The sequence below is a fragment of the Enterobacter sp. MGH 16 genome, assembly GCF_000493175.1.
GTDB classification, from domain to species: Bacteria; Pseudomonadota; Gammaproteobacteria; order Enterobacterales; family Enterobacteriaceae; genus Enterobacter; species Enterobacter roggenkampii.
The window spans coordinates 115209-576581 of sequence record NZ_KI535695.1; the positions used below are offsets into that span (position 1 = coordinate 115209).

Genomic DNA, 461373 nt, shown 5'->3' on the forward strand with positions numbered 1-461373 from the left:
TAGTCGGCAGAGTCATTATGGGGAGACAATATGGCGATTTGGGTTGATGCGGACGCGTGTCCGAACGTGATTAAAGAGATTTTATTTCGCGCCGCCGAGCGCGTTCAGATGCCGCTGACGCTGGTGGCGAACCAGAACATTCGCGTGCCGCCTTCGCGCTTCATTCGTTCTTTGCGCGTGCCTGCCGGGTTTGACGTGGCGGACAACGAAATTGTCCGCCTGTGCAGCGCGGAAGATCTGGTGATCACGGCGGATATTCCGCTGGCGGCCGACGTGCTGGAGAAAGGGGCGGCAGCGCTCAATCCGCGCGGTGAGCGATACTCGCCGTCGACCATCCGCGAGAAGCTTACGATGCGCGATTTTATGGATACCATGCGGGCCAGCGGCGTGCAGACCGGTGGGCCGGACAGCCTCTCACAGCGCGATCGCCAGCAGTTTGCTGCCGAGCTGGATAAATGGCTGCTGGAAGTGAAGCGCCGTACAGCGAAATGATAATTATTGTCAATGTGTGGTACAGTGTGGCCTCCACAGGGTTGTCATCCCGTACCGCTTTGCAGTAAAGTAATCGCAACATCTTCTGCAATTATTTCTTTACACTCTTCAGCCTTCCGGCATCAAGGGGAACACCTGGCTATGACCCAACCCATCTTTTTAGTTGGCCCCCGCGGCTGTGGGAAAACCACCGTTGGCCTGGAGCTGGCACGCGTGTGTCATCGCCAGTTTGTGGATACCGACCACTGGCTGCAAACCGAGGCCGGAAAAACTATCGCCGACATTGTTGAGCAGGAAGGCTGGGAGAGCTTTCGCGCACGCGAAACGGCCGCGCTGAAAGCGGTCACGACCCCGTCCGCGGTGATCGCCACCGGCGGTGGCATTGTTCTGGCGGAGTGTAATCGTCACTTTATGCGCGAAAAGGGGATTGTGATTTACCTCAGCGCGCCAGTGTCGGCCCTGGTTGGGCGTCTGGAAGCCTTTCCGGAAGAGGGGCAACGCCCTGCGCTGACCTCCAGGCCGCTGAACGAAGAGGTGAGTGAAGTGCTGGCCGAACGCGATGCGTTATACCGCGAAGCGGCTCACCACGTGGTGGATGCGTCCGCCTCTCCCGAAGACGTTGTGATTCAGATTATTACCGCCCTGCGTTTGGCGTGTGCCAGCTAAGCGGCGTCTATACTTATAGCTCAGACATAAAAAAAGGATGAGCTATGCCAACAAGACCTCCCTATCCGCGTGAAGCGCGCATTGTGACCGTTGAAAAAGGCCAGACAGGTCACACTGTGACCTGGTATCAACTGCGTGCCGATCACCCCAAACCCGACTCGCTGATCAGTGAACACGAGACGGAACAGGAAGCGCTGGATGCGAAGCGGCGCTATGAAGATCCCGACATAACCTGAGCGGTTTCCTAAACGCTCCAGGATCGTGCCTGAATCACACTTTTTACTCATCGTAAAAGTTAAGCAGGAGTTAATATTTAGTTAATACAAGTAACTCTGGTATCGGCAGGCGATCTTTACATTTCGGTGTCGGGATCACCTGCTACGCTTGGTGCTGTTTTGTTGAAAAAACGAACTGTGCAGCGTAGTGAGCCTGTACCTGTGTGCACGATGTTGGAGTAATGGAAGGCGATAAAGATGAAGGCAACGTTGGCGATCCTCACCATTGGTGTGGTCCCTGTAAGCGAAGTGTTACCGCTCTTAACCGAGCATGTATCTGAACAACAGATTACGCATCTCAGCCTGCTGGGCAAGATGAGTCGGGAAGAGGTCATGGAGGACTACGCTGTCGAGGCGGGGGAGGATCCCCTGGCGACGTTATTAAGTGACGGTAAACTGGCGCATGTTTCCCGCCAGAAGATCGAGCGCTCACTGCAGGGCGTAATAGAAGTGCTCGATAATCAGGGCTATGACGTTATATTGCTGATGAGCACCGCCCCCATAAAGGGACTTACGGCGCGCAATGCGATTTTGCTGGAACCGATGCGCATCATTCCGCCGCTGGTGGCCTCCATCGTGGATGGTCATCAGGTGGGGGTGATTGTTCCCATCGAGGAGCTCATGGATAACCAGGAGGCAAAATGGCACGTGCTGGAAAAAGTGCCCTTGTACGCGCTGGCCAATCCGTTCTGGGACAGCGAGGCCAAACTCATTGCGGCCGGGAAGGAACTGCTGGAAAGAGGGGCCGATGTCCTGATTCTGGACTGCCTGGGGTTCCACCAGCATCATCGTGATTTACTGCAAAAAGCGCTGGATGTGCCGGTGCTGTTATCCAACGTTCTGATGGCTCGCCTGGCCTCGGAACTGCTCATGTAATGATTTTGCGTGACAGGTGATGAGCATGGCCCCTATAGTGAATTTTTATCTAAAAATATAAGGGCCAGTTCATGCTTCAGAGTAACGAATACTTTTCCGGTAAAGTGAAATCCATTGGTTTTACCAGCAGCAGCACTGGCCGCGCCAGCGTTGGCGTCATGGCGGAAGGGGAATACACCTTTGGCACGGCGGAAGCGGAAGAGATGACGGTCGTCAGCGGCGCGCTGAACGTCCTGCTGCCGGGTGAAACGGAATGGAAAGTTTACGCAGCCGGACAGGTTTTCAACGTCCCTGGCCACAGTGAGTTCCATCTGCAGGTGGCTGAACCTACCTCTTATCTGTGCCGCTACCTGAAATAAAAAATTAGCCGGGTGGCGCTAACGCTTACCCGGCCTACGGTTTGCCCGTTATCTCTGCGCTTCGCCGCCGAGACCTTCCACCAGATTCTGAATCAACGCCGCCAGCTCGCCGGTCATCAGGATGAAGTCCGCGTCAAAACGCTGGGCGTAATCTTCCCTGTCGATATCTTCGTTCTGATCGCGCAGCTCGTCGCAGAACTTCAGACGCTTCACGGAGCCGTCGTCGCACATCACAAACTGAATACGCTGCTGCCAGTCGAGCGCCAGCTTGGTGACCACTTTACCCGCTTCGATGTGGACGGCGATTTCATCGCTCACCAGATCCTGCTTCTTCGCGCGGATCACGCCGCCATCTTCCAGCAGGGCTTTCAGCTCGGCTTCATCAAGGATCTGGAAACCCTGAGCCGCAGCACCGCTGCGTACCCATTCGGTCAGCGTCAGCTCGATCGGCGTTTCCAGCGCCAGCGGAACGACCGGTAACGAGCCGATGCTTTTACGCAGCAGGGCCAGCGTATCTTCTGCTTTCTTGGCGCTGGCGCAGTCCACCATGATCAGCCCGTTAACGGTGTCGATCCACATCATGGTCTGGCTGAAGCGGCTGAAGGCGCGCGGCAGCAGGGAGTGCAGTACTTCATCTTTCAGCGAATCTTTTTCGGTCTTTTTCAGCTTGCGGCCCTGTTCGGCTTCCAGCTTGAGAATTTTCGCTTCGAGTGCCTGCTTAACCACCGGCGTCGGCAGTATTTTCTCTTCTTTACGGGCGCAGACGATGATTTGACCCGTGCTGCTGGCGTGGGTCAGTGCATCGCTTTGTGAACCCATTGGCGGAACCCAACCGGTTTTCGCCATATCCTGGCTACCGCAAGGGGAAAAGGTATAAGCGGCTAACTGTTTTTCCATCTCTTCTGCACGCAGCGAAACGTCGCGGCTGAGACGGTAAACCATCAAATTTTTGAACCACAGCATGATAATTTCCACGGCCTTGTCGTTAAATCAGCGGGCATGATAACGAATTGTCGCATCGCTTGCATTGCTAATCGGGAAGCGTGCTTCTACTCTGTTGATAATCAAAATAATGAGGAGAGTCTTGTGCGTATTGGGATCGATTTGGGCGGCACCAAAACAGAAGTCATCGCACTGAGCGAGCAGGGGGAGCAGCTGTTTCGCCATCGTCTGCCAACGCCGCGCGATGATTATCACCAGACTATCGAGACGATTGCCAGGCTGGTCGAGATGGCCGAGCAGGCGACAGGGCAAACCGGCAGCGTCGGGATGGGGATACCGGGGTCGATCTCGCCGTATACCGGCGTGGTTAAAAATGCCAACTCCACCTGGCTCAACGGTCAGCCGTTTGATAAAGATTTAAGCGCGCGCCTGAAGCGGGAAGTGCGTCTGGCCAACGACGCCAACTGCCTGGCGGTCTCTGAGGCCATCGACGGCGCGGCGGCCGGTGCCCAGACCGTGTTTGCCGTGATCGTCGGCACCGGCTGCGGTGCGGGCGTAGCGTTCGGCGGGCGCGCCCATACCGGCGGTAACGGCACCGCGGGCGAGTGGGGGCACAACCCGCTGCCGTGGTTGGATGAAGACGAACTCAAATACCGCACCGAAGTGCCGTGCTACTGCGGAAAACAGGGCTGTATTGAGACCTTTATCTCCGGTACCGGTTTTGCGACCGATTACCACCGCCTGAGCGGTCAGCCGCTCAAGGGAAATGAGATCATGCGTCTGGTCGAAGCGCAGGATCCGGTGGCGGAGCTGGCCCTGAGCCGCTATGAAATGCGGCTGGCGAAATCGCTGGCGCACGTGGTGAATATTCTCGATCCGGACGTAATTGTGCTGGGCGGCGGCATGAGCAACGTCGACCGGCTGTACGCCACGGTGCCGAACCTGGTGAAGCAGTGGGTCTTCGGCGGCGAGTGTGAAACGCCGATCCGCAAAGCCGTCCACGGTGATTCCAGCGGCGTGCGCGGCGCGGCGTGGCTGTGGCCAGAATAAACGGCTCTGTAAGCCCGGTAAGCGAAGCGCCAGCGGGGGGATTCAGGCAGCCACAATAAAAAAGCCGGGTGGCGGCTATGCCTTACCCGGCCTACATGTGGAGTGGACCTTTACTGCACGGCAAATTCTTTATCCAGCTTGCTGTACCCCAGCCCGTTAATCTTCTTCACTTTGATCTGCACCGGAATACGCTCTTTCATCGCCTCAACGTGGCTGATCACGCCGATGGTTTTCCCGGTGGCGTTCAGCGCGTCGAGCGCATTCAGCGCGGTATCCAGCGTCTCACTGTCGAGCGTGCCGAACCCTTCATCCAGGAACAGGGAATCGATTCGCGTTTTATGACTCACCAGATCGGAAAGCGCCAGCGCCAGCGCCAGGCTGACCAGGAAGCTCTCGCCGCCGGAGAGGGTGCGGGTATCGCGGACCGCATCCGCCTGCCACGTATCCACCACTTCCAGCTCCAGCGCGTCGCTGGCCTTACGCTGCAATAAATAACGCCCGTGCAGGCGGTTAAGCTGCTGGTTAGCCAGCCAGACGAGATTGTCCAGCGTCAGCCCCTGGGCGAACTTACGGAACTTGTCGCCGGTGCTGGAGCCGATCAGCGCGTTCAGATAACCCCAGTCATCCGCCTGGCGCGCGGCCTCTTCAATTTGCTGCATCAACGCCAGCTGGTGCTGCCGGTTATCGCTGTCCTGCTTAAGCTGCTGGCGGATCTCGCCCTGATGCGTGGTGTTATCCCGAAGCTGTTGCGCCAGCTGCTGCAGCTGGCTTTGCAGCGTGGCGGCATCGGCGTCGAGCCCTTCCGGGCGCAGCGCCAGATGAGACTGTAGCTGCTGGTTAGCTTGCCCGCACAGCGCCGCGGCCTGCTGGATCTGGTTTTCCAGCGACTGTTTCAGCTGTTCAAGGTGGCGAATAGCATCGTCATCCAGCAGGGCGGCAAGAAACGCGTCCTGGTCGGCAAAGCAGCTCGCCGAGCGCGCTGCGGTGAACTGCGTCTGCGACTGCTGCAGGCGCTCTCGCTCCAGCCCTTCCTGCTGCTGTTGCGCGGTCAGCTGGCTTTGCAGCGACACGCACTCGTCGTGGATGGCGCGCCAGTTATCAGGAATAACCGGTTCGGCGTCTTCGCTGTTCGCTGCCGGAAGCGCGTCGAGCAGCGGCTTCAGGGCGTTTATGCGTTCCTGAAGCACGCCGTGCTGCGTTTGCTTCTCCTGCCACTGCGCGAATTCAGCTTCACGGGCCTGAAGCCAGGCGGCTTCCTGACCTTCTTCAGGTGCGTTAAGCGAGAGCGCGAGCAGGGCATGTTCCAGCGCCTGCCGCGTGGCCGCCAGCTGCTGCTGATACTGCCGCTCCTGCGCTTCCTGTTCGCTCAGCTGGTTCTGCAGGGTGAGACGCTGACTGAGCTGATAAAGCTGGCGCTCGTAATGTTCCTGTTCGTTCAACCATGGCGCGATATCGTCCTGAATATTCAAGGTAATGTTCAGGGACGTGCAGGCCGCCACCCACTCTTTAGTGAGCGCTTGCTCTTCCTGAGAAAGCGTCTGCGCGTCGTCTGTCTCGCGCTGGATCTGCTGAGTCAGGGCATTGACCTGTCCCAGCACCAGCAGGCCTTCCTCTTTAAGGGCGGCGACCTCTTTTTCCAGGGCATCACGGCGGCGCTGGTTATCCGTCAGCTCAAGTGACTGATATTGCTCAACGGCCGGATGTTCGCAGGAACCGCACAGCGGACAGGGTTTGCCCGCCTCAAGCCGGGAGCGGTAATGCTCCAGCTTCTTGATTGTTGCTTCGGTTTCGCACAGGGCTTTCAGGTCGAGATAGTGCTGGTTTTTCTCTTTGTACTGCTGGCGGCGCAGCGTCAGCGTTTCATTGAGTTTATTTTGTTCGGCCTGCGCCTTCTGCACGTTTTCACTGCTCTGGCGCAGGCGCTTTTGCAGCGGCTGATAGCGGGCATGCAGCGACGTCAGCTGCTGGCGCAGCGTGCGGGACCTGGACTGCTGCTCCATGGCCGCGCTGACCTCATCCGCCGTCAGCGTCAGCGCGTTTTCCGGCATCGCAGCCAGCCTGTTGCGTAATTCACCTATCCGCGCAGCAAGCGAGGCTAACTGCGTTTTATCGCGGTTAAGCTGCGAGAACTGGGCGCGCCAGCCTGCAATCTCCTGGCCTAACAGACGATAGCGCTCGTGCTCCGTCAGCCACTGCGCCAGCGCCGTCAGTTCGGCCTGTAGCTGCTCGTGGTTACGCAGGGCGGTATTGCGAATACGTGAACGCAGCGCGGTTCTGGCTTGTAAGCGAGTATTTACTTCGATAATTCGCTGCTGCGTTTGTGCCAGACGCGCGGTTTGCTCCTGCTGATGTTCCCAGAGCGGTCGCAGCTGGGCGGCGGGCAGAGCAAGCTGCAGTTTTGCCAGCTCAGGCGCAGCGTCCGTCAGCGCCCGTTGCGCCTGCTGCTGCATCGCGGCGACGCGCTGTTGCTCGCGCGCAAGCTCATCATGGCGCGTAAGCCACTGAAAATGTTTCTGTTGGTTTTGCTGCTGTTCCAGCAGGGTTTTCTCTGCGTCAGTAAGTGCCTGCAAACTTTGCTGTAACTGCTGCTGTTGTTCTTCGCTCAACAGCACGACGCCCGCCGCCTGCGCCTCGCACTTTTCAAGCACGCTGCGGGCCGCTTTGTGTTTCTCAAACACCATGGCGGAAATCTGACCGTAGATTTCGGTGCCGGTCAGTTCTTCCAGCAGCTCGGCGCGGTCGCTCGGCTTGGCATTAAGGAAGGCGGCAAACTGCCCCTGTGAAAGCAGCATGGAGCGGGTAAAGCGCCCGTAGTCCAGCCCGGTGAGCGCGGCGGTTTGCTCCAGCTTATCCGTCACTTTGTCGGCCAGGATTTTGCCATCTTCGCAGCGCGCCAGCTCCACGCGCGGCGCCTGCAGGTTACCGTCCGGCTGGTTGCGCGCCCGGTTCTGGCTCCAGAAGGCGCGATAGGCGATGCCTTTTACCTCGAACTCCACTTCCGCCAGACATTCGGCGGTGTCGCGGGTCATCAGGTCATTTTGCGCCTGGGAGACTTTATTCAGGCGCGGCGTTTCGTGATAAAGCGCCAGACAGATGGCGTCGAGCAGGGTGGTTTTACCTGCCCCGGTTGCGCCGGTGATGGCAAACAGCCCGTTGCTGGCAAACGGCTCAGCGGTAAAGTCAATTTTCCACTCGCCCTTGAGGGAGTTGAGATTTTTCAGGCGCAGGCTCAGAATTTTCATGCGTTTTCTTCCTCGTCATTGAGCGCATGCAGGGTATGGCTGAACAGTTCGCTAAGCCTTGCGCGCTTCGCATCGTCAATCTCCTCCTGTGAGAGCCTGCGTTCAAATACCTCTTCGACCCCCAGTTCACTGAGCGTTTCGCGTTGAGCGCTTAGCAGAATTTTCTCGCGCTGCTCGCGGCTGCGGCGCACCAGCAAGACCTCTACCGGCAGGTCTTCGGTCAGCGCCTGGATTTTCCGCTGCATATCGTGCAGGTAGTCGTCGGTGGTGATTTCGATGTCCAGCCAGATGGGGGGATCTTGCTCGACGCCGCGCCACTGCTCCAGCTGGGCGGTGATGGCATCGAGATCGCCTTTCAGCACCGCCAGCGGTTGAGTTACGGGCACCTCCAGCGTGTCGACGGCGCTGAGTTTGCCCTCGCAAAAGCTCACCAGATGCACGGATTTGGCTTTGCCCGTTTCGTCAAAGCTGAGCGAAAGAGGCGAGCCGCAGTAGCGGATGTGCTCGCAGCCGCTGACGATCTGCGCCCGATGAATGTGCCCGAGCGCAATGTAGTCGGCGGGCGGGAAGTGCTGCGCCGGAAAGGCGTCCAGCGTGCCGATATAGATGTCACGCACGGCGTCACTTTTACTGGCCCCGACGGTGGTGAGGTGCCCGGTCGCAATCACCGGAATCGGCTGATCACCGCGCAGGGCACAGGCTTCGGCGTGCTGCTGGCGGTAATAATCGGCGATCGCCTGTAACAAATGCTGCTGCTTTTCCGCGCCCGACAGCCCCGCCTGGCTTTGCACGATGTCGCGCGGACGCAAAAAGGGAATCGGACACAGTACCGCCCCGGGCGACCCGTCGCGCTTTTTCAGGATCTGCGGGGCGTGCCCGGCGCTGGCGACGACGGTGGTATTGAGAAACGCCATGATGTCGCGGGATTCGTTAAGCGTCGCGACGGAATCATGGTTGCCGGCGACAATCACCAGATGACAGCCGGTTTGCTGCAGATTCACCACGAAGCGGTTGTACAGCTCACGGGCATAGCTTGGCGGCGAGCCGGTATCAAAAATATCTCCCGCCACGATAATCGCGTCCACCTCATGCGTCCGGGCCGTTTCCAGCAGCCAGTTCAGGAACGCTTCATGTTCAGCCGCACGGCTTTTGCTGTAAAAATTTTGACCCAGATGCCAGTCCGAGGTGTGAAGTATGCGCATAGCTGATCCGTGGCAAAAAAGAGAAAGCAGGATTATAAACGTTCAGAGAAGGGAAAATAACCGCTGTAATAAAACAACAGTTTGCCATTTATAGTGGTACTGTTTTTCATAAATCTGTCATAAATCTGACGCATAATGGCGCCGAATTACAAACTTGTAACGTAAATAAGATAAGACAGGGCAAAGTATGGCGAGACGTATTCTGGTCGTAGAAGATGAAGCTCCAATTCGTGAAATGGTGTGCTTCGTGCTCGAGCAAAACGGCTTCCAGCCGGTTGAAGCGGAAGATTATGACAGCGCAGTGAACCAGCTGAATGAACCCTGGCCCGATCTGATTCTGCTGGACTGGATGCTGCCCGGTGGCTCCGGACTGCAGTTTATCAAACACCTGAAGCGTGAAGCGCTGACCCGCGACATCCCGGTTGTGATGCTTACGGCGCGCGGAGAAGAAGAGGATCGTGTGCGCGGTCTGGAGACCGGCGCGGACGATTACATTACCAAACCGTTCTCCCCCAAAGAGCTGGTGGCCCGCATTAAAGCTGTGATGCGCCGTATTTCGCCGATGGCGGTGGAAGAGGTGATTGAGATGCAGGGGCTGAGCCTTGATCCGACTTCTCACCGCGTGATGACCGGTGAAAATCCCCTCGACATGGGGCCTACCGAATTTAAACTTCTGCACTTCTTTATGACCCACCCGGAACGCGTGTACAGCCGCGAGCAGTTGCTGAATAACGTCTGGGGAACTAACGTGTATGTCGAAGACCGGACGGTTGACGTACATATCCGCCGCCTGCGAAAAGCGCTGGAACTGAGCGGCCACGATCGCATGGTGCAGACGGTCCGCGGCACGGGTTATCGTTTTTCTACCCGTTTCTGAACAATGACAGGAGTGTGACGCGTGCTGGAACGTCTGTCATGGAAAAGGCTCGTCTTTGAACTGATCTTATGCTGTATTCCGGCCTTCATTCTGGGGGCCTTTCTTGGACATCTGCCGTGGTTTCTGCTGGCGTCGGTCACCGGGCTGCTGATCTGGCATTTCTGGAACCTGCTGCGCCTCTCCTGGTGGCTGTGGGTTGACCGAAGCATGACGCCGCCGCCCGGAAGCGGCAGCTGGGAGCCGCTGCTGTACGGTCTGCACCAGATGCAGATGCGAAATAAAAAGCGCCGCCGCGAGCTGGGAAGCCTGATTAAGCGTTTTCGCAGCGGTGCGGAGTCGCTACCGGATGCGGTCATTCTGACCACCGAAGAAGGGACGATCTTCTGGTGTAACGGCCTGGCGCAGCAGCTGCTGGGCCTGCGCTGGCCGGACGATAATGGCCAGAATATCCTCAACCTTCTGCGTTATCCCGAGTTCACGCTGTATTTGAAAAAGCGTGATTTTACCCGTCCGCACAATCTCAAGCTCAATAACGGTCGCCATCTGGAGATCCGCGTGATGCCCTACAGCGATAAGCAGTGGCTGATGGTGGCGCGCGATGTCACCCAGATGCACCAGCTGGAAGGGGCGCGCCGCAACTTCTTCGCCAACGTCAGTCACGAATTGCGTACCCCGCTGACCGTGCTGCAGGGCTACCTGGAGATGATGCAGGAGCAAACGCTGGAAGGTGCGCCGCGTGAAAAAGCGCTGCACACCATGCGCGAGCAAACGCACCGGATGGAAGGCCTGGTGAAGCAGCTGCTGACGCTCTCGAAGATTGAAGCGGCACCCACGCTCGCGCTGAATGACACTATTGATGTGCCGATGATGCTGCGGGTCGTGGAGCGTGAAGCGCAGACGTTAAGCCACAAAAAGCATCACCTGACCTTTGAGGTCGACAACACGCTAAAGGTGCTGGGCAGTGAAGATGAGCTGCGCAGCGCTATCTCCAACCTGGTGTATAACGCGGTAAACCATACGCCGGAAGGGACGGAGATCGTGGTGCGCTGGCAGCATACCCCAACGGGGGCCGAGTTTAGCGTGGAGGACAACGGGCCGGGGATCGCGCCGGAGCATATTCCGCGTCTGACCGAACGCTTCTATCGCGTGGATAAAGCGCGATCGCGGCAGACGGGCGGAAGCGGCCTGGGGCTGGCGATTGTGAAACACGCGGTGAATCACCATGAAAGTCGTCTCGATATTCAGAGTACCCTGGGTAAAGGAACCCGCTTCAGCTTCGTGATCCCGGAACGATTAATTGCCAAAAAGATCGCCTGACGGCAGGTGTGTCATTTTACCTTTCCACGGGTCAGCCATCGCTGGCCCGTTTGCTTTGCAGTCAAGCGAAACGCGTGTGAATTTTATACGGCTGGCTGTTTTTTGTTCGCATGATTAGCCATGGGTTTTTCTTATAATTAGCGTATTGTGCTGGAGTGTATTTTCATGCTGGCATATTGTTCTGGTTTTACGATCCCACCTTGCCTTTAAACGTTATAAGCGTTTAAATTGCCCCCCAGATACTGTCAGACCGACTGTATTTGCGTGGTAAATCGAAAAACTATTCTTCTCCACGCCAGGACGGGAGCATATCCCGCTAAAATTGAGCAAATTTTCGGCTGTATCGTCCCGTCAGGGGCAGCGAAAATCTCAATGTTTTCAACACCACATCCACAGGCAGTAAGGTTTTATGACCCATCACTTAAAATCGCGTGACATCATCGCGCTGGGCTTTATGACATTTGCGCTGTTCGTTGGCGCAGGCAACATCATTTTCCCTCCAATGGTTGGCTTACAGGCGGGTGAACACGTCTGGACCGCCGCGTTTGGTTTCCTGATTACTGCCGTGGGTCTGCCGGTGCTGACCGTCATCGCGCTGGCGAAAGTCGGCGGCGGTGTGGATAGCCTCAGCACCCCGATTGGCAAAGTGGCGGGCGTTCTGCTGGCTACCGTCTGCTACCTGGCCGTGGGTCCGCTGTTTGCCACCCCGCGTACCGCGACCGTTTCCTTTGAAGTGGGTATTGCTCCGCTGACCGGTGACGGCGCGATGCCGCTGTTCATCTACAGCCTGATCTATTTCGCTATCGTGATTCTGGTTTCCCTCTATCCGGGCAAGCTGCTGGATACCGTGGGTAACTTCCTGGCTCCGCTGAAAATTGTGGCGCTGATTGTTCTGGCGGTGGCGGCTATCGTCTGGCCTGCAGGCCCGATTAGCGACGCGATGGACGCCTATAAAAACGCCGCGTTCTCTAACGGCTTTGTGAACGGCTACCTGACGATGGATACGCTTGGCGCGATGGTGTTTGGTATCGTTATCGTTAACGCCGCGCGTTCCCGCGGTGTGACCGAAGCGCGTCTGCTGACCCGCTACACCATCTGGGCTGGCCTGATGGCCGGTATAGGCCTGACGCTGCTGTATCTGGCGCTGTTCCGCCTGGGCTCCGATAGCGCGATGCTGGTCGATCAGAACGCGAATGGTGCGGCTATCCTGCACGCCTACGTCCAGCACACCTTCGGTGGTGCGGGCAGTATGCTGCTGGCGGCGCTCATCTTCCTGGCCTGCCTGGTCACCGCGGTTGGCCTGACCTGCGCCTGTGCTGAGTTCTTTGCGCAGTACCTGCCGCTCTCTTACCGCACCCTGGTGTTTATCCTCGGTATCTTCTCCATGGCGGTATCCAACCTCGGTCTGAGCCACCTGATTCAGGTCTCTATTCCGGTACTGACGGCGATCTATCCGCCGTGCATCGTGCTGGTGGTGCTGAGCTTCACCCGCCCGTGGTGGAACAACTCCTCACGAATTATTGCGCCAGCCATGTTTATCAGCCTGATTTTTGGTATCCTTGACGGGATTAAAGCATCAGCGTTCGCTGAAATTCTGCCAGCCTGGACACAGCGTCTGCCGCTGTCCGAGCAGGGTCTGGCCTGGCTGATGCCTACCGTTGTTGCACTGGTTCTGGCGGTTATCTGGGATCGTGCTGCAGGGCGTCAGGTCGCATCGAACGCCCATTAATCAACGGCAACAAACTGTTTAACCACGGGGCTTAAGGCCCCGTGGTTTTTTGTTTTTTTCGTGTTGAATGGCAAGATTTAAATGGAAAGCACTAACAAACTTAAACGTGGATTGAGCACGCGCCACATCCGCTTTATGGCGCTGGGCTCGGCTATCGGCACCGGTCTTTTTTATGGCTCGGCAGATGCCATCAAAATGGCCGGTCCAAGCGTGCTGCTGGCGTACATCATCGGCGGCGTGGCGGCGTATATCATCATGCGCGCCCTCGGCGAAATGTCGGTTCATAACCCCTCCGCCAGCTCCTTCTCCCGCTACGCGCAGGAAAACCTCGGCCCGCTGGCCGGGTTTATCACCGGCTGGACCTACTGCTTCGAAATCCTGATCGTGGCAATAGCCGACGTGACGGCGTTTGGCATCTATATGGGCGTCTGGTTCCCGGCGGTGCCGCACTGGATTTGGGTGCTGAGCGTGGTGCTGATCATTTGCGCCGTCAACCTGATGAGCGTGAAGGTGTTCGGTGAGCTGGAGTTCTGGTTCTCCTTCTTCAAGGTCGCCACCATTATCATCATGATTGTGGCCGGTTTCGGGATCATCATCTGGGGGATTGGCAACGGCGGGCAGCCGACCGGGATCCATAACCTCTGGAGCAACGGTGGCTTCTTCAGCAACGGCTGGCTCGGCATGGTGATGTCGCTGCAGATGGTGATGTTCGCCTACGGCGGTATCGAGATTATCGGTATCACTGCCGGTGAAGCGAAAGACCCGGAGAAATCCATTCCGCGTGCGATCAACTCGGTGCCGATGCGTATTCTGGTGTTTTATGTGGGTACGCTGTTTGTGATCATGTCCATCTACCCGTGGAATCAGGTGGGTACCAACGGTAGCCCGTTTGTCCTGACCTTCCAGCATATGGGCATTGCCTTTGCGGCTAGCATTCTCAACTTTGTGGTGCTGACCGCGTCGCTTTCGGCGATCAACAGTGACGTCTTTGGCGTGGGTCGTATGCTGCACGGCATGGCAGAGCAGGGCAGCGCGCCGAAGGTGTTCGCCAAAACCTCGCGCCGCGGCACGCCGTGGGTGACCGTTGTGGTGATGACCGTGGCGCTGCTGTTCTCGGTTTATCTGAACTACATCATGCCGGAGAACGTCTTCCTGGTGATTGCATCCCTGGCGACCTTCGCGACGGTGTGGGTGTGGATCATGATCCTGCTGTCGCAGATTGCCTTCCGCCGTCGCCTGTCGCCGGATGAGGCGAAAGCGCTGAAGTTCAAAGTACCGGGCGGGGTGGCGACCACCGTCGTGGGGCTGATCTTCCTGGCGTTTATCATTGGCCTGATTGGCTACCATCCGGACACCCGCATTTCGCTCTACGTGGGCTGCGCGTGGATCGTGCTGCTGCTGGTGGGCTGGGTGTTCAAATGCCGCCGCGACCGTCAGCTGGCGGAAGCGCAGTAAGGTAAAAATGCCGGGTGGCGCTGCGCTTACCCGGCCTACACTCCCTTTTACCCCCCAAAAAACTCCTCCCCCGTCCTCCTCCCCCAATAAATCCCATCATGGTGAGCTATCCTTAACCACCCTGTGGCAAGGTGACGTCAATTTCATCAGAGGGGATTCGTGATGTTAAACGCCTGGCACCTTCCGGTTGCCCCATTTGTTAAGCAAAACAAAGACAACCTTGTGATTACGCTCTGGCTGGCGGGGGAAAACCAGCCCGATCGCGTGACGCTCCGCGCCGAAATCGATAACGAAGAGACCGGGTTGAAAATGCACAAGCTGCGCAGCCAGCCGCAGCCGGGTATCACCGCCTGGCGGGCGAATATCGACCTGAACAGCGGACAGCCGCGCCGCCGCTACAGCTTTAAGCTTTTGTGGAACAACCGTCAGCTGTGGTTTACCCCGCAGGGGTTTAGCCGTTTCCCGCCTGCACGGCTGGAGCAGTTTGCGGTCGATTATCCGGATAACGGCCCGCAGTGGGTTAACGATCAGGTCTTTTACCAGATTTTCCCGGACCGTTTTGCGCGCAGCGAAAAGCGCACTGCCGACCAGGATAAGATCTATTACCACCATGCAGCGGGCCACGACATTATCCTGAATGCGTGGGATGAGCCGTTAACCGCGCAGGCGGGCGGCTCGACCTTCTACGGCGGCGATCTCGACGGTATCAGCGAAAAGCTGCCGTACCTGAAAAAACTGGGCGTGACGGCGCTGTACCTCAACCCGGTGTTTAAAGCCCCGAGCGTACACAAATACGATACCGAAGATTATCGCCACGTTGATGAGCAGTTTGGCGGCGACGAGGCGCTGCTGCGCTTGCGTAAGAATACGCAAAAAGAGGGGATGCGCCTGATCCTGGACGGCGTGTTCAACCACAGCGGCGATTCGCATGCGTGGTTTGATCGGCATAACCAGTCGATGGGCGGGGCATGTCATAACCCGGATTCGCCGCAGCGCGACTGGTACAGCTTTAACGAGGAGGGCCGCGCGCTGGACTGGCTGGGCTACCCGAGCCTGCCGAAGCTGGATTTCCAGTCGCCAACGCTCGTTAATGAAATCTACGGCGGCGAAGACAGCATCGTCCGACACTGGCTGAAGGCGCCGTGGAATATGGACGGCTGGCGCCTGGACGTGGTGCATATGCTCGGCGAAGCGGGCGGGGCGCGGAATAACCTTCAGCACGTCGCCGGCATAACGCGCTCGGCAAAAGCCGCACAGCCGGAAGCGTTCGTTTTTGGCGAGCACTTTGGAGACGCGCGCCAGTGGCTGCAGAACGATGCGGAAGATGCGGCGATGAACTATCGCGGCTTTACCTTTCCGCTGTGGGGATTCCTCGCCAACACCGATATCTCCTACGATCCAAATCATATCGACGCGGAAACCTGCATAGCGTGGATGGAGAACTACCGCGCCGGGCTGTCGCATCAGCAGCAGCTGCGGATGTTTAACCAGCTCGATAGCCACGATACCGCGCGTTTTAAATCCCTGCTGGGCAAGGACGTCGCGCGTCTGCCGCTGGCGGTGACCTGGCTCTTCACCTGGCCGGGCGTACCGTGCATCTACTACGGAGACGAGGTGGGGCTGGACGGCAACAACGATCCGTTCTGTCGCAAAACCTTCCCGTGGGCGCCGGAGAAACAGGACAAAGTGCTGTTCAGCCTGTATCAGCGGCTGGCGAAGCTGCGTAAGCAGAGTCTCGCCCTGCGCTACGGCGGCTGTCAGGTGGTGTACGCCCACGATAACGTGGTGGTGTTTGCTCGCGTCTATAACCAGCAGCGCGTGCTGGTGGCGATCAACCGGGGCGAGGCCTGCGAAGTAGTGCTGGATGATTCACCGCTGCTGAAGGTGGCTGCGTGGAAGAGCAAAGAGGGCAAGGCGACGATACAGGACGGCGTGCTGGCGCTGCCTGCAATATCCGCGACGATCTGGTTCGGCAGCTAATACGCTATTGTTTCCACCTTTTAAGATGGCGCAAATGCAACGATTTGTGTCAATCTTAACGGATCGTTTACGGTGAAGGTGGAAACATGGACGAGCTTTACATCCTTGGCTGTTTATTCCTGGTTTTTGCGCTGCTGGTTGCGCCCGTGCTTGCGGTTATCGGGTTTAATCGCAGTACGGCGGCGCAGCAGGAGATCGCCCGGCTACGCCAGCGCATAGAGGCGCTTGAGCAGCGCGGCGTGCCTGAGAACGCGTTGGAACCGGTGCAGACCGCCGCGCCGGAGGCAATTACCGCGCCAGTGGTGGAGGACGCTCCCGCGCCTGTCGACCCCTGGCGACCCGATATTCCCGCAGCGGTGGCAGAACCCGCTTCCTCCCAGGCCCCGACCCCTGCGGCAAAACAGCCTTCAGCCTTTGGCGGCATCCTGACGTCGCTGGCGCGCTGGTTCATGCAGGGCAATCCGCTGGCGAAGCTGGGCATTCTGCTGCTCTTCCTCGGCCTCTCTTTCCTGCTGCGCTATACCGTCGAACATTCCCTGTTCCCGCTTGAGCTGCGCCTCGTGGCAGCGGCGCTGTTTGCCATTGTTCTGCTGGCTGTCGGGTGGCGACTGCGGCACAGGCAGCGCGTCTATGCGTTGATCCTCCAGGGCGGGGCGACCGGCGTGCTCTACCTGACGGTGTTTGGCGCCTTCCGGCTCTGGCAAATGCTGCCGATGATGCTGGCTTTTGCGCTGCTGGTGGTGATCTGCGCGGCGAGCGTCGGGCTGGCGGTGCTGCAGAAGGCGCTGAGCCTGGCCATGCTGGCGAGCCTCGGCGGCTACCTTGCGCCGCTGCTGTTGTCTACCGGGGGCGGCAGCTTTGTCGCGCTGTTCTCTTTCTATCTCCTGCTGTCTATCGGCATTCTTGCTATCAGCATCTGGCAGCACTGGCGCGAGCTGAACCTGCTCGGGCTGCTGTTCACGTTCGGCGTGGGCGGCCTGTGGGGGCTGAATGACTACCAGCCTGAAGACTATTGGATCTGCCAGCTGTTCCTGATTGCCAATACGCTGATCTTCGGCGTGCTGAGCGTGGCGCTGTCGCTGCGGGCGCAGGAGAAAGGGAAGCAGATCGTTGACGGCGTGCTGCTGTTTGCCCCGCCGCTGATCGGCTTCGGGATGCAGTACGGCATGACTCGATACTGGGAATATGGCCCGGCGCTGAGCGCGCTGGGATACGGCGCATTTTATCTCACCCTCGCGTACCTCGCGCTGCGGCGCTATCCCTCCCTCGGACGGCCGCTGGTCATGGCAGCGCTGGCGATCGGCGGCGGGTTTGCCACGCTCGCCATTCCGCTGGCGCTGTCGGCGCGCTGGACGGCAATGGCCTGGGCGCTGGAGGGGCTGGGTATTCTCTGGCTGGGCGTGCAGCAGCACCAGCGGCGCATGAGCTATAGCGGGACGGCGCTGCTGGTGCTGGCCCTCGGCAGCGCGCTGTGGGCGCAAACGGACGGCGTTACGTCGCTGAGCCTGCTCCTTATCTTCGCCATCCTCAGCCTTTGCTGGCTGGCAGCGGCCTGGCTGTGGCGGACTCTTTTTCTGCCGGTCAGCTGGGCGCTGCTGGCAGGCGGGCTGCTGTTCTGGCTGGTAGCGCAGCTGGGTGCGTCGCAGCTTGTACTTACGAAAGAATTACCGATTCTGGCGGGCGTGCTGGCGCTGACGGCGGCGTCAGCCTGGGGCTGGCGGCAGGTGGCCGCTCGTCTGGCGTGGCGAGAGCTGGACGCCAGCAAATGGCTGCTGTGGCCGGTTATGCTGCTGGTGGTGGGGTATCAGATCTGGCATCAGCAGATCGTTGCCGCCGGCTGGTCAAACCTGGCCTGGTGCGTTGCACTTCCTGCCGCGCTGATGCTGCTGCGGCGCGATGGTGAAAGGGTTCTGCCGCGTATCGCGATGGGGCTACACCTGTCGCTGTGCTGGATGATTTTACTGGCGCTGGCCGCCGAGCTTTACTGGTTTGCCCGGTCTCTGCCGTGGGGCATGGCGGCCTGGGGCAGCGGATTAGCGATGGCCGCAGGCGGCGGGGTGATTATGGCGCTCTCTGCTGCGGTACGGCGTCGCGCGTGGCCGTTCCGGGAATGGCCTGCGCTCTATGCGTGTCTGGCACCGATCCCTGCCGTCGTGGCGCTGCTGGTATTGCTGGTGGTGACCAATTTCCAGGACGGCGTGGTCTATCGTCAAACCTGGCTCCCGCTGGTAAACCCGCTTGAGGAAGGCGCAGCGTTCGCGTTGCTGGGGCTGGTGGTCTTTTATCGGGCGGTGGACCGCTACTACCCGGCATTGCTTGCGCAAGCGCGTCCGTGGCCTGCCGTCGCGCTCATGGCGTTTGGCTTCTGGTGGCTGAACGGTGCGCTGATGCGCGCCCTGGCCTGGTACGGCGACGTGGCCTGGAATATGGCATCGCTGTGGGATTCGCGGCTTATCCAGACCAGCTTTGCCCTGTTCTGGATGCTGAGTGCGCTGGTGGTCATGATCCATGCCACCCGTCGGGCTTCCCGGCAGGAGTGGCTCTGCGGGGCCGCGCTGCTGGGTGTGGTGATGGTTAAACTGATGCTGGTGGACAGCGCGGGCGGAGGCGGTCTGTCGCGCGCGGTGGCGTTTATCGGCGTGGCGATACTGGTACTGATAGTGGGCTATTTCTCGCCGCTACCGCCAAAAACAGGAGATGAAAAATGAAATGGATGAAATTGGTAGCGTGTACCGCGCTGCTGGCGCTTTCCGGCCCGGCGTTCTGCGACGAGGTACCAACGGAATCGCCACGGGACTACGCCTTTGGTCGTTCACTCGACACGTCCGTTCCTTCCCGGTGGTATCGAGTGATGCTGCCGCTTGCCGTCTATGAGCAGAGCACATCCGCGGATCTGCATGATGTTCGCGTCTTTAACCAGTCGGGTGAGCCGGTTCCCTTTAGCCTGATCGCCGCGACGCGCCCGCAGGCCACAGTGCAGTCTACGGCGCTGCGCCTCTTTCCGCTGGACGCCTCGCCGCTCGCGGCTGCCTCAGACGGCGGTGACAGCGATAAGATCCGGCTCCGTTCCCGAAACGGCGTTGAGATTGTGCTGGAGGGGCAAAAAGCCGCCGCAGCCGGGCAACATTACCTGCTGAGCTTGCCGGAGCAGACGACGGGTGAGCTGGCCATATCCCAGCTGCAGCTGCTCTGGAATACCCCGCAGACGCCGTGGCAGGGAACGGCGTCGGTCTATTACAGCGAGGATCTTAAGCGCTGGTATACCCTTCGCGAAGATATGCCGCTGCTGGACGTCGCCAGCGGCCAGGATCGCCTTAAGCTCGATCGGATCGATACCGACACGGTTTTATCTCCCGAGGCGAATCGCTATCTCATGGTGGTGCTGAATACGCAGAGCCAGGGGGTAACGTTGACCGGCGTAAACGCAATCAGCGCACCTGCGCAGGCGGCCCCGGAAGAGATCAATCTTGAGGGGAAAGGGGAGCAGCTATCGACAACCGAAGCGCAGTGGCGCTGGACGCGTCCGCAGCCGCTGAGCGCTGTCAGCATCTCGCTGAACGGCGATGGCGTCCTTCCCGTGGAGATCGCGTGGCGGCGTACGGAAAAAGACACATGGCATCCCCTGAAAAAAGAGGTGATTTACCGCCTGGAGGGGAAAACATCCGGACCGGTTTCGCTTAACGGGGACCTGGTGCAGGCCGTGAAAATCACGACGCTGAATGCGCGTCTGCCAGAATACCTGCCGAGCGTCACGGGGCATCGCGACCGCTATGACCTGGTGTTCAACGCGCAGGGTAAAGCGCCGTACGTGCTCGCCTGGGGCAACGGCGCCGCAAAGCCTGCACAGGTGGAACCTGACATGCTGATCCCAGCCGATCTGCGCAAGACCTATGATATGGCGAACCTGCCGCAGGCCGATATTCTGGATGATGTCGCGTTGGGCGGTGAGGGGCGGCTAAACGCCACCTCTGCAGGCGAGCGGGCGAGCTGGATGAACGCCCTGCTGGTGTGGAGCGTGCTGATCGCGGGCGTGCTCCTGCTGGCGGGCATGGCCTGGCGCATCTGGCGGGAAACGCAGCGCAAGGCATAAAAAAAGGCCCGCATAAGCGGGCCTTTCTCGTAAACCGTGCCGATTACAGGCTGGATACGTTCTCAGACAGGTATTTAGCTACGCCGTCTGGGGAAGCTGCCATACCTTCTTTACCTTTTTCCCACTGAGCCGGGCACACTTCGCCGTGCTCTTCGTGGAACTGCAGCGCGTCAACCATGCGCAGCATTTCGTCGATGTTACGACCCAGCGGCAGATCGTTCACAACCTGGTGACGAACGATGCCGTTTGCGTCGATCAGGAAGGAACCACGCAGCGCAACGCCAGCGTCCGGATGTTCGATACCGTAAGCCTGCTGGATTTCGCGTTTGATGTCCGCAACCATTGCGTATTTCACCGCACCGATGCCGCCTTTGTCGACAGGGGTGTTACGCCATGCGTTGTGTACAAACTCAGAGTCGAAGGAGACGCCAACCACTTCCACGCCACGCTTCTGGAATTCTTCATAACGTTTGTCGAACGCGATCAGCTCAGACGGGCAAACGAAAGTGAAGTCCATTGGCCAGAAGAACAGAACGGTCGCTTTACCGTTGGTGTGCTGTTTGAAGTTGAAGTTTTCAACGATTTCACCGTTGCCCAGAACTGCTGCAGCTGTAAAATCCGGAGCCGGACGAGTTACCAGAACCATATGATTCTCCTGTAGATACTAAGGTTATTTGGAACGCAACGCGAGCCAGTATAGAGAGTGTTCATGGATAAGACAAAGAGGTGGTGACAATCGTTCCGCCAGCTTTTACCTATCAATACGAATTCTGTCAGAGCTGTTTGTTTTTCGCCTGCGCCATCATGCGCGGGTAAAACTGCCAGAAGCGGGTCTCCAGCGCATCGTAATGTTCATCCAGGTCATACCAGGAATCCCGCAGCGCATCCAGGCGCGGGCGACGGCTCGCCATCCCATTCAACACGTTCTGAATGAAATCCATCTCGCGATAGCGCTCCAGCCAGCGCTCTGACCACAGGTAGTTATTCAGATTTACAAAGCGCGGCGGCGAGTCGGGCAGAATGATCGACACCTGCTGATGGGCATAACGCACAAATTCCGGCAGGGGAAGCTCCGGCGAGAGCTGTGCCCAGTGGCGCGACAGGAAATGGTCCCACATCACATCAAGCGTGATCGGTGCGACGCGGCGCGTTTCCGGCCGAAACCACGCTTTGGCTTCCGTCACTTCCGGCAGCTTATCCGTCAGCACGTCGATGCGGCGGTGCATAAAAATCCCGTCGACAACCTCAGGGGCGTACGCTTCCGCGGGGTTGCCGCGTACGAAATCGGCCAGCAAATTGCCGGACAGGGAGCTGTCAGCGAGGTGAGCGAGATGCAGGTGAGCGAGAAAATTCATGCGTTTTATTTGTCCGGGGGCGGCTAGTTGTTGCAGCAAAAGGGTGTGAGCACTAGACTATGCCGCCTGTTTTTAAGTCACGAGTATACGTCATGCGCGTCGCCGATTTCTCCTTTGAACTACCTGAATCCCTGATTGCTCACTATCCCATGCCTGAGCGCAGCAGCTGTCGTTTGCTGTCACTGGATGGGCCAACGGGCGAGCTGACGCACGGTACTTTCACCGATTTGCTCGACAAGCTCAACCCTGGCGATCTGCTGGTCTTTAACAATACCCGCGTGATCCCGGCGCGCCTGTTCGGCCGTAAGGCCAGCGGCGGCAAGATTGAAGTGCTGGTCGAACGTATGCTCGATGATAAACGTATTCTGGCACATATTCGCGCATCCAAAGCGCCAAAGCCGGGCGCGGAGCTGCTGCTGGGCGATGACGAGAGCATCAAGGCGACCATGACCGCGCGCCACGACGCGCTGTTCGAGGTGGAGTTCAACGACGAGCGCACGGTGCTCGATATTCTGAACGCCATCGGCCACATGCCGCTGCCGCCGTACATTGAGCGTCCGGACGAAGAGGCTGACCGCGAGCTGTACCAGACCGTCTACAGCCAGAAGCCTGGCGCGGTCGCGGCCCCGACGGCAGGCCTGCACTTTGATGAACCGCTGCTGGAAAAACTGCGCGCGAAAGGCATTGAGATGGCGTTTGTAACGCTGCACGTCGGGGCGGGAACCTTCCAGCCGGTGCGCGTGGACAGTATTGAAGACCACATCATGCACTCTGAGTATGCTGAAGTGCCGCAGGATGTCGTAGACGCGGTGCTGGCGGCGAAAGCGCGCGGTAGCCGCGTCGTGGCGGTCGGTACGACGTCGGTGCGCTCGCTGGAGAGCGCCGCGCAGGCCGCGAAAAGCGAGTTGATTGAGCCGTTCTTTGGCGATACGCAGATCTTTATCTACCCGGGTTACCAGTACAAAGTGATTGACGCGCTGGTGACCAACTTCCATCTGCCTGAATCGACGCTGATTATGCTGGTCTCTGCGTTCGCGGGGTATCAGCATACGATGAATGCCTACAAGTCTGCGGTAGAACAAAAATATCGCTTTTTTAGCTACGGGGACGCGATGTTTATCACGTACAATCCGCAGGCTTTGAATGAGCGTGTCGGGGAATAAGTCCGCGGCACCGTTTTACAACGTTGGACTGTTTTTCTGACGTCGGAGAAAAAATGAAATTTGAACTCGATACCACCGACGGTCGCGCGCGCCGCGGTCGCCTGGTGTTTGATCGCGGCGTGGTGGAAACCCCCGCGTTTATGCCTGTGGGCACGTACGGCACCGTAAAAGGGATGACGCCGGAAGAAGTTGAAGCCACGGGCGCGCAGATTATCCTCGGCAATACCTTCCACCTGTGGCTGCGTCCGGGTCAGGAGATCATGAAGCTCCACGGCGACCTGCACGACTTCATGCAGTGGAAAGGCCCTATCCTGACCGACTCTGGCGGTTTCCAGGTCTTCAGCCTGGGGGATATCCGCAAGATCACCGAGCAGGGCGTTCACTTCCGTAACCCGATCAACGGCGATCCAATTTTCCTCGATCCCGAAAAATCAATGGAGATTCAGTACGATCTCGGCTCTGACATCGTGATGATCTTCGACGAATGCACGCCGTATCCGGCCGACTGGGACTACGCCAAGCGTTCCATGGAGATGTCTCTGCGCTGGGCGAAGCGTAGCCGTGACCGTTTTGACTCCCTGCAGAACAAAAATGCGCTGTTCGGCATTATCCAGGGCAGCGTTTACGAAGATTTACGCGATATCTCTGTTAAAGGTCTGGTAGAGATAGGTTTTGATGGCTACGCTGTCGGCGGTTTGGCTGTGGGTGAGCCGAAGGAAGACATGCACCGCATTCTGGAGCACGTCTGCCCGCAAATCCCGGCGGATAAACCACGATACCTGATGGGCGTGGGCAAACCGGAAGATCTGGTTGAAGGCGTACGCCGCGGCATTGATATGTTCGACTGCGTCATGCCAACCCGCAACGCGCGTAACGGCCATCTGTTCGTTACCGATGGCGTGGTGAAAATCCGTAACGCGAAGCATAAGAGTGACACCAGCCCGCTCGATTCCGAGTGCGATTGCTATACCTGTCGCAATTATTCTCGTGCGTACCTGCATCATCTCGATCGTTGCAACGAGATTTTGGGCGCACGTCTCAATACCATTCATAATCTTCGTTATTATCAGCGCTTAATGGCTGGTTTACGTAAGGCTATCGAAGAGGGTAAATTAGAGAGCTTCGTGACCGATTTCTACCAACGTCAGGGGCGGGATGTTCCACCGTTGAACGTTGATTAATTTTAATAATGAGGGAATTTGAATGAGCTTTTTTATTTCTGATGCGGTAGCAGCAACAGGCGCTCCAGCGCAGGGCAGCCCAATGTCTCTGATTCTGATGCTGGTTGTGTTCGGTCTGATCTTCTATTTCATGATCCTGCGCCCACAGCAGAAGCGCACCAAAGAGCACAAAAAGCTGATGGACTCCATCGCGAAAGGCGATGAAGTGCTGACCAACGGTGGTCTGGTCGGTCGCGTAACCAAAGTGGCTGAAAGTGGCTACATTGCAATCGCCCTGAACGACACCACTGAAGTGGTCATCAAACGTGACTTCGTAGCTGCCGTTCTGCCGAAAGGCACCATGAAGGCGCTGTAATCCCAACTTTTCCCAAAGGGAACTGCCGTGTTAAACCGTTATCCTTTGTGGAAGTACATCATGCTGGTCGTCGTGATTCTCGTCGGCCTGCTGTACGCGCTTCCCAACCTGTATGGTGAGGATCCGGCTGTTCAAATCACTGGCGCGCGCGGTGTCGCCGCCAGTGAGCAAACGCTGATCCAGGTCCAGAAAACGTTACAAGAAGAAAAAATTACCGCTAAGTCTGTGGCACTGGAAGAGGGCGCAATTCTTGCTCGCTTCGACACCACCGACACGCAGCTCCGCGCACGTGAAGCGCTGATGGGCGTGCTGGGTGATAAATACGTCGTGGCGCTTAACCTTGCCCCTGCAACCCCGCGTTGGCTGGCTGCGATGAATGCAGAGCCAATGAAACTCGGTCTTGACCTGCGTGGCGGCGTTCACTTCCTGATGGAAGTGGATATGGATACCGCGCTCGGCAAGCTGCAGGAACAGAATATCGACAGCCTGCGCAGCGATCTGCGTGATAAAGGCATCGCTTACACCACCGTGCGTAAAGAAGATAACTACGGCATGAGCATCACGTTCCGCGACAGCGCGGCGCGCGATCAGGCTGTAGATTACCTGACCCAACGTCATCGTGACCTGGTGATCTCCTCGCAGGGCAGCAACCAGCTGCGCGCGGTGATGACCGATGCGCGCCTGAAAGAAGCGCGTGAATATGCCGTTCAGCAGAACATCAACATTCTGCGTAACCGTGTAAACCAACTGGGCGTGGCCGAGCCGCTGGTACAGCGTCAGGGTGCTGACCGTATCGTGGTTGAACTGCCGGGTATCCAGGACACCGCGCGTGCGAAAGAGATTCTCGGTGCGACCGCAACGCTGGAATTCCGTCTGGTGAATACCAACGTTGACCAGTCTGCTGCCGCTTCTGGCCGTATTCCGGGTGACTCCGAAGTGAAACAGACCCGCGAAGGTCAGCCAGTTGTGCTGTACAAACGCGTGATTCTGACCGGTGACCACATCACCGACTCCACGTCGAGCCAGGATGAATACAACCAGCCGCAGGTTAACATCTCGCTGGATAGCGCGGGTGGTAACATCATGTCTAACTTCACCAAGGACAACATCGGTAAACCGATGGCGACCCTGTTCGTGGAGTACAAAGACAGCGGTAAGAAAGATGCAAACGGCCGTGCTGTGCTGGTGAAAGAGGAAGAGGTGATTAACATCGCCAATATCCAGTCCCGTCTGGGTAACAGCTTCCGCATTACCGGTATTAACAACCCGAACGAAGCGCGTCAGCTCTCCCTGCTGCTGCGTGCCGGTGCGCTGATAGCGCCAATTCAGATTGTTGAAGAACGTACCATTGGTCCAACTCTGGGTATGCAAAACATCCAGCAGGGCCTGGAAGCGTGTCTGGCCGGTCTGGTGGTCTCTATCCTGTTCATGATCTTCTTCTATAAGAAGTTTGGTCTGATTGCGACCTCCGCGCTGATCGCGAACCTGGTGCTGATTATCGGCATCATGTCCCTGCTGCCGGGAGCGACGCTGACCATGCCGGGGATTGCGGGTATCGTTCTGACCCTTGCGGTGGCGGTCGACGCCAACGTACTGATTAACGAACGTATCAAAGAAGAGTTGAGCAACGGTCGCTCTGTTCAGCAGGCGATTGATGAAGGTTATAAAGGCGCGTTCAGCTCTATCTTCGATGCGAACGTAACAACACTGATTAAGGTTCTTATCCTGTATGCAGTGGGTACTGGCGCGATCAAAGGCTTTGCGATTACAACCGGTATCGGTGTCGCAACGTCAATGTTTACCGCTATTGTCGGCACCCGTGCCATCGTGAACCTGCTGTACGGCGGCAAGCGCGTCAAAAAGCTGTCTATCTGAGGAGTGCGTTGTGGCACAGGAATATACTGTTGAACAATTGAACCACGGCCGTAAAGTCTGGGACTTTATGCGCTGGGACTACTGGGCCTTCGGCATTTCAGGTTTCCTGCTGATTCTGTCCATCGTCATTATGGGCGTGAAAGGCTTTAACTGGGGTCTCGATTTTACCGGTGGTACGGTAATTGAAATCTCCCTGGAAAAACCGGTTGATATGGACCAGATGCGCGAATCGCTGCAGAAAGCGGGCTTTGAAGAGCCGCTGCTGCAGAACTTCGGCAGCAGCCGCGACATCATGGTGCGTATGCCGCCGGTGCACGATGCCAACGGCAGCCAGGAGCTGGGCAGTAAGGTTGTTAGCGTGATTAACGAAACAACCAGCCAGAACGCGGCGGTTAAGCGTATTGAGTTCGTCGGCCCAAGCGTGGGTGCTGACCTGGCGCAGACCGGTGCGATGGCGCTGCTGGTGGCGCTGATCTCCATCCTGGTGTACGTCGGTTTCCGCTTTGAGTGGCGACTGGCGGCCGGTGTGGTTATCGCTCTGGCGCACGACGTGGTGATCACCATGGGCATACTGTCGCTGTTCCACATTGAGATTGACCTGACGATTGTGGCATCCCTGATGTCCGTCATCGGTTACTCACTGAACGACAGTATCGTGGTATCTGACCGTATCCGTGAAAACTTCCGTAAGATCCGTCGCGGTACGCCGTACGAAATCTTTAACGTGTCGTTGACCCAGACGCTACACCGTACCTTGATCACCTCCGGTACCACCCTGATGGTGATCCTGATGCTGTTCCTGTTCGGTGGTCCGGTTCTGGAAGGCTTCTCCTTGACCATGTTGATTGGTGTCACCATCGGTACGGCGTCGTCTATCTACGTTGCGTCCGCCCTGGCACTGAAACTCGGCATGAAGCGCGAGCACCTGCTCCAGCAGAAAGTCGAAAAAGAAGGGGCGGATCAGCCGTCCATTCTGCCGTAAGGCGACGTTTACTGCGTATCAAAATCCCGGTCTGTTGACCGGGATTTTTTTATCTGCTCCTGACAAACACTCCTGACAGTATGCTGTCAGGAGCCCTGTCGTAGACTCCTTCTGAACCCAAACAACAGGCAGGAGGATGTATGAAAAGCGTCATTAACTGGTTTGAAATTCCGGTCTCGGATATGGATCGCGCGATTAAATTTTATGAGCCGGTGATGCAGCTTGCGCTGCGTCGCGAGAAAATGGACTGTGCGGAGCTGGCCGTTTTCCCGCATGAGGATCCCGCCACCGGAGGCGCCCTGGCAAAATTTGACGGCGTTACACCGTCTTTGCAGGGCGCTATTATTTACCTGCATACTGACAATCTGGCGGCAACGCTCGATCGCATCGCCTCTGCGGGCGGCGAGTGCGTGTTTGGCCCGCTGGAACTGCCGCATGGCATTGGCACTATCGCCTTGTTTACCGACAGCGAGGGTAACCGCGTCGGCCTCCATCAACCTGCCTGAGAGCGAACTAAGAAATGACCCGACGCGCTGACCGTTTGTTTCAGATTGTGCAGATCCTGCGGGGCAGGCGTCTGACAACGGCAGCGCATCTGGCGGACCGGCTTGGCGTATCCGAGCGCACGGTCTACCGCGATATCCGCGACCTGTCGCTTTCCGGCGTGCCGGTGGAAGGTGAGGCGGGGAGCGGATATCGGCTGATGTCGGGCTTTGACCTGCCGCCGCTGATGCTGACAAATAAGGAGTCCGAGGCGCTGATCGTCGCGATTCGCCTGCTCAAAACCTGGGGAGGGGAATCGCTGTCGCGCGAGCTGGAGTCGGCTCAGGAAAAGGTGCTGGCGATTCTGCCCGAGGAGAGTCGTCGAAAGGCGGAGCAGACGCGGATCTACGCCCCGGATTTTTGCATGCAAAGCCACTCCCGCAGCGATTTTGACAGGATCCATCAGGCAATTTCCGCCCAGCAGGTGCTGGCGCTGCATTACCGTGATGAAGCAGGACAGTTGTCTAAACGTGAGGTTCAGCCGCTGGGGCTGTTCTTCTGGGGAGAGCGCTGGCTGCTGGCGGCGTGGTGTGAACGGCGCGATGACTATCGCTGTTTCCGGCTCGACAGATGCCTCAATATTGTGGCTACGGAAAGGCGGTTTAGCGAAAGTGCGGACAGGTCTTTGGCGGATTTTTTGCGCAAGGTGAGGCAGTAAAAAGCCGGGTGGCGGCTACGCCTTACCCGGCCTACATTTGGGTCGTAGGCCCGGTAAGCGTAGCGCCACCGGGCGAAACCCGCACTGATTAGAAGTTGTAACCTACAACCAGGTAACCACCCCAACCGGTAGAACGGACGTGTTCGTTCATCCATACCAGTTTAGCGTCGTCGTTCCACTGGCCGCCGTTGTGCCAGTAACGTGCCACAACAGAGTAATGCCAGTGATCGTAGTTCAGCGCCAGGATGTGGCTGGAGGCGATGGAGTCATTGGTACGCTGCTTAATACCGTTCTCTGCGTAACCGCTCTTATCGCCCAGATCTGAACCCCAGTCGAAGTTGGTGAAGCCGATATAGCTCAGATTACCGCCCCACAGCTGGGTGATTGGCACAAAGTATTTCACTTTGAAACGATAGCCATCCCATTCGTTCTGGTTTTCAGCGCCATAGTTCTGCCACTGATATTTGGCATAGACGTTCAGAGACAGGCTCATTGGCAGGCCGGTGTCGATGTCCGTACCCAGACCCATATACCAGGTGCTCTGACGACCGGACTCGTTGCGGCCCATGTCGTAAATGTAGTTGTTCGCGAAGTACCACTCTTTGAACGGGCCGAAGCTCAGATCGGTGCCGGTCAGCTTGTCGATGGAGAAGCGTGGTTCGATTTCCATGAACAGAGGGGAGCCGTGGTTCCAGATACCTTTAGCCTGAGAGTTACCACCGAAGAAGACCGGTGCATCCATGTAGCCGTAGAAATCAAACCAGTCTTTCTTGGCGAACGCTTCATATTCCAGGTAGGTATCGTTACGAATCTGAGGTCCGAAACGCGTGTGGTAGCTGCCTACCACGTTAACGCTCTGGTGCCACCAGTCGGAGAGGTATTGTGGTTTGTCGTTTTCCGCTGCGTTAACAGTGAAAGAAGAGGACAGTGCCAGCACGGCGCCAGCTGCGAGTAATGTTTTTTTCATAATCATGCCACTGATTGAAATTCCCTTCCGGGAGTGAAAAATGCGCGAATTGCGTTTCTAAATATTTCGTGTTTCTGCGGTGCCTATTATAGGAATCCCTGCTCACAAAAATATGTGTTGTTTCACATATCTCTCATACGCGTAATCGATTGCGTTCACGTTTGCGTACTTTAAACGGCCGGGATTGTAGCGGCAATCATTTATGTTGCCAATCCATACGAAATGTAAATGTTAGCGGAGTGACATTTCACTCCGCTAAAAAAGAGAGGATTACTGCGCGGCGGGTTGAATGTCGTGAATGCGGATAAAGCCTAACTGTTCCGGCGTAAGGCCGCTTAACTGAAGCGGAATATCCACATCACTGGGTGCTAAAACACTGGCCGGGGCGGTGAAGAGCTGATTCTTCACGTTCACCTCCTGGTAGTTCTCCGTGGTGCCCTGGATCTGGCCCCACTCGACGGTGCCGCTGAAGGCCGGAAGCGGATCGTTGGACTCTCCCTTGATGCGTAATGTTGCGCGAGTACCATCGGCATTCGCCGCCACATTCACCAGAGACATTTTTAGCGTGCCAATCTGGCTGTTCAACAGGGCAGGCGTATTCGCCCCCGGCAGCAGGTACACCCCGCTGGTAGATTTCGCGTTCAGCGCGTTTTGCTGGGTGATCTTCACCGTTTCTTTGTTTAGCTTGTCCATCGCCGTATTGAGCGTATTGACGCTCTGTTTCATCTGACGGACTTCGGTTTGCTGTGCACAGGCGCTAAGGGTGAAGAGGCTCCCCACCAGCAATATTTTCAGGTAACGTCTTGTCATTGCGTTTATTTCCTTGAAATAACGGATCGTCCTAATGGTAGCCAGCATCATTGTGTCAGACATAGATCCTTTTTCTCAAAAAGCTCTTCCTTTGTTGTCAGGCCAGTTCAGGGTAAAATGAAAATCAGTTAACCAGATAACAGGGATACCGTATGCATTGCCCATTCTGCTCCGCTGTGGATACCAAAGTCATCGACTCTCGCCTTGTGGGCGAAGGGTCTTCAGTGCGCCGTCGTCGGCAGTGTCTGGTGTGTAACGAGCGTTTCACGACCTTTGAGGTGGCAGAGCTGGTCATGCCGCGCGTGGTTAAAAGTAACGACGTGCGTGAGCCGTTTAACGAAGAGAAACTGCGCAGCGGAATGCTGAAAGCCCTTGAAAAACGTCCCGTCAGCGCGGACGACGTGGAGATGGCGCTAAACCACATAAAATCTTACCTTCGTGGTTTGGGTGAGCGTGAAGTGCCCAGCAAGATGATTGGCAACCTGGTGATGGAGCAGCTGAAAAAGCTCGATAAGGTCGCCTATATCCGCTTCGCCTCGGTCTACCGCAGCTTCGAAGATATCAAAGAGTTTGGCGAAGAGATCGCCCGCTTACAGGATTAAGCTCATGCACGATGAGATGTACATGGCGCGAGCCATGAAGCTGGCGCAGCGCGGTCGTTTTACGACCCATCCCAACCCGAACGTCGGGTGCGTTATCGTTAACGATGGCGAGATCGTGGGGGAGGGCTTTCACTATCGTGCAGGCGAGCCGCATGCTGAGGTTCATGCCCTGCGCATGGCAGGCGAGAAGGCGCGCGGTGCGACGGCCTACGTTACGCTGGAGCCCTGCAGCCATCACGGGCGTACGCCACCGTGCTGCGACGCGCTGATTGCCGCGGGGGTGTCGCGCGTGGTTGCATCGATGCAGGACCCGAATCCGCAGGTGGCCGGACGTGGTCTGTATCGTCTGCAGCAGGAAGGCATTGACGTCAGCCATGGCCTGATGATGCAGGACGCGGAAGCGCTCAACAAAGGTTTCCTGAAGCGCATGCGTACCGGGTTCCCGTATATCCAGCTTAAGCTGGGTGCCTCGCTGGACGGTCGTACGGCGATGGCAAACGGCGAGAGCCAGTGGATCACGTCGCAGCAGGCAAGGCGCGATGTGCAACGTCTGCGCGCGCAAAGCCATGCTATCCTCACCAGCAGTGAAACCGTTCTGGCTGACGATCCGGCCATGACCGTGCGCTGGGACGAGCTGAATGCCGATACCCAGGCTCTGTATCCGCAGGAGAATCTGCGTCAGCCGCTGCGTATTGTCATTGATAGCCAGAACCGCGTGACGCCGGAGCACCGCATCGTCCAGCAGCCAGGGGAAACCTGGATTGCCCGCACGAAGGAAGATACGCGTGAATGGCCAGAAGGCGTGCGCAGCATCATAGTGCCGGAGCATAACGGGCATCTGGATCTGGTGGTGCTGATGATGCTGCTCGGCAAGCAGCAGGTGAACAGCATCTGGGTCGAAGCGGGCCCGACGCTTGCCGGCGCGCTGCTTCAGGCGGGGCTGGTGGATGAACTGCTTGTTTACGTTGCGCCTAAACTGTTGGGCAGTGACGCGCGCGGCCTGTTTGTGCTGCCCGGCCTTGAAAAACTGGCCGATGCACCACAACTCAAATTTAGCGAGATTCGTCCGGTAGGTCCGGATGTCTGCCTCCACTTAACGACAGCGTAATTGCTCCCGAAATAGGGAAGCAGTGCGCAAAGTATTATGATAAAATCCGCCCCCCTGCGGGGCCAAATGAACCCGTAAAGGAAGAGTATGAACATTATTGAAGCTGCTGTAGCTACCCCGGACGCTCGCGTCGCCATCACCATTGCGCGTTTCAACAACTTCATCAACGATAGCCTGCTGGAAGGTGCGGTTGACGCCCTGAAACGTATCGGCCAGGTTAAAGATGACAACATTACCGTTGTTTGGGTTCCAGGCGCTTACGAACTGCCACTGGCGGCGGGCGCGCTGGCGAAAACCGGTAAATATGACGCGGTGATTGCGCTGGGTACCGTTATTCGTGGCGGCACTGCGCACTTCGAATACGTTGCGGGCGGTGCAAGCAACGGTCTGGCACACGTTGCGCAGGATGCTGAAATTCCTGTCGCGTTCGGCGTGCTGACCACCGAAAGTATTGAACAAGCCATCGAACGTGCTGGCACCAAAGCCGGTAACAAAGGTGCAGAAGCTGCACTGACCGCGCTTGAAATGATCAATGTATTGAAAGCCATCAAGGCCTGATTTTTTTGTAAGGGGAATTCCGTGAAACCTGCTGCTCGTCGCCGCGCCCGTGAATGTGCCGTCCAGGCACTTTACTCCTGGCAGTTGTCCCAGAACGACATCGCTGATGTTGAATACCAGTTCCTGTCAGAACAGGACGTGAAAGACGTTGACGTTCTGTACTTCCGTGAACTGCTGTCGGGAGTGGCGACTAATAGCGCGTATCTCGATGGTCTGATGAAACCTTATCTGTCCCGTCTGCTCGAAGAGCTGGGTCAGGTAGAAAAAGCAGTGTTGCGCATTGCGCTGTTTGAGCTGTCTAAACGTGATGATGTGCCGTACAAAGTGGCCATCAACGAAGCGATCGAACTGGCGAAAACCTTCGGCGCTGAAGACAGCCATAAGTTTGTAAACGGCGTACTTGATAAAGCAGCACCTGCGATCCGTCCCCACAAAAAGTGATCCGCAAACCGGAGTTCTGCATTGCCTGACGGGCAGTGCGGCTCCGGTTTTTTCTTTTATTTGCTGAGGCATAACGTATGGCATGCGGCGAATTTTCCCTGATTGCCCGTTATTTCGACCGTGTCAGAACCTCTCGTCTTGATGTTGAAACCGGCATCGGCGATGACTGTGCACTTCTCAATATTCCCGAAAAACAGACGCTGGCAATCAGCACCGACACCTTAGTGTGCGGACGTCATTTTTTACCGGATATCGATCCTGCCGATCTGGCGTATAAGGCGCTGGCGGTTAACGTCAGCGATCTGGCGGCAATGGGGGCCGATCCCGCGTGGTTAACCCTGGCGCTGACGCTGCCTGAGGTAGACGAAGCCTGGCTTGAAGCCTTTAGCGATGCGCTGTTTGAGCAGCTTAACTACTACGATATGCAGCTGATTGGCGGTGATACCACTGCCGGGCCGCTGTCGATGACGCTGGCGATCCACGGCTATGTGCCGCTCGGCCGCGCGCTGAAGCGCTCAGGCGCAAAACCCGGCGACTGGATCTATGTGACCGGTACGCCGGGCGACAGCGCGGCAGGGCTGGCGATCCTCCAGGATCGCTTAACCGTGAAGGATACAGACGATGCGGCGTATCTGGTGAAACGCCATCTGCGCCCGACGCCGCGTATACTGCACGGTCAGGCGCTGCGCGAGCGGGCAAGCTCGGCTATCGATCTCTCTGACGGGCTGATCTCGGACCTCGGCCATATTCTGAAGGCCAGCGGTGTCGGCGCGCGCGTTGACCTGGATCTGTTCCCGCTGTCAGAGGAACTGCTTCGTCATGTCGAACCTGAGCAGGCGCTGCGCTGGGCGCTGTCCGGTGGTGAAGATTATGAACTGTGCTTTACCGTTCCGGAGCTGAACCGTGGAACGCTCGACGTGGCGTTAGCGCATCTTGGCGCGAAATTCACCTGTATCGGGCAGATCATGCCGGAGAGTGAAGGGCTGAAGTTTGTGAAAGACGGTGCGCCGGTTACGCTGGACTGGAAAGGGTACGATCACTTCGCGTGAGTTTGTACGCTCTGTATTGCCGGGTGGCGGCTCCGCCTTACCCGGCCTACAAAAGAGAGGGCTTATTTAAACCCCACCACCGGATGCTGCTGATACGGCGTCTCCAGCTCGGCAACCTGTTCGGGCGTCAGCGTGATATCCACCGCGTTTAACAGTTCGTCCAACTGCTCTTCCCGGGACGTGCCGATAATGGGAGCCGCGACGCCGCGTTTACCCAGCAGCCATGCCAGCGCTACCTGGGCGCGGGTTGCGCCGGTATCGTCGGCAATGCCGGCCAGGCGTTCGGCAATCAGTGCATCGCTGGCCTCTGTTCCTTCATAGAGATTTTTTCCCACTTCATCCGAGACCAGACGGGCCGTAGTTTCGCCCCACGGACGGGTCAGGCGACCGCGCGCGAGCGGGCTCCACGGGATGACCGCCACGCCCTCCTGATGGCACAGCGGCAACATCTCACGCTCTTCTTCACGATAGATCAGATTGTAGTGATCCTGCATGGTGACAAAGCGCGCCCAGCCGTGCTGCGCCTGCAGATCCAGCGCCTGAGCGAACTGCGACGCGTGCATCGACGATGCGCCGATGTAGCGTGCTTTACCGGCTTTGACGACGTCGTTGAGCGCCTCAAGCGTCTCCTCGATCGGCGTGTTGTAATCCCAGCGGTGAATTTGCAGCAGGTCGACGTAATCCATGTTCAGGCGCCTGAGGCTGTCGTCAATGGAACGCAGGATCTGCGCGCGAGAAAGGCCCTGCGGCAGGTCGCCCACCGGGTAGTACACCTTGGTGGCAACGACGATGTCATCCCGACGGGCAAAATCGCGCAGGGCGCGGCCGACAATCTCCTCGCTGCTGCCGTCGGAGTAGCTGTTGGCGGTGTCAAAGAAGTTAATGCCGCCCTCGATGGCGCGTTTGATAATCGGACGGCTGCTCTCTTCCGGCAGCGTCCAGGCGTGGTTCCCCCGATCGGGCTCGCCAAAGGTCATGCATCCCAGACAAAGTCGGGAAACCTTAAGGTCCGTTTTTCCTAATGTTGTGTATTGCACGGTTCCGCTCCTGCTGTTTAAACAATACGTTTAAGCATAGCAGGAGCGGAAAAGGGGGGAGGGGGATCAGTCCAGCCAGGCGCGGATTTTAGCTTCGATACCGGCAGCGTCCAGGCCAATCGCCGCGCGGGCTTCGTCCTGGGTACCTTGCGGGATGAAGTAGTCCGGCAGGCCGAGGTTCAGCACCGGAACGGCTTTACGGTTTGCCATCAGCACCTCGTTCACGCCGCTGCCCGCACCGCCCATAATCGCGTTTTCTTCCAGCGTGACCAGCACGTCGTGCGCCTCAGCCATACTCAGGATCAGGGATTCGTCGAGCGGCTTCACAAAGCGCATATCCACGAGGGTGGCATTCAGCGTTTCAGCTACTTTCGCCGCCTCTGGCATCAGCGTGCCGAAGTTCAGGATCGCCACTTTCTCACCGCGACGTTTAACCAGACCTTTACCGATCGCCAGCTTCTCCAGCGGCTGCAGCTCAACGCCCACCGCATTGCCGCGCGGATAGCGAACGGCGCTTGGGCCATCCTGATAGTGGTAGCCGGTAAACAGCATCTGACGACATTCGTTTTCGTCGCTTGGCGTCATGATCACCATATCCGGAATGCAGCGCAGGAACGACAGGTCAAACGCGCCCTGGTGCGTCTGGCCGTCGGCACCGACGATGCCCGCACGGTCAATGGCAAACAGCACCGGCAGCTTCTGGATCGCCACGTCGTGGATCACCTGATCGTAGGCGCGCTGCAGGAAGGTGGAATAGATAGCGACAACCGGTTTGTAGCCGCCGATCGCCAGGCCCGCTGCAAATGTCACCGCGTGCTGCTCGGCAATGGCCACGTCGAAATACTGGTCAGGGTATTTTTTAGAGAACTCTACCATGCCGGAGCCTTCGCGCATGGCCGGGGTGATCGCCATCAGCTTGTTGTCTTTCGCGGCGGTTTCGCACAGCCAGTCGCCGAAGATTTTTGAATAGCTCGGCATGCCGCCGCTGCTTTTCGGCAGACAGCCGCTGGACGGGTCAAATTTCGGTACCGCGTGGAAGGTAATCGGATCTTTTTCCGCCGGCTCGTAGCCACGCCCTTTTTTAGTCATGATGTGCAGGAACTGCGGGCCTTTCAGGTCGCGCATGTTCTTGAGCGTGGTGACCAGCCCCAGTACGTCGTGACCGTCAACCGGGCCAATATAGTTAAAGCCCAGCTCCTCAAACAGGGTGCCCGGCACGACCATGCCTTTGATGTGCTCTTCGGTACGCTTAAGCAGCTCTTTGATCGGCGGTACGCCGGAGAAGACTTTTTTACCGCCTTCACGCAGCGAGGAGTAAAGCTTGCCGGAGAGCAGCTGTGCCAGATGGTTGTTCAGCGCGCCAACGTTCTCGGAGATCGACATTTCGTTATCGTTGAGGATAACCAGCATGTCCGGCTTGATGTCGCCCGCATGGTTCATGGCTTCGAAGGCCATACCCGCGGTGATGGCACCGTCGCCAATCACGCAGACGGTGCGGCGCTGCTTGTTCTCTTTCTCGGCGGCGACGGCAATACCGATGCCCGCAGAAATGGAGGTGGAGGAATGGCCGACGCTCAGCACGTCATACTCGCTCTCACCGCGCCACGGGAACGGATGCAGGCCACCTTTCTGACGAATAGTGCCAATTTTATCGCGACGTCCGGTCAGAATTTTGTGCGGATAGGCCTGGTGGCCCACGTCCCAGATGAGCTGATCGAACGGCGTGTTATAGACGTAGTGCAGCGCCACGGTCAGCTCTACCGTGCCAAGCCCGGAGGCGAAATGGCCGCTGGAGCGGCTTACGCTGTCGAGCAGGTAGCGACGCAGCTCGTCGCACAGCTTCGGCAGGCTCTCTTTCGGCAACAGACGTAACTCCTGGGTGGAGTCAACTAACGCCAGTGTCGGGTATTTGGCAATATCAAAACTCATCAAAGGCTCATCGAGATATATAGTTTATTTATCACGCTGGATTATATAGTCCGCTAGCGCTTCCAGTGCCGAGGTATCCAGCGATTGCGCAGCCAGTTCATTCAGTGACTGGCGGGCATCGTCAATCAGATCCCGGGCTTTACGTTGGGCTTGCTCAAGACCCAGCAGGGCGGGGTAGGTACTTTTGCCAAGCTGCTGGTCCGCACCCTGACGTTTACCCAATGTTGCAGTATCGCCCACCACATCCAGAATGTCATCCTGAACCTGGAATGCCAGACCGATACTTTCTGCGTATCTGTCCAGAATCGGCAGGGCTTTGCGCCCTTGCTCACCCGCGCTCAGCGCGCCCAGGCGAACGGCGGAACGAATCAATGCCCCGGTTTTATGGCGATGAATACGCTCCAGCTGTTCCAGATTAACCTGACGTCCTTCCGCTTCAAGATCCAGCGCCTGACCGCCGCACATGCCGGCCACGCCGCTGGCCATGGCCAGTTCGGAAATCATAGCCAGACGGTCACGGTCAGCCACTTCGGCCATTGGCGCGTCGCTCAGAATCGAGAACGCCAGCGTCTGCAGGGCATCACCCGCCAGAATGGCATTCGCCTCGCCAAACTTGATGTGGCAGGTGGGTTGACCCCGACGCAAATCGTCGTCGTCCATCGCCGGGAGATCGTCGTGGATCAGCGAGTAGGCATGGATGCACTCAACGGCGGCTGCCGGGGCGTCCAGCGTGTTATCGCTGATGCCAAACATGTTGCCGGTGGCGTACACCAGGAACGGGCGCAGGCGCTTTCCACCCAAGAGTGCGCCATAGTGCATGGCTTCAACCAGAGGAGTGTTCTGAAAAGGCTGTGGCGCAATAAATCGGCGCAGGGCGTCGTTGGCACGCACGACGCGCGCCTGAAGCTCGTTGGCAAAATCCATTTACTCGGCGTCCGGTGTGAAAGGCGTGGTTTTCGCGTCTTCGCTGTCGGAAAGCAGGATCTGCACGCGCTGCTCGGCCTGCTGCAGTTTGACCTGCCCCTGGCGCGCCAGCTGCACGCCGCGCTCGAATTCGTTGAGCGCCTCTTCCAGCGGGAGATCGCCGCTCTCAAGACGGGTAACGATTTGCTCCAGTTCACTCAGCGCAGTTTCGAAACTGGCCGGTGCGTCGTTCTTCTTCGGCATAGTGAATTGACTCTTATATTCTCAGCCCCGACATGGTAACGGACTCAGGGCAATTATCAAATAACGCGCAATGTGCACAGGAGCGGCGCGATGGTGGTATACTTGCGCGCCTGGATGCAGCCACGGGTGTGGGCTGCTGTACTCTTTTCCATTACAAGCCTTAATACGCTTGCCTAAGAAACATTGCCGCCATGAAGTTTATCATTAAATTGTTCCCTGAAATCACCATCAAAAGCCAATCTGTGCGTTTGCGCTTTATTAAAATTCTCACCGGGAACATTCGTAACGTTTTAAAGCACTACGACGAAACCCTCGCCGTAGTGCGCCACTGGGACCACGTTGAGGTTCGTGCGAAAGACGAAAACAAACGTCAGGATATTCGCGACGCGCTGACCCGTATTCCAGGGATCCACCATATTCTGGAAGTGGAAGATGTCCCGTTCAGCGATATGCACGACATCTTCGAAAAAGCGCTGGTTCAGTACCGCGATCGGATCGAAGGCAAAACCTTTTGCGTGCGCGTGAAGCGTCGCGGTAAGCACGAATTCAGCTCCATTGAAGTGGAACGTTACGTTGGCGGCGGTTTGAACCAGCACGTTGAGACGGCGCGCGTGCGTCTGACCAACCCGGACGTGACCGTTAATCTGGAGATCGAAAACGATCGCCTGCTGTTGGTGAAAGGCCGTTATGAAGGTATCGGCGGCTTCCCGATCGGGACTCAGGAAGATGTTCTGTCCCTGATCTCCGGCGGCTTCGACTCCGGCGTCTCCAGCTATATGCTGATGCGCCGCGGCTGCCGCGTACACTACTGCTTCTTCAACCTGGGCGGCGCGGCGCACGAAATCGGCGTTCGTCAGGTGGCGCATTACCTGTGGAACCGCTTCGGCAGCTCCCACCGCGTGCGTTTCGTGGCAATCAATTTCGAACCGGTGGTCGGCGAGATTCTGGAGAAAGTGGACGACGGCCAGATGGGCGTCATCCTGAAGCGCATGATGGTGCGTGCGGCATCCAAAGTGGCTGAACGCTACGGCGTGCAGGCGCTGGTCACCGGTGAAGCGCTGGGGCAGGTCTCCAGCCAGACGCTGACCAACCTGCGCCTGATCGACAACGTGTCTGATACCCTGATCCTGCGTCCGCTGATCTCCCATGATAAAGAGCACATCATCGATCTGGCGCGCGAAATCGGTACCGAAGATTTTGCCCGCACCATGCCGGAATACTGTGGCGTGATCTCAAAAAGCCCAACGGTGAAAGCGGTGAAGGCGAAGATCGAAGCGGAAGAAGAGAACTTCGATTTCAGCATTCTGGATAAAGTGGTGGAAGAAGCGTCCAACATTGATATCCGCGAGATCGCCCAGCAGACCGAGCAGGAAGTGGTAGAAGTGGAGACCGTGAGCGGTTTCGGCGCGAACGACGCGATTCTGGATATCCGCTCCATTGACGAGCAGGATGACAAGCCGCTGCAGGTGGATGGCGTCGAAGTGGTTTCTCTGCCGTTCTACAAGCTGAGCACGAAGTTTGGCGACCTCGACCAGAGCAAAACGTACCTGCTGTGGTGTGAGCGCGGGGTGATGAGCCGCCTGCAGGCGCTGTATCTGCGCGAGCAGGGCTTTGCCAATGTGAAGGTGTATCGTCCGTAGTTTCTCGCCCGGTGGCGCTTCGCTTACCGGGCCTACGGTACCGTGCATTTGTAGGCCGGGTAAGGCGTAGCCGCCACCCGGCTTTTTTTTATGCACTACTCTTCATAGTAATTATAAATCCCCGCTGGCATCACCAGTGACGATGCCACTTCGTACGCCTTCTCGCGCCCGACCAGCAGGTCGATAATCTTTAAGCCAAAATCAATCGCGGTGCCGGGGCCCTGGCTGGTCAGCAGGTTGACGCGGGGATCCCAGACGACGCGTTTGTCCACCCACTGATCTTCCGGAATGGTGTCTTTCAGCCCCGGGAAGCCGGTCATGTTGCCAATGGGGAAGATATCGTGTGGAACCAAAACCGTTCCGGCGGCGGCACAAATGGCGGCGACGATGCGGCCGGATAAATGGAACTGACGCACGGTCTCAACCAGCAGCGGGCTGTCACGAAAACATTCCGCGCCCTTCAGCCCACCGGGCAGCACGATGATGTCGTAATCTCCGTCAGCCACCTGTACCAACGGTGCATCTGCAAGGATTTTCACCCCGCGTGAACAGGTGATTGCCAGATTACCGTCGCTGGCGACGCTGGCGGTGGTGACCTTAATGCCGCCGCGCACCATCAGATCAATGGTGGTGGCCGCTTCCATCTCTTCGCTACCAGGGGCGAGGCAGATCAGTGCCGACGCGCTCATATTCACTCTCCTTACGTTTAACCAGGTCATACAGACGGGCGTTTTCCGGCACCGCGATGCCGTGTGCGCGGGCGCGTTTTAGCAGATAGCCGGTGATGTAGTCGATCTCCGTGTGGCGTAATGCCCGAACATCCTGCAGCATCGAGGAGATGTTCTCAGCTGTACTCTCAATAACCTGCTCGACATAACAGCGTAAATCGTCTGCCGAGGTATGCAGCCCTTCCCGCTCAACGACCGCCGCGACTTCTGCACAGAGGGACGCCACCTCCTGCGGATGGTTTTTCAGTTCACCGTTCGGGCAGTTCCACAGCGCCGTCAGCGGGTTGATCACACAGTTAACGGCCAGCTTGCGCCAGAGTTGAGGGCGAATGTGGTTATGCCAGGCCACGTCCGGGAGCACCTTCTGCAGCACATCGGCAAGATAGCTGTAGTCCCCATCCTGCGTTCTGGCAGGCCCGATGTGCGTCACGCCGCTGGCGACATGCACGATGATGTTGCCGTCGCGGCGCGCAGCGTGGGTGGTCGTTGCCATCAGCAGGGGCTGCGGAACGCTTTTCAGCTCATCCAGGGTCCCCATGCCGTTATGCAGCAGCAGTATGGGCGAAGTGGGGGGGAGCTGCGCGGCCAGCGTTTTTACCGCGTCTGAGACCTGCCAGGCTTTAAGCGTCACCAGTAAAAGGTCGCTTTGCGCCAGGAAATCAGGATCGTTCGCGGTGAGGGATTCGTTAAAGATGCTTCCGTCTTCACCAATCAGGTTTACACTGCAATAAGGCTGGGGCACGCGCAGCCAGCCCTGAACCTCATGTCCGTGCTTGCACAGTGCGGTCAGCCACAGCTGACCAAGCGCTCCGCATCCGAGCACCGTAATTTTCATTGTTCCTCCTCACCTGCAACTGCGCCAGGTGTTACAGCTTAATTATACAGCTAAGCTTCTGTTGAGTTATGCCTCGTAGCGGGTATTATGCAACGCAACAAAAGTGAAGGGAGAAGAAAAGATGCCATCTTTCGATATTGTTTCCGAAGTTGATATCCAGGAAGTTCGCAACGGCGTTGAGAACGCAACCCGCGAAGTTGAGTCACGTTTCGATTTTCGTGGCGTTGAGGCGTCGTTTGAGCTGAACGATGCAAATAAGACCATTAAGGTGCTGAGCGAGTCTGATTTCCAGGTGAATCAGTTGCTCGACATTCTGCGCGCCAAGCTGTTGAAGCGCGGCATCGAAGGGACGTCCCTGGATGTGCCGGACGAGTTTGTGCACAGCGGTAAGAACTGGTTTGTTGAAGCGAAGCTGAAGCAGGGCATCGAGAGCGCGGTGCAGAAGAAGATCGTGAAGCTCATCAAAGACAGCAAGCTGAAGGTGCAGGCGCAGATCCAGGGCGAGGAAATTCGCGTCACCGGTAAGTCCCGCGACGACCTGCAGTCCGTGATGGCGCTGGTGCGCGGCGGCGACCTGGGGCAACCGTTCCAGTTTAAAAACTTCCGCGACTAATATAAAAAGCCCGGTTTACCCGGGCTTTTTTTCACGCTTTCAGCGCCTGCTCGACCTCGAAGCGGTTGGTCACCTTGCTGTCAATTTTGACATAAGCGCTGCGCTCCTCGGGAACAATCAGCACCTCTGTGACCCCTTCTTTTCCTTCCAGACGCTGCTTCAGCGCGTCGCTAATCTCTACGTCATCCGGGATCTCAACCCGCAGGCTGCTCACGTAGCGCGGCTCTTTCATGGTGCTGGCGACCAGCAGCCAGACTGTCGCCAGCAGCGCGCCCGCGAGAAACACGGTTTGCGAATCAAACAGCCCGTCAACCCAGCCGCCAAGCGAGCCGCCGATTGCCACGCCGAGGAACTGGCTGGTGGAGTAAATACCCATCGCCGTGCCTTTGTAACCGGCGGGGGACTCTTTGCTGATCAGCGACGGCAGCAGGGCCTCCATCAGGTTAAACGCCAGGAAGAACAGCTGTACCCCGGCGATCAGTTCCCAGAAGTGCGGGCCGGCGCCCCAGAGCACGATTTCGGCAATCAGCAGGAGCGCCACGCAGCCCACGAAGACGCGCTTCATTTTGCGCTTCACTTCGGCGTAGATGATGAACGGCACGACGGAGACAAACGAAATCAACATCGTGACCAGATAGATTTTCCAGTGCTCAGCCGCCGGGAAACCCGCTGCGGCAAGCTGGCCGGGAAGGGCGACAAAGGTCGACATCAGCAGGATGTGCAGGCACATAATGCCAAAATTCAGCTTAAGCAGGCGCGGCTCGACAATCACTTTGCTGAAGCAGCCTTTAACCATCCCCGACTCACGGTTGAGGACGTGGTTTTTGCTGTCCGGCACCACCCACAGGGTTAAGGCAATGCCGAGGGTCGCCAGCACGGCAATCATCCAGAACAGGGCGTGCAGGCCGAGCGCATGGGTGATTATCGGGCCCAGCACCATCGCAATCGCAAACGTCACGCCAAAGCTGACGCCGATAAAGGCCATGGCTTTGGTGCGGTTCTGCTCGCGGGTTAAGTCTGACAGCAGCGCCATCACCGCGGCGGCAATCGCGCCGGAGCCCTGCAGGGCGCGGCCAAGAATAATCCCCCAGATGGAGTGGGAGAGGGCGGCAATGACGCTTCCGAGCACAAAGACCAGCAGCCCGCCGACAATCAGCGGCTTGCGGCCCACCCGGTCAGAGAGCAGGCCAAACGGGATCTGGAACACCGCCTGCGCCAGACCATAAATGCCAATGGCGAGGCCAATCAGCGCCTCGCTGGCCCCCTGCAGCGCCATACCGTACGTGGTCAGAACAGGCAGGACCATAAACATGCCAAGCATCCGTAGCGAGAAGACAGTCCCTAAGCCCCAGGTCGCGCGTAGCTCGCCTGGCGTCATTTTATAATCGTTCATTACCACCTCAGTTCAAAAGCAGGCCATAGTGTAGTGCGGGGAAGGGGCGGGGTAAATAAAGGGTTATTTAACAAATATTACATGCGTTATTAATAAATTCCGTGAATAAAAAAGGGTGCCGAAGCACCCCTTTATTCACCTGTTGTGGCTTACCAGACGTAAGTCAGCAGGTTGTGTGAATCTGGCACCATGAAATCGACAGACATCATCACGGACAGCGAGGTGATGGCCACAATCGAGAACACAAACAGCTTGCGCGCCCAGACTTTGTCATCTTCCACTTTGTAACCGCGCAGCGCCATGCCGAGCCACCAGACGCTCACCGCAGCCGCTACCGCCAGATATTTGTATCCGGCGTAACCACCCAGAGAGAGCATCAGCGTTGCCACGGCAAAGGCGATGATGTACAGCGTGATGTGGTTCTTGGCAACGGAGATGCCCTTCACGACCGGCAGAACCGGGATGTTCGCTGCCTGATAATCCTTAAAGCGGAAAATTGCGATGGCATAGGAGTGCGGCATCTGCCACAGGCTAAAGATAGCCAGCAGGATCAGCGCACCGCTGTCGAACTCGTTCGTGACCGCGCAGTAGCCAATCACCGGCGGCGCAGCGCCGGAGAGAGAACCAATCAGCGTGCCGTAGACGGAGTGACGTTTCATATACAGGCTGTAGATGCCCACATACACCACGAACCCCATCACCCCCAGCCAGCAGGCCAGCGGGTTAGCACCAAACCACAGCAGCATAAAGCCAGCAATACCCAGCAAGGTGGCGTACACCAGCGAGACGGAAGGGGCGATCAGGCCTTTCACCAGCACCCGATTTTTGGTCCTTTCCATCTTCTTGTCGATATCCATGTCGATGTAGTTGTTAAATACACAACCGGACGCAACAACCAGTGACACACCGACCAGCGTGTAGATAAAGAGGGCGTAATCAATGCTGCCCTTAGAGGCCAGCAGGAACCCTCCGATCACGGAGATCAGGTTGCCAAAGATGATGCCTGGTTTCGTTACTTGCAGGTATTGCTTAAACATACTCGCCGCTCTTAGTGAACCATCATGTTGTAGTTGAGGTTCCACATAATCCAGATGGAACCGACTACCAGGATAGCGATGATAATCACGGTAAAGATAAAGGCGGTCATGTTCCAGCCTTCATCGGACTTGGTGTTCATGTGCAGGAAGCAAACCAGATGCACCAGAATCTGAATCACCGCGGTCACCAGGATTGCTCCCAGGATAACCGGCTTAGACGCAGAGCCGCTCATCACCATCCAGAACGGGATCACCGTCAGGATGATCGACAGGATGAAACCTGTCATGTAGGTTTTTACGCTGCCGTGGGAAGCGCCATGATCGTTAGAATGACTCATTACATCGCCCCCATCAGATAGACAACAGAGAACACACAGATCCACACCACGTCCAGGAAGTGCCAGAACAGGCTCAGGCACAGGATACGGGTACGGTTAGTACTGGTCAGGCCGCGACGGGAGATCTGGAACATCAGTACTGCCATCCAGATCAGACCGGAGGTCACGTGCAGACCGTGGGTGCCAACCAGCGCGAAGAACGCGGACAGGAAGCCACTGCGATCCGGGCCGAAGCCTTCCATGATCAGGTGATGGAATTCATAGATTTCCATCCCGATAAATCCAGCACCAAACAACCAGGTCAACGCCAGCCAGGAGACAACCTGGCTCTTGTTGTTTTTGTACATGGCGATAGCCGCCATGCCGTAGGTGATGGAGCTGAATAACAGCAGTGCGGTTTCAACCAGAACGAACGGCAGTTCAAAGATGTCCTTGCCGGTCGGGCCGCCCGCTGTGCCGTTCACCAGAACGGCATAGGTCGCGAACAGACAGCAGAACAGAATGCAGTCGCTCATCAGGTAGATCCAGAAACCGAAGACTTTGGTCGGTCCTGTATCGTGGTGCGCATGTTCATGCGCGTGGGCAGTTGAGTGCGCCAGAGTATCAGTTGCCATTTTTCAGCCCCGCTTTAGAAATCTCGTCGAAATGCTGATTTTCCAGCTTTTCAACTTCACGGACTGGTACGTAGTAGTCCACGTCCTCGTCAAAGCTCTTCACAATCCAGCTGATTACGATGCCAGCAAAGCCAACAATCGCCATCCACCAGATGTGCCAGATCATTGCGAAACCAAATACCGTTGCGAAGGCGGCAATCACGATGCCCGCACCGCTGTTTTTCGGCATATGGATCTCTTCGTAATGAGCAGGTTGCTTGTACGCTTCACCTTTTTCTTTCATTTCCCAGAATGCGTCACGTTCATGAACCTGAGGCACGATGGCAAAGTTATAGAAAGGCGGTGGAGAAGAGGTCGCCCACTCCAGCGTACGGCCACCCCATGGGTCACCGGTCAGGTCACGGTTCTGGTCGCGGTCGCGAATAGACACGTAGAACTGAATCAGCTGAGACGCGATACCACAGGCAATCAGCACGGCACCGCCCGCTGCAACCATCAGCATTGGGTGGAACTGCGGATCGATCTGCTGGCTCAGACGACGGGTCATACCCATGAAGCCCAGCACGTACAGCGGCATAAAGGCGACGAAGAAGCCGATGATCCAGAACCAGAACGCGCGTTTACCCCATTTTTCGTTCAGCGTGAAGCCGAACGCTTTTGGCCACCAGTAGGTTACGCCAGCGAAGCAGCCGAAGACCACGCCACCGATGATAACGTTATGGAAGTGCGCAATCAGGAACAGACTGTTGTGCAGAACGAAGTCAGCACCCGGTACCGCCAGCAGTACGCCGGTCATCCCACCTACGGAGAAGGTCACGATGAAGCCGATGGTCCACAGCATTGCTGAGTGGAACACGATACGGCCCTGATACATGGTGAACAGCCAGTTGAAGATCTTCACCCCGGTCGGGATGGCGATAATCATGGTGGTAATACCGAAGAAGGCGTTTACGTTCGCGCCCGCACCCATGGTGAAGAAGTGGTGCAGCCAAACGATGAACGACAGAACGGTAATACACACGGTTGCCCACACCAGAGAGGTGTAACCAAACAGACGTTTACGCGAGAAGGTTGCCGCGATTTCGGAGAACACACCGAATACAGGCAGAACCAGGATGTAAACTTCCGGGTGACCCCATGCCCAAATCAGGTTGATGTACATCATCATGTTGCCACCCATATCGTTCGTGAAGAAATGGGTGCCCAGGTAGCGGTCCAGGGTCAGCAGCGCGATGGTAACAGTCAGAATTGGGAAGGACGCAATAATCAGGATGTTGGCGCACAGAGATGCCCAGGTAAATACCGGCATCTTGAACATGGTCATGCCAGGGGCACGCATCTTGATAATGGTCACGAAGAAGTTGATACCGGTCAGGGTCGTACCGACACCGGAGAGCTGAAGCGCCCAAATCCAGTAGTCGACGCCAACGCCCGGGCTGTACTCAATTCCTGACAGCGGTGGGTAAGCCAGCCAGCCGGTCTGCGCGAATTCGCCCACGCCCAGTGACAGGTTAACCAGAATAACGCCGACAACGGTGAACCAGAAGCTCAGGTTGTTCAGGAACGGGAACGCAACGTCGCGCGCGCCGATTTGCAGCGGAACGACCACGTTCATCAGACCGATAACCAGCGGCATCGCCACGAAGAAGATCATGATAACGCCGTGGGCGGTAAAGATCTGATCGTAGTGGTGCGGTGGCAGGAAGCCGGCTTCACCCGCAGACGCGAGCGCCTGCTGGCTACGCATCATGATCGCATCCGCAAAGCCACGAATTAACATGACGATACCGACGATGCAGTACATGATACCGAGTTTTTTGTGGTCAACCGAAGTCAGCCACTCATTCCACAGGTAGCTCCACTTACCGAAGTAAGTGATCAGGCCAACTAAGGCCGCGCCACCGATGATAATTGCAGCCACCGTAACCATGATAATCGGTTCATGGTAGGGCACTGCATCCAGTGTCAATTTTCCGAACATTTTCTTCCTCGGCCCCTTAGTGAGCGGTTTCCGCGTGGCTCATGTCCATGCCTTCCATACCTTCGTGCGCGCTGTGCTCGCCTTCTGGCTGGGTCATGTCCATGCTCTTGCCGTGATCCATAAATTTGCCAATAACGTCTTTGAACAAATCAGGCTTCACGTTAGAGAAGTACTCCACCTTGTTGTATTCGCTAGGTGCAGCCACTTTTTCGAACGCCGCCATGTCAGACATGGTGTTTGGAGACTGTTTCGCTTTTTCAACCCACTGGTCGAAAGCGGCACGGTCTGGCGTTGCAATAGCTTTGAACTTCATACCTGAGAAGCCCGGGCCGCTATAGCTGGCGGAGATACCATCGTAGGTGCCTGCTTCATTCGCGATCAGATGCAGGTTAGTCTGCATACCGGCCATCGCGTAAATCTGGCTACCCAGACGCGGGATGAAGAAGGAGTTCATTACGGAGTTGGAGGTCACTTTGAACTGAACCGGAGTGTTCGCCGGGAAGGCGATTTCATTCACGGTAGCAATGCCCTGCTCTGGATAGATGAAGAACCATTTCCAGTCCATGGAGACCACTTCAATGGTAATCGGTTTTTCATCGTGAACCAGCGGCTTGCTTGGCTCAAGTGCGTGAGTGGTTTTCCAGGTCAGTACGGCAAGGAACAGGATGATCAGGATAGGTACCGTCCAGACCACAGCTTCCACTTTGTTGGAGTGTGACCAGTTCGGGCTATACTTCGCATCTTTATTGCTCGCACGATACTTCCAGGCGAAACCAACAGCCATCAAAATGGCTGGAATAACCACAATCAACATCAGGCCAAAAGCCGTCAATATCAGTGAACGTTGTTCCAGTCCAATCTGTCCTTTGGGGTCTAGTAGTGCAGAATCACAGCCACTGAGTAATACAGTGCCTGCGAATAATGACAACCATCCCAAACTTTTATTGTATTTCCTGAGTCTCATTTAACGACCTCAATTCCACGGGAGTCTGGTGGCGTTTAAAGTGTGCGGGCATTTTACGGGAAGGTTACATTACTGTAAACATCATTAGGCCTGTGTCAGGAAGGTGTTACCGGGTTCTGCCGCACGTGTCACAAGTGTTACAAATTATGTCGGTTTTTATGACCGAAGCCGCATGAGATGGGCTTTATAACGAAAGGACCCCCAAGCATACCCTAAAAGGGACAATTGGTATAACCATTGTTAAAAATAAACAAAAAATTAACAATTAATTATCAATAAAAAGACATCTAAAAAACGAAAAATCAAACTATCGCATGCTGAATCGTTTAATGAAAAATAGCGTTTTGGAACCAGAGCCAATAATTTCCAAATCCTATCCCGCACAAAACAACAAATATTTTTTTTAGTCGATGGTGGCTATTTCACCGTTATAATTTCGGTTGGTGATTACAACGGGAAATAACCTTTCGCATTTTTCTTCAGGTCAGCTGCGTTTTCCGCAACGCCATGAAATCGAGCAGACCGCCCGTCAGGATCCCAACGATGGCCAGCAGGGCTCCGGCGTCCAGCAGAAGGGCCTCAAAGGGGAGCGCCAGTGGTGTGCTGGCATTAATAATGAGCACGATAAGCCAGAGTGCCAGCGCAACGCAGCCCATCATTAACAGACGTAACGCAAAACGGTAGGCGCGGTGATATTCCGTTCGTGGCATAAAGTGTTCGGTCCGCTGGGTATATTCCAGCGTCTGGCGACAGACCAGCAACAATAAAATCCCCGGCACGGCAGCCACGACGGAGAAAAGATAAAACGTTGGCCAACCGTGGGCTTCCACAAACCAGCCGGCAATCGGACCTACGTAAACGCGGCCAACGGCAGAGAGCGCCGAGAGCAGCGCGAACTGCGTGGCGGAAAATGACTTGTTGCACAGGGTCATCAGCAGGGCGACAAAGGCTGCTGTCCCCATACCGCCGCAGAGATTTTCGAAGAACACCGCAGCGGCCATGCTGATCATATGTTTGTCGGTAATCGACAGCAGCCAGTAGCCCGCGTTAGAGGCGCCCTGAAGAATGCCGAAGATCAGCAGTGCGCGGAACAGCGTCAGGCGCTGCATCAGCACGCCACCGTAAAGTGCCCCGACAATGGTTGCAAACAGCCCCAGCGTTTTATTCACTACCCCCACTTCACCGGCATCAAAACCGACACCGCGGATCAGGAAGGTGGTGGTCAGGCTCATGGCAAAGGCGTCGCCAAGCTTATAAAGGACGATCAGCAGCAGGATCAGCCAGGCGTTGTTGCGGCCAAAGAAGTCGCGCAGCGGTTCGGCCACGGCCTGCTCCAGCGAGCGGGGAACCGGAATAACGTCGCTCGGTTCGGGGGCAAAGAGCGTGGCGATAATGCAGGGGATAAGCAGGGCGGCCATTAGCCAGTACATGCCCTGCCAGCCGAGGTAACGGTCGGCCAGCCACAGCGCCAGCCCGCCGGAGACCAGCATCCCGAGGCGATAGCCCAGCACGCTGATGGCCGCACCGGCACCGCGTTCTTCCGCAGGTAACACGTCCGTCTTCCAGGCGTCGAACACGATATCCTGAGAAGCGGAACAGAAGGCAATTACCACCGCAAGCGCGGCCATCCAGCGCAGCTGCGTGGTGGGCTCAAGAAACCCCATCGCCGCGATGGCCAGCAGCAGCAGGACCTGCGTCATCACCAGCCAGCCGCGGCGACGCCCGAGGAACGGCGGCGTATAGCGATCCATCACCGGCGACCACAGGAACTTGAAGACATAGGCCTGACCGACAAGCGAGAAGAAACCAATGGTTTTGAGATCGATGTTCTCGACCGTCATCCACGCCTGAAGCGTGCCGGAGGTGAGCGCGAGGGGTAAACCCGAGGCAAAGCCGAGGATCAGCAGAATCGCTGATTTCGGTTGCTGGAAAATGCGTAAGTAATGGCTGGACATGTTCTTTTAAGACTGACCCGGTGTTACACCGGGTCAGTGAGCAGGATTAACGTGCGTTCTGCTTGATAAAGTCGTGGATGCTGGTGTCCTGCGCCATATCGGCGATGGTATCGGTCAGCACGCTGTTAACGGCGTTAGCAATGTTCTGGTTGGATGCCTGGAACGCACCTTCAACAGAGTAGCTCGCGCGGTAGTTTTTGGTCATCTTGTTGCCATTCTTCGCGGTGGCAATGATGGCGATATCCGCTTTGGTGGCGATGTTGTAGCGCACGTTGCCCTGTGACACGTCAGCGTACAGGTTGTTGACGATGATCTGCAGATCAACCGCACCGCTTGGGCCGATCATATAGCCGCGAGCGGTCATTTGTTTCTCCAGCACTTCCTGCAGCAGGAAGCGCAGGTCACGGGACGCGGTGAGCGTCACCTGCTGGTTATCGCGGGTCACTTTTGCCAGCGCCTGATCCTGACGCTGATCGGCACCGTTAATGCTCACGGTGACGCCCATCAGGCTTGGGTCCTGCTGAGGCAGGGTGATTTTTGGTGAGACATCAATGGTGGTAGGCGGGGTAGCACAGCCTGCCAGCATAAAAAGGGCTACCAATGGAAAGAAGAGTTTTTTTAACATTTTTAAGTTCTCACGAATCGTAAGCATAATAGAGAGAAAAATTGCCGCCATCATAACATCGCCAACGGTCAGGGGAAGTGGTCAACGCATGTAAATTCATCGTCTTGTCTGAAAACTGACCAGCTCACTCATTTTCTCCTTTCACGGATGATAAAAGGTATGAGCCTCACAGTTAACTTCATTCGTTTGAATGAGAAAATCGGACGAAAGCTAAATATTTGTTGTCAATGTGTAATGGAAACGGTAAAAGCGGCTAATATTTAAAGGGATGGGTGACATCCTGGCGTTGTCGGAGGAGTAATTTCATGATGATACGTGAGCATATAGAAGATAAATTAAGGGCAGCGTTCAACCCTGTGTTCCTCGAAGTCGTCGACGAAAGCTATCGTCATAACGTACCGGCAGGTTCTGAAAGCCACTTTAAAGTGGTTCTGGTTAGCGATCGCTTCACGGGAGAACGTTTCCTGAACCGACATCGCTTGATCTACAGCACCTTGACGGAAGAGCTCTCCACGACCGTGCATGCGCTGGCACTGCATACCTACACCATTAAGGAATGGGAAGGCTTGCAGGATACGGTTTTCGCATCGCCGCCCTGTCGCGGTGCAGGCACTATCGCCTGATAAATCGGATTTGCAACGGCTGGAGCTTTTCCAGTATGTTGCTTACAGATTTCCTCAAAACGGCCTTCGGGCCGTTTTGTTTTGTCTGAGTTTTGAGCGGATGGTGCGATTTTAAGGCTAAAAATAGCCTTAAAGTGTGAAAAAAGCCGCAGCAACATGCCCCAACCGTTCTCGACTCACCTAAGTGATGCCGCTATAATGCCGCGTCTTATTGAATGTCTTCGGGATGATTCTGGCGACAGGGAATGTGAATCTGCACTAAGAGAGCATCCCGGTATAACAGACAGATTCAGAGTTGACCGAGCACTGTGATTTTTTTGAGGTAACAAGATGCAAGTTTCAGTTGAAACCACTCAAGGCCTTGGCCGCCGTGTAACGATTACTATCGCTGCTGACAGCATCGAAACTGCTGTGAAAAGCGAGCTGGTCAACGTAGCAAAAAAAGTACGTATTGACGGCTTCCGTAAGGGCAAAGTACCAATGAATGTTGTTGCTCAGCGTTATGGCGCTTCCGTGCGTCAGGATGTGCTGGGTGAACTGATGAGCCGCAACTTTATCGATGCGATCATCAAAGAAAAAATCAATCCGGCCGGTGCGCCAAACTACGTTCCAGGCGAATACAAACTGGGCGAAGACTTCACCTACTCCGTAGAGTTTGAAGTGTATCCGGAAGTTGAGCTGAAAGGTCTGGAATCTATCGAAGTTGAAAAACCGATTGTCTCCGTGACTGACGAAGACGTTGACGGCATGCTGGACACCCTGCGTAAGCAGCAGGCGAACTGGAAAGAGAAAGAAGGCGCTGTTGACGCGGAAGACCGCGTAACCATCGACTTCACCGGTTCTGTAGACGGCGAAGAGTTCGAAGGCGGCAAAGCGTCTGACTTCGTACTGGCAATGGGCCAGGGTCGTATGATCCCAGGCTTCGAAGACGGTATCAAAGGCCACAAGGCTGGCGAAGAGTTCACCATCGACGTGACCTTCCCGGAAGAATACCACGCTGAAAACCTGAAAGGTAAAGCAGCGAAGTTCGTCATCAACCTGAAGAAAGTGGAAGAGCGCGAACTGCCAGAATTGACTGAAGAGTTCATCAAACGTTTCGGCGTGGAAGACGGTTCTGTTGCTGGCCTGCGTACCGAAGTGCGTAAAAACATGGAGCGCGAGCTGAACGGTGCTGTGCGTAACCGCGTGAAGTCTCAGGCGATCGAAGGTCTGGTGAAAGCCAACGAAATCGACGTTCCTGCTGCACTGATCGACAGCGAAATCGACGTTCTGCGCCGTCAGGCTGCACAGCGTTTCGGTGGCAACCAGCAGCAAGCGATGGAACTGCCGCGCGAGCTGTTCGAAGAGCAGGCAAAACGCCGCGTTGTGGTTGGCCTGCTGCTGGGCGAAGTGATTCGTACCCACGAGCTGAAAGCTGACGAAGAGCGTGTGAAAGGCCTGATCGAAGAGATGGCTTCTGCATACGAAGATCCATCAGAAGTGATCGAGTTCTACGGTAAGAACAAAGAGCTGATGGACAACATGCGCAACGTTGCCCTGGAAGAGCAGGCTGTTGAAGCGGTACTGGCGAAAGCGAAAGTGACCGAAAAAGCGACCTCTTTCAACGAACTGATGAACCAGCAGGCGTAATTTCGCCCCAACGGTTTAAAGTTTGAACAGAAAACCCGTTGCCTTGCGGCAGCGGGTTTTTTTTATCGCAGCCAGAGCCCAGGAAGAGTGCTAAAACGCCCTTTCGGTGTTAGCGTAACAACAAAAGGTTGTTATGCTTGAAATAGGGCACTGTGAACCCCATAAGTACGTAATCATGATGAATGAGACTGGCTGATAATCCGTCCGTAAGGTTACAATCAGTACAGCAGGTGTTTTCAATTTTGATCCAGGAGACGGAAATGTCATACAGTGGCGAACGAGATAACTTTGCACCCCATATGGCTCTGGTGCCAATGGTTATTGAACAGACCTCACGTGGTGAGCGTTCTTTTGATATCTATTCCCGTCTGCTCAAGGAACGCGTTATCTTTCTGACCGGCCAGGTGGAAGACCACATGGCTAACCTGATCGTGGCGCAGATGCTGTTTCTGGAAGCGGAAAACCCGGAAAAAGACATTTACCTGTACATTAATTCCCCGGGTGGCGTAATTACCGCAGGGATGTCCATTTATGACACCATGCAATTCATCAAACCGGATGTCAGCACGATCTGTATGGGTCAGGCCGCATCTATGGGCGCGTTCCTGTTAACCGCAGGGGCGAAGGGTAAGCGTTTCTGCTTGCCGAATTCCCGCGTGATGATTCACCAGCCGCTGGGCGGTTACCAGGGGCAGGCGACGGATATCGAAATCCACGCCCGCGAAATCCTGAAAGTAAAAGCGCGCATGAATGAACTTATGGCGCAGCATACGGGTCAACCTCTCGAGCAGATCGAGCGCGATACCGAGCGCGATCGCTTCCTCTCTGCTTCAGAGGCAGTTGAGTACGGCTTAGTCGACTCCGTGTTGACCCATCGTAATTGATGCCCGCGACGCGAGTGTGCCGCTATACTAAGGTAGGGCGGCACGCTGCTTGATGCAGCTTGCGTCTTAGAATGGCATTTGCGTCGTCATGTGCGGCACAAAGAACTTAAAAAGAGGTTTGGACTCATGACAGATAAACGCAAAGATGGTTCGGGCAAACTGCTGTACTGCTCTTTTTGCGGCAAAAGCCAGCATGAAGTGCGTAAACTGATTGCCGGGCCGTCCGTGTATATCTGCGACGAATGCGTCGATTTATGTAACGACATCATTCGCGAAGAGATTAAAGAAGTCGCACCGCACCGTGAGCGCAGCGCGCTGCCAACGCCGCATGAAATTCGTCATCACCTTGACGACTACGTCATCGGCCAGGAGCAGGCCAAGAAAGTGCTGGCGGTAGCGGTCTATAACCACTACAAACGCCTGCGTAACGGCGATACCAGCAATGGCGTGGAACTGGGTAAAAGTAACATTCTGCTCATCGGCCCAACCGGTTCCGGTAAAACGCTGCTGGCTGAAACCCTGGCGCGTCTGCTTGATGTTCCGTTCACCATGGCGGATGCCACCACCCTGACCGAAGCCGGTTACGTGGGTGAGGACGTCGAAAACATCATCCAGAAACTGCTGCAGAAGTGCGATTACGACGTACAGAAAGCCCAGCGCGGGATTGTTTACATCGATGAGATCGACAAGATCTCCCGTAAATCCGACAACCCGTCCATCACTCGTGACGTATCGGGTGAAGGCGTACAGCAGGCACTGCTGAAGCTGATCGAAGGTACGGTTGCCGCCGTTCCGCCACAGGGTGGTCGTAAACATCCGCAGCAGGAGTTCCTGCAGGTTGATACCTCCAAGATCCTGTTCATCTGTGGCGGTGCCTTTGCTGGTCTGGATAAAGTTATCTCTCACCGTGTCGAAACCGGCTCCGGCATTGGTTTTGGCGCAACGGTGAAATCCACATCCGAAAAACCGAACGAAGGCGAGCTCCTGGCACAGGTTGAACCAGAAGATCTGATCAAATTCGGTCTGATCCCTGAATTCATCGGTCGTCTGCCGGTTGTGGCTACGCTGAATGAGCTGAGTGAAGAGGCGCTGATCCAGATCCTGAAAGAGCCGAAAAATGCGCTGACCAAGCAGTATCAGGCGCTGTTCAATCTGGAAGGGGTTGATCTGGAATTCCGCGACGAAGCGCTGGATGCGATTGCCAAAAAAGCAATGAGCCGCAAAACCGGCGCGCGTGGCCTGCGTTCTATCGTTGAAGCGGCACTGCTCGACACCATGTACGATCTGCCGTCGATGGAAGACGTTGAGAAAGTGGTGATTGACGAGTCGGTCATCAGCGGTCAAACCAAGCCGCTGCTGATTTACGGTAAACCGGAAGCCCAGCAGGCATCTGGCGAATAATTCACCAAATCATACAAGCAGTTAATCAAAAAGGGGGGATTTTATCTCCCCTTTACTTTTTCCGTATTCATAGCGTTGAATGTGTGGGAAACATCCCCATATACTGGATACATGTTAATGGTTATGTGAAGCACAGTGACATGACCAGCTTACCTGGCGGACACTAACTAAGAGAGAGCTCTATGAATCCTGAGCGTTCTGAACGCATTGAAATCCCCGTATTGCCGTTGCGCGATGTGGTGGTTTATCCGCACATGGTCATACCCTTATTTGTAGGGCGGGAAAAATCTATCCGTTGCCTCGAAGCCGCTATGGATCATGATAAAAAAATCATGCTGGTGGCGCAGAAAGAAGCATCAACGGATGAGCCGGGTGTAAACGATCTTTTCACCGTCGGGACCGTGGCCTCTATTTTGCAGATGCTGAAGCTGCCTGACGGCACCGTGAAGGTGCTGGTAGAAGGCCTGCAGCGTGCGCGTATTACCACTCTGTCAGACGACGGCGAACACTTCTCTGCGAAGGCAGAGTACCTTGATTCGCCTGAACTTGATGAGCGCGAACAGGAAGTGCTGGTTCGCACCGCGATTAGCCAGTTTGAAGGCTACATCAAGCTGAACAAGAAAATCCCACCAGAAGTGCTGACGTCGCTGAACAGCATCGACGATCCTGCACGTCTGGCGGACACCATCGCTGCACACATGCCGCTGAAGCTGGCTGACAAACAGTCTGTGCTGGAAATGTCCGACGTTAACGAACGTCTGGAATACCTGATGGCGATGATGGAGTCCGAAATCGATCTGCTGCAGGTTGAGAAGCGTATTCGCAACCGCGTGAAAAAGCAGATGGAAAAATCTCAGCGTGAGTACTATCTGAATGAGCAAATGAAGGCTATTCAGAAAGAGCTGGGCGAGATGGACGACGCGCCGGACGAAAACGAAGCGCTGAAACGTAAGATCGACGCGGCGAAGATGCCGAAAGAGGCGAAAGAGAAAGCGGAAGCAGAACTGCAGAAGCTGAAAATGATGTCTCCGATGTCGGCTGAAGCGACCGTGGTTCGCGGCTACATTGAGTGGATGGTGCAGGTTCCTTGGAACGCCCGCAGCAAGGTCAAAAAAGACCTGCGTCAGGCGCAGGAAATCCTGGATACCGACCACTACGGCCTGGAACGTGTGAAAGACCGCATTCTTGAGTACCTTGCGGTACAGAGCCGTGTGAATAAAATTAAAGGCCCGATTCTGTGCCTGGTAGGACCGCCGGGGGTGGGTAAAACCTCTCTGGGCCAGTCCATCGCTAAAGCGACCGGACGTAAGTATATCCGTATGGCGCTGGGCGGCGTACGCGATGAAGCGGAAATCCGCGGTCACCGCCGTACCTACATCGGTTCTATGCCGGGTAAACTGATCCAGAAGATGGCGAAAGTGGGCGTTAAAAACCCGCTGTTCCTGCTCGATGAGATCGACAAAATGTCGTCGGACATGCGTGGTGACCCTGCGTCTGCGCTGCTGGAAGTACTTGATCCAGAACAGAACGTGGCGTTCAGCGATCACTACCTGGAAGTGGACTACGACCTGAGCGACGTGATGTTCGTGGCGACGTCGAACTCCATGAATATTCCAGCGCCGCTGCTGGACCGTATGGAAGTGATCCGTCTCTCCGGCTATACCGAAGACGAGAAGCTGAACATCGCGAAACAGCACCTGCTGCCGAAACAGATTGAGCGTAACGCGCTGAAAGCCAACGAGCTGACCGTCGAGGACAGCGCGATTATTGGCATCATCCGCTACTACACCCGTGAAGCGGGCGTGCGTAGCCTTGAGCGTGAAATCTCTAAACTGTGCCGTAAGGCGGTGAAACAGCTGCTGCTGGATAAGAGCCTGAAACACATCACGATTAATGGTGATAACCTGCATGCCTATCTCGGCGTTCAGCGCTTCGACTATGGTCGCGCGGATAACGAAAACCGCGTTGGCCAGGTCACCGGTCTGGCATGGACGGAAGTGGGCGGCGATCTGCTGACCATCGAAACCGCCTGTGTACCGGGTAAAGGCAAGCTGACCTATACCGGCTCGCTGGGTGAAGTGATGCAGGAGTCCATTCAGGCGGCGCTGACCGTGGTGCGCGCGCGCGCGGAGAAACTGGGTATCAACCCGGATTTCTACGAAAAACGCGACATCCACGTACACGTACCTGAAGGGGCGACGCCGAAAGATGGTCCAAGCGCGGGTATTGCCATGTGTACCGCTCTGGTTTCTTGCCTGACAGGTAACCCGGTGCGTGCTGATGTGGCAATGACCGGTGAAATTACCCTGCGCGGTCAGGTTCTGCCAATCGGTGGCTTAAAAGAAAAACTGCTGGCGGCGCATCGTGGTGGGATCAAAACCGTATTGATCCCTTACGAAAACAAACGCGATCTGGAAGAGATTCCGGACAACGTGATTGCCGACCTGCAGATCCATCCTGTTAAGCGAATTGAGGAAGTACTTAGTCTCGCATTGCAGAATGAACCGTCCGGAATGCAGGTTGTAACCGCAAAATAGTGACCTCGCGCAAAGAGCGTCAATAAAAACAAGGCTGGTAAGTCATTTCGCACTTGCCAGCCTTTTTTTGTATAGCTAATTTAGATTGCTGATTAGGTCAGCCATCAACAACGGGTGTTGTAAGGTCATGGCAGGCCTGATATAACTGCTGCGCGGTCGCGTTGTGAAGGATTCAGGCGCGATATAAATTATAAAGAGAGGAAGAGAACAGTGAATAAATCTCAACTGATTGACAAAATTGCTGCTGGTGCTGATATTTCTAAAGCTGCAGCTGGACGTGCGTTAGATGCATTAATTGCTTCTGTTACTGAATCTCTGCAGGCTGGGGACGACGTTGCACTGGTAGGCTTCGGTACTTTTGCTGTTAAAGAGCGTGCTGCCCGTACTGGCCGCAACCCTCAGACCGGTAAAGAGATCACCATTGCTGCCGCTAAAGTGCCGGGTTTCCGTGCAGGTAAAGCGCTGAAAGACGCAGTAAACTGATTGCTTTCCCGTTTCAGGGAAGCCGGATAGTACAAGGGCGCATCTTTTGATGTGCCTTTTTTGTTTGTCCAGACCTGATTTGTGCGAGTTTATGCGAGTTGTGGGCTGACAATCGCCCCGTTTTCTTGTCACAATACGACTTTACGCGCGACGGGCAGGATTTTCCGTCAGCGTCAGGTAACCAGTCACCTACAGCGGAGTGTTGTTACACCATGATGGACAGCTTACGCACGGCTGCTAACAGTCTCGTGCTCAAGATTATTTTCGGTATCATTATCGTGTCGTTCATATTGACCGGCGTGAGCAGTTACCTTATTGGCGGTGGCGCGAACTATGCCGCAAAAGTGAATGGCCAGGAGATCAGCCGCGGCCAGTTCGAGAATGCTTTTGCCGGTGAACGTAACCGTATGCAGCAACAGCTGGGCGACCAATTCTCTGAACTGGCAGCGAACGAAGGGTATATGAAGACCCTGCGTCAGCAGACGCTGAACCGTCTTATCGACGAAGCGCTGCTGGATCAGTATGCCAAAAAACTCGGCCTTGGCATTAGCGATGAGCAGGTGAAAAAAGCCATCTTCTCTACGCAAGCCTTCCAGTCTAACGGTAAATTCGACAACGCGCGTTACAACAGCATCGTCAACCAGATGGGGATGACGGCCGATCAGTACGCGCAGGCGCTGCGTAACCAACTGACCACCCAGCAGCTCATCAATGCCGTTGTTGGCACCGATTTCATGCTTAAAGGCGAAACGGATGAACTGGCTGCGCTGGTGGCGCAGCAGCGCGTTGTACGTGAAGCGACCATTGATGTTAACGCCCTGGCGGCGAAACAGCAGGTGAGCGACGCTGACATTAACGCCTGGTACGAGCAGAACAAGAATACCTTTGTTTCTCCAGAACAGTTCCGCGTGAGCTACATCAAGATGGATGCGGCTGCGCTGCAGGAAAGCGCGTCTGACGCGGAAATCCAGTCTTACTACGACCAGCATCAGGATCAGTTCACACAGCCGCAGCGTAACCGCTACAGCGTGATTCAGACCAAAACCGAGGCGGATGCCAAAGCGGCACTGGATGAGCTGAACAAAGGCGCTGATTTTGCGACCGTCGCGAAAGCGAAATCCACCGACATTATCTCTGCGAAAAACGGCGGCGATATGGGCTGGCTGGAAGACGCGACCACGCCGGACGAGCTGAAAAATGCGGGTCTGAAAGAGAAAGGCCAACTGTCTGGCGTCATTAAATCCTCCGTAGGTTTCCTGGTCGTGCGTCTGGACGACATCACCGCGGCGAAAACCAAGCCGCTGGCTGAGGTTCGTGACGATATCGCGGCAAAAGTGAAGCAGGAAAAAGCGCTGGATGCCTACTATGCGCTGCAGCAGAAAGTGAGTGATGCTGCCAGCAACGACAACGAATCTCTGGCGGGTGCCGAGCAGGCGGCTGGGGTGAAAGCGGTTGAGACGGGCTGGTTTGGTCGTGACAACCTGCCGGAAGAGCTGAACTTCAAACCGGTTTCTGATGCCATCTTCAACGGTGGTCTGGTTGGTGAGAACGGCACGCCGGGCAGTAACTCAGACATCATTACCGTCGATGGCGATCGTGCGTTTGTGCTGCGCGTCAGCGAGCACAAGCCAGAAGCGGTCAAACCGCTGGCGGAAGTGAAGGATCAGGTCGTCGCTCAGGTTAAGCACAACAAAGCGGAACAGCAGGCGAAACTGGATGCTGAGAAGATTCTGGCCGATCTGAAAGCGGGTAAACAGGACGCGCTGAAAGCGGCTGGCCTGAGCTTCGGTGAAGCGAAAACGCTGAGCCGTACTGGTCAGGACCCTATCAGCCAGGCCGCGTTTGGCCTGACTCTGCCGGCAAAAGACAAGCCAAGCTTCGGCACCACTACCGATATGCAGGGTAACGTCGTTCTGCTGGCGCTGGATGAAGTGAAAGCCGGCACTCTGCCAGACGCGCAGAAGAAGGCGATGGTCCAGGGGATTACCCAGAACAATGCCCAGATTGCCTTCGAAGCCATGATGAGCAACCTGCGTAAAGAGGCCAAAATTAAGCTGGGCGATATCATTACTCAGCAGCAATAATTACGTATCTGCTCGCAGATTTTCGCAACGCTCTGCAATAACTAAAGGCCGCTTTCGCGGCCTTTTCCATTTCTGCACTCTGCTGTTTGTGCCTCTTTTATCGGGCGGCTATCGTGACGTGGCTGTCTACAAACAAGGAGATAACAGCATGAAATGTGGAATCAAAGCACTGTTAATTACGCTGGCTATTGCCACCACCGGTATGAGCGCGGGCGCACTGGCGGCGGCACCTGCCGCTAAACCACAGGCGGTACAGAGTAAGACCGACGCCGCAGCGCCGGGGCAGGGGCAAACCAAAGCGACTGACGTTGGTAAAAATGTGGATGATGACGGTACGCGAGTCAGCATCAATTCGGCCTCTGCGGAAGAGCTGGCCCGCGTGATGAATGGCGTCGGGCTGAAAAAAGCGCAGGCCATCGTAAGCTATCGTGAAGAGTATGGTCCTTTCAAAACGGTCGACGATCTCAAGCAGGTTCCGGGCATGGGGAGCGCGCTGGTTGAGCGCAACCTCGCACACCTGACGTTGTAATCTCACAATTACTTGCACAGCGGCAAAATTTTGCCAGGATAAAGAGGTCATACCAGTTATGACCTCTCATCCTACAATAACAGTAAAGGCTATTGCGCTATGCAGACAAAAATAAAAGTACGCGGTTTTCACCTCGACGTTTACCAGCATGTGAACAATGCCCGCTACCTGGAGTTTCTTGAGGAAGCGCGCTGGGACGGGCTGGAAAACAGCGAAAGCTTTCAGTGGATGACCGCGCACAACATCGCGTTCGTGGTCGTCAATATCAATATCAACTACCGTCGCCCTGCCGTGTTGGGCGATGTGCTCACGGTGACCAGCCAGGTGCAGCAGATCAATGGCAAAAGCGGCGTGTTAAGCCAGGTGGTTACGCTCGATCCCGAAGGGCAGGTGGTGGCTGATGCGTTGATCACCTTTGTCTGTATCGATCTGAAAACGCAGAAAGCGCTGCCGCTGGAAGGGGAATTGCGCGAAAAGCTGGAACTGATGATCGTGTAACCCAGGTTCAGGCTTACCCGTGCTGTCGACACCTGCTATGTGACAGCACGGTCAGGTCGCCCTATTTAAGCCCGGTTTTTTTCTGCATTGCGGCCATCACGCCGGCTTTATCGGCAAGATAGTGGTTCAGCCCGTTAGCGCGCAGATTACAGGCGGCGCACTGGCCGCAACCGTCGCCTTTAATGCCGTTGTAGCAGGTGAGGGTTTCGCTGCGAACCAGGTCCAGCTTGCCCCAGTAGTCGGCCAGCGCCCAGGTTTCGGCTTTATCCAGCCACATCAGCGGGGTTTCAAAGCGCGTCTCTTTCGCCATCCCCAGATTGACGGCGTGATTTAACGCCTTCACGAACTCATCACGACAGTCCGGGTAGCCGGAGAAGTCTGTTTCACACACACCCGTGATCACCGCTTCGGCTTTTACCTGGTAGGCATAAATTGCCGTCAGGGTGAGGAACAGAATATTGCGGCCCGGCACGAAGGTATTCGGAATGCCGCTGGCATCGGGTTCGTAGTCCGGGACGGGAATACTGTCCCGGGTGAGGCTACTCACGGCCAGTTCATTTAACAGCGTAACGTCCAGCACCTTATGCGCGCGTGCCCCCAGTTTCAGAGCCAGTTCACGGGCAACGTCGATCTCAGCGCGATGTCGCTGACCATAATCGAAAGTGACACAGTGAACCTCATCGTACTGATGAAGAGCCTGGACCAGGCAGGTAGTAGAGTCTTGTCCTCCGCTGAACACGACGACGGCACGTTTCATAAATCATCTCGACTGTTACGGTAAAAACGTTATGTTACCGTCTGCCTGTGGCGGCGACCAGCTTCTTCACGATTTGGGGGCGGGCAGCCAGGCTTCGGTAAAATCAAACCAGCCGCGGGTGTTGAGGCGAATCCCATTCACGCCCGGTGGCGCGCTGATCTGATACTGATAATTAAAGAGCGGCGTCAGCACCGCATTTTCCATTAATCGGCTAAAAATGGCCTTCAGGCCCGCGTGCCGATCCCGAGCCTCGGCCTGAGTCTGTACCGCATCCAGCGTGGCTTGCAAATGGGCGTACGCCGGTGCGCTTAACACGTGTGGCCAAAGCGTATCGCAGCGCAGCCACTGCTCAAGCGTATACGCTGGCGCTTCGCCAATCAGCCTGTCGCCCATCATGATGTCTGCTTCGGCAAGCTGCTGGCATCCGTCCCACGTCTTGGCGTCATGAAAGATGACGGTCAGCTCACAACCCTGTAGCGCCAGGTACGTCTTCAACTGGCTGGCCATGGTGTGAAGCTCAACGGGAAGATGGTAAACCAGCGTCAGTGCTTCAGGCAGGGCAACATCGGTTAAATCAGTCCAGTCGGGGATTGTCCAGCCGGGAAGCAGTTCCCCGGTGGGGGTGATGAGCCCTTCGTTTAGCGGAAGCGTGTGGAGAAGCCTGGAGTGATGAATGATATTAATCAGCCGCTTTGCCTGGTTCTCACTCAGGCGTGCGCTCTGTTTTAGCGTGAGGTAACAGAACCCCAGGCTGGTGCTGCTGCTTACCAGCCGCAGACTTTCCAGCTCGTCGGCCTCACCAATCGCGATTTGCACCGGGTGACGGCAGCTGGTACCCAACCTGTGATCAAAAAGCTGGGGTGTGATCCAGTATTCGATGGCTTTGAGCAGCGGATGGCTCAGGTGGTACTGCTCATGGCTTTCCAGACGAACCAGGTCGGGTTCAAAGGCGACCAGCCGAAAGGGGCCGCTGCCAATCGTCGAATGGTCGGGATGCGCCAGACGGCTACAGTAGGTTGCCAGCCTGTGCGGCAGCCAGTAGTCCGGATGATGCAGCGTAAACGTCAGGCACTGCGGATGCGTTGTTTCGATACAGAGGACGCTCTGAAACAGAGTGCGCAGGGCGGGAAGCGTCAACAGCGCGGTCAGGCTTCGCTGGAGATGCGCCGTTTCAATTTTATCGCCGTTATGCCAGTGCAGCGTGGAGCGAATGTAGAAATGCCAGCGCAGCCCATCATCCGACACATCCCAGTGATGCGCCAGATCGCCCGTAGGCTCACTGCTGTTGCCGTGAAATCGCGTCAAACCTGAGAAGACTTGCCCTGCCAGATGCTGCTCTGCCCGACCCGGTAAAAAGCCCGGCTGAAGCGGCTCCAGTGAGCGGTAGTAGGGGATGCGCAGCGTCGGCGTGTCGTTTTGCCACTGCCCACCCAAAAACGGGTGCAGCAGCGCACGCAAATCTTCGGGAGCAAGCTGCGCCAGCTCGAGGGCGTTATGCTGCTGCCCGCTTTTTAGCGCTTCTTCCATCATCGTGTTGCGCAGTGATTCCGGAGTGACGTGAAACGTCAGCGCACCGCGCCTTCCACGCCCGGACTGCGCGCGCCAGGTCAGCCAGCCCGCCTCCTGGGCCTGACGCAGCAGAGTACGGACATGTCGCTCGCTACAAAAGCAGCGGCTGGCAAGTTCATTTACGGTTACCTGCTGCGGCGCGCCAGCGGAAGGTTGCCACAGGCGTTGATACTGGTTAAGACGGTTAAGCTGGCGCATAAGAAACCCGGAACAATAATTTTCATCTATTCACTATTACTTCCGTATATCTCACACGATACTGATGCACAAGTTAACCGCATCACATTTCGGGAGTAATCATGGCTCGGCTCGCTGCATTTGATATGGACGGTACGCTGTTAATGCCGGATCACCGTTTAGGGGAGAAAACCCTGAACACGCTGAAGCGCCTGCACGAGCGTAATGTCACCCTGACGTTTGCCACCGGGCGTCATGTTCTGGAAATGCGCCATTTGCTGGGTGCGTTTGCCCTCGATGCCTTTCTGATCACCGGCAACGGGACGCGAATTCACTCTGTAGAAGGCGATGTGCTGTACCGACAGGATCTCAACCCGGAAGTGGCGGATATCGTGCTGCACAGTACCTGGGATACGCAGGCCAGCATCCACGTCTTTAACGATCGGGGCTGGTTTACCGGAAGCGACATCCCGGAATTATTGCACGCGCATGTGTATAGCGGTTTTAAATACCAGCTTATCGATCTGCGCCGGATCCCCGCCCATGCGGTGACCAAGATCTGCTTCTGCGGCGATCACGACGATCTCTGTCGCTTACGGATCCAACTGAATGAGGCGCTGGGCGACCGGGCGCACCTGACCTTCTCGGCGGTGGATTGCCTGGAAGTACTGCCGGTGGGCTGTAACAAAGGTTCCGCTCTGGCGGTGCTGAGCGACCACCTGGGATTAACGCTGCAGGAGTGCATGGCGTTCGGTGACGCCATGAACGACCGCGAAATGCTGGGTAGCGTAGGTCGCGGCCTGATCATGGGGAATGCGATGGCGCAGCTGAAAGCAGAACTTCCCCATCTGCCGGTTATCGGTCACTGCCGTAATGAAGCAGTGTCCCATTTTTTGACGCATTGGCTGGACAACAACAACCTCCCATATTCCCCCGAATAGTGAGACCCTTCCAGCAAGCCAGGCTTCGGTCTGGCTTTTTTTATTTCAGCAGTTGAGCAATCTGCGCCTTCCAGGGGGCGATATCACCGATGTTGGCCTGCACCCACTCCGCATTGTAGTAGGTCTCGAGATAACGCTCGCCGCTGTCGCACAGCAGCGTGACGATGGAACCGGTTCGTCCCGCTTCGCGCATACGTGCGGCAAGCTGCAGCGCGCCCCACATATTGGTGCCCGTCGAGGCGCCCACTTTGCGGCCCAGCTGCGTTTCCAGCCAGTGCGCTGTTGCCACGCTGGCGGCATCCGGCACGCGCATCATCTCGTCCACCACGTCGGGGATGAAAGAAGGCTCAACGCGCGGACGGCCAATCCCTTCAATTTTACTCCCCACCGGGCTGCGCAGACCGGCATCGCGGTTTTGCCAATAGTCGAGGAACACGGAGTTCTGCGGGTCAACTACCATCAGCTGGGTATCGTAACCCTGACAGCGGATATAGCGTCCGATCGTGGCTGACGTGCCGCCGGTACCGGCGCTCATCACAATGTAGGACGGAACCGGATGCGGTTCGTGGGTCATCTGGCGGAAGATACTGTCGGCAATGTTGTTATTCCCGCGCCAGTCCGTCGCGCGCTCGGCGAAGGTGAACTGGTCCATATAGTGGCCGTTCAGCTCACGAGCCAGCATTTCAGAGGCGGCGTAGATTTCGCAGGCGCTTTCCACAAAGTGGCAGCGACCGCCGTAAAATTCGATCTGTTCGATTTTGCGTTTTGCGGTGCAGGAGGGCATCACCGCAATAAACGGCAGGCCCAGCAGGCGGGCGAAATAGGCTTCGGACACCGCCGTTGAACCGGAAGAGGATTCAATGATGGTGGTGCCTTCTTTAATCCAGCCGTTACATAAACCGTATAAAAACAGCGAGCGCGCCAGGCGATGCTTCAGGCTGCCGGTAGGATGGGTGCTTTCATCTTTCAGATAGAGCTGAATGCCGTCAAATCCCGGCAGGGAAAGGCGAATCAGGTGCGTATCCGCCGAGCGCTGATAGTCGGCATTGATTTCGCTGATCGCATGTTTAACCCAGGTGCTATTCATCGTCGTTATCCGTTTGTCATTTTGTGCCTAGCATAGCGAAAAGCACAGAAAAAATTGTTGCTATCTGGCCTTTAAAATAGAATTAAGGGAGAAAAATTTTCTCTGTGAGGTGGGTATGCTAGATAAAATTGACCGCAAGCTCCTTTCATTGCTGCAAAGTGACTGTACCCTCTCTTTGCAGGCGCTGGCAGATGCCGTTAATCTGACCACCACCCCGTGCTGGAAGCGGCTTAAGAAGCTGGAAGATGACGGTATTCTTCTGGGGCGCGTCGCGCTGTTAGATCCTGAAAAACTGGGGCTTGGGTTGACGGCATTTGTGCTGATAAAAACCCAGCATCACAGCAGCGAGTGGTATTGCCGCTTCGTTACCCAGGTGTCTGAGATGCCCGAAGTGCTCGGTTTCTGGCGTATGGCCGGCGAGTACGATTACCTGATGCGCGTCCAGGTGGCCGACATGAAGCGTTATGATGACTTCTACAAGCGACTGGTGAACAGCGTGCCGGGGTTATCGGACGTCACCTCAAGCTTCGCTATGGAACAGATTAAATACACCACAGCATTACCCATTGAATAACTTCGTAAAATACCTTCAGGAACAAACCGCGTGCGATTATTTGCCCAATTAAGCTGGTACTTTCGTCGGGAGTGGCAACGCTACCTCGGTGCAGTCGCCCTGCTTATTATCATTGCTATCCTGCAGCTGATCCCGCCGAAAGTGGTGGGCTACGTCGTGGATGGCGTCACCGAACAGCATTACACCACCGCACGGGTGTTGATGTGGGTTGGCACGCTGGTGCTGACGGCGGTCATTGTTTATCTGCTGCGCTACGTCTGGCGCGTGCTGCTGTTTGGTGCGTCCTATCAGCTGGCCGTTGAGCTGCGTGAAGATTTTTATCGCCAGCTGAGTCGACAGCATCCCGAATTTTATCTGCGCCATCGCACCGGGGATCTTATCGCGCGCGCGACTAACGACGTCGATCGCGTGGTCTTTGCCGCCGGGGAAGGGGTGCTGACGCTGGTGGACTCGCTGGTAATGGGCTGCGCGGTGCTGATCGTCATGTCAACGCAGATCAGCTGGCAGCTGACCCTGCTGGCGCTGCTGCCGATGCCGCTCATGGCGCTGGCGATCAATCGCTACGGCGAACAGCTGCACGAGCGCTTCAAGCTGGCGCAGGCGGCGTTTTCGTCGCTGAACGATCGCACCCAGGAGAGCATGACCAGCATCCGCATGATCAAAGCGTTTGGTCTGGAAGACCGGCAGTCCGCGCTGTTTGCCGCTGATGCGGCCGACACGGGGGCGAAAAACATGCGCGTCGCGCGTATTGACGCTCGATTTGATCCAACGATTTATATCGCAATTGGCATGGCAAATATGCTGGCGATTGGCGGCGGGAGCTGGATGGTGGTGCAGGGCACGCTCACCCTGGGCCAGTTGACCAGCTTTGCCATGTATCTGGGGCTGATGATCTGGCCGATGCTGGCGCTGGCCTGGATGTTTAACATCGTGGAGCGCGGCAGCGCCGCCTACAGCCGTATTCGCGCCATGCTGGCCGAAGCGCCGGTGGTCAATGACGGCAGCGAAGCGTTGCCGGAAGGACGCGGCGCCATGAAAGTCGACGTCCGCAAGTTTATCTATCCGCAAACGGAACATCCGATACTGGAGAACGTCAGTTTTACCCTTCAGCCGGGCCAGATGCTCGGCATCTGCGGCCCGACGGGCTCCGGTAAAAGTACCGTACTCTCGCTGCTCCAGCGCCACTTTGACGTCACCGAGGGCGATATTCGCTTCCATGATATTCCGCTCACCAGCCTGCTGCTGGATGAGTGGCGTGGTCGCCTGGCGGTTGTCAGCCAGACGCCGTTTCTTTTTTCTGACACCGTGGCGAACAACATCGCGCTTGGGTGCCCTGCGGCAACGCAGGAAGAGATCGAGCATGTGGCGCGTTTAGCCAGCGTGCATGATGACATTTTGCGCCTGCCGCAGGGCTACGAAACGGAAGTCGGGGAACGCGGCGTCATGCTGTCCGGCGGGCAAAAACAGCGTATCTCCATTGCCCGCGCCCTGCTGCTCAATGCGGAAATCCTGATTCTGGACGATGCGCTCTCCGCCGTGGATGGCCGTACCGAGCATCAGATCCTGCATAACCTGCGCCAGTGGGGCGACGGACGCACGATAATTATCAGTGCCCACCGTTTGTCAGCGCTCACCGAAGCCAGCGAAATTCTGGTTTTGCAGCACGGCCATATTGCCCAGCGCGGGCAGCATGAAACGCTTAGCGAGCAGCCGGGCTGGTATCGCGATATGTACCGCTATCAGCAGCTTGAGGCGGCGCTGGACGATGCGCCGGAGCAGGATGAGGAGGCCGCCAATGCGTAAGCTTGGAACGATGTGGCCGACGCTCAAACGTCTGCTGGCCTACGGCTCACCGTGGCGCAAACCGCTCTCCGTGGCCGTGCTTTTACTCTGGATAGCGGCGATTGCCGAAGTGAGCGGGCCGCTGCTCATCAGCTACTTCATCGACAATATGGTCGCCAAAAGCTACCTGCCGCTGGGGCTGGTGGCGGGCTTAGGCGTGGCCTACGTTGGGTTGCAGCTGGCGGCGGCAGGGCTGCACTATGCGCAGTCGCTGCTGTTTAACCGTGCAGCCGTAGGCGTTGTTCAGCAGTTGCGTACCGATGTGATGGACGCGGCGCTTCGCCAGCCGCTCAGCGAATTTGATACCCAGCCGGTCGGGCAGGTGATTTCGCGCGTGACCAACGATACCGAGGTGATCCGCGATCTGTACGTCACCGTGGTGGCAACCGTGCTGCGCAGCGCGGCGCTGATTGGCGCGATGCTGGTGGCGATGTTCAGCCTCGACTGGCGCATGGCGCTGGTGGCGATCACCATCTTCCCGGCGGTGCTGATCGTCATGGTGATTTACCAGCGTTACAGCACGCCGATTGTGCGCCGGGTGCGCGCCTATCTGGCCGATATCAACGATGGCTTCAACGAAGTGATCAACGGCATGAGCGTCATCCAGCAGTTCCGCCAGCAGGCGCGCTTTGGCGAGCGCATGGGCGAAGCCAGCCGTTCACACTATATGGCGCGTATGCAGACGCTGCGCCTGGACGGTTTCCTGCTGCGACCGCTGCTGAGCCTGTTCTCGGCGCTGGTGCTTTGCGGGCTGCTGATGCTCTTTGGCCTGAGCGCAAACGGTACGATTGAAGTGGGTGTGCTGTACGCTTTCATTAGCTATCTGGGACGCCTTAACGAGCCGCTGATCGAACTCACTACGCAGCAATCGATGCTGCAACAGGCGGTTGTCGCCGGTGAGCGCGTCTTTGAGCTGATGGACAGGCCGCGCCAGGCCTACGGCAATGACGAGCGACCTCTGCAAAGCGGGGCTATCACCTTTGATAACGTCTCATTTGCCTATCGCGAAGACCGTCTGGTGTTGCAGGAGATTACGCTCGATGTGCCGTCACGCGGTTTCGTCGCGCTGGTGGGCCACACCGGCAGCGGTAAAAGCACGCTCGCCAGCCTGCTGATGGGCTACTATCCAGTCACGCAAGGCGAAATCCGCCTCGACGGACGTCCGCTCGCGTCGCTCAGCCACACGGTGTTACGCAAAGGCGTTGCGATGGTGCAGCAGGATCCGGTCGTGCTGGCCGATACCTTCTACGCCAACGTAACCCTGGGACGGGACTATTCAGAAGCGCAGGTTTGGGCGGTACTGGAAACGGTGCAGCTGGCAGACCTGGCGCGCGGGTTTAGCGACGGGATCAACACGAAGCTGGGCGAGCAGGGCAACAACCTCTCCGTGGGGCAAAAACAGCTCCTGGCGCTGGCGCGCGTCCTGATTGAAACACCGCAGGTGCTGATTCTGGACGAAGCCACGGCCAGCATAGATTCTGGAACCGAGCAGGCGATTCAGCAGGCGCTGGCCGCCGTACGCGACCATACGACGCTGGTGGTGATTGCTCACCGGCTCTCCACCATCGTCGACGCGGACACGATTCTGGTGCTGCATCGCGGACAGGCCGTGGAGCGCGGTACGCACCGCGAGCTGCTGGAAGCACAAGGGCGCTACTGGCAGATGTACCAGCTGCAGCTGGCGGGCGAAGAGCTGGCCGCCAGCGTGCGTGATGAAGAGTCCCTTAGCGCCTGATGCACTAAAATGAGGCGCCGCGCTAACAGTCATTCCTGTTGGTGCAAAACTGAAACGCACCCTGCACCGGCATGGTGCGTTTTTTTTCACCGGTTCATTTATCAGAACCGCGTAACGCACATCGCGCCGCGATTCCCTCACGTTTTCATTTCTGGCACATCCCTTGCAATACCTTCCGCGTAAGCTGCGGCCATTACCGAATTCTGACTGGAGGGGATCTATGAAGCTGGTTACGGTTGTAATCAAACCATTCAAACTCGAAGACGTGCGCGAAGCATTGTCTTCAATGGGTATTCAGGGACTGACTGTCACCGAAGTGAAAGGCTTTGGTCGTCAGAAGGGTCATGCCGAGCTTTATCGCGGGGCGGAATACAGCGTTAACTTTCTGCCAAAAGTAAAAATTGATGTCGCGATTGCTGACGATCAGCTTGATGAAGTCATTGATGTCATTAGCAAAGCGGCCTACACCGGCAAAATTGGCGACGGCAAAATTTTCGTTGCCGAACTGCAGCGCGTCATTCGCATCCGTACCGGCGAATCTGACGAAGCGGCACTGTAATTAACGCCTGGCACACAGTGATAGGGATCGAGAAAATGAAGATAGCAACACTTAAAACGGGTCTGGGTTCGCTGGCGCTGCTGCCGGGCCTGGCGCTGGCTGCTGCCCCTGCGGTGGCCGACAAAGCCGATAACGCCTTTATGATGATCAGCACCGCGCTGGTGCTGTTCATGTCCATTCCGGGCATTGCGCTGTTCTACGGCGGTCTGATCCGTGGCAAAAACGTTCTCTCCATGCTGACGCAGGTTGCCGTGACGTTCGCACTGGTCTGCGTGCTTTGGGTGGTTTACGGTTACTCTCTGGCGTTCGGCACGGGTAACGCGTTCTTTGGTAACTTCGACTGGGTGATGCTGAAAAACATTGAACTGACCGCGCTGATGGGCAGCTTCTATCAGTATATTCACGTGGCGTTCCAGGGCTCGTTCGCCTGCATTACCGTCGGGCTGATTGTGGGCGCGCTCGCCGAGCGCATTCGTTTCTCTGCGGTCCTGATCTTCGTGGTGGTCTGGCTGACGCTCTCCTATGTGCCGATTGCGCACATGGTCTGGGGCGGTGGTCTGCTGGCCACGCACGGCGCGCTGGACTTCGCGGGCGGTACCGTTGTCCACATTAACGCCGCGGTCGCGGGTCTGGTGGGCGCTTATCTGATTGGCAAACGCGTGGGCTTCGGTAAAGAGGCGTTCAAACCGCACAACCTGCCGATGGTCTTTACCGGTACTGCGATCCTCTACTTTGGCTGGTTTGGCTTCAACGCCGGCTCAGCAAGTGCGGCCAACGAAATCGCCGCGCTGGCCTTCGTGAACACCGTTGTAGCCACGGCGGGTGCAATCCTCTCCTGGGTGTTTGGCGAGTGGGCGGTGCGCGGTAAACCTTCCCTGCTGGGGGCCTGTTCAGGTGCGATTGCTGGTCTGGTTGGTATCACCCCTGCGTGTGGTTATGTCGGTGTCGGCGGTGCGCTGCTGGTCGGCCTGGTGTCCGGTCTGGCGGGTCTGTGGGGCGTGACTGCACTGAAACGAGTTCTGCGCGTGGATGACCCTTGCGATGTGTTCGGCGTGCACGGCGTGTGCGGGATTGTCGGCTGTATCATGACCGGTATCTTCGCGGCGAAATCGCTCGGTGGCGTGGGCTACGCAGAAGGCGTCACTATGGTTCATCAGGTGCTGGTGCAGCTGGAAAGTATCGCTATCACCGTGGTGTGGTCTGCAGTCGTCGCTTTCATCGGCTACAAGCTGGCGGACATGACGGTGGGTCTGCGCGTACCGGAAGAGCAGGAGCGCGAAGGTCTGGATGTGAACAGCCACGGCGAGAATGCGTATAACGCATGATCTGAGTGTCTTGCCGGGTGGCGGCTTCGCCTTACCCGGCCTACAACAGCACAAAACGTAGGCCCGGTAAGCGTCGCGCCACCGGGCTTTTTACATCAACCTCTGTTACGCATCACCCCTTCCTGCACCGTTGAAGCGACCAGCACGCCGTCCTGAGTATAAAACTCCCCACGCACAAACCCGCGGGCGCTGGATGCCGACGTACTCTCCACGCTGTAGAGCAGCCACTCGTTCATGTTGAAGGGACGGTGGAACCACATCGAGTGATCGATCGTCGCGACCTGCATCCCTTTTTCGAGGAAGCCGACGCCGTGCGGCTGCAGCGCCACCGGCAGGAAGTTGAAGTCAGACGCATAGCCCAGCAGATACTGATGGACGCGGAAATCTTCCGGCACGGTGCCGTTGGCGCGGATCCACACCTGACGCTTTGGCTCGGCGGTGTGGCCCTTCATCGGGTTGTGGAACTCGACGGGGCGGATCTCAAGCGGCTTATCGCAGAGAAACTTCTCTTTAACCTGCGGCGGCAGCAGATGCGCCAATGCGCGAGCGATATCCGTTTCCGATTTAAGATCGTCCGGCGAGGGGGCAGGGGGCATGACCTTCTGATGCTCGTAGCCCGGCTCCGGTGCCTGGAAAGAGGCGGTCATGTAAAAGATCGGCTTACCGTTCTGGATGGCCGCGACGCGGCGCGCGCTGAAGCTGTTGCCGTCTCGCAGAACTTCAACGTCATACACGATGGGTTTGGCGCTATCGCCAGGGCGTAAAAAGTAGCTGTGGAATGAATGCACCAGACGGTCTGCCGGGACAGTCTCCTTTGCAGCGTACAGCGCTTGTCCAACGACTTGCCCACCGAAGACCTGGCGTAAGCCTAAATCTTCGCTCTGTCCGCGAAAGAGTCCTTCCTCAATTTTTTCCAGATTCAGTAATGTCAGCAGATTGTTCAGTGCCTGACTCATAGTTGTCCTCAATAAACGCCGTAGCGAAAGATAGGCAGAGTATAACGCAGAAATGAAAGTGGTCCGATGGGTAGAATAATCTGAATATCGGGATGATTTCAGGCATTAATCAGTGAGTTGTGCCACACTTAAAAACGTTATGTGATTGAAACGACATCGGATGGGATCGATCCCGCTGGTGCATTGATGATAAGGAGACTTCAATGAAACTCGTGCCTATGCTAAGTGGTGTAGCGATTGCGGTGGCGTTGTCCGCCTGTGCCGGTAAGAGCGCCCAGGTGCCAGTGCCAGCAGCTGACCCGAACGGGATTAATACCCTTTCGCAGCAGTCCATTCAGCAGCCTAACGTTTCCGGTACCATCTGGATTAAACAGAAAGTTGCGTTGCCGCCGGATGCGGTATTAACGGTGACGCTGTCTGATGCTTCCCTGGCCGACGCGCCGTCGAAAGTCGTGGCCCAGCGTGCCGTCCGTACTGAAGGCAAGCAGGCGCCGTTTAGCTTCGTGTTGCCGTATAACCCGTCGGACGTGCAGCCTAATGCCCGTATTCTGCTGAGCGCAGCGGTCACCATCAACGGTAAGCTGGTGTTTATCACCGATACGGTCCAGGAAGCGATTAACAACGGTGGAACCAAAATCGACCTGAACCTGGTGCCAGTACAGCAGACCGAAGTGCCGGTCGCACCGCAAACCAATCAGCCGTCTCTGCCAACCCCACCGACGCAGATGTAATAGGGTTATTCCCCTCTCCTTCGGGAGAGGGGTCAGTACACCCACCGGTACTTCTGCAAATCGATCTGACCCGACCCTGACACCTGCACCCCTTCTGAAAGTAACGCCTGACGCTGACGCTGGAGATCCGGCCCGGTGAGTGAGATGGCGCCATGACGGTTCACCACTCGATGCCAGGGCAGCGTACTGCCTTCCGGCAGCCGTTTCAGGACGCCTCCAACCTGTCGCGCCGCGCGCGGGGAACCGGCCAGGCGCGCAACATCACCATAGGTAGTGACATAGCCTTCCGGGATTGAGGCCACGATTTGCCATACGCGCTGTGGAAAGGAGTCGTGTTCGTCCATACCTTCACCTGTGGGGGGAGTTTCTGGAACGCTATGGTAAACGAAGATCTTCATGATTGCTGCGCCTGTTTGCGCAAGAAACCAGCATCCGGTTCCTGGTCACTTGCAATTGGGCTTTAGCACAGGGATAATGCGCCAGCGCGTTGGTTATCAACGCTCTCAATGGGGGCTCTGTTGGTTCTCCCGCAACGCTACTCTGTTCACCAGGTCAGGTCCGGAAGGAAGCAGCCAGGGCAGACGACGTGTGTGCCGGGATGTAGCTGGCAGGGCCCCCACCCATTTCTGAGCCTCTGCGTTCTTCCCTGATTTTTGCCTCTTCCCTGGACGTTATTCCCTAATAAGATTATGCCTATAGCATGTAATATATATTTCATCGCGCTGAAATATTAATGTCATAAACTTGTAATAATAGTCGGGCATTTTATCCTTGGCCGTCTATTTTCTGGCAAAACTCAAAAAAATATATATCTGGATAACATTGTTAACTTCGTGTATTAAATAAAGTACTTATTCCGAAGGGAAGTGATAAACATGGCTACAGCGGTATTAAACGTTAAGATTGATGACGCGCTAAAAGAAAGGCTTCGCCACTATGCGGAAGTGAATAACGAGAATTTAAGCGTGACGACAGAGAAATTGCTACTGCTGGCGTTCGAGGCAGTAGAAGAGGCGGGAGTATCGGAAGAGGATATTGATAATCAGCATACGGAAGAAGAGAATGTTTCTCCATTTACTCCTAAAGAAATCAAGGCTCTACGTAAACTTCTGAAGAAGAGAAAATGAAACAACAACTGTCAACTGCCAGTGACTACAAAGAGGCCTGCGATTTGTTGCGTTCAGGCTACGTGAAGCATGTACGTCTTGGCTGGAATGTCGGAAGTGATGAGTTCTTTCGTATTGCGTCTGACTGGTGTGATACTGGCGCAAAAATAAAGAAAGACGGTGAAAACTTCGTTATTTCACTGAAAGGGTTTCCTATTCCTGCTCAGCATTAATTCCGGACTGGTGAAAACTGCTGACTGTATCCATGACAGTCAGCAGTTTTTATTTTTTTTATGATCGGCTTCAAACTTTTTGCTATTAAATCACGCTGCGTTTTACAGGTGGCACGTTTTTATTCAGGGCGAGCCATAACGGTTTAATCCTCAGCAGCGCCTGTTCAAGCTCTGTCGGCTCGAGCGAGAAGGGCATCCGCAAATAGCGGTCAAACGCACCCGATAAACCAAACCGCGTACCGGTCCCCAGATTTATCCCCAGAATCTCAGCCCGAGCGGCAAGCTGCGTCGCCAGCATGCCGGGGAGCTCAATCCAGTATGAGAGCCCGCCCTCTGCTTCATGGAATGTCCACTCCGGGAAATGTTCACGCAGCAGTTCACCGCATCGATCGCGTCGTTCCGCCAGCATTTTGCGGCGTGCGGGTAGAAACGTCTCGCTGTTGTTGATGAGCCACAGCGCCGCTAGCTGTTCCAGCAGCGGCGAGCCTAAATCCAGCGTATCGCGCGTCTGGGCAAGCGTGGCGATCGTGCGCGAGGACGCGCGGATCCAGCCGAGACGCAGCCCGCCCCAGAAGCTTTTTCCGGCAGAACCTAAGGTGATGACGGTGGCCTGCGGGTTAAAGGAGGCCAGCGGGGGCGGAGGAGGGGCGTCAAACCAGAGATCCACCATCGTTTCATCCACCACCAGCGTCGTACGGGTTTGCGCAGCAATATCGGTAATGGCCTGACGGGTCGCGACATCCATGCAGCGCCCGGTGGGGTTATGAAAATCAGGCATCAGGTACGCCAGGCGCGGCGCGGTCTGGGCAAGCGTGGCGGCGAAGCCGTCCGTATCCCAGCCCGTTTCCGGCAGCGACACCCCCACGGGCCGACACTGCGCGCCCTGAATGGCGGCAATCGCCAGCGGATAGGTGGGGTGATCGACCACGACGCGATCTCCCGGCCCGGTCATCATCCGCAGGACCAGCGCGAAGCCGCTGACGGCGCCATTGACCACCATCACTTCGTCCGCGCGGGTGGGAAGACCCCGCGCGGTGTAGCGCGCAGCGATGGCCTCCCGCAGCGTCGGGAGCCCTAGCTGATCGTAACCCGTCAGCGCGAGGTGCTGCGTAATGGCCGTGATCGCGTGGGTATACGCCTGGTGGATTTCCGGCCCGGCATTGAGGGCGGCAGTAGAGAGATCCAGTGCGGCACTCGCCGCGGAAAGCGTGGGAACGGCGCGCGTATCCGGGAGGATCACGCGTGACCCGCTGCCGTGGCGGCTTTCAAGATATCCCTCCTCGCGCAGATGGGCGAGGGCGCTGCTGATGGTGGTCCGGCTCACGTCCAGCGCCGTGGCCAGCTCGCGCTCCCCCGGTAGCCGCGTATTCAGTGCCAGACGTCCGTCAAGGATTAACAGGCGCAGCGCATCGGCCAGCTGTCGCCAGAGCGGCGTGCGGGATGAGGTTTGCTGCCAGTGGCCTAAAAGGCGTACCAGAGACTGGCTTCCGAAGCGACGTGACGACATGTGCAGTCCACTATTTGAAAACTGGACATTAATCATAGTGCCATTTTAGGCCAGGATGAAAGCCTGGTTCACTGGAGAAAATAAAAATGGTACGTCGTCTGCTACAACTCTATGCCGGTTTAGGACTGTATGGCCTGTCCACCGCGATGTTTATTCGTTCCGATTTGGGTGTCGATCCCTGGGATGTTTTTCACCTTGGGGTGGGGATACAGCTGGGGATGACTATCGGGACGGTGATCATTTTAACCGGTGCTGCGGTGCTGCTGCTGTGGATCCCCCTGCGCCAGATGCCGGGCCTGGGCACCATCAGCAACGTGATTTGTATCGGTCTGGCGGCGGATGCCAGCATGGCGCTGATCCCGGAACTGGACTCGTTACCTGTGCGCATCGCTTTCCTGGCGTCGGGTATCGTGATGAACGCGATTGCGACCAGCATGTACATCGGCGCCGGTTTTGGGCCAGGCCCGCGCGACGGCCTGATGACCGGCATTCATGCCCGGCTGGGGTGGTCCATTCGCAGCGTGCGTACCTCTATTGAGGTGTCCGTCCTGCTGATTGGGTGCGTGCTTGGCGGCACGTTTGGGGTGGGAACGGTAGTATACGCCCTGACCATTGGCCCACTTATCCAGCTCTGTCTGCCCTGGTTCCGCCAGAAGCCGAGCGTTGCTGAAATTGCGCAGCCGGAGCGGGTTGTTTAATTTTGCGAAGCGCTCACATGTTTTAACGGCGTCGCTGTGCCACAATAATGGGCCACGACTCACGCGATGCCACAATGCATGAAAGCTATCACTCTCTATGATGTCGCCCTCCTTGCGGGGGTTTCTTATCAGACCGTCTCTCGCGTCATTAACGACGCGGAGCATGTGTCTGCCCGTACCCGGGAAAAGGTGCAGCAGGCGATGGCGGAGCTGCACTACGTGCCTAACCTGCGGGCACAGCAGCTGGCGGGTAAACGCACCCGCACGCTGGGACTCATCACCACCGATCTGGCCCTGCATGCGCCCTCGCAAATTGTGTCGGCGGTAAAATCCCGGGCGGCGGAACAGGGGGCGAGCGTCCTTATCTCCATGGTGGAGCAACCGCAGCAGTGTCAGGCCGCGCTTCAGGCGCTGCTGGCACAGCGGGTGGACGCGCTGCTGGTGAATGTTCCGCTTGATGATGAACACGCCGAACAGCTGAGGGCGCTGGCGTCGCCCGTTCCGGTGCTTTTTCTTGATGTCTCGCCTTCAGCACAGGTAAACAGTCTTGTGTTTAACGCCGTACAGGGGGCGCATCTGGGCGTTGAGCACCTGCTGTCGCTGGGGCATCAGCGCATTGCCCTGCTGAGCGGGCCGGAAAGCTCGGTCTCTGCTCGGGCGCGTCTTGCGGGATGGAAAGCCGCTCTGGCCCGCGCGGGGCATGACGCCGCTGCGGTGGCCTACGGAGACTGGAGCGCGGCCAGCGGTTATGAGAAAGGACATGTGCTGCTGTCGGGTACCGCATTGCCGGACGCCATTCTGGTGGCGAACGATCAAATGGCGCTGGGGGTGATGCGCGCCTGCGCGGAAAAGGGGATCGCGATCCCGGGCCAGATGTCGGTGGTCGGGTTCGACGATACGGCTGACAGCGCCTGGTTTTCCCCGCCGTTGACGACCATTCGCCAGGCGTTTCGCGAGGCGGGCGAGCGCAGCGTGGAGTGGCTGCTGGCCCCCACCGAAGGCGAGACGTGCTGGCAGGTTCAGCTGCCGGTGACGCTGGTTACCCGCCATTCCAGCGCGCGCCGCGCGCCGCAGCAGGCCGAACGCGAGGATCTGGCGCAGCAGCTCAGAAGCCTGGCTCTCCTGGCCGAGCAGCTTGTCCGCAAATAAGACTTTTGTGATCGGACTCGCTACCCTGCGATTGAATGCTTTACCGTCGCAGAATGCCAGGGCATGTTAACCAAAATTGTGAGCGCTTCGCAAAGAGGTTACTATGTCCAACACATCCTCGCTGACCCTCAGCGACATCCTGGCCCGTCGGGACTGGGAAAACCCCGGCGTTACCCAGTGGAACCGCCTGCCCGCACACGCGCCGTTGCACAGCTGGCGTAATGAATCTTCCGCCAGAGATGACGCTGGATCTATCAGCAGGCGCTCTCTTAACGGGATGTGGCGATTTAGCTACCTTTCTGCACCCGAGCAGGTTCCTGAGGCATGGGTCACTGAAGATTGCGCGGATGCCGTCGCGATGCCCGTGCCGTCGAACTGGCAGATGCAGGGGTTCGACACGCCCATCTATACCAATGTCACCTATCCCATTCCCGTTAACCCGCCTTTTGTGCCGCAGGAAAACCCGACAGGTTGTTACTCGCTCACATTTGACGTGGATGACGCCTGGCTTCAGCGCGGGCAAACCCGAATTATTTTTGACGGCGTGAACTCGGCATTCCATCTGTGGTGCAACGGGCAGTGGATAGGCTATTCCCAGGACAGTCGATTGCCCGCCGAGTTTGACCTCTCGGCGGCATTACGCCCCGGGCAGAACCGCCTGGCGGTCATGGTCTTGCGCTGGTGCGACGGCAGCTATCTGGAAGATCAGGACATGTGGCGCATGAGCGGCATTTTCCGCGATATCTCCCTGCTGCATAAGCCGGAGACGCACATTGCGGATTATCACGTGGTCACCGATCTGAATGCGGAGCTGGACCGCGCGGTGTTGAACGTTGAGGTCGCGCTGGCAGGCGCAGGCTACCCGGAATGCGAGGTGGCGATCACGCTGTGGCGCAACGGTGAGCGGTGTGGCAGTACTACCCAACGGCCCGGATCTGCCATTGTGGACGAGCGCGGCAACTGGGCCGAGCGGTTAACGGCGGCGATCCCGGTTACAGCCCCGGCGTTATGGAGTGCAGAAACCCCGGAACTCTATCGTCTGACGATCGCGCTTTTGGATGCGCAGGGCAACGTGCTGGAGACGGAAGCCTGCGATGTCGGCTTCCGCCGGATTGAAATCAGCAACGGCCTGCTGAAGCTCAACGGTAAACCGCTGCTGATCCGTGGGGTTAACCGGCACGAGCATCACCCGGAAAACGGCCAGGTGATGGACGAAGCGACGATGCGTCGCGATATCGAGATCATGAAGCAGCACAACTTCAACGCCGTGCGCTGCTCGCACTACCCGAACCATCCGCTGTGGTACCGGCTTTGCGATCGCTACGGGCTGTACGTCGTTGACGAGGCCAATATCGAAACCCATGGCATGGTGCCGATGAGCCGCCTTGCTGACGATCCGCGCTGGCTGCCCGCCATGAGCGAGCGCGTGACCCGCATGGTGCAGCGCGATCGTCATCATCCCTCAATTATCATCTGGTCGCTGGGCAATGAGTCCGGCCACGGTGCAAATCACGACGCGCTGTACCGCTGGGTGAAATCCACGGATCCGACGCGTCCGGTGCAGTATGAAGGCGGCGGCGCGAACACGGCGGCGACCGATATTGTCTGTCCGATGTATGCCCGGGTCGATCAGGATCAACCCTTCCCGGCGGTGCCTAAATGGTCAATCAAGAAATGGATCGGCATGCCGGATGAAACGCGTCCGCTGATCCTCTGCGAATACGCCCACGCGATGGGAAACAGCTTCGGCGGATTCGCGAAATACTGGCAGGCGTTTCGAAGCCATCCTCGCCTGCAGGGGGGATTTGTCTGGGACTGGGTCGATCAGGCATTAACGAAGAAAGACGAAAATGGCAACGCGTTCTGGGCGTACGGCGGGGACTTTGGCGATAAGCCAAACGATCGGCAGTTCTGCCTCAACGGCCTGGTCTTCCCCGATCGCACGCCGCACCCGGCGCTGTTCGAGGCGCAGCGCGCGCAGCAGTTCTTCACCTTTACGCGGGTCAGCACCTCTCCGCTGGTGATTGAGGTGCAAAGCGGGTACCTGTTCCGCCAGACCGATAACGAAGTGCTGAGCTGGACGGTTGCCCGGGATGATAAGGTACTGGCTTCGGGCGAGGTGACGCTGGCGATAGCCCCTGAAGGCGTTCAGCGTCTGGAGATCGCTCTGCCGGAATTGAAAGCCGAGCCGGGAGAAGTCTGGCTGAATGTTGAAGTGCGCCAGCCGCGGGCAACACCGTGGTCACCGGCTGACCATCGCTGCGCGTGGGAACAGTGGCTGCTTCCGTCTCCGCTGTTTGTCGCACCGCCAGCCTCTGCGGGCGAGCCGCCGGTTTTGACGCAAAACGACCGCATCCTGGCGATCGCGCATGGTCAACAGCGCTGGCAGTTCGATCGCGCAACCGGAAACCTGGCTCAATGGTGGCGAAATGGCGTGGAAACGCTGATATCGCCTCTGACGGATAACGTCAGCCGTGCGCCGCTGGACAATGATATTGGGGTGAGTGAAGCGACGAAGATCGATCCGAATGCCTGGGTTGAGCGCTGGAAAGCGGCGGGCATGTACGATCTCACCTCGCGCGTTCTGTACTGTGAGGCAGAGCAGCACGCAGGGGAGGTGGTGGTCACAACCCAGCACGTCCTTGCGTATCGCGGCAACGCGCTGTTTCTGAGTCGTAAAACCTGGCGGGTGGACGATCGGGGAGTACTCCACGGCGATATTCAGGTGGATATTGCGTCTGATATCCCGGAACCCGCGCGCGTTGGCCTGAGCGTTCATCTCGCTGAAACGCCGGAAAACGTGTCCTGGCTGGGGCTGGGGCCGCATGAAAACTATCCGGACAGAACGCTGGCGGCACAGCAGGGGCGCTGGACATTACCCCTGGCGGAGATGCATACGCCGTATATCTTCCCGACGGAAAATGGTTTGCGCTGTGATACGCGGGAGCTGGCGCTGGGAACGCATCAGCTGAACGGCCGGTTCCATTTCTCGGTGAGCCGCTACGGCCAGCAGCAGCTGCGGGAGACAACCCATCACCATCTGCTGCGCGAAGAGCCGGGATGCTGGCTCAATCTCGATGCGTTCCATATGGGCGTGGGCGGCGACGACTCCTGGAGCCCCAGCGTCTCGCCGGAATTCCTCCTGCAGACACGCCAGCTTCGCTATACCTTCAGCTGGCAGCAGAACCCTTAACTGACCCTGGAGATGCGGCCACAGAGTGTGGCCGCAGGCTTACGCCAGAATGCCGCTCAGGCCATGCAGGCTCATATAAATCCCTACCACGGTAATCAGCGCAGCGGAGATCCACGGTGCTTTACGGGAGAATTCGCTAAACCCGGGCCAGCGTTTGGTCGCGTGCTTGAGGCTCAAGGCGGCAATCGCGCCGGAAGCGACAAGCGTTAACGCCAGACCAATGCTAAAGCTGAACACCAGCGTCGCGCCGAGGGCGAAATGCTTCAGCTGCAGGCAGATCAGCAGAACGGTAATGGACGCCGGGCAGGGGATAAGCCCGCCGGTCAGGCCAAACATTACGATCTGTCCGGTGGTGACGTTTTGGCCACTGAAGCGCCGGTTAATATCCTGCGCGTGCGCGCGCTGGTGGGCGTCCTGCCACTCTTCTTCAACCAGCGGGTGTTCGTGGTGGTGATATTCATGATGATGGTCATGGTCATGGTCGTGGTCATGGTGGTGGTGATGATCATGGTCGTGATGATGATCGTGTGGCTGGCTCTCTTTCCAGGTTCGCCACGCCATCCACAGGGCGATCGCAACGATCAATACCCCTGAGATCAGCTGGAACCAGGGTTCAGACGTATGCGCATCCCATCCCCGACCAAACCATAAACCCGCCATGGCGATAATCCAGACTACTGCCGTATGTGAAAGCGTAGCGGCCAGGCCGAGCAGGACCGCCTGTTTCAGCGTGCCGCGGATAGCCACGATAAAGGCGGCCATCATGGTTTTTGAGTGACCCGGCTCCAGGCCATGTAGTGCACCGAGCAGGATAGCGCTGGGAACAAACAGCCAGGCATTACCCTGCTGCAGAAGTGAGGCGAAATCGTTCATTGAAATTTCCGGAATGGAAGCGTGCGCAAATAGTACTCCCCCCCAGTAGCTTAATACTACCCCCCAGTAGAAAAATACTCAGGGGGAGTAGAGCGTGATATGCTCTAAAAGCCAAAACTGAGGGAGACAGAGATGTCACATACCGTTCGCGACAAGAAGATGTTACTGACTCGCCTGAAGAAAATTCAGGGGCAGAGCACCGCGCTCGAAAAAATGCTCAACAGCGAACACGAATGCGCCGAGGTGTTACAGCAGCTGGCGGCGATCCGTGGAGCGGTCAACGGCATGATGATGCAGGTGATTGAAGGGCACCTTACCGATCACGTGGTGAAAGAGCCCGAAGAGGCGCAGCGTGAAGCCGATCTTGGCGTAGTGCTGCAGGTGATGAAATCCTACCTTAAGTAGCGTGCGTGCCGAGGTTATTCTCTGCCCAAAGAATAAATTCCGTCTTTGGTAGCGCTTTGCTGTAGTACCAGCCCTGTCCGTACTGCACGCCGTGCTGGTGCAGCCAGGCGAGCTGCCCGGCGGTCTCGACGCCCTCCGCCACCATCGCCAGCTTCAGCGACTTCGCCATTTCAATAATGTGCGGCGTCACGTTTTTATACTCCAGCGCATCCACGAACGATTTATCAATTTTTAGCGTGTCGACATCCAGATCCTGCAGATAGCTCAGGCTGGAATAGCCCGTACCAAAATCATCAATATAGACAGGGTGCCCCGAACGGCGGAATGCGGCGATAGCCGGCGCGCTGATTTTGGGATCGGCAAAGCCGCGCTCGGTGACCTCAAGGGCGATTTGGCCTGGGTGGACCTTCCATTTGTTCAGCAAGTGACTCAGCAGCGGCGGCAGCGTGCCGGAGGTCAAATCGGCGGGCGCGAGGTTGATGGAGATATGCTGATCGGGGTGAAGATGCAGCCAGCTGCCCATATCCTCGAACACCTTTTCGATAACGAGCTGCGTCAGCTGGGAGATAAGCCCGGTTTGTTCAGCAAGAGGGATAAAAATATCAGGTGAGAGGCTGCTTCCGTCCGGCTGCGGCCAGCGCGTCAGCGCCTCTGCGCCGACAATTTTTCCGCTACACAGCGCCACGATGGGCTGATAGTGAACCACAAAATCGCGGCTGTTAATGGCATCAAGCAGGCGGTTGCGCGGCGACTGGATGCGACGCAGTATCCGCAGGACAAAGAGCGCGGCAAGCAGGCTTATCAGGATGCCGAAGGGCAGCCACAAAAGCAGCTGCCGGTGCCAGGTTTCAGCCAGCGGTTTGAGCGTAGCCCATGCAACGACGGTAAACCCCAGTTCAGGGACGGGCTTCATAACGTACATTGAACCGTCGTACTGTATGCTGGTCATCTCCTGACCCATGATCATGTCACGGATATGCGGATCGAGCGTATTGCTGCTGGCAAAGATGCGGCGTGTGGTATTTCCTACCAGGGCAGCATCAATCGCTATCTCGCCGAAGGGGATCACATCCACAAGCGAGGCCGGATCGACCAGAACAAGATAGTGACCTTGCCCCAGTACGGCCATGTAGCGATGAAACCCCAGATCGTTTTGCGTGGTCAGCCATGCGCTGTAACCATCTTCGGTAACGCGCATCGGCGGGGGGAAAGGGGCGGCATGGCTGGTTTGTTCAAGAGAGGAGCAGAGTGGCCTGAGGTTGTCGATATAAATCACTTCCTGCACATATCGCCACGAGAAAGCGACCCGTCGCATCTCCCTTAACTGCAGGGGGCTGCACGGCACACCCTCAAAGGCCTGCAGATGATTGAGCGCTTCCTTCGCCTGCCCCACGACCTTGTCGGTACGTATCAGCACGCGTGAGGCATAGTTATCCAGCGCATCGACAAATTTATCTTCCGCCTGACGATGAGCCAGCCAGATGCTCAGGCAAATGGGGACCAGCACGGAAAAGATAAGTATGCCAGTCACCAGACTGACCAGATGTCGGGTTTTCATGCCGTCGTTTCCTTCCTCGTATACCCGTTCCTGAGCACTGAGTTCCCTGCCTGAAGAGAAAGATTTTACCGCGAAATGATATAGTTATAGCACGTGGGTGGCGTGGTTTTCATTTTATTTCAGGTAAACCAGAAAATATCGTCAGAAGGAAGGGGTTGTTTTTTTAACCTGGTCTGGATATTATTTTGTTATGTTATAACAAAACACAAAGGGTTTACGATGAAACCAAACATCCATCCAGCGTATCGCACCGTGGTATTCCACGACACCAGCGCGAATGAATACTTCAAAGTCGGCTCAACCATTAAGACCGACCGCGAAATTGAACTCGACGGTGAAACGTATCCATACATTACCATCGAGGTTTCTTCAAAATCGCACCCGTTTTATACCGGTAAGCAGAAAACGTTCTCCACGGACGGCAGCGCAGCGCGCTTCCGCAAGCGTTTTGGCGGTTTTCTCAATGCGAAGCGGGGCTAACCATGCAGGTACTTAACTCATTGCGCAGTGCAAAACAGCGTCACCCGGATTGCCAGATAGTCAAACGCAAGGGACGCTTGTACGTGATTTGCAAATCCAATCCGCGCTTTAAGGCGGTGCAGGGCCGTAAAAAAAGACGCTAAACGCGCGTTTCTCGCCAGCTTTCCAGGGATCTTTTCTGTTTGCCATCGGCAGTAAAATTGTCGGTGGCAAGCCAGCTTTCAAAGGCGTTTGCCAGCGCCGGCCACTCTTTGTCGAGAATCGAAAACCAGTCGGTATCCCGGTTATGACCTTTTATGACCAGCGCCTGACGAAAACGCCCCTCAAACTGAAAACCCAGACGCAGTGCCGCTTTGCGGGAAGGCTCGTTCAAACTATTGCACTTCCACTCATAACGCCGGTAGCCCAGGGTATCGAACACATACCGCATCAGCAGATATTGCGCCTCTGTTGACATGGGCGTGCGGCTTAAAAGAGGCGAGAAGTGAACGTGCCCCACCTCCACAACCCCGTTTTTAGGATCGATCCGCATCAGGGACAGCGTTCCAACGGGGGACTGAGTCCGGTTATCCATCACGGTAAAGTGGATGGGATCGGATAACTCGCTTACGCTCGCCACCCATTCGGCAAACTCCTCTGCGGTAGCGTCGGGTTCACGCAGCAGCCACGTCCAGCTGCGCGTATCGTCAGCCAGGGAATAGGCGGAAAACAGCGCGTTGGCATGCTCCACGCGCAGCGGTTCAAGCCGACAATAGCGTCCCTGAAGCACGACCCGGGACGGGTGCTGACGAGGCTGCCAGTCGCTAAGCGCTTCGCCTACTGGCTGTCCGAACTGATTGAATGTCTTCATCTTAATTTCCGTGACGTTGAAAAGAGTTCCAGACTAGTGAATTGCTGGTTCCTTAAAAAGAACCACTGCGCTATGTTTTGATGGTGCCACGAGGAGGTGAGATGAATATACCGGGTGATGAATTTTATACCTTGCTCAATGCTGCCCTGCAAAAACGTGGGGAAGAGACGCGCCAGCGCGCGCTTTATCTTGCGTTACGGGAGGCCATACTGTGCGGAAGGCTACTGTCCGGCAGCCAGCTTCCCGGTTCGCGAACGCTGGCTCAGCAGCTCTCCCTTTCCCGCAATACCGTCAATGCGGCGCTGGACCAGCTCACGCTGGAAGGGTATTTGCAGCGTAACCGCCAGGGAACGCGGGTGGCACAGCTCGCTCACCGCTCTGTCGCCCGGACATTGCCGGACCCTGCCATCAGGCTCGCCCGGCGGGTCGGCCTGCTGCCAGCGCCCGTGCCCCGGGACACGCCGGTGCTGGCGTTTACCCCGGGAACCCCGGCTATCAACTATTTTCCGCTACCGCTGTGGCGGCGATTGTACGATCGCGTGATGCGCGAGGAGGGAAGTGCCCTGCTAGGGTATGGCGACCCGGCCGGTGAACCGTCGCTGCGGGCAGCGATTGCCCGACACCTCGCCCTGTCCCGCGGTATCGACTGCGACGCCAGCCAGATAGTGATAACGGAAGGGGCGCTTGAGGGGGTTAACCTGTGCACCATGCTGTTGAGTGAGCCTGGCGATGTCGCGTGGGTGGAAAACCCCGGCTATAGCGGGGCAAAGAGCGCGTTTGTTAAAACAGGCCTGACCATGACGGGAATCCCTGTTGATGACGAGGGAATGTGCTGGGAAGGACGGGATGCGCCTGCTCCCTCGCTGATTTTTACCTCGCCTTCGCACCAGTTCCCCTACGGAAGCGTGCTCAGCGCCCGGCGACGTCTGGCGCTGCTGGAACTGGCCCGGCAGCAGAATGCGTGGATCATTGAAGACGATTACGACAGCGAATTCCGTTATGCCGGTGAGCCTGTGCCCGCGATGCTGGGGATGGTCAACAACGCGCCCGTGGTTTATCTGGGAACGTTCAGTAAAACGCTGTTTCCGTCGCTCAGAATGGGCTTCATGGTCTTGCCGCCAGCGCTGGCGAAAGCGGCTCGCCCGGCCATCGGCTCGCTGTTGCGGGGCGGGCATCGTGCCGAACAGCGTACGCTGGCGCTGTTCATTGAAGAAGGCCACTATGCCCGTCATCTTGCCGCCATGCGTCGGCTCTATCGTAAGCGATACCGCCAGCTGCGGGAGGTGCTGGGGGCAGAGCTTCACACGCCGCACCGTATACTGGCCGGTGAAGGCGGGATGCATCTGACGCTGGCGATAGACGATATTGACGACCAGACGCTGGTGGCGCAGGCGAGGGCGTTTCAGCTGGCACCCGCTGCACTGAGCGGGTATTACCTGGAGGCGAAGCAGGGGCAAACCGGTCTGGTTTTAGGTTACGGCAACACCTCTGCTTCGCAGTTTGCGCCGGGGATCCGGCGTCTGCAGGCGTTAATTACGCAGCAGCAGGGCGCGAAAGGGTAAAGACATCATAGAAAGAGAGCTGGCCTTTGGTGGAGACCATTTTCTGCAGCTTCTCTTTTTGCGCTGTTTCAACGGCCGGAGAGTGCATGATGCTGTCGATCAGCTCCGTGGGCACGAAACGTGTGTTATACCATTCACCGTTGTAGCAGACCCGGAAATCGAGAACGTCGATATCTTCGTAACGGTAGCGCGGATTCACGTCGAAAAAGAAAAAGGCGTTAAAGACCACAAACAGCACAACCAGCAGCCAGACGGAGTCCACCAGCGTTTCGGACTTCAGCATCACAATCAGCGTCGCAAGCCAGGCGGCATACATGGCGACAAACAGTCCAGGATGTTTGCGAATAAAGCTAATGCTAAAGCGCGGGCGATTGTCGCGCTTTTCGCGGAGGTTAAGATCGTCGATGGTGGCGGTAAGCAGGCGCTGTATCTCGGTCATTTTTTGCCTTCATAAGAGTTGACAATACAGGGTGTCTGCCAATTTTAGGGGAGCCATCGGGCTGAAAAAAGTAACAGTCAGGCGCTAAAAGACCATAACAGTTGGCTCCCCGCGCCCTTATAAAGTTTTGATGATTTTTGCCGGATTGCCGCCCACGACGACGTTAGCCGGGACGTCTTTTGTCACCACGGCGCCGGAGGCCACCACCACATTATCACCGATCGTGACGCCAGGGTTAATGACCGCCCGGCCACCAATCCAGACATTATTCCCAATGTTGACCGGTTTCCCAAACTCCACGCCGCTGTTCCGTTCCTCTGCATCCAGCGGGTGGGTGGCCGTATAAATGTGCACACCCGGCGCGAGCATGCAGTTATCGCCGATACGAACAGGGCAGACATCCAGCATCACGCAGTCGAAGTTCGCGTAAAAGTTTTTGCCCAGATAAATATTGTATCCGTAGTCGCAGCGGAAGCTTGGTTCTATATAAGCGCCTTCGCTTTGCCCCAGAAGTTCCGCCAGGATGTTCTGGCGTTCTGTTTTTTCATCGGGCGCGGTGTGGTTATAGCGGTAAACCAGATGGCGGGCCCGCAGTCGGTCGGCCCGTAACGTCTCATCGCCGGGGCGATAATGTTCACCGGCAATCATCTTCTGTTTTTCTACGCTCATAGGAAACCTCTCTGGAAATGATTACCGCAGAGTAATCGGAACAGGTCGAGAGGGGAACGTTCCCGAAAAGCCGATGTGACTGTCGTCACAACATTGTTGCTGATGAACACGTTTTACACGGAGACCTGGCCTGGGCACAGGGAACATAACGGGATAGGTAAAAAACTCAGAACGTGGCGTAGAACTCTACAGACACCCTTCAAAGATTAACGGACAAATTTCCATACAGAAGTAGGGATTTTGTCATACAACTTATTCATGGTCAGCTCAGCAAGACGATGGTCAGCGGCTGAATAAAATACGGCCAGTTCATTATCAGAAAGCTCGTATTTATTCTTTTCAATCACGCGTTCGAGGGTGTCAATTGACTGACAACGTCGTAAGCGCATCAAATAATCGATTTTAGTGAGTGGTTTATCAGACATAAATTCACCTTAGTAATTGTAATAATTTTAACAGGAAAGGCTAACCGGGTTAGCTCTGCTCACGTTGACGAAACAGCGGAATAGCCGGTTTCCCGATTTACGCCATTTTTGCAAATCCTGGGCGTTAATGCCGTAACTACTGAACAACATAAAGGTGTCGTCCAGGTATTCATCAATTTGCTCAATGAGCTTATTATCTTCATTGTACTTAATTTTATAATTAAGTGCGAAGGTTGCGATATGCTCTATCAGCTCATTCAACTGTAAATTGATGGCAGACGTTGGGTCGTTTACCCAGCCATGGTTGCTTTCATCAAGGTTGGCAAGGCAGTCATGGTACAAGGATTCGCAGAGAAATTTCAACTGCGCGATATCATGCCTTTTTGGCGAGTACTCGTCCATAGCGCATCCCCTTCTGAGTGATTTCTTACTCACCGAACATCATTGTCGGGATGGATACAACTGACTTAGCTACATGAGTGCTGTGTTCCTGATAACCTAACTATAAGCCACTCCTTCCTGGATTTCATCGCGCTATTACGAAAAATTACAAATAAAACCGTAGACTGCGAGCATGTACGCAATGTTCCACCCTGGACACCCCTTTTTTATCCAAATTAACGCGCTGTTTTATCGCTTCCTTACGTTTCATTGGCTTAGCAAAAATGGCGAGAAAAGTTCAGATTCGAACTTCACGTTGTCAGATCTTCTTATTAGGAATATTCCTAATAGCTTAAGCGGGGAAATGAAATTAAAAAAATCCTGAATTCACCGATTAAGTTATCAGTTAATTATGATATGTCTAAGTAAGATGGCAGAAAATAAATTGAATCACAATAAGCGTAATTTATGATTTTTTCTGAAAATGAAAAAGGCCGCTAATGCGGCCTTTTTATCATGTGAAACCGGTATCAGTGAGGTTCTACCGAATGCGCGTGTTCAACATCTTCATTCTTACGGCTGAAGCGGCGGCGAACCACCACGAAGAACACCGGTACGAAGAAGATAGCGAGTACGGTTGCGGTGATCATACCCCCCATAACGCCCGTACCGACCGCGTTCTGCGCACCGGAGCCCGCACCGGAGCTGATAACCAGCGGCAGTACGCCGAGGATAAACGCCAGTGACGTCATCAGGATTGGGCGCAGACGCATACGAACAGCCTCAAGCGTCGCCTCAATCAGACCTTTACCTTCTTTCTCCATCAGATCTTTGGCGAATTCAACGATAAGTATCGCGTTCTTCGCCGACAAGCCAATGGTTGTCAGCAGGCCTACCTGGAAGTACACGTCGTTGGTCAGTCCGCGGAACGTTGCCGCAAGCAGCGCACCGATAACCCCGAGCGGTACCACCAGCATAACGGAGAACGGAATTGACCAGCTCTCATACAGCGCTGCCAGACACAGGAAGACGACGATCAGTGAAATCGCGTACAGGGCAGGGGCCTGGTTACCGGACAGACGTTCCTGATAGGACATCCCGGTCCAGTCGTAGCCAACACCCGAAGGCAGTTTGCTCGCCAGCTCTTCCATCAGGTTCATGGCTTCACCGGTGCTTCGGCCCGGCGCAGCCTGACCCAGGATCTCCATTGATGGCAGACCGTTATAGCGTTCCAGACGCGGCGAACCGTATTCCCAGCGTGACGTTGAGAATGCCGAGAACGGTACCATCTGACCATTGCTGCCGCGCACGAACCAGCTGTTGATATCGTTTGGCAACATACGGTACTGCGCCTCGGACATCACGTACACTTTCTTCACGCGACCGCGGTCGATGAAGTCGTTAACGTAGCTACCGCCCCAGGCGGCGCCCAGCGTGGTATTGATGTCACTGATGGACACGCCCAGCGCCTGAGCTTTCTCCTGGTCGATGTCGATTTTGTACTGCGGCGTATCTTCCAGGCCGTTTGGACGCACGCCGACCAGCAGGTCAGGGTGCTTAGCCACTTCGCCAAACAGCTGGTTACGCGCCTGCGTCAGTTTTTCGTGACCCAGACCGCCCTGGTCAATCAGCTGGAAGTCGAAGCCGGTCGCGGTACCCAGTTCAACAATCGCCGGCAGGTTGAAGGCGAACACCATCGCATCTTTAATCTGCGAGAAGGTGCCCATCGCACGGCCGGTAATGGCTTCAACCTTGTTCTCTTTGCCCGGACGTTCAGACCAGTCTTTCAGAGAAACGAAGGCGATACCGGTGTTCTGACCACGACCCGCAAAGCCAAAGCCGTTAACCGCAAACACGGATTCAACGTTGTCTTTCTCTTTGGTGAGGTAGTAGTCCGTCACTTCGTCCAGCACTTTCTGGGTACGCTCTTGCGACGCACCCGCAGGAAGCTGTGCCATCGTCAGGAACACGCCCTGGTCTTCATCCGGCAGGAAGGAGCTTGGCAGACGAACGAACAGGATCGCCATCCCCGCCACGATGATGATATAGAGCAGCAGGTAACGACCGGTGCTGCGCAGGATGTTGCCCACGCTGTCGGTGTAGTGGTGAGTGCTCTTATCAAACATGCGGTTAAACCAGCCGAAGAACCCTTTATGCTCGCCATGACCGCCTTTCTGAATCGGCTTCAGCATGGTGGCACACAGCGCAGGCGTCAGGATCAATGCGACCAGTACCGACAGCGCCATCGCGGAAACGATGGTGATCGAGAACTGACGGTAAATCGCACCGGTAGAGCCGCCGAAGAAGGCCATCGGGATAAATACCGCAGACAGTACCATCGCGATACCAACCAGCGCGCCCTGGATCTGACCCATTGATTTACGGGTGGCTTCCTTCGGCGGCAGACCTTCTTCCGCCATCACGCGCTCGACGTTCTCTACCACGACGATGGCGTCATCCACCAGCAGGCCGATGGCAAGCACCATCCCGAACATCGTCAGGGTGTTTATCGAGAAGCCAAAGGCCGCGAGGATGGCAAAGGTCCCCAGCAGAACGACCGGAACGGCGATGGTTGGGATCAGCGTCGCGCGGAAGTTTTGCAGGAACAGATACATGACCAGGAACACCAGGATGATCGCTTCTGCCAGCGTTTTAACCACTTCGTGAATCGAAATTTTAACGAATGGCGTGGTGTCGTACGGATAAACGATCTTCAGGCCTGACGGGAAGTACGGTTCCATTTTCTTCAGTTCTGCACGAATCGCCGTGGCGGTATCCAGGGCGTTCGCGCCTGTCGCCAGTTTGATACCCAGACCGGAAGCCGGTTTACCGTTGAACTTCGCGATGATGTCGTAGTTCTCACCGCCCAGCTCGACTTTCGCCACGTCGCGCAGGCGAACCTGCGAGCCGTCCTGATTCACTTTCAGCAGAATTTTGCTGAACTCATCCGCGGAGGTCAGACGGGTTTGCGCGATGATCGAGGCGTTAAGCTGCTGGCCCTTCACCGGCGGCGTACCGCCTAACTGACCGGCTGCCACCTGGGCGTTCTGCGCTTTAATGGCGTTAATCACGTCAACCGGCGTCAGCTGGAAGTTGTTCAGCTTGTTCGGATCCATCCAGATACGCATTGCGTACTGAGAACCGAACAGCTGCACGTCACCCACACCGGACGTACGGCTGATGGCGTCCTTCATGTTGGCGCCCACGTAGTCGGAAATATCCTCCTGCGTCATGGTGCCGTTGGTGTTGATAACGCCGACAACCATCAGGAAGCTACTGGACGATTTCTCGACGCTCACGCCCTGCTGTTGTACTTCCTGCGGCAGCAGCGGCATCGCCAGCTGCAGTTTGTTCTGCACCTGAACCTGCGCAATGTCAGCATCCGTACCTGACTCGAAGGTCAGGGTGATCTGAACTGTACCGGTAGAGTCACTGTTTGAGGACATGTACATCAGGTTATCGATACCGTTCATGTTCTGTTCGATAACCTGAGTGACGGTGTCCTGCACCGTTTTTGCATCAGCCCCTGGGTAGGTTGCGGAAATCGTCACCGCCGGTGGCGCAATCGTTGGATATTGCGCGACAGGCAACTTCAGGATCGCAAGTCCCCCGGCCAGCATAATGATAATGGCGATCACCCACGCAAATATGGGGCGATCGATAAAGAAATTAGGCATGTCTTAACGGCTCCTGTTTAAGTTAAGACTTGGTTTGTTCTGACTGGCCAGCGGCCGAAGCTTGTTGTTTATCGTCAGATTTCACTTCCTGTGCTTTAGCCTGCGCGCCAGGACGAACTTTTTGCAAACCAGTAACAATCACGCGATCGCCATCTTTCAGACCTTCCGTCACCAGCCATTTATCCCCAATCGCCTGGGTGGCGGTGATATTGCGCATTTCGACTTTGTTATCAGCCCCAACAACCAGTGCGCTCGCATCGCCGCGTGGCGTACGGGTCACACCCTGCTGTGGAACCAGAAGGGCGGTTGGATTCGTTCCTTCTTCCAGACGTGCGCGAACGAACATACCTGGCAGCAGATTTTTGTCAGGGTTCGGGAAAATCGCACGTAAGGTGATGGAACCGGTGGTCTGGTCGACCGTCACGTCAGAGAATTCCAGCGTCCCTTCCTGCGGGAACTTGATACCGTCGTTGGTAATCAGCTCCACTTTGGCTTTGCCGTTTTCCTGTTTCAGGGTGCCGTTAGCCAGCTCCTGTTTCAGGCGCAGGAAATCATTGCTGGACTGCGTGACGTCAACATAGATCGGATCGAGCTGCTGCACGGTCGCCAGCGCAGTGGTCTGACCGTTCTGCACCAGAGCCCCTTCCGTGACGGACGATTTACCAATACGACCGCTGATAGGGGAGGTCACTTTGGTATAGGCCAGGTTAATGCGCGCGGTTTCGACGGCCGCTTTGGCTGCCACCACGGCGGCGTTAGCCTGCTGGGCATCCGCCAGGGCGGTATCGTAATCCTGCTGACTGATGTACTTGGTACCGAGCAGTTTTTGATAGCGGTTCAGCGTCAGCTGGGCAATTTTAGCCGCGGCCTGTGCTTTAGCCAGATCGCCTTTCGCGCTTTCATAAGACGCCTGATAGGTTGCGGGATCAATCTGATACAGAGACTCACCGGCCTGCACATCACCGCCTTCGGTGAAGTTGCGTTTCAGGATAATGCCGCTAACCTGAGGACGCACTTCCGCAATGCGGTAAGCATTTGTACGGCCGGGTAATTCGGTGGTGATTTGTAGAGGTTCAGATTTGAGCGTCACAACGCCTACTTCTGGCGCCTGCTGAGCTCCTTGTTGAGCCGGTTTGTCGTCACATCCTGTTAGCGCTAAGCTGCCTGAAAGCATCAGAACGACCGCCAGAGGCGTTAACCCTCTGTTTTTGTTCATATGTAAACCTCGAGTGTCCGATTTCAAATTGATCAAGGGTCCTGAGTCTAAAACCCATTGCTGCGTTTATATTATCGTCATGCTATGGTACATACATTCACAAATGTATGTAAATCTGACTCCTGTAAATTCACTCACCTATGGCACGAAAAACTAAACAACAAGCGCTGGAAACCCGACAACATATTCTGGATGTGGCGATACGTTTGTTCTCGCAGCAAGGTGTTTCAGCAACCTCGCTGGCGCAAATTGCTCAGGCCGCCGGTGTGACGCGAGGAGCGATTTACTGGCATTTTAAAAACAAGTCAGATCTGTTCAGTGAAATCTGGGAGCTTTCAGAGTCCAGCATTAGCGATCTCGAGAGTGAGTATCGGGCAAAATTCCCAGACGATCCACTCTCAGTATTGAGAGAAATATTAGTATATATCCTTGAAGCAACGGTAGTTGAAGAACGTCGCAGATTAATGATGGAGATTATTTTTCATAAATGCGAGTTCGTGGGCGAGATGGCGGTCGTGCAGCAGGCGCAACGAAGCCTCAGTCTGGAAAGCTATGACCGTATTGAGCACAACCTGAACCTCTGTATGGAGGCAAAACTGCTACCTGCCAATCTGTTGACCCGTCGGGCGGCGATTCTGATGCGCAGCTACATTTCTGGTCTGATGGAAAACTGGCTTTTTGCACCGCAATCGTTTGATCTTAAAGCGGAAGCCCGCAGCTACGTGGCGATTTTACTGGAAATGCTACAGCTCAGCCCGACGCTGCGCAGCGACGCGCCTTCGCTAACGGCCTGACCCCTTTCCAGGATTTATCTCAGAGGCTTACGTTCGCGCTATTCTGCATCTGACGAGCGTGATATTCTTCACGCCGGACTATTTTCGGTCATCTTCTGACATCATTCACAACTATGCTGCCCATCAATCGCTCGCAACATCCTGTTTTTGCATTGCTCTTTGCGATGCTGTTTTTCTTCGCCACGGCGCCGCTGACCTGGGCCCGCGCCGATAACAGCAACGATATTCCCACGCGTGCTGACGTTCAGTCGCAGCTCGACACGCTGAACAAACAAAAAGAACTCTCTCCTCAGGAAAAACTGACGCAGCAGGACCTGACGGAAACGCTGGAAACGCTGGATAAAATTGAACGCGTTAAGGCTGAAACCGCCCAGCTTCGTCAGAAGGTGGCGCAGGCCCCTGAAAACATGCGCAAAGCGACGGAGTCGCTGAATGCCCTGAGTGACGTTGATAACGACAACGAAACGCGCAAAACGCTCGCCACGCTCTCCTTACGCCAGCTGGAATCGCGCGTCGCCCAGTTGCTCGACGATCTGCAAACCGCGCAGTCCGATCTCGCGACCTACAACAGCCAGCTTGTCTCCCTGCAAACCCAGCCCGAGCGCGTGCAAAATGCGATGTATACCGCGTCTCAGCAGCTGCAGCAGATCCGCAACCGCCTGAACGGCACGACGGTGGGCGAAGGCACGCTGCGCCCGACGCAGCAAACCCTGCTGCTGGTTCAGCAGTCATTGCTCAATGCGCAGATCGAACAGCAGCGTAAAAGCCTGGAAGGGAATACGGTGCTGCAGGACACTCTGCAGAAACAGCGTGATTACGTCACCGCGAACATTAATCGTCTGGAGCATCAGCTTCAGCTTCTGCAGGAGGCGGTTAACAGCAAGCGCCTGACCCTGACGGAAAAAACCGCCCAGGAGGCCGTATCCCCTGACGAAACCGCCCGTATTCAGGCCAACCCGCTGGTAAAACAGGAGCTTGAGGCTAACCATCAGCTCAGTCAGCGCCTGATACTGGCGACGGAAAACGGCAACTCGCTGGTTCAGCAAAATATCAAGGTGAAGAACTGGCTGGATCGCGCCCTGCAGGCGGAACGCAACATCAAAGAGCAGATCGCGGTCCTGAAGGGCAGCCTCCTGCTGTCGCGTATTCTCTACCAGCAGCAGCAGACGCTTCCGTCCGCCGACGAGCTGGAGGACATGACCAACCGCATTGCGGATTTACGTCTGGAGCAGTTTGACGTCAACCAGCAGCGCGATGCCCTTTTTCAGAGCGATACCTTTGTCGCCAAAATTGAAGAGGGGCATTCCAGCGATGTGAACCCGGAAGTGCATGACGCGCTGCTCCAGGTCGTGGATATGCGTCGCGAGCTGCTGGACCAGCTCAATAAACAGCTGGGTAACCAGCTGATGATGGCCATTAACCTGCAAATCAACCAGCAGCAGCTGGTGAGCGTCTCGAAAAGTCTGCAGGAGATCCTGACCCAGCAGATTTTCTGGGTAAACAGCAACAAGCCGATGGACTGGGACTGGGTTAAATCCTTCCCTGAGACGCTGAAAACGCAGATTAAGAGCATGAAGATCACCGTAAACTGGGAGAAAGCCTGGCCTGCGGTAATGATTGCTTTCCTGGCCGGTTTGCCGCTGCTGCTGATTGCCGGTCTTATCCGCTGGCGTCTGGGCTGGCTGAAAAAATACCAGGCGAAGCTGGCCTCCGAAGTAGGGCAGCTGCGCAACGATAGCCAGCTCCATACGCCAAAAGCGATTCTGATTGACCTTATTCGCGCCCTGCCGGTGTGCCTGATTATTCTGGCCGTGGGTCTGATTCTGCTCACTATGCAGCTCAACGTCAGCGATCTGCTGTGGGCGTTCAGTAAAAAACTGGCGCTGTTCTGGCTGGTGTTTGGCCTGTGCTGGAAGGTACTGGAAAAAGACGGCGTGGCGGTGCGTCATTTCAACATGCCAGCGCAGCTGACCAGCCACTGGCGTCGTCAGATCGTGCGCATCAGCCTGGCGCTGCTGCCGCTGCACTTCTGGTCGGTTGTCTCTGAGCTTTCCCCGCTGCATCTGATGGATGACGTGCTGGGCCAGCTGGTCATCCTGCTGAACCTGCTGCTGATTGCGATCCTGATGTGGCCGATGTGTCGCGACAGCTGGCGTGATAAAGAGTCCCACAATATTCGTCTGGCCACCGTGACGGTGCTGGCGATCATTCCGCTGGCGCTGATGGTGCTGACGGCGACGGGCTACTTCTATACCACGCTGCGCCTGTCCGGGCGCTGGATTGAAACGGTCTATCTGGTGATCGTCTGGAACCTGCTCTATCAGACCGTACTGCGCGGCCTGAGCGTGGCGGCGCGCCGCATTGCCTATCGCCGCGCCATCGCGCGTCGTCAGCATCAGGTGAAAGAGGGGGCTGAAGGCGCTGAGCCGCAGGAAGAGCCGACCATCGCGCTGGAGCAGGTTAACCAGCAGACACTGCGCATCACCATGCTGGTGATGATCGCCCTGTTTGCGGTGATGTTCTGGGCGATCTGGTCCGATCTTATTACCGTTTTCGCCTATCTCGACAGTATTACCCTCTGGCAATACAACGGAACCGAAGCCGGCGCGGCGGTCATGAAAAGCGTGACCATGGGCAGCCTGCTGTTTGCGCTGGTGTCGTCGGTGGTGGCCTGGGCGCTGATCCGCAACCTGCCAGGCCTGCTCGAAGTGCTGCTCCTGTCACGTCTGAATCTTCGCCAGGGGGCGTCCTACGCCATTACCACGATCCTCAACTACGTCATCATCATTGTCGGAGCGATGACGGTCTTTGGCTCGCTTGGCGTCTCGTGGGATAAACTGCAGTGGCTGGCGGCCGCCCTCTCGGTCGGTCTTGGTTTTGGCCTGCAGGAGATCTTCGGTAACTTTGTGTCCGGCCTGATCATCCTGTTCGAACGTCCGGTACGTATCGGCGATACCGTCACCATCGGCACGTTCTCGGGAACGGTCAGCAAGATCCGCATTCGTGCCACCACCATCACCGACTTCGATCGCAAAGAGGTGATCATCCCAAACAAAGCGTTCGTGACCGAGCGTCTGATCAACTGGTCGCTTTCCGATACGGTGACGCGCGTGGTGATCCGCCTGGGCGTGGCCTATGGATCGGATCTGGATAAGGTGAAAGAGGTGCTGCTGAAGGCGGCGTCTGAGCATCCGAAAGTGATGCACGATCCGGCCCCGGCAGTCTTCTTCACCACCTTTGGGCCGAGTACGCTTGATCACGAGCTGCGTTTATACGTGCGTGAACTGCGTGACCGCAGCTACACGGTGGATGAGCTTAACCGCTCTATCGATCGTCTGTGCCGTGAAAACGATATTAATATCGCCTTCAACCAGCTTGAGGTTCACCTGCGTAACGAGAAAGGTGATGAGCATACGGAAGTGAAGCGCGACATTAAGGGTGATGACCCGACTCCGGCTTAATCTATTTTCCCTCTCCCTGTGGGAGAGGGTTAGGGTGAGGGGGAAGTTTCCCCTCAAAATCCCGCCGCACAATCTCCAGCGCCTTAAGCACCGTCTCGGCGGGGATCTCATGATTCTCCAGCAGCATAATCAAATCGACGGCCAGCTTGACCTCATCGGGTGCATTTTCCAGTGACATGGGTGTGGCTCCTGTTAACGGGTCAAACGTTCTATGACGCGTTCAATGTCATCCAGCGCCTGACGGCAGCGGACGATGCGTCCTTCCAGCGCGCTAATCTCGCGCATCAATAGCTGCTGCTCTTCCAGCGTTTCGCTGTTGTTCAGACGCACCTCGCGTTCACGCTTCATCTCAAACAGCCGGCGCTCAAACTCCTGGTTCTCGAGCCGCTTGCGCTGCCATTTGCCGAGCCCCGGCGAGGCGCTGTCCCAGGCGCGCAGCGGCCAGGCGGCGATTTCGCGATGCAGTGCGGTGATCTGCTCGGTGAGATGCTCTGCAAGCCACGCCACCTGTTCCTGTTGTTCATTCTCAACCGCATGGCGAAGCTCGTCGAGGTTCGTCTGCGCTTCAGCCAGGTAATCCTGAATGACGGTGCTGCGGGTACGAAAAAGCTGCCGGTCAAAGCGCGGCTTCAGCGTGGCGTGCCCCATCAGCGGCGTGGCCTGCGCCCGCAGAGCGATCAGCTGATTTTGCAGCCTCTCAAGAAGCAGTGCTGTTTTCAAGGCGCTCTCCAGTGGTAAAGTAGCCGTTCAGTTTGATAACGATTCGCATTATGCAGCGTACTATTTTAATCATCATTGGCTGGCTTGCGGTAGTGCTGGGCACGCTGGGTGTAGTATTACCCCTGCTGCCGACCACGCCGTTTATCCTGCTGGCGGCCTGGTGTTTCGCCCGCTCGTCGCCGCGTTTTCACCACTGGCTGCTCTACCGCTCATGGTTTGGCGGGTACTTACGCCACTGGCAAAAACACCGTGCCATGCCTCCAGGCGCCAAGCCGCGCGCGATCGCGGTGATCCTCATTACCTTCGCCATTTCATTATGGCTGGTGAAAATGATGTGGGTGCGGATCCTGCTGCTGATCATTCTCTCCTGCCTGCTTATCTTTATGTGGCGGATCCCCGTGGTTGATGAAAAGCAACAAAAGCACTGAAGCCTCATCATGGCTGTTGCAATTATCACGCGCAGCCAGTAAATTCGACCGTTTTCGAGCACAGGTGCGCCTGGTCAAAGGTTAAACAATTGTTGCCTTGGCCGACTCGTTGCGCGCTGTGAGTAACACTGTTTCATTTAGGCACAAACCGATGACCGCAACTGCACAGCAGCTTGAATATCTGAAAAACAGCATCAAAAGCATCCGGGACTACCCAAAGCCTGGCATTCTTTTCCGTGATGTCACCAGCTTGCTGGAAGACCCGAAAGCGTACGCACTCAGCATTGAACTGCTGGTCGAGCGTTACAAAAACGCCGGGATCACCAAAGTAGTAGGTACCGAAGCCCGTGGCTTCCTGTTTGGCGCACCGGTTGCGCTGGCAATGGGCGTGGGTTTTGTGCCGGTGCGTAAGCCGCGCAAACTGCCGCGTGAAACCATCGCAGAAAGCTACGAGCTGGAGTACGGCACCGATCAGCTGGAGATCCACGTTGACGCGATCAAGCCTGGCGACAAAGTGCTGGTGGTCGACGATCTGCTGGCAACCGGCGGAACCATTGAAGCGACCGTGAAGCTGATCCGCCGTCTGGGTGGGGAAGTGACCGACTCGGCCTTCATCATCAACCTGTTCGATCTCGGCGGTGAACAGCGCCTGGAAAAACAGGGCATTACCAGCTATAGCCTGGTGCCTTTCCCGGGTCACTAATCCCGGTTTTCACAACCTCGCTCAATGGGTGAGGTTGTGATAGCATTCCCCTCCATAAATTCACCTTCCAGCGTTGCAGAGCCTGCCCATGAGTTATCAGGTGTTAGCCCGTAAATGGCGACCACAAACCTTTGCTGACGTTGTCGGTCAGGAACATGTGCTGACGGCCCTGGCGAACGGCTTGTCGCTAGGTCGCATCCATCACGCCTATCTTTTTTCCGGCACCCGCGGCGTCGGTAAGACCTCTATTGCCCGTTTGCTGGCAAAAGGTCTCAACTGCGAAACCGGGATCACCGCCACGCCGTGCGGCGTGTGTGATAACTGCCGGGAGATCGAGCAGGGGCGTTTTGTCGATCTGATCGAGATCGACGCCGCTTCGCGCACCAAAGTGGAAGATACCCGCGACCTGCTGGACAACGTCCAGTACGCCCCGGCGCGCGGCCGCTTCAAGGTCTACCTGATCGATGAAGTGCACATGCTCTCGCGCCACAGCTTCAACGCCCTGCTGAAGACGCTGGAAGAGCCGCCCGCGCACGTGAAGTTCCTGCTGGCGACCACCGATCCGCAAAAGCTGCCGGTCACGATTTTATCGCGCTGCCTGCAGTTCCACCTGAAGGCGCTGGACGTTGAGCAGATCCGTACGCAGCTCGAGCACATTCTCGATGAAGAGAACATTGTCCACGAATCGCGCGCCCTGCAGCTGCTGGCCCGCGCGGCGGACGGCAGCCTGCGCGATGCGCTCAGTCTGACCGATCAGGCGATTGCCAGCGGTGACGGCAAACTCTCCACCGAGGCGGTCAGCACCATGCTCGGCACGCTGGATGACGATCAGGCGCTGTCGCTTATCGAAGCGATGATTGCCGCTAACGGCGAACGCGTGATGTCGCTGGTGAACGCGGCCGCAGCCCGCGGTATTGAGTGGGAAGGGCTGCTGGTTGAGATGCTCAGCCTGCTGCACCGGGTGGCAATGCTGCAGCTTTCTCCCTCCGCCATTGGTGCGGATATGGCCGCCATTGAACAGCGGATGCGTGAGCTTGCCCGCACCGTGCCGCCTGCCGACGTGCAGCTTTATTACCAGACGCTGCTGATTGGTCGCAAAGAGCTACCGTTTGCGCCGGATCCGCGGATGGGCGTTGAAATGACGCTGCTGCGCGCGCTGGCGTTCCACCCGCGCATGCCGCTGCCGGAGCCGGACGTGCCCCGACAGTCTTTCGCCCCGGTTGCGCCGACGGCGGTGATGTCACCGCAGCAGGTGCCGCCGCAGCCGACGCCGCCACCGCAGCAGAACGTACCGCTGTCGGATGCCACCAGTTCGGTGCTTGCCGCGCGCAGCCAGCTGCAGCGTGCGCAGGGAGTAACCAAACCAAAAAAGAGTGAACCGGCAGCGCCAGGAAGAGCGCGGCCGGTGAACAACGCCGCGCTTGAACGACTGGCCTCGGTAACGGAGCGCGTACAGTCGCGTCCGGCACCGTCCGCGCTCGAGCAAAAAGCCCCGGTGAAAGAAGAGGCTTACCGCTGGAAGGCAACCACCATCACCGAAACGGTGAAGGAAGAGGTTGCCACGCCGAAAGCGCTGAAAAAGGCGCTGGAGCATGAAAAAACGCCGGAGCTGGCTGCGAAGCTTGCCGAAGAGTCCATTGCGCGTGACGCCTGGGCCGCAGAGGTCAGCAAACTCCAGCTGCCGAAGCTGGTGGAGCAGGTCGCGCTGAACGCCTGGAAAGAGCAGGACGGCAATCAGGTGCGTCTGCACCTCCGTCCGGGCCAGCGGCACCTCAATTCCCCTGGCGCGCAAAAGGCGCTGGCCGAGGCGCTCGCCACATTACAGGGTGCACCGGTTGAATTGACTATCATTGAAGATGATAATCCGGCAGTGAAAACGCCGCTCGAGTGGCGCCAGGCCATTTATGAAGAGAAGCTCGCGCAGGCGCGCGAGGCGATAATTGCGGATAACAACATTCAGACCCTGCGCCGGTTCTTCGACGCCGATCTGGATGAAGAGAGTATTCGCCCCATTTGATCGTGAGTCTGACTTACGGTTGTAATCCTTAAACGTGAAAGAAGAGAGAAGCCTATGTTTGGTGGAAAAGGCGGTCTGGGTGGCCTGATGAAGCAGGCTCAGCAGATGCAGGAAAAAATGCAGAAGATGCAGGAAGAGATCGCTCAGCTGGAAGTCACGGGTGAGTCCGGTGCCGGTCTGGTCAAGGTGACCATCAACGGTGCGCACAACTGCCGTCGCGTGGAAATCGACCCGAGCCTGCTCGAAGACGACAAAGAGATGCTGGAAGATCTGGTTGCAGCCGCGTTTAACGATGCCGCTCGCCGTATCGACGAAACCCAGAAAGAGAAAATGGCCTCCGTTTCCAGCGGCATGCAGCTGCCGCCTGGCTTCAAGATGCCATTCTGATGCAAACCAGTCCGCTGCTCACGCAGTTAATGGAAGCACTGCGCTGCCTGCCGGGCGTTGGCCCGAAGTCGGCGCAGCGCATGGCGTTTACGCTATTGCAGCGCGACCGCAGCGGCGGGATGCGCCTGGCGCAGGCTCTGACCCGCGCCATGTCAGAAATTGGTCACTGTGCGGATTGCCGCACCTTTACCGAGCAGGACGTGTGTAACATCTGTACGAACCCGCGTCGTCAGGAAAACGGTCAGATTTGCGTGGTGGAGAGTCCGGCGGACATCTACGCCATCGAACAAACCGGGCAGTTTTCCGGGCGCTACTTCGTGCTGATGGGGCATCTCTCCCCGCTGGACGGCATCGGCCCGGACGATATCGGTCTTGACCGCCTTGAACAGCGTCTCGAGTCTGAAACCATCAAAGAGGTGATCCTCGCCACCAACCCCACGGTGGAAGGGGAGGCAACCGCCAACTACATCGCCGAACTGTGCTCGCAGTATGGCGTTGACGCCAGCCGCATCGCCCACGGCGTGCCGGTCGGCGGCGAGCTGGAGATGGTCGACGGCACCACGCTGTCGCACTCTCTGGCCGGACGTCACAAGATTATTTTCTGACCAAACGGAGGCTGCGCGCGCCGCCTCCGCTTGAAAATTTCCCCCCGTATCCCCATCTCTCCCTCAACGTTTTAAAACCCCATTAAATGGCATTGTTGAGGTCGACATAGATGAAAGGACAAGAAACCCGTGGTTTCCAGTCAGAAGTAAAACAGCTTCTGCACCTGATGATCCATTCCCTGTATTCCAACAAAGAAATTTTCCTGCGTGAGCTGATTTCCAACGCCTCGGATGCGGCGGACAAGCTGCGCTTCCGCGCGCTGTCTAACCCGGATCTGTACGAAGGCGACGGCGAGCTGCGCGTGCGCGTCTCGTTTAATAAAGAGAACCGCACCCTGACCATCGCCGATAACGGCATCGGGATGAACCGCGACGAGGTGATCGACCACCTCGGGACCATCGCGAAATCCGGCACCAAGGCGTTCCTGGAGTCCATGGGCTCTGACCAGGCGAAAGACAGCCAGCTGATCGGCCAGTTCGGCGTCGGTTTCTACTCGGCGTTCATCGTGGCGGACAAAGTCACCGTGCGCACCCGTGCGGCATGCGACAGCGCCGAGAACGGCGTGCTGTGGGAATCCAAAGGGGAAGGCGAATACACCGTTGATGACATCACCAAAGCGGACCGCGGCACCGAAATCACCCTGCACCTGCGTGAAGGGGAAGATGATTTCCTGAACGACTGGCGCGTGCGCTCCATCATCAGCAAGTACTCCGATCACATCGCGCTGCCGGTAGAGATTGAAAAACAGGAAGAGAAAGACGGTGAAACCGTGGTTTCCTGGGAGAAAATCAACAAGGCGCAGGCGCTGTGGACGCGCAACAAGTCTGAGATTAAAGACGACGAGTACAACGAATTCTACAAGCACATCGCCCACGACTTTACCGACCCGCTGACCTGGAGCCACAACCGTGTGGAAGGTAAGCAGGAGTACACCAGCCTGCTGTACATCCCGGCACAGGCGCCGTGGGACATGTGGAACCGCGATCACAAGCATGGCCTGAAGCTGTACGTGCAGCGCGTATTCATCATGGACGACGCCGAGCAGTTCATGCCGAACTATCTGCGCTTTGTGCGCGGCCTGATCGATTCCAACGATCTGCCGCTGAACGTCTCCCGCGAAATTCTGCAGGACAGCACCGTCACCCGTAACCTGCGCAACGCCCTGACCAAACGTGCGCTGCAGATGCTGGAAAAACTGGCGAAAGACGATGCGGAAAAATATCAGACCTTCTGGAAACAGTTCGGTCTGGTGCTGAAAGAAGGCCCGGCTGAAGACATGGCGAACGTTGAAACCATCGCCAAACTGCTGCGCTTTGCTTCTACGCACACCGACTCCTCCGCGCAGACCGTGTCGCTGGAAGAGTACATCTCCCGTATGAAGGAAGGGCAGGAGAAGATCTACTACATCACCGCCGACAGCTACGCCGCGGCGAAGAGCAGCCCGCACCTGGAGCTGCTGCGTAAGAAAGGCATCGAAGTGCTGCTGCTTTCCGACCGCATCGACGAGTGGATGATGAACTACCTGACCGAGTTCGACGGTAAGGCGTTCCAGTCCGTTGCCAAAGCCGATGAGTCCATCGACAAGCTGGCAGATGAAGTGGATGAAAATGCGAAAGAAGCCGAGAAGGCGCTGGAGCCGTTCATTGAGCGCGTGAAAACCCTGCTGGGCGACCGCGTGAAAGAGGTGCGTTTCACTCACCGTCTGACCGACACTCCGGCCATTGTCACCACCGATGCCGACGAAATGAGCACCCAGATGGCGAAGCTGTTCGCCGCGGCGGGCCAGGCGGTACCGGAAGTGAAATATATCTTTGAGCTTAATCCGGATCATCCGCTGGTGAAACGCGCGGCGGATACCCAGGACGACGCCCGCTTTGCCGAGTGGGTTGAACTCCTGCTGGATCAGTCCCTGCTGGCCGAACGCGGCACGCTGGAAGATCCTAACCTCTTCATTAAACGTGTGAATGCGCTGCTGCTGGCGTAATTGACCACGCCTCTCCTGGTCTTCTCCCTCTCCCCGAGGGAGAGGGCCAGGGTGAGGGCACCAGACCGCACTATCCCAAATTATCTCCCCCCATTAACCGTTTCAGCCTTCCTGCCTTCCTTGAGCGATGCCCGTTCTGGTGGTATTGTTTAGCGCTTTTGAAAAATTGAAACGACTTTTGAGGGGATTTTCGCAATGCGTATTATTCTGCTTGGCGCTCCGGGCGCGGGTAAAGGAACTCAGGCTCAGTTCATCATGGAGAAATACGGTATTCCGCAAATCTCCACCGGTGATATGCTGCGCGCCGCTGTTAAATCTGGCTCCGAGCTGGGTAAACAGGCGAAAGACATCATGGACGCAGGCAAGCTGGTGACCGACGAGCTGGTAATTGCTCTGGTCAAAGAGCGCATTGCTCAGGAAGACTGCCGTAACGGTTTCCTGCTGGACGGCTTCCCACGTACCATTCCTCAGGCTGACGCCATGAAGGAAGCGGGCATCAACGTGGACTACGTTCTGGAGTTCGACGTACCGGACGAGCTGATCGTTGACCGTATCGTTGGCCGCCGCGTACACGCTGCTTCTGGCCGCGTTTACCACATCAAATTCAACCCACCTAAGGTTGAAGGCAAAGACGACGTGACCGGCGAAGAGCTGACCACCCGTAAAGACGATCAGGAAGAGACCGTGCGCAAGCGCCTGGTGGAATACCATCAGATGACTGCGCCGCTGATCGGCTACTACACCAAAGAAGCGCAGGCGGGTAACACCAAATACGCCAAAGTTGACGGCACCAAAGCCGTGGCTGACGTGCGTGCTGAGCTGGAAAAAATCCTCGGCTAATCGCATCTCTCTCACCCGGGCCACCGGGTGAGAAAAATTCTCATCTTACCTATTACAGCAATGGGTTTCGTTTAAACGCATTTCCGCTACAATTGACAACCATTCAAATGGTTAAGAGGCGTGAATGAGTCAGGCGAAAACCGGCATCCTGCTTGCCAATCTGGGCACTCCAGAAGCACCTACATCAGACGCGGTAAAACGCTACCTGCGACAATTTTTAAGCGACACGCGCGTCGTGGATTTTCCGCGACTGCTGTGGTGGCCGCTGCTGCGTGGCGTCATTCTGCCGATCCGTTCTCCGCGCGTCGCCAAACTCTATCAGTCCGTCTGGATGGAAGAGGGCTCGCCGCTGATGGTCTACAGCCGTCGTCAGGAGAAGGCGCTGGCCGCCCGCCTGCCGGAGATGCCCGTCGCGCTCGGCATGAGCTACGGCAAACCGTCACTTGAAAGCGCGGTGGACTCGCTGCTGGCGCAGGGCGTGGACCATATCGTGGTGCTGGCGCTCTACCCGCAGTACTCCTGCTCGACGGTGGCCGCCGTCTGGGACGAGCTGGCGCGCATTCTGGCGACTCGCCGCCGCATTCCGGGCGTGACCTTTATTCGCGACTACGCGGATAACGAGCTGTACATCAAGGCGCTCGCCAACAGCGCGCGCGCGTCGTTTGAAAAACACGGCGAGCCGGATCTGCTGCTGCTCTCCTATCACGGCATCCCGCAGCGTTTCGCCAATGAAGGGGATGATTACCCGCAGCGCTGCCGCGATACCACCCGCGAGCTGGTTTCCGCCCTCGGCCTGCCGCCGGAGAAGGTGATGATGACCTTCCAGTCGCGCTTCGGCCGCGAGCCGTGGCTGACGCCATACACCGATGAAACCCTCAAAATGCTGGGTGAGAAGGGCGTGAAGCACATTCAGGTGATGTCGCCGGGCTTCTCGGCAGACTGTCTGGAGACGCTGGAGGAGATCGCGGTGCAAAACCGGGAGTTTTTCCTGGAGGCTGGCGGCGAAAAGTACGAGTACATTCCGGCGCTTAACGACTCCCCTGAGCATATCGACATGATGGTCTCGCTGGTAACGAACGGTCGCTGATCGCACTCCGGGCCGGGTTTGTGCTACCATTCCCGGCCCATATTCTTCGTACAGTTCAGACCATGAAATTTCCCGGTAAACGCAAATCCAAACACTACTTCCCCGTGGATGCCCGCGATCCGCTCCTGCAGCAAATCCAGCCAGAAAATGAAACCAGCGCGGCGTGGGTCGTCGGTATCGATCAGACGCTGGTGGACATTGAGGCGAAAGTGGATGATGCGTTTGTCGCCCGTTACGGTCTGAGCGCCGGTCACTCGCTGGTGATTGAAGATGACGTTGCCGAAGCGCTGTACCAGGAGCTGGTGCGCGAAAACCTGATTACCCATCAGTTCGCCGGCGGCACCATCGGCAACACCATGCACAACTACTCCGTGCTGGCGGACGACCGCTCTGTCCTGCTCGGCGTAATGTGCAGCAACATTGAAATCGGTGGCTACGCCTATCGCTACCTGTGCAACACCTCCAGCCGTACCGATCTGAACTATCTCCAGGGCGTCGACGGGCCGATTGGCCGCTGCTTTACGCTGATCGGTGAATCCGGCGAGCGGACCTTTGCCATCAGCCCGGGGCATATGAACAAGCTGCGCGCGGACAGCATTCCCGAAGAGGTGATCGCGGGCGCCTCGGCGCTGGTGCTGACCTCCTACCTGGTGCGCTGCAAGCCGGGCGAGCCGATGCCGGAAGCGACCATGAAGGCGATTGAGTACGCGAAGAAGTACGATGTGCCGGTGGTGTTAACGCTGGGCACCAAATTCGTGATTGCCGATAACCCGGAATGGTGGCAGGCGTTCCTGAAAGAGCACGTCTCGATTCTGGCGATGAACGAAGAGGAGGCCGAAGCGCTGACCGGTGAAAGCGATCCACTGCTGGCGTCTGACAAAGCGCTGGACTGGGTGGATTTGGTGCTCTGCACCGCGGGTCCGGTTGGGCTGTATATGGCTGGCTTCACCGAAGAAGAGAGCAAACGCAAAACCCAGCATCCGCTGCTGCCCGGCGCGATTGCCGAGTTCAACCAGTACGAGTTCAGCCGCGGCATGCGTTTTAAAGACTGTGTTAATCCGCTGCGTATCTACTCGCACATCGCCCCTTACATGGGCGGGCCGGAGAAGATCATGAACACCAACGGCGCGGGCGACGGCGCGCTGGCCGCGCTGCTGCACGACATCACCGCTAACGCCTACCACAAAACCAACGTGCCAAATTCCAGCAAGCACAAGTTCAGCTGGCTGACCTATTCGTCGCTGGCGCAGGTATGCAAGTACGCCAACCGCGTAAGCTATCAGGTGCTGAACCAGCACTCACCGCGCTTAACGCGTGGCCTGCCGGAACGGGAAGACAGCCTCGAAGAGGCGTACTGGGACAGGTAAAAGCAAAACGGCAACCTGTGGTTGCCGTTTTTAGTGTTTGTTCCCTCTCCCTGTGGGAGAGGGCCAGGGTGAGGGCATCAGGCCGCACAAAACTTAACCCGTCACCGCCTCTTCAACCGGCGGTTTTTCCAGCAGCGTCAGCATGGTGTTAGCAATCTCGCGCTCGCCCATCACCACCTTATCCGCACCGCGCTCGGTAATGTAATCTACCTCGTCGTCGTAGTGCGCCCGGGCGATAATCTCAATGTTTGGACACTTCGCGCGCGCGGAGGCGACAATCTCACCCGCCTCATAGCCGTTGGGAATGGTCAGCAGCAGCCAGCGGGCGCAGTCCAGATGCGCCAGCTCCATGATCTCTTCGTTCGCCGCATTGCCCAGCACCGCACGAATACCGCGCTCGCGCAGCTCGTCAACGCGGGTGCGTGACGTTTCAATTACCACCAGCGGAATGCCCTGCGCCATCAGCTTCTCGCCAAGCAGGCTGCCGACGCGGCCAAAGCCGACCAGCAGGGCGTGATTGCAAATATCGACCGGGATCTGCTTCTCTTCTTCGATGGCCTCCTCCAGCGTCTGCTCTTCCAGCGTTTCGGTTTTATCGAGGTATTTTTCCAGCAGGGCAAACAGCACCGGGTTCAGCATAATTGACAGGATCGCCCCCGCCAGCACCAGGTTTTGTCCGGCCTGCGGCAGCAGGTTCAGGGCCATGCCCAGACCGGCCAGAATAAAGGCGAACTCGCCAATCTGCGCCAGGCTGGCGGCAATGGTCAGCGCCGTCCGCGGAGAGTGGCCGAACATTCGCACCAGGAAGAAAGCGGCGAGCGACTTACCAAAGATAATGATCGCCAGCGTGCCCAGCACGGCCAGCGGCTGCTGGATCAGAATAAGCGGGTCAAACAGCATCCCGACGGAGACGAAGAACAGCACGGCAAAGGCGTCGCGCAGCGGCAGGGTGTCATGTGCGGCGCGGTGGCTCAGCTCGGATTCGTTCAGCACCATCCCGGCAAAGAACGCGCCCAGCGCGAAGGAGACATCAAACAGCTCAACGGCGCCAAAGGCGATACCGAGCGCCAGCGCCAGCACGGAGAGGGTAAACAGCTCGCGGGATCCGGTCGCCGCACTGCGGGACATGATCCACGGCACCAGACGGCGACCCACCAGCATCATGATGGCGATAAACGCCACCACCTTCCCGATGGTGATGCTCATATCCAGCGCCAGCGAGGCGAAGCCGATATTGTCTTTTTCCATCATGCCGGCGACGGCGGGCAGCAGCACCAGCGTCAGGACCATCACCAGATCTTCCACAATCAGCCAGCCTATCGCGATCTGTCCGCGCTGGCTGTCTATCAGCTGTCTCTCCTCAAGCGCGCGCAGCAGCACCACGGTACTGGCGGTTGAAAGACACAGCCCAAATACGATACCGGTCATCAGCGACCAGCCCAGCACGGCCGAAAGCGCCATCCCAAGCAGCGTCGCCACCCCTATCTGGGCGATCGCTCCCGGTATGGCAATCGACTTTACCGCCATCAAATCCTTCAGGGAGAAGTGCAGGCCGACGCCGAACATCAGCAGAATCACGCCCAATTCCGCCAGCTCAGGGGCCAGTTTGGTATCCGCAACAAAACCTGGCGTAAACGGTCCCGCCAGCACACCTGCCAGCAGATAGCCGACAAGAGGAGAAATACGCAGCTTATTGGCAATCATGCCGAGAATAAAAGCGAGCACAAGTCCACCAACAATGGTGGTGATAAGCGGTGTGGCGTGGTGCATTCCGTCTCCTTTCGTGGTGAGTGTTCCATTTTTGGCGTGAATACCAAAAAACCAGGTAATAGTTTATGACAATTTTTACCCTTATGTTTATGAATAATTGTTGAAGTTTGAATAAAACAGCAATATGCACGTAAAAAAGCGCATTTTGATAAATTCAGCGCGGGGATGAAGAGGAAACCCTTATGGTATAAGGGTATCAGGTAGCTAAAGCATAAGTTTAGCTACCCGTAATTCACGCTTTATGGCGGTTATCAGGCAGGAATATGGTCAACATGCCAAGAAGTGGCAGGAAAGCGCAGATTTTATAAACCAGGAAGATGCTGGTGTGATCCGCAACCATCCCTAACACCGCTGCACCCAGCCCGCCCATGCCGAAGGCGAAACCGAAAAACAGTCCGGAAACCATACCGATACGTCCGGGCAGCAGCTCCTGGGCATAGACCAGAATGGCGGAAAACGCGGAGGCGAGAATAAAACCAATAATCACGGTCAAAATCCCCGTCCATTCAAGGCTGGCGTACGGCAAAATGAGGGTAAAAGGCGCTACGCCGAGGATAGAGCCCCAAATGACATATTTACGGCCAATCTTATCGCCCACCGGCCCGCCAATTACCGTCCCTGCGGCCACCGCGAACAGGAAGGCAAACAGGTGGATCTGCGCGTTTTGTACCGATAATCCGAATTTTTGCATCAGATAAAAGGTGTAATAGCTGCTGATGCTCGCCATATAGAAGTATTTCGAGAAAATCAGCACCAGCAGGACGGCAACCGCGAGGATAACCTTATTGCGCGGCAGGGGATTGATCACCTTCGCTTTAGGTTTTCCTTTATTCACCCGATGCTGAGCGGCATACCAGCGGCTGATCTGCGCCAGCACGATAATCGCCAGCAGCGCGGCCAGCACAAACCAGGCCACGTTGCCTTTGCCGTACGGGGCGATAATCACTGCCGCCAGCAGCGGGCCGAGGGAGCTACCGAAGTTACCGCCTACCTGGAACAGGGACTGCGCCAGGCCATGACGACCGCCGGACGCCATACGCGCCACGCGGGAAGACTCCGGATGGAAAACGGACGAGCCGGTGCCTACCAGTGCGGCGGCAATCAGCACGGCTTCAAAACTTCCGGCCATGGCCAGCAGCACCAGCCCGCTTAGGGTAAAGCACATGCCGATGGGCAGCGACCACGGCATCGGGTATTTGTCCGTCCAGTAGCCCACCACCGGCTGCAGCAGCGAGGAAGCCAGCTGGAAGGTCAGGGTGATCATCCCAATCTGCACGAAGGTGAGTGAGAACTCGGACTGCAGCAGCGGATAAATAGCCAGAATCAACGACTGGATCATGTCGTTGAGCAGGTGCGAGAGACTGATTGCGCCTAAGACTTTAAAGGAGGTGCGCGACGTCGGCGCGCCCGGAACGGGCTGGGTTGAGTCACTGATTGCCATAGAGAGAATTACCACGTCTTGAGTTATTAGCGATGCAGGGTGTAATTATTATCCGACTAACATACCCGCCCGGGACATTTGAAGAAAGTCGCAATTCTGAAAACTTATTTGTCTATTCTTATTAGTCACTGTAATTTCTGCCTTTGTCTATTGGTCAGGGAGAGAGAAGATGAAGTTAATGAAGCGGGGCGTCGCGCTGGCGCTCATCGCGGCGTGGGGGCTGGTAAGCCTGCCCGTGCAGGCGTATGAAAAAGACAAAACCTATAAAATCACCATTCTGCATACCAACGATCACCACGGTCATTTCTGGCGCAGTGAATACGGCGAATATGGCCTGTCGGCGCAAAAAACGCTGGTGGACGGCATTCGTAAAGAGGTGGCGGCCCAGGGCGGCAGCGTGCTGCTGCTGTCGGGAGGCGATATCAATACCGGCGTGCCGGAATCCGATTTGCAGGACGCCGAGCCCGATTTCCGCGGCATGAACCTGATTGGCTACGACGCGATGGCCGTCGGTAACCATGAGTTTGATAATCCGCTGAGCGTCCTGCGTCAGCAGGAGAAGTGGGCCAAATTCCCGTTCCTCTCTGCCAACATTTACCAGAAAAGCACCGGCGAACGCCTGTTCAAGCCGTGGGCGCTGTTTAAGCGTCAGGATCTGAAGATCGCGGTCATCGGCTTAACCACCGACGACACGGCGAAAATTGGCAACCCTGAGTTCTTCACCGATATCGAATTCCGCAAACCGGCAGACGAAGCGAAGCTGGTGATTCAGGAGCTGCAGCAAAACGAAAAGCCGGACGTGATTATCGCCACCACCCACATGGGGCACTACGACAACGGTGAGCACGGCTCCAATGCGCCGGGCGACGTGGAGATGGCGCGCAGCCTGCCGGCGGGCTCGCTGGCGATGATTGTGGGTGGTCACTCACAAGATCCAGTGTGTATGGCATCCGAGAACAAAAAGCAGGTGGACTACGTGCCGGGCACGCCGTGTGCACCAGATCGTCAGAACGGTATCTGGATTGTGCAGGCGCACGAGTGGGGGAAATACGTAGGCCGGGCGGACTTCGAGTTCCGTAACGGCGAGATGAAGCTGGTGCACTATCAGCTCATTCCGGTCAACCTGAAGAAGAAGGTCACCTACCCGGACGGGAAAAGCGAGCGCGTACTTTACACCCCAGAGATTCCAGAAAACCAGCAGATGCTCTCCCTGCTGACGCCGTTCCAGAACAAAGGCAAGGCGCAGCTGGATGTGAAAATCGGTACGCTGAACGGTCGTCTGGAGGGGGATCGCAGTAAAGTTCGCTTCGTGCAGACCAACATGGGCCACCTGGTGCTGGCGGCGCAAATGGCGCGCACCGGGGCTGATTTTGGCGTGATGAGCGGCGGCGGCATTCGTGATTCCATCGAAGGCGGAAACATCACCTATAAAGACGTTCTGAAGGTGCAGCCGTTCGGTAACGTGGTGGTTTATGCCGACATGAGCGGGAAAGAGGTTGTTGAGTACCTGACCGCCGTGGCGCAGATGAAGCCGGATTCCGGGGCCTATCCGCAGTTTGCCAACGTGAGCTTCGTAGCGAAAGACGGCAAGCTTAACGACCTGAAGATCAAAGGCGAACCGGTTGACCCGGCGAAAACGTACCGTCTGGCGACGTTAAGCTTTAACGCTACCGGCGGCGACGGCTATCCGCATATTGATAATAAACCGGGATACGTGAACACCGGCTTTATCGATGCAGAAGTGCTGAAGCAATATATCGAGCAGAATTCGCCGATTGACGTGAATGCGTATGAGCCGAAAGGCGAGGTGAGCTGGCAGTAGTGCGGTTGTGTTGCCGGGTGGCGGCTTCGCCTTACCCGGCCTACATTCGAATCGTAGGCCCGGTAAGCGCAGCGCCACCGGGCAATTTTCTCAATCCCGTCGCGCAATATCCGCAAACTTCGCGTCCAGCATTTTCGCCAGATCGCCCGCCGCCAGCTCAATGTCCAGCCCGCGTTTGCCACCAGATATAAAGATGGTGTCAAATTCCTGTGAAGGGGCATCGATCAGCGTCGGCAGGCGTTTTTTCTGCCCGAGCGGGCTGATGCCGCCCACCAGGTAGCCCGTGGTGCGCTGCGCCACCATCGGATCCGCCATATCCACCTTCTTCGCCCCCAGCGCTTTAGCGACCTTCTTCAGATCCAGCTGTCCCGCCACGGGAGTCACCGCGACGGCGAGGTGCTTCATATCGCCATTCACCGCCACCAGCAGCGTTTTATAAACCTGGTCCGCGTTCAGCCCCAGCTTACGCACCACTTCATCACCAAAGTTGGTTTCATTCGGATCGTGATCGTAGGTGTGGATCCGGAAAGAAATGTTGTTTTTTTCGAGCAATTTAACGGCGGGAGTCATAGCTATCCTTCTTACGACAGACAATTCATGCAGCCAGCATACGCCTGACGTTTGTCTAAAAAATAGCACCATCTTGCGCAATAGTGTTGGCAGTGATGGTCACTTTGAGCGACAATCGGCTCAGCCGAAGGTCACTTCGGTATAATAAAAACGATGAAATTCCTCTTTGACGGGCCAATAGAGATATTGGCCATTTTTTTATTTCAGCAACGACGGCAAATTCCCTTCGCCGTATAAATGTAACGCCCCAACCGCCACCACGTATTCCCCCGCAGGCAGAGCATGCAGCGTCTCTCGCCAGGCTTTGTTACGCGCATTCATCAGCACATCATACAGCGATTCACTGAACGTTGACGGTAACGCCAGCCTGGCGTCCGCAGGCGGTGCATCCAGCCACCAGCCAATCATGGTCTGCAGCAGGCGTGCGTTGGTGTGCCAGTGGGTGAGGGTATCATCCAGCAGCATCAGACCGTCGTCGGGAAGCTCTCGCAGGAGCGCAATCTGGCTGTCCGTACCTTCCAGTTCGATGATCGGCATACGGCGCGCCCGCGCCACGTTCAGCAGCTGGTAATCAATGCCGTAATCACCCCGCAGCCCCAGACGCTGGGCCTGCGTGGCCTGTAATACCATTGCGATTTGCCACAGCGGCAGGGTGTCAATCATGGAGAGCGATACGCCGGTTTCCTCGGCGACGCGCGTCAGTTCCGCGAGCTGGGCCTCATTCAGACGTTCCGCCAGCGGGAGATCGCTTTCAAGCCCGGCAAACGGTGACTCATGGCCCGAGATGTCCGCCTCGACGACCAGCGCGTCGGCGCGCTTCAGGCGCTTTATCAGACCAGGCGGCAGAGGTGACATACCCTGCGTGCCCATATGGATACTGCCGACCAGGTGCAGGTGTTGCCCGCCGGGAAGCGAGATATCCAGACCGGGCCAGGCGTAACGGCGAGGGAAAAGGGCGCGAAACGATGTTTTTATACGATGAAACAGACCCATACGCGCTCCATAAACGGAAAGGTTCATGCTAGCGCGTACGGGTACAAGGTTCAATCCTTCGGTTTAAACCGCAACAGCCGGTTGGCGTTGCTGACCACGGTGATGGAGGAGAGCGCCATCGCCGCGCCCGCGACCACCGGGTTCAGCAGCGTACCGGTCAGCGGCCACAAAATACCGGCCGCGATTGGGATCCCGAGGGTGTTATAGACGAACGCCCCCAGCAGGTTCTGCTTCATGTTGCGCAGCGTGGCTTTCGAAATGGCCAGCGCATCGGCCACGCCCATCAGGCTGTGGCGCATCAGCGTAATGGCGGCGGTTTCGATGGCCACGTCGCTGCCGCCGCCCATCGCGATCCCCACATCCGCCTGGGCCAGCGCCGGGGCATCGTTGATGCCGTCGCCGACCATTGCCACCTGACGGCCCTGGCGTTGCAGGTTTTTAATGGCGTCCGCTTTGCCATCCGGCAGTACGCCCGCAATCACCTCATCAATACCGGCTTCTTTCGCGATGGCGTTGGCGGTGGTCGGGTTATCCCCGGTCAGCATCACCAGACGGTAGCCCGCACGGTGCAGGCGCTGTAAGGCGTCCACGCTGTCCTGGCGAAGCGGATCGCGCACGGCCAGCAGCGCGGCAGCTTTGCCGTCCACCGCCAGCAGAACCGGGGTAGCGCCCTGAGACGCCTGCGCCTTCAGCTCGTTTTCCAGCGCGGCGGTATCAATACCGTTTTCATTGAGCAACGCCTGGTTGCCCAGCAGCAGCGCATGGCCTTCTGCCTCACCGCTCACGCCGAGCCCGCGCAGGGTGCGGAAGTTGCGCACCTGCGGCAGGACAGACGCATTGGCTTTATCGAGAATAGCGCGCGCCAGCGGATGGCTTGAGCCTTGCTCCAGCGCGGCGGCGAGACGCAGCGCCTCCTCTTCGGCAATGCCTGCGGTCGTGACGGCGACCACCTGCGGTTTACCTTCCGTCAGCGTGCCGGTTTTATCAAACACCAGCGTGTCCAGGGTACTGGCCCGCTGCAGCGCGTCCGCGTCCCGCACCAGTACGCCAAATTCGGCCGCGCGCCCTACGCCGGAGATAATCGACATCGGCGTCGCCAGGCCAAGGGCGCAAGGACAGGCGATGATCAGCACCGTGGTGGCGATCACCAGGGTATACACAATCTGCGGCGCGGGGCCGAAGAAGTACCAGATCGCCGCGCTTAGCAGGGCAATGCCGACCACCACCGGCACAAAAATGGCCGAGATTTTGTCAGCAAGCTGGCCAATCTCCGGCTTGCTGCTCTGCGCCTGGCGTACCATGCGGATAATACGCGACAGCGTGGTGTGGCTGCCGACGGCGCTGGCGGTGAACAGCACGCTGCCGTCCTGCACGACCGTACCGGCATGCACGGCGTCGCCGTCGGATTTCTGCTGGGGAATAGGCTCCCCGGTCAGCATCGCTTCATCCAGCCAGGCTTCGCCCTGGGTTATCTTACCGTCAACGGGAACGCGGTCGCCGGTGGTCAGACGCAGCGTCATGCCGGGCTGAACCTCGGCCAATGGAACGCTCTTTTCCCCCTCGTCCGTGACCACGCGGGCCGTCGGCGGGGTTAAATCAAGCAATCTTTCCAGCGCTTTCGAGGAACGCTGACGGGCGCGGGCTTCCAGCATATGGCCTAAGTTGATCAGGCCGATAATCATCGCGCTCGCTTCATAATAGAGATGCCGCGCTTCCATCGGGAACCACTGGGGCCAGACGTTCACGCTCATGGAATAGAGCCACGCCGCGCCGGTCCCGAGGGCGACCAGCGTATCCATCGTCGCGGTGCGGTTTTTCAGGCTCTTCCAGGCGCTGGTATAGAAATGCCCGCCTGCAAACACCATCACCGCAAGGGTAATCAGACCAATCACCAGCCACAGCGTGCGGTTGTCGTCGGTGACCATCATGTTGTCACCCATCATGCCCCACACCATCACCGGAATACCCACCAGCAGGGCGACAATCGCCTGCCAGCGGAAGCGCTTCATGGTGGCGATAGCCGTTTCCTGCTGGCGCTCGCGGCGTTCGGCATCATCTTCGATGGCCTCCGCGCCGTAGCCCGCTTTCTCAACGGCCTGCACTAACTCTGCGGCGGAGGCGCTGCCCATTACCAGCGCAGTACGCTCCGCAAGATTCACCCGTGCCTGCGCGACGCCCGGGACCGCCTGCAGGGCGTTTTGTACCCGGGAGACGCAGCTGGCGCAGCTCATGCCGTTGATCAGCAGCTGTTGGCTGTCATCAATATCATCCGCTGCCGGAAGCTCAGGAGTGGCCGCTGTCAGTGCTTCCGACGGGGATGATGACTCTGCCAGCGGTTTAGCCTTTGGGTGGCTTAACTCCGCCCCGTAACCGGCCTGTTTAATGGTATCAATCAGCGCGTCCGCGCTGGCGCTGCCGGTCACGGCGGCATGGTCGATAGTCACTTCAGCGCTTTCAACGTCAGGACGCTGTTCCAGGCTTTCTTTAACGCGTTTGACGCAGTGGCCGCAGGAGAGGCCGTCCAGCGTCAGGTCGATAGTGTGAGACATAACAAAACTCCCGTATAATATATTGGTCAGTTGTTGACCGGAGTAACGCTTTTCGCTAACTGTTATGAAGGTTAAACCTTCCATCAAGGGGAAGGTCAAGGGGGAAATGTGAATATCAGTGACGTGGCAAAAAAAACCGGCTTAACCAGCAAAGCGATCCGCTTTTATGAAGAGAAGGGGCTGGTAACGCCGCCGCTGCGCAGTGAAAATGGCTACCGCAGCTACACGCAGCTGCATCTCGATGAGCTGACGCTGCTGCGCCAGGCAAGACAGGTCGGGTTTAATCTGGAAGAGTGCGGCGAGCTGGTTAACCTGTTCAACGATCCGAAGCGTCACAGCGCGGATGTGAAAAAACGCACCCTGGAAAAGGTGGCCGAAATTGAACGCCACATCGTCGAGCTACAGTCGATGCGCGAACAGCTGCTGCAGCTCGCGGACTCCTGTCCGGGGGATGACAGCGCCGACTGCCCGATTATTGATAATCTTGCCGGCTGCTGCCACCGCAAAACCCACGCTTAACAGGCTTTTACCCGCAGGGTAATACCTTCCACCGCAATGACTTCAACCCGCGTGCCGGCGCTGAGGTCATCGTCGGCCACCACCGGCCACGAGCTGTCGCCTACGCGCATATGTCCGCGTCCGTTCACCAGCGCGGTGTCGAGGGTAAAACGCTTGCCGACAATCTGCTGTCCGCGCTGGTTAAGGTGGGCGTCCACCGGTTTCTGCTCGTTAACCCGCCGGTTAAGCCAGCGCCACCACAGCCAGGCGGCCACCAGCGTCAGCGCGGCAAACAGCGCCCCCTGCCACGCCCAGTCCAGGGGAAGGATCCAGACCAGAAGACCGGTAATGACGGCGGCCACACCGCTCCAGAGCAGGTAGCCGTTGCCGCCCAGCATCTCCGCTGCCAGCAATAAGCCACCGAGACTTAGCCAGAAGGCATGAGGATGTGCAACGATGAGCTCAATCATTTTTTACGCTCGTTTCCGCTGTCCTTGATCAGTTCGGCGATCCCCGCGATAGAGCCCATCAGGCTGCTGGCATCCAGCGGCATCATCACCACTTTGCTGTTGTTCGCCGAGCCGATCTCTTTCAGCGCGTCGGTATATTTTTGCGCAACGAAGTAGTTCACGGCCTGAATATCACCGGCGGCAATTGCCTCGGACACCATCTGGGTCGCGCGGGCTTCCGCTTCGGCGGAACGTTCACGCGCTTCCGCCTGTAAGAACGCGGACTGACGGTCGCCTTCCGCTTTCAGGATCTGCGACTGTTTTTCCCCTTCCGCTTTGAGGATCTCCGCCTGGCGTACCCCTTCGGCTTCCAGAATGTAGGCACGCTTGGTTCGCTCAGCTTTCATCTGGGCGTTCATGGAGGCAATCAGCTCCGCCGGCGGGCGCACGTCGCGGATCTCGATGCGGGTAACTTTGATCCCCCACGGGTTGGTGGCCTCATCGACAATGTGCAGCAGGCGGGTGTTGATGCTGTCGCGCTGGGAAAGCATCTCGTCCAGCTCCATCGAGCCGAGTACGGTACGGATGTTGGTCATCGTCAGGTTGACGATCGCCAGCTCCAGGTTGCTGACCTCATAGGCCGCTTTTGGCGCATCAATCACCTGAATAAAGCACACGGCGTCGATGGTGACGTTGGCGTTATCCTTGGAGATCACTTCCTGGGACGGAATATCCAGAACCTGCTCCATCATGTTGATCTTGCGGCCGATTCTGTCCATGAACGGGACAATCAGGCTTAAGCCGGGCTGGAGCGTGTTGGTGTAACGGCCGAAACGCTCGACCGTCCACTGATAACCCTGAGGGACAATTTTGACGCCAGCGCCCACGATAACCAGCGCAACGAAAATAAGGACGGGAACAACGATAAGCATAAAAACCTCCTGTTTTGCATGCCGTGATGAGTGAAAGTGTGTATTTATTGCTCGTAAGTATAGGTAAAGTCAGAGATGAAGCCATCACCCGCTTCGGCAATGGCTTTGGATAATCCCTGGTAGTAATGCTCCAGCCCCAGCGCTTCGATACGCTGGATCTGTTCGCGAAGGGGGGCGCAGAACAGAACGGCATTCCCCGCCTCAACGCGTTTGTTATTCGGTGGAAGGTCGCCCGCGATGGCTTTAAACCAGGTTCTGATGCCCTGCTTTAAATTATGCGGCGCTTTTGCCAGGTTATCCATGCCCGTCAGGATCTGCAGAGTAGGGAACTCATCGGCCTGCACGGCGGCTTTCATGCGCGCAAAGAACTGGCTGAACAGCTCGAACGAGCCCAGATCGGTGACGCGGGGCTTGGTGGTTTTACCGTTTTTATTGCCGATTTTACCTGCCGCTGACGCCGTGGCCGGAACCGCGTTCACCTTTTCCAGCTCCAGTCCGAACAGCAAATTGCAGTGCGCGCGGCGCGCTTTCAGCGGGTAGGACATCAGGACGTCAATGAACCGGGTGGCTTTCACATCCGCAAGATTGTGGTTGATAAGCCACTGGGTGCGCGAAAATTCCGCCGGAGAGACGAACCAGTCCGGCACCTCATTGAAGCGTTTTGATTTGCCTTTACCGTCAAATTCAAGGAAGTGTGTCCCGTTGTCGAAGGCAAAATAGCAATTTTTGAAGCTGCCGATCGTGGTGTTCACGATGAGCGCCTTCTTAACAAAATCGACCACCTCTTCACCCATCACAAAACGCGTGCGTTCCGACGATTTGATGACGTCCATTAATGTTTCGACATCAGGAACACCAGGCTTCAGGGAGGGAAACTCATAAAAAATATGTGCCATGCTGCATACTTCCTGTAGTGATGGTGGTGACAATTTACAAACAAAAAGCTTAACACTTGCTTCAGCGTGAGGCTATTCGCGCTGCGCGGGCGAAAGGATTATGCTACAGACGGTTATGACAAAAAGCGGTCAACGGAAGCGCTATGAACGATAAAAAAAACGTATTACTGCTCAGGGATGTCGGATTTCGAGTCGGGGAAAACACGATCCTGCAGCATGTCGGGTTTCGCCTGTCGCCGGGCGAGTTTAAATTAATCACGGGTCCCTCAGGCTGTGGGAAAAGCACGCTGCTGAAGATTGTGGCGTCACTCCTCAGCCCGACGGAGGGAGCCATTCTGTTTGAAGGCGAGGATATCGCCTCGCTTTCTCCGGAAAGCTATCGCCAGCAGGTCTCGTACTGCGTGCAAACGCCCGTGCTTTTTGGCGATACGGTCTATGACAACCTGATTTTTCCGTGGCAAATCCGCAATAAAACGCCGGAGCCGGAAAAGTTTATCCAGGATCTGGCCCGCTTTGGCCTGGCGCAGGAGACGCTGAGCAAATCCATCAACGCGCTGTCGGGCGGCGAAAAGCAGCGGGTCTCGCTGATCCGCAACCTGCAGTTTTTACCGAAGGTGTTGTTGCTGGACGAAATCACCAGCGCGCTCGATGACGTCAACAAGCGCAACGTTAACGAGATTATTCATCGTTACGCCCGGGAGCAGAACATTGCCGTGCTGTGGGTGACGCACGACGCTAACGAAATAACCCATGCGGATGACGTAATCACGCTCCAGCCGCACGGCGGGAAAATGCAGGAGGCAAACCGTGGGTGAGCATAACATTACGAACGAATCGCTGGCCTTTTCGATGGTGCTGGTGCTGATTGCGATTGTGGTCAGCTACCGGGAAAAGCTGGGGCTGGAAAAAGATATCGTGTGGAGTATCTGCCGCGCGGTGATTCAGCTCATCATCGTCGGCTATGTGCTGAAGTATATCTTCAACGTTAACCACGCGGTGCTGACGCTGCTGATGGTGCTGTTTATCTGCTTTAACGCGGCGTGGAATGCGCAAAAGCGCAGTAAATACATTGATAAGGCGTTTGTCTCATCGTTTATTGCGATTACCACCGGAACGGCGCTCACGCTGGCGGTGCTGGTGCTCTCCGGCTCGATTGAGTTTACGCCGATGCAGGTCATCCCTATCTCGGGGATGATTGCGGGGAACGCGATGGTGGCCGTTGGGCTTTGTTATAACAACCTCGGCCAGCGTTTCAGCAGCGAACAGCAGCAGCTGCAGGAGAAACTAAGCCTGGGGGCAACGCCAAAAGTGGCCTCGGCGCGGCTGATTCGCGAGAGCATTCGCTCATCGCTGATCCCTACGGTAGATTCCGCCAAAACGGTGGGGCTGGTGAGCCTGCCGGGCATGATGTCGGGGCTGATTTTTGCCGGTATCGATCCGGTAAAAGCGATTAAGTATCAGATCATGGTGACGTTTATGCTGCTTTCCACGGCAAGCCTGTCGACCATCATTGCCTGCTACCTGACCTATCGGAAGTTCTACAACGCGCGCCACCAGCTGGTGGTGACGCAGTTGAAAAAGACGGGGTAACATCGTCTTTGTAGGCCCGGTAAGGCGAAGCCGTCACCGGGCTTTTTTATCAATACAACAGCGCGTAAAGCTGACGACGATACTTCGACGCCAGCGCGTCGCCGGTGCCCAGCGCGGCCAGGATCTCCTGGAACATCTTGCGCGCCTGACCGTCTGCGGCGGCTAAATCTTTTTGCAGATGGCTGAAGAGCAGCTCAAGCGCCTCTTCGTTACGCCCCACCTGATGCAGCTGCAGCGCAAGCTGGCTTGCCAGCGCGGCATCCGCCGGATTGTCGGCAACCTGCTGCTGCAGCTGTTGAATTTCCGGGGTATCCGCCGCCTGCTTCAGCAGCTCAATCTGTGCAACCAGCCCCTGATAGCGGGTGTCCTGATCCTGCAGCGGAACCGTCTTAAGTACGGCCTCCGCGTCCTCTGAGCGATGCAGGGCGATCTGCGTCTCCGCCAGCAGCAGGCCAATCTGGCTGTTCTGTTTTGACAGCTGCCACGCCTCTTTCAGCAGCGGCAGCGCCTCGTCGTATTTGCCTTCCTGCATCAGCGCCATGCCTTCCTGCGCTTTCAGCTCTTCTTCGCGCGGCAGCACCTTATCCAGCAGGGCGCGGATAGCCTCTTCCGGCTGCGGCCCCTGGAAGCCATCAACAGGCTGGCCGTTCTGGAACAGATAGACGGTAGGAATGGCGCGCAGACCAAACTGAGACGCGACCATCGGCTCGGCGTCACAGTCCAGCTTCGCGAGAATGAACTGGCCGTTGTACTGGGCGGCAAGGCTTTCCAGCACCGGCGTCAGCTGCAGACAGTGTTGGCTACGTTCAGACCAGAAGTAGAACAGGACCGGTTTGGTCATCGACTGTTCAAGAGTCTGTTGCAGGTTAGCTTCTGTGATATTGACGATATTCTGTACGGACATGCGGCTTTCTCTTTTGTCGGTTTGTTCTTTACATGGGGATGCGCGTCGTCGCTTCAACTCAACCGTGTAAAATTTTGTCCATTATCCGGCCCGGCAGCAGGCGTTTTAACCAGCCGACGGCGTGGGTGACCAGCGTCACCGGATAGCGCATTTTGGGATGTTCACTCTCAAAAGCATGGCGCACTTTGGCAACCACCGCCTCGGGCCCGAGGGTAAAACGTGCGGCGATGCCGGGGTTCTCGACCGGTTTATCCGCCTGCGTCTGGTTAACGTTTTCGGTAAAGCGGGTGCGGATCGGGCCGGGTTCAATCAGGCTGACCTTAATGCCGCTGTGGCGTAGCTCCATGCGCAGGGCGTCGGACCAGGCCTCCAGCGCATATTTACTGGCGGCGTAGGCGCCGCGGCCCGGGGTGGAAATCAGCCCCATCACCGACGACGTCATCACGATGCGCCCTTCACCGTGCGGCAGCATCGCGGGGAGCAGACGCATGGTGAGCTGATGTACGCCGAAAAAGTTGGTCGAAAACTGCTTCTCCAGCGTTTCGCGGGAGAGGGTATCCAGCGGGCCATATACGCCGTAACCGGCATTATTAAACAGGCCGTAAAGACGATTACCGGTCAGGGCGATCACCTCATCGGCGGCGTGGTCAACGCTCTCCGGCGAGTCCATATCCAGCAGCACGCCGGTAAAGCCCAGCCCGTTCATGCGTTCGACATCGTCGGGTTTGCGACAGGCCGCCAGAACCCGAAACCCCTGGCGCTTCAATTCGAGCGCGCTTTCCAGACCGATTCCACTGGAACATCCTGTAATTAAGACCGATTTTTGCATAACTTTACCTGTCAGGATCTCCGCTTAATCAGGAGTCATGTTTAACTAAAGGAGCCAGCCGCGTTGCCATCCAGTCGGCAATAAACGGCTGCGCATCGCGATTGGGGTGGATCCCGTCGTCTTGCATCCACTGGGGTTTGAGATAGACCTCTTCCATGAAAAATGGCAGCAGCGGAATATCAAACTCTTTGGCAAGCTTGGGGTAGATCGCGCTAAAGGCCTCATTATACCGACGACCGTAGTTGGCGGGCAGGCGAATTTGCATCAGCAGCGGCTGGGCGTTTGCCGCCTTGATCTCCTGCAAAATGGTGCGCAGCGTATCCTCCGTTTGCTGTGGCTGGAAACCGCGCAGGCCATCATTACCGCCGAGCTCAACCAGTACCCAGCGCGGCTGATGCTGTTTGAGCAGCGCAGGCAGGCGCGATAAACCTTGCTGTGAGGTGTCGCCGCTGATGCTGGCGTTGATTACAGGCGTTTTGCTCTGCCATTTGTCATTGAGCAGAGCGGGCCAGGCCGCGCCAGCCGCCATGCGATAGCCTGCGCTCAGGCTGTCGCCGAGAACCAGTAACGTGTCCGCTGCCGCCGCGCGGAAGGTCATCAGAATCAAAAACAGGAAGGGCAAATGCCAGCGGAAAACAGTGTTGAAGTTCATCATCTTAAGAAGTCCGTCGGTCAGGGGGAACACGAGCTTTCCATCCTTACTGGAGTTGAACTCGTTGTCAAACGCGCTGAAACCATCGCGCTGATTGGCGAATCCGGTTCCGGTAAGTCCACGCTGCTGGCGATTTTAGCCGGTCTGGACGACGGCAGCAGCGGCGAGGTCCACCTTGTCGGGCAGCCGCTGCATCAGCTTGATGAAGAGGCGCGGGCCGCGCTGCGCGCGCGTCACGTTGGTTTTGTCTTTCAGTCCTTTATGCTGATCCCAACCCTGAACGCCCTGGAAAACGTCGAGCTCCCGGCGCTGTTGCGCGGTGAAAACAGCCGTGAAAGCCGCGCTCATGCGAAGGCGCTGCTGGAACAGCTCGGTCTGGGCAAGCGCCTCGACCATCTTCCCGCCCAGCTTTCCGGCGGTGAGCAGCAGCGCGTGGCGCTGGCCCGCGCGTTTAACGGCCGCCCTGAGGTGCTGTTTGCCGATGAGCCTACCGGCAACCTTGACCGTAAAACCGGCGACAGGATTGCCGACCTGCTGTTTTCGCTCAACCGCGAGCACGGCACCACGCTGATCCTCGTCACCCACGATCCGCAGCTCGCGGCGCGCTGCGACCGTCGCCTGCGGCTGGTGAACGGTGTACTGCAGGAGGAAGCATGATTACCCGCTGGTTCTGGCGCGAGTGGCGCTCGCCCTCGCTGCTGATTGTCTGGCTGGCGCTCAGCCTGGCGGTGGCCTGCGTGCTGGCGCTCGGCAGCGTCAGCGACCGCATGGAAAAAGGGCTCAGCCAGCAGAGCCGGGAGTTTATGGCGGGGGACAGGGCGCTGGAAAGCTCCCGCCCCGTGCCGCCGGGCTGGATTGAAGCAGCGCGCAAAGAAGGGCTGAAGGTGGGAGAGCAGCTCACCTTCCAGACCATGACCTTCGCGGGCGACATGCCGCAGCTGGCGAGCGTCAAGGCCGTCGATGATATCTACCCGATGTACGGTGACTTACAGACCAGTCCGCCGGGGTTAAAGCCGACGCCCGGTACGGTGCTGCTGGCATCGCGTCTGATGGCGCTGCTGAACCTCAAACCCGGCGACAGTATCGACGTCGGCGACGCCACGCTGAAAATCGCCGGGGAAGTGGTGCAGGAGCCCGACGGCGGATTTAACCCGTTCCAGCTTGCGCCGCGTCTGCTGATGAACACCGCGGATGTCGCGGCCACCCATGCGGTACAGCCGGGCAGCCGCGTCACCTGGCGCTATAAGTTTGGCGGCACGCCCGCCCAGCTTGCCGCGTATGAAAAATGGCTTCTGCCGCAGCTCAAACCGGAACACCGATGGTACGGGCTGGAGCAGGACGAGGGGGCGCTCGGTAAATCTCTGGAGCGCTCTCAGCAGTTCCTGCTGCTGTCGGCCCTGTTGACCCTGCTGCTGGCGGTAGCGGCGGTGGCCGTGGCGATGGGGCACTACTGCCGCAGCCGCTACGACCTGGTGGCGATCCTCAAAACCCTCGGGGCGGGCCGGGCGCAGCTGCGCAAGCTGATCGTCGGCCAGTGGCTGATGCTGCTGGTCCTGTCGGCGCTGACCGGCGGAATAATGGGGCTGCTGTTTGAAAAACTGCTGATGGTAATGCTGAAACCGGTGCTCCCGGCCGCCTTGCCGCCGGCCAGCCTCTGGCCGTGGCTGTGGGCGATGGGCGCGATGACGGTGATCTCGGTGCTGGTGGGGCTCCGGCCCTACCGCCTGCTGCTCGCCACGCAGCCGCTGCGCGTGCTTCGCAACGATGTGGTGGCGAACGTCTGGCCGCTGAAGTTCTACCTTCCGGTGATTATTGCGGTGGCGGTGGGGCTGCTGGCGTGGCTGATGGGCGGCAGCACGCTGCTGTGGGCGGTGCTGGCCGGGGCGGTTGTGCTGGCGCTGCTGTGCGGCGTGCTGGGCTGGATACTGCTCAACCTCCTGAAAAGGGTGACGGTAAAATCCCTGCCCGTGCGCCTGGCAGTCAACCGTCTGCTGCACCAGCCCTGGTCTACGCTCAGCCAGCTGTCGGCGTTCTCGCTGTCGTTTATGCTGCTGGCGCTGCTGCTGGTGCTGCGCGGCGATCTGCTCGACCGCTGGCAGCAGCAGCTTCCGCCGGAAAGCCCGAACTATTTCCTGATCAATATCGCCCCTGAGCAGGTTACGCCGCTGAAGGGCTTCCTGGCGGAGCATCACATCATCCCCGAGTCGTTCTATCCCATCGTTCGCGCGCGTCTGACGCAGATCAACGGCCAGCCAACGGAGGGGAATAAGGACGAGTCGCTGAACCGCGAGCTGAACCTCACCTGGCAGGATAAACGCCCTGATCACAACCCGATAACCGCCGGCACCTGGCCGCCAAAAGCGGGAGAGGTGTCGATGGAGGAGGGGCTGGCGACGCGGCTGAACGTGAAGCTGGGGGACAGCGTGACCTTCACCGGCGATACCCAGGATTTCACCGCGAAAGTGACCAGCCTGCGTAATGTGGACTGGGAAAGCCTGCGGCCCAACTTCTTCTTTATCTTCCCGCCGGGGGCGCTGGACGGGCAGCCGCAGAGCTGGCTGACCAGCTTCCGCTGGGAAAACGGCAACGGCATGCTGACCCAGCTCAACCGGGAGTTTCCGACGGTCAGCCTGTTGGATATCGGCGCGATCCTCAAACAGGTGGGGCAGGTGCTGGAGCAGGTGAGCCGCGCGCTGGAGGTCATGGTGGTGCTGGTGACGATCTGCGGCGTGCTGTTGCTGCTGGCCCAGGTGCAGGTGGGCATGCGCCAGCGCCATCAGGAACTGGTGGTTTACCGCACGCTGGGTGCGGGTAAGCGGCTGCTGCGAATGACGCTCTGGAGCGAGTTTGCGCTGCTGGGGCTGGTGGCCGGTCTGGTGGCCGCCATTGGCGCAGAGACGGCGCTGGCGGTGCTGCAGACAAAGGTCTTCGACTTCCCGTGGGAGCCTGACTGGCGTCTTTGGTTGACTCTGCCTCTGTGCGGCGCTGTGCTGCTTTCCCTCTGCGGAGGCTGGCTCGGCACGCGGCTGCTAAAGGGCAAAGCCCTGTTCCGTCAGTTTGCGAGTTGATTTAGTAGAGTGATAATTACGCACCGGATTTTTATGCCGGTGCGTAGTATTTAAATAGCACAAAGTGATAATACCCACTCATTTAGTAGCACAAAACATTAAAAACCCGTCCACACAGCCCGATTATTTCCAGTTAATATTCACCCGCTAAATATTTAGCAGCGTGTCTATTAAGGAAAAATAATGACTATAAAAAAATCAGCGCTGGCGGCAACGATTGGCGCGGCAGTGGCATTAACGACCTTCGCTTCTCAGGCGGAAATCACCGTTCTTAAGCAGGATCCTCAGGCGGGTAACCCGCTGAGCCGCCTGAACTTCACCGTTGGCGGCAGCATTCGTCCTCAGTTCCAGAACATGACCGGCGACGACGGGAAAAACAGTTACAAGCGTAACGGCTTTGACGGCGGCACCCGCTTCCGTTTCGCGGCAGATTACTACCTGTTTGATGACATCAGCTGGATCAGCTACTACGAGCTGGGTGTGAATATTCCTGCGCAGTTTAACTGGGATCACCACTACGCCGAAGGCGCACACGACACCACGCGTCGTATGCTCTATACCGGTCTGAAGAGCGACACCTGGGGTACGCTGACCTTCGGTCAACAGAACAGCGTTTACTATGATGTGGTTGGCGCGAAAACCGATATCTGGGACTACGACATGATCGGTCAGGCACCGGGTAACGGGATCAACGGCGATTACGACGGCTCTTACCGTTCACGCCAGATGCTGAAATATAAGAAAACCGTGGGCGATGCGGACATTTATGCATCCTACCTGTTTGAAGACAGCGAATACCTGCCGGGCAACGGCCTGCGCTACAAGCGTAAAGGCGGCGGCTCGCTGGGCCTGGATTACCACCTGACTACCGACCTGACCTGGGGCGCCGCGTGGAACTACACCCGCGCCGACATGCGTAACCCGGACAACGGCGACAGCAAAACCTACGACCAGAACATTCTCGGTACCGCGCTGAGCTGGACCCCGGACAACTGGACCTTCTCCGCAGGCGGCGGCTGGTACCAGAACTTCCTGACCACCAAAAAAGTGTCTGTTAACGACTACTTTGCGGGCGACGCGTGGGGTATTGAGTACTTCGCAGGGTACAAGTTCCCAGTCGGTCAGTACGCGGTGAAATCCATCCAGCCTTACTTCATGGGTGATCGCATTGAGTACGTGAACGGCCGTAACTACCAGCGCATCGACAACGGCGTGGGGATCAGCTTCCAGCTGGATTACGGTTTCCGCGTGGATTACGAACACGTGTTCACCTCCAGCACCGACAACCTGGGCGACATGAACCTGGTGCGTCTGCGTTACGACTTCTAAGCCGTCTGTTCCCCGGTGGCGCTGCGCTTACCGGGGCCACAACAGTACGCGTAGGCCGGGTAAGGCGTAGCCGCCACCCGGCTTTATTTTTCAGCGATCAAGCCACTCAGCAATTTCTTCGTACGTCCCGCGATACACAATCTTTTCCGCCTTTTTCTCCAGCTGATAGCCGTACATCGGGTCGTAATAGTCGTTCAGGAGCGGTACAAGCCAGCTGAAGTGCGCGTCAGTGCGGCCAGAGCGTTGCTGTTCCAGCAGCGCGGAGTCTAACAGCGCGGTAAATTCCGCAAAGCGCTGCAGCCCAAGACGGCGGCGTATGGCGAACAGGCCGTGATGCAGGTACTCGCTGTATTCTTTCCAGCCCGCTTCCTCGCCGTAGGCGGCAGAAAAGTCCGCCCACATATGGTCGAAATACTCTTCGCGCAGGCGCTCAAGACGAATGTCAAACGGATCCTCGACCACGACGATAGGGGCTTCAACCATGCGGTCGCGCAGGCAGGCCGGCAGGTGGTTGGAGCCAATCATCCGGCCCTCATCTTCCAGTACCCAGCGCGCGGCGTCTTTTTTCAATAGCTCAACCGCAAGGTGATTTTCAAAGCTGGCCTGAGAAAGCTGCGGCGTGAGCGTGCGGCCAAATGACGAGCCGCGATGGTGCGCCAGCCCTTCCAGATCGATACCCTGCGCGTGCTGCTTCACCAGCAGGGTTTTACCGTTCCCAGTACAGCCGCCGATAAGCACCATCGGCTTTTGCGACTGCTCGATGGTCACCTGAATCGCCGTCTGGCGCAGGGCCTTATAGCCGCCGCGGATCAGCGGGTAGTCGATACCCGCCTCTTTCAGCCAGGCCTGCGAGATATGCGAGCGCTGGCCGCCGCGCGCGCAGCAGAGAAAGCCCTCAGGATGGGCAAGGCTGGCTTCGCGCCAGGCGTTGATGCGGGCGTCACGCGTGTCGCCGCTCACCAGGCGATGGCCGAGCGCCAGCGCGGCGTCCGGTCCCTGACGTTTATAACAGGTGCCGACGGCGGCGCGCTCGTCATCGTTCATTAAAGGCAGGTTGACTGCCGCTGGCATCGCGCCCTGGGCAAATTCGATCGGCGCGCGAACGTCGATTAAAGGGGTATCGGACGCGAGGATCGCGCGATAGTCCGTTCCATCGTTCATGGTTATTCCAGAAGAAAGCTAAGCAGCAATGGGCGGGAATTGTACGCCGGGGAAAGAGGAGGTCAACTCCCCGGCGGAGGGAGAACTATTTAAGCTTAGATTGTGCCCAGACAATACCGCTCGCGTATTCCGGCGGCAGGAGCGGGATCATGGCTTCCAGCGTGGCGCTCAGACGGCCCGTGTCGCTGTCGTTCAGGTTCAGGTGGCCGACTTTACGACCCTCGCGGACCTCTTTGTCATACCAGTGCAGATGCACCAGCGGCAGCTTCAGCCAGTCGTAGTTCAGATCGGTCCCGATCAGGTTGATCATCACCGACGGGCTGTTCACCACCGGCTGCGGCAGCGGCAGGTCGGTAATGGCGCGCAGGTGCAGCTCGAACTGGCTGATGGAGGCGCCGTTTTGCGTCCAGTGGCCGCTGTTGTGCACGCGCGGCGCAAGTTCATTGATCAGCAGACCGGACGGGGTGATAAAGCACTCCATCGCCATGACGCCGACATAACCGAGTTCGTGCATGATGGCAGAGAGCATCTCTTCCGCCTGCGCCTGCTGGTCGGCATTGGCGTGCGGGAAGGTGACGCTGGTGCGCAGAATGCCGTCCTGATGCAGGTTATGCGTCAGCGGATAAAACACCGTGCGGCCGTCATGCCCGCGCGCGCCAACCAGCGAGACTTCACCGCTGAAGTTAATGCCCTGCTCAACGATGCACTCGCCGTAGCAGTCATCCGGCAGCTCGGCGGTGTCGCCTGCGCGCAGGCGCCACTGGCCGCGGCCGTCGTAGCCACCCACGCGGCGCTTCACGATCGCCAGTTCGCCCAGCATGGCGAAGACGTCGTTCCACTCGCTTTTATCAGACAGGAGCTGCCACGGCGCGGTCGCGAGGCCGAGCTTGTCGAACAGCTGCTTTTGCGTCAGGCGGTCGGCAACGATCGGGAACACGTCGCGGTTAACGAAGGCGTTATGACGCGCCAGCTCGCGGGTCAGAGCGGTCTCCGGCCAGCGTTCAATCTCGGCGGTGATCACGCTCTGGTGGAATGGGACGGCTTCCGGCTCGGCGTCCAGCCCGACGGGCCAGACGGCAATACCCAGCGGCTCACCGGCCTGACGCAGCATGCGGCCTAACTGGCCGTTACCAAGGACGCAAACCTGCTTCATGCCGCACCCCGCGGGTCCGGGTTGTCCAGCACTTCGTCGGTCTGGGCTTTACGCCACGCTGCCAGACGCTCATGTAAGTCTTTATCGTGCGTCGCCAGGATCTGCGCGGCCAGCAGGGCGGCGTTTGCGGCACCCGCTTTGCCAATCGCCAGCGTGCCGACAGGAATACCGCGCGGCATCTGAACGATGGAGTAGAGGCTGTCCACACCGCTTAACGCGGCGCTCTGAACCGGTACGCCCAGAACCGGCACCAGGGTTTTGGCGGCAATCATGCCCGGCAGATGTGCTGCGCCGCCCGCACCGGCGATGATCACCTCATAACCGTTCTCTTCGGCGCTTTCGGCGAAGCTGAACAGTTTGTCCGGCGTACGGTGTGCAGAGACCACTTCAACGTGGTGCGGAACATTCAGGATGTCAAAGATTTCGGCGGCGAACTGCATGGTAGCCCAGTCGCTTTTGGACCCCATCACGATGGCGACACGCGCCGGATTATTGCGGGAAGACATGCGTCTTAAAACTCCTGTGGTGCGAAACACACTGCTTTCGAGGGCACAGAGAATAGCATGTTATACGGGCAAGGAAAACGGTTGCGCGGTTAAATCTTGAGCCGTTGTTGCCATCAGTTCATAACAAAACAGACCGCATTCTGGCGGTCTGTTTTCGTCGAGGGGCAATCATTATTTCGTCAGTTCTGCGGTCATATACACGCGATTGTCGACCTTCGCGCTGGTGATTTTATAAGACGCACCCTGTTCAGCAGCCTGTGCAGCGATTTTCGCTTCTGCGCGGTCAAGGGTAGAGGCGGTTGCGCTCACGCTCTGCGCGAAAGAACCGAAAGAAACCAGGGAGAGAGCCGCAACTGCAACGAAAGTTTTGATGGATTTCATGGTCGTATTCCTTAAGTGTTTTGTCTGGGATAGGGCGTGTTGCCCTGATGTGATAAATAATAGGCCGACCACGGGCGGATTAAAATCGAAACAATTTGCCGATATTGTTCAAAAAAATAGAATGATGTGGAGGAGGTTAAAACGGAAACGCGATCAGCTCCACGCCCTCAGGCGTGACTTTGACCATGGAACCTTCGGTGTGCCAGGCACCCAATACCACGCGGTGTGCGGGCTGGCCGTTGGCGATGAGGGAATGCACGTCAGGACGATGGGTATGACCGTGGATCAGCCACTGAACGTCATGCTTTTCCATCACCCGCACGACCGCCTGCGGATTGACGTCCATGATGGTCATGGATTTGCTGCTGTTGGCGGCTTTACTGCCTGCGCGCATTCTGGCGGCGATGCGGTTGCGGATAAAGAGCGGCAGGGCAAGGAACACCTTCTGGATCCACGGGGTGTGGACTTTGGCGCGAAACGCCAGGTAGCCGGTATCGTCGGTGCAGAGCGTGTCGCCGTGCATGATCAGGACCTTGCGGCCGTAGAGGTCGAGCACCTGTTCTTCCGGCAGCAGCGTCATGCCGCTTTCACGGGCGTAGCGCTTGCCGACCAGGAAATCACGGTTGCCGTGAATGAAGTAGCAGGGGACGCCGGAATCGACCAGCGCGTGAATGGCGGCGGCCATTTCACGGTGCAGCGGGTTAGGGTCGTCGTCGCCAATCCAGGCTTCAAAGAGGTCGCCCAGGATGTACAGCGCATCGGCGTTTTTCGCTTCACCGCGTAAAAAACGCAGAAAACCGGCGGTTATCGCCGGTTCTTCTGTTTGCAGATGAAGATCCGCAATAAAGAGTGTCGCCACCAATTACTCGCTGACGGTCACGCTGGTAATCACAACGTCTTCTTTTGGAACGTCCTGGTGCATACCGCTGCGGCCAGTAGAGACGGCTTTGATCTTGTCAACCACGTCCATACCTTCAACCACTTCTGCGAATACGCAGTAGCCCCAACCCTGCAGGCTTTCGCCGGAGAAGTTCAGGAAGTCGTTGTCCGCCACGTTAATGAAGAACTGCGCGGTCGCAGAGTGAGGCGCCTGAGTACGTGCCATCGCCAGCGTGCCGCGGGTGTTTTTCAGGCCGTTGTTCGCTTCGTTCTTGATCGGCTCTTTAGTGGCTTTCTGGTTCATGCCAGGTTCGAAACCGCCGCCCTGGATCATGAAACCGTTGATCACGCGGTGGAAAATGGTGTTGTTGTAGAAACCTTCGCGGCAGTAGTCCAGGAAGTTTTTAACTGTTTCAGGCGCTTTGTCATCAAAGGTTTTGATTACGATATCGCCATGATTAGTGTGGAAAGTAACCATTTTTGCATCCTGTTCCGTTATTGTGGTACGTCGACCCGCCTTCGGGTCATCTATAGGGGCTTGTTATAGCATAACCACAGGATGCGATCACCTTGCATTGTGTGCTGCTTCGGGTTTGAATTACGGGTAGAATAGCCGGTTTTCAACCACACACGTGTTTACATGGAATCTTCGATGTTAAAAATCTTTAATACAATGACGCGCCAAAAAGAGGAATTTAAACCTATCCATGCCGGGGAAGTCGGCATGTACGTGTGTGGTATTACGGTTTACGATCTCTGTCACATTGGCCATGGCCGTACCTTTGTCGCCTTCGACGTGGTGTCACGCTACCTGCGTTTTCTGGGGTACAAGCTGAAATATGTGCGCAACATCACCGACATCGACGATAAGATCATCAAGCGCGCGAATGAAAACGGCGAAAGCTTTGTCGCGCTGGTGGATCGCATGATCGCTGAGATGCACAAAGACTTCGACGCCCTGAATATTCTGCGTCCGGACAGCGAGCCGCGCGCGACCCACCATATTCACGAAATCATCGACATCACCGAGAAGCTGATCGCCCGCGGTCATGCGTATGTTGCCGACAACGGCGACGTGATGTTCTCCGTGCCGACGGACCCAACCTACGGTGCGCTTTCCCGTCAGGATCTGGACCAGCTCCAGGCCGGTGCCCGCGTTGATGTGGTTGACGTGAAGCGTAACCCGATGGACTTCGTGCTGTGGAAGATGTCCAAAGAGGGTGAACCAAGCTGGCCATCCCCGTGGGGCGACGGCCGTCCGGGCTGGCACATTGAATGTTCCGCGATGAACTGCAAACAGCTGGGCAAGCACTTCGACATTCACGGCGGCGGTTCAGACCTGATGTTCCCTCACCACGAAAACGAAATCGCGCAGTCCACCTGCGCCCACGGCGGCGAGTACGTGAACTACTGGATGCACTCCGGGATGGTAATGGTTGACCGCGAGAAGATGTCGAAATCGCTGGGTAACTTCTTTACCGTGCGCGACGTGCTGAAGTATTACGACGCGGAAACCGTGCGCTACTTCCTGATGTCTGGCCACTATCGCAGCCAGCTGAACTACAGCGAAGAGAACCTGAAGCAGGCGCGCTCGGCGCTGGAGCGTCTTTACACCGCGCTGCGCGGAACCGACAAGTCTGTTCCGGCGGCAGGCGGCGAAGCGTTCGAAGCACGCTTCGTTGAGGTGATGAACGACGACTTCAACACCCCGGAAGCCTACTCCGTGCTATTCGACATGGCGCGCGAAGTGAACCGCCTGAAGTCCGAGGATATGGCGGCCGCGAATGCGCTGGCGTCCCATCTGCGTAAGCTCTCTGCCGTGCTCGGCCTGCTGGAGCAGGAGCCGGACGCGTTCCTGCAGAGCGGTGCGCAGGCGGACGACGGTGAAGTGGCGGAGATTGAAGCGTTGATCAAGGCGCGTCTGGAAGCGCGTCAGGCGAAGGACTGGGCGGCGGCCGATGCGGCGCGTAACCGTCTGACCGAGATGGGCATCATTCTGGAAGACGGCCCGCAGGGAACGACCTGGCGCCGTAAGTAAGTCTGTAACGCCCGGTGACGCTTACGCTTACCGGGCCTACGGGCAAAAGTAGGCCGGGTAAGGCGCAGCCGCCACCCGGCTTTTTTTTACCTTCTTTTCCACCACAGCAACCCCATCAGCACCACACCCGGCAGCCACACCCACAGCAGTTCTGAAATAATCACCTGATGCCCGTACGGCGTGGTATAGCGTGAGAGCGCAAACGGCGCGACCTTGATCACCTGCCACGGCGCAAAGAAGCGTTCATCTGACCACGGCCACAGCCAGCCGACGCCTTTCCCGCCTGTGGTAATCGAATCCAGCAGGCTGTGCGACAGCAGTGACACGGTTAAAAACAGCCAGCATCGCGTCAGGCTGGTCCTGAACCATCGTCGTCCAGTCAGTACGCAAAGTATCGGCACCACGAAGGCAAACAGCAGGGAGTGGGTAAAGCCCCGATGGCCGAAAACGTTGCCGTACGCGACGCCGAACTTGAACGCCAGCACGTCGGCGTCCGGCAGCATGGCGAGGACAATACCGGCAAACAGCAGGCGGGGTGGGATAACTTTTGTCCCCAGGCCTAAGCCCAGGCAAAGCGGAACAGCAGCGTGTGTAATGACGGTAGGCATTGTGATTATCCATGGCAAATCATGGAAATATAGCAGTCATTCCGCGCTAAAAAACCTGTGCGAAATTCTGATTTTACGCCGACTCGCGTGCGATAAGCTGCCCGGAAAGCGTAATGCGCTGGGTTTGCAGCGTCGGCTCCTTCAGCGTGCGAATAATCAGCCCGGCCGCCTGACGCCCCGTCTCTTCGCTGGCGGACGAGACGTAGGTAAACGAGGGTGAGGTGAGGTTAACGTGGAGCATATCTTCGAAACCGACCAGGGCGACCTGCTGCGTCAGAAACACATCTTTACCCACCGTACGCCCGACCTGATGAATACCGGAGATGGAGCCGATCATGGCATCCGGCGAGTGGCAGAGCAGGGCGGTGATGGTATTGTTTTTTTCCAGCAGCTGGCGGGTGGCAAAACCCGCTGCCAGCGTGTCATCGCTGCAGGCCGGCGAGTATTCATCGCGCCAGACCAGCCCGTTTTGCGCCATCGCGCTGCGAAAGCCGAGCAGGCGCTGCTCGCGGATAAGGCAGCCTTCGCGTCCGCCAATGTAGGCGATATTACGATGACCGCGCTCGATAAGATAACGCACCGCCAGACTGGCCGCCTGTCGGTTATCGCGCATCACCAGATTGCATTTTTCATCCAGCAGCGACTGCGAGACCACCACCAGCGGCAGCGGGCAGTGGCGAATTTTTTCCGGGAGGGTGGCGGTGCGGGTATCCGAGGCCAGATAGATCACCCCGGCGACGCCCTGCTGCTTAAACGACAGCAGGCAGCGCTCAAGCTGGTCATGGTCGTTCTGGGGCTGACCGAGAAAAACCATATATCCCTGTTTTTCAAGATCCTGAACGATGCTCGCCATCACCTTGATGGAGAAGCTGTCGCTAAAGTCACGGAGGATCAGGCCAATCAGGTTGGAGGTATTGGCGCGAAGGTTGGCAGCGGCAACGTTATGAACATAGCCCAGGGTATTGATGGCAGCGTTGACCTTCTCGATCGTTGCCTCTGAGATTTTCCCTTTCTGGCGCAGCACCAGCGAGACGGTGGAAACCGACACGCCCGCATGCTTCGCGACATCAATAATGCTGACTTTCTTCAAAACCGCTCCCTGAAATTTACCGATTATCAGCCAGATAAAACACGTCTCCCAGCGTACAGGAGACGTGTCGTTCAGGCATCTTATTATTTGCCGATCATGGTGGACATGGTCTGGGCGATAAACTGTGCTCTGGCACCGAAAATCACCTGAATACCGTTGTCGCCGACAAACACTACGCCGCGCGCGCCGAGTCCGTTCAGGCCGTCTTTATCCACCGCGTCGCTTTTTGCCACTTCCAGACGCAGGCGAGTGATACAGGCGCCGACGGAGTCGATGTTATGCGCGCCACCCAGCAGGGTGATGATCTCGGTCGCGAGCTCGGAATCCGATTTCTCATCCGCGTTGGCGGTTACTTCGGTGCGGCCCGGCGTTTTCACGTCGAAACGACGGATCACAAAGCGGAACGTGAAGTAATAAATCAGGCCCATTGGAATGCCGATGATAATGGCGCTCAGGAAGTGGGTCTGGTAGCCGTTAAACGACGGCAGGATCCCGAATGACAGATAGTCGATAAAGCCTGCAGAGAACGACTTGGCGATATGCGCATGCAGCAGGTACATGGTCATGTAGGCCAGACCCGCCATGATGGCGTTAAAGACGTACAGAATCGGCGCCACGAAGATAAAGGTAAACTCAACCGGTTCGGTAATCCCCGTCAGGAAGCAGGTCAGCGCCGCGGAGAACAGAATACCGGCCGCGATTTTCTTATTCTTCGTATGGGCTTCGTGATACATCGCCAGGCACGCCGCAGGCAGCGCGAACAGCATCAGCGGGAATTCCCCCTGCATGAACTTACCGGCGTTCTGGTAGGTGTCGCTGCTGAAGGATTTCACCCCTTCTTCCAGCATCTTGAACCAGATGGTCTGGTCGCCGTGGATCACCTGGCCTGCCTGGGTGGTGTAATCCCCAAACGAATACCAGAACGACGGATACCAGATATGGTGCAGACCGAGCGGGATCAGCGCGCGCTCCACCAGACCGAAGATAAAGGTCGAGGCCGCCTGATTATCGCCGTTAACGATCACGGAGAGGGCGTCGATACCGGCCTGGATATGCTGCCACACGTACGGCAGCAGCAGCCCCATCAGGAACGAGAGGAACGCCGTTGCAATCGCCACGAAGCGCTTGCCGGAGAAGAAGCCCAGGAATTCCGGAAGCTGCATGGTGTGGAAGCGGTTATAGCACCAGGCCGCGAGAATACCGCAGATCAGGCCGCCGAAGACGCCCATCTGCAGCGTCGGAATGCCCACCACCATGGCGTATTTCCCGCCCTGGGAGGCCATTTCCGGCGTGATGCTCAGCACGGTGCTGATGGTGATATTGGTGACAAACACCGACACCGCCGCAGACAGCGCCGCAATGCCGGATTCTGACGCCAGGCCCACGGCAGAGCCAATGGCAAACAGCATCGGCAGGTTATCAAAGATAACCCCGCCCGCGTTCATCATCAGCGGCAGATGGAACTTATCGCCGAAGGCCAGCAGCAGGCCCGCAGCGGGAAGCAGTGAAATTGGCAGCATTAAGGCGCGACCAATCATCGATAACTTAGACAGCGATTTAACAAACCCTGATATCAGACTCATGCTGATTTCCCCCGAGTAGCGCTTTTTTTGGCGCTGTTATTGTAAGTAGAACGTTTTAGTAGAACGTTCTACTTATCGTGGGCAAAGCGTGAAAAACGCGCAACTGAATTTTCACTTTTCAACAGACGAAATACTGATTATTTGAAGTGGATCGATAAATAACCGTGATGGGTGTGAGGGGATAGAGATAGAAATTGCCGGGTGGCGGCTTCGCCTTACCCGGCCTACAAACGGAGACAGTACGTAGGCCCGGTAAGCGCAGCGCCACCGGGCATCAAACGGCTTACGCCGTCACGGTCACGCTCTGGCCTTCAAAGCTCACGGTCTGGCCCGCGACAATCTTGCAGCGCTTGCGGGTTTCCACCGCACCGTCCACTTTGACAAGCCCGTCGGCAATGGCAATTTTCGCCTGCGCGCCGCTTTCGCTCCAGCCTTCCAGCTTGAGCAGATCGCACAGCTCAACGTGCGGGTGTTTGCCTAATGAAAATGTGGCCATCTTACGCGTCCTCTACGTCGTGATATTCTTCGCACGCCTGCAGGGTATTCTGAATCAGCGTTGCGACGGTCATCGGGCCTACGCCGCCCGGTACGGGGGTAATGTAAGAGGCGCGCGCGGCGGCATCTTCATACACCACGTCGCCGACCACTTTGCCGTTTTCCAGACGGTTAATCCCGACGTCCACGACAATTGCGCCCTCTTTAATCCATTCACCTGGAATAAAGCCCGGCTTACCGACCGCGACGATCAGCAGATCGGCGTTCTCAACGTGGTGACGCAGGTTTTTGGTGAAGCGGTGGGTAACGGTGGTGGTGCAGCCTGCCAGCAGCAGCTCCATGCTCATCGGGCGGCCCACGATGTTGGACGCGCCGATGACCACGGCGTTCAGGCCGTAAGTATCGATGTTATAACGCTCCAGCAGCGTCACGATACCGCGCGGCGTGCACGGACGCAGGCGCGGCGCGCGCTGGCACAGGCGGCCAACGTTGTAAGGATGGAAGCCGTCCACGTCTTTATCCGGTGCGATACGCTCCAGCACCTTCACGTTGTCGATACCGGCGGGCAGCGGCAGCTGAACCAGAATACCGTCGATCTCTTTATCGGCGTTCAGAGTGTCAATAAGTTCCAGCAGTTCTGCTTCGCTGGTGGTTTCCGGCAAATCGTAAGAGCGGGAGACGAACCCCACCTCTTCACACGCTTTGCGCTTGCTGCCGACATAAATCTGCGATGCCGGGTTACTGCCAACCAGCACAACGGCCAGCCCGGGGGCGCGTTTTCCGGCCGCTTTACGCGCCTTCACTTTTTCCGCGACCTCAGAGCGCACCTGCTGCGCAATCGTTTTACCGTCAATAATCTTTGCTGCCATCAGAGAGAAGATTCCGTCTGTAACGTTCGAAAGGGGGGATGCGTGTATTTTGTCAGAAGCGAGCCCCGCTGTCAGTCACCCTTTGCGCGTTTTTATCCGCAAGACGCAAAAACCCTTCTTAAGGGATGGTCATTTTCTTAGGCGGGATTAGGATGTGACCTGGTAAAATGGCAGCGTTTTGACATATTTAAAAATCACCTCCTGAGCTACTTTGTCTCCTCCGAAATAAGCTTTCAATTACTCAATTGAACGTATTTCTTATTCCCGATTTTTCGCGGGAAGGGTTATTTACATTTTAAAGGAATAGACATGAAACTCAGCAACATTGCTTCTACTGTTATTGCAACTTTGGCCCTGGTTGCGGGTGCCGCAAATGCAGCGGATCCTGCTGCGCCGGTTTCCGTAAATGGCGGTACCGTACATTTTAAAGGTGAGCTGGTTAATGCGGCTTGTTCAGTAAATACTGATTCTTCCGAGCAGACCGTTAATCTGGGTCAGTATCGTACCGCGAAATTCACCAAAGTGGGCGACACCACCTCTAATATTCCGTTCAACATTGAACTGAACGATTGCGATCCGCTGGTGGCCAAAACTGCCGCTGTTGCGTTCACCGGTCAGATCGACCCAACCGACAAAACCCTGCTGGCCGTCACCTCCGGCAGCAACGACAACACCGCGAAAGGCGTGGGTATCGAGATCCTCGACAGCAAATCCAGCGTTCTGACGCCAGACGGTGCGACCTTCTCTGCTGCGCAGACGCTGATCGAAGGGACGAACACCCTGAAGTTCACCGCGCGTTATAAATCCACGGCTGCGACTACCGAGCCAGGCCAGGCGAACGCTGACGCCACCTTCGTTATGAAATACGAATAATTCCTCCGCACAGGGATGTTCAGGCCTCAGGGACGAGGCCCGTCATACGCTATTGCCAGGAACAAAGGATGACAAGGACAGGAACACTACTGCTGTTAACCCTTGCGATGGCTTGCCCGGCATCGGCGCATACCGTGGTGATCGAAGGTGGCAAGGTTCATCTCAGAGGTGAACTGGTGAACGGCGGCTGCGCCGTGGCGCCCGACAGCCAGAATATGCGCATCGATATGGGGCAGTACCGAACCAATTCATTTTCCGGCGTGGGCAGTTTTTCCACGGTGAATGTGCCTTTCACCGTACGGCTGCTGGACTGCAGCGTTGATGTTTCGCGCACCGTGGGGATCCAGTTTCAGGGGGCCACACCCGCAGAAGATCCTCAGGTCTTTCTGGCGACATCGCGACCAGGTGAAACGCCTGTCAGCAGCGGCGTTGGGCTGGCGCTCTTTGACGAGCAGCAGCGTCAGATTATCCCAAATGCCACGGCCGTCAGCTGGCTGCCGATCGATACCCGCGAGCTGGCGTTCCATTTTAGCGCCCGCTATCGGGCTATTTCCGAACACCTCGAGCCAGGCAAAATTCAGTCGGATGTCTGGTTTACGTTGATTTATCCATAACACCTGCGAACACATTATTAAAGGTACGGTTGTGATGAATACCCTAATTAAACCAGGACTTTTTTTATCGTTTATTTTAATGATGGTTTCTGCCTGCGCGAATGCATCCGGCGGTATTGCGCTGGGAGCCACCCGCGTTATTTACCCGGCGGACGCGAAGCAAACGTCGCTGGCGATCACCAACAGCAATAAACAGGAACGCTATTTAATTAACGCGTGGATCGAAAATGCGAACGGGCAAAAAGAAAAAACGTTTGCCGTCACGCCGCCCCTGTTTGTTAGCGAGCCGGACAGTGAAAACACGCTGCGCATTATTTACGCCGGGCCTGCGCTGCCTGCCGACCGTGAATCGCTGTTTTATATGAACGTGAAAGCGATCCCGTCAGTGAACAAAGCCAAAACGGAAAACAATAACGTGCTGCAGCTGGCTATCCTCTCGCGCATCAAGCTGTTTGTGCGCCCGAACAACCTGGCGATGCAGCCGGAAGAGGCGCTTTCCCAGCTGCGGTTTGAGCGCGCGGGTAACCATCTCAAAGTCAGCAACGCGTCTCCGTATTACATCACCCTCGTCAATCTGAAGCTGGGCGGGAAGACGCTGGATAACCTGATGGTGGCGCCGAAAAGCGCGGCACAGCAGGTGCTGCCAGCCGGTGCCGGCGGCACGCTCTCCTGGCAGAGCGTGAATGACTACGGTGCCATCACGCCGGCGCGTAGCGTCAACCTGTGAGCAGAGTCAGGGCGATGAAAAACCATCAGGGACGTTACTGCCCGGTTGCACTGGCGCTGATGGCTGCGCTCTGGCCGCAGGCTGGCTGGAGCGAAAGCTATTTCAACCCGGCCTTCCTGTCCGACGACACCGCCAGCGTGGCGGATTTGTCGCGTTTTGAACAAGGACACCAGCAGGCACCCGGCGTTTATCGCGTGGATATCTGGCGTAACGATGAATTTATCGGGACTCAGGACGTGCGTTTTGAGCAGGCGGAGAACACGCCGCCGGTGGCGGGCGGGCTATCGCCGTGTATTACGCGCGCGATGCTGGACCGCTTTGGCGTCAACGTTGCGGCGTTTCCCGAGCTGGCTCAGGTCCAGGGTGAGGCCTGCGTCCCGTTGACCACGGCCATTCCCGGCAGCGAAACGGTATTCAACTTTGCCTCACAGCGCCTGAACGTCAGCCTGCCGCAGGTGGCATTGCAGAACAGCGCCCGGGGCTACATTCCGCCGGAACAGTGGGATGAAGGCATTCCCGCCGCGCTGCTGAACTACAGCTTTACGGGCAACCGGGGCAGCGAAGACGACAGCTATTACCTCAACCTGCAGAGCGGGCTGAACTATGGCGCCTGGCGCCTGCGCAACAACGGCGCATGGCGATACACGCAGACCAACGGGCAGCGGCACAGCGAGTGGCAGAATATTGGCACCTGGGCGCAGCGCACCGTGATCCCGCTGAAAAGCGAACTGGTCCTGGGCGACAGCAATACCGGTAATGACGTCTTCGACAGCATGGGGTTCCGCGGCGGACGGCTCTTCTCGTCTGACAGCATGTATCCGGACAGCCTGCAGGGCTACGCGCCCACCGTACGCGGGATCGCCCGGACGCCCGCCAAAGTGGTGGTGCGTCAGAATGGCTACGTGATCTATCAAAGCTATGTGCAGCCGGGCGCATTTGCGATTACCGATCTCAACCCCACCTCCTCAAGCGGTGACCTGGAAGTGACGGTAGAAGAGAAAGACGGTACCCAGCAGCGCTATACCGTGCCGTACTCCACCGTGCCGCTTCTGCAGCGTGAAGGGCGCTGGAAGTATGACCTCGTCGCGGGGGATTACCGCAGCGGTAACAGCGATCAGGATACGCCGTTCTTCACCCAGGGCACCCTGATTACCGGGCTTGCCAACGGCTTTACGCTCTACGGCGGAACGCAGCTGGCGTCACGCTATACCGCGGTCGCCGTCGGGGCCGGAAAAAACCTGGGCGACTGGGGCGCGGTTTCGCTCGATATCACCCACGCCCGCAGCCAGCTCGCGGACGACAGCAAGCATGAAGGACAGTCCCTGCGCTTCCTCTATGCGAAATCCCTTAACGGCTTTGGCACCAACTTCCAGCTGCTGGGCTACCGTTACTCCACAAAAGGGTTTTACACCCTGGACGATGTGGCATGGCGCTCAATGGAAGGCTATCAGTATGCCGACAGCCAGGACGATAACGATGTGCCGGACGTGCAGAGCTATCACAACCTGACGTGGAATAAAAAAGGCCGCTTCCAGCTTAACGTTTCTCAGTCGCTGGGGGATTACGGCTCGGTCTATATCTCCGGCAGCGAGCAGACCTACTGGGGTACCGACGAGTCGAACCTCTGGTACCAGCTGGGGTATGCGGGGGGCATGAAGGGGATCAACTACTCCGTTTCGTGGTCGTGGAACAAATCCGTCGGGATCGACGGCACCGACCGGATCGCGTCGTTTAACGTCTCCGTGCCGTTCAGTATCTTTACCCGTCAGGGCTATCGCCGGGACAGCGCGATTGACCGTGCCTACGCCACGGCATCCGCCAGCCGGAACAGCGATGGCGACACAAGCTGGCAAACCGGCGTCAGCGGCACGCTGCTGGAGGACCGCAACCTGAACTACAGCGTGACGCAGGGACACACCAGCACCAACGGGTCAAGCGGAAGCGCCAGCGCCAACTGGCAGGCGACCTACGGCACGTTGGGCGTGGGCTACAACTACAGCGACGATCAACACGATCTCAACTGGCAGCTCTCCGGCGGGGTCGTCGGTCATGCCGACGGCGTGACCTTCAGCCAGCCGCTGGGCGACACCAACGTGCTGATCAAAGCGCCGGGGGCATCCGGCGTCAGCGTGGAAAACCAGACCGGCGTGAGAACCGACTGGCGAGGCTATGCGGTGATGCCGTATGCCACCGTCTACCGCTACAACCGCGTGGCGCTGGATACCAACACCATGAGCAACAACACCGACATCGAAAACAACGTGAGCAGCGTGGTGCCGACCAAAGGCGCGCTGGTGCGCGCCAGCTTTGATACTCGCATTGGCGTGCGCGCCCTGCTGACGGTAACGCGCGGCAACCAGCCCGTGCCGTTTGGCGCGGTGGTCCGCGAAACGCAAAGCGGGGTCACCAGCATGGTGGGGGATGACGGGCAAATTTACCTGAGCGGGCTGCCGCTGGAGGGCGAGCTGCTGATCCAGTGGGGCGACGGGGCGCAGTCTCAGTGTCGCGCGCCTTACAGCTTGCCTGAAAAGAGCCTGCAACAGGCAATCACAATGAAGGGGATTCGCTGTGAATAAAACCCACATCTTAGGCTTGTCGCTTCTGGCGCTACTGCCTGCGGCAAACGCATTCGCCACCGTGTGCGTCAATGAAAAAGGCGTGCCGACGGAGGTGCATTACGACCTGACGGACAAATTCAATAGCTCGAATAACCAGATTGGACAGGTCGTGACGCTCAGCGAGAAGTCGCAGTGGGTAGGGGTCAATGCCGTCTGCCCGAAGGGCACGGTCGGGAATACCACCAAGCGTAGCTATGTGACCGATTATCAGGTTACGGGAACGAGCGATGGCTATCAGTATCTGAAGCTGAACGACTATCTGGACGGAGCCATGAAAATCACGGACAGCTATGCTGGCGTGTTTTATCCGCCAAAAAACTATATCCAGATGGGGAGCCATCCTAACGTCTCCAAAAACAGACCGTTTGGCGTTCAGGACTCCAGCCTTGTCTTCCGCCTTAAGGTAACCCGACGTTTTATTAATATGGTCGTGATCCCGCGCGCCACCATGTTCCGCGTTTACGTCACCACCACCTCCTCGGATCCGCTCACCACGCCGGTCTATACCATCAGCTACAGCGGTACCATTCAGGTGCCGCAAAGCTGCGCTATCAACGCCGGGAACGTGGTGGAGTTTGATTTCGGCGACATTGGTGCCTCCTTGTTCAGCAAGGCTGGCGTAGGTAACAAACCGGAGGGCGTCTCATCGCAAAGCAAAACCATTGCGATCAAATGCACCAACGTCGAGGCGAACGCCATGCTGACGATGCGCGTAGAGGCGGAGAAAGTCTCTGATAATGTGCTGGTGTCGGATAACCCGGACGTCGGGTTCATCATTGCCAACGAGAGCGGTGCGCCGCTAACGCCTAACAACCTGACAAGCAAAATTCCGTTCCGCCTCGACGACAGCGCGCAGGCAAAGGTGGGGATCCGCGTCTGGCCGGTGAGCGTGACGGGCAACAAGCCAGCGGAAGGGCGTTTCACCTCGCGCGGGTATTTGCGCGTGGATTACGACTAAGGAGCCGATATGCGAAACGGGATCCGTTTTCTCACCGTGGCGCTCTTTGCGCTTTGCACACAGGCTCAGGCGGACACCGCGTTGGGTGAAATTAACATTCGGCTCTACGGCAATATTGTCGATTTTACCTGCGTTGTGGAAGGCAGCGACAGCGACAAGACCGTCACGCTGGGCACCTGGCCCACGAAACAGCTCAGCACCACCGGGAGCCGCACGCAGCCCATGCCGTTTACGCTGAAGCTGACTGGCTGTCCGCCAGGCGCCGCGTCGATTACGTTTTCGGGCAAAGCCGACGGGAGCAATAACGGTTTGCTGGCGCTGAACGACGCCAGTACAGCGAGCCGTGTCGCGGTAGAGATCAGGGATGCGGATAAAACGCGTCTGGCTCTCCAGCAGGCCAGCCAGCCGGTCTCGGTTGATGCGCAGGGGAATGCAACATTGTCGTTTTATGCCAATTATATTGCCACTGCAGATAACCCTCAGCCCGGACGAGCCGATGCGGATGCCACCTTTATGATTAACTATAATTAGCACTGACCGCACTCCCTGCAGCTCAGATAAGCTGCAGGGAGTGAATTCAGGTTAAAGCAGCTCGTGCGCTTTGGCGTAATCAATTAATTCCACGATGCTTTGCACGCCCAGCTTGGAATAAATATTGGATTTATGCGCGCTAATGGTTTTGTTGCTTAATAGTAGCTGTTCAGCAATTTCCTTATTGGATAATCCATTCGCCAGATAGCGTAATACCGTGACCTCGCGATTTGATAATGGCATATCGACTGCCATCCCTTTCCCTGAACCCAAATGGTTTATAAAGTTCAGCGTTTCCGATGGGAAAAAGGAATAGCCCATCAGGATCATTTCTACGGCGTTGTAGATCTCACCCAAATCTTTTCGTTTACTGACGAAGCCATTTGCCCCGGCGCGAATGGCGCGACCTGCGTAAAATAACTCTGATTTAGATGAGAGGAACAGAACCTTAATGTCTTTGTTTAAGTTTCTGATTCTCTTAAGTAAAGCGAAAGCATCCGTGCCCGTGAGTTCAATGTCAAGGATCACCAGATCGATAGGGTGATTACGGATACAGTCAAGGACTTCATGGCTATCGCCAGACTTGAGCTTGACTGTGATATTCTTATTTTTCTGTAGCAGGACTTCTATCGACATTCTGACGATAGGATGTTCGTCCATAATGATAACGGATGCCGGTTTCATTTTTAATGCCTCAGATTGTTAAAAGCGTTATGCAGAGTTTGGTAAAACTCTCGAAATGCCGGAAGGATATAATGTGCAGATCCCTATACCGTAGTATTTCCCTGGAAAGAGCGAAAGCATCCTTGTTTACGTAATGAAAAGAACTATGCCTCAGCGCGGTCATCTCATTTGGCTGGTGTTGGCAAAAAGGTTTTTCTTATTCAGATTTGGTACGCTTCTTATTATACAGGGTAAGTTTTTTCCGAAAACCCTGTAAATTAATCACAGGATATTGGTTTGTATTATCTTCTGGATCTGAATCGCTATTTTTTTAAATTTAGCGGAAATATCCTGTTATCCCATTTACCGCATATTTTCATCTTTATGTAATAACAAAAAATAACAGATATCTCTGTATGTTGATCAATTGTTAACAAAAATACGCATCATTTTGGGGGACTCGCCCGGTCTGATGAGGTGAACAATTGCCCTCGCAGGCCGTCAGACCTTCATCTGAAAGGGTGAAGGTTGACCTTCAGCTCCGCAACTCCTGCACAGGAGAACATGCTATCTGCTTCGCTTTTCACTCCAGGGCGCAGTCGCTAAGCTGCTTGTTTTTACATCATTATCATCTTGTTAACGCTGTCTGCATTCACTTAACGGATGGAGGAAAGTGCTGCCGTTCGTTCAATTTGTGGCATATCACAAGGTTCTCGCCCATAAATTAGGAATAGTTATAATTTCGACTTTATTGTTAAAAATTAACATTTTTGAAACGCGAATGGTAAGTAAATTCTTAAAGCGCTTTAGGAAATAAGGGGTTAGGACGTGAGTGAAAACGTGCAGTCTGAGAGGTTATTAAGAAGATGCAACAATTCCTGTCGATGACTCAGCCCCAGCTTCACCAGGATGCAGCTAAGACGATAGATAATGCGGCTATACGGACGATTCTGCATAAGGGCAATCTGACGTAACGTCTTGCCCCGGGAAAGTTCCTGCAGGATCGGCCATTCATTGCGGTTGAACCAGTCTTTGTCGGAGCCCTGTGGCGGGCGGGCATCCAGCAGGCTGTGCTGGAGTGCCGCGGCGTTCAGCTGGCGCTCGAGCACATGAAAGGGACCTGCCGCTTTGCAGAAAAGGCGGGTGTCGTAATTATCGGCCCGGACTAACAGCCAGGGCGTCAGGAACGGAGGAAACAGGCTATGCCTTCTCAACTGATCCAGTTTCTCCAGAAGCCCCGTTGACCGGCTTTCAATATCCACGACCAGACGGGCGGAGGGCCATTGCGTCTGTGCGACAAGGGCGTCGTCCAGCGTGGCGAAATCGCAGCAGCTGCTCAGGGGAAACTGCCCGTTGAGAAAACCGGTGCGCAGGAAATGATCCTCAGTCACCAGGAGAATAAACGGGGCGTCTGTTTTGCGGGGCTGGCTGATGGACTGGCTCAAAAATTCGAGCCGGTCGAAAAAGGGGGGAGCAAAAGGTGAGCGCGTAAATCCCAGTGCATCACTTCCTGTACGCCGCCGCCGGTAACGGCGCACTGTCATTCGCATGGCCTCCCTCCTGGAAATGGCGTTTTAATCCTCCGGCCATGTCCAGGACGGCCAGTAATATCCCTGGCCGAAGTCTGCGCCTGCCTGCAGTGCCCAGGTACGATCGCGTTCAGTCTCAATACCTTCGATAAGCACTTTCCCGGCAAGCTGAAAGCAAAGGGAAACCAGTTGCCTCAGCGCAGGGGTGTCGCGTAAACGCCAGAATGCTTCCTTATCTATTTTGATGCCGCTTAACGGAAGTCGACAGGATAAAAACGACTGCACTAAGACATCATCAATGTCATCCAGCCAGATAGCGTGCCCCTGTCTGCTCAGCTGCTGCAGATTCTGAACCACGCGCTGCTTCTGCGCGACGGACAGCGCCAAAAAAGCCGCAAGGTCGACAAACTCAATATTGAGCGGCACGTAGGGGAGTCTGATGAGCCGCTGGAAGGACGCAGGCTCTGTCAGGACGGTTATCGGCAGATTAATAAAAAGGTTATGACCGTGCGGCGTATTTTTTAACGCAGCAAGCTGCGCCTCAAGCAGCGTTAGCGACCAGCCAGCGGACCGATCGCAAAAAAAATCCTCACTGTGCCGCGTATCGGCCAGGACGCTAAGGACCTCGACGCCAACCTGACGCAAAGAGGCGAGGGCGACGATAGGCTCAAGCTTAATGCCGACGATGTCCTGAGAGAGGTACTGTAACCGGGGGGGCGTATCGATCAGGTTTTGCGCTGTCACTCCATTGTCCTGTTGTCTGTCAGCCTCCAGGCGGCCGGGATACTTGGCTCTAGTGTGACGAGCTGACGTTCAGGAAAACAGCAGGCGTTACTTAAATGCAACTAAGCCTTTTCGCAGCGCTAAATTTTACGGTAAAACAGGGAGGAATGTTGAGAAAATAGCCGTATTTACAATCGGCTAGCGGTAATTGGCCCTGAAAACGGAAAAGGCATTGACTCACCTGCCATTGACCGTATAATTCTTCGCGTTTCACCGCCGCGAAGTACACGCTTCTCAGTGCGCCCTTAGCTCAGTTGGATAGAGCAACGGCCTTCTAAGCCGTAGGTCGTAGGTTCGAATCCTACAGGGCGTGCCATTTCATTTCATAGAGTTACGCCTCACTCACATCCTCCTGATTTCCGTTGTGGGACATATTTGGGACATCGACCCTAAAATTTATCGGTCATGAAGGACATTTATGTGGTATCTACTCGCAATTTCGCTTGCCGCACTTTCCCTTAATAAAAGCCTGGCTTACCTGCTGCTGGGATTAACGGCATTTCTCGGCTGGAAACAGAGCATTCTTGACGCCCCGGCGCTGCTGGTTATTGCGTCAATCGTTATTGGCTGGTCTGTTGTTGAATGGCTACGTAATAAGGATGATAAATATACTTATCTGATTGAAGGCCTGTGTGTGATCATCGCCGTTGCCCTGGTTATGCATGTGCTCCCGGGCTTCCATAATCCCAAAGTGCTGGATGCTGTCGTCGTTGGTCCGCAAAGCATACCGTTCAGTATGTACTTTAATATGGACAAGGCGGTGGTGCCGTTCTTTTTAATTACGTGCATGCCAACGCTATTCGTAGCAAAACCCCTCTATAAAATGGGCAAGCTCGGCTGGGTAATATTGGTACTTGCGGTACCCGCGCTGTTACTTCTGGCTGTGGCGTTGGGCGGGCTGAGAATTGAGCCACATGCGCCAGAATGGTTCGCGCAATTTGCCCTTGCGAATATTTTCTTCGTCTCTTTGGCCGAGGAAGCCCTGTTCAGAGGCTACCTGCAGCAGCGCTTGTCCCGGATCGTTCATCCTGTTGTCGCGTTGTTGATGGCCTCAGTCCTCTTTGGGCTGATGCATTATAGCGGCGGTTTACTGCTGATTATTTTTGCCAGCCTCTCCGGCATTATTTACGGCCTGGCGTGGATGTGGAGCGGCAGGCTCTGGGTTGCAACGTTATTCCATTTTGGGCTGAACTGCGTGCATTTATTGTTCTTCACCTATCCTGTGTATGCCCCTCATGCGGCTATGTGATGCTTTTTAAATGAGTAGCCTAATAAATTTAGCTACCTCCGGATAAGCATAAAAAGCCCCCGCAATATCGGGGCTTTTTTATATCTGCCGGGCGCGAATAACAGTTTTACCTTCGCGCTATAATGAATAGAAGGCTAATGAATTTCGTTGTTGGCAGGCTTAAGGTTTTCTTAATCTAGAAATTATCTCGCATTAAAATTTGGATTTTTATTATTACAAAATCGGCTAAAAAGAAATTTTACACTTTTACGCGTAAACTGGATTGATACTAATTATCATTAGCGTTGTTGTATGCTTTAATCCTGTCCCACAAAGCTATGAGTGGTTACTCCCGTTGGTCTATTAAGGATATGTTCATGAATTCTCGCCTGCTGTCCTGCTTCTCGCTTGCCTTGTTGTCATCATCCCTTTTCCTTTCCACACAGTCGGTTGCCGCCGATAACAACGACGGTATCGTTATTTATAACGCGCAGCATGAAAACCTGGTGAAGTCGTGGGTTGACGGTTTTACCAAAGAAACCGGGATTAAAGTCACTTTGCGTAATGGTGATGACAGCGAGCTGGGTAACCAGCTGGTGCAGGAAGGCAGCGCATCGCCGGCAGACGTGTTCCTGACGGAAAACTCGCCGTCCATGGTGCTGGTGGATAACGCCAACCTGTTTGCCCCGCTGGATTCAGACACCCTGAAGCAGGTACCGGCAGAGTATCGTCCGGCGCATGGCCGCTGGATCGGCATTGCTTCCCGCAGCACGGTGTTCGTCTATAACCCGGCGAAACTGAGCGAACAGCAGCTGCCTAAATCGCTGATGGATCTGGCGAAACCCGAGTGGAAAGGCCGCTGGGCGGCATCACCGTCAGGCGCGGATTTCCAGGCCATCGTGAGCGCGATGCTGGCCCTGAAAGGCGAAAAAGCCACTCTGGAATGGCTCAAGGCGATGAAAGCCAACTTCGTTGCCTATAAAGGTAACAGCACCGTGATGAAAGCGGTCAATGCGGGTCAGATTGATGGCGGGGTGATTTATCACTACTACCGCTTTGTCGATCAGTCCAAAACCGGTGAAAACAGCAAAAACACCCAGCTCTACTACTTCAAACACCAGGACCCGGGCGCGTTCGTAAGCCTTTCTGGCGGTGGCGTGCTGGCGTCCAGCAAACACAAAGCGCAGGCGCAGGCCTTCATCAAATACATTACCGGCAAAGAAGGTCAGGAAAGTCTGCGTACCAACAACGCCTTTGAATACGCCGTGGGTGTGAACGCGGCCTCTAACCCGAAACTGGTTCCGCTGAAAGATCTTGATGCGCCGAAAGTTGAACCTTCAACGCTCAACAGTAAGAAAGTTATCGAGCTGATGACGCAAGCCGGTCTGCTGTGATCCTGAGAGTGAAGTGAACGTCTTATGTCTGGTCTGAGTCTCGACATCGGAAAAAACAGAGTGCAGGAGCCTGCCCGCAGGCGTCCTGCACTGCCGATGGTTGCGTTAGCTGTCTTGTTTTCATTACTGGCGCTTCTGCCTTTGGGTTTTATCATTGCCATTGGCATTGAGACGGGCTGGGAAACGATAAAGGCGCTGGTGTTTCGCCCGCGTGTGGCTGAGCTGCTCAGCAACACGCTGTGGCTGACGGCTTTAGCGGTTCCGCTGTGTATCGTGACGGGCGTGGCGATAGCCTGGCTCACAGAGCGCACGCAGCTTGCCGGTCGTGGAATTTGGTCCGCGCTGGCGGTCGCCCCGCTGGCGATCCCCGCGTTTGTGCAAAGTTATGCCTGGGTGAGCGTTGTTCCGTCCATGCACGGGCTCTCCGCGGGCGTGTTTCTCTCCGTTCTGGCCTACTATCCCTTTATCTACATGCCGGTTGCGGCGGTGCTGCGCCGCCTTGACCCGACGCTCGAAGATGTCGCCGCGTCGCTCGGCACCCCGCCGTGGAAGGTCTTTTTCCGCGTGGTGCTACCCCAGCTCAAGCTGGCTATCTGCGGCGGCGCGCTGCTGGTGGCGCTGCACCTGCTGGCGGAATATGGTCTGTACGTGATGATCCGCTTTGATACCTTCACCACGGCCATTTATGACCAGTTTCAGTCTACCTTCAGCGGCCCGGCAGCAAACATGCTGGCGGGCGTGCTGGCTTTGTGCTGCCTCGCTATCCTGGTGCTGGAAGGCGTGACGCGTGGAAAAGCACGCTACGCGCGCATTGGCGCCGGGGCTGCGCGCGAGCAGAAACGCTGGCCGCTGAAGCCTGCGGCTGCCGCGCTGGGGCAGCTGTTTTTCATGGTGCTGATCGTCCTGGCGCTGGGCGTGCCGTTAGCTGTTCTGTGTCGCTGGATTTGGCTCGGTGGGGTGGAAAACTGGATGAGCGCCGATCTCTGGCACTCGCTGCGCCAGACGCTGATGCTCGGCGTGGGCGGCGCGCTGCTGACGACGACGTGCGTGATCCCCATTGCGTGGCTCGGTATCCGCTACCCGCACCGTATCTTCCGGATGCTGGAAGGGTGCATCTATATCACCAGTTCGCTGCCGGGCATTGTCACGGCGCTGGCGCTGGTCACCGTCACCATTCATTACGCCCGTCCCATTTACCAGACGGAAATTACCCTGTTCCTTGCCTACCTGCTGATGTTTATGCCCCGTGCGCTCATCAACCTGCGGGCGGGGATTGCGCAGGCGCCGGTTGAGCTGGAAAACGTGGCGCGCAGCCTTGGCAGCACGCCCGCGAAGGCGCTCTGGAGCGTCACGATGCGGCTGGCCGCGCCGGGTGCGGCGGCGGGGGCCGCGCTGGTGTTCCTCGGCGTCAGCAACGAGTTGACTGCCACGCTGTTACTCTCTCCCCTGGGCACGCGCACGCTCTCTACCGGATTCTGGGCGCTGACCAGCGAAATTGACTATGTCGCCGCCGCGCCTTACGCGATGCTGATGATCCTGATTTCCCTCCCGCTGACCGCCATTCTCTATATGCAGTCGAAGAAAATTGCAGGGCTATGACATGCTTGAATTAACCGCCATTTCTAAATCATTTGCTGATGTGCAGGTGCTCGACAGCTTAAACCTGAGCGTTGCGCCGGGGAGCAGAACGGCCATTGTCGGGCCGTCGGGGTCAGGTAAAACCACGCTGCTGCGTATTCTTGCCGGGTTTGAGACGCCCGACACCGGTCGTATTGTTATGCAGGGGAGAACCCTGTTTGATGAAAACCGTTTTGTCCCTGCCCACCAGCGCGGGATCGGTTTTGTGCCGCAGGAGGGCGCGCTGTTCCCCCACCTCAACGTGGCAGACAACATTGCCTGGGGGCTGGACGGGACCCGCCACGAAAAACGCCAGCGCGTTGAGGCGCTGATGGAGATGGTTTCGCTGGACAGGCAGCTCGCCACGCACTGGCCTCACGAGATTTCCGGCGGACAGCAGCAGCGCGTGGCCCTTGCCCGTGCGCTGGCCCAGCGTCCTTCACTGATGCTGCTGGATGAACCGTTCTCGGCGCTGGATACTGGCCTGCGCGCCATGACGCGTAAGGCCACGGCCGATCTGCTGGCCGAAGCGGGCGTGGCCTCGATTCTGGTTACTCACGATCAGAACGAAGCGCTCTCCTTTGCCACTCAGGTTGCCGTCATGCGTTCCGGACGCTTCACGCAGGTCGGGACGCCTTATGAGGTTTACACCCGTCCCGTTGACGAAGAGACGGCGCTGTTTCTTGGTGATGCGCTGATCCTGCCTGCGCAGCTCACCGCGGGCTACGCCCTCTGCGCGCTGGGTAAGGTGCCCACAGACAACCCGCTGGCGACAGGGCAGGGCAGAGTGATGCTGCGCCCGGAGCAGCTGAGCGTGACGGCATGCGCCTCACATGAAAGCCCGATCTCCATTCTTGATGTGGATTTTACCGGTCACCTGTCGACGCTCACCCTTGGGCTTACCGGACAGCCGCAGCCCGTCACCCTCAAGACCGTCAGCCAGCCAGGATGGAACCCGGGCACGGCGGTTCGCATTGATATTGCTGGCACCGCGCGTGTATTCGACTATTCTTAATATTCATTAATAATTTCATGCAATGGACTGTTATAAAAGAATTTTCCAGAATATATGGCATTTCCTGAGATTCTCTACCATGCTCATAAAACCTCACCATCATGTGTGAGGTTTTTCGTAGTTGCTGATTAATCTCAAGGAAAAAGGTTATGAAAAAGACGACTGCTATTTTGTTGGGAACGGCGTTACTGTTTACGACCAATGCTTTTGCTGCCCAACTGCTGACTAAAAATGAGTTCAAGAAAGTCGAGTCTCAGTATCAAAAAATCGGTACGGTAAGCACCTCAAATGAAGTATCGGTTGATGATGCAAAAAAAGAACTGATTGAGAAAGCCGATAAGCAAGGCGCGGATGTTCTGGTGCTCACCTCAGGGAACACCAACAATAAAATTCACGGTACGGCTAATATCTACAAGAAAAAATAACGTCACTGCAGCCACCCCATTTTGGGGTGGTTGTTCCTCATCCTGTCTCCCCACCTCTTCCTGTTGTTCGCGGTTACGCTTGCTAACGCACGGATAATGCGTATAGTTCTCATTTGCATTGCTATCAATACATTCTAAGGCCTGACAACGGGCTATTTTTGCGCGCACTTTCAAATGAGTTAACGATGAACAACACCAGAATACACAAAACGCTGCTGGCGCTCGCCGTTGGCGCGGTAACGCATTCCGCCTTCGCGGCGGACGATCAAAAAGAAGATACCCTCGTTGTGCACTCTGCACCGGTCAGCGATTTCAAACCCGGTGGGGACCAGCTGGTACCGGCCTTCCTTGACGGACAGGTGGCGAACGGCGGGCGTATGGGGATGCTCGGTCAGCAGAACGCCATGGACGTGCCGTTCAACATCATCAGCTATACCTCGAAGCTGGTGGAAGATCAGCAGGCGAAAACCATTGCTGATGTGGTCGCCAACGACGCGGGCGTACAGTTCGTTCAGGGGTACGGCAACAGCGCGGAAACCTACCGCATCCGTGGCCTGAAGTTCGACGGCGACGACATGACCTTTGGCGGACTGTCCGGCGTGCTGCCGCGTCAGGTGGTGGATACGCAGATGGTTGAGCGCATTGAGATCTTCAAAGGGGCAAACGCCCTGATGAACGGCGCGGCGAGCTCGGGCGTGGGCGGGATGATCAACCTTGAGCCAATACACGCGGGCGAACTCCCGCAGGCGAAAGTGGGCCTGGACTACACCTCCGATTCTCAGATTGGCACCACGCTGGATGCGGGCCGTCGCTACGGCGACAGCGACCAGTTTGGCGCGCGGGTGAACCTGGTCCACCGCGAAGGGGAAACCGGCATACCGAACGACCGCCGCCGCACCACGCTGCTCTCCACCGGTCTGGATTACAAAGGCGACCGTTTCCGCACCTCGCTGGATCTGGGTTATCAGAAGAAAACCTTCCACGGCAGCCCGACCAGCGTCAATATTTCGGCGGTGGATTTCGTGCCCGAGCCGCCGAAAAACGATCGCAACTTCTCGCAGAAGTGGGCCTACAGCAACATCGAAAACGAATTTGGGATGTGGCGCAGCGAGTACGACATCACCGACGGCTGGACCGCCTATACCGGCCTGGGCGCGCAGCACGCGCACGAGGAGGGGATCTACAGCGCGCCGAAGCTGCTGGATAAAAGCGGTAACGCAACGGTCAGCCGCCTTGATACCAACCGCATCAGTGATTCCGTCAGCGGCATGGCGGGCATTCGCGGCAATTTCAATACCGGCTTCGTCTCGCACAAGGTCAACGTTGGCTATTCGGCGATGACCAAAAATGAAAAGATCGCGTGGAAAATGTCGGCGGCGAAGGATAACCCGACCACCAACATCTACCACAACACCGGCGTGGATATGCCGGACAGCACCAACCTCAACGGCTCAGGCGGGAAGTACAGCGATCCGCTGACCAGCGGGCGCACCCGCACCCAGGGCTGGCTGTTGAGCGATACCCTGGGCGTGCTGGATGACAAACTGCTGTTCACCGCTGGCGCGCGCCATCAGAAGGTGGTCATTCGCGGGTATAACAAAGTTACCGGTGCGGAAAACGCGGCAGACGGCTTCGACGGCAGCCGCTGGATGCCAACCTACGGCGTGGTTTACAAACCGTGGGAAGAAATTTCCCTTTACGCCAACCACACCGAAGCGCTGCAGCCGGGCAAAACCGCGCCTAACACCGCCACCAACTACGGCCAGAGCACCGGTATCGTTCACTCTAAGCAGAACGAAGTGGGCGTGAAGGCGGACTTTGGCCGCGTGGGCGGATCGCTTGCGCTGTTTGAGATCAAGATGCCGTCGGCGATCCTCGACAGCAACAATCACTACGGCCTGGACGCCGAGCAGCGTAACCGCGGCGTGGAGCTGAACGTCTTCGGCGAGCCGATGCTCGGGATGCGCCTCAACGCCAGCGCCACCTGGCTGCAGGCGGAGCTGACCAAAACCAAAAACGGCGTAAATCAGGGCAACGATGCCATTGGTGTCCCGAACTTCTACGCCGTGCTGGGGGCAGAGTATGACATCAAGCCGATTGATGGCCTGACGGCGACCGCCCGCGTCAACCACTCTGGCGCGCAGTACGCCGATCTTGCCAACACCAAAAAGATCGACAGCTACACCACGCTGGATCTGGGGATGCGCTATCGCTTCGCGGTGAACCACAATGCAAACCAGATGACGGTGCGCGCGGGCATCGACAACGTGACCAATGAAAACTACTGGGCCAGCGTGGACGATTCCGGCACCTACATCACGCAGGGCGAGCCGCGTACCTTTAAGGTCTCGGTTGGCTACGAGTTCTAAGCGTTCCACCTCGTTATCCGGGGCAGGGACGCCCCACACCTCCGCCGTTGTGTTATAAAATTGTAATAAAAGCTTCTTAGACTGGTCGCCGACTCCTTACCTCTTGGCCAATGACAGGAAGCCGCTATGGGCAGACCCCTCAAATCCGTTTTTAAAAAAGAACATCGCGACGACATCGCTAACCGCAGCGCGAACCCGGTATTCTCCGAGGTGGCAGAGGTGTTCCTCTCCCGCCGTCGTTTTCTCCAGATGGGCGCCGTGGCGGGCGCTGCCGTTTCATTCCCCTTTCTGATCAAACCCGAAAATGCGATTGCCGCGGTATCAAAGCCTTCTGCACTGGCAAAAGCGGTTTCCCTGGGCTTTACCAGCATCGACGTCTCCACGGAAGATACGGTGAGGGTGCCGGAAGGCTATATTGCCCGCCCGTTTTATCGCTGGGGGGATCCGACGGGGATCAAAAACAACATGCCGGCCTTTAAGCCGGACGCCAGCAACACCGCGGATGAACAGGCCGTGCAGGCGGGCATGCACCACGACGGCATGGCGTGGTTTAGCCTGCCGCAGGGAGAGCAAAACCCGGAGCATGGCCTGCTGGCAATGAACCATGAATACATCGACAACGGGATGCTGTTTATCGACGGTACGGCGAACTGGAGCCTCGACAAGGCCCGCAAGGGGCAGAACGCGATGGGCGTGTCGGTGGTGGAAGTGAAAAAATCGGGCAGCGACTGGCAGGTGGTTCGCCCGTCTTCGTATGCCCGCCGCATTACCGTCAATACGCCGATGCAGCTTACCGGCCCGGCGCGGCATCAGGACTTAATGAAAACCGCCGCCGACCCGCAGGGGGAGCGCGTGCTGGGCACCATGCAGAACTGCGCCAACGGCCATACGCCATGGGGCACCTATCTCACCTGCGAGGAGAACTGGTCGGATATTTTTGTCAAAAAAACCGATCTCAACCCGCTGGAAAAACGCTACGGGATCAGCGACAGCGATGAATCCTACCGCTGGAACGAGGTGGACGAGCGATTTAGCGTTGATAAAACCCCTAACGAACCTAACCGCTTCGGCTGGGTCGTGGAGATCGATCCCTACAACCCGACCTCCACGCCACGCAAGCACACCGCCCTGGGCCGCTTCAAGCATGAGGGGGCGGCCGTCACGCTTGCCGCCGATAGCCGCGTGGTGGTCTATATGGGGGACGACCAGAAGTTCGAGTACATCTATAAGTTTGTCTCGGACAAAAAATACGATCCCGCGAACCGTGAAGCCAATATGCAGCTGCTGACGTCCGGCACGCTGTACGTTGCCCGCTTCAACGAAGACGGGAGCGGCGACTGGCTGCCGCTGATCTTCGGGCAAAATGGCCTGGATAAGAGCAACGGATTTGAAAACCAGGGCGATCTGCTGATTAAAACCCGCCTGGCGGCAGACGCCGTGGGGGCAACGAAGATGGACCGCCCCGAGTGGATAGCGGTCGACCCGCACGCCAGCGGCAGCGTCTACTGTACGCTCACCAACAACAGCGATCGCGGGAAGGAGGGTAAGGCACCGGTTGATGCCGCCAACCCGCGCGCTAATAACGTGTTTGGTCATATTATGCACTGGCACGAAGAGGGGGCCGATCCTGCTGCCGCTCGCTTTAAGTGGGATATTCTGGTGATGGGCGGGCGGACCGACAGCGACGATCCGAAGGCTAAAGGTTCCATGCAGGGGGCGGCCTTCGGCAGCCCCGATGGCCTGTCGTTCGATCATCAGGGCGTGCTGTGGATCCAGACCGACGTCTCTTCCAGCACCATCAATAAGAAAGCCTACGAGGGGATGGGCAATAACCAGATGGTGGCCACCATTCCGGGCACCAACGAGTACCGTCGTTTCCTGACCGGACCGCGCGGGTGTGAAATTACCGGGATTGCGTTTACGCCGGATAACCGGACGCTGTTCATCAACATTCAGCATCCGGGGGAGGGCGGGGATGATATCACCGACCCTGCTAACCCTCGCGCTGTTTCCAACTGGCCAGACGTGAACCCGAACGGACGCCCGCGTTCCTCAACGGTGGTCATCGTCAAAGCGGACGGCGGGATCATCGGCTCATAACCTTGCATCGCCGGGGGCATGCCGTGCCCCCGGCGTTAAACTTGCTACCGCCAGCATGAAGTGTTAAAACGTGCCCCTTCTAAAAAAGAGACAGGGGTAGGACGTGAAAGACGCGTCATCCGCTTCAGGCCATGGTAGCGCTGAAGCCTCGTCGGATCAGAATCCGACGCTGCAACGTGGTTTGCAAAATCGACATATTCAGTTAATTGCCCTTGGCGGCGCAATCGGTACCGGGCTCTTTCTCGGCATCGGCCCCGCTATTCAGATGGCCGGTCCGGCGGTGCTGCTGGGTTACGGTATCGCCGGGATTATCGCCTTCCTGATCATGCGCCAGCTTGGCGAGATGGTCGTTGAAGAGCCGGTGTCAGGCTCCTTCGCGCATTTTGCCTATAAATACTGGGGCCCGTTCGCAGGCTTCCTCTCCGGCTGGAACTACTGGGTGATGTTCGTGCTGGTCGGGATGGCGGAGCTGACCGCCGCAGGCATCTATATGCAGTACTGGCTGCCGGATGTCCCGACGTGGATCTGGGCGGCGGCCTTCTTCATCATTATCAACGCCGTTAACCTCGTCAACGTGCGCCTGTATGGTGAAACCGAGTTCTGGTTTGCGCTGATCAAGGTGCTGGCAATTATCGGCATGATCGGCTTTGGCCTGTGGCTGCTGTTCTCCGGCCATGGCGGCGAGCGGGCCACGATCGACAACCTGTGGCAGCACGGCGGCTTCCTGGCGACCGGCTGGAAAGGGCTCATCCTCTCGTTGGCGGTGATTATGTTCTCCTTCGGCGGGCTAGAGCTGATTGGCATCACCGCCGCGGAAGCGCGCGACCCGCATAAAAGCATTCCGAAAGCGGTTAACCAGGTGGTGTACCGTATCCTGCTGTTCTATATCGGCTCGCTGGTGGTGCTGCTGGCGCTCTACCCGTGGGTGGAAGTGAAGTCAGACAGCAGCCCGTTCGTGATGATTTTCCACGATCTGAACAGCAACGTGGTGGCTTCTGCGCTGAACTTCGTCATTCTGGTGGCGTCGCTGTCGGTCTATAACAGCGGCGTTTACTCCAACAGCCGCATGCTGTTTGGTCTCTCCGTGCAGGGTAACGCGCCGAAATTCCTCACCCGCGTCAGCCGTCGCGGCGTGCCGGTGAACTCGCTGTTCCTTTCCGGGGCGATTACCTCGCTGGTGGTGCTGATCAACTATCTGCTGCCGAAAGAGGCCTTCGGCCTGCTGATGGCGCTGGTTGTCGCTACGCTGCTGCTGAACTGGATCATGATCTGCCTCGCGCACCTGCGATTCCGCGCCGCGATGCGCCGCAAGGGGCGCGAAACGCAGTTCAAGGCGCTGCTTTACCCGGCGGGGAACTACCTCTGTATCGCGTTCCTGGCGTTGATTCTGGTGCTGATGTGCACCATGGATGAGATGCGCCTCTCGGCGATGCTGCTGCCGGTGTGGGTGGTGTTCCTGTTTATCGCGTTTAAGCTCTCACGTAAAAAGTAGCCCGTTTTTCTCCCTCTCCCTGTGGGAGAGGGCCGGAGTGAGGGCAACAGACCGCACCAAACCAGACCGCACCTGCCTTCACGCCCGGTGGCGCTGCGCTTACCGGGCCTACAAAACACTGCTTCATCTTTATCGTGACCCCCCTCCCAAATCTGTTTCGATCCACAGGATCTTTATTTTGTAATCGATTACTTTTCATTTGAATTATTTTGTAATCGATTACTTTTTCCGGGTGAGGCTTATTATGGTGTCAACTGAAAGTAGTGAAAAGGCGATAGCGCAGCATCGGCTGCTGGTGCCGCGGCTGTCGCTGATGATGTTTCTGCAGTTTTTTATCTGGGGTAGCTGGTCGGTTACGCTAGGCCTGGTGATGACCCAGCACAACATGTCTCTGCTGATTGGCGATGCGTTCTCCGCCGGGCCTATCGCCTCCATTCTCTCGCCGTTCGTGCTCGGCATGCTGGTGGACCGCTTCTTCGCCTCGCAGAAGGTGATGGCGGTGATGCACCTGGCGGGCGCGGCGATCCTCTGGTTCGTGCCGGGGGCGCTGATTGCCGAGAACGGCGCGCTGCTGATTGGCCTGCTGTTTGGCTACACGCTCTGCTACATGCCGACGCTGGCGCTGACCAACAACATCGCGTTTCACAGCCTGGCAAACGTGGATAAAACCTTCCCGGTGGTGCGCGTGTTCGGCACCATCGGCTGGATCGCGGCGGGCATTTTCATCGGCGTCACCGGCGTGGCGTCCAGCGTTACCATCTTCCAGGTGGCGGCGGCCAGCTCCCTGCTGCTGGCGCTTTACAGCCTGACGCTGCCGCACACGCCTGCTCCGGCGAAAGGCCTGCCGGTGAAGGTGCGCGATCTTTTCTGCGCGGATGCCTTTGCGCTGCTCAAAACCCGCCACTTTTTCGTCTTCTCCGTCTGCGCGATGCTGATCTCCGTCCCGCTCGGCACCTATTACGCCTACACCGCCTCGTATCTGGCGGATGCGGGAATTGCCGACGTCAGCACCGCCATGTCCTTCGGGCAGATGTCCGAGATCGTCTTCATGCTGGTTATTCCGCTGCTGTTCCGCCGTCTGGGCGTGAAGGTCATGCTGTTGATCGGCATGCTGGCGTGGTTTGTGCGTTACGCCATGTTCGCGCTGGGCGTCAGCGAGGAGGGGCGCATTCTGCTGTATCTCGGCATCCTGCTGCACGGCGTCTGCTACGATTTCTTCTTTGTCGTCGGCTTTATTTACACCGACCGCGTGGCGGGCGAAAAGGTGAAAGGCCAGGCCCAGAGCATGATCGTGATGTTCACCTACGGCATCGGCATGCTGCTCGGCTCGCAGATTTCCGGCGCGCTCTATAACCGCCTGGTGGCAGGGCAGACCGTGCCGCAGGCGTGGGTGACATTCTGGTGGATCCCGGCGGTGGCTGCCGCGGCGATCGCGCTGATTTTCCTTCTCACGTTTAAGTATGACGATGACAAGGCGTAATGTTCAGGAGGTGGTATGAGGACGATAAAAGGACCCGGCATTTTTCTCTCGCAGTTTATCGGCGAGGAAGCACCGTTCAACACGCTCGACGGGCTTGCAGGGTGGGCGGCTTCAAAGGGCTATAAAGCGGTGCAGATCCCCTGCAACCATCCGCATATTTTTGACGTCGAGAAAGCGGCTGAGAGCCAGGCCTACTGCGATGACATCACCGCTAAGCTGGCCGCGCACGGGCTGGTTATCAGCGAACTGTCGACCCATCTGGAAGGGCAGCTTGTCGCGGTAAACCCGATTTACAGTGACGCGTTTGATCACTTCGCGCCCACGTCCGTGCGCGGTAACGATGCGGCGCGCCGGGCGTGGGCCACGGAGAAGCTGAAACAGGGGGCGGTCGCCTCGGCCAGATTAGGCCTGAAAGCGCACGCCACCTTCTCCGGCTCGCTGGCCTGGCCGTTTTTCTACCCGTGGCCGCCGCATAACGAACAGCGTTTTCAGGAAGCGTTCGGGGAGCTGGCAAACCGCTGGCGGCCGATTCTGGATACCTTCGACGAGCAGGGGGTGGACGTCTGCTTTGAGCTGCATCCGGGGGAAGATCTGCACGACGGCGTGACCTTCGAGCGTTTTCTGGCGCTGGTGGACAACCATCCGCGCTGCAACATTCTCTACGATCCAAGCCATATGCTGCTCCAGCAGATGGACTATCTGACCTTTATCGACATCTTCCATGCGCGTATTAAAGCGTTCCACGTGAAGGATGCGGAGTTCCGCCCGAACGGGCGCAGCGGCGTGTACGGCGGCTACCAGCCGTGGATCAACCGCGCCGGACGCTTCCGGTCGCTCGGCGACGGGCAGATCGACTTTAAGGGCATCTTCAGCAAGCTGACCCAGTACGACTACGACGGCTGGGCGGTGCTGGAGTGGGAGTGCTGCCTGAAGGATGGCGATACCGGGGCGAGTGAAGGCAGCGAATTTATCCGCCGCCACATCATTCCGGTTGCCGGGCGCGCGTTTGACGATTTCGCCGCAGGGGGCAGCCATGATTAACGTCGGGATCGTCGGCAGCGGGTTTATTGGCCCGGCACACATCGAGGCGCTCAGGCGCCTTGGGTTTGTTCAGGTGGTCGCGCTGTGCGACGGCTCGCTCGTTAAGGCGCAGGAAAAGGCGCGCCTGCTAAACGTACCGCACGCGTACGGCAGCGTTGAGGAGCTGCTCGCGCACCCTGATTTGCACGTGGTGCACAACTGCACGCCGAACCACCTGCATGCACAGATTAACCGCCAGATCCTGCGCGCGGGCAAGCACGTGTTTTCCGAAAAGCCGCTGTGCATGATCCCTGAGGAGGCGCGCGAGCTGGTGGCGCTGGCGGAGCAGACGGGCGTGGTGCATGGCGTGAGCTTTGTCTATCGCCAGTTTGCGATGGTGCGTCAGGCGGCGAGCATGATGCGCGCAAGCAGCCTCGGGCGGATTTTTGCCTCACACGGCAGCTACCTACAGGACTGGATGCTGCTGGAAACCGACTACAACTGGCGGGTGGATGCCGCGCTCGGCGGCGCGTCGCGCGCGGTGGCGGATATCGGCTCCCACTGGTGCGACACGGTGCAGTTCGTTACCGGGCGGCGGATTACCGAGGTGATGGCTGATTTATCCATCGTCTGGCCGACGCGCAGGGCCAGCAAGGTCGGGAATCAAACCTTCTCCCACGACGAGCAGGCGGAGTATGTAGACAAACCGGTCACGACCGAAGACTTCGGCTCGGTGCTGTTCCGCTTTGACGACGGCAGCAAGGGCTGCTTTAGCATCTCGCAGGTGAGCGCCGGGCGTAAAAACCGCCTGACGTTTGAGATCAACGGCAGCGAGCGCTCGCTGGCGTGGGACCAGGAGGTGCCGCAGCAGCTGTGGATCGGCCATCGCGCGCAGGCCAACCAGACGCTCACCGACGATCCGGGGCTGATGAACCCTGACGTGGCCGACAGCGCCCACTTCCCCGGCGGACATATCGAAGGCTGGCCGGACGCCTTCAAAAATATGATGGCGCAGTTCTACCGCGCCGTGCAGGCGGGCGCGATGCCGGATACGCCGCAGTTTGCGACGTTTCACGATGGCGCAAACGTGATGTATATCATTGATGCCATTGTGAAAAGCCATCAGCAGCAGCGCTGGGTGCGCGTGGAACAATAACGCGTTGCCCGGTTCGCCGGGCAATAAATTTATGGTAGCCTGCACAAAACGCTAACCGCAGGATGTGTCGTCGCTATGTCAATTCAGAAAATCGCTCAGCTGGCCGGGGTCTCCGTGGCGACGGTCTCCCGCGTGCTGAATAACAGCGACACCGTGAAGGCGAAAAACCGCGAGCGCGTTCTGCGGGCGATCCAGGAGAGTAACTACCAGCCAAACCTGCTCGCCCGTCAGCTGCGCACCGCTCGCAGCTATATGATCCTGGTGATGGTGTCCAACATTGCCAACCCGTTCTGCGCCGAAGTGGTGAAGGGCATCGAAGCCGAGGCGGAGAAAAACGGCTACCGCATTCTGCTGTGCAACTCCGGCTCGGACATCGAGCGCTCCCGCTCGGGCTTAAGCCTGCTCTCCGGCAAAATCGTCGACGGCATTATCACCATGGACGCCTTCTCGAAGCTGCCGGAACTTGCCGCGCTGATTGGTTCTGCACCGTGGGTGCAGTGCGCCGAATATGCCGATGCGGGTGCGGTCTCCTGCGTCGGCATCAACGATGTGGACGCTTCACAGCATGCCGTCAGCCAGCTGGCCGACGGCGGCCGCAAGCGTATCGCGATGATCAACCACGATCTCAGCTACAAATATGCCCGCCTGCGCGAACGCGGCTACAAGAGCGTGATCCACCTGCGCGATCTGGACTATCAGGCGGTGGAGTATGCCAGCGATCTCAGCTCCGGGGCGGGCATGGCGGCGATGCAAAACCTGTTAAAAAATAATCCGCCGGATGCGGTATTTGCCGTTTCCGATACGCTGGCGGCGGGCGCGCTGCGCGCCATTCAGCAGGCAGGTCTTCGGGTGCCAGAGGATATTGCCGTGGTCGGCTTTGACGGTACGGAGCTGGCGGACATGATTTCGCTCACCACCATCGAACAGCCGTCGCGGGATATCGGGCGCAAGGCGGTCGATCTGCTCTTAAATAAGATCGACAACCCGGACGCGCCCACGGAAAGGGTGATGATGGACTGGCGCTTTATTTCCCGCGCCAGCACCTGATTATTGCGCGATGACGCCAGCCAGGGAGCGAATATCGTTCCCGGTTGGCGACTGGTGAATGCGCAGACCAAATTCATCCACCACCGCGAAAATATGGTCGAAGATGTCGGCCTGAATCTCCTCATATTCTGCCCAGACCACCGTGTTGGTGAAGGCGTATATTTCAATCGGCAGGCCGTTGGCGTCCGGCGCGAGCTGACGCACCATCAGCGTCATATCTTTACGAATGCGCGGGTGGTTGCGCAGATATTCGTTCAGGTAGGCGCGGAAAGTGCCGATATTGGTCATCTTGCGCAGGTTTAATACCGATTCCCCTTCACCGTTTTTCTGATTCCAGAGGCTAATTTCCTCATGGCGTGCGGCCAAATAAGGCTTCAGCAGCTTCGCCTGAATGAGCTTCTGCTGCTCCTGCTCGTCGAGGAAATGAATGCTGGTGGTATCAATGTTCAGGCTGCGCTTAATGCGTCGCCCGCCGGAGGCCGACATGCCGCTCCAGTTGATAAAGGCGTCGGAGACCAGCGCCCACGTCGGAATGGTTGTAATCGTATTATCGAAATTGCGCACTTTCACGGTGGTCAGGCCGATATCCGTCACCGTGCCGTTGGCACCGTATTTCGGCATCTCCAGCCAGTCGCCGAGCTTGAGCATATCGTTGGCGGAAAGCTGGATACCCGCTACAAGTCCAAGTATCGGGTCTTTAAACACCAGCATCAGCACGGCGGCCATGGCGCCCAGACCGCTGATCAGAATCGCCGGAGACTGGCCAATCAGCAGGGAGATAATCAATATCCCCACCAGAATGGCGCTCACCAGCTTGATGCCCTGGAAAATCCCCTTCAGCGGCAGCTGCGACGCGGTGGCCATTTTCTGCGACAGATTGAAAATCACGTCCAGCAGCGAGAAGAAGGAGAGCAGGGCATAGACCATCACCCACAGCTTCGCGCAGGTGGTGAGTATTTCCGCCGCTTCGCTGCCTTTTTGCAGCCACAGTACCGCCTGGACGTTGACGATTATCCCCTGTAGGGTAAAGGCCAGACGGTGAAATAATTTATTCTGGGTGATGATCTGCAGCCATAAATGGCTGCTGGCCTGCGCGCGCTTTTCGAATGCGCGAAGTACCCCTTTGTGCAGAATAAAATGAACGATGATGGCGGTAAGAAAAATAATACCAAAGATAATCACTAAAGAGGTGGTGTGATTAATTTCAATGCCTAACTCTTCAACCTGAGCAATCAATTCCTGCATAACGTCTCCTGTATTTTTGCAGCCCCATAATGGCGGCTGCGGATCTATTATGCAAATTCACGAACTTATTTGGCGGCCTGACAGATCTTCGCCACCGGCAGGCACAGGCTATGGCGGATACGCAGCGTCGCCAGAGCAAGTACCACCATCATGGTCGTTTCCACCATCAGGAAGACGTTCACCGCCTGGGTGTAATCCCCGTGATGGTTTTGAAGCGCGTGCAGCAAAATGGCGCCAAAAATGGCCGGGCCAAGGCCCAGTGCGGCCTGCTGCAGGGTGCTTAAAATAGCGCTCGCGGCTCCCGCGTCGTCAGGCTGAATGTCGCGCATCCCGATGCGGTAGAAACTGTTCACGATCAGCGCCTGCCCGTAGCCCACCAGTCCGGTCGCGGGTGCCAGCGTCAGGGGGGTATTCTCCATGCCCCAAACGCGGAACGTGGCGATCAGCGCCAGCAGGCCAGTAATCTGGATCGCCAGACCCGTCAGCAGGATTGTGCTGGTGCTGTAGCGGGCAATCAGCCGCGGCGCGAACCAGGCCGAAACAAAGTAGGTCACGCCCAGGGCGATAAAACTGTTCCCGGACTGCCACGGCGCCATCCCCAGACCGGTTTGCATGGTCAGCGCCATACAGAACATAAACCCGGACCAGGCGCTGAAAAAGAGCATCGCAATCAGGACGCCAAAGCGCACGCTGCGAAGCGCAAGCAGGCGCGGCGGGATCAGCGGGTGGGCATTCTCACGCTCTTTTTTGCGCGCGTTTAGCGCCATCAGCCAGGCCAGCGGGACAAGGGCGAGCAGCATCGTCTTCAGCGGCCACGACCAGTTCCACTGGGGGCCGAGCGCCATCGGGAACAGCAGGCAGCAAAGCATGACCGCCAGCAGCGCGGTACCCGGCCAGTCGATGCGTGACGGCGTCTCGCGACGGGTTTCCGGTACGAAGCGGCGGCTCAGCGCCAGCACCACCAGACAAATCGGCACGTTGATAAAGAAGGCGTTTCGCCAGCCCAGCCCGGCGATGTCCGCCGATACCAGCCAGCCGCCGCCCATTTGTCCCACGATAAACGCAATCCCGCCGATGCCGCCGAACAGGCTGATGGCTTTGGCGTGGGCGGTGCCTTTCAGCGTGACGTGCAGCGTGGCAAGAATTTGCGGCACGATCAGTGCGGCCCCCGCGCCCTGAACGATGCGCGCGGCGAGCAGCTGTTCAATGTTCCCCGCCATTCCGCACAGCAGCGAGGCCAGGCCAAAGCTCGCCACCCCCCACATGAACAGACGACGACGGCCAAAGTTATCCCCCAGCTTGCTGCCGAGCGCGAGGCAGACGGCAAAGGCCACACCGTAGAGGGCGACGATGAGCTCCAGTTCGGTAGCGGTAGCGTGCAGTGAATGGGTGATGGCGTCCAGCGCCACGTTAGTGATTGAGGTATCAATCATCGGCAGCATCTGGCCGGTTAACAGCAATATCAGGCCAGCGCGACCCGGTGAAACAACTGACGTATTCATGGTAACTCCATTGCGTCATTCAACAGATGGTCGTAGCATCTACCATCAGATAAACGGGTACCAGTTCTTGCTTATACTGGTACTGGCACTACCATGCAGGGGGATTTATGGCGCTGATGTCTGAACCGGTCGTTTCACGTCAGGATGACACCCGAAAACAGCTCGGGGCATTTTTACGCGCCCGGCGGGAAAGTCTCGATCCGCAGCGCTTAGGTTTGCCGCGCAGCGGTCGCCGCCGCACGCCGGGCCTGCGCCGGGAAGAGGTGGCGATGCTCGCTGATGTAGGCGTCACCTGGTACACCTGGCTTGAGCAGGGCAGGGACGTCAATCCGTCCAGCGCGGTGATGGCGGCCGTGGCAAAAGCGCTGCAATGTACCCCGACCGAGGCCCGGCACCTGTTTGTGTTAGCAGGTTTACCGCCGGGTGAAGCGCCGCAGGCGGTCTGCTGCGAGGGCATTAGCGAAGGCACGCGCCGCCTGCTGGATACGCTGATGCCGAAACCCGCCAGCATTCAGAAACCGAACTTCGATATCGTGGCGTGGAACGACAGCTTCGGGCATCTGATGGGCGTCGATTTCAATGACATCCCTCCCGAAGATCGCAACTGTATTTATCTGTTCCTCACGCATCCGGCGTGGCGCGCGCGCCTCGGCAGACGCGACGACGTGCTGCCCATCTTTGTCTCCTATTTCCGCGCGGCGATGGCCGAACACCGGGGCGATCCGCTTTGGGAGGCCAAGCTGGCGCGCTTCTTTGCAGTGTCCGAAGAGTTTAAAACCCTGTGGCACCAGCGCAACGACGTGCGCGGTGTGGAGAACCAGCTCAAGCTGTTTACCCATCCCGAGCTGGGGGATTTTACATTGCAGCAGATGTACTGGTATTCCGCGCCGCGAAACGGATCGCGGCTGCTGGTGTATCTGCCGGTGGATGAGGCGGGAGAGCGGGCGATGGCGTGGCTGGCGGCGCAGGGGAAATAATTTTTGCGAGGGGCTTTCAGGGAATAAGAGCCGTCTCTGCTAAGTGGAGAAGACTGGCGTAATGTGGGGGTTAACTTAAACCCATCACTGAATCGACATCATTTCGACGGGGTGTTAAGTCGTCTATACTCACGCCATGAGAAACCACCATGTCGCCACTGATGATTGATTCCGCAGATTTCAGCCAAAAATTAGGCCTTATCTCCCGAAACGTCGAACATACCGAAGCGTTTCTTGCGCGGGGTACGGTGGATTTTCATCTGCCCGGATTTATGCTGCCTGTGGGATATCGCTTGTTAAAATCGCGCTACGGCGATGAATACCGTCTCGTGACCACCGAGGACGGAAAACCCTATACGGCGTATGCGGTCAAGCTGACGTTTCATAAAGAAATTACGTTCCCCCACGGTGCTGCGACACAGGTCATGGTGTGGCGTACGCCACGCGCTGTCCATCAGCGGGTTATAAGTGGTTTACCACAATCCTTCTTTCAATGGGTGCTAAGCGAATACGACATTGTTGTGTCTGACAGCGAACAAACCGGCGACGGACAGCGGTTTTGGTTACGCATGATAGACTGGGCGTTCAGCATGAATTATCGGATAAGCGTGGCTGACGGTACGGTAGGAGAAGAGTGGCACTTAACGCCGGTGAGCTCATATGCCGAGCTGGAAGAGCGCTGGATTGCGTTTGCCTGGGGACACGATCGTGATGTGCACCCACATCGCAGGTTAGTCATCAGTAAAGCGTAACGGGCCGCACAGAGCGGCCCGTTTTGTTTAGCACTCGGTCACAATCGTGCTCAGCGGCAGGCGAGATTTCGGCAGCGTGGCGTTGAAATCTTCCACGCTGTGATGCCCAACCGGCACCACCACCAGGCTGGTGAAGCCTTTCTCTTTCAGGCCAAACTCTTCGTCGAGGATCGCGGCGTCGAAACCTTCAATCGGTACCGCGTCCAGGCCCAGCGCAGCCACGCCCAGCAGGAAGTTACCGACGTTCAGGTAAACCTGCTTCGCCATCCACTGGTCGTCATCTTTCAGATCCACGCGGTGCATGTCGGCAAAGTAGGTACGGCCCTTATGGTTTGCCGCTTTCGCTTCCGGGGTATTAAAGCGACCATCGGCCTCTTCCTGATCGACAACGCGCTCCAGCCAGGCGTCGTCCATCGCGGTTTTCGCGCAGAACACCACCACGTGAGAAGCATCCAGCATTTTGCGTTCGTTGAACACATAGGTGCCCGCCGCGGATTTCGCCACGCGCGCTTTTCCTTCCTCGGTGCTGGCGACAATAAAGTGCCACGGCTGGGAGTTGGTGCTGGACGGGCTGTACTGCAGCAGGGTTTTGATTTTTTCCGCTTCTTCAGCGGTCAGTTTTTTGCTTGCGTCGAACGCCTTGGTGGAGTGGCGTTTCAGCGCAACAGAAATGATATCCATAACAACTCCTGATGATGAAATTCGCCCGCGTGCGGGCGCGAAAGGTGAGCAGATTACAGCGGGACGCGGAAAAAGATAAGGGCAATTCGAGCGCTTAATCTGTTCGTCTCAGACGAACAATCAGACCGGCCGGATCCACTTCTGGTCTTTTTTCGGCAGTTTATCCACCACCAGATGCCAGGAATCATTGATGAGATCGGTAACCAGTTCCGGCGTCACGTCGTCCGTACCGTAAAGGGAAATCCAGTGCTTTTTGTTGAGGTGATAGCCCGGTTCAACGCCGCGATAAATCTGCTGATTTAACAGCGATTTCTCCGGGTCTGACTTCAGGCTAACGTGCGGCCGCCCGTGCGCGACGGCCACAATCATGAAAATTTTCCCGCCCACTTTAAACACGTCAAACTCCGGCCCAAACGGCCAGCAGTGTTCGGTGAACGGCAGTTCCAGCGCCACGCGTTTTGCGTGTTCCTGCAACGTGTTACTGTCCATCGCTCTCTTCCTGGGCAAGTCCGCGCCACATTACCTCAAAGCCGAGCGCTTTAAATTCAACGGCGCGGGACGGATCGCGGGTGGCAAATTCCATCGTGCTTTCGGCCAGCGATAAGAAAAGCGCATCGCCAAACGTTTTAAATTCATCAGACATAAACACCTGACGCACCGAGCGGCGGCAGAGCTCATGCAGCTCCGGGAACATCTCTTTCACCGCCTGTTCCGTTTCGGCGCTCAGCTTTTCACTGACGCCAATCTGGCGGATCGCCGCATGGGCAACGGGGTTACGAATACCCCAGTCCACATAGCTGTTCCAGATATTGCGGGTATGTTCTTTGGGCAGCGTGATGGTGCGATCGAGGTTCGCCAGCATGGTCTGGCAGAGATCCTGCTTCAGGTGCAGATAGAGGGCATTCAGCAGATCGTCTTTCGTAGCAAAGTAGCGGAACAGGGTGCCTTCGGCGACGCCCGCCTTACGGGCAATGAGCGCCGTTGAGGCGGCAATACCTGACTGTGCAAACGCCGTGGTTGCGGCGTCCAGTAAGGCCTGTTTTTTATCTTCACTCTTCGGACGTGCCACTAAATTTTTCCTCCTGTCAATTATAAAAACCCTGATTGAAACACGTGCTTTGACACGCTGCAACGCGGAATGTCAAAGATCGAAAACGTCTTGACGACTTTATCATCATATCTATAATGAGTGCTTACTCACTCATAATCAAGTTTACCCTGCGCACGCTATCGGATGGGGCGCGTTTTCGGGTCAGGATATGAAAAAACCTCTCTTCATCTGCGTGGTGTTAATCATGATTATTGCTTCAGCCGCGAGTTTACCGTTTGTTCTGAATGCCGGATTCGGCCAGCCGCCGCAGGGTGAACGGCTTACTGAAGTGGAGGCCTCTCCACAGTATCGCGAGGGGAAATTCCACAATACGCTGCCGACGCCCGGTTATAACGGTGACAAAAATATGCTGGTCGCGATGTGGGAGTTTCTGACCAAAAAAACCGAAAACGCTCGCCCGGCCCAGCCGCTGCCGCTGGTGAAAACCGATCTTGCGAGCCTGCCGCTGGAGCAGGACACCCTGGTGTGGCTCGGTCACTCCTCGTGGTATCTGCAGCTCGCGGGTAAACGGATCCTCATTGACCCGGTTCTTGGCAACTATGCCGCGCCGTTCTCGTTCCTCAATAAGGCTTTTGCCGGCGAGTATCCGTGGCGGGCAGAAATCATGCCGGCGATCGACCTGCTGATTATCTCGCACGATCACTACGATCATCTGGATTACGCCACCATCAGGGCGCTACTGCCGAAGGTGAAGCGGGTGGTGACGCCGCTGGGCGTCGGCTCCCACCTGCGTTACTGGGGGATGAAGCCCGAGATTATTGACGAACGCGACTGGAACCAGTCGGTGCGCATCAGCGATGCGTTGACGGTGCACGTTCTGCCGGCACGTCACTTCTCCGGCCGCGGCATCAAACGCGATCGCACCTTGTGGGGCAGCTTCATGTTCGTCACGCCAGAGCAGAAGGTTTACTACAGCGGAGATTCCGGTTACGGCCCGCACTTCAGGGCCATCGGTGAACAGTTTGGCGAAGTGGACGTCGCCATCATGGAAAACGGCCAGTACGACCAGGACTGGAAGTACATCCATATGCTGCCGGAGGAAACGGCGCAGGCCTCGGCGGATCTGAACGCGAAAGCCGTGGTGCCCGGGCATAACGGACGCTTCGTGCTGGCGAAACACGCCTGGAACGATCCGCTGATCCAGCTGGCAAAAGCCAGCCAGGATAAAAATTATCGGTTGCTGACGCCGGAACTGGGCGAGCCCGTCCGGGTAAGCGACACCGCGCAAACCTTTCGTGCGTGGTGGGAATAATGTTTAAGCGAGAAGCAGAGGGGGACAGCAGTATGACCATTTCCGCTCAAGTCATCGACACTATCGTCGAATGGATCGACGACAATCTGCACCAGCCATTACGAATAGAAGAGATTGCCCGCCACGCGGGTTACTCGAAGTGGCACCTGCAGCGGTTGTTTATGCAGTACAAAGGGGAGAGTCTGGGGCGCTATATCCGTGAACGCAAGCTGCTGCTGGCGGCGCGCGATCTGCGTGAATCCGACGCCCGGGTGTACGACATCTGCCTGCGTTACGGGTTTGACTCGCAGCAGACGTTTACCCGCATCTTTACCCGCACGTTCAACCAGCCGCCTGGCGCGTACCGTAAAGAGAACCATAGCCAGACACATTAACCTGTCGCGTGTAGGCCGGGTAAGGCGTAGCCGCCACCCGGCCTTTTTATGGGCTCACGACGCCAGTGAAAACCAGCGTCGCCAGACGAAACGCAGCACAAAGAATTCAATCGCCCCGAGCAGTAAAAACCACACGCAGAACAGAATGGTATAGAGCTGGTTAAGATCGACCATGTGAAAGGTCTGAACCAGCTTCTGCGCCAGTACCAGCCCAAGCGAAGGCGCAGGGAGCAGCAGGCATGAAAGCAGTGCCAGCAATAAAATGCCGCCTGCGGTGAGCAGCGATTCTAGCGGGTGTTTCATCGTAATGTTAATCGTCAGTTAAAAATGTCATTGTCCGGCATCCCGGAACGTAAAGCAATATAAACCCGGCGCACGTTTACGGATAAAACGAATGCGCTATTCTGTGAATAATTAACAGAAAAAGATAAATATCCCAGACGCGATTAAATAATTATCGCGTAGTGTAAATAAACGTCCGTCTCAGGAAAATAATTTTACAAATGTATAGGTGCTATAACCAATTAACGTGGCAATAACAATGGCCGCGATAACGTATAACACCAGTCTCCGCCCGCGATAAATACCCCACATGGTTCCCCCTCGTTTAGTTTTGGTTTAGAAATATTTTGTAAAAATCAGATCATCGAAATAGTTTTAATCAGTTTTGAATAACCGAGAAGTCATTATATTGCGGTAGATCAATTTTACCCGCAAGACTTTAAAATGAATTTATTTAAGCCCGAAAGGAATTCAGGCTTCTGTTCACCGGAAATTGAAGGAAAAATACGATGACTGAAAAAAAAGTGATTCCGAACGTGCCGCCTTCCGGCGGGCTGGCATACCAGCAGACCGTAGAGCAGGTGCTTGCTCACGCGCAGAGCCAGGCCAGCGGTCTGGACCGTGCAGAGGCGCAGGCGCGTCTGCAAAAAACAGGGCCGAACGCGCTGCCGGAGAAAAAAGGGAAACCCGCCTGGCTGCGTTTCCTGGCCCATTTTAATGATGTGCTGATTTATGTCCTGCTGGCCGCCGCCGTATTAACGGCAGTAATGGGCCACTGGGTTGATACGCTGGTTATTTTGGGCGTGGCGGTAATCAATGCCTTAATTGGTCATATTCAGGAAAGTAACGCGGAAAAATCCCTGAAGAGTATTCGTAATATGCTCGCCAGCGAGGCGCGCGTTATTCGTAACGGCAACCATGAAACAATTCCCACAACTGAAATAGTCCCGGGCGATATTATTGTATTACGCGCGGGGGATCGTATTCCGGCGGATATGCGTTTAATTGAAGCGCATAATTTACGCGTGGAAGAGGCGATTCTGACCGGTGAATCCACCGTGGTGGATAAACACGTTAATCCGCTGAGCGGCGAATTACCGCTGGGCGATCGCACCAACATGGTCTTCTCCGGAACGACCGTCAGCGCGGGCGGCGGCGTCGGCGTGGTCACCGCCACCGGTCAGGATACGGAACTCGGTCACATCAACCAGATGATGGCGGGGATCGAGAAGCACCGTACGCCGCTGCTGGTGCAGATGGACAAGCTGGGTAAGGCGATCTTTGCGATTATTCTGGCGATGATGGCCGCGCTGTTTGTTTTCAGCCTGGCGTTCCGCGAGATCCCGATGGGCGAGCTGCTGCTCTCCCTGATTAGCCTGGCGGTCGCCTCCGTACCGGAAGGTCTGCCGGCGATTATCTCCATCATCCTCTCCCTGGGCGTGCAGGCGATGGCGCGCAAGCGGGCCATCATCCGCAAGCTGCCGACGGTGGAAACGCTTGGCGCGATGACCGTGGTCTGCTCGGATAAAACCGGCACCCTGACCATGAACGAGATGACGGTCAAAGCCATCATCACCGCCGACGCCTGCTACCGCGTGGACGGCAACAGCTACGAGCCGGTGGGTAACCTCTACCTGGAAGGCAGCGACGAGCCGGTCCACATCCAGCCGGGCACCGTGCTGGAGCAGTACCTGCGCACCATCGACCTGTGTAACGACAGCCAGCTGATTCAGGACGATCGCGGGCTGTGGGGCATCACCGGCGGCCCAACCGAGGGCGCGCTGAAGGTGCTGGCGGCGAAGGCCAACCTTGAGCCGGTGATGACCACGCTGGTTAACAAAATCCCGTTCGACTCGCAGTACAAGTACATGAGCACCCACTACCAGATTGGCGGTGAGGAGCAGATCCTGATCACCGGGGCGCCGGACGTCATTTTCGCCCTCTGCGCGCAACAGCAGACCCGTCACGGTGAGGAAGCCTTCAACCGCGCGTACTGGGAAAGTGAGATGGAGCGCTATGCGCGTCAGGGGCTGCGCATGGTCGCCGCGGCGTTCAAGCCGGCGAACGGCGAGCAGGAACTGACGCACGATGACCTGAGCCACGGCCTGATCTTCCTCGGCATCGCCGGGATGATGGATCCGCCGCGCCCGGAAGCGATTGACGCGATTAACGCCTGCCAGCAGGCGGGGATCCGCGTGAAGATGATCACCGGCGATCACCCGCAGACGGCAATGAGCATCGGGCAGATGCTGGGGATCAGCAACAGCGAGCAGGCGGTCACCGGCTATGAGCTGGAGAAGATGGACGACGCCGCGCTGGCGGAAGCCGCGGTGAAGTATGACATCTTCGCCCGTACCAGCCCGGAGCATAAGCTGCGCCTGGTGAAAGCGCTGCAGGACAAAGGTGAAATTGTCGGCATGACCGGTGACGGCGTGAACGACGCCCCGGCGCTGCGTCAGGCGGACGTGGGCATTGCGATGGGCATTAAGGGCACGGAAGTGACCAAAGAGGCGGCGGACATGGTCCTGACGGACGATAACTTCGCCACCATTGCCAGCGCGGTGAAAGAGGGGCGTCGCGTTTACGACAACCTGAAGAAAACCATCCTGTTCATCATGCCGACCAACCTGGCGCAGGGGCTGCTGATTGTGATTGCGCTGCTGGCGGGGAACATCATTCCGCTGACGCCGGTCCTGATCCTGTGGATGAACATGGCGACCTCCGCCACGCTCTCCTTCGGCCTGGCCTTTGAAGCCGCCGAGCGCAACATCATGCGCCGTCCGCCGCGTCAGACCGGCCAGCACGTGATGGACGCCTACGCCGTCTGGCGCGTGGCCTTCGTCGGCACCATGATTGCCATCGCCGCCTTTGCGCTGGAAGCCTGGCTGGCTCCGCGCGGCCACAGCGCGGAGTTCATCCGCACCGTGCTGCTGCAGATGCTGGTCTGCGCCCAGTGGGTGTACATGATTAACTGCCGCAACACCGAAGGGTTCTCCCTCAACCGCGGCCTGCTGGCGAACAAAGGGATCTGGCTGGTGACGGGCGTGCTGTTCCTGCTCCAGGCGGCGATTATCTACCTGCCGTTTATGCAGATGCTGTTCGGTACCGAAGCGCTGCCGCTGCGCTACTGGTTTGTGACCCTGGCCGTTGCAGGCGTGATGTTCTTCGTCGTCGAGATCGAGAAGCGGCTGACCCGCAGGTTCCGTAAGGCTGCATAACCTTTTGCCCTCACCCTAACCCTCTCCCTGTGGGAGAGGGCCGGGGTGAAGGCAACAACCCTGAGGTACTCCCATGAAACTCCCACTCCTGTTCGCGCTTCTCGCCTGCACTCTGCCACCCGCATTCGCTGCCGCCATTCCCGTTCGCGTCGCCACCGTGGAGCAAACCGCCCACGCCGCCGAGCGCCAAATCCCGGGCCGCATCGAAGCCATTCACACCGTTGAGCTACGCGCACGCACGGAGGGCGCGATCGCCAAAATCCACTTCCGCGACGGGCAGTACGTGAAAAAAGACGACGTGCTGTTTGAGCTGGACGACGCCGAGCCGCGCGCCGCCCTGCGCCTGGCGCAGGCCGAAGTGAAAAGCGCCGAAGCCACGCTGCGCCAGGCGCAGCAGCAGCTTTCCCGCTTTGAAAGTCTCGGCAGCAGCAACGCCATCAGCCGCCACGACGTGGACAACGCCCGCATGCAGCGCGACGTCGCCAGCGCCGCTCTCGAGCAGGCGAAGGCCCGGCTCGACGCCCGCCGCGTCACCCTGGGCTACACCCGCATCACCTCGCCGATTGACGGCCGCGTGGGGCACAGCAGCTTCCACGTGGGTAGCCTGGTCAACCCGGCGAGCGGCGTTTTGGTGGAGGTGGTGCAGCTTGACCCGATCCGCATCGCCTTTGCGCTGGAAGAGAGGGCGTTTGCCGCCAAAGCCGGACAGCATGCGGATATCAACGCCATGAAGCGTGCCTGGCAGGCGCTGATCGACAGCAACGGCCAGCGCGTCAGCGGCGAGCTGACGTCAGTGGATAACCGCGTTGACCCGCGCACCGCCAGCGTGATGCTGCGCGCCGAGTTCGCCAACCCGCGCCATCAGCTCCTGCCCGGTGGCAATGTAAACGTGTTTTTGCGCCCGGCAAGCGAACAGCCCGTGCTGACCCTGCCCGCTGCCGCGGTGCAGCAGAACGGCGACGGGTTCTTTGCCTGGGTGGTTAACGCCGACGGCAAAGCCGAAATGCGCCCGCTGAAGATAGCCGGACAGATTGGCCAGCAGTTCCAGATTACCTCCGGCGTGAAGCCCGGTGAGCGAGCGATTACTGACGGCGCGCAGCGCGTGCAGCCCGGCGCTGCCGTCCAGATACTCAACTAAGGAGCCATCATGCTGACGTTTTTCATCAAACGCCCGCGCTTCGCGATGGTGATTGCGCTGGTCATCACCCTGCTGGGGGCCATCGCGCTGAGGATTATTCCGGTGGAGCAGTACCCGCAGATCGCGCCGCCGGTGGTGAACGTTTCTGCCAGCTGGCCGGGCGCCAGCTCGGCCGACGTGGCGGAGGCCATCGCCACGCCGCTGGAGACCCAGCTGAACGGCGTGGACCACATGCTCTACATGGAGTCCACCAGCTCGGACGAAGGCACCTACAGTCTGAACATTACCTTTGCGGCGGGCACCGACCCGGACCTCGCCGCCATCGACGTGCAAAACCGCGTGGCGCAGGCCGTGGCGCAGCTGCCCACCGAGGCGCAGCAAAACGGCGTGCAGGTGCGCAAGCGCGCCACCAACCTGATGATGGGGGTAAGCCTTTACTCACCGAATAACACCCACACGCCGCTGTTCGTCAGCAACTACGCCAGCACCCAGGTGCGCGAGGCGCTGGCTCGCCTGCCGGGCGTCGGGCAGGTGCAGATGTTCGGCGCGCGCGACTACAGCATGCGCATCTGGCTGCGTCCGGACCGCATGAACGCCCTGAACGTCACCACCGACGACGTGGCGCAGGCGCTGCGCGAGCAGAACGTGCAGGGGGCGGCCGGCCAGGTGGGCACCCCGCCGGTGTTTAACGGCCAGCAGCAGACCCTGACCATCAACGGGCTGGGGCGCTTAAGCCAGGCCGACGAGTTTGCCGACATCATTATTCGCGCCGGGGAGATGGGCCAGCTGGTGCGCCTGAAGGACGTCGCCACCATCGAGCTTGGCTCGCGCAGCTACAGCTCGGGCGCGCAGCTGAACGGGCACGACTCAGCCTATCTCGGCATCTACCCGACGCCGTCCGCCAATGCCCTGCGCGTGGCCGACGCGGTGCGCGCGGAGCTGGAGCGCCTCTCGACGCGCTTCCCGGACGACCTGGTCTATGAGGTGAAGTTCGACACCACCTCCTTTGTGGCCGCCACCATTAAGGAGATTGGCGTCTCGCTGGCGCTCACGATGCTGGCGGTGGTGGTGGTCGTTTCCCTGTTCCTGCAAAGCTGGCGCGCGACGCTGATTGTCGCGCTTGCCATTCCGGTGTCGCTGGTGGGCACCTTTGCGGTGCTCTACGCGCTCGGCTACTCCGCCAATACGCTGAGCCTGTTCGCCATCATTCTGGCGCTGACCATGGTGGTGGATGACGCCATCGTGGTGGTGGAAAGCGTCGAAACGCTGATGGCGGAAGGGCAGAGCCGCACGGCGGCGACCGCGCTGGCGCTGCGCCAGATTGCCGGGCCGGTGATTGCCACCACGCTGGTGCTGCTGGCGGTGTTTGTGCCGGTGGCGCTGCTGCCGGGGATTGTCGGCGAGCTGTACCGCCAGTTCGCGGTGACGCTCTCGACGGCCGTGACGCTCTCAAGCCTCGTGGCGCTGACCCTGACGCCCGCGCTGTGCGCGATGCTGCTGCGTCCGCGCCCGGAGAAACCGGCGGCCGTTTATCGCGCCTTCAACCGCGGGCTGGACGCCACGCGCGGTTTGTACACCCGCCTCGTGCAGGTCTTAAACCTGCGCCCGTGGCTGGCGCTGCTGGCCACCGCAGGCGCGGCGGCCGTCGTGCTGTTCAGCTTTATGTCGATGCCAAAAGGCTTCCTGCCGCAGGAGGACCAGGGCTACTTCTTCGCCAGCGTTCAGCTGCCGGAAGCGGCTTCGCTGGAGCGCACCGAAGCGGTGATGACCACCGCGCGCGAATTAATCGCCCAAAATCCGGCGGTGGAAGACGTGATTCAGGTCTCCGGATTTAACATCCTCAACGGCACCAGCGCCTCCAACGGCGGGTTTATCTCCATCATGCTCAAAGACTGGAGCGAGCGTCCGCCGCTGGATGAGGTGATGGGTACCCTTCAGCGCCAGCTGCTGGCCCTGCCGGAGGCGACCATCATGACCTTCGCGCCGCCGACGCTGCCGGGGCTGGGCAACGCCTCCGGCTTTGACCTGCGCATCCAGGCGCAGGCGGGGCAGAGCCCGGCGGAGCTGGAGCGCGTCACCCGCGAGGTGCTGATGAAAGCCAACCAGCACCCGCAGCTGAGCCGCGTGTTCACCACCTGGAGCAGCAACGTGCCGCAGCTGACGCTGACCGTTGACCGCGAGCGCGCCGCCCGCCTCGACGTGCCGGTATCGCGCATCTTCAGCAGCCTGCAAACCGCCTTTGGCGGCACCCGCGCCGGGGATTTCAGCATCAACAACCGCGTCTACCACGTGGTAATGCAGAACGAGATGCAGTGGCGCGAGCGCGCCGAGCAGATCGGCGAGCTGTTCGTGCGCAGCAACAGCGGCGAGCGGGTGCGCCTGAGCAACCTCGTCACCATCACGCCAACCGTCGGCGCGCCGTTCCTGCAGCAGTACAACCAGTTCCCGTCCGTGTCGGTGAGCGGCTCGGCAGCGGAAGGGGTGAGCAGCAGCACCGCCATGGCGGCGATGGGCGAGATTCTGGCGCAGAGCCTGCCAGCCGGCTACGACTACGCATGGAGCGGCATGTCGTACCAGGAACAGCAGACCGGCAATCAGGCGATCTGGATCGTGCTGGCGGCGGTGGTGATGGCGTGGCTGTTCCTCGTCGCCCAGTACGAGAGCTGGACGCTTCCGGCAAGCGTGATGCTCTCGGTGCTGTTCGCGCTCGGTGGGGCGCTGGTCTGGCTGTGGCTGGCGGGCTACGCCAACGACGTGTACGTGCAGATTGGTCTGGTATTGCTGATCGCGTTAGCGGCCAAGAACGCGATTCTTATCGTCGAGTTCGCCCGCGCGCGGCGTATGGACGGAATGGCGATTGTCGATGCCGCGCGGGAAGGGGCCTCGCGCCGCTTCCGGGCGGTGATGATGACCGCCGTGTCGTTCATTATCGGCGTATTGCCGATGATGCTGGCGACCGGGGCGGGCGCCCAGAGCCGCCGCATCATCGGCACCACGGTCTTCAGCGGCATGCTGGTGGCGACCGTGGTGGGGATTCTGTTCATCCCCGCGCTGTTCGTGCTGTTCCAGCGCCTGCGGGAGTGGGGTCACGGCCTTACGGACTCGTCGCCCACAGCTCGCAGTGCTTCTGCACCAGAGAAATCAGCGAGCCGCCGTCGGCGATAAAGTCCCGCATGCGCTGCGCCTCGCTCTTGCCCTGCTTTAACAGCAGGGCAATTTCATTGATTGCGCTTGTCGCGCCGAGCTTCTCGGCCGACGGCGCCACCTGCTCCAGCAGCCAGGCGATATCTTCCGCCACGGTTTTGTGCTCGCCGGTATGCACATCCGTCAGGATCCCCTCCAGCCCGTAGCGACACGCCTGAAAACGGTTAAAACGGTAGAGCAGAAAATCCCGTTCCTGATGCTTATACGGCCGCGTGGTCAGCAGCCAGTGCGACGTGGCCTGAATCAGCCCGGCGATGTTAATCGCGTGGCCGAGCGTCAGCGGCGTATCCATCACTCGCACCTCCACGGTGCCAAAATGCGGGCTGGGGCGAATATCCCAGTGCAGATCTTTGATGCTGTCGATCATGCTGGTGGCGCTCAGGCGGCGGAACAGCCCTTCGAACTCCTGCCAGCTGTTGACCCACGGCATCTGGCCGTTATCCGGGAACCCGGAGAAGATGTTGAGCCGCGACGAGGAGAACTTCGTGTCCGTGCCCTGCATGTACGGCGAGGCGGCCGCCAGGGCGATAAAATGCGGCACGAAGCGCGACAGGCCGTGCAGCAGGTAAATGGCGTCATCCCCGGTCCGGCACCCGACGTGCACGTGCTGGCCGAACACCGTTGCCTGCAAAATCAGGTAGCCAAAGCGCTCCAGCGTGACGTTATAGCGCTCATCGTCGCACACCTCCTGACGCTGCCATTTCTGGAACGGATGCGTCCCGCCGCCGCAGATCTGAATGTGTTGCTCCGCCGCCGCGCGCAGGATGCTCTGCTGCATCACCGAGAACTGCGCCGCCGCCTGATCGATGGTCTGACACACGCCGGTGGCGATTTCGAGCATGCTTTCGGTGATGTCGTGTTTGACTTCACCGCCTTTGATGTCGTCTTTGACGGCGGCAATGAGCGCGGAGGAGTCCTGGCTGAGATCGTACCCCGGCGGGTTAACCACCTGCAGTTCGAGCTCGATGCCAAGGGTGAACGGTTCAGAGGATTTAAAATCAGGTAAAGGCATGGCGCACTCCGTTGTCTGTGAATGTTGAGTATAGACAACGGGTGTGGCGCGCTCGTCTCAGGGTGGTATAACTGATAGCAGGCTTAGCAAAAGGGGAGTGACTTATGTCTGACTATCCAACCATTGCGCTGATTGGTCCCGGTGCGATTGGCACCACCATTGCCGCGGTGTTGCATGACGCGGGCCGCACACCGCTGCTCTGCGGACGCACCGCGCATCCGGAATTACGCCTGCGTCACGATGAGGGTGAAACGGTGGTGCCCGGTCCGGTATTCACCGATCCGACGGCCATCACGCGCCCCGTTGACCTCGTGTTTATCGCGGTAAAAACGACGCAAAATGCCGACAGCGCCGGGTGGCTGCGCGCCCTTTACGATGAAAATACCGTGGTCTGCGCGCTGCAAAACGGCGTAGAGCAGAAGGCGCAGCTTGAGCCTTTGGTCAGTGGCGCAACGGTGCTGCCGTCGGTGGTCTGGTTCCCGGCGCAGCGCGAGCCGGATGCCTCCGTCTGGCTACGGGCGAAGCCGCGCCTGACGCTGCCGGACGTGCCGCAGGCGCAGCGGGTGGTGGAGGCGCTTCGCGGTACGCACTGTGAAGTTGAACTCTCGGCTGATTTCCCCACCATCGCCTGGCGCAAGCTGCTGCAAAACGCGGTCGCCGGGCTCATGGTGCTCGCTAACCGCCGTGCCGGGATGTTCAGGCGCGAGGATATCAGCGAACTTTCGCTGGCCTATCTGCGGGAAGGGCTTACTGTCGCCCGCGCCGAGGGGGCGAAGCTGGCCGATGACGTGGCGCAGGAGATTCTGGCGAACTTCCAGCGCGCGCCTGAGGACCTCGGCACGTCGATTCTCGCTGACCGTCAGGCGGATCGCCCGATGGAGTGGGACATCCGCAACGGCGTGATCCAGCGCTACGGCCGCAAACACGGGATTGCGGTGCCCATCAGCGACGTGGTGGTGCCGCTGCTGGCGGCGGGGAGCGAGGGGCCGGGTTAACGGTTACTGTTTTTCCGTTCGGCAAAATAATGGGCAAGCGTGGCTGTGGGGCGAAAGAGGGGGAAGATGATAGATGTGAATATGAATGTCTGCTTTGTGCCAAAAGCAGACGTGGATAATGTTGAGATATGTTAATTTATGGGGAGCAGGTCAACAAATAAAAGGAGAAGAAGATGCAAATCAAATTTGGGGTGTTGTTACTCGTGGTGCTTGTGCCATTGACATCGACTGCAGCAAAAGGGAGTTTTATTTTTTCGGTCGGTAATGAGAAAACTTTGTTTGATTCTGGATGTGTAAAGACAATTGATTATGTAGAGAAGGATGAGATAGGTGCAGAGAATTTAGTCTTTAGATTTTCCGATGAATGTGGCAAAAGGTTGTCGGACATGACCCGACAGAATATCGGAAAGCATATGACCATCGCCTACGATGATAATAAAATTACTTCCGCTATGATTGCCTCGCGCCTGAGTACCAGTTTCAGAATATCCACAAAAGACATACCAAGAATAATGTTAATGCAAATACTTAACGATTATGATGGTGTTCGTGATTAACCAGAAAAAGCGGAAAATAATAATTTATTTGGCAATGTAAAAGTCATTCATAAAGACAATTTCCGCTCTACGCTCACAGCGGACATCGATCTTCGAGCCGATCCGCGCTGTGACAAGATCGGACTTTCTATGGCTATTATTTGTCAAAAAATTGAGCACAGGTCGCATCAGTACATCATATCTATAAGTCAATTTCTATATCTGCAACATAAATCACGCCTTTCACTTCATTTGGCAATATTTCATATTTCAATGGTGTTTTTGGTTTCGAAATTAATTTATATCCACCTTGTTCATAGTCGTAGCTGAACAATCCTTTACTTGACATCTCAACAAATGAGCGCAGATAGGAAGAACGCTGATTGTCATTTGAAAATGCAGGCAGATTGCCTTCTATGACATACACCTCTGACAAGGGTTCCAGCGAGTAAATATAATCAAAAATAAAATTATAGTCCTCGACAGATGACTTGATCCTTTCAGGAATCGGCCCCTGACCTGCTGTTGCAAAATGCGCTAAGTACCCTTCCTGGCTGGATAAAAACCAGTCCAGATCATATTGTAAAAAGTCATCGTCCATTTTCGTCATTTTTTTACACCAAATATCTTTTTTCATTTCTCACAACGTAGAATCACATCGCCACTACCTGACCGGATGCGATGACCTATCCCCGGTTGATTATCACATGCTAGTGTTAGTCCTGCATCTGATACAGAATGGATTAAAGGACCGTTTTTCGCTCATAGCTGTCGCTCTTAAAGGTTTTCCATATAATAAAACGCATTCATTAACTCATCTTCTGTGAGTGGCGATATCAGACTTGCGCCTGTATCACTCTCAACCTTCATCAGTAGCTCGCTGCGGGTGATTCCCAATCTATTCGCTACGTGGTTTGCGCAACTCCGTGCGTGTGATGCTCTATGCGCAAGAGGAGCTTCTATGTCTAAGACTTTTCTTTTTGATGATGAATGTGACATTGATTCCTCCTTTAATCGAAATTGCTGTCCAATCAGGCATGATGCGATAAGAAAAAAACTGATGTTTCTTGCGAGCTTCTACCTGAAGGGGAAAGAGCGCCTCAAATAAAACTTCGTAAACCATAATAGCTGAAGTTGGTGATCGTGTCCGCTCTTCAAACATATCGGCCGTTGCCGACCAAATTCTCTGATTTCATGCTCATGTTATCGGTTTAGCGTCCGATAAATAATGTAAACTAGCGTAGTTTGAATGAGGGAAAAGGATGAGGGAACTAGCTGAATTAATTGATAAAAAGAGATCTGGCTGGCATTCAGTGAAACAATGGCTGCAAGAAGCAAGCAATAGCTATGAAGTCTTACCTTGTAACCTTGCGCAAGCTCGCGCTGATTTACATCAGCTTCAGATAACTACTTTCTCTCCGCTTGGGGCAATTTCATATGAAACGGGAGGAATACTCATTGATAATGGTTGGTTGCGAATTTTAGGCTCAGGTCACACCAGACTGTCAAGAAGTCTGGCTTCATGGACGCAATTGGTAACTGCTGGTCAGACATTTCAGGCATTATTAATTGCTGATGATGCATCTGGAGGTTTTTTTGCACTTAACGGGGGAGAATTAGGTAAAGATCTCGGTGGGATATATTACCTTGCTCCGGATACTCTTGAATGGGAGAGCCTCGATACCCACTATTCAGGTTTTCTGCATTGGGCACTTTGCGGAGATTTGGATTTATTCTATAAAAATGTACGCTGGACGGGTTGGCGCGAAGAGATGGCTTTAATGAATTGTAATCTCGTTTATTCTTTCTATCCTTTTCTCTGGACTGAACAGCAGTTGTCTGTAGAAAAGCGTTCGCGAGTTACGATACCTGTTGAAAAGCACTGGGCACTTTGCCTGGATTTACAACATCAATTAACCAACATGCAGAGCGACGATTTACCTCCTCCTTGATTAATCAACGTGATAAATGTTTAGAGAATAAGCTAATTTTTATATAAATGATTTTTATTGAATGAGTAAGTTGATTTAAACCTAAACGGAACCAGAAATGGGAAAAATAATTCGCATGCTTTTTATTACTCTGGTGTTAACTTCTTGCGCTGTCGAGAAAAGTAACCAAAGTGATATAAGCCCTGAACTGCAAAATAAAATGGGAGTTATGTACGCGAAAGGGCTAGGTGTTGAGGTGGATTACCATAAAGCTTTTGAATTTTATATGAAATCAGCTCTTCGAAATTATGCTCAAGCCCAAAATAATGTGGCATTTTGTTATGTTTCTGGGCAAGGGGTTAAAAAAGATTATTCAAAAGCGATGCAGTGGTATTTAAAAGCCGCACAACAAAACCATGCTGAAGCTCAAAATAACATTGGCGTCATGTATGAAAAAGCAGAGGGTATACCGCAAGATTATGCTCAGGCTATGAAGTGGTATCTTAAAGCGGCCAGTAACGGTAATGCCAATGCTAAAAAAAATATTGGAAATCTTTATTACTACGGGAAAGGAGTGCCGCAAGATTATGCAAAAGCTATGGAGTGGTATGAAAGCATTAAAAACACTGATATTTATTTACCAGAGTGATAAGCTTCCCCATGCAGTTTGCCTGGATGGAAATAGTTTCAGTTATTGAGGTATGTCCTTTCTTTGCTAAAAGCGGACCTTGCCCGCTTTTCTGCCCTTTCCCTATCATGAGCGGAGGGTGATAGCCTCCGCTCAGTTTTGATGTCGGGACATTGAACAATAGAGCTCTGCATGCACAGGCATCAAATGATGAAGCCACACGTGCTTTTATCGGATAAACGTTCTTTTTACGCGAACAGATGTTATGAAATAAGGAATCCAAATCAAAGCTGTTATCACGTTTCTAAAAATTGGCACAAGTTCATTATAGCCAATTTCAGCGCCAGGAATTAATATGTAAAGCAAGTAGGTATTAAATGACATTGTCGTCACGATTGATATTAAAAACAAAATATAAAGCTTTGGTAGCGATTTCTTCTTTTTTAGGAAAAATGAAAGAACGGTGACTGTAAAAAGAAATTCGCCTATATAAATAACCAGGGAAAGCATGAAGAAGATTTTTGCATTTGCATTCAAATGCGAATAGTTTTCTATCGTAAATTTAAATGCATCTGTCATTGCAAAAAGATAGGAAGCAGCAGTGACCACTAATCCTATAAGAGGGAGAAAAAGAAAGCCTCCAATTTTCCTGAAGTTTTTATCTTCGCAACTGTCGCAAAACTCTCTGTCCTGAGGTATTTCGACCCCACACTTTATGCATCCCCATTCCATATATGGACCTTTGGTAAATTTTATAATTAACAATAGATTAAACGAAGTCTATTACAAACACAACTGACCGATAAATAAGTGTACTGTACAGGTAATTTTCCGCGTAAATTTGTGTTAAGGGTGAATATCCGCCGCGCAGGTATTCATTTTAAAGGCGGTTGATCGGTACCGCTTTTTGCTAATAACCGCTCCTCAAACATTTCTTTCCGGCCGTTCTCGTCCGGAAACGGATATTTAAAGCGAAGTGCTAACGCTGAACGCCATAAGGTTATCTGTTGCACTTCAGTCCAGCTTCTCGATATTCAACCTAACCGCTTTCAGCGTTCTCCTGCGGATCCAGCCGCTGCCCGCCCGGATTATCAGCCAGTAAGCCGCCATCCTGAGCCGGGTGCTTCTGTCCGGGCAATCGACGAACGTTTCTGTACTGAGTTCATGCTGGCCTGGCGCCAATTCCGTTACCTGATAGCGCAGCAACAGTGTCGCGCTGCCCGGCACGGCAGGCGTCTGAAACGCGCTGGCATCCGGCACGTTTTCCAGACCGAAATCTGCACGCCAGAATTGCCCTCTTAAGCCATAGCAAAGCTCCGATGCTGAATCTTTCAAAAGGGTGAAACTGTGCAGGCCAAAGTTGCTGATTGAGTCAGCCTGCTGATCGCGCAGAAGTTTTTGCGGTAATTGCCGCAAAGCCATCAACCGACGAATCACAGCATCTTGCCGGACGTCAAAGTTGGCAATCAACGGCAGAATCTGTTCAGGGTGCGCAGTATGAATGACCGTTTGGTGTTTTTCATGAAACTGGAACTGAGGTAAAAAAGCGGGGACATCCTGCCACTGAGCAAGCGCTTTGCGGGTTACGAATCCAGGATTCAGCATTTCTCTTCCTTGTCATCCCTTGAGTGCAGCCAGAGTATCAGATGGCGTTCCGCAAGCAATTACCAGGAAAAGAGAGGGGTATCTGGCCGAAATGCTCCCCCATCCGCAGCAGCAGAATTCCGGCCTTCCATCACCCGTCTCAGTGCGCTGCGATATACGGCTCCTTCACAAACTCCGCCAGCAGCCAGACCATATCGTGCAGCAACCCGGTGAGTTCTTTCGCCACGCGCGCAGGCAGTGTCCCGCCCATCACCGCCAGCGTTAACGCCACGGCATAATCCACCTGCAACGTCGTCTCCTGCCAGCAGTCCGGCACGCAGGAAACGATCTTTTCTCCTGCGATGAGCCTTTCAACCAGATGCGGGGGAAGTTCTGTATCGCAACATTCACGCAGGCGTTTAAGCAGTTCCAGCAAGCGCTCGCAAAGTATAGAAAACGTCACGGGATCGTCAGTTTCAACCAGCACGCTCACACAGGCGGCGCAGGTGTCAGCCAGTTCGAAGAGATCTGCAGAATCGCAAAGTTGAAGATCGATGAGGTGGTGAACCGCGCTTTCTTCAGAGAGCGCATAAGAAAACTCAGGGACAGTAGCCATTTAGCATCCTCTTTAGGTAAAAATGTCACGTTATGCTAACGGGTTCCTACGCCCGGTTACGGATGGGCCGCAACGCAGGCACTTTACGGCGGTGAAAAAAGGATGGAAAGGGGATAACCCTGAATTACATAAGGTTGCTTGCAGGTTTGCGAGGCGGCTTCCAGAAGGGCATTGCCGGGTGGCGGCTACGCCTTACCCGGCCTACAAAAACCACCAACCAAACCGGCCGCTACCCCTCGCTCATCATCGCCAGAAACCGCTTCACCGTCCGCGAGCGTTCAAAGCGCCGCCAGCAGAGCGCGATATCGGTGTAAAGCTCCGGCGAGCTCAGCGCGTGGTAGGTGACATTAGGCGGAGAAATGGCCGCCATGGATTTCGGCACCAGCGCAAACCCGCCGCCCGCGGAAACCATGCTCAGGGAGGATGAAAGCTGTGACGACTGCAGCGCGTGCTGCACGTCGATCCCGGCCCGCTCGCAGCAGCCGTGAACCCGGTCGTACAGGCCGGGCGCGACCTCCTGCGGGAACAGCACCACCGGCGTATCCCGAAGCTGCTCTAACGCCAGCGAATCGCACGCCGCCAGCGGATGGTCGCGATGCAGCGCCACCACCATCGGCTCCCGATCGAGGATGGTTAACTCGAACGCCTTGCTGCTCTCGCACGGCAGGCGCACGAAGGCGATATCCAGTTCACCCTCCGCCAGCATCGTCGTCAGCGACGACATATTGGCTTCCACCTGGTGAACCTGCACCGCCATGTTCTGCACCTGAAACTGGCGAATCAGCGCGAAAATTTTGGGATGAAAAGCATCGGAGCTGGTGATGCCAATCGACAGGTTACCGTTCAGCCCGCGCGCGATGCCGCGGGCTTTCTCCAGCGCGGCGTCGCTCAGCGCCAGGATCTTGCAGGCGTCCTCGTAGAAGGCTTCTCCCGCTTCGGTCAGCTCCACGCCCCGCGTCAGGCGTCTGAACAGCGGCGTGCCCACTTCCTCTTCGAGCCGTTTGATCTGCTGACTCAGAGGAGGCTGCGAAATACCCAGCGCTTCGGCCGCCCTGGTGAAGTGTCGCTCGCGTGCAACCGCGACAAAATACCGCAGATAACGAAGTTCCATATCTAAAACGTCTCAAACCAGCATGGTTTCTATATTGGAACTCTCTGCTGAATCGGGTCAACATTTATTTAACCTTTCTAAATAAAGTTGAAGAGGACGAGCATGATGGTGCATTCATCTGCCTGCGACTGTGAAGCCAGCTTGTGCGAGACCCTGCGCGGGTTCTCCGCCCAGCATCCTGACAGCGTGATCTATCAGACATCGCTAATGAGCGCCCTGCTAAGCGGCGTGTATGAAGGAGAGACCACCATCGCCGATCTGCTGGCACACGGTGATTTTGGTCTGGGCACCTTCAACGAGCTGGACGGCGAAATGATTGCCTTCAGCAGCCAGGTGTACCAGCTGCGCGCCGACGGCAGCGCCCGGGCCGCGAAGCCGGAGCAGAAAACGCCGTTCGCGGTGATGACCTGGTTCCAGCCGCAGTACCGTAAAACCTTCGACGCGCCGGTCAGCCGTCAGCAGATCCACGACGTCATCGACCAGCAGATCCCCTCCGATAACCTGTTCTGCGCGCTGCGCATTGACGGCAACTTCCGCCATGCCCACACCCGCACCGTACCGCGCCAGACGCCGCCGTACCGCGCGATGACCGACGTGCTGGACGACCAGCCGGTGTTCCGCTTTAACCAGCGCGAAGGGGTGCTGGTCGGGTTCCGCACGCCGCAGCATATGCAGGGGATCAACGTGGCGGGCTACCACGAACACTTCATCACCGACGACCGTCAGGGCGGGGGCCATCTGCTTGACTACCAGCTGGAGAGCGGCGTGCTCACCTTCGGTGAAATTCACAAGCTGATGATTGACCTGCCCGCCGACAGCGCCTTTTTACAGGCCAACCTTCACCCCAGCAATCTGGATGCGGCTATCCGTGCCGTCGAAAACTAACAGGAGAACTACCGTGAACAGTGAGAAACAGTCACGTCAGTGGGCGCACGGCGCCGATTTGGTTGTCGGCCAGCTGGAAGCGCAGGGCGTGAAGCAGGTGTTCGGGATCCCGGGGGCGAAAATCGACAAGGTCTTTGACTCTCTGCTGGACTCCTCCATTGAGATCATCCCGGTGCGCCACGAGGCGAACGCGGCGTTTATGGCGGCGGCGGTAGGGCGGTTGACCGGCAAGGCCGGGGTGGCGCTGGTCACTTCCGGGCCGGGCTGCTCGAACCTGATCACCGGCATTGCTACCGCCAACAGCGAAGGCGACCCGGTGGTGGCGCTGGGCGGGGCGGTGAAGCGGGCGGATAAAGCCAAGCTGGTGCACCAGAGCATGGACACCGTCGCCATGTTCAGCCCAGTCACCAAATACGCCGTGGAGGTGAGTGCGCCGGACGCGATTGCCGAGGTGGTATCGAATGCGTTTCGCGCCGCCGAGCACGGCAGGCCGGGGGGCGCGTTCGTCAGCCTGCCGCAGGACATTGTCGACCAGCCCGCCACGGGGGCGATTTTACCCGCCAGCGGTCCCGCGCTGATGGGCCCGGCACCGGAATCCGCTATCAACGACGTGGCGAAGCTTATCGAAAAGGCCAAAAACCCGGTCATCCTGCTGGGGCTGATGGCGAGCCAGCCCGCCAACAGCGCGGCGCTGCGCACGCTGCTGGAGAAAAGCCGTATTCCGGTCACCAGCACCTATCAGGCCGCCGGGGCGGTGAATCAGGAGCACTTCACCCGCTTCGCCGGACGCGTCGGTCTGTTCAATAACCAGGCGGGCGACAGGCTGCTCCATCTGGCGGACCTGATTATCTGCATCGGCTACAGCCCGGTGGAGTACGAGCCGTCCATGTGGAACAGCGGCGACGCCACGCTGGTGCACATCGACGTGCTGCCTGCCTATGAAGAACGTAACTACGTGCCGGATCTGGAGCTGGTGGGGGACATCGCCGAAACGCTGAATCAGCTCGCTAACCGTATCGATCACAAGCTGGAGCTGAGCCAGCGGGCCTCCGAAATTCTGGTCGACCGCCAGCATCAGCGCGATCTGCTCGATCGTCGCGGCGCCTCGCTTAATCAGTTTGCCCTGCATCCGCTGCGCATCGTGCGGGCCATGCAGGACATCGTGAATAACGACGTGACGCTCACCGTGGATATGGGCAGCTTCCACATCTGGATCGCCCGCTACCTCTACAGCTTCCGGGCGCGCCAGGTGATGATCTCTAACGGCCAGCAGACCATGGGCGTCGCGCTGCCGTGGGCCATTGGCGCGTGGCTGGTCAACCCGGGCCGCAAGGTGGTGTCGGTCTCCGGTGACGGCGGCTTCCTGCAGTCGAGCATGGAACTGGAAACCGCGGTGCGCCTCAACGCTAACGTGCTGCACATCATCTGGGTGGATAACGGCTACAACATGGTTGCCATTCAGGAAGAGAAAAAATACCAGCGTCTTTCCGGCGTCGAGTTCGGCCCGGTCGATTTCAAAGTCTATGCCGACGCCTTTGGCGCGAAAGGCTTTGCCGTGGAGAGCGCCGACGCGCTCGAACCCACGCTGCGCGCGGCGATGGATGTGGATGGCCCGGCCGTGGTGGCCATTCCCGTTGACTACAGCGATAACCCGCTGCTGATGGGCCAGCTCCATCTCAGCCAGATTTTGTGACTCAACATAAGGACAGAGAAATGCAAAAAGTTGCTCTCGTAACAGGCTCAGGCCAGGGGATTGGTAAAGCGATTGCGCTTCGCCTGGTGAAGGATGGCTTTGCCGTCGCCATCGCCGACTATAACGCGGAAACGGCCAGAGCCGTGGCCGATGAAATTATCCGTAACGGCGGTAACGCCGTCGCCGTGAAGGTAGACGTTTCTGACCGCGAGCAGGTATTTGCGGCGGTGGAGAAAGCCCGCACCGCGCTGGGCGGTTTCCACGTGATCGTCAATAACGCCGGGGTCGCGCCATCCACGCCAATCGAATCCATCACGCCGGAGATTGTCGACAAAGTCTACAACATCAACGTGAAAGGGGTGATCTGGGGAATTCAGGCCGCGATTGACGCGTTTCGTAAAGAAGGGCACGGCGGGAAAATCATCAACGCCTGCTCCCAGGCGGGCCACACCGGTAACCCGGAGCTGGCCGTCTACAGTTCCAGTAAATTCGCGGTGCGCGGCCTAACCCAGACCGCCGCGCGGGATCTTGCTCCGCTGGGGATCACCGTTAACGCCTACTGCCCGGGCATCGTGAAAACGCCGATGTGGGCGGAGATCGACCGTCAGGTCTCTGAGGCGGCGGGTAAACCGCTCGGCTACGGAACCGAGACTTTTGCCAAACGCATTACGCTTGGCCGCCTGTCCGAGCCGGAAGATGTCGCCGCCTGCGTCTCATACCTGGCAGGACCGGACTCTGACTACATGACAGGCCAGTCTCTGCTCATCGATGGTGGGATGGTGTTCAACTAAATTCTAATAAGCTCTGACATGAGTTTTCCCCTGCCCCCGTGCAGGGGCTTTTTTTTGTCTCCTCCGTCATTGTGCATTACACTGCGCGCTGCAAAACTTTAGTCATTACGATCTGACAGGCGGTAACAGCGATGAACGGTACAATCACAACGTGGTTTAAAGATAAAGGCTTTGGATTTATCAAAGATGAAAACGGCGACAACCGCTATTTTCATGTGATTAAGGTCGCGAACCCCGATCTGATTAAGAAAGATGCCGCGGTGACCTTCGAGCCTACCACCAACAACAAAGGCCTTTCCGCCTATGCGGTGAAGGTGATCCCCGAAAGCAAACATCTCTATATCGCAGGCGAGCGCGTAAAGCTCACCTCGATCAAATCCTTCGTGGTGTTCAGCGAAGAAGAGCCCGTTGATACCAAAATCGACAAAGAGAACGCGGTGCTGTCGGTGGGCCTGCTGATGAACAGCATCAAGCCAAAATCCGATAAAAAGCCGGGCGAAATGCGCACGGTGAAGAAGCTGGCGATCACCACCTTCCAGAATACGACGCTGATCTTCACCGAAGATGAGATCGACATCGATGCCACGGTGAAGCTGCTGAAGTAATTGTTTGCCGGGTGGCGGCTACGCCTTACCCGGCCTACGAAAAACCATCAACGCGGCACGAAACGTAGGCCCGGTAAGCGCAGCGCCACCGGGCACCGCCGCACGCACTTAACCCATCCTGTGCTCGCCCCGTAACATCGCCTCACGGTTAAACACCTTCTGGATCTTCCCGTGCGCCATCAATGCCGCGCGGTCGGACATATGGGCAATCACGTCCGCGTCGTGGCTCACCAGCAGATAGGTCATCTCATGCTCGGCCTTCAGGCGATTAAGCAGGTTCAGGATTTCCGCCTGCACCGACATATCCAGCGCCGAAGTGGGCTCATCCAGCAGCAGAAGCTGCGGGCGCAGCAGCAGCGCCCGGGCAATGGCAACGCGCTGACGCTGGCCGCCGGAAAGCTGGTGCGGGTAGCGCCAGCCCGCGTCGGCGGAGAGCCCCACCTCGTGCAGCGCATTGGCCACCTTCTCCGCGACCTGCGTCTCGCCGCGAATGTTCAACGGCTCCGACAGCGTGCGAGAAATCGTGTGGTTGGGATGCAGCGACGCCCACGGATCCTGAAACACCATCTGCACGTTGCGGCGAAGCTCGTCTTCAAAGCGTCGCCCTGGCATTAACGCTTCTCCCAGTAGCGCAATACTGCCGCGCCACTCGCGCTGCAGCCCCGCCAGCACGCGCAGAATAGTCGATTTCCCGCAGCCGGATTCACCGATCAGGCTGAACGTCTCGCCTTTCTCAATGCTAAAGCTGGCGGCCGAAACCGCCGTTTTTTCCCCGAAGGTGACCTGCACCTGGTTAACCTCAACGATCGCCATCGCTGGCCTCCTTCCACGGCTGCGAACGGTCGAGCGTCGGCAGCATCTGCCCATAAGTATGGGCGTCTGGACGACAGGTCCACAGGGTGCGCGTGTACGGATGCGTCGCCTGCGGGAGCCGGCTTGCCGCCATCTCATCGACCTTTTCGCCCTGATACATCACCAGCACGCGGTCGCAGTGCTCCGCCACCAGCTGCAGATCGTGGCTGATGAGCAGCATCGCCATCTGGCGTTCTTCGCACTGCTGCACGAGCAGCTCGAGGATCTGGTTGCGCAGGCGGGCGTCCAGCGCGGAGGTCGGTTCGTCGGCAATCAGCACCTGCGGGTTGTTGAGCAGCGCCATCGCAATCATCACCCGCTGGCCCATGCCTCCGGAAAGTTCGCCGGGATAGCGTGACAGCACGTTCTCGCTCAGCCCGACGGCGCGGAGGATGTCGTGAATACGCGCCGTACGCTCCGGACGCGGCAGGCGCTGATGCAGGGTCAGCGCCTCATCAAGCTGGGCGGCGACGCTTTTCACGGGGTTAAGGGCGTAGCGCGGATCCTGCAGGACCATCGCAATGCCGTTGCCGCGCAGCGCCTGCCAGCGGCGGGCGTTCAGGGTCAGCAGATCGTTGCCCAGCACGTTAAGCCGGTTGGCGCTTACGATGCCGGGTTTACGCACCAGACCCATCAGGGCGCGGGCGGACATGGACTTGCCGGAGCCGGATTCCCCCACCAGCGCCAGCCGCTCGTTGCCAAGCGTAAAGCTCAGGTTGTTGACCACGCGTGCGGCGGGGTAGTCGATATTCAGCGCATCGACGATGACGCGGTGTTCAGTCATGCTGTGGCTCCAGTACGTCGCGCAGGCCATCGCCTAACAGGTTAAACGCCAGGCTGGCAAACAGAATCGCTCCGCCCGGAATAGCGGCAATCCACCACTGGTCGAAAATCACCTGCATGCCGTCGGCAATCATCGCGCCCCATTCGGCCATGGGCGGACGCGCGCCAAGGCCGAGGAAGCCGAGACCAGCGGCGGCCAGAATAATCCCCGCCAGATCCAGCGCCAGCCGCACAATCGCGGACGGCAGGCACAGGGGCACAATATGGCCGACCAGCAGGCGCGGGCCGCGGATCCCCATCATCTCCGCGGCGGCCAGATAATCGCTGTGGCGCAGGCGTTGAATTTCACTCCGGGCCTGACGCGCGTAGGCCGGCCAGGTGGTTAAGGCCAGCGCCAGCGCGCCGTTGACCAGCCCCGGGCCGAGCATCGCCACAAACGCGAAGGCGAGGATCAGGCGCGGCATCGACATCACCACGTCGGTAAAGCGCATCAGGACTCGCTCCAGCCAGCCGCCGTAGTAGCCGGACAGGATCCCCACCAGCAGCCCGGCGGGCAGGGTGATAACGGTGACTAAGGCCACCAGCCCGAGCGCCGGACGGGTGCCGTAAATCAGGCGCGAGAGCAGATCGCGCCCGTAGCTGTCGGTGCCCAGCCAGTGCTGGCCGTTCGGTGCCTGCAGGCGCGCGGCGGCGTCCTGCCAGTTCGGATCAACCGGTACCAGCCAGGGCGCGAACAGGGCAATAAACACCAGCAGCGCGAGGGCAATCAGCCCGCAAACGGCGGCAGGGGAGCGGCGCAGGCGGCGTAAGAAGAGATAAAACGGCATCAGCGCACCCTGGGATCGGTCGCCCGCACAAGCAGGTCGGTAAGGTTATTGATCGGCACAAAGCAGACGCCGATCAGCAGCGTGCCGCCCATGACCGCGGTAGTGTCTCCGGCGAACAGGGCGATGGTGAGATAGCGTCCGATGCCCGGCCACGAGAAGACGGTTTCGGTTAATACCGCACCTTCCAGCATGCTGGTATAGGCCAGGGCGATCACCGTCAGCAGGGTGCTGCGAATGTTCGGCAGCACGTGGCGCAGCAGAATGGTCATCTCCCCGGCGCCCTTGGCGCGGGCAAGCAGGATGTACTCCTTGTTCATTTCGCTGAGGCAGGCGGAGCGGGTCAGACGGGTAATGCTCGCCAGCGAGTAGTACGCCAGCAGCAGCACCGGCAGCACCAGGTGGCTGATGGCGTTGCGGAATGCCTCGCGATCGCCGGAAAGCCAGGTATCTATCAGCGCAAAGCCGGTGCGCGGCTCGACGGTGAACTGCCAGATGTCGTCCAGCCTGCCGGGGCCCGCGCTCCACTGCAGCTTCGCGTAGAACAGGGCCAGCATCAGCAGGCCAAGCCAGAAAATCGGCACCGAGTTGCCGAGCAGGGTGAGCGTTCTGATCGCTAAGTCCAGTGGCGAACCGGCGTAGCGGGCGCACAGCACACCCGCAATCACGCCGAGTATCGTGCCGATAATTAGCGCCAGCGTTGCCAGCTCCAGCGTGGCGGGGAAGGCGTGCAGCAGATCCTGCAGCACCGGCTGCCCGGTGGCGCTGGCGGTGCCTAAATCCCCGTGGGCAAGGTTTTGCAGGTAGTGCCAGAACTGCACGGGCAGGGGACGATCCAGCCCGAGCTGGTGGCGAACCTGATCGTACGTTGACTGGCTGGCGTGCTCGCCGACGATCTGCAGCACGCGATCGACCGGTGAAAACGCCGAGAGCGCAAACGTGACGAGCAGCAGCCCGAATAGCGTGAGCAGCAGGGTCAGAAGACCCTGAAGCACGCGGGTGGAAAGATGTGGCATGGAAAATCTCTTCATGCCGGGTGGCGGCTTCGCCTTACCCGGCCTACAAAAACCGAGAACACAGGCCGGGTAAGCGCAGCGCCACCCGGCAACAACGGCTACTTCGTGACGCGATCGTACCAGACCATATCCGCGTTCAGCCCCTGCTGATACCCCTTCACGTTATCGCGCACCACGATCTGGGTTTTGCCCTGATCGACGAACACGTACGGCGAGCTCTGCTGCAGCTGTTCCTGCATTTTCTTGTACAGATCCATACGTTTCGCCGGATCCGGTTCGGCAACCGCCGCCAGCGTGGCCTTGTTCAGCTCCGGGATTTTCCAGCCGTTCAGTCCGGCCACGGTGCTGGACTTCCCGTCGTTCCACGCGAAGGCGCTGGCGTTGGAGTGCGCATCGAAGTAGTCCGGGATCCACAGACGGATCGCCGCCTGATGCTGCTTCGCGCGCACGCGGGCATAGACCTGGCTCCCGGCGGCAGGCAGCAGATCCACCTTCACGCCACCCTGCGCAAAGCTCGCCTGCATCGACTGGGCAATCGTGATAAACGGCGGCTTGTTCTCCACGTCCAGCGTGAAGTGCGCGTCCTTAATGCCCGCTTTGGCGAGGATTGCCTTCGCTTTTGCCGGATCAAATTTAAACGGATTGTCTTCCAGCGCGCCCGGCAGGCCGACCGGCAGGAAGCTCTGGTGAACAAAATACTGGCCTTTCAGCAGGTTCTTCGTGATGCCGTCATAGTCGACCAGCCAGCGCGACGCTTCCCAGAACGCCGGGTTGTTCAGCAGCGGATTGGCGCTGTTGCCGGTGTTAAACACCAGGTAATTCTGCTCCGCAGACGGGATGCTCAGCACCTTCACGCCCGGCTTGCCGTCCAGGGCGCTAATCTGGTCTGCACCCAGATCGCGCGCCACGTCCGCATCCCCCTGCTGGATCAGCAGGCGGCGTGAAGCCGGATCGGGGACGTTCTTAATGATGATGCTTTTGAGCTTCGGCGCGCCGCCGGGGGCGGCGTCGTTAGCTTCCAGCACGATGGCCTGATGCGGCTGATAGACGCGCATTTTGAACGCGCCGCTGCCCGCCGAGTGCATTTTCAGCCACGCGTTACCGAAGTCGTTATCCTTGACGTTCGCGGCGACCTCTTTTTCATCGACGATAGAGGCAATCGGCGTGGAGAGAATATTCAGCGCCACCGACGGGCTGACGTCCGCCGTCCAGTGAAGCTGGAGGGTATGAGCGTCCACCTTTTTCAGCTGGCTGGCGATGTTGCTCGCGTCCCAGCCCAGCACGTTGAGGATAAAGGCCGGGGATTTGTTCAGCGTCACGGCGCGGGTATAAGAGAAGATCACGTCTTCCGGGCGCAGCGGGTTGCCGGAGGCGAATGTCGCATCGGGTTTAAGCTTGATGGTCAGGGTTTTTGCTGCCGCGTCCGCTTCCCAGCTTTCTGCCAGAATCGGCGTGATTTTTTCCGGATTATCGCGGTCCGGCTGTACCAGACGCTGGTACAGGCTCGGCACGGTCTGGATGCTGGAGAGCTCGTTGGCTTCGGCCGGGTCGAGGCTCACGATATCATCAAGCCCCTGGGCAACCACCAGCGTGTTGGGCGGCGTAGCGGCGTGGGCGGCGCCTGAGAGCGCAGCCAGCACCAGTAACGGCAACAGTTTTTTTGTCATAGCGATCCCTGAGAAGAATATATTGTGATTGTTTTATGCTCCGCTACGTTAGGGCGACTGTGACATTCCACAAAGTCGAAATTCAGCTTTACTTATGCCTTCCGGGAATATCGCATGCGCTCGGGCTATTAAAACACGCTGCTTTTCGCGCGCTTTTTAACCTGCTATAACAAATGCCTTACCTTTCAGGGAGTCACCGCCGTGCCCGAAATCAATCAACATGGTCAAACCGTTAACGATATCGTTCCCGACTGGAAAGGCGCGCGCGCGTTAACCCGCACGCCGCTGTTCGGCCAGTATTGTCGCCTGGAGCCGCTGGACGCCGATCGCCACGCGGCCGATCTCTTTGAGGCCTACGCGCTGGGAGACGACAGCGACTGGACGTGGCTTGCCAGCACGCAGCCCACGAGCGTGGAAGCCACCGCGCACTGGATCATGGCGAAGGTCATGGACGATGAGCTGGTGCCGTTTGCCGTCATTGACTTACGCAACGAACGGGCGGTGGGGCTGGTGAGCTATATGGCTAACGAGCGGCTGTTGGGCTCGGTGGAAATTGGTCACGTCACCTGGTCGCGCAAAATGAAAGGTTCCCGCATCGGCACCGAAACGGTGTGGCTGCTGCTGAAAAATGCGTTTGAGCACGGCTATCGGCGCCTCGAGTGGAAGTGCGATTCCATGAACGTAGCGTCGCGCAGGGCGGCGGAGCGGCTGGGGTTTGTCTGGGAAGGACGCCTGCGCCAGAAGCTGGTGCGCAAAGGGCGCAACCGCGACAGCGATATGCTTTCTATTATTGACGGCGAATGGCCGCAAAGAGACGCGGAGCTGCGCGCCTGGCTGGCGGCAGAGAATTTTGACGAGGAAGGGCGGCAGATAAAGCGGCTTGAGGCGTTTCGGTTATAAGTTTTTTATGTAGGGTACAGCGTAAACGCGCGGTTAATCCGCGGAAATCGCGATTTCAATCAGGTTGGTTTTTCCTGACTGCAGGCCGCGCGTTACCGCTTCGGCGATATCCGCAGCCTCGGTCACCCGGCAGCAGTGGACGCCCATGGCGGTGGCCAGCGACTGAAAATCGATATGCGGGTTCACCAGGTCCATCCCGATAAAACGCCCCAGCCGCGTTGAGCTGTAGTCAGCCTGGCTCTTCATAAAGTTTTTCAGGATGTTGTACTCCCTGTTATTCATGACGATAAAGGTGACCGGCAGATTTTCGTGTGCCGCCGTCCAGAGCGCCTGCGGCGAGTAGAGGGAGGCTCCGTCTCCAACTAAACACACTACCGGCTCGCGGCCCAGCCCCAGCGAGTGACCTACTGCTGCGGGCATCCCCCAGCCCAGTCCGCCGCCGCGCATAAAGTAGTAGCGCTGGTGCTGCTGGTCAGAGATGAACCGGCGGACATGCCTGGCGGTCGCTATCGCCTCATCCACGATGGTGGTACCCGCCGGAATGGATCGGATGACTTCCCAGGCTGCGACCATCGGCGAAAGGGCCGGGCGTAGCCGCTCGACGGCCAGACGTTCCTCCTGCTGCTGCCACTCCTTCTCTCGTTCGTCGCGGGCCGCCACCAGCAGCCGCTGGTGGGCCAGCGTGCTGGCGATCAGGCGCTGCTTAAGCTTTGGCAGCAGTTCGTGCAGGGACAGTTTGATATCCCCCATCACCGAAAGGCGAGTGGCATAGGTGCGGCCAAGCTCGTGCATATCCGCCGAAAGCTGATACACCGCGCAGGTCGCCGGAATGGCCTCCCCCTCGCTGTACAAAATAGTGATCAGGCTTCTGCCGCCGATGATGAATACGGCATCGTAGGCGTTGATGATGCTGGCGATTTCGCTGGCGGTGGTGGGCATATTGCCCCGCCAGAGGGCGTGCTGAGTGGGAAAAGGTAAATTCAGCGGCCAGGAGGAGCCGTAGACGTGGGCGCTGAGCGCTTCCGCCAGCTCGACAATCTCCTGCGTCGAGCCGCTGGAGTGCACCTCATCACCCGCCACAATCATGATCCTGCCCGGCGCGATCTCGCTGAGCGCCTCCGCCAGCTCGTCCAGCGAGCCCGCCACGGTGTGGTAGTTTACTCTCGACGCCGTCTGTATTCCGGCGTCGCTCAGCTCTTCCATCACGTTCATCGGCAGGGAGAGCAGCACCGGGCCGCCAGGAGGATAGCTGGCAGCGTGAAACGCGCGGCGCACCAGCACCGGGAGCTGGTCGGCGCTGGTGACCTCCTGCGCCCACTTCATGACCGGAGAGCCGATGGACACAATATCATCATACAGCAGCGGGTCGCGGACGTAGTGCCGCGTATCCTGCTGTCCAACGGTCACCACCAGCGGGGTTTTCATGATCCGCGAATTAATGAGATTCCCCATGCCGTGCCCCAGGCCGCTCGCGGTATGCAAATTGATAAAGCCCGTTTTGCGGGAGGCTTTCGCGTAGCCGTCGGCAATCGCCACCACGGTGCTCTCCTGAAGCGCCAGAATATAGTGAATATTTTCATGGCGAAGCAGGGCATCAATGAGCGGAAGTTCGGTGGTGCCGGGGTTGCCAAAAATATATTCCACGCCTTCACTCTCCAGCACTTCAAGAAGAATATCGGCACCCGTTCGCATATTGAGATCTGATAAGGACGTTAATGATTTAATCATACTGACACCTCATTCAGCATTATTTAACCCAGGCTAAAATTCTTCCTGCGTCGGACGAACAACAATTTCATTAATATCAACGTCGCCAGGCTGTTCTATGGCAAATAAAACCGCGCGGGCAATTGCGTCAGCCGGAATAGCCTGCTTATAAAACTCATGGAGAAATTTTTTGCTCTCTTCGTCAGAACTGCCGAATTGCAGCTCGCTTTCGACGGCACCGGGCGAAATAAGCGTCGTGCGGAGGGTTTTACCCGCCTCCTGACGTAAGCCTTCACTCAGCGCGCGGACGGCGAATTTTGTGGCGCTGTACACCACGCCGCCAGGTGCCAGCACCTTGATGCCCGCAACGGAGGCAACGTTAATAAAATGCCCGCTGCCCTGACGCTGGAACAATGGCCACGCGGCCGCGATGCCGTACAGCACCCCTTTCAGATTGGTGTCAATCATCTTGTCCCATTCGTCGGTTTTCAGCTCGCTCAAGGGGGCGATAGCCATAAAGCCCGCGTTGTTGATCAGCACATCCACGCGCTGGTAGGCGGCAACGGCAGCGTCAATGGCGCGCTGAACCTCCTCCTGACGGGTGACATCGGCCTTCACGGCTATCGCCTTGCCGCCTTGCTGAATAATCTGATCCACCAGGGCATTAATTCTGTCCAGACGGCGCGCCACCAGCACCAGCGAAAACGCGTTATTCGCTAAATGGAGGGCAATCGCCTGACCAATACCGCTGCTGGCACCGGTAATAACAACAACCTTGTTTGCACTATTATTCATGATCTTATCTCGCTATTGAGTGATGCAAAAAATAAAAGGCAGAGAAGCGTTAATGAATAATGACAAATTCATTAACGCGGTTTTTGATATATTGTGTATCGGGAATAAAATGATGTTCGTTTAAAACTTAATGGAGTATGGAAGAGTCTGTCAATGTCGTTTTTTAATAATTACATTAATTACAGGCTTAATATTTAATTCTTATAGGTAACCGAGAATAGTATATAAATGAAATGGGGTCACGATAGCGGCCCTGCGAACAGGACCTGAGATTACAATTTGCCACTGTAAAGCACCGGGCCTGTGGGGAGCCCAGTGGGCGATCCGCCCTCTGGTTCAAGGCTTATGGCTATCGTGGCGTCAGGAGGGAGCGTTGTGTTCCTGAGGGTGACGCGTGTCGGTATGTCGTTATGCAGCAGCCCCATGGAGACCGGTGCCTGCCCGCCTGGGATCAGCCAAAGCTGGAGGCTGTGTTGCGCCGCGACGGCCGTCGGCCGAAGAGGGGCAATGCTCAAGTGCTGGCGGCTGGCATCCGCGCTGACGACCCATTCCCCGTGCTGTTGGGCATCGTTGAGGACGATCAGAGGAACGAGTTCCGGTGTACGGGTGGCATACCAGGCAACGACCGACAGGGCGGCGAGGGAGGCCGCAACCATCCAGCCGACATAAGGCCGACTTTTGCGTAAAGGCTTTTTGGGCGGCAGATCGAGGGCGATTCTTTTCCACACCGTCTCGGGTGGAGGGACGGGCACAAGATGACTATCCAGCGTGCTGAACATTTTCTGCCAGTACGCGACGCGGGCGGCCAGAGCGGGTTCACGGAGGACCCTTTTCTGGAACTGAAGCCGTGCTCCTCCCCGCAGCGTGCCGAGGGCATACTCTGCTGCCAGCATGTCGTCGCGTTTTTCTGCGTCATTCATAGCCCCACGCACTCCCGAAGATGATCCATTGCCCGACGTATCCAGCTTTTCACCGAGCCCACGGGCTGGTGGAGCCAGTCGGCAATGTCGCTGTGAGACATTCCCTGATAGTAGGCGAGCGTAATGCTCTGACGCTGCTCGCTGCTCAAATGTTCGAGACAATGCCTGAGCCGTTCTGCCTGCGCATCGTCGTGCCAGTTATTCTGCTCATCGCTTTCGCTCAGCAGAATATCTTCCGAATACGACTCTTCACGGGCTGCAGCCCGGGTTTGCCCGCTGCGCAGCCAGTCAATACAGCGGTTGCGCACAATGTGCGTAAGCCAGGTCATCGGGGAGCTCAGGGTAGCGTTATAGGTTTCGGCTTTACTCCAGACGGTGACAAAACAGTCGTGAAGGATCTCTTCTGCCCAGGCGCGGTCGCGCAACATGCGCAGCGCAACGGCAAACAGGTGAGGCGATGTGAGTCGGTAAAGTTGTTCAAATGCGCGGCGATCGCCGTTAGCGATCGCCTGCATTAATTTCAACTGCTGTTCAGCCAGCGCGTTATCCATGTTTTTCCCGGAAGGCAACGTCACACTTCCGAAGTATAGACAACTACTTAGGCATCAGGACGGTATCAATCACATCGATCACGCCATTTTTCTGATGAACGTCATAGGTGCTGATGTTCGCCACGTTACCTTTACCGTCCTTAAGCTGAATATTGTGCGGGCCGTTACTCATGATCCACAGCGGTTGGCCGTTAACGGTCTTCAGCTCCGCGTGACCGCCGCCCTGTTTAATTTTCTGCTCCAGCGCTTTCATATCGTAATTACCGGCGACCACGTGATAGGTCAGAATGCTGGTGAGCGTGGCTTTGTTTTCGGGTTTGACCAGGTTCTCGACCGTGCCGGCAGGCAATTTCGCAAACGCCGCATTGGTTGGGGCAAACACGGTGAATGGCCCTTTGCTCTGGAGCGTATCCACCAGCCCGGCCGCTTTGACGGCGGCCACCAGCGTAGTGTGATCTTTCGAGTTCACGGCGTTTTCAACGATATTTTTGCTCGGGAACATCGCCGCTCCGCCCACCATCACGGTGTCTGACGTCATGGCTGCTGATGCGCCTGCACAGAAGAGTATCGCGCTGGATACGAATGCAACACTGAGTAGCTTTTTCATCATTTATCCTCGGATTAAGGAGCAAAGGCGTTGCTCACATACTCATATACGAGGGGCGGGGGGAAACTGGATGCAGGGAAATGAAAATAAATTTATGGCGGGGAAGTGAATTCCCTCTCCCCGGTGGGGAGAGGGCAAATGACTTAGCGTCTCACCGGTGCCCCGTTCGCCACATAATACGCCGCCGTGCTCTTCGCCAGCGGCTCGCGACCGCGAATGGCATCGGCAATCTTCTCGCCAATCATAATGGTGGTGGCGTTCAGGTTGCCGGTGATGATCTGCGGCATAATCGACGCATCCACCACGCGCAGCCCTTCCAGCCCGTGAACGCGGCCTTCGCCGTCGACCACCGCCATCTCGTCGTAACCCATCTTGCAGGTGCCGCACGGGTGGAACGCCGTTTCCGCGTGGTTGCGCACGAATTCGTCCAGCTGCTCGTCGGTCTGGCAGTCAATGCCCGGGCTGATTTCACGGCCGCGGTACTTGTCCAGCGCGGGCTGGTGCATGATCTCGCGGGTGATGCGGATCGCGTCGCGAAACTCCTGCCAGTCCTGCTCGTGGGACATATAGTTGAACAGGATCGCCGGATGCTGGTGCGGATCGCGCGACTGGATGCGCACGTGTCCACGGCTCGGGGAGCGCATGGAGCCGACGTGGCACTGGAAGCCGTGCTCTTTCACCGCGTTCGAGCCGTTGTAGTTAATCGCCACCGGCAGGAAGTGGTACTGAATGTTTGGCCACTCAAACTCTTCACGGCTGCGGATAAACCCGCCCGCTTCGAAGTGGTTGCTCGCGCCCACGCCGGTGCCGCCAAACAGCCACTCCGCGCCAATCTTCGGCTGGTTCCACCACTGCAGGGCAGGGTAGAGGGAGACCGGCTCCTTACATTCGTACTGAAGGTACATCTCCAGGTGATCCTGCAGGTTTTCCCCCACGCCGGGCAGATCGTGCACCAGCGGGATATCGAACTGCTTCAGCAGGTCAGCGTTGCCCACGCCGGAGCGCTGGAGGATCTGCGGGGAGGCAATCGCCCCGGCGCTCAGCAGCACTTCTTTTTTTGCCGTCGCTTTGGATGGGATGGTGCTTTCACCCTCCAGCCACTCGACGCCCACCGCGCGCTTGCCCTCAAAGAGGATGCGATCGGTCATGGCGTGGGTGCGGATGGTCAGGTTCGGACGCGGTTTCGCCTGATCCAGATAGCCGCGCGCGGTGCTGGCGCGTCGGCCCTGCGGCGTGACCGTGCGGTCCATCGGGCCGAAGCCCTCCTGCTGATAGCCGTTGAGATCGTCTGTGCGCGGATAGCCCGCCTGCACGCCCGCCTCCACCATCGCCTCGAACAGCGGGTTCACGCCCGGTTTCGAGGTGGTAACGCTCACCGGGCCGTCGCCGCCGTGGTAGTCGTTCGGCCCCACGTCGCGCGTCTCTGCCTTGCGGTAGTAGGGCAGGCAGTTGAGGTAGCTCCAGTGCTCCAGGCCCGGCTCTTTCGCCCAGTGGTCGAGGTCCATCGCGTTACCGCGGATGTAGCACATACCGTTGATCAATGACGAGCCGCCCAGCCCTTTGCCGCGTCCGCACTCCATGCGGCGGTTGTTCATGAAGGGTTCTGGCTCGGTTTCGTACGCCCAGTTGTAGCGCTTGCCCTGCAGCGGGAACGCCAGCGCGGCGGGCATCTGGGTGCGGAAGTCAAATCGGTAATCCGGCCCGCCTGCTTCAAGCAGCAGGACGGTGGTGTTCGGATCTTCAGTCAGTCGTGTAGCCAGCACGTTGCCGGCAGAGCCGGCCCCGATAATGATGTAGTCAAATTGCAAATAAACCTCCCGGTTAAAATATGGACTGGAATTTACCCATCTCAACCTGGATGGACTTCACCTGGGTGTAGCTCTGCAGCGTCATCACGCCATTCTCGCGGCCAATGCCGGAGTGCTTGTAGCCGCCGACCGGCATCTCTGCGGCGGATTCACCCCAGGTGTTGATCCAGCAGATGCCCGCTTCGAGCTGATGAATGGCGCCGTGGGCGCGGTTCAGGTCGGCCGTGACGATGCCTGCCGCCAGCCCGTAGTCGGTGTCGTTGGCGCGGCGAATCGCTTCTTCATCGGATTCGTAGGTGAGGATGGACATCACCGGGCCGAAGATCTCTTCGCGCACGATGGTCATCTCGTCGGTGCAGTCGGTGAACACGGTTGGGGCCACCCACGCGCCGTTATCGAAGCCTTCGCCCTTCAGCACGTCGCCGCCGCACAGCACGCGCGCGCCTTCCTCTTTGCCTTTGGCGATGTAGCGCATCACGCTGTCGCGGTGCGGGAAGCTGACCATCGGGCCAAAGTTGGTAGCTCCATCGAACAGATCGCCCGCGCGGATGCGGCCCACGCGCTCAACGATTTTCTGCTCAAACGCGGCTTTGAACTTAGCCGGGACAAACACGCGAGTGCCGTTGGTGCACACCTGGCCGGAGCTGAAGAAGTTGGCCATCATGGCGATGTCCGCCGCGAGATCCAGATCCGCATCGTCGAAAATAATCAGCGGGGATTTACCGCCCAGCTCCATCGTCACCTCTTTCAGGGACGAGGCCGCCGAGTTGGCCATCACCTTTTTGCCGCTGGCGACGCCGCCGGTAAAGGAGACTTTCGCGATGCCCGGATGCTCGGTCAGGTACTGGCCGGTCTCCGCGCCCACGCCCGGCAGGACGTTAAACACGCCGTCCGGCAGGCCCGCTTCGGTGTAGATCTCGGCAAGCTTCAGGGCGGTAAGCGGCGTCACTTCGCTCGGCTTGAAGATCATCGCGTTACCTGCCGCCAGCGCCGGGGCGGATTTCCACAGGGCGATCTGGATCGGGTAGTTCCACGCGCCGATGCCCGCCACCACGCCCAGCGGTTCGCGGCGGGTATAGACGAATGAGGTCTCGCGCAAGGGGATCTGGCTGCCTTCCAGCGCCGGGATCAGCCCCGCGTAGTACTCCAGCACGTCCGCGCCGGTGACGATGTCGACGGTGGAAGTTTCGGAATACGCTTTACCGGTGTCGAGGGTTTCCAGCTTTGCCAGCTCGTCGTTGCGCTCGCGCAGGATGTCGACGGCGCGACGCAGAACGCGGGAGCGCTCCATGGCGGTCATCGCCGCCCAGATTTTTTGCCCGCGCGTTGCGCTTTCTACGGCGCGATCGACGTCTTCGCGCCCGGCGGCCTGTACGGTCGCCAGGACTTCACCGTTGGCCGGGTTGATGGTCTCGAAGGTGCGACCGCTGGTGGCCGATGTATAACCACCATTGATATAAAGCTGCTGTTCTGCCATTCGGGACATAAATTCTCCTCGGTTATTCGGTCGGTAAATGCTGGCTGATAAAGTGGCTGGTGAGCGACTGCGCCAGGGTCTTATCCAGCGGCTTGCCGCTCAGCGCGGCGCGCAGCCACAGCCCGTCGATCAGCGCCGCCAGCCCATATCCCGCCTCCTGGGCCTGCTCGCGCGGAAGCTCGCGGCGGAACTCGTACACCAGGTTCGACAGCAGGCGGCGGCTACTCACCTGCTGCAGGCGGTAGAGCATGGGCTGATGCATGCTGCTTGCCCAGAAGGCCAGCCAGGCCTTCATCGCCGCGCTGCTAACCTGGGTTTCATCAAAGTTACCGCCGACAATCGCCTGCAGACGCTGCTCCGCGCTGCCGTTCGGCAGGGCGTGCAGGCGGCTTAATACCGCATCGCGCAGCTGGCCGGTGATGTCGCGCATGGTCGCTTCCAGCAGGCCGTTTTTGTCTTTGAAATAGTGACTGATGATCCCCGTGGAAACACCTGCCCGACGGGCGATCTGCGCGATCGTCGCGTCGTGCATTCCCACTTCATTTATTGCTTCCAGCGTGGCGTCGATAAGCTGCCTGCGCCGGATCGGCTGCATCCCCACTTTGGGCATTATTGCCACTCCATTCATCAGCGTTGGTTAACCATTAAAGCGGTTTTTGATTGGACGTTCAATATAAAATGTGTCTTAATTGTTGCGGATTTGGATTTTAATAGTTACAAAAACAGTGAGGATACTGGATGACAGACCTTTCACAGGACAGAGAAAAAGACAAAATCAACCCGGTCGTTTTTTATACGTCCGCCGGGCTGATTTTGTTGTTTTCCCTGACAACGATCTTCTTTCGCGATTTTTCTGCCGAGTGGATTGGGCGCACCCTGAACTGGGTATCGAAGACCTTCGGCTGGTACTACCTGCTGGCGGCCACGCTCTACATCGTCTTTGTGGTCTGCATTGCCTGCTCGCGCTTCGGCTCCGTGAAGCTCGGGCCAGAGCAGTCCAAGCCCGAGTTCAGCCTGCTGAGCTGGGCCGCGATGCTGTTTGCCGCGGGCATCGGCATTGACCTGATGTTCTTCTCCGTGGCGGAACCGGTCACGCAGTATATGCAGCCGCCGGAAGGGGCAGGGCAGACGATGGAGGCCGCGCGCCAGGCGATGGTCTGGACGCTGTTCCACTACGGCCTGACCGGCTGGTCAATGTACGCCCTGATGGGCATGGCGCTGGGATACTTTAGCTATCGTTATAATTTGCCCCTCACCATTCGCTCCGCGCTGTACCCGATTTTCGGTAAAAAGATTAACGGCCCGATTGGCCACAGCGTCGATATCGCGGCGGTGATCGGCACCATCTTCGGTATTGCGACCACGCTCGGGATTGGCGTGGTGCAGCTCAACTACGGGCTGAGCGTGCTGTTTGATATTCCGGATTCGATGGCGGCGAAAGCGGCACTGATTGCGCTCTCCGTCATTATTGCCACCATTTCGGTGACGTCGGGCGTCGATAAAGGCATCCGCGTGCTCTCCGAACTGAACGTGGCGCTGGCGCTGAGCCTGATCCTGTTCGTGCTGTTTATGGGCGACACCTCGTTCCTGCTCAATGCCTTAGTGCTGAACGTGGGCGACTACGTAAACCGCTTTATGGGCATGACGCTGAACAGCTTCGCCTTTGACCGTCCGGTGGAGTGGATGAACAACTGGACGCTGTTCTTCTGGGCGTGGTGGGTCGCATGGTCGCCGTTTGTCGGCCTGTTCCTGGCGCGTATTTCGCGCGGGCGCACCATCCGCCAGTTTGTGATGGGCACGCTGATTATCCCGTTCACCTTTACCCTGCTGTGGCTGTCGGTGTTCGGCAACAGCGCGCTGCATGAGATTATCCACGGCAACGCGACCTTTGCACAGGAAGCGATGGCGCACCCGGAGCGCGGCTTCTACAGCCTGCTGGCGCAGTACCCGGCGTTCACCTTTAGCGCCTCCGTGGCGACCATTACCGGCCTGCTGTTCTACGTCACCTCGGCGGATTCCGGCGCGCTGGTGCTGGGGAACTTCACCTCAAAGCTGAAGGACATCAACAGCGACGCGCCGAACTGGCTGCGCATCTTCTGGTCCGTCGCCATCGGCCTGCTGACGCTCGGCATGCTGATGACCAACGGCATCTCGGCGCTACAGAACACCACGGTGATCATGGGGCTGCCGTTCAGCTTCGTCATCTTCTTTGTCATGGCCGGGCTGTATAAATCGCTCAAGGTGGAAGATTACCGCCGCGTCAGCGCCAGCCGCGACACCGCCCCGCGTCCGATGGGCGCGCAGGACAGGCTGAGCTGGAAGAAACGCCTGTCGCGCCTGATGAACTACCCGGGCACGCGCTACACCAACCAGATGATGGAGACGGTCTGCTTCCCGGCAATGGAAGAGGTGGCGCAGGAGCTGAAGCTGCGTGGCGCCTACGTGGAGCTGAAAAACCTGCCGCCGGAGGAGGGTGAAACCCTGGGGCACCTGGATCTGCTGGTGCACATGGGCGACGAGCAGAACTTTGTCTACCAGATCTGGCCGCAGCAGTACTCGGTCCCCGGCTTTACCTACCGGGCGCGCAGCGGGAAATCGACCTACTACCGGCTGGAAACCTTCCTGCTTGAAGGAAGCCAGGGGAATGATTTGATGGACTACAGCAAGGAGCAGGTGATTACGGATATTCTGGACCAGTATGAGCGGCACCTGAACTTTATCCATCTGCACAGGGAAGCGCCGGGAAATAGCGTGATGTTCCCGGATGTTTGAACCTTGAAGTGAAGAACGTAAAAAGGCATCGCCGCTGCCTTCATGCCGGGTGGCGGCGATGCCTTACCCGGCCTACAAAACCGGTTTACCATAGGCCTGATAAGCGAAGCGCCATCAGGCGTTAAATGTGCTTTGGGACTGAAAGGCAATATTTCCTTGATTTATATTCACCATTCTGTTTTTCTTTCTGCGCAGATTTCATCCATGCATCATCATAAATAATATTGCCTTTAACATAGTTCCATTGAATGCCACGAAATCGCAGGCCTACTACTTCATGCATGTTAGGGGCAGAACTGCCTGGATAGTATACATGCGTAAAATCTAAAGATGATATTACCACGCTATCAAGCGTGATGGTGTAGATCTCTCTTTCTGCTCCCGCTTCAATAATTTCATAATATTTAATAATGGCTTTTTGCAGGCGTCTTCCTTCGCAAGCGACAACGGCAAGGTAAGGACTTACCTTATCTAATTGCTTATGCAGCGTAACCGGGCCATGCTGTCGTGTTCCGGTCATATTTCCGGTATGACTATCGACGGCTTGTTTTACACCATAGCTGCTGTTCATGATTTCGATAGCACCTTCTCGACCTGGCATCATACATTCGCCCTGTACGAGCATTCCGTTCTCGTCGTAGAGAAATAGGTAAGCGGGTAGTGACATTATCGTTCTCCTAAATTTATTAGCTTGCCATTTTTATCGATATCGAACTGATGTACATATTCTTTGCCATTTAAGTTGTAGTGAATTACGTAAGTATGTTCATTCTCCCATTTAATATTCATACAAGTATCAGGATAGGAAGCGTTTAAATCACCGTATCCGGATCCCGTCACTATGCTTATCTGATGGGCTTTGCTTGAATAAATTGTATAATATTTCAAAATGTCATTTTTATTTATGCTGAAACAAATATGATTGCCGTTAATAAAAGTTAGTCGTGTTTTGGGGGCTCGTTTACCACCGGGACAGCCGGTAATTGAAATACATATAGCAATAATAACCAGCAGTTTTTTCATCCGGGAAATCCTTTTAAAACTGTTTTATATTTATTCAGGAGGTAATAGAGCGTTTCTTTAAGATGCAGATCCCGGTATTGTAATAAGCTCTGATTTTTCTCCAGACCAAAATATTTCAATAACCAGTAATCGCTTACAATCGATGCTTGCTGCTCTAACCCATAATGCAATAAATCTACTTTATCTAAGCTATAAGTATAGTCAGCAATACCGGAAAATAATCCTCTGGTCCTGACAAACATCCCTTTTTGTGTTTGCCAGACGTGCATCATCTCATGCATAAATCTATGCTTCTTAACTAAGTCGTCCTCTAATGAGAAATCAGGTGAATAAGTTTCTTCTCTAAACCACATTTCACCATTGGGACTCATCGCTATATCGACAGGCTGGAGATTAAAAGGAAGATAACTTTCCCTGTGCACCCACACCAGATGATAATGGATACTGTAACCGTAAAGCGTCTTCGCGAGGGCTATCTCACCGATGGTGAGTTGTCGGATACCGCCTGGGTTAATCGGGGTTCCTGAGGTGGGAATAATGCGTTCATTTACCGGCATTATAAATCCATTGTAATAATGTGATTATTGGGTTTTTATCCTACTCCTGTCGAAATGGAAAAGAAGATTGATATATTCCTAAAAAACGATTTTTGCGTTGTGAGAAATAAATCAAATAGGGAATGAAAGAAGATTTTCGAAACCTGATGAGCGTTACAGCAAAGTGATCGCGTGGTCGCCATGAAGCAGCCAGTGAAGTGTAAATAGAGTTCCTACTTTAAACTCAGCCTGTGGGTAGGTCAGCGCTAGCGTGAGTGTTTTCTCATTGAGTCTTGTTATGCGGGCACAGTCAAAACCCATGTAAATCTTCACCCGCGGGTAGAGTGCCTTAAACAGACTCTCTTTGGCGCTGAATGCAAGCGTCAACGCCAGCGCAAAGGGGTAGCCCGAGCGCGTCAGGCACATCGCTTCCTGTGCATTAATGATGCCGTCCTGGATTTCTCGGGCTTCTCGGTCAGGAAGAATGGCTTCGCAATCAATACCCACAAGCGCGTCTGGATAACGGACGGCAACCGCCATCGCCTGCGTGCCGCTGTGGGTGATGCTCCCTGAAACGCCTTCCGGCCAGAGCGGTTCACCGCTGGGGCCGATGCCGGGCACGGTGTGGTCAGGTAAGGCATGCGCGGCGGCGATGCGCCCTGCCAGATGCTCGGCTTTGCGTTTGCGCCCGGCGTTTGCAAGCTCAGCGTGGTGGGGGAGCCAGAGGAGATCGGCGTCGGTGAAGGTGGTTGGGTCGAAGGTGACGTGGTTTACGGTATGGCCGGCGAGAATGAACGTGCGGTGGGTGGTGTGCATGGTTTCCCCTCTATCAATAAATAGTGCGGCCTGATGCCCTCACCCAGCCCTCTCCCACAGGGAGAGGGCGGCGTTGTTGCCTTTATCAGAATCGCGTATTCACGCTCATATACCACGTGCGGCCTGGCTCATTATAGGTATAAGCCCCCGCGCCGTACATATACGCGCCGGTGGTGGCGTTCCCGGTCGTCTGGGCATTACCCGCACGCCACTGGCGCTTGTCGAAGACGTTATCCACGCCGCCGGTCAGGCTGACGTTTTTGGTCATGTCCCAGGTCGCGCTCAGACCAACGATGCTGTACGGGCTGACCTCGTCTTTTTCAGACCCGGTCACCGGCTGACCTTTGTAGTTGTACTTCTTCGGCTGCTGCTTGCCGTACCAGGTAAAGGTCGACTGGAGCGACACGTCCTGATGAACCTGCCAGCTCAGTGTCGAGTTCAGCGTGTACTCCGGAATGATCGACAGACGGTCGCCGGTCTCCTTGTTCTTGCTCTGCAGCATGTAGGTGATGTTGTTGGTCCAGTTAATGGTGTCGCTGACCGGCACGTTCAGGGAGCCTTCCAGCCCTTCAACCACCGCTTTCGGCACGTTTTCCCACTGGTAGATATCCGTCTGCACTTTACCAGATGAGGTGTGGCCGATCGGCGCGTAGCCCGCTTCGATCTTGTTGCGGTAGTCGTTGCGGAACCAGGTCACGCCCGCCAGCCAGCCGTCGCGCTTCCACTCCAGACCAATCTCTTTGTTGATGCTGGTTTCGGCCTTAAGGTCGTCGTTACCCATCATGTAGCAGCCTACGCCGTCGGAGCTGGCGTAGCAGCCCTGACCTTTGCTGTAGAGCAGATAGTTCGGGTTGGTCTGATACAGGCTTGGCGCTTTATAGGCGCGGGCGATGCCCATTTTCAGCGTGAAGTCATCCCCCAGACCCTGCGACAGGTTCAGGGACGGGCTCCAGTTGTTGCCGACGATGGTGTGGTGGTCGAAGCGCAGGGCAGGGGTCAGCATGGTGCTGTCGGTCAGCTCCATGTTGTTCTCAGCGAACAGGGAGAAGATTTCCGCTGAGGTGTACGGGCTGCGATCGTTACTCATGCCCGGAATGGTGCCGCCCTGCAGGGTTTGCGTGAAGGAGGTGGAATCTTTCATGCGCTGCTGGTTCCACTCGGTACCCAGCGTCAGGTTCTGGTTAACGAGGAAATCAATCGGCAGGTTGATTTCGCTGTGCAGCATCACGTCGGCCAGATCGGTGTCGGTAAATTTATTGCTGTTGAACAAGCCTTCCGTACCGCCCGCCAGCCCTTCACCCAGACGGGAGTTGCGGGTGTGCTCGTACTGCGCCCAGTTGCTGGTGGTAATGCCGTTATCCCAGCCGCCGTTCCAGGTCACCGCGAAGTTCTGGCGATAGATACGGTTGGTCTCTTTGCCGTAGTTCTTTTTCACCAGGCCGCTGGAGCTGTTGTCGTTGTTGGTGTTCTGGGTATCACCGGCGTAGAGGTTATTCTGACGGCTGTAGCCCGCCTCAAATTCCAGAGACTGCATCGGCGCAAAGTCCCAGCGCACCACGCCGTTGATGTCTTTATTTTCTACACCCTCGCGGCCAGCAGGCAGCGTGTCGGCGTAGGCACCGGTACGGTCAGACTGGTGACCCTGGTTGATGTCCCACGCGTCGGCCTGGGTTTTGTCCAGGTTACCGAACATGCGGAAGCTGAAGTCGCCGCCCAGCGGGCCGCTCAGGCTGAAGTTGGTGCGCTTGGTGGAACCTTCATCCTTGTGCTCAGGCGCATTCAGGTAGGTGTTCCAGGAGCCGTGCCACTGGTCGTCGAATTTTTTGGTGATGATGTTCACCACGCCACCTGCCGCGCCGTTGCCATAGCGCGCGGCGGCCGGACCGCGGATCACTTCGATGCGCTCGATCATCTCCGGCGGCACCCAGCCGGTATCGCCGCGGGTGTCACGCTCGCCGCGCCAGCCCAGACGGATGGAGTTTCGGCTGGTCACCGGCTTGCCGTCGATCAGGATCAGGGTGTTTTCTGGCCCCATGCCGCGGATATCAATCTGACGGTTATTCCCGCGCTGGCCGCTGGTGGAGTTACCGGTCAGGTTAACGCCCGGCATGGTGCGGATGATTTCAGCCACGTCCCGTGCGGGCGGATTTTTACGTATCTCATCGGCGGTGATGGTCGATACCCCCGGCGCCTGCAGATTCTGCTCGGCGGCGGTGATCACCATCGTGTCTTCGTGCTGCGCAGAGGCGGTGTTGTCGTCTGCCAGAGCAGGCAGCGCGACGCCATAAATCCCTAAATTGACCAGCAAGGCCAGAGAGTGAATCTTCTTATTCATTGTACGTCCTGCTTTTGTGGTTGTTTTATGAGCGCTTCCCACAGCGCGGGCACTACGCTATTGCAAATGCAAATAGTTATCAATAATATTATCAATAAAATTTGCTCTGAAACAAAAAAGACTGTTAAACATGAGGTTATAAGGGTGACGGCGTTAACAACGGGAAGTGAAGCGTGGTGGCAGTCGAAAAACGGGCCTGAATGGACGCCGGAAAAGGGAAACTATCGCGTCACGTTCTGGTGGCGTGACCCGGCAGGAACGCAAAGAACGTCACCGATCAAACGCGTCTGGCTCTACGTCACCGGCGTGACCGATCACCACCAAAACGCCCGCCCGCAGTCCCTCGAACGCATTCCCGATACCGACGTCTGGCAGTGGCAGGGCGAGTTCAGCCCCGAGTGGCGCGGAAGCTACTGTTTTATCCCTTCCGTGAATGAAAACGATTTTGCCAGCGTCGTGTTTGAAGGCGAGCAGCCGGAACGCATGGCGCTGCGTGAAGGCTGGCGCAAGCTGCTGCCGCACGCGGTTTCAGACCCGCTGAACCCGCAAAGCTGGCGCGGCGGGCGCGGCCATGCCGTCTCCGCGCTGGAGATGCCGCAAGCACCGGTTCAGCCGGGGTGGAATCATCCCGATACGCCGTATCAGCCGCCAGTCTGCATTGAGTGGGAAAGCGCGCGCCTGAAAAATCGCCGCCGCATCTGGATTTTCACCACCGGGGGCGACGACTCGGAACGCCCGCTGGCGGTGCTGCTCGACGGGCAGTTCTGGGCCGAAAGCATGCCCGTCTGGCCTGCGCTGGCGTCGCTCACCCGTGAAGGCAAATTACCGCCCGCAGTCTACGTCTTAATCGATGTTATCGATATGGCGCATCGCAACCGCGAGCTGCCGTGCAATCCCGACTTCTGGCTGGCGGTGCAGGAAGAACTTCTCCCCCTTGTTAAAAAACGCGTGCCGTTCAGCGACCGCGCCGACCGTACGGTGGTCGCAGGGCAAAGCTTTGGCGGTCTATCATCCCTTTATGCCGCACTGCACTGGCCGCAGCGTTTTGGCTGCGTGCTTAGCCAGTCCGGCTCCTACTGGTGGCCACACCGCGGCGGCCAGCAGGACGGGCTGTTAATCGAGCAACTTAAAACCGGCGAAATATCCCCTCGCGGGCTACGCATCCTTCTTGAGGCCGGGCGCAACGAGCCGCTCATCTTCCGCGCGAATCAGGCGATTTATGCCGAACTGCACGCACACCAACCGGTTATCTGGCGTCAGGTTGACGGCGGACACGATGCGCTTTGCTGGCGCGGTGGGCTGACGCAGGGGCTTATCACCCTCTGGCAGCCGCTTATTCACTAACGGAGTCTGTATGGAATTCAGCAATCCTTTCGATAATCCGCAGGGACAGTTCGCCATTTTGCAAAACGACCAGGGGCAGTACAGCCTCTGGCCACAGCAGTGCGAACTGCCGGCAGGGTGGGGCGTGGTGTGCGAAGCACGGTCTCAGGAGGCGTGCCAGCAGTGGCTGGCGGAACGCTGGCAGACGCTTGAGCCGTCTTATTTCGCGGGGGAGAACGCATGAACCGTCTTCCTCTCGTCGCCGCCCAGCCGGGTATCTGGATGGCGGAACAGCTGTCCTCGCTACCAAACGCCTGGAGCGTGGCGCACTACACCGAGCTGAAAGGCGATATCGATGCGCCGCTGCTGGCAAAAGCCGTTGCCGCGGGCATGATGCAGGCCGATACCCTGCGCATGCGCTTTGTGGAAGACAACGGTGAGGTGTGGCAGTGGGTGGATGACACCTTCATTCTGCCGGAACCGTCCATCGTTCGCGTTGATTCCCACGCCGCCGCCGTGGCGCTGATGGAGGCCGATCTCAGTCAGGATCTGCGCGTGGACAGCGGTCAGCCGCTCGCTTTCCATCAGCTGATTCAGGTCGGTGAAAAACACTGGTACTGGTATCAACGCTATCACCATCTGGTGGTGGATGGCTTCAGCTTCCCGGCCATAACCCGCCAGATCGCCGCGATTTATGCCGCGTGGAAAAAGGGCGAACCCACGCCGGAATCCCCGTTTACGCCATTCGCAGAGGTGGTGGACGAGTATCAGCGCTATCGCGACAGCGAGGCGTACCGGCGCGACGGCGCCTTCTGGGCCGGGCAGCGCAAACAGCTGCCTTCTCCGGTCTCGCTCTCTTCCGCGCCCCTGCCTGGACACGCCGCCACCACCGACATCCTGCGCCTGAAAATGGCGATGGACGGACGTGCTTTCAGCCAGCTTGCACAGATGGCAGGCCAGGCGCAGCGTACCGATCTGGCGCTTGCGCTGGTGGTGCTGTGGCTGGGCCGCCTGACCGGACGGCTGGACTACGCCGCCGGGTTTATCTTTATGCGCCGCATGGGCTCCGCCGCGCTGACCGCGACCGGACCGGTGCTTAACGTCCTGCCGCTGGCGGTGAATATTCGCCCGCACGAGAGCCTGCCGGAACTGGCGCTGCGCCTGGCGAACCAGCTGAAAAAAATGCGCCGCCACCAGCGCTACGACGCCGAGCAGATCGTGCGCGACAGCGGGAAAGCGGCGGGGGATGAAGCGCTGTTTGGCCCGGTGCTGAACGTTAAAGTGTTCGACTACCAGCTGGATATCGACGGCGTGGAGGCCATCACCCACACGCTGGCGACCGGCCCGGTGAACGATCTGGAGCTAGCGCTGTTCCCGGACGAGCAGGGCGGGCTGAGCATGGAGATCCTCGCCAATAAGCAGCGCTACGACGAGGCGACGCTGACGCGTCACGTGGCGCGCCTGAACGCGATGCTGGTGCAGTTTGCGGCCAACCCGGACCTGCGCTGCGGCGAGGTGGAAACCGTTTCAGAACAGGAATACGCAAAACTCGCGCGCATCAACGATACCGGGCTGGCGCTGCCGTCCACCACGCTGGCGGATCTGGTGGCGGAACAGGCGAGCAGAACGCCGGATGCCCCGGCGCTGGCGGATGCGCACGTTGAACTCAGCTATCATCAGATGCGCGAGCAGGTCGTCGCGCTGGCAAACCTGCTGCGCGCGCGCGGCGTGAAGCCGGGCGACAGCGTGGCGGTGGCCCTGCCGCGCTCGGTATTCCTGACGCTAGCCTTGCACGGCATTGTTGAGGCGGGCGCCGCGTGGCTGCCGCTCGACACCGGCTATCCGGACGATCGCCTGCGGATGATGCTCGAGGACGCGAAGCCGTCCCTGCTCATTACCACCGACGAACAGCTTCCGCGCTTTAGCGATCTGTCCGTCGAGACGTTTAGTTACAACACACTTTTACCGGCCACCGATGCTGAGCCGCTGCGTCTGGCAAAGCCGGAGCAGACGGCGTACATCATCTTTACCTCCGGCTCGACCGGGCGTCCAAAAGGGGTCATGGTCGGCCATACCGCCATCGTTAACCGCCTGAAGTGGATGCAGGACCATTATCCGCTGGGCGCGAACGATGTGGTGGCGCAGAAAACGCCGTGCAGCTTTGACGTGTCGGTGTGGGAATTCTGGTGGCCGTTTATCGCCGGGGCGAAGCTGGTGATGGCCGAGCCGGACGCGCACCGCGACCCGCAGGCAATGCAGAGCTTCTTCGCGCACTACGGCGTGACCACTACCCACTTCGTGCCGTCGATGCTGGCGGCGTTTGTTGCCTCGCTGACGCCGGAAAATGTCGACTGCTGCAAAACGCTTAAGCAGGTGTTCTGCAGCGGCGAAGCGCTGCCGACGGCGCTGTGCCGCGAGTGGGAACAGCTGACGCACGTGCCGCTGCATAACCTTTACGGCCCGACGGAAGCGGCGGTGGACGTCAGCTGGTATCCGGCTTTTGGGCCCGAGCTGGCGGCGGTGGAAGGCAACAGCGTGCCGATCGGTTTCCCGGTGTGGAATACGGGGCTGCGCATTCTGGATGCGATGATGCGCCCGGTACCGTTCGGCGTGGCAGGGGATCTCTACCTCACCGGCATCCAGCTGGCGCAGGGATATCTGGGACGCCCCGATCTCACCGCCAGCCGCTTTATCGCCGACCCGTTCGCGCCGGGCGAGCGGATGTACCGCACCGGAGACGTTGCCCGCTGGCTGGATAACGGCGCGGTGGAATATCTGGGCCGCAGCGACGACCAGCTCAAAATTCGCGGCCAGCGCATCGAGCTGGGTGAAATCGACCGGGCGATGCTGTCGCTGCCGGACGTGGCCCAGGCCGTGGCGCACGCCTGCGTCTTCAACCAGGCGGCGGCAACGGGCGGCGATGCCCGCCAGCTGGTGGGGTACGTGGTTTCTGAATCGGGTTTGCCGCTGGACCGCGACGCGCTGCTGGAATCGCTCAAAGCCCAGCTGCCGCCGCATATGGTGCCGGTGGTGCTGCTGCAAATCAGCGCGCTGCCGCTGAGCGCCAACGGCAAGCTTGACCGCAAGGCGCTGCCGCTGCCGGAGCTGACGAGTAAATCCTCCGGCCGTGCGCCGGAGACTGAAACCGAAGTCGCCGTCGCGCAGGCGTTTTCCGCGCTGCTGGGCTGCGAGATCAACGACATTGAGGCGGATTTCTTTGCCCTCGGCGGCCACTCGCTGCTGGCGATGCGTCTGGCGGCGCAACTCAGCCGCGCGTTCAACCGCAAGGTCACGCCGGGGCAAATTATGGTCGCCTCGACGGTGAGTAAGCTTAGCGCGCTGCTGGACTCGCAAATGAGCGACGAGCAGGCGCAGCGTCTGGGGTATGAAACCCTTCTGCCGCTGCGTGAGGGCGACGGCCCGACGCTGTTCTGCTTCCATCCGGCGTCCGGCTTTGCCTGGCAGTTTAGCGTCCTGGCGCGCTACCTCAGCCCGCGCTGGTCAATCGTCGGCATTCAGTCGCCGCGTCCGGACGGCCCGATGCAGCAGTGCGCGGATCTCGATGGGGCGATCGATCATCACCTGAACACGTTGCGTAAGCAGCAGCCGCAGGGGCCGTATTACCTGTTCGGCTATTCCCTCGGCGGCACGCTGGCGCAGGGCATTGCGGCCCGCCTGCGCGAGCAGGGTGAAGCGGTGGCGTTCCTCGGCCTGCTGGATACCTGGCCGCCGGAAACCCAGAACTGGGCGGAGAAAGAGGCCAACGGCCTCGACCCGGCGGTGCTGGCGGAGATCGAGCGCGAGCGGCAGGCGTTTATCGCCGCCCAGCAGGGACAGGGCTCCAGCGAGCTGTTTAACGCTATCGAAGGCAACTACGCCGATGCGGTGCGGCTGCTCACCACGGCGCACAGTTCACGCTTTGACGGTAAAGCAACGCTGTTTGTTGCCGAACGCACGCGCATGATGGATCCGCAGGCCGCCTGGGCACCGTGGGTGGGAGAACTGGAGGTGTACAGCCAGGATTGCGCCCACGTGGATATCATTTCACCGCAGGCGTTTGAGAAAATTGGGCCAGTGTTGAGGAATATTTTGGGGTAACGTCAAAAGCGCCGGGTGGCGGCTACGCCTTACCCGGCCTACGGGAGCCGAGTGTAGGCCGGGTAAGGCGTAGCCGCCACCCGGCAATTACCGCCGACCTAACGGCACCACCAGCGGCGTTCCCGCCACCGGATCGTCAATAATCATGCAGCGCATACCGTAGATCCGCGCGATCAGCTCCGGTGTGACAATCTCCTTCGGCGCACCCTGCGCCACAATCTCCCCGTCGCGCAAGGCAATCAGGTGCGTGGCGTAGCGGCACGCCTGGTTTAAATCGTGCAGCACCGCCGCCAGGGTGTACCCCTGCGTGCGGTTCAGCTCGCTCAGCAGCTCCAGCAGATCAATCTGGTGGCTGATGTCCAGCCAGGTTGTCGGCTCGTCCAGCAGCATGATCGACGTTTCCTGCGCCAGCACCATCGCAATCCACGCCCGCTGACGCTGACCGCCGGAAAGGGTGTCCACGCTCTGCTGGGCGAGATCGGTGATGCCCGTCGCCCGCATCGCGCGGTTCACCGCCTCGTCATCTTCCTTGCGCCAGCGGGTAAACAGCGGCTGGTGCGGGTAGCGCCCGCGTGAGACCAGCTCCTGCACCGTGATGTCTCCCGGCGTGGTGGCGTTTTGCGCCAGCAGCCCGATGCGCCTGGCCACCTCTTTGCTGGCGAAGCGCTGGATCTGCTCCCCGTCGAGGAACACGCTGCCCTCAGCCGGCGTCATCAGGCGGCTCAGGGTGCGCAGCAGGGTCGATTTCCCGCAGCCGTTCGGACCGATAATCGCGGTGAAGTGGCCGTCCGGAATGGCGACGGTTAAATCACGGGCAACGATTTTGTTGCCGTAGCCGAGGGTGAGATGTTCGCCGCGCAAGCGGGTGGTTGTGTCTGTCATTTCTTGCGTGACTCCTGAACGAGCAAGACGATGAGGTAAATGCCGCCGAGGCTGACAGTCACCACGCCCACCGGCAGTTGATAAGGCATAAACAGCCGCTGGGCGCAGAGGTCGGCGGCCAGCAGCAGCATCGCACCGCACAGCGCCGCCTGGGTTAATCCCCAGCGCGCCGTCCCGCTAAGGCGGCGGGCGATATGCGGCGCGACAAGGGCGATAAACGAGATCGGCCCGGCGATGGCGGTGGAGGCTGCGGTCAGCAGTACCGCTACCAGCATCAGCATCAGGCGCGAGCGCTCGACGCTCACGCCCAGCGCGCAGGCGCTGTCGTCGCCCATCTCCAGCAGCCGCATGCGCCTGACCAGCAGCAACGCGCCGATAAACATCAGGATAATCAGCGGCGCGGCGGGCCAGGTTTTGCCCCACGTCAGGCCGTTGAGAGAACCTGCGTACCACAGCCCGGCGGAAAGCGCCGTTTCCAGCGAGGCCTGCAGCAGCAGCCAGGTATTGAAGGCCATCAGCATCGCACGGATGCCGATACCGATAATGATCAGCCGGAAGGTGTCGATGCCGTTGCGCCAGGCCAACAGCCAGATAACCAGCGACGTCAGAATGCCGCCCGCCATCGCCGTGAAGGTAATGGCCGTCAGGTGCTGGCCGAACAGCACCATCGCCACCAGCACGCCGCTCCAGGCCCCGGTATTGAGGCCCATCACGTCCGGGCTGCCGAGCGGGTTGCGCATCAGCGACTGGAATATCGCGCCGCTGACGCCGAGCGCCGCGCCGACCAGGATTGCCATCGCCACGCGCGGCAGCCGCCATTCGGTGACCACCATGGTGATGTTACGCGGCGCGCTGCCGGTGAGAGCGTGAAATACCTGCGCGAAATCAAGCGTTACGGCACCGCTTTGCAGGCTCCAGACCGCCAGCAGCAGACTGGCGACGACCAGCAGGGAGACGCTGGTGACTAAACGCCGGGACGGGGCCCTCATGCGTCACCTCCGCGTTTACGGCGCACCAGGAAAATCAGCACCGGCGCGCCGATAAAGGCGCTGACCACCGAGACGCGCAGTTCACCCGGCACCAGCAGGCGGCCCAGCACGTCGGCAAACAGCAGCAGGGCAGGCGTCGCCAGCAGCGTGACCGGCAGAGACCAGCGGTGATCCGCCCCTACCAGCCAGCGCGCCATGTGCGGCATCATCAGGCCGATAAAGGCGATTGGCCCGACCACGGCGGTCGCGCTGCCGCACAGGACGGTGATGGCCAGCAGGCCAGTCAGCTGCGTGCGCGCGACGCGGTTGCCGAGCGCGGTGGCGGTGTCGCTGCCGAGGCTCAGGCTGTTCAGCGCCCGGCTTAACGACAGCGCTACGGCGGCGGCAATCATCACCGGGATCGCCACCACTTTCAGCGTTTCAAGAGTGCGGATATCCAGCGAACCGGCCTGCCAGAAGCGCAGCTGGTCGTAAACGTCCGGGTTGAGCAGGGCGATGCCGTTGGACAAGCCTTCCAGCACCGCGGCAAGCGCCACGCCCGCCAGCGTAAGGCGTACCGGGCTCAGCTGTCCGCCGCCCTGGCTGCCGGTAAACGCGACCACCAGCGAGGCGGCCAGCGCGCCGCAGAAGGCCATTACCAGCTGCTCAGACGGAGAGGTGAAGCCGAACAGCGCCGCGCCCAGCACGATGGCAAAGCTGGCGCCAGAGTTAACGCCGAGAATGCCGGGGTCCGCCAGCGGATTGCGGGTGAGGGTTTGCATCAGGGCACCGGCAAGGCCGAGTGCGCCACCGGCCAGCAGCCCGGCAAGGGTGCGGGGCAGGCGAGCGTCGAGCACGATAGTGCAGTCAGCGCTCTGACAGGTGCCGGAGAACGCATCGACAATAACGGACGCAGGCAGCGGCCTGGCGCCAACCAGCAGGCTGAGTGCAATCGCGAGGCTCAATAGCAGCAATAAAACGGGCACGGCAACGGCGCGCACCGAAGATGAGGAAAACGACATAGCAACATCCATGATTTGATAATGATAGTGATTATCGTTATCTATCTTATTTGGCTATGTTAGCATGTGCGCCCATGGAATGGGTAGAATTACACTCAAGGCTTTGTCATGAATCAAAAATCCTGGCTGCTCAACCTCAGCCTGCTTAAAACGCACCCGGCGTATCGCGCCGTGTTTATTGCCCGCTTTATCTCCATTTTGTCCCTCGGCCTGCTCGGCGTGGCCGTACCGGTACAGATCCAGACGATGACGCACTCCAGCTGGCTGGTAGGGCTATCCGTCACCTTAACCGGCGGGGCGATGTTTATCGGCCTGATGGTCGGCGGCGTGCTGGCGGACCGCTACGAGCGTAAAAAGCTGATCCTGCTGGCGCGCGGCACCTGCGGCGTGGGCTTTATCGGGCTGTGTCTGAACGCCATGCTGCCGGAGCCGTCGCTGATGGCCATATATGCCCTCGGGCTGTGGGACGGCTTTTTTGCCTCCTTAGGCGTGACGGCGCTGCTGGCGGCGACGCCCGCGCTGGTCGGGCGAGAAAATCTGATGCAGGCGGGGGCGATCACCATGCTCACCGTGCGCCTCGGCTCGGTGATTTCGCCGATGGTCGGCGGCCTGCTGCTGGCAACCGGCAACGTGGCGTGGAACTACGGCCTGGCCGCGGCAGGGACCTTTATCACCACGCTGACGCTGCTGCGCCTGCCGCTGCTGCCACCCCCGCCGCAGCCACGCGAGCACCCGCTGAAGTCCCTGATGGCCGCGATTCGTTTCCTGTTCAGCAACCCGCTGATTGGCGGGATTGCGCTTCTCGGCGGCCTGCTGACGATGGCGAGCGCCGTGCGCGTGCTCTACCCGGCGCTGGCGGGCGAGTGGCAGATGAGCGCCTCGGAGATTGGCGTGCTGTACGCCGCCATTCCGCTCGGTGCGGCCTGCGGGGCGCTCACCAGCGGCAACCTGGCGCAGAGCGCGCGGCCGGGGTTGATTATGCTGCTTGCCACGCTGGCCTCGTTTATCGCCATTGGCTTCTTCAGCCTGATGCCGGTCTGGGCGCTCGGGGTGATGTGTCTGGTGATCTTCGGCTGGCTGAGCGCCATCAGCTCGCTGCTGCAGTACACCCTGATCCAGACCCAGACGCCGGAAGGGATGCTCGGGCGCATCAACGGCCTGTGGACCGCGCAGAACGTCACGGGCGATGCCATCGGCGCGGCGATCCTCGGCGGGCTGGGGGCGATAATGAGCCCGGCGGCGTCGGCGAGCAGCAGCGGGTTTGTGTTAGCAATGGTTGGTGTGATCTTATTGGTGGCGCTGGTGGAATTGCGCCGGTTCAGGCAGGAGAGTGTGGTGACCTTGTAGGTCGGGTAAGGCGGAGCCGCCACCCGACAAAACGCCCGGTGGCGCTGCGCTTACCGGGCCTACGGGGAACGTGCCTGTTATTTAAACATCGCATTCAAACGCTGCAACACCAGCATCGCGCTGTAATAATCCAGGCGGAACGTCTCGGTTCCCAACGCCCACACGCGCTTGTTTTTCACCGACGGCAGGTGCGCCAGCAGCGGGTTAGCGTAAATCGCCGCCACGTCTTTCTCGTCGCCGGCAAACACAAACAGCCCTTCGCCGTTCAGCCCCGTCGCCAGGTTTTCACCGCCCAGCTGGATAATGTCGTGGCGCTTGCCCTGGCTTGTTGAGGTCTGCAACCCGGCAGGCAGGTTCGCCAGCGTAAAGCCCAACTGGTGCAGCAGCTTGCCCTGTGCCGATTCCGTGGTCCAAAGGTTGGCGGAATGCGCGGCGGCGGTGTAGACGATGGCGTTCACCGGCTGCGGCGGCAGCGTCATCTGCTGTTTCACCTGCGCGAGCTGTTTATCAAACGCGGCAATGCGCTCTGCGGCCTGCTTTTCGTGTCCGGTGATCTCGCCCAGCTGGGTCAGCAGCGCCTGCCAGCTCTTGTCGTCGTAGTTGATGATAAGCGTCGGCGCAATGGCGGAAAGCTGATCGTACAGCGCCAGCGCGGAATCCCCGCCGGTGGCGCTGATCAAAATCAGGTCCGGCATTTGCGCGGCCACCGCTTCAGCGCTCGGCTCGCCGATATACAGCCGGGCAACCTTGCGCTGCTTCGCCATATCGCCCCACTGGCGCAGGAAACCCTGTCCATCCGCCACGCGGTTGTTCGGCGTGGTCGCGCCGCTGGCGACGACCGGTGCGTCAATGGCCAGCAGGGAGCCGGTTAAGGTCACGCTGGTGGAGACAATGCGCGTCGGTTTGTGCTCAAGGGTATGTACCCCGCGGCTGTCGGTCACCTGACGCGGCCAGTCGGCGGCTGCGGCTGAGGTAAGTCCTAAAACAAAAAGTGATAATAAAAGCAGGGGATTACGGAAAACGGCAGGGAATTTCACAGCGCGGGATCCTGTTTTTGTTGGAGATAATGCTTCTCATTTTCATATTTGCCGCAACGGGATGCAAGCTTTTGTCGCGCAAGTTATTTGCCCGACGGTTGACAGCGAAGCGATGTGGGATTAGGTTAGCCGACGAAAATATAAATGATAATCATTATTGCTTCTTTTATCATTTTGAGGAGGATGATATGGATACGTCCCTGGCTGAGGAAGTTCAGCACGCCGCAACCACGCTGGAATCAGACCGTTTTTTCTTTATGTCGCCTTACCGCAGCTTTACCACGTCCGGCTGCTTTTCCCGCTTCAGTGAACCCGCCGTCGGCGGTGACGATCCGGCGGGTCGCTTCCAGCAAAAATTAGCCCAGGCCTTCCGCACGGCAAAAGCCAGCGGTATTGCTCACCCGGTGATGGTGGGGGCGATCCCGTTCGACACCCGCAAGCCCTCGTCGCTGTTTATTCCGCAACGCTGGGAGACCTTTTCCCGTCCCGCACGTCAGCAGTCCGCACGTTATTTTTCCGGCGTGCAGGCCCTGAAGGTGGCACAACGCGCCGAGATCCCGCCGCAGCCCGTCTTCGAAGAGATGGTCGCTCGCGCCGCGTCGCTGACCGCCACGCCGCAGGTGAACAAGGTGGTCCTGTCGCGCCTGATTGATATCGCGACCGACAAACGCCTGGACAGCGGCGCTCTGATGGAGCGCCTGATCGCCCAGAACCCGGCGAGCTTCAACTTCCACGTGCCGCTGGAAGACGGCGGGGTGCTGCTGGGCGCCAGCCCGGAGCTGCTGCTGCGCAAAGAGGGGGCGCACTTTAGCTCGCTGCCGCTGGCGGGCTCCGCGCGCCGTCAGCCTGACGATGTGCTGGATCGCGAGGCGGGCAACAAGCTGCTGGCCTCCGAAAAGGACCGTCACGAGCACGACCTGGTCACCCAGGCGATGAAGACCATTCTGGCACCGCGCAGCCACCATCTCAGCATGCCTGATTCTCCTCAGTTGATTACCACGCCGACGCTGTGGCATCTGGCGACGCCGGTAGAAGGCGAGGCGCGTGAAAACGAGAACGCCCTGACGCTGGCCTGCCTGCTGCACCCGACCCCGGCGCTGAGCGGCTTCCCGCATCAGGCGGCGAAAGAGCTGATTGCCGAACTGGAGCCGTTCGACCGCGAGCTGTTCGGCGGCATCGTTGGCTGGTGCGACAGCGAAGGCAACGGCGAGTGGGTGGTGACCATCCGCTGCGCGCGTCTTCGCGAAAATACCGTTCGCCTGTTTGCCGGCGCGGGCATTGTGCCTGCCTCCTCCCCGGTGGGCGAGTGGCGCGAGACGGGCGTAAAGCTCTCCACCATGCTCAACGTGTTTGGTTTGCACTAAGGAAGACGCATGACCATTCCCTTTACCCGCTGGCCTGAGGATTTTGCCCGCCGCTACCGTGAAAAAGGCTACTGGCAGGATCTGCCGTTGACCCACATCCTGACGGATCGGGCGGACAGCGATGCGGTGGCGATTATCGATAGCGATCGCCACATTACCTACCGCGCGCTGAATCAGGCCGTAAGCAACCTGGCCTCAGCCCTTCAGGCGCGAGGATTGCAGCGCGGCGAGACGGCGCTGGTGCAGCTTGGCAACGTGGCCGAGTTCTACATGACCTTCTTCGCGCTGCTGCAAATCGGCGTCGCGCCGGTGAACGCGCTCTTTAGCCATCAGCGTAGCGAACTCAACGCCTACGCGGCGCAGATCAAACCCGCCGTGCTGATCGCCGATCGCGACCACGCGCTGTTTGCGGGCGATGACTTCCTCAACGCTTTCGTGGGGGAACACCGTTCGGTACGCGTCGTGCTGCTGCGCGGCGATAAGGGTGAACATGCCCTGGACGCGGCGATTGCGCGTCCCGCGGACAACTTCATCCCGAACCCGACGCCCGCCGACGAAGTGGCGTTCTTCCAGCTCTCCGGCGGCAGCACCGGCACGCCGAAGCTGATCCCGCGAACGCACAACGACTATGACTACAGCATTCGTCGCAGCAACGAGATCTGCGGCATTACCGCCGAAACGCGTTACCTGAACGCGCTGCCCGCGGCGCACAACTACGCCATGAGCTCGCCGGGATCGCTGGGGGTCTTTACCGCAGGCGGCTGCGTGGTGCTGGCGAACGATCCGAGCGCGACGCTCTGCTTCCCGCTGATTGAACAGCATCAGGTTAACGTCACCTCGCTGGTGCCGCCTGCCGTCAGCCTCTGGCTTCAGGCGATTGCCGACGGGGCGGACAGCGCGCAGCTTAAATCACTGAAGCTGCTGCAGGTGGGCGGCGCGCGCCTTTCCGCCACGCTCGCGGCGCGTATTCCGGTGGAAATTGGCTGCCAGCTGCAGCAGGTGTTCGGCATGGCGGAAGGGCTGGTGAACTACACCGCGCTTGACGACGCCCCGGAACGCATCATCAACACCCAGGGCCGCCCGATGTGCCCGGACGACGAAGTGTGGGTGGCGGACGAGCACGGCAATCCGCTGCCGCGTGGGGAGGTCGGACGCCTGATGACGCGCGGCCCGTACACCTTCCGCGGCTATTTCAACAGCCCGGAACACAACGCCAGCGCCTTCGACGCCGACGGCTTTTACTGCTCCGGGGATCTGATCGCCATTGACGAGCAGGGCTACATCACCGTGCAGGGGCGCGAGAAAGATCAGATCAACCGCGGCGGCGAGAAGATCGCCGCCGAGGAGATCGAGAACCTGCTGCTGCGCCATGAGTCGGTGATCCACGCCGCGCTGGTGAGCATGGAGGACAGCCTGCTGGGCGAGAAGAGCTGCGCGTATCTGGTGGTGAAACAGCCCCTGCGCGCGGTCGAGGTGCGTCGCTTCCTGCGCGAGCAGGGAGTCGCCGAATTTAAGCTGCCGGACCGCGTGGAGAGCGTGGATGCGCTCCCGCTGACGCCGGTCGGCAAAGTTGATAAGAAACAGTTGCGCCTGTGGCTTGCTGAACGCGCCCGGGGCTGAGGAAAAGAGTATGGCCATTCCAAAATTAACCGCTTACGCGCTGCCGACCGCCGCAGAGTTGCCGACCAGCAAGGTGAACTGGGCGTTTGAGCCCGAGCGCGCCGCGCTGCTGATCCACGATATGCAGGAGTACTTCCTGAACTTCTGGGGCGAAAATAGCGCGATGATGCAGCAGGTAGTCGCGAACATCACTAAACTGCGCGCGTACTGCAAAGAACACAATATCCCGGTGTATTACACCGCGCAGCCGAAAGAGCAGAGCGATGAAGACCGCGCCCTGCTGAACGACATGTGGGGGCCGGGCCTCACCCGCTCGCCGGAGCAGCAGCGCATCGTGGCTGAACTGACGCCGGACGAAGCGGACACCGTGCTGGTGAAGTGGCGCTACAGCGCGTTTCACCGCTCGCCGCTGGAGCAGATGCTGAAAGAGACCGGCCGCAACCAGCTGCTGATTACCGGCGTTTACGCCCACATCGGCTGCATGACCACCGCCACAGATGCCTTTATGCGCGACATCAAGCCGTTCTTTATTGCCGACGCGCTGGCGGACTTCACCCGCGACGAGCACCTGATGTCGCTGAAATACGTGGCAGGACGTTCTGGCCGCGTGGTGATGACCGACGAGCTGCTGCCGTCCGTTCCGGCCTCGAAGGCCGCGCTGCGCGCGCTGATCCTGCCGCTGCTGGACGAGTCCGACGAGCCGATGGATGACGAAAACCTGATCGACTACGGTCTGGATTCAGTGCGCATGATGGCGCTGGCCGCCCGCTGGCGCAAAGTACACGGCGATATCGACTTCGTGATGCTGGCCAAAAATCCGACCCTCGACGCCTGGTGGGCGCTGCTCTCCCGCGAGGTGAAGTGATGGTGTTTGATTTCACCGGCAAAACCGTCTGGGTGACGGGCGCGGGGAAGGGGATTGGCTACGCGACCGCACTGGCGTTTGCCGAAGCCGGCGCGCAGGTGACCGGCTTCGATCTGGCCTTCCCGCAGGATGATTATCCGTTTGCCACCGAAACGCTGGACGTGGCGGATTTTGCTCAGGTCAGCGATGTGTGTGGCCGTTTGCTTAATACCCTTGAGCGTCTGGACGTGCTGGTCAACGCGGCGGGCATTCTGCGCATGGGGGCGACGGACCAGCTCTCGCAGGAGGACTGGCAGCAGACCTTCGCGGTCAACGTCGGCGGTGCGTTCAACCTGTTCCAGCAGACGATGGGCCAGTTCCGCCGTCAGCAGGGCGGGGCGATAGTCACCGTGGCGTCCGACGCGGCGCACGCGCCGCGCATCGGCATGAGCGCCTACGGCGCATCGAAAGCGGCGCTGAAAAGCCTGGCCCTGACCGTCGGGCTGGAGCTGGCGGGCAGCGGCGTGCGCTGCAATCTGGTGTCGCCGGGCTCAACGGATACCGATATGCAGCGCACCCTGTGGAAAAGCGACGATGCGGAGCAGCAGCGCATTCGCGGCTTCGGCGAGCAGTTTAAGCTCGGCATCCCGCTGGGCAAAATTGCCCGACCGCAGGAGATAGCTGCGACCGTGCTGTTCCTTGCCTCCGATGCCGCCAGCCACATCACCCTGCAGGATATCGTGGTGGACGGCGGCTCCACGCTGGGGGCGTAAATGATCTGGAAACGTCATTTATCGCTTGAGGAGCTGAACGCCACCAGCGTGAATACCCTGGTGGCGAACCTGGGCATCGTCTATACCCGCCTCGGGGACGACGCGCTGGAAGCGGAGATGCCGGTGGATGCGCGTACCCATCAGCCGTTTGGCCTGCTGCACGGCGGGGCGTCGGCGGCGCTGGCGGAAACGCTTGGCTCAATGGCCGGATTTCTGATGACCCGCGACGGGCAGAGCGTGGTGGGCACGGAGCTGAACGCCACGCATCATCGGGCGGTATCCCACGGCAAGGTTCGCGGCGTGTGTCAGCCGCTGCATCTTGGGCGTTCGAGCCAGAGCTGGGAGATTGGGGTCTTCGACGAGCAGGGGCGGCGGTGCTGTACCTGCCGGTTAAGTACGATGGTGCTGGGCTAACTCAGATCAAAGTGATCGGCTTAACACTGTGGTGTAAATCTCTGGTTTGACCACGCATTATTGCGTTTCAAAGTTGTTAAATTTTTCCGGTTGTTCTAGAAACAAAATGTAACATCTCACTGTTTCACGACAACGGACAACAACTATGAACAACTCAGGGAAATACCTTACATGGGCAGGGCTCTCCGTTGTGGGAGCTTTTGCCCTGGGCTATATCGCCCTCAACCGGGGGGAGCAGATCAACGCGCTCTGGATCGTCGTTGCCTCGGTCTGCGTTTACCTGATCGCCTATCGCTTTTATGGCCGCTATATCGCCAAGAACGTCCTGGGCGTTGATGCAACGCGCATGACGCCTGCCGTCCGCCATAACGACGGTCTGGACTATGTGCCGACCGACAAGAAGGTGCTGTTCGGTCACCATTTTGCGGCGATTGCCGGGGCAGGCCCGCTGGTGGGGCCGGTGCTGGCGGCGCAAATGGGCTACCTGCCGGGGATGATCTGGATCCTCGCCGGGGTGGTGCTGGCGGGGGCGGTGCAGGACTTTATGGTGCTGTTCGTCTCTACCCGCCGCGACGGACGTTCGCTGGGTGAGCTGGTGAAAGAGGAGATGGGGGCCACTGCCGGGGTGATTGCGCTGGTGGCGACCTTTATGATCATGGTGATCATCCTCGCGGTGCTGGCGATGATTGTGGTGAAAGCGCTGACCCACAGCCCGTGGGGAACCTATACCGTTGCCTTTACCATTCCGCTGGCGCTGTTCATGGGGATCTACATCCGCTACCTGCGTCCGGGCCGCATTGGTGAAGTGTCGGTGATTGGCCTGGTATTCCTGGTGTTCGCGATTATCTCCGGCGGCTGGGTGGCGGAAAGCCCGACCTGGGCGCCGTTCTTCGACTTTACCGGCGTGCAGCTGACCTGGATGCTGGTGGGCTACGGCTTTGTGGCGGCGGTGCTGCCGGTATGGCTGCTGCTGGCTCCGCGTGACTATCTCTCAACGTTCCTGAAAATCGGCACCATTGTCGGGCTGGCAATCGGTATTCTGATTATGCGCCCTACGCTGACCATGCCGGCGTTAACCAAATTTATCGACGGTACCGGCCCGGTCTGGACCGGCAATCTGTTCCCGTTCCTGTTTATTACCATCGCCTGCGGTGCGGTGTCGGGCTTCCACGCGCTGATTGCCTCCGGGACCACGCCGAAGATGCTGGCCAACGAGAATCAGGCCTGCCTGATTGGCTACGGCGGCATGCTGATGGAGTCCTTCGTGGCGATTATGGCGCTGGTATCCGCCTGTATTATCGACCCGGGCGTTTACTTTGCGATGAACAGCCCGATGGCGGTACTGGCCCCGGCCGGCACCGTTGACGTGGTAGCGTCTGCCGCGCAGGTGGTGAGCGGCTGGGGCTTTGCGATTACGCCTGAAACGTTGACGAGCATCGCCAGCGAAGTGGGCGAGCAGTCGATTATCTCCCGCGCGGGCGGGGCGCCGACGCTGGCGGTCGGCATGGCGTATATTCTCCACGGCGCGCTGGGCGGGCTGATGGACGTCTCGTTCTGGTATCACTTCGCCATTCTGTTTGAAGCGCTGTTTATCCTGACGGCGGTGGATGCGGGAACCCGTGCGGCGCGCTTTATGCTGCAGGATCTGCTGGGCGTCATCTCCCCGAACCTGAAGCGGACCGATTCGCTCCCGGCTAACCTGCTGGCGACGGCGCTGTGCGTGCTGGCGTGGGGCTATTTCCTGCATCAGGGCGTGGTCGATCCGCTGGGCGGGATTAACACCCTGTGGCCGCTGTTCGGTATCGCCAACCAGATGCTGGCGGGCATGGCGCTGATGCTCTGTGCGGTGGTGCTGTTCAAGATGAAGCGCCAGCGCTATGCGTGGGTGGCGCTGGTGCCGACCGCGTGGCTGCTGATCTGTACCCTGACGGCGGGCTGGCAGAAGGCCTTCAGCCCGGATAACAAGGTGGGCTTCCTGGCGATTGCCAACAAGTTCCAGGCGATGATCGACAGCGGCAAGATCCCGGCACAGTACACCGAATCGCAGCTGTCGCAGCTGGTGTTTAACAACCGTCTGGACGCCGGGCTGACCATCTTCTTTATGGTGGTGGTCGTGGTGCTGGCGTTGTATTCTCTCAGGACCGCGCTGGCGGCGTTGAAAGTCGACGCGCCAACGGCGAAAGAGACGCCGTATGAGCCAATGCCTGAAAACCTGGAAGAGATTGTGACCCAGGCCAAAGGGGCGCATTAACCCGTGTGCCGGGTGGCGCTAGCGCTTACCCGGCCTACATTCCCTGTGAGATCAGAACTATGTTCGACACCCTTTCCAAAGCCGGTAAGTACCTGGGCCAGGCCGCCAAAATGATGATTGGCGTGCCGGACTACGACAACTACGTCGAGCATATGCGCGTCAATCATCCAGACCAGACGCCCATGACCTACGAAGAATTTTTCCGCGACCGCCAGGACGCCCGCTACGGTGGCAAGGGCGGGGCGAAGTGCTGTTAACCCTCTTTCGGGAGATAGAGGCTGATCTGCTCCTGCTTACAGCCGTAGATCGCCGCCAGCTTTTCGCGGGTGCGCTTTTGCGGACGGGAGTCCAGCGCTTCCAGCTGTGACACGGCGGACTGGCTGATGCCGAGTTTCTCCGCCACCTCTTGCTGGGATAGCCCGCGCAGGATACGCCACGCGGCCTGCAGGCTGACGTTCTGCCAGGTCATGATGCTGCACACGTCTCCGGGCAATTCCACGTCATCCAGACTATCGTGTTCGACCTCAATATCCTCCAGATCGTCATCGGTTTCGTCGTCGATCTCTGCCATCTGTGAGCACATGCGGAAGTATTCGTGATAAGGAATAACCACATACTGCGTTTTACCGTTATCGTCCTTAATTAGCTGAACAGCCATAGGTGGCTTTCTCCTCATGCAGGTAAGTCGTTGAAGTTCTGAGCTTGACGGCTAAAACATAACAATGGTTATCGGGATCGTCCCGAAGCGTATAGATGATGCGGTAATCGCCAACGCGTAGCCGGAAATGATTTTCTGTCGCCGATATTTTTTTGATATCGGGCCGGGGTGCCGAGCGATCATCCAGTTCGGCAAGCTTTACCTCAATGCGGCGTTGATACCGCTCGTCAATTCTGGAAAAAGCCTTTTTTGCACCATTAGACCAGACAATCTTCATCCGTACCTCCACTGTACGCCCACACAAATTATAAGGAAATAATAAGACTATTAGATAAATTCCGAATTTCTTATGGGGTACTGTAGAGCGGACATAAAACGGAAGTAAGCGGTAAAAAGCGAAACATCGAGGCGGCTCGACAAGGCCTCTGCCGGGCGACAGAGGCTTGTAGAAAAGGTGCGATCAGGCGTTCAACCCGCCGTCGACATCCAGCCCTGTGCCGGAGATCTGCCCGGCCGCCGGGCTGGCGAGGAAGGTGACCGCCGCCGCGATGTCTTCCGGCTGGCCGTAGTGACCGAGCGCGATCATCTGGCGCTGGGCTTCCGCCTGTTCGCCGTCTTCCGGGTTCATATCGCTGTTGGTGGGGCCGGGATGCACCAGGTTAACGGTAATGCCGCGCGGGCCCAGATCGCGCGCCAGGCCGCGGGTGAGGGAGTTAAGGGCAGACTTGGTCATCGAGTAAACGGCAATGCCCGGCATCGCCACGCGGTTTGCCAGACAGCTGCCGATGTTGATGATGCGCCCGCCGTCGGACATGTGCACCAGCGCTTCCTGAATGGCGATCACCACGCCGCGAATGTTGACGTTGATCAGCGCGTCGATGTCCGCCAGGGTCATGGACTCCAGCGGGCCGCCGCGCGCGATACCCGCGTTGTTGACCAGAATATCCAGCCCGCCAAGGGAACGCGCTGCATGGGTGACGGCATCCTGAATCGCCTGCGCGCTGGCGCTGTCGGCCTGAATCGCTTCGCCGTGCCGCCCAAGTGCCTTAATTTCATCGGCGACCGCCTGGGCTTTATCGGCGGATTTTTCATACGTAATAACCACATCGGCACCGGCGCGTGCCAGCGACAGCGCGATAGCCCGACCCAATCCACGGCTGGCGCCGGTAACCAGCGCCTTTTTACCTGTTAAATCGATCTGCATGATGACCTCGTGACGAGAGTGGTGAGAATCATCATTAGGTATAGCCTGTCGGCGCGATTAACGGCTGAAGGATTCCACCTTCTCAAACGCGGCGCGCAGAACGTCGGGCGTTAACGTCACCGGCAGAGAGTGAATTGACTCCACCGGACGCAGGGTGTGGGCTATCACCTTATCCAGCTCGTCACGGTTGTGAATATCGACGTCCAGCGCGCGAAGCGTGGTCGGCAGGTTAAAGCGCCGGTACGCCGCCACCAGCTGCGCCAGCACGTCGTCCTGGCCGAGCAGGGCGCTCTGGACCAGAATGCCGTAGGCCACCTTGGTGCCGTGCAGGTATTTTTCCGTCTGCGGCAGCACGGTTAAGCCGTTGTGCACCGCATGCGCCGCCGCCACGCGGGTATAGCGCTCGCCCAGACCGCCGACCATCCCGCCGCCGGCGATAATCGCGTCCACCACGTCCCGGAACGCCTGCGTCTGTTCGCCGCGCTGCTGGTCGGCCAGCGCTTCCTCACTGTGCTCCAGCAGCACGTCGCGGATCGCCAGCGCGCCGTTAAGGCCAAGCCGCACGGTCAGCGGCAGGTTCTCCGGCTCAGGTGCCAACACCACCGCTTCGTACCACTTCGCCAGCGTATCGCCGATACCCGCCAGCAGGTATTCGGCCGGGGCGTTGAGAACGATCTGCGGCTCCACCAGCACCAGGAAGTTGGCGTCATCGAAGATCTCAAACTGCAGCGCCTGACCGGCATCGTTGTACCAGACGGAGAGTGGCGTCCACGCCGCGCAGGTGGCGGCAATGGTGGGGATGCCCACGAACGGCACCCCCAGACGACGCGCTACGGCCTTGACCGTATCCAGCACCGCGCCGCCGCCGACGCCAATCACCACGCTGGCGTCACTGCCGGATTCGTCCACCAGATGGGTGACGTCGCGCTCGCTGCAGTGGCCTTTAAAAAGCAGGTGTTTCGCTCCCGGCGCGTGAAAGCTCTCCGGCAGGAACGGGCGCGCGCCGTCGATAGCGCGCTCGCCGTAAATCCACACCGCGCGGGAAAGCTGCTCCGGGGTAAAGAAGTCATTCAGACGCGCAAGGCTTCCGGAATGGGAGAAGTAGTTCGCCGGGCCAGGCACGACGCGGATATCGGTGTTGCTCATGGTGTTGTCCTTTTTTAGCAAGCGCTAACCCGATGTTATGTCTGGACATCCGGATGGCTAATAATATTTCGCTTTAACTTATGCCTTTTCCGTCGTTGTCAGTCAACCGGAGCTGTGAAAAATTCGATAAATCAGAAGAGTAATGAAGGATTTACGCGGATGGTTTCCAGTCGCCTTGAAATGCGCGGTATCAGCCTGGCCTTTTCCGGCTTTCAGGCGCTGTCGCGCGTGAACTTCACCTTAACCGGCGGATCGGTACATGCGCTGACCGGCGCCAACGGCGCGGGGAAATCGACGCTGATGGCGGTGCTGTGCGGGACGCACGACCACTATGAAGGCGAAATCTCCATTAATAACCAGCCGGTAAGCATCCGCGAGCCGCTGGACGCCAAACGGCTGGGCATCCACCTCGTGCAGCAGGAGGTGGACGTGGCGCTGATCCCGGGATTAAGCATCGCCGAGAACATCATGCTCGACCAGCTGGCGCAGCCGGGGCATCGCTTCAGCTGGCGCGCCGTCCGCCAGCAGGCGAGACAGGCGCTGGCGCAGCTGGATGTTTCTCTGGACGTTCTCCGCTCCATCGACAGCTGCACGCTTGCCGAAAAGCAGCAGATTTTGCTGGCGCGTGCGCTGTCACACCACTGCCGTTTTCTCATTCTTGATGAGCCCACCGCGCCGCTGGACGCGCACGAGAGTGAGCGCCTGTTTGCGGTGGTGAGACGGTTAAAGCAGCAGGGCATCGGCGTGGTGTTTATCTCACACCGCATTCACGAGCTGAAGGCCATCTGCGACACCCTGACGGTGCTGCGCGACGGCAAGCTGATTGAGTCCGGCCCGATGGCCGATCTGAGCGGCGAAGCGATCGTCGAGAAGATGCTCGGCCACGTGCTCAGCGATATCTACCCGCCCGCGCGGCCGCCGCACGGCGACGAAACGCTGCTGCGGGTAGAAGGGCTGCACGACGACGCGCTGCTGAAAGATATCTCTCTGCACCTGCGCAAGGGCGAAATTCTCGGTATTGCCGGGCTGGCGGGCGCGGGCAAAACAGAACTCTGTAAGGCGCTGTTTGGCGCCAGCAAAAGCCGCGTGGCGCGCGGTGAGCTGAATCAACAGCCCTGGCAGCCGCGCGACCCGGCGGACTCGGTGCTGCGCGGGCTGGCGCTGGTGCCGGAAGAGCGGCGCAAAGAGGGCATTTTTATCGACGAGCCGGTGAGCATGAACCTTGCCGTGTGCGCCGATAACAGCTTCTCGCGCTGGAGCCTGTTCGGCCATCGTCAGGCGTGGCGCTGGGCGGAGGAGGTGATCGCCCGCGTCGGCGTTCGCGCCCGCGGTCCCGGGCAGGTTTTGCGACGTCTCTCCGGCGGCAATCAGCAGAAGATCGCCATCGGCAAATGGCTGCGCAATGACGCGAGCGTGCTGATCTTCGACGAGCCGACCAAAGGCGTGGACGTGAAGGCCAAAACCGATCTGTTCCAGCTGATTGACGGCCTGGCGCGCGAGGGCAAAGGGGTGATTTACGCCTCGGGCGAATTTGCCGAACTGGTCGGGCTGTGCGACCGCATCTGCGTGCTGTGGGACGGGCGCATCGTGGCGGAAATCGCCGGGGCCGAGGCCCGTGAAGAGACACTACTTTATTATTCAACCGGAGGAACGGCGTCGTGAGCAAGGCCCTTTCAGTAAACGCGGCGGCGTCTGGCCGTCAGCAGATTTTCGATTTTCTCTACAAGTGGGGCATGCTGTTAACCGTCGTCGCGCTGGTGGCCGTCTTTGGCCTGGCGTCGGACAGCTTCCTCGATCCGAACAATATCATCAATATTCTGCGTTCGATTGCCATCGTGACGGTGATTGCCATCGGCGTGTCGATCTCGCTGACCATTGGCGGGTTCGATCTGTCCGTAGGATCGACCGCGTCGCTGGCGAACGCGCTGGTGATTTCCCTGTTCGTCTGGCACGGCTTCGGCACCACCGAGTCGATTCTGATCACCCTCGCGCTCTGCACGCTGGTCGGCCTGTTTAACGCCTTTCTGATCGTTATCCTGCGCATTCCGGACATGCTCGCGACGCTGGCCAGCCTGTTTGTCATTCAGGGCGTGGCGATGACCTACAGCTACGGCGGGTCGATTACCGAGAACATGGTGCTGCCGAGCGGCGACATGGCGGAAGGCACCATCCCTGCGACGTTCAGCCTGCTGGGACAGGTACCGACTATCGTGATCGTCATGCTGGTGGTGACGGTGCTGGCGCAGCTGGGGCTGTCGCTCACCACTCACGGACGCCGGATGTACGCCATTGGCGGTAACCCGGAAGCGGCGCGCCTCTCGGGGATTCGCACCACCCGCTACAAGGTGGCGGCCTACGTGATTGCCTCCCTGCTGGCGGGCCTGGGCGGGATTTTGCTGGCCTCGCGCATTGGCTCATCGCAGGTGAACGCGGGCGGCGGTTATCTGATGGATGCGGTGGCGGCGGCGTGGATCGGCTTCTCGCTGGCCGGGTCCGGCAAGCCGAATGCCCTGGGCACGCTGGTGGGGGCGGTGATTCTCGGCGTGCTGTCGAACGGGCTGGTGATGCTCTCCGTGCCGTATTACGCCATGGACATTATAAAAGGGCTGGTGCTCGCGGTAGCGCTGGCGATTACCTACATACAAAAACGCTGACAACACAACGGGATAAAAAATGAAAAAGATTGCACTCTCTTTGGTGGCATTAGGGTTATTCACCGCTCTGCCTGGCTTCGCGGCCACGCCCGCACCGCTCCCGGCGGCCATTGCCAACCATGACGGCCCGATCCGCATCGCGGTGATCCGTAACCTCGGCTCAGACGACAACACCACGCAGTTTATTGCCGGGGCCATTCAGGAAGGAAAGAAGCTTGGCTTTAAGGTCAGCACCTTTTTAAGCAACGGGGACGACGCCAAATTCCAGGACTTCGTGAACCAGGCCATCAGCCAGAAGTACGACGGGATTATCCTGTCTCAGGGCCGCGATCCGTACTCCACCGCGCTGGTGAAGAAGGCGGTGGACGCCGGGATTAAGGTCGCGGTATTTGATACCGCCGTCAACGGCGAGATCCCGGGCGTAACCGTGACCCAACAGGACGATGCCTCTCTGACGAATCTCTCCTTCGGCCAGCTGGCGAAAGATTTCAACGGCAAGGCCAATATCGTCAAGCTGTGGGTAGCGGGCTTCCCGCCGATGGAGCGTCGTCAGGCGGCGTATAAAGAGTTGCAAAAACAGTACCCGGACATCAAAGAGCTGGAGTCTATCGGCGCGGTCTCCTCTGACGTGCAGGGCGACACCGCCAACAAGGTGGGCGCGATCCTCGCGAAATACCCGAAAGGCAAAATCGACGCCATCTGGGGAACCTGGGACGCCTTCAGCCAGGGCGCGTATAAGGCGCTGAAGGAGAACGGTCGTACCGAGATCAAGCTCTACAGCATCGACATCTCCAACCAGGATCTGCAGCTGATGCGCGAGCCGGGCAGCCCGTGGAAGGTGAGCGTGGCGGTGGATCCGAAGCTGATTGGGGCGACCAACGTGCGCCTGATCGCCAATAAGATTGCCGGGGAAGCCACGCCTGCGACCTACGATTTTAAGGCGGCCGCTATTCCGCAGACGCTGCTGACCGCCCAGCCGGGCGCGGTGAACGTGGCGTCGCTGGGGAAAATCATTCCGGGCTGGGGACAGACGGAAGATTTCATTGCGCCGTGGTTTGCGACGCTGGAAGCCAGGTCAAAATAATGCCCGGTGGTGCTTCGCTTACCGGGCCTACGGTTTGGTAGGCCGGGTAAGGCGCAGCCGCCACCCGGCGAAAGGAGCTCAAGGTGACTCATTTACCCCCTCCCGAATACAGCCGCAATATGCGGCTGATTGGCCACAGCGATCAGGGCGGTCGCCCGGACGGCGTGCAGCTGATGGTGCACCGCGGTTTCGCCTGGATCGGCCATATGGTGTCGCAGGGCTTTTCGATAGTGGACGTGCGCGACCCGAAAAACCCGAAACCCGCGGGCTATGTTCCCGCGCCGCCCGGCACCTGGAACGTGCACCTCCAGGCGCATGATGACCTGCTGCTGGTCATCAACGCCCGGGATCTGTTTGCCGATGCGCGTTTTGCCGACGAGAAGGTCTACTACACCCGGCAGGTGGGGGAGACCGTCCGCGATGTGCAGGACAAAGGCTGGAGCGCCGGGCTGCGCGTGTTTGATATCTCCACGCCGGACAGACCGCGCGAAATCGGCTTTCTGCCGCTGAGCGGCATTGGCATTCACCGCATCTGGTACGTCGGGGGCCGCTGGGCGTACGTGTCGGCGCTTATTGACGGCTTTACCGACTACATCTTTCTGACGATTGACCTGGCCGACCCGCGTAAGCCTGAGGTGGCAGGGCGCTGGTGGCTGCCGGGGATGAATCAGGCAGAAGGGGAGAAGCCTAACTGGCCGGAAGGGAAACGCTACGCGCTCCACCATGCGATTATTGCCGGCGATACCGCGTACGGCAGCTGGCGCGACGGCGGCCTGACGCTGCTGGACGTTAAGGATCGCACCCAGCCTAAGCTCATTAGCCACCGTAACTGGAGTCCGCCGTTTGGCGGCGGCACGCACACCGCGCTGCCGCTGCCGGACCGCGATCTGCTGGTGGTGCTGGACGAAGCGGTGCTCGATAACCAGGAAGACGGCGAGAAGCTGATCTGGCTGTTTGATATCCGCGAGCCGTCGAACCCGGTCAGCATCTCTACCTTCCCGCAGCCGGATGAAATCGACTACGTGGCGAAAGGGGCGCATTTCGGCCCGCACAACCTGCACGAGAACCGGCCGGGAAGCTTTGTCAGCTCAACGCTGATTTTTGCCACCTGGCAGAATGCGGGCGTGCGCGCGTATGACATCTCCAATCCGTATCGGCCGGTTGAAACGGGGGCGCTGGTGCCTGCCGCGCCGGCGAAAATGATGGATACCCGCCCGAATCGCCCGCAGGTGATCCAGTCGTGTGACGTGTTTGTGGATGCGCAGGGGATTATCTACAGCACGGACTATAACGGCGGGCTGTCGGTGATTGAGTATTTAGGATGAGTTTTTGCCGGGTGGCGGCTTTGCCTTACCCGGCCTACATTTTGCACCCGTAGGCCCGGTAAGCGCAGCGCCACCGGGCAAACGTTCTCAACTGTACTGCCGCACCCGCGCCACCAGATCTTCCGCGCTGTCGATACGGTCAGCAATCACAATCAGCGCCTTGCCGAGCGTTATCGCGTGGCGCAGGCACTCGTGGCGCATCGCCTCGTCCTGAATGGTGTCGATATCCGCGACGTGGGAAAGCCCGACGCTGCGGCGAATGAGTTCGGTGCCGCAGAAGCCGATGGCATCATGCCAGACCTTTTTCAGGAAGGCGGAGGCATAGCCCGGCGCGCTGAGCGCCGCGTCGCGCGTTTTCTCGTGCGCCAGCGCCTGGAAGCGCTCCGCGAAGGTGTTCCACAGCTCCTGAATATCGGTCAGGCGCTGCTCGCGCGCGGCGGCGGCATCGCGAATGCCCAGGTGTCCCGGCAGGCCGCAGAAGTTGAGCAGCAGGTTGCCGATGGCGGTGCCGATATCAAAGCCCATCGGCCCGAAATAGCCGAACTCGGCGTCGATGGCCTTCAGGCTGCCGTCGGCCACAAAAATCGAGCCGCTGTGAATGTCTCCGTGCAGCAGGGCTTCAGCCTGAGAAAAGAAGCGGTGCTTCAGGGAGGCCACGGCAATTTTCAGCTGGGCGTCGTCGCGCAGCGCGGCGACGTCATTTTCCAGCTCGGCCGGGTAGCTGTTGCGTTCGTGGATCTGGTACGGATCGTTGAAGAACAGATCTTCGGTGATCTCACACATCTCCGGGTTGATAAATTTCGCCACCTGCGCTTTCTTCTCGTGCGGATGCAGGAAGAAATCGCTGGTGTGGAACAGCGCGTGCGCGAGGTATTCACCCAGCTGACGCGCCGCCTGCGGGTAATAATTATTTTTGATCAGCTCGCCGCGCCAGATGCGATGGCTGGAGAGATCTTCCATCACCATTACCGCCAGTTCCGGGTCAAAGTGGTGGATTTTCACGGTGTGCTGCGGGCTGTGCCGGTAGTGCTCGACCAGCGTTTGCGCCTCCAGACGGGCGCGATCCAGCGTCAGCGGCCAGGACTCGCCGACGCAGCGCACGTAGGGCAGCGCCTGCTTGACGATGATGCGGCTCACGCCCGCGCTGTCGAAAATTTTAAACACCAGATTGAGGTTGCCGTCGCCTACCTCCTGCGCCTCCACCAGCGATGAAGGATCGTCAAGGCCGCCAAATTGCCTGGCATATTCCACGGCGTCCTGAGCGGTAAAGGTACGGTATTGCGACATGGCCTGCTCCTCACGGGTTTGCTAATAAAGACATGTAGACGTCTATACATCTGAATTTCATCCTGACACAATGTGCTACAACAACGCAACAGGGAATTAACGACATGCAGACATTACAGACGACCAGCCTGCGGGTAGCGGATAATCAGCTCTTTATTCTCGACCAGCAGGCCCTTCCGCAGGAGAAACGCTGGCTGGATGCCTCAACGGTAGAGGCGCTGGTGGGACATATTCACGCCCTGCGGGTGCGCGGCGCGCCGCTGATTGGTCTCTCTGCAAGCCTGCTGCTGGCGCTGCTGGCGGAAAACGGCAAAAGCCGTGACGAGCTGGCGGTTGCGCTGGAAACCCTGCGCGCGTCCCGCCCGACGGCGGTGAACCTGATGAACAACCTCGACCGCATGAAGCGGGCGCTGTGGCAGGAAGAGTATGTTCCGGCGCTGGTGGCCGAAGCGCTGCGCCTGATTGACGAAGACAAACGACTTTGCGATGCGATTGCCAGCGCGGGCAGCGCGCTGGTGAAGCCCGGCAGCCATCTGCTGACCCACTGCAACACCGGCGGGCTGGCAACGGCGGGCGTCGGCACCGCGCTGGGGGTGATTGCTCGCGCGCATCAGGAAGGCAAGGTCAGCAACGTCTGGGTGGATGAAACCCGCCCTCTGCTGCAGGGCGGTAGATTGACCGCCTGGGAGCTGGGCGAGCTGGGCGTGCCGTATCAGCTGATTACCGACGCCATGGCCGCCAGCCTGATGGCGAAAGGGCAGGTCGACGCCGTGTGGGTGGGCGCAGACCGCATTGCGGCCAACGGCGACGTGGCGAACAAAATCGGCACCTACTCCCTGGCGGTGCTGGCAAAATTCCACGGCATTCCGTTCTACGTGGCCGCCCCGCAAACGACCCTCGATCCGGACTGCCCGAACGGCGACGCGATCCCGATTGAGCAGCGCGCCGCCAGCGAGGTGACGGGCGTCGCCGGAAGCTTTGGCGCGGTGCAGTGGGCGCCGGAAAACGCGCAGGTCTACAACCCGGCGTTTGACGTGACCCCAGCCTCGCTGATTAGCGGCTGGGTGCTGGATACGGGCGTGGTCACGCCGGAAGAGGTTGCAGAAGGGAAATTTGCCTGAGTCCGGCTATCCTTTAAGGGGCTCCCTTAAGAGGACAACATCGTGACGCTCGACCCTGAAACAGACTTGAAACTGGAACGCGTGGTGGATGCACCGCGCGACCTCCTGTGGCTCTGCTGGACTACGCCCGAACACATCAAAAACTTTTTCATCCCTGCTCCCCATAAGGTGACCGAATGCGACCTCGATCTGCGCGTGGGCGGGCGGTTCAACACCGTGTTTGAGGTGGACGGCCAGCGGATGGATAACCGGGGTGTGTTTCTTGAAATCGACCCGGGGAAAAAGCTGGTCTTTACCGACGGCTATACCGAAGGCTGGAAACCGGCCGAGAAGCCGTTTATGACGGCAATTTTGCTCCTGGAAGACGTCGGGGAGGGCAAAACCCGCTATACGGCGATTGCGCGCCACCCCACGAAGGAAATCCGCGAGCAGCATGAACAGATGGGATTTCACGAAGGGTGGGGGATTGTGCTGGATCAGCTGGTGGGGTATGTGAAAGGGCTTAACGCTTAGTGCGCGCTGGTGCCCTCACCCCGACCCTCTCCCACAGGGAGAGGGAGAAAAGATCAGGCCAGGCGTGGATACGCATCCGCAATTGCGTCACCGGTAAACTGGGCAACCCAGCCTTCCGGGTTATCGAAAATACGAATCGCCGTAAAGTTCGGCTCTGAGCCCATATCAAACCAGTGCGGCGTGCCCGCGGGCACGGAGATCAGGTCGTTTTTCTCGCACAAGACCTGATATACCTCATCGCCGATGTGCAGGCAGAACAAGCCCGCGCCTTCCACGAAAAAGCGTACTTCGTCTTCGCCGTGGGTGTGTTCGTTCAGGAACTTCGCGCGCAGCGCGTCTTTCTGCGGATTGTCGGCGCGCAGGCTGATCACGTCCCAGCTCTGGTAACCCTTCTCTGCCACCAGTTTGTCGATCGCATGTTGATACGCCGCGATCACGGCTTCAGGCGCGGGATCGTGTCCTAAATCGCGATCCGCCGCCCAGCGTTCAAACCGCACGCCTTTCGCGTTCAGCTGTTGGGCAATCTCGGCGGCGTCGGTGCTGTGCCACTGATGTTGACTGGCGTCTTTGTCGGAATAAATGGTCAATGCGCTCATGAAGGGATCTGCTCCGGGTTAATCTCGTCAAACTGGTGGACCTGATGGTGGTGGCTTGCGCCGTCATCATCGCCGCGAATCAGCTGCAGGGTACGAAAACCTGCCTGTTCAGCCGCGTCCAGCTCCTGATGAATATCGGAGAGGAAGAGGATCTGCGACGGGGCGATGCCCGTTTGCGCCGCAATGTTCTGATAAGACTGCACCTCGCGCTTGGCGCCGATGTGGGTGTCGAAATAGCCGCTGAACAGATGAGTAATATCACCTTCGTCGCTGTAGCCAAATAACAGTTTCTGCGCGGCGACGGAGCCAGAGGAATAAACATAGAGATCAATCCCTTGCGCTTTCCATTTTTCCAGCGCCGGGAGCACGTCCGGGTAGAGATGGCCGGTAAAGTCGCCGTTAACGTAGCCGTCGTGCCAGATGATCCCCTGCAGCGCTTTAAGCGCCGTGGATTTACGGTCTTCATCCATAAAGGCAAACAGGGCGTCGATAAGTTCGCTGACGCTGGCGTGTGGGTTAGCGATTTCATCACGCAGGTTGTCCAGAATGGATTTGACCGGCTCGGCGTACTGCTGCGCGGTCACGAAGGCCGCCAGTCGCTCACGCGCGTAGGGGAACAAAACATCATGGACAAAACGAATATCGCTGGTGGTCCCTTCAATATCCGTCACAATCGCGCGAATCATACTCTCTCCAGTTGTCGTAAACGCATTTCGCATTCAAATAAGAACTCTAATCCTTCCAGATGACGCCGGGCTTCGGCCACGTCGCGTCCCCAGCAGGTTAAGCCATGACCGCGCAGAAGAAAACCATAATTAAGCGGCCGTTCCTGGGCGTAATGAGCGATGCGTGAGGCGAGGGCGTCGATATCCTGGTCGTTATCAAAGACCGGGATAGCCACCGTGTCCAGATGCGTGGTTTGTCCGGTGAGGGATTTTTGCATCTCAAAGCCGCTGATGGTGAGCTCGGCCTCTTTGACCAGACGCGACAGCACCGTGGCGTTAACCGTGTGAACGTGCAGCACGGCGTTGGCTTCCGGGAACAGGCGATAAATCAGCGTGTGCAGACCGGTCTCCGCCGACGGTTTACGACCGGACGGCGCGCGGTTGGTGGCGATCTCCACCTGCAGAAAGTCATCGGTTGTGAGGCTACCTTTGTCTTTGCCGGATTCGCTGAGCCAGCAGAGATGTTCGTCCTGACGCACCGACATGTTACCGCCGGTAGCGGGCGCCCAGCCTTTGGCACCGATCCAGCGGCAGGCGTCGACCAGATGCGTGAGTTGCAGGTTGTCTGTCATTTTCCTTTTACCCTCTCGGCCAGGAATATTCATATGGTTTATACCCGTCATACTTCAAGTTGCAGGTGCGTTGGCTGCACTCACTCACCCCAGTCACGTACTTATGTACGCTCCCGGGGATTCGTTCCCTTGCCGCCTTCCTGCAACTCGAATTATTTAGGGTATAGACGTCTAAGCGTCTTGATTGCCAAAGACTAACATCGTGTTATAGTGGCAGCAACATAAGTATTACAAGCAGGCACAACACAATGAGCATTAACGCCTTGATTCCGCAAAGTAAACTTCCCAACCTCGGTACCACCATCTTTACGCAGATGAGCGCCCTGGCGCAGCAGCACAACGCCATTAACCTTTCTCAGGGGTTCCCGGATTTCGACGGCCCGGCTTATCTGCAGGCGCGTCTGGCGTATCACGTGGCGCAGGGGGCGAATCAGTATGCGCCGATGACGGGCGTGCAGGCGCTGCGGGAAGCGATTGCCGACAAAACGGCGGAGCTGTATGGCCATAAGCCCGATGCGAACAGTGATATCACGGTGACGGCAGGGGCGACCGAAGCGCTGTACGCGGCCATCACCGCACTGGTGCGCGCGGGGGATGAAGTCATCTGCTTTGATCCGAGCTACGACAGCTATGCGCCTGCGGTTGAACTCTCCGGCGGCGTGGTGAAACGCGTGGCGCTCCAGCCGCCGCATTTCCGCCCTGACTGGCAGGCGTTTGCTGCGCTGCTGAGTGACAAAACCCGTCTGGTGATCCTGAATACGCCGCATAACCCGTCGGCGACGGTGTGGCAAAAAGCCGATTTTGCCGCGCTGTGGCAGGCTATCGCCGAACGGGAAATTTACGTCCTGAGCGATGAAGTCTACGAGCACATCTGCTTTGCTGAGGAAGGGCATGCCAGCGTGCTGGCCCATCCGCAGCTTCGCGAGCGTGCTATCGCCGTCTCTTCGTTTGGTAAGACCTACCATATGACCGGCTGGAAGGTAGGGTACTGCGTGGCCCCGGCGGCCATCAGCGCTGAGCTGCGCAAAGTGCATCAGTACCTGACGTTTGCCGTGAACACGCCGGCTCAGCTGGCGCTGGCGGATATGCTGCGCGCGGAACCCGCGCATTACCGCGAGCTGCCGCACTTCTATCGTGAACGTCGGGATCTGTTTGTGGCGGCGCTGAGCCAAAGCCGCCTGGAAATTTTGCCGTCTGAAGGAACCTATTTCCTGCTCGCCGACTACAGCGCGATTTCCGAACTGGACGACGTCAGCTTTTGCCAGTGGCTGACGAAAGAGGTCGGCGTGGCCGCCATTCCATTGTCGGTGTTCTGCGCCGATCCCTTCCCGCACAAGCTGATCCGCCTGTGCTTTGCGAAGCAGGAATCGACGCTGCTGGCGGCGGCGGAGCGTTTGAACACGCTCTGATTATTTCACCGTCCACGCTTCTGAGTAACGGCGGTCTGCAAACAGCTCCAGCAGACCGTTGATTTGCTTGAGGCGCAGCACCTCATCGCTGTCCATGCCCAGCTCTTTGCCTATTCGCTCATCATTCCAGCCGAGCTGTGCCAGTTCGCGCACGATATCTGACATGGCGTTGATCTGATGCCGACCCCGCGCCCGATTGTGGCGAATCGTGGCGGCCATACGGTCATGTTTATTCTGCCGGTGCTGGCGCAGGCAGGTGACGGGGAGATATCCTCTGAGCTGACGCTTCAACGCCGCCCGATTTTTGCCGATTTCGTGGCGATGAAAGCCATCCACAATTTCGTAGTGATGGGCTTCACTTTCCGTCACAACAATAGGTTGGGTGAATCCATCGAGTTCGAGCGACTTGCTGAGCAGCCGTTTTTCCGGAGGGGCAACGTTATTGGGGTTGTAGTCGTTAGCGATAATCGCGTCCTGTTTGATCCAGAGAACGCAGTCTATCGGTTGCTCGCGAAAAGGGCTGTTTTTATGGATCGCTTCGCGAAAGGCATTGATGGCAGTAATCCGATCCTCCTCGCAAAGTGACTGAAGGTACGTTTCGATCTCGGTAATTATTCTTTGTCGCATAAAATGCCCCACTCCTTGCGCTTCGCCTTCACTCGTTCGCTGTAGCGCTGATAATGTTTAGGTTTATTCGGGCTGAACGACAGCGCCCTGCACCAGTAGTCATTATTAAGTAATACCTTACAAATACGGCGCCATGAGGGGATGTCTTTGGCGCCGATATCGCCGTCCTGCGTCTCGGGGATATCCGGCATGCCTCTCTTCTGATACCAGTGCAGATAGATCGCGATTTTATTGCGGTAATGCTCAGCCGTGTTTTGCGGCATGCTGTTCAGCAGGAGCATGGCGTAGTCGCGCCAGCCGAGGTGATCGGGTTTGAGGATTTTCCGGTGGCCATAAAAGTGGTTGTCCTGCCCGGCGTAGAAGCCGCCGCTGCGCACGCCGCTGACGCGCTCGCACATGGCGGCCCAGCGCTCGGGCTCGAGAACGTGATAGAGCCACAGTCCCTGGCGCTGTTCCGGGCCGAACGGCTCGCAGATGCGCATATAGCGCGGCGGGACGCCCGCCTGAAACATGAGGTTGTAGAGCGGGTTATAGCTGCTTCCGGATTTTGCAAACCATGTCCAGATGTCTGCGGTTTTCCAGTCGTAAAGAGGATAGACGTACCACGCGTGCCCGCCGGGCGCGGTGGTTGTCCAGGGCTTATCGTCCGCGAAGCGATGCTTGCGGTTGTTGGCGATGGTCAAAAATCGGTTATAGGATTCATCGGCGCGAATGCCCACCAGCATGGCTGCCGGACGGTGCAGGGCAAACCAGTCGGAAAACGAGCGGACAAAGGCTTCAAAGGTCATTCCCGTCTGGTAAAAATCAAAATAATCCGCAGCGGTGATGGCGCCTTCCGGTGGCTGGCGCACCCAGCGCACGTCCGGCGCCCAGCATTGCCATTCAGGCTGATACTGTGAGAGGGAATTTTGCGTGGTTAGCGGAAGCGCCACCCAGTAAAAGTGCTCGATGACGTCCCGGTAGCCTTCGCGCAGCGCATTAACGTGCTCAATGGTGCAGGAGAACTGTGCTTCCCAGTCAATAAAAAGCACGCTGATTTTTCGTTTTTGCGCCCGGGCCATTTGCGCGGTGAGATGCAGCATGACGGTGGAGTCTTTGCCGCCGGAGAAGGAGACGCAGATGCGGGAAAAGGTGGCGAACGTCCAGCCGATGCGCTCCTGCGCGGCCTCCAGCACGTTAAGCTGCAGGGGATATTTATACAGTGACATGTTCAATCTCTTCCTGAGTATGACTGTCGGGGGCTTTTATTTACGCTGATTAACCATGAATAGTAAAGATATTAAGGAGAAACCGGAATAATAAGATCTTCCATTATCGAATTTGTTGCCAAAATGTAATTAAAAAGCCCTCAGGAAATATCGAAAATTATTCTGCTTCGATTTTTTCAATGAATTGCGAAAACACGCTGCTGTTTAGCGCTGAGCGATTGTAAAGCATATAAACATCTAATTGCGGAGTCTCAAAAGGCAAGGAAATGCTCTTCAGGTTGAGATGGTCTTTATATCGTTCAAACAATATTGTTGGTACAAAGCCTATTAAATCACTCACGCCAATAATATTCATAATCGAAAGCAGTGAGTCACTGCGGAAACAGACATTGCGTTCCGGAAGGAGAATGTTTGACTGCAGCTGGAACTCTTTTATGCCATTCTCCTGACTGCGCATCAGCGTGAATTTTTCCTGGCTGAGTTCCTCGAGCGTTGCGCTATCGCCGAGGCGGGGGTGATCTTTGCTGCACGCCACCTGTATTGAAAACTTCATAAAGCGGGTACAGACGATAGAGCGACTGTTAACCGGAGCAAAGCTAAACACCAGATCGGCCTTGCGGTAGGCGAGCAAATCCTCGGCTGACTCAGGGGATAAGACCACATCATTATGTTCTATGTCGTAATTCCCCTCGGCAAGCAGAGAGCTTAGCAGGCCGCTGAAGCGCCCATGGGCCACAATCTGCGGGCAGTAGATGACAAAGCTCTTTTTGATCTGCGCGTTATTCAGGATATTAATGGTTTGCTCAATGCTATTAAGGTTTTCTTCCAGATGGTGATGCAAATTGATCCCCACCGTCGTCGGGGTAATGCCTTTACCCGAACGAATAAAAAGCGGGTCATTCAGTTGCGCGCGCAGGCGTTGCAGGGACTGGCTCACTGCTGAGGGCGTGATATAGAGTGTTTCCGCTGCCTTGCTAATGCTAAGGTGCTGATAAATGCACTCAAAAATGACTAACAGATTAAGATCGAATTTTTTAAGGTCGTAAAGATTTGCCATAGATCATCCTGAGTGTGTTGTTGTCATCACATTACTGATAACTATAGTTCGAAGTTAATCATTTACAATCCTTGTGATTAACCTACTTAATTTGTTTTAAATACGAGCTTAATATATCACGAGGCTGGATTATTGAAATAGAACTTCAGCCGTTATTAAGATATTTTTATCTTTAAAACTTGCGGCGTTGTTCTCAAATAACCATTATTGGTTATACATTCGCTGTGACTCATTATTGTCACTTTCGTTCTGGCAACCAGGCAGACCACTTATTGCAACTCATTCTCATTATTAAGCCTCTCCTTGAGTCAGGCAGACGCGAAGGCTATTCGGTAAAACCTATCACAGCCATAGGGCGGAATGCCGGCGTGACGGATTGCCCAAACTGAAAACCGGTGCTGTAATCAAACCGCTGTTACGGCCTGAAATAAGGTATGTAGAGCGCAACGCAACGCCAGCCCAGGCTGGCACTGAAAGTTCCTGTGGAAAGTTCAGGTATCAGGGCCGCCCACCAGGGCGGCCTTTTTACGTTCAGGCTTTCCGTTAGTTCCGTTCACAAGGTTGTCTTGTTGGTGTTGTAAGGTTTGGCTGATTGATTTGATAAAGCATACGCATTAGCCCCGATGGATAAAGTTGGTTACCTTACATCTCAACGAAAACACGGAGGAAGTACAGATGTCTTTGATTAACACTAAAATTAAACCTTTCAAAAACCAGGCGTTCAAAAACGGTGAGTTCATCGAAGTAACCGAGAAAGATACCGAAGGTCGCTGGAGCGTCTTCTTCTTCTATCCGGCTGACTTCACCTTCGTTTGCCCGACCGAACTGGGCGACGTGGCTGACCATTACGACGAACTGCAGAAGCTGGGCGTAGACGTTTACTCTGTGTCTACCGATACCCACTTCACCCACAAAGCATGGCACAGCAGCTCTGAAACCATCGCCAAAATCAAATACGCGATGATCGGTGACCCGACTGGCGCCCTGACCCGTAACTTCGACAACATGCGTGAAGATGAAGGCCTGGCTGACCGTGCGACCTTCGTTGTTGACCCGCAGGGCATTATCCAGGCTATCGAAGTTACCGCTGAAGGTATCGGCCGTGATGCGTCTGACCTGCTGCGTAAAGTAAAAGCAGCGCAGTATGTCGCTTCTCACCCAGGCGAAGTGTGCCCGGCTAAATGGAAAGAAGGCGAAGCAACGCTGGCGCCATCTTTAGACCTGGTCGGCAAGATCTAAGTCTGTAAAGCCTGGCGGCGCTGCGCTTGCACAGGCCTACAGTATCGTAGGCCGGGTAAACGACGTGCCACCCGGCAATCAATGGGCGCACCCGCGCCCATTTCATTCCAGCACCATGATGCAAGTTGCATTCAGGCCGCCCGTATAAGGCAGCTTGCATGATGACGTTTTAAGAGAGGGAAGAACCATGCTCGACACCACGATGAAAACCCAGCTCAAGGCCTACCTTGAGAAACTGACCAAACCCGTTGAGCTGATTGCCACGCTGGACGACAGCGCGAAATCGGCAGAGATCAAGGAACTGCTGGCAGAGATCGCTGAACTGTCACCAAAAGTGACCTTCAAAGAGGATAACTCGCTTAACGTCCGTAAGCCGTCTTTCCTGATCACTAACCCAGGCTCTGAGCTGGGGCCGCGTTTTGCCGGCTCGCCGCTGGGGCATGAATTTACCTCGCTGGTGCTGGCGCTGCTGTGGACCGGCGGTCATCCGTCGAAAGAGGCGCAGGCGCTGCTGGAGCAGATCCGCGATATCGACGGTGATTTTGAGTTTGAAACCTACTACTCGCTCTCCTGCCACAACTGTCCTGACGTGGTGCAGGCGCTGAACCTGATGTCGGTCCTCAACCCGCGCATCAAACACACGGCAATTGATGGCGGTACCTTCCAGAATGAAATCACCGATCGCAACGTGATGGGCGTTCCGGCGGTGTATCTGAACGGTCAGGAATTCGGCCAGGGCCGTATGACGCTGACGGAAATCGTCGCCAAAGTGGATACCGGTGCCGAAAAACGTGCCGCAGAAGCGCTGAACAAACGCGAGGCTTACGACGTGCTGATTGTCGGTTCCGGCCCTGCGGGTGCGGCGGCGGCAGTGTACTCCGCGCGTAAAGGGATCCGTACCGGCCTGATGGGCGAACGCTTCGGTGGCCAGGTACTGGATACCGTGGACATTGAAAACTATATCTCCGTGCCGAAAACCGAAGGCCAGAAGCTGGCCGGTGCGCTGAAGGCGCACGTCAGCGATTACGACGTGGATGTGATCGACAGCCAGAGCGCCAGCAGGCTGGTACCTGCTGCGGTTGAGGGTGGTTTACACCAGATTGAAACTGCCTCCGGCGCGGTGCTGAAAGCGCGCAGCATCATCATTGCCACCGGCGCGAAATGGCGCAACATGAACGTGCCGGGCGAAGATCAGTATCGCACCAAAGGCGTGACCTACTGCCCGCACTGCGACGGCCCGCTGTTTAAAGGTAAGCGCGTGGCGGTGATCGGCGGCGGAAACTCCGGCGTGGAAGCGGCGATCGACCTGGCGGGGATTGTTGAACACGTAACCCTGCTGGAGTTCGCGCCAGACATGAAGGCCGACCAGGTTCTGCAGGATAAAGTGCGCAGCCTGAAAAACGTCGACATCATACTGAACGCGCAGACCACGGAAGTGAAGGGCGACGGCAGCAAGGTCACCGGTCTGGAATACCGCGACCGCGTGAGCGGCGACGTGCACAGCGTGCAGCTTTCAGGGATCTTCGTGCAGATTGGTCTGCTGCCAAATACCACCTGGCTGGAAGGGGCGATTGAGCGCAACCGCATGGGCGAAATCATCATTGATGCGAAGTGTGAAACCAGCGTGAAGGGCGTGTTTGCGGCGGGCGACTGCACCACCGTGCCGTACAAACAGATCATTATCGCCACGGGTGAAGGGGCGAAGGCGTCTCTGAGCGCGTTTGACTACCTGATCCGCACCAAAACCGCATAAGAAAAGAAAGTAAGGCTACACCTGCAATAGCGAGAGGCCACCGAAAGGTGGCCTCTTTTTTTTATCTAACGACCATCACCGGTATATGGGTGTGGCGGATGACGCTGGAGGCGTTAGAGCCCAGCAGATGCGTGGTAATGGACGGGTTACGCGAACCGATAACCACCACGTCTGCCTTCAGTTCGGTCGCCAGCTCATTGACCGCATCGCGTACGCTGCCGAATCTGACGTGTGTTTTGATCCGTGAAGGGTCGATGCTGAAGTGGCTGACCATGGTTTGCAGGCGATTTTCCGCCTCGTGCTGCAAATGTTCCTCGAAGCGACGCACATCGGCGGCAAAGCGGTGCAGGCTCAGGCTGGCGGAGCCTGGCAGCACGTGTAGCAGATGGATGACACCGTCCTGCTGCGCCAGAAACTCCGCGTGGCGTACGGCCTTGTCGCTCAGCTCCATTTCAAAAACATCAACCGGCATAATGATTCTCTGATACATACCCGTTTCTCCTTGTTTATAAACGCTGTACTCATTCAACCACAAAATAGTCATGGTTTCTGTAAGCGCTCCGTCAGTTTTCTTATCTTGCCAGGATAAATCTCAAAAGACCCGTATTCACAGGCAGACCTTCAGGGGTAGCTACCCTTATACACTTACCCGGAACCTTTCGGAGGTCGCATGAAAGCACTTACGTATCACGGTCCACACCATGTTCGCGTCGAGAATGTCCCCGACCCCATCATCGAACAGCCCGACGATATTATTCTGCGCGTCACGGCCACGGCTATCTGCGGCTCCGATTTGCATCTCTACCGCGGAAAGATCCCAAAGGTGCAGCACGGCGATATTTTTGGCCATGAGTTTATGGGGGAAATCGTCGAGTGCGGCGCAGAGGTGAAGAATTTGCAAAAGGGCGATCGCGTGGTAATCCCCTTTGTTATCGCCTGCGGGGACTGTTTCTTCTGTCGCCTCCAGCAGTACGCGGCCTGTGAGAATACCAACGCCGGGCAGGGTGCTGCACTGAACAAAAAGCAAATTCCCGCGCCTGCGGCGCTGTTTGGCTACAGCCACCTCTACGGCGGCGTGCCGGGCGGGCAGGCGGAATACGTTCGCGTGCCGAAGGGTAACGTCGGGCCGTTTAAAGTCCCGCAGCTTCTTTCTGATGATAAAGCGCTGTTCCTGTCCGACATTTTACCCACGGCCTGGCAGGCGGCGAAAAATGCGCAGATTGAAAAAGGCTCAAGCGTAGCCGTTTTCGGCGCCGGGCCGGTGGGACTACTGACCATTGCCTGTGCGCGGCTGCTGGGGGCTGAGCAGATCTTTGTTATCGATCACCATCCCTACCGGTTGCGATTTGCCGAGGCGCGCTATGGCGCTATCCCCATCAACTTCGATGATGACAACGACGCGGCGGAAAAAATCATCCAGCAGACCGCGGGCCAGCGCGGCGTTGACGCCGTGATTGATGCAGTCGGGTTTGAAGCGAAAGGCAGCACCACGGAAACGATCCTCAGCAATCTTAAAATCGAAGGCAGCAGCGGCAAAGCGTTGCGTCAGTGCATTGCTGCCGTGCGTCGCGGCGGGGTGGTCAGCGTACCCGGCGTATACGCAGGGTTTATCCATGGCTTCCTGTTTGGCGATGCCTTTGATAAGGGGCTGACGTTTAAGATGGGCCAGACGCACGTCCATGCCTGGCTGGGTGAACTGTTACCGCTGATCGAAAAAGGGCTGCTTACGCCGGAAGAGATCGTGACCCATTATCTCCCCCTTGCGGATGCGGAACGCGCCTATAAGATTTTCGAAAAACGGGAGGAGGAGTGCCGGAAGGTGATTCTGGTCCCGGGCGCAGAGACCCCCGAAGCCGCAGAGCAGACCGTTAAAGGGCTGGTGAATGCCTTCCCGGGCGGGGTTGCCTGAGAATATTCGCTTACCAGTGGCGTTCAAGATAGAGCACGGCCGTGACGATAATCGCCACAAAAATCAGAAAGATAAGTGTGATAACGCCTATCTCACTCATGACCGTCCCCGCGGCACCAAAACAGGTTAAGCGTGGATTAAGGCCATTTTGCGCGGTATAGGAAAATTGGGTGAATTTGCGGAAAGAGGATGCGGCTGCATCCTCTGTGCAAAGCGGGTAGGCGCTTATTCAGAAGAGATTAACGCAGGTAATCGCCCGCGGCTTCTGGCTGGTAGAGCAGCTCCAGCACTTCCAGATGGGTCGAGGCTCCACCCGGTAATTCCCAGTGGATCGTATCCCCCGTACGCAGTCCCAGCAGTGCGGCACCCACAGGGGCCAGAACAGAAAGCTGTGTGCTGCTGTCGGTCATCTGAGCCGGGTATACCAGCGTACGGGTCAACTCTTCACCGGTGGTCAGGTTGCGGAATTTCACCTGGCTGTTCATGGTGACCACGTCATGCGGCATCGTCTCAGGCGTGCACATCTGTGCCCGGTCGAGCTCCTCATTCAGGGCGTCGGCCACGGGGAGCGAGGCGAACTCCGCTTTTTCCAGCAGCCTGTCGATACGTTCTGCGTCGAGCTCATTGATGATAATGGTAGGTCTGGACATTTTTTACTCCATGTCGTTAATGCTGCGTCTAACGCAGAAACTGATCCAAAAGAAAACCCTCGCCGTCTGGCAGCGAGGGTTTAACTCTCCCGATGATACTGGCTGAGCGCGCAAGTTTGAAGTGATGAAAGTCACATTCATGGACCATATGAATTTTCGCTGAAATTTATTCAGTCTTCATTCCTGGCGGAATACGTTACGCTGAGTGTCCTGAACCCGGGCGTTGCCCATCAACGAGAGAGAATTATGTACTTCTATCAACCGTCTCAGGGGCACGGCCTGCCGCATGACCCGCTGAACGCCATTATTGGTCCACGTCCGATAGGCTGGATCTCCTCTTGCGACAAGGCCGGTCAGCTTAACCTTGCACCGTACAGTTTCTTCAACTGCTTTAACTACCGCCCGCCGATCATCGGCTTTTCCAGCAACGGCTGGAAGGACAGCGTGCGTAATATTACGGAAACCGGGGAATTTGTCTGGAACCTGGCAACGCGCGATCTCGCGCAGGCGATGAATCAAACCTCCGCGATGCTTCCCCACGATCGGGATGAATTTAGCTTTGCCGGGCTCACGCCAGCGGCCAGCCAGCTGGTTAACGCCCCCCGCGTTGCAGAAAGCCCGGTGAATTTTGAGTGTCGACTGTCCCAGTGCATTCAATTGACGGGGGCCGACGGTACGCCGGTGGACACGTGGCTGGTGCTGGGGGAAGTGGTCGGTATCCATATTGCCGAAACGCTGCTGGAAGAGGGGATATACCAGACGGCGAAAGCGCAGCCCATCCTGCGTGCGGGTGGGCCGACGGCATACTATGGCATCAGCGATGAAAACCGGTTTGATATGGTGCGCCCGGGCGCGGATCAGTAACCGGCTTTATCAATCACGAATTGTTTTCCGCAGTTACCCGGATGTGGCTGCGGGGCAAATGAGGCCGCAGAAAGCGGGTTGTTAATGGCGTCAGCCTTCAGCGAAATCTGCATCTCGGTCAGATAAGCCGGATTGCCGTTGCAGGTCAGCTTGAACGCTCTGACGTTCTCCTTGCCCCAGCTTTTGGCTACGGCACTGTCAAAGTCGCTGCGATTGACGGGTTTTCCGTAGTTATTGGCAAGGAATTTACCGACCGCACTGTTTTTAACTTCCTGATTCATCCGCACCATCGTGCCGAAATAGGCATCCGGATCGAAACCAAAGCAGACGCCATGTTTGGCGTATTCGTAGCGTTCCAGGCAGGAATTACCGCCCGCACCCGGCATCACGTCGTTGAGCTTAGCGGCAGCGGAAAGCGACAGTCCGGTTTCGGCGGCATCGCATTTGCGGCTGGCCTTCACTTCCGGCATGTTCGGAATGGGGCGCGTGGCGCAGCCAAAACGCATCCAGCGACGTTCATCCACCCCGCGTGCGGCAATGGATTTCGGCAGGCCGGGCCATAGCCCGTGAACGGTCAGAAAATCGGCTTTATTTTCGCGCTCTTTTTGCAGGCGACATTCGTCAGGTTCATTGCGGTTGCGCTCGACCATGCTCTGGCAAAACCCGGTTTGCCAGGACAGAGCCAGCACATAGCGATCGAAATCGCCATACTGGGTTGCCTTGAGCGGTTCTGCCTGCGTGGAGAAAACACAGAGGGCAAGCGCGATTGCCCCAGACGGGATAACGATATCCTTCCTGAACATATGATTTCCTGATCGAATGAGCGTGATTGATTTCTGGGGGTTATTAAAGCACAAAAAGCGCCCGCAGGCGCTTTCTGGATATCAGGAATTTAGCTTAGGCTGCGCTGGGCACCAGCACTTCCGTGGCGATAATCACGATAATCAGCCCAACCATAACGGGCACTGAGGTGCGTTTTACCACTTCAAATGGCGAGATTTTTGCCATCCCGGCAACGGCGACGACCACGCCCGATACCGGGGAAATGGTACGGCCCAGGTTTGACGCCTGCAGCATAGGAATGGAGAGATAGGCCGGGTTAATACCGGAGGAGTGGGCCAGTTTCGGGATCATCTCCACGAAAGCGTAGAAAGGCGCATTGCCGGAACCGGTGGTCATGGCCGCCAGCATGGTGAGTACCACCAGGACCAGCATCAGGATAATACTGGCCGAGCCGAACGAGGTGGCGATAGAGATCAGGCTCTGGATAAAGCCGATGGTGCTCAGACCCTGAGCAAAAACGCCCGCTGCCACCAGCAGCATCACCACGCCAGCGAAGGCATCCGCCATACCGCGATAGGCGACTTCCAGACCAGAGAACACCTTTTGCGTGTTGAAACCGCGCACAAACTCCAGCACGGCAGCCAGCAGCATGCAGATCACCAGAATGGTGATGATGTGCAGCTGCGGGCCCCATTTGCCGTCAAAAATCAGCACTCCGATAATCGGCGTGAAGGGCAGAATGGCATAAAACGCGGGTGCGGTGGTGGTGATCTCACTCACATCCATCATCTCGTGGCTGATGTTTTCTTTCTTGTCCAGATAGCGCTGCCAGAAGAAATGCGCGATTCCCATTCCCACAATGGCGACAATAGAGATTGGCAGCGTGGTTTTAAAGGCGAAGTCGATGAGCGACATCTCCGCAGCCTTTGCCGCCAGCACAACGTCGCCGGAGGTCGGGGAGAGAATAATGGCTGCCGGAGACGCGCAAATGGCTGCTGCCGCGCCGCGGCTGATACCGACGTTCACCATGACCGGGAACAGCGTGGCCATGAGCAGCACGCCAAGTCCGGTTGCCGACGACACAGCCAGCGACATCAGGCAGGCGAGAAAATAGGCGGCGACCATCAGCAGATAGGGTGAGTTGATGTACTGCAGCGGTTTTGAGGCAAGCTTAACGACCATGTCGTTGGCACCGATATGGGTCATGTAGGCGGCAAAACCGCACAGCATCATGATCATCATACCCAGGTCGCCGCCGCGGCTCATAAGTAATATCTTAATGTATTCAACAATATCAGTGGCGGTGTAACCCGTACTGGTTGCACTGGCAGGTAATACCTGATGTCCCATTATGGCGCTGATAATCAGCAGCGTTAAACCGCCAACAAATAATACGCCCGTGGCCGAATAGCCTTTAATGATGTAGCGTGCGACACCGACAATGACGACGACCCCAATAAGGAGTTCGAATAACGTAAGCATGATTTCCCCTGTATCTCTGCTGCAATGGAGCACAAAAAATCAATAAAAATAAGAAGGATGAAAATGTGCCGAATAAATGGCCTGTTCTTGCTGATTAAAATCAATAAACAGACGACTAGAGAGCAGAACAACCGTGTTTTTGCCATGGCTCTTACATTTACGCCATGAGAGTCTTGACCGTCAGAAATAGCGCAATATGTCCTTACAATGATAACAGATTGTTAATATTTTGTGTAATTCAGCATGTTGCTGATATACAAGGCTAAACAGGTTAAAGGCTCACTCTGAATGTGCTTATTAAAACTTGCGGTCCAGTTTATTGAGAATATTCCCGGAAAAAGGCCTAATAATTAGGAATAACGCTGATGTCGTTAAGCCTTGATTCAACTACTTTATGGTAAACTTTGCCTCGAATACTAAGAATGGTAATTGCATTGTGATCGTACGTAATACATTTTTCTCAATTTTATTGTTTATTTTTGGGCAGTTAACGTTTTCTTCTGTTGCACAGGCAGAGGACAACGCGACGGATAAAGGGTGGTTCTCAACCTTTACGGATAATGTCTCTCAGACCTGGACGGCGCCCGAACATTATGATCTCTATGTTCCGGCAATAACGTGGCATGCGCGTTTTGCTTACGACAAAGAGAAAACCGATAAATATAACGAGCGTCCGTGGGGCGCTGGTTTCGGTCAGTCGCGCTGGGATGATAAGGGAAACTGGCATGGCATCTATCTGATGGCCTTTAAAGACTCCTTTAATAAATGGGAGCCGATTGGGGGCTACGGCTGGGAGAAAACCTGGCGCCCGCTAGCCGACGAGAACTTCCATGTCGGGTTGGGCTATACCGCGGGGGTCACCGCACGTGACAACTGGAACTACATTCCGATCCCGGTGCTGCTGCCGTTGGCCTCTATCGGTTACGGCCCCGCAACGTTCCAGATGACCTACATCCCGGGCACGTACAACAACGGTAACGTTTACTTCGCCTGGATGCGTTTTCAGTTTTAACTGAAAAAACTTTACCTGTTGGTGATAAAACGCGCAGCCGTTGATTCATAAACGATAAAAATCTGCCAGTGAAAATTAACGCGACTTTAGTCACTTTTTATCAAAGATCCGCTGGACAAAAGGTCTCACAATTGATGTACTGGTAACCGACACAGCATTTGTGTCGTTTTTTAATGTAAAGGTAATTTTGATGTCTAAGATTAAAGGTAACGTTAAGTGGTTTAATGAGTCCAAAGGATTCGGTTTCATTACTCCTGAAGATGGCAGCAAAGACGTGTTCGTACACTTCTCTGCAATCCAGTCTAATGGTTTCAAAACTCTGGCTGAAGGTCAGCGTGTAGAGTTCGAAATCACTAACGGTGCCAAAGGCCCTTCTGCTGCTAACGTAATCGCTCTGTAATCCAGACGCGTCAGCAAGAATTTCAAAACCCGCTCACTGAGCGGGTTTTTTTCGTTTTGAATCAGCCAAGCAGATACATTTTCAGGAAGCTGGCCACGATCAGCACGCTTAACAACACCATGCCTGCGCTCATCAGACTCTGTTTCATTCTGTCACCCTCGTTCATTACTGCATCCAGAGTGACAGAGAAAAATTAAGCCAACATTAACGGTTCGGCTGTTAATGCGCGCTTGCGGAAGAAAATAGCCAAAATGCGATCCCCGTCATCGCAAAGGAGCCGAGCATATTGATCGCCATATTCATCAGCGCCCAGCCGATACGGCCTTCCTGAAAGAGAAAAACCGTTTCCGCAGAAAAGGTTGAGAAGGTGGTTAATCCGCCGCAGAATCCGGTGGTAATCAGGACTTTCCACATTGGGTCAATGTGTGTCATTCGGTTAAACCAGGCCAGCCCCATGCCAATAATAAAGGCACCTATCAGGTTTGCTGCCAGCGTCCCCATGGGAATCGCCTGATGCAGGGGGTTAAACCGCATACTGAGAAACCATCGCGCAACGCTACCCGTTCCCCCACCAATAAAAACGGCTAAAAGTAGTTGTAACACGCTAAATACCTGCTATTTGATGTGTAAGAGAAGCGAGTTTAACGCCGTTTATGATGAGGGGACAAATATGTATGTTGCGGTAGGGCAATTTGCGGTCACGCCTGACTGGCAGGCTAACGCGATAAAATGCGTCAATCTGATGATGCAGGCCCAACAGAAAGGCGCGTCGCTGCTGGTGCTTCCTGAGGCGCTGCTGGCCAGGGATGATAATGACCCGGATTTATCCGTGAAGTCCGCGCAGCCGCTGGACGGTGAATTTTTACAGCAATTGCTCGCCCAGAGCGTGGTCAATACGATGACGACGATCTTAACAGTCCATGTTCCCTCTACGCCGGGTCGGGCGGTGAATACGCTGGTGGCGATTCGCGGCGGAGCCATAGTCGCACGTTACGCCAAGCTCCATCTTTATGATGCCTTCAGCATTCAGGAATCACGGCGCGTCGACCCAGGAGACCGTGTTCCGCCGCTGCTGGAGATTGACGGATTGAAGGTTGGGCTGATGACCTGCTATGACCTGCGTTTTCCGGAGCTGGCACTCCATCTGGCGCTACAGGGGGCGGACGTGCTGGTTCTGCCTGCCGCGTGGGTTAAAGGGCCGTTAAAAGAACATCACTGGGCAACGCTGCTGGCGGCACGCGCGCTGGATACCACCTGCTATGTCGTTGCTGCAGGAGAATGCGGAACGAAGAACATCGGGCAAAGCAGGGTGGTCGATCCGCTGGGTGTGACGATTGCCGCCGCAGCGGAAGCCCCGGATTTGCTGGTGGCAGAGATAAACATAGACAGAATTGCGCTTGCACGTCAGCAATTACCTGTTCTTCGCAATCGTCGGTTTGCGCCACCGCAATTATTGTGATGTTTTTTTCAACAATGCTTGATTCACCTTGTTACAGATTGCTATTGTGTGCACGCGCTAAATGACCGTTAATACAGTCAGGTTTTGGCGCTGAATGCAGCCTGTTTTAAGTAAAGAAGGTATCTATGGGTGAGATTAGTATTACCAAACTGCTGGTGGTTGCCGCACTGGTCGTCCTGCTGTTTGGTACCAAGAAGTTACGCACGCTGGGTGGTGACCTGGGGGCTGCCATCAAAGGCTTTAAGAAAGCAATGAACGACGATGATACAGCCGCGAAGAAAAGCGCTGAGGATGACGTCCCGGCAGACAAGCTTTCTCACAAAGAGTGACGGCAACGCCTGAGGGCTTGCGAAAAAAAACCGGCTCATGAGGCCGGTTTTTTTGTATTACTGTAAATGAATATTACAGCATTATTTAACTTCTTCGCCTTTTGCCTGCATATCTGCATGGTAGGAGGAGCGAACAAACGGGCCGCATGCGGCGTGAGTAAAGCCCATCGCCAGCGCTTCGGCCTTCATTTCATCAAACTCGTCCGGGCTCACGTAGCGCTGTACCGGCAGGTGGTGACGGCTTGGCTGCAGATACTGGCCCAGAGTCAGCATGGTTACACCGTGGCGGCGAAGATCGCGCATCACCTCGATGATTTCATCGTTAGTTTCACCCAGACCTACCATCAGACCTGACTTGGTCGGAATATGCGGATGCGCTTCTTTGAAGCGTTCCAGCAGTTTCAGAGACCAGTTATAGTCAGCGCCCGGGCGGACCTGACGATAGAGACGCGGTACGTTTTCCAGGTTGTGGTTAAATACATCTGGCGGCGTCGCGGTCAGGATATCCAGCGCGCGGTCCATACGGCCGCGGAAGTCTGGCACCAGCGTCTCGATTTTGATGTTTGGGCTTTTCTCGCGAATGGCCGTAATACAGTCAGCGAAGTGCTGCGCTCCGCCGTCGCGCAGATCGTCACGGTCAACGGACGTGATAACCACGTAACGCAGCGCCATGTCGGCGATGGTCTGCGCCAGCTTCTGGGGTTCGTTAGCATCAGGTGCGACCGGACGGCCATGAGCAACATCGCAGAACGGGCAGCGGCGGGTACAGATAGCACCCAGAATCATAAACGTCGCGGTACCGTGATTGAAACATTCAGCAAGGTTCGGACAAGAGGCTTCTTCACAAACGGAGTGAAGGCCATTCTTGCGCATCGCCGCTTTGATCCCCTGGATACGCGAAGAGTCGGCCGGAAGTTTGATTTTCATCCATTCCGGTTTTCTTAACAGCGCCTCGCGCTCTGTAGCCACGTTTTTAACCGGGATAAGGGCCATTTTATCGGCATCGCGGTATTTAACACCGCGTTCCATCACAATGGGTTTACTCATAGCGTGCGTGTTCCAGTTGCGAATATCGAAGGAAAGCGTTTCAATTCAAGGGAATGTTGTATTTATCAACTATTTTTGAACGAACGACAGGCAGTATATCATTGAAACGGTCGTTAAAGCAGCCTGCCAGATCGCCAATTTGTAAAATAGTTGTTGTTTTGTGCCTTTTGCCCTGCCTGCCGCAGGGGCTTATGCTGGCTCAATCTGTCAGAAGGCCTGACGGATAATGCGGATGACGTTTTCCAGAACCGGATCGCGCAAGCTCAGCTTGTTGTAATGCAGTGAAATTTCAATAGATTCCGCATTAAGCTGGCTGAGGGGGATACTGTCCAGCGGCCAGCATTTCCGGAGCAGGCTGTACAGGCGCGATGGCATGATGCACAGCATATCGCTGCTGCCTATCAGGGATGCGGTGGTGAACATATTGTAACTGCTGAAGCTGATCTGACGTTCCGGGAAAATTTCATCAATACGCTGACGAAGGCCATGGTTGGACTGCCCTTCGGTCATGAAAGACGAGTGGTCGTAGTTGCGCAGGTTTTCGATGGTCAGCGGCTCGCTGAGGGCAGGATGCTGCTGACGGCAAACCAGTACCAGGTTATCCGCATAGAGCACATTTTGCCCCAGCGCTCTGGCACTGAAGCTGCCGCTTTCAATAATCAGGTCCGTCTGGAACTGGGCAAGCTGAACGTCAGGCTCATGGAGAGGCACATTGCGAAGCAGGAGCTGCGGAGCATGCTCTTTTACGGCCTGGAAGATCGCAGGCATGACCAGCACACCCACCGAAGGGGAACAGCCGATGGTGATGGTTCTCTGCTTATCGTAGCTCCCGGTTAAATCCAGCGCGCCCAGAATCGACTCCAGCCCCTGGCTGATGTACTCATGAAGATGCGTGGCGTAGGCCGTCGGCGTTACCCCCTGGCCCTTACGGATAAATAACGGGTCAGGAAATATAGCGCGTAGCTTTTGGATGGACTGGCTAATTGCTGATGGCGTGAGATTAAGAATTTTCGCAGCGTTAACGATACCCTTATGGACATATACTGCCTCAAAAATAGTCAGTAAATTGAGATCAATATTACGTAAAGTCCGAAAAATTTGCGGCTTGTCTTCGCCACCAGGTTCATTCAGTCGTTTGGCTGGTAAATTATTATACTCCACGCTTTCACTCCGTATACATTCACAATATGAATGATAGTTGAATTTATTTATTATGCTTGTAGAGATTCGTAAAGTGTTGGTTTTGTTTCATTTGTTTATCAAAAGCAAACACTTGTGTGATAATTGCTCACGTTACTTATGCCGTGTTTGCCGTGCATGCTGGAGGCTAAATAATATGTAGCGGTAATATTCGGGCGCTTCGAAAATATAGAATCTATGGATTATTGTAAAGTGCAAAAACGGTAAATAGACAGTGGCCCGTCAAATTAGCGAGCCCTGTTGTACGATATATTAAGCAGGGATATATTCGTGCGGGGGATTGTTAAGTAGTGCTAACACGTTTTTTAACAGCACGGGACGAATCGTGTCTGGCGTAGCGGTTTCTACCCACTGGCGCATTTGCGTCATTTCCATGCCGGCGTAGCCGCAGGGGTTTATGCGCTGGAAAGGCGCGAGATCCATATTAATATTCAAGGCCAGGCCATGGAATGAGCAGCCTTTACGAATACGCAGCCCCAGAGAGCAAATCTTCATTTCCCCAACGTAGACCCCAGGCGCATCGGCCCGCGGATGCGCGTCAATCCCGTATTCCGCCAGCGTATTGACGACTGTCTGTTCCAGTAAGGTAACCAGTTCACGCACGCCGAGCTTTCTGCGCTTCAGATTGAGCAGGACGTACATTACCTGCTGCCCGGGACCATGGTACGTGACCTGACCGCCGCGATCGCTCTGGATAACCGGAATATCGCCCGTCATTAATAAATGTTCTGCTTTTCCCGCCTGACCCTGCGTAAAGACCGGCAGGTGTTCGACCAGCCAGATCTCATCGGGGGTAGTGTCATCGCGTGAATCGGTGAAGTCATGCATAGCCTGGGAGACAGGCTCGTAAGGTTGCAGCCCGAGGTGACGGACCAGAATTTTATCCTGATACAAAACTGCGTCTCCGAAGACGAGGGACAAAAGGTATGCGGGAGTATATCACAGCGGGGAGAGGGGTTACCCGGCAAACCGGGTAACCGCAAAGGGACTACAGCACCATACGAACGATTTCGATATTGCCGAGCTCTTCGTACAGCGTCTCAACCTGCTCAATGTGTGTCGCAGTGATGGTAATAGAAACCGAGTGGTAGTTGCCCTTGCTGCTTGGTTTTACTGACGGAGAGTAGTCACCCGGCGCATGGCGCTGTACCACTTCAACCACCTGATCAACCAGCTCAGGTTTCGCCAGACCCATTACTTTGTAGGTAAATGGGGTAGGGAATTCAAGCAGTTCGTTAAGTTTGGTTTTCATGTCAGCTCCGGCGTAACGTCAAAAAATAATAACTCCCACGTCAGGTGGGAGTTATCAGGATACTTAGTATATGGGGATCAAAATCACACTTTCAAGTGTTCGATTTTTAACCAAACCAGTGGTGGAACATCAATTTAATATAATCAATGATTTTGCCGAAGAAATTGCCTTCAGGAATTTCTTGCAGGACCACCAGCGGGCGCTGATCGATCGTTTTGCCATCCAGCTGGAAGTTGATCGTGCCCACGACCTGATTTTTCTGCAGCGGGGCGTGCAGCTCGGTGCTGTTCAGGACGTAGCTGGCTTTCAGATCCTTCATACGACCGCGCGGAATGGTCAGGTAGAGGTCTTTATCAACGCCGAGAGAAGCACGGTCGTTGTCGCCGAACCAGACGGGTTCAGACGCAAACTCTTTGCCTGCTTTCAGTGGATTCACGGTTTCGAAGAAACGGAAGCCCCAGGTCAGCAGCTTCTTGCTTTCTGTCTCACGGCCTTTAAAGGTACGGCCACCCATCACGGCAGAGATCAGACGCATCTGGCCTTCAGTGGCGGAGGCGACCAGGTTGTAGCCCGCTTTGTCAGTGTGACCCGTTTTGATGCCGTCAACGTTCAGGCTGTTATCCCACAGCAGGCCGTTACGGTTGGTCTGACGAATACCGTTGAAGGTGAACTCTTTCTCTTTATAGATAGAGTACTCATTAGGAACATCGCGGATCAGCGCCTGACCAATCAACGCCATGTCACGTGCCGAGCTGTACTGACCGTCTGCGTCCAGGCCGTGTACGGTCTGGAAATGGCTGTTTTTCAGACCCAGCGCGTTCACGTAGCTGTTCATCAGGCCTACGAAGGCATCCTGGCTACCGGCGGCGAAATCGGCCATCGCTACGCAGGCATCGTTACCCGACTGCAGGTTGATACCGCGAATCAGCTGGGAAACAGGAACCTGCATACCCGGTTTCAGGAACATCAGAGAGGAACCCTTAAAGACCGGGTTCCCGGTTGCCCACGCATCGTTACCGATGGTGACCAGATCCGTTTCTTTGAATTTACCTGCTTTCATCGCCTGGCCGATAACGTAGCTGGTCATCATTTTGGTCAGGCTGGCCGGGTCACGGCGGGCATCGGCATTCTGTTCTGCCAGCACTTTGCCAGAGTTGTAATCGATCAGGATGTAGGATTCCGCGTCGATTTGCGGAACGCCAGGGATCATGGTCTTGATATTCAGGTCATCGGCGTGAGCTGCAGAGAGCGCAGCCGCGCAAAGGGCCGTGGTCAGCGCCATGCGCTGCACAAAACGAGCAGAAAAAGTGGTCTTCATGGTCAGAACTACGACATCCGTGATGGAATTAAAAAAAGTGCCTTACTATAGCAAATGCTATTCAGGCAGGCATCCGACTTTAAGCATGAGTTTGTGAATGTGTTTTACACAAACTGACAATTCGGATACCGCCGGTTAATTATTTCGCAACAGCGATAAATGACTGAAGCTGAGCTTCATTCTGCAGACGCTGCTGCAGGGAGGCTGCCTGCGATTTGCTGCCAAACGGCCCCATCTGAATGCGCCAGACCGCACCGTTCTGCTCAACGCGTCCTGGTACGCCAAACTGCTGGCTCAGACGCTGCTGATACTGTTTAGCCCGGGCCTGATCGCTCACAGCACCGACCTGAACCACATAGCTGCCGCTGGCCGCTGTTGGAGCCGCCACCGCAGCACTTTGCGTGGCCGCGGGCGCCGTTACGGGAGCCGACTGGGTCGCTGGTGCAGCAACGGGAGCGGGGGCTGGAGGAGGCTCACTGCCTTCCAGCACGCCCGAGGCTAAGGTCGTCGGTGCGCCAAGAAAGCCGCTACTCTTTACCGGTGCGCCCGTTGAATCGTCGCTTTGCAGCGTGTCGTTGCTGATTGGGCGTATTTCTCCCCCCGGCTGAGCAGGCTCGGCCGGAGAAGAGACGCTGCCCATTCCACCGTCAAGATTGGGGCGGTCGGGCAGGGCATAGGTCTGTTTCGCCACCGTCGTACACGCGGTACCTGGCCCGGAGAGGGAGCCATCCTGCGCCACGATAATCGGGTCAATACGGACTTTGGTGTTGTTCGAGGTATTCAGGCGATCGGCAGACGCGCGCGACAGGGAGATCACCCGGTCATTTCCGTACGGGCCGCGGTCGTTGATACGCACGACGATCATGCGGCCGTTTGCCAGGTTGGTGATACGAGCATAGCTCGGGATCGGCAGCGTCGGATGTGCCGCCGTCAGCTGCATGGGGTCGAACGTCTCTCCGGAGGCCGTCAGGTTACTGCCTGGCTCGGCATCATAAATGGCGGCAAAGCCCGCCTGGCTGAAACGGGAAGGATCCTGAACAATTTTATAGCTTTTGCCGTCGCGCTCGTAATCCTGATTGGCACTAGCATTCAGCGGTTCATAAACGGGATCGGCACCGCTGATTTCTACGATCGGGCCATTACACACCGCAGGCTGCGGCGGCGCGACGGTTGCCTGTTGCTGACCATCATCACTAGTACAGGCCGCAAGTAAACTTGCCGCAATGCAGATCCCCAGCCACTGCTTACGCATTCCGATCCCCTTATTTTTATACGCTTTTTGACAACATTTTTCTGTGGGTATGGATCGACATCACGATACCAAACCCGGCCATCAACACGATCAGTGCCGAGCCTCCGTAACTCACCAGCGGCAGCGGTACGCCTACCACCGGCAGAATACCACTCACCATACCAATATTTACGAAGACATAAACGAATAAAATCAGCATCAACCCGCCAGCCATGACGCGACCAAAGGTCGTTTGCGCGCGTGCTGCAATCCACAATCCCCGCATGATCAGCAGAACGTATAGGGCCAGGAGTATTAAGATGCCCACCAGCCCCAGCTCTTCCGCCAGAACGGCAAAGATAAAGTCGGTGTGGCGTTCCGGTAAAAATTCCAGCTGCGACTGCGTGCCGTGCAGCCAGCCTTTACCGCGCAGGCCGCCGGAGCCAATCGCAATCTTGGACTGAATAATATGATAGCCCGCGCCCAGCGGATCGGTTTCCGGATCGAGCAGCATCATGACGCGCTGGCGCTGGTAATCGTGCATCAGGAAGAACCAGAGAATAGGGATGAACGCCGCAATCAGCACTACCGCGATACCAATCAGGCGCCAGCTCAGGCCCGACAGGAACAGGACAAACAGGCCAGAGAGGGCGATGAGGATAGAGGTACCCAGGTCAGGCTGTGCCGCAACCAGCAGCGTTGGCAGGAAAATCAGCACCAGCGCGATGGCGGTATTCTTCAGAGACGGCGGACAGACGTCGCGGTTGATAAAGCGTGCCACCATCAGTGGAACGGCGATTTTGGCAATCTCCGAGGGCTGGAAGCGGACAATACCCAAATCCAGCCAGCGCTGCGCCCCTTTTGAAATGGCGCCAAACGCATCGACCGCAACCAGCAAAATAATACAGAAGATGTAGAGGTAGGGTGCCCAGCCTTCGTAGACGCGCGGCGGGATCTGCGCCATCACCACCATAATGATCAGGCCCATGGCGATCTGGCCGATTTTGCGCTCCATCATCCCGATGTCCTGGCCGCTGGCGCTCCAGATAACCAGCGCGCTGTAAACCAGCAGAGCCAGCAGGATCAGCAGCATGGCTGGGTCGATGTGGATTTTGTCCCACAGCGATTTTTTATTTGGATTATCCGTCATGATTATTGGTCCTCCGCCGCAGCGGCGGCCGGGTTTTCAGCCGGCAGTTCGGTGTTGTTATCACCCAGCATAATGTGGTCAAGGATCTGGCGCATGATGGTCCCTACTGCAGGCCCGGCACCGCCGTTCTCCAGAATCATCGCCACCGCGACCTGCGGGTTGTCATATGGGGCAAACGCCGTCATCAGCTTGTGGTCACGCAGACGTTCGGCAATGCGGTGCGCGTTATAGGTTTCGTTGGCTTTCAGACCAAAGACCTGCGCAGTACCGGACTTCGCCGCCACTTTGTACGGCGTACCGGCGAAATACTTGTGTGCGGTACCGTTGGGGCGGTTTGCCACGCCGTACATACCGTCTTTCGCGATTTCCCAGAAGCCGGAATGAATGTCACCCACCGGCGCTTCGTGCGGCTGGTTCCACGGCACTTTTTTGCCGTCTTCAACCGTACTCTGCAGCAGGTGAGGCACTTTCACCACGCCGTCATTGATGAGGATCATCATGGCTTTGTTCATCTGAAGCGGCGTTGCCGTCCAGTACCCCTGACCGATACCCACCGGAATGGTGTCGCCCTGATACCACGGTTTTTTAAAGCGCTTCAGCTTCCATTCGCGCGTCGGCATGTTGCCGGAGCGTTCTTCCGCCAGGTCAACGCCGGTGTAGTGTCCGTAGCCGAATTTGCTCATCCATTCTGACAGGCGGTCGATCCCCATGTCATACGCCACCTGATAGAAGAAGGTATCCGCAGACTCCTCCAGCGATTTGGTGACGTTCAGATGACCGTGGCCCCATTTTTTCCAGTCGCGATAGCGCTTTTCTGAACCGGGCAGCTGCCACCAGCCCGGGTCAAACAGGCTGGTATTGCGGTTGATGACGCCAGCACTCAGTGCAGAGACCGCCACGTACGGTTTAACCGTGGATGCCGGCGGGTAAACCCCTTGCGTCGCGCGGTTCACCAGCGGCGTGTTGGGGTCATTCAGCAGACCGGAGTAGTCTTTACTGGAAATGCCGTCAACAAACAGGTTCGGGTCATAGCTTGGCATAGACACCATCGCCAGGATGCCGCCAGTGCGGGGATCGGTGACCACAACGGCTGCGCGGCTGCCCGCCAGCAGGGTTTCAATATACTGCTGTAGCTTAAGGTCGAGGGTCAGATAGACGTCATGCCCCGCCTGAGGCGGCACTTCTTTAAGCTGGCGAATCACGCGGCCACGGTTGTTAACCTCAACCTCTTCATAGCCGGTTTGCCCGTGCAGGACATCTTCGTAGTAGCGTTCAATACCGAGCTTACCGATGTCGTGCGTTGCGGCGTAGTTCGCCAGCTTGCCGTCTTTATCGAGGCGGTCGACGTCTTTGTCGTTAATCTTGGAGACGTAGCCAATCACATGCGTCAGCGCGGAGCCGTAGGGGTAGTAGCGACGCTTGTACCCCTTTACTTCCACGCCGGGGAAACGGTACTGGTTTACCGCAAAGCGGGCCACCTGGACTTCCGTCAGGTTGGTTTTAACCGGGATGGAGGTGAATCGGTGTGAGCGGGCGCGCTCTTTTTTGAAGGCGGCGATATCGTCGTCGTTAAGGTCGACAACGCTTTTCAGCGCTTCCAGCGTATCCTGAACATTATCGACTTTTTCCGGCATCATCTCGATTTGATAGATGGTGCGGTTTAACGCCAGCGGGGTGCCGTTGCGATCGTAAATAATGCCGCGGCTGGGCGCGATAGGCACCAGCTTGATACGGTTTTCGTTGGAACGCGTCTGGTAGTCGGTAAAACGGACAATTTGCAGATTATAAAGGTTGGCGATCAGCACGCCGGTAAGCAGCAAAATCCCGGTGAAGGCGACCAGCGCCCGGCGCACAAACAGCGCGGACTCAGCCGTATAGTCGCGAAAAGAATTCTGTAGTTTCATCCGCTGCTTAATCTACCCTGGTCAGTCATTACTCGCGGTGATAGGGGTGGTTGGTAGTAATGCTCCACGCGCGATACAGGCTTTCTGCCACCAGTACCCGAACGAGCGGGTGGGGAAGCGTCAGCGCGGAGAGGGACCAACTTTGTTCTGCTGCCGCTTTGCAGGCAGGGGATAACCCTTCGGGTCCGCCAATCAACAGACTGACGTCACGGCCATCCTGCTTCCAGCGCTCCAGTTCGTGCGCCAGCTGCGGCGTATCCCAGGGTTTTCCTGGAATATCGAGGGTGACGATGCGGTTTTTGCCAGCGGCAGCCAGCATCAGTTCGCCCTCTTTATCGAGAATACGTTTGATATCGGCGTTCTTGCCGCGCTTACCGGCGGGGATTTCCACCAGTTCGAACGGCATGTCTTTTGGAAAACGACGCAGATATTCAGTAAAACCGGTTTGTACCCAGTCCGGCATTTTGGTGCCGACGGCGACCAGCTGCAACTTCACGCATTAACCCCAGAGTTTTTCCAGCTCATACAGGCGACGGCTCTCTTCCTGCATGACGTGGACAATCACATCGCCGAGATCGACAACCACCCAGTCAGCCGTCGCTTCACCTTCAACGCCGAGCGGCAACAGCCCTGCAGCACGTGATTCCTGTACCACGTGATCGGCAATTGAAACAACATGACGTGTGGACGTACCGGTGCAGATGATCATGCAGTCGGTAATACTGGATTTACCCTTAACGTCGATAGCGATGATGTCCTGACCTTTCAGGTCATCAATTTTGTCAATAACAAAATCCTGGAGTGCTTTACCCTGCAAGTTTTCCCCCTGGGGTGAATGAGATTGTAAAACGTTGAATTCGTAGCCAGACAGTATACCTGAACTCATGCCTGTATCGGGACAAAAGTCTCCGGTCGGGCTTTTGAAGGCGGGTATCATCCCACCCTCTGCCTGAGATTGCATCGCCATTTTTGTAAAACAATTTCTGTAAAGCAATCATCGGCGGGAAAGTCTGGCAGCGGAGAATAACAGTATGGCTTACCCTGTCAAGGCAGGATAAACAATAAGCCGCTTTTTATGCCCTCCGGCTATTCATCTGCGCTTTTCTGATACAAACCATGCGTATGGATATAGGCCAGCACCGGTGCGGGGAGCAGATCGTCACACGCTAAACCCTGCTGTAAGCGCTCGCGAATGAGGGTTGCAGAGATATCGAACCACGGCGTTTCGGCCAGATAAATCTTCCCGGCAGGCTGAGTGTGAAGATCTTCAACATTGGCGGTGAGATGATCTTCCAGCCACTGCTGGTACTGCGCTTCGCGCATGGTCAGCGGATAGCCAGGACGGCGGCAGACGAGCAGGTGGCTGTTCTCCAGAATGGTTTCATATTTATGCCATGTGGGGAAGTTCAGCAGGGAGTCCTGTCCGATGATAAAAGCCAGCGGCTGGTCTGGACCTTGTTCTGCGCGCCATTCCTGAAGCGTCTGCGAGGTCCAGGAGGGCGTATCGCGACGCAGCTCACGCTCGTCAAGCCGGAAGAGCGGCTTATCTGCGATGGCCAGGGCAAGCATCTCTTTTCGCTGCTCGCTGGTCGCCTCGGGCTGTGGACGGTGGGGCGGGACATTATTCGGCATGATGGTGACGCGCTGAAGGCCGATCAGATTCGCCAGAATTTCAACCGGCTTCAGATGCCCGTAGTGTACCGGGTCGAAGGTGCCGCCATACAGGGCCTGTAAAGAGTGCATACTATCCATCAATAAAAACGTCTGCCAGCGCCTTGTGGCAGAGCAGCAGGGAAAGGCTTTCCAGCTCAGCCCAGACCGACTGGCCGTAATCTTGTTTTAACGTGAGTTCGGCGCGCATCAGAAGCTGTACCGCCTGGCGAAGCTGTTCATGACTCAGGCGGTTGATGGCCTCGGAAGTCAAAGCCCGGCGATTTTGCCACACCCGGTGTTTATCAAACAGCGAACGCAAAGGCGTATGGGCAGACTGACGCTTGAGCGTAATCAGCAGCAGCAGTTCGCGCTGCAGCGTACGCAGCAGAATGACCGGTTCGCTCCCTTCGAGGCGCAGCTGCTGCAGAATATGCAGGGCGCGTTTACTTTTTGCCGACAGCAGCGCGTCCACCCAGTGGAACGGCGTGAAGTGCGCCGCGTCGTTAACGGCCTGCTCGACGCGCGGCAAGGTCAGCTTGCCATCCGGCCAGAGCAGGGAGAGTCTGTCCAGCGCCTGCGCCAGGGCCAGCAGGTTACCTTCATAGCAGTAGCAGAGCAGCTGGTTCGCCGCATCATCCAGCTGAAGGTTGTGCTGCTTCGCTCTCGCGGCGACCCATTTAGGCAGATGCGCCTGCTCAGGCGTCTGACAGGTGACCAGCACCGCGTGGGGCGCGAGTTGGGTAAACCATGCCGCGTTTTCCTGCGCTTTGGTCAGCTTGTTGCCACGCACAATCAGGATCAGATCGCTGTGTAAGAGGCTGACCAGCGTAGCGAGCTGCTCGTTCATCGCCGCGTTAGGCCCGTTTTCCGGCAGCAGGATCTGAATCGTCTGGCGTGATGCGAACAGGCTCATCGCCTGACAGAGCGAGAAGAGGGCGTTCCAGTCGGTATTGTTATCCAACTGGACGGTGTGGTGTTCATCAAAGCCCTGCGCGGCGGCGACATGCCGCACGGCATCCAGGCTTTCCTGAAGTAATAACGGATCGTTTCCAAGAAGCAGATACGCCGCGCGCAGCCCTTCATTGAGCTGCGCGCGGAGTTGTTCAGGATACAGCCTGATCATCATTTACCCAGAGAGTTAGCAGCAGGAAGCGTGCCATCAACCGGTTTATCAACAATGTCAGATCCTTGTTTGGTTGACGCTGCAATACTTGGCAGTTTACGGATCAGCTGCTCCGCCGCCTTGTCGTACATTTCGTTGATGATAATCTGCTGTTCGGCATCTTTTGCCAGCGCCGTCTGCGGATTATCGAAGAACGAACGGTACACTTTCGTGCTGATCGGATAGATATCTTTACCCGGGATCAGGACTGCCGCGTTGACCGTCAACACCATTTGATACTCTGCGGTACGGCCATCCTGGAAGATAGACGCAGTGTCTCTCGACAGACCACTTCCTGTCACACGCAGAGACGGTACATCCTGACGCAGCGTCTGTTTCTCAACAAGCTCAACGCCGTTCAGACGCAGCTGATTGCGAATTGCCCGGCTGAGTGGACCGTTCGGATCTCCGGAATCAAAGATCATGGTTTTCATCTGAGCAGGCACCGCCGTGGTATTGCGCAGGTGCCAGCCGCAGCCAGCGGTGACAAGCACCGCCAGAGATAAGAGTATTGTTGCCAGTTGTCGCACGTTTCCTCCCGCGCTTAGCCAACGACCAGATTCAGCAGTTTACCAGGTACGTAGATCACTTTACGTACGGTAACGCCCTCAAGATATTTAGCGACCAGTGGTTCCTGGCCCGCGCGCTCGCGAACCTGTTCTTCGGTTGCATCGACCGCCACGGTAATTTTACCGCGGACTTTACCGTTCACCTGGACCACGACCAGCGTGGTGTTTTCCACCATCGCGGCTTCGTCAGCCTGCGGCCACGGCGCGTTGTCGATATCGCCTTCGCCTTTCAGCTCCTGCCACAGGGTAAAGCTAACGTGCGGCGTGAACGGGTTCAGCATGCGAACGACGGCCAGCAGCGCTTCACGCATTAAGGCACGATCCTGCTCGCCGTCCTGCGGGGCTTTCGCCAGCTTGTTCATCAGTTCCATAATAGCCGCAATTGCGGTATTGAAGGTCTGACGACGACCAATATCATCGGTCACTTTCGCAATGGTTTTATGAACGTCACGACGCAGCGCCTGCTGATCTTCAGTCAGGGCAGCAGCGTTCAGCGCCGGGGCATCGCCCAGTGAGGTGTGCTCGTAAACCAGCTTCCAGACGCGTTTCAGGAAGCGGTTTGCGCCTTCCACGCCAGACTCCTGCCACTCCAGCGTCATGTCTGCCGGAGAGGCAAACATCATGAACAGACGCACGGTATCCGCACCATAACGCTCAACCATCACCTGCGGGTCGATACCGTTGTTTTTCGACTTGGACATTTTGCTCATGCCGGTGTAGACCAGCTCGTGACCTTCAGCGTCTTTCGCCTTCACGATACGGCCCTTCTCGTCGCGCTCAACGATCGCGTCAACCGGAGATACCCAGTTACGCTCGCCGTTCGCCCCGACGTAATAGAAGGCATCCGCCAGCACCATGCCCTGGCACAGCAGCTGTTTTGCAGGTTCGTCAGAGTTCACCATGCCCGCATCGCGCATCAGCTTGTGGAAGAAGCGGAAGTAGAGCAGGTGCATGATGGCGTGTTCGATACCACCGATGTAGATATCTACCGGCAGCCAGTAGTTCGCTGCTTTGGAATCCAGCATGCCGTCCTGATACTGCGGACAGGTGTAGCGAGCATAGTACCAGGACGACTCCATAAAGGTGTCAAAGGTGTCGGTTTCGCGCAGCGCGGGCTGACCGTTGACGGTGGTTTTTGCCCACTCAGGATCGGCTTTGATCGGGCTGGTGATACCGTCCATGACCACGTCTTCCGGCAGGATCACCGGCAGCTGATCTTCCGGCGTTGGCATCACGGTGCCATCTTCCAGCGTCACCATTGGAATTGGCGCACCCCAGTAACGCTGACGGGAAACGCCCCAGTCGCGCAGACGGAAGTTAACTTTACGCTCGCCCACGCCAAGGGAGGCCAGCTTGTCGGCGATAGCGTTGAAGCCCTCTTCGAAGCTCAGACCGTTGAACTCGCCGGAGTTGAACAAGGTCCCTTTTTCGGTCAGCGCTTGTTCGGACAGGTCTGGTTCAGAACCGTCAGCCGTCAGAATAACAGGCTTGATGGTCAGGCCATATTTAGTGGCAAATTCATAGTCGCGCTGGTCGTGACCTGGAACAGCCATCACGGCGCCTGTGCCGTATTCCATCAGTACGAAGTTGGCGGCCCAGACAGGGATCGCTTCGCCCGTCAGTGGGTGAATGGCCTTAAAGCCGGTATCAACCCCTTTTTTCTCCATCGTTGCCATATCGGCTTCTGCCACTTTCGTGTTGCGGCACTCGTCGATGAAGGTAGCCAGTTCCGGATTGTTTTCTGCCGCTTTCTGCGCCAGCGGGTGTCCTGCGGCCACGGCCAGGTAGGTCGCGCCCATGAAGGTGTCCGGACGGGTGGTGTAGACGGTCAGGGTCTGGTCGTAGTTCTCAACGTTGAAGGTAATTTCCACGCCTTCAGAACGGCCGATCCAGTTGCGCTGCATGGTCTTAACGGTATCTGGCCAGTGGTCCAGATTATCCAGATCGTTCAGCAGCTCATCAGCGTAAGCGGTGATTTTAATAAACCACTGCGGGATCTCTTTACGCTCCACTTTGGTATCACAGCGCCAGCAGCAGCCATCGATAACCTGTTCGTTCGCGAGAACGGTCTGGTCATTCGGGCACCAGTTAACGGCAGAGGTCTTCTTGTACACCAGGCCTTTTTTGTACAGCTCAGTGAAGAATTTCTGTTCCCAGCGGTAATATTCCGGGGTACAGGTTGCCAGCTCGCGGCTCCAGTCATAGCCAAAGCCCAGCATTTTGAGCTGGTTTTTCATGTACGCGATGTTGTCGTACGTCCACGGTGCCGGCGCCGTATTGTTTTTGACCGCCGCGCCTTCCGCAGGCAGACCGAACGCATCCCAACCGATGGGTTGCAGAACGTTTTTGCCCAGCATGCGCTGGTAGCGCGCAATCACATCACCGATGGTGTAGTTACGCACGTGGCCCATGTGTAGTCGACCAGAAGGATAGGGAAGCATCGACAGGCAGTAATACTTCTCTTTGCTCTCGTCTTCGGTTACTTCAAAGGTGCGCTTCTCGTCCCAGTGTTGCTGGACTTTTGATTCTATCTCTTCCGGGCGGTATTGCTCTTGCATGGCAGCCAGTGGTCCTGTGTTCAATACAGCTACAAATGTAGCCAATGGATGTGGTAATTCAGATCCGCATAGCATAGCCCAAACGCCCGCGTCAAAACAGCCTTTCGCACAAATGCGCTTTGCAGGAATTTACCGGGTCTGTGCTTCACCTGACAAAGCGGCGCTGAAATAAGGTCTATTATTAGAAATAGTTACTTACCCGGGAGGCAAAATGATGAACAAGGTTGCTCAATTTTACCGCGAACTGGTGGCGACACTGACGGAACGGCTGCGTAACGGCGAGCGTGATATCGACGCGCTGGTGGAGCAGGCGCGTGCCCGCGTGTCGCAAACGGGTGAGTTAACGCGAACCGAAGTGGAAGAGGTGACCCGCGCCGTGCGTCGCGATCTGGAAGAGTTCGCGCGCAGCTACCAGGAAAGCCATGAGGAGGTCACGGACAGCGTTTTCATGCGGGTGATCAAAGAGAGCCTGTGGCAGGAGCTGGCCGATATCACCGATAAAACGCAGCTGGAGTGGCGTGAAGTCTTTCAGGATTTAAACCACCACGGTGTGTACCACAGCGGTGAAGTGGTCGGGCTGGGAAATCTGGTGTGCGAGAATTGCCACCATCATATTGCAGTGTATACGCCGGAGGTCCTGTCGCTGTGTCCGAAATGCGGCCACGATCAGTTCCAGCGTCGGCCGTTTGAACCCTAGGTAAAAGCGCAGGTTTGCGCCCTCTCCCCGTGGGAGAGGGCATCAGGCCGCACTACGCATTATAGTAAGCCAGCCTCTCCGCCAGCAAATCCACAAACGCCTCACGGTCAATATCCACCATCACCGTGGTATTCGGCTTATTTCCCGTCAGCGAGTAGTAGTCCACCACCGTCATCCCCTGGGTGTATTTCCCCTGAGTTTCGACGCCAACCCACCTGTGGACCGTGGTAAACATCTCCGGCTTTAACAGCCAGGCAATGGTGCACGGATCGTGCAGCGGCGCACCGTGGAATCCCCATTTCTCGGCTTTGTGATACTCCATAAAGAAGTCGAGCAGCTCAGCCACGGTTGTCGCGACCGGATTGCCAACGGAGCGGAAGCGCTCAATGTCGTCTGCCATAATCTGCGCGCGATGCGTCACGTCCAGCCCTGCCATCACAACTGGCAGGCCCGACTGGAAGACGATTTCCGCTGCTTCCGGATCGACAAAAATGTTGAACTCTGCGGAAGGCGTCCAGTTTCCCAGGCCCATAGCCCCGCCCATGATGACGATACGAGCGATTTTGCTGTGCAGTTCAGGATGGCTGTTCAGCAGCAGCGCGACGTTGGTTTGCGGTCCCGTTGCCACCAGGGTGACGGGTTCCGCGCTCTCGCGCAGCACCTTTGCCATCAGCTCCACGGCGGTGCAGCTTTGCGGCGTGAAGCCAGGTTCCGGCAGCGCCGGACCGTCCAGCCCGCTTTCGCCATGCACGTTATCCGCAATAATTAATTCACGCATCAGGGGCTTGAGGGCGCCGCCGGCGACAGGAATATCCGTGCGCTTGAGCAGCGTCAGCATGCGCAAAACGTTACGCAGGGTTTTATCCGGCGTCTGGTTTCCGGCAGAAGAGGTGACGGCTTTGACGTCGAGCTCGGGGGAGGCAAGTGCAAGGACGAGCGCGATCGCGTCATCATGACCCGGGTCGCAATCGAAAATTATAGGTTGTGCCATAGCGTTCTCCATTCATAGCGTTATTTTGTGACAAGGTTAACGCTGCAATGGGGCACCGACGAGAAGAAGTGAGCGAAAGCGTGAGGCAGTGCGCAATCCGCAGATTGCGCACTGAGAAGGTTAGTGCAGGATTTTCGCGAGGAAATCTTTCGCACGTTCCGATTTCGGGTTGGCGAAGAACTCCTCTTTCGGGGAATCTTCAACAATTTTCCCTTCGTCCATGAAGATCACGCGGTTGGCCACCTTGCGGGCGAAGCCCATTTCGTGGGTCACCACCATCATGGTCATCCCTTCATGCGCCAGTTCGACCATTACGTCCAGCACTTCGTTGATCATCTCCGGATCGAGCGCCGACGTGGGCTCGTCAAACAGCATCGCCACGGGATCCATGCACAGCGCACGGGCGATCGCCACACGCTGCTGCTGGCCGCCGGAAAGCTGTGCCGGGAACTTATCGGCATGAGCCGCGAGGCCAACGCGTTCCAGGAGCTTCAGGCCTTTCTCGCGCGACGCTTTTTTATCACGCTTGAGCACTTTCACCTGGGCCAGCGTCAGGTTCTCAATAATGGAGAGGTGAGGGAACAGCTCAAAATGCTGGAACACCATGCCAACGTGAGAGCGAAGCTGAGCAAGATTGGTTTTCTTGTCGTTGACTTTGGTGCCGTTGACGACGATCTCACCCTGCTGGACCGGCTCCAGTCCGTTAACGGTTTTGATCAGCGTCGATTTACCGGAACCGGACGGTCCGCACACCACTACCACGTCGCCTTTTTTCACTTCGGTGGAGCAGTCGGTCAGCACCTGAAAGTGCCCATACCATTTCGAAACATTTTTCAGGGAAATCATTGTACCGTCCTTTTCTTCAGCCAACTGACCAACAGCGACGCGCTTAAACTAATCACAAAATAGACCGCTCCCGCAAAGAGCACCATCTCAACCTGCGTACCATCACGCTCACCGATGGTGGACGCGGTACGGAAGAAGTCTGCCAGGCTCAGCACGTAGACCAGGGACGTATCCTGGAACAGCACAATTCCCTGGGTCAGCAGGAGCGGAACCATGGCGCGAAACGCCTGCGGCAGAATAATGAGTTGCATGGACTGCCAGTGCGTCATCCCCAGCGCCAGCGCGGCGCTGGATTGCCCGCGGGAGATACTCTGAATGCCTGCACGGATAATCTCAGAGTAGTAAGCGGCCTCAAACATTGAGAACGCCACCATCGCCGAGATCAGACGGATGTCGGTTTTCGGCGACAGCCCCAGCACGTTTTGCAGGAAGCCGGGCACGATCAGGTAAAACCACAGCAGCACCATTACCAGCGGGATGGAGCGGAACACGTTAACGTAGGCGGTAGCAAACCAGGCGAGCGGCTTAAAGCTCGACAGGCGCATAACGGCCAGCAGGGTGCCCCAGACGATACCGACGATAATGGCAATGACGGTGATTTTTAAGGTAATCATCAGTCCATCAAGCAGGTAAGGCATGGATGGAACGATAGAACTCCAGTCAAATTCGTACATTATTTGCCCCCCATGTTGCCCGGCAGGCGAATTTTGCGTTCAACCAGGTTCATCACCAGCATGATGAAAGCGTTAATCAGAACGTAGGCGAGCGTGATCGCGGTGAAGGATTCCCACGCGTGAGCGGAGTAATCCAGCAGCTTGCCCGCCTGCGCGGCCATATCGACCAGGCCGATGGTCGAGGCGATGGCCGAGTTTTTCACCAGGTTCATCATCTCGGAGGTCATCGGCGGAACGATGACGCGGTAGGCGTTAGGCAGCAGCACGTAGCGGTAGGTCTGTGGCAGGGTTAACCCCATCGCCAGACCCGCATTTTTTTGTCCGCGGGGTAATGACTGAATGGCGGCACGCACCTGCTCGCAAACGCGCGCAGCGGTAAACAGCCCCAGACACATCATGGAGGAGACAAAGAACTGCACATTCGGATCCAGTTCCGACTTGAACCACATGCCAATATTTTCCGGCAGCAGTTCCGGGATAACCAGATACCAGGTAAAGAATTGCACGATCAGCGGAACGTTACGGAACAGTTCCACGTACAGGGTGCCGAGTGTTGAAAGAAAACGGTTAGGGACGGTGCGCAGAATACCGAACAGAGAACCGACAAGAAACGCGATGATCCACGCCGTTATCGATAATGCCACGGTGACCTGAAAGCCGCTCCACAGCCAGCCAAGATAGGTGGTGTTGCCGAACGGGGCTTGTTGCAGGAATATGCCCCAGTTCCAGTCGATTGACATAATAAACTCCAGAAAAAAAAGGGTAGCAGCGCTACCCTCGAAGATTGGTGAGAAGCTCATTTTTCGCGCTGAGTGGGGAACGACCACTCAACGTATAGTCTGTCCATGCTTCCCGACAATCGAGAGGGCAGGAGATCCCGCCCCTGTTGTTCTAATTAGTTAAGAGCCTTGTCATTTGGAGATTTGAACAGCGCTTTCATGTCGTCTGACAGTTCAAAATTCATGTTCAGGTTTTTTGGTGGAATCGGGTTCTTGAACCATTTGTCGAACCATTTTTCCGCTTCGCCTGAGGTCTGCACCTGGGCGATGGTGTCATCGATCAGCTTTTTGAACTGCGGATCGTCTTTACGCAGCATACAGCCGTAGGCTTCTTTCGACTGCGCGGTACCGACGATATCCCAGTTGTCTGGTTTCTTCGCTTTCGCACGCTCGCCTGCCAGCAGGGCGTCGTCCATCATAAACGCGACGGCACGACCGCTTTCCAGGGTACGGAAGGAGTCGCCATGGTCTTTCGCGCTGATGATGCGCATATCCATTTTCTTCTCGTCGTTCAGCTTGTGCAGCAGCACTTCAGACGTGGTCCCGGAGGTGACAACGACCGCTTTCCCTTTCAGGTCAGCGAAGTCTTTGATCTCACCGCCTTTCTTCGTCAGCAGGCGGGTGCCCACAACAAAGATGGTGTCGGAGAAGGCAGCCTGCTTCTGACGCTCGAGGTTGTTGGTGGTGGAGCCACACTCGAAGTCAAAGGTGCCGTTTTGCAGCAGCGGAATACGGTTCTGTGAAGTGATGGGGATCAGCTTCACCTGCAGGTCAGGTTTGTTCAGCTTTTTCTTCACAGCTTCAACGATGGCGTTGGAGTAATCCTGTGAATAGCCCACGACTTTTTGCGTGTTGTCGTAGTAAGAGAACGGGACAGAAGATTCACGGTGGCCGACCACGATAACGCCGTTTTTGGCAATCTTGTCGAGAGTGCTGCCTGCTGCCGGAGCGTCTTCAGCGTGAACCACGCCTGCGGACATCCCCATAACCAGCATTGCTGTGGCCAGTTTACGTAATTGCATACCCAACTCCTTTTTTATCAGCGCCAGCGACGCATTGATACCCATTGTGATGTTGTTATATCTCGCCAATGCGAGTGCAGTGTTATGCAAGCTTGTTAACATTTAGTCTGGCTTAATGTAAAGATTTTGCTGCGTTATTGTTTATTTTTGCGAAGCACGCCGCACCATTCAGAGGCAAATATCTCCCGTTGCACCGTTTCGGTGCTACCGATGATCTACGCTGGTGCGACAAGGTTGCACAGTAAGCCAAACTGCGTTTACCTGAATAAACAAAGCAATAGGCGTGCCAGAATTGAAGTCTGGAGAGAATTGTCGGGTGGCGCTAACGCTTACCCGACCTACAAAAGCGAAACAGTAGGCCGGGTAAGCGTCAGCGCCACCCGGCAGGAAGAGGAGGGATTATCGACGACGCTGGCGCAGGCTCATCAGCACCGCGCCAAAGCCGAACAGCGCGGTCAGGATCCACAGCGGCCAGTTGCCGGTGCGTGCGTACGGCGTCAGCCCGGTGGTAGGCGTGACGTTGGTGGTCAGCACTTCTCGGGTGAACTGCGGGATCATAGCCTGGATTTCACCCTGCGGACCAATCACGGCGGTGATGCCGTTGTTGGTGCTGCGCAGCAGGGGACGGGCCAGCTCCAGGGAGCGCATGCGTGCCATCTGGAAGTGCTGCCACGGGCCGATTGATTTACCAAACCAGGCATCGTTAGAGATGGTCAGCAAATAGTCCGTATCTGGGCGGAAGTTATCGCGCACCTGCTCGCCGAGAATGATTTCGTAGCAGATGGCCGCCGTCAGGGCTGCGCCGTGCGCATGCAGCTGAGGCTGAACGTACGGTCCGCGGCTGAAGGAGGACATCGGCAGATCGAAGAACGGGGCCAGCGGGCGAAGAATTGACTCCAGCGGCACAAATTCACCAAACGGCACCAGGTGGTTCTTGTTGTACCGGTCAGTGGAGTGGTAACTGTATTCGCTGTCTTTGCCGAGCGTAATGATGGTGTTGTAGGTGTCGTAGCGGTTCTGCTGATTCAGACGCGCATCGACAATCCCGGTGATCAGCGTACTGCCACGCGAGAGCAGCAGGTCGTTCATCATGTTGAGGAACGGCTGCTGGTTGATCTCAAGATCGGGAATAGCAGACTCCGGCCAGATAATCAGCTGCGATTTACCCATCACCTCTTCGGTGGCGTTGGCGTAGATCTTCAGCGTATTCAGCAGCTCTTTCTCGTCCCACTTCATCGACTGCGGGATATTCCCCTGCACCATGGAGACCTGCATGGCGCGCGCGGGCTCCGGCGTGAACCAGTGGATATAGCGCAGCGGGAAGGGCAGGGCGAACAGCACCAGCGCCACAGCCAGCGGTTTCCAGCATCGTGAAACCAGCGCTAATACCAGCAGGCCGCTAACGACCATCAGCAGGAAGTTAATGGCCTCAACGCCCATGACCGGCGCCAGGCCTTTCAGCGGGCCGTCAATCTGACTGTAGCCGAACTGCAGCCACGGGAAGCCGGTCAGCACCCAGCCGCGCAGGAATTCGGTGATCTGCCAGACCACCGGCGCGGCAATGGCGACGCGCAGCCAGGTGGTTTTGGGCCACAGGCGAGAAAGGATGCCGGCGAACAGACCGGTATAGAGCGAGAGATACGCGGCGAGCAGTACCACCAGGAAGACGTTTACCGGGCCCGGCATACCGCCAAACTGCGCGATGCTGACGTAGACCCAGTTAATACCTGAGCCAAACAGCCCCAGTCCCCAGAAGTAGCCAATAGCGGCAGCCTGTACCGGACGACGGTTCAGGGTCAAACCCTGAAGCCCCATCAGGGAGAGAACGGCCGCAGGCCAGATATCGTAAGGAGAAAAAGCCAGCGTACCGCTGGCTCCGAGTAACAGCGCCAGCAGCAAACGGACGCGCTGGCGTTCAAGCAATGGGGCAAATGCCATTTACATTAATCTTCCAGTTTTGGCACCGGTGAGTCGTCCGGCGTTCTGACGTGAACCTGTATAATACGTCGGCTGTCGGCCATGGCTACTTTGAACTGGTAACCGTCGATGTCAACGGTCTCTCCGCGTGCCGGGAGGTGGCCAAAGGCCTGCATCACCAGCCCGCCAATGGTATCGACCTCTTCATCGCTGAAGTGGGTCCCGAAGGCGTCGTTGAAGTCCTCAATGGAGGCCAGCGCCCGCACGGTCCAGGTGTGGCGGCTGAGCTGACGGAAGTCGATATCCTCTTCTTCGTCATACTCATCTTCGATTTCGCCCACGATCAGCTCAAGGATATCCTCGATCGTGACCAGACCGGAGACGCCACCAAATTCATCAATAACAATCGCCATGTGGTAACGCTGAGAGCGAAACTCTTTCAGCATCCGATCCACACGTTTACTTTCCGGCACAACCACGGCCTGGCGTAACACTTTTTCCATGCTGAAGGCTTCGGCATCGCTGCGCATAAACGGCAGCAGATCTTTCGCCATCAAAATCCCTTCGATGTGATCTTTGTCTTCGCTGATGACCGGGAAACGCGAGTGGGCGGATTCGATGATGACATCGAGACACTCGTCCAGGGTCTGGTTACGTTTCAGGGTGATCATCTGCGAGCGGGGAATCATGATATCGCGAACGCGCTGGTCGGCGATGTCCATAACCCCTTCGAGCATTTCGCGCGTATCTTCGTCGATAAGGTCGTTTTGCCCGGAATCACGAATCAGCTCCAGCAGTTCATCACGGTTTTTCGGTTCGCCGTGGAAAAGCTGGTTCAGAATGAGGGAGAAAAATCCCTTTTTACTGGTTGTCGTGTCGCTACTGTGTGAATTGTCGTCGCTCATGGCGTTTGTTAAGGGTTCTCTTGTTAGTTCAATGTTTACCGCCACGCGATGTCCTTTCGTGGCGGCAGGGGAGTCAGTCCGGTGACTGACTATTCTTTCTCGGCAATGTACGGATCCTCATAGCCCAGAGCAAGCATTATCTCTGTCTCGAGGGACTCCATCTCTTCCGCTTCGTCGTCTTCAATATGATCGTAGCCGAGCAGATGCAGGCTGCCGTGTACCACCATGTGCGCCCAGTGGGCTTCAAGCGGTTTCTGCTGCTCTTTAGCTTCCTGTTCAACCACCTGGCGGCAGATGATCAGATCGCCCAACAGCGGCATCTCGATGCCCGGCGGGGCTTCGAACGGGAAAGAGAGCACGTTGGTCGGCTTATCTTTCCCGCGATAGGTCAGGTTAAGCTCATGGCTTTCTGCTTCATCCACCAGGCGAATCGTGACTTCTGATTCTTCCTGAAACTGCGGGATAACGGCATCCAGCCATTTCTGAAACTGTGCCTCATCTGGCATGCCGGAATTGTCTTCACAGGCCAGCTGTAAATCGAGGATCACCTGACTCATTTCTGTTCTTGCTCCTGCGCTTCGCGCTTACGTTCTGCGGCCAGTTCGGCCTTACGCTTCTGATCTGCCTCTTCCCAGGCTTCATAAGCGTTAACGATACGCGCGACCACCGGGTGGCGTACCACGTCTTCACTGTGGAAGAAGTTAAAGCTGATTTCATCGACCTCGGCGAGCACTTCGATGGCGTGGCGCAGGCCCGATTTGGTGCTGCGCGGCAGATCGATCTGCGTGACGTCGCCGGTAATCACCGCTTTCGAGTTAAAGCCAATACGCGTCAGGAACATTTTCATCTGTTCGATGGTGGTGTTCTGGCTCTCATCAAGAATGATGAACGCATCGTTCAGCGTACGGCCGCGCATGTAGGCGAGCGGGGCCACTTCGATCACGTTACGCTCAATGAGCTTCTCGACCTTCTCAAAGCCCAGCATTTCAAACAGCGCATCGTATAAAGGACGGAGATACGGGTCGACCTTCTGGCTCAGATCGCCAGGCAGGAAGCCCAGTTTTTCACCGGCTTCAACGGCAGGGCGGGTCAGCAGGATACGCCGGATTTCCTGACGCTCCAGCGCATCGACCGCCGCGGCAACGGCCAGATAGGTTTTACCCGTACCCGCTGGCCCCACGCCGAAGGTGATGTCGTGGTCGAGAATATTGGCGATATACTGCGCCTGGTTTGGCGTACGCGGCTTAATGACGCCACGCTTGGTCTTAATGTTGATTGCCTTGCCATAATCCGGCACGCTCTCCGCGCTCTGCTCAAGCACGCGCGCCTCTTTAATGGCGAGGTGAATCTGCTCCGGTTCGATATCCTGAATTTCGCCGCGCATGGGGGAGGTGTCGACATACAGGCTACGCAGAATGTCCGCAGCGGCGTTGACGCAGATAGGGCGTCCGGTGAGTTTGAAATGATTATCGCGACGATTGATTTCGATACCCAGACGTCGCTCCAGTTGTTTGATGTTGTCATCAAACGGCCCGCACAGGCTCAGCAGGCGAGCGTTGTCTGCTGGCTCAAGGCTAATTTCACGCGTATCTATGTTCAAACTGTTCCTCTTTGATTGATTAACTGACCCGCTGCCACACGGCGCAATAAAACGGTCATTACCGAAATTATTCACGCCACAGAATAAAGGCGCAAGCGTTGCGGAAGATATTGGGGGCGATGAGAGGAAATACAAGGCCTGCCAAAGCGGCAGGCCTGAAGGATTATGGCTGGTAAATCCCAACGCCAGAATCGTTTTCTTTGCGGGTACGCGAGATCACGGATTCCGGTGACTCTGCGATACGCAGGCCCATTTCGTCTTCGGTGCGGACCACTTTCGCGCGCAGCGAGTTGGTCAGCACTTCGACAATCTCGACGTCCACAAATTTACCGATCATATCCGGGGTGCCTTCAAAGTTCACCACGCGGTTATTTTCCGTACGACCAGAGAGTTCCATAATGCTCTTGCGGGAAGTGCCTTCCACCAGAATGCGCTGTACGGTACCGAGCATGCGGCGGCTCCAGGCGTTAGCCTGCTGGTTGATGCGCTCCTGCAGAATATACAGACGCTGCTTTTTCTCTTCTTCCGGTACATCGTCAACCATATCGGCCGCCGGTGTTCCTGGACGCGCAGAGAAGATGAAGCTGTAGCTGACGTCAAAGTTCACTTCGCCGATGAGCTTCATGGTGCGCTCGAAGTCTTCTGCGGTTTCGCCAGGGAAGCCGACGATAAAGTCGGAGCTAATCTGGATATCCGGACGTGCTTCACGCAGCTTACGGATGGTGGATTTGTACTCCAGCACCGTATGGGGACGGCCCATCAGGTTCAGCACGCGGTCAGAGCCACACTGAATCGGCAGGTGCAGGAAGCTCACCAGCTCTGGCGTATCGCGATAAACGTCAATGATGTCATCGGTAAATTCCATCGGATGGCTGGTGGTAAAGCGAATGCGGTCGATGCCGTCAATCGCGGCCACCAGACGCAGCAGCTCAGCAAAGCTGCCGGTCGTGCCGTCGTAGTTCTCACCGCGCCAGGCGTTAACGTTCTGGCCCAGCAGGTTCACTTCGCGCACACCCTGCGCGGCAAGCTGCGCGATTTCAAACAGAATGTCATCTGCCGGGCGGCTGACCTCTTCACCACGGGTGTACGGCACCACGCAGTACGTGCAGTATTTGTTGCAGCCTTCCATGATGGAGACGAAGGCGGTCGGGCCATCGGCACGCGGCTCCGGCAGACGGTCAAATTTTTCGATTTCCGGGAAGCTGACGTCAACGACCGGGCTACGGTTGCCACGAACCTGATTGATCATCTCAGGCAGACGGTGCAGGGTCTGAGGGCCAAAGACAATGTCCACATACGGGGCTCTCTGGCGGATCAGCTTGCCTTCCTGCGACGCGACGCAGCCGCCCACGCCGATGATCAGGTCCGGATTTTTTCGTTTGAGAAGTTTCCAGCGGCCTAACACGTGAAAGACTTTTTCCTGCGCTTTTTCACGAATTGAACAGGTGTTCAGCAGCAGCACATCGGCTTCTTTCGCATTTTCAGTCAGCTGGTATCCGTGGGTGGTATCCAGCAGATCGGCCATCTTGGATGAATCGTATTCGTTCATCTGACAGCCCCAGGTTTTTATATGGAGTTTTTTAGTCATCGACTTGCTCAGCTCATGATTGCAAGCCGCGTATTGTAATGCTTTGGTGGGGTTGTGACCAGTATGAAGGTTATGTGTCTCAGGACCGCAAAAATCCGGTAAACTTAAGGGATTCTCCAATAAGGAAAATTGACCATGACACTCCAACACACCGAAGTTGCCGTTGTCGGCGGCGGTATGGTCGGCGGCGCGCTGGCGCTGGGGCTGGCGCAGCAGGGATTTGAGGTAACGGTAATCGAACAGGCGGCTCCGCCAGCCTACGATCCCGCCAGCAAACCGGACGTGCGCATTTCTGCGATCAGCGCGGCATCCGTCGATCTGCTGCGCGGGCTGGGCGTCTGGGAGGCAGTGCAGGCGATGCGCGCGCACCCTTACAGCCGCCTCGAAACCTGGGAGTGGGAAAATGCCCACGTCGCGTTTGATGCCGCAGAGCTGAAGCTGCCGCGCCTGGGGTATATGGTGGAAAACAACGTGCTCCAGCGGGCGCTCTGGCAGGCGCTGGAGGCGCATCCGAAGGTGACGCTGCGCGTGCCTGCGTCGCTTAAGGCGCTGCATCCTCACGGGAGCGGCTATCTACTGACGCTCGACAGCGGCGATGAGCTGGCCGTGAAGCTGGTCATCGGGGCGGACGGCGCCAACTCGCAGGTCAGACAGATGGCGGGGATCGGGGTTCATGCCTGGCAGTATGAACAGTCCTGTATGCTGATTACCGCCGAGTGCGAGAATGCGCCGGGCGAAAGCACCTGGCAGCACTTTACGCCGAACGGCCCGCATGCCTTTTTACCGCTGTTTGATAATTGGGCGTCGCTGGTGTGGTACGACAAACCGGCGCGCATTCGTCAGATGCAGGGGATGAACATGGAACAGCTGCAGCGCGAGATCCTGCTGCACTTCCCGAGCCGTCTGGGGCACGTCACGCCGGTCGCCGCCGGGGCGTTCCCACTCACGCGTCGTCATGCGTTGCAGTATGCCCGCGAAGGCTTAGCGCTGGTGGGGGATGCGGCACACACTATTCATCCGCTGGCTGGGCAGGGCGTGAACCTGGGGTATCGTGACGTCGATGCCTTACTGGATGTCCTGGGCAGCGCCCGCGGACACGCGGAAAACTGGGCCAGCCATCAGGTGCTAAAGCGTTATCAGACGCGACGTATGGCGGATAACTTCATCATGCAGTCGGGGATGGATCTGTTCTATGCGGGGTTCAGCAATGACGTAGCGCCAGTGCGTATTCTGCGTAATATAGGCCTGATGGCAGCGGAACGTGCCGGTGGCCTGAAGCGTCAGGCCCTTAAGTACGCTCTCGGACTCTAAACTTTTTTCCCTCTCCCCGTGGGAGAGGGCCAGGGTTAGGGCATCAGGCCGCACAATTCTGTACAAAAACAAAAAAGCCCGCAGAGCGGGCTTTTTTGTTTTAAGTGGCTGGGGTGCAGGGATTCGAACCCCGGAATGCTGGTATCAGAAACCAGAGCCTTACCGCTTGGCGACACCCCAATTGCGTTAAACAAGCTGCTTAACGACTTTGTAAATTGGCTGGGGTACGAGGATTCGAACCTCGGAATGCCGGAATCAGAATCCGGTGCCTTACCGCTTGGCGATACCCCAACAATTTTTTCTCATTACCGAAATCGATCGATAATCTCAATTTGGTGGCTACGACGGGATTCGAACCTGTGACCCCATCATTATGAGTGATGTGCTCTAACCAACTGAGCTACGTAGCCAGTACTGCAATCTTCGATGGCTGGGGTACCTGGATTCGAACCAGGGAATGCCGGTATCAAAAACCGGTGCCTTACCGCTTGGCGATACCCCAATACCGCGGAGAACCGCAAAATCGAAGAAATATGGCTGGGGTACCTGGATTCGAACCAGGGAATGCCGGTATCAAAAACCGGTGCCTTACCGCTTGGCGATACCCCATCCGTGCAACGCTTACCCGGGAATGGTGCGGGAGGCGAGACTTGAACTCGCACACCTTGCGGCGCCAGAACCTAAATCTGGTGCGTCTACCAATTTCGCCACTCCCGCAAAAAAAGATGGTGGCTACGACGGGATTCGAACCTGTGACCCCATCATTATGAGTGATGTGCTCTAACCAACTGAGCTACGTAGCCATCTTTTTTTCGCGTTACCTTATCGGCGTTGCGGGGCGCATTATGCGTATAGACCCTTGCAGCGTCAACACCTTTTTCAACGAAAATAGCCGGAATGTGACTGTTTGGTTAGGTTGCGAACAGCGTGACCGAATATTCGGCAATTATTGGTTATTAATCGGTTTTAGCTGTGCAAAAGCGGGGCAAAAAAAATCAGGCCCCGCTGGGCCTGATGATGAAATGCGTGATTATTTGTAGGCTGACTGGTGAACGCCTACCGCACGTCCTGACGGATCGTTCATGGATTTGAACGATTCATCCCATTCAATCGCTTTGGCAGACGAGCAGGCGACGGATGGACCACCCGGCACACACTCCGCAGCGCTCGGTACCGGGAACAGTTCTTCAAAAATTTCACGGTAGAGGTACGCTTCTTTCGAGCCCGGCGTGTTGTACGGGAAGCGGAAGCTTGCGGTTTCCAGCTGTTGGTCAGAAACCTGTTTCGCCGCCACCTCTTTCAGGGTGTCGATCCAGCTGTAGCCTACGCCGTCAGAGAACTGCTCTTTCTGACGCCATGCCACGCTCGCCGGCAGGTAGGATTCAAAACATTCGCGCAGGATATGTTTTTCCATCTTGCCGTTGCCGCACATTTTATCCTGCGGGTTGATGCGCATCGCCACGTCGAGGAATTTCTTATCCAGGAACGGTACACGCGCTTCGACACCCCATGCCGACATCGCTTTGTTGGCACGCGCGCAGTCAAACATATGCAGCGCCTGGAGTTTACGCACGGTCTCTTCGTGCAGCTCTTTGGCATTTGGCGCTTTGTGGAAGTACAGGTAGCCGCCAAACACTTCGTCAGAACCTTCACCGGAGAGCACCATTTTGATGCCCATCGCCTTGATCTTACGCGACATCAGATACATCGGCGTGGAGGCGCGAATTGTCGTTACGTCATAGGTTTCAATGTGATAGATCACATCGCGGATCGCATCCAGGCCTTCCTGCACGGTGAAGTGAATTTCATGGTGCACAGTGCCGAGGTGGTTTGCCACTTCCTGCGCGGCTTTCAGATCCGGCGCGCCTTCCAGGCCCACGGCAAAGGAGTGCAGCTGTGGCCACCAGGCTTCTGAGCGCTCCTGATCTTCCACGCGACGAGCCGCGAATTTCTTGGTGATCGCGGAGATCACGGAGGAGTCCAGACCGCCGGAGAGCAGCACGCCGTAAGGTACGTCTGACATCAGGTGGCTTTTCACGGAATCTTCCAGCGCCTGACGCAGCTCGGCTTTGTCCGTCACGTTGTCTTTTACCGCGTCGTAGTCGAACCAGTCACGCTGGTAGTACGGACGGATCTCGCCGTCTTTGCTCCACAGGTAGCTGCCTGCCGGGAACTCTTTGATGGTGCGGCAGACCGGCACCAGGGCTTTCATTTCAGACGCAACGTAGAAGTTGCCGTGTTCATCGTGGCCCATGTACAGCGGGATAATACCGATGTGGTCGCGGCCAATCAGGTAAGCGTCTTTTTCGCTGTCGTACAGGGCAAAGGCAAACATACCCTGCAGGTCGTCCAGGAACTCGGGGCCTTTCTCCTGATACAGCGCCAGGATCACTTCACAGTCGGACCCGGTCTGGAACGCGTAGCGGTCGCCGTACTCGGCGCGCAGCGCCTGATGGTTGTAGATCTCACCGTTGACAGCCAGCGCGTGCGTTTTTTTCTCGTTATACAGCGGCTGTGCACCGGCGTTGACGTCAACAATAGACAGACGTTCGTGAGCCAGAATCGCTTTGTCACTGGCGTAAACGCCTGACCAGTCCGGTCCGCGATGGCGCATCAGGCGGGACAGTTCGAGTGCCTTTTTACGCAGTTCGCCCGCGTCAGTTTTAATATCCAGTACGCCAAAAATTGAACACATAACCTTCTCCGTTAACCCTGTTGCTTTGTAATGTTGCTTGCTTATGAAAATGCCGCAAAGGGGCAGGGCGCGCAAGCGTTTTACGGGCGAAAACGGAAATAGTGCAATGGTGGTTGCGGATCGGTGAAAAACGCGTATGTCATGAGCGCTTTTATTGAGGATTATGCAATGAAAGTGCTTTTTCGTTAGATGTAGTCGTGTTTTGCAGGTGAGAAAATAAAAAACCACGCCCTGAGGCGTGGTTCGGTATCAGATGATGTCAATTTCATCGACAGAGGGGTAAATCCAGCTTGGGCGGAACGGCATTGAGTCAATGTCATCAAGCTGAGAGACCCCAGAGAGCACCAGAATCGTCTCCAGACCGGCCTGGAAACCGGCCAGAATATCGGTGCGCAGGTTGTCGCCGACAATCACGGTCTCTTCAGAGTGGGCCTGCATCTTATTGAGTGCGGCGCGAATGATCCACGGGCTGGGCTTGCCGACATAGAACGGCTTGCGCCCGGAGATCTTCTCGATACCGGCACACAGCGCGCCGCAGGCCGGATAAAAACCGCGACCGTGGGTATCCGGGTTGGTCGCAATAAAGCGCGCGCCATTAGCCACAAAGAAGGATGCCTTATGCATCATCTCCCAGTTGTAGGAACGCGTTTCACCCACAATCACAAAGTCCGGGTTGACGTCGGTGATGGTAAAGCCCGCTTTATACAGCTCATGGATCAGCGCGCCTTCACCGACCACATAGGCTTTTTTTCCTTCCTGACGCTTCAGAAAATCCGCCGTGGCCATCGCCGAGGTATAAAACACGCTGTCCGGGACGTCGACCCCCGCCGTGGCAAAGCGGTTTGCCAGATCCTGACCGGTCTGAGAAGGGTAGTTCGTGAGAAGAACCAGAGGCATTCCTTTGTCGATGATGCGGTGAAGAAACTCCGCAGCACCCGGCACGGCAACGTTGTCGTGCATCAGCACGCCGTCGATATCACAAATTACATTCTTAATGGTCATGGACAGTCCGACATTAAAAAAAAGAAGGCGTTACTATAAGGTCCGATCAACTTTCCAGCAAATGCTGCAGCAGAATTCCGTTGAGCATGGCGCGTTTAACCAGCGCGAACGCGCCAATCGCCGAACGATGGTCAAGCTTTGAACGAACCACCGGAAGATTCTGGCGGAATGCTTTCAGCGCCTGGGTGTTAATACAGCCTTCAATCGCGGGGAGCAGCACCTTTTCCGCCTCCACAATTTCACCGGCGATCACCACTTTTTGTGGGTTAAACAGGTTAATGGCGATGGCGATGGTTTTCCCTAGATGGCGTCCCACCTGCTCGATCACTTCACAGGCCAGCGCGTCGCCTTTATTAGCAGCTTTGCAGATGGTGCCTATCTTGCAGTCATCCAGCGTCACGCGGCTTTGGTAACCCTGTTCAAGCAGATGGCGAACGCGCTGCTCGATTGCGGTGTTGGCGGCAATGGTTTCAAGGCAGCCAAAGTTGCCGCAGTGGCAGCGCTCCCCGAGCGGTTCAACCTGAATGTGGCCGATCTCACCGACGTTACCGTTGCGACCAATAAAAATTCGGCCGTTAGAGATAATGCCTGCGCCCGTACCGCGGTGAACGCGCACCAGAATAGAGTCTTCACAGTCCTGGCTCGCACCAAAGTAGTGCTCTGCCAGCGCCAGAGAGCGAATGTCATGGCCCACAAAGCAGGTCACTTTAAAGCGCTTTTCCAGCGCGTCGACCAGCCCCCAGTTTTCAACCTGAATGTGCGGCATATAGCGGATCACGCCGCTTTCCGGGTCGACCAGACCGGGCAGAATCACCGAGATGGCGATGAGTTCGCGGATCTTGCGCTGACAGCTTTCAATAAACTGCGCGATGGTATTCAGCAGCGCATGCTCCAGCGTCTCCTGGGTGCGTTCCGGAAGGGGATAGTGCTCTTCCGCAATGGCTTTACTGCTCAGATCGTACAGCGTGAGCGTGGTGTCATGACGGCCCAGACGGACGCCAATTGCCTGAAAATTGCGGGTTTCGGTAATAATGGAGATAGCGCGGCGGCCCCCGGTGGAGGCCTGCTGATCGACTTCTTTGATCAAACCGCGCTCAATGAGCTGGCGGGTAATTTTTGTCACGCTGGCGGGAGCAAGCTGGCTTTGTTCGGCTATCTGAATACGTGAGATTGGCCCGTGTTGGTCAATCAGGCGATATACCGCCGCGCTGTTAAGCTGTTTAACGAGATCGACATTACCGATTTGAGCTTGTCCGCCAGGTGTCATACTTTTACTTACTCAGTGACGACCTCGTTACCATTAACGATGGTCTTAATAATTTTATAATCGTGTGTGAATGCCGTCAGGTTTGCAACCATACCTGGTGCAATTCCGCCAAGCTGTTTATCCACGCCGATAGCGCGCGCAGGATAAAGGGTGGCCATGCGCAGGACTTCCTCAAGCGCAATCCCGCAATGCTCAACCAGGTTACGCACCCCTTCAATCATGGTCAAAGAGGAACCGCTCAGCGTACCGTTTTCATCCACACACAGTCCATTGCGGTAGTATATTGTTTTACCGGCAAAAATGAACTGCTCAATATTTGCACCTGCCGGTGCGGTAGCGTCCGTAACCAGGCAGAGCTTGTCACCTTTCAGCCGCTTGGCGTTGCGAATGTTGGTGTAATCAACGTGTAAGCCGTCCGCGATAATGCCGCAGTAAACGTCTGGCTCATCCAGAATCGCGCCGACCAGACCCGGTTCACGACCCGTGATGTATGGCATGGCGTTATACAGGTGCGTCGCAAAGGTAATGCCCGCGCGGAAACCGGCTTTCGCTTCTTTCAGCGTGGCATTTGAGTGGCCCGCTGAAACCACAATTCCGGCGGCGGCCAGCTTGCTGATGACGTCCGTGCCGGTCATTTCCGGTGCCAGCGTCACCTTGGTGATCACATCGGCGTTGGCACACATGTAGTCAACCAGCTCCGCATCAGGTTTACGCACGTAGTCCGGGTTATGCGTTCCTTTCTTGACCATGTTCAGCCATGGCCCTTCCAGGTGCAGACCGAGCGCCTGATTCGGATGTTTGGCCAGGTATTCGCGCATCACGCGGATACCCTGCTTCATCAGGTCATCACTGCTGGTGATGAGCGTTGGCAGATAGCTGGTGCAGCCCGATTTCTCGTTTGCTTTCTGCATGATCTCCAGCGTTTCGACCGTTACCGCATCGGCGGTATCATTGAATTGCACACCGCCGCAGCCGTTGAGCTGTACGTCGATGAAACCGGGGGAGATTACTGCTCCATTGAGTGAGCGCTGTTCAATCTCCGGCGGCAGTTCTGCCAGCGGGCAAACACGTTCAATCAGGCCATTCGCGATAACAATCGCGTGGTCATCCAGAATTTCATGGCCGGTATAAATCCGACCGTGGGTTAAAGCGTACATAACGACCCCCGGTTAAAAAAAGCGGCCGCCTCTTGAGAAAGAGGCGGTTATTCAATTACAGACCTTTGATGTTCTCGGCTTCTAACTCGTTGAAGTATTTCAGCGTTTTAACCTTCAGCTCCATCGTGGACGGTTCGTCACAGACGATGACGGATTTAGGATGCAGCTGCAGACAGCTGATGGTCCACATATGGTTAACGTTGCCTTCAACAGCAGCCTGGAGCGCCTGCGCTTTCACGCCGCCCAGCACCAGAATCATCACTTCTTCAGCATCCAGCAGGGTGCCTACGCCTACGGTCAGGGCGTATTTTGGAACCTGGTTAACGTCACCGTCAAAGAAGCGGGAGTTCGCCACGCGCGTGTCATGGGTCAGCGTTTTAATACGGGTACGGGAAGCCAGAGAGGACGCCGGTTCGTTAAACGCGATATGACCATCATTACCTACACCACCCATGAACAGGTGGATTTTACCGTAGGAACGGATTTTTTCTTCATACTGACGGCATTCTGCGTCAATATCCGGCGCGTTTCCATTCAGCAGGTTAATATTTTCAGCTGGGATATCAACGTGATCAAAGAAATTGCGGTGCATAAAGCTATGGTAGCTTTCCGGGTGGTCTTTCGGTAAGCCAACATATTCATCCATATTGAAGGTCACAACATGTTTGAAGCTAACCTGGCCTGCTTTATGCATCTCAACCAGCGCCTTGTAAGCGGTCAGCGGTGTGCCGCCGGTCGGAAGGCCCAGAACGAAAGGACGATCGGCGGTCGGTTTGAACGCGTTAATGCGGTTTACGATATGGCGAGCGGCCCATTTACCAACTTGTTCTGCAGTTGCCAGGGGAATCAGTCTCATTGTTCACCTCAAAGTTTAAGTAGAAGAGTGGGCGGATGGCTTCGGAACCTGATACTAAAGCGTAACCTGGAAACTTTCAGGCCGGATCAATCCGTCTTGATTTTTTGAATGATAAAATAAGTTTTCACTGTTAGCCAGTGTAAGGGAGGGCTGAATACGATATTTGGTGACAAAAATCACAAAAAATAGGTGTTTAATTTGCGATACGAATTAATTTTTCACACACTCAGACTGCCAGTGAATTATCAACGGTATCTATCGTTCGTGACACAATAAAAACATAGTTTATGCGCGAGCCTGAAAAAGGGTCTCGTAGGGGGAATAGGATGAATATTTTAGGTTTTTTCCAGCGCCTCGGTAGGGCTTTGCAGCTCCCTATCGCCGTGCTACCGGTTGCAGCGCTGCTGCTGCGATTCGGGCAACCCGATCTTCTTAACGTACCGTTTATTGCTCAGGCTGGCGGTGCCATTTTTGACAACCTGGCGCTGATTTTCGCCATCGGTGTTGCCTCTAGCTGGTCAAAAGACAGCGCGGGTGCCGCAGCGCTGGCAGGGGCAGTCGGTTATTTCATCCTGACGAAAGCGATGGTAACCATTAACCCAGAAATCAACATGGGCGTGCTGGCAGGTATCATTACCGGTCTGGTCGGTGGTGCTGTGTACAACCGCTGGGCAAACATTAAGCTGCCAGACTTCCTGAGTTTCTTTGGCGGCAAACGTTTCGTGCCGATCGCGACAGGTTTCTTCTGTCTGGTTCTGGCCGCTATCTTTGGCTACGTCTGGCCACCGGTACAGCATGCGATCCATGCGGGTGGTGAGTGGATTGTTTCAGCGGGTGCACTTGGCTCAGGTATCTTTGGTTTTATCAACCGTCTGCTGATCCCAACCGGTCTGCATCAGGTGCTGAACACTATCGCATGGTTCCAGATTGGTGAGTTCACCAATGCTGCGGGCACCGTATTCCACGGCGACATCAACCGCTTCTACGCGGGTGACGGCACCGCAGGCATGTTCATGTCTGGCTTCTTCCCAATCATGATGTTTGGTCTGCCGGGCGCTGCGCTGGCAATGTACCTGGCTGCGCCAAAAGCGCGTCGCCCAATGGTTGGCGGCATGCTGCTGTCCGTTGCGATTACCGCGTTCCTGACCGGTGTAACCGAGCCGCTGGAATTCCTGTTCATGTTCCTGGCGCCGGTGCTGTACCTCATGCATGCGGTCCTGACCGGTATCAGCCTGTTTGTGGCGACCCTGCTGGGTATCCATGCTGGCTTCTCCTTCTCTGCAGGCGCGATCGACTACGTGTTGATGTACAACCTGCCGGCGGCAAGCAAGAACGTCTGGATGCTGGTGGTAATGGGTCTGGTCTTCTTCGTCATCTACTTCGTGCTGTTCACTGCGGTTATTCGTATGTTTAACCTCAAAACGCCGGGCCGCGAAGACACCAAAGATGAAGTGGTCACCAACGAAGCCAACAGCAACACCGAAGAGGGTCTGACCCAGCTGGCGACCAGCTATATCGCTGCCGTCGGGGGGACTGACAACCTGAAAGCCATTGATGCCTGTATCACTCGTCTGCGTCTGACGGTAGGTGACTCTGCGCGCGTCAGCGACGCAATGTGTAAACGCCTTGGTGCATCGGGCGTGGTTAAACTGAACAAACAAACTATCCAGGTTATCGTGGGTGCCAAAGCGGAATCCATCGGTGACGAAATGAAGAAAGTGGTTGCCCGTGGACCGGTCGCGGCGGCATCAACCGACAGCGCGCCTGCGTCGACGGCTGCCCCGGTAGCGAAGCCGCAGGCCGTGCCTAACGCCGTGACGGTGGCAGCGCTGGTCTCTCCGGTTACGGGTGACGTGGTTGACCTTGAGCAGGTACCTGATGAAGCGTTCGCCAGCAAAGCGGTCGGTGACGGTGTGGCGGTGAAACCAACGGATAAAACCGTGGTGTCTCCTGCTGCCGGTACCATCGTGAAAATCTTCAACACCAACCACGCGTTCTGCCTCGAAACCGAAAAGGGCGCGGAGATCGTTGTCCACATGGGTATCGATACCGTTGCGCTGAATGGTCAGGGCTTTACTCGCCTGGTGGAAGAGGGCGCTGAAGTGGTGGCCGGGCAGCCGATTCTGGAAATGGATCTGGACTTCCTGAATGCCAACGCGCGTTCCATGATAAGCCCGGTGGTTTGCAGCAACATTGACGACTTCAGCGGTCTGGTCATCCAGGCGAAAGGTCAGGTTGTTGCGGGTCAAACCCCGCTGTATGAGATTAAAGGCAAGTAATCGCTCCTGAGTAGAGTCATGCCTTAAGCGGCGGGGGATATCCTCCGCCGCTTTTTTTTGCAGCAAATGCCCCCATTATTTTCATCAGATACGTATTTTCCGTAACTAAGGGTTGTCACTACGTCCGGCTTATAAGATCATATGCCGTTATACGTTGTTTACGCTTTGAGGAATCCACGATGAGTGAGGCAGAAGCCCGCCCGAGTAACTTTATTCGTCAGATCATCGATGAAGATCTGGCCAGTGGTAAGCACACCACAATTCATACCCGTTTCCCGCCGGAGCCGAATGGCTACCTGCATATCGGGCATGCGAAGTCCATCTGCCTGAACTTTGGCATTGCGCAAGACTACCAGGGACAGTGCAACCTGCGTTTCGATGACACCAACCCAGTAAAAGAAGACATCGAATACGTTGAGTCCATCAAAAATGACGTGCAATGGTTGGGCTTCAACTGGTCTGGCGATATCTGCTACTCCTCTGACTATTTTGATCAGCTGTATGCCTACGCGGTAGAGCTCATCAACAAAGGTCTGGCGTATGTAGACGAACTGTCTGCAGATGAGATCCGTGAATACCGCGGTACGCTGACCGCACCGGGTAAAAACAGCCCGTTCCGCGATCGCAGCGTGGAAGAGAACCTGGCGCTGTTTGAAAAAATGCGTGCCGGTGGCTTCGAAGAGGGCAAAGCGTGCCTGCGTGCCAAAATCGATATGGCGTCTCCGTTCATCGTGATGCGCGATCCGGTGCTGTACCGCATCAAGTTCGCAGAACACCACCAGACCGGCAACAAGTGGTGCATCTACCCGATGTACGACTTCACCCACTGCATCAGCGATGCGCTGGAAGGCATCACCCACTCGCTGTGTACGCTGGAGTTCCAGGACAACCGTCGTCTGTACGACTGGGTGCTGGATAACATCACCATTCCTGTGCATCCGCGTCAGTACGAGTTCTCTCGTCTGAATCTGGAATACACCGTGATGTCCAAGCGTAAGCTGAACCTGCTGGTCACCGACAAGCACGTTGAGGGCTGGGACGACCCGCGTATGCCAACCATCTCTGGTCTGCGCCGCCGTGGCTACACCGCGGCGTCAATCCGTGAGTTCTGCAAGCGTATCGGCGTGACCAAGCAGGACAACACCATTGAGATGGCGTCTCTGGAATCCTGCATTCGTGAAGACCTCAATGAAAATGCCCCGCGCGCGATGGCCGTTATCGATCCGGTGAAGCTGGTCATCGAAAACTATCCGCAGGGCGAGAGCGAGCTGGTCTCCATGCCTAACCATCCGAACAAACCGGAAATGGGAAGCCGTGACGTGCCGTTCAGCGGCGAGATCTGGATTGACCGCGCTGACTTCCGCGAAGAAGCTAACAAGCAGTACAAGCGTCTGGTGCTGGGTAAAGAAGTGCGTCTGCGTAATGCTTACGTCATCAAAGCCGAGCGCGTAGAAAAAGATGCGGAAGGGAATATCACCACCATCTTCTGTTCTTATGACGCTGAAACGCTGAGTAAAGATCCGGCGGATGGCCGCAAGGTGAAAGGCGTTATCCACTGGGTGAGCGCATCCCACGCGCTGCCGGTAGAGATTCGTCTGTACGATCGCCTGTTCAGCGTGCCTAACCCAGGTGCGGCGGAAGACTTCCTGGCGACCATTAACCCGGAATCTTTGGTGATCAAGCAGGGTTATGCGGAGCCTTCTCTGAAAGCGGCTGAAGCAGGCAAAGCGTTCCAGTTCGAACGTGAAGGTTACTTCTGCCTGGACAGCCGTCACAGCACGGCGGAAAAACCGGTATTTAACCGTACCGTGGGTCTGCGTGATACCTGGACGAAGATCGGCGAATAATATTGCTGCTCTGGTCAATGAGAAACAAACGCCGCATTATGCGGCGTTTTTTTATTTAACGATCAGAATATTAAGCCAGGGGTTAAAGTGGCGTCATGAAAATAACAGGTCAATGAGGTGCTACTTATTTTTTAAAAAAAGTTTGTGTCATTACGAAAATCAAAAAGGTTATAAAAAAGGAAACCGATCCCACGCCTGGGCACTGAAATAGCTGAGATTTTCCCGTCATTCCTCGCCTTCCTGTAAATGTTACAAAGCACTACCAATTATGTGCACTTCGTCATAATCCTGACTTTTGCCCGCTGAAAAGCATTGATAATTCGCGTCGCGAAAAATAACCTAAAGACGGTAGTTAATTCGAGGGTATTTAACACTACCCCTGACCATTTGGTCTTTTTTATTTACGCCGTTTCAGGCGTTTTAATTCGTCAAAGAGGAATAATCTATGCGTACGTTCAGTGGCAAACGTAGTGCGCTGGCGCTGGCTATTGCCGGTGTGACAGCAATGTCGGGCCTGGTGATTGCGCCAGAGGCAAAAGCAGCGGGTTTCATCGAAGATTCCACCCTCACGGGCGGTATTTATTACTGGCAGCGTGAGCGTGACCGTAAAGACGTCACTGAAGATAAATACAAAACCAACCTCTCGCACTCCACCTGGAACGCCAACCTGGACTTCCAGTCAGGCTACGCCGCGGATATGTTCGGTCTGGATATCGCCGCGTTCACCGCGATCGAAATGGCGGAAAACGGCGACAGCGGCCACCCGAACGAAATCGCCTTCTCCTCCAGCAACAAAGCCTATGATGAAGACTGGTCCGGGGATAAGAGCGGTATCAGCCTCTACAAAGCCGCAGCGAAATTTAAATACGGCCCGGTCTGGGCGCGTGGGGGCTATATTCAGCCAACCGGCCAGACGCTGTTAGCCCCACACTGGAGCTTTATGCCGGGTACCTATCAGGGTGCAGAAGCCGGGGCTAACTTTGACTACGGTGACGCAGGTGCGCTGAGCTTCTCCTATATGTGGACCAACGAGTACAAAGCACCGTGGCACATTGAAATGGACAAGTTCTACCAGAACGATAAGAAAACCAAAGTCGATTACCTCCACTCGCTGGGTGCGAAGTACGACTTCAAAAACGATCTGGTTCTCGAAGCGGCATTCGGCCAGGCGCAAGGGTATATCGATCAATACTTTGCCAAGGCCAGCTATAAGTTTGATATTGCGGGTAGCCCGCTGAGTACCAGCTACCAGTTCTACGGTACGCGCGACAAAGTCAGTAACGGTGGCGTCAATGATATCTACGACGGCACCGCGTGGCTGCAGGCGTTAACCTTCGGCTACAAGGTCGGTCAGGTTGATTTGCGTCTGGAAGGCACATGGGTGAAAGCGGAAGGGCAGCAGGGCTACTTCCTGCAGCGTATGACCCCGACCTATGCTTCCTCCAACGGTCGTCTTGATATCTGGTGGGATAACCGCTCCGACTTCAACGCCGACGGTGAGAAAGCGGTCTTCTTCGGCGCGATGTATGACCTGAAAAACTGGAACCTGCCGGGCTGGGCCGTGGGCGCTTCTTACGCTTACGCCTGGGATGCAAAACCTGCCGACATGGCAACACCGGATGCTTACTACGATCCAAACTATCGCCTGAAAGAGTCTTCCTACAGCCTGGATGCTATCTATACCCTGCAGGATGGCCGCGCGAAAGGCACGATGTTCAAACTGCACTTCACCCAGTACGACAACCACTCCGATATCCCGAGCTACGCGGGCGGTTACGGCAACATCTTCCAGGATGAACGTGACGTGAAATTCATGGTTATCGCACCGTTCACCATCTTCTGATGAATCGTCCGGCGGGTTAGATCCCGTCGGACCGGAGACTGCAAATGATGAAAAAAATCGTAATCGTCGCGCTGTTGGCATCGGGGCTGGTGGCGTGTGCCCAGACTCAGGCACCGAAAGAGGACTCCCGTCTCAAGGAGGCCTACAGCGCCTGTATTAATACAGCGGAAGGTTCGCCGGAGAAAATTGAAGCCTGCCAGAGCGTGCTGAACGTGCTGAAGAAAGAGAAAGCGCACGAGCAGTTCGCGACGCAGGAGAATGTCCGCGTGATGGATTACCAGGCCTGTATCCAGGCACGTAAAACCGGTAACGATCAGGAAGTGGCGAAGCGTTGCGATAAGATCTGGAACGAGATACGCAATAATAATAAATAAGTTGCTTTACGCCCGGTGGCACTGTGCCACCGGGCTTTTTTCTGGCAAAAAAAAGCCAACCTTACGGCTGGCTCAGAGTATGAACACTCACTTATTTTGCGTCATGCGCATGTTCATTTTCGCGGCAATCGCCTTCAGCGCAGTGACCATAAAGGTACAGGCTGTGGTTGGTCAGACGGATGCCGTGACGCGCGGCGATTTCACGCTGGCGCGCTTCGATAGAGTCATCGCTAAATTCAATGACCTTGCCACAGTCGAGGCAGATCAGGTGATCGTGGTGCTGCTGCTGGGTCAGTTCGAAGACAGATTTACCACCTTCGAAATTATGACGGGTGACAATGCCCGCGTCATCAAACTGGTTCAGCACGCGATAGACGGTAGCCAGCCCAATCTCTTCACCCATGTCGATAAGACGTTTATAAAGGTCTTCCGCACTGACATGGTGATTGTCTGGACCCTGAAGCACTTCGAGGATTTTTAACCGAGGAAGCGTAACTTTCAGGCCAGCCTTCTTTAATGCGGTATTGTTGTCAGTCATGCGGAATCTGTCCTGTTGCTAAACGATTCACTTCTGTAGGAAGTGACAGAAAATGCACCCGGGATAATGCGTCTCATTATAGAACTGCCATGGCTAAATGAAAACTGCAAGTCTCAGGCAAAATATGCTTATAAAAATGGGGTATCACCAACAAACTTGCTCGGTGGAAAACCACATTTTATCAGGGAGACATTGTACAGGTCTGGGCGAAAAAGTTAAAAGATTGTAGCAATTAATTTAATCGGTTTGACCTGGTGCGCGGGCGCAACCGCCGTTGCGCCGCGATAAAAATCAGGCGTTGAGAATATCGTCCAGGTGCAGTTCTTCACGGATCTGCTTAACCCATTTCTCGACGCGCTCTGCAGTCAGTTCTGGCTGACGGTCTTCGTCGATGGCCAGACCCACGAAGTGATCGTCATCGGCCAGACCTTTGGACGCTTCGAAGTGGTAACCGGCGGTTGGCCAGTGGCCGACGATCACAGCGCCATTCGGCTCAATGATGTCGCGGATGGTACCCAGCGCGTCACAGAAGTACTCGGCGTAGTCTTCCTGGTCGCCACAGCCAAACAGGGCAACCAGCTTACCGTTGAAGTCCACTTCTTCCAGCGTCGGGAAGAAATCATCCCAGTCGCACTGGGCTTCGCCGTAGTACCAGGTCGGAATACCCAGCAGCAGAATGTCATAGCCTTCGAGATCTTCTTTGCTGCTCTTGGCGATGTCATGCACATCAGCAACGTCTTTACCGAGCTGTTTTTGAATGTTTTTCGCGATATTTTCGGTATTGCCGGTATCACTGCCAAAGAAAATGCCGATGATTGCCATGAGTAAAATAACCTCTTGAAACTTAATAGTATGGTGGCGCAATTCGGCCACGGATAAGGGCAATAATAGCAGAACTGGCAACCCTGCGGAAACAGCTATCGCGCAGGACTGCACTCTGTGCTACATGAAAAGGGTAATTAAGGGAATTTTCAGACTTATGCCTGGCTGCGCAACGTCTCAAGCTGGGCGATCAATATCTCTTCAATGAGCTCGCTGCGGCTAATATTTCGCGCGTCGGCCAGCTCGTTAAGCGCATCGACCGCGTCGGCGTTGAGCTTCAGTTCGACACGCTTAAGCCCACGATTTTTATCGCGTTTAAGCTGATTGCGTTTATTGATACGCAGCTGTTCATCGCGCGAAAGCGGATTCGTCTTCGGTCGTCCCGGGCGACGCTCATTCGCGAACAGATCTAGTGTCGTACGGTCCGTTTGTTCTTTGGCCATGATTCTGAGACTTCGGGGGAAACACGCCGCCCTGCTAATGCCCGGGCGATAAGCGCGCCATCATACATCACCAAAAACGGCGCGCCAACGACTGGAAGCCCGCAGCCTTCCAGTCGCTCTCTTTTTAATCAATTTGCAGTATCAGCAAGATAGCGGCGAATGGCGCGCTGCACGGCGTCAGGTTTTTCCGCATGCACCCAGTGTCCGGCTCCGGCAATGACGTGGGCGCGAGCCTGCGGGAATTGCGCCAGTATGGCGTCGCGGTACGCGTCGGTAACGTAAGGGGAGTTGCCGCCGCGAATAAAGAGGGTAGGGTGCGGCCAGGCGGGCACGGTTTCCCAGCCCACAATATTGTTGTACTGGTCCCAGAGTACCGGCACGTTAAAACGCCACTGGCCGTCAACAAATGACTTCAGCAGGAACTGGACGACGCCTTCTTCATCAAGATGCTCACGCATGACGGCAGCCGCCTGCTGACGCGTCGCGGCACCCGCTTCGGTGACCGCATTGATGGCGGCAAAAATTTCGTCGTGACGGCGGACGTCGTAATCCACGGGCGCAACATCAATCACCACCAGGCCGTTAATACGCTCCGGGGCCAGCGCCGTCAGGGCCATCACCGCTTTACCGCCCATTGAATGCCCGATCAGCGTTACCTTCTGAAGGCTATGTGCGTCCAGTGTATCCAGCAGATCCTGCGCCATCGCGGCGTAGGTCATCTCGTCGGAACGGCCGGAAAGACCGTGATTGCGCATATCAACCTGAAGAATATCGTGGTCGGTAACCAGATCGCGCGCCAGCACGCCCAGGTTATCCAGGCTGCCAAAAAGCCCGTGAACCAGTACGATGGGAGAATTATTGTTCGGCGATTGTGCAGTTTGCGCTCGGGTATTCAATTTCATGGCAAAGTTCTTTTTTTACGTATGTCAGGTTAGGGTATCATGTTGTCCATTCTGCCGCCCGGCTGCAAGGTTCCAGTTTAATCTGACTTTTGCCGCCAACCTGGTTTGACGCTATCCGCTGTTGGGATTTGACCTTATAATCCCAATGACTTGTATTCAGATAAGATATCGCACTGGATTAAGATGAAAACAATCGAAGTTGATGACGAACTCTATCAGTATATTGCCAGCCAGACGCGGCATATCGGGGAGAGCGCGTCCGACATTTTACGGCGCATGCTTAAAATTTCCGCCGCTTCACAGCCTGCTACCCCAGTCACCAAAGATGTCGTGTCTCAGCCAAGCGTTGTTGCACAAGCAAAACCTGCCGTGACACCGGCAAAAGATAAAGTGCGCGCGATGCGCGAGCTGCTGCTCTCCGATGAATATGCGGAGCAAAAAAAGGCGGTTAACCGCTTTATGCTGGTGCTGTCTACACTTTATTCACTGGATAACAAAGCGTTTGCTGAAGCGACCGAGTCGCTGCACGGCCGTACTCGCGTCTACTTCGCGGGCGACGAGCAGACGCTGCTGCAAAATGGCAATCAAACCAAACCCAAACATGTTCCTGGCACCCCATACTGGGTGATCACCAATACCAATACGGGCCGCAAGTGCAGCATGATTGAACACATCATGCAGTCCATGCAGTTCCCGGCGGAATTGATTGAGAAGGTTTGCGGTACAATTTAACCCTTGCATCAGAAGGACCCGGTAATGGCAAATCACAGCCGTGCAGGCCAACCTGCACAACAAAGCGATTTGATTAACGTCGCTCAGCTGACCGCGCAGTATTACGTGCTGAAGCCGGTCGTGGGCAACGCAGAACACGCAGTGAAGTTTGGTACATCTGGTCACCGCGGCAGCGCGGCTCGCCACAGCTTTAACGAACCGCACATTCTGGCCATTGCTCAGGCCATTGCGGAAGAGCGCGCTAAAAATGGCGTTACCGGTCCGTGCTACGTGGGGAAAGATACCCATGCGCTGTCTGAACCGGCCTTTATCTCCGTGCTGGAAGTTCTGACTGCGAACGGCGTCGATGTGATTGTTCAGGAGAACAACGGCTTCACCCCAACGCCTGCGGTCTCTAACGCCATCCTGGTGCACAACAAAAAAGGTGGCGCGCTGGCTGACGGTATCGTGATCACGCCATCCCACAACCCGCCGGAAGACGGCGGCATCAAATACAACCCGCCTAACGGTGGCCCGGCAGACACTAACGTCACCAAAGTGGTGGAAGATCGTGCGAACGCCCTGCTGGCTGACGGCCTGAAAGGCGTGAAGCGCATCTCTCTGGATGCGGCCATGGCGTCCGGCCACGTAAAAGAGCAGGATCTGGTTCAGCCGTTCGTGGAAGGGCTGGCGGAGATCGTCGATATGGCGGCCATCCAGAAAGCCGGCCTGAAGCTGGGCGTGGATCCGCTGGGCGGCTCCGGTATTGAATACTGGAAACGTATTGCCGAGCACTACAAGCTGGATCTGACCATCGTGAACGATCACGTCGATCAGACCTTCCGCTTTATGCACCTGGACAAAGACGGCGCGATCCGCATGGACTGCTCCTCCGAGTGCGCGATGGCGGGCCTGCTGGCGCTGCGTGATAAATTCGATCTGGCGTTTGCGAACGACCCGGATTACGACCGTCACGGTATCGTCACTCCTGCCGGGCTGATGAACCCGAACCACTATCTGGCTGTTGCGATCAACTACCTGTTCCAGCACCGTCCGCAGTGGGGCAAAGAGGTGGCTGTCGGTAAAACGCTGGTGTCCTCCGCGATGATCGACCGCGTGGTCGAGGCGCTGGGCCGCAAGCTGGTGGAAGTACCTGTGGGCTTCAAATGGTTTGTTGACGGTCTGCACGACGGCAGCTTTGGCTTCGGTGGTGAAGAGAGCGCGGGGGCCTCTTTCCTGCGCTTCGACGGCACGCCGTGGTCAACCGATAAAGACGGCATCATCATGTGCCTGCTGGCGGCGGAAATCACCGCGGTCACCGGTAAAAACCCGCAGGAACATTACAACGACCTGGCAGCACGCTTTGGTGCGCCAAGCTATAACCGTATTCAGGCCAGCGCAACGTCTGCCCAGAAAGCGGCCCTGTCCAAACTCTCTCCGGAGATGGTCAGTGCAAGCACTCTGGCGGGCGATCCGATCACCGCGCGTCTGACGGCGGCACCGGGTAACGGTGCGTCTATTGGTGGTCTGAAAGTAATGACCGAAAACGGCTGGTTCGCTGCGCGTCCATCCGGTACGGAAGATGCGTATAAAATCTATTGCGAAAGCTTCCTCGGTGCTGAGCATCGTCAGCAGATTGAGAAAGAAGCGGTAGAGATTGTCAGCGAAGTGCTGAAAAACGCGTAAGTGCGGTTTGTGTGCCGGGCGGCACTGCGTTTGCCCGGCCTACAACAACGATCGTAGGCCCGGTAAGCGCTAGCGCCACCGGGTTTTTTTTCAACTGTGCTTATTCTTCAATTCAAACCGTGGCGACACCAGACCGTACAGCGTCCAGCCCATAAAGGTCACCATCGCACCATACAGCATCGCTTCCTGGCCGGAGGAATAGAGCGCATAGAAGCTGTAGATTGCGCCAATCAGCGCCACGATATTGGCCGCACGCGCCTTGCGCGGATCCACCTTCGCAACCTTCTGAATAATCACCAGCGCCGCCATCGACAGAATATACGGAATGATGTTCGTCACCACCGCCAGGTTGACCAGCACGTTGAACTGGCTGTTCAGCGACGGGCTAATGGTCATCAGCGACAATCCGCTCTGGAAGATAACAATCGCCAGCATGCCCTGCACCGGCGCATCGGCTTTGGTCACACGGGAGAAGATTTTTGGGAAGTAACCTTCATCAGCCGAAGATTTAAATACCTGTGCGATGGTGAATTGCCAGCCAAGCAGTGAACCGCAGCATGACATGACCATCAGACCCATAATCACTTTCCCGACTTCCGGCGTGAACATCTGCGCGAAGGCCAGTCCGAACGGCGCCGTGGAGTTGGCCAGATCCATGTTCGGAACGATGCCCGCGATGACGTTTGTCGAGACGATATAGATCACCGCTGCGCCCAGCGTACCGCCGAGGACCGCAATCGGCACGTTCTTTTCAGGGTTATCAACCACTTCTGCGTTCGCGCAGGCGGATTCCAGGCCCAGGAAGGCCCAGAGCGTCATGGCGATAGAAGAGCCGACTGCGCTGAAGAACGGCACATGGTGCGGGTTCCAGGAGTTGGCGTACAGGGTCGGGCTGAACCAGAACCAGCCGATGATGCACAGGCCGACAACCGGAATAATCACGCCCCAGACGGTGATGCTGGAGAGCTGTCCGGTGATACGCGCCCCGCCAAAGTTAGCCACGGTGCAGATCCACAGCACGCCGATGGTGGCCAGGCCAATCTGTACCGGGCTAAGCGTCGCGCCAAACAGCTCCGTACCGTAGCCCACGGCGGAGATGGCAATCGCCACGTTGGCGATCAGCAGTGACACCCCGTAGGTATAGTTGGCCATAAAGTTGCCCGACTTGCCAAAGGCATACTCGGCGTAGCCTCCCATGCCGCCTGACTTGCGGCTGAACATCCCGCACTTGGCAAACGCCCACGCCAGCGCCATCGAGCCGACGGCGGTCACCAGCCAGGAGATAATTGAAATGGTTCCTACTTCGGCAAGCTTGGTGGGCAGCATAATGATCCCTGAACCCATCATGTTCACCATGGTGAGGATGGTCAGCTGCACCACGCCCATCTTATTGGACTTACTCATAATTTCTCTCCTTTCAGCAGCGCGGGCTGAGCGGCGGGTTGTTTGATGACGTTACAGCGAACCTGTTTGCGGCCCTCGCACTCTTCGACGTACACACCCTGCAGCTCCGGCGCGAAGCCCGGCAGCAGGTTGATGCCTTCTTCCAGCGCGGCGAAGTAGCGCAGCACGGAGCCGCCCCAGACCTCCCCTGGAACCACGCACAATACCCCCGGTGGATAAGGGAGGGCGCCTTCGGCGGCGATGCGGCCTTCCGCGTCGCGCAGGGAGACCAGTTCCACTTCTCCGCGCAGATAGGCGTAGTTCGCGTCCTGCGGGTTCATCATCACCCGCGGGAAGTGAGACTTGCGGAACATCTCTTTCTGCAGCTGTTTGACATTGTGACGGGCGTACAGGTCATGCATCTCCTGGCAGATCTGGCGCAGGGTGTAATCCGCGTAACGTTCCGGATGTTGTCTGCAGATGGAAGGCAGCACCTCTTTTAATGGAGCATCGCTCTCGAGCAGTTTTTCGAAACGCACCAGCTGCGCCACCAGCTGCTGCAGCTTGCCCATATCTTCCGCAGGCGTGAGCAGGAACAGGATCGAGTTGAGATCGCATTTCTCCGGCACGATGCCGTTTTCACGCAGGAAGTTGGCGAGGATGGTGGCAGGCACGCCGAAATCGTCATACTCCCCGGTGCGGGCGTTAATGCCCGGCGTGGTCAGCAGGAGCTTGCATGGGTCGATAAAATACTGATGCTCAGCGTAACCTTCAAAAGCGTGCCAGTTTTCACCCGGTACGAAGTGGAAGAAGCGCAGATCGGTCGCAATCTCCGCCGTGTCCCAGCTTTCCCACGGACGGCCATCCACTGTCTCCGGCACGAACGGTCGCAGATACCGGCAGTTCTCCAGGATTAGTTTTCGCGCCTCAATACCGTTCACCACGCAGTCCATCCACATGTTGCGGCCGCTCTGGCCTTCATGCATACGGGCGTTGATGTCCAGCGCGGCAAACAGCGGATAGAACGGGCTGGTGGAGGCGTGCATCATAAAGGCATTATTCAGCCGCTTATGCGGGACATAGCGCTGCTGACCTTTGATGTGGCTGTCTTTCTTGTGAATTTGCGAGGTCTGGGAGAAGCCGGCCTGCTGTTTATGCACGGACTGGGTAACCAAAATCCCCGGGTCGTTTTCGTTCAGCTCCAGCAGCAGCGGCGAGCAGTCGGCCATCATTGGAATAAACTGCTCGTAACCCACCCAGGCCGAGTCAAACAGGATGTAATCACACAGGTGCCCAATCTTATCCACCACCTGGCGGGCGTTGTAGATGGTGCCATCGTAGGTGCCCAGCTGGATCACCGCCAGACGGAACGGACGCGCATCGCGTGCACGGCCGGGTGCGACTTCTGCCACCAGCTCGCGAAGATAGCTTTCTTCAAAACAGTGGGCGTCAATGCCGCCGATAAAGCCGTACGGGTTGCGCGCGGTTTCCAGATAGACCGGCGTTGCGCCTGCCTGAAGGAGGGCACCGTGATGGTTGGATTTGTGGTTATTACGGTCGAACAGTACCAGGTCGCCCGGGGTGAGCAGGGCGTTCAGCACCACTTTGTTGGATGACGAGGTGCCGTTGAGCACGAAATAGGTCTTATCGGCATTAAAGACCTTCGCCGCATGCTGCTGTGCGATGCACGGCGCGCCTTCGTGGATCAGCAGATCGCCCATTGCCACGTCGGCGTTGCACAGATCGGCGCGGAAAAGCGTCTCGCCAAAGAAATCAACGAACTGATTGCCGGCAGGATGGCGGCGGAAGAACTGGCCGCCCTGATGCCCCGGACAGTCAAACGCGCTGTTGCCCTGATTCACGTAGTCGACCAGGGCGCGGAAAAACGGCGGGCGCAGCTGGGTTTCATACTTCAGGGCAGCCGCTTCCAGCTGTCGTCCATAAAAGTCGTTGCTGGTGTCTGAATACTCAAATACGCCATGAATGCGCGATAAATAATCTGCCGGAATGAATTCTTCTTTATGCGTCGCGACAAAAACAGGAATGTCAAATCCGGTGGCTTCTATTTCTTCCAGTATGCCATCGGTAATATCACTGACCGCCAGCACAATAGCGGCAACGTCGATATAATCCGAGGCCCGGACATCCACCAGTTCACGCTGGGTGGTAAAGCAATCAGGACAGGCGCGGCTGGCTGCGATTTTTAAACTTTTCATCTTTCTCTCTTTATTTTAGGTAATAAGCGTCCCTCGATTTCTTGCAAAAAAGAAATCGATAATTTTCCGGAAAAAAAGCAAAGGGTGGCTGCTGATTAAAATCAGTACATTGCTTTTTTGATGATTGAAATTCAGTCCGCCCGGTGCGGAAGGGTCTGAATCAAAATGAATGAGCGCACGCGTTCACAGGCAATGGCCTGTAAAATAAGAGGTTTCAGGATAACCTGTAAGCGAGTGCGCCAGAAGTCGAAGGACTACCGGGCATTAAAGAGGTGAAAGTCAAAGCAGTTTCGGTGGGCAAACATCATGATATGTGTTGTCCGCCTTATATGGGGCATTAAACGATTGTTGTTTTCCATGATTTATTTTCCTTTCAGTAATTGAAAGCACGGTCATTTTATCCAGGAAAACGCGATTAACTGTGAAGGAGATCACCGTTAACCGATCATTTTAGAAATAAATAGTCGTTTTTGATGAATATCGCAGATCAAAATTCTGATTTGTTGATATCGGGTTAACAGAATGTATTGCAAATGTTTTGAATGGGCATAAATAACCCAAAAAATATCGAGTGGATTATTTATGAAATATTTTCTGAGAGATTTTAATTTTATTTAAAAATAAATTGAATAGTTATTCAGAGCATAAACCGATAACCGATACCGGTTTCAGTTAATAAATGGCGAGGGCGAGCGGGGTCGACTTCGAGTTTCTGACGAAGGTGCCCCATATATATGCGTAAATAGTGACTATGTTCCACGGCGTTGGGCCCCCACACCTGACTTAACAGCTGGCGCTGGGTGAGAACCTTACCGTGATTGTTAAGCAGCACGGCGAGCAGGCGAAATTCGATGGGCGTGAGGTGAATTTCCTCTTCGCCGCGCACAATGCGCCGCGCGGCCAGGTCAACCCGGATATCCCCAAACGTGTAGGTTGGGTCGGCTGGCGTGGTGGCGCTGTGGCGACGCAGCGCCACGCGCAGGCGAGCCTGTAGCTCGCCGATGCCAAACGGTTTAATCAGGTAGTCATCCGCCCCGGCATCCAGCGCGGCGATTTTATCCGTCTCTTCAGTACGGGCGGAGAGCACGAGGATCGGCATCTGGCTCCACTGACGGACTTCACGAATAAAATCGATGCCGTCACCGTCCGGGAGACCCAGATCGAGGATCACCAGGTCCGGCTTGCGGGTGGCGGCTTCAATTAACCCCCGCTGAAGCGTACCTGCATCATGGACGCGCAGACCGTCTCCTTCCAGCGCAGCGCGCAGAAAACGGCTAATGGCGATCTCATCTTCAACAATCAGAACGTTGATCACAAATCCTCTGGTAATTCATTAAGTTCTGGCGGGGTTTCCAGAGGAAGTGTAACACAAAAACGCGCACCGCCTTCCGGACGATTCTCCGCGGAAATGGAGCCGCCATGCACGTCAATGATCGCCTGGCAAATGGCCAGCCCCAGCCCCACGCCCGGAATGGCCGACTCCTTATTGCCGCGCGCGAATTTCTCGAAAATAGCCAACTCCTGCCCGGCAGGAATGCCCGGGCCGGTATCCCAGACGTTAAGGCGAAGCGCGCCGTCGTCCACCGTCGCATCCACCCCAATCTGCGCGCTGGCGCCCGCATATTTGGCGGCATTTTCCAACAGGTTGATCAGCACCCGTTCAAACAGCGGACCATCAACATGAATTAAGGTCAGGGGCTCGGGCATGTTCAGCGCAATATGTCGCCCGCCCAGGCCGGGTTCGAGCATTTTCAGCGCGCTGCCCACCACCTCTTCAAGCGTGAGCCACTCTTTTTTGAGGTTAAAACCGCCCGACTGGATACGCGCCATGTCGAGCAGGTTATTCACCAGGCGCGTGGTATTCAGCACGTGCTGGCGGATCTCGCTGGCCTGAAGGGCATGTTTAGAGCCTTCCGCCGCCAGGTCCAGCGTCAGAATTTCTGACTGACCGAACAGGACGGTGAGCGGGGTACGCAGATCGTGAGACAGCGCCGCCAGCAGCGAGTTACGAATGCTTTCACGCTCGCTCGCCAGCCGGGCCTGTTCCTCGCTGGCGGTGAGGGCCAGTCGTTCCAGCGCGCTGGCAACCAGCAGCGTAAACGTCTCCAGTAAACGCTGCTGTTCGGGGATCATCAGCTGGCGCAGGTTGGAAGGCCCCACGATGACCAGCCCCTGATTTTTATCGGCGCTGCGCAGGGGCAGAATTTGGTAGGGCACGCCGGGGAGGGTGTCGGTCCCTGCGCCCGCCGGTAAGCCTTTGTCAAAGCTCCAGCGCGCGATGGCTTCGTCCCAGGGCGTCATGCCTGTGGCGGAGGTCAGCGGGCGCAGCTTGCCGTGTTCGTCCGGGAGTAAAATCAGGTTGCTGGCATGAAACGTCGAGCGGATAAACTGCTCGCTGGTCTGCACGATATCCAGCGGCGTGCGGCCCACCGCCAGCGATTTCGACATCTCATAGAGATGGCGCGTGCGCTGTTCGCGATAGCGGGCGATGCGGGCCTGATAGCGCACGCCCGCCGTCAGATTGCCGATCACCAGCCCGACGGTGAGCATGACGGCAAAGGTGAGGATGTACTGCACGTCCGAGACGGCGAGCGTCCCGCGGGGGGCAATAAAGAACAGATCGAAGCTGATGACGTTGATCACCGTCGCCAGGACCGACGGCCAGCGCCCGTAGAAGAGCGCCACCACCACCACGCCCAAAAGGTAGATCATCACCAGGTTGGCGGCATCAAACGCAATCAGCCACTGGCTGGCAATCACGGTAATCAGGGCGCAGAGCACGACGGCGACAAGACAGCCGCGAAGCTGAATGCGCCATTTATCGCTGAAGGTACGGCTGTCCGGCGCGCGATTGGGTAAGGGGGTAGGTTTGTCGTCCAGCGCCACGATCACCAGATCCAGATCCGGCGCGCGACGGGCCAGCTTGTCGGCAAAGGATTCTCGGCTAAACCAGCGCCGATGCTGACGACGGCCAATGACGATTTTCCCCAGGTTATGCTCGCGCGCGTAGCGCAGAATCGCTTTATCTTCCTGCGGATCGGAAAGGGTGGCGGTTTCCGCGCCCAGCTCCTGCGCCAGGCGCAGCGAACTCAGGATCGCACGACGCTGGTTTTCGGGCAGCGCGTGCAGCTGCGGCGTTTCAACATACACCGCATGCCAGACGCTGCCAAATTTGGCCGCCAGGCGCGCGGCGGTGCGGACAAGCTTTTCATTGCCGCTGCCGTGGCCCACGCACAGCAGGATGGCGTCCCGCGTGTGCCAGACGCGTTCCTGTCCCTGTAAATCGCGCCAGGCGCGCATCTGATCGTCCACCCGGTCGGCGGTTCGGCGCAGGGCCAGCTCGCGCAGGGCAATCAGGTTGCCTTTACGGAAGAAATGTTCGATGGCGCGCTCGGCCTGGCCGGCGATATAGACTTTGCCTTCGTGCAGGCGCTGGCGTAAATCATCGGGCGGCAGGTCGACCAGCACCACCTCATCCGCGGAATCAAAGAAGGGATCGGGCACCGTCTCGCGTACCTGAATGCCGGTCACGCCGCTGACCACGTCGTTCAGGCTTTCGAGATGCTGAACGTTAACCGTGGTGAACACATCGATACCGGCTTCAAGTAATTCTTCAACGTCCTGCCAGCGTTTGGGGTGGCGCGAGCCTGGCGCATTGCTGTGCGCCAGCTCGTCCATCAGGATTAGCGCGGGGCGGCGGGCGAGGGCGGCATCGAGATCGAATTCGGTGACTAACCGACCGCGGTGGCTGATGCGGCGGGGCGGCTGGGTAGCCAGCCCCTTCAGCAGTGATGCCGTCTCTTTACGTCCGTGGGTTTCAACCACGCCGATCAGAATATCGAGCCCCTGCGCCCGAAGCCGCTGGGCTTCCGTCAGCATGGCGAAGGTTTTCCCGACGCCCGCGCAGGCGCCGAAGAAAATTTTCAGTTTGCCGCGATGGGCTTCAGCTGTTTGTTCGAGCAGCCTGTCCGGATCCGGGCGCATGGGCTCGTCGGTCATTTAGTTTTTCCTTAGCGCGTCCAGCGCCAGATTCAGCTCAACAATATTTACCACGGGCATGCCGATGAAGCTGACCAGCGGCTTTTGCGTGTGCTCTGCCACAAGCCTGCTCACCTGTTCGACGGTCAGCTGACGGGCAGCGGCGACGCGCGGGATCTGCCATGCCACGGCTGCTGGCGTCAGGCTGTAGTCCAGTCCGCTGGCCGAGGCGGTTACCAGCTCCACGGGAACGTCACGGCTGGCCTGCGGATTCGCGGCGCGCAGGGCTGCCACGCGCTCAGCGACGGCTTTGTCCAGCTCGGGGTTGCTGCCCGCCAGGTTGCTGCCGCCGGATGCCATCGGATTATACGGGCTTTCGGCAGTGGCGGAAGGGCGTCCCTGGAAGTAGCGAGCATCCGTAAAGTTCTGACCAATCAGGCGAGAGCCGCGGTTTTCACCGTTTTGCAGTATCAGCGAGCCGTTGGCCTGATCCTTAAACCACCACTGGCCCAGCGCGGTGGTCACCAGCGGGTACAGCCCGCCGGTAATGAGAGACAGCAGTATGAACAGAAGTATAGCGGGGCGTAACATGGTCATTTGATTCACCTTTTAAACCAGGCCGAACAGCGTCAACAGCAGGTCGATAACCTTGATACCGACGAAGGGCACCACCAGCCCGCCCAGGCCGTAAATCCACAGGTTACGGCGCAGCATGGCGGCCGCCGTGAGCGGCTTATAGCTCACGCCCTTCAGCGCCAGCGGGATCAGGAAGACAATAATCAGGGCGTTAAAAATCACTGCGCTCAGAATGGCCGAGGCCGGAGAGTGCAGGTGCATCACGTTCAGGGCGTTTAATTGCGGATAGGTCGCAGCAAACGCGGCCGGAATGATGGCGAAATACTTCGCCACGTCGTTGGCGATACTGAACGTGGTCAGCGAACCGCGCGTCATCAGCATCTGCTTGCCGATGTGCACCACTTCAATCAGCTTGGTCGGGTTAGAGTCGAGGTCGACCATGTTGCCTGCCTCTTTTGCGGCCTGGGTACCGGAGTTCATCGCCACCGCCACGTCGGCCTGCGCGAGGGCAGGAGCATCGTTGGTCCCGTCGCCGGTCATCGCCACCAGACGGCCTTCCGCCTGATACTGACGAATCAGTGCCAGCTTGGCTTCCGGTGTGGCTTCGGAAAGGAAATCATCCACGCCCGCTTCGGCAGCAATCGCCGCGGCGGTAAGACGGTTATCCCCGGTGATCATCACCGTTTTGATCCCCATTTTACGCAGCTGGGCAAAGCGCTCCTTGATGCCGCCTTTGACGATGTCCTTCAGGGCAATGACCCCGAGCACGCGCGCGCCTTCGGCCACCACCAGCGGCGTCGCCCCCTGACGGGCCACGCTTTCGACCAGGCTGTCCACTTCCGGCGGGAAGTGGCCGTTGTTGGCCTCAATGTGGCGGCGGATCGCGTCAACCGAGCCTTTACGGATCATGCGATCCTGAATGTTAATTCCGCTCATGCGGGTTTGCGCCGTGAAGGGTACGAACGTGGCGTGCAGGCTCTGCACGTCGCGCTGGCGCAAGTTAAAGCGCTGCTTGGCGAGGATCACAATGCTGCGGCCTTCCGGGGTTTCATCGGCAAGCGATGAGAGCTGGGCGGCATCCGCCAGCGTTTTTTCATCCACGCCCGGGGCGGGTAAGAAATCCGACGCCTGGCGGTTACCGAGGGTAATGGTGCCGGTTTTATCCAGCAGCAACACATCCACGTCACCGGCGGCTTCTACGGCACGCCCGCTGGTGGCGATGACGTTGGCACCGAGCATACGGCTCATGCCGGCCACGCCGATGGCCGACAGCAGGCCGCCGATGGTGGTAGGGATCAGACAAACCAGCAGCGCCACCAGCACCGTGACGGTGACTGCGGTACCGCCATAGGCGGAGAACGGCCACAGCGTGGCGGTTGCCAGCAGGAAGACAATGGTCAGGGCCACCAGCAGGATGGTCAGGGCAATCTCGTTTGGCGTTTTACGGCGCTGTGCGCCTTCCACCATGGCGATCATCCGGTCGAGGAAGGTTTCACCCGGGTTAACGCTGCACTGGATCACCAGCCAGTCGGAGAGAATGCGCGTCCCGCCCGTCACGGAGGCGAAATCGCCGCCGGACTCACGGATCACCGGCGCGGATTCGCCGGTAATAGCGCTCTCATCCACCGATGCGCCCCCTTCAATAACTTCGCCGTCGCAAGGGATGATGTCACCGGCTTCCACCAGCACCACATCGCCTTTACGCAGTTCATCTGCCGGAACGTGGTCCATCTGGGCACCGTATTTCGGCTCACGTAGCTTGCGCGCGAAGGCGGTTTTTTTCACCCCTTTCATGCTGTTGGCCTGGGCTTTGCTCCGGCCTTCCGCCAGCGCTTCTGCAAAGTTGGCGAACAGCACGGTAAACCACAGCCACAGGCTGATGGCGCCGGTAAACATCGCATTTCCCGGCATATGGCCCGTTCCCATGGCAATCGCCAGGGCGGTGGTCAGGACGCTTCCCGCCCAGACGATAAACATCACCGGGTTGTGCCACTGCACGCGCGGGCTCAGCTTTTTCACCGCATCCATGAGCGCCTGGCGAACTAATGACGGTTCGAACAGGGCCAGTTGTTTACGACTCATGACAATTTCTCCGCAAAATCAGCGTAAAGAGAGGTATTCCGCGACCGGGCCTAACGCGAGGGCGGGGATAAAGGTCAGGGCGCCGACCAGCAACACGGTGCCCGTCAGCAGGCCGATAAACAGCGCGCCGTGGGTCGGTAATGTCCCGGTAGTGGTCGGTTGGATTTTTTTGTTCACCAGCGATCCGGCTATCGCCATGACCGGCACAATGATCCCGAAGCGGCCCACGAACATGCAGAACGCCAGCAGACAGTTCCAGAATGGAGAGTTGGCGCTTAAGCCTGCAAAGGCGCTGCCGTTGTTGTTGGCGGCAGAGGAGACGGCATACAGCACTTCGCTAAAACCGTGAATGCCGGGGTTAAAGATGCCGCTGCGTCCGGCCTCGGTCATCAGCGCCAGCGCGGTGCCGAGCAGCACGAGAGCCGGGGTGACCAGGATTGCCAGCGCGGTTAATTTCATCTCGCGGACGTCGATTTTTTTACCCAGATATTCCGGGGTGCGGCCAATCATCAGACCGGCAATAAACACCGCCAGCAGCACGAACAGCAGCATACCGTAAAGACCGGAGCCCACGCCGCCAAACACCACCTCACCAATCTGCATCAGCCACATCGGGATCATGCCGCCCAGCGCCGTAAAGGAATCATGCATGGCATTGACGGCCCCGCACGACGCTGCCGTGGTGACCACCGCATACAGGCTACTGGCGAGAATGCCAAAGCGGCTCTCTTTACCTTCCATGTTGATTGCGCTATCTGCACCCAGTGAGAGGAAGTGCGGATTACCCTGCCATTCGGCCCACATCACCAGCGCAACACAGACCACAAAGATCAGCGACATGGTCCAGAGCAGGGTACGCCCCTGACGGCGATCGTTTACCACATCACCAAAGGCAAAGCAGAGCGCGGCGGGGATCAGGAAAATCGCCAGCATCTGCACAAAATTGGTCAGGGCGGTCGGGTTTTCAAACGGATGCGAGGAGTTGGCGTTGAAGAAGCCCCCGCCGTTCGTCCCGAGCATTTTGATGGCTTCCTGCGAGGCCACTGGCCCCATCGGCAGGAGCTGTTTTGCCCCTTCCAGCGAGGTATAAGGTGCGTAAGGCAGCAGGTTTTGCAGGGTGCCCTGCTGAATGAAGAACAGTGCGATCAGCAGCGCAATCGGCAGCAGGATCCACAGCGTAATGCGCGTCAGATCCACCCACGCGTTACCCAGCGTGCTCACTTTCTGGCGCGCAAACGCCCGCGTTAGCGCGAAGATCACCGCAATACCGCTGGCGGCAGAGAGGAAGTTCTGCACGGTTAGCCCGACCATCTGGCTGAAGTAGCTGAGCGTGGTTTCACCGGCATAGGACTGCCAGTTGGTGTTGGTGACAAAACTGACCGCCGTGTTTAGCGCCAGATGCCAGGACAGGCCCGGTAACTGCTGCGGATTCAAAGGCAGGACACCCTGCAACATCAGCATGGCAAAAAGCGCGATGAGGCCAACGATATTCAGCAGCAGAATAGCGATCAGATAGTCACGCCAGTTCATCTCCCGATCGTCTATACCCAGTACGCGCCAGACCCCTTTTTCAACGCTTCCCGTGCCGGGCAGAGGAACGTTATTGATGAGCCGTGCCAGCCCCGAGCCCAGTGGCCTTGCCAGGACGAACAACACCACTAAGAAACTGGCAATAAGCAAAAACTCCTGAGCAGCCATCAGAATGCCTCCGCATTAATCAGGGCATAAACCAGATAACCCAATAACAGGAACACCAGCACGATGCCGGCAATAAGACCTGCACTCACAATCCACCTCCGGGTGACTTTTGTTGTTGTGCTAACGGTAGGATTTATGGCGCAAAGATTTCGCAAAAATGAGAAGGGCGGGTGTAAAAAAAGTATAAAAATGGCAAAGCCCACAATTTAACTATTGATAAGTAAATCGTTAACTTTTTTGTAACTTAATTACGGCGTGAATGTAAATTTTGGCTAAACGGACGAAAATAAGTGGTCGGATGAGTAGTAAAATTACAAACAAAGCGATATTATTTTATCCAGATCACAGATTTTGAATTTTCCGGATGACGTTTCCGGCCAACTATAGGGGAGAAAAATATGGATCTTTATAAAGAGTTTCCGGCTCATATCGTGTTCATGCGCCGCGCTTTCGCCGTAGTGGCTGGCGTGCTGGCTCTGCCGGTGATGCTGTTCTGGAAAGATCGTGCACGTTTTTATAGCTATTTGCACCGCGTCTGGGCGAAAACCAGCGAGAAGCCGGTGTGGATGGATCAGGCCGAGAAAGCGACCTGCGATTTTTACTGATACTAAGACGACACCCAGAAAAAAACGCCGGGGGGAGCGATAGCCCCTCGTCAGGGTTTACAGGCACATAATAGCCGTCTTTCTTGCCGGGTGACGCTGCGCTTACCCGGCCTACACAGGGCAAAGAGATCAATGCATTGCATGTTTCATTGTAGGCCCTTGCAAGCGTAGCGCCGCCGGGCGAAATGCACAGCATTCACCTTGTCATTAGTCTGTAAGGCCGCCTTGGGCGGCCTTTTTTATTTCATCCCGTCTACACTTCATGGCAAAGTAGTTCAATGCATGCTTTTTCCTTTTACGGCATGCCCTTATGGACATAATGGACAATAGCCTGGAGTTTTATGCCCACCCATCTGGTTTGGTTTCGCGCGGACCTGCGCGTACATGACAACTTCGCACTCGCGGCAGCCTGCCGTTCCGATGACGCCAGCGTGCTGGCGCTGTTTATCGCTACGCCTGAACAGTGGCAGCAGCATGATATGGCCCCGCGGCAGGCGGCTTACCTCAAATCGCATCTGAACGATCTGCAACACTCACTGGCTGAAAAAGGTATCCCGCTGATCTACAAAGAGGTCAGTGACTTTGCCGCGCAGCTTAAGATGTTGCGGGAGGTATGTCAGCAGAACGGCGTCACGCATCTTTTTTACAACTACCAGTACGAGCTGAACGAACGGCTGCGGGATCGCCAACTGGAGAACATTCTGGGCGAGGTGGTTTGTGAAGGATTTGATGACAGCGTAATGCTGGCACCGGGCAGCGTCATGACCGGCGGCCATGAAATGTATAAAGTGTTCACGCCGTTTAAAAATGCTTTTGTTAAACGCCTGAAAGAGGCGTTGCCGGAGTGCGTACCCGCACCCGCAGCCAGAGGGGAAGCTATAACCACGCTGCCTGAATTAACGTTTAACTATCCCCAACAGGCATTCGATGAGCTTCTGTTCCCCGCAAACGAGAAGGCAGCAATGGCGAAGCTGCGCCAGTTTTGCAAACAGGGCGCGGGAGAGTACGACGCGCGCAGGGATTTCCCGGCGATTGAAGGGACAAGCCGCTTATCGGCAAGCCTGGCGCTGGGCGTACTCTCTCCTCGCCAGTGTTTACATCGTCTTCTGGCCGAGCAGCCGCAGGCGATGGACGGTGGGGCGGGTTCGGTGTGGCTGAACGAACTCATCTGGCGTGAATTCTATCGCCATCTGATGACGTATCATCCCGATCTCTGTAAGCATCGTCCGTTCATCCCCTGGACCGACAACGTAAAATGGCAGCACGATGAGGCACGTTTACAGGCCTGGCAAAAAGGGGAAACGGGCTATCCGATTGTTGATGCTGCCATGCGCCAGCTGAATGAAACCGGGTGGATGCACAACCGCCTGCGAATGATTACCGCCAGCTTTCTGGTGAAGGATCTGCTTATCGACTGGCGTATCGGAGAGCGCTATTTTATCTCTCAGCTGATCGACGGCGATCTCGCTGCGAATAACGGCGGCTGGCAGTGGGCGGCCTCTACCGGCACCGATGCGGCTCCCTATTTCAGGATTTTTAATCCGACCACTCAGGGGCAAAAATTTGATGCCAACGGCGACTTTATCCGCCGCTGGTTGCCCGCGCTCAGGAACGTTCCTGCGAAAGCGATCCACGAACCGTGGGCATGGGCGGATAAACAGGGCGTAAAGCTCGATTATCCCCGCCCGATTGTTGACCATAAACAGGCGCGCACCGCCACGCTGGCGGCGTACGAAGCCGCCCGAAAAGTTTGAGAGCATAAAGATGAAAAACAGTGAACTGGAACGCCTGATTAACGAAAAACTCAATACCGCCTCCTTTAGCGACTACGGCCCAAATGGCCTGCAGGTGGAAGGGCGCGAAACGGTGCAGAAAATTATCACCGGCGTCACGGCAAGCCAGGCGCTGCTGGACGAGGCTGTCCGTCAGGAAGCCGATGCGGTGATTGTCCATCACGGCTACTTCTGGAAAAACGAATCACCGATTATTCGCGGCATGAAGCGCAACCGCCTGAAAACGTTGCTGGCAAATGACATCAACCTGTACGGTTACCACCTGCCGCTGGACGCACACCCGGAACTGGGCAACAACGTTCAGCTTGCGCAGCTGTTGGGGATTACCGTAATGGGCGAAATCGAGCCGCTGGTGCCGTGGGGCGAGCTGGCGATGCCGGTTCCCGGACTGGAGCTGGCCTCGTGGATTGAAGCGCGCCTGGGGCGTCGCCCGCTGTGGTGCGGCGATACGGGCGCGGACCTGGTAAAACGCGTTGCCTGGTGCACCGGGGGCGGGCAGGGCTTTATCGACAGCGCCGCGCGCTTCGGTGTTGATGCCTTTATCACCGGCGAGGTTTCCGAGCAGACCATTCACTCGGCGCGTGAACAGGGGCTGCATTTCTACGCGGCCGGTCATCATGCCACCGAGCGCGGCGGCATTCGGGCCCTCAGCGAGTGGCTGACGGAAAATACCGATCTGGATGTAACCTTTATTGATATCCCTAATCCGGCCTGATGAGAGGTGCCTGAGTGCAGCGAGCGCGTTGTTATCTTCTGGGAGAAACGGCAGTGGTTCTGGAGCTCGAGCCGCCGGTGACCATTGCCACGCAAAAGCGTATCTGGCGGCTAACCCAGCGTCTGGTCGATCTGCCGGACGTGGTTGAAGCCATTCCGGGGATGAATAACATCACGGTGGTGCTGCGTAGTCCGCATACGCTGGCGCTGGATGCCATCGAGCGTTTACAGCGCTGGTGGGAAGAGAGCGAGGCGCTGGAGCCGGAATCGCGTGCCATTGAGATCCCGGTCGTTTATGGCGGTACGGGGGGACCGGATCTTGGTGTGGTCGCAGACCATTGCGGGCTCACCGAAAAGCAGGTGGTTGAGCTGCACAGTTCGGTGGATTACGTCGTCTGGTTCCTGGGATTCCAGCCCGGATTCCCGTATCTGGGGGGATTATCTCCCCGGCTGCATACGCCGCGCCGCGCTGAACCGCGCCTGAGCGTACCGGCGGGGACGGTCGCGATTGGTGGCGAGCAGACCGGCGTATATCCGCTGGCTTCGCCCGGTGGTTGGCAGCTTATTGGGCATACCGCCACCCCGTTATTTGACCCCGCGCTGGCGTCGCCAATACTCCTGCGCCCGGGCGACACCCTTCGCTTTATCCCGCAGAAGGAGGGGGTATGTTAACGCTTATTCGCGCCGGGCTTTACACCTCCGTACAGGATGCCGGGCGCTTTGGCATGCGCCAGTCCGGCGTGAGCTATTGTGGCGCGCTGGACCGTCCAGCGCTGGAAATCGCTAACGTGCTGGTGGGCAACCCCGGCAGCACGGCGGCGCTCGAAATTACGCTCGGCCAGTGTGTCATTGAGTTTGGTCAGGAGACCTGGTTCGCACTCACCGGCGCAGGCTGTGATGCCACGCTGGACGGCAAAGCGGTGTGGACCGGCTGGCGTCTGCGGGCGAAAGCCGGGCAGCGTCTGACCTTAAAACGTCCTCTGCACGGCGTGCGTAGCTATCTCGCGGTGGCTGGCGGCATTGATGTGCCTGAGGTGCTGGGCTCATCCAGTACCGATCAGAAAGCCGGGATAGGCGGTCACGAAGGACGTCTGTTGCGCGACGGCGATCGCCTGGCGATTAAGCCCTCTTCGCGTCACTTCTCGACGGCTCAGGGGGTAAAACAACTTCTCTGGGGAAACCAGATCCGCGCCTTACCGGGGCCGGAATATCATGAGTTCGACGAGGCCTCAAAAGAGTCTTTCTGGCGCGCGCCGTGGAAGCTTAGTCCGCAGAGTAACCGAATGGGCTATCGTCTGCAGGGGCAGCCGCTGATCCGGACCACCGACCGGGAACTGCTCTCCCACGGTTTGTTGCCCGGCGTTATTCAGGTTCCAGGCAACGGGCAACCGATCGTCTTAATGAACGACGCGCAGACGACGGGGGGCTATCCGCGAATTGCCTGCATTATTGAAGCCGATCGCTACCATCTGGCGCAAATTCCCCTCGGACAGCCGATTCACTTCGTGCAGTGTTCGCTGGAGGAAGCGCTAAAGGCGCGGCAGGATCAGCAGCGCTATCTCGAACAGCTGGCGTGGAGGCTCGATGGTAAAGATTGATTTAAACGCCGATCTGGGCGAGGGCGGCAGCGCCGACGCGGCGCTGATGACGCTGGTCTCTTCGGTCAATATTGCCTGCGGCTTTCACGCGGGCGATGCGCAAACCATGCTGGAGAGCGTGCGTCATGCCATCAAAAATGGCGTGGCGATTGGCGCTCACCCGAGCTTCCCTGACCGGGAGAACTTTGGTCGCACCGCGATGGACCTGCCGCATGAGACGGTCTACGCGCAGGTGCTCTACCAGACTGGCGCGCTGGAGGCGATGGTTCGCGCCGGGAAGGGCGTACTGCGTCACGTGAAGCCGCACGGTATGCTCTATAACCAGGCGGCAAAAGACCCGGTGCTGGCGGCGGCGATTGCCCGTGCGGTGCGGGACTGTAATCCGCAGCTGATTCTGGTCGGCCTGGCGGGCAGTGAGCTTATTCGTGCCGGAGAACGGCTGGGGCTGACCACGCGGCAGGAGGTGTTTGCCGATCGGGGATACATGCCGGACGGCAGTCTGGTTCCGCGCACGCAAGCCGGTGCGCTGATTACCGATGAAGCGAAAGCGCTGGCGCAGACGCTGGAGATGGTGCGCTACGGGCGAGTGACCGCCGTGGATGGCACAACGGCGCACGTTCAGGCTGATACGGTATGTTTACACGGCGATGGCGAGCATGCGCTCCAGTTCGCGCGCCGCCTGCGGGCCGCGTTCGCTGAAGAGGGCATTCTTGTCAGCGCAGATTAATCATAAAAGGATAGAAAAATGCCAGAAGGCCCGGAGATCCGCCGCGCGGCGGATAGCCTCGAGGCGGCGATAAAGGGCAAACCGCTGACGGAGGTCTGGTTTGCTTTTCCTCAACTGAAACCGTTTGAATCACAGCTGGTGGGGCAGTCGGTAACGCATATTGAAACGCGCGGCAAAGCGTTGCTCACGCACTTTTCCCATAACCTGACGTTATATAGCCACAACCAGCTTTACGGCGTGTGGCGCGTGGTGGAGGCGGGTGAACAGCCGCAAACGACCCGCGTGCTGCGCGTCAGGCTGCAAACGGCGGATAAGGCGATCCTGCTCTATAGCGCTTCTGATATCGAAATGTTAACGCCTGAGCAGTTGCTCACGCACCCGTTCTTACAGCGGGTTGGGCCGGACGTGCTGGATATGCGCCTGACGGCGAGCGATGTAAAGGCCCGGCTGCTATCGCCCACATTCCGCAACAGGCAGTTTTCCGGCCTGTTCCTTGACCAGGCCTTTCTCGCCGGGCTTGGCAACTACCTGCGGGTGGAGATCCTCTGGGAAGTCGGGCTGGCACCGCAGCACAAAGCTTCTCAGCTGAGCGATGAACAGCTGGAGGCGCTGTCCCACGCGCTGCTGGACATCCCGCGGCTGTCGTACAACACGCGTGGCATCGTAGATGAAAACAAGCACCACGGGGCGCTGTTCCGGTTCAAGGTGTTTCATCGGGCGGGGAAGAAGTGCGAGCGGTGCGGCGGGATTATCGACAGGATTATGCTCTCTTCGAGACCCTTTTACTGGTGTCCACATTGTCAAAAATAAAAAAGCCGGGTGGCGGCTACGCCTTACCCGGCCTACGTTTCGCATTTGTAGGCCCGGTAAGCGTTAGCGCCACCGGGCTTAACTTTTAGCGCTTCAGGTCAGACTTAAAATCACGCTGCTCGTAGCCGGTATACAGCTGACGAGGACGGGCGATCTTCATGCCTTCGCTGTGCATTTCGTTCCAGTGCGCAATCCAGCCTACGGTACGCGCCATGGCGAAGATCACGGTGAACATGGAAGACGGAATGCCCATCGCTTTCAGAATAATGCCAGAGTAGAAATCGACGTTCGGGTAGAGTTTCTTCTCGATGAAGTACGGGTCGTTCAGCGCGATGTGTTCCAGCTCCATCGCCACTTCCAGCAGGTCATCTTTGGTACCCAGCTCTTTCAGCACTTCGTGGCAGGTTTCACGCATCACGGTGGCGCGCGGGTCATAGTTTTTGTAAACACGGTGACCGAAGCCCATCAGGCGGAAGGAGTCATTCTTGTCTTTCGCGCGACGCACGAACTCAGGAATGTGCTCAACGGTGCTGATCTCTTCCAGCATCTTCAGCGCCGCTTCGTTCGCGCCGCCGTGCGCCGGTCCCCACAGGGAGGCGATGCCCGCAGCGATACAGGCGAACGGGTTCGCGCCTGAAGAGCCTGCGGTACGAACGGTTGAGGTCGAGGCGTTCTGTTCGTGGTCAGCATGCAGGATGAGAATACGGTCCATCGCGCGTTCCAGAACCGGGTTCACTTCGTACTCTTCGCACGGCGTGGAGAACATCATGCGCAGGAAGTTGCCCGCGTAGGAGAGGTCGTTACGCGGATACACAAACGGCTGGCCGATGGAGTATTTGTAACACATCGCCGCCATGGTAGGCATTTTGGACAGCAGACGGTAAGCGGCGATTTCACGGTGACGTGGGTTATTCACGTCAAGGGAGTCGTGGTAGAACGCTGCCAGCGCACCGGTAATACCGCACATCACCGCCATTGGGTGAGAGTCACGACGGAACGCATGGAACAGACGGGTAATCTGCTCATGGATCATGGTGTGACGGGTCACGGTGGTTTTAAATTCATCGAACTGGGCCTGCGTCGGTTTTTCGCCGTTCAGCAGGATGTAGCACACTTCCAGATAGTTGGATTCGGTGGCTAACTGATCGATAGGGAAGCCGCGATGGAGCAGGATACCTTCGTCACCGTCGATAAAGGTGATTTTGGATTCGCAAGATGCGGTAGAGGTAAATCCAGGGTCAAAGGTGAATACCCCTTTGGAACCCAGCGTACGGATATCAATAACATCCTGACCGAGCGTGCCTTTTAGCACATCCAGTTCAATAGCAGTGTCACCATTTAGGGTGAGCGTTGCCTTTGTATCAGCCATTTACGGTCTCCTTAGCGCCTTATGCTTAAGACTGCGCTTTACCGGATTTGCTTTCAGCTGTTAATCACCGTTACCAGATTGTTATTTGGCTTACCGCTCAGCTCACGAGGACAAACCAGGGTACAGAGCTATGGCGCCTTGCAGGTAAACGAATGAAATATCAGTGAAACAACAGCAAATCAGCGTTTTTGCAGTCCGAATTATTCAAACCTGTATATCACTAATAACTGTCCTGATAACTTCGGTCAATACCATCACACTGTTACATAACTATTTGTCAGGTGAAAGAGAGACCTCATAACTTTTGCGCATTATATGCCTTTTCTGATGACGTTTGTAACAATATTGTTTAACATTTGTCAAATCAGATGATTAAAAATTAAAAAGATGTTGTTATCGTGACCCTGATCACTGTTCCAGAGAAAACCCGACAAACTGTATGTAGGTTAATTGTAATGATTTTGTGAACGGCCTATACTGCCGCCAGGTCTCCGGAACACCCTGCAATCCCGAGCCACCCAGCGTTGTAATGTGTCGTTTAAGCATCTGGAAGCACTGTTTTGCATGACGCGCAGTTATAGAAAAGGAACGCTGTCTGACCCGCATCGCAGTCCGGAGGAAGGAAACAATAAGAACAGCATGTGGGCGTTATTCATGATAAGAAATGTGAAAAAACAAAGACCTGTCAATCTGGATCTCAAAACGATCCGGTTCCCCGTAACAGCAATAGCGTCCATTCTGCACCGTGTTTCTGGTGTGATTACGTTTGTGGCGGTCGGTATTCTGCTGTGGTTACTGGGCACCAGCCTCTCTTCCCCTGAAGGATTCCTCCAGGCCTCTGCCATCATGAACAGCTTCTTCGTGAAATTCATCATGTGGGGCATTCTGACCGCGCTGGCGTACCACGTTGTGGTGGGTGTTCGCCATATGCTGATGGACTTTGGCTACCTGGAAGAGACTTTCGAAGCCGGGAAGCGCTCCGCTAACATTTCATTTGTGATTACAGTCGTGCTTTCACTTCTCGCAGGAGTTCTCGTATGGTAAGCAACGCCTCCGCATTAGGACGCAACGGCGTACATGACTTCATTCTGGTCCGTGCTACCGCCATCGTTCTCACCCTCTACATCATCTATATGATCGGTTTCTTTGCGACCAGCGGCACGCTGACGTGGGAAATCTGGAGTGGGTTCTTCGGATCCGCCTTCACCAAAGTGTTCACCCTGCTGGCCCTTTTCTCCATCCTTATTCATGCCTGGATTGGCATGTGGCAGGTGTTGACCGATTACGTTAAACCGCTGGCGATTCGCCTTCCACTGCAGCTGGCCATTGTGGTTGCACTGGTGGTTTACGTTATTTATGGATTCGTTGTGGTGTGGGGTGTGTAATGAAACTGCCAGTCAGAGAATTTGATGCTGTTGTGATTGGTGCCGGTGGCGCAGGTATGCGTGCCGCACTGCAAATTTCCCAGAGTGGCCAGAGCTGTGCGCTGCTCTCTAAAGTCTTCCCAACCCGTTCCCATACTGTGTCTGCGCAGGGCGGTATTACCGTTGCGCTGGGTAACTCCCATGAAGATAACTGGGAATGGCACATGTATGACACGGTAAAAGGTTCCGATTACATCGGTGACCAGGATGCCATCGAATATATGTGTAAAACTGGCCCGGAAGCGATTCTGGAGCTGGACCACATGGGTCTGCCGTTCTCCCGTCTGGAAAATGGCACCATCTATCAGCGTCCGTTTGGCGGCCAGTCGAAAAACTTCGGCGGCGAGCAGGCGGCACGCACCGCGGCGGCGGCTGACCGTACCGGTCACGCGCTGCTGCACACCCTGTATCAGCAGAACCTGAAAAACCACACCACCATCTTCTCCGAATGGTATGCGCTGGATCTGGTGAAGAACGCCGATGGCGCCATCGTTGGTTGTACCGCGCTGTGCATCGAAACCGGTGAAGTGGTCTACTTCAAAGCCCGCGCAACCGTGCTGGCGACCGGCGGTGCAGGCCGTATTTACCAGTCCACCACCAACGCCCACATCAACACCGGTGACGGTGTCGGTATGGCTATCCGCGCAGGCGTGCCGGTGCAGGATATGGAGATGTGGCAGTTCCACCCAACCGGTATCGCCGGTGCGGGCGTGCTGGTAACAGAAGGCTGCCGTGGTGAAGGTGGCTACCTGCTGAATAAACACGGCGAGCGCTTCATGGAGCGTTATGCCCCGAATGCGAAAGACCTGGCGGGTCGTGACGTGGTGGCGCGTTCCATCATGATCGAAATCCGTGAAGGCCGCGGCTGTGACGGCCCTTGGGGTCCACACGCGAAGCTGAAGCTCGACCACCTGGGTAAAGAAGTGCTGGAATCCCGTCTGCCGGGCATTCTGGAACTGTCCCGCACCTTCGCGCACGTCGATCCGGTGAAAGAGCCGATTCCGGTTATCCCAACCTGCCACTACATGATGGGCGGTATTCCGACCAAAGTGACCGGTCAGGCGCTGACCGTGAACGAGCAGGGCGAAGACGTGGTCATTCCAGGCCTGTTCGCGGTGGGCGAAATTGCCTGCGTATCCGTACACGGCGCAAACCGTCTGGGCGGCAACTCCCTGCTGGACCTGGTGGTGTTTGGTCGTGCGGTGGGTCTGCATCTGCAGGAATCCATTGCCGAGCAGGGCGCGCTGCGTGACGCGACCGACGACGAAATTGATGCCTCTCTTGAGCGCCTCAACCGCTGGAACGGCAACCGTAACGGCGAAGATCCGGTGGAAATCCGTAAAGCGCTGCAGGAATGCATGCAGCACAACTTCTCGGTATTCCGTGAAGGCGACGCGATGGCCAAAGGTCTTGAGCAGCTGAAAGCGATCCGCGAGCGTCTGAAAAATGCCCGTCTGGACGACACCTCCAGCGAGTTCAACACCCAGCGCGTTGAGTGCCTGGAGCTGGATAACCTGATGGAAACCGCGTTCGCGACCGCGATGTCGGCAAACTTCCGTACCGAAAGCCGTGGCGCGCATAGCCGCTTCGACTTCCCGGAGCGTGATGACGAAAACTGGCTGTGCCATTCCCTGTATCTGCCAGAGTCGGAAACCATGACGCGTCGTAGCGTCAACATGGAACCGAAACTGCGTCCGGCGTTCCCGCCGAAGATTCGTACTTACTAATGCGGAGACAGGATAATGAAACTCGAATTCTCAGTTTATCGTTATAACCCGGATGTTGATGACGCTCCGCGCATGCAGGACTACACCCTGGAAGCGGAAGAAGGTCGCGACATGATGCTGCTGGATGCCCTAATCCAGCTGAAAGAAAAAGATCCAACCCTGTCGTTCCGTCGCTCCTGCCGTGAAGGGGTGTGTGGTTCTGACGGTGTGAACATGAACGGCAAAAATGGCCTGGCCTGCATCACGCCAATTTCAGCGTTGCAGCGTCCTGGTCAGAAAATTGTTATCCGTCCTCTGCCAGGCCTGCCGGTCGTGCGTGATTTGGTGGTAGACATGGGGCAATTCTATGCACAATATGAGAAGATTAAGCCTTACTTATTGAATAATGGGCAAAATCCACCGGCTCGTGAGCACTTACAGTCTCCTGAGCAGCGTGAAAAACTCGATGGTCTGTACGAGTGTATTCTCTGCGCATGCTGTTCTACGTCCTGCCCGTCGTTCTGGTGGAACCCGGACAAGTTTATCGGCCCGGCCGGTCTGCTGGCTGCCTATCGCTTCCTGATCGATAGCCGCGACACCGAAACCGACAGCCGTCTGGAAGGACTGAGTGACGCTTTCAGCGTATTCCGCTGCCATAGCATCATGAACTGCGTCAGTGTGTGTCCGAAGGGGCTGAACCCGACGCGCGCCATCGGCCATATTAAGTCGATGCTGCTGCAGCGCAGTGCGTAAGTAACGTTGCCGGATGGCGCTGCGCTTATCCGGCCTACGAAACTGTAGGCCCGGTAAGCGTAGCGCCACCGGGCAAAATGCAGAAACCTTTAAAAACTGCCCTGTACTACCCTGAAGTCCAGACAGTTTCTAAAGGTTCCTTCGCGGGCCAAATGAAAAGAGCTCGCAGGTGAACCCCGGCACGTACACGTGGTGTGCGTGGTAGTTTCTACGGCGAAAGTAAGCATAAAAATGCTTAAGGGATCACGATGCAGAACGGCGCAATGAAAGCCTGGCTGGACTCTTCTTACCTCTCTGGTGCCAACCAGAGCTGGATAGAACAGCTCTATGAAGACTTCTTAACCGATCCTGACTCAGTGGACGCAAACTGGCGTTCCATGTTCCAGCAGTTGCCTGGTACAGGGGTCAAACCGGATCAATTCCATTCCAAAACACGTGATTATTTCCGTCGTCTGGCGAAGGATGCCTCACGTTACTCTTCTGCGATTTCCGACCCTGACACCAATGCGAAGCAGGTTAAAGTCCTGCAGCTTATCAACGCTTATCGCTTCCGTGGTCACCAGCATGCGAATCTCGATCCGCTGGGACTGTGGAAACAAGACCGTGTGGCCGATCTCGATCCGGCGTATCACGATCTGACCGAGGCCGATTTCCAGGAAAGCTTTAACGTAGGTTCCTTTGCCATCGGCAAAGACACGATGAAGCTGGGCGATCTGATTGACGCGCTCAAGCAAACCTACTGCGGCTCCATCGGCGCGGAATACATGCACATTACCTCTACCGAAGAGAAGCGCTGGATCCAGCAGCGCATCGAATCCGTAGCGGGCCACGCGACCTTCTCGGCTGACGAGAAAAAACGCTTCCTCAGCGAACTGACCGCAGCGGAAGGCCTTGAGCGCTATCTGGGCGCGAAGTTCCCGGGCGCAAAACGCTTCTCGCTGGAAGGCGGTGACGCCCTGGTGCCGATGCTGAAAGAGCTGATTCGTCACGCAGGCAAGAGCGGCACCCGTGAAGTGGTGCTGGGCATGGCACACCGTGGTCGTCTGAACGTACTGGTCAACGTGCTGGGTAAAAAACCGCAGGACCTGTTCGACGAATTCGCAGGCAAACATAAAGAACACCTCGGTACCGGTGACGTGAAGTACCACATGGGCTTCTCGTCAGATATCGAAACCGAAGGCGGTCTGGTTCACCTGGCGCTGGCGTTTAACCCGTCACACCTCGAGATCGTCAGCCCGGTGGTTATCGGTTCCGTGCGCGCGCGTCTGGATCGTCTGGACGAGCCGAGCAGCAACAAAGTTCTGCCAATCACCATCCACGGTGATGCGGCGGTGACAGGGCAGGGCGTGGTGCAGGAAACCCTGAACATGTCCAAAGCGCGTGGTTACGAAGTGGGCGGTACCGTTCGCATCGTGATCAACAACCAGGTGGGCTTCACCACCTCTAACCCGCTTGACGCACGTTCTACCCCGTACTGCACCGACATCGGTAAGATGGTTCAGGCGCCGATCTTCCACGTTAACGCGGATGACCCGGAAGCCGTGGCTTTCGTGACCCGCCTGGCGCTGGACTTCCGTAATACCTTCAAACGTGATGTGTTCATTGACCTCTTCTGCTACCGCCGTCACGGCCACAACGAAGCGGATGAGCCAAGTGCAACCCAGCCGCTGATGTACCAGAAAATCAAAAAACACCCGACGCCGCGCAAAATCTATGCTGACAAGCTGGAAAGCGACAAAGTGGCGACGCTGGAAGATGCGACCGAAATGGTCAACCTCTACCGCGACGCGCTGGACGCGGGTGAATGCGTAGTGAAAGAGCTGCGCCCGATGAACATGCACTCCTTTACCTGGTCGCCGTACCTCAACCACGAGTGGGATGAGAGCTACCCGAACAAGGTGGAGATGAAGCGCCTGCAGGAGCTGGCTAAACGCATCAGCACCGTGCCGGACGCTATCGAGATGCAGTCTCGCGTGGCGAAAATTTATGCTGACCGTCAGGCCATGGCGGCAGGCGAGAAGCTGTTCGACTGGGGCGGCGCGGAAACGCTGGCTTACGCGACGCTGGTTGACGAAGGCATTCCTGTTCGTCTGTCCGGTGAAGATGCGGGCCGTGGCACCTTCTTCCACCGTCACGCGGTGGTTCACAACCAGTCCAACGGTTCAACTTACACCCCGCTGCAGCACGTGCACAACGGTCAGGGCCAGTTCAAGGTCTGGGACTCCGTGCTGTCTGAAGAAGCGGTACTGGCTTTCGAATACGGTTACGCCACGGCAGAACCGCGCACCCTGACCATCTGGGAAGCGCAGTTCGGTGACTTCGCCAACGGTGCGCAGGTGGTTATCGACCAGTTCATCTCATCCGGCGAACAGAAATGGGGCCGTATGTGTGGCCTGGTGATGCTGCTGCCGCACGGCTATGAAGGCCAGGGTCCGGAGCACTCCTCCGCGCGTCTGGAACGTTATCTGCAGCTCTGCGCCGAGCAGAACATGCAGGTTTGCGTGCCGTCGACCCCTGCTCAGGTTTACCACATGCTGCGTCGTCAGGCGCTGCGCGGTATGCGTCGTCCGCTGGTGGTCATGTCGCCGAAATCCCTGCTGCGTCACCCGCTGGCGGTGTCCAGCCTGGAAGAGCTGGCCAACGGTACCTTCCTGCCAGCCATCGGTGAAATTGACGAGCTGGATCCGCAGGCCGTGAAGCGTGTGGTGATGTGTTCTGGTAAGGTTTATTACGACCTGCTGGAACAGCGCCGTAAGAACGATCAGAAAGATGTCGCCATCGTGCGTATCGAACAGCTTTATCCGTTCCCGCACCAGGCGGTGCAGGAAGCGCTGAAACCGTACGCTCACGTTCATGATTTTGTCTGGTGCCAGGAAGAGCCGCTCAACCAGGGCGCATGGTACTGCAGCCAGCATCATTTCCGTGAAGTGATTCCATTTGGGTCAGCCCTGCGCTATGCAGGTCGCCCGGCCTCCGCCTCTCCGGCGGTAGGGTATATGTCCGTTCACCAGAAGCAGCAACAAGATCTGGTCAATGACGCGCTGAACGTCGATTAATTAAAGGATACATAATGAGTAGCGTAGATATTCTTGTTCCCGACCTGCCTGAATCTGTAGCAGATGCGACCGTCGCTACCTGGCACAAAAAACCAGGCGATGCCGTTAAGCGCGATGAAGTGCTGGTAGAAATCGAAACTGACAAAGTGGTACTGGAAGTACCGGCTTCGGCGGATGGCGTTCTGGACGCGGTGCTGGAAGACGAAGGCACCACCGTCACCTCTCGTCAGATCCTGGGTCGCCTGCGTGAAGGCAACAGCGCGGGCAAAGAGTCCAGCGCGAAATCTGAAGAGAAAGCCTCTACGCCAGCGCAGCGCCAGCAGGCGTCTCTGGAAGAGCAGTCTAACGACGCCCTCAGCCCGGCGATCCGTCGCCTGCTGGCGGAACACAGCCTTGACCCGGCAGCCATTAAAGGCACCGGTGTGGGCGGTCGTCTGACCCGCGAAGACATCGACAAGCATCTGGCGAAAGCGCCTGCTCAGGCGGAAGCGAAAGCCCCTGCGGCAGCACAGCCTGCTCTGGGGGCCCGCAGCGAAAAACGCGTGCCGATGACTCGCCTGCGTAAGCGCGTTGCCGAGCGTCTGCTGGAAGCGAAAAACTCTACCGCGATGCTGACCACCTTCAACGAAGTGAACATGAAGCCAATCATGGACCTGCGTAAGCAGTACGGTGATGCGTTTGAAAAACGTCACGGTATCCGTCTGGGCTTTATGTCCTTCTACGTGAAGGCGGTGGTTGAAGCGCTGAAACGCTACCCGGAAGTGAACGCGTCCATTGATGGCGATGACGTGGTTTACCACAACTACTTCGACGTCAGCATGGCGGTTTCGACCCCACGTGGCCTGGTGACCCCGGTTCTGCGTGATGTGGATACCCTGGGTATGGCCGACATCGAGAAAAACATTAAAGAGCTGGCGGTGAAAGGCCGCGACGGCAAGCTGACCGTAGACGACCTGACCGGCGGTAACTTCACCATTACCAACGGCGGCGTCTTCGGATCGCTGATGTCTACCCCGATCATTAACCCGCCGCAGAGCGCGATCCTGGGTATGCATGCCATCAAAGATCGTCCTATGGCGGTAGACGGTAAAGTTGAGATCCTGCCGATGATGTACCTGGCGCTCTCTTACGACCACCGCCTGATCGACGGCCGCGAGTCCGTGGGCTTCCTGGTAGCCATTAAAGAGCTGCTCGAAGATCCAACGCGTCTGCTGCTGGACGTCTAGTCACGATTTAGCATCACCTGCCCCGTAGACCGGCACACGCTGCGCCGGTCTACAGGTTTGAAGATAACGATTACCCTGAAGGATGGATAGAACACATGAACTTACATGAATATCAGGCCAAACAGCTGTTTGCCCGGTATGGCTTACCGGCTCCGGTGGGTTATGCCTGTACTACCCCGCGTGAAGCAGAAGAAGCCGCATCTAAAATCGGTTCCGGCCCGTGGGTAGTTAAGTGTCAGGTTCACGCTGGTGGCCGTGGTAAAGCGGGCGGTGTGAAGGTTGTTAAGAGCAAAGAAGAGATTCGTGCGTTTGCTGAACATTGGCTCGGCAAGCGTCTGGTAACCTACCAGACAGATGCGAACGGCCAGCCGGTTAACCAGATCCTGGTTGAAGCGGCAACCGACATCGCGAAAGAGCTGTACCTGGGCGCGGTGGTTGACCGTAGCTCCCGTCGCGTGGTATTCATGGCATCTACCGAAGGCGGCGTGGAAATCGAAAAAGTGGCGGAAGAGACCCCGCACCTGATCCACAAAGTGGCTATCGATCCGCTGGCAGGCCCAATGCCTTACCAGGGTCGCGAGCTGGCGTTCAAACTGGGTCTGGAAGGCAAGCTGGTTCAGCAGTTCACCAAGATCTTCATGGGTCTGGCGACCATTTTCCTGGAGCGCGATCTGGCGCTGATCGAGATCAACCCGCTGGTGATCACGACCCAGGGCGATCTGATCTGCCTCGACGGCAAGCTGGGCGCTGACGGCAACGCGCTGTTCCGCCAGCCGGATCTGCGCGAAATGCGCGACCAGTCTCAGGAAGACCCGCGTGAAGCGCAGGCGGCACAGTGGGAACTGAACTACGTGGCGCTGGACGGTAACATCGGCTGCATGGTTAACGGTGCGGGCCTGGCGATGGGCACCATGGACATCGTTAAGCTGCACGGCGGCGAGCCAGCGAACTTCCTCGACGTGGGCGGTGGCGCAACCAAAGAGCGCGTAACCGAAGCGTTCAAAATCATTCTCTCCGACGACAACGTGAAGGCCGTTCTGGTTAACATCTTCGGCGGCATCGTCCGTTGCGACCTGATCGCCGACGGTATCATCGGTGCGGTAGAAGAAGTGGGTGTTAACGTTCCGGTGGTTGTGCGTCTGGAAGGTAACAACGCTGAACTCGGCGCGAAAAAACTGGCTGACAGCGGCCTGAATATTATTGCAGCGAAAAGTCTGACGGATGCAGCTCAGCAGGTTGTTGCCGCAGTGGAGGGGAAATAATGTCAGTTTTAATTAATAAAGATACCAAGGTTATCTGCCAGGGCTTCACCGGTAGCCAGGGGACTTTCCACTCCGAACAGGCGATTGCCTACGGCACGCAGATGGTTGGCGGCGTAACGCCAGGTAAAGGCGGCACCACGCATCTGGGCCTGCCGGTGTTCAACACCGTGCGTGAAGCCGTAGAAGCGACGGGCGCAACCGCAACCGTGATCTACGTTCCGGCGCCGTTCTGCAAAGACTCTATTCTGGAAGCGATCGACGCAGGCATCAAACTGATCATCACCATCACCGAAGGTATCCCAACGCTGGATATGCTGACCGTGAAGGTGAAGCTGGATGAAGCTGGCGTACGTATGATCGGCCCGAATTGCCCAGGCGTGATCACCCCGGGCGAATGCAAAATCGGCATCATGCCGGGCCACATTCACAAGCCGGGTAAAGTGGGCATCGTGTCCCGTTCCGGTACCCTGACCTATGAAGCGGTTAAGCAGACCACCGACTACGGTTTCGGCCAGTCCACCTGCGTGGGCATCGGCGGTGACCCAATCCCGGGTTCTAACTTCATCGACATCCTGAAGCTGTTCCAGGAAGATCCACAGACCGAAGCGATCGTGATGATCGGTGAGATCGGTGGTAGCGCGGAAGAAGAAGCGGCTGCTTACATCAAAGAACACGTGACCAAGCCAGTTGTGGGTTACATCGCGGGTGTGACCGCGCCGAAAGGCAAGCGTATGGGTCACGCAGGCGCGATCATCGCCGGTGGTAAAGGTACGGCTGATGAGAAATTCGCAGCGCTGGAAGCCGCAGGCGTGAAGACCGTTCGCAGCCTGGCGGATATCGGCGAAGCACTGAAATCCATCATTAAGTAAGTCCTCTCTGCTCCCCGAAAGGGGGGCGTTGCAGTATAAAAATGTCCGTTTCGACATGGTTGGCCGCTGTAAAGCGGCCTTTTTTATTGCCTGCGTCTGGCGACTAGCGTGAACTTGTAATCATCGGTATTGAACACGTTGCGGCTGTATTCAAATACCCGCCCGTCCTTCAGAAATCCGCGGGAGACTTTTTCCAGGATCGGCTTTGCCGGATCGAGCGACAGCGCGGCGATCGCCTCCTCTGACGGCATGATCGGCACCAGCTCCTGCTCGCTGCGATCGATAACCAGCTTTTTGATCTGCTCAACGTAGTGGTATTTCGAATTCTCCATCACTTCCCAGGTGAGGTCGGGGAACAGGGCCAGCGGCATCCACGTTTCTTCCAGATTTACCGGTTTTTGTTTGATAAAGCGGACGCGTTTAACGTGCCAGACTTTATCGTCATGAGAGAGATTTAGCTTTTCGGCAAGTTTTGCATCGGCTTTCAGCACTTCGAAAATGCTCACCTCACTGTGGGTATCCACGTTCCGGTCCGCCAGTTTTTCGTAAAACCCGGTGAGCTGGTAAATGTCGTAATTGACGCGCTCTTCTTTTACGTAGGTGCCGCTGCCCTGAATGCTCTCGACGATCTGCTCTTCCGTAAGCAGCTTCAGCGCCTGTCTCACCGTGACGCGACTCACGTTGAATGCCTCCTGAAGGCTGGATTCCGTCGGTAACGCATCGCCAGGCTTTAACTCTCCCGCACTGATTTTTTCGCGAAGCGCATCGGCTATTTGCCGGTACATCGGTTTGTTACCCATCGAATCTGCCTTTCTAATACCTTTTCATGGAATTATGCCTCCCGCTTAAAATTTGTAAATAATACAACTTAAATACAAATTTGCGTTGTTAGTGAAAATGATCACATAAATGTATTGTATGACCTGCCACAATTGCCGCCAGACAATAACAACGTATGTGTGAGGATCTTATGAACCTGACGACCCTGACCCACACCAGTGCTGTCTGCGTGCAGGCGCACTATGCCAGCCGTGATGAGGCCATTCGCCAGCTTACAATGCGGCTGGTGGCGCTGGGCAAAATTACCGATGGCGAGGCATTTTTGGCGGAGGTCTACCGTCGCGAATCGCAGGGGCCAACCGCCCTGGGTGAAGGGCTGGCTGTCCCGCATGGTAAATCGAGCGCGGTGAACGAAGCGGCTTTTGCGGTTGCTACGCTGCGCGAACCGCTGGAGTGGGAGGGGGTGGACGGCCCTGAACGCGTAGAGCTGATCGTCCTGCTTGCCATCCCGCCAGCTGAAGCGGGATCCACGCATATCCAGGTGCTGACGGCGCTGACGTCTCGCCTTGCCGATGATGCCCTCCGGGAACGCGTTATGGCTGCTGAGACGGCAGAGGATCTGCTTGATGCGCTGAACGGTGTCTCGAAGGAAGACGAGGCTGATACGCCGGTGAATGCACCAACCGTCGTCTGTGTCACCGCCTGTCCGGCGGGGATCGCGCATACCTATATGGCCGCAGAGTACCTGGAGAAAGCGGGACGTAAGCTCGGCGTCAACGTGGTGGTTGAAAAGCAGGGGGCGAACGGTATTGAAGGGCGCATTACTGCCCAGCAGTTGCTGGAGGCGAAAGCGTGTATTTTTGCCGCTGAAGTGGCGATCAAAGAGAGCGAGCGCTTTCAGGGGATCCCCGCCATTTCCGTGCCCGTTGCGGAACCCCTGCGTCATGCTGAAGCGTTGATTGAGCGCGCGCTGGCGCTAAAGCCTTCTACCGATGCGCGCCATGCGCAGGTCGATACCGAAACGAAAAAGCGCGTTAAAACTGAACTCAAGCAGGCGCTTCTCAGCGGCATCTCTTTTGCGGTGCCGCTGATCGTCGCTGGCGGTACGGTGCTGGCCGTATCGGTACTGCTGGCGCAGATCCTTGGCCTGCAGCACCTGTTTGACCAGGAAAACTCGTGGCTGTGGATGTACCGCAAGCTTGGCGGCGGCATGCTCGGCATTTTGATGGTGCCTGTCCTGTCGGCCTACACCGCCTACTCGCTGGCGGATAAACCCGCGCTGACGCCGGGCTTTGCGGCCGGTCTGGCTGCCAACATGATCGGCTCCGGTTTTCTCGGCGCTATCGTCGGTGGGCTGATCGCGGGCTATCTGATGCGCTGGGTGAAAAACCACATCCGGCTCAGTAGCCGCTACAACGGCTTTATGACTTTTTATCTCTATCCGGTGATTGGCGTGCTGGGCGCGGGCAGCCTGATGCTGTTTGTGATTGGCGAACCGGTGGCCTGGCTCAATAACACGCTCACCGTCTGGCTTGACGGTCTCTCCGGCGCGAATGCGCTGCTTCTGGGGGCAATCCTCGGGTTTATGTGCTCATTCGATTTGGGTGGCCCGGTCAACAAAGCCTCTTACGCGTTTTGCCTGGGGGCGATGGCGAACGGGGTATACGGTCCCTATGCCATCTTTGCCTCCGTCAAAATGGTCTCAGCCTTCACCGTCACGGCGTCAACGATGCTGGCACCGAAGCTGTTTAAGTCGTTTGAAATTGAAACCGGTAAATCGACCTGGCTGCTCGGCCTCGCGGGCATTACCGAAGGGGCGATTCCGATGGCGATTGAAGACCCGCTTCGCGTCATTGGCTCATTTGTACTCGGATCCATGGTGACAGGCGCGGCTGTCGGTGCGATGGGGATCGGGTTGTCTACGCCGGGGGCCGGGATTTTCTCTCTCTTTTTACTTCACGATGCCGGGTTGGGCGGTGTGGTTGCGGCGGCGGGCTGGTTTGGCGCGGCGCTGGTGGGTACCGCTATCTCCACCCTGGTTCTGCTGCTCTGGCGACGCCAGGCGGTAAAAAAGGGCAACTACGTCACTGAAGACGCCTTATCGTAAAAACGCACAAACAGGAAACGAAGATGAAAGCTGTATCTCGCGTTCATATCACGCCGCATATGCACTGGGACCGTGAGTGGTACTTCACCACCGAAGAGTCGCGTATACTTCTGGTCAATAATATGGAAGAGATCCTGACCCGGCTGGAGCAGGATGATGAGTACAAATACTATGTTCTCGATGGACAGACGGCTGTACTGGAGGATTATTTTGCCGTTGTGCCCGAAAACCGCTCTCGCGTGAAGGCGCTTGTCGAGCGTGGAAAGCTGATTATCGGCCCCTGGTATACCCAGACCGATACCACGATCGTGAGCGGCGAGTCGATTGTCCGCAACCTGATGTACGGCATCCGGGATTGTATGGCCTTCGGCGAGCCGATGAAGATCGGCTATCTGCCGGATTCGTTTGGCATGTCCGGCCAGCTTCCGCATATCTATAACGGGTTTGGCATTACCCGCACGATGTTCTGGCGCGGTTGTTCTGAACGCCACGGGACCGATAAAACCGAATTTCTCTGGCAGAGCCAGGACGGCAGTGAAGTGACGGCACAGGTGCTGCCGCTGGGCTACGCGATTGGTAAGTACTTACCGGAGGACGAAGCGGGGCTGCGAAAACGGCTCGACAGCTATTTCGAGGTTCTGGAAAAGGCGTCCGTTACTAAAGCGATTTTGCTGCCCAACGGCCACGACCAGATGCCGCTGCAGCAGAACATTTTCGCGGTGATGGAGAAGCTGCGTGAAATCTATCCGCAGCGTCAATTTGTGATGAGCCGGTTTGAGGAGGTCTTTGATTGCATCGACGCGCACCGCGATGACCTGGCGACCTTAAAAGGTGAGTTTATCGACGGGAAATACATGCGCGTGCACCGGACCATCGGCTCCACGCGCATGGATATCAAAATCGCCCATGCGCGTATTGAGAACAAAATTGTTAACATCCTCGAGCCGCTGGCGACGCTTGCCTGGACGCTGGGCTTCGACTACCACCACGGCCTGCTGGAGAAGATGTGGAAAGAGATCCTCAAAAACCACGCTCACGACAGCATCGGCTGCTGCTGCAGCGACAAGGTGCATCGCGAGATTGTCTCCCGCTTCGAGCTGGCTGAGGACATGGCAGACAACCTGGCGCGTTTCTATATGCGCAAGATTGTCGACAACATGCCGCAAAGCGATGCCGATAAGCTGGTGATGTTCAATCTGATGCCCTGGCCGCGTGAGGAGGTGATGAACACCACGATTCGACTGCGCGCCAGCCAGTTCCGTCTGCGGGATGACAAAGGCAACGAGATCCCGTATTTCATCCGCAGCGCGCGCGAGCTCGACCCTGGCCTCATTGACCGACAGATTGTCCACTACGGCAATTACGAACCGTTTATGGAGTTTGATATTCAGCTCAGCCAGATACTGCCGTCGATGGGCTATCGTACGCTGTTTATCGAACCTAACGTGGCCGGGAAGGTGCTCTCTGCCGGGGAAAATACCGAATCCTTACTTGAAAACGCCTTCTGGCAGATTGACGTAAATGACGACGGTACGCTGCGCCTGCGCGACAAAGAAACCGGGCTTATTTATGACCGCGTGCTGGAAATCGAAGAGAGCTCGGATGATGGCGATGAGTATGACTACTCGCCTTCGCGGGAAGAGTGGAGACTCACTTCCGCGCAGGGCGAGCATGAGGTTGAGGTTATCCATGAAGGCTGGCAGAGCAGGGCGGTTATCCGCCATCGAATCGCCGTTCCGGCGAACCTGGCGGAACGCGCGGCGCGCCAGCGAAACGGCTACCTCGACGCTGAATTCGAGATTACGCTAAGCCGCAACAGCAGACGCATTGACGTGGCGGTGCGCCTGGATAATCAGGCCGACGACCACCGCGTTCGCGTGCTCATCCCAACGCCGTTTGCGACCCGGGAGGTGTTAGCGGATACACAGTTTGGCACGATCTCTCGTCCGGTGCAGGACGCGGCGATGCAAAACTGGCAGGAGGAGGGGTGGAAAGAAGCGCCGGTTCCCGTCTGGAATTTACTCAACTACGCCGTCCTGCAGGAAAAACGAAACGGGCTTGCGCTATTTACCGAGGGGCTGCGTGAATTTGAAGTCGTGGGTGATGAACAAAAGGCATTTGCTCTGACCTTGCTGCGCGGCGTGGGGGTACTCGGCAAAGAAGATCTGTTCCTGCGCCCCGGCAGACCATCCGGTATCAAAATGCCGGTCCCGGACGCTCAGGTGCGTGGTCCGCTAAGCTGTCGCTTTAGCCTCTTCAGCTTCAGCGGCACGCCGGAAAACGCGGGTGTCGCGCAGCAGGCTCAATCGTGGTTAACGGCGGTGCAGTGTTATAACAAGATCCCCTGGGATGCAATGAAGCTGAATCGCGCGTCGTTGACCACGCCGGAAAGTTACAGCCTGTTAGCGCTTTCGCCAACGGGATGTGTACTCAGTGCGATCAAAAAAGCGGAAGATCGTGATGAGCTCATTCTTCGTCTGTTCAACCCTTCACAGTCCAGCGAATGTGACGCGACGCTATTCGTCAATCCGGCGGTGAAGCGGTGCTGCGAAACGGACATGAATGAACGGCTGATGGACCACGGTGAAGACGAAGGGATTGTCGGGGCGTTCAGACCGGGACAGTCGCGAACCTTTAGCCTTCTTCTTGCCTGAGAATCGCTGATATCATTAAAAGGCTGCACTGTTTGCGGCCTTTTTCATTAAATAGTCACTCCGCGGTGTTAAGTTATGGGGTGACAAAAGTAAAATAAATGTAATTACGAAGGGGTGCATAAATGCCATGGAAAAATAACCCGGCCCGACTATGCTTTATTGTTTGCCGCGCATCGAAATGAGGCTTTTGTTTCGCGTTAATTAAAATCACTTCTGTTTATATTTTTTTTCGTCTTCGATAACCAATCACATCTTTACATGCACATATCATTAACATGGTTTTTACCATTCTCACCACGATTAAACATAGTTAACATCAAGGTTTGTTTTTGATTTAAATCAAAGTTTAATCCTTGGAAAAAGGTGCTGAAAAGCGCTAAATTGTTCCCGATCAAAATGGCCGAAAAGTGGTAATTTTGCTATAAATTGATCACCGTCGAAAAACGTAAATGTGATTCAATAAAAACCTGTTTATTGTAAGGGTTTTGCAGCGTATTATATTTGCGGTATCAATTTGAGTTTTTTATTAACGTATTTGTAACCTCACGTCATCGTTTTTATCCTCCTTCAGGGTAATAACGACGACAAGGATGCGAATAATTTGTATTGGGGCATGCGTGTGGATCTCTTTCTGACGGGGTTCACTCTCGGAGTCTTCATGCGATGAGCAAGGAGTCATGATGTTAGATATAGTCGAACTGTCGCGCTTACAGTTTGCCTTGACCGCGATGTACCACTTCCTGTTTGTGCCACTGACGCTCGGTATGGCGTTCCTGCTGGCCATCATGGAAACGGTATACGTTCTCTCCGGCAAACAGATTTATAAAGATATGACCAAGTTCTGGGGCAAGTTGTTTGGTATCAACTTCGCACTGGGCGTGGCAACCGGTCTGACCATGGAGTTCCAGTTCGGGACTAACTGGTCTTACTATTCCCACTATGTAGGGGATATCTTCGGTGCGCCGCTGGCCATTGAAGGTCTGATGGCATTCTTCCTTGAATCCACCTTTGTAGGTCTGTTCTTCTTCGGTTGGGACCGTCTGGGTAAAGTCCAGCATATGGCGGTGACCTGGCTGGTGGCATTAGGTTCGAACCTGTCCGCGCTGTGGATCCTGGTCGCGAACGGCTGGATGCAGAACCCTATCGCGTCTGATTTCAACTTCGAAACCATGCGTATGGAGATGGTCAGCTTTGCCGAGCTGGTCCTGAACCCGGTTGCTCAGGTTAAATTCGTTCACACCGTCGCTTCTGGCTATGTGTGCGGCGCGATGTTTGTACTGGGTATCAGTTCTTACTACATGCTGCGCGGTCGTGACTTCGCGTTTGCTAAACGCTCCTTTGCTATCGCTGCAAGCTTCGGTATGGCTGCGATTCTCTCTGTTATTGTTCTGGGTGATGAATCCGGTTACGAAATGGGCGACGTGCAGAAAACCAAACTGGCCGCTATCGAAGCCGAATGGGAAACCCAGCCGGCACCTGCTGCCTTTACGCTGTTCGGTATTCCCGATCAGGACGCGCAGGAAAACCGCTTCGCTATTCAAATCCCTTATGCGCTGGGTATCATCGCCACCCGTTCTGTTGATAAGCAGGTGACGGGTCTGAAAGAGCTGATGGTGCAGCACGAAGAGCGTATCCGTAACGGTATGAAAGCCTACTCGCTGCTGGAACAGCTGCGTGCCGGTTCTACCGACCAGGCCGTTCGCGATCAGTTTAACGACGTGAAGAAAGATCTGGGTTACGGTCTGCTGCTGAAGCGTTATACCCCGAACGTTTCTGATGCGACGGAAGCGCAGATCCAGATGGCAACCAAAGACTCAATTCCACGCGTTGCGCCACTGTACTTCGCATTCCGTATCATGGTGGGCTGCGGCATCATCATGCTGCTGATCATTGCGGCGTCCTTCTGGTCCGTGATTCGCAACCGCATCGGCGAGAAAAAATGGCTGCTGCGCACCGCGCTGTACGGTATTCCACTGCCGTGGATCGCGATTGAGTCCGGCTGGTTTGTGGCGGAATATGGCCGTCAGCCATGGGCGATCGGTGAGGTGCTGCCAACGGCGGTAGCGAACTCGTCCCTGACCGCAGGCGACCTGATCTTCTCCATGCTGCTGATTTGTGGTCTGTACACCCTGTTCCTGGTGGCTGAACTGTTCCTGATGTTCAAGTTCGCGCGCCTTGGCCCAAGCAGCCTGAAAACCGGTCGCTATCACTACGAGCAGTCCACTGCGACTACTCAGCCGGCACGCTAAGACAGGAGTCATCAAATGATCGATTATGAAGTATTGCGTTTTATCTGGTGGCTGCTGGTTGGCGTTCTGCTGATCGGTTTCGCCGTCACGGATGGTTTCGACATGGGGGTGGGGATGCTCACCCGTTTCCTCGGTCGTAATGACACCGAGCGTCGAATCATGATCAACTCCATCGCCCCGCACTGGGACGGTAACCAGGTGTGGCTGATCACCGCAGGCGGCGCGCTGTTCGCTGCCTGGCCGATGGTCTACGCGGCTGCGTTCTCCGGTTTCTATGTGGCGATGATTCTGGTGCTGGCCTCTTTATTCTTCCGTCCGGTCGGTTTCGACTACCGTTCGAAGATTGAAGATACCCGCTGGCGCAACATGTGGGACTGGGGCATCTTCATCGGTAGCTTCGTTCCACCGCTGGTGATCGGCGTGGCGTTCGGTAACCTGCTGCAGGGCGTACCGTTCCACCTGGACGAGTACATGCGTCTTTACTACACCGGTAACTTCTTCCAGCTGCTGAATCCGTTTGGTCTGCTGGCCGGTGTCGTCAGCGTGGCGATGATCATCACTCAGGGCGCAACCTACCTGCAGATGCGTACCGTGGGCGAGCTGCATCTGCGCTCCCGCGCGACGGCTCAGGTTGCTGCGCTGGTTACGCTGGTCTGCTTCGCGCTGGCCGGTGTGTGGGTGGTGTACGGCATTGATGGCTACGTGGTGACGTCTGCGATTAACCACACCGCACCGTCTAACCCGCTGACCAAAGAAGTGGCGCGTCAGGCGGGAGCATGGCTGGTGAACTTCAACACTACCCCTGTGCTGTGGGCGATCCCGGCGCTGGGCGTGCTGCTGCCGCTGCTGACCATGTTGACGTCTCGTCTGGAAAAAGGCGCGCTGGCGTTCGTGTTCTCTTCACTGACTCTGGCATGCATCATCCTGACGGCGGGTATTGCGATGTTCCCATTCGTCATGCCATCCAGCACCATGCTGAATGCTAGCCTGACCATGTGGGATGCAACGTCCAGCCATATGACGCTGAACCTGATGACGTATGTTGCTTGCGTGTTCGTTCCGATTGTTCTGGCCTACACCATCTGGTGTTACTGGAAAATGTTCGGCCGCATCACGAAAGAACATATCGAAAGCAACACCCACTCTATGTATTAAGTAAGGAGCTGAATATGTGGTATTTCGCATGGATTTTAGGGACGCTTCTTGCCTGTGCATTTGGTGTCATCACTGCCCTGGCGCTTGAGCACGTTGAAGCGACCAAAGCGGGTGAAGAAAAACACTGATGAATATTATCGCGAAACTTTACGCGGTAATGGATAAGCGCCCGTTACGGGCGCTTTCTTTAGTGATGGCATTACTGCTGGCAGGCTGTATCTTCTGGGACCCTTCGCGCTTTGCAGCGAAAACCAGCGAGCTTGAAATCTGGCACGGCTTCCTCATCATGTGGGCGGTGTGCGCAGGTGTGATCCACGGCGTAGGCTTTCGTCCGAAAGCCGTTTACTGGCAGGGAATTTTTTGCCCGCCGATCGCCGATCTGGTGCTACTCGCCGGTTTGATTTTCTTCTTCTTCTGAATAAGAAATGTCCGTTAACGTTATGGGCTTACCCGAGCCCATAAAAATTTACTCTCCGTTTACTTTCCCCCATTCCAAACCATCTTTCCCGCGCGTATAGTAGCGAAGTTTAAAAGCTCTAACTTTTGTTGCATTACTGGGATGTAAAGTGAATACAACGCTGTTTCGATGGCCGGTTCGTGTCTATTACGAAGATACCGATGCCGGTGGTGTGGTTTACCACGCCAGCTACGTTGCTTTTTATGAACGGGCACGCACAGAGATGCTGCGCCATCATCACTTTAGTCAACAGGTGCTGTTGGCTGAGCGAGTTGCCTTCGTGGTACGCAAGATGACGCTTGAGTATTTTGCGCCTGCCAGACTCGACGATATGCTCGAAGTCCAAACTGAAATTACATCAATGCGCGGGACCTCACTGGTTTTCACGCAGCGGATAGTCAACGCAGAGAATACCGTACTGAACTCAGCTGAAGTGCTGATTGTTTGTGTTGATCCAACCATAATGAAGCCTCGTGCGCTTCCTAAGTCTATTGTCGCGGAGTTTAAGCAGTGACTGACATGAATATCCTTGATTTGTTCCTGAAGGCAAGCCTTCTGGTTAAACTTATCATGTTGATTTTGATTGGTTTTTCAATCGCATCCTGGGCCATCATCATCCAGAGAACGCGTATCCTCAATGCCGCTGGCCGTGAGGCTGAAGCGTTTGAAGATAAGTTCTGGTCGGGCATTGAGCTTTCTCGTCTGTACCAGGAGAGCCAGGGACGTCGTGAAAACCTGACCGGCTCCGAGCAAATTTTCTATAGCGGCTTCAAAGAGTTCGCCCGTCTGCATCGTGCAAACAATCATGCGCCGGAAGCGGTGGTGGAAGGTGCCTCGCGTGCGATGCGCATTTCGATGAACCGCGAGCTGGAAAACCTTGAAACGCATATTCCGTTCCTCGGTACTGTCGGTTCCATCAGCCCGTATATCGGCCTGTTTGGTACCGTGTGGGGGATCATGCACGCCTTTATCGCGCTGGGCGCGGTGAAGCAGGCCACGTTGCAGATGGTTGCACCGGGTATCGCTGAAGCACTGATTGCGACCGCTATCGGTCTGTTTGCGGCAATTCCTGCGGTTATGGCTTACAACCGTCTGAACCAGCGCGTGAACAAACTGGAACTGAACTACGACAATTTTATGGAAGAGTTCACTGCGATTCTGCACCGTCAGGCGTTTACCAGCACCGAGAGCAACAAGGGGTAAACCATGGCCAGATCGCGTGGACGAGGTCGTCGCGAGCTCAAGTCCGAAATCAATATCGTTCCACTGCTGGACGTCCTGCTGGTACTGCTGCTGATCTTCATGGCAACAGCGCCAATCATTACCCAGAGCGTGGAAGTGGATCTGCCGGATGCGACAGAATCACAGGCGGTGAGCACCAATGACGATCCTCCGGTTATCATTGAGGTTTCCGGCGTAGGGCAATACAGCGTCGTGGTAGAAAAAGATCGTATGGATCAGCTGCCACCTGAGCAGGTTATTGCCGAAGCGCAGCGTCGCCTGGAGTCAAATCCGAAAACGGTCTTCTTAATCGGTGGCGCGAAAGACGTACCCTACGATGAAATTATTAAAGCGCTGAACTTGCTACATAGTGCGGGTGTTAAGTCAGTTGGCTTAATGACCCAACCTATTTGATCATCCGCGTAGTTTTTGGGAACCGATAGTGTCAAAGGCAACCGAACAGAACGACAAGCTTAAGCGAGCGATAATCGTCTCCGCAGTGCTGCACGTTATTCTTTTTGCAGCGCTGATCTGGAGTTCGTTCGACGAGCATATTGATGCATCAGCCGGCGGCGGTGGAGGGTCTTCCATTGACGCCGTGATGGTGGATCCCGGTGCGGTAGTACAGAACTATAATCGCCAACAACAACAGAAGGCGAGTGCAAAACGGGCTGAAGAGCAGCGTGAAAAACAGGCGCAACAGCAAGCGGAAGAACTGCGTGAAAAGCAGGCCGCAGAGCAGGAGCGTCTTAAGCAGCTTGAGAAAGAACGTTTGCAGGCGCAGGAAGCCGCGAAAGCGCAGGCAGAACAGCAGAAACAAGCCGAAGAGGCCGCGAAAAAAGCACAGGAACAGCAAAAGCAGGCGGAAGAGGCGGCAGCAAAAGCCGCAGCGGACGCGAAAGCACAGGCTGATGCCCAGGCGAAATTAGCGGCAGAAGCGGCGAAGAAAGCGGCTGCTGACGCCCAGAAGAAAGCGGAAGCCGAAGCGGCGAAGAAAGCGGCCGCTGATGCTCAGAAGAAAGCCGAAGCGGAAGCCGCGAAGAAAGCCGCAGCTGATGCTCAGAAGAAAGCAGAAGCGGAAGCCGCGAAGAAGGCGGCTCAGGAAGCAGAGAAGAAAGCTGCTGCCGAGGCCGCGAAGAAAGCGGCTGCTGCAGAGAAAGCAGCAGCAGAAAAAGCCGCAGCAGAAAAAGCGGCAGCCGCCGAAAAAGCCGCTGCTGACAAAAAAGCTGCAGCTGAGAAGGCCGCTGCCGATAAGAAAGCAGCAGCTGAAAAAGCGGCTGCTAAAAAGGCTGCCGCCGCTGAAAAAGCCGCTGCTGCCGCAGGGGTTGACGATCTGCTGGGCGATTTGAGCTCCGGTAAGAATGCGCCGAAAACGGGCGGTGGGGCGAAAGGAAACAACGCAGCGCCGACCGGAAGTGGTAACACTAAGAGTAACGGTGCGACAGGGGCTGAAATCAACGGTTATGCCGCGCAGATTAAATCCGCTATTGAAAGCCGATTCTATGATGCGTCTTCCTATACCGGTAAAACGTGTACGTTGCGTATAAAACTGGCTCCGGACGGCATGCTGCTGGATATTAAGTCTGAAGGTGGCGACCCGGCTTTATGTACTGCGGCCCTGGCTGCAGCGCGTCAGGCGAAGATGCCTAAACCGCCTTCGCAGGCAGTCTACGAAGTCTTCAAAAATGCGCCGCTGGACTTCAAACCTTAAGTTACATTTTCCCCGTGCAAACGGGGAAAAATAGACCAGGTTTAGTCACAGGGTTCGGGTAGTTTTGTCTATTTGAGTTTGTTAACATTCTGCTAAATTATCGTGGGTAAGGTTACCCGGATAAGGGAGATATGATGAAGCAGGCATTACGTGTAGCATTTAGTTTTTTAATGCTGTGGGCAGCAGTACTGCACGCAGAAGTACGTATCGAGATCACCCAGGGGGTGGACTCGGCACGCCCAATCGGTGTTGTTCCGTTCCAGTGGGCCGGTCCTGGCGCTGCACCTGAAGATGCCGGTGGCATCGTGGCGGCTGACCTGCGTAACAGCGGTAAATTCAACCCGTTAGATCGTTCTCGTCTGCCTCAGCAGCCGGGTAGCGCGCAGGAAGTTCAGCCTGCAGCATGGTCTGCACTGGGTATTGATGCCGTGGTTGTGGGTCAGGTTACCCCTAATCCGGACGGTTCTTACAACGTGGCCTGGCAGCTGGTGGATACCGGCGGTGCACCAGGTACCGTTCTGGCCCAGAACTCTTACAAGGTCACTAAGCAGTACCTGCGCTACGCGGCACACGCTGCCAGCGATGCGGTATTTGAAAAACTGACCGGCATTAAAGGCGCGTTCCGTACCCGTATCGCGTACGTGGTCCAGACCAACGGTGGTCAGTTCCCGTATGAGCTGCGCGTATCTGATTACGATGGCTACAACCAGTTCCTGGTGAAACGCTCTTCGCAGCCACTGATGTCTCCAGCCTGGTCTCCGGACGGTTCTAAGCTGGCGTATGTCACCTTCGAAAGCGGCCGTTCTGCGCTGGTTATCCAGACGCTGGCAAACGGTGCGGTTCGTCAGGTGGCGTCTTTCCCACGTCACAACGGTGCGCCTTCGTTCTCTCCAGACGGCTCTAAACTGGCGTTTGCGCTGTCAAAAACCGGTAGCCTGAACCTGTACGTGATGGACATTGGCTCTGGCCAGATCCGTCAGGTGACCGACGGTCGCAGCAACAACACCGAACCTTCATGGTTCCCGGACAGTCAAAACCTGGCGTTTACCTCTGACCAGGCCGGCCGTCCACAAATCTACAAAGTCAATATTAACGGCGGTGCTCCGCAGCGTATTACCTGGGAAGGTTCTCAGAACCAGAACTCAGACGTGAGCAGCGACGGTAAATTTATGGTAATGGTCAGCTCCAACGGCGGGCAGCAGCACATTGCCAAACAAGATCTGGTAGCGGGTGGCGTGCAAGTTCTGTCGTCAACGTTCCTGGATGAAACGCCAAGTCTGGCACCTAACGGCACTATGGTAATCTACAGCTCTTCTCAGGGGATGGGATCTGTGCTGAATCTGGTTTCTACAGATGGGCGTTTCAAAGCGCGTATTCCGGCAACTGATGGACAGGTAAAATCACCTGCCTGGTCGCCGTATCTGTAAATAATAATTAATTGATTACTAAAGGAATCATAGAAATGCAACTGAACAAAGTGCTGAAGGGGCTGATGATCGCTCTGCCTGTAATGGCAATCGCAGCGTGTTCTTCTAACAAGAACGCCAGCAATGACCAGAGCGGCGAAGGCATGATGGGTGCCGGCACCGGTATGGACGCGAACGGCAATGGCAACATGTCTTCTGAAGAGCAGGCGCGTCTTCAGATGCAGCAGCTGCAGCAGAACAACATCGTTTACTTCGATCTGGATAAATACGACATCCGTTCTGACTTCGCTGCGATGCTGGATGCGCACGCTAACTTCCTGCGTAGCAACCCATCTTACAAAGTCACCGTAGAAGGTCACGCGGACGAACGTGGTACTCCAGAGTACAACATCTCCCTGGGTGAACGTCGTGCTAACGCTGTTAAAATGTACCTGCAGGGTAAAGGCGTTTCTGCTGACCAGATCTCCATCGTTTCTTACGGTAAAGAAAAACCTGCAGTACTGGGTCACGACGAAGCGGCTTACTCCAAAAACCGTCGTGCCGTACTGGTTTACTAAGAGAATTGCATGAGCAGTAACTTCAGACATCATCTGTTGAGTCTGTCGTTACTGGTTGGAATAGCGGCCCCCTGGGCCGCTTTTGCTCAGGCACCAATCAGTAGTGTCGGCTCAGGCTCGGTAGAAGACCGGGTCACTCAACTCGAGCGTATTTCTAACGCTCACAGCCAGCTTTTAACCCAACTCCAGCAACAACTTTCCGATAACCAGAATGATATTGACTCTCTCCGCGGCCAGATTCAAGAAAGCCAGTATCAGCTTAATCAGGTTGTGGAACGTCAGAAGCAAATCTTGTTGCAGATAGATAGCCTGAGCAGCGGTGGTGGTGCAGCAGCGCAGCCAGCCGCAGGCGATCAGAGCGGTGCGGCGACGTCTACGCCAGCGCCATCTGCTGATACGTCTGCCTCAACAGGCGCGCCTGTACAGAGCGGTGACGCGAATACGGATTACAATGCGGCCATTGCCCTGGTGCAGGATCAATCTCGTCAGGATGACGCGATTGCTGCGTTTCAGAGCTTTGTTAAGAAATACCCTGATTCCACTTATCAGCCAAATGCCAATTACTGGCTCGGTCAGTTGAATTACAACAAGGGTAAAAAGGACGATGCGGCGTTTTATTTTGCCTCGGTGGTGAAAAATCACCCAAAATCGCCGAAAGCGCCAGATGCGATGTATAAGGTTGGCGTGATCATGCAGGACAAAGGCGACACGGCGAAAGCCAAAGCGGTTTATCAGCAGGTGGTCGCAAAATTCCCGGGTACCGAAGGTGCTAAGCAGGCGCAAAAACGTCTGAATTCGATGGGATGATTATCGCATGACCAGAAATAGCGTTATTTCTGGTCGTGCAGCATGATTACTAAGCAGTTAAGTGATCTTCATCGAAATTTTTGTTGCGCAGAATTCTTAAATCAGTAATATATGCCGCCGTTGCCACGGGATATCAAACAACGTGAAAGCAGCATAAAAGTGGGTCGTTAGCTCAGTTGGTAGAGCAGTTGACTTTTAATCAATTGGTCGCAGGTTCGAATCCTGCACGACCCACCACTTAACGCAGTTCCGGCAGTACAGAGTGGGTGATTAGCTCAGTTGGTAGAGCATCTCCTTTACACGGAGGGGGTCGGCGGTTCGAGCCCGTCATCACCCACCACTCGGGTCGTTAGCTCAGTTGGTAGAGCAGTTGACTTTTAATCAATTGGTCGCAGGTTCGAATCCTGCACGACCCACCACTTCGAAGAAAAAAATCCCGCAAGGGGTCGTTAGCTCAGTTGGTAGAGCAGTTGACTTTTAATCAATTGGTCGCAGGTTCGAATCCTGCACGACCCACCAGTGTAGAAAGGCGCCCTAAAGGCGCCTTTTTGCTATCTGCGGTACAACAAATGCTCCGCCCATCTATTCCCGGTGACTTTTCACGCCAGATTCGCTATCTTGTTTAGTATACAAAACACAATTGCCACGCGTTTTGCTATGTCAGGCAAATGAAAGGCAATATTGTTAAGCCCGTAAAACGAGAAGCCATAATGAGTGTGATGTTTGATCCTGAAGCCGCAATCTATCCGTTTCCGCCTAAGCCTGTCCCGCTGAGCCAGGACGAAAAGCAGTTCTACCGCGAGAAGATTAAACGTCTTCTTAAAGAGCGCGACGCGGTGATGGTGGCCCATTACTACACCGACCCGGAAATTCAGCAGCTGGCGGAAGAGACCGGCGGCTGCATTTCTGACTCACTGGAGATGGCGCGCTTCGGTGCACGACATCCCGCTTCCACGCTGCTGGTGGCCGGCGTGCGTTTTATGGGCGAAACGGCAAAGATCCTGAGCCCGGAAAAAACCATTCTGATGCCCACGCTTAACGCGGAGTGTTCCCTGGATCTCGGCTGTCCGATTGACGAATTCACGGCCTTCTGTGATGCCCACCCTGACCGGACCGTGGTGGTTTACGCGAACACCTCGGCAGCAGTGAAAGCGCGGGCAGACTGGGTGGTCACGTCAAGCATCGCCGTTGAGCTGATTGAACATCTGGACAGCCTGGGTGAGAAGATTATCTGGGGGCCTGATCGCCATCTCGGCAACTATGTTCAGAAGCAGACGGGGGCTGACGTACTCTGCTGGCAGGGCGCCTGTATCGTTCATGATGAGTTCAAGACGCAGGCGCTGGCGCGCATGAAGGCGCTTTATCCTGACGCCGCCATTCTTGTGCACCCTGAATCTCCGCAGTCGATTGTCGGCATGGCGGATGCGGTGGGTTCAACCAGCCAGCTTATTAACGCGGCCAGAACGTTGCCTCACAAGCAGCTCATCGTGGCGACCGATCGCGGTATCTTCTACAAGATGCAGCAGGCCGTGCCGGAGAAAGAGCTTCTCGAAGCGCCTACGGCAGGCGAGGGGGCAACGTGCCGCAGCTGTGCGCATTGCCCGTGGATGGCGATGAACGGCCTGAAAGCGATTGCCGAAGGGTTAGAAACCGGTGGTGCGGCGCATGAAATCCACGTGGATGCTGCCCTGCGTGAAGGCGCGTTAATTCCGCTTAACCGCATGCTGGATTTTGCGGCTACACTACGTACTTAATTCACTACGCCCCGGGGAAAAGATGGATTTTTTTAGCACACAGAACATTCTGGTTCATATACCGATTGGTGCAGGTGGCTATGACCTGTCATGGATTGAGGCCGTTGGTACGCTGGCGGGATTATTGTGTATCTGGCTGGCAAGCCTTGAGAAGATCAGCAATTATGCGTTCGGGCTGATTAACGTCACGCTGTTTGCGATTATCTTCTTCCAGATCCAGCTGTACGCCAGCCTGATTTTGCAGCTGTTCTTCTTCGCCGCCAATATTTACGGCTGGTATGCGTGGTCGCGTCAGAACAGCCAGCAGGAGGCAGAGCTGCAGATTAGCTGGCTGCCCTTGCCGAAAGCCATCGCCTGGTTTGTCGCCTGCGTGGTGGCCATTGGCTTAATGACCGTCTTCATCAATCCGGTATTTGCGTTCCTGACCCGCATTGCCGTTTCGGTCATGTCCGGCATCGGCCTGAACGTGACGATGCCAGAACTCCAGCCGGATGCTTTCCCGTTCTGGGATTCCTGCATGATGGTGCTGTCGATTGCGGCGATGATTCTGATGACCCGTAAATACGTTGAGAACTGGCTGCTGTGGGTCATCATCAACGTTATCAGCGTGGCGATCTTCGCCCTGCAGGGCGTCTATGCCATGTCGCTGGAATATCTGTTGCTGACCTTCATCGCGCTGAACGGTAGCCGGATGTGGATTAACAGCGCGCGTGAGCGAGGCTCTCGCGCGCTTTCCAGCTAGTGGTCATGATGATGTGAATGACCGGACTGCGCCTCGTTAAGGTGGCAGTCCGGTCCGCTACAGGGCTGATACTCCATCTGAACGGTGGCATGGCTAATGTCGTAGTGATGTTCCAGGAAGTGCTGGATGCGATCGAGCAGCGCATCGTGGTCGTGAGGCGGGATCACCTGGACATGAAGCGTCATGACCGGTTTCTCCCCCACCAGCCAGACGTGCACGTGGTGGACATTACGGACTTCCGGAACAGTACGGCGCAGGTTGCGCTTAAGCTCGTCGATGTCCATGGATGCCGGAGCCCCTTCAAGCAGTTCATTCACGCTCTCCTTCAGCAGCCGCCAGGCGCTGCGCAAGACCAGACACGACACCAGCACGGACAGAATCGGATCGACAGGCGTCCAGCCGGTATAGAGGATCACCAGCGCGGCGACAATCGCCCCGACTGAACCGAGCAAGTCCCCCAGCACATGCAGAGCCGCCGCGCGCACGTTGAGGTTCTTTTCCTCGCTGCCGCGGTGCAAAATCCAGAAGGCCAGGATATTCGCCACCAGCCCTGCCACGGCAATCACCATCATTGTCGCCCCGGCAATCGGCTGAGGATGTCTGAAGCGCTGAATGGCCTCCCAGACGATAAGAATGGTAATGACCACCAGGGCAATCGCGTTAACAAAGGCGGCAAGGGTCGTCAGCCTCAGCCAGCCGAAGGTATGGCGTGTATTGGGGGGACGACGGGCAAACTGTACGGCCAGAAGGGCGAAAAGTAGCGCCGCTGCATCGGTAAGCATATGCCCGGCGTCAGCCAGTAGCGCCAGAGAGCCGGAGACCAGACCGCCGATGACCTCAATAATCATGAAGGTTGCGGTGACGCCGAAGGCCAGCAGCAATCGTTTAGCGTTGTCGTCGCCGGCGGCGTGGGAATGTGTGTGTGCCATGTTATCTTTCCTGATTCGTTATCGTTTTTAGTGTAGCGTTTTTAATAGGTTACTCAAAAAGAAAGGAGAGCCTTAGCTCTCCTTTTATCATTAATTTCACAGCCGGTTACTGAGTCGTACCATCTGTTTTGGTATTGGCATCATCCCCCACTTTGTCATTCGGGTCGGGACATTTGCCATCTTTACACATGGAGTTCTTATGAACTTCATCTTTGCTCATGCTGTCATGATTCATGGTGCCGGAGTCGGTACCGTTGGGGTGCAGCATGGTGCCGCCGGTGTTGGTGTTTCCATTATTGATCTGACTATTATCGACATTGTTCGGGGCGACGTTCTGTTTGGCATCAGGGGCGACCTGGCCTGCTGACGCAGCCGCGTTTGCATCACCGTTACCCGATGAGCCCGTTTCGGCCGCAAGAACGCTACCGCTGGCCAGGGTGAGGGTGGCGGTCAGGAAGAGGGTTGCCAGTTTTGTCATTTTCATCATGGTGCTCCTGTTCTTGTCGTTACGCTGGATAACATTTTCCAACAGTGCATCTTTTTCAGAGGCGAAAGATTCCGCCATACGGACTTACGTCAGTCGGGAATCGCGTTTAAGCGTGTAAAAATGGTTGTTACAGTTAAAAAGCTTAGGTTAGATCTCGTTTTTCGCTATTTTGTGGCGATTTTTAGGCGAATTCCAGGAATTATCTGCGTGAAGTGTAAAACCGTGTTTACACTTCCTAAGCGACAAGATAGATTGAAAGGATTGCTTTCATTACTAAAGATATGGCAGAGCTGGAACGAAGATGAATTATCAGAATGACGATTTACGTATTAAAGAGATCAATGAGTTATTACCTCCTGTAGCACTCCTTGAGAAATTCCCCGCCACTGAAAATGCCGCAAACACGGTTTCTCATGCTCGTAAAGCGATCCATAAGATCCTGAAAGGTAATGACGATCGTCTTCTGGTGGTGATTGGCCCATGCTCTATCCACGATCCTGCTGCCGCGAAAGAATACGCAGCCCGTCTGCTCACCCTGCGTGAAGAGCTGAAGGATGAGCTGGAAATCGTGATGCGCGTCTATTTTGAAAAACCGCGCACCACCGTTGGCTGGAAAGGGCTGATTAACGATCCGCACATGGATAACAGCTTCCAAATCAACGACGGCCTGCGCATTGCGCGCAAGCTGCTGCTGGAGATTAACGACAGCGGGCTGCCTGCGGCCGGTGAATTCCTGGACATGATTACGCCCCAGTATCTGGCAGACCTGATGAGCTGGGGGGCAATTGGTGCCCGCACTACTGAATCTCAGGTTCACCGCGAGCTGGCGTCCGGTCTCTCTTGTCCGGTGGGCTTCAAAAACGGCACTGACGGCACCATTAAGGTGGCTATCGACGCCATCAACGCAGCGGGCGCACCGCACTGCTTCCTGTCCGTGACCAAATGGGGCCACTCCGCCATCGTTAACACCAGCGGTAACGGTGACTGCCATATCATTCTGCGCGGCGGCAAAGAGCCGAACTACAGCGCAAAGCATGTGGCCGAAGTCAAAGTCGGGCTGGAAAAAGCCGGGCTGCCACCGCAGGTGATGATCGATTTCAGCCACGCCAACTCAAGCAAGCAGTTTAAAAAGCAGATGGAAGTGGGCGCAGATGTCTGTCAGCAGATTGCCGGCGGTGAGAAGGCGGTAATTGGGGTGATGATCGAAAGTCATCTGGTTGAAGGTAACCAGAACCTGGAAGGCAGCGAGCCGCTGGTGTACGGCAAGAGCGTGACCGATGCCTGCATCGGCTGGGACGATACCGACGCCATCCTGCGCCAGCTGGCGAATGCGGTGAAAGCGCGTCGCGGTTAATTCTGACGGCTCAAATAAAAAAGCGCGGACGGTTCCGCGCTTTTTTTATGGTCAGCGAAAATTACTTCGCTTTACCCTGGTTCGCAACGGCCGCCGCTTTCGCTGCGATTTCGTCCGCGTTACCCAGGTAGTAGTGTTTGATTGGCTTGAAGTTTTCGTCGAACTCATACACCAGCGGTACGCCAGTTGGGATGTTCAGTTCGAGAATTTCGTCTTCACCCATGTTGTCCAGGTATTTCACCAGCGCACGCAGGGAGTTACCGTGAGCGGCGATAATCACGCGCTCGCCGCTTTTCAGACGTGGCAGAATGGTTTCGTTCCAGTAAGGCACAACGCGGTCGATGGTCAGCGCCAGGCTCTCGGTGGTTGGCAGCTCAGCGTCGGTCAGTTTCGCGTAACGCGGGTCGTGGCCCGGGTAGCGCTCGTCATCTTTGGTCAGCTCTGGTGGGGTGACCGCGAAGCCGCGACGCCACTGTTTAACCTGCTCGTCACCGTATTTCTCAGCGGTTTCCGCTTTGTTCAGGCCCTGCAGCGCACCGTAGTGACGCTCGTTCAGTTTCCAGGATTTCTCAACCGGCAGCCAGGCCTGGTCCAGTTCGTCCAGCACGTTCCACAGGGTATGGATGGCACGTTTCAGCACAGAGGTGTAAGCAAAATCAAAGCTGAAGCCTTCTTCCTTCAGCAGTTTACCTGCTGCTTTTGCTTCGCTTACGCCTTTCTCGGACAGATCAACGTCGTACCAACCGGTAAAGCGGTTTTCGTTGTTCCACTGGCTTTCGCCGTGACGCACCAGAACCAGCTTAGTAATAGCCATCTCTTACTCCTCAAGCATTTTTAGAATGATAACAATTCTCATTATATTGCCGTGGCCGTGCCAGCAGCAACGCTTAACCCTAACCATAGCGAAAATAGTCTCTGAGTGTAAGATGCTTGTGAATCCAGGGTTATGATTTTGTCTGCGATCGGCGCTATTTTCAGCAAGGCGCACAGAAAAAAGCCCTCCGGAGGGAGGGCTGAATATTAATGTGGAATAAAATGATATTCCGTCACGCTAGCGTACTCTTCACCCGGGCGCAGCACGCAGTCCGGCTGCGGCCATTCCGGATGATTCGGGCTGTCCGGCAGGAACTCGCTCTCCAGCGCCAGGCCTTGCCAGTCGCTGTACTCTTCGTGTTCGCGCGCCGTCGTGCCGCCGAGATAGTTACCTGAGTAGAACTGCAGGGCTGGAGCGGTGGTATAAACCGTCATCTGCAGCTTCTCATCGGTGGACCAGACCTGTGCGGCAGGTTGTTTCACATCGCCTTTAGCCTGCAGCAGGAACGCGTGGTCGTAGCCTTTCACCTTGCGCTGGTCGTCATCGCTCAGGAAATCCTGGGCGATGGATTTCGCGCTGCGGAAGTCAAAGCTGGTTCCGCTCACGTCTTTGAGGCCCTGGTACGGAATGCCCATCTCATCAACCGGCAGATACGCATCCGCCAGGATCTGAAGCTTGTGGTTCCGCACGTCGCACTGGTTACCGTCCAGATTAAAGTACGCGTGATTGGTCAGGTTGACCGGACACGGCTTGTCGACCGTCGCACGGTATTCGATGGCAATACGGTTGTCGTCCGTCAATGTAAAGCGCGCAGAGGCGATAAGGTTACCCGGGAAGCCCTGATCGCCGTCCTGCGAATCCAGCGAGAACAGCACTTCGCCGTCGTTTTGACGAACAATCTTCCAGCGGCGTTTATCAAACCCGTCCGGGCCGCCGTGCAGCTGGTTCTCACCCTGGCTTGGAAGCAGGGTGTACTGCACGCCGTCGAGTTCAAAACGGCTCTTCGCGATGCGGTTCGCATAGCGCCCTACGGATGCGCCCAGATAGGCAGACTGATTAACATACTGCTCGGGCGATGCGCAGCCGAGCAGGGTTTCGCGCACGCTGCCGTCCGGCATCGGTACGCGTGCTGAAAGAAGGGTTGCACCCCAGTCCATGAGCGTAACCACCATCCCCGCGCGATTGCGCAGGGTTAACAGGCGATACGGCAGACCATCCGGTGCGAGGGTAGGTGTTTCGTTTAGCACTGTCCGGCTCCTTGTGATGCTTTGCAAACATAGAAGGTTTCTTTGATACCTGTTTTTGCTTCGTACTGCTTCGCCACGGCGTCCTGTACAGCAGGGACCAGCTCCTCAGGCACCAGCGCAACGATGCAGCCGCCAAAACCGCCGCCCGTCATGCGCACGCCGCCTTTGTCGCCAATGACCGCTTTGACGATCTCCACCAGGGTGTCGATCTGCGGCACGGTGATTTCAAAATCATCGCGCATGGAGGCGTGAGATTCCGCCATCAGTTCACCCATGCGTTTCAGGTCACCTTTCGCCAGTGCGGACGCGGCTTCAACGGTACGGGCATTTTCCGTCAGCACGTGACGAACGCGTTTGGCGACAATCGGGTCCAGCTCGTGCGCCACTTTGTTAAATTCATTGAGCGTCACGTCGCGCAGGGCGGGCTGCTGGAAGAAGCGGGCGCCGGTTTCGCACTGCTCGCGGCGGGTGTTGTACTCGCTGCCCACCAGCGTGCGCTTAAAGTTGCTGTTGACGATCACGACAGCCGCGCCTTTTGGCAGGGGAACGGCTTTGGTGCCCAGCGAGCGGCAGTCGATCAGCAGCGCGTGCTCTTTTTTGCCCAGCGCGGAGATCAGCTGGTCCATGATGCCGCAGTTGCAGCCCACGAACTGGTTTTCCGCTTCCTGGCCGTTTAGGGCGATTTGTGCGCCATCCAGCGGCAAATGATAGAGCTGCTGGAACACGGTGCCGACGGCGACCTCCAGAGACGCAGAGGAGCTTAAGCCTGCCCCCTGCGGCACGTTGCCGCTGATGACCAAATCGGCGCCGCCGAAGTTTTTATTACGCTTCTGCAGATGCTTCACCACGCCGCGCACGTAGTTAGACCACTGCTGGCTGTCGTGCGTCACAATCGGGGCATCGAGGGAAAACGCGTCCGTCTCATTACCGTAATCCGCCGCAATCACGCGAACCTGGCGGTCGTCGCGCTTCGCGCAGCTGATGACCGTCTGGTAATCGATGGCGCACGGCAGCACAAAGCCGTCGTTGTAGTCAGTGTGTTCACCGATCAGGTTGACGCGCCCAGGTGCCTGAATTACGTGGGTGGCAGGGTAGCCAAATTTCTCAGCAAACAGGGATTGTGTTTTATCTTTCAGACTCATTTTTTAGACTCCTGATTCGCGATAGTGGACGTCGCTAACGGCACGCAGACGTTCAGCCGCCTGTTCCGCCGTCAGATCACGCTGGGTTTCTGCCAGCATTTCGTAGCCCACCATAAATTTACGCACCGTCGCAGAGCGCAGCAGCGGCGGATAGAAATGGGCGTGCAGCTGCCAGTGCTGATTCTCTTCCCCGTTAAACGGTGCGCCGTGCCAGCCCATGGAGTACGGGAAGGAGCACTGGAACAGGTTGTCGTAACGGCTGGTCAGCTTTTTCAGCGCCAGGGCAAGGTCGTCGCGCTGCGCGTCGCTGAGCTCGGTGATGCGCTGCACGTGCGCTTTCGGCAGCAGCAGCGTCTCAAACGGCCAGGCGGCCCAGTAAGGCACGACGGCCAGCCAGTGTTCGGTCTCCACCACGGTACGGCTGCCGTCGGCCAGCTCACGCTGCGCGTAATCCACCAGCATCGATGAGCCGTTTTCCGCGTAATACGCTTTTTGCAGGCGGTCTTCACGCTCGGCTTCGTTAGGCAGGAAGCTGTTCGCCCAGACCTGGCCGTGCGGGTGCGGGTTGGAGCAGCCCATGGCCGCACCTTTATTTTCAAACACCTGCACCCATGGGTAAGTTTGACCCAGCTCGGCAGTTTGCGCCTGCCAGGTGCTGACCACCTCTTTCAGTGCCTCAACGCTCAGCTCCGGTAGCGTTTTGCTGTGATCGGGAGAGAAGCAGATCACGCGGCTGGTACCGCGCGCGCTTTCACAGCGCATCAGCGGATCGTGGCTTTCCGGCGCGTCCGGCGTGTCGGTCATCAGGGCGGCAAAATCGTTGGTGAACACGAAGGTGCCTTTGTAGTCCGGGTTTTTATCCCCGGTGACGCGCGTATTGCCCGGACAGAGGAAGCAGTCCGGGTCGTGCTGCGGCAGCGTCTGTTTTGCAGGCGTCTCCTGCGCCCCCTGCCAGGGGCGCTTGGCGCGATGCGGAGAAACTAAAATCCATTGCCCGCTTAACGGGTTAAAGCGACGATGCGGATGATCGACGGGATTAAATTGCGTCATGACGGATCCTTAGTCCGGATAGCCTTGCGGGTGGCGTGACTGCCAGTGCCAGGTATCCTGTGCCATTTCATCAAGCGTGCGCGTAACACGCCAGTTAAGCTCTTTGTCGGCTTTGGTGGCGTCGGCCCAGTAAGCAGGCAGATCGCCCTCACGACGCGGTGCGAAGTGGTAGTTCACCGGCTTGCCGCAGGCTTTGCTGAAGGCGTTAACCACGTCCAGCACGCTGCTGCCGACGCCGGCGCCGAGGTTGTAAATATGCACGCCCGGTTTGTCCGCCAGCTGCTGCATGGCCGCAACGTGGCCGTCGGCCAGATCCATCACGTGGATATAGTCGCGCACGCCGGTGCCGTCTTCGGTCGGGTAGTCATTGCCAAAAATCGCCAGCGACTCGCGGCGGCCTACGGCAACCTGCGCGATATACGGCATCAGGTTGTTCGGAATGCCCTGCGGATCTTCCCCCATATCGCCAGACGGATGCGCACCGACCGGGTTGAAGTAGCGCAGCAGCGCGATGCTCCACTCCGGCTGGGCTTTTTGCAGGTCGGTCAGGATCTGCTCCACCATCAGCTTGCTTTTGCCGTACGGGCTCTGCGGCGTCCCGGTAGGGAAGCTTTCAACGTAAGGGATTTTAGGCTGATCGCCGTAGACGGTGGCGGAAGAGCTAAAGATGAAGTTTTTGACGTTGGCCGCACGCATGGCGGAGATGAGACGCAGGGTGCCGTTGACGTTGTTGTCGTAATACTCAAGCGGCTTAGCAACGGATTCACCGACCGCTTTCAGACCCGCGAAGTGGATCACCGCTTCAATGGCGTGGTCGTGAAGGATCTCGGTCATCAGCGCTTCGTTACGGATGTCGCCTTCCACGAACGTCGGGTGTTTACCGCCAAGACGTTCAATCACAGGCAGCACGCTGCGCTTACTGTTGCACAGGTTGTCGAGAATGATGACGTCATGGCCGTTTTGCAGCAGCTGCACGCAGGTATGACTACCGATGTAACCGCTACCACCTGTTACCAGAACTCGCATATTTCGCTCCATTGGGCTTATGGTATGTAATAACCATAGCATAACAGAGACGCGAAAAGTGTGACATGGGATAAAATAGTGGAATCGTTTACACTGTTTTTAAAATCCGATTTTCAGCTACCGTGAGGCATTGTAGATCAACGGGATAGCAATGTATTAGTGCAGGTTATCTGAAAAACGGAGGGCGGTGCCCTCCGGGGATTAATCGATTTTGCTTTGCCGATAGTAATAGTGCTCACCGTCCGGAACAAACTCCAGGCGATGGGTGATGCAGGAGGGGGCATCTTCGGCATGATGTGAAACGAACAGCAGCTGCGTTTCACCTTCGCTAATCAGCACGTCCACAAAGCGGCGGATAAGCTGGCGGTTCAACGGGTCGAGTCCCTGCAGCGGTTCGTCGAGGATCAGCAGCGTAGGGTGTTTCACCAGCGCGCGAACGATCAGCGCCAGACGCTGCTGCCCCCACGAAAGACTATGAAACGGCGCGTCAGCAACCCGGTTGTCCATGCCCAGAATGTCCAGCCACTGCTGGGCCAGCTTGTGCTGTTTGTCCGATACCGCCTGATAAATGCCGATGGAGTCAAAATACCCGGAGAGGATCACGTTGCGTACCGTGGTACTGACCCGGTAATCCAGATGCAGGCTGCTGCTGACGTAGCCGATATGTTTTTTGATATCCCAGATGGTTTCGCCGCTGCCGCGACGCCGACCGAACAGCGTGAGGTCGTTGCTGTAGCCCTGCGGATGATCGCCGGTGATCAGGCTCAGCAGCGTGGATTTTCCCGCGCCGTTGGGGCCGACAATCTGCCAGTGCTCGCCTGGATTGACCGTCCAGCTGAGGTGATTAAGGATCGGGCGATCGTCATAAGAGACCACCCCATCGCGCAGCACGATGCGCGGCTGGTGGGGATCAAGCGCGTGGCGCGCCGACGGGGCGTCGGGTTCCGGAAGGGTAATACCGTCGAGCTGTTCGCTGTGCGCGAGCTGGGCAATCAGCGCCTGCTTAAGCAGCGCGTTTTTTTCGCCGGTCTCGGTCAGGTTACAGTCGGCCAGGACGCCCGCGTGCTGAATAAAGTCCGGAATTTCATCAAAACGGTTAAGCACCAGCACGAGGGTATATCCCTGCTGATTAAGCGACGCCAGCAGAGACGCCAGCTGCGCCCGGGACTGCACGTCAAGACCGTCGAACGGTTCGTCCAGAATAAGCAGTTCAGGTTCGCTCATCAGCGCCTGACAAAGCAGCGTTTTTCGCGTCTCGCCGGTCGAAAGGTATTTAAAGCGCCGGTTCAGCAGAGGGGTGATACCGAACTGTTCTGCCAGGCGCTGGCAGCGGGCGGGATCCTTCACTTCATCCTGAATAATTTCCGCCGTCGTACGGCCGGTATCGTCTTCGCCAGGGCTGAGCAAATCGGTGTTGTTGCGCTGCCACTCGTCGCTGACCAGCTTTTGCAGTTGTTCAAACGACAGGCGCGTCAGGCGCGTAAAGTCGCTCTGGTATTCGCCCTTGAGGAGGTTGAGCTCTCCGGCCAGCGCGCGGGCCAGCGCGGATTTACCGCTGCCGTTTGTGCCGACAAACGCCCAGCTTTCACCCGCGCGTAGCGTCAAATCAGCAATTGTCAGCGTTCGGGTATCGCTAAGACGAAACGTGCCTTGCGAAATATGCAATGATGACATGGTTTATCCCTGTTTTTGCAGCACCAGATATCAGGGATACGCACTGTCGGTACGATTGTCAATGTGCTCAGCACAAAGTGGCGATAATCACCCGGTCCGCGTTGAAATACGCGGTGACGGCAGCACCTTCTTCTACGTTGTCCGACTCGCTGAGCGGTACGGTCGCGCAAAGCGGCTGCCCATCTGCCAGGGTCATCAGCACTTCGCACTGCGTCTGGCCGCGTTCGATATGGCTGATGGTGCCCTGCAGCTGGTTATCTGCTGTCTTTGCCGCGTCGGGATCGCGTGTAATACTGACCCACGGCGCCTTCAGGAGCACCAGCACCTCTTTCCCTTCATCCAGTTCAAGACGTTCCGCGCTTTGCGCCGTTATGGCGGCCTTCAGACGGGTGGTGCCATCGGCAAGCAGGATCTCAATATGCTGCTGTATCTGCAGATTGTCGCGCGCCGTCACCGTACCAAACCACTGGTTGCGGGCGCTGGTTTGTAGCGAGAAGCGGGAAATGGCGGCCAGCAGACTGTCCAGCGGAACGTGATCGTCATCGCTTAACACATCGAACGCCTTTTGCTGAATCTGGGCCAGCAGATCGTAAAGCTGAATAAGACGCTGGCCATAACGCGTCACGATTGCACCGCCGCCGCCTTTGCCGCCCGTGGCTCTGTCCACCAGCGGCTGTTCGCTCAGGGTGTTCATGTCGTTGATGGCGTCCCAGGCACTTTTGTAGCTGATGCCCGCGTTTTTCGCCCCCTGGCTAATCGAGCCCGTTTGTTCTATTTGTTTAAGCAGGGCGATACGTCGCGGATCGGCGAAAAGCTTTTGCTGAAGTCGGAGTGTGAGAAGAATTTCGGCCTGCATAACAGTGTCCTGGCAAAAAGGGTATTGTGACCCAAATGGTGCAGGGCGCAAAGGGTACCGCACAAAAGGGGATGTTTTTCTCAGTTGAAAGGGTAGAATAAGCTGTTCACAATATCTGGAGAAAACCATGTTAGAGTTGTTGAAAAGTCTGGTATTCGCCGTGATCATGGTACCAGTAGTGATGGCCATCATCCTCGGTGCCATCTACGGCCTGGGTGAAGTGTTCAACGTCTTTTCGAACATTGGTCACAGAGACCAGGCTAAAAAGCAGCATTGATTCCCCCCCAAAACGCCCGGCTTGCCCGGGCGTTTTGCTCTCAAGATTTTCCCGTTTTCGCCGATACTCTTTAACGCACTACGCCGGTTTACCTCTTCAGCGGTACGATTAAACGCTGGGATCTCCCTGATGTTACCGTTATATTAATGTGTATATAACGCTACGCACAGGAGTTAAAAATGGCACGTTCATGGGTACGCCTTTTTGCAGGGGCAACGTTGACGCTTTCCCTTACCGGACACGCGCTGGCGGACGACGGTAAAATCACGGTCTTTGCGGCGGCGTCGCTGACTAACGCGCTGCAGGATATCGCGGCGGCGTATAAAAAAGAGAAAAACGTCGAGGTGGTCTCCTCGTTTGCCTCTTCCTCGACGCTCGCTCGCCAGATAGAAGCGGGCGCGCCGGCGGATCTGTTCATCTCGGCTGACCAGAAGTGGATGGATTACGCGGCGGAGAAAAAAGCGATTGATGCGGCAACCCGCGAAACGCTGCTGGGGAATAGCCTGGTTGTCGTGGCGCCAAAAGCCAGCGCCCAGGCTGACTTCACCATCAACAAAGAGACCCACTGGATAAGCCTGCTGAACGGCGGGCGTCTGGCGGTGGGCGATCCGGAGCACGTTCCGGCCGGGATCTACGCCAAAGAAGCGCTGCAAAAACTGGGCGCATGGGAGACATTGTCACCGAAGCTGGCCCCGGCGGAAGATGTCCGCGGCGCGCTGGCGCTGGTGGAACGCAACGAAGCCCCGCTGGGCATTGTGTATGGCTCTGATGCCATTGCCAGTAAGGGTGTGAAAGTGGTGGCAACGTTCCCGGAAGACTCCCACAAGAAAGTGGAATATCCTGTTGCGATTGTTGATGGACATAAAAATGCGACCGTGACGGCCTTCCGCGATTATCTGAAGGGGCCGGAGGCGTCTGCGATCTTTAAACGTTACGGATTTACGACTCACTGATGATATTGACCGATCCTGAATGGCAGGCTGTTCTGCTGAGCCTTAAAGTCTCTTCCCTGGCGGTTGCGCTGAGTTTGCCCTTTGGGATCTTCTTTGCCTGGCTACTGGTTCGCCGTCGGTTTCCCGGCAAAGCGCTGCTCGACAGCGTGCTTCATCTTCCGCTCGTGTTGCCGCCCGTGGTGGTCGGTTATCTGCTGTTAATTTCCATGGGGCGACGCGGTTTTATTGGCGAAAAACTTTACGACTGGTTTGGACTGACCTTTGCGTTTAGCTGGCGCGGTGCGGTGCTGGCGGCGGCGGTAATGTCATTCCCGCTGATGGTGAGGGCGATCCGCCTCGCGCTGGAAGGCGTGGACATGAAGCTTGAACAGGCGGCCCGTACGCTGGGTGCCGGGCGCTGGCGCGTTTTTTTCACCATCACGCTTCCCCTGACGTTACCCGGCATTATTGTCGGAACGGTACTGGCCTTCGCCCGCTCGCTGGGCGAGTTTGGCGCGACCATCACCTTCGTGTCGAACATCCCCGGCGAGACGCGAACGATTCCGTCGGCCATGTATACCCTGATTCAAACGCCGGGCGGAGAGGCCGCGGCGGCGCGGCTGTGTATCATTTCAATCGTATTAGCCCTGGTATCGCTGCTGGTGTCGGAATGGCTGGCGAGACTCAGCCGCGAGCGGATGGGGAAATAAGCATGCTGGAACTGAATTTCACCCAGACGCTGGGCAACCATACACTGACGCTTAACGAGACGCTGCCTGCAAGCGGTATCACCGCCATCTTCGGCGTCTCGGGGGCGGGAAAAACGTCGCTGATAAATGCTATCAGTGGTCTGACGCGCCCGCAGTCAGGACGGATTGTATTGAATAACCGCGTTCTGAATGACGTGGAAAACAAGGTGTATCTGTCGCCGGATAAACGCCGCATCGGCTATGTTTTCCAGGACGCGCGCCTATTCCCGCACTACAGCGTGCGCGGCAACCTGCGTTACGGCATGGCGAAAAGCATGGCCGGACAGTTTGATAAGCTGGTGACGCTTTTAGGCATTGAGCCACTGCTCGACAGACTGCCATCCTCGCTTTCCGGCGGAGAAAAACAGCGCGTGGCCATTGGCCGCGCGTTGCTGACCGCACCCGAACTGCTGCTGCTCGACGAACCGCTGGCCTCGCTGGATATTCCGCGCAAACGTGAGCTCCTGCCCTACCTGCAGCGCCTGACGCGGGAAATTAATATTCCAATGCTCTACGTCAGCCATTCGCTGGATGAGATCCTCCATCTGGCCGACAAAGTGCTGGTGCTGGAAGAGGGCAGCGTCAAGGCCTTCGGCAACCTGGAAGAGGTCTGGGGCAGCAGCGTGATGCACCCCTGGCTGCCCCGGGAACAGCAGAGCAGCATTCTGAAGGTGAGCGTGCTGGAACACCATCCGCACTACGCGATGACGGCGCTGGCGCTCGGCGATCAGCACCTGTGGGTCAATAAGATCGACAAGCCGTTGCAGTCCGCGCTGCGTATTCGTATTCAGGCATCAGACGTCTCGCTGGTGCTGCAGCCGCCGCTGCAAACCAGTATTCGAAATATCCTGCGCGCCAAAGTCGCGGAGTGTTTTGATGATAACGGCCAGGTGGAAGTGAAGCTCGAGGTGGGAAGCCGGACGCTCTGGGCGCGCATCAGCCCGTGGGCCAGGGATGAGTTAGGGATCAAACCCGGCCTGTGGCTTTACGCGCAAATTAAGAGCGTCTCGATCACCGCCTGATTACAGCAGGTGGGTATAAATATACTGCGCGATGCTGTCGGTGGTGTTGTCGCCAATCACCACGTTAGCGCGCGCTTTTACCGCGTCGTCGGCATTGCCCATCGCCACGCCCGTACCGACGGCTTCCAGCATGCTGATGTCGTTGTAGTTGTCGCCGAAGGCGATCGCGTCCTGCATTGACCAGCCCTGTGATTCCACATACTGCGTCAGACGCTTGCCTTTGCTGTTGCCTTTGCGGGCAATATCTACCTGATCGTGCCAGGACCACTCGCACTCCAGCCCCAGCGTTTCCTCGACGTGCTTCGCGAAGGTATTCAGTTTGGTCGTGTCTTCATCCGTCAGGGCGAATTTCCAGATAGCCTCAACGTCCTGGGCTGCCTGACGCAGGGAGGATACCTGGGTAAAGACCGGACGCTGCGCTTCAGGCAGGGACAACGCCCAGTTGCTGGTGCGCACCACGTGGCCGGTAGGGCGCTCGTAGACCATTGCGTTATCCACATACATCAGGCCGTGAATGGCGTGCTCATCCAGCAGATCAATCAGTTGCAGCGCCTGAGGAACCGGCAGCGGGTCGGAGGCTAAAACCTTTTTTGCCTGATAATCATACAAATAAGTGCCATTACAACAAATTGCAGGTGTATCTAACGCCAGTGCCTGATAAAAAGGGTGAATGGCTACGTGATGTCGACCCGTTACGATAAGGAGTTGATATCCCGCTTCCTGCGCGCGTTTAAGCGCTTCAAGGGAGGAGGGGAGAAGGGTTTTTTGCGGCGTCAGTAAGGTACCGTCTAAATCCAGAGCAATCACACGCGAGGTCATCTGTTTTCCCGGGTTAATATTGAATTTACGTTTTGATGGGATGGTACACCGAGAGGCGAATGCTTCAAAATTCCTGTCGACAATTCAGCATTCACCGTCAAAAGTTAATTACTTTCATGCGCAGTGAGGAGTGAATATTCATGAAACAAACCGTTTATACCGCCAGTCCTGAAAGCCAGCAGATCCACGTCTGGCGCTTAAATACCGAAGGGACACTCACGCTGGTTCAGGTTGTTGATGTGCCAGGCCAGGTACAGCCGATGGTCATCAGCCCGGATAAACGTTTCTTGTACGTGGGTGTGCGCCCGGAGTTTCGCGTGCTGGCCTATCGCATCTCTCCGGACGACGGCGCGCTGACTTACACTGCCGAAGCGCCGCTGCCGGGCAGTCCAACCCATATCTCAACCGATCGTAAAGGCAACTTTGTCTTCAGCGGCTCGTATAATGCGGGCTGCGTCAGCGTAACGCGTCTGGAAGATGGCATTCCGGTCGAAACCGTGGATGTGGTGGAAGGGCTGGAAGGCTGCCACTCGGCGAATATCTCTCCGGATAACCGCACGCTGTGGGTGCCTGCCCTGAAGCAGGATCGTATCTGCCTGTTCACCCTGAGCGACGATGGTCACCTGGTGGCGCAGAATCCGGCTGAAGTCACGACGGTAGAAGGCGCGGGCCCGCGTCATATGGTCTTCCATCCGAACCAGCAATACGCCTACGTAGTCAACGAACTGAACAGCTCCGTGGACGTATGGGAGCTGAAAGATCCAAACGGTCAGATTGAGTGCGTGCAGACGCTGGATATGATGCCGTCTGATTTCTCCGACACCCGCTGGGCGGCGGATATTCACATTACGCCAAATGGCCGTCATCTGTACGCCTGTGACCGCACCTCCAGCCTGATCACCGTGTTTAGCGTTTCCGAAGACGGCAGCGTGCTGGCGATTGAAGGCTTCCAGCCGACGGAAACCCAGCCGCGCGGCTTTAATATCGATCACAGCGGCAAATACCTGATTGCGGCGGGGCAGAAATCCCACCACATCGCGCTGTATGAAATTAAAGGCGAGCAGGGGCTGCTGGAAGAGAAAGGGCGCTACGCCGTAGGCCAGGGGCCGATGTGGGTGGTGGTTAACGCTCACTAAGCGGCTTAAAACAAAAAACCTCGCGAATGCGAGGTTTTTTTATGCCCGGTGGCAGTGCGTTTACCGGGCTTACATAACCTGTAGGCCGGGTAAGGCAAAGCCGCCACCCGGCAAAAGGACAGCTTACTGCTTCGGCTCAGCAACCACTTTGCTACCCAGACCGCGGTTGTTGTACTCCCACATGCGGTTGAAGTTAGCGTCGTTCAGGTTGCGCTGCACGTTCCCTTTATCGTCCACCGCACCGGTATTGCCGGAGAACGGACGTTTAGAGATCGCCGCATCCGCCCACGGCTTCGCCATGTTGAAGCCTTCGTTGATCACGCTGTCGCGGATCACAACCTGACCGTTGGTCGCCGCGTCCACGTCCAGGGAGCGTCCCAGCTGCGCCACGCCGTCACCGGCAGCGTTAAAGCGGCTGTTCACGGCCAGGAAGCCGAAGAAGAGGTTCGACGGGGTTGCCGGAGCAAACACGTAACCTTCCTGCTGGGTACGTGAGTTCACCACGCGGAAATCGGTGTTATCAAATACCACCGCGCCGCGGCCGGAGACCAGATCCACGTCACCTTCAACGTAGCTGTTGGTCACCAGCGTACGGGTCAGACGGTTATTCTGCAGGGTGTTCTGCACGCCGCTGTTGGTCACGAAGAAGGTGTTCTGACGACCCAGAATGTTGACGTTGTTAATCTGCACCTTATCGCCATCGCTGCGCAGCGCGACGGCCTGGTGGTTACCGGCGTCAACGCTGTCGCCCAGGGTATTCTGAATGGTCAGGTTCTGCAGCTGCAGACCGTTATTCTGGGACCAGAACACCGCAGAGCACATCACGCCAACCGTGGCGGAACGCTTGCTCTGGCAGTTATCAAACATGTACCACGCCGGTTTGCCCGGCATATATTTACCGGCCGGGTTCACCAGGTGACGCCAGGTGTTGCTGTCGATTTCAGAATCAATCGCCAGGCCAATTTTTACGTCGATTGCTTTTTCGCCCAGACCGTAAAGCGTAATGCTGCCCGGTGCCGCCGGAACATACACGGTGCCTTCATATTCGCCTGGCAGGATCGCGATGTACTGGCGAGACGCGCTGTGTTTCGTGATGGCAGCATCTACCGCAGCCTGAATAGAGGTATGCGTTACGCCCTGCGCACCTGCCGGGCCAACCACGAAGTCAGGCTGTTTCGGCAGGTTAATAGAAGACGGGGTCCACGGCGCAGCGTTAGGATCCATCGACGAGAAGTAGTGCGCACGGTCGAAGTTCTTCGCTTCATCAGCGGACAAAATCGGGCGGGAGGCGGTACCGGGCGCGACCTGCTCAGAAGGGCGCTGATCCGGTGGGGTTGAACTGCATGCGGATAAGGTCACGCCAAAGGCGAGCGCTAACGCCAGACGGGAAATCCTGGAAATGTTCAAGGTGAAGCTCCTGGGTATGCAAGTCTTTACGGGATAGACGAAATAGCCTGCTTTTTTATACTAAGTTGAGCGAAACGGGAAGATAAAAAGGGTAAAAGTTGCATTTTTAGCCCTGGAGCGGCGGGTAAGTGATCACAAATAAATAACATTTTCCGCAAAGTCGGTTGACAGCAGACAACAGATGAAAATAAATGTCTATACAACCCATGACAAGTGGAAAGCCCATGCAGCAGATTCATCCTGACGATGTGATATGGCGAAATGCGCGACTGGCTACGATGGCGCCGGACGTCCGTGCGCCCTATGGACTGAAAGATCAACACGCCCTGGTTATACGGGGTCAAACTATCCTGGCCGTGATACCTGAATCTGACATTCCGGCCGGACACACTCACTGTGTCGATCTTCAGGGTCGTCTGGTCACCCCGGGCCTGATTGATTGCCATACCCACCTGGTGTTTGGCGGCGATCGCGCGGCGGAGTGGGAGCAGCGTCTGAACGGTGTCTCTTATCAAACCATCAGTGCCCAGGGGGGCGGGATTAACGCGACCGTGACGGCGACGCGCAGCAGTTCACCCGAAACCCTGCTTAATCTGGCACAGCAGCGGCTTCAGCGTCTGATAAATGAAGGCGTCACCACGGTTGAAATCAAATCGGGATACGGCCTCAACGCCGAGGCCGAAGAGAAAATGCTGCAGGTCGCACGCCAGCTGAGCCTCAATAATCCGATCGATATCAGCCCAACGCTGCTGGCGGCCCATGCCGTTCCGCCGGAATACCGACAGGATCCGGATGCCTACCTCACGCTGGTCTGCGATCAGATATTGCCCACGCTGTGGCAAAAAGAGTTGTTTGAAGCGGTGGACGTGTTCTGTGAAAACGTCGGCTTTACCCCGTCGCAAACCGAGCGCCTCTTCAAGGCGGCGACCGCGCTCGGTATTCCGGTGAAAGGGCACGTCGAGCAGCTGTCGAATCAGGGCGGTGCGGCATTGGTCAGCCGGTATAAAGGACGCTCAGCCGATCATATCGAATATCTCGACGACGCAGGCGTTCAGGCGATGGCGCAAAGCGGCACGGTGGCGGTTCTGCTGCCCGGCGCGTTCTATTTTCTGCAGGAGCGCCAGCGTCCGCCGGTGGAACAGCTCAGAAAACAGGGCGTGCCAATGGCGGTCGCCACCGACTATAACCCCGGCACCAGCCCGTTTGCCAGCCTGCACCTGGCGATGAACATGGCCTGCGTCCAGTTTGGCCTGACGCCCGAGGAAGCCTGGGCTGGCGTCACGCGCCATGCCGCGCAGGCGCTGGGCCGCGGAGAAACCCACGGACAGCTGCGGGCCGGGTTTGTCGCTGATTTTATCGTCTGGGATGCACACCATCCGGTAGAGATGGTCTACGAGCCGGGACGCAATCCGCTGTATCAACGTATTTTCCGTGGGGAGGCAGTATGAGGTTATGGCGGCCCGTCGCCGAAACGGTCTGGCAGGGGCGCGACGACAGCGCCGAGGCCAGCAACGCAACGCGTATTTTCCAGACGATACGGCAGCAGGGGGCGTTCACGCCGCTGGCATCCGGCATTGCGCTGATAGGCTTTGAATGTGATGCAGGGGTAAAACGCAATCAGGGCAGGCCCGGCGCCGTGCAGGCGCCTGATGTGCTGCGCAAGGCGCTGGCAAATATGGCAAGCCATCCGGGACACGAGCGGCTGGCGGATATGGGGTCGGTTTACGTTGAAGGTGACGACCTGGAAGCGGCACAGCAGGCGTTAAGCGATGCCGTGACAGCCTGCCAGCGCTCCGGGATGCGCACGCTGGTCTTTGGCGGCGGACACGAAACCGCGTGGGCGCACGGTCGCGGCGTGCTGGACGCCTTCCCGAACGAGCGGGTGGTCATTATCAACCTTGATGCCCATCTCGATCTGCGCAAGGCCGACCGGGCGACGTCCGGCACGCCGTTTCGCCAGCTGGCGCACTACTGCGATGAGCGCGGGCGGGCATTTCAGTACGCCTGCTTTGGCGTGAGCCGGGCGGCGAACACGCAGGCGCTGTGGGATGAGGCTGAACGCCTGAACGTCACGCGGGTGGAGGATCTCCATTTCAGGCGCGATGCGCTATCCGCGCTGGAAAAGGTGCTGGCCCAGGCCGATCGCGTTTACCTGACGATAGATCTGGACGTCTTGCCCGCCAGCGAAATGCCCGCCGTTTCCGCTCCGGCCGCGTTAGGCATACCGGCACTGGATCTCCTCCCCGTCATCGAACAAATCTGCCGTAGCGGTAAGCTACAGGCCGCCGATCTGGTAGAGTTTAACCCGCAGTTCGATCGGGACGGGCAGGGCGCAAAGCTTGCCGCCCGTCTGGCCTGGCAAATTGCTCACTGGTGGGCATAACACTATTCAAGGAGTCACGATGTTTTCACGCTCACCCCTGCCGCCGTCGAGCCCTCCCGCGCCTTTCTACGAAAAGGTGAAGCAGGCGATCAGCGAAAAAATCGCCACCGGCGTCTGGCGGCCGCACGACCGCATTCCCTCGGAGGCCGAACTGGTGGCGCAGTTTGGCTTTAGCCGGATGACCATCAACCGGGCGCTGCGCGAGCTGACCGACGAAGGGCTTCTGGTGCGCCTGCAGGGCGTCGGGACGTTTGTGGCGGAGCCGAAAGGGCAGTCCGCCCTGTTTGAAATCCGCAGTATTGCGGACGAGATTGCCGCGCGTAATCATCAGCACCGCTGTGAGGTGCTGGTGCTCGAAGAGACCCAGGCCAGCGCCGAGCAGGCGGTAGAGCTGAACGTCAAAGAAGGCAGCCGCATCTTCCACTCGGTGATGGTGCATTTTGAGAACGACATTCCGGTGCAGATTGAAGATCGCTGCGTGAACGCTGAACGGATACCGGACTATCTGAACCAGGATTACACCCAGACCACGCCGCACGCCTATCTCTCGCTCGTCGCACCGCTGACGGAAGGAGAGCACATTGTGGAAGCCGTGCGCGCCACGCCGCAGGAGTGCGAACGGCTGCGCATTAAAGAGCACGACCCGTGCCTGCTGATCCGCCGTCGAACCTGGTCCTCGTCGCACATCGTGTCACATGCCCGTCTGCTTTTCCCGGGGAACCGTTACCGGCTGCAGGGCCACTTTATGTCATAAGTTTTATAAGCGTGATCGCTAACGCAATATAACAAAATTGTATCTTTTTTGTTAAAACCGACCTTGTGTGTGCTTGTCTATACAAGTATATCTAAATGCATCATCTGTCCCGTATAGGAGCACACAATGTCGTCAGGTAAATACCGCCAGCAGGACGTCCGCGCCGCGCGCGGCACCACCCTTACCGCCAAAAGCTGGCTCACCGAAGCCCCGCTGCGCATGTTGATGAACAACCTTGATCCTGAGGTGGCGGAAAACCCCCACGAGCTGGTGGTCTACGGCGGCATAGGCCGCGCCGCGCGCAACTGGGAATGCTATGACGCCATTGTTAAGGCACTGACCGAACTCGAAAACGACGAAACCCTGCTGGTGCAGTCCGGCAAGCCGGTTGGCGTGTTTAAAACCCACAAAAACGCCCCGCGCGTGCTGATCGCCAACTCTAACCTCGTACCGCACTGGGCCACCTGGGAACACTTCAACGAACTCGACGCGAAAGGGCTGGCGATGTATGGCCAGATGACCGCCGGGAGCTGGATCTACATCGGCAGTCAGGGGATCGTGCAGGGCACCTATGAGACCTTCGTGGAGGCCGGTCGCCAGCACTACAACGGCTCGCTGAAAGGCCGCTGGGTATTGACCGCCGGTCTCGGCGGGATGGGCGGCGCGCAGCCGCTGGCCGCCACGCTGGCCGGCGCGTGCTCGCTGAACATAGAGTGCCAGCAGAGCCGCATTGATTTCCGTCTGCGTACCCGTTACGTCGACGAACAGGCCGAGAATCTCGATGACGCGCTGGCGCGCATCAAAAAATACACGTCCGAAGGCAAAGCGGTGTCGATTGCCCTGTGCGGCAACGCGGCGGACATTCTTCCTGAACTCGTTGCCCGCGGCGTGCGCCCGGATCTGGTCACCGACCAGACCAGCGCCCATGACCCGCTGCACGGCTACCTGCCAAAAGGCTGGACGTGGGAAGCCTACCAGCAAAAAGCGGAAACCGATCCGGAAGGCACGGTGCTTGCCGCGAAACGCTCCATGGCGGAACACGTCTCCGCGATGCTGGCCTTCAGCCAGATGGGCATTCCGACCTTTGACTACGGCAACAACATCCGCCAGATGGCGAAAGAGATGGGCGTGAGTAACGCCTTCGACTTCCCCGGCTTCGTCCCGGCCTATATCCGCCCGCTGTTCTGCCGCGGCATCGGTCCGTTCCGCTGGGTTGCCCTGTCCGGCGACCCGGAGGATATCTACAAAACCGACGCCAAAGTGAAGGAGATCGTCGCCGATGACGAACACCTGCACCACTGGCTGGACATGGCCCGCGAGCGCATTAACTTCCAGGGCCTGCCGGCGCGTATCTGCTGGGTAGGGCTGGAGTGGCGTCAAAAACTGGGCCTCGCCTTTAACGAAATGGTGCGCAACGGTGAAGTTTCCGCGCCGATCGTCATCGGCCGCGACCACCTGGACTCCGGCTCCGTCGCCAGCCCGAACCGCGAAACCGAAGCCATGCGCGACGGCTCGGACGCGGTCTCCGACTGGCCATTGCTGAACGCCCTGCTCAACACCGCCAGCGGCGCGACCTGGGTGTCGCTGCACCACGGCGGCGGCGTGGGAATGGGCTTCTCCCAGCATTCCGGGATGGTCATCGTCTGCGACGGTACCGATGAAGCCGCCGCGCGTATCGCTCGCGTGCTCCACAACGACCCGGCCACTGGCGTGATGCGTCACGCGGATGCGGGTTACGAGATTGCCATTGACTGTGCCAAAGAGCAGGGACTTAACCTGCCGATGATCCCTGCCACACAAGGAAAGCATGAATGAACGCGTTAACACTCACTCCCGGCTCACTGACGCTCAAGCAGCTGCGTAACGTCTGGCGTCAGCCGGTCACCCTGTCGCTTGATGAAAGCGCCCACGCCGCCATTAACGACAGCGTGGCCTGCGTTGAAGCCATCGTTGCCGAAGGGCGCACGGCTTACGGGATTAATACCGGCTTTGGGCTGCTGGCGCAGACCCGCATCGCGACGCACGATCTGGAAAATCTGCAGCGTTCGCTGGTGCTGTCGCACGCGGCGGGCGTCGGTCAGCCGCTGGACGATGAGATTGTCCGTCTGATGATGGTGCTCAAAATCAACAGCCTGGCGCGCGGTTTCTCGGGCATTCGCCTGAGCGTCATCCAGGCGCTGATGGCGCTGGTGAATGCGGAGGTCTATCCGTGGATCCCGGCGAAGGGCTCCGTCGGTGCCTCCGGCGATCTCGCGCCGCTGGCGCACATGTCGCTGCTGCTGCTGGGTGAAGGCAAAGCGCGCTGGCAGGGCGAGTGGCTGCCTGCGAAAGAGGCGCTGAAAAAAGCCGGCTTAACGCCGATCACGCTGGCGGCGAAAGAGGGGCTGGCGTTGCTGAACGGTACCCAGGCATCGACCGCCTTCGCGCTGCGCGGCCTGTTTGAAGCGGAAGATCTGTTTGCCTCGGCGGTGGTGTGCGGTGCGCTGACCACCGAAGCGGTGCTGGGCTCGCGTCGCCCGTTCGATGCCCGCATCCACGAGGTGCGCGGTCAGCGGGGACAGATTGATGCCGCCGCGATGTACCGTCACGTGCTTACCGACACCAGCGAGATCGCGGAGTCACACCACAACTGTGAGAAGGTGCAGGATCCGTATTCCCTGCGCTGCCAGCCGCAGGTGATGGGCGCGTGCCTGACGCAGCTGCGCCAGGCGGCGGAGGTGCTGCTGGTGGAGGCCAACGCGGTCTCCGATAACCCGCTGGTGTTCGCCCAGGAAAACGAGGTGGTCTCCGGCGGTAATTTCCACGCCGAGCCGGTGGCAATGGCGGCGGATAATATCGCGCTGGCGATTGCCGAAGTCGGCGCGTTGTCCGAGCGCCGCATCGCGCTGATGATGGATAAACACATGTCCCAGCTCCCACCGTTCCTGGTGCGTAACGGCGGGGTCAACTCGGGCTTTATGATTGCTCAGGTGACGGCCGCAGCGCTGGCAAGCGAGAACAAGGCGCTGTCGCACCCGCACAGCGTGGACAGCCTGCCAACGTCTGCAAACCAGGAAGATCACGTTTCGATGGCACCGGCTGCCGGGCGTCGTCTGTGGGAGATGGCCTCCAACACCCGCGGCGTGCTGGCAGTGGAATGGCTGGCGGCAAGTCAGGGTATCGATCTGCGTGAAGGGCTCAAATCCAGCCCGCTGCTGGAGCAGGCGCGCCAGGTGCTGCGCGAGCACGTATCGCATTACGACGACGACCGCTTCTTTGCCCCGGATATTGATAAGGCGATGCAGCTTCTGGAAGAAGGGCGGCTGGTGGGGCTGTTACCTTCGGTGCTGTGATTTTTTTGCCCGGTGGCGCTGCGCTTACCGGGCCTACGAGTGCGAAATCCAGGCCGGGTAAGGCGTAGCCGCCACCCGGCTTTTTTTACGAATACATCGCCGTAATCGACGCGCTCCCCAGGGAATGGAAATGCACGTTAAACCCGACCATCGCGCCGCTCGCGCCTTCATCGACCTCAATTCTCTCCACGTCCAGCGCGTGCACCGTGAAGATATAGCGGTGAGTTTCCCCTTTTGGCGGCGCCGCGCCGCCGTAGCCCGCTTTACCGAAGTCAGTACGCGTCTGAATGGCACCTTCAGGCAGGGCAACCAGGTCTGAACCGGAACCCTGCGGCAGCACGCGCGTGTCGGCAGGCAGGTTCGCCACGATCCAGTGCCACCATCCGGAACCGGTTGGCGCATCCGGGTCATAGCAGGTCACGACAAAGCTTTTGGTGCCTGCCGGAACCTCGTCCCACGCCAGGTGCGGGGAGATGTTATCGCCCTGATACCCCATGCCGTTGAAAACGTGCCGTTCCGGCAGCTTTTCACCGTCGCGCAGATCTTTACTGATGATTTTCATACGGTTTACCCTCGTTGATCGCTCGTTCAGCAAGTGTAATGCATTGGGTTAAATCGTGAAATGCGCGGGAATGTTAACGGCTGTTACAACCGCGTCGGTTAATTTTCGAAGCTGCTCTGGCGTGATGCTGTACGGCGGCATCAGATAGATAAGCTTGCCGAAAGGCCGGACCCACACGCCCTGGTCCACGAAGAAGCGCTGCAGCGCCGCCATATTCACCGGATGGGTGGTTTCAATCACCCCGATGGCGCCCAGCACGCGCACGTCCGCCACGAAATTCGCGCCCGAGGCGGCGCTCAGTTCCGCTTTCAACTGCGCTTCTATCGCCGCAACCTGCGTCTGCCACTCGCCGCTCTCCAGAATCGCAAGGCTTTCACTCGCCACGGCGCAGGCCAGCGGGTTACCCATAAACGTCGGGCCGTGCATAAAGCAGCCGGCTTCACCGTCGCTGATGGTGTCGGCCACCTGGCGGGTCGTAAGCGTGGCGGAGAGCGTCATGGTGCCGCCGGTCAGCGCTTTACCGAGGCACAGAATATCCGGCGCAATACCCGCATGTTCGCAGGCAAACAGCTTGCCGGTGCGGCCAAAGCCGGTGGCGATCTCATCGGCAATCAGCAGAATGCCCTCGCGGTCGCACATCCTGCGAATACGCTTCAGCCATTCCGGGTGGTACATCCGCATCCCGCCCGCGCCCTGCACGATCGGTTCAAGAATGACGGCAGCAATCTCGTGACGATGTGCCGCCATCAGTCGGGCGAAGCCGACCATGTCCATCTCGTTCCACTCGCCGTCGAAGCGGCTCTGCGGCGCCGGGGCGAACAGGTTTTCCGGCAGATACCCCTTCCACAGGCTGTGCATGGAGTTGTCCGGATCGCAGACTGACATCGCTCCGAAGGTATCCCCGTGATAGCCGTTGCGGAAGGTGAGGAAACGCTGGCGCGCTTCGCCCTTCGCATGCCAGTACTGCAGCGCCATTTTCATCGCCACTTCCACCGCCACGGAGCCGGAATCCGCCAGGAACACGCACTCCAGCGAGTCAGGCGTCATCGCCACCAGGCGACGGCATAAATCCACCGCGGGCTGGTGGGTGATCCCGCCAAACATCACGTGCGACATCTGGTCAATCTGGGCCTTCATCGCCGCATTCAGGCGCGGGTGGTTGTACCCGTGAATGGCCGCCCACCAGGAGGACATCCCGTCAACGAGCTGTTCGCCGCTGGCGAGATGCAGCTCACAGTCGTGGGCGGAGGCCACCGGATAGACGGGAAGGGGGCGGGTGGTGGAGGTGTAAGGGTGCCAGATATGCTGCTTGTCGAAGGCGAGATCGTCCTGGGTCATAATCGACTTGTAAACCATTTTGAAAAGTTTTAGGTTTACGAGTATAAACCGAACCGAAAATTAACAAAACCCTTTGGAGAAGCCCGATGGCTCACCACGCACGCTGGACGATGTCGCAAGTTACTGAATTATTCAACAAACCTTTCCTTGAGCTGATGTTCGAAGCCCAACAGGTGCATCGTCAGCACTTCGATCCCCGCCATGTTCAGGTCAGCACGCTGCTGTCGATCAAGACCGGCGCCTGCCCCGAAGACTGCAAATACTGCCCGCAGAGCGCGCGCTACAAAACCGGTCTGGAGTCAGAGCGCCTGATGGAGGTCGAGCAGGTCCTCGACTCCGCGCGCAAGGCCAAAAACGCCGGTTCAACCCGCTTCTGCATGGGCGCGGCGTGGAAGAACCCGCACGATCGCGACATGCCGTACCTGGAGCAGATGGTGAAGGGCGTGAAGGAGATGGGCCTCGAAGCCTGTATGACGCTCGGCACGCTCAACGAGGAGCAGGCGCAGCGCCTCTCGGCCGCGGGGCTGGATTACTACAACCACAACCTCGATACCTCGCCGGAATTTTACGGCAATATCATTACCACGCGTACCTACCAGGAGCGTCTGGATACGCTGGATAAAGTGCGTGACGCGGGGATCAAGGTCTGCTCCGGCGGCATCGTGGGCTTAGGCGAGACGGTGAAAGACCGCGCGGGCCTGCTGCTGCAGCTGGCGAACCTGCCGACACCGCCGGAAAGCGTGCCGATCAACATGCTGGTGAAGGTCAAGGGCACGCCGCTGGCGGATAACGAGGACGTGGATGCGTTTGATTTTATCCGCACCATCGCGGTGGCGCGCATCATGATGCCAACGTCTTACGTTCGCCTCTCAGCGGGCCGCGAGCAGATGAACGAGCAGACCCAGGCGATGTGCTTTATGGCCGGCGCCAACTCCATCTTCTACGGCTGCAAGCTGCTGACCACGCCGAACCCGGAAGAGGACAAAGACGTTCAGCTGTTCCGCAAGCTGGGGCTGAACCCGCACCAGACCGAGGTGCTGACGGGCGATAACGAGCAACAGCAGCAGCTGGAGCAGCAGATTTTCAACGCCGACACCGACCAGTTCTACAACGCGGCAGCCGTATGACCTGGCAGGCAAGTATCAACTCTGCGCTCGACGACCGTCGGGCGGCAGAGGCATTTCGCGTTCGCAGGGTGGTGGAAAACGGCGCGGGTCGTTTTCTTACCCGTGAAGGCCAGCAGTTCTGCAATTTCTCCAGCAACGACTATCTCGGGCTGAGCCAGCATCCGGCCATTATACGCGCCTGGCAGCAGGGCGCGGAGCGGTTTGGCGTGGGCAGCGGCGGATCGGGACACGTCAGCGGATACACCACGGCGCATCAGGCGCTGGAAGAGGCGCTTGCCGACTGGCTGGGCTACCCGCGCGCGCTGCTGTTTATCTCTGGGTTTGCCGCCAACCAGGCGGTCATCACGGCACTGATGGGCAAAGACGATCGCATTGTCGCCGATCGCTTAAGCCACGCCTCCCTGCTGGAGGCGGCAAATTTAAGCCCGGCGCAGCTGCGGCGTTTTGCCCATAACGATGCGGGGCAGCTTGCTGCGCTGCTGGATAAACCCTGCGACGGACAACAGCTGGCGGTCACGGAAGGGGTGTTCAGCATGGACGGCGACAGCGCGCCGCTTGCCGCGCTGCACGAGGCCGCAAAGCGGCAAAACGCCTGGCTGCTGGTGGACGATGCCCACGGCACTGGCGTGATGGGCGACGAAGGGCGCGGGAGCGCATACCAGCAAAACGTGAAGCCGGAACTGCTGATTGTCACCTTCGGCAAAGGCTTTGGCGTCAGCGGCGCCGCCGTGCTGTGCAGCGAATCCGTCGCCGACTATCTGCTGCAGTTTGCCCGCCACCTGATTTACAGCACCAGCATGCCCCCGGCGCAGGCCGTAGCGCTGTCGGCGTCGCTGGCGGTGATACGCAGCGCAGAAGGAGATGAGCGTCGCCAGCGGCTGGCAGAGCATATTGCGCGCTTCCGTCAGGGACTCGCGGCGCTGCCTTTCCACAGTCCCGATTCGCAGAGCGCTATTCAGCCGGTGATTGTCGGTGAAAACGGCCGCGCGCTGGCACTGGCACAGGCGCTGCGCCAGCGCGGCATGTGGGTCACCGCCATCCGCCCGCCAACCGTTCCACCGGGCACGGCGCGGCTGCGATTAACCCTGACGGCGGCGCATGAAGCACAGGACATTGAGACGTTGCTGGAGGCGCTCCATGATGCCGGTGAATAAGCAGGCCATCGCTGCCGCATTTGGCCGCGCCGCGCAGAGCTATTCGCAGCATGATGAGCTGCAGCGTCTGAGCGCGCAGGGGCTTCTGGCCGCCCTTGGCGAGAACGGTTTTCCACAGGTGCTGGACGCCGGGTGTGGTCCCGGCAGCAACAGCCGCTACTGGCGCGGGGCGGGAAGCCAGGTGACGGCTATCGATCTCTCAGCCCGGATGCTGGAAGAGGCACGCCAGCGGCAGGCGGCAGATCGTTATCTGCTGGCCGATATCGAGGCGATCCCGCTGGCGGACGCGCAGTTCGATCTGGTCTGGAGCCATCTGGCGGTTCAGTGGTGCAGCAGCCTGCCGCAGGCCCTGCGCGAGCTTTATCGCGTGGCGCGGCCGGGCGGGAAGGTGGCCTTTACCACCCTGCTGGAAAGTTCGCTGCCGGAGCTGAATCAGGCCTGGCAGGCAGTCGATGAACAGCCGCACGCTAACCGGTTTTTATCGCATGAGCAGGTGACGCAGGCGCTGGCAGGCTGGCGCGCTCGCAGCGTGGTGCAGACCATCACGCTCAATTTTAGCGATGCGTTCAGCGCCATGCGTTCGCTGAAGGGCATAGGTGCCACGCACCTGCATACCGGACGCGAGAAAAAGCCGCTCACCCGCGGTCAGCTGCAGCGCCTTGAGCTGGCCTGGCCGCAGCAGCGGGGTCAATTCCCGCTCTCCTATCAACTTTTTCATGGGATTATCGAACGTGACTGAACGTTATTTTGTCACCGGCACGGACACAGAAGTGGGCAAAACGGTTGCCAGCACGGCATTGCTGCAGGCGGCACGGCTGCTCGGGAAAAACACCGCCGGGTATAAGCCCGTGGCGTCCGGCAGCGAGATGACGGCGGAAGGGTTACGCAACACCGACGCGCTGGCGCTCCAGCGTAACAGCACGCGTGAACTCGCCTATTCTGCAGTGAATCCGTACACCTTTGCCGAACCGACCTCGCCGCACATTGTCAGCGCTGACGAAGGTCGTCCGATTGATTTTGCCGTGCTGTCTGCCGGACTGCGGACGCTGGAAAATCAGGCCGACTGGGTGCTGGTGGAAGGGGCCGGCGGCTGGTTTACGCCGCTTTCAGACACGCAGACGTTTGCTGACTGGGTGCAGGCCGAGCAGCTTCCGGTCATTCTTGTCGTCGGCGTCAAGCTGGGCTGCATCAATCACGCCATGTTGACCGCACAGGCCGTACAGCAGGCCGGGCTGCGTCTTGCGGGCTGGATAGCCAACGACGTGGTTGCGCCGGGTAAACGCCATCAGGCGTATCTGGCGACGCTCAGGCGCGTCCTTCCCGCGCCGTGCCTCGGGGAGATCCCCTGGCTTGCTGACGGCGCGGAAAATGCCGAAACCGGACGTTATCTCGATCTCAGCGTTTTGCTTCCCGCGACATCCAGTGAGCGATAAGCTCGTCATCCAGTTCGTTAACGTGGCCCTGCGCCACGTTACGCCCGCGATAGAGCAGACAGAAACGGTCCGCCACCCGGCGGATAAACGACAGCTGCTGCTCCGCTAACAGCACCGTCATACCCAGCTCCCGGTTTAAGCGCCCCAGCAGCTGCACCAGCTTCTGGGCAACGCTGTGCCCCGCGCCGTGCAGCGGTTCATCCAGGATCAGCAGGTGAGGGCGGTTCACCAGCGCATTAGCCAGCGCCAGCTGATACTGGTCGTCCGGAGAGAGCGTGTTGGCGCGGGTTCGTCGCAAGGCATAGAGCGCCGGGAACAGGTCGTAAACGTCATTTTTCGCCTCCGGGTTCGGTTTCCCCGTCGCCCGCATGGCGATATGCAGGTTCTCCTCAATCGTGAGCTGGGAGAAGATCCGCCTGTCCTGCGAGACATAGCCTATCCCCGGCCCGGAACGCTGTTCTGGCGGCGGGTTGAGCAAATCGCGCGGCGGCGCGCCCGCCTCATACCAGATGATGCTGCCGCTTTCGACGGGCACTTTCCCGGCGATGCAATTCATGAGGGTGGTTTTTCCCATCCCCGGCAGGCCAACGACGCCTGTACACATCCCTTGCGGAAAATCTAAATCCACATTCCATAGCGTATGTTGACTTCCGTAAAACTGATTCACTGCACGCAGGCTCAACATCTTTCTCTCCTTAAAAATGTGTGTAGGTGTGGCTCGTTGTTAAACTGCAAAACCCCTGCCATAAAGCGGAAAGTGATTAAAAAAGCGTCTTTTTTAGGAATAAGTCACAGAAGCGCGGGGGATAAAAAGGGGGATTGCACATCGACGGTGCCGACGGTGTTGAGTTGTGGTGCAGAGCCAGAAATGATGGAAATGTGAGCAAGATCTCGTCAGTTGGTTATGAATGACGCGACTGTTAATCAGCAAAAAAGAGCTATAAAAATTTTTTGCTGCCGCCTCGTGGGAAAATCCGGGAATTTGCAGAGCGCCAGTCTGTATGGGCTGGAAGCAGTTATCCACTATTCCTGTGGATAACCATGTGCATTAGAGTTAGAAAACACGCGATAAGCGAGAGCACACGCGGCTTACGCCCAAATTGACGCGAAACGCGGCTTTAGAAAATATCGTTTATTTTTTAATTGGTTAGATAAAATCAATTCCCGTCATGAAAGTGTCACCCGTTGCCATAAAACTATCATTACCTGGCTTGACAAATGTTAAAAAAGAAAAAGTTCTGGGGATAACCTGACCTGACTGGTGTTTTATGTTGCCACTGTCCAAATTTTGGCCGCTATCGCGCTAATCATTCAGGCGCTATGCTAAATATCCTGACATGCTACTGGTTTTTCATCCAGTGTTTTTTACTGGCATTCCTGGCAACAAGGAGTAAAATTATTCACCTGCCGCTTATAACGTCATCAGGTTGTCGCCCATGAGTAAACCGTTCAAATTGAATTCTGCTTTCCGTCCGTCTGGCGATCAGCCTGAAGCGATCCGTCGTCTGGAAGAGGGGCTGGAGGATGGGCTGGCGCACCAGACGCTGCTCGGGGTTACCGGCTCGGGTAAAACCTTTACCATTGCCAACGTGATTGCGGATCTCCAGCGCCCTACGATGGTGCTGGCGCCCAACAAAACCCTGGCGGCGCAGCTTTACGGCGAGATGAAAGAGTTCTTCCCGGAAAACGCCGTTGAGTATTTCGTCTCCTACTACGATTACTACCAGCCAGAAGCCTATGTGCCGAGCTCTGACACCTTCATCGAGAAAGATGCGTCGGTGAACGAACACATTGAGCAGATGCGACTGTCGGCCACTAAGGCGCTGCTGGAGCGTCGCGATGTGGTTGTGGTGGCCTCTGTTTCGGCGATTTACGGCCTGGGCGACCCGGATCTCTATCTCAAGATGATGCTGCACCTGACGCAGGGGATGATCATCGACCAGCGCGCGATTTTGCGTCGTCTGGCGGAGCTGCAGTACACCCGCAACGACCAAGCCTTCCAGCGTGGTACGTTCCGCGTGCGCGGCGAAGTGATCGACATCTTCCCGGCGGAATCGGACGATATGGCGCTGCGCGTTGAGCTGTTTGACGAGGAGGTCGAACGCCTGTCGCTCTTCGACCCGCTGACAGGACACGTTGAGTCGGTGATCCAGCGCTTCACCATCTACCCGAAAACGCACTACGTGACGCCGCGCGAGCGTATCGTGCAGGCGATGGAAGAGATCAAAGTGGAGCTGGCCGAGCGCCGCAAGGTGCTGCTGGCGAACAATAAGCTGCTGGAAGAGCAGCGCCTCAGCCAGCGTACTCAGTTCGACCTGGAGATGATGAACGAGCTGGGCTACTGCTCCGGCATCGAAAACTACTCCCGCTTCCTCTCCGGGCGCGGGCCGGGCGAGCCGCCGCCGACGTTGTTTGATTACCTTCCGGCCGACGGTTTGCTGGTGATCGACGAATCCCACGTCACGATCCCGCAGATCGGCGGAATGTACCGCGGCGACCGGGCGCGTAAAGAGACACTGGTGGAGTACGGATTCCGCCTGCCGTCAGCGCTGGATAACCGCCCGATGAAGTTCGAAGAGTTTGAGGCGCTGGCGCCGCAAACCATCTACGTCTCTGCCACGCCGGGCAACTACGAGCTGGAAAAATCGGGCGATGAGGTGGTTGACCAGGTAGTGCGTCCGACCGGGCTGCTGGACCCGATTATCGAGGTGCGTCCGGTGGCGACGCAGGTAGACGACCTGCTCTCTGAGATCCGCGCCCGTTCCGCCATTAACGAGCGCGTGCTGGTGACCACGCTCACCAAGCGTATGGCGGAAGACCTGACCGAGTATCTCGAAGAGCACGGCGAGAAGGTGCGTTATCTGCACTCGGATATCGATACCGTGGAGCGCATGGAGATTATTCGCGACCTGCGCCTGGGCGAGTTTGACGTGCTGGTAGGGATTAACCTGCTGCGGGAAGGTCTGGATATGCCGGAAGTCTCGCTGGTGGCGATTCTGGACGCGGATAAAGAGGGCTTCCTGCGCTCTGAACGCTCCCTGATCCAGACCATTGGCCGCGCCGCGCGTAACGTCAACGGGAAAGCGATTCTGTACGGCGACAAAATCACCCCGTCAATGGCGAAAGCGATCGGTGAGACGGAGCGCCGCCGCGAGAAGCAGCAGCGCTACAACGAAGAGCACGGCATTACCCCGCAGGGGCTGAACAAGAAGGTGGTGGATATTCTGGCGCTGGGCCAGAACATTGCCAAAACCAAAGCGAAAGGCCGCGGCAAGGCGCGTTCAGTGGTGGAAGAAGATACCGTCGTGCTGACGCCGAAGGCGCTGCAGCAGAAGATCCACGAGCTGGAAGGGCAGATGATGCAGCACGCGCAGAACCTGGAGTTCGAAGAGGCGGCGCAGATCCGCGACCAGCTTCATCAGCTGCGGGATCTGTTTATCGCGGCATCGTGAGTTTTTTGCCCGGTGGCGCTGCGCTTACCGGGCCTACAGGTTTAGCGTCTTTTATAGCCCCGGTAAGCGCAGCGCCACCGGGGTTTTTGTTAACCCAACGCCTGAATCGCTTTCTCCAGCGCCTCGCGCAGCAGGTGGCGGTCGTGACGATATTTAATATCGCTGGCTTCCAGCGGCTCCTGCACCACCACGCGATCGCCAATCCCTGTCACATCCACTTTTGGCCCAACCACGACACCGTCGATAATTTTCTTACCGACGTACTGCTCCATCAGGTCCAGCTTGTCCGCCAGCGACAGGCTCGCCGCTGCCGGGCTCAGCTCACGGCCCAGGTTACCGATATAGACCATCGGCGCCGGGGTGCGGCGCAGCGCCTGCGCCAGCTCTTTCACCAGCAGGATCGGCATCAGGCTGGTGTAAAAGCTGCCCGGGCCGATCAGAATTAAATCCGCATCGCCAATTGCTTCTACGGCTTCACGCGTCGCCGGCACGCTCGGGTAAGTCATCAGCTCTTTGGGCGGCAGCAGAAGCTGGTCAATGTTCACCTCGCCGTACACTTCATGCCCTTCGGCGTCGATGGCCATCAAATCGACCGGTTGTTCAGACATGGGGATCAGGAATGCGTCCACTTTGAGCAGGTTACGGATCAGATTGATGGCTTCGAGAGGCCTTACGCTCAGGTGATCCAGCGCCTTTAACATCAGATTTCCGAGGTTATGTCCGGAAAGTTCGCCATTGCCGCCAAAACGGTACTCAAACATCGCCGACGCGACGCTCGGCTCGGTAATTAACTGGTTCAGGCAGTTGCGCATATCGCCCCAGGCAATACCGCCTTCGGCACGTCTGATCCGCCCGGTTGAGCCGCCGTTATCGGTGGTGGTCACTATCCCTGTCAGCCTTGAGCCGAGTGACGACAAAGAGGACATAACGCGGCCCAGGCCGTGGCCTCCGCCAAGAGCGACCACTCGGTCAAGATCCGCAAAAGTGCGATTGCGCATACATATTCCTTATCACGTTCGATCGCGTAACAGTAACCTAACTACCCCTAAAAGACGATGCCTCACCCGAAGCAAAATGACGTATATCAATGTGAAAGTGCAGTTTTTAGGTATTCTGTAGCGAAAATGCAGGATTGATTCGCTATATACGAAATTATATAGCGAAAAGCGATAATGGCGCTGTCAGACTTTCCGCGCTACTATCGCCTTAACCACGTTTTCAACACTGAAAACATACACTCTAGCCCTTGTGCCTGTGTCGAAAGATATGGCGCTCTGGCCGTGGCGAATTTGCCACCAGGGTACAGAAAGAAATGACTGTGCCTCCCGTATCTGGAAAGGTGTACATGGCTTCACAACTTACTGATGCTTTCGCGCGTAAGTTTTATTACTTGCGTCTGTCGATTACCGATGTGTGCAACTTCCGTTGCACCTACTGCCTGCCCGACGGCTACAAACCGGGCAGCGTCACCAATAACGGCTTTCTCTCCGTGGATGAAGTGCGCCGCGTCACGCGCGCCTTCTCTGAGCTCGGCACCGAAAAAGTGCGTCTGACCGGCGGTGAACCCTCTCTGCGCCGTGATTTCCCGGACATCATTGCCGCCGTGCGTGAAAACGACCGCATTCGCCAGATTGCCGTGACCACCAACGGTTACCGCATGGCGCGCGACGTGGCCACCTGGCGCGATGCGGGCTTAACCGCCATTAACGTCAGCGTGGACAGTCTCGACGCCCGCCAGTTTCACGCCATTACCGGCCAGGATAAATTCCGCCAGGTGATGGACGGCATCGACGCGGCGTTCAGCGCCGGGTTCGAGAAGGTCAAAGTCAATACGGTGCTGATGCGCGACGTCAACCACCATCAGCTGGACACCTTCCTCGCCTGGATCAAATCCCGCCCCATTCAGCTGCGCTTTATTGAGCTGATGGAAACCGGCGAGGGCAGCGAGCTGTTCCGCCGTCATCACATCTCCGGCATGGTGCTGCGCGACGCGCTGCTGAAACGCGGCTGGATCCACCAGATCCGCCAGCGCAGCGACGGCCCGGCGCAGGTCTTCTGCCATCCTGATTACGAAGGCGAAATTGGGCTTATTATGCCTTACGAGAAAGACTTCTGCGCCAGCTGTAACCGCCTGCGCGTCTCTTCCGTCGGCAAGCTGCACCTGTGCCTGTTTGGGGACGGCGGCGTGGACCTGCGCGATCTGCTGGCAGACGATGCCCAGCAGGAGGCGCTTGAAGCACGCATTTCTGAAGCGCTGACGCATAAAAAACAGACCCACTTCCTGCATCAGGGCAATACCGGCATTACTCAGAACCTGTCTTACATCGGCGGGTAATCAGGCTTAAGAAGGAATCAGAAGATGAGTCAGGTAAGCGCAGAATTTATCCCGACACGCATTGCTATCCTTACCGTTTCCGATCGCCGTGGCGAAGAGGATGATACCTCCGGCCACTGGCTGCGCGAGGCGGCCCATGACGCGGGACATCACATCGTCGATAAAGCGATCGTGAAGGAGAACCGCTACGCCATTCGCGCGCAGGTCTCTCAGTGGATCGCCAGCGATGAGGTGCAGGTGGTGCTGATCACCGGCGGCACCGGCTTTACCGCGGGCGATCAGGCGCCTGAAGCGCTGCTCCCGCTGTTCGACCGCGAGGTGGAAGGCTTCGGCGAGGTGTTCCGCATGCTCTCCTTTGAAGAGATTGGTACCTCCACGCTGCAGTCGCGCGCCGTTGCCGGGGTGGCGAACAACACCCTGATTTTCGCCATGCCGGGCTCGACCAAAGCCTGCCGCACCGCGTGGGAAAACATCATCGCCCCGCAGTTGGATGCCCGTACCCGTCCGTGTAATTTCCATCCCCATTTAAAGAAATAAGCTATGTCACAACTGACCCACATTAACGCCGCTGGCGAAGCGCATATGGTGGACGTCTCCGCCAAAGCGGAAACGGTGCGCGAGGCGCGCGCCGAAGCGTACGTCACCATGCTGCCGGAAACGCTGGCGATGATCATCGACGGCAGCCATCACAAGGGTGATGTCTTTGCCACCGCCCGCATCGCCGGTATTCAGGCCGCCAAGCGCACCTGGGACTTAATTCCGCTGTGCCATCCGCTGATGCTGAGCAAGGTGGAGGTAAACCTGCAGGCGCAGCCGGAGCACAATCGCGTGCGCATTGAATCGCTGTGCCGCTTAACCGGCAAAACCGGCGTGGAGATGGAGGCGCTGACGGCAGCGTCCGTGGCCGCGCTGACCATCTACGACATGTGCAAAGCGGTGCAGAAAGACATGGTGATTGGCCCGGTTCGCCTGCTGGCAAAAAGCGGCGGCAAATCCGGAGATTTTAAGGTGGACAGCCATGATTAAGGTGCTCTTTTTTGCGCAGGTGCGCGAGCTGGTGAATACCGACAGCCTGACGCTGGATGCGTCTTTTGACAACGTTGCGGCTCTGCGTGCGCATCTGGCGGCACAAAGCGACCGCTGGGCGCTGGCGCTCGACGAAGGCAAGCTGCTGGCCGCCGTTAACCAGACGCTGGTGGAGCTTACCCATCCGCTGAAGGCCGGGGATGAAGTGGCCTTCTTCCCGCCGGTCACAGGGGGCTAATATGAGTGAAACCCGCATTCTGGTTGGCCCTGAGCGCTTTAACGTAGGGACAGAATACAGCTGGCTGGCGGAACGCGACGAAGACGGTGCGGTCGTGACCTTTACCGGCAAAGTGCGCAATCACAACCTCGGTGACAGCGTGAAGGCGCTGACGCTGGAGCACTATCCCGGCATGACCGAGAAATCGCTGGCGGAGATAGTGGACGAGGCGCGAGGCCGCTGGCCGCTCGGACGCGTCACGGTGATTCACCGCATCGGCGAGATGTGGCCCGGCGAGGAGATTGTCTTTGTCGGGGTGACCAGCGCGCACCGCGGCAGCGCGTTTGCGGCAGGGGAGTTCATTATGGATTACCTCAAAACCAAAGCGCCGTTCTGGAAGCGCGAAGCCACGCCGGAAGGCGACCGCTGGGTGGAATCTCGCGATAGCGATAAACAGGCCGCCAGCCGTTGGTAGTCGGTTTACGTGGATGTGTTACTCTTAACGAGTGTGTCTACTTAATCTTAATCAGGAGTGAATCATGGACCGATTTCCGCGTTCCGATTCAATAGTGCAGCAGACCCGTAGCGGCCTGCAGACGTATATGGCGCAGGTGTACGGCTGGATGACGGTTGGCCTGCTGCTTACCGCGTTTATCGCGTGGTATGCGGCGAATACGCCGGAGCTGATGATGTTTATCTTCTCCAGCAAAATCACCTTCTTTGGGCTGATTATTGCGCAGCTGGCGCTGGTGTTTGTGCTTTCGGGTCTGGTGCACAAGCTGAGTGCCGGCATGGCAACGACCCTGTTTATGCTCTATTCGGCGCTAACGGGGCTGACGCTTTCCAGCATCTTTATCGTTTACACCTACTCATCCATCGCCAGCACCTTCGTGGTCACCGGCGGGATGTTTGGTGCGATGAGCCTGTACGGCTACACCACGAAGCGCGATCTGAGCGGTTTCGGCAGCATGCTGTTTATGGGGCTGATCGGGATTGTGCTGGCGTCGCTGGTGAACCTGTGGCTCAAGAGCGACGCGCTGATGTGGGCCGTGACCTATATCGGGGTGGTGCTCTTCGTCGGGTTGACGGCCTATGACACCCAGAAGCTGAAAAACATCGGCGAGCAGATCGACGTACGCGACAGTTCAAACCTGCGCAAATACTCGATTCTGGGCGCGCTGACGCTCTATCTTGACTTCATCAACCTGTTCCTGATGCTGCTGCGGATTTTAGGCAACCGTCGCTAAGGTTGTTTGCCGGGTGGCGGCTTCGCCTTGCCCGTCCTGCGAAGCGCGAACCGTAGGTCGGGTAAGGCGAAGCCGCCACCCGACTTATTCACTTCGCTAGCATCCTCTCATTCTTCGCCCGCAGCTTTTTCGCCCGACTTTCCAGAACCAGATAGCAGACCGTTGCCAGCGCCAGCGGCAGGAAGTAATACAGCATCCTGTACGCCAGCAGGGCGGCGATAATCGTTCCCTGAGAAACATGCTCCCCGGCCAGCAGGGCAATAAACACCGCCTCCAGCACGCCGATCCCCGCCGGAATGTGCACAATCACCCCGGCAATGCTGCTCACCAGCAGCACGCCCAGCACGAAGAAGTAATTGACGTCCTCGCCAATCAGCAGCCAGATGATGGCCCCCATGGCCATCCAGTTGGCGCTGGAGACCGCCATCTGCAGCACCGCAAACTTCCACGAGGGCAGGACCAGCTTTTGCCCTTTGATGGTCATATGGCGGCGCTTTGCAAACGCGCAGGCCCAGAGATAAACGGCGATAATCAGCAGCAGCACGATGCCCAGAATGCGCAGCGTGGCCTCGTCGATATACCAGTGCGCGGGCAGCTGCACGACGCCGATGGTGAAGATCACCCCGCCGAGCAGGATATAGCCCAGCCAGTTGGTGGTAATGCTCAGGGAAAAAATACGCGTGATGGTCCCGCCCGGCAGGCCGAGCCGCGAGTAGAGGCGATAGCGCATGCCAATCCCCCCGACCCAGGTGCTCAGCGTCAGGTTAAAGGCGTAGCAGATAAACGACACCAGCATCACCTGACGTTTGGCCAGCTTGTGGCCGCAGTAGGCACGACCCAGAAGGTCATAGCAGCCGTACATCAGGTAGCTCACGATAACCAGCCCCGTCGCGCCCAGCAGCACCATCCGGTTATAGTTGCGGATGACCTTCCACACCTCTTCCCAGTCCACTTTCTGCGCGTAGACCACCAGCAGCACCGCGACGGCAATAAAGAATACCCAGGTGAGGATCTTTTTTGCCAGACGCCAGCGTGGATGCGATTTTGACATCAGGGTTTGCCTCCGTCTTCCGCTTCAATGCGGTCCTGGGTTTCCATTTCGGGTTGTACCGGCGGGTCCACCTGCGCCAGCTTCGGCGTATGCGCCGGCAGCCAGCCGACCATCGCCGGGAAATGCCGCAGGAAGTGGAACACCACCACGCTGATGCCCAGGTTCCACCAGGTGCGTTTGGGAACCATAGACTCATCCACGCGCACGCAGTCGTTAACGATCAACGCCTGCAGGTTATCCCGCAGGGTCTGGTTAAACTGGCGGTCGTGAATGATCAGGTTGGCTTCAAGGTTAAGCGACAGGCTCAGCGGATCGAGGTTGCTGGAGCCCACGGTGGCCCAGTGATCGTCCATCAGCGCGACTTTGCCGTGCAGCGGTCGACGACGATATTCGTAGATCTGGACGCCGCCCTTCACCAGGTAGTTGTACAGCAGCCGCGCCCCGACTTTGACGATCGGCATATCCGGCTCGCCCTGGACAATCAGCTTCACGCGCACGCCGCGTCTTGCAGCATTGCGCATGGCATGCAGCAGGCGATAGCCCGGGAAAAAGTAGGCGTTGGCGATGATCACTTCGCGCTTGGCGTTGGCCAGCATTTTAAGATAGTGGCGTTCAATGTCGTCCCGGTGCTCGCCGTTGTCGCGCCAGACGAAAAGCGCCTGCGCTTCGCCGGGCTTCCGGTTCTCTTCCGGGCGATGGCGGCGTCGCCACCAGCGGCGTACGGCCTCTTTCCCCGGCAGGTTCTCCAGCTCAAACAGCAAGATGTCCTGCACCACCGGGCCTTCAATGCGAATGGCGTAATCCTGCTTCGCTTCCGGACCGTAGTCGGACATATGTTCCGCCGAGTAGTTAATGCCGCCGACAAACGCTACCGTCTCATCCACCACCACAATTTTGCGGTGCATTCGGCGGAAAAGGTTGGTCCGCATGCCGAACAGGCGAGGGCCGGGATCGTAGTAGCGGAATACCACGCCTGCGGCGGTCAGTTCATTGACGAACGCATCGCTGAGGTCCGGCGAGCCGTAGCCATCCAGCAGTACTTCAATTTTGACGCCGCGCTGTGCGGCGCGCAGGAGCACGCTGTGCAGCTGCTTGCCGACGTTGTCTTCGAACCAGATAAAGGTTTCGAGGATCACTTTCTGCTGGGCGTTATCAATTGCCTTAAACACGGCCGGGTAATACTCGTCCCCGTTGACCAGCAGCGTGATCCGGTTGCCTTCCTGCCAGGAACATTTCATAAGTGGATCTCCGCGCTGAGCGGGGCATGGTCGGAAAGATGCCGCCAGTTGAGAAGCGCCAGGGCGGTCGGGCTGCTGGCGTGGGCATTTTTCACGTAGATGCGGTCAAGCCGCAGCAGCGGGAAACGGACCGGGAACGTGCGCGCAGGCCTGCCGTTCGCCCGGGTGAAGATCTCCTCCAGCCCGGCATCCACCTTCAACGGATGGTTTGCCCGCTGGCGCCAGTCGTTGAAATCGCCTGCCACGACAACAGGTTCACCGTCAGGCAGCGCGTTAGCCCATTCGGCCAGCATTTTCAGCTGCGCCTGACGATGGGCTTCGCGCAGGCCCAGATGAACGCAGCCGACGTGGATGGGCAGCTCAAGGTCGGGCGGGGTAATGCGGCAGTAGAGCAGGCCGCGTTTTTCGCTCTCCCCGACGGAAACGTCGCGGTTTTCATAGTGTTCAATGGGATAACGCGACAGCACCGCGTTGCCGTGATGACCTTCAGGATAGACCGCGTTGCGGCCGTAGGCGTAATCGCTCCACATGGTGTCGGCCAGAAATTCATAGTGCGGCGTGTCGGGCCAGTTCTCAAAGTGAAGCGGATGTACTTCGTGTGCGCCCATCACCTCCTGCAGGCAGACAATATCCGCGCTGACGGTGCGCACCGCGTCGCGCAGCTCCGGTAAAATGAAGCGGCGGTTAAATGCTGTGAAGCCCTTATGAATGTTTATCGTCAGCACTTTAAGCGAGAAATGCTGCATTTTTTTCGTCATAAGCTCCTTCCTGAGTGACTATCCCGATGAAAATAAAGTGTAGTCGTCGTCACAAAAAGATGCGGCGTTACGGAATTTTCCGTAAAGTGCGGTAGTCTGATTAAGCAGAGAAAAATCCTTCAGGAGAGAAGCCATGAAGTGGCAACAACGTGTTCGTGTCGCAACTGGCCTGAGTTGCTGGCAGATAATGTTGCATTTACTGGTCGTGGCCGTACTGGTGATGGGCTGGATGAGCGGCACGCTGGTACGTGTTGGCCTGGGGCTATGCGTCCTTTACGGCGTCACCGTGCTGTCGATGCTGTTTTTACAGCGCCACCATGACGCGCGCTGGCGCGAGGTGGGTGACGTGCTCGAAGAGCTCACCACCACCTGGTACTTTGGTGCGGCGATGATTGTTCTGTGGCTGCTGTCACGCGTGCTGCAAAACAACCTGCTGCTGGCCCTGGCGGGTCTGGCAATCCTCGCAGGGCCTGCGGTGGTCTCGTTGCTGACCAAAGAGAAAAAGCTACGCGATGTTGCGTCTAAACATCGCATAGGCCACTGAGCCTGTCGTGGCCGCGATGACCAGTAGCGGCCACAAACTTCCCCAGACAATATCCAGACTCGCATCCTTCAGATAGATTTGCTTGGTGATATCCGTAAAGTGCCTTATCGGGTTTATCCACGTCAGATCCTGGAGCCACACCGGCATATTCTCAACCGGCGAGACGTACCCGGAGAGCAGGATCGCGGGCATCATAAAGACGAATACCCCGATAAACGCCTGCTGCTGCGTCGAGCAGAGTGCGGAGATCAGCAGCCCAAACCCCACCAGCGACAGCCCGTAAATCACCATCGTGAAGTAAAACAGCGCCAGCGATCCGGCGAACGGGATCTGGTAGGCCCAAATTCCCACGCCCAGCACGATGGTGGCCTGGAAGGTGGCGACAATCAGCGCCGGCACCGCTTTGCCGACGAAAATTTGCCAGGTGGCGAGCGGAGAGACCAGCAGCTGATCCAGCGTGCCCTGTTCGCGCTCGCGGGCGACGGAGAGAGAGGTCACAATCATCACCCCGATGGTGGTGATCATGGCGATCAGCGACGGCACCACGAACCACTTGTAGTCCAGATTCGGGTTATACCAGTTGCGCACCACCAGTTCGCTGTTGTTGGGCTTCGGTTTGCCCTCCATCAGCTCCTGCTGGTAATCCTTCACCACCTGTTGCAGATAGTTGGCCGCTATCTGGGCGCTGTTGGAGTTACGCCCGTCGAGGATCAGCTGCATCGGCGCGGTCTGGAAGGTATCCAGATTGCGGGAGAAATCCGCCGGGAACCGCACCAGCAGCAGCGCTTTTTGCGTGTCGATGGTGGGCTGAATGTCCTGCGGGCTTTTAAGCAGCAGGATGTGGGTAAAGGCTTTCGCACGCGCAAAGCGCTGCGTTAGCTCGACGGAATGTTTGCCGTTGTCTTCGTTGTAAATGGCAATGGTGGCGTTGGTCACCTCCAGCGTGGCGGCAAACGGGAACAGTAAAACCTGGATCAGCACCGGCAACACCAGAATGGCGCGGGTTTGCGGCTCGCGCAGCAGGGATTGCAGCTCTTTGCGTATTAACGTCCATAAACGGTGAAACATGCGCGCTCCTTAATCTAACCGCCGTTTGGTTTTCATCCACGTCAACCCGATAAACATCACCGCCGACGCCATTAAAAACAGCGTGTTGATAATCAGCACCACCGGAATATTCCCCGCCAGGAACAGGCTTTGCAGGGTGCTCACGAAGTAGCGCGCCGGAATCACGTAGGTCACGGCGCGGATGACGGCAGGCATACTGTCTATCTGGAAGATAAACCCTGAAAGCATTATCGACGGCAGGAAAGCGGCGTTCAGCGCCACCTGCGCGGCGTTAAACTGGTTGCGGGTGATGGTGGAGATGAGCAGCCCCATCCCCAGCGTGCTGAGTAAAAACAGGCTGGTGATAAAGAACAGCACCACCAGCGAGCCGCGATACGGCACGCCGAGGATAAAGACGGACACCAGCATGCAGAGCAGCATCGCCAGCATGCCGAGGAAGTAGTAGGGAATAAGCTTGCACAGCAGCAGCTCGACGCGCGTCACTTCGGTGGAAAGCAGCGCCTCCATGGTGCCGCGCTCCCACTCGCGGGCGATGACCAGCGAGGTCAGAATCGCGCCGATCACCGTCATAATAATCGTTACCGCGCCCGGAATAATAAAGTGCTGGCTGATGGCGGCGGGGTTAAACCAGTAGCGCGTCTGCACGTCGATAAGCGGCTTAAATTCTTCACCCCGGTCTTCGGCGCGCTGCATCTGCCAGAGCTGCCAGATCCCCTCCGCGTAGCCCTGCACGAAGTTCGCGGTGTTTGGCTCGCTGCCGTCAGTGATGACCTGGATCGGCGCATCGGTATTCGCCCGCGCCATGTTGGCGGCAAAATCCACCGGAATGACGATCAGACCGCGAATCTTCCCGGCCTGCATCTTCTGGATCAGCTCCTGACGATTGTCGCTGATGGTGGCATCAATGTAGGGCGAACCGGTCATGGCGTGGGTAAAGTCCAGCGCCTCTTCGCTCTGCTGTTCGAGTAAAATCCCGACCCGCAGCTTGCTGGAGTCCAGGTTAATGCCGTAGCCAAAGATAAACAGCAGCAGCAGGGGGATCACCACCGCAATCAGCCAGCTGCTGGGATCGCGCACGATCTGCCGCGTCTCTTTAACGCACAGCGCGCGCACCCGGCGCCAGGAAAGGGCGTTACTGCGCATGGGCATTCTCCTTATCCCAGTCGTGGATGAGGGTGATAAACGCCTGCTCCATGGTCGGGTCCGGGACCTCATCGTCGGCGGCCTGGTTTTTCAGGTCGTCCGGCGTGCCGTGGGCAATCAGCTTGCCGCGATACACCAGCCCGATGCGGTCGCAGTACTCCGCCTCGTCCATGAAGTGGGTGGTCACCATCACGGTCACCCCTTTTTCCACCATGCTGTTGATATGCAGCCAGAACTCGCGGCGGGTAATGGGATCAACGCCGGAGGTCGGCTCGTCCAGAAACAGAATATCCGGCTCGTGCATCAGCGAGCAGGCCAGCGCCAGTCGCTGCTTAAAGCCGAGCGGCAGTTCGTCGGTGGCGTGGGAAGCAATCGTCGTTAACCCGAAGGCGTCGCTCATGCGGCGAATTTTCTCGTTCTGCGCCCGCCCGCGCAGGCCGTACACGCCGGAGAAAAAGCGCAGATTCTGCTCGACCGTCAGGTTGCCGTACAGCGAGAACTTCTGCGCCATATAGCCCAGGTGCTGGCGCGCCTTGCCGGAGCTGACCTTCAGATCCATATCCAGCACCAGCGCCTTGCCGGACGTCGGCACCAGCAGGCCGCACATCATCTTAAAGGTGGTCGATTTTCCCGCGCCGTTTGGTCCGAGCAGGCCAAAAATCTCGCCGCGCTTCACCGCAAAATTGACGTTGTCGGTGGCGGCGAAATCCCCGAATTTTTTGGTGAGGGATTTGGCTTCGATCACCGTTTCGCCCGGCGTACCTTCCACCGTGTGCAGGATCGCCCCAAGCGGCGACTCGGAGGTCCCCGCGCCGCCCAGCAGGTCGATGAACGCATCTTCAAAACGCGGCGCCGTCTCTTCTATCTCAATCGTCGGCATCCCAGGCGCCCGGCGAATATCGTCGACGGTGGCCTCTTTTTTGAGGATGACCCGCACCGAGCGGCCCTGAATCATCCCGTCGCTGACCTGCGGCAGCCTGAGCACCCGCTGCAGCAGCGAGCGGTTGGACGCCTGCGGGCTGTGCAGCAGGAAGCTGCGCCCGGCCATGCTCTGCGTCAGCGTCGTCGGCTCGCCCTGATAGAGCAGCTCGCCTTCGTTCATCAGCAGCACGTCCCGGCACTGTTCGGCTTCGTCGAGGTAGGAGGTGCTCCAGAGGATCAGCATCCCGTCGCCCGCCAGCTCGTGCACCATCTGCCACAGCTCGCGGCGGGAAATCGGGTCCACGCCGACGCCGGGCTCATCCAGCAGCAGCACCTTCGGCTCGCCCACCAGCGTGCAGGCCAGACCCAGCTTCTGCTTCATCCCGCCGGAGAGCTTGCCCGCCAGCCGGTCGGTGAACGGGCCGAGCGAGGTAAATTCCAGCAGGCGGGCGAAGGTTTTCTCCCGGGTTTCGCCGGTGACGCTGCGCAGGTCGGCGTACAGGTTCAGGTTTTCCATCACCGTCAGGTCTTCATACAGGCCAAACTTCTGCGGCATATAGCCGAGCATGGCGTGGAGCGGGCCGTCGTCCTTTATCGGATCCAGGCCCAGCACGCGGGCCGATCCTTCATCCGGCTTCAGCAACCCCGCCAGCATCCGCATCAGCGTGGTTTTCCCCGCGCCGTCCGGACCGACCAGCCCGGTCACGTAGCCTTTCCGGATGGTGCAGTTCAGCGGCGCGACCGCAGGCTTATCCATCCCCTTAAAGCGTTTAACCAGACTGTTGAGCTGAATAACCGCGTCATTCATGTCGTTCCCCGCTGTTCACTTTTACGGTGACGGGCATGCCCTGGCGCAGGGCGTCGTCCGCATCGGTCACGATAATGCGCAGGCGATACACCAGGTCGGTACGCAGGTCCGGCGTTTCAACCGTTTTCGGCGTGAATTCGGCGGTAGGGGAGACAAACCCCACTTTGCCGTGATACGGCTTGTCCGGGCGACCGTCGGTATAGAGCAGCAGCTCGCGGCCCGGCTGCATCTGGCCGAGATTGGGCTCATCAATGTAGGCACGTACCCAGACCGGGCGGGTCAGGGAGAGGGTTAACACGGTGCTGCCCGCGCTGAGCATGCTGCCCGGCTCGACGGCGCGGGTCATCAGCGTGCCGTCTGACGGTGCCACCAGCGTGGTGTCGTGCAGATCCAGCTCTGCCTGCGACAGCTGGGCCTGCGCCTGTTCAAGGCTGGCTTTCGCCTGGGCGATATCCTGCGGGCGGTTACCGGTGTGGTACTGGCTTAATTTATCCTGCGCGGACTTCAGGGTTGCCTGCGCCTGGTCGCGGGACGAGCGCGCATTTTCCAGGTCATTCGCGGAAATGGTGCGGCTTTTCCACAGCCCCTGCTGGCGGGCATAGAAGTTCTGCGCGTAGTCATAGGCCGCCTGTGCCTGTTTGACGGCGGCAGCGGCCTGGGCGATCTCTTCGTCGCGATAGCCGGCCAGCATCAGGTCATACTGCGCCTGCGCAACGGAAACGCCCGCTTTGGCCTGCAGCAGCGCGTTCTCATAGGGCGCTTTGTCCAGCATCCCCAGCGTCTGCCCGCTTTTAATGGCATCGCCTTCGTCCACGTTCAGCGAGGCGAGACGTCCGCCCACGCGGAAGCTCATGTTCACCGTGCGAATATCCACGTTACCGTACAGCGTCAGGCCTTTATCCTGATGGCTCTGATACCACAGCCATCCACCGACGCCCGCGGCAAGCAAAACAATGACCACCAGAATGATGGCGACAGGTTTTTTCATGACTTCAGGCTCCTTTGCGTTAAGCCTTGCAGGATCAGATCGAGATGACAGGCGATCACCTCACCGATCTGCGCGGCTTTATCCTCATCAAATTGTGTCCAGCCGGTGCGTAACAGGATGGTTTCCCGGCCCAGACGGAAGGCAAGGATTTCACCCAGCAGGGCGTGGGTATGCAAAATTGTCGCGGTATCGCCGGCATCCCGCCCGGTATAGGCGGCGATCAGCCGGGTCAGGTGGGTATGCATCGGGGCAATCACCCGATCGTGTACCCGCTGGTAGGCGGCAGTGGGGGAGAGCTGCTCGCGGGAGATAAACTTGCTCAGGTTGAGCGTATCGTCGTGCGTCAGCACGCGGATCATGTTGTGGCAGGCACTCAGGATCAGCTGGCGGATGGCCTCGCGATCGGGCGATGGCTGGCCGAGCAGCGCGGTGGCCTCCTCAACGTGCGGGTGAAACTGCGTGCCGATAAAATCGGCGATCCACTCGGCGCAGGCGAGATATAAATCCTCTTTTGAGCCAAAATAGTAGGTAATCGCCGCAATGTTCTGCCCCGCCAGCGCGGCGATATCGCGCGTGGTCGCGTGCAGCCCATACTCACCAAACTGCGCCAGCGCGGCGGCAATAAGCTGGTTTTTGGCCTGTTCACCTTTGGTTGTTGTGGGTGTTGTATTCATGGCGGCATTAAAAATTAATCAATCGATTGATTAAGATTATGCTTGATTTGCATCCCCGTCGAGGGAACGCGGAGGGATATTTTATGCGCCACGTCACAAAAGCTGCTACACTCCGCCCCTTCGCGACATTGTGGTTTTTGTCCTCTCAATTGTTATATCTCCCTGAAAACTACACCTGTGATGGTCGGGGCGGTTCGGAGTTTTTATGTCTTTTGATTCCCTTGGCCTGAACCCGGAAATTCTGCGCGCGATCGCAGAGCAGGGCTACGTTGAGCCAACCCCAATCCAGCAGCAGGCTATTCCTGCCGTTCTTCAGGGCCGTGACCTGATGGCCAGCGCCCAGACCGGCACCGGTAAAACCGCGGGCTTTACGCTGCCGCTGTTAGAGCTGCTGGTAAAAAACCAGCCGCACGCCAAAGGCCGTCGTCCGGTTCGTGCCCTGATCCTCACCCCAACCCGCGAGCTGGCCGCGCAGATTGGTGAGAACGTGCGTGACTACAGCCGCTATCTCAACATTCGCTCGCTGGTGGTGTTCGGCGGGGTCAGCATCAACCCGCAGATGATGAAGCTGCGCGGCGGCGTGGACGTGCTGGTGGCAACGCCGGGCCGTCTGCTGGATCTGGAACACCAGAACGCGGTGAAGCTGGATAACATCGAAATTCTGGTACTGGACGAAGCCGACCGCATGCTCGACATGGGCTTTATTCACGACATTCGTCGCGTGCTGGCCAAGCTGCCGCCGCGTCGTCAGAATCTGCTCTTCTCCGCGACCTTCTCCGACGAGATCAAGGCGCTGGCGGAAAAGCTGCTGCATAACCCGCTGGAAGTGGAAGTGGCGCGCCGCAACACCGCCTCTGAGCAGGTGACGCAGCACGTTCACTTTGTGGATAAAAAGCGCAAGCGCGAACTGCTCTCCCAGATGATCGGCCAGGGTAACTGGCAGCAGGTGCTGGTCTTTACCCGCACCAAGCACGGCGCGAACCACCTGGCGGAACAGCTGAACAAAGACGGCATCCGCAGCGCGGCGATCCACGGCAACAAGAGCCAGGGGGCGCGTACCCGTGCGCTGGCGGACTTCAAGTCTGGCGACATCCGCGTGCTGGTGGCGACCGACATCGCCGCCCGTGGCCTCGACATTGAAGAGCTGCCGCACGTGGTGAACTACGAGCTGCCAAACGTGCCGGAAGACTACGTGCACCGTATCGGCCGTACCGGTCGTGCGGCGGCCACCGGTGAAGCGCTCTCTCTGGTGTGCGTGGACGAGCACAAGCTCCTGCGCGACATCGAACGCCTGCTGAAGAAAGAGATCCCGCGCATCGAAACCCCGGGCTATGAAGTGGATCCGTCGATCAAAGCCGAGCCGATTCAGAACGGTCGTCAGGGCGGTCGCGGTCAGGGCGGCGGTGGTCGCGGCCAGCAGCCGCGTCGTGTCGAAGGTGGCGCGCCGAAGACAGCGGGCAAACCGCCGCGTCGTAGCAACGACAGCAAACCGGCCGGTGACAATCCGTGGCGCAGCGACGAAGGCAAGCCGGCAGGGGAAGGGCAGCGCCGACGCCGCCCGCGCAAGCCTGCTAACCCGCAGTAATCTGGAAGCCCGGTCGTAAAGCCGGGCTTTTCTTTTTGCGGCAGCGAAGAGAAAGTGCCACAATAGTGGCTGTTTATACAGTATTTCAGGTTTTCCAATGGCTTTAACCGCGGCGCTGAAAGCGCAAATAGGCGCCTGGTATAAGGCGCTACAGCAGCAGATCCCCGATTTTATCCCCCGAGCGCCGCAGCGGCAGATGATTGCCGACGTGGCAAAAACGCTCGCCGGGGACGACGGGCGACATCTGGCGATTGAAGCCCCGACCGGCGTCGGGAAAACCCTGTCGTATCTCATTCCCGGCATCGCCATCGCGCGGGAGGAGGACAAAACGCTGGTGGTCAGCACCGCCAACGTGGCCTTGCAGGACCAGATCTTCAGCAAAGATTTGCCCCTGCTGCGCAAAATCATCCCCGACCTGCGGTTTACGGCCGCCTTTGGCCGCGGGCGCTACGTCTGCCCGCGTAACCTGGCAGGGCTTGCCAGCAGCGAGGCGTCGCAACAGGATCTGCTGGCGTTCCTCGACGACGATCTCACGCCCAACAACAAAGCCGAGCAGGAGCTCTGCGCAACGCTGAAAGGCGATCTTGATGGCTATAAATGGGATGGCCTGCGCGATCACACCGATAAAGCCATCAGCGACGATCTGTGGCGCAGGCTCAGCACCGACAAGGCCAGCTGTCTGAACCGCAACTGTCACTATTACCGCGAATGCCCGTTCTTCGTCGCGCGGCGCGAAATTCAGGAAGCCGAAGTGGTGGTGGCTAACCACGCGCTGGTGATGGCGGCGCTGGAGAGCGAAGCGGTGCTGCCGGAGCCGAAAAACCTGCTGCTGGTGCTCGACGAAGGCCACCATCTGCCCGACGTGGCGCGCGACGCGCTGGAGATGAGCGCAGAAATTACCGCGCCCTGGTTCCGCCTGCAGCTGGATCTCTTCTGCAAGCTTGTCGCCACCTGCATGGAGCAGTTCCGGCCGAAAACCACGCCGCCGCTGGCGGTGCCGGAGCGTCTGAGCGATCACTGCGAAGAGGTTTACAGCCTTATCTCGTCTCTGAACAACATCCTGAATCTTTATCTTCCCGCAGCCCAGGAGGCGGAACACCGCTTTGCGATGGGCGAACTGCCGGAGGAGGTGATGGAGATTTGCCAGCAGCTGGCGAAGCATCTGGAAAAGCTGCGCGGGCTGGCGGAGATGTTCTTAAACGATCTCAGCGAGAAAACCGGCACCCATGACGTTGTTCGCCTGCACCGCATTCTGCTGCAAATGAACCGTGCGCTCGGCATGTTCGAAGCCCAGAGCAAGCTCTGGCGGCTGGCCTCGATGGCGCAGGCGTCGGGCGCGCCGGTCACCAAATGGGCCACCCGTGAAATGCGCGACGGCCAGGTCCACCTGTTTTTCCACTGCGTGGGCATCCGCGTGGCCGATCAGCTGGAAAAGCTCATCTGGCGCAGCGTGCCGCACGTGGTCGTGACCTCCGCCACGCTGCGCTCCCTGAACAGCTTCTCGCGGCTGCAGGAGATGAGCGGCATGAAAGAGAAAGCGGGCGATCGTTTTGTCGCGCTGGATTCGCCGTTTAACCACTGCGAGCAGGGGAAGCTGGTGATCCCGCGCATGAAGTATGAGCCGCTGATCGACAACGAAGAGCAGCACATTGCGGAGATGGCGGCCTACTTCCGCGAACAGGTTGAGAGCAGGAAGTACCCCGGCATGCTGGTGCTGTTTGCCAGCGGACGGGCGATGCAGCGTTTTCTGGAACATGTGACCGACCTGCGCCTGCTTCTGCTGGTCCAGGGCGACCAGCCCCGTTACCGGCTGGTGGAAACCCATCGCAAGCGCATCGATAACGGCGAGCGCAGCGTGCTGGTGGGATTGCAGTCCTTCGCGGAAGGTCTGGATTTGAAGGGCGATTACCTGACGCAGGTGCATATTCATAAAATTGCCTTCCCGCCCATCGACAGCCCGGTCGTTATCACCGAGGGCGAGTGGCTGAAGAGCCTCAACCGCTATCCGTTTGAGGTGCAGAGTTTACCTGCGGCGTCGTTTAACCTTATTCAGCAGGTCGGGCGTCTGATCCGTAGCCACGGCTGCTGGGGGGAGGTGGTGATTTATGACAAGCGTCTGCTCACAAAAAATTACGGCCAACGGTTGTTAAATGCGCTGCCGATCTTTCCGATTGAACAGCCAGAGGTGCCCGAGGTAAAAAAACGCCCGGCAACACTGACCGCCGGGCGCAGGAAAAGCATCCGTGCTAAGGGGCGCGGTCCTACTGGTAAGTGAAGGTCACCTGCACCACGCTGCTGAACGTCCCCGCGCTCACCGGCATGGAGGTGGCGTAGTAGCGTGCGGCGAGTGGGAAGGTGGCCGTGTGATCGTTTTGATTAATCACCGCGTTAAAGCTCGCCTGCGGAGCGATGAGAATATTGTCCTGCCGGTCTGCCAGCTCCAGCGCCAGCCCCTTTGCGCTGCCGATATTGGCGAATTTAGTGGGGTGTGTGCTGTCCGCCTGTCCATAGAAGTAGGCGGTGGCAAGCGCGAGGCTTGGCGGGCAGTGGGATACTGACAGGTAAAAGTCTTTCCACTCGCCGGTATCGCCCACGTCTTTAAAATCACCGGATGCCGCCTGACCTAAATCCACCGTCAGGTTCCGGCTGGCGTTGTCGATGATGCAGGTATTGGCGTAAATGTTGCCCGTCATCTGGATCTGAATATCCTCGGCGTGTGCCTGGGCGATCAGCCCCAGCGCCAGAAACGCAATTATCTTCTTCATGTCAGTTACTTATAAGCAAGCGTGATGGTGGCAACGGTGTTGGCCGGACCGGGAGTGACCACGTCGCTGACCTGCTCGTAGCGCACCTCAAACGGTATGGTCAGCGTTTCGTTGGCAATGGCTTCGCTTCGGGTGTTAACGTAGGTATCAAAGGTGGCGATATTGTCGTCGAACAGCATTCGGACACCGACGCCCGTCGCGACGCCGGTCTGCTGCGTGAGTTTCAGCACCCCTTCGAAGGCCGTTTCATAGCCGTTTGAGCTGGTAATTTTCACTTCAGGCTGTACGGTGCTGTTGCAGTTCACCGTGACGTCAAAGTTTCGTGCCGGGGAAGAGAGCATCCCCACGCTGATAAAATCGCTGACCGGGAAATCCCCCAGATTGACCGTCAGGTTTTTCGGCAGGACGGAGCAGGTGACCTCTTTCAGAATAACGTTGCCAGCATAGGAGATGGTGTTGGGATCGCCCAGCCCTTCGTGGTGATAAACCCCGATCCCAAAACGGGTCTGACTTTGATTCAGCGTGCCTGACGCTACGGTATCGCTGGTTTTGACCAACTCCAGCGTAACGTCGAAATTAAAGGTCTGTTTGCCATCGCTGGAAACATAACCCAACGGCGTTCCTGTGGAAATGCAGTTAACGCCTCCGGCTCCGCTGATGCGCTGCCCCTGATCGTTCATCAGGGCCACACCGATCCCAGGAACTCCCGAATCGTAGACACCTTTCAGGCCTGGAATCTCAGCCCCAGTGCCGTAGTAACAAGAGACAATTTCCAGCCCCTTATCTTCCGCATTGTCACAATTACCGGCGATATGGGCGATTTGCTCTGTACCCGGGATCGTTTCGCCAACGGCCAGCGTCGTGGGAACGGAGATAGAGGCCACGTTGATCATTTTCGGTAGGTCTGGCGTAGTACAGGTCGCCTTCGCATGCGGCATAAATAACGCGGCGGTTCCCAGAACCAGTAAGAAAAAGCACTGTTTAATCATTTGCATAATCGTTAGCCTGAACGGTGGATCAGTGACACTGCGCGGCAGCGTTAATGATGCTGGTTTTCTCTTTCTCATCCGTTAGCGCATAGTCAGCGACGCAGTGCTCGTTCGCCCCCTGTCCCCAGGAAACGTTGAGATGCCCTTGCTGCGGCAGACCAGAGAGGTAGGTCTGGCCGTCATTCCCGACAATAAATTCGCTGTCCTTATCCTCGGTGGTGACCGTTGCGCCGAAGGGCAGCGGTTTACCCTTTTGCGTAAGCGTCATCAGGACGCGGTTACCCACGCGGGTGTTAAAGCTGGCGCGCACCACGGCCCCGCGGGTTGGCGTCACGATCTGCGCCGCGTGGGTGACGTCGGCGTTGTCCGGTAGCGTTTCGGTATCCAGCGCGATGGTGTTGTGGCGATACGCGGTAACAAACGGCACGACGGTGTAGCCGCGGAAGTCGGTCTCGACGCCCGTCTGGTTCGTGATATGGGTTCCGTGCGTGCCCGGCGCTTTCACCAGCGCGATGGTGTCACCGAGCGGCTGGCTCAGGGTTATTCCGTTCGCATGGGCAACCACGCCGCCCTGCAAACCGACGTTCACGGTCTGCTGATATTTATCCTGACTGACGCCTGCGCTCACTTCACCATAGGTCGCTTTATAATCGGCGTTGACGCTGGTGGAGTTACCGCTGCCGGTGCTGCTCAGCCCTTCCTGGATGTTCCAGTTCAGGTTGTCCTCTTTCAGCGCCGTGCCGTTCAGGCCGATGTTCTGCGTCGTGCCGTCTTTGGTGTTGTTCAGGTTGTAGGTGGCCCAGGTGTTATGCATCCAGCGGTCCAGCGGCACCGAGACGCTCAGCGAGAACTGGTTGTCGTTTGTCACCTCGTTACCGTCTTCATCGCTGTCCTGGGTGTTTTTGTTCATGCTGTAGCTGAGGCTGTAGCTCACCCCGTGCCAGCTATTGTTGTAGCTGACGCTCATCGAGGTCATGTTCTGGCTCTGACTCCAGTACGTCTCTTTCACCATGCTCAGGGTGACGGATCCCCAGCCTTCCGGCAGCGTCTGGTCGATGGTGGCTTCGGTTCGGGCGCGGCGCTGCTGCGGTGCAGACCAGTCGTCGGAGCGGGTATATGACTCCATGGTGTCTTCAAGGGTGTAAAACCCTTTGCTGTTGTAGCGATAGCCGGCCAGGGAGAAGTTGGTGCCTGACCGGGCGATGTCTTTGCTATAGCGCACGCGCCACGACTGGCCTTTGCTGGCCTGCTGTTTTTTCAACAGGGCCTTTGCGCGGGTCACGTCAATGGAAAAGGCGCCTAAATCGCCCATGTTTTTCCCGACGCCAGCCGCCTGAGACTGGTAATGGCTGCTCTGCTGCACGCCACCGTAGGCGGTGAAACCGTAGGGTAAACCGTAGATGGCGCTGCCCTGGGCAAACGGGGTCTTCTCGACGTCGTTGTCATAAGAACGGTAGCGTCCGGCAGTCACGCTGTAGCGCAGATTTTTTTCACGCTGCAATACCGGCACGGAGGCAAACGGCACGACGAAATGGCTTTCGCTGCCGTCGGTCTCTTTCACGGTGACCTGGAGATCGCCGCTGCTGCCGGTGGGGTAGAGATCGTTAATTTCGAACGCGCCGGGGGCGACCGTGTTCTGATAAATGATGTAACCGTTCTGGCGTACCACCACCTGCGCGTTACTGTGGGCGGTGCCGCGAATAATGGGGGCGTAGCCTTTTTCACTGTCCGGCAGCATGTCGTTATCGGATTTCAGCTCCACGCCGGTGTAGGGTACGCTGTCAAAAACGTCGGAAGGCGAGGAACTCTGGCCGACGGTGAGGTCACTTTTCATTGCCACAATATCGCGTTGCGCGTAGGTATATACGGAAGTGAATTTTTGGTCCTCCTCGTTACCCGTGGTGCTGCGATTCCAGGTGGAATAGTTGCGAATGCGCCATGCGCCAATGTTCAAACCCGGACGCAGGTTAACGTACTGGCTGCTGTTATCCTGTTCACCCGGCTGGCGCGCATGGCTTTGGCTGGCATTTGCACTGTAGTTAAGCAGGCCCGCGTTAATTCCTTCGTCAAACTCTTTTGGGTCAATGTAGCCGCGAGGCACCTGACCGAGCGCCGACTGGGGAATGCTCAGCAGCAGTTGCTGGTTGCGAACGCGGAAGGTCGCGGATGCCGCAGGGATGGCGTGTAAATCGGCGCACTGGCCTTTGGCTTTCAGCTGCGGATATTTTTGGGTCTTGATCCCGAGGCTTTTTAAATCGTCCACGGTAAAGCAAGGTTGCAGCGTGCTGTTGCCCTGATCGTCTTTCTGCAGCGTAAAGGTAACATCGCGGGTATCAATTTTATTATTATTGATAAACACCGTAACCTGATATTTACCCGGCGCCTGGCCTGGGCCTTTTTCATAGACGGATAAATCGGTTTTTCCCTGCTGGGGATTATCAATATCCAGCAGGGCAGGGTTAAAATAATCATCAGCCATAACCTGATGCGCAAAGATCGCCATTACCAGGCCAAAAAGAATGACCAGCAATGACGAAAATCGGCAGGTGAACGGCTTTTTATGGCTGTACATGATTATTTTATTACCGGGGAAAAGTATTAATGAACGGATTTCGACCAGGTATGGCTGATGCTGCCGTAATCAGTAATAATGGAATACGTCACGTTCGAGCCTCTGACATTACCCGGTATGGCAAAATGCGTTTCTGTTTTTGGAACGGCCCAGGTCGCTTTCGTCACTTTCTGACCATTCAGGGTGACCGCCTGGAAATTCATATAAAACGGCGTGGGGTTATTCACCACCAGCTCGTTACCTTCGCGACGCCATTCAAGCTTATCGGCCACGTCTTCTGGTCTGCCTTTTACCGCAGACGGGCGATACAGCAATTTAATACGGGTATTAATCGCAATTTGCAGCGTATTCACGCCTTCCACCTGCTTTGAGGAAGGGATCGCTTTAATATTCAACCAGTACAGGGATTCCCTGTCTTCAGGCAAATTTCCGCCCGTGCGTACCACGCGCAGAACGTTATCTTCTTTGGCATCCAGACGGAAAAGCGGCGGGGTGATGAGGAACGGGGCTTTGGCCAGGTTTTTACCGCCGGAATCAACCCAGGACTGCACCAGATAATCCGTCGCATCTGGATTTGAAAGACCAAGAGATGATTCCTTTTTATCTCCCTGGTAGACCAGACGGGTGCCATTAATAATGACGCCCGCATGTGCAGTGGCGGCTACCAGTAAAAGCGTGCTCAGTAAATAACCGTGGCGCATACAGATTTCTCAATAAATAGATGAGATATTAATGCCCGCAAAAGCATTAATATCTCAGGATTGATAAGATCAGTTATAAATAACGGTGAAGGTCGATACAGAGTTAGCAGGGCCTGCGGTGATCGCAGCGCCGGTTTGGATATAACGGGCACCAAATTCCAGATCGTTAACCGCCGTACCGGAGGTTAATTGATACTGCTGCGATGGCGTATACAGGCTGACAGGCTGCTCTGAGGCATCAACCAGCTGAATTGCCACACCGGTCGCCGCATCGCTATCTGGCGTTAAGGCCAGCGTAGCGTTGTTATTCGCATCTGGCGTACCGCCGAAATTAATGGCTGCGGAGGTGACCGTGTCAGGACAATTCGTTAACTGAATATCAAACTTCGTTAATGTGCTGGTAGAGCCAGCGCCGGTAAATACCGTTTTAGACACTTTTCCCAGCTGAACATTTAATGGATTACTTAATCCATTCACAACCTGACAAGCAGAATCGATAATTTCACCGGTGAAATTGATCTGACCTTCACCGTTTGTTGCCGCAAACGTGGATGCAGAACATCCCACCGCTGCGGCGATGATTAAACCTAAAGCAACCTTGTTCATAACAAATCCTGATATGTTTCTGGTGAGAGCGTTGCCTGGACGTTTTCACCGTTGACCCTTAATGACTTTCCGCTGGTTATTTAAACAAATAATGGTGCATTAAGAATCTTCTGCTGGAATCACAAATAATTGAAACAATGCTTGAGTTTCATTTTTATCCTTAAAAACAGAACGTTGATGATTGAGAAAAAAACTAACGTCCGAACGTTTAACAGGGCTATATTGTTACCAGAAGGATATTTTCAGGAGAGATGTCGTGGATTATCGCAAGATTATCAAAGAGGTAGGCAGGGGCAAAAACCACGCCCGCGATCTGGACCATGAAACTGCTCGCGCCCTGTATACCCGAATGCTCGATGGCGAGGTACCTGACCTGGAGATGGGCGGCATCCTGATTGCGCTGCGTATCAAAGGCGAAGGCGAAGCGGAGATGCGCGGTTTTTACGAGGCGATGCAGGCACAAACGCTGCGCCTGACGCCGCCGGTGGCAAAACCGATGCCGATTGTCATCCCGAGCTATAACGGCGCGCGCAAGCAGGCAAACCTCACTCCGCTGCTGGCGATCTTATTGCATAAGCTGGGGTTCCCGGTGGTGGTTCACGGGGTCAGCGAAGATCCCACCCGCGTGTTGACGGAGACCATTTTCGGCATGCTGGGGATTGAGCCAACGCGTCATGCAGGACAGGCGCAGGCGAAGCTGGATGGCCATCAGCCGGTTTACATCCCCGTCGGAGCCCTGTGCCCGCCGCTGGAAAAGCAGCTGGATATGCGCTGGCGGATGGGCGTGCGCAACAGCGCCCACACCCTGGCGAAGCTGGCGACGCCGTTTGCAGAAGATGCCGCATTGCGCCTTTCCAGCGTATCGCACCCGGAATACGTGGGGCGTGTCGGGAAATTTTTTGAGGAGATTGGCGGCAGGGCGCTGCTGATGCACGGTACAGAAGGTGAGGTGTATGCCAATCCACTGCGCTGCCCTCAGCTGATGCTGATCGATTCTGCCGGTACGCGCGCTGTTCTGGCGCGCGGGGAAGAGAATACGGACGTCATTCTCCCTGAAGCGAAAGACCCGCACACCACCGCGCACTGGATTGAACAGTGCCTCGCCGGAAACGTGCCTGTGCCGCAGTCCATTAAGCTGCAGATGGCCTGCTGCCTGCTGGCAACCGGGGAAGTTGATACGGTCGAGGCCGGTCTCAAACGCGTGGACGCGGCGTTTTAGGCAAAAAAAAGCCCGTCCAGTGGCGGACGGGCAAGCAAGGGTAACAAACAACAGGGTCAATGAGGGTTGGAGCAGCTCACCAGAGGGTTTGGCGAGGGGACAGCATTCATTCAGGCGATTATTTGTAGATAACCGCGGTACCGCTCAGCTTGTTATTGCCGTTAGCGGAGGTAATGGTGTATCCGCTTGCACCGGCAGCAGCCGCTTTCTCAGCCAGTTTGGCTTCCAGACCGTCCAGGGTGGTCGCGCCATCAGCACTCACCACACCGACTTTGTTCATGTTCTGTGCCTGAGCAGAAGAGACTGGCTCAACGGCGAAAGCGCCGAAAGACAGAGCGGACAGGGCAACAGCAGCTACAGCATATTTGATGGTTTTCATAAGTAATCTCTCGCAGGTGTTTCTGTTAAGGGGACGATGTTCCGTCGATGTGATGAGTATCACGTTTTTTCTTGAGAGATAAAATCGAAGAGAATTGACGTGGTCAATCAAAAAAATTGAATGACAAATAACTTATTGATTACTAATAAATTCAAAGTGGCGCTTTACACTTCTTGTGGATGCGCTTTACAGAACAAAAATGAAGGGCACATTTTGCTACGCGGTTCGCTAAAAATCGTGAGCGTAAAGGTAAGCGCCCCGGCGGTTAACTTAGGTAAAGGAAAGTCAACGTAACTGGCTGTCTTTCGAACCTCTGCGATTATAACCTGAATGTGAAGCATTTTTTGAATCTTTATTCTGCTGGCAGGTAATGCATAACCTTACCCCTGGAATGGCTTTTCGCCGCGCCTCCGGGATCGGCTCTCCACACTCTTCGCACTCTTCCAGGCTTTCGCCGCGCGGGATTTCACCGCGAGCGCGCGCAACCGCATCTTCAATCGTACTGTTGATCTGTTCGTTTACGGCGTCATCATTCGCCCAACCGGAAGCCATAGCATCCTCCTGAAATGGTGTTATGCCCTGCTTTTAATGTGGGGTTAAAAAATGAACAATCAAGGCGAGGAAGAGAGCAAACTGCATCTGGCAGGCAGATGCAGTCATGGGGTGGGGCAGATTATTTATAGATGGTCGCTGTGCCGTACATATGGTTATCTCCGCCAGCGGAATTCACCACGAAGCCTTTTGCACCTTCCTGGCGGGCTTTTTCCGCCAGTTTATTCTGCAGATCGTCCAGGTTACTTGCGCGGCTTACGGAGACGGTGCCTGCAGGCTGAAGCTGGCTGGTGTCGGTACTCTGGGTCAGCGACTGAACGGCCATCGCAGAAAATGACGCGGTCGTCAGGGCGGCGGCGATAACAACAAGGGTCAGGTACTTTTTCATAATCACATCCTCATGAGGAAACAACAGGTGATTCCCCTTAAGTTTAGAAGCCTGACGAGTGTGACTTAGCGCAAATATTTGATGATGATCTGCTTGTTTTTTGAACGATAAAAATTGACATTGCGCTGACAGATCATAGACATAAAGGTGTTTGATTTATGGCGGCTTTTTAAGCGCCGCAGAGAAAGATTTACCGTTGGGCCAGCAAAGGGTATCTTACGCCGCTGTTTAAAGGAGAACGCCATGACTTCCCAAAAGCCGGGATTGCACCCACGAAACCGCCACCGCAGCCGCTACGACATGAATGCGTTATGCCTGAGCTGCCCGCCGTTAAAGGACTATATTGTCCAGACCCCCGCGGGTGAACCTTCGGTCAACTTTGCTGACCCCCAGGCGGTTAAAATGTTGAACAAAGCGCTGCTCGCACATTACTACGGTGTGGCGAACTGGGATATTCCGGAAGGCTTTCTCTGCCCACCCGTTCCGGGCCGCGCGGATTACCTTCATCACCTTGCCGATCTTCTGGCTGAAGACCGTGATGGCATTATTCCTCAGCAGGCGACCGTGCTGGATATCGGCACCGGGGCGAACCTGATTTACCCGCTGATCGGCGCGCATGAGTATCACTGGCGCTTTACCGGAAGCGAAATCGGTGCCGAGGCCTTCGCCAGCGCCCAGGCGATTATCAACGCGAACCCGGGATTAAGCCGCGCCATTCGCCTGCGTCGTCAGAAAGAGGCCGCCTCAATCTTCAACGGCATTATTCATAAAAATGAAACCTATGACGCCACGATGTGCAACCCGCCGTTCCACGATTCGGCGGCAGCGGCCCGCGCGGGCAGCGAGCGCAAGCGCCGCAACCTGGGTCAGGCTGAAGACGCCGCGCTGAACTTCGGCGGTCAGCAGCAGGAGCTGTGGTGTGAAGGCGGCGAAGTGGCCTTTATCCTGCGCATGATTGCGGAAAGCAAACAGTTTGGCCGTCAGGTGAAGTGGTTTACGACGCTGGTTTCCCGCGGAGATAACCTGCCGCCACTTTACCGTGCGCTCACCGAAGCGGGCGCGGTGAAAGTAGTGAAAAAAGAGATGGCGCAGGGCCAGAAACAAAGCCGCTTTATCGCCTGGTCATTTATGGACGATAACAAACGCCGCAAATAGCGCTGCGTCGCAGGCCGGGTCAGGCGAAGCCGCCACCCGGCAACCCGGCTACAGCGTCGGCTCCTGCGGAGGGAGCGGCGCTGCGGGCGGCGGCAGGACCTGATACGTCTGTACCGGCATCCGCACGTTCGCCAGATCGAAGTGCTTTTTCACCATGCTGTCGAGCGCAAAGCGCACCGTCCACTGCTTCAGCGGCTGGGTGGTGAACGACACGCGCAGGGTAAAGGCCGTGTTCGTCAGTCCGACGATACCGGCAAATGACGGCTCGCCAATCACCAGCCCGCGAATATCTTCCATCTGCATCAGCTCTTCTACCGCATCGCGCAGCGCCTGCTTCGCTTTATCGGCATCCTCATGACGGTCCACATCGTAGTTCGCCACCACGGAACCAATGCCGCGCACAAAGTTGGCAAAGGTGGTGATCGAAGACCAGGGGATGATGTGGTACGCCCCGGTATCCTGACGCACGCCCACCGAGCGAATCGACATCCGCTCCACCGTGCCGGTCAGCGGCCCGATGGTCACCAGATCGCCCGTGTTCATCCCGTTCTCAAACTGGATAAAGATGCCGGTAATAATATCCTTCACCAGCGTTTGCGACCCGAAGGAGATCGCCAGCCCCAGGGCACCTGCACCGGCCAGCAGCGGGGCGATATTCACCCCGATTTCTGACAGCACAATCATGATGGTGATGGTACTGATGATGACCGCCAGCGCGTTGCGGAACAGCGTCAGCAAGGTGCGGGCCCGCGCGCTGGGCAGGGGCCTGCCGTGAATATCTGACACCAGACGATTCTCGATGAGGCTCGCCAGCAGCGTCCAGCCGACGGCAGAGAAGAACAAAATCAGCGCGATGCGAATCAGAATGTCGACCGTTTTTTCACCTGCGCCGTTGTGCAGCCAGTTCCAGAAATCAAACAGGCTCCACGCGTTAAGGAGCAGCATGATCGCCACGCAGACGGTGAGAATGCGCGCCACCTTGAGGGATACCGACATCCAGCCGTTCACCCGTTTTTGCAGTTCCGGGTAATTACGCTGTACCTGCGGCGACAGGGTGATGGTTTTCGAGATCCAGCGCGACAGCAGCCCCGAGACAAATGCCGCGATGCCGATAATGGCCAGGCTTTTGAATGTTGCCCCCATCATAAATTTCAGGCTGTTTCCCGGGTCGAACAGCGAGAAGAAGCACAATACGATGAAGTAGGCGCTTGCCAGCCAGTGCCACACCAGGGCGAATGCGCGAATAAACAGGCTGAAGAACGAGAGGGAACGATCGGCCAGATGCAGCAGGCTCTCGGTGATGGTCTTTTTATTGTGGAAGATAAGGTACAGCGACCAGACGGTAATGCAGAGCATGATAATGACGTTTGCCAGCGCGCCAAACTGGACGTTCACCTGGTTGGAGATGATCGGCACGGCAACCAGCAGACCGTAGCCAATCAGCCCGCTGAGCACGCTCAGGCGCAGCGCCCAGTATGTTGCGCTCTCGTCCCGAATGGAGAAGGGACGCAGCGCCGGCACGTGAGGGCAAAAGAGTAACCGCAGCAGCGCCTTGAAGAACTCAATCAGGGCAAAGGCATTCAGGAAAAGCGACTGCTGGAAGGCGATGGTTTTGTTGCCCGCGTTCAGCCTGTCGGCCAGCATCTGGCCTAAGAACAGCGTCAGCGCCAGCAGCAGTAAATCGATGATAAAGGCTGAGGCGATCATCAGCGGCAGGTGCAGCCAGCTGCTTTTCTGCTGATTCTTTCTGCGTCCCCATTGCCCCATTTTGCGGTACAGCGGCCACGCGCACAGGCGCACCAGCCAGTAAAAAAGGAAGACTGCACCGGCCAGCATCAGGAACTGCATGGCGGCGGCGGTAAACGTTTGTGGGTTAAACGGCTTATGCGGTGAGCCAATCAGGTTGCGGTAGAGCTGAGCAAAGCGCGAGGAGAGCGCTTCCCCATAGTGGCGGCTCACGTCAGTGACATTTTCCAGCACCGTTTTTTGCTCCTCCACCTGCGGAGGGGTGAGGGTCGGAACGGTTTCCTGGGGCGGCGTGGCGGCGGCTTTGCGCAACTGCTCGATTAATTCCTTTCGGGAGGTGTCGTTCTCAAGAACGTCGGCAAGCGCGCCGTAAGCCGCTTTCTTCTGTTCAACATCCGGTTCCGGAGGGGGCGTACTTTGCTGGCTGGCGGTTGTTCCGGTGGTCACACCGGGGATCGCGACGGCGAACGATGGCGCACTAAACAGGCTAATCAACAGCAACAGGATCCACGGCACGGCGTCCTCCGGTGAAAATGTCGAACAAAATGATAAGTATAGAAGTCGGGACGCGGAGGGGGATTTTTGGGAACAATCTGGCGTAAAAAAGCCGGGCAGGCCCGGCTTAGCGTAACGCGAGGGATCAGGAGACGTGCTGCAGGAACTCCTGCAAACGCGGGCTCGGCGGGTTCGCAATCAATTCCTGCGGGTTACCGTCTTCCGCGATACGGCCTTTATCAATAAAGATCAGGCGGGACGCCACTTTCTCCGCGAAGCCGATTTCGTGGGTCACGATAACCATCGTCATCCCTTCTTCCGCCAGATCCTGCATGACCTTCAGCACCTCGTGACGCAGCTCCGGGTCGAGTGCGGACGTAGGCTCATCAAACAGCATCAGCTTCGGCTTGACCGCCAGCGCGCGGGCAATCGCCACGCGCTGCTGTTGACCACCGGACAGCTCGGAAGGATAGTGATGGGCGCGTTCAGCCAGGCCGACTTTCGCCAGCAGATCTTTCGCCAGCGCTTCTGCCGCCGCTTTGTTGGCACCACGCACGCGCAGCGGGCCAAACATCACGTTCTCCAGCGCCGTCAGGTGCGGGAACAGGTAGAACTGCTGGAACACCATGCCCGCTTCCTGACGAATCAGACGGTCATCCACTTTCTGGTCATTCACCTTCAGACCATCGACAATCAGATCGCCGCTGGTGATCTCTTCCAGCTTGTTGATGCAGCGCAGCAGGGTCGACTTACCGGAGCCGGATGGCCCGATAATGACCACCACTTCTCCCTGCTGGATGTTCAGATCGATATTGTGCAGCACCTGGGTTGGGCCAAAGTGCTTGGAAACGTTTTTAAATTCAATCACAGGATTTTCATCCTTCTTTCAAGACGACGCAGAACGAAGCTCAGAACCAGAGTAATGATCAGGTAGACAACGGCCACCGCACTCCAGATTTCCAGCGCGCGGAAGTTGCCAGCAATGATCTCCTGCCCCTGACGGGTCAGTTCGGCCACGCCGATAACAATGAACAGCGACGTATCTTTAATGCTGATGATCCACTGGTTACCCAGCGGTGGCAGCATGCGACGCAGCGCCAGCGGCAGGATAACGTGGCGGATCGTTTCGCGACGTGAAAGGCCTAATGCCAGACCGGCTTCACTGAACCCTTTATGAATCGACAGCACCGCACCGCGGGTAATTTCCGCAATGTAGGCGCCCGAGTTGATCATAATGGTGACGACGGCGGCGCTGAACGGGTCGATGCGCAGGTCGGTGAATGCCATAGGCAGGGCGAAGTAGATGAACATGACCTGCACGACAATGGGGGTGCCGCGGATCACTTCGATGAAAACCAGTGCGATGTGGTTTGCAATCCAGCCACCGTAGGTGCGGGCGAAACCGGCGACAAGACCGATAATCAACCCGCCAACCAGACCCAGGACCGAAATCCACAGGGTCATTTTAGCGCCTTCAAGCAAGAGTGGAATGGCAGGCCAGATGGCGCTCCAGTCAAACTGCATGATGTATTCCTGTATACCGTGGTGAAAAACGAAAAACGTAGGCCCGGTAAGCGGCAGCGCCACCGGGCGTTACAAACCTGAATTCAGGTGAAATTATTTAGGCTCGGTACCGAACCATTTTTTGTAGATTTCGTTATAGGTGCCGTTCTCTTTCAGCGTTTTCAGCGCGCCGTTAACTTTCGTGCGCAGGTCGTCGCTGCCTTTCGGGAAGGCGATACCGTACTGCTGAGCTTCCAGAGATTCGCCCACAGATTTGAACTTGCCGTTGCCCGCGGTTTTGATGAAGTACAGGATGTTTGGCGTGTCGTGCAGCACTGCGTCAGCGCGGCCGGTACCCAGTTCCATGTACGCATTGTCGATGTTCGGGAACTGGCGCAGGTCTTTGGTTTTGATATTCGCTTTCGCGTAATCAACTGACCCGGTGCCGCTCTTCACTGCCACCACTTTGCCGTCGAGATCTTTCACGCTTTTTACGTCGTTATTATCGGCTTTGACCATCACCAGCAGGCCGCTTTTGTAGTAGCCGTCAGAGAAGTCGATCGCTTTTTTACGCTCGTCGGTAATGGTGATACCCGCCAGCGCCAGATCAACGTTCTTGGTTTGCAGTGCCGGAATGATGCCGCTGAAGTCCATCGGCTTCAGGGTGTAATCCAGCTTGAGTTCTTTTGCGACTGCGGCCCACAGATCCACATCAAAACCAACGTATTTATCACCCTGTTTGAATTCAAACGGAACGAACGCCGTGTCGGTCGCCACAACCAGTTTGTCGGCAGCCTGAGAGGACACCGCAAAAGCCAGGGTAAGTGCAGCCAGTGAAACTTTTAATACAGACTTCATAGCATTTCCTTTTATATCCACGGGGCGATCCCCTGCGAGAACAGGTGGCACAATGAAAAAATCGTGCCAACTTTACAAGCTGTTGTTTTGCAAAGGGGATGATGTCATGCATTGCACAATAAATGGGGCAATGAGGTTTTATTGCACCAAAGTGGAGCACTGTTTTGGTGCGCTTCGTTTGGCTCAACTGACGGGGAGATATTTAGCGTAAATTCTGACGAAAAAACAATCTTCCGTTAACGGTTGTGTGAGGTGATTATTACAATTTCTTCACTTTTGCACGTTCTCAGGCAAAAAACGTGCACCATAGATGTGCAAAACCCTCACCGGAAGGCGAGGGTTTGATAGAAATTCGTATGAATTATTCGATGTTAGATTCGATGAACCACAGGAACTGATCCAGATCGCGGGACGCGGCGGTGAAGATATCTGCGGTATCTTCGTCTTTCGCTTCGCTAATCGCTTTGCGCACATCGTTCGCCACAATCGCGTAGCGGTCCGCCAGCTCTTTCAGGTGATCCTGAACGGTATGGATATCCAGCGGATAGCTTTTCAGCGGGGTTTTGCTGTTGATCACCTGTGTGGTACCCAGCGCCACGCCGCCTAACTGAACGGCACGTTCAGCCATCGTATCGAGGTGGGTAACCAGTGCTGTGCGGAAGCCATCCAGCATTTCATGAACGGCAATAAAGTTTGCACCGCGCATATTCCAGTGGGCCTGTTTGGTGATCAGCGAAAGATCGATGAACTGGATCACCTGGCGATTCAGCAACTCAATGGTCGCTTTTTTGTCGCTGTCCGATACATCGTTACGGGTATAAAGCAGATTAGACGCTTTCGTTTTCACCAGTTTAGCGGTACTCATAATCTCATATCCTCTTGATGTTTATGTCCCAGGTAATTACGGAACTAAGTATAGCACCGGATTTTTTCTCTGCGGTTTGGCTGTGCCTATCGGTTTAATAGCGAGAAGGAGGTTGAGAAATTAATGTATTGAAAATATTGAATAATTTTTAAATTGATACAGATCAATCTTAATTGCTGAATGAGGAACTCAGCGCAGAGGGATATTTAGCTGGCAGGAATCAGAGTGTAAGAAATTATAACGACTGTCTTTTTGGCCTTTATTCTGCATGGCGTGGAAGCCATGCAGAATATATGGCCTTAGTTGATATCCACTTTCTCAACTTTAGGTTCGGGGCGCATGGTGAGCGTCGATCCCATTGATGCCGCGATAATCGAGCAGAGCGCCAGCGTCTGGGTCAATGTCAGGGTTTCACCGAGAAACACCATCCCGGAAATGGCTGCAAGCGCAGGCTCCATGCTCATCAGGGTGCCAAATATGCGCGTCGGCAGACGCGTAAGGGCAATCATCTCCAGAGAGTAGGGGAGTGCGGTAGAGAGAATCGCAACCGCCAGCCCGATGGGCATGACGGACCATTGCCAGATCGATTCTGTCGCCTGCGCCATGCCGATGGGCACAAACACGATGGCCGCAATCAGGGAACCCAGCGCCACCGTTGCCGGTCCGTGCTCTTCCCCTGCGCGCTGGCCGGTGAGGATATAGACAGCCCAGCAGGCACCTGCGCCCAGCGCCAGCGCTGCTCCCGTCAGGTCAATCTCAGAAACACTCTGGCCCAGCGGCAGCAGGAACCATAAGCCCAGTACGGCCAACACGACCCAGATAAAATCGACCGGACGTCGGGAGGAGAACAGCGCCACCGCCAGCGGGCCGGTAAACTCCAGCGCGACGGCAATACCCAGCGGTATCGTCTGGATGGAGAGATAGAACAGGTAGTTCATCGCCCCCAGGGAGAGTCCATAAAACAGCAGCGGTAAACGCTGCTCCTTTTTAAAGCGCAGTCGCCACGGTTTGAAAATGACCACCAGTATCGCCGTGCCCAGAACAATACGCAGGGCGGTCACCCCGGGCGCGCCAACCAGTGGAAAAAGCGATTTTGCCAGCGAGGCGCCGCTTTGAATGGACAACATGGCAATGAGTATGACTGCAACCGGCAACCAGACCGACGACGTGCGGGATAACCCAGGCATCCTTTCTCCTGTCAGCTTATGTCAAATGAGGTAAAGGTTGCAGTGTAAAGGAAATATGCGGCGACGGTTGAGGCGCTGTTGAAAAAAAAGCAGGTGAAATCCGTAAAATGGATAAGCGCTGGTGGATTTATCGCCTGTCAGATTAGGAATAATCTGGATGAATGTAACGGCGCAGACGCGCACTATGCGCATTTAGTAGTGAAAATTGCATGTGATTTGAAAGAGATAGCTTACGCTGGAAACGTTCTGTTACAGGAAAGGCTTCATTAGACATCACGAATCACAAAGAGTTTCGCAAATTTTTTTGATATATTTAAAACTTACGGACTTACTTGGATCACATTTGAGGTGGTTATGAAAAAAATTGCATGTCTTTCAGCACTGGCCGCTGTACTGGCTGTTTCCGCAGGTACCGCTGTAGCTGCTACTTCTACTGTTACTGGTGGTTACGCTCAGAGCGACTATCAGGGCGTGATGAACAAAGCTAACGGTTTCAACCTGAAGTATCGTTACGAGCAGGATAACAACCCACTGGGCGTGATCGGTTCTTTCACCTACACCGAGAAAGATCGTTCTGAAAACGGCGCATACAACAAAGGCCAGTACTACGGTATCACTGCTGGTCCAGCTTACCGTCTGAACGACTGGGCAAGCATCTACGGTGTTGTAGGTGTTGGCTACGGTAAATTCCAGCAGACCGAAAACGAAGGTCTGAACCGCACTGCAAGCAACAGCGACTACGGCTTCTCCTATGGCGCAGGCCTGCAGTTCAACCCAATCCAGGACGTTGCTCTGGACTTCTCCTATGAGCAGAGCCGTATCCGCAACGTTGACGTTGGCACCTGGATCGCGGGCGTAGGTTACCGCTTCTAATCACTTCGGTGATTAAATAAAAAATCCGCCCACTGTGGCGGATTTTTTTTGTCGAAGATAAAAGCAAAACGGCAACCTGAGGTTGCCGTTTTGAGTGTTGGTTCCCTCTCCCCGTGGGAGAGGGCCAGGGTGAGGGCATCGGTCCGCACGAGACGGCAATTACTTATTCTTAATATCAAAAATATCCGTACCCAGATGGTTGTAGTCAACTTTCTGTAACTTGAAGTTGGTAACGTACACTGGGGGAGCTTTCTTGTTAGAGACAAACGGATAAACATTTTTTATCTGCCCGGCGGTAATCCCCGTCCACTGCGAGAAAAACTGCAGGAAATCATTTGCTGAACGGCGTGCTTTAATGACGCGATGCGTTTTATCGTCACTCGACAGCACCATAAACGGCACCTGGAAGTTCTGCTGGAACTTGTCATCGTGCGCCAGATACTGCACCTCTTTACCGCGCTCTTTAAACGCCAGCCCGTGATCCGAGAAATAGACCATGGAGAAGCTGTCGCCCGTATTGCGCAACTGATCGTACAGCTTGCTCAGCAGGTCGTCGGTTTGCGTCATGGTGTAGAGATAGCAGGAGGTCTCTTTGGACTGCACAAACTCCGCGTACTTTCCGCCTGTCCGATCGCAGGCCTGTGGGTGCGACCCCATGAGGTGCAGGACGATCAGCTGCGGCTGGGTGCGCGGGGTGGCGAAGACCTGCGCCGTCATTTTCAGCAGCGCTTCGTCTTTAGTGTTTTTGTCAGCTTCAAAGTCGCCATTTTTCAGGAACTGCACTTCGTCAGCCCGCTTGGCGATGCTGGCAATCGCCGTATCGTATTCGCCAATTTGCCCCTGATTAGAGAACCACCACGTCTGAAAACCCGCGCGGTTTGCCAGGGTGACGAAGTTATCCTGATACTGCGGTTTGCCATCCACCACCCGGTTAAGGGTCAGACCGAGTGATTTCTGCGTCGAGCCGCTGGCCGCGACATAATCGGTAAACAGGGTGCCTTTGACCGAACTGGCAAACGGGGTGTTATCCCAGTGGCCGCCAAACGCGCCCATTGCATCGCGACGCGCGCTTTCACCAATCACCACTACATAGGTGTGATATTTCGGCTTCACGGCCAGCACGTTCCAGGTATCTTTCATATTGGAAAGCTCAGCCATGCGGGCCTGTTCGTCGAGAACCTCTTTATTGTTAACAACGACATCTTTCACGAAGCGGAAAACCGGGTAGCCGATATTGGTGAGCCTTAGCTTACCGTCCCAGGGAATGTTCTGGATGGGGGCGACAAACGCCACGGCAACGCTGAACACCAGACAGAGTATGTCGATCTTACCCCAGGATTTTTTCTCGCCCGGCTGACGACGAATGGCGATAACGCCCAATGCGAAGATAAAGAGCCCGACCACGTAGCTGTACCACGGGAAGATCGTCAGGATCTCCGTCGACTCTTCCATATTGGTCGAGTGCAGCGCCAGCAGGGTATTAAAGTTTGGCGAGCCGTACGCCTGACCAAACGGGAAATAGAGTGCAGCAACCAGTGAACAGATGCCGATTAACGCTTTTTGCGCGCGCGGGGCGGCGCGCCATAGCACATGCAGAATGCAGGTGAAGGCCACCGCGTAGAGCAGACTAAAGGGATAACCCAGCGCAAAGTTAATCAGTAATGACTGCAAAAAGTAAAAACCCGTCCACGGGCTTAAGGCCCGGCTGCGGGTCACAACGGTATCTATCAGGGTTACATTCATAGGTCACTATCATGGATGAAAACGCCATGTGCTCACCCTGGCGTCAAGGGTCATAACCTGCCTGACAGTGCGTGGAGAGGGAATGAGGGTCCGCTTCAGCGAGCCGCAAATTGTGCAGGGCTGCAAGAAGATAGTGCGAGCGCTAAATAATATCAACAGTTGCTAAGCAGATGTTTTGCGAAGGGGATTGCAAATCCGTAAAAAAGATCGGGAATAAGGCGGCTGGAAGCCAGTTTAGAGCGAGATTGTGACGGGAAAATGAAGCGGCGTACCGCAACGCCGCTTAGTGGGAAGGTTTGTCATCCTGATGCGGTTTGCCGTTAAACATATCGCACAGCATGTTCAGCAGCATTAAGCGCACTTTAAAGGGGGAGTGGGTAAACACGGTCATGCACCTCTTGAATTCGTTCATAAGACCTCCTGATTTTTGATCCCTTCGATCCGTGAAGGGTGACTGCATTACATACAGATATAGCACAGGCTATATTGTATAGCTATGGCTATTTCGTTAATTTTTTGTGCTTGTGGAGGGATGGTTTACAATGTGCGCTCTCGATACCGGGCGCTGGAAGCGTCACCCCACTGAGGAAGTACAATGAACCGTCGCGCAGGTAAGCCAACCATTAAAAAAACGACGCAACTGGTGAATGTTGAAGAGCATGTCGAAGGTTTTCGCCAGGTCCGTGAAGCGCACCGGCGTGAACTGATTGATGATTATGTTGAACTCATTTCCGATCTGATTCGTGAGGTCGGGGAAGCGCGTCAGGTCGATATGGCCGCCAGGCTGGGGGTGTCGCAGCCAACTGTCGCAAAAATGTTAAAACGTCTCGCCTCCGTGGGCCTAATTGAAATGATCCCCTGGCGCGGGGTCTTTCTGACGCCGGAAGGGGAGAAACTCGCGCAGGAGAGCCGCGAGCGCCACCAGCTTGTCGAGAATTTTTTACTGGTGCTGGGCGTCAGCCCGGAGATTGCCCGCCGGGATGCGGAAGGCATGGAACACCACGTCAGCGAAGAGACGCTGGTGAAGTTTCGCGAATTTACCCTTAAATATGGTCCCTCCGCTGAATGAAAATCCCTGGACTGCAGGCCCTGGCACGCGATCGTTTCTTCCATCTCTTATTACTCATTGGCGCAGGGTTAAGCCTCTTTGTGCCGTTTGCGCCGCAGGCCTGGCCCGCTGCCATTGACTGGCGCACCATCATTACCCTGAGCGGCCTGATGATGCTCACCAAAGGGGTTGAGCTGAGCGGCTATTTTGACGTTCTGGGCCGTAAAATGGTGCGCCGCTTTGCCACCGAGCGCAGGTTGTCCCTGTTTATGGTGTTCTCCGCCGCGGTGCTGTCGACGTTTCTGACCAACGACGTGGCGCTGTTTATCATCGTGCCCCTCACCCTCACGCTGCGTAAGCTTTGCGAGATCCCGGTAAGCCGGCTGATCATCTTCGAAGCGCTCGCCGTTAATGCCGGTTCTCTGTTAACGCCCATCGGTAACCCGCAAAATATCCTCCTCTGGGGCCGTTCCGGGCTGTCGTTCGCCGCTTTTACCTGGCAGATGGCGCCGCTGGCGCTGGTGATGATGCTGTCGCTGCTGGCGGTCTGCTGGTTTGCCTTTCCGGATAAAAAACTGCAGTACCACACCGGCACCACGGGCCCGCAGTGGCAGCCGCGTCTGGTCTGGAGCTGCCTCGGGTTATATATCGTCTTTCTGTTCGCGCTGGAGCTGAAGTATGAGGTGGCGGGCGTGTTGCTTGTCGCCGCGGGCTTTGTCGTCCTCGCGCGACGCGTGCTGGTCAGCGTGGACTGGACGCTGCTGCTGGTCTTTATGGTGATGTTTATTGATGTGCATCTGCTTATTCAGCTTCCGGTGCTGCAAAACGTGCTCCACAGCGTCAGCACGCTGTCTCAGCCGGGACTGTGGCTGACGGCGATTGGCCTGTCGCAGTTTATCAGCAACGTGCCTGCCACCATTCTGCTGCTCAACTACGTTCCGCCGGACACGCTGCTGGCCTGGGCGGTGAATATCGGCGGGTTTGGGCTGCTGCCCGGCTCGCTGGCCAACCTGATTGCCCTGCGCATGGCCAACGATCGCCGCATCTGGTGGCGCTTCCATCTCTGGTCAATCCCGATGCTGGTTTGGGCCGCGGCGATCGGTTTCGGAATATTCCTTCTCATATAGTGCGCAATTTGTCAGTTTTTCCTGGCAAACGTATAGCAACGTCCTAGCTTTAGTGAACGGCATAGTGTGATGCCGCTCACTGACAGGACTGTTGCTGAACTATGGCTGAAGATCAAAATCCGCCTGCTGACGAGCAGGACAAAAACAATAATGAGCGTAAGCGCCCGGGCAAAAAACCGTTAATTATCCTCGGCATTGTCGTGGTGGTGATGGTCGTCGTGGCGCTGGTCTGGTGGTTTTTAACCCGTAACGAAGAGACGACTGACGACGCCTTTACCGACGGCGACGTGGTGACGATTGCCCCGAAAACGGCAGGCTACGTCACCGAGCTGCGGGTGCGCGATAACCAGCGCGTGAAAAAAGGCGATCTGCTGGTGGTCATCGATCCGCGGGATACCACCGCGCAGCGCGATCAGGCTCAGGCCCAGCTTGGGCTGGCCATCGCACAGCTGCATCAGGCCCAGGCGCAGCTCGCACTCTCCAAAGTGCAGTATCCCGCCCAGCGTGACGAAGCCAAAGCGCAGGTGCTGAAAGCGCAGGCCGATCTGGCGAACGCGCAGGCGGAGTATCGCCGCCAGCGCGGCGTCGATCCGCGGGCGACCACCCAGCAAAGTATTGATTCTGCGAATGCGCAACTGCGCAGTGCCCAGGCGGGTCTGGCCAGCGCTCAGGCGCAGCTGGAAGTGGCAGAGCAGGTACAGCTGCAAATCCGCCAGCAGGAAACCAACGTTGAAGCGCGCGAGCGTCAGGTCGAACAGGCCAAAGCGCAGCTGGAAACGGCCAATCTGAACCTCTCTTACACCGAAGTTCGCGCCCCGTTCGACGGGTTTGTCACCAAACGCAACGTGCAGCCCGGTACGCTGGTGCAGGCGGGTACGGCGCTGTTCTCGCTGGTTTCGCCGAACGTGTGGGTGGTGGCGAACTTCAAAGAGTCCCAGCTTGAGCGCATGAAGCCCGGTGATAAAGTCACCGTGTCGGTCGACGCGTGGCCGGATATGGCGCTTGAGGGCCACGTTGACAGTATCCAGCAGGGCAGCGGCTCGCGCTTCTCCGCCTTCCCGGCTGAAAATGCCACCGGTAACTTTGTCAAAATTGTGCAGCGCGTGCCGGTGAAAATCGTGATTGATAAGGGGCTCGATCCGAACAAACCGCTGCCGCTGGGGCTGTCGGTCGCGCCGAAGGTGACGGTGGAATGACGGATCAAAGCCACGACAGCTGGAAGCCCGCCAGCAATCCGTGGGCGGTGGCGATTGTCGTCACCCTGGCGGTGTTTATGGAAATTCTGGACACCACCATCGTGAACGTGGCGCTGCCCCACGTGGCAGGTTCGCTCTCGTCCAGCTATGACGAATCCACCTGGGTATTAACCAGCTACCTGGTCGCGAACGGCATCGTGCTGCCCATCTCGGCGTTTCTGAGCCGGGTATTTGGCCGCAAGCAGTTCTTCCTGATCTGCATCGTCATGTTTACCGTCTGCTCGTTCCTCTGCGGCATCGCCACCGAGCTGTGGCAGATCATCCTGTTCCGCGTGATGCAGGGCTTTTTTGGCGGCGGGCTGCAGCCCACGCAGCAGTCGGTACTGCTCGACTACTTCAAGCCGGAGGACAGGGGCAAAGCGTTCGGCCTTTCCTCCATCGCGATTATTGTTGCACCGGTCCTCGGCCCGACGCTGGGGGGCTGGATCACCGACAACTACTCCTGGCGCTGGGTGTTCTTTATCAACATCCCGGTGGGGATTGTTACGGTGCTGGCGATCTACCAGCTGCTGGAAGATCCGCCGTGGGAGAGCAAGTCTAAAGAGAAGCTGACCATCGACTGGACGGGGATCGGCCTGATCGCGCTGGGGCTGGGCTGCCTGCAGGTGATGCTTGACCGGGGAGAAGATGAGGACTGGTTCTACTCGAACTTTATCCGTACCTTCGCCGTGTTAACGCTAATCGGCATTATCGGTGCCATTTACTGGCTGGTGTATGCCAAAAAGCCGGTGGTGGATCTGCACTGCATGAAGGACCGCAACTTTGCAATTTCCAGCCTGCTGATGGCGGGGATGGCGATGATTTTGTACGGCAGCTCGGTGGTGATCCCCCAGCTGGCGCAGCAGGATTTAGGCTATACCGCCACCTGGTCCGGGCTGGTGCTGTCGCCCGGGGCGGTGCTGATTGTATTAACGATCCCGCTGGTGCTGAAGCTGATGCCGGTGGTGCAGACGCGCTGGATTATTGCCTTTGGCTTTACCTGCCTGGCGGTGTCGTTCTTCTGGTCGCGCACGCTGACCCCGGATATCGACTTTGAAACCCTGGTGCTGTTCCGCAGCGCCCAGTCGCTGGGGCTGGGGTTCCTGTTTGTGCCCCTGACCACCATTGCCTTTATTTCGATCCCAAGACGGCTGAATGCCGATGCGGCGGCGCTGTTCACCATGTTCCGTAACGTCGCGGGCTCGGTCGGGATCTCGCTGTCGACGGCGGCCATCACCGAACGGTCTCAGGCGCATAGCGCGCACCTTGCGTACCACGCCTCGCCGTTTAACGAGCAGTTTCAGCAGGCAATACGCGAAAGCGCCCGGGCGATCCAGAACTTCACGACCCAGGTGGGCGATCCCACCGGGATTGCCACCGGACGCCTGTACCAGACCATGATCGAGCAGTCGCGCTTCCTGGCCTACATCGACGTCTTTACCCTTCTGAGCGCCGTGGCCTTGCTATTGATTCCGTTTTGTTTGTTGCTCTCGCCGGTTAAGAGCGAGGGGAGTGCAGGAGCACATTGATGATACACAGACGTTTACACCCCCTGATGATAATGATGCTGCTGGCAGGCTGCGCCGTCGGGCCGGACTATCAGCCGCCCGCGCCGCCTGCCGTGACGCACTGGAACGATAAGGGCGACAGCGGGGTAAAATCGCAGACGACCTCCGCCGCGACCAACCCGCGCTGGTGGAAGACCTTCGGCTCGCCGCAGCTCGACAGCCTGGTCGAGCGCGCCATCGCCGGAAACCTGACGCTGCAGCAGACGGTGCTGCGCATCGCCGGCGCGCGCGAGCAGATTAACCAGGCGGGCGGGGCCTTTTACCCGTCGGTGAACGGCAATCTGCAGGCGACGCGCCAGCAGCTCGGGCTGGAAGGGGAGCTGAAATCCCACGGCGTGTATGACCAGCTGGATAATGTCGATCCTGAGCTGCGGGGCGCGTTAGGCCCCCTGACGCAGCCGATCAACCTCTACCAGGGCAGCTTCGACGCCCAGTGGGAAATTGACCTCTGGGGCAAGGTGCGCCGACAGGTGGAAGCCGCCGAAGCGCAGCAGAAAGCCGCTATCGAGCAGCGTAACGACGCGCTGGTGTCGCTGGAGGCGGAAGTGGCGCGCGCGTGGCTCCAGCTGCGCGGGGCGCAGAGCGTTATCGCCACGCTGAACACCCAGATTAAAAGCGCGCAGCAGACGCTGGATCTGACCGAGAGCCGCCAGCGCGGCGGGCTGTCGCCGCAGATGGACGTGGAGAATGCGCGGGCGCAACTGGGTAACCTGGAGGCGCAGCTGCCGCAGTACCAGGCGCAGGCGCGGCAGGCGATGAATGGCCTGGCGATCCTCCTTGGCAAGCCGCCGGGTGCGCTCGATGCGGAGTTACAAAGCGTGCAGCCGATGCCCGAATTGCCGGATATCGTGCAAACCGGCATTCCGTCTACGCTCGCGCGACGCCGTCCGGACGTGCGCGAAGCGGAGGCGAATCTTCATGCCGCCACGGCGCAGATTGGCGTGTCGGTGGCCCAGCTGTTCCCGAGTTTTACCCTCTCCGGGCAGTTTGGCCTGCGCAACAGTGAAACCAACTGGCTGACCGACTGGAGCAGCCACTTCTACAGCTTTGGTCCGCAGGTCTCCATTCCGATTTTCCAGGGCGGTCGACTGGTTTCCAGCGTGAAGGTGGCGCGCGCGCAGCAGGGGGCGGCGGTGCTGGACTATCGCCAGACGGTACTGACCGCGCTCGGCGATGTCGAAAATGCGCTGGTGAGCTATCGCACCGACCAGCAGCGTGAAGCGGGGCTGGCGAAAACCATCGACGCGCTGCAAAACGCGTTTGACCTGGCGAGCGACAGCTACCGGCAGGGGATCGCCAGCTTTATCGACGTGCTGGACGCCCAGCGGCAGCTGGCGCAGGCCGAGCAGCAGCGCGCGCAGGCGCAGGTGCAAAGCGCGCTCGATCTGGTGGCGCTCTACAAGGCGCTCGGCGGCGGCTGGGAGCCGTATCAGCAGGTGCAATTACCGGACTACAGCGTCTTTGGCGACGCCCCGCGCGGATAAATTTTCAGAGGATTGGGCAAGAAACGGACAGGAACGCCACATTCGCGATGGCAGAGGGGCGGGTATAACTAACAGACACCCAATCGACATGCGAGGAAAGCGTTATGCGTTATCAAAAACTGGGCAACACCGGACTGTTCGTTTCTGAACTCTGCCTCGGCACCATGACCTTCGGCGGTGAAGGCGGCATGTGGGGCAAGATTGGTCAGCTCCAGCAAAGCGAAGCAGAACAGCTGGTGGGCCGCGCGCTGGATGCCGGGATCAACTTTATCGACACCGCGGATGTTTATTCGGAAGGGCGTTCGGAGGCGATCCTCGGGCAGGCGCTGAAAAACCTGAAAATTCCGCGCGAGAACGTGGTAGTCGCCACTAAAGTATTTGGCGAAACGGGAACGGCAGGAGTGAACTCGCGCGGCAGCTCGCGCTATCACATCATCAGCAGCGTGAAGGAGAGCCTGCGCCGCCTGCAGCTCGATCATATCGATCTCTATCAGCTGCACGGCTTTGACCCGGCCACGCCGATTGAAGAGACGTTGTATGCGCTGGATAACCTGGTGCAGCACGGCCACGTGCGCTATATCGGCGTCTCGAACTGGGCGGCGTGGCAGATTGCCAAAGCGCTGGGCATTTCCGAGCGTCTCGGGCTGGCGCGTTTCGCATCCCTCCAGGCGTATTACACCATCGCCGGACGCGATCTTGAGCGCGAGCTGGTGCCGATGATGCAGAGCGAAGGCGTCGGGCTGATGGTCTGGAGCCCGCTGGCGGGCGGCCTGCTGAGCGGAAAATATGGCCGCGACGGGCAGAGCGAAGCCGGTAGCCGCCGTCTGGAGTTTGACTTCCCGCCGGTGAACAAAGAGCGCGCCTTTGACTGCGTGGACGTGATGCGCACTATCGCCGATAGCAAGGGCGTCTCCGTCGCGCAAATCGCGCTGGCGTGGCTGCTGCACCAGAAAGCGGTGACCAGCGTCATCATTGGCGCGAAACGCGTTGAGCAGCTGGACGACAACATTGCCGCCACCGGGATCCGCCTCAGCGAAGACGAGCTCAAACAGCTGGATGCGGTGAGCGCGCTGCCGCGGGAATATCCTGGCTGGATGCTGGAGCGGCAGGGGGAGTATCGCCGCAATCAGCTCGCGCAACAGTAACTCTCCGCATCAGGTAATTTTTAAATTTGTTTGCCCATCGGTACAGAAATCGGCGAAAGCGGCTTATTTCACTGAGCACGCTTTTGCCGATTCAACGATGGGCTGTGGCGGGAATCAGCAACCGTCTTTGCAGGTTGCCGCTGGGTTTTGCTCAAGGATTCTTACCAGCAGGGCTCGGGGTTCTCTCACGACATCTGTTCCAACTGACAGTACTTTGCCGTCCCGCTCTGCTGAATACTTCGCGACAACATCACCGAATGCATTTCGCTGCAGGGCGACCTCTTGTCCTGCTTTTACCGTGTCGCCGGGTTTAACGAAAACTTCCGCAAACCCGCCCGTGGTTGCTCGTATTGAACTGATCGCATTACCAATATACGTTTTATTGCTGCTGGCGGTTGCGCCGATTTTGCCTTCAATCACCTTGTAATGAATCAGTACATTGAGGGCACCCTCTACACCCCGGGCAATCATATCCTGCTGGTAAATCCTCGGCTCTCCCGTCTCGGCCGTTATCGCCGGGATACCATTTTGAATAAAGGTGGTTTCCATTGAGCCGGCTTCGCCGGGATCTTTCTTAATTTGATCGGCCGGAAAAAGTTCTGCAATCGTCCGGGCATCCGCATTGCGGTAGTCGGCATAAATGAACAGCGGATAAGCCGTTCCGGTAGACTGGGTGTGATAGTCAATCGCCAGGTCGACATTTCCCTTGTAAACCTTATTCCACATCATCCATGCCTGACGCTCGGCAGGGTTACCCGTTTCTTTTCCTGGATGCACGCGGTTGTAGTCGATCGTCTCGCCACCATCGGTTGAAACGGACCATGTCCGGGAGACCCTTTCAAGTCCAGAACGGTTTGGACCAATAATGCCAATAACGCTGCCGTTCATTTTTGCGGGGTCCAGTTGTTCCATCACTTTTTGTACGATGCGCACTCCGTTTAGCTCATCCCCGTGGACGCCCGCCTGCAGCAGAACGTTCTTCCCGTCCGTTTTGCCTTTTGCCACCATGATGGGGACATACCAGCGCTGTCCTGTTCCTGTCTCAACCCCCTCGAACATGAAGCGATGTTGTCCTGCTGTCAGGTCTGATACATCCAGAGTCGAGATAACCGGCACCCCCTGCACCTTATCACCCGTATACACCGTTGCCGCGTGAGTCATTGAGCATGGCAACGCTAAGCTGAGAGCGAATGCGATACGGCTAGTAGATATCTTCATGAGCGTCATTTTCCATTTGATAGGGTTGAGATTTTTATTTTTCGGCCTGGGCCGTGGTTCGTGCTCATTAAGTTAATAGTGATTTTATGAGGCCAGCCAGCGGCACGATCGGGAAATGTGATTTTGCATAGGCTAACGCACCGGCCTCAATAACAGGGTTTGCGCGAATCATTTTTCCTGCCCGGCGTCTTCTTTCCAACCTACCTCACAAAAAACGATCCTCCGCTTTGATCGACATGCCATCTTCGCCTATATGACTAGTCATGAAATTTTAAATGACTAGTCATATAGGGAGGAAACATGAGCAATCAGCTGCCGGCCAACTTTTTATGGGGCAACTCGGTATCGAGCATGCAGACGGAAGGGGCCTGGAACGAGGGCGGGAAGGGGATGTCGGTGTACGACATTCGCGAAGCTGGGGAGAACATCTCCGACTGGAAAGTGGCGACCGACTCCTACCATCGCTACCGGGAAGATTTCGACCTGATGCAGGATCTGGGCATGAACTGCTACCGCTTCCAGATCTCCTGGAGCCGCGTCTGTCCGCAGGGTGACGGCGCGTTCAACGACGAGGGCATCGCGTTTTACGACTGCTTTATTGACGATCTCATCGCCCGCGGTATTGAGCCGATGATCTGCCTTTACCACTTCGATATGCCGCTGGCGCTGGCGCAGGAGTACAACGGCTTCAATGACCGCCGCGTAATGGACGCCTTTATCCGCTACGGTAAAAAGATGATCGACTGCTTTGGCGACCGGGTGAAGTACTGGCTGACCTTCAACGAGCAGAACATCTTTCATATGCCGGAAGCATTCCGCATTTCTGGCTACATGAAAGGCGATCAAACCCTGCGCGAGCTGTACGAGCTGCAGCACCATACCATGGTGGCGCACATGGCGCTGACCGAGTATCTGCACCAGACGAAACCGGGCCAGCTGATGGGCGGCATGCTGGCGCACCAGCTGGTTTACCCGGCCACCTGCAAACCGCGCGATATCTTCTGCGCCCAGCAGTATGACGAGTTCCTCAACCAGAACCTGCTGCGCGTCTTTGCCGGGCAGGGCTACAGCCCGGCGGTGATGGCGGTGGTTGAGCAGGAAGGCTTTGGTGATATCTACCGTGCCGAAGATTTAGCGCTACTGGCGCGCACCAAAAACGACTATATGGCCTTCAGCTACTACGCCAGCAAAACGCTGGACAGCGATGCGATCCCGGAAGGCACGCCGGTCAACTATTACCTGCTGCACGGCGAGAAAAATAACCCCTACCTGAAAGCCACCGAGTGGAACTGGCAGATCGACCCGCTCGGTTTTCGCACCATCATTACCCGCTACGCCAACGACTGGCGCATGCCGGTCTTTCCGATTGAAAACGGCATTGGCGTGATTGAGTCCTGGGATGGCGTCAACCCCATCGAGGATACCTACCGCATCGACTACCACCGGGCGCACATCGAGGCGATGAAAGCGGCGATATTCGAGGATGGGGCAGAGGTCATGGGCTACCTCGGCTGGGGGTTAATCGACATTCTCAGCTCCCAGGGCGACATGCGTAAGCGCTACGGCGTGGTCTACGTCAACCGGGAAAACCACGACCTGAAAGACCTCAGGCGCGTGCCGAAGAAGAGCTACGCGTGGTTAAAACAGGTTATCCATACCAACGGACGCGAGATGTAAGCCGTACGCTGCCGGGCCGTTTTTGTGACTGATTGATGGGAACACTCCGCTATGTCTGAAACAAAAATCACACCGCACATGCAGTCCTTTGTCGATAAGTTTGTTGAGTTCTCGGCGCGCCTGGCAAACCAGGTGCACCTGCGCTCCCTGCGCGACGCCTTCGCCACGGTGATGCCGATTTTCATCCTCGCCGGCCTGGCGGTGCTGGTGAACAACGTGGTGTTCCCGTGGATTTTTCACGGCGATACGCTGGCACACTTCAAAGTGTGGGGCGAGGCGATTATCAACGGCACGCTTAACATCGCCGCGCTGCTGCTGGCCCCGATGATCGCCTGGTCACTGGCGCGCAACAAAGATTTCGACAACCCGGTCTCGGCAGTGGTTATCGCCGTCAGCAGTTTTATCATCATGATGCCGATGCGCTTACAGGTTACGCCCGTTGGCAGCGACGCCGCGGTGAACGTCACGCAGGTGCTGACCTTCGCCAATATCGGCTCCACCGGGATTTTCGCCGGGGTGCTGATTGGGCTGCTCTCAACGGAAGTGTTTATCGCGATTTCGCGCCTGAAGGCGCTGCACATATCGCTCGGGGAAAATGTGCCCCCAGCAGTCAGCAAATCCTTTACCGCGCTGATCCCGACGATCCTCACGCTCTCCCTGTTCGCGGTGCTGGCGGCCATACTGGCAAACGTGCTGCACACGGATCTGATCCATCTCATTACCACCTTTATCCAGCAGCCGCTGCGGCTGATCAACACCAGCCTGCCGGGGACGATTTTCATCTACAGCTTCGGCAACTTTCTGTTCACGCTCGGTATCCATCAGTCGGTGGTCAACAGCGTGGTGCTGGAGCCGTTTCTGCTGATCAACACCAACGAGAACATGCTGGCCTTCGCCAACGGCCAGCCCATTCCGCACATCATCAACAACATCTTCGTGCCGACGTTTGGCATGGTGGGCGGAACCGGCAGCACGATCTCGCTGCTGATCGCTATCTTTATCTTCTCCCGACAGCAGTCGGCGAAGCAGGTAGCGCGTCTGTCGCTGGCGCCGGGCTTATTCAACATCAACGAGCCGGTGATCTTCGGCCTGCCGATTGTCTTTAACCTGCCGCTAATGATCCCGTTTGTGCTGTTGCCCGCCATCGGCATTTACTTCGCCTGGCTTTGTACCACGCTGGGATTCATGTCGCGCTGCGTGGTGATGATCCCGTGGACCACGCCGCCGATTCTCAGCGCCTGGCTGGCGACGGCAGGGGACTGGCGGGCGGTGGTAGTGCAGTTGGCAATCATCGTATTTGGTGTATTCTTCTACCTGCCTTTCCTCAAGATTGCCGAGCGAGTGGCGTTGAAAAACAGCGGGATAGAAAACTAACTGTAAGGAAGGACGATGGCGGCGAAGTACATCACCATAGCGCGGGAAATCAAGAAACGCATTATCAACCAGCAGTACGCCGCCAATGAACCGCTCCCGGACCAGTTTGCGCTGGCGGCGGAGTTCAGCACCAGCCGGATGACCATCCAGCAGGCGATGCGCCAGCTGATCGTCGAAGGGCTGGTCTACACCCGCCAGGGGCAAGGGACGTTCATCCGCAAAAACTTCCTCCAGCTCTCGCAGTGGGATCTCTCCGGCAGCGACTATTTCGGTGCCACCAAAACCTGGGAACATCTGGGCACGGTTACCAGCCAGGTGGTGCATTTTGAACTGCGCTTCCCGAACGAAAAAGAGCAGGCGTCGCTGATGATTAACGCCGATGCGCCCGTCTATGACTTTATTCGTCTGCGCTTATTAAACGGCGAACCCATGTCGCTGGATTCCACGGTGATGCCGATGAATCTGGTGCCGGGCCTGACGAAAAGCCATCTTGAAGGTTCGGTGTTCCAGTACGTGCAGGAGACCCTGGGGCTGAAAATTATGGGGTCATACCGGGTGGTGCGGGCGCTAAAGCCCAGCGCGCTGGACAGAGAGCATCTGGTCTGTGAGGAAACCGATCCGGTGCTGGAGGTGGAGCAGGTCATTTATCTGGAAGATGGCACCGCGCTGGAGTATGCCCACTGCCACTATCGGTACGACCACGGCGGGATTGTTATCGTGAATAACGGATAAAAAAAAGCGGGCCTTGAAGCCCGCTTTTTTGATGCGCGTGATTAATTCAGACGCACCGGCATACCGGAACGGTTCTGAATCGCCTGGTCGACGATGGTGGTTTCCACGTCAGGCTGAGAGGTCACGGACTGCACCGCGCTGTTCAGCGTAATCGGCACGATCTCGTTGTTGTTGATCTGGTCTTCGCTGGTGGACAGCGGGTTGTGCACTTCGATGTAGCGGCTGCCGTCTGGCTCAGACGTCGCTTTCACCGGTTCATTGATAAACTGCACGCGCGTACCCACCGGCACGTTTTCGAACAGGAATTTGATATCGTCGTTACGCAGACGCACGCAGCCGTGGCTTACGCGCAGGCCGATACCGAAGTTGGCGTTGGTGCCGTGAATCGCATACAGACGACCAATGTACAGGGCATACAGACCCATCGGGTTATCCGGGCCGGCTGGCACAACGGCTGGCAGCGGTTCGCCCGCAGCGATGTATTCCGCGTGCATTTTGGCGGTAGGGGTCCAGGTTGGGCCTGCTTTCTTACGTTCAACTTTGGTGGTCCAGTTCAGCGGGGTATCTTTGCCCAGCTGGCCGATACCGATTGGCAGCACGATAACGGTGTTGGTGCCTTTCGGGTAGTAATACAGACGCATTTCGGCGCTGTTGATCACGATACCTTCATGAACGGTATCCGGCAGGATCAGCTGCTGAGGAATATTCAGCACGGTACCTGCTTTTGGCAGATACGGGTCAACGCCCGGGTTCGCTTCCAGCATGTTAGACAGGCCCAGCTGGTACTGCGCGGCGAAATACTCCAGCGGCTGAGAGTTACCCTCAGGCACCGTCACCACCTGGTTTTGACCCACCAGACGGCTTCCGTCGGTCGGCAGGGGATACGTCACCGCAGACGCGGTCTTACAAAAACCTACTACGGCTAACGCCGCCGCAAAAAGCGTTGTTAATTTCATGTTCATGTTGTGCGAGGTATCTAAGCCATTCTGGCGATGAGTTGATAAGTCTGAATCTGTGATGGGAGCGCATTATATGTGCATTCCCGCTAACAGGGAATTCAGATGTGTACGAAATCACATTTTTTTCGATTTTGTTAAAGTTTAGTGGATTGCCGCAACACGGGATCTCAATTCGGAATTGTGGCATAATGCCGTGTTTATCACACTTTTCGCAGGAATCTCCCCGTGTTAGTTACCAGCAACGTCACTATGCAGTTTGGCAGTAAGCCGCTGTTCGAAAACATTTCCGTCAAATTTGGCGGCGGCAACCGTTACGGCCTGATTGGTGCCAACGGTAGCGGAAAATCCACCTTCATGAAGATCCTCGGCGGCGATCTGGAGCCGACCCTCGGCAACGTCTCGCTCGATCCGAACGAGCGTATCGGTAAGCTGCGTCAGGATCAGTTCGCCTTCGAAGAGTTCACCGTGCTGGACACCGTGATCATGGGGCACGCGGAGCTGTGGGAAGTGAAGCAGGAGCGCGATCGCATCTACGCGCTGGCCGAAATGAGCGAAGAAGATGGCTATAAGGTGGCCGATCTGGAAACGCAGTACGGCGAGATGGACGGTTACTCTGCGGAAGCGCGTGCGGGCGAGCTGCTGCTGGGCGTCGGCATTCCGGTTGAACAGCATTACGGCCCGATGAGCGAAGTTGCGCCAGGCTGGAAGCTGCGCGTGCTGCTGGCCCAGGCGCTGTTCTCTAACCCGGACATCCTGCTGCTCGACGAACCAACAAACAACCTGGACATCGACACCATCCGCTGGCTGGAGCAGACGCTCAACGACCGCGACAGCACCATGATCATCATCTCGCACGACCGTCACTTCCTGAACATGGTCTGTACGCACATGGCGGATCTGGACTACGGCGAGCTGCGCGTTTATCCGGGCAACTATGACGAGTACATGACGGCGGCCACTCAGGCGCGCGAGCGTCTGCTGGCGGACAACGCCAAGAAGAAAGCACAGATTGCGGACCTGCAGTCCTTCGTTAGCCGCTTCAGCGCCAACGCCTCTAAGTCGCGTCAGGCGACCTCGCGTGCGCGTCAGATCGACAAAATCAAGCTGGAAGAGGTTAAAGCCTCCAGCCGTCAGAACCCGTTCATCCGCTTCGAGCAGGATAAGAAGCTGTTCCGTAACGCGCTGGAAGTGGAGGCCCTTACAAAAGGCTTCGATGAAGGCCCGCTGTTTAAAAACTTCAACCTGCTGCTGGAAGTGGGCGAGAAGATTGCCATTCTGGGCGCCAACGGCGTGGGTAAATCCACCATGCTGAAAACCCTGGTCGGCGAACTGCAGCCGGACAACGGCACCGTGAAATGGTCCGAGAACGCGCAGATTGGCTACTACGCGCAGGATCATGAGTACGAATTCGAAAATGACCTGACCGTCTTCGACTGGATGAGCCAGTGGAAGCAGGAAGGCGACGACGAGCAGGCGGTGCGCAGCATCCTGGGCCGTCTGCTGTTCAGCCAGGACGACATCAAAAAGCCGGCTAAAGTGCTCTCCGGTGGCGAGAAAGGCCGCATGCTGTTCGGCAAGCTGATGATGGAAAAACCAAACATCCTGGTGATGGACGAACCGACTAACCACCTGGATATGGAATCGATCGAATCCCTGAACATGGCGCTGGAGATGTATCAGGGCACCCTGATCTTCGTCTCTCACGACCGTGAGTTCGTCAGCTCGCTGGCAACCCGCGTGATCGAGATTACGCCAGAGCGCGTGGTGGACTTCACCGGTAACTACGAAGATTACCTGCGCAGCAAAGGTATCGACGGCTAAAAAAAAGCCCGGTGGCGCTTCGCTTACCGGGCCTACGGGTGACTTTGTAGGCCGGGTAAGGCGAAGCCGCCACCCGGCAATGTTCAGAGCACCCACTCACTCCTTTCAACCCCGTTCACCCGCAGCGTACGTTTTTCCCCCGCCGGTAATGACACCTTCAGCGCCTTCCACGCCGGACGATAATCCCCCCGCGCGTTCACCTTCAGGTTGATGGTTGCGCTATCACACACCATCTCCCATTCCACCCACAGCGCATTGCCGTTCAGGTAGCCCCAGCTTTCACCGTCGTCTTCAAACAGCAGCCCCGAGGTTGTGCCGACGCCTTTCACCGGGAACAGCTTCAGCTCGCGGGTCGTATCTTTTTCGGCACTCACATGCGTGATGCGCTCGCTCAGCGGCAGACCGGCCCCGGCGCGCACCAGCAGCGGCAGTTTTTCCAGCGGCGCATCGAGGACGATGGATTGTCCGCCCGCATACCACGCGTGAGTGTAAAAATCGTACCAGCCCGTTTCGTTATCCGGCAGCCAGACGCGGCGCTCGCGCTGCCCGGCTTCGACGACGCTGGCGACCAGCAGGTCGCGGCCCAGCAGGAAGTCGTCGCACTCTTTGAAGGTTTGCGCGTCGTGCTCGTGGTCGAGGAAGGTCGGGCGCAGCATCGGTTCGTCGTCGGCGTGCGCCTGCCAGAGCAGGGTGTAGAGATACGGCAGCAGGCGGTAGCGCAGCTCAATCGCGCCGCGAATGGCAGGCGTGACGCCCGGATACATCCACGGCTCGTTCACCGTGTGGTCATCGTTCCACGAGTGAATGGTAAAGCGCGGGTGCATCACGCCGTTCTGCACCCAGCGCACGAACAGCTCGGCGTCCGGCTTGTCGCCGGAGAAACCGCCGACGTCGTGGCCGACGTTGAACAGCCCGGACAGGCTCATGCCCAGCCCCATGCGGATGTTATAGCGCAGGGTGTCCCAGTTGGTGCGGTTGTCGCCGCTCCAGGTCTGGACGTAGCGCTGCATCCCGGCGCAGCCGGAGCGGGAGATCAGATACGGACGCTTTTCCGGCGCAAAGCGCTGCTGCGCTTCCAGCGAGGCGCGCATCATCAGCAGCGGCATCACCGGGCGAATATGCTTGATGGCGATCTCCTTGCCGAAGCCAAAGCAGCGGGCTTCCCCGTCCCACACTTCATATTCGTTATTGTCGTTCCAGGTGGAGTAGATGCCCATCTCCAGCAGCTGCGTGGTGACGCCGTTCTGCCACCACTGCACCGTCTGCGGGTTGGTAAAGTCGAGGTGTGAGCCTTCGTCATCCCAGAAGCTGGAACGTTCGGGTGCATCGGTTTCTGAATCGCGAATGAACAGACCGCGTTCAGCCACTTCGCTGTAGCGCGGATGGTCCTGCAACAGGCACGGCTTGATGTTAGCCGCAAGCTTCAGTCCCGCGTCGTGGAAGGCCTGGCTCATCACCTTCGGCTGCGGCACCTTGTCATAGTTCCAGTTGAAGACGTAGCGCTTGCCGTTGATGGAGGTATAGCCAGACGAAAGCTGGAACGAGTCGCACGGAATGGCGTGCTCTTCGCACAGGCGGATAAAGTTCATCAGCTGGTTCTGGGCGTCCGGCGCGTCGGTGTAGTGCATGGTTGAGCCGCTGTAGCCCAGGCTCCATTTCGGTCCGAACAGCGTTTTTCCGGTCAGGCGAACAAAGGCTTTGGTGACGTCCAGCACGCGCCTGCCGGTAAAGATGTAGTAATCGATATCGCCCGCTTCCGCCTGCCAGCGGCGATAGGCGGTGTGGTAGTTATCGATCTCGTTACCCAGATCCAGCCAGCAGCTGCTCAGGTTGTCGTAGAACAGGCCGTAGCTCACGTCGTCGCGGCGGGTGAGGGTGAACGGAATGTGCTTGTACAGCGGGTCGGTGCTGGCGGCGTTGTAGCCCATCGCGTCCAGGTTACGCATCTCGTAGCGTTTACCGTTGCGCTGCAGATCGCCCGCTTTCTCGCCCAGGCCGTAGAAACGCTCGTCCTTGCGGCGGCTCAGGTAGTGCGCCACGCCGTCGCCGTGGGCGTTCAGCAGGTAGGCGCTGGTGGGGCGGTCGTTGACCAGCGGCTGCCACTCGCCCGCGTCATTGCGGTAGTGCCACTCCAGCCACAGCGGCTGGTGGACGGTGACGCGCAGCTGCTCGGTTGCTACCGTTAACGTATCGTCCTGCTGCGTCAGAGCCCAGGCGGGGCAGGAGAAGCCGCTGATATCGTCGCGACGGCGACCTTCCCACGGCACGTCTTTTTCCGGTGCGATGCTCCAGGTGCGGTCCAGCGCCAGCTCGCCCTTGCGTTTGATCAGCACGCGGAACAGGTTCTCTTCCAGCACATACAGGCACAGGCGGTGCTGGCTATCGACCAGCAGTTCCAGATGGTTTGCCGACTGCGTATCAAGGGTCCAGTTTTTCAGGGTTTTCATATGCAATACATCCACTATCAGGCGCGCTTCGCGCGACGTTCAGCAATAAATGCTACCAGGAAGAGAGCGCCAATCAGGTCAAAGAAGCCCATGGCAATAAAGAGCGGGTTAAAGCCGATTTTGTCGGCGGTCACACCGATTAACAGCGAGAACAGGAAGCTGGCGATCCACGCCGCCGAGCCGCGCATGCCGTTGACGGTCGCCATCTGGCCTTTGTCGAACGACTCCACGACCAGGGCGCTGAGCATGCAGGAGATGATCTGGTGCCCGAAGCCGCCGATGGAGATCAGCACGATGGTGATATACGGGTCGCGGGTAATGGCCACGATGGCCAGCGAGATCATCAGGAACGCGCCGGTCACGGAGCTGGCGACAACCGAGTTCACGCGGGAGCAGCCGAACAGGCGGGTGTACAGACGCGTCAGGTAGCCGCTTGCCACGCTGCCGAGGTCGGCGGCGAGGAACGGCAGCCAGGCAAACATCGCAATCTGCTTCAGGTCCATACCGTGCTCTTTGGCAAGGTACAGCGGCACCCAGAAGCTCAGCACCGCCCAGGCGGGTTCTGCCATAAAGGCCGGAATGGCGATACCGTAGAAACGTTTGTTTTTAGAAACGGTTTTCAGCGCGGTCAGGAAGGGCAGTTTGACCGGCGCCGGTTCGTTATCCTGCTTGATAAACGCCAGCTCGTCCTTGCTCAGGTTCGGGTGCTGCTCCGGGTTGTGGTAGAACGCCCACCAGAGGATCACCCACAGCAGCGCCAGCACGCCGGTAAACATAAACGCCCCCTGCCAGCCGAACGAGGCGTGAGCAAAGTAGATGATAGGGGGAGCCAGCATTGCGCCGATGGAGAAGCCCACGCCCGCCCAGCCGGCGGCAACGGGACGCTCTGATTTCGGGAACCATTCGCCGATGGTTTTGGCGTTCGCCGGGGTGGCGGCGGCTTCGGAAGCCCCCATAAAGAAGCGCAGAATCGCCAGGTGCAGCCAGCTTCCGGCGCCCGCGTGGAAGATACACATCAGCGCCCAGATCCCGGCGCAGACCATAAAGCCAATCTTCAGGCCGATCACGTCAATCAGCCAGCCGCAGAGGGGCTGGAAAATGGTGTAGGCGATCTGGAACGCGCCAACGATCCAGGAGTATTGCTCGGTGGTGATCCCGAGGCTCTCTTTTAGCTCCGGAGCGAGAATACCTAAGGAATTTCGGGTGATGTAGTTAACGGTGACGCCCAGCAAGAACAGCACCAGCACGTACCAGCGCAGGTTCTTGATGACGCGACGGGTTTTGCTTGTCGCAATGGTGTTATTGATGTCCTGACTCATTTTACTCTCCACAAGACGGACGGTAAGGGGACGGAGGTTCAGGTGTCACACAGATTGTTATGCCTTTGATTTCTATCCGCTTATAATGCTTAAGTTGCTATACAACTAGTATGGAAGCTGTGTGACAAGTTCACCTTAAGGAAGAAAATGAGTGGGCAAAAGTGGATTTTGTGCAAAATTTCTCATAACAGACGAAAACACTCTGGCATGATGGCATTCATGCCAGTTATTGCCTGACAAACACGCTATGAAAATTTTTTCATTTCGCAAATGGAGCCAGATCACAAAATGGACAAAAGGCTAAAAATCACCGAAATCGCGGCCCGCACGCAGCTCTCCATCAGCACCGTTTCGCGGGTGCTGGCGGGGAAAGCGAATACCAGCGAAAAAGCGCGCGCAAAGGTGCTGGCGTGCGCGCGCGAGCTGGGGGTAATGGACGGCATGGCGGCCGGGCGTCTGCTGCTTAACAGCCTGGTGGTTTTTGCCCCGCAGCGCGCCTTCGACGAGCGGTCCGACATCTTTTACTACCGCGTGATCCAGAGCGTGAGCAAAGCCCTTGCCTCCCACGAGGTCCGGTTGCGCTACTGCGCGCTGGAGGAGAACGACAGCGACGCCCAGCTGTTTCTGGCGCGGATGAACGAGCCGGACACCCAGGCGGCCATTCTTCTCGGTATTGACGATCCGCATATCCACGATCTGGCGGTAGACGTGGGCAAACCCTGCATGCTGATTAACTGCCGCGACCGGCACATGCGTCTGCCTGCCGTTGCGCCGGATCACCGCGCCATCGGCGAGCGGGCGGCGGAGTACCTGTTCGAGATGGGACACCGGGAGGTAATGAACGTGCTGTGCCTGCGGCGCTACACCATGGAGCAGCGCCTGTCGGGGATCCGCGACGCGTGGCAGTCTCACAACCTGGCGTTCAACGACAAGCGCGATCTGCTGGTGGTGCCGAGCTTCAGCGCCAGAGAGACGGAGCAGCTGGTGAGCGATTGGCTAAATCAGCAGCAGGGAAAAGACCTGCCGACGGCGTTCCTGGTTGGCGGCGACTTTATGGCGGCGGGCACCATCAGCGCCTTACAAAACCACGGCCTGCGCGTGCCGCAGGACGTCTCGGTGATGAGCATCGACGGCTTTAACCTGGCGGCGATTCAGGATGTTCCATTAACGGCCGTGCATGTTCCCCGCGATGAGCTGGGAACGGAAGCGGTACACATGCTCCAGCAGCGGCTCATGCGCCTGGACGCGCCGGTAGGCACATTGCTGCTGAACGGCACGCTGGCCGTGCGGGAATCGGTACGGCGGATACGTCAGGGGAAACGACGCACCGCCGTGGAGCGGGAAGGGCTGTACGACAGCTAGACCATGCCCAGCGCGCGTTTGCCGTGGATGTTGAGATCGTTCACGGTAAAGCGGTCCTGCCAGGTTTTTTCATAATCCTCGCGCGGGAAGTCTCCCGGCGACGCGCCGGTTTCCAGCGCTTCCTTGACCTTCTTCGCATAGGCGAGGTTTTTCTCGCACATCGGTGCGGCGGGGATGTACATCACGTTGCCCCAGCCCTGCTGATCTTCCACCGGCGCGACGGAGTGGATCACATCGCAGTGCCACCACACCGAATCACCCGCCTCCAGCGCAGGAATGCTGGTCAGCGCCTCGATAAGCAGCGGGTGCCACTTCTCGGAAACCGGCAGCACGCGCCCCGGCGCCACGCCGCACAGCTCGTCCTCCGGCACGTCGTCCAGCAGCGGACGCAGCAGAATGTACGCCATTGCTTCCGGGATCGGCACTACGTGCAGCAGCCCCTGGCCGGGGATCATGTCCGACAGCGCCGTCCAGCCCTGGAAGGTGCGGAACACCGAGCATTTGGTGGTGTTATCGACGGTATACTCTTCCACTTCGGTACGGTGCGCGGCGTTCCACGGATCGTACTTGTCGACGTTGCCGTCAAACACGCGGGCAAAGACCTGCTGGTATGCCGGCAGCAGCCAGCGCTCCAGCGCGCCGGAGTCGGTATGCGCGCCGAGTCCTTTCGAGGTGGTTCCCGGCGGACGGCGGCGGATACGATCTGGGTAAATCACGCTCACGTCCGGGTCGAACCACTGCTTGCCGTTGCTCTCGAACGTCCATAAGCGGTTCAGGAACGACTGCACCTGCGCCATTTCTTCGCTCTGGCGCGCCTGCATTTGCGCCTGCGACCAGTAGATCGGGTAAATCTCCGGACGGGAAGCGGTCAGGGTGCCGAAGAAGTTATCGCCTGGCCCTTTGTACACCTCGTCAAACTTGTTCAGATCGAGGTAGTCGAGCATCGACTGATCCCACGCCAGCGCCTGCTCGCGCGGGAAGTGACCTTTAATCACCGCGCAGCCGCGACGCTTAACGGCCTCGCGCTGTGCGTCGGTAATCGTGCCGTTTTTCACATCGTTAAACGGAATCACCGGCCAGACGGATTCACCTTTATTTTTAAGGGCGTTAATTTCCGCCACGCGGGTGGCAATGCTGTCGCTGAGCTTGTCGAACACCGCCTGCACGTCGCCGATCTGCGCGCGTAACTCACGTTTCAACTGACGGATTGCCGCTTTGTGATCCGCCGGCAAGGTTTCACTGGTAAAGGTCATAACTGCCTCGCATCTTTCATTCGAAAGTGAAAATGTCTACAAGTGATACTTTAAGTTAAAAATAAGTTAATGCAAGTTTAAAAACTTGACGTGCGCCACAGGACGGGAAAATGAGTGAGGGTGCCGGAGCAGGGCTCCGGCGAGAAGAGGATCAGGCGTCGAACGGGGAATGGTTGTCGAGCACGGCCTGAATGACGTTCAGCGCGCCGTGATGGTTGTTGTCATCGGTGCTGTAGCGGCTGATTTCTTTGATGCTCTCTGCCGCGTTGCCCATCGCAAAGGAATATTTCACCAGCTTCAGCATCTCGGCATCGTTGTCGCTGTCGCCAATCGCCACGCACTCTTGCGGAGAAATTTTCCAGCGCTTCAGCAGACGGCTGATGCCGTTAGCTTTGTGCAGGCCTGGGATAATCAAATCGACAAAGCCAAAGCCGCTGGTGACCGGCTTCATGATGCCGTCCAGGGAGACGTGGAGTTTATCCACCAGATTAGGAATATCGCTGTCCGGCAGGTTCAGGGAGAACTTAAACAGCACGTCGTCAATGTCGCGGTAATCGCTGATGCGCTTTAAGCGGTGGTAGTGCTTTGACATTAGCGCCACGAACGCGTCTGGCGCTTTATCGCTGACGTAGGCGCTCTCCAGCCCGCAGGCCACGAAGTTCAGCCCTTTGTCTTTCAGCAGTTCGCCAATCACGATCTGCGACTCATGGCGGGTCAGCTCGCCGTGAAAAATCTGCTCGCCGCGATCGAACACCAGCGCGCCGTTTTCCGCCACGAAGGAGATCCGATCTTTAAGCTCCGGAAAGAAGGAGATGAGCTGGTAATACTGGTTGCCGCTGGCGACAACAAATTCAATGTCGCGGGCTTTAAGCTGTTCAAACTGTGCCTGGAAGCGGTCACGATCGTACTGCTTGGCATCATCAAGGAAAGTTCCGTCCATATCGGTGACGATAACTTTAACGGTCATACTGTGCTCCTGGGTCACTGCGTTTTGAAACATTCTAATAACAAGGTGACGAGGAGCACAAATTTAATTTCGAATGAAAGTCAGAAAGCCGGGTGGCGGCTTCGCCTTACCCGGCCTACGGGGAGACTCTGTAGGCCCGGTAAGCGCAGCGCCACCGGGCGTTTTCTTACAGCGTATGCTCAGTACGGGCGATAATATCGTCCTGCGCATCCGGCGACAGGGCGGTGAAGAACGCCGAGTAACCCGCGACGCGCACTACCAGGTCGCGGTACTGGTCCGGGTGTTTCTTCGCCTCCAGCAGCGTTTCGCGCGAGACGATGTTGTACTGAATATGCCAGCCCTTATGCACCTCGAAGAAGGTGCGCAGCAGCACCATTAGCTTCTGGCGATCGCTGTCGTTTTCCAGCGTTGACGGATTCAGCTTCTGGTTCAGCAGCACGCCGCCGAGAATCGCCTCGGTAGGCAGTTTACCCACGGAACCGATGACCGCCGTTGGACCAAGGTGGTCGGTTCCGGAAGCCGGGCTGGCCCCTTCCGCCAGCGGGGTATGCGCCTTACGTCCGTCCGGCGTCGCCATCGTCGCCGCGCCAAACGGCACGTTCGCGGAGATGGAAGAGGTGCCCGCGTAGTAGTTACCGCCAATCGGGCCGCGGCCGTAGCGCGGGTTGTGGTACTGCTTCAGCTCTTCAATGTAGGTCTGATAGGCGCGGGTCAGCAGCATATCCACGCTGTCGTCGTCGTTGCCGTACTTCGGCGCGCCGTTGATCAGGCGCTGACGCAGCTGCTCGTGGGTCAGTCCGTCGAAATCATCGGCCAGCGCCGCCGCCAGCTGCTGCTGACCAATGACGCCCTGTTCGAACACCAGCTTCTTCACCGCCGCCAGGCTGTTGCCGAGGTTGGCGATGCCCACCTGCAGGCCGGAGACCCAGTCATACTTCGCGCCGCCCTGCTTGATGCTTTTCGCGCGCTCGATGCAGTCGTCCACCAGCGCCGAGCAGAGAATATCGTGGACGTTCTCCTCCAGCATAGTGTCCACGACGTACTCAATCTCGATGGATTTGCGGGTGTAGTAGCGGATCTGGCTATCCCAGGCTGCCATCACTTCGTCGAAGTTGTCGAAGTTACCGGCGGAGAGGGCTTTCTCCTGCGGCAGGAACACCTTGCCGCTGGTGGCGTCGCGGCCGCCTTCCAGCGCGGCGAGCATCACACGGGCGAAGTTGATAAAGCTCATGCCGGTGCAGCGGTAGCCCCACTTGCCGCCCACCGCGGTTTCGATGCAGCCGATGGCCGCGTAGTCGTAGGCGTCGTCACGCTCAACGCCGAGCTTGATGAATTCCGGAATGACGATTTCATCGTTGTTGAACGCTGGCATCCCGAAGCCGCAGCGGATCACCTGCACGCAGGCGTCGAGGAAGTCGTTGCTCATGCCCGCGTGATAGCGCACGCTCAGGTTCGGCTGGGTGGAGCGCAGGCGACCGCAGGATTCCAGAATCGCGTACGAGAGCGGGTTCACCGCGTCCATCGGCTCACCGTTAACCAGCTTCTGGCCGCCGATGGTGACGTTCTGGTACAGCGGGCTACCGGCGGAAGCCTTCGAGTGCGAGCCGGAGCGGATCTTGTTCACTTCCAGCAATTTCAGCCAGCAGCTGTGCAGCAGCTCGATGGCGTGCTCGCGGTCCAGGCTCTGATTCAGCTCCACGTCGCGGCGGTAGTACGGATAGAGATACTGGTCCATACGCGCGAAGGAGACGGAGTGGCCGTTGGACTCAATCTGCAGGATCAGCTGAATGAAGTAGCACAGCTGCAGCGCCTGCCAGAAGGTTTTTGGCGGCTCGTGGGCGATTACGTCACAGTTTTCCGCCATTGCCAGCAGCTCGTCGCGGCGGCTTACGCGGGTTTCGGTGGAGGCCATTTCACGCGCCAGGTCGGCAAAGCGTTTGATGTGCAGGCTCACCGCTTCCAGCACGATATCAATTGCCTTCAGGAACTGGTCGCCGTGCAGGTCTTCCAGCACCGTCAGGTTGATGCGCGAGCGGCGCTCGGCCACTTTGGCGCGCAGGCCGTCGAGACCTTTCTCCAGCACCAGAGGGAAGTTCACCGCCAGGTGCGCGTCGCCGGAGGTCATGTTGCCTTCGGCTTTGATGATGCCGGTTTCCAGCAGGCCTTTCTGCTCGTCGGTGAACATGCCGTAGCAGCGGTCCTGCACCGTCTGGCCGCGCCACCACGGGCAGATTTCATGCAGCACGCGCTTGTTCTCTTCGCTCACCGCAAAGCCCGCGCCCGGACGGTCCGCCAGGTCGTCAATCTCTTTCTCAATCCAGGAGACGGTGTATTCCGGGAAGATCGGTGCGGCGCGCACTTCGCTGGCCTGGTTACCGATGATCAGCTCGTCGTGCTTGATCCAGATGGTACGCTCGGCCAGGTGATGCGCCAGCGCCAGGGCGCGGCGCACCGGGATCGGCTTGTCCATGTGCTGCTGGTACATTTCGGTGTAATGCTGGGCGCGCTCGGTACAGACCGGCGGCTTCACGATATGCACCAGGGCCGTTTTGTGCGCCTTAATGCGCTCGCTGAGGGTGTTGAGATTCAGGGTGGTCATAAGTTTATCCTCGTAAGGTCGCGGTTAACCCTTTCTGGCAGGCGTACTGCTGTGCGAAGTCCAGCAGGGCAGGGTTATCCAGCGGTTTGTCAGGGGCAGAGTAGGGTTGGCCGAGCAGGGTGTATTTGTTCATGCCCAGCGTGTGATACGGCAGAAAATGAATATCGTCGACGCCGAGTTCATCGGCAGCGAAGTTGGTAATGGCGGTGATGGAGGCTTCATCCGCGTTGAAGCCCTGGATCAGCGGCACGCGGATGGTGATCGTTTTCCCGGCGGCGGCCAGGCGTTTCAGGTTGTCCAGGATGCGCTTAGCCGAACCGTCCGTCCACTGCTTGAAAACGTCTCCGTCGACGTGCTTCAGGTCGGCGAGGAACAGATCGACGTACGGTAATGACGGCTCGATATACTGCCACGGCACGTGAAGGCAGGTTTCGACGGCGGTGTGGATACCCTGGTCGTGGCTGGCTTTAAACAGCGCGTGCGCCAGCTCCGGGTTCATAAACGGTTCGCCGCCGGAGAGGGTGATCCCGCCGCCGCTGCGGTCGTAAAAGGGTTTATCGCGCAGTACGGTCGCCATGATCTCCTCGACCTGCTTTTCTTCACCGCAAACGGTCAGCGCCTGCGTCGGGCAGCAGTCGGTGAGGGCATCAAGCGTCTCTTCACTTAATTTCTCACGATGAATGACCATCCCGTTCAGCGCGCGTTCGATACAGCCCGGTGCCGCCTGCTGGCACAGGTCGCAGCCGTCCAGGCACAGACGCGCATCAAACAGCACGTCCCGGCTGCGGGAGCGGCTTTCCGGGTTCTGGCACCAGCGACAGCCCAGCGAGCAGCCTTTCAGGAACACCACGGTACGAATTCCGGGGCCGTCGTGGGTAGAGTAACGCTGAATATTGAAGATCATGTTTCTCGCCTCTTATCTTGCATATGAAGATTAAATTACTTTCGAATGAAAGTTATCTTGATGCAGGTCAACTCTTGAGCAGGTTTTGTCGTGATAGGGTAAGTGCAGGCTAATTTTGAGGGTGACATCATGGAACTTTATCTCGACACATCTGACGTTGCGGCAGTCAAAAAGCTGGCGCGTATCTTCCCGCTGGCGGGCGTGACCACCAACCCAAGCATCGTTGCGGCCGGTAAAACGCCGCTCGACGAACTGCTGCCCGCGTTGCACGACGCGCTGGGCGGCAAGGGCCGTCTGTTCGCACAGGTGATGGCGACCACCGCCGAAGGGATGGTGGAAGACGCGCGTAAGCTGCGCGCCATCATTAACGATCTGGTGGTGAAAGTGCCGGTGACCGCAGAAGGGCTCGCGGCGATCAAGATGCTGAAGGCGGAAGGGATCCCGACCCTGGGAACGGCGGTCTACGGTGCCGCGCAGGGGATGCTCTCCGCGCTGGCGGGGGCGGAGTATGTGGCGCCTTACGTTAACCGCGTGGACGCGCAGGGCGGGGACGGGATTCAGACCGTAATTGAGCTGCAACAGCTGCTGACGCTGCACGCGCCGCAGTCAAAGGTGCTGGCCGCGAGCTTTAAAACCCCGCGTCAGGCGCTGGACTGCCTGCTGGCAGGCTGCGAGTCCATCACGCTGCCGCTGGACGTGGCGCAGCAGTTTATTACCTCTCCGGCGGTAGACGCAGCGATTGTGAAGTTTGAGCAGGACTGGCAGGGGGCGTTTGGACGGACGTCCATCTGACGCGGTTGCCGGGTGGCGCTGACGCTTACCCGGCCTACGTTCGAGCCGTTGTGGGTCGGGTAAGGCGACGCCGCCACCCGACTTTTTTACTGGCTACACACCTCACACCCCGGGTTACGCATTAGCTTCATCTCGCGGAACTGGCAGGTCATCGCGTCATACATCACGATTTTCCCCGCGGCGGGCGTGCCGTAATTCGTCAGCACCTTGATCGCTTCCATTGCCTGCAGTGAACCAATCACGCCGACGAGCGGCGCCATCACGCCCGCCTCAACGCAGGTCAGCGCATTCTCGCCAAACAGACGGCTCAGGCAGCGGTAGCAGGGTTCACCCTCGGCGTACGTGAAGACGCTGATTTGCCCCTCCATGCGGATCGCCGCCCCGGAAACCAGCGGCGTTTTATGAGCAAAACAGCCCGCGTTGAGCTGATTACGGACGGTGACGTTATCGGTGCAGTCCAGGACCAGATCGTGCCGGGCAATCTGCGCGGAGAGCGCGTCGTCATCCAGCATTGCGTCAATCAGCGTGAACTGAACGTGGGGGTTGATACGCGCCAGCGCAGCCCTGGCGGATTCCACTTTCGGCTGGCCCACCGTCGCGTCGCTGTGCAGTGTCTGGCGCTGCAGGTTGGACACCGATACGGTATCGAAATCCAGCAGCGTCATGCTTCCTACGCCCGCCGCGGCAAGGTACTGCGCGGCGGCGCAGCCCAGTCCGCCCAGCCCGACGACCAGCACGCTGGCCGCCTTGAGCGCTTCCTGACCTTCGAAATCAAACCCGCGCAGCACAATCTGGCGGTTGTAGCGCATCATCTCCGGGTCGCTCAGCTCCACCGTCATGTCAGCCTCCGAACAGGTGGTTAAAGCGCTCGACCTCAACCCATTCGCCGGCTTCCACGTTGCCGCGCTCGCGCTCCAGCACGATGAAGCAGTTGCCCAGACTGAAGGAGCTGAAAATGTGCGAGCCCTGATGTCCGGTGGTGCTCACTTCGAGCTCGCCGTCCGCACCGCGCGCCAGAATGCCGCGCTGGAAATCGAGACGGCCCGGTGATTTTTTCAACCGCGTGGCGGCACGCACGCGCACGCGTTCCGGCAGCGGGCTGGCCTTGTTGCCGGAAAGCTTCGCCAGCAGCGGGATCGCCAGCTGGTAGAAGGTAAGTGCCGCCGAGACCGGGTTACCCGGCAGGCCGCAGAACCAGCTGTGTGGAAGCTTGCCAAACGCGAACGGCTTGCCCGGCTTGATCGCCAGCTTCCAGAAGGCGATTTCGCCCAGCTCTTCAAGAAGGGTTTTGGTGTAATCCGCTTCGCCCACGGAGACGCCGCCGGAGCTGATGACCACGTCGGCGGATTTATCCGCCTCGATAAACGCCGCGCGCAGTTTTTCCGGGTCGTCTGGAATGATGCCGAGGTTAATCACCTCGCAGCCCAGCTGCTCCAGCATCAGGTGCACCGCCAGGCGGTTGGTGTCGTAAATCTGGCCGTCCTGCAGCGGCTGGCCCGGAAGCTGCAGCTCGTCGCCGGTGGAGAAAACGGCGACGCGCACTTTGCGGATAACGTCAACTTCCGCGATGCCGAGCGAGGCCAGCACCGGCAGCTCCGCCACCGTCAGCCTTTGCCCGGCGGCAAAAACGGTCGCGCCGAGGGTGATGTCTTCGCCCGTGCGGCGGATGTTCTGGCCCGCTTTGACGCTGGCGGTAAAACGCACGCCGTCGTCGGTCTGTTCGGTCTCTTCCTGCATGACGACAGCGTCGCAGCCAGCCGGAACTGGCGCGCCGGTCATGATGCGCACGCAGGTGCCCGCAGGCCATTCGCCGCTAAACGGCTGACCCGCAAAGGCTTTACCCGCCACCGGCAGGGCGTTACCCGTCTGGAGATCCGCCAGGCGTACCGCGTAACCGTCCATCGCGGAGTTATCAAACCCCGGCACGTTGAGCGGGGAGACGATATCGCGTGCGGCAATACGGCCAAAACAGCGCACGAGGGGCAGCGTCTCAACGTCATGCAGCGGGGAAACTCGGTCAAGCATCTGCGTGAGTGCCGTCTCAAGCGGCATCAGTCCGGCGGTAAAATCCATGGTGGGCTCCTGCGGAGTAACAACGAAAGCGTCCATTATGGCAGAAAAGTGCGGCTAACTGTATGACCGGAGGGTGTACGCTTTACATCACTGTTACGTCTTTCTATATTCAAAAATCATCTGAAGTTTCGTCGACGATAATGATATTTATAGAAAAAGCCGCAAAACAGGCTAACGGGTGATGCGAATGGTTAAGGCGGTAATCGCAATTCATGGCGGGGCCGGGGCAATCACCCGTGCACAGCTCACTCCTGAGCAGGAAAAGCGCTACATCGACGCGCTGTACGCCATTGTCGAAACGGGCCAGAAAATGCTGGAAGCGGGCGAGAGCGCGCTGGACGTGGTCACCGAGGCGGTACGCCTGCTGGAGGAGTGCCCGTTATTTAATGCGGGGATCGGTTCGGTCTTTACCCGGGATGAAACCCACGAGCTGGATGCCTGCGTCATGGACGGTATCTCCCTGAAAGCGGGGGCCGTGGCAGGCGTCAGCCACCTGCGTAACCCGGTGCTGGCCGCGCGTCTGGTGATGGAAGAGAGCCCGCACGTGCTGCTGACGGGCGCGGGGGCGGAGAGGTTTGCCTTCGAACACGGAATGGAGCCGGTATCGCCCGATCTGTTTTCCACAGAGGCGCGCTATCAGCAGCTGCTGGACGCCCGTTCGGCGGGTATGACGCAGCTTGACCATACTGCGCCGCTGGATGAGCGCAGCAAAATGGGCACGGTCGGCGCGGTGGCGCTCGACAAAGCGGGCAACCTCGCGGCGGCAACCTCCACGGGCGGGATGACCAACAAGCTCCCCGGACGCGTGGGCGACAGCCCGCTGCCGGGCGCCGGCTGCTATGCCAATAACGCGACGGCGGCGGTGTCGTGTACCGGCACCGGGGAAGTGTTTATTCGTGCCCTTGCGGCCTACGACATCACCGCGCTGATGGATTACGGCGGCTTAAGCCTCAGCGAAGCCTGCGAGCGCGTGGTGATGGAGAAACTGCCTGCCCTGGGCGGCGTCGGCGGACTCATTGCTGTGGATCGCGAGGGCAACGTGGCCCTGCCGTTCAACAGTGAAGGCATGTACCGCGCCTGGGGCTATGCCGGCGATGAGCCGAGCACGGGGATCTATCGTGAATAAGGGGGCAGCGCGTGCCGCACAGTGAAGAGCTGGACAACCGCGAAGTGCTGGCTGTCCATCAGCTGAATATTGCGTTTCAGGAAGAGCGGCAGTTCATCCCCGCAGTACAGAATTTATCGTTCACGCTCAGGCGCGGCGAGACGCTGGCGATTGTTGGCGAATCCGGCTCCGGGAAATCGGTCACCGCGCTGGCGCTGATGCGCCTGCTGGAACAGACGGGCGGGCAAATCAGCAGCGAGAAAATGCTGCTGCGCCGCCGTAACCGTCAGGTCATTGATTTAAACGAGCTGAGCGGCGCGCAGATGCAGGGCGTGCGCGGGGCGGACATTGCGATGATCTTCCAGGAGCCGATGACCTCCCTGAACCCGGTGTTCCCGGTCGGGGAGCAAATTGCCGAGTCCATCCGCCTGCATCAGGGGCTAAGCGGTGATGAAGCGCTCAACGAGGCCCGACGCATGCTGGAGCTGGTGCGCATTCCGGAGGCGCAGGCCATCCTGAGCCGCTATCCGCATCAGCTTTCCGGCGGCATGCGCCAGCGGGTGATGATTGCCATGGCGCTCTCCTGCCGTCCAGCTGTGCTAATTGCCGATGAACCAACGACGGCGCTGGACGTGACGATTCAGGCGCAGATCCTGCAGCTCATCAAGGTGCTGCAGCAGGAGATGGAGATGGGGGTGATTTTCATCACCCACGATATGGGCGTGGTCGCCGATATCGCCGATCGGGTGCTGGTGATGCACAAGGGCAGCGCGGTGGAAACCGGCCCGGTTGAACAGATTTTTCACGCGCCCGCGCATCCTTACACCAAAGCGCTGCTGGCGGCGGTTCCGCGCCTGGGGGCGATGAACGGCAGCGATCTGCCGCGTCGTTTTCCGTTGATTTCCCTGGAGGCGTCTGAGCCGCAGGAGGAGGAACGCGAGCAGGACACCGTGGTGCCGGGCAAGCCCATTCTGGAAGTGCGCAATCTGGTCACGCGTTTTCCGCTGCGCAGCGGTGTGTTGAACCGCGTAAAGCGCGAAGTGCACGCGGTGGAAAACGTCAGCTTCGACCTCTGGCCGGGCGAAACGCTGGCGCTGGTAGGGGAGTCCGGCTGCGGTAAATCCACGACCGGGCGCGCGTTGCTCCGTCTGGTGGACGCGCAGGAGGGGAGCATTACCTTTAACGGCGAGCGCATTGATACCCTTCCTGACAGCAGGCTGCAGGCGGTGCGGCGGGATATTCAGTTTATTTTCCAGGATCCGTATGCCTCTCTCGATCCGCGACATACGGTGGGGTATTCGATCATGGAGCCGCTGCGGGTGCATGACCTGCTCGACGGCGAGGCGGCGCAGCGTCGCGTGGCCTGGCTGCTGGAGCGCGTTGGCCTGAAGCCGGAACACGCCTGGCGTTATCCGCACGAGTTTTCCGGCGGGCAGCGGCAGCGTATCTGCATCGCCCGCGCGCTGGCGCTGAACCCAAAAGTGGTGATTGCGGATGAATCCGTCTCGGCGCTGGATGTCTCTATCCGGGCGCAAATCATCAATCTGCTGCTGGATTTACAGCGGGATATGGGGATCGCCTTCCTGTTTATCTCGCACGACATGGCGGTGGTTGAGCGCATCAGCCATCGCGTGGCGGTGATGTTTATGGGGCAAATCGTGGAAATCGGGCCGCGAAGGGCGGTGTTCGAGAACCCACAGCACCCTTATACCCGCAAGCTCATCGCGGCGGTCCCGGTCGCCGATCCGGCGCATCGTCACGGCCAGCGCGTGCTGCTGCAGGATGAAATGCCGAGCAATATTCGTAAACGCGGCGAGGCCGTGGAGCGCGTGGCGCTGCGTGAGGTCGGTCCGGGTCATTTCGTGGCTCCCCCGCGTCAGGACAATGCCTTTTCGCGGTTATAACTTTCAACAGGCAGGAGAACATAATGGTTACATTTGTAGCGCGTAGATGGTTGTTAGCCGCGAGCGTGACGGCAGCCCTGGCCGCTGCCCCCGCGTTCGCTGCCAAAGATGTGGTGGTCGCCGTCGGCTCTAACTTCACCACGCTGGATCCGTATGACGCTAACGACACGCTCTCCCAGGCGGTGGCGAAATCGTTCTACCAGGGCCTGTTTGGCCTGGATAAAGAGATGAAGCTTAAAAACGTGCTGGCGGAGGGGTACACCGTTTCGGATGACGGGCTGGTGTACACCATTAAGCTCAAAACCGGGGTGAAGTTCCAGGACGGCACCGACTTTAATGCGGACGCGGTGAAGGTAAACCTCGATCGCGCCAGCAATCCTGAGAACAGCCTCAAGCGTTATAACCTCTATAAAAACATCGCCAAAACCGAGGTGGTCGACCCGGCGACGGTAAAAATCACCCTGAAAGAGCCGTTCTCCGCGTTTATCAATATCCTGGCGCACCCGGCGACGGCGATGATTTCCCCTGCCGCGCTGAAGAAATACGGCAAGGAGATCGGCTTCCACCCGGTGGGTACCGGCCCGTACGAGCTGGTCACCTGGAACCAGACCGATTTTGTGAAGGTGAAGAAATTCGCGGGATACTGGCAGAAAGGGCTGCCGAAGCTGGACACCATCACCTGGCGTCCTGTAGTGGATAACAACACCCGTGCGGCGATGCTGCAAACCGGCGAGGCGCAGTTTGCCTTCCCGGTCCCGTACGAGCAGGCCGCCATTCTGGAGAAAAACAGCAAGCTGGAGCTGGTCGCCAGCCCGTCAATCATGCAGCGCTACATCAGCATGAACGTCACGCAAAAGCCGTTCGATAATCCGAAGGTGCGCGAAGCCATTAACTATGCCATTAACCGCCAGGCGCTGGTGAAGGTCGCTTTTGCGGGCTATGCCACCCCGGCCACCGGCGTGCTGCCGCCGGCTATCGCGTATGCGCAAAGCTATCAGCCGTGGCCGTACGATCCGGCCAAAGCGCGCGAGCTGCTGAAAGAGGCGGGCTATCCGAACGGCTTTAGCACCACGCTGTGGTCGTCGCATAACCACAGTACCGCCCAGAAGGTGCTGCAGTTTACCCAGCAGCAGCTGGCACAGGTGGGGATTAAGGCGCAGGTTACCGCCATGGATGCCGGACAGCGTGCGGCAGAGGTCGAGGGGAAAGGGCAGAAAGAGAGCGGCGTGCGGATGTTCTACACCGGCTGGTCGGCCTCGACCGGTGAAGCCGACTGGGCGCTGTCGCCGCTGTTTGCCTCGCAGAACTGGCCGCCAACCCTGTTCAATACCGCGTTCTACAGCAATCCGCAGGTGGACAAAGACCTGGCCGATGCGCTGAAAACCACCAAACCGGAGGAGAAAGCACGCCTCTACAAGGACGCGCAGGACATCATCTGGAAAGAGTCGCCGTGGGTGCCGCTGGTGGTGGAGAAACTGGTGTCAGCCCATAACAAAGCGTTGACCGGGTTCTACATCATGCCGGACACGGGCTTTAGCTTTGACGATGCGGATTTAAAATAAACCTCATGCTGAACTATGTTTGTAAACGCCTGCTGGGGCTTATCCCGACGCTGCTGATTGTGGCGGTGCTGGTGTTTTTGTTTGTCCATATGCTGCCGGGCGATCCGGCGCGTCTGGTTGCCGGGCCCGAAGCGGATGCCACGGTCATTGAGCTGGTGCGTAAACAGCTGGGTCTTGACCAGCCGCTGTATATGCAGTTTCTGCACTATATTGGCAACGTTCTGCAGGGTGACTTTGGTATCTCGATGGTGTCGCGTCGACCGGTGTCGGAGGAGATCGCCAGCCGCTTTATGCCCACGTTCTGGTTAACGATAGCCAGCATGAGCTGGGCGGTGGTGTTCGGCCTTGGCGCCGGGATTGTGGCGGCCGTCTGGCGCAACCGCTGGCCGGACAAGCTCGGCATGGCGCTGGCGGTGACCGGCATCTCCTTCCCGGCGTTCGCGCTGGGGATGCTGCTGATGCAGATCTTCTCCGTTGAGCTGGGCTGGCTGCCCACCGTCGGGGCCGATACCTGGAAGCATTACATTCTGCCCTCGATGACGCTGGGGGCTGCCGTGTCGGCGGTGATGGCCCGCTTTACCCGCGCCTCGTTCGTTGACGTGCTGAGCGAAGATTATATTCGCACCGCGCGAGCGAAAGGGGTCAGCGAGAAGTGGGTCATTCTCAAGCACGGGTTCCGCAATGCGATGATCCCGGTGGTGACGATGATGGGGCTGCAGTTTGGCTTCCTGCTGGGCGGCTCTATCGTGGTGGAAAAGGTCTTCAACTGGCCCGGGCTGGGACGTCTGCTGGTCGATTCCGTCGAGATGCGGGACTACCCGGTGATTCAGGCGGAAGTCCTGCTTTTCTCGCTGGAGTTTATTCTTATCAACCTCGTGGTGGACGTGCTCTACGCCGCCATTAACCCGGCCATCAGGTATAAGTAAGATGCGATTGTTGAACTGGCGGCGTCAGGCCGTATTAAACGCCATGCCGGGGCTAAAACCGGACCACATCCGCACCCCGTGGTCTGAATTCTGGCGGCGCTTTCGCCGTCAGCCGGTCGCGATGACGGCGGGGCTGTTCGTGCTGCTGCTGATCGTGGTGGCGATCGTGGCGCCGTGGGTGGCGCCGTTTGATGCGGAAAACTATTTTGACTACGACCGCCTGAACGACGGGCCCTCGATGCTCCACTGGTTCGGCGTGGACTCTCTCGGGCGGGATATCTTTAGCCGGGTGCTGGTGGGGGCGCAGATCTCGCTCGCCGCCGGGGTGTTTGCGGTGCTGATCGGCGCGGCAATCGGGATCGTGCTGGGGCTGGTCGCCGGCTATTACGAAGGCTGGTGGGACCGCATCATCATGCGCATCTGCGACGTGCTGTTTGCCTTCCCCGGCATTCTGCTGGCGATTGCCGTGGTGGCGATCATGGGCAGCGGCATGGCCAACGTCATCATTGCGGTCGCGGTGTTTTCGATTCCGGCCTTTGCCCGCCTGGTGCGCGGCAACACGCTGGTGCTGAAACAGCAGACCTTCATCGAGTCGGCCCGCAGTATGGGGGCCAGCGATGCGACCATTCTCTTCAGCCATATTCTGCCGGGGACGGTGTCGTCCATCGTGGTCTATTTCACCATGCGTATTGGCGTGTCGATTATCTCGGCGGCGAGCCTGTCGTTTCTGGGGCTAGGGGCACAGCCTCCAACGCCGGAGTGGGGCGCGATGCTGAACGAGGCGAGGGCCGATATGGTGATTGCGCCGCACGTGGCAATCTTCCCGAGTCTGGCGATTTTCCTGACCGTGCTGGCGTTTAACCTGCTGGGGGATGGGCTGCGCGACGCGCTGGATCCGAGGATAAAGGGGTAGTGCAGTGAAATGTGCCGGGTGGCGGCTACGCCTTACCCGGCCTACAAAAGCGGAGTGGGGAGATTAAACCCGGCTACCCCACAGGTCATACTCATCCGCGTTTTCAACCTTCACGCGAATAATATCACCCGGCTTAACGTTGGTTTCGCCATTCAGGTACACCGCACCGTCGATTTCAGGGGCGTCCGCCATGCTGCGGCCAATCGCGCCTTCTTCGTCCACCTCGTCGATGATAACCATGATCTCGCGGCCCACTTTTTCCTGCAGACGCTCGGCAGAAATCTGCTGCTGAAGCTGCATGAAGCGGTTCCAGCGCTCCTCTTTCACCTCTTCCGGCACCTGGTCCGCCAGCTCGTTGGCGGTTGCGCCTTCTACCGGGCTGTACTTGAAGCAGCCGACGCGGTCCAGACGCGCTTCTTTCAGGAAGTCGAGCAGCATCTGGAAATCTTCTTCGGTTTCACCCGGGAAGCCGACGATGAAGGTCGAGCGCAGGGTCAGGTCCGGGCAGATCTCACGCCACTGCTTGATGCGCGCCAGCTGACGGTCAACGGAGCCAGGGCGCTTCATCAGCTTCAGGATACGCGGGCTGGCGTGCTGCAGCGGGATGTCCAGGTACGGCAGAATCTTGCCTTCCGCCATCAGTGGGATCACGTCGTCAACGTGCGGGTAAGGGTAAACGTAGTGCAGACGCGTCCAGATACCGAGTTTGGACAGCTGCTCGCACAGGCCGACCATGCTGGTTTTCACCGGCTCGCCGTTGTGGAAACCGGAGCGGTGCTTAACGTCCACGCCGTAAGCTGAGGTGTCCTGGGAGATGACCAGCAGTTCCTTCACGCCCGCATCGGCCAGACGTTTGGCTTCCGCCAGCACTTCGCCGATTGGACGGCTCACCAGATCGCCACGCATGGACGGGATGATGCAGAAGGTGCAGCGGTGGTTGCAGCCTTCGGAAATTTTCAGGTACGCGTAGTGGCGCGGCGTCAGCTTCACGCCCTGTTCCGGCACCAGGCTCAGGAACGGGTTGTGCTTGGGTTTTGGCACGTAGTGATGAACATGTTGCAGCACCTGCTCGTAGCTGTGCGGGCCGGTAATCTCCAGCACCTTCGGGTGCACTTCGCGGATCTGGTCTTCTTTCGCGCCCAGACAGCCGGTCACGATCACTTTGCCGTTTTCGGTCAGCGCTTCACCGATGGCTTCCAGTGACTCCTGAACCGCGCTGTCGATAAAGCCGCAGGTGTTAACGATCACCATATCGGCGTTGTCGTAGCTTGGCACCACGTCATAGCCCTCGGTGCGCAGTTCGGTCAGGATGCGTTCTGAATCCACCAGGTTTTTCGGGCAGCCCAGGGAGACGAAGCCGATTTTCGGCTGGTGCGTAACATTGCTCATAGGTTAAAAATTCATCAATTATGGAGTTATCAGGGCGGGATTTTACAGCGTATCGCGGGGGATTTATACACTCTTTGCAAGGCGGATGCGCCGGGCAGAGGTTGTAACATTGTAAATAATGTTAATCAGTTAATAAAAATTGATCCCAGGCATTAAACTGTACAAAAAATGTACTTATCCTGACTATGCACAATGGCTGACAGAGGAGGAAAGAGCATGACCGTTGACAGACTAAAACGCGATCTGCTGAACAAGCTGATCAACGCCCGAATCGACCTGGCCGCGTACCTGCAGTTGAGGAAGGCAAAAGGGTATATGTCAGTCAGCGAAAGCGAACATCTGCGTGATAACCTGTTTGAACTTTGCAATTTCATGCGTGAAAAAGCACCGGCCCTGCAGGCGAACTACGGCGAAAGTGAAGAAGTCGCGCTGCGCCGCGCCGCCGAGGTGCTCTCCATTGCAGGGGTGTGTCTGATGAACGGACGCCACGACTGCCCGAATTTTATCGCCGTAAACGCGGAGAAGCTTGAAAACTGCCTGACAACGC

Annotated in this window: 424 protein-coding genes, 12 tRNA genes, 1 other RNA gene, 1 riboswitch and 1 other annotated feature (1 of these 439 cut by a window edge); of the genes, 222 read left to right on the forward strand and 215 right to left on the reverse strand. The window is 57.2% G+C overall.

The annotated features are described in order from the left end of the window. Positions 1-30 precede the first annotated feature (30 nt). The 5 genes from L362_RS22125 to ppnP all read left to right on the forward strand — a co-directional run bounded on the left by L362_RS22125 (position 31) and on the right by ppnP (position 2668). On the forward strand, positions 31-492 hold the full coding sequence (locus tag L362_RS22125) for a YaiI/YqxD family protein (protein ID WP_021241674.1): 462 nt from the start codon (positions 31-33) through the stop codon (positions 490-492). Between the two features lie 141 nt (positions 493-633). Beyond that, positions 634-1158: a shikimate kinase AroL gene (gene aroL / locus L362_RS22120; RefSeq protein ID WP_008503273.1), complete on the forward strand. Its 525-nt coding sequence runs from the start codon at positions 634-636 to the stop codon at positions 1156-1158. Between the two features lie 44 nt (positions 1159-1202). Next, positions 1203-1394 (forward strand): protein YaiA, encoded by a 192-nt coding sequence (gene yaiA, locus L362_RS22115; protein ID WP_008503272.1) that lies wholly within the window; start codon positions 1203-1205, stop codon positions 1392-1394. A 237-nt stretch (positions 1395-1631) separates the two neighbouring features. Continuing rightward, on the forward strand, positions 1632-2309 hold the full coding sequence (locus tag L362_RS22110; protein ID WP_008503271.1) for an AroM family protein: 678 nt from the start codon (positions 1632-1634) through the stop codon (positions 2307-2309). A gap of 71 nt (positions 2310-2380) precedes the next feature. After that, complete coding sequence (gene ppnP / locus L362_RS22105) at positions 2381-2668, forward strand: pyrimidine/purine nucleoside phosphorylase (RefSeq protein WP_008503270.1); 288 nt, start codon at positions 2381-2383, stop codon at positions 2666-2668. 48 nt (positions 2669-2716) lie between these two features. Here ppnP and rdgC read toward each other — a convergent pair whose 3' ends face one another. Further along, positions 2717-3631 carry a recombination-associated protein RdgC gene (rdgC, locus tag L362_RS22100; protein WP_008503269.1) on the reverse strand — a complete coding sequence of 305 codons (915 nt, stop codon included), beginning with the start codon at positions 3629-3631 and terminating at the stop codon, positions 2717-2719. 123 nt (positions 3632-3754) lie between these two features. On the opposite strand from rdgC, the gene mak reads away from it, so the two are divergent. Next, positions 3755-4660, forward strand: a complete 906-nt coding sequence (gene mak, locus L362_RS22095) for a fructokinase (protein ID WP_023343474.1) — start codon at positions 3755-3757, stop codon at positions 4658-4660. A 110-nt stretch (positions 4661-4770) separates the two neighbouring features. On the opposite strand, the gene sbcC is transcribed toward mak, so the two are convergent. Together sbcC and sbcD are read right to left on the reverse strand one after the other, a co-directional pair. Further along, entirely contained in the window at positions 4771-7902 is a 3132-nt protein-coding gene (gene sbcC / locus L362_RS22090; protein ID WP_023343475.1) for an exonuclease subunit SbcC, read from the reverse strand. After that, a complete protein-coding gene (sbcD, locus tag L362_RS22085; protein ID WP_023343476.1) occupies positions 7899-9104 on the reverse strand; it encodes an exonuclease subunit SbcD in 1206 nt (401 codons plus the stop codon). Before sbcD ends, sbcC begins: the two co-directional genes overlap by 4 nt. A gap of 187 nt (positions 9105-9291) precedes the next feature. Between sbcD and phoB the strand changes: the two genes are divergently transcribed. From phoB to L362_RS22050, 7 genes are all read left to right on the forward strand, one after another. Then, a complete protein-coding gene (gene phoB, locus L362_RS22080; protein ID WP_008503265.1) occupies positions 9292-9981 on the forward strand; it encodes a phosphate response regulator transcription factor PhoB in 690 nt (229 codons plus the stop codon). A gap of 21 nt (positions 9982-10002) precedes the next feature. Further along, positions 10003-11298 (forward strand): phosphate regulon sensor histidine kinase PhoR, encoded by a 1296-nt coding sequence (phoR, locus tag L362_RS22075; protein ID WP_008503264.1) that lies wholly within the window; start codon positions 10003-10005, stop codon positions 11296-11298. Between the two features lie 409 nt (positions 11299-11707). After that, positions 11708-13027 (forward strand): branched-chain amino acid transporter carrier protein BrnQ, encoded by a 1320-nt coding sequence (brnQ, locus tag L362_RS22070; protein WP_023343477.1) that lies wholly within the window; start codon positions 11708-11710, stop codon positions 13025-13027. 81 nt (positions 13028-13108) lie between these two features. Next, positions 13109-14482: a proline-specific permease ProY gene (proY, locus tag L362_RS22065; protein ID WP_023343478.1), complete on the forward strand. Its 1374-nt coding sequence runs from the start codon at positions 13109-13111 to the stop codon at positions 14480-14482. A 162-nt stretch (positions 14483-14644) separates the two neighbouring features. After that, the gene (malZ, locus tag L362_RS22060; RefSeq protein WP_023343479.1) at positions 14645-16462 is read left to right on the forward strand and encodes a maltodextrin glucosidase; all 1818 of its coding nucleotides are present in this window, start codon (positions 14645-14647) and stop codon (positions 16460-16462) included. An 86-nt stretch (positions 16463-16548) separates the two neighbouring features. Continuing rightward, on the forward strand, positions 16549-19170 hold the full coding sequence (locus L362_RS22055; RefSeq protein WP_023343480.1) for a DUF2339 domain-containing protein: 2622 nt from the start codon (positions 16549-16551) through the stop codon (positions 19168-19170). Then, complete coding sequence (locus L362_RS22050) at positions 19167-20552, forward strand: DUF3999 domain-containing protein (protein WP_023343481.1); 1386 nt, start codon at positions 19167-19169, stop codon at positions 20550-20552. Before L362_RS22055 ends, L362_RS22050 begins: the two co-directional genes overlap by 4 nt. A 43-nt stretch (positions 20553-20595) precedes the next feature. Here the strand turns inward: L362_RS22050 and L362_RS22045 are convergent, their stop codons facing one another. Then, a complete protein-coding gene (locus L362_RS22045) occupies positions 20596-21198 on the reverse strand; it encodes a peroxiredoxin (RefSeq protein ID WP_008503347.1) in 603 nt (200 codons plus the stop codon). Positions 21199-21325: 127 nt separating this feature from the next. Then, positions 21326-21907 carry an ACP phosphodiesterase gene (gene acpH, locus L362_RS22040; RefSeq protein WP_021241667.1) on the reverse strand — a complete coding sequence of 194 codons (582 nt, stop codon included), beginning with the start codon at positions 21905-21907 and terminating at the stop codon, positions 21326-21328. A gap of 92 nt (positions 21908-21999) precedes the next feature. Between acpH and queA the strand changes: the two genes are divergently transcribed. From queA to L362_RS22005, 7 genes are all read left to right on the forward strand, one after another. Continuing rightward, positions 22000-23070, forward strand: a complete 1071-nt coding sequence (queA, locus tag L362_RS22035) for a tRNA preQ1(34) S-adenosylmethionine ribosyltransferase-isomerase QueA (RefSeq protein WP_008503345.1) — start codon at positions 22000-22002, stop codon at positions 23068-23070. Between the two features lie 53 nt (positions 23071-23123). Beyond that, entirely contained in the window at positions 23124-24251 is a 1128-nt protein-coding gene (gene tgt, locus L362_RS22030) for a tRNA guanosine(34) transglycosylase Tgt (RefSeq protein ID WP_003859110.1), read from the forward strand. 22 nt (positions 24252-24273) lie between these two features. Next, positions 24274-24606, forward strand: coding sequence for a preprotein translocase subunit YajC (gene yajC / locus L362_RS22025; RefSeq protein ID WP_000007630.1), 333 nt, complete (start codon positions 24274-24276; stop codon positions 24604-24606). Between the two features lie 27 nt (positions 24607-24633). Beyond that, complete coding sequence (secD, locus tag L362_RS22020; protein WP_021241665.1) at positions 24634-26481, forward strand: protein translocase subunit SecD; 1848 nt, start codon at positions 24634-24636, stop codon at positions 26479-26481. A gap of 10 nt (positions 26482-26491) precedes the next feature. Further along, positions 26492-27463, forward strand: coding sequence for a protein translocase subunit SecF (gene secF / locus L362_RS22015; protein ID WP_008503342.1), 972 nt, complete (start codon positions 26492-26494; stop codon positions 27461-27463). A gap of 140 nt (positions 27464-27603) precedes the next feature. After that, a complete protein-coding gene (locus tag L362_RS22010) occupies positions 27604-27969 on the forward strand; it encodes a VOC family protein (RefSeq protein ID WP_008503341.1) in 366 nt (121 codons plus the stop codon). Between the two features lie 14 nt (positions 27970-27983). Beyond that, positions 27984-28664 carry a helix-turn-helix transcriptional regulator gene (locus L362_RS22005; RefSeq protein WP_008503340.1) on the forward strand — a complete coding sequence of 227 codons (681 nt, stop codon included), beginning with the start codon at positions 27984-27986 and terminating at the stop codon, positions 28662-28664. Positions 28665-28752: 88 nt separating this feature from the next. Here the strand turns inward: L362_RS22005 and L362_RS22000 are convergent, their stop codons facing one another. Both L362_RS22000 and L362_RS21995 read right to left on the reverse strand, forming a co-directional pair. Then, positions 28753-29631, reverse strand: a complete 879-nt coding sequence (locus L362_RS22000; RefSeq protein WP_025912622.1) for a nucleoside-specific channel-forming protein Tsx — start codon at positions 29629-29631, stop codon at positions 28753-28755. A gap of 270 nt (positions 29632-29901) precedes the next feature. Then, positions 29902-30441 (reverse strand): SadB/YajI family lipoprotein, encoded by a 540-nt coding sequence (locus tag L362_RS21995; protein ID WP_008503338.1) that lies wholly within the window; start codon positions 30439-30441, stop codon positions 29902-29904. Positions 30442-30593: 152 nt separating this feature from the next. Here L362_RS21995 and nrdR point away from each other — a divergent pair, with 152 nt between their 5' ends. The 5 genes from nrdR (at position 30594) to thiL (ending at position 34199) form a co-directional block, all read left to right on the forward strand. Continuing rightward, positions 30594-31043: a transcriptional regulator NrdR gene (nrdR, locus tag L362_RS21990; protein ID WP_008503337.1), complete on the forward strand. Its 450-nt coding sequence runs from the start codon at positions 30594-30596 to the stop codon at positions 31041-31043. Positions 31044-31047: 4 nt separating this feature from the next. After that, positions 31048-32151 carry a bifunctional diaminohydroxyphosphoribosylaminopyrimidine deaminase/5-amino-6-(5-phosphoribosylamino)uracil reductase RibD gene (gene ribD, locus L362_RS21985; RefSeq protein ID WP_023343482.1) on the forward strand — a complete coding sequence of 368 codons (1104 nt, stop codon included), beginning with the start codon at positions 31048-31050 and terminating at the stop codon, positions 32149-32151. Between the two features lie 87 nt (positions 32152-32238). Then, the gene (gene ribE, locus L362_RS21980) at positions 32239-32709 is read left to right on the forward strand and encodes a 6,7-dimethyl-8-ribityllumazine synthase (RefSeq protein WP_003859098.1); all 471 of its coding nucleotides are present in this window, start codon (positions 32239-32241) and stop codon (positions 32707-32709) included. Between the two features lie 21 nt (positions 32710-32730). Beyond that, positions 32731-33150 (forward strand): transcription antitermination factor NusB, encoded by a 420-nt coding sequence (gene nusB, locus L362_RS21975; protein WP_006809908.1) that lies wholly within the window; start codon positions 32731-32733, stop codon positions 33148-33150. Positions 33151-33227: 77 nt separating this feature from the next. Further along, positions 33228-34199, forward strand: coding sequence for a thiamine-phosphate kinase (gene thiL / locus L362_RS21970; protein ID WP_023343483.1), 972 nt, complete (start codon positions 33228-33230; stop codon positions 34197-34199). A gap of 62 nt (positions 34200-34261) precedes the next feature. On the opposite strand, the gene L362_RS21965 is transcribed toward thiL, so the two are convergent. From L362_RS21965 to xseB, 4 genes are all read right to left on the reverse strand, one after another. Next, positions 34262-35236 (reverse strand): aldo/keto reductase, encoded by a 975-nt coding sequence (locus tag L362_RS21965; RefSeq protein ID WP_023343484.1) that lies wholly within the window; start codon positions 35234-35236, stop codon positions 34262-34264. Between the two features lie 66 nt (positions 35237-35302). Further along, on the reverse strand, positions 35303-37165 hold the full coding sequence (gene dxs / locus L362_RS21960) for a 1-deoxy-D-xylulose-5-phosphate synthase (RefSeq protein ID WP_008503333.1): 1863 nt from the start codon (positions 37163-37165) through the stop codon (positions 35303-35305). 24 nt (positions 37166-37189) lie between these two features. Beyond that, a complete protein-coding gene (ispA, locus tag L362_RS21955) occupies positions 37190-38089 on the reverse strand; it encodes a (2E,6E)-farnesyl diphosphate synthase (protein ID WP_008503332.1) in 900 nt (299 codons plus the stop codon). Further along, positions 38090-38332: an exodeoxyribonuclease VII small subunit gene (xseB, locus tag L362_RS21950; RefSeq protein WP_008503331.1), complete on the reverse strand. Its 243-nt coding sequence runs from the start codon at positions 38330-38332 to the stop codon at positions 38090-38092. It lies immediately after the preceding gene. A 191-nt stretch (positions 38333-38523) separates the two neighbouring features. On the opposite strand from xseB, the gene thiI reads away from it, so the two are divergent. After that, entirely contained in the window at positions 38524-39972 is a 1449-nt protein-coding gene (gene thiI, locus L362_RS21945; RefSeq protein WP_023343485.1) for a tRNA uracil 4-sulfurtransferase ThiI, read from the forward strand. A gap of 95 nt (positions 39973-40067) precedes the next feature. On the opposite strand, the gene yajL is transcribed toward thiI, so the two are convergent. Then, positions 40068-40661 carry a protein deglycase YajL gene (gene yajL, locus L362_RS21940; RefSeq protein ID WP_023343486.1) on the reverse strand — a complete coding sequence of 198 codons (594 nt, stop codon included), beginning with the start codon at positions 40659-40661 and terminating at the stop codon, positions 40068-40070. Further along, positions 40624-41535, reverse strand: a complete 912-nt coding sequence (panE, locus tag L362_RS21935; protein WP_008503328.1) for a 2-dehydropantoate 2-reductase — start codon at positions 41533-41535, stop codon at positions 40624-40626. Before panE ends, yajL begins: the two co-directional genes overlap by 38 nt. A gap of 121 nt (positions 41536-41656) precedes the next feature. On the opposite strand from panE, the gene L362_RS21930 reads away from it, so the two are divergent. Further along, complete coding sequence (locus L362_RS21930; protein WP_023293165.1) at positions 41657-42148, forward strand: YajQ family cyclic di-GMP-binding protein; 492 nt, start codon at positions 41657-41659, stop codon at positions 42146-42148. A gap of 31 nt (positions 42149-42179) precedes the next feature. Here L362_RS21930 and L362_RS21925 read toward each other — a convergent pair whose 3' ends face one another. From L362_RS21925 to L362_RS21890, 8 genes are all read right to left on the reverse strand, one after another. Beyond that, positions 42180-43541, reverse strand: a complete 1362-nt coding sequence (locus L362_RS21925; RefSeq protein WP_023343487.1) for an MFS transporter — start codon at positions 43539-43541, stop codon at positions 42180-42182. A gap of 149 nt (positions 43542-43690) precedes the next feature. Continuing rightward, positions 43691-44578 carry a heme o synthase gene (gene cyoE, locus L362_RS21920; RefSeq protein WP_008503325.1) on the reverse strand — a complete coding sequence of 296 codons (888 nt, stop codon included), beginning with the start codon at positions 44576-44578 and terminating at the stop codon, positions 43691-43693. 11 nt (positions 44579-44589) lie between these two features. Next, entirely contained in the window at positions 44590-44916 is a 327-nt protein-coding gene (locus L362_RS21915) for a cytochrome o ubiquinol oxidase subunit IV (protein WP_006176899.1), read from the reverse strand. After that, positions 44916-45530 (reverse strand): cytochrome o ubiquinol oxidase subunit III, encoded by a 615-nt coding sequence (locus L362_RS21910; RefSeq protein WP_008503324.1) that lies wholly within the window; start codon positions 45528-45530, stop codon positions 44916-44918. Before L362_RS21910 ends, L362_RS21915 begins: the two co-directional genes overlap by 1 nt. Continuing rightward, the gene (gene cyoB, locus L362_RS21905) at positions 45520-47511 is read right to left on the reverse strand and encodes a cytochrome o ubiquinol oxidase subunit I (RefSeq protein WP_008503323.1); all 1992 of its coding nucleotides are present in this window, start codon (positions 47509-47511) and stop codon (positions 45520-45522) included. Before cyoB ends, L362_RS21910 begins: the two co-directional genes overlap by 11 nt. A 16-nt stretch (positions 47512-47527) precedes the next feature. Then, positions 47528-48475 carry a cytochrome o ubiquinol oxidase subunit II gene (gene cyoA, locus L362_RS21900; protein WP_008503322.1) on the reverse strand — a complete coding sequence of 316 codons (948 nt, stop codon included), beginning with the start codon at positions 48473-48475 and terminating at the stop codon, positions 47528-47530. 479 nt (positions 48476-48954) lie between these two features. Continuing rightward, positions 48955-50430, reverse strand: a complete 1476-nt coding sequence (ampG, locus tag L362_RS21895) for a muropeptide MFS transporter AmpG (RefSeq protein WP_023343488.1) — start codon at positions 50428-50430, stop codon at positions 48955-48957. Between the two features lie 46 nt (positions 50431-50476). After that, entirely contained in the window at positions 50477-51055 is a 579-nt protein-coding gene (locus tag L362_RS21890; protein WP_023310568.1) for a lipoprotein, read from the reverse strand. A gap of 305 nt (positions 51056-51360) precedes the next feature. On the opposite strand from L362_RS21890, the gene bolA reads away from it, so the two are divergent. From bolA to L362_RS21845, 9 genes are all read left to right on the forward strand, one after another. Then, the gene (gene bolA, locus L362_RS21885; protein WP_021241655.1) at positions 51361-51678 is read left to right on the forward strand and encodes a transcriptional regulator BolA; all 318 of its coding nucleotides are present in this window, start codon (positions 51361-51363) and stop codon (positions 51676-51678) included. A 330-nt stretch (positions 51679-52008) separates the two neighbouring features. Further along, a complete protein-coding gene (gene tig, locus L362_RS21880) occupies positions 52009-53307 on the forward strand; it encodes a trigger factor (RefSeq protein ID WP_008503318.1) in 1299 nt (432 codons plus the stop codon). 260 nt (positions 53308-53567) lie between these two features. Then, on the forward strand, positions 53568-54191 hold the full coding sequence (clpP, locus tag L362_RS21875; protein ID WP_008503317.1) for an ATP-dependent Clp endopeptidase proteolytic subunit ClpP: 624 nt from the start codon (positions 53568-53570) through the stop codon (positions 54189-54191). Between the two features lie 126 nt (positions 54192-54317). After that, a complete protein-coding gene (gene clpX, locus L362_RS21870) occupies positions 54318-55592 on the forward strand; it encodes an ATP-dependent protease ATP-binding subunit ClpX (protein WP_008503316.1) in 1275 nt (424 codons plus the stop codon). A gap of 182 nt (positions 55593-55774) precedes the next feature. Next, a complete protein-coding gene (lon, locus tag L362_RS21865; protein ID WP_008503315.1) occupies positions 55775-58129 on the forward strand; it encodes an endopeptidase La in 2355 nt (784 codons plus the stop codon). A gap of 210 nt (positions 58130-58339) precedes the next feature. Next, the gene (gene hupB / locus L362_RS21860) at positions 58340-58612 is read left to right on the forward strand and encodes a nucleoid-associated protein HU-beta (RefSeq protein WP_002444653.1); all 273 of its coding nucleotides are present in this window, start codon (positions 58340-58342) and stop codon (positions 58610-58612) included. Between the two features lie 212 nt (positions 58613-58824). Beyond that, positions 58825-60696 carry a peptidylprolyl isomerase gene (gene ppiD, locus L362_RS21855; RefSeq protein WP_023343489.1) on the forward strand — a complete coding sequence of 624 codons (1872 nt, stop codon included), beginning with the start codon at positions 58825-58827 and terminating at the stop codon, positions 60694-60696. 148 nt (positions 60697-60844) lie between these two features. Then, a complete protein-coding gene (locus L362_RS21850) occupies positions 60845-61225 on the forward strand; it encodes a helix-hairpin-helix domain-containing protein (RefSeq protein ID WP_023343490.1) in 381 nt (126 codons plus the stop codon). Positions 61226-61324: 99 nt separating this feature from the next. After that, entirely contained in the window at positions 61325-61723 is a 399-nt protein-coding gene (locus L362_RS21845) for a YbgC/FadM family acyl-CoA thioesterase (RefSeq protein WP_021241651.1), read from the forward strand. A gap of 61 nt (positions 61724-61784) precedes the next feature. On the opposite strand, the gene queC is transcribed toward L362_RS21845, so the two are convergent. Then, positions 61785-62480 carry a 7-cyano-7-deazaguanine synthase QueC gene (gene queC / locus L362_RS21840; RefSeq protein ID WP_008503311.1) on the reverse strand — a complete coding sequence of 232 codons (696 nt, stop codon included), beginning with the start codon at positions 62478-62480 and terminating at the stop codon, positions 61785-61787. A gap of 66 nt (positions 62481-62546) precedes the next feature. Then, on the reverse strand, positions 62547-64247 hold the full coding sequence (locus L362_RS21835; RefSeq protein ID WP_023326794.1) for an SgrR family transcriptional regulator: 1701 nt from the start codon (positions 64245-64247) through the stop codon (positions 62547-62549). Positions 64248-64348: 101 nt separating this feature from the next. On the opposite strand from L362_RS21835, the gene cof reads away from it, so the two are divergent. Further along, positions 64349-65167 (forward strand): HMP-PP phosphatase, encoded by an 819-nt coding sequence (gene cof / locus L362_RS21830; RefSeq protein ID WP_008503309.1) that lies wholly within the window; start codon positions 64349-64351, stop codon positions 65165-65167. A 40-nt stretch (positions 65168-65207) separates the two neighbouring features. Here the strand turns inward: cof and L362_RS21825 are convergent, their stop codons facing one another. Further along, positions 65208-66254, reverse strand: coding sequence for a PLP-dependent cysteine synthase family protein (locus tag L362_RS21825; RefSeq protein ID WP_008503308.1), 1047 nt, complete (start codon positions 66252-66254; stop codon positions 65208-65210). A gap of 115 nt (positions 66255-66369) precedes the next feature. On the opposite strand from L362_RS21825, the gene L362_RS21820 reads away from it, so the two are divergent. From L362_RS21820 to amtB, 5 genes are all read left to right on the forward strand, one after another. Continuing rightward, complete coding sequence (locus tag L362_RS21820) at positions 66370-66828, forward strand: Lrp/AsnC family transcriptional regulator (protein WP_008503307.1); 459 nt, start codon at positions 66370-66372, stop codon at positions 66826-66828. Positions 66829-66858: 30 nt separating this feature from the next. Further along, positions 66859-68631 (forward strand): SmdA family multidrug ABC transporter permease/ATP-binding protein, encoded by a 1773-nt coding sequence (locus L362_RS21815; RefSeq protein ID WP_023343491.1) that lies wholly within the window; start codon positions 66859-66861, stop codon positions 68629-68631. Continuing rightward, positions 68624-70405, forward strand: coding sequence for a SmdB family multidrug efflux ABC transporter permease/ATP-binding protein (locus tag L362_RS21810; RefSeq protein ID WP_023343492.1), 1782 nt, complete (start codon positions 68624-68626; stop codon positions 70403-70405). Before L362_RS21815 ends, L362_RS21810 begins: the two co-directional genes overlap by 8 nt. Before the next feature lie 220 nt (positions 70406-70625). Then, on the forward strand, positions 70626-70964 hold the full coding sequence (glnK, locus tag L362_RS21805) for a P-II family nitrogen regulator (RefSeq protein ID WP_008503304.1): 339 nt from the start codon (positions 70626-70628) through the stop codon (positions 70962-70964). 35 nt (positions 70965-70999) lie between these two features. Further along, positions 71000-72289 carry an ammonium transporter AmtB gene (gene amtB / locus L362_RS21800; protein WP_008503303.1) on the forward strand — a complete coding sequence of 430 codons (1290 nt, stop codon included), beginning with the start codon at positions 71000-71002 and terminating at the stop codon, positions 72287-72289. A gap of 95 nt (positions 72290-72384) precedes the next feature. Here amtB and tesB read toward each other — a convergent pair whose 3' ends face one another. Then, a complete protein-coding gene (tesB, locus tag L362_RS21795) occupies positions 72385-73245 on the reverse strand; it encodes an acyl-CoA thioesterase II (RefSeq protein ID WP_023293157.1) in 861 nt (286 codons plus the stop codon). A gap of 203 nt (positions 73246-73448) precedes the next feature. On the opposite strand from tesB, the gene L362_RS21790 reads away from it, so the two are divergent. Further along, positions 73449-73976 (forward strand): YbaY family lipoprotein, encoded by a 528-nt coding sequence (locus tag L362_RS21790; protein WP_008503301.1) that lies wholly within the window; start codon positions 73449-73451, stop codon positions 73974-73976. Between the two features lie 32 nt (positions 73977-74008). Here L362_RS21790 and L362_RS21785 read toward each other — a convergent pair whose 3' ends face one another. Then, a complete protein-coding gene (locus L362_RS21785) occupies positions 74009-74320 on the reverse strand; it encodes an MGMT family protein (protein WP_013095875.1) in 312 nt (103 codons plus the stop codon). 172 nt (positions 74321-74492) lie between these two features. Here L362_RS21785 and ffs point away from each other — a divergent pair. The 3 genes from ffs (at position 74493) to L362_RS21775 (ending at position 75315) form a co-directional block, all read left to right on the forward strand. Beyond that, positions 74493-74589: signal recognition particle sRNA small type (gene ffs, locus L362_RS23535), an RNA gene on the forward strand. Positions 74590-74851: 262 nt separating this feature from the next. Next, positions 74852-75103, forward strand: a complete 252-nt coding sequence (locus L362_RS21780) for a hypothetical protein (RefSeq protein ID WP_021241644.1) — start codon at positions 74852-74854, stop codon at positions 75101-75103. Further along, positions 75100-75315, forward strand: a complete 216-nt coding sequence (locus L362_RS21775) for a hypothetical protein (RefSeq protein WP_008503298.1) — start codon at positions 75100-75102, stop codon at positions 75313-75315. Before L362_RS21780 ends, L362_RS21775 begins: the two co-directional genes overlap by 4 nt. Before the next feature lie 85 nt (positions 75316-75400). Here the strand turns inward: L362_RS21775 and L362_RS21770 are convergent, their stop codons facing one another. Next, positions 75401-76822 carry a MocR-like transcription factor YczR gene (locus tag L362_RS21770; RefSeq protein WP_023343494.1) on the reverse strand — a complete coding sequence of 474 codons (1422 nt, stop codon included), beginning with the start codon at positions 76820-76822 and terminating at the stop codon, positions 75401-75403. Positions 76823-76908: 86 nt separating this feature from the next. Here L362_RS21770 and L362_RS21765 point away from each other — a divergent pair, with 86 nt between their 5' ends. The 3 genes from L362_RS21765 (at position 76909) to L362_RS21755 (ending at position 81862) form a co-directional block, all read left to right on the forward strand. Beyond that, the gene (locus L362_RS21765; RefSeq protein WP_023343495.1) at positions 76909-77520 is read left to right on the forward strand and encodes a membrane protein YczE; all 612 of its coding nucleotides are present in this window, start codon (positions 76909-76911) and stop codon (positions 77518-77520) included. 78 nt (positions 77521-77598) lie between these two features. Next, the gene (locus tag L362_RS21760; RefSeq protein ID WP_023343496.1) at positions 77599-78669 is read left to right on the forward strand and encodes a LacI family DNA-binding transcriptional regulator; all 1071 of its coding nucleotides are present in this window, start codon (positions 77599-77601) and stop codon (positions 78667-78669) included. 103 nt (positions 78670-78772) lie between these two features. Next, a complete protein-coding gene (locus tag L362_RS21755; protein WP_023343497.1) occupies positions 78773-81862 on the forward strand; it encodes a beta-galactosidase in 3090 nt (1029 codons plus the stop codon). A 39-nt stretch (positions 81863-81901) separates the two neighbouring features. Here L362_RS21755 and L362_RS21750 read toward each other — a convergent pair whose 3' ends face one another. Beyond that, positions 81902-82735 (reverse strand): nickel/cobalt efflux protein RcnA, encoded by an 834-nt coding sequence (locus L362_RS21750; RefSeq protein ID WP_023343498.1) that lies wholly within the window; start codon positions 82733-82735, stop codon positions 81902-81904. A gap of 132 nt (positions 82736-82867) precedes the next feature. On the opposite strand from L362_RS21750, the gene L362_RS21745 reads away from it, so the two are divergent. Beyond that, the gene (locus L362_RS21745) at positions 82868-83140 is read left to right on the forward strand and encodes a metal-sensing transcriptional repressor (RefSeq protein ID WP_008499280.1); all 273 of its coding nucleotides are present in this window, start codon (positions 82868-82870) and stop codon (positions 83138-83140) included. On the opposite strand, the gene L362_RS21740 is transcribed toward L362_RS21745, so the two are convergent. Next, entirely contained in the window at positions 83133-84698 is a 1566-nt protein-coding gene (locus L362_RS21740; protein ID WP_023343499.1) for an EAL domain-containing protein, read from the reverse strand. The genes L362_RS21745 and L362_RS21740 overlap by 8 nt on opposite strands. A 219-nt stretch (positions 84699-84917) precedes the next feature. Between L362_RS21740 and L362_RS21735 the strand changes: the two genes are divergently transcribed. Both L362_RS21735 and ykgO read left to right on the forward strand, forming a co-directional pair. Continuing rightward, positions 84918-85178 (forward strand): type B 50S ribosomal protein L31, encoded by a 261-nt coding sequence (locus L362_RS21735; RefSeq protein WP_006176933.1) that lies wholly within the window; start codon positions 84918-84920, stop codon positions 85176-85178. Positions 85179-85180: 2 nt separating this feature from the next. Further along, entirely contained in the window at positions 85181-85321 is a 141-nt protein-coding gene (gene ykgO / locus L362_RS0122675) for a type B 50S ribosomal protein L36 (protein WP_003859006.1), read from the forward strand. Here the strand turns inward: ykgO and L362_RS21730 are convergent. After that, positions 85318-86028: a GNAT family N-acetyltransferase gene (locus tag L362_RS21730; protein WP_023343500.1), complete on the reverse strand. Its 711-nt coding sequence runs from the start codon at positions 86026-86028 to the stop codon at positions 85318-85320. The genes ykgO and L362_RS21730 overlap by 4 nt on opposite strands. A gap of 101 nt (positions 86029-86129) precedes the next feature. Here L362_RS21730 and L362_RS21725 point away from each other — a divergent pair, with 101 nt between their 5' ends. Then, positions 86130-87590 (forward strand): MocR-like pyridoxine biosynthesis transcription factor PdxR, encoded by a 1461-nt coding sequence (locus L362_RS21725; RefSeq protein ID WP_023343501.1) that lies wholly within the window; start codon positions 86130-86132, stop codon positions 87588-87590. Here L362_RS21725 and L362_RS21720 read toward each other — a convergent pair. The 6 genes from L362_RS21720 to acrA form a co-directional block, all read right to left on the reverse strand. Continuing rightward, entirely contained in the window at positions 87562-88029 is a 468-nt protein-coding gene (locus L362_RS21720) for a YlaC family protein (protein ID WP_008499285.1), read from the reverse strand. The genes L362_RS21725 and L362_RS21720 overlap by 29 nt on opposite strands. 117 nt (positions 88030-88146) lie before the next feature. Beyond that, positions 88147-88698 carry a maltose O-acetyltransferase gene (gene maa / locus L362_RS21715; protein ID WP_008499286.1) on the reverse strand — a complete coding sequence of 184 codons (552 nt, stop codon included), beginning with the start codon at positions 88696-88698 and terminating at the stop codon, positions 88147-88149. Positions 88699-88904: 206 nt separating this feature from the next. Beyond that, positions 88905-89123, reverse strand: coding sequence for an HHA domain-containing protein (locus L362_RS21710; RefSeq protein ID WP_008499287.1), 219 nt, complete (start codon positions 89121-89123; stop codon positions 88905-88907). Between the two features lie 27 nt (positions 89124-89150). After that, positions 89151-89525 (reverse strand): Hha toxicity modulator TomB, encoded by a 375-nt coding sequence (gene tomB / locus L362_RS21705; RefSeq protein WP_008499288.1) that lies wholly within the window; start codon positions 89523-89525, stop codon positions 89151-89153. Between the two features lie 509 nt (positions 89526-90034). Beyond that, positions 90035-93181 carry a multidrug efflux RND transporter permease subunit AcrB gene (gene acrB / locus L362_RS21700; RefSeq protein ID WP_008499289.1) on the reverse strand — a complete coding sequence of 1049 codons (3147 nt, stop codon included), beginning with the start codon at positions 93179-93181 and terminating at the stop codon, positions 90035-90037. A gap of 22 nt (positions 93182-93203) precedes the next feature. Further along, complete coding sequence (acrA, locus tag L362_RS21695; protein ID WP_023343503.1) at positions 93204-94397, reverse strand: multidrug efflux RND transporter periplasmic adaptor subunit AcrA; 1194 nt, start codon at positions 94395-94397, stop codon at positions 93204-93206. Positions 94398-94537: 140 nt separating this feature from the next. On the opposite strand from acrA, the gene acrR reads away from it, so the two are divergent. Together acrR and mscK are read left to right on the forward strand one after the other, a co-directional pair. After that, a complete protein-coding gene (gene acrR, locus L362_RS21690; protein ID WP_008499291.1) occupies positions 94538-95191 on the forward strand; it encodes a multidrug efflux transporter transcriptional repressor AcrR in 654 nt (217 codons plus the stop codon). A 113-nt stretch (positions 95192-95304) separates the two neighbouring features. Then, positions 95305-98652 carry a mechanosensitive channel MscK gene (gene mscK, locus L362_RS21685; RefSeq protein WP_023293140.1) on the forward strand — a complete coding sequence of 1116 codons (3348 nt, stop codon included), beginning with the start codon at positions 95305-95307 and terminating at the stop codon, positions 98650-98652. Between the two features lies 1 nt (position 98653). Here the strand turns inward: mscK and rsmS are convergent, their stop codons facing one another. After that, positions 98654-98830, reverse strand: coding sequence for a pleiotropic regulatory protein RsmS (gene rsmS, locus L362_RS21680; protein WP_023343504.1), 177 nt, complete (start codon positions 98828-98830; stop codon positions 98654-98656). Between the two features lie 14 nt (positions 98831-98844). Next, complete coding sequence (gene priC, locus L362_RS21675) at positions 98845-99372, reverse strand: primosomal replication protein N'' (protein WP_023293139.1); 528 nt, start codon at positions 99370-99372, stop codon at positions 98845-98847. Positions 99373-99422: 50 nt separating this feature from the next. Here priC and L362_RS21670 point away from each other — a divergent pair, with 50 nt between their 5' ends. The 9 genes from L362_RS21670 to L362_RS21630 all read left to right on the forward strand — a co-directional run bounded on the left by L362_RS21670 (position 99423) and on the right by L362_RS21630 (position 108791). Further along, the gene (locus tag L362_RS21670; protein WP_008499296.1) at positions 99423-99800 is read left to right on the forward strand and encodes a DUF454 family protein; all 378 of its coding nucleotides are present in this window, start codon (positions 99423-99425) and stop codon (positions 99798-99800) included. Between the two features lie 151 nt (positions 99801-99951). Continuing rightward, on the forward strand, positions 99952-100503 hold the full coding sequence (apt, locus tag L362_RS21665; RefSeq protein WP_023343505.1) for an adenine phosphoribosyltransferase: 552 nt from the start codon (positions 99952-99954) through the stop codon (positions 100501-100503). Positions 100504-100591: 88 nt separating this feature from the next. Beyond that, the gene (gene dnaX, locus L362_RS21660) at positions 100592-102520 is read left to right on the forward strand and encodes a DNA polymerase III subunit gamma/tau (RefSeq protein ID WP_023343506.1); all 1929 of its coding nucleotides are present in this window, start codon (positions 100592-100594) and stop codon (positions 102518-102520) included. Then, positions 101850-101914 (forward strand) — a sequence feature (DnaX frameshifting element). Its footprint overlaps the gene before it by 65 nt. Before the next feature lie 54 nt (positions 102521-102574). Then, positions 102575-102907 carry a YbaB/EbfC family nucleoid-associated protein gene (locus tag L362_RS21655; protein WP_003858972.1) on the forward strand — a complete coding sequence of 111 codons (333 nt, stop codon included), beginning with the start codon at positions 102575-102577 and terminating at the stop codon, positions 102905-102907. Beyond that, positions 102907-103512 (forward strand): recombination mediator RecR, encoded by a 606-nt coding sequence (recR, locus tag L362_RS21650; protein WP_008499298.1) that lies wholly within the window; start codon positions 102907-102909, stop codon positions 103510-103512. The genes L362_RS21655 and recR overlap by 1 nt, the downstream gene beginning before the upstream one ends. 110 nt (positions 103513-103622) lie before the next feature. Continuing rightward, positions 103623-105497, forward strand: a complete 1875-nt coding sequence (htpG, locus tag L362_RS21645; protein WP_023343507.1) for a molecular chaperone HtpG — start codon at positions 103623-103625, stop codon at positions 105495-105497. Positions 105498-105692: 195 nt separating this feature from the next. Then, a complete protein-coding gene (gene adk, locus L362_RS21640) occupies positions 105693-106337 on the forward strand; it encodes an adenylate kinase (protein ID WP_006809841.1) in 645 nt (214 codons plus the stop codon). Between the two features lie 124 nt (positions 106338-106461). Beyond that, on the forward strand, positions 106462-107424 hold the full coding sequence (gene hemH, locus L362_RS21635) for a ferrochelatase (protein WP_023343508.1): 963 nt from the start codon (positions 106462-106464) through the stop codon (positions 107422-107424). Between the two features lie 62 nt (positions 107425-107486). Then, positions 107487-108791, forward strand: a complete 1305-nt coding sequence (locus L362_RS21630) for an inosine/guanosine kinase (RefSeq protein ID WP_021241626.1) — start codon at positions 107487-107489, stop codon at positions 108789-108791. A gap of 93 nt (positions 108792-108884) precedes the next feature. On the opposite strand, the gene ybaL is transcribed toward L362_RS21630, so the two are convergent. Next, the gene (gene ybaL / locus L362_RS21625; protein WP_008499303.1) at positions 108885-110561 is read right to left on the reverse strand and encodes a YbaL family putative K(+) efflux transporter; all 1677 of its coding nucleotides are present in this window, start codon (positions 110559-110561) and stop codon (positions 108885-108887) included. 232 nt (positions 110562-110793) lie between these two features. Further along, complete coding sequence (locus tag L362_RS21620) at positions 110794-112002, reverse strand: MFS transporter (protein WP_023326815.1); 1209 nt, start codon at positions 112000-112002, stop codon at positions 110794-110796. A gap of 169 nt (positions 112003-112171) precedes the next feature. On the opposite strand from L362_RS21620, the gene ushA reads away from it, so the two are divergent. Continuing rightward, positions 112172-113824 (forward strand): bifunctional UDP-sugar hydrolase/5'-nucleotidase UshA, encoded by a 1653-nt coding sequence (gene ushA / locus L362_RS21615; RefSeq protein WP_021241624.1) that lies wholly within the window; start codon positions 112172-112174, stop codon positions 113822-113824. 90 nt (positions 113825-113914) lie between these two features. Here the strand turns inward: ushA and ybaK are convergent, their stop codons facing one another. The 3 genes from ybaK to copA form a co-directional block, all read right to left on the reverse strand. After that, positions 113915-114394 (reverse strand): Cys-tRNA(Pro)/Cys-tRNA(Cys) deacylase YbaK, encoded by a 480-nt coding sequence (gene ybaK, locus L362_RS21610; RefSeq protein ID WP_023343509.1) that lies wholly within the window; start codon positions 114392-114394, stop codon positions 113915-113917. Between the two features lie 198 nt (positions 114395-114592). Then, entirely contained in the window at positions 114593-115387 is a 795-nt protein-coding gene (locus tag L362_RS21605) for a TraB/GumN family protein (RefSeq protein ID WP_023343510.1), read from the reverse strand. A gap of 50 nt (positions 115388-115437) precedes the next feature. Continuing rightward, the gene (gene copA, locus L362_RS21600; RefSeq protein WP_023343511.1) at positions 115438-117936 is read right to left on the reverse strand and encodes a copper-exporting P-type ATPase CopA; all 2499 of its coding nucleotides are present in this window, start codon (positions 117934-117936) and stop codon (positions 115438-115440) included. A 108-nt stretch (positions 117937-118044) separates the two neighbouring features. Here copA and cueR point away from each other — a divergent pair, with 108 nt between their 5' ends. Then, positions 118045-118455, forward strand: a complete 411-nt coding sequence (gene cueR / locus L362_RS21595; RefSeq protein ID WP_008499310.1) for a Cu(I)-responsive transcriptional regulator — start codon at positions 118045-118047, stop codon at positions 118453-118455. On the opposite strand, the gene L362_RS21590 is transcribed toward cueR, so the two are convergent. The 3 genes from L362_RS21590 to L362_RS21580 are packed head-to-tail and all read right to left on the reverse strand — an operon-like array spanning position 118452 to position 120711. Then, entirely contained in the window at positions 118452-118904 is a 453-nt protein-coding gene (locus tag L362_RS21590; protein WP_008499311.1) for an NfeD family protein, read from the reverse strand. The two genes, cueR and L362_RS21590, sit on opposite strands and share 4 nt — an antisense overlap. Beyond that, on the reverse strand, positions 118901-119815 hold the full coding sequence (locus L362_RS21585; RefSeq protein WP_008499312.1) for an SPFH domain-containing protein: 915 nt from the start codon (positions 119813-119815) through the stop codon (positions 118901-118903). Before L362_RS21585 ends, L362_RS21590 begins: the two co-directional genes overlap by 4 nt. A gap of 44 nt (positions 119816-119859) precedes the next feature. Next, on the reverse strand, positions 119860-120711 hold the full coding sequence (locus L362_RS21580; protein WP_023343512.1) for a hypothetical protein: 852 nt from the start codon (positions 120709-120711) through the stop codon (positions 119860-119862). A 143-nt stretch (positions 120712-120854) separates the two neighbouring features. Here L362_RS21580 and fetA point away from each other — a divergent pair, with 143 nt between their 5' ends. Together fetA and fetB are read left to right on the forward strand one after the other, a co-directional pair. After that, positions 120855-121526: an iron efflux ABC transporter ATP-binding subunit FetA gene (fetA, locus tag L362_RS21575; protein ID WP_023343513.1), complete on the forward strand. Its 672-nt coding sequence runs from the start codon at positions 120855-120857 to the stop codon at positions 121524-121526. After that, positions 121519-122301, forward strand: a complete 783-nt coding sequence (gene fetB, locus L362_RS21570) for an iron efflux ABC transporter permease subunit FetB (protein ID WP_023293126.1) — start codon at positions 121519-121521, stop codon at positions 122299-122301. Before fetA ends, fetB begins: the two co-directional genes overlap by 8 nt. Positions 122302-122350: 49 nt before the next feature. Here the strand turns inward: fetB and L362_RS21565 are convergent, their stop codons facing one another. Genes L362_RS21565 through tesA form a run of 3 tightly spaced genes read right to left on the reverse strand, consistent with a single transcriptional unit; the run spans position 122351 to position 124689 of the window. Further along, a complete protein-coding gene (locus L362_RS21565; protein ID WP_023293125.1) occupies positions 122351-123205 on the reverse strand; it encodes a co-chaperone YbbN in 855 nt (284 codons plus the stop codon). Between the two features lie 58 nt (positions 123206-123263). After that, entirely contained in the window at positions 123264-124034 is a 771-nt protein-coding gene (locus tag L362_RS21560; protein ID WP_023343514.1) for an SDR family oxidoreductase, read from the reverse strand. Between the two features lie 28 nt (positions 124035-124062). Next, positions 124063-124689, reverse strand: coding sequence for a multifunctional acyl-CoA thioesterase I/protease I/lysophospholipase L1 (gene tesA, locus L362_RS21555; RefSeq protein ID WP_122008371.1), 627 nt, complete (start codon positions 124687-124689; stop codon positions 124063-124065). Here tesA and ybbA point away from each other — a divergent pair. The 3 genes from ybbA (at position 124657) to L362_RS21540 (ending at position 129083) form a co-directional block, all read left to right on the forward strand. Further along, positions 124657-125343 carry a putative ABC transporter ATP-binding protein YbbA gene (ybbA, locus tag L362_RS21550; RefSeq protein ID WP_008499319.1) on the forward strand — a complete coding sequence of 229 codons (687 nt, stop codon included), beginning with the start codon at positions 124657-124659 and terminating at the stop codon, positions 125341-125343. The two genes, tesA and ybbA, sit on opposite strands and share 33 nt — an antisense overlap. Further along, a complete protein-coding gene (gene ybbP / locus L362_RS21545; RefSeq protein ID WP_023343515.1) occupies positions 125340-127754 on the forward strand; it encodes a putative ABC transporter permease subunit YbbP in 2415 nt (804 codons plus the stop codon). Before ybbA ends, ybbP begins: the two co-directional genes overlap by 4 nt. Positions 127755-127937: 183 nt before the next feature. Next, complete coding sequence (locus L362_RS21540; RefSeq protein WP_023343516.1) at positions 127938-129083, forward strand: porin; 1146 nt, start codon at positions 127938-127940, stop codon at positions 129081-129083. 90 nt (positions 129084-129173) lie between these two features. Here L362_RS21540 and mnmH read toward each other — a convergent pair whose 3' ends face one another. The 6 genes from mnmH to ppiB form a co-directional block, all read right to left on the reverse strand. Further along, positions 129174-130244 carry a tRNA 2-selenouridine(34) synthase MnmH gene (gene mnmH, locus L362_RS21535; protein ID WP_023343517.1) on the reverse strand — a complete coding sequence of 357 codons (1071 nt, stop codon included), beginning with the start codon at positions 130242-130244 and terminating at the stop codon, positions 129174-129176. 85 nt (positions 130245-130329) lie between these two features. Continuing rightward, entirely contained in the window at positions 130330-131397 is a 1068-nt protein-coding gene (purK, locus tag L362_RS21530; protein ID WP_023343518.1) for a 5-(carboxyamino)imidazole ribonucleotide synthase, read from the reverse strand. Further along, positions 131394-131903, reverse strand: coding sequence for a 5-(carboxyamino)imidazole ribonucleotide mutase (purE, locus tag L362_RS21525; RefSeq protein ID WP_021241611.1), 510 nt, complete (start codon positions 131901-131903; stop codon positions 131394-131396). The genes purK and purE overlap by 4 nt, the downstream gene beginning before the upstream one ends. Positions 131904-132074: 171 nt before the next feature. Next, a complete protein-coding gene (locus L362_RS21520; RefSeq protein WP_008499325.1) occupies positions 132075-132284 on the reverse strand; it encodes a YdgH/BhsA/McbA-like domain containing protein in 210 nt (69 codons plus the stop codon). Positions 132285-132420: 136 nt separating this feature from the next. Beyond that, the gene (lpxH, locus tag L362_RS21515; protein WP_023343519.1) at positions 132421-133143 is read right to left on the reverse strand and encodes a UDP-2,3-diacylglucosamine diphosphatase; all 723 of its coding nucleotides are present in this window, start codon (positions 133141-133143) and stop codon (positions 132421-132423) included. A gap of 3 nt (positions 133144-133146) precedes the next feature. Continuing rightward, positions 133147-133641, reverse strand: a complete 495-nt coding sequence (gene ppiB, locus L362_RS21510) for a peptidylprolyl isomerase B (RefSeq protein ID WP_008499327.1) — start codon at positions 133639-133641, stop codon at positions 133147-133149. Positions 133642-133815: 174 nt separating this feature from the next. On the opposite strand from ppiB, the gene cysS reads away from it, so the two are divergent. Beyond that, the gene (cysS, locus tag L362_RS21505) at positions 133816-135201 is read left to right on the forward strand and encodes a cysteine--tRNA ligase (protein ID WP_023293119.1); all 1386 of its coding nucleotides are present in this window, start codon (positions 133816-133818) and stop codon (positions 135199-135201) included. Positions 135202-135287: 86 nt separating this feature from the next. Here the strand turns inward: cysS and L362_RS21500 are convergent, their stop codons facing one another. From L362_RS21500 to folD, 5 genes are all read right to left on the reverse strand, one after another. Next, positions 135288-135809, reverse strand: coding sequence for a metal-dependent hydrolase (locus L362_RS21500; protein WP_023343520.1), 522 nt, complete (start codon positions 135807-135809; stop codon positions 135288-135290). 73 nt (positions 135810-135882) lie between these two features. Then, complete coding sequence (malI, locus tag L362_RS21495; RefSeq protein WP_021241606.1) at positions 135883-136899, reverse strand: Mal regulon transcriptional regulator MalI; 1017 nt, start codon at positions 136897-136899, stop codon at positions 135883-135885. Positions 136900-136982: 83 nt separating this feature from the next. Next, the gene (locus L362_RS21490) at positions 136983-138482 is read right to left on the reverse strand and encodes a PTS transporter subunit EIIC (RefSeq protein ID WP_023343521.1); all 1500 of its coding nucleotides are present in this window, start codon (positions 138480-138482) and stop codon (positions 136983-136985) included. 283 nt (positions 138483-138765) lie between these two features. Beyond that, entirely contained in the window at positions 138766-138978 is a 213-nt protein-coding gene (ybcJ, locus tag L362_RS21485; RefSeq protein ID WP_004143016.1) for a ribosome-associated protein YbcJ, read from the reverse strand. Position 138979: 1 nt separating this feature from the next. After that, entirely contained in the window at positions 138980-139846 is an 867-nt protein-coding gene (gene folD, locus L362_RS21480) for a bifunctional methylenetetrahydrofolate dehydrogenase/methenyltetrahydrofolate cyclohydrolase FolD (protein ID WP_008499332.1), read from the reverse strand. Positions 139847-140155: 309 nt separating this feature from the next. On the opposite strand from folD, the gene fimA reads away from it, so the two are divergent. The 6 genes from fimA to sfmF all read left to right on the forward strand — a co-directional run bounded on the left by fimA (position 140156) and on the right by sfmF (position 146167). Further along, entirely contained in the window at positions 140156-140719 is a 564-nt protein-coding gene (gene fimA / locus L362_RS21475; protein ID WP_008499333.1) for a type 1 fimbrial major subunit FimA, read from the forward strand. Between the two features lie 68 nt (positions 140720-140787). Beyond that, positions 140788-141333, forward strand: a complete 546-nt coding sequence (gene fimI, locus L362_RS21470; protein ID WP_008499334.1) for a type 1 fimbrial protein subunit FimI — start codon at positions 140788-140790, stop codon at positions 141331-141333. Positions 141334-141367: 34 nt separating this feature from the next. After that, positions 141368-142060: a type 1 fimbria chaperone FimC gene (gene fimC / locus L362_RS21465; RefSeq protein WP_023326827.1), complete on the forward strand. Its 693-nt coding sequence runs from the start codon at positions 141368-141370 to the stop codon at positions 142058-142060. A gap of 14 nt (positions 142061-142074) precedes the next feature. After that, on the forward strand, positions 142075-144636 hold the full coding sequence (locus L362_RS21460) for a fimbrial biogenesis usher protein (protein ID WP_023343522.1): 2562 nt from the start codon (positions 142075-142077) through the stop codon (positions 144634-144636). Continuing rightward, positions 144629-145636 (forward strand): type 1 fimbria D-mannose specific adhesin FimH, encoded by a 1008-nt coding sequence (gene fimH, locus L362_RS21455; protein WP_021241603.1) that lies wholly within the window; start codon positions 144629-144631, stop codon positions 145634-145636. Before L362_RS21460 ends, fimH begins: the two co-directional genes overlap by 8 nt. Positions 145637-145645: 9 nt before the next feature. After that, positions 145646-146167 (forward strand): fimbria assembly protein, encoded by a 522-nt coding sequence (sfmF, locus tag L362_RS21450; protein ID WP_023343523.1) that lies wholly within the window; start codon positions 145646-145648, stop codon positions 146165-146167. Positions 146168-146218: 51 nt separating this feature from the next. Here the strand turns inward: sfmF and fimZ are convergent, their stop codons facing one another. The 3 genes from fimZ to L362_RS21435 form a co-directional block, all read right to left on the reverse strand. Further along, complete coding sequence (gene fimZ / locus L362_RS21445; protein WP_008499339.1) at positions 146219-146851, reverse strand: fimbria biosynthesis transcriptional regulator FimZ; 633 nt, start codon at positions 146849-146851, stop codon at positions 146219-146221. Positions 146852-147651: 800 nt separating this feature from the next. Continuing rightward, a complete protein-coding gene (locus L362_RS21440; RefSeq protein ID WP_023326829.1) occupies positions 147652-148380 on the reverse strand; it encodes a helix-turn-helix transcriptional regulator in 729 nt (242 codons plus the stop codon). 24 nt (positions 148381-148404) lie between these two features. Further along, positions 148405-149103, reverse strand: a complete 699-nt coding sequence (locus L362_RS21435; protein ID WP_023343524.1) for an EAL domain-containing protein — start codon at positions 149101-149103, stop codon at positions 148405-148407. Between the two features lie 278 nt (positions 149104-149381). Between L362_RS21435 and L362_RS21430 the strand changes: the two genes are divergently transcribed. The 13 genes from L362_RS21430 to L362_RS21370 all read left to right on the forward strand — a co-directional run bounded on the left by L362_RS21430 (position 149382) and on the right by L362_RS21370 (position 165485). Continuing rightward, positions 149382-149458 (forward strand) — tRNA-Arg (locus L362_RS21430). A gap of 102 nt (positions 149459-149560) precedes the next feature. Continuing rightward, on the forward strand, positions 149561-150391 hold the full coding sequence (locus tag L362_RS21425; protein ID WP_023343525.1) for a CPBP family intramembrane glutamic endopeptidase: 831 nt from the start codon (positions 149561-149563) through the stop codon (positions 150389-150391). Between the two features lie 356 nt (positions 150392-150747). Beyond that, complete coding sequence (locus L362_RS21420) at positions 150748-151764, forward strand: iron ABC transporter substrate-binding protein (protein WP_023343526.1); 1017 nt, start codon at positions 150748-150750, stop codon at positions 151762-151764. Between the two features lie 24 nt (positions 151765-151788). Continuing rightward, entirely contained in the window at positions 151789-153363 is a 1575-nt protein-coding gene (locus tag L362_RS21415) for an ABC transporter permease (protein WP_021241598.1), read from the forward strand. A 1-nt stretch (position 153364) separates the two neighbouring features. Next, positions 153365-154396 carry an ABC transporter ATP-binding protein gene (locus L362_RS21410; protein WP_023343527.1) on the forward strand — a complete coding sequence of 344 codons (1032 nt, stop codon included), beginning with the start codon at positions 153365-153367 and terminating at the stop codon, positions 154394-154396. 149 nt (positions 154397-154545) lie between these two features. Next, the gene (gene yahO / locus L362_RS21405; protein WP_021241596.1) at positions 154546-154821 is read left to right on the forward strand and encodes a DUF1471 family periplasmic protein YahO; all 276 of its coding nucleotides are present in this window, start codon (positions 154546-154548) and stop codon (positions 154819-154821) included. Between the two features lie 185 nt (positions 154822-155006). Further along, complete coding sequence (locus tag L362_RS21400) at positions 155007-157190, forward strand: TonB-dependent receptor (RefSeq protein ID WP_023343528.1); 2184 nt, start codon at positions 155007-155009, stop codon at positions 157188-157190. 126 nt (positions 157191-157316) lie between these two features. Then, positions 157317-159290 (forward strand): PhoX family protein, encoded by a 1974-nt coding sequence (locus tag L362_RS21395; RefSeq protein ID WP_023343529.1) that lies wholly within the window; start codon positions 157317-157319, stop codon positions 159288-159290. A gap of 103 nt (positions 159291-159393) precedes the next feature. Next, positions 159394-160782: a phenylalanine transporter gene (gene pheP, locus L362_RS21390; RefSeq protein WP_023343530.1), complete on the forward strand. Its 1389-nt coding sequence runs from the start codon at positions 159394-159396 to the stop codon at positions 160780-160782. A gap of 244 nt (positions 160783-161026) precedes the next feature. Further along, positions 161027-162262 carry an MFS transporter gene (locus L362_RS21385; protein WP_023343531.1) on the forward strand — a complete coding sequence of 412 codons (1236 nt, stop codon included), beginning with the start codon at positions 161027-161029 and terminating at the stop codon, positions 162260-162262. A gap of 15 nt (positions 162263-162277) precedes the next feature. After that, positions 162278-163303: a sugar phosphate isomerase/epimerase family protein gene (locus L362_RS21380; RefSeq protein WP_023343532.1), complete on the forward strand. Its 1026-nt coding sequence runs from the start codon at positions 162278-162280 to the stop codon at positions 163301-163303. Continuing rightward, a complete protein-coding gene (locus tag L362_RS21375; protein WP_023343533.1) occupies positions 163296-164438 on the forward strand; it encodes a Gfo/Idh/MocA family protein in 1143 nt (380 codons plus the stop codon). The genes L362_RS21380 and L362_RS21375 overlap by 8 nt, the downstream gene beginning before the upstream one ends. A gap of 75 nt (positions 164439-164513) precedes the next feature. After that, positions 164514-165485 (forward strand): LacI family DNA-binding transcriptional regulator, encoded by a 972-nt coding sequence (locus tag L362_RS21370; RefSeq protein ID WP_008499380.1) that lies wholly within the window; start codon positions 164514-164516, stop codon positions 165483-165485. Here the strand turns inward: L362_RS21370 and L362_RS21365 are convergent, their stop codons facing one another. Both L362_RS21365 and L362_RS21360 read right to left on the reverse strand, forming a co-directional pair. Continuing rightward, positions 165486-166730 carry a mechanosensitive ion channel family protein gene (locus tag L362_RS21365; protein ID WP_021241588.1) on the reverse strand — a complete coding sequence of 415 codons (1245 nt, stop codon included), beginning with the start codon at positions 166728-166730 and terminating at the stop codon, positions 165486-165488. A gap of 65 nt (positions 166731-166795) precedes the next feature. Then, positions 166796-168232: an MFS transporter gene (locus L362_RS21360; RefSeq protein WP_023343534.1), complete on the reverse strand. Its 1437-nt coding sequence runs from the start codon at positions 168230-168232 to the stop codon at positions 166796-166798. A gap of 107 nt (positions 168233-168339) precedes the next feature. On the opposite strand from L362_RS21360, the gene L362_RS21355 reads away from it, so the two are divergent. Together L362_RS21355 and L362_RS21350 are read left to right on the forward strand one after the other, a co-directional pair. Beyond that, positions 168340-169209, forward strand: a complete 870-nt coding sequence (locus L362_RS21355; protein WP_008499383.1) for a helix-turn-helix transcriptional regulator — start codon at positions 168340-168342, stop codon at positions 169207-169209. A 149-nt stretch (positions 169210-169358) separates the two neighbouring features. Beyond that, the gene (locus tag L362_RS21350; RefSeq protein ID WP_008499384.1) at positions 169359-169961 is read left to right on the forward strand and encodes a hypothetical protein; all 603 of its coding nucleotides are present in this window, start codon (positions 169359-169361) and stop codon (positions 169959-169961) included. Positions 169962-169988: 27 nt separating this feature from the next. On the opposite strand, the gene nfsB is transcribed toward L362_RS21350, so the two are convergent. The 3 genes from nfsB to L362_RS21335 form a co-directional block, all read right to left on the reverse strand. After that, positions 169989-170642: an oxygen-insensitive NAD(P)H nitroreductase gene (gene nfsB, locus L362_RS21345; protein WP_021241586.1), complete on the reverse strand. Its 654-nt coding sequence runs from the start codon at positions 170640-170642 to the stop codon at positions 169989-169991. Positions 170643-170762: 120 nt separating this feature from the next. Beyond that, positions 170763-171131, reverse strand: a complete 369-nt coding sequence (locus L362_RS21340; RefSeq protein ID WP_023343535.1) for an MmcQ/YjbR family DNA-binding protein — start codon at positions 171129-171131, stop codon at positions 170763-170765. Next, the gene (locus L362_RS21335) at positions 171121-171711 is read right to left on the reverse strand and encodes a TetR/AcrR family transcriptional regulator (RefSeq protein WP_008499387.1); all 591 of its coding nucleotides are present in this window, start codon (positions 171709-171711) and stop codon (positions 171121-171123) included. Before L362_RS21335 ends, L362_RS21340 begins: the two co-directional genes overlap by 11 nt. A gap of 190 nt (positions 171712-171901) precedes the next feature. On the opposite strand from L362_RS21335, the gene L362_RS21330 reads away from it, so the two are divergent. Together L362_RS21330 and L362_RS21325 are read left to right on the forward strand one after the other, a co-directional pair. Further along, entirely contained in the window at positions 171902-173005 is a 1104-nt protein-coding gene (locus tag L362_RS21330) for an MBL fold metallo-hydrolase (protein ID WP_021241583.1), read from the forward strand. Between the two features lie 32 nt (positions 173006-173037). Continuing rightward, positions 173038-173379, forward strand: a complete 342-nt coding sequence (locus L362_RS21325) for a RamA family antibiotic efflux transcriptional regulator (protein WP_010428317.1) — start codon at positions 173038-173040, stop codon at positions 173377-173379. Between the two features lie 54 nt (positions 173380-173433). Here L362_RS21325 and L362_RS21320 read toward each other — a convergent pair whose 3' ends face one another. Then, positions 173434-173682 carry a DUF1158 domain-containing protein gene (locus L362_RS21320; RefSeq protein WP_013097677.1) on the reverse strand — a complete coding sequence of 83 codons (249 nt, stop codon included), beginning with the start codon at positions 173680-173682 and terminating at the stop codon, positions 173434-173436. A gap of 488 nt (positions 173683-174170) precedes the next feature. Here L362_RS21320 and L362_RS21315 point away from each other — a divergent pair, with 488 nt between their 5' ends. The 3 genes from L362_RS21315 to L362_RS21305 all read left to right on the forward strand — a co-directional run bounded on the left by L362_RS21315 (position 174171) and on the right by L362_RS21305 (position 181182). Next, positions 174171-176879, forward strand: a complete 2709-nt coding sequence (locus tag L362_RS21315; RefSeq protein ID WP_023343537.1) for a cation-transporting P-type ATPase — start codon at positions 174171-174173, stop codon at positions 176877-176879. 73 nt (positions 176880-176952) lie between these two features. Continuing rightward, on the forward strand, positions 176953-178017 hold the full coding sequence (locus tag L362_RS21310) for an efflux RND transporter periplasmic adaptor subunit (protein WP_023343538.1): 1065 nt from the start codon (positions 176953-176955) through the stop codon (positions 178015-178017). A 9-nt stretch (positions 178018-178026) separates the two neighbouring features. Continuing rightward, positions 178027-181182 (forward strand): efflux RND transporter permease subunit, encoded by a 3156-nt coding sequence (locus tag L362_RS21305; protein WP_023343539.1) that lies wholly within the window; start codon positions 178027-178029, stop codon positions 181180-181182. On the opposite strand, the gene L362_RS21300 is transcribed toward L362_RS21305, so the two are convergent. Further along, positions 181112-182233, reverse strand: coding sequence for a YbdK family carboxylate-amine ligase (locus L362_RS21300; RefSeq protein ID WP_021242649.1), 1122 nt, complete (start codon positions 182231-182233; stop codon positions 181112-181114). The two genes, L362_RS21305 and L362_RS21300, sit on opposite strands and share 71 nt — an antisense overlap. A 104-nt stretch (positions 182234-182337) precedes the next feature. Here L362_RS21300 and L362_RS21295 point away from each other — a divergent pair, with 104 nt between their 5' ends. Continuing rightward, positions 182338-183228: an oxidoreductase gene (locus tag L362_RS21295; RefSeq protein WP_023343540.1), complete on the forward strand. Its 891-nt coding sequence runs from the start codon at positions 182338-182340 to the stop codon at positions 183226-183228. A gap of 173 nt (positions 183229-183401) precedes the next feature. Then, the gene (locus tag L362_RS21290) at positions 183402-183785 is read left to right on the forward strand and encodes a SecDF P1 head subdomain-containing protein (protein ID WP_023326846.1); all 384 of its coding nucleotides are present in this window, start codon (positions 183402-183404) and stop codon (positions 183783-183785) included. Positions 183786-183966: 181 nt separating this feature from the next. Here L362_RS21290 and L362_RS21285 read toward each other — a convergent pair whose 3' ends face one another. Beyond that, complete coding sequence (locus tag L362_RS21285) at positions 183967-184401, reverse strand: hypothetical protein (protein WP_227028251.1); 435 nt, start codon at positions 184399-184401, stop codon at positions 183967-183969. 625 nt (positions 184402-185026) lie between these two features. Between L362_RS21285 and L362_RS23550 the strand changes: the two genes are divergently transcribed. Together L362_RS23550 and L362_RS0122680 are read left to right on the forward strand one after the other, a co-directional pair. Continuing rightward, positions 185027-185716: a DUF2625 domain-containing protein gene (locus L362_RS23550; RefSeq protein WP_023326849.1), complete on the forward strand. Its 690-nt coding sequence runs from the start codon at positions 185027-185029 to the stop codon at positions 185714-185716. Positions 185717-185813: 97 nt separating this feature from the next. Continuing rightward, positions 185814-186344 carry a tetratricopeptide repeat protein gene (locus L362_RS0122680; RefSeq protein WP_023326850.1) on the forward strand — a complete coding sequence of 177 codons (531 nt, stop codon included), beginning with the start codon at positions 185814-185816 and terminating at the stop codon, positions 186342-186344. A 207-nt stretch (positions 186345-186551) separates the two neighbouring features. Here L362_RS0122680 and L362_RS21280 read toward each other — a convergent pair whose 3' ends face one another. The 4 genes from L362_RS21280 to L362_RS21265 form a co-directional block, all read right to left on the reverse strand. Continuing rightward, positions 186552-187055: a DUF2569 family protein gene (locus tag L362_RS21280; RefSeq protein WP_023326851.1), complete on the reverse strand. Its 504-nt coding sequence runs from the start codon at positions 187053-187055 to the stop codon at positions 186552-186554. A gap of 282 nt (positions 187056-187337) precedes the next feature. After that, positions 187338-187928: a hypothetical protein gene (locus tag L362_RS21275; RefSeq protein WP_023343541.1), complete on the reverse strand. Its 591-nt coding sequence runs from the start codon at positions 187926-187928 to the stop codon at positions 187338-187340. A 139-nt stretch (positions 187929-188067) separates the two neighbouring features. Beyond that, on the reverse strand, positions 188068-188523 hold the full coding sequence (locus tag L362_RS21270) for a hypothetical protein (protein WP_023326853.1): 456 nt from the start codon (positions 188521-188523) through the stop codon (positions 188068-188070). A 229-nt stretch (positions 188524-188752) separates the two neighbouring features. Then, positions 188753-189634, reverse strand: coding sequence for a LysR family transcriptional regulator (locus tag L362_RS21265; protein WP_021242639.1), 882 nt, complete (start codon positions 189632-189634; stop codon positions 188753-188755). A gap of 105 nt (positions 189635-189739) precedes the next feature. Here L362_RS21265 and budA point away from each other — a divergent pair, with 105 nt between their 5' ends. From budA to L362_RS21245, 4 genes are all read left to right on the forward strand, one after another. Beyond that, positions 189740-190519: an acetolactate decarboxylase gene (gene budA, locus L362_RS21260; RefSeq protein ID WP_031275271.1), complete on the forward strand. Its 780-nt coding sequence runs from the start codon at positions 189740-189742 to the stop codon at positions 190517-190519. Further along, on the forward strand, positions 190491-192212 hold the full coding sequence (gene alsS, locus L362_RS21255; RefSeq protein WP_191091709.1) for an acetolactate synthase AlsS: 1722 nt from the start codon (positions 190491-190493) through the stop codon (positions 192210-192212). Before budA ends, alsS begins: the two co-directional genes overlap by 29 nt. A 20-nt stretch (positions 192213-192232) precedes the next feature. Then, positions 192233-193003 carry a (S)-acetoin forming diacetyl reductase gene (locus L362_RS21250; protein ID WP_008499406.1) on the forward strand — a complete coding sequence of 257 codons (771 nt, stop codon included), beginning with the start codon at positions 192233-192235 and terminating at the stop codon, positions 193001-193003. Positions 193004-193134: 131 nt separating this feature from the next. Continuing rightward, positions 193135-193608, forward strand: coding sequence for a cold-shock protein (locus L362_RS21245; RefSeq protein WP_008499407.1), 474 nt, complete (start codon positions 193135-193137; stop codon positions 193606-193608). Positions 193609-193716: 108 nt separating this feature from the next. Here L362_RS21245 and L362_RS21240 read toward each other — a convergent pair whose 3' ends face one another. From L362_RS21240 to L362_RS21220, 5 genes are all read right to left on the reverse strand, one after another. Next, positions 193717-194421: an ABC transporter ATP-binding protein gene (locus L362_RS21240; protein ID WP_023326855.1), complete on the reverse strand. Its 705-nt coding sequence runs from the start codon at positions 194419-194421 to the stop codon at positions 193717-193719. Then, positions 194408-195244 (reverse strand): ABC transporter ATP-binding protein, encoded by an 837-nt coding sequence (locus L362_RS21235; protein ID WP_023326856.1) that lies wholly within the window; start codon positions 195242-195244, stop codon positions 194408-194410. Before L362_RS21235 ends, L362_RS21240 begins: the two co-directional genes overlap by 14 nt. Then, a complete protein-coding gene (locus tag L362_RS21230; protein ID WP_023343542.1) occupies positions 195237-196070 on the reverse strand; it encodes an ABC transporter permease in 834 nt (277 codons plus the stop codon). Before L362_RS21230 ends, L362_RS21235 begins: the two co-directional genes overlap by 8 nt. Continuing rightward, entirely contained in the window at positions 196070-197083 is a 1014-nt protein-coding gene (locus L362_RS21225) for an ABC transporter permease (RefSeq protein WP_023343543.1), read from the reverse strand. Before L362_RS21225 ends, L362_RS21230 begins: the two co-directional genes overlap by 1 nt. Before the next feature lie 98 nt (positions 197084-197181). Next, a complete protein-coding gene (locus tag L362_RS21220) occupies positions 197182-198750 on the reverse strand; it encodes an ABC transporter substrate-binding protein (RefSeq protein ID WP_023343544.1) in 1569 nt (522 codons plus the stop codon). Between the two features lie 201 nt (positions 198751-198951). On the opposite strand from L362_RS21220, the gene L362_RS21215 reads away from it, so the two are divergent. Next, a complete protein-coding gene (locus L362_RS21215) occupies positions 198952-199650 on the forward strand; it encodes a GNAT family N-acetyltransferase (protein WP_023326860.1) in 699 nt (232 codons plus the stop codon). A 33-nt stretch (positions 199651-199683) separates the two neighbouring features. On the opposite strand, the gene L362_RS21210 is transcribed toward L362_RS21215, so the two are convergent. The 8 genes from L362_RS21210 to betI form a co-directional block, all read right to left on the reverse strand. Beyond that, positions 199684-201378, reverse strand: a complete 1695-nt coding sequence (locus L362_RS21210; RefSeq protein ID WP_023343545.1) for a thiamine pyrophosphate-binding protein — start codon at positions 201376-201378, stop codon at positions 199684-199686. Between the two features lie 33 nt (positions 201379-201411). Further along, positions 201412-202152, reverse strand: coding sequence for an SDR family oxidoreductase (locus L362_RS21205; RefSeq protein ID WP_023343546.1), 741 nt, complete (start codon positions 202150-202152; stop codon positions 201412-201414). A gap of 272 nt (positions 202153-202424) precedes the next feature. Then, a complete protein-coding gene (locus L362_RS21200; RefSeq protein WP_023343547.1) occupies positions 202425-203072 on the reverse strand; it encodes an anti-sigma factor in 648 nt (215 codons plus the stop codon). Further along, complete coding sequence (locus L362_RS21195; protein WP_023343548.1) at positions 203069-203623, reverse strand: RNA polymerase sigma factor; 555 nt, start codon at positions 203621-203623, stop codon at positions 203069-203071. The genes L362_RS21200 and L362_RS21195 overlap by 4 nt, the downstream gene beginning before the upstream one ends. A gap of 43 nt (positions 203624-203666) precedes the next feature. Beyond that, positions 203667-204230 (reverse strand): fasciclin domain-containing protein, encoded by a 564-nt coding sequence (locus L362_RS21190; protein ID WP_023326865.1) that lies wholly within the window; start codon positions 204228-204230, stop codon positions 203667-203669. A gap of 143 nt (positions 204231-204373) precedes the next feature. After that, entirely contained in the window at positions 204374-206038 is a 1665-nt protein-coding gene (betA, locus tag L362_RS21185; protein WP_008500974.1) for a choline dehydrogenase, read from the reverse strand. 13 nt (positions 206039-206051) lie between these two features. Next, positions 206052-207524, reverse strand: coding sequence for a betaine-aldehyde dehydrogenase (gene betB / locus L362_RS21180; RefSeq protein ID WP_023343549.1), 1473 nt, complete (start codon positions 207522-207524; stop codon positions 206052-206054). 13 nt (positions 207525-207537) lie between these two features. After that, positions 207538-208125 carry a transcriptional regulator BetI gene (gene betI, locus L362_RS21175; protein ID WP_023343550.1) on the reverse strand — a complete coding sequence of 196 codons (588 nt, stop codon included), beginning with the start codon at positions 208123-208125 and terminating at the stop codon, positions 207538-207540. Positions 208126-208253: 128 nt separating this feature from the next. On the opposite strand from betI, the gene betT reads away from it, so the two are divergent. Further along, complete coding sequence (gene betT, locus L362_RS21170; protein ID WP_023343551.1) at positions 208254-210287, forward strand: choline BCCT transporter BetT; 2034 nt, start codon at positions 208254-208256, stop codon at positions 210285-210287. Between the two features lie 121 nt (positions 210288-210408). On the opposite strand, the gene L362_RS21165 is transcribed toward betT, so the two are convergent. The 5 genes from L362_RS21165 to L362_RS21145 all read right to left on the reverse strand — a co-directional run bounded on the left by L362_RS21165 (position 210409) and on the right by L362_RS21145 (position 214997). Beyond that, positions 210409-210954 carry an Hcp family type VI secretion system effector gene (locus tag L362_RS21165; RefSeq protein ID WP_021242625.1) on the reverse strand — a complete coding sequence of 182 codons (546 nt, stop codon included), beginning with the start codon at positions 210952-210954 and terminating at the stop codon, positions 210409-210411. After that, positions 210954-211310 carry a putative T6SS immunity periplasmic lipoprotein gene (locus L362_RS21160; RefSeq protein WP_023343552.1) on the reverse strand — a complete coding sequence of 119 codons (357 nt, stop codon included), beginning with the start codon at positions 211308-211310 and terminating at the stop codon, positions 210954-210956. The genes L362_RS21165 and L362_RS21160 overlap by 1 nt, the downstream gene beginning before the upstream one ends. After that, entirely contained in the window at positions 211307-211867 is a 561-nt protein-coding gene (locus L362_RS21155; RefSeq protein ID WP_023334841.1) for a hypothetical protein, read from the reverse strand. The genes L362_RS21160 and L362_RS21155 overlap by 4 nt, the downstream gene beginning before the upstream one ends. A 153-nt stretch (positions 211868-212020) precedes the next feature. Continuing rightward, the gene (gene entD / locus L362_RS21150) at positions 212021-212662 is read right to left on the reverse strand and encodes an enterobactin synthase subunit EntD (RefSeq protein ID WP_023343553.1); all 642 of its coding nucleotides are present in this window, start codon (positions 212660-212662) and stop codon (positions 212021-212023) included. Positions 212663-212747: 85 nt separating this feature from the next. Continuing rightward, positions 212748-214997, reverse strand: coding sequence for a TonB-dependent siderophore receptor (locus L362_RS21145; protein ID WP_008500981.1), 2250 nt, complete (start codon positions 214995-214997; stop codon positions 212748-212750). A 144-nt stretch (positions 214998-215141) separates the two neighbouring features. Here L362_RS21145 and fes point away from each other — a divergent pair, with 144 nt between their 5' ends. Genes fes through entF form a run of 3 tightly spaced genes read left to right on the forward strand, consistent with a single transcriptional unit; the run spans position 215142 to position 220418 of the window. Then, the gene (gene fes, locus L362_RS21140; RefSeq protein ID WP_023343554.1) at positions 215142-216341 is read left to right on the forward strand and encodes an enterochelin esterase; all 1200 of its coding nucleotides are present in this window, start codon (positions 215142-215144) and stop codon (positions 216339-216341) included. A 10-nt stretch (positions 216342-216351) separates the two neighbouring features. Continuing rightward, positions 216352-216564: an MbtH family protein gene (locus tag L362_RS21135; RefSeq protein ID WP_023343555.1), complete on the forward strand. Its 213-nt coding sequence runs from the start codon at positions 216352-216354 to the stop codon at positions 216562-216564. Beyond that, positions 216561-220418: an enterobactin non-ribosomal peptide synthetase EntF gene (entF, locus tag L362_RS21130; RefSeq protein ID WP_023343556.1), complete on the forward strand. Its 3858-nt coding sequence runs from the start codon at positions 216561-216563 to the stop codon at positions 220416-220418. Before L362_RS21135 ends, entF begins: the two co-directional genes overlap by 4 nt. A gap of 87 nt (positions 220419-220505) precedes the next feature. On the opposite strand, the gene fepC is transcribed toward entF, so the two are convergent. The 3 genes from fepC to fepD are packed head-to-tail and all read right to left on the reverse strand — an operon-like array spanning position 220506 to position 223290. Then, the gene (gene fepC / locus L362_RS21125; RefSeq protein ID WP_023343557.1) at positions 220506-221300 is read right to left on the reverse strand and encodes an iron-enterobactin ABC transporter ATP-binding protein; all 795 of its coding nucleotides are present in this window, start codon (positions 221298-221300) and stop codon (positions 220506-220508) included. Continuing rightward, a complete protein-coding gene (fepG, locus tag L362_RS21120) occupies positions 221297-222289 on the reverse strand; it encodes an iron-enterobactin ABC transporter permease (RefSeq protein ID WP_023343558.1) in 993 nt (330 codons plus the stop codon). The genes fepC and fepG overlap by 4 nt, the downstream gene beginning before the upstream one ends. Continuing rightward, a complete protein-coding gene (fepD, locus tag L362_RS21115; protein ID WP_023343559.1) occupies positions 222286-223290 on the reverse strand; it encodes a Fe(3+)-siderophore ABC transporter permease in 1005 nt (334 codons plus the stop codon). Before fepD ends, fepG begins: the two co-directional genes overlap by 4 nt. Before the next feature lie 108 nt (positions 223291-223398). On the opposite strand from fepD, the gene entS reads away from it, so the two are divergent. Continuing rightward, the gene (gene entS, locus L362_RS21110; RefSeq protein WP_023343560.1) at positions 223399-224637 is read left to right on the forward strand and encodes an enterobactin transporter EntS; all 1239 of its coding nucleotides are present in this window, start codon (positions 223399-223401) and stop codon (positions 224635-224637) included. Positions 224638-224714: 77 nt separating this feature from the next. Here the strand turns inward: entS and fepB are convergent, their stop codons facing one another. After that, entirely contained in the window at positions 224715-225674 is a 960-nt protein-coding gene (gene fepB / locus L362_RS21105; RefSeq protein WP_023343561.1) for a Fe2+-enterobactin ABC transporter substrate-binding protein, read from the reverse strand. A gap of 188 nt (positions 225675-225862) precedes the next feature. On the opposite strand from fepB, the gene entC reads away from it, so the two are divergent. From entC to L362_RS21070, 7 genes are all read left to right on the forward strand, one after another. Beyond that, positions 225863-227038 carry an isochorismate synthase EntC gene (entC, locus tag L362_RS21100; RefSeq protein ID WP_023343562.1) on the forward strand — a complete coding sequence of 392 codons (1176 nt, stop codon included), beginning with the start codon at positions 225863-225865 and terminating at the stop codon, positions 227036-227038. 9 nt (positions 227039-227047) lie between these two features. Then, entirely contained in the window at positions 227048-228658 is a 1611-nt protein-coding gene (gene entE / locus L362_RS21095; protein ID WP_023343563.1) for a (2,3-dihydroxybenzoyl)adenylate synthase EntE, read from the forward strand. 10 nt (positions 228659-228668) lie between these two features. Next, on the forward strand, positions 228669-229523 hold the full coding sequence (locus tag L362_RS21090) for an isochorismatase (protein WP_023343564.1): 855 nt from the start codon (positions 228669-228671) through the stop codon (positions 229521-229523). Further along, entirely contained in the window at positions 229523-230275 is a 753-nt protein-coding gene (gene entA, locus L362_RS21085; RefSeq protein ID WP_023343565.1) for a 2,3-dihydro-2,3-dihydroxybenzoate dehydrogenase EntA, read from the forward strand. Before L362_RS21090 ends, entA begins: the two co-directional genes overlap by 1 nt. After that, positions 230276-230689, forward strand: coding sequence for a proofreading thioesterase EntH (gene entH, locus L362_RS21080; protein WP_008500995.1), 414 nt, complete (start codon positions 230276-230278; stop codon positions 230687-230689). It begins immediately after the preceding gene. A 145-nt stretch (positions 230690-230834) separates the two neighbouring features. After that, entirely contained in the window at positions 230835-232940 is a 2106-nt protein-coding gene (gene cstA / locus L362_RS21075; RefSeq protein ID WP_008500996.1) for a pyruvate/proton symporter CstA, read from the forward strand. A gap of 59 nt (positions 232941-232999) precedes the next feature. Continuing rightward, on the forward strand, positions 233000-233197 hold the full coding sequence (locus L362_RS21070) for a YbdD/YjiX family protein (RefSeq protein WP_006809671.1): 198 nt from the start codon (positions 233000-233002) through the stop codon (positions 233195-233197). Here L362_RS21070 and L362_RS21065 read toward each other — a convergent pair. From L362_RS21065 to L362_RS21050, 4 genes are all read right to left on the reverse strand, one after another. Then, positions 233194-233598: a helix-turn-helix domain-containing protein gene (locus L362_RS21065; protein ID WP_008500997.1), complete on the reverse strand. Its 405-nt coding sequence runs from the start codon at positions 233596-233598 to the stop codon at positions 233194-233196. The two genes, L362_RS21070 and L362_RS21065, sit on opposite strands and share 4 nt — an antisense overlap. Then, positions 233579-233875, reverse strand: coding sequence for a type II toxin-antitoxin system RelE family toxin (locus L362_RS21060; RefSeq protein ID WP_023343566.1), 297 nt, complete (start codon positions 233873-233875; stop codon positions 233579-233581). The genes L362_RS21065 and L362_RS21060 overlap by 20 nt, the downstream gene beginning before the upstream one ends. 183 nt (positions 233876-234058) lie before the next feature. Continuing rightward, positions 234059-234802, reverse strand: a complete 744-nt coding sequence (locus tag L362_RS21055) for an SDR family NAD(P)-dependent oxidoreductase (RefSeq protein WP_023343567.1) — start codon at positions 234800-234802, stop codon at positions 234059-234061. A 57-nt stretch (positions 234803-234859) separates the two neighbouring features. Then, positions 234860-235948: an oxidoreductase gene (locus tag L362_RS21050; protein WP_023343568.1), complete on the reverse strand. Its 1089-nt coding sequence runs from the start codon at positions 235946-235948 to the stop codon at positions 234860-234862. 159 nt (positions 235949-236107) lie between these two features. Here L362_RS21050 and L362_RS21045 point away from each other — a divergent pair, with 159 nt between their 5' ends. The 4 genes from L362_RS21045 (at position 236108) to L362_RS21030 (ending at position 241011) form a co-directional block, all read left to right on the forward strand. Further along, a complete protein-coding gene (locus L362_RS21045) occupies positions 236108-237610 on the forward strand; it encodes a sugar ABC transporter ATP-binding protein (RefSeq protein ID WP_023343569.1) in 1503 nt (500 codons plus the stop codon). Further along, on the forward strand, positions 237607-238602 hold the full coding sequence (locus L362_RS21040) for an ABC transporter permease (protein ID WP_023343570.1): 996 nt from the start codon (positions 237607-237609) through the stop codon (positions 238600-238602). Before L362_RS21045 ends, L362_RS21040 begins: the two co-directional genes overlap by 4 nt. A 19-nt stretch (positions 238603-238621) precedes the next feature. Further along, positions 238622-239686, forward strand: coding sequence for a sugar ABC transporter substrate-binding protein (locus L362_RS21035; protein WP_023343571.1), 1065 nt, complete (start codon positions 238622-238624; stop codon positions 239684-239686). 83 nt (positions 239687-239769) lie between these two features. Next, positions 239770-241011 (forward strand): LVIVD repeat-containing protein, encoded by a 1242-nt coding sequence (locus tag L362_RS21030; RefSeq protein WP_023343572.1) that lies wholly within the window; start codon positions 239770-239772, stop codon positions 241009-241011. 87 nt (positions 241012-241098) lie between these two features. Here L362_RS21030 and mtnK read toward each other — a convergent pair whose 3' ends face one another. Next, the gene (gene mtnK, locus L362_RS21025; protein ID WP_023343573.1) at positions 241099-242298 is read right to left on the reverse strand and encodes an S-methyl-5-thioribose kinase; all 1200 of its coding nucleotides are present in this window, start codon (positions 242296-242298) and stop codon (positions 241099-241101) included. A 104-nt stretch (positions 242299-242402) separates the two neighbouring features. Here mtnK and mtnA point away from each other — a divergent pair, with 104 nt between their 5' ends. Continuing rightward, a complete protein-coding gene (mtnA, locus tag L362_RS21020) occupies positions 242403-243419 on the forward strand; it encodes an S-methyl-5-thioribose-1-phosphate isomerase (protein WP_023343574.1) in 1017 nt (338 codons plus the stop codon). Between the two features lie 42 nt (positions 243420-243461). Then, entirely contained in the window at positions 243462-243932 is a 471-nt protein-coding gene (locus tag L362_RS21015) for an SRPBCC family protein (protein WP_023343575.1), read from the forward strand. A gap of 53 nt (positions 243933-243985) precedes the next feature. Here L362_RS21015 and L362_RS21010 read toward each other — a convergent pair whose 3' ends face one another. From L362_RS21010 to L362_RS21000, 3 genes are read right to left on the reverse strand one after another with little or no spacing between them, the layout of a single operon-like run. Continuing rightward, positions 243986-244528, reverse strand: a complete 543-nt coding sequence (locus L362_RS21010) for a 1,2-dihydroxy-3-keto-5-methylthiopentene dioxygenase (RefSeq protein WP_008501008.1) — start codon at positions 244526-244528, stop codon at positions 243986-243988. Further along, positions 244525-245214: an acireductone synthase gene (gene mtnC, locus L362_RS21005; protein ID WP_008501009.1), complete on the reverse strand. Its 690-nt coding sequence runs from the start codon at positions 245212-245214 to the stop codon at positions 244525-244527. The genes L362_RS21010 and mtnC overlap by 4 nt, the downstream gene beginning before the upstream one ends. Further along, positions 245211-245825: a methylthioribulose 1-phosphate dehydratase gene (locus tag L362_RS21000; protein WP_008501010.1), complete on the reverse strand. Its 615-nt coding sequence runs from the start codon at positions 245823-245825 to the stop codon at positions 245211-245213. The genes mtnC and L362_RS21000 overlap by 4 nt, the downstream gene beginning before the upstream one ends. Before the next feature lie 248 nt (positions 245826-246073). Between L362_RS21000 and L362_RS20995 the strand changes: the two genes are divergently transcribed. Further along, positions 246074-247234, forward strand: coding sequence for a pyridoxal phosphate-dependent aminotransferase (locus L362_RS20995; protein WP_023343576.1), 1161 nt, complete (start codon positions 246074-246076; stop codon positions 247232-247234). Here L362_RS20995 and L362_RS20990 read toward each other — a convergent pair whose 3' ends face one another. The 3 genes from L362_RS20990 to L362_RS20980 form a co-directional block, all read right to left on the reverse strand. Continuing rightward, positions 247235-247861 carry an IbrB-like domain-containing protein gene (locus L362_RS20990; protein WP_023343577.1) on the reverse strand — a complete coding sequence of 209 codons (627 nt, stop codon included), beginning with the start codon at positions 247859-247861 and terminating at the stop codon, positions 247235-247237. It abuts the gene before it with no gap. Continuing rightward, positions 247846-249069, reverse strand: coding sequence for a phosphoadenosine phosphosulfate reductase (locus tag L362_RS20985; RefSeq protein ID WP_021242593.1), 1224 nt, complete (start codon positions 249067-249069; stop codon positions 247846-247848). Before L362_RS20985 ends, L362_RS20990 begins: the two co-directional genes overlap by 16 nt. Positions 249070-249226: 157 nt before the next feature. Continuing rightward, positions 249227-250126, reverse strand: coding sequence for a DNA-binding transcriptional repressor CitR (locus L362_RS20980; protein ID WP_023343578.1), 900 nt, complete (start codon positions 250124-250126; stop codon positions 249227-249229). Positions 250127-250801: 675 nt separating this feature from the next. On the opposite strand from L362_RS20980, the gene ahpC reads away from it, so the two are divergent. Both ahpC and ahpF read left to right on the forward strand, forming a co-directional pair. Then, complete coding sequence (gene ahpC / locus L362_RS20975; RefSeq protein WP_008501015.1) at positions 250802-251365, forward strand: alkyl hydroperoxide reductase subunit C; 564 nt, start codon at positions 250802-250804, stop codon at positions 251363-251365. 187 nt (positions 251366-251552) lie between these two features. After that, positions 251553-253118, forward strand: a complete 1566-nt coding sequence (gene ahpF, locus L362_RS20970) for an alkyl hydroperoxide reductase subunit F (RefSeq protein WP_023343579.1) — start codon at positions 251553-251555, stop codon at positions 253116-253118. Between the two features lie 61 nt (positions 253119-253179). Here ahpF and uspG read toward each other — a convergent pair whose 3' ends face one another. After that, entirely contained in the window at positions 253180-253608 is a 429-nt protein-coding gene (gene uspG, locus L362_RS20965) for a universal stress protein UspG (RefSeq protein ID WP_008501017.1), read from the reverse strand. 180 nt (positions 253609-253788) lie between these two features. Here uspG and L362_RS20960 point away from each other — a divergent pair, with 180 nt between their 5' ends. Further along, entirely contained in the window at positions 253789-255027 is a 1239-nt protein-coding gene (locus L362_RS20960; protein ID WP_023343580.1) for a zinc-dependent alcohol dehydrogenase, read from the forward strand. Between the two features lie 10 nt (positions 255028-255037). On the opposite strand, the gene yldA is transcribed toward L362_RS20960, so the two are convergent. Both yldA and rnk read right to left on the reverse strand, forming a co-directional pair. After that, positions 255038-255127: a small membrane protein YldA gene (gene yldA, locus L362_RS25035; RefSeq protein ID WP_008501020.1), complete on the reverse strand. Its 90-nt coding sequence runs from the start codon at positions 255125-255127 to the stop codon at positions 255038-255040. Positions 255128-255266: 139 nt separating this feature from the next. Further along, on the reverse strand, positions 255267-255677 hold the full coding sequence (gene rnk, locus L362_RS20955; protein WP_008501021.1) for a nucleoside diphosphate kinase regulator: 411 nt from the start codon (positions 255675-255677) through the stop codon (positions 255267-255269). Between the two features lie 246 nt (positions 255678-255923). On the opposite strand from rnk, the gene L362_RS20950 reads away from it, so the two are divergent. Next, positions 255924-256541, forward strand: a complete 618-nt coding sequence (locus tag L362_RS20950; RefSeq protein ID WP_008501022.1) for a flavin reductase family protein — start codon at positions 255924-255926, stop codon at positions 256539-256541. Here the strand turns inward: L362_RS20950 and rna are convergent. Together rna and dcuC are read right to left on the reverse strand one after the other, a co-directional pair. Then, positions 256535-257344 carry a ribonuclease I gene (gene rna, locus L362_RS20945; protein ID WP_008501023.1) on the reverse strand — a complete coding sequence of 270 codons (810 nt, stop codon included), beginning with the start codon at positions 257342-257344 and terminating at the stop codon, positions 256535-256537. The two genes, L362_RS20950 and rna, sit on opposite strands and share 7 nt — an antisense overlap. 94 nt (positions 257345-257438) lie before the next feature. After that, positions 257439-258806, reverse strand: coding sequence for an anaerobic C4-dicarboxylate transporter DcuC (gene dcuC / locus L362_RS20940; RefSeq protein ID WP_023343581.1), 1368 nt, complete (start codon positions 258804-258806; stop codon positions 257439-257441). Between the two features lie 394 nt (positions 258807-259200). On the opposite strand from dcuC, the gene pagP reads away from it, so the two are divergent. Continuing rightward, positions 259201-259818, forward strand: coding sequence for a lipid IV(A) palmitoyltransferase PagP (gene pagP / locus L362_RS20935; RefSeq protein ID WP_008501026.1), 618 nt, complete (start codon positions 259201-259203; stop codon positions 259816-259818). A 190-nt stretch (positions 259819-260008) separates the two neighbouring features. Then, on the forward strand, positions 260009-260218 hold the full coding sequence (gene cspE / locus L362_RS20930) for a transcription antiterminator/RNA stability regulator CspE (protein WP_002439184.1): 210 nt from the start codon (positions 260009-260011) through the stop codon (positions 260216-260218). A gap of 219 nt (positions 260219-260437) precedes the next feature. Here cspE and crcB read toward each other — a convergent pair whose 3' ends face one another. Continuing rightward, the gene (gene crcB, locus L362_RS20925; protein ID WP_008501029.1) at positions 260438-260821 is read right to left on the reverse strand and encodes a fluoride efflux transporter CrcB; all 384 of its coding nucleotides are present in this window, start codon (positions 260819-260821) and stop codon (positions 260438-260440) included. Between the two features lie 67 nt (positions 260822-260888). Between crcB and L362_RS20920 the strand changes: the two genes are divergently transcribed. Beyond that, positions 260889-261677: a deaminated glutathione amidase gene (locus L362_RS20920; protein WP_023343582.1), complete on the forward strand. Its 789-nt coding sequence runs from the start codon at positions 260889-260891 to the stop codon at positions 261675-261677. A gap of 125 nt (positions 261678-261802) precedes the next feature. Beyond that, positions 261803-262006 carry a twin-arginine translocase subunit TatE gene (gene tatE / locus L362_RS20915; RefSeq protein ID WP_008501031.1) on the forward strand — a complete coding sequence of 68 codons (204 nt, stop codon included), beginning with the start codon at positions 261803-261805 and terminating at the stop codon, positions 262004-262006. An 81-nt stretch (positions 262007-262087) separates the two neighbouring features. On the opposite strand, the gene lipA is transcribed toward tatE, so the two are convergent. From lipA to leuS, 14 genes are all read right to left on the reverse strand, one after another. After that, positions 262088-263053, reverse strand: a complete 966-nt coding sequence (gene lipA, locus L362_RS20910; protein ID WP_008501032.1) for a lipoyl synthase — start codon at positions 263051-263053, stop codon at positions 262088-262090. Between the two features lie 207 nt (positions 263054-263260). Then, on the reverse strand, positions 263261-264214 hold the full coding sequence (locus L362_RS20905) for a YbeF family transcriptional regulator (protein WP_021242582.1): 954 nt from the start codon (positions 264212-264214) through the stop codon (positions 263261-263263). A gap of 291 nt (positions 264215-264505) precedes the next feature. Then, entirely contained in the window at positions 264506-265147 is a 642-nt protein-coding gene (gene lipB, locus L362_RS20900; protein WP_008501034.1) for a lipoyl(octanoyl) transferase LipB, read from the reverse strand. A gap of 94 nt (positions 265148-265241) precedes the next feature. After that, positions 265242-265505, reverse strand: coding sequence for a DUF493 family protein YbeD (gene ybeD / locus L362_RS20895; protein WP_003858718.1), 264 nt, complete (start codon positions 265503-265505; stop codon positions 265242-265244). A 106-nt stretch (positions 265506-265611) separates the two neighbouring features. Then, complete coding sequence (dacA, locus tag L362_RS20890) at positions 265612-266823, reverse strand: D-alanyl-D-alanine carboxypeptidase DacA (protein ID WP_008501035.1); 1212 nt, start codon at positions 266821-266823, stop codon at positions 265612-265614. A 139-nt stretch (positions 266824-266962) separates the two neighbouring features. After that, positions 266963-268075 (reverse strand): endolytic peptidoglycan transglycosylase RlpA, encoded by a 1113-nt coding sequence (gene rlpA, locus L362_RS20885; RefSeq protein ID WP_023343583.1) that lies wholly within the window; start codon positions 268073-268075, stop codon positions 266963-266965. A gap of 16 nt (positions 268076-268091) precedes the next feature. Beyond that, on the reverse strand, positions 268092-269204 hold the full coding sequence (mrdB, locus tag L362_RS20880; RefSeq protein WP_008501037.1) for a peptidoglycan glycosyltransferase MrdB: 1113 nt from the start codon (positions 269202-269204) through the stop codon (positions 268092-268094). A 2-nt stretch (positions 269205-269206) separates the two neighbouring features. Next, positions 269207-271108 (reverse strand): peptidoglycan DD-transpeptidase MrdA, encoded by a 1902-nt coding sequence (gene mrdA, locus L362_RS20875; RefSeq protein WP_023293034.1) that lies wholly within the window; start codon positions 271106-271108, stop codon positions 269207-269209. A gap of 28 nt (positions 271109-271136) precedes the next feature. Further along, the gene (rlmH, locus tag L362_RS20870; RefSeq protein WP_003858701.1) at positions 271137-271604 is read right to left on the reverse strand and encodes a 23S rRNA (pseudouridine(1915)-N(3))-methyltransferase RlmH; all 468 of its coding nucleotides are present in this window, start codon (positions 271602-271604) and stop codon (positions 271137-271139) included. 3 nt (positions 271605-271607) lie between these two features. Further along, on the reverse strand, positions 271608-271925 hold the full coding sequence (gene rsfS / locus L362_RS0122685) for a ribosome silencing factor (protein WP_003858696.1): 318 nt from the start codon (positions 271923-271925) through the stop codon (positions 271608-271610). 269 nt (positions 271926-272194) lie between these two features. Continuing rightward, the gene (nadD, locus tag L362_RS20865) at positions 272195-272860 is read right to left on the reverse strand and encodes a nicotinate-nucleotide adenylyltransferase (RefSeq protein WP_032637604.1); all 666 of its coding nucleotides are present in this window, start codon (positions 272858-272860) and stop codon (positions 272195-272197) included. Next, positions 272853-273884: a DNA polymerase III subunit delta gene (gene holA / locus L362_RS20860; RefSeq protein ID WP_032637606.1), complete on the reverse strand. Its 1032-nt coding sequence runs from the start codon at positions 273882-273884 to the stop codon at positions 272853-272855. Before holA ends, nadD begins: the two co-directional genes overlap by 8 nt. Further along, positions 273884-274453, reverse strand: a complete 570-nt coding sequence (gene lptE, locus L362_RS20855) for an LPS assembly lipoprotein LptE (RefSeq protein ID WP_008501042.1) — start codon at positions 274451-274453, stop codon at positions 273884-273886. The genes holA and lptE overlap by 1 nt, the downstream gene beginning before the upstream one ends. A 14-nt stretch (positions 274454-274467) precedes the next feature. Next, positions 274468-277050, reverse strand: a complete 2583-nt coding sequence (gene leuS / locus L362_RS20850; RefSeq protein WP_021242577.1) for a leucine--tRNA ligase — start codon at positions 277048-277050, stop codon at positions 274468-274470. A 214-nt stretch (positions 277051-277264) separates the two neighbouring features. Between leuS and L362_RS20845 the strand changes: the two genes are divergently transcribed. Continuing rightward, positions 277265-277747 (forward strand): zinc ribbon-containing protein, encoded by a 483-nt coding sequence (locus L362_RS20845; RefSeq protein ID WP_032637969.1) that lies wholly within the window; start codon positions 277265-277267, stop codon positions 277745-277747. Positions 277748-277799: 52 nt separating this feature from the next. On the opposite strand, the gene rihA is transcribed toward L362_RS20845, so the two are convergent. From rihA to miaB, 10 genes are all read right to left on the reverse strand, one after another. Then, the gene (gene rihA, locus L362_RS20840) at positions 277800-278738 is read right to left on the reverse strand and encodes a pyrimidine-specific ribonucleoside hydrolase RihA (protein ID WP_021242576.1); all 939 of its coding nucleotides are present in this window, start codon (positions 278736-278738) and stop codon (positions 277800-277802) included. 120 nt (positions 278739-278858) lie between these two features. Then, positions 278859-279584: an amino acid ABC transporter ATP-binding protein gene (locus L362_RS20835; protein ID WP_008501046.1), complete on the reverse strand. Its 726-nt coding sequence runs from the start codon at positions 279582-279584 to the stop codon at positions 278859-278861. Further along, positions 279581-280258, reverse strand: coding sequence for a glutamate/aspartate ABC transporter permease GltK (gene gltK, locus L362_RS20830; RefSeq protein WP_008501047.1), 678 nt, complete (start codon positions 280256-280258; stop codon positions 279581-279583). Before gltK ends, L362_RS20835 begins: the two co-directional genes overlap by 4 nt. After that, positions 280258-280998: a glutamate/aspartate ABC transporter permease GltJ gene (gene gltJ / locus L362_RS20825; protein WP_008501048.1), complete on the reverse strand. Its 741-nt coding sequence runs from the start codon at positions 280996-280998 to the stop codon at positions 280258-280260. Before gltJ ends, gltK begins: the two co-directional genes overlap by 1 nt. Positions 280999-281153: 155 nt before the next feature. Beyond that, positions 281154-282059, reverse strand: a complete 906-nt coding sequence (locus L362_RS20820) for an amino acid ABC transporter substrate-binding protein (RefSeq protein ID WP_008501049.1) — start codon at positions 282057-282059, stop codon at positions 281154-281156. Positions 282060-282458: 399 nt separating this feature from the next. Beyond that, on the reverse strand, positions 282459-283997 hold the full coding sequence (gene lnt, locus L362_RS20815) for an apolipoprotein N-acyltransferase (RefSeq protein ID WP_023343586.1): 1539 nt from the start codon (positions 283995-283997) through the stop codon (positions 282459-282461). Positions 283998-284002: 5 nt separating this feature from the next. Beyond that, positions 284003-284881 (reverse strand): CNNM family magnesium/cobalt transport protein CorC, encoded by an 879-nt coding sequence (gene corC / locus L362_RS20810; RefSeq protein ID WP_021242574.1) that lies wholly within the window; start codon positions 284879-284881, stop codon positions 284003-284005. An 89-nt stretch (positions 284882-284970) separates the two neighbouring features. Further along, positions 284971-285438: an rRNA maturation RNase YbeY gene (ybeY, locus tag L362_RS20805; RefSeq protein WP_008501052.1), complete on the reverse strand. Its 468-nt coding sequence runs from the start codon at positions 285436-285438 to the stop codon at positions 284971-284973. Beyond that, positions 285435-286481, reverse strand: coding sequence for a PhoH family protein (locus L362_RS20800; protein ID WP_008501053.1), 1047 nt, complete (start codon positions 286479-286481; stop codon positions 285435-285437). Before L362_RS20800 ends, ybeY begins: the two co-directional genes overlap by 4 nt. 163 nt (positions 286482-286644) lie before the next feature. Beyond that, positions 286645-288069 (reverse strand): tRNA (N6-isopentenyl adenosine(37)-C2)-methylthiotransferase MiaB, encoded by a 1425-nt coding sequence (gene miaB / locus L362_RS20795; protein ID WP_021242573.1) that lies wholly within the window; start codon positions 288067-288069, stop codon positions 286645-286647. A 135-nt stretch (positions 288070-288204) separates the two neighbouring features. Here miaB and ubiF point away from each other — a divergent pair, with 135 nt between their 5' ends. Continuing rightward, positions 288205-289380, forward strand: coding sequence for a 3-demethoxyubiquinol 3-hydroxylase (gene ubiF, locus L362_RS20790; RefSeq protein ID WP_023343587.1), 1176 nt, complete (start codon positions 288205-288207; stop codon positions 289378-289380). Positions 289381-289485: 105 nt separating this feature from the next. Here ubiF and L362_RS20785 read toward each other — a convergent pair. The 12 genes from L362_RS20785 to nagB all read right to left on the reverse strand — a co-directional run bounded on the left by L362_RS20785 (position 289486) and on the right by nagB (position 296357). Next, positions 289486-289560, reverse strand: a tRNA-Gln gene (locus tag L362_RS20785). Positions 289561-289596: 36 nt separating this feature from the next. Next, positions 289597-289671 (reverse strand) — tRNA-Gln (locus tag L362_RS20780). Positions 289672-289713: 42 nt separating this feature from the next. Further along, positions 289714-289790 (reverse strand) — tRNA-Met (locus L362_RS20775). A gap of 17 nt (positions 289791-289807) precedes the next feature. Continuing rightward, a tRNA-Gln gene (locus tag L362_RS20770) sits at positions 289808-289882 on the reverse strand. Between the two features lie 32 nt (positions 289883-289914). After that, positions 289915-289989 (reverse strand) — tRNA-Gln (locus L362_RS20765). A gap of 23 nt (positions 289990-290012) precedes the next feature. Beyond that, positions 290013-290097, reverse strand: a tRNA-Leu gene (locus L362_RS20760). 9 nt (positions 290098-290106) lie between these two features. Further along, positions 290107-290183 (reverse strand) — tRNA-Met (locus tag L362_RS20755). 227 nt (positions 290184-290410) lie between these two features. Beyond that, positions 290411-292075, reverse strand: coding sequence for an asparagine synthase B (gene asnB, locus L362_RS20750; protein ID WP_021242994.1), 1665 nt, complete (start codon positions 292073-292075; stop codon positions 290411-290413). A 249-nt stretch (positions 292076-292324) separates the two neighbouring features. Further along, a complete protein-coding gene (gene nagD / locus L362_RS20745; protein ID WP_008501057.1) occupies positions 292325-293077 on the reverse strand; it encodes a ribonucleotide monophosphatase NagD in 753 nt (250 codons plus the stop codon). 46 nt (positions 293078-293123) lie between these two features. Further along, positions 293124-294344 (reverse strand): DNA-binding transcriptional regulator NagC, encoded by a 1221-nt coding sequence (locus tag L362_RS20740; RefSeq protein ID WP_021242995.1) that lies wholly within the window; start codon positions 294342-294344, stop codon positions 293124-293126. A gap of 8 nt (positions 294345-294352) precedes the next feature. Beyond that, complete coding sequence (gene nagA / locus L362_RS20735) at positions 294353-295501, reverse strand: N-acetylglucosamine-6-phosphate deacetylase (RefSeq protein ID WP_023343588.1); 1149 nt, start codon at positions 295499-295501, stop codon at positions 294353-294355. A 55-nt stretch (positions 295502-295556) separates the two neighbouring features. Continuing rightward, complete coding sequence (nagB, locus tag L362_RS20730) at positions 295557-296357, reverse strand: glucosamine-6-phosphate deaminase (RefSeq protein ID WP_008501061.1); 801 nt, start codon at positions 296355-296357, stop codon at positions 295557-295559. 326 nt (positions 296358-296683) lie between these two features. Here nagB and nagE point away from each other — a divergent pair, with 326 nt between their 5' ends. The 4 genes from nagE (at position 296684) to chiQ (ending at position 302700) form a co-directional block, all read left to right on the forward strand. Beyond that, positions 296684-298636, forward strand: a complete 1953-nt coding sequence (nagE, locus tag L362_RS20725; protein ID WP_023326910.1) for a PTS N-acetyl glucosamine transporter subunit IIABC — start codon at positions 296684-296686, stop codon at positions 298634-298636. Positions 298637-298815: 179 nt separating this feature from the next. After that, positions 298816-300483 (forward strand): glutamine--tRNA ligase, encoded by a 1668-nt coding sequence (gene glnS / locus L362_RS20720; RefSeq protein ID WP_021242997.1) that lies wholly within the window; start codon positions 298816-298818, stop codon positions 300481-300483. Between the two features lie 445 nt (positions 300484-300928). Next, positions 300929-302326 (forward strand): chitoporin ChiP, encoded by a 1398-nt coding sequence (chiP, locus tag L362_RS20715; RefSeq protein WP_023293022.1) that lies wholly within the window; start codon positions 300929-300931, stop codon positions 302324-302326. A gap of 47 nt (positions 302327-302373) precedes the next feature. After that, complete coding sequence (gene chiQ, locus L362_RS20710; protein WP_025912725.1) at positions 302374-302700, forward strand: ChiQ/YbfN family lipoprotein; 327 nt, start codon at positions 302374-302376, stop codon at positions 302698-302700. 91 nt (positions 302701-302791) lie between these two features. On the opposite strand, the gene fur is transcribed toward chiQ, so the two are convergent. From fur to ybfF, 4 genes are all read right to left on the reverse strand, one after another. Then, entirely contained in the window at positions 302792-303238 is a 447-nt protein-coding gene (fur, locus tag L362_RS20705) for a ferric iron uptake transcriptional regulator (protein ID WP_008501066.1), read from the reverse strand. Positions 303239-303529: 291 nt separating this feature from the next. Beyond that, the gene (gene fldA, locus L362_RS20700) at positions 303530-304060 is read right to left on the reverse strand and encodes a flavodoxin FldA (RefSeq protein ID WP_008501067.1); all 531 of its coding nucleotides are present in this window, start codon (positions 304058-304060) and stop codon (positions 303530-303532) included. 155 nt (positions 304061-304215) lie between these two features. Then, entirely contained in the window at positions 304216-304503 is a 288-nt protein-coding gene (ybfE, locus tag L362_RS20695) for a LexA regulated protein (RefSeq protein WP_023343589.1), read from the reverse strand. A gap of 128 nt (positions 304504-304631) precedes the next feature. Beyond that, positions 304632-305405 carry an esterase gene (gene ybfF / locus L362_RS20690; protein ID WP_023343590.1) on the reverse strand — a complete coding sequence of 258 codons (774 nt, stop codon included), beginning with the start codon at positions 305403-305405 and terminating at the stop codon, positions 304632-304634. A gap of 183 nt (positions 305406-305588) precedes the next feature. On the opposite strand from ybfF, the gene seqA reads away from it, so the two are divergent. Further along, positions 305589-306137: a replication initiation negative regulator SeqA gene (seqA, locus tag L362_RS20685; protein WP_008501070.1), complete on the forward strand. Its 549-nt coding sequence runs from the start codon at positions 305589-305591 to the stop codon at positions 306135-306137. 24 nt (positions 306138-306161) lie between these two features. Then, positions 306162-307802, forward strand: coding sequence for a phosphoglucomutase (alpha-D-glucose-1,6-bisphosphate-dependent) (gene pgm, locus L362_RS20680; RefSeq protein WP_023343591.1), 1641 nt, complete (start codon positions 306162-306164; stop codon positions 307800-307802). Positions 307803-307892: 90 nt separating this feature from the next. Here pgm and potE read toward each other — a convergent pair whose 3' ends face one another. The 9 genes from potE to kdpF form a co-directional block, all read right to left on the reverse strand. Beyond that, the gene (gene potE, locus L362_RS20675) at positions 307893-309206 is read right to left on the reverse strand and encodes a putrescine-ornithine antiporter (protein ID WP_008501072.1); all 1314 of its coding nucleotides are present in this window, start codon (positions 309204-309206) and stop codon (positions 307893-307895) included. Continuing rightward, positions 309203-311401, reverse strand: coding sequence for an ornithine decarboxylase SpeF (gene speF / locus L362_RS20670; protein ID WP_021241025.1), 2199 nt, complete (start codon positions 311399-311401; stop codon positions 309203-309205). The genes potE and speF overlap by 4 nt, the downstream gene beginning before the upstream one ends. Positions 311402-311655: 254 nt before the next feature. Further along, complete coding sequence (speFL, locus tag L362_RS24365; RefSeq protein ID WP_003858645.1) at positions 311656-311760, reverse strand: leader peptide SpeFL; 105 nt, start codon at positions 311758-311760, stop codon at positions 311656-311658. A gap of 278 nt (positions 311761-312038) precedes the next feature. Beyond that, positions 312039-312716 (reverse strand): two-component system response regulator KdpE, encoded by a 678-nt coding sequence (kdpE, locus tag L362_RS20665; protein WP_008501074.1) that lies wholly within the window; start codon positions 312714-312716, stop codon positions 312039-312041. Further along, positions 312713-315400 carry a two-component system sensor histidine kinase KdpD gene (gene kdpD / locus L362_RS20660; RefSeq protein ID WP_023343592.1) on the reverse strand — a complete coding sequence of 896 codons (2688 nt, stop codon included), beginning with the start codon at positions 315398-315400 and terminating at the stop codon, positions 312713-312715. Before kdpD ends, kdpE begins: the two co-directional genes overlap by 4 nt. Then, positions 315401-315976, reverse strand: coding sequence for a potassium-transporting ATPase subunit KdpC (gene kdpC, locus L362_RS20655; RefSeq protein WP_023343593.1), 576 nt, complete (start codon positions 315974-315976; stop codon positions 315401-315403). Positions 315977-315988: 12 nt separating this feature from the next. Beyond that, positions 315989-318037: a potassium-transporting ATPase subunit KdpB gene (kdpB, locus tag L362_RS20650; RefSeq protein ID WP_023343594.1), complete on the reverse strand. Its 2049-nt coding sequence runs from the start codon at positions 318035-318037 to the stop codon at positions 315989-315991. An 18-nt stretch (positions 318038-318055) separates the two neighbouring features. Beyond that, positions 318056-319735, reverse strand: coding sequence for a potassium-transporting ATPase subunit KdpA (gene kdpA, locus L362_RS20645; protein WP_023343595.1), 1680 nt, complete (start codon positions 319733-319735; stop codon positions 318056-318058). Continuing rightward, positions 319735-319824: a K(+)-transporting ATPase subunit F gene (gene kdpF, locus L362_RS23560; protein ID WP_014069365.1), complete on the reverse strand. Its 90-nt coding sequence runs from the start codon at positions 319822-319824 to the stop codon at positions 319735-319737. The genes kdpA and kdpF overlap by 1 nt, the downstream gene beginning before the upstream one ends. 309 nt (positions 319825-320133) lie before the next feature. Here kdpF and L362_RS20640 point away from each other — a divergent pair, with 309 nt between their 5' ends. The 7 genes from L362_RS20640 to nei all read left to right on the forward strand — a co-directional run bounded on the left by L362_RS20640 (position 320134) and on the right by nei (position 325982). Then, the gene (locus L362_RS20640) at positions 320134-320340 is read left to right on the forward strand and encodes a YbfA family protein (protein WP_008501079.1); all 207 of its coding nucleotides are present in this window, start codon (positions 320134-320136) and stop codon (positions 320338-320340) included. Positions 320341-320681: 341 nt separating this feature from the next. After that, complete coding sequence (gene phrB / locus L362_RS20635; RefSeq protein ID WP_023343596.1) at positions 320682-322094, forward strand: deoxyribodipyrimidine photo-lyase; 1413 nt, start codon at positions 320682-320684, stop codon at positions 322092-322094. 10 nt (positions 322095-322104) lie between these two features. Next, positions 322105-322848 (forward strand): type 2 GTP cyclohydrolase I, encoded by a 744-nt coding sequence (locus L362_RS20630; protein WP_021241021.1) that lies wholly within the window; start codon positions 322105-322107, stop codon positions 322846-322848. A gap of 14 nt (positions 322849-322862) precedes the next feature. Next, a complete protein-coding gene (pxpB, locus tag L362_RS20625) occupies positions 322863-323519 on the forward strand; it encodes a 5-oxoprolinase subunit PxpB (RefSeq protein ID WP_032637607.1) in 657 nt (218 codons plus the stop codon). Continuing rightward, positions 323513-324445, forward strand: coding sequence for a 5-oxoprolinase subunit PxpC (gene pxpC, locus L362_RS20620; RefSeq protein ID WP_021241019.1), 933 nt, complete (start codon positions 323513-323515; stop codon positions 324443-324445). Before pxpB ends, pxpC begins: the two co-directional genes overlap by 7 nt. After that, positions 324432-325172, forward strand: a complete 741-nt coding sequence (pxpA, locus tag L362_RS20615; protein WP_023343598.1) for a 5-oxoprolinase subunit PxpA — start codon at positions 324432-324434, stop codon at positions 325170-325172. Before pxpC ends, pxpA begins: the two co-directional genes overlap by 14 nt. An 18-nt stretch (positions 325173-325190) precedes the next feature. Next, complete coding sequence (nei, locus tag L362_RS20610; RefSeq protein ID WP_021241018.1) at positions 325191-325982, forward strand: endonuclease VIII; 792 nt, start codon at positions 325191-325193, stop codon at positions 325980-325982. Positions 325983-326067: 85 nt separating this feature from the next. On the opposite strand, the gene L362_RS20605 is transcribed toward nei, so the two are convergent. Next, positions 326068-327351: a citrate synthase gene (locus L362_RS20605; protein WP_008501086.1), complete on the reverse strand. Its 1284-nt coding sequence runs from the start codon at positions 327349-327351 to the stop codon at positions 326068-326070. A 639-nt stretch (positions 327352-327990) separates the two neighbouring features. On the opposite strand from L362_RS20605, the gene sdhC reads away from it, so the two are divergent. The 8 genes from sdhC to sucD all read left to right on the forward strand — a co-directional run bounded on the left by sdhC (position 327991) and on the right by sucD (position 337647). Continuing rightward, positions 327991-328395 carry a succinate dehydrogenase cytochrome b556 subunit gene (gene sdhC, locus L362_RS20600; protein ID WP_020684965.1) on the forward strand — a complete coding sequence of 135 codons (405 nt, stop codon included), beginning with the start codon at positions 327991-327993 and terminating at the stop codon, positions 328393-328395. Next, on the forward strand, positions 328389-328736 hold the full coding sequence (sdhD, locus tag L362_RS20595; RefSeq protein ID WP_008501088.1) for a succinate dehydrogenase membrane anchor subunit: 348 nt from the start codon (positions 328389-328391) through the stop codon (positions 328734-328736). Before sdhC ends, sdhD begins: the two co-directional genes overlap by 7 nt. Next, positions 328736-330502, forward strand: coding sequence for a succinate dehydrogenase flavoprotein subunit (gene sdhA / locus L362_RS20590; RefSeq protein ID WP_008501089.1), 1767 nt, complete (start codon positions 328736-328738; stop codon positions 330500-330502). Before sdhD ends, sdhA begins: the two co-directional genes overlap by 1 nt. 15 nt (positions 330503-330517) lie before the next feature. Next, on the forward strand, positions 330518-331234 hold the full coding sequence (gene sdhB, locus L362_RS20585; protein WP_008501090.1) for a succinate dehydrogenase iron-sulfur subunit SdhB: 717 nt from the start codon (positions 330518-330520) through the stop codon (positions 331232-331234). Between the two features lie 248 nt (positions 331235-331482). Then, positions 331483-334290: a 2-oxoglutarate dehydrogenase E1 component gene (sucA, locus tag L362_RS20580; RefSeq protein ID WP_008501092.1), complete on the forward strand. Its 2808-nt coding sequence runs from the start codon at positions 331483-331485 to the stop codon at positions 334288-334290. 14 nt (positions 334291-334304) lie between these two features. Continuing rightward, the gene (gene odhB, locus L362_RS20575; protein WP_023343599.1) at positions 334305-335516 is read left to right on the forward strand and encodes a 2-oxoglutarate dehydrogenase complex dihydrolipoyllysine-residue succinyltransferase; all 1212 of its coding nucleotides are present in this window, start codon (positions 334305-334307) and stop codon (positions 335514-335516) included. Between the two features lie 95 nt (positions 335517-335611). Next, positions 335612-336778, forward strand: coding sequence for an ADP-forming succinate--CoA ligase subunit beta (gene sucC / locus L362_RS20570; protein WP_006809579.1), 1167 nt, complete (start codon positions 335612-335614; stop codon positions 336776-336778). Continuing rightward, positions 336778-337647 (forward strand): succinate--CoA ligase subunit alpha, encoded by an 870-nt coding sequence (sucD, locus tag L362_RS20565; protein WP_008501094.1) that lies wholly within the window; start codon positions 336778-336780, stop codon positions 337645-337647. Before sucC ends, sucD begins: the two co-directional genes overlap by 1 nt. A gap of 83 nt (positions 337648-337730) precedes the next feature. Here the strand turns inward: sucD and L362_RS20560 are convergent, their stop codons facing one another. After that, positions 337731-338447: a GntR family transcriptional regulator gene (locus tag L362_RS20560; protein WP_021241016.1), complete on the reverse strand. Its 717-nt coding sequence runs from the start codon at positions 338445-338447 to the stop codon at positions 337731-337733. A gap of 170 nt (positions 338448-338617) precedes the next feature. Between L362_RS20560 and mngA the strand changes: the two genes are divergently transcribed. The 19 genes from mngA (at position 338618) to pnuC (ending at position 355268) form a co-directional block, all read left to right on the forward strand. Then, entirely contained in the window at positions 338618-340534 is a 1917-nt protein-coding gene (gene mngA / locus L362_RS20555; protein WP_023343600.1) for a PTS 2-O-a-mannosyl-D-glycerate transporter subunit IIABC, read from the forward strand. Positions 340535-340557: 23 nt separating this feature from the next. Further along, positions 340558-343188 carry a mannosylglycerate hydrolase gene (gene mngB / locus L362_RS20550; protein WP_023343601.1) on the forward strand — a complete coding sequence of 877 codons (2631 nt, stop codon included), beginning with the start codon at positions 340558-340560 and terminating at the stop codon, positions 343186-343188. A gap of 680 nt (positions 343189-343868) precedes the next feature. Further along, positions 343869-345437, forward strand: a complete 1569-nt coding sequence (gene cydA / locus L362_RS20545; protein WP_008501098.1) for a cytochrome ubiquinol oxidase subunit I — start codon at positions 343869-343871, stop codon at positions 345435-345437. Between the two features lie 15 nt (positions 345438-345452). Then, positions 345453-346592, forward strand: a complete 1140-nt coding sequence (gene cydB / locus L362_RS20540; RefSeq protein ID WP_008501099.1) for a cytochrome d ubiquinol oxidase subunit II — start codon at positions 345453-345455, stop codon at positions 346590-346592. A gap of 14 nt (positions 346593-346606) precedes the next feature. Continuing rightward, entirely contained in the window at positions 346607-346720 is a 114-nt protein-coding gene (gene cydX, locus L362_RS20535; protein WP_003858598.1) for a cytochrome bd-I oxidase subunit CydX, read from the forward strand. After that, on the forward strand, positions 346720-347010 hold the full coding sequence (gene ybgE, locus L362_RS20530) for a cyd operon protein YbgE (RefSeq protein WP_023343602.1): 291 nt from the start codon (positions 346720-346722) through the stop codon (positions 347008-347010). The genes cydX and ybgE overlap by 1 nt, the downstream gene beginning before the upstream one ends. A gap of 148 nt (positions 347011-347158) precedes the next feature. Next, complete coding sequence (ybgC, locus tag L362_RS20525; RefSeq protein ID WP_003858593.1) at positions 347159-347563, forward strand: tol-pal system-associated acyl-CoA thioesterase; 405 nt, start codon at positions 347159-347161, stop codon at positions 347561-347563. Further along, a complete protein-coding gene (gene tolQ / locus L362_RS20520; protein WP_008501101.1) occupies positions 347560-348252 on the forward strand; it encodes a Tol-Pal system protein TolQ in 693 nt (230 codons plus the stop codon). The genes ybgC and tolQ overlap by 4 nt, the downstream gene beginning before the upstream one ends. A 3-nt stretch (positions 348253-348255) precedes the next feature. Beyond that, entirely contained in the window at positions 348256-348684 is a 429-nt protein-coding gene (gene tolR, locus L362_RS20515) for a colicin uptake protein TolR (RefSeq protein ID WP_003858589.1), read from the forward strand. 28 nt (positions 348685-348712) lie between these two features. Then, positions 348713-349981 carry a cell envelope integrity protein TolA gene (gene tolA / locus L362_RS20510; RefSeq protein WP_008501102.1) on the forward strand — a complete coding sequence of 423 codons (1269 nt, stop codon included), beginning with the start codon at positions 348713-348715 and terminating at the stop codon, positions 349979-349981. Positions 349982-350115: 134 nt separating this feature from the next. Continuing rightward, positions 350116-351408, forward strand: a complete 1293-nt coding sequence (gene tolB, locus L362_RS20505) for a Tol-Pal system beta propeller repeat protein TolB (RefSeq protein ID WP_008501103.1) — start codon at positions 350116-350118, stop codon at positions 351406-351408. A gap of 35 nt (positions 351409-351443) precedes the next feature. Beyond that, positions 351444-351965: a peptidoglycan-associated lipoprotein Pal gene (gene pal, locus L362_RS20500; RefSeq protein ID WP_003858578.1), complete on the forward strand. Its 522-nt coding sequence runs from the start codon at positions 351444-351446 to the stop codon at positions 351963-351965. Positions 351966-351974: 9 nt separating this feature from the next. After that, positions 351975-352772 (forward strand): cell division protein CpoB, encoded by a 798-nt coding sequence (gene cpoB / locus L362_RS20495; protein ID WP_023343603.1) that lies wholly within the window; start codon positions 351975-351977, stop codon positions 352770-352772. Between the two features lie 161 nt (positions 352773-352933). Then, positions 352934-353009: transfer RNA gene (locus tag L362_RS20490), tRNA-Lys, on the forward strand. Positions 353010-353036: 27 nt separating this feature from the next. Further along, positions 353037-353112, forward strand: a tRNA-Val gene (locus L362_RS20485). A 3-nt stretch (positions 353113-353115) separates the two neighbouring features. Next, positions 353116-353191, forward strand: a tRNA-Lys gene (locus tag L362_RS20480). 24 nt (positions 353192-353215) lie between these two features. Then, positions 353216-353291, forward strand: a tRNA-Lys gene (locus L362_RS20475). A 191-nt stretch (positions 353292-353482) separates the two neighbouring features. Continuing rightward, positions 353483-354526, forward strand: a complete 1044-nt coding sequence (nadA, locus tag L362_RS20470; protein ID WP_023343604.1) for a quinolinate synthase NadA — start codon at positions 353483-353485, stop codon at positions 354524-354526. A gap of 22 nt (positions 354527-354548) precedes the next feature. Continuing rightward, the gene (gene pnuC / locus L362_RS20465; protein WP_023343605.1) at positions 354549-355268 is read left to right on the forward strand and encodes a nicotinamide riboside transporter PnuC; all 720 of its coding nucleotides are present in this window, start codon (positions 354549-354551) and stop codon (positions 355266-355268) included. On the opposite strand, the gene zitB is transcribed toward pnuC, so the two are convergent. Together zitB and L362_RS20455 are read right to left on the reverse strand one after the other, a co-directional pair. After that, complete coding sequence (zitB, locus tag L362_RS20460; protein WP_008501107.1) at positions 355265-356197, reverse strand: CDF family zinc transporter ZitB; 933 nt, start codon at positions 356195-356197, stop codon at positions 355265-355267. The genes pnuC and zitB overlap by 4 nt on opposite strands. A 106-nt stretch (positions 356198-356303) precedes the next feature. Next, a complete protein-coding gene (locus tag L362_RS20455) occupies positions 356304-356681 on the reverse strand; it encodes a YbgS-like family protein (RefSeq protein ID WP_008501109.1) in 378 nt (125 codons plus the stop codon). Positions 356682-356985: 304 nt separating this feature from the next. On the opposite strand from L362_RS20455, the gene aroG reads away from it, so the two are divergent. Beyond that, positions 356986-358038 (forward strand): 3-deoxy-7-phosphoheptulonate synthase AroG, encoded by a 1053-nt coding sequence (aroG, locus tag L362_RS20450; RefSeq protein WP_008501110.1) that lies wholly within the window; start codon positions 356986-356988, stop codon positions 358036-358038. A gap of 61 nt (positions 358039-358099) precedes the next feature. On the opposite strand, the gene gpmA is transcribed toward aroG, so the two are convergent. The 7 genes from gpmA to modE form a co-directional block, all read right to left on the reverse strand. After that, on the reverse strand, positions 358100-358852 hold the full coding sequence (gene gpmA, locus L362_RS20445; protein WP_008501111.1) for a 2,3-diphosphoglycerate-dependent phosphoglycerate mutase: 753 nt from the start codon (positions 358850-358852) through the stop codon (positions 358100-358102). 206 nt (positions 358853-359058) lie between these two features. Continuing rightward, positions 359059-360099, reverse strand: a complete 1041-nt coding sequence (galM, locus tag L362_RS20440; protein ID WP_023343606.1) for a galactose-1-epimerase — start codon at positions 360097-360099, stop codon at positions 359059-359061. Continuing rightward, complete coding sequence (gene galK, locus L362_RS20435) at positions 360093-361241, reverse strand: galactokinase (RefSeq protein WP_021241009.1); 1149 nt, start codon at positions 361239-361241, stop codon at positions 360093-360095. Before galK ends, galM begins: the two co-directional genes overlap by 7 nt. Positions 361242-361244: 3 nt before the next feature. Continuing rightward, complete coding sequence (galT, locus tag L362_RS20430; protein WP_023343607.1) at positions 361245-362291, reverse strand: galactose-1-phosphate uridylyltransferase; 1047 nt, start codon at positions 362289-362291, stop codon at positions 361245-361247. A gap of 9 nt (positions 362292-362300) precedes the next feature. Next, on the reverse strand, positions 362301-363317 hold the full coding sequence (galE, locus tag L362_RS20425) for a UDP-glucose 4-epimerase GalE (RefSeq protein WP_008501115.1): 1017 nt from the start codon (positions 363315-363317) through the stop codon (positions 362301-362303). A 201-nt stretch (positions 363318-363518) separates the two neighbouring features. Further along, positions 363519-364991 carry a molybdate ABC transporter ATP-binding protein ModF gene (gene modF, locus L362_RS20420; RefSeq protein ID WP_021241008.1) on the reverse strand — a complete coding sequence of 491 codons (1473 nt, stop codon included), beginning with the start codon at positions 364989-364991 and terminating at the stop codon, positions 363519-363521. Positions 364992-365058: 67 nt separating this feature from the next. Next, entirely contained in the window at positions 365059-365847 is a 789-nt protein-coding gene (gene modE, locus L362_RS20415; protein WP_023343608.1) for a molybdenum-dependent transcriptional regulator, read from the reverse strand. Between the two features lie 127 nt (positions 365848-365974). Between modE and L362_RS20410 the strand changes: the two genes are divergently transcribed. The 4 genes from L362_RS20410 to modC all read left to right on the forward strand — a co-directional run bounded on the left by L362_RS20410 (position 365975) and on the right by modC (position 368827). Next, positions 365975-366124 carry an AcrZ family multidrug efflux pump-associated protein gene (locus L362_RS20410; protein ID WP_008501118.1) on the forward strand — a complete coding sequence of 50 codons (150 nt, stop codon included), beginning with the start codon at positions 365975-365977 and terminating at the stop codon, positions 366122-366124. A 179-nt stretch (positions 366125-366303) separates the two neighbouring features. Beyond that, the gene (modA, locus tag L362_RS20405) at positions 366304-367077 is read left to right on the forward strand and encodes a molybdate ABC transporter substrate-binding protein (protein ID WP_023343609.1); all 774 of its coding nucleotides are present in this window, start codon (positions 366304-366306) and stop codon (positions 367075-367077) included. After that, complete coding sequence (modB, locus tag L362_RS20400; RefSeq protein WP_008501120.1) at positions 367077-367766, forward strand: molybdate ABC transporter permease subunit; 690 nt, start codon at positions 367077-367079, stop codon at positions 367764-367766. Before modA ends, modB begins: the two co-directional genes overlap by 1 nt. A 2-nt stretch (positions 367767-367768) precedes the next feature. Further along, complete coding sequence (modC, locus tag L362_RS20395) at positions 367769-368827, forward strand: molybdenum ABC transporter ATP-binding protein ModC (RefSeq protein ID WP_023292995.1); 1059 nt, start codon at positions 367769-367771, stop codon at positions 368825-368827. Here modC and L362_RS20390 read toward each other — a convergent pair whose 3' ends face one another. Continuing rightward, on the reverse strand, positions 368828-369646 hold the full coding sequence (locus L362_RS20390) for a pyridoxal phosphatase (RefSeq protein ID WP_008501122.1): 819 nt from the start codon (positions 369644-369646) through the stop codon (positions 368828-368830). It lies immediately after the preceding gene. 140 nt (positions 369647-369786) lie between these two features. Between L362_RS20390 and pgl the strand changes: the two genes are divergently transcribed. Beyond that, positions 369787-370782 carry a 6-phosphogluconolactonase gene (pgl, locus tag L362_RS20385; RefSeq protein WP_023292974.1) on the forward strand — a complete coding sequence of 332 codons (996 nt, stop codon included), beginning with the start codon at positions 369787-369789 and terminating at the stop codon, positions 370780-370782. 123 nt (positions 370783-370905) lie between these two features. Here pgl and L362_RS20380 read toward each other — a convergent pair whose 3' ends face one another. Further along, on the reverse strand, positions 370906-372189 hold the full coding sequence (locus tag L362_RS20380) for a putative acyl-CoA thioester hydrolase (RefSeq protein WP_008501124.1): 1284 nt from the start codon (positions 372187-372189) through the stop codon (positions 370906-370908). A gap of 224 nt (positions 372190-372413) precedes the next feature. On the opposite strand from L362_RS20380, the gene hutI reads away from it, so the two are divergent. The 5 genes from hutI to hutH all read left to right on the forward strand — a co-directional run bounded on the left by hutI (position 372414) and on the right by hutH (position 378658). Next, positions 372414-373637 carry an imidazolonepropionase gene (gene hutI, locus L362_RS20375; RefSeq protein WP_023343610.1) on the forward strand — a complete coding sequence of 408 codons (1224 nt, stop codon included), beginning with the start codon at positions 372414-372416 and terminating at the stop codon, positions 373635-373637. Continuing rightward, positions 373634-374572 (forward strand): formimidoylglutamase, encoded by a 939-nt coding sequence (gene hutG, locus L362_RS20370; RefSeq protein ID WP_023343611.1) that lies wholly within the window; start codon positions 373634-373636, stop codon positions 374570-374572. Before hutI ends, hutG begins: the two co-directional genes overlap by 4 nt. Before the next feature lie 19 nt (positions 374573-374591). Then, entirely contained in the window at positions 374592-375326 is a 735-nt protein-coding gene (locus L362_RS20365; protein WP_023343612.1) for a histidine utilization repressor, read from the forward strand. 126 nt (positions 375327-375452) lie between these two features. Continuing rightward, positions 375453-377141 carry a urocanate hydratase gene (gene hutU, locus L362_RS20360; protein ID WP_023343613.1) on the forward strand — a complete coding sequence of 563 codons (1689 nt, stop codon included), beginning with the start codon at positions 375453-375455 and terminating at the stop codon, positions 377139-377141. After that, the gene (gene hutH, locus L362_RS20355; RefSeq protein ID WP_023343614.1) at positions 377138-378658 is read left to right on the forward strand and encodes a histidine ammonia-lyase; all 1521 of its coding nucleotides are present in this window, start codon (positions 377138-377140) and stop codon (positions 378656-378658) included. The genes hutU and hutH overlap by 4 nt, the downstream gene beginning before the upstream one ends. 85 nt (positions 378659-378743) lie before the next feature. On the opposite strand, the gene L362_RS20350 is transcribed toward hutH, so the two are convergent. Both L362_RS20350 and bioA read right to left on the reverse strand, forming a co-directional pair. Continuing rightward, a complete protein-coding gene (locus tag L362_RS20350; protein ID WP_021240999.1) occupies positions 378744-379220 on the reverse strand; it encodes a kinase inhibitor in 477 nt (158 codons plus the stop codon). Positions 379221-379268: 48 nt separating this feature from the next. Beyond that, entirely contained in the window at positions 379269-380576 is a 1308-nt protein-coding gene (gene bioA, locus L362_RS20345; RefSeq protein ID WP_023343615.1) for an adenosylmethionine--8-amino-7-oxononanoate transaminase, read from the reverse strand. 68 nt (positions 380577-380644) lie between these two features. Between bioA and bioB the strand changes: the two genes are divergently transcribed. From bioB to bioD, 4 genes are read left to right on the forward strand one after another with little or no spacing between them, the layout of a single operon-like run. Further along, positions 380645-381685, forward strand: a complete 1041-nt coding sequence (gene bioB / locus L362_RS20340) for a biotin synthase BioB (protein ID WP_008501133.1) — start codon at positions 380645-380647, stop codon at positions 381683-381685. Beyond that, positions 381682-382839 (forward strand): 8-amino-7-oxononanoate synthase, encoded by a 1158-nt coding sequence (bioF, locus tag L362_RS20335; RefSeq protein WP_023343616.1) that lies wholly within the window; start codon positions 381682-381684, stop codon positions 382837-382839. The genes bioB and bioF overlap by 4 nt, the downstream gene beginning before the upstream one ends. After that, complete coding sequence (gene bioC / locus L362_RS20330; RefSeq protein WP_023343617.1) at positions 382823-383578, forward strand: malonyl-ACP O-methyltransferase BioC; 756 nt, start codon at positions 382823-382825, stop codon at positions 383576-383578. The genes bioF and bioC overlap by 17 nt, the downstream gene beginning before the upstream one ends. After that, positions 383571-384272 carry a dethiobiotin synthase gene (gene bioD, locus L362_RS20325; RefSeq protein WP_023343618.1) on the forward strand — a complete coding sequence of 234 codons (702 nt, stop codon included), beginning with the start codon at positions 383571-383573 and terminating at the stop codon, positions 384270-384272. The genes bioC and bioD overlap by 8 nt, the downstream gene beginning before the upstream one ends. Here the strand turns inward: bioD and L362_RS20320 are convergent. Continuing rightward, positions 384235-384957 (reverse strand): ABC transporter ATP-binding protein, encoded by a 723-nt coding sequence (locus tag L362_RS20320; protein ID WP_008501137.1) that lies wholly within the window; start codon positions 384955-384957, stop codon positions 384235-384237. The two genes, bioD and L362_RS20320, sit on opposite strands and share 38 nt — an antisense overlap. 751 nt (positions 384958-385708) lie before the next feature. On the opposite strand from L362_RS20320, the gene uvrB reads away from it, so the two are divergent. Beyond that, positions 385709-387724, forward strand: a complete 2016-nt coding sequence (gene uvrB / locus L362_RS20315; RefSeq protein WP_008501138.1) for an excinuclease ABC subunit UvrB — start codon at positions 385709-385711, stop codon at positions 387722-387724. Between the two features lie 89 nt (positions 387725-387813). On the opposite strand, the gene yvcK is transcribed toward uvrB, so the two are convergent. Next, on the reverse strand, positions 387814-388722 hold the full coding sequence (gene yvcK / locus L362_RS20310; RefSeq protein ID WP_008501139.1) for a uridine diphosphate-N-acetylglucosamine-binding protein YvcK: 909 nt from the start codon (positions 388720-388722) through the stop codon (positions 387814-387816). 225 nt (positions 388723-388947) lie between these two features. Next, a riboswitch (molybdenum cofactor riboswitch) is annotated at positions 388948-389082 on the forward strand. Between yvcK and moaA the strand changes: the two genes are divergently transcribed. From moaA to L362_RS20280, 6 genes are all read left to right on the forward strand, one after another. Then, positions 389070-390059 carry a GTP 3',8-cyclase MoaA gene (moaA, locus tag L362_RS20305; RefSeq protein ID WP_008501140.1) on the forward strand — a complete coding sequence of 330 codons (990 nt, stop codon included), beginning with the start codon at positions 389070-389072 and terminating at the stop codon, positions 390057-390059. It overlaps the preceding riboswitch by 13 nt. A gap of 24 nt (positions 390060-390083) precedes the next feature. Further along, complete coding sequence (moaB, locus tag L362_RS20300) at positions 390084-390596, forward strand: molybdenum cofactor biosynthesis protein B (RefSeq protein ID WP_021240991.1); 513 nt, start codon at positions 390084-390086, stop codon at positions 390594-390596. A gap of 3 nt (positions 390597-390599) precedes the next feature. Beyond that, positions 390600-391085 carry a cyclic pyranopterin monophosphate synthase MoaC gene (gene moaC / locus L362_RS20295; protein ID WP_021240990.1) on the forward strand — a complete coding sequence of 162 codons (486 nt, stop codon included), beginning with the start codon at positions 390600-390602 and terminating at the stop codon, positions 391083-391085. Continuing rightward, complete coding sequence (moaD, locus tag L362_RS20290; RefSeq protein WP_023343619.1) at positions 391078-391323, forward strand: molybdopterin synthase sulfur carrier subunit; 246 nt, start codon at positions 391078-391080, stop codon at positions 391321-391323. The genes moaC and moaD overlap by 8 nt, the downstream gene beginning before the upstream one ends. Position 391324: 1 nt before the next feature. Further along, positions 391325-391777 carry a molybdopterin synthase catalytic subunit MoaE gene (gene moaE / locus L362_RS20285; RefSeq protein WP_021240989.1) on the forward strand — a complete coding sequence of 151 codons (453 nt, stop codon included), beginning with the start codon at positions 391325-391327 and terminating at the stop codon, positions 391775-391777. Between the two features lie 64 nt (positions 391778-391841). After that, positions 391842-392549, forward strand: a complete 708-nt coding sequence (locus L362_RS20280) for a Bax inhibitor-1/YccA family protein (RefSeq protein ID WP_008501145.1) — start codon at positions 391842-391844, stop codon at positions 392547-392549. 88 nt (positions 392550-392637) lie between these two features. On the opposite strand, the gene L362_RS20275 is transcribed toward L362_RS20280, so the two are convergent. Genes L362_RS20275 through L362_RS20265 form a run of 3 tightly spaced genes read right to left on the reverse strand, consistent with a single transcriptional unit; the run spans position 392638 to position 395596 of the window. Next, the gene (locus L362_RS20275; RefSeq protein WP_008501146.1) at positions 392638-393600 is read right to left on the reverse strand and encodes a lysylphosphatidylglycerol synthase domain-containing protein; all 963 of its coding nucleotides are present in this window, start codon (positions 393598-393600) and stop codon (positions 392638-392640) included. Continuing rightward, positions 393600-394838, reverse strand: a complete 1239-nt coding sequence (clsB, locus tag L362_RS20270; RefSeq protein WP_023343620.1) for a cardiolipin synthase ClsB — start codon at positions 394836-394838, stop codon at positions 393600-393602. The genes L362_RS20275 and clsB overlap by 1 nt, the downstream gene beginning before the upstream one ends. Next, on the reverse strand, positions 394835-395596 hold the full coding sequence (locus L362_RS20265) for an endonuclease/exonuclease/phosphatase family protein (protein ID WP_008501148.1): 762 nt from the start codon (positions 395594-395596) through the stop codon (positions 394835-394837). The genes clsB and L362_RS20265 overlap by 4 nt, the downstream gene beginning before the upstream one ends. A gap of 133 nt (positions 395597-395729) precedes the next feature. Between L362_RS20265 and L362_RS20260 the strand changes: the two genes are divergently transcribed. Further along, positions 395730-396140 carry a YbhQ family protein gene (locus L362_RS20260; RefSeq protein WP_008501149.1) on the forward strand — a complete coding sequence of 137 codons (411 nt, stop codon included), beginning with the start codon at positions 395730-395732 and terminating at the stop codon, positions 396138-396140. Here the strand turns inward: L362_RS20260 and L362_RS20255 are convergent. From L362_RS20255 to cecR, 5 genes are read right to left on the reverse strand one after another with little or no spacing between them, the layout of a single operon-like run. Beyond that, positions 396102-397208 carry an ABC transporter permease gene (locus L362_RS20255; RefSeq protein WP_023343621.1) on the reverse strand — a complete coding sequence of 369 codons (1107 nt, stop codon included), beginning with the start codon at positions 397206-397208 and terminating at the stop codon, positions 396102-396104. The two genes, L362_RS20260 and L362_RS20255, sit on opposite strands and share 39 nt — an antisense overlap. Positions 397209-397217: 9 nt before the next feature. Continuing rightward, positions 397218-398351 carry an ABC transporter permease gene (locus L362_RS20250; protein ID WP_023326948.1) on the reverse strand — a complete coding sequence of 378 codons (1134 nt, stop codon included), beginning with the start codon at positions 398349-398351 and terminating at the stop codon, positions 397218-397220. After that, positions 398341-400080: an ATP-binding cassette domain-containing protein gene (locus L362_RS20245; protein WP_023343622.1), complete on the reverse strand. Its 1740-nt coding sequence runs from the start codon at positions 400078-400080 to the stop codon at positions 398341-398343. Before L362_RS20245 ends, L362_RS20250 begins: the two co-directional genes overlap by 11 nt. Next, the gene (hlyD, locus tag L362_RS20240; RefSeq protein ID WP_023343623.1) at positions 400073-401068 is read right to left on the reverse strand and encodes a secretion protein HlyD; all 996 of its coding nucleotides are present in this window, start codon (positions 401066-401068) and stop codon (positions 400073-400075) included. The genes L362_RS20245 and hlyD overlap by 8 nt, the downstream gene beginning before the upstream one ends. Further along, entirely contained in the window at positions 401065-401742 is a 678-nt protein-coding gene (gene cecR, locus L362_RS20235; RefSeq protein WP_023343624.1) for a transcriptional regulator CecR, read from the reverse strand. Before cecR ends, hlyD begins: the two co-directional genes overlap by 4 nt. Positions 401743-401947: 205 nt before the next feature. On the opposite strand from cecR, the gene rhlE reads away from it, so the two are divergent. Both rhlE and dinG read left to right on the forward strand, forming a co-directional pair. Further along, positions 401948-403327: an ATP-dependent RNA helicase RhlE gene (rhlE, locus tag L362_RS20230; protein WP_023343625.1), complete on the forward strand. Its 1380-nt coding sequence runs from the start codon at positions 401948-401950 to the stop codon at positions 403325-403327. A 97-nt stretch (positions 403328-403424) separates the two neighbouring features. After that, on the forward strand, positions 403425-405602 hold the full coding sequence (gene dinG, locus L362_RS20225) for an ATP-dependent DNA helicase DinG (RefSeq protein ID WP_023343626.1): 2178 nt from the start codon (positions 403425-403427) through the stop codon (positions 405600-405602). Here the strand turns inward: dinG and L362_RS20220 are convergent. The 5 genes from L362_RS20220 to L362_RS20200 all read right to left on the reverse strand — a co-directional run bounded on the left by L362_RS20220 (position 405589) and on the right by L362_RS20200 (position 410960). Next, the gene (locus tag L362_RS20220; RefSeq protein WP_023343627.1) at positions 405589-406092 is read right to left on the reverse strand and encodes a fimbrial protein; all 504 of its coding nucleotides are present in this window, start codon (positions 406090-406092) and stop codon (positions 405589-405591) included. The two genes, dinG and L362_RS20220, sit on opposite strands and share 14 nt — an antisense overlap. 5 nt (positions 406093-406097) lie before the next feature. Then, the gene (locus L362_RS20215; RefSeq protein WP_023343628.1) at positions 406098-407087 is read right to left on the reverse strand and encodes a fimbrial protein; all 990 of its coding nucleotides are present in this window, start codon (positions 407085-407087) and stop codon (positions 406098-406100) included. A 22-nt stretch (positions 407088-407109) separates the two neighbouring features. After that, the gene (locus L362_RS20210) at positions 407110-409653 is read right to left on the reverse strand and encodes a fimbria/pilus outer membrane usher protein (protein ID WP_023343629.1); all 2544 of its coding nucleotides are present in this window, start codon (positions 409651-409653) and stop codon (positions 407110-407112) included. A 26-nt stretch (positions 409654-409679) separates the two neighbouring features. Continuing rightward, positions 409680-410354, reverse strand: coding sequence for a fimbrial biogenesis chaperone (locus tag L362_RS20205; protein ID WP_008501161.1), 675 nt, complete (start codon positions 410352-410354; stop codon positions 409680-409682). Positions 410355-410423: 69 nt separating this feature from the next. Further along, positions 410424-410960, reverse strand: coding sequence for a fimbrial protein (locus L362_RS20200; protein ID WP_021240980.1), 537 nt, complete (start codon positions 410958-410960; stop codon positions 410424-410426). Positions 410961-411216: 256 nt separating this feature from the next. Here L362_RS20200 and ybiB point away from each other — a divergent pair, with 256 nt between their 5' ends. After that, positions 411217-412179, forward strand: a complete 963-nt coding sequence (ybiB, locus tag L362_RS20195) for a DNA-binding protein YbiB (protein ID WP_008501163.1) — start codon at positions 411217-411219, stop codon at positions 412177-412179. A gap of 118 nt (positions 412180-412297) precedes the next feature. On the opposite strand, the gene ybiJ is transcribed toward ybiB, so the two are convergent. The 3 genes from ybiJ to mcbA form a co-directional block, all read right to left on the reverse strand. Further along, on the reverse strand, positions 412298-412558 hold the full coding sequence (gene ybiJ, locus L362_RS20190) for a DUF1471 family protein YbiJ (protein WP_013097471.1): 261 nt from the start codon (positions 412556-412558) through the stop codon (positions 412298-412300). Between the two features lie 285 nt (positions 412559-412843). Further along, positions 412844-413110, reverse strand: a complete 267-nt coding sequence (locus tag L362_RS20185; protein WP_023292949.1) for a DksA/TraR family C4-type zinc finger protein — start codon at positions 413108-413110, stop codon at positions 412844-412846. A gap of 121 nt (positions 413111-413231) precedes the next feature. Further along, positions 413232-413498 carry a DUF1471 family periplasmic protein McbA gene (mcbA, locus tag L362_RS20180; RefSeq protein ID WP_021240977.1) on the reverse strand — a complete coding sequence of 89 codons (267 nt, stop codon included), beginning with the start codon at positions 413496-413498 and terminating at the stop codon, positions 413232-413234. Positions 413499-413741: 243 nt separating this feature from the next. Between mcbA and rlmF the strand changes: the two genes are divergently transcribed. After that, positions 413742-414653, forward strand: a complete 912-nt coding sequence (rlmF, locus tag L362_RS20175) for a 23S rRNA (adenine(1618)-N(6))-methyltransferase RlmF (RefSeq protein WP_008501167.1) — start codon at positions 413742-413744, stop codon at positions 414651-414653. Between the two features lie 48 nt (positions 414654-414701). On the opposite strand, the gene ybiO is transcribed toward rlmF, so the two are convergent. From ybiO to rhtA, 6 genes are all read right to left on the reverse strand, one after another. Then, positions 414702-416915, reverse strand: coding sequence for a mechanosensitive channel protein (ybiO, locus tag L362_RS20170; RefSeq protein ID WP_023292946.1), 2214 nt, complete (start codon positions 416913-416915; stop codon positions 414702-414704). A gap of 124 nt (positions 416916-417039) precedes the next feature. Continuing rightward, on the reverse strand, positions 417040-417762 hold the full coding sequence (glnQ, locus tag L362_RS20165) for a glutamine ABC transporter ATP-binding protein GlnQ (protein WP_023343630.1): 723 nt from the start codon (positions 417760-417762) through the stop codon (positions 417040-417042). Further along, complete coding sequence (glnP, locus tag L362_RS20160) at positions 417759-418418, reverse strand: glutamine ABC transporter permease GlnP (RefSeq protein WP_003858462.1); 660 nt, start codon at positions 418416-418418, stop codon at positions 417759-417761. The genes glnQ and glnP overlap by 4 nt, the downstream gene beginning before the upstream one ends. 93 nt (positions 418419-418511) lie before the next feature. Continuing rightward, on the reverse strand, positions 418512-419255 hold the full coding sequence (gene glnH, locus L362_RS20155; RefSeq protein ID WP_008501170.1) for a glutamine ABC transporter substrate-binding protein GlnH: 744 nt from the start codon (positions 419253-419255) through the stop codon (positions 418512-418514). A gap of 361 nt (positions 419256-419616) precedes the next feature. After that, positions 419617-420120 carry a DNA starvation/stationary phase protection protein Dps gene (gene dps / locus L362_RS20150; protein ID WP_008501171.1) on the reverse strand — a complete coding sequence of 168 codons (504 nt, stop codon included), beginning with the start codon at positions 420118-420120 and terminating at the stop codon, positions 419617-419619. Between the two features lie 299 nt (positions 420121-420419). Further along, on the reverse strand, positions 420420-421307 hold the full coding sequence (rhtA, locus tag L362_RS20145) for a threonine/homoserine exporter RhtA (protein ID WP_008501172.1): 888 nt from the start codon (positions 421305-421307) through the stop codon (positions 420420-420422). Positions 421308-421661: 354 nt separating this feature from the next. Between rhtA and ompX the strand changes: the two genes are divergently transcribed. Further along, positions 421662-422180: an outer membrane protein OmpX gene (gene ompX, locus L362_RS20140; RefSeq protein ID WP_008501173.1), complete on the forward strand. Its 519-nt coding sequence runs from the start codon at positions 421662-421664 to the stop codon at positions 422178-422180. Between the two features lie 159 nt (positions 422181-422339). Here the strand turns inward: ompX and L362_RS20135 are convergent, their stop codons facing one another. Together L362_RS20135 and mntS are read right to left on the reverse strand one after the other, a co-directional pair. Next, positions 422340-423923, reverse strand: coding sequence for a phosphoethanolamine transferase (locus L362_RS20135; RefSeq protein WP_023343631.1), 1584 nt, complete (start codon positions 423921-423923; stop codon positions 422340-422342). 283 nt (positions 423924-424206) lie between these two features. Then, a complete protein-coding gene (gene mntS / locus L362_RS20130) occupies positions 424207-424335 on the reverse strand; it encodes a manganase accumulation protein MntS (protein ID WP_008501175.1) in 129 nt (42 codons plus the stop codon). Between the two features lie 183 nt (positions 424336-424518). Between mntS and mntR the strand changes: the two genes are divergently transcribed. The 6 genes from mntR (at position 424519) to L362_RS20100 (ending at position 431530) form a co-directional block, all read left to right on the forward strand. Continuing rightward, positions 424519-424992, forward strand: coding sequence for a manganese-binding transcriptional regulator MntR (mntR, locus tag L362_RS20125; protein WP_008501176.1), 474 nt, complete (start codon positions 424519-424521; stop codon positions 424990-424992). Further along, a complete protein-coding gene (locus L362_RS20120) occupies positions 424989-426098 on the forward strand; it encodes an anion transporter (RefSeq protein WP_023343632.1) in 1110 nt (369 codons plus the stop codon). The genes mntR and L362_RS20120 overlap by 4 nt, the downstream gene beginning before the upstream one ends. Before the next feature lie 101 nt (positions 426099-426199). After that, positions 426200-427294, forward strand: coding sequence for an HlyD family secretion protein (locus L362_RS20115; protein WP_021240968.1), 1095 nt, complete (start codon positions 426200-426202; stop codon positions 427292-427294). After that, complete coding sequence (locus L362_RS20110; protein WP_023343633.1) at positions 427291-428862, forward strand: DHA2 family efflux MFS transporter permease subunit; 1572 nt, start codon at positions 427291-427293, stop codon at positions 428860-428862. The genes L362_RS20115 and L362_RS20110 overlap by 4 nt, the downstream gene beginning before the upstream one ends. After that, positions 428862-430385 carry an efflux transporter outer membrane subunit gene (locus L362_RS20105; RefSeq protein WP_023343634.1) on the forward strand — a complete coding sequence of 508 codons (1524 nt, stop codon included), beginning with the start codon at positions 428862-428864 and terminating at the stop codon, positions 430383-430385. Before L362_RS20110 ends, L362_RS20105 begins: the two co-directional genes overlap by 1 nt. A 104-nt stretch (positions 430386-430489) precedes the next feature. Next, a complete protein-coding gene (locus L362_RS20100) occupies positions 430490-431530 on the forward strand; it encodes an aldo/keto reductase (protein WP_023343635.1) in 1041 nt (346 codons plus the stop codon). Between the two features lie 114 nt (positions 431531-431644). Here L362_RS20100 and L362_RS20095 read toward each other — a convergent pair whose 3' ends face one another. Beyond that, positions 431645-432748: a succinylglutamate desuccinylase/aspartoacylase family protein gene (locus tag L362_RS20095; RefSeq protein ID WP_008501182.1), complete on the reverse strand. Its 1104-nt coding sequence runs from the start codon at positions 432746-432748 to the stop codon at positions 431645-431647. A 300-nt stretch (positions 432749-433048) separates the two neighbouring features. Between L362_RS20095 and L362_RS20090 the strand changes: the two genes are divergently transcribed. The 3 genes from L362_RS20090 to L362_RS20080 are packed head-to-tail and all read left to right on the forward strand — an operon-like array spanning position 433049 to position 436531. Continuing rightward, the gene (locus tag L362_RS20090; RefSeq protein ID WP_023343636.1) at positions 433049-434425 is read left to right on the forward strand and encodes a glycoside hydrolase family 1 protein; all 1377 of its coding nucleotides are present in this window, start codon (positions 433049-433051) and stop codon (positions 434423-434425) included. A 51-nt stretch (positions 434426-434476) separates the two neighbouring features. Further along, positions 434477-435799 (forward strand): PTS sugar transporter subunit IIC, encoded by a 1323-nt coding sequence (locus L362_RS20085; protein ID WP_023343637.1) that lies wholly within the window; start codon positions 434477-434479, stop codon positions 435797-435799. Positions 435800-435814: 15 nt separating this feature from the next. Beyond that, the gene (locus tag L362_RS20080) at positions 435815-436531 is read left to right on the forward strand and encodes a GntR family transcriptional regulator (RefSeq protein WP_023343638.1); all 717 of its coding nucleotides are present in this window, start codon (positions 435815-435817) and stop codon (positions 436529-436531) included. Positions 436532-436572: 41 nt separating this feature from the next. Here L362_RS20080 and ldtB read toward each other — a convergent pair whose 3' ends face one another. Next, positions 436573-437493 carry a L,D-transpeptidase gene (ldtB, locus tag L362_RS20075; protein WP_008501186.1) on the reverse strand — a complete coding sequence of 307 codons (921 nt, stop codon included), beginning with the start codon at positions 437491-437493 and terminating at the stop codon, positions 436573-436575. 222 nt (positions 437494-437715) lie between these two features. On the opposite strand from ldtB, the gene L362_RS20070 reads away from it, so the two are divergent. Beyond that, positions 437716-439311, forward strand: coding sequence for an ABC-F family ATPase (locus L362_RS20070; RefSeq protein ID WP_008501187.1), 1596 nt, complete (start codon positions 437716-437718; stop codon positions 439309-439311). A gap of 83 nt (positions 439312-439394) precedes the next feature. Here the strand turns inward: L362_RS20070 and L362_RS20065 are convergent, their stop codons facing one another. Together L362_RS20065 and L362_RS20060 are read right to left on the reverse strand one after the other, a co-directional pair. Continuing rightward, the gene (locus L362_RS20065) at positions 439395-441758 is read right to left on the reverse strand and encodes a glycoside hydrolase family 31 protein (protein WP_023343639.1); all 2364 of its coding nucleotides are present in this window, start codon (positions 441756-441758) and stop codon (positions 439395-439397) included. Positions 441759-441775: 17 nt separating this feature from the next. Continuing rightward, complete coding sequence (locus L362_RS20060; protein WP_008501189.1) at positions 441776-443077, reverse strand: MFS transporter; 1302 nt, start codon at positions 443075-443077, stop codon at positions 441776-441778. Positions 443078-443365: 288 nt separating this feature from the next. On the opposite strand from L362_RS20060, the gene L362_RS20055 reads away from it, so the two are divergent. After that, the gene (locus L362_RS20055; RefSeq protein ID WP_023343640.1) at positions 443366-444439 is read left to right on the forward strand and encodes a LacI family DNA-binding transcriptional regulator; all 1074 of its coding nucleotides are present in this window, start codon (positions 443366-443368) and stop codon (positions 444437-444439) included. Here L362_RS20055 and L362_RS20050 read toward each other — a convergent pair. The 4 genes from L362_RS20050 to L362_RS20035 all read right to left on the reverse strand — a co-directional run bounded on the left by L362_RS20050 (position 444436) and on the right by L362_RS20035 (position 450162). After that, a complete protein-coding gene (locus L362_RS20050) occupies positions 444436-445692 on the reverse strand; it encodes a DUF1479 domain-containing protein (RefSeq protein WP_023343641.1) in 1257 nt (418 codons plus the stop codon). The genes L362_RS20055 and L362_RS20050 overlap by 4 nt on opposite strands. A gap of 151 nt (positions 445693-445843) precedes the next feature. Continuing rightward, entirely contained in the window at positions 445844-446659 is an 816-nt protein-coding gene (locus L362_RS20045) for a Cof-type HAD-IIB family hydrolase (RefSeq protein WP_023343642.1), read from the reverse strand. A gap of 166 nt (positions 446660-446825) precedes the next feature. After that, positions 446826-449258: a formate C-acetyltransferase/glycerol dehydratase family glycyl radical enzyme gene (locus L362_RS20040; RefSeq protein WP_023343643.1), complete on the reverse strand. Its 2433-nt coding sequence runs from the start codon at positions 449256-449258 to the stop codon at positions 446826-446828. 4 nt (positions 449259-449262) lie between these two features. Further along, positions 449263-450162, reverse strand: a complete 900-nt coding sequence (locus tag L362_RS20035; protein WP_023343644.1) for a glycyl-radical enzyme activating protein — start codon at positions 450160-450162, stop codon at positions 449263-449265. Positions 450163-450291: 129 nt separating this feature from the next. Between L362_RS20035 and fsa the strand changes: the two genes are divergently transcribed. Next, entirely contained in the window at positions 450292-450954 is a 663-nt protein-coding gene (gene fsa, locus L362_RS20030) for a fructose-6-phosphate aldolase (RefSeq protein WP_008501195.1), read from the forward strand. An 86-nt stretch (positions 450955-451040) separates the two neighbouring features. Here the strand turns inward: fsa and moeB are convergent, their stop codons facing one another. Together moeB and moeA are read right to left on the reverse strand one after the other, a co-directional pair. After that, positions 451041-451793 (reverse strand): molybdopterin-synthase adenylyltransferase MoeB, encoded by a 753-nt coding sequence (gene moeB, locus L362_RS20025; RefSeq protein ID WP_023343645.1) that lies wholly within the window; start codon positions 451791-451793, stop codon positions 451041-451043. 1 nt (position 451794) lies between these two features. Then, positions 451795-453027 carry a molybdopterin molybdotransferase MoeA gene (gene moeA, locus L362_RS20020; protein ID WP_008501197.1) on the reverse strand — a complete coding sequence of 411 codons (1233 nt, stop codon included), beginning with the start codon at positions 453025-453027 and terminating at the stop codon, positions 451795-451797. A 187-nt stretch (positions 453028-453214) separates the two neighbouring features. On the opposite strand from moeA, the gene iaaA reads away from it, so the two are divergent. The 5 genes from iaaA to gsiD are packed head-to-tail and all read left to right on the forward strand — an operon-like array spanning position 453215 to position 459437. Then, on the forward strand, positions 453215-454153 hold the full coding sequence (iaaA, locus tag L362_RS20015) for a beta-aspartyl-peptidase (protein WP_025912889.1): 939 nt from the start codon (positions 453215-453217) through the stop codon (positions 454151-454153). Positions 454154-454164: 11 nt separating this feature from the next. Beyond that, a complete protein-coding gene (gene gsiA / locus L362_RS20010; RefSeq protein ID WP_023343646.1) occupies positions 454165-456036 on the forward strand; it encodes a glutathione ABC transporter ATP-binding protein GsiA in 1872 nt (623 codons plus the stop codon). Between the two features lie 23 nt (positions 456037-456059). Next, positions 456060-457598 (forward strand): glutathione ABC transporter substrate-binding protein GsiB, encoded by a 1539-nt coding sequence (gene gsiB, locus L362_RS20005; protein ID WP_023343647.1) that lies wholly within the window; start codon positions 456060-456062, stop codon positions 457596-457598. Between the two features lie 5 nt (positions 457599-457603). Next, positions 457604-458524: a glutathione ABC transporter permease GsiC gene (gene gsiC / locus L362_RS20000; protein ID WP_021240949.1), complete on the forward strand. Its 921-nt coding sequence runs from the start codon at positions 457604-457606 to the stop codon at positions 458522-458524. Position 458525: 1 nt separating this feature from the next. After that, the gene (gene gsiD / locus L362_RS19995) at positions 458526-459437 is read left to right on the forward strand and encodes a glutathione ABC transporter permease GsiD (RefSeq protein WP_021240948.1); all 912 of its coding nucleotides are present in this window, start codon (positions 458526-458528) and stop codon (positions 459435-459437) included. Between the two features lie 63 nt (positions 459438-459500). Here the strand turns inward: gsiD and rimO are convergent, their stop codons facing one another. Then, a complete protein-coding gene (rimO, locus tag L362_RS19990) occupies positions 459501-460826 on the reverse strand; it encodes a 30S ribosomal protein S12 methylthiotransferase RimO (protein WP_008501203.1) in 1326 nt (441 codons plus the stop codon). 216 nt (positions 460827-461042) lie between these two features. On the opposite strand from rimO, the gene bssR reads away from it, so the two are divergent. Beyond that, positions 461043-461373: the 5' portion of a biofilm formation regulator BssR gene (gene bssR / locus L362_RS19985; protein WP_021240947.1), read on the forward strand. Its footprint extends 53 nt past the window's final position; only the first 331 of its 384 coding nucleotides appear in the window; the start codon lies at positions 461043-461045; its stop codon lies off the right edge, out of view.

Coding starts and splice junctions, on each gene's coding strand:
- L362_RS22125 (WP_021241674.1), top strand. CDS start 31: ATGGCGATTTGGGTTGATGCGGACGCGTGTCCGAACGTGATTAAAGAG.
- aroL (WP_008503273.1), top strand. CDS start 634: ATGACCCAACCCATCTTTTTAGTTGGCCCCCGCGGCTGTGGGAAAACC.
- yaiA (WP_008503272.1), top strand. CDS start 1,203: ATGCCAACAAGACCTCCCTATCCGCGTGAAGCGCGCATTGTGACCGTT.
- L362_RS22110 (WP_008503271.1), top strand. CDS start 1,632: ATGAAGGCAACGTTGGCGATCCTCACCATTGGTGTGGTCCCTGTAAGC.
- ppnP (WP_008503270.1), top strand. CDS start 2,381: ATGCTTCAGAGTAACGAATACTTTTCCGGTAAAGTGAAATCCATTGGT.
- rdgC (WP_008503269.1), bottom strand. CDS start 3,631: ATGCTGTGGTTCAAAAATTTGATGGTTTACCGTCTCAGCCGCGACGTT.
- sbcC (WP_023343475.1), bottom strand. CDS start 7,902: ATGAAAATTCTGAGCCTGCGCCTGAAAAATCTCAACTCCCTCAAGGGC.
- sbcD (WP_023343476.1), bottom strand. CDS start 9,104: ATGCGCATACTTCACACCTCGGACTGGCATCTGGGTCAAAATTTTTAC.
- phoB (WP_008503265.1), top strand. CDS start 9,292: ATGGCGAGACGTATTCTGGTCGTAGAAGATGAAGCTCCAATTCGTGAA.
- brnQ (WP_023343477.1), top strand. CDS start 11,708: ATGACCCATCACTTAAAATCGCGTGACATCATCGCGCTGGGCTTTATG.
- proY (WP_023343478.1), top strand. CDS start 13,109: ATGGAAAGCACTAACAAACTTAAACGTGGATTGAGCACGCGCCACATC.
- malZ (WP_023343479.1), top strand. CDS start 14,645: ATGTTAAACGCCTGGCACCTTCCGGTTGCCCCATTTGTTAAGCAAAAC.
- L362_RS22055 (WP_023343480.1), top strand. CDS start 16,549: ATGGACGAGCTTTACATCCTTGGCTGTTTATTCCTGGTTTTTGCGCTG.
- L362_RS22050 (WP_023343481.1), top strand. CDS start 19,167: ATGAAATGGATGAAATTGGTAGCGTGTACCGCGCTGCTGGCGCTTTCC.
- L362_RS22045 (WP_008503347.1), bottom strand. CDS start 21,198: ATGGTTCTGGTAACTCGTCCGGCTCCGGATTTTACAGCTGCAGCAGTT.
- acpH (WP_021241667.1), bottom strand. CDS start 21,907: ATGAATTTTCTCGCTCACCTGCATCTCGCTCACCTCGCTGACAGCTCC.
- queA (WP_008503345.1), top strand. CDS start 22,000: ATGCGCGTCGCCGATTTCTCCTTTGAACTACCTGAATCCCTGATTGCT.
- tgt (WP_003859110.1), top strand. CDS start 23,124: ATGAAATTTGAACTCGATACCACCGACGGTCGCGCGCGCCGCGGTCGC.
- yajC (WP_000007630.1), top strand. CDS start 24,274: ATGAGCTTTTTTATTTCTGATGCGGTAGCAGCAACAGGCGCTCCAGCG.
- L362_RS22010 (WP_008503341.1), top strand. CDS start 27,604: ATGAAAAGCGTCATTAACTGGTTTGAAATTCCGGTCTCGGATATGGAT.
- L362_RS22005 (WP_008503340.1), top strand. CDS start 27,984: ATGACCCGACGCGCTGACCGTTTGTTTCAGATTGTGCAGATCCTGCGG.
- L362_RS22000 (WP_025912622.1), bottom strand. CDS start 29,631: ATGAAAAAAACATTACTCGCAGCTGGCGCCGTGCTGGCACTGTCCTCT.
- L362_RS21995 (WP_008503338.1), bottom strand. CDS start 30,441: ATGACAAGACGTTACCTGAAAATATTGCTGGTGGGGAGCCTCTTCACC.
- nrdR (WP_008503337.1), top strand. CDS start 30,594: ATGCATTGCCCATTCTGCTCCGCTGTGGATACCAAAGTCATCGACTCT.
- ribD (WP_023343482.1), top strand. CDS start 31,048: ATGCACGATGAGATGTACATGGCGCGAGCCATGAAGCTGGCGCAGCGC.
- ribE (WP_003859098.1), top strand. CDS start 32,239: ATGAACATTATTGAAGCTGCTGTAGCTACCCCGGACGCTCGCGTCGCC.
- thiL (WP_023343483.1), top strand. CDS start 33,228: ATGGCATGCGGCGAATTTTCCCTGATTGCCCGTTATTTCGACCGTGTC.
- dxs (WP_008503333.1), bottom strand. CDS start 37,165: ATGAGTTTTGATATTGCCAAATACCCGACACTGGCGTTAGTTGACTCC.
- ispA (WP_008503332.1), bottom strand. CDS start 38,089: ATGGATTTTGCCAACGAGCTTCAGGCGCGCGTCGTGCGTGCCAACGAC.
- xseB (WP_008503331.1), bottom strand. CDS start 38,332: ATGCCGAAGAAGAACGACGCACCGGCCAGTTTCGAAACTGCGCTGAGT.
- thiI (WP_023343485.1), top strand. CDS start 38,524: ATGAAGTTTATCATTAAATTGTTCCCTGAAATCACCATCAAAAGCCAA.
- yajL (WP_023343486.1), bottom strand. CDS start 40,661: ATGAGCGCGTCGGCACTGATCTGCCTCGCCCCTGGTAGCGAAGAGATG.
- panE (WP_008503328.1), bottom strand. CDS start 41,535: ATGAAAATTACGGTGCTCGGATGCGGAGCGCTTGGTCAGCTGTGGCTG.
- L362_RS21930 (WP_023293165.1), top strand. CDS start 41,657: ATGCCATCTTTCGATATTGTTTCCGAAGTTGATATCCAGGAAGTTCGC.
- L362_RS21925 (WP_023343487.1), bottom strand. CDS start 43,541: ATGAACGATTATAAAATGACGCCAGGCGAGCTACGCGCGACCTGGGGC.
- cyoE (WP_008503325.1), bottom strand. CDS start 44,578: ATGTTTAAGCAATACCTGCAAGTAACGAAACCAGGCATCATCTTTGGC.
- L362_RS21915 (WP_006176899.1), bottom strand. CDS start 44,916: ATGAGTCATTCTAACGATCATGGCGCTTCCCACGGCAGCGTAAAAACC.
- L362_RS21910 (WP_008503324.1), bottom strand. CDS start 45,530: ATGGCAACTGATACTCTGGCGCACTCAACTGCCCACGCGCATGAACAT.
- cyoB (WP_008503323.1), bottom strand. CDS start 47,511: ATGTTCGGAAAATTGACACTGGATGCAGTGCCCTACCATGAACCGATT.
- cyoA (WP_008503322.1), bottom strand. CDS start 48,475: ATGAGACTCAGGAAATACAATAAAAGTTTGGGATGGTTGTCATTATTC.
- ampG (WP_023343488.1), bottom strand. CDS start 50,430: ATGTCCAGCCATTACTTACGCATTTTCCAGCAACCGAAATCAGCGATT.
- L362_RS21890 (WP_023310568.1), bottom strand. CDS start 51,055: ATGTTAAAAAAACTCTTCTTTCCATTGGTAGCCCTTTTTATGCTGGCA.
- bolA (WP_021241655.1), top strand. CDS start 51,361: ATGATGATACGTGAGCATATAGAAGATAAATTAAGGGCAGCGTTCAAC.
- tig (WP_008503318.1), top strand. CDS start 52,009: ATGCAAGTTTCAGTTGAAACCACTCAAGGCCTTGGCCGCCGTGTAACG.
- clpP (WP_008503317.1), top strand. CDS start 53,568: ATGTCATACAGTGGCGAACGAGATAACTTTGCACCCCATATGGCTCTG.
- clpX (WP_008503316.1), top strand. CDS start 54,318: ATGACAGATAAACGCAAAGATGGTTCGGGCAAACTGCTGTACTGCTCT.
- lon (WP_008503315.1), top strand. CDS start 55,775: ATGAATCCTGAGCGTTCTGAACGCATTGAAATCCCCGTATTGCCGTTG.
- ppiD (WP_023343489.1), top strand. CDS start 58,825: ATGATGGACAGCTTACGCACGGCTGCTAACAGTCTCGTGCTCAAGATT.
- L362_RS21850 (WP_023343490.1), top strand. CDS start 60,845: ATGAAATGTGGAATCAAAGCACTGTTAATTACGCTGGCTATTGCCACC.
- L362_RS21845 (WP_021241651.1), top strand. CDS start 61,325: ATGCAGACAAAAATAAAAGTACGCGGTTTTCACCTCGACGTTTACCAG.
- queC (WP_008503311.1), bottom strand. CDS start 62,480: ATGAAACGTGCCGTCGTCGTGTTCAGCGGAGGACAAGACTCTACTACC.
- L362_RS21835 (WP_023326794.1), bottom strand. CDS start 64,247: ATGCGCCAGCTTAACCGTCTTAACCAGTATCAACGCCTGTGGCAACCT.
- cof (WP_008503309.1), top strand. CDS start 64,349: ATGGCTCGGCTCGCTGCATTTGATATGGACGGTACGCTGTTAATGCCG.
- L362_RS21825 (WP_008503308.1), bottom strand. CDS start 66,254: ATGAATAGCACCTGGGTTAAACATGCGATCAGCGAAATCAATGCCGAC.
- L362_RS21820 (WP_008503307.1), top strand. CDS start 66,370: ATGCTAGATAAAATTGACCGCAAGCTCCTTTCATTGCTGCAAAGTGAC.
- L362_RS21810 (WP_023343492.1), top strand. CDS start 68,624: ATGCGTAAGCTTGGAACGATGTGGCCGACGCTCAAACGTCTGCTGGCC.
- glnK (WP_008503304.1), top strand. CDS start 70,626: ATGAAGCTGGTTACGGTTGTAATCAAACCATTCAAACTCGAAGACGTG.
- amtB (WP_008503303.1), top strand. CDS start 71,000: ATGAAGATAGCAACACTTAAAACGGGTCTGGGTTCGCTGGCGCTGCTG.
- tesB (WP_023293157.1), bottom strand. CDS start 73,245: ATGAGTCAGGCACTGAACAATCTGCTGACATTACTGAATCTGGAAAAA.
- L362_RS21790 (WP_008503301.1), top strand. CDS start 73,449: ATGAAACTCGTGCCTATGCTAAGTGGTGTAGCGATTGCGGTGGCGTTG.
- L362_RS21785 (WP_013095875.1), bottom strand. CDS start 74,320: ATGGACGAACACGACTCCTTTCCACAGCGCGTATGGCAAATCGTGGCC.
- L362_RS21780 (WP_021241644.1), top strand. CDS start 74,852: ATGGCTACAGCGGTATTAAACGTTAAGATTGATGACGCGCTAAAAGAA.
- L362_RS21775 (WP_008503298.1), top strand. CDS start 75,100: ATGAAACAACAACTGTCAACTGCCAGTGACTACAAAGAGGCCTGCGAT.
- L362_RS21770 (WP_023343494.1), bottom strand. CDS start 76,822: ATGTCGTCACGTCGCTTCGGAAGCCAGTCTCTGGTACGCCTTTTAGGC.
- L362_RS21765 (WP_023343495.1), top strand. CDS start 76,909: ATGGTACGTCGTCTGCTACAACTCTATGCCGGTTTAGGACTGTATGGC.
- L362_RS21760 (WP_023343496.1), top strand. CDS start 77,599: ATGAAAGCTATCACTCTCTATGATGTCGCCCTCCTTGCGGGGGTTTCT.
- L362_RS21755 (WP_023343497.1), top strand. CDS start 78,773: ATGTCCAACACATCCTCGCTGACCCTCAGCGACATCCTGGCCCGTCGG.
- L362_RS21750 (WP_023343498.1), bottom strand. CDS start 82,735: ATGAACGATTTCGCCTCACTTCTGCAGCAGGGTAATGCCTGGCTGTTT.
- L362_RS21745 (WP_008499280.1), top strand. CDS start 82,868: ATGTCACATACCGTTCGCGACAAGAAGATGTTACTGACTCGCCTGAAG.
- L362_RS21740 (WP_023343499.1), bottom strand. CDS start 84,698: ATGAAAACCCGACATCTGGTCAGTCTGGTGACTGGCATACTTATCTTT.
- L362_RS21735 (WP_006176933.1), top strand. CDS start 84,918: ATGAAACCAAACATCCATCCAGCGTATCGCACCGTGGTATTCCACGAC.
- ykgO (WP_003859006.1), top strand. CDS start 85,181: ATGCAGGTACTTAACTCATTGCGCAGTGCAAAACAGCGTCACCCGGAT.
- L362_RS21730 (WP_023343500.1), bottom strand. CDS start 86,028: ATGAAGACATTCAATCAGTTCGGACAGCCAGTAGGCGAAGCGCTTAGC.
- L362_RS21725 (WP_023343501.1), top strand. CDS start 86,130: ATGAATATACCGGGTGATGAATTTTATACCTTGCTCAATGCTGCCCTG.
- L362_RS21720 (WP_008499285.1), bottom strand. CDS start 88,029: ATGACCGAGATACAGCGCCTGCTTACCGCCACCATCGACGATCTTAAC.
- maa (WP_008499286.1), bottom strand. CDS start 88,698: ATGAGCGTAGAAAAACAGAAGATGATTGCCGGTGAACATTATCGCCCC.
- L362_RS21710 (WP_008499287.1), bottom strand. CDS start 89,123: ATGTCTGATAAACCACTCACTAAAATCGATTATTTGATGCGCTTACGA.
- tomB (WP_008499288.1), bottom strand. CDS start 89,525: ATGGACGAGTACTCGCCAAAAAGGCATGATATCGCGCAGTTGAAATTT.
- acrB (WP_008499289.1), bottom strand. CDS start 93,181: ATGCCTAATTTCTTTATCGATCGCCCCATATTTGCGTGGGTGATCGCC.
- acrA (WP_023343503.1), bottom strand. CDS start 94,397: ATGAACAAAAACAGAGGGTTAACGCCTCTGGCGGTCGTTCTGATGCTT.
- acrR (WP_008499291.1), top strand. CDS start 94,538: ATGGCACGAAAAACTAAACAACAAGCGCTGGAAACCCGACAACATATT.
- mscK (WP_023293140.1), top strand. CDS start 95,305: ATGCTGCCCATCAATCGCTCGCAACATCCTGTTTTTGCATTGCTCTTT.
- rsmS (WP_023343504.1), bottom strand. CDS start 98,830: ATGTCACTGGAAAATGCACCCGATGAGGTCAAGCTGGCCGTCGATTTG.
- L362_RS21670 (WP_008499296.1), top strand. CDS start 99,423: ATGCAGCGTACTATTTTAATCATCATTGGCTGGCTTGCGGTAGTGCTG.
- apt (WP_023343505.1), top strand. CDS start 99,952: ATGACCGCAACTGCACAGCAGCTTGAATATCTGAAAAACAGCATCAAA.
- dnaX (WP_023343506.1), top strand. CDS start 100,592: ATGAGTTATCAGGTGTTAGCCCGTAAATGGCGACCACAAACCTTTGCT.
- L362_RS21655 (WP_003858972.1), top strand. CDS start 102,575: ATGTTTGGTGGAAAAGGCGGTCTGGGTGGCCTGATGAAGCAGGCTCAG.
- recR (WP_008499298.1), top strand. CDS start 102,907: ATGCAAACCAGTCCGCTGCTCACGCAGTTAATGGAAGCACTGCGCTGC.
- htpG (WP_023343507.1), top strand. CDS start 103,623: ATGAAAGGACAAGAAACCCGTGGTTTCCAGTCAGAAGTAAAACAGCTT.
- adk (WP_006809841.1), top strand. CDS start 105,693: ATGCGTATTATTCTGCTTGGCGCTCCGGGCGCGGGTAAAGGAACTCAG.
- hemH (WP_023343508.1), top strand. CDS start 106,462: ATGAGTCAGGCGAAAACCGGCATCCTGCTTGCCAATCTGGGCACTCCA.
- L362_RS21630 (WP_021241626.1), top strand. CDS start 107,487: ATGAAATTTCCCGGTAAACGCAAATCCAAACACTACTTCCCCGTGGAT.
- ybaL (WP_008499303.1), bottom strand. CDS start 110,561: ATGCACCACGCCACACCGCTTATCACCACCATTGTTGGTGGACTTGTG.
- L362_RS21620 (WP_023326815.1), bottom strand. CDS start 112,002: ATGGCAATCAGTGACTCAACCCAGCCCGTTCCGGGCGCGCCGACGTCG.
- ushA (WP_021241624.1), top strand. CDS start 112,172: ATGAAGTTAATGAAGCGGGGCGTCGCGCTGGCGCTCATCGCGGCGTGG.
- ybaK (WP_023343509.1), bottom strand. CDS start 114,394: ATGACTCCCGCCGTTAAATTGCTCGAAAAAAACAACATTTCTTTCCGG.
- L362_RS21605 (WP_023343510.1), bottom strand. CDS start 115,387: ATGGGTCTGTTTCATCGTATAAAAACATCGTTTCGCGCCCTTTTCCCT.
- copA (WP_023343511.1), bottom strand. CDS start 117,936: ATGTCTCACACTATCGACCTGACGCTGGACGGCCTCTCCTGCGGCCAC.
- L362_RS21590 (WP_008499311.1), bottom strand. CDS start 118,904: ATGATTGAGCTCATCGTTGCACATCCTCATGCCTTCTGGCTAAGTCTC.
- L362_RS21585 (WP_008499312.1), bottom strand. CDS start 119,815: ATGCTTATCGTTGTTCCCGTCCTTATTTTCGTTGCGCTGGTTATCGTG.
- L362_RS21580 (WP_023343512.1), bottom strand. CDS start 120,711: ATGGCACATATTTTTTATGAGTTTCCCTCCCTGAAGCCTGGTGTTCCT.
- fetA (WP_023343513.1), top strand. CDS start 120,855: ATGAACGATAAAAAAAACGTATTACTGCTCAGGGATGTCGGATTTCGA.
- L362_RS21565 (WP_023293125.1), bottom strand. CDS start 123,205: ATGTCCGTACAGAATATCGTCAATATCACAGAAGCTAACCTGCAACAG.
- L362_RS21560 (WP_023343514.1), bottom strand. CDS start 124,034: ATGCAAAAATCGGTCTTAATTACAGGATGTTCCAGTGGAATCGGTCTG.
- ybbA (WP_008499319.1), top strand. CDS start 124,657: ATGCCAGCGGAAAACAGTGTTGAAGTTCATCATCTTAAGAAGTCCGTC.
- tesA (WP_122008371.1), bottom strand. CDS start 124,689: ATGATGAACTTCAACACTGTTTTCCGCTGGCATTTGCCCTTCCTGTTT.
- ybbP (WP_023343515.1), top strand. CDS start 125,340: ATGATTACCCGCTGGTTCTGGCGCGAGTGGCGCTCGCCCTCGCTGCTG.
- L362_RS21540 (WP_023343516.1), top strand. CDS start 127,938: ATGACTATAAAAAAATCAGCGCTGGCGGCAACGATTGGCGCGGCAGTG.
- mnmH (WP_023343517.1), bottom strand. CDS start 130,244: ATGAACGATGGAACGGACTATCGCGCGATCCTCGCGTCCGATACCCCT.
- purK (WP_023343518.1), bottom strand. CDS start 131,397: ATGAAGCAGGTTTGCGTCCTTGGTAACGGCCAGTTAGGCCGCATGCTG.
- purE (WP_021241611.1), bottom strand. CDS start 131,903: ATGTCTTCCCGCAATAATCCGGCGCGTGTCGCCATCGTGATGGGGTCC.
- L362_RS21520 (WP_008499325.1), bottom strand. CDS start 132,284: ATGAAATCCATCAAAACTTTCGTTGCAGTTGCGGCTCTCTCCCTGGTT.
- ppiB (WP_008499327.1), bottom strand. CDS start 133,641: ATGGTTACTTTCCACACTAATCATGGCGATATCGTAATCAAAACCTTT.
- cysS (WP_023293119.1), top strand. CDS start 133,816: ATGTTAAAAATCTTTAATACAATGACGCGCCAAAAAGAGGAATTTAAA.
- L362_RS21500 (WP_023343520.1), bottom strand. CDS start 135,809: ATGCCTACCGTCATTACACACGCTGCTGTTCCGCTTTGCCTGGGCTTA.
- L362_RS21490 (WP_023343521.1), bottom strand. CDS start 138,482: ATGAGTCTGATATCAGGGTTTGTTAAATCGCTGTCTAAGTTATCGATG.
- ybcJ (WP_004143016.1), bottom strand. CDS start 138,978: ATGGCCACATTTTCATTAGGCAAACACCCGCACGTTGAGCTGTGCGAT.
- folD (WP_008499332.1), bottom strand. CDS start 139,846: ATGGCAGCAAAGATTATTGACGGTAAAACGATTGCGCAGCAGGTGCGC.
- fimA (WP_008499333.1), top strand. CDS start 140,156: ATGAAACTCAGCAACATTGCTTCTACTGTTATTGCAACTTTGGCCCTG.
- fimI (WP_008499334.1), top strand. CDS start 140,788: ATGACAAGGACAGGAACACTACTGCTGTTAACCCTTGCGATGGCTTGC.
- fimC (WP_023326827.1), top strand. CDS start 141,368: ATGAATACCCTAATTAAACCAGGACTTTTTTTATCGTTTATTTTAATG.
- L362_RS21460 (WP_023343522.1), top strand. CDS start 142,075: ATGAAAAACCATCAGGGACGTTACTGCCCGGTTGCACTGGCGCTGATG.
- sfmF (WP_023343523.1), top strand. CDS start 145,646: ATGCGAAACGGGATCCGTTTTCTCACCGTGGCGCTCTTTGCGCTTTGC.
- fimZ (WP_008499339.1), bottom strand. CDS start 146,851: ATGAAACCGGCATCCGTTATCATTATGGACGAACATCCTATCGTCAGA.
- L362_RS21440 (WP_023326829.1), bottom strand. CDS start 148,380: ATGCGAATGACAGTGCGCCGTTACCGGCGGCGGCGTACAGGAAGTGAT.
- L362_RS21425 (WP_023343525.1), top strand. CDS start 149,561: ATGTGGTATCTACTCGCAATTTCGCTTGCCGCACTTTCCCTTAATAAA.
- L362_RS21420 (WP_023343526.1), top strand. CDS start 150,748: ATGAATTCTCGCCTGCTGTCCTGCTTCTCGCTTGCCTTGTTGTCATCA.
- L362_RS21415 (WP_021241598.1), top strand. CDS start 151,789: ATGTCTGGTCTGAGTCTCGACATCGGAAAAAACAGAGTGCAGGAGCCT.
- L362_RS21410 (WP_023343527.1), top strand. CDS start 153,365: ATGCTTGAATTAACCGCCATTTCTAAATCATTTGCTGATGTGCAGGTG.
- yahO (WP_021241596.1), top strand. CDS start 154,546: ATGAAAAAGACGACTGCTATTTTGTTGGGAACGGCGTTACTGTTTACG.
- L362_RS21400 (WP_023343528.1), top strand. CDS start 155,007: ATGAACAACACCAGAATACACAAAACGCTGCTGGCGCTCGCCGTTGGC.
- L362_RS21395 (WP_023343529.1), top strand. CDS start 157,317: ATGGGCAGACCCCTCAAATCCGTTTTTAAAAAAGAACATCGCGACGAC.
- L362_RS21385 (WP_023343531.1), top strand. CDS start 161,027: ATGGTGTCAACTGAAAGTAGTGAAAAGGCGATAGCGCAGCATCGGCTG.
- L362_RS21380 (WP_023343532.1), top strand. CDS start 162,278: ATGAGGACGATAAAAGGACCCGGCATTTTTCTCTCGCAGTTTATCGGC.
- L362_RS21375 (WP_023343533.1), top strand. CDS start 163,296: ATGATTAACGTCGGGATCGTCGGCAGCGGGTTTATTGGCCCGGCACAC.
- L362_RS21370 (WP_008499380.1), top strand. CDS start 164,514: ATGTCAATTCAGAAAATCGCTCAGCTGGCCGGGGTCTCCGTGGCGACG.
- L362_RS21365 (WP_021241588.1), bottom strand. CDS start 166,730: ATGCAGGAATTGATTGCTCAGGTTGAAGAGTTAGGCATTGAAATTAAT.
- L362_RS21360 (WP_023343534.1), bottom strand. CDS start 168,232: ATGAATACGTCAGTTGTTTCACCGGGTCGCGCTGGCCTGATATTGCTG.
- L362_RS21355 (WP_008499383.1), top strand. CDS start 168,340: ATGGCGCTGATGTCTGAACCGGTCGTTTCACGTCAGGATGACACCCGA.
- L362_RS21350 (WP_008499384.1), top strand. CDS start 169,359: ATGTCGCCACTGATGATTGATTCCGCAGATTTCAGCCAAAAATTAGGC.
- nfsB (WP_021241586.1), bottom strand. CDS start 170,642: ATGGATATCATTTCTGTTGCGCTGAAACGCCACTCCACCAAGGCGTTC.
- L362_RS21340 (WP_023343535.1), bottom strand. CDS start 171,131: ATGGACAGTAACACGTTGCAGGAACACGCAAAACGCGTGGCGCTGGAA.
- L362_RS21330 (WP_021241583.1), top strand. CDS start 171,902: ATGAAAAAACCTCTCTTCATCTGCGTGGTGTTAATCATGATTATTGCT.
- L362_RS21325 (WP_010428317.1), top strand. CDS start 173,038: ATGACCATTTCCGCTCAAGTCATCGACACTATCGTCGAATGGATCGAC.
- L362_RS21320 (WP_013097677.1), bottom strand. CDS start 173,682: ATGAAACACCCGCTAGAATCGCTGCTCACCGCAGGCGGCATTTTATTG.
- L362_RS21315 (WP_023343537.1), top strand. CDS start 174,171: ATGACTGAAAAAAAAGTGATTCCGAACGTGCCGCCTTCCGGCGGGCTG.
- L362_RS21310 (WP_023343538.1), top strand. CDS start 176,953: ATGAAACTCCCACTCCTGTTCGCGCTTCTCGCCTGCACTCTGCCACCC.
- L362_RS21305 (WP_023343539.1), top strand. CDS start 178,027: ATGCTGACGTTTTTCATCAAACGCCCGCGCTTCGCGATGGTGATTGCG.
- L362_RS21300 (WP_021242649.1), bottom strand. CDS start 182,233: ATGCCTTTACCTGATTTTAAATCCTCTGAACCGTTCACCCTTGGCATC.
- L362_RS21295 (WP_023343540.1), top strand. CDS start 182,338: ATGTCTGACTATCCAACCATTGCGCTGATTGGTCCCGGTGCGATTGGC.
- L362_RS21290 (WP_023326846.1), top strand. CDS start 183,402: ATGCAAATCAAATTTGGGGTGTTGTTACTCGTGGTGCTTGTGCCATTG.
- L362_RS21285 (WP_227028251.1), bottom strand. CDS start 184,401: ATGAAAAAAGATATTTGGTGTAAAAAAATGACGAAAATGGACGATGAC.
- L362_RS23550 (WP_023326849.1), top strand. CDS start 185,027: ATGAGGGAACTAGCTGAATTAATTGATAAAAAGAGATCTGGCTGGCAT.
- L362_RS0122680 (WP_023326850.1), top strand. CDS start 185,814: ATGGGAAAAATAATTCGCATGCTTTTTATTACTCTGGTGTTAACTTCT.
- L362_RS21280 (WP_023326851.1), bottom strand. CDS start 187,055: ATGGAATGGGGATGCATAAAGTGTGGGGTCGAAATACCTCAGGACAGA.
- L362_RS21275 (WP_023343541.1), bottom strand. CDS start 187,928: ATGCTGAATCCTGGATTCGTAACCCGCAAAGCGCTTGCTCAGTGGCAG.
- L362_RS21270 (WP_023326853.1), bottom strand. CDS start 188,523: ATGGCTACTGTCCCTGAGTTTTCTTATGCGCTCTCTGAAGAAAGCGCG.
- L362_RS21265 (WP_021242639.1), bottom strand. CDS start 189,634: ATGGAACTTCGTTATCTGCGGTATTTTGTCGCGGTTGCACGCGAGCGA.
- budA (WP_031275271.1), top strand. CDS start 189,740: ATGGTGCATTCATCTGCCTGCGACTGTGAAGCCAGCTTGTGCGAGACC.
- alsS (WP_191091709.1), top strand. CDS start 190,491: ATGCGGCTATCCGTGCCGTCGAAAACTAACAGGAGAACTACCGTGAAC.
- L362_RS21250 (WP_008499406.1), top strand. CDS start 192,233: ATGCAAAAAGTTGCTCTCGTAACAGGCTCAGGCCAGGGGATTGGTAAA.
- L362_RS21245 (WP_008499407.1), top strand. CDS start 193,135: ATGAACGGTACAATCACAACGTGGTTTAAAGATAAAGGCTTTGGATTT.
- L362_RS21240 (WP_023326855.1), bottom strand. CDS start 194,421: ATGGCGATCGTTGAGGTTAACCAGGTGCAGGTCACCTTCGGGGAAAAA.
- L362_RS21235 (WP_023326856.1), bottom strand. CDS start 195,244: ATGACTGAACACCGCGTCATCGTCGATGCGCTGAATATCGACTACCCC.
- L362_RS21230 (WP_023343542.1), bottom strand. CDS start 196,070: ATGCCGTTTTATCTCTTCTTACGCCGCCTGCGCCGCTCCCCTGCCGCC.
- L362_RS21225 (WP_023343543.1), bottom strand. CDS start 197,083: ATGCCACATCTTTCCACCCGCGTGCTTCAGGGTCTTCTGACCCTGCTG.
- L362_RS21220 (WP_023343544.1), bottom strand. CDS start 198,750: ATGACAAAAAAACTGTTGCCGTTACTGGTGCTGGCTGCGCTCTCAGGC.
- L362_RS21210 (WP_023343545.1), bottom strand. CDS start 201,378: ATGATTAAATCATTAACGTCCTTATCAGATCTCAATATGCGAACGGGT.
- L362_RS21205 (WP_023343546.1), bottom strand. CDS start 202,152: ATGAATAATAGTGCAAACAAGGTTGTTGTTATTACCGGTGCCAGCAGC.
- L362_RS21200 (WP_023343547.1), bottom strand. CDS start 203,072: ATGAATGACGCAGAAAAACGCGACGACATGCTGGCAGCAGAGTATGCC.
- L362_RS21195 (WP_023343548.1), bottom strand. CDS start 203,623: ATGGATAACGCGCTGGCTGAACAGCAGTTGAAATTAATGCAGGCGATC.
- L362_RS21190 (WP_023326865.1), bottom strand. CDS start 204,230: ATGAAAAAGCTACTCAGTGTTGCATTCGTATCCAGCGCGATACTCTTC.
- betB (WP_023343549.1), bottom strand. CDS start 207,524: ATGTCCCGAATGGCAGAACAGCAGCTTTATATCAATGGTGGTTATACA.
- betI (WP_023343550.1), bottom strand. CDS start 208,125: ATGCCCAAAGTGGGGATGCAGCCGATCCGGCGCAGGCAGCTTATCGAC.
- betT (WP_023343551.1), top strand. CDS start 208,254: ATGACAGACCTTTCACAGGACAGAGAAAAAGACAAAATCAACCCGGTC.
- L362_RS21165 (WP_021242625.1), bottom strand. CDS start 210,954: ATGTCACTACCCGCTTACCTATTTCTCTACGACGAGAACGGAATGCTC.
- L362_RS21160 (WP_023343552.1), bottom strand. CDS start 211,310: ATGAAAAAACTGCTGGTTATTATTGCTATATGTATTTCAATTACCGGC.
- L362_RS21155 (WP_023334841.1), bottom strand. CDS start 211,867: ATGCCGGTAAATGAACGCATTATTCCCACCTCAGGAACCCCGATTAAC.
- entD (WP_023343553.1), bottom strand. CDS start 212,662: ATGCACACCACCCACCGCACGTTCATTCTCGCCGGCCATACCGTAAAC.
- L362_RS21145 (WP_008500981.1), bottom strand. CDS start 214,997: ATGAATAAGAAGATTCACTCTCTGGCCTTGCTGGTCAATTTAGGGATT.
- L362_RS21135 (WP_023343555.1), top strand. CDS start 216,352: ATGGAATTCAGCAATCCTTTCGATAATCCGCAGGGACAGTTCGCCATT.
- entF (WP_023343556.1), top strand. CDS start 216,561: ATGAACCGTCTTCCTCTCGTCGCCGCCCAGCCGGGTATCTGGATGGCG.
- fepC (WP_023343557.1), bottom strand. CDS start 221,300: ATGACAGACACAACCACCCGCTTGCGCGGCGAACATCTCACCCTCGGC.
- fepG (WP_023343558.1), bottom strand. CDS start 222,289: ATGAGGGCCCCGTCCCGGCGTTTAGTCACCAGCGTCTCCCTGCTGGTC.
- fepD (WP_023343559.1), bottom strand. CDS start 223,290: ATGTCGTTTTCCTCATCTTCGGTGCGCGCCGTTGCCGTGCCCGTTTTA.
- entS (WP_023343560.1), top strand. CDS start 223,399: ATGAATCAAAAATCCTGGCTGCTCAACCTCAGCCTGCTTAAAACGCAC.
- entC (WP_023343562.1), top strand. CDS start 225,863: ATGGATACGTCCCTGGCTGAGGAAGTTCAGCACGCCGCAACCACGCTG.
- entE (WP_023343563.1), top strand. CDS start 227,048: ATGACCATTCCCTTTACCCGCTGGCCTGAGGATTTTGCCCGCCGCTAC.
- L362_RS21090 (WP_023343564.1), top strand. CDS start 228,669: ATGGCCATTCCAAAATTAACCGCTTACGCGCTGCCGACCGCCGCAGAG.
- entA (WP_023343565.1), top strand. CDS start 229,523: ATGGTGTTTGATTTCACCGGCAAAACCGTCTGGGTGACGGGCGCGGGG.
- entH (WP_008500995.1), top strand. CDS start 230,276: ATGATCTGGAAACGTCATTTATCGCTTGAGGAGCTGAACGCCACCAGC.
- cstA (WP_008500996.1), top strand. CDS start 230,835: ATGAACAACTCAGGGAAATACCTTACATGGGCAGGGCTCTCCGTTGTG.
- L362_RS21070 (WP_006809671.1), top strand. CDS start 233,000: ATGTTCGACACCCTTTCCAAAGCCGGTAAGTACCTGGGCCAGGCCGCC.
- L362_RS21065 (WP_008500997.1), bottom strand. CDS start 233,598: ATGGCTGTTCAGCTAATTAAGGACGATAACGGTAAAACGCAGTATGTG.
- L362_RS21060 (WP_023343566.1), bottom strand. CDS start 233,875: ATGAAGATTGTCTGGTCTAATGGTGCAAAAAAGGCTTTTTCCAGAATT.
- L362_RS21055 (WP_023343567.1), bottom strand. CDS start 234,802: ATGCAGATCGATTTAACAGGTAAAAAGGCGCTGGTTACCGGCGCCAGC.
- L362_RS21050 (WP_023343568.1), bottom strand. CDS start 235,948: ATGAGCAACACCGATATCCGCGTCGTGCCTGGCCCGGCGAACTACTTC.
- L362_RS21045 (WP_023343569.1), top strand. CDS start 236,108: ATGGTTTCCAGTCGCCTTGAAATGCGCGGTATCAGCCTGGCCTTTTCC.
- L362_RS21035 (WP_023343571.1), top strand. CDS start 238,622: ATGAAAAAGATTGCACTCTCTTTGGTGGCATTAGGGTTATTCACCGCT.
- mtnK (WP_023343573.1), bottom strand. CDS start 242,298: ATGTCGCAATACCGTACCTTTACCGCTCAGGACGCCGTGGAATATGCC.
- mtnA (WP_023343574.1), top strand. CDS start 242,403: ATGCAGACATTACAGACGACCAGCCTGCGGGTAGCGGATAATCAGCTC.
- L362_RS21010 (WP_008501008.1), bottom strand. CDS start 244,528: ATGAGCGCATTGACCATTTATTCCGACAAAGACGCCAGTCAACATCAG.
- mtnC (WP_008501009.1), bottom strand. CDS start 245,214: ATGATTCGCGCGATTGTGACGGATATTGAAGGGACCACCAGCGATATT.
- L362_RS21000 (WP_008501010.1), bottom strand. CDS start 245,825: ATGACAGACAACCTGCAACTCACGCATCTGGTCGACGCCTGCCGCTGG.
- L362_RS20995 (WP_023343576.1), top strand. CDS start 246,074: ATGAGCATTAACGCCTTGATTCCGCAAAGTAAACTTCCCAACCTCGGT.
- L362_RS20990 (WP_023343577.1), bottom strand. CDS start 247,861: ATGCGACAAAGAATAATTACCGAGATCGAAACGTACCTTCAGTCACTT.
- L362_RS20985 (WP_021242593.1), bottom strand. CDS start 249,069: ATGTCACTGTATAAATATCCCCTGCAGCTTAACGTGCTGGAGGCCGCG.
- L362_RS20980 (WP_023343578.1), bottom strand. CDS start 250,126: ATGGCAAATCTTTACGACCTTAAAAAATTCGATCTTAATCTGTTAGTC.
- ahpC (WP_008501015.1), top strand. CDS start 250,802: ATGTCTTTGATTAACACTAAAATTAAACCTTTCAAAAACCAGGCGTTC.
- ahpF (WP_023343579.1), top strand. CDS start 251,553: ATGCTCGACACCACGATGAAAACCCAGCTCAAGGCCTACCTTGAGAAA.
- uspG (WP_008501017.1), bottom strand. CDS start 253,608: ATGTATCAGAGAATCATTATGCCGGTTGATGTTTTTGAAATGGAGCTG.
- L362_RS20960 (WP_023343580.1), top strand. CDS start 253,789: ATGAAAGCACTTACGTATCACGGTCCACACCATGTTCGCGTCGAGAAT.
- yldA (WP_008501020.1), bottom strand. CDS start 255,127: ATGAGTGAGATAGGCGTTATCACACTTATCTTTCTGATTTTTGTGGCG.
- rnk (WP_008501021.1), bottom strand. CDS start 255,677: ATGTCCAGACCTACCATTATCATCAATGAGCTCGACGCAGAACGTATC.
- L362_RS20950 (WP_008501022.1), top strand. CDS start 255,924: ATGTACTTCTATCAACCGTCTCAGGGGCACGGCCTGCCGCATGACCCG.
- rna (WP_008501023.1), bottom strand. CDS start 257,344: ATGTTCAGGAAGGATATCGTTATCCCGTCTGGGGCAATCGCGCTTGCC.
- dcuC (WP_023343581.1), bottom strand. CDS start 258,806: ATGCTTACGTTATTCGAACTCCTTATTGGGGTCGTCGTCATTGTCGGT.
- pagP (WP_008501026.1), top strand. CDS start 259,201: ATGGTAAACTTTGCCTCGAATACTAAGAATGGTAATTGCATTGTGATC.
- cspE (WP_002439184.1), top strand. CDS start 260,009: ATGTCTAAGATTAAAGGTAACGTTAAGTGGTTTAATGAGTCCAAAGGA.
- L362_RS20920 (WP_023343582.1), top strand. CDS start 260,889: ATGTATGTTGCGGTAGGGCAATTTGCGGTCACGCCTGACTGGCAGGCT.
- tatE (WP_008501031.1), top strand. CDS start 261,803: ATGGGTGAGATTAGTATTACCAAACTGCTGGTGGTTGCCGCACTGGTC.
- lipA (WP_008501032.1), bottom strand. CDS start 263,053: ATGAGTAAACCCATTGTGATGGAACGCGGTGTTAAATACCGCGATGCC.
- ybeD (WP_003858718.1), bottom strand. CDS start 265,505: ATGAAAACCAAACTTAACGAACTGCTTGAATTCCCTACCCCATTTACC.
- dacA (WP_008501035.1), bottom strand. CDS start 266,823: ATGAAGACCACTTTTTCTGCTCGTTTTGTGCAGCGCATGGCGCTGACC.
- rlpA (WP_023343583.1), bottom strand. CDS start 268,075: ATGCGTAAGCAGTGGCTGGGGATCTGCATTGCGGCAAGTTTACTTGCG.
- mrdB (WP_008501037.1), bottom strand. CDS start 269,204: ATGACGGATAATCCAAATAAAAAATCGCTGTGGGACAAAATCCACATC.
- mrdA (WP_023293034.1), bottom strand. CDS start 271,108: ATGAAACTACAGAATTCTTTTCGCGACTATACGGCTGAGTCCGCGCTG.
- nadD (WP_032637604.1), bottom strand. CDS start 272,860: ATGGATAGTATGCACTCTTTACAGGCCCTGTATGGCGGCACCTTCGAC.
- holA (WP_032637606.1), bottom strand. CDS start 273,884: ATGATCAGGCTGTATCCTGAACAACTCCGCGCGCAGCTCAATGAAGGG.
- leuS (WP_021242577.1), bottom strand. CDS start 277,050: ATGCAAGAGCAATACCGCCCGGAAGAGATAGAATCAAAAGTCCAGCAA.
- L362_RS20845 (WP_032637969.1), top strand. CDS start 277,265: ATGAACAAGGTTGCTCAATTTTACCGCGAACTGGTGGCGACACTGACG.
- rihA (WP_021242576.1), bottom strand. CDS start 278,738: ATGGCACAACCTATAATTTTCGATTGCGACCCGGGTCATGATGACGCG.
- L362_RS20835 (WP_008501046.1), bottom strand. CDS start 279,584: ATGATTTCCCTGAAAAATGTTTCGAAATGGTATGGGCACTTTCAGGTG.
- gltK (WP_008501047.1), bottom strand. CDS start 280,258: ATGTACGAATTTGACTGGAGTTCTATCGTTCCATCCATGCCTTACCTG.
- gltJ (WP_008501048.1), bottom strand. CDS start 280,998: ATGTCAATCGACTGGAACTGGGGCATATTCCTGCAACAAGCCCCGTTC.
- L362_RS20820 (WP_008501049.1), bottom strand. CDS start 282,059: ATGCAATTACGTAAACTGGCCACAGCAATGCTGGTTATGGGGATGTCC.
- lnt (WP_023343586.1), bottom strand. CDS start 283,997: ATGGCATTTGCCCCATTGCTTGAACGCCAGCGCGTCCGTTTGCTGCTG.
- corC (WP_021242574.1), bottom strand. CDS start 284,881: ATGAGCGACGACAATTCACACAGTAGCGACACGACAACCAGTAAAAAG.
- ybeY (WP_008501052.1), bottom strand. CDS start 285,438: ATGAGTCAGGTGATCCTCGATTTACAGCTGGCCTGTGAAGACAATTCC.
- miaB (WP_021242573.1), bottom strand. CDS start 288,069: ATGACTAAAAAACTCCATATAAAAACCTGGGGCTGTCAGATGAACGAA.
- ubiF (WP_023343587.1), top strand. CDS start 288,205: ATGACACTCCAACACACCGAAGTTGCCGTTGTCGGCGGCGGTATGGTC.
- asnB (WP_021242994.1), bottom strand. CDS start 292,075: ATGTGTTCAATTTTTGGCGTACTGGATATTAAAACTGACGCGGGCGAA.
- nagD (WP_008501057.1), bottom strand. CDS start 293,077: ATGACCATTAAGAATGTAATTTGTGATATCGACGGCGTGCTGATGCAC.
- L362_RS20740 (WP_021242995.1), bottom strand. CDS start 294,344: ATGACACCTGGCGGACAAGCTCAAATCGGTAATGTCGATCTCGTTAAA.
- nagA (WP_023343588.1), bottom strand. CDS start 295,501: ATGTACGCTTTAACCCACGGTCGGATTTATACCGGCCATGAAATTCTG.
- nagB (WP_008501061.1), bottom strand. CDS start 296,357: ATGAGACTGATTCCCCTGGCAACTGCAGAACAAGTTGGTAAATGGGCC.
- nagE (WP_023326910.1), top strand. CDS start 296,684: ATGAATATTTTAGGTTTTTTCCAGCGCCTCGGTAGGGCTTTGCAGCTC.
- glnS (WP_021242997.1), top strand. CDS start 298,816: ATGAGTGAGGCAGAAGCCCGCCCGAGTAACTTTATTCGTCAGATCATC.
- chiP (WP_023293022.1), top strand. CDS start 300,929: ATGCGTACGTTCAGTGGCAAACGTAGTGCGCTGGCGCTGGCTATTGCC.
- chiQ (WP_025912725.1), top strand. CDS start 302,374: ATGAAAAAAATCGTAATCGTCGCGCTGTTGGCATCGGGGCTGGTGGCG.
- fur (WP_008501066.1), bottom strand. CDS start 303,238: ATGACTGACAACAATACCGCATTAAAGAAGGCTGGCCTGAAAGTTACG.
- fldA (WP_008501067.1), bottom strand. CDS start 304,060: ATGGCAATCATCGGCATTTTCTTTGGCAGTGATACCGGCAATACCGAA.
- ybfE (WP_023343589.1), bottom strand. CDS start 304,503: ATGGCCAAAGAACAAACGGACCGTACGACACTAGATCTGTTCGCGAAT.
- ybfF (WP_023343590.1), bottom strand. CDS start 305,405: ATGAAATTGAATACCCGAGCGCAAACTGCACAATCGCCGAACAATAAT.
- seqA (WP_008501070.1), top strand. CDS start 305,589: ATGAAAACAATCGAAGTTGATGACGAACTCTATCAGTATATTGCCAGC.
- pgm (WP_023343591.1), top strand. CDS start 306,162: ATGGCAAATCACAGCCGTGCAGGCCAACCTGCACAACAAAGCGATTTG.
- potE (WP_008501072.1), bottom strand. CDS start 309,206: ATGAGTAAGTCCAATAAGATGGGCGTGGTGCAGCTGACCATCCTCACC.
- speF (WP_021241025.1), bottom strand. CDS start 311,401: ATGAAAAGTTTAAAAATCGCAGCCAGCCGCGCCTGTCCTGATTGCTTT.
- speFL (WP_003858645.1), bottom strand. CDS start 311,760: ATGGAAAACAACAATCGTTTAATGCCCCATATAAGGCGGACAACACAT.
- kdpD (WP_023343592.1), bottom strand. CDS start 315,400: ATGACCGACGAGCCCATGCGCCCGGATCCGGACAGGCTGCTCGAACAA.
- kdpC (WP_023343593.1), bottom strand. CDS start 315,976: ATGACCATGTTACGCCCCGCTATACTTCTGTTCATACTGCTGTCTCTC.
- kdpB (WP_023343594.1), bottom strand. CDS start 318,037: ATGAGTCGTAAACAACTGGCCCTGTTCGAACCGTCATTAGTTCGCCAG.
- kdpA (WP_023343595.1), bottom strand. CDS start 319,735: ATGGCTGCTCAGGAGTTTTTGCTTATTGCCAGTTTCTTAGTGGTGTTG.
- L362_RS20640 (WP_008501079.1), top strand. CDS start 320,134: ATGGATCTTTATAAAGAGTTTCCGGCTCATATCGTGTTCATGCGCCGC.
- phrB (WP_023343596.1), top strand. CDS start 320,682: ATGCCCACCCATCTGGTTTGGTTTCGCGCGGACCTGCGCGTACATGAC.
- L362_RS20630 (WP_021241021.1), top strand. CDS start 322,105: ATGAAAAACAGTGAACTGGAACGCCTGATTAACGAAAAACTCAATACC.
- pxpC (WP_021241019.1), top strand. CDS start 323,513: ATGTTAACGCTTATTCGCGCCGGGCTTTACACCTCCGTACAGGATGCC.
- pxpA (WP_023343598.1), top strand. CDS start 324,432: ATGGTAAAGATTGATTTAAACGCCGATCTGGGCGAGGGCGGCAGCGCC.
- nei (WP_021241018.1), top strand. CDS start 325,191: ATGCCAGAAGGCCCGGAGATCCGCCGCGCGGCGGATAGCCTCGAGGCG.
- L362_RS20605 (WP_008501086.1), bottom strand. CDS start 327,351: ATGGCTGATACAAAGGCAACGCTCACCCTAAATGGTGACACTGCTATT.
- sdhC (WP_020684965.1), top strand. CDS start 327,991: ATGTGGGCGTTATTCATGATAAGAAATGTGAAAAAACAAAGACCTGTC.
- sdhD (WP_008501088.1), top strand. CDS start 328,389: ATGGTAAGCAACGCCTCCGCATTAGGACGCAACGGCGTACATGACTTC.
- sdhA (WP_008501089.1), top strand. CDS start 328,736: ATGAAACTGCCAGTCAGAGAATTTGATGCTGTTGTGATTGGTGCCGGT.
- sdhB (WP_008501090.1), top strand. CDS start 330,518: ATGAAACTCGAATTCTCAGTTTATCGTTATAACCCGGATGTTGATGAC.
- sucA (WP_008501092.1), top strand. CDS start 331,483: ATGCAGAACGGCGCAATGAAAGCCTGGCTGGACTCTTCTTACCTCTCT.
- odhB (WP_023343599.1), top strand. CDS start 334,305: ATGAGTAGCGTAGATATTCTTGTTCCCGACCTGCCTGAATCTGTAGCA.
- sucC (WP_006809579.1), top strand. CDS start 335,612: ATGAACTTACATGAATATCAGGCCAAACAGCTGTTTGCCCGGTATGGC.
- sucD (WP_008501094.1), top strand. CDS start 336,778: ATGTCAGTTTTAATTAATAAAGATACCAAGGTTATCTGCCAGGGCTTC.
- L362_RS20560 (WP_021241016.1), bottom strand. CDS start 338,447: ATGGGTAACAAACCGATGTACCGGCAAATAGCCGATGCGCTTCGCGAA.
- mngA (WP_023343600.1), top strand. CDS start 338,618: ATGAACCTGACGACCCTGACCCACACCAGTGCTGTCTGCGTGCAGGCG.
- mngB (WP_023343601.1), top strand. CDS start 340,558: ATGAAAGCTGTATCTCGCGTTCATATCACGCCGCATATGCACTGGGAC.
- cydA (WP_008501098.1), top strand. CDS start 343,869: ATGTTAGATATAGTCGAACTGTCGCGCTTACAGTTTGCCTTGACCGCG.
- cydB (WP_008501099.1), top strand. CDS start 345,453: ATGATCGATTATGAAGTATTGCGTTTTATCTGGTGGCTGCTGGTTGGC.
- cydX (WP_003858598.1), top strand. CDS start 346,607: ATGTGGTATTTCGCATGGATTTTAGGGACGCTTCTTGCCTGTGCATTT.
- ybgE (WP_023343602.1), top strand. CDS start 346,720: ATGAATATTATCGCGAAACTTTACGCGGTAATGGATAAGCGCCCGTTA.
- tolR (WP_003858589.1), top strand. CDS start 348,256: ATGGCCAGATCGCGTGGACGAGGTCGTCGCGAGCTCAAGTCCGAAATC.
- tolB (WP_008501103.1), top strand. CDS start 350,116: ATGAAGCAGGCATTACGTGTAGCATTTAGTTTTTTAATGCTGTGGGCA.
- pal (WP_003858578.1), top strand. CDS start 351,444: ATGCAACTGAACAAAGTGCTGAAGGGGCTGATGATCGCTCTGCCTGTA.
- cpoB (WP_023343603.1), top strand. CDS start 351,975: ATGAGCAGTAACTTCAGACATCATCTGTTGAGTCTGTCGTTACTGGTT.
- nadA (WP_023343604.1), top strand. CDS start 353,483: ATGAGTGTGATGTTTGATCCTGAAGCCGCAATCTATCCGTTTCCGCCT.
- pnuC (WP_023343605.1), top strand. CDS start 354,549: ATGGATTTTTTTAGCACACAGAACATTCTGGTTCATATACCGATTGGT.
- zitB (WP_008501107.1), bottom strand. CDS start 356,197: ATGGCACACACACATTCCCACGCCGCCGGCGACGACAACGCTAAACGA.
- L362_RS20455 (WP_008501109.1), bottom strand. CDS start 356,681: ATGAAAATGACAAAACTGGCAACCCTCTTCCTGACCGCCACCCTCACC.
- aroG (WP_008501110.1), top strand. CDS start 356,986: ATGAATTATCAGAATGACGATTTACGTATTAAAGAGATCAATGAGTTA.
- gpmA (WP_008501111.1), bottom strand. CDS start 358,852: ATGGCTATTACTAAGCTGGTTCTGGTGCGTCACGGCGAAAGCCAGTGG.
- galK (WP_021241009.1), bottom strand. CDS start 361,241: ATGAGTCTGAAAGATAAAACACAATCCCTGTTTGCTGAGAAATTTGGC.
- galT (WP_023343607.1), bottom strand. CDS start 362,291: ATGACGCAATTTAATCCCGTCGATCATCCGCATCGTCGCTTTAACCCG.
- galE (WP_008501115.1), bottom strand. CDS start 363,317: ATGCGAGTTCTGGTAACAGGTGGTAGCGGTTACATCGGTAGTCATACC.
- modF (WP_021241008.1), bottom strand. CDS start 364,991: ATGTCATCATTGCATATTTCGCAAGGCACGTTTCGTCTTAGCGATACC.
- modE (WP_023343608.1), bottom strand. CDS start 365,847: ATGCAGGCCGAAATTCTTCTCACACTCCGACTTCAGCAAAAGCTTTTC.
- L362_RS20410 (WP_008501118.1), top strand. CDS start 365,975: ATGTTAGAGTTGTTGAAAAGTCTGGTATTCGCCGTGATCATGGTACCA.
- modA (WP_023343609.1), top strand. CDS start 366,304: ATGGCACGTTCATGGGTACGCCTTTTTGCAGGGGCAACGTTGACGCTT.
- modB (WP_008501120.1), top strand. CDS start 367,077: ATGATATTGACCGATCCTGAATGGCAGGCTGTTCTGCTGAGCCTTAAA.
- modC (WP_023292995.1), top strand. CDS start 367,769: ATGCTGGAACTGAATTTCACCCAGACGCTGGGCAACCATACACTGACG.
- L362_RS20390 (WP_008501122.1), bottom strand. CDS start 369,646: ATGACCTCGCGTGTGATTGCTCTGGATTTAGACGGTACCTTACTGACG.
- pgl (WP_023292974.1), top strand. CDS start 369,787: ATGAAACAAACCGTTTATACCGCCAGTCCTGAAAGCCAGCAGATCCAC.
- hutI (WP_023343610.1), top strand. CDS start 372,414: ATGCAGCAGATTCATCCTGACGATGTGATATGGCGAAATGCGCGACTG.
- hutG (WP_023343611.1), top strand. CDS start 373,634: ATGAGGTTATGGCGGCCCGTCGCCGAAACGGTCTGGCAGGGGCGCGAC.
- L362_RS20365 (WP_023343612.1), top strand. CDS start 374,592: ATGTTTTCACGCTCACCCCTGCCGCCGTCGAGCCCTCCCGCGCCTTTC.
- hutU (WP_023343613.1), top strand. CDS start 375,453: ATGTCGTCAGGTAAATACCGCCAGCAGGACGTCCGCGCCGCGCGCGGC.
- hutH (WP_023343614.1), top strand. CDS start 377,138: ATGAACGCGTTAACACTCACTCCCGGCTCACTGACGCTCAAGCAGCTG.
- L362_RS20350 (WP_021240999.1), bottom strand. CDS start 379,220: ATGAAAATCATCAGTAAAGATCTGCGCGACGGTGAAAAGCTGCCGGAA.
- bioA (WP_023343615.1), bottom strand. CDS start 380,576: ATGGTTTACAAGTCGATTATGACCCAGGACGATCTCGCCTTCGACAAG.
- bioB (WP_008501133.1), top strand. CDS start 380,645: ATGGCTCACCACGCACGCTGGACGATGTCGCAAGTTACTGAATTATTC.
- bioF (WP_023343616.1), top strand. CDS start 381,682: ATGACCTGGCAGGCAAGTATCAACTCTGCGCTCGACGACCGTCGGGCG.
- bioC (WP_023343617.1), top strand. CDS start 382,823: ATGATGCCGGTGAATAAGCAGGCCATCGCTGCCGCATTTGGCCGCGCC.
- L362_RS20320 (WP_008501137.1), bottom strand. CDS start 384,957: ATGTTGAGCCTGCGTGCAGTGAATCAGTTTTACGGAAGTCAACATACG.
- uvrB (WP_008501138.1), top strand. CDS start 385,709: ATGAGTAAACCGTTCAAATTGAATTCTGCTTTCCGTCCGTCTGGCGAT.
- yvcK (WP_008501139.1), bottom strand. CDS start 388,722: ATGCGCAATCGCACTTTTGCGGATCTTGACCGAGTGGTCGCTCTTGGC.
- moaA (WP_008501140.1), top strand. CDS start 389,070: ATGGCTTCACAACTTACTGATGCTTTCGCGCGTAAGTTTTATTACTTG.
- moaB (WP_021240991.1), top strand. CDS start 390,084: ATGAGTCAGGTAAGCGCAGAATTTATCCCGACACGCATTGCTATCCTT.
- moaC (WP_021240990.1), top strand. CDS start 390,600: ATGTCACAACTGACCCACATTAACGCCGCTGGCGAAGCGCATATGGTG.
- moaD (WP_023343619.1), top strand. CDS start 391,078: ATGATTAAGGTGCTCTTTTTTGCGCAGGTGCGCGAGCTGGTGAATACC.
- moaE (WP_021240989.1), top strand. CDS start 391,325: ATGAGTGAAACCCGCATTCTGGTTGGCCCTGAGCGCTTTAACGTAGGG.
- L362_RS20280 (WP_008501145.1), top strand. CDS start 391,842: ATGGACCGATTTCCGCGTTCCGATTCAATAGTGCAGCAGACCCGTAGC.
- L362_RS20275 (WP_008501146.1), bottom strand. CDS start 393,600: ATGTCAAAATCGCATCCACGCTGGCGTCTGGCAAAAAAGATCCTCACC.
- clsB (WP_023343620.1), bottom strand. CDS start 394,838: ATGAAATGTTCCTGGCAGGAAGGCAACCGGATCACGCTGCTGGTCAAC.
- L362_RS20265 (WP_008501148.1), bottom strand. CDS start 395,596: ATGACGAAAAAAATGCAGCATTTCTCGCTTAAAGTGCTGACGATAAAC.
- L362_RS20260 (WP_008501149.1), top strand. CDS start 395,730: ATGAAGTGGCAACAACGTGTTCGTGTCGCAACTGGCCTGAGTTGCTGG.
- L362_RS20255 (WP_023343621.1), bottom strand. CDS start 397,208: ATGTTTCACCGTTTATGGACGTTAATACGCAAAGAGCTGCAATCCCTG.
- L362_RS20250 (WP_023326948.1), bottom strand. CDS start 398,351: ATGCGCAGTAACGCCCTTTCCTGGCGCCGGGTGCGCGCGCTGTGCGTT.
- L362_RS20245 (WP_023343622.1), bottom strand. CDS start 400,080: ATGAATGACGCGGTTATTCAGCTCAACAGTCTGGTTAAACGCTTTAAG.
- hlyD (WP_023343623.1), bottom strand. CDS start 401,068: ATGAAAAAACCTGTCGCCATCATTCTGGTGGTCATTGTTTTGCTTGCC.
- cecR (WP_023343624.1), bottom strand. CDS start 401,742: ATGAATACAACACCCACAACAACCAAAGGTGAACAGGCCAAAAACCAG.
- rhlE (WP_023343625.1), top strand. CDS start 401,948: ATGTCTTTTGATTCCCTTGGCCTGAACCCGGAAATTCTGCGCGCGATC.
- dinG (WP_023343626.1), top strand. CDS start 403,425: ATGGCTTTAACCGCGGCGCTGAAAGCGCAAATAGGCGCCTGGTATAAG.
- L362_RS20220 (WP_023343627.1), bottom strand. CDS start 406,092: ATGAAGAAGATAATTGCGTTTCTGGCGCTGGGGCTGATCGCCCAGGCA.
- L362_RS20215 (WP_023343628.1), bottom strand. CDS start 407,087: ATGCAAATGATTAAACAGTGCTTTTTCTTACTGGTTCTGGGAACCGCC.
- L362_RS20210 (WP_023343629.1), bottom strand. CDS start 409,653: ATGTACAGCCATAAAAAGCCGTTCACCTGCCGATTTTCGTCATTGCTG.
- L362_RS20205 (WP_008501161.1), bottom strand. CDS start 410,354: ATGCGCCACGGTTATTTACTGAGCACGCTTTTACTGGTAGCCGCCACT.
- L362_RS20200 (WP_021240980.1), bottom strand. CDS start 410,960: ATGAACAAGGTTGCTTTAGGTTTAATCATCGCCGCAGCGGTGGGATGT.
- ybiJ (WP_013097471.1), bottom strand. CDS start 412,558: ATGAAAACCATCAAATATGCTGTAGCTGCTGTTGCCCTGTCCGCTCTG.
- L362_RS20185 (WP_023292949.1), bottom strand. CDS start 413,110: ATGGCTTCCGGTTGGGCGAATGATGACGCCGTAAACGAACAGATCAAC.
- mcbA (WP_021240977.1), bottom strand. CDS start 413,498: ATGAAAAAGTACCTGACCCTTGTTGTTATCGCCGCCGCCCTGACGACC.
- rlmF (WP_008501167.1), top strand. CDS start 413,742: ATGACTTCCCAAAAGCCGGGATTGCACCCACGAAACCGCCACCGCAGC.
- glnP (WP_003858462.1), bottom strand. CDS start 418,418: ATGCAGTTTGACTGGAGCGCCATCTGGCCTGCCATTCCACTCTTGCTT.
- glnH (WP_008501170.1), bottom strand. CDS start 419,255: ATGAAGTCTGTATTAAAAGTTTCACTGGCTGCACTTACCCTGGCTTTT.
- dps (WP_008501171.1), bottom strand. CDS start 420,120: ATGAGTACCGCTAAACTGGTGAAAACGAAAGCGTCTAATCTGCTTTAT.
- rhtA (WP_008501172.1), bottom strand. CDS start 421,307: ATGCCTGGGTTATCCCGCACGTCGTCGGTCTGGTTGCCGGTTGCAGTC.
- ompX (WP_008501173.1), top strand. CDS start 421,662: ATGAAAAAAATTGCATGTCTTTCAGCACTGGCCGCTGTACTGGCTGTT.
- L362_RS20135 (WP_023343631.1), bottom strand. CDS start 423,923: ATGAATGTAACCCTGATAGATACCGTTGTGACCCGCAGCCGGGCCTTA.
- mntS (WP_008501175.1), bottom strand. CDS start 424,335: ATGAACGAATTCAAGAGGTGCATGACCGTGTTTACCCACTCCCCCTTT.
- mntR (WP_008501176.1), top strand. CDS start 424,519: ATGAACCGTCGCGCAGGTAAGCCAACCATTAAAAAAACGACGCAACTG.
- L362_RS20120 (WP_023343632.1), top strand. CDS start 424,989: ATGAAAATCCCTGGACTGCAGGCCCTGGCACGCGATCGTTTCTTCCAT.
- L362_RS20115 (WP_021240968.1), top strand. CDS start 426,200: ATGGCTGAAGATCAAAATCCGCCTGCTGACGAGCAGGACAAAAACAAT.
- L362_RS20110 (WP_023343633.1), top strand. CDS start 427,291: ATGACGGATCAAAGCCACGACAGCTGGAAGCCCGCCAGCAATCCGTGG.
- L362_RS20105 (WP_023343634.1), top strand. CDS start 428,862: ATGATACACAGACGTTTACACCCCCTGATGATAATGATGCTGCTGGCA.
- L362_RS20100 (WP_023343635.1), top strand. CDS start 430,490: ATGCGTTATCAAAAACTGGGCAACACCGGACTGTTCGTTTCTGAACTC.
- L362_RS20095 (WP_008501182.1), bottom strand. CDS start 432,748: ATGAAGATATCTACTAGCCGTATCGCATTCGCTCTCAGCTTAGCGTTG.
- L362_RS20090 (WP_023343636.1), top strand. CDS start 433,049: ATGAGCAATCAGCTGCCGGCCAACTTTTTATGGGGCAACTCGGTATCG.
- L362_RS20085 (WP_023343637.1), top strand. CDS start 434,477: ATGTCTGAAACAAAAATCACACCGCACATGCAGTCCTTTGTCGATAAG.
- L362_RS20080 (WP_023343638.1), top strand. CDS start 435,815: ATGGCGGCGAAGTACATCACCATAGCGCGGGAAATCAAGAAACGCATT.
- ldtB (WP_008501186.1), bottom strand. CDS start 437,493: ATGAACATGAAATTAACAACGCTTTTTGCGGCGGCGTTAGCCGTAGTA.
- L362_RS20065 (WP_023343639.1), bottom strand. CDS start 441,758: ATGAAAACCCTGAAAAACTGGACCCTTGATACGCAGTCGGCAAACCAT.
- L362_RS20060 (WP_008501189.1), bottom strand. CDS start 443,077: ATGAGTCAGGACATCAATAACACCATTGCGACAAGCAAAACCCGTCGC.
- L362_RS20055 (WP_023343640.1), top strand. CDS start 443,366: ATGGACAAAAGGCTAAAAATCACCGAAATCGCGGCCCGCACGCAGCTC.
- L362_RS20050 (WP_023343641.1), bottom strand. CDS start 445,692: ATGACCTTTACCAGTGAAACCTTGCCGGCGGATCACAAAGCGGCAATC.
- L362_RS20045 (WP_023343642.1), bottom strand. CDS start 446,659: ATGACCGTTAAAGTTATCGTCACCGATATGGACGGAACTTTCCTTGAT.
- L362_RS20040 (WP_023343643.1), bottom strand. CDS start 449,258: ATGACCACCCTGAATCTCAACACCCTCAGCGAGCGCATTAAGGCGCAC.
- L362_RS20035 (WP_023343644.1), bottom strand. CDS start 450,162: ATGATCTTCAATATTCAGCGTTACTCTACCCACGACGGCCCCGGAATT.
- fsa (WP_008501195.1), top strand. CDS start 450,292: ATGGAACTTTATCTCGACACATCTGACGTTGCGGCAGTCAAAAAGCTG.
- moeB (WP_023343645.1), bottom strand. CDS start 451,793: ATGACGGTGGAGCTGAGCGACCCGGAGATGATGCGCTACAACCGCCAG.
- moeA (WP_008501197.1), bottom strand. CDS start 453,027: ATGGATTTTACCGCCGGACTGATGCCGCTTGAGACGGCACTCACGCAG.
- iaaA (WP_025912889.1), top strand. CDS start 453,215: ATGGTTAAGGCGGTAATCGCAATTCATGGCGGGGCCGGGGCAATCACC.
- gsiB (WP_023343647.1), top strand. CDS start 456,060: ATGGTTACATTTGTAGCGCGTAGATGGTTGTTAGCCGCGAGCGTGACG.
- gsiC (WP_021240949.1), top strand. CDS start 457,604: ATGCTGAACTATGTTTGTAAACGCCTGCTGGGGCTTATCCCGACGCTG.
- gsiD (WP_021240948.1), top strand. CDS start 458,526: ATGCGATTGTTGAACTGGCGGCGTCAGGCCGTATTAAACGCCATGCCG.
- rimO (WP_008501203.1), bottom strand. CDS start 460,826: ATGAGCAATGTTACGCACCAGCCGAAAATCGGCTTCGTCTCCCTGGGC.